The organism is Pseudomonas sp. GNP012 (assembly GCF_054343835.1).
This window is the reverse complement of record NZ_JBTGUU010000001.1, coordinates 3,125,737-3,587,109: the sequence shown is the minus strand read 5'-3', so window position 1 is coordinate 3,587,109 and position 461,373 is coordinate 3,125,737. Positions and strand designations below refer to the sequence as shown.

The following is a 461,373-nucleotide window of genomic DNA, read 5'->3' as shown; positions in this document are numbered from 1 at the left end:
TGGAACGGGGTAGGGGAGGCCTTGAGGAAATCGATCAGGCCTTGGTTCAACTCTTCGCGCATAAAGTAGCTCCAGACAGCAGTGGCGCCAGTTTAACGTATTGGTCAGGGAATTGGCGGTGGTGTGCGGGTGGAGTGGCGCCCCCCTGTAGGAGCGAGCTTGCTCGCGATGATCCCAAGAACGCCGCAGGGCGCCAGGCTTCCCGCGTTATCGTTGACGACCATCGTCGGAACGCCGCCCGGAGCAAGCTCGCTCCTACAGGGGGGAGTGCGTTGCGTTCAGAACGGTGCCGGGCACTCGAAGCGCAGGCGCTCGCCGGTCTGGGGATGGGTGAAGGTCAGCATGCTCGCGTGCAGGCACAGGCGCGGCCAGGCCGCCAACGCCTGCTCGTGGGCATAGAGCCCGTCACCCAGCAGCGGATGACCGATCGAAAGCATGTGCACGCGCAACTGGTGGGAGCGGCCGGTAATCGGTGTCAGCTCAACGCGGCACCAGTCGCCGCAACGCTCCAGCACGCGCCAGAAGGTCAGCGCATGTTTGCCGAATTCATGATCGACCACATGCCGCGGCTTGGTCGGCGGGTCGTAGCGCAAGGGCAGGTCGATGCTGCCGCTGTCCAGTTCCGGTTGACCCCAGCACAGGGCGGTGTAGGCCTTTTCGGTTTCGCGGTCGTGAAATTGCCGGGACAGCTCGCGATGGGTATCCGGGTCGCGGGCCAGCAGGATGATGCCGGAAGTTTCCCAGTCCAGCCGATGGACGATTCGCGCTTCCGGGTAGCCGTTTTCCTGCAGGCGGGTAATCAGGCAGTCCTTGTTGTCATCGGCCCGGCCAGGGACAGAGAGCAACAGGGTCGGTTTGTTCACCACCAGTACGGCAGCGTCCTGATGGATGATGTGGATGTTGGACAACGGCATTAAAACAGCCTCGTAACAAACGCCAACGGCGGCTCAGGCCCCTCGTTCCCTGTAGGAGCTGCCGCAGGCTGCGATCTTTTGATCTTGTTTTTGAAATGCAAAATCAAAAGATCGCAGCCTGCGGCAGCTCCTACAAAGGCTTGAAGGGCCTGAGCCGCCGTGGCTCCTGGCGGATCGACTCAGCGATCAGGCAGGGTGATGTTGAGTTCCAGAATCGAGCAGCTGCCCTGGCTTTCCAGTGCGACGTGCACGTCATCGGACCCGATATTGACGTACTTGCGGATCACCTCGACCAGTTCCTTCTGCAAGGCCGGCAGGTAGTCCGGGGTGCTGCGTTGGCCGCGTTCGTGCGCCACGATGATCTGTAGACGCTCTTTCGCTACCGACGCGGTGCTTTGCTTTTTGTTGGCACGAAAGAAGTCAAAAAGGTTCATTGCTTAGTTGCCTCCAAACAGGCGCTCGAAGAATCCCTTCTTCTGTACATCAAGGAATCGATGATCCACGGTCTTGCCCAGCAGGCGGTCAACGGTATCGCTGTAGGCCTGGCCGGCATCGCTCTGGTCGTCGAGAATCACCGGAACACCCTGGTTGGATGCCTTGAGCACCGCCTGGGATTCAGGGATCACGCCGAGCAGGGTCACCGAAAGGATTTCCTTGACGTCTTCTACGCCGAGCATTTCGCCTTTGCTCACACGCTCCGGGTGATAACGGGTAATCAGCAGGTGTTCCTTGATCGGGTCTTCGCCGCGTTCGGCGCGACGGGACTTGCTGGCCAGCAGGCCGAGCATGCGGTCGGAGTCACGTACCGAGGAGACTTCCGGGTTGGTCACGACGATCGCTTCATCGGCGAAGTACATGGCCAGGTGGGCGCCTTTCTCGATGCCCGCCGGGGAATCGCAGACCACGAACTCAAAGTCTTCCTTGAGTTGCATCAGGACTTTTTCCACGCCTTCGACGGTCAGCGCGTCTTTGTCGCGGGTCTGGCTGGCGGCCAGCACGTAGAGGTTTTCCAGGCGCTTGTCTTTGATCAGGGCCTGTTGCAGGTTGGCTTCGCCGTTGACCACGTTGACGAAGTCATACACCACGCGGCGCTCGCAACCCATGATCAGGTCGAGGTTACGCAAGCCCACGTCGAAGTCGACGATAACTGTTTTGTGGCCGCGCAGAGCGAGGCCGGTACCGATAGCGGCGCTGGTGGTGGTCTTACCCACACCACCCTTGCCGGATGTAACCACGAGAATCTTGGCCAAGGTGTTTCACCCCTAAGGAAAAAGGACTTTTCAGCCCCTGAAAAACATCTCCTGAAAAACTACTGCAGTCGGACAGCCTTGGCTGGAATCCGGTTTTGAGCGGCGCTTACCCCCGGTAAACACTGCTTTCGGCCTTTTTCCTACTTCGTTTGAGCCGTTTTCGCTACGTTTTAGAGATGCTTGGAAAATGCGGCAGTATCCGTTAAAGCCGAATGATGTTCAACACGTCGCCGGACAGGCTGACCTGCACACCCGAACCCCACAGAGGATCGCGGCGCAGATCTTCGGAAACCTTGTAATGTCCGGCAATGGAAATCAGTTCAGCACTCATTTGCTGACAGAAAATCCGCGCCTTGGTGTCGCCCTTGACGCCGGCCAATACGCGACCACGCATCGGGCCGTATACATGGATGTTGCCATCGGCGAGAAGTTCCGCCCCCGGGCTGACCGAGGAGATCACCACCAGATCGCTGCCCTGGGCATAAATCTGCTGGCCACCGCGTACCGGCGAGGTGATGATTTTTGTCGGCTTGATGGTCGGTTCAGGCGGTTTTTCCGGTTTTTTCTTCGATTCGCCTTCGGTCAGGTCCAGTGGACGCTCCCGGGCACCGGACGGTGGCAGCACCGGCAGGTCGACCGCAATGGCGGCGGCAATGTCTTCGATGCGGCTGGCTCGGATCGCCAGGGTGCGCAGGCCGTGCTGGCGGCATACGCGCATCAGGCCGGGTAGATCGACGGCGCCTTCGTTGGCCGGGAGTTTGTCCAGGGCCAGTACCAGCGGCGCGTTGCTGAAGAAGTTGGGCGCCTGGGCGACCTTGGCGGCCAGTTGCCGATCAAGGCTTTCGAGGTCGTTACGGGCCAGTTCCAGCACCGTAATGGCCAGCATGCTGCCCTTCAACTGGAACACGGGATCTTGGTCTAGCGGTTCGGTTTGGCTCATGGTCGGCATACAACGACTTGTCACTAAAAGTGCCGAGACTTATAACGAGAACGCCCGCAGGCCGCAAGCCGGGTCGAACGATGTAGAATGCGCGGCCATTGTCATTCCGGAAGCATTAATGGACCGCCCGCGTTTTCGAAAAGCATTTCTATCTCCACGTTTCTGGCCGCTGTGGTGTGGCCTGGGGCTGTTGTGGCTCATCGTCCAGTTGCCGTATCCGGCACTGCTGTGGATCGGCCGAGCATTGGGCGCATTGATGTATCGCGTGGCCGGCGACAGACGGCGCATTGCCAAGCGCAATCTGGAACTGTGTTTTCCGGAAAAAACCGCCGCCGAACGCAAACGCCTGCTCAAGGAAAACTTCGCCTCCACCGGTATCGCGTTTTTTGAAATGGCGATGAGCTGGTGGTGGTCGCGCAAGCGCCTGGCAAGTCTCGCTCACGTTGAAGGGCTGGAGTACTTGCAGCAGGCCCAGCGCGAAGGCAAGGGCGTGATCCTGATGGCGCTGCACTTCACCACGCTGGAAATCGGCGCGGCGTTGCTCGGTCAGCAGCACACCATCGACGGCATGTACCGCGAGCACAAGAATCCGCTGTTCGACTATATCCAGCGCCAGGGCCGCGAGCGGCACAACCTCGATTCGCTGGCGATAGAGCGTGAAGACGTGCGCGGCATGCTCAAATTGCTGCGCTCGGGCCGCGCGATCTGGTACGCGCCGGATCAGGACTACGGCGCCAAGCAAAGCATCTTCGTGCCGCTGTTCGGCATTCAGGCGGCGACCGTTACTGCCACGAGCAAGTTTGCGCGGCTGGGCAAGGCGCTGGTGGTGCCGTTCACCCAGGAGCGTCTGGCGGACGGCAGCGGTTATCGCCTGGTGATCCATGCGCCGCTCGAAGGCTTCCCCGGTGAAACCGAGGAAGAAGACTGCATTCGCATCAACCAATGGATCGAAGGCGTCCTGCGCCAATATCCCGAGCAATACCTGTGGGCCCACCGCCGCTTCAAGAGCCGTCCACCGGGCGAGCCGAAGCTGTACGCCAAACGCCGTTGAACCCCGATCCCCTGTAGGAGCGAGCCTGCTCGCGATGGACCAGAGGGCGCCACGGGGCGTCAGGCTCCCAGCGTCATCGTTAACGTCCATCGCTCGCAAGCTCGCTCCCACAAGGGAACAGGCCGAAACAACGAAATCCCATCAAGCACCATGGAGAGTTGTGCATGAGTCCAGCTGAACCGGTTACAGGGTTGATTCTTTCCGGCGGCGGGGCTCGGGCGGCTTATCAGGTCGGGGTGCTGGCGGCGATTGCCGAATTGCTGCCGCCGGGGGCGAGCAATCCGTTTCCGGTGATCGTCGGCACCTCGGCAGGCGCGATCAATGCGGTCAGCCTCGCCAGCGGGGCAATGGACTTTCGTCATGCCATCCAACGCCTGACGGCCTTCTGGCAGGGCTTTCGCAGCCCTCTGGTATTGCGCAGCGACTGGCCCGGGGTCATTCGCCAGGCCACTCGCTTTGTCAGCCACAGTTTGCTCGGCATCGGCTCCCAGGTTCCGGTGGCGCTGCTCAACAGTTCTCCGCTGCGGGATCTGCTCAACGACAAGCTGCATATGGAGGGCATCGCCGAAGCGATCGCACAGAAGCAATTGCATGCGGTGGCGGTCACGGCGTTCGGCTATGAGTCCGGCCAGGCCGTCACTTTCTATCAGGGCGGCGGCAAGATCGATGCCTGGTTGCGCCATCGACGCATCGGCGTTCCCACCCGACTGTCGGTTGAACACTTGCTCGCCAGTTCAGCGATTCCGCTGCTGTTCGCCCCGGTGAAAATCGGCGAAGAGTATTTCGGTGATGGCGCGGTGCGTCAGTCGGCGCCTATCAGCCCGGCGCTGCATCTGGGCGCCAGTCGGGTGCTGGTGGTGGGCGTCAGCGGCAACCCCCGCGGTATCGACCCGCAACAACCCTTGCAGCGCAGCTACACCGGGCAGCAGCCGACCCTGGCGCAGATCGGCGGGCACATGCTCAACAGTACGTTCATTGACAGCCTGGAAAGTGACATCGAGCTGTTGCAGCGCCTGAACCAGTTCAGTCACCTGATGCCTGACGGCACACCGACCCGCGCATTGGGCGTGGCGCCGGTGGACGTGCTGGTGATTTCACCGAGCCAGCCGATTGATGAGATTGCCGCGCGACATCGTCAGGAATTACCGGCGGCGCTGCGTCTGTTCCTGCGGGGGCCGGGTGCGACCAAGACCAGCGGGGCAGGGGTACTGAGCTACCTGCTGTTCGAGGCGGGGTATTGCAGCGAGTTGATCGAACTGGGGCGCAGCGATGCGTTGGCCAAGCGCGGGGAGTTATGCCGGTTTCTCGGCTTGGCGGAGCCTGCAGTCTCGGCTTGAGATGGGCGGTGCAGCCATTCGCGAGCAAGCCCGCTCCCACACTCGATTTTCAGCGAACACAATAATTGCGTACGGCGCAGATCAAATGTGGGAGCGGGCTTGCTCGCGAAGGCGCCCATACAGACGCCTACAGAATTAAATGATCAGAAGTGAACCTTGACCAGGAAACTGGTCACGCTCTGATCCGTCTTGAAGCCCTGGCTGTCTTCAATCCCGTACTTGTTTTTCCAGTAGTCATACTCGACACCGACGTACAACTGCTTGGCACCCAGGTTCAGCGCCTTGCCCAGGTCGTATTTGACCTGTGGGTTGAAGTGCAGGTTGGCGTGGTATTCGCCTTTGCTGTTGACATCGTTGTCGACGACCCAGTCCATGAAGCCGTCGATCAGCACGTCCGAGTCACCCACCGGAATGGTGTAGGACCAGACCGGTGTGACCTGCCAGATGTTGTCGCCCGGGCGGTCGCCTTCGGTGTGACGGTTGTAGAAGTTCAACTGGAAGTAGTCGAAGCCGGGGATGGCCAGGTCGAAACCTGGACCGATCAGGTACGACTCGGTGTCGTCTTCGCCGAACTCATAGGTCATGGCCAGCAGGACGTCCTTGATCGGGCCAAGCTCGAACTTCTGGTCGAAGATCTTGTTGAACGACAGGCGCGGGCTGAGCTCGCCATAGTGGGTGTTTTCACCCGCGAAGTGGTCTTCCTTGCCGTTGTAGAAGATCTTGTCGATGAAGAAGAAGTTGTCACCGTACTTCCAGCCATCGGCGTGTTCGAAGGTCACCGTTTGCTGGATGCGCGGGTTGACCTGAAAGTCCTTGCCATACAGGTAGGTCAGGCTGTTGTTCTGCCACTGCAGCAAATCGCCGGCCATGGCCTGGCCCCCGGCCAGCATCGATCCCGCCAGCATCAGGCTAGTGCACGTACGTTTCATTCGGTTGCTCCCAAAAAGTAGGTGGTTCCACGTTATTTTTTTAAGGTCGACGCTCTGGTGTGGCGCCTTTTTCCGTAGCGGTAAAAAATCATCCAGTCGGTCAGCTTTGTGCTGATAGCAAGAGCTGAGCCAAGGCTTTCAAAAAGCAAAAAAACTCCCGCTCGACGGCTCAAAAGCGGTCGATTGAGAGGGGGGGTGGAGTGCCTTGGTGCCTGCCAGCGCCGGGATAAGTTGGCCTGCTGGTCAGGTTTTACATCCGGGCTTTTTTTTAAACCGGATTCGGGCGGCCGCGGAGAATACTGACTCCTCGGCCAGGTCTCAAGTGCTCCGCAACGGCGCACCGACGACAGGTTTGGCGCACGGTTGCGGGGCAGCATCAGAAATGCACCTTCACCAGCAGGCTGGTGGTGTTTTCATTGGTGTCGAATTTGCCGCTGTTTTCGATGCCGTACTTGTCTTTCCAGTAGCTGTATTCGGCGCCGACGTACACTTGTTTCTCCCGCCAGCCCAAGGCCTTGCCCAGGTCGTACTTGATCTGCGGGTTGAAGTGCAGGTTGGCGTGATAGGTGCCATGGGCGTTCTGGTCGTTATCCACTACCCAGTCCATGTAGCCGTCGATCAACAGGTTCGAGTTGCCCAATGGCAGGGTGAAGGACCAGGCCGGCGTGATCTGCCAGACATCGTCGCCGGGACGCGAGCCTTCGGTCTGGCGGTAATAGAAGTTCAGGGTGAAAAAATTGAAGCCCGGTACTGCCAGGTCGAATCCGGGGCCGATCAGGTAGGCCTCGGTATCGTCTTCGCCATTTTCGTAGGTCATGGCCAGCAGCACGTCCTTGATCGGGCCGAATTCGAAGCGACGGTCGAGGATCTTGCCCAGGGAGAGGCGCGGGCTGAACTCGCCGTAGTAGGCGTGGACGCCTTTGTTCCGGTCTTTCTCGCCGTTGTAGTAGGTGCTGTCGATGAACATGAAGTTGTCGCCGTACTTCCAGCGGTCGGCGTGCTCGAAGGTTATCGTCTGCTGGATCGACGGGTTGACCGCGAAATCCTTGCCGTACAGATAGCTCAGGCTGTTGGTTTGCCACAGCAGTAAATCGCCGGCCATGGCCTGACTCGCGGCCAGCAGGCCGGCACCCAACAGCAGGTTGGTTTGTGTCCGAATCATCTGTTGCTCCCTCTTGTTTTTATTTTCAAGGCGCAGGAAACCCCTACCCCTGTAGGAGCGAGCTTGCTCCGGGCGGCGTTCCGACGATGGTCGTCAACGATTACGCGTGTTATCTGGATAAACGCGGTGTTCTCGGGTTCATCGCGAGCAGGCTCGCTCCTACAGGGGGTATGCGTTTTTGTCTTAGTGGGCGTGGCAGTCGTTGATGGCCGCGCGTTCGGCGCCACCGAGGATGTTGAACAGCAGGTTCAGCGTCAGCGCGCTGAGGGTGGCCATGGCGATGCCGCTGTGGGTGATCGGGCTCATCCACACGGGCAGGTGGGCGAAAAACTCCGGGCGCACCACCGGGATCAGGCCCATGCCGATGCTCACCGCCACCAGCAACTGGTTGCGACGGTCACCGATGTCGGCTTCCTGGAGAATCTTGATGCCGGTGGCGGCGACCATGCCGAACATCGCAATCGCTGCGCCACCCAGGACTGCCGGAGGGATCGAGGCCACCAGGAACGCGGCCTTGGGGAGCAGGCTCAGGACGATCAGCAAACCGCCGGCGACGATGGTCACGGAGCGGCAGCGCACGCCGGTCATCTGCACCAGGCCGATGTTCTGGGCAAAGGAGGAGTGGGTGAAGGTGTTGAAGAACCCGGCGAAGAACGAGGCGCCGGCATCGCACAGCAAACCGCGACGCAGCATCCGTGGGCAGACTTCCTGGCCGGTGATCTTGCCCAGCGCAAGAAACATCCCGGTGGACTCGACGAAAATGATCACCACCACCAGGCACATCGACAGGATCGGTGCGAGTTCGAATTTCGGCATGCCGAAGTGCAGCGGGGTGACGAATTGCAGCCATGGCGCCTGAGCCATGCCGCTGAGGTCGACCATGCCGAGCAGGCCGCAGAGCACGTAGCCCAGGCACATGCCGATCAGCACGGAGATATTGACCCAGAAGCCGCGCATGAAACGGTGGACCAACAGGATGGTGCCCAGCACCAGGGCGGCGATGGCCAGGTAGATCGGCGAGCCGAATTGAGCGGCACTGGCACCGCCGCCGGCCCAGTTCACGGCCACGGGGAACAGCGACAAACCAATCGAGGTAATGACCGTGCCGGTCACCAGCGGCGGGAAGAAGCGCACGACCTTGGACATGAACGGCGCTATGAGCATGCCGAAGAAACCGGCGGCGATGGTCGCGCCGAAGATCCCTTGCAGGCCGATACCGGGCATGCCGGCCATGGCGACCATGCTGCCGACGGCGGCGAAACTGGCCCCCATCATCACCGGCATACGAATGCCCATGGGGCCGATGCCGAGGGACTGGACGATGGTGGCAATACCGGCCACCAGCAGGTCGGCGTTGATCAGAAAGGCGATTTCTTCACGACTCAGGCCAGCGGCCTGTCCGATGATCAGCGGCACCGCGATGGCGCCACCATACATCAGCAGAACATGTTGCAAACCGACCAGGATCAGTTGCAAGAGGGGCAAACGCTGAATGGCGGGTGCGTCGGGGATGCGCGCTGCGGATAGCTCGGACATGCAACACCTCGGATCTTTTTTATTCTTGTGATTTACAGCCCCAATGCTGCCGGCAGCTGTATTCGAATCAGGTAGGCCGCTTTGCGGCCATTCGCGGGCAAGCCCGCTCCCACAGGTTTTGTGTTGCCTGTGTGGGAGCGAGCTTGCTCGCGAAGCGTTCAGCGATTAATTGGTCTGGGCTCCCTGCACAATCCAGGCACCGATCAGGTCACGTTCCTGCTGGGTCATCTGGGTGATGTTGCCCAGTGGCATGATCTGGCTGGTGACGGCTTGCGCCTGGATACGCGGTGCGTTCTGGCGGATTTGCTCGGGAGTGTCCAGCATCACACCGGCCGGTGCTGCACTGAACAGCGGGCTGGTGGGCTTGGCCGAGTGGCAGACCGTGCAGCGTTCCTGAATCACGCTGTGCACCTTGTCGAAACCCGGGCCAGCATTGGAGGTCTGAGCCGCAGTGGCAGCAGGCGCTTGTGCAGGCTTGGCTTCAGCAGGTTTCAATCCACCGCCCACTGCGGTTTCCGGTAGCGGCTGGTATTCGATTTTCGCTGGAGCGTTGGCCACTTCAGGGGCGCTGGACATCGGCTTCGGACCGGACACATAGGCCAGGCAGATCATGCCCACCGCTGCCACCGGCAGGGTCCAGGCAAACTTGTGGCTGTCATGACGGGTGTTGAAGTAGTGACGCACCAACACCGCCAGTACCGCGATCCCGGCCAGGATCAACCAGTTGTACTGGCTGCCGTAGGTGCTCGGGAAGTGGTTGCTGATCATGATGAACAGCACCGGCAGGGTGAAGTAGTTGTTGTGACGCGAACGCAGCAGGCCTTTGGCCGGCAGGGCCGGATCCGGTGTGCGGTTCTCGGCAATCGCCGCCACCAGTGCGCGTTGCGCCGGCATGATGATGCGGAACACGTTGCCGACCATGATGGTGCCGATGATCGCGCCGACGTGCAGGTACGCACCGCGACCGCTGAACACCTTGCTGAAGCCGTAGGCTGCGCCGATGATCAGCACGAACAGGATGAAACCGAGCAGGGCAGGGCGTTTGCCCAGGGCCGAGTCGCACAGGAAGGAGTAGATGAACCAGCCGATGAACAGCGAGCCGAGACCGATGGCCACGCCTTCAGGACCGCTCAGGGTGCTGCCCGGAGCCAGCAGGTAGAGCGTCGGGTTGGAGTAGAACACCACGCACAGCAGCGCGATCCCCGACATCCAGGTGAAGTAGGCTTCCCATTTGAACCAGTGCAGGTTGTCCGGCATGGTCGGTGGAGCCAGTTTGTATTTTTCCAGGTGGTAGATACCGCCGCCGTGGATCGCCCACAAATCGCCGGCCAGGCCGGTTCTCGGGTTGACCCGGTTGAGGTTGTTTTCCAGCCAGACGAAGTAGAACGATGCGCCGATCCAGGCCACACCAGTAATCATATGAACCCAGCGCACGCTCAGGTTCAGCCATTCCAACAGATGTGCTTCCACAGTCTTTACCTCTCGCCTGTCACTCTGTTGTCGAGTGATCAGACCTTCTCTTATTGGTGGGGGGCGAGGATCAAACGCTCATCCTCTTTGAAAAAATGCTCATCGCAGTTATTGCCTGTGCCACTGCGATCAACCACCAGGAAGTCATCCCGCTTTTCGATCGTCAGCACCGGGTGGTGCCAGACGCCGCGATGGTAATTAATGCCCTGCCTGCCGTTGGTGACGAAGGCGCGGACCAAGCCTGATACAGGTTCATCGCCAAGTGGCGCGACCACGATCAGAAAGGGGTTGCCGAGCAGCGGAATGAAAGCCTGGCTGCCCAGCGGATGACGCTCCAGCATGCTGACGGTCAGCGGCATGTCCTGCGCGTCGGCGCGGAAGATGCTGATGATTGCGTTGTCTTCTGGCGTGGCGGTTTCGACCGTCGCCAGTTTATGGAAGCGCATGGTCGAACCGTTGTTGATCATGAAGTGATCGCTGCCGTCGGTTTCGATCACGTCACCGAAAGGGGCGAAGGCTTCTTTGGTCAGCGGTTCAATCGTCAGTGTGCGCATGCTGGTCTTCTTATCCGAATTCGTTGTTGTCTGTTCTATTGTCTTCGCGAGCAGGCTCGCTCCCACATTTCGACCGCGTACCCCTGTGGGAGCGAGCCTGCTCGCGAATGGCCTCACCGCTTATTTAGCGACCTTGCCCAATACGCGCAGGCGGCTTACACCACCATCCGGGAACACGTTCAGGCGGATGTGGGTGATCGGGCCCAGTGCCTTGATCTGCTCGGCGAAGGTGTGTTCGGCGTGCATTTCCAGCTTCTGGCTTGGCAACAGTTCGCGCCAGAACAGCGATTGGGTTTCGATCTGGCTGTCGGTGCCGCCCTTCACGAAGGCGCCCTGGATCGAGCAGCTGTCCGGGTAGTTGCCCTTGAAGTGCAGGGTGTCGACGATGACTTTCTCGACTTCACCGGCATGACCCAGCGCGACGATGACCCAGTCATTGCCCGGGGTACGGCGACGCGCGGTTTCCCAGCCGTCGCCCATGTTGATGCCACGGCCCGGGTTGAGGATGTTGCTCATGCGGCCGAAGTGTTCATCGGAGCAGGCGAGGGCACGGCCACCGTTGAGGGCGGCGGCCAGGTCGACTTGCTCGTTGTCGCCGATGGCCGACCAGTCGCGGAACGGCACGCCGTACACACGCAGACGGGCCACGCCGCCATCCGGGTAGATGTTGAAACGCAGGTGGCTGAAGGCCTGGTCGTTGCTGATTTCGTGGTAGTGGTGGCTGTTGCCTTGCAGCTCGACAGCGGACAGCACTTCAGTCCACTGGGTGTTTTCATCAGGCTCGCCCGACGCCAGGAAGCAGGCTTCCAGGGACGCCGATGGCGGGAAGTTGCCGGTGAAGAATGAAGTGTCGATGTCGACGCCCTTGATCGAACCCGGTACGCCCAGGCGGATCACGGCGCTGTCGAAGCCTTCGAAGCGCTTGCGGCGCGATTCCCAGCCGTCCATCCACTTGCCGTTGTCATCGAACACGCCCTCCTTCCATACGGCCGGGGTCGGTTGGAACAGACGGTTGGCGTCTGCGAACCAGTCATCGGTGACCGAGATGATTTTGGTGCCCAGGCGGGCGTCGGCCAGGTTGACGAACTTCTCGAAAGGTACGGCGTAAGCTTTCATTCTTCTTGTCTGCCTTTAATAAGTTGGCTTGGGATGCTTGCAAGGCCCTGGGCGGTTTCGGCGTTCATGAAATCGCTGGGCCAGGCTTGCTATAGGGTCAGTAATCGGAACAGGGCGATCTTGTTGATCTCCGCCAGCGCGCATTTGAACTCGGTGTCGACCGGGTTGTGGATGCGCGTTTCGAACGCTGCGAGGATCTGATGCCGGTTGCTGCCTTTTACCGCCATGATGAAGGGAAACTTGAACTTGGCTTTGTAGGCGTCGTTCAGCTCGGTGAAGCGCTGGAACTCTTCGGCCGTGCATTGGTGAATACCGGCGCCAGCCTGTTCATTAGTGCTGGCTTCGGTCAACTGGCCCTGGACGGCGGCTTTGCCGGCCAGGTCCGGGTGAGCGTTGATCAGAGCCAACTGGCTTTCGTGATCGGCGCTCAACAGGATGTCGCTCATGCGCTGGTGCAGGGTTTCGATCTCGTCGATCGAGGCGTCCTGGCCCAGGTCGAAGGCCTTTTCGGCCACCCATGGCGAATGTTCGTAGATGTCGGCGAAGGCTTTGACGAAGGCGTCGCGGCTCAATGTCGAGGGTTTCAATGTTTGAAAGGCGCTCATTTCGCGGCCCCTTGGTACGGGTGGGTTTCCTGCCAGTGGCGGGCAATGTCGACGCGACGGCTGAACCACACCTGTTCATGACTTTTAGCGTATTCGATAAAGCGCTTGAGCGAAGCCAGACGCGCCGGACGGCCGATCAGGCGGCAGTGCAGGCCGATCGACAGCATCTTCGGTGCTTCGGCGCCTTCGGCGTAGAGCACATCGAACGCATCCTTGAGGTATTCGAAGAAGTCGTCGCCCTTGTTGAAACCCTGGACCTGGGTGAAACGCATGTCGTTGGTGTCCAGGGTGTACGGGATCACCAGGTGCGGTTTGCCGGTCGGGTTGTTCGGTTCCCAGTAGGGCAGGTCGTCGTCGTAGGTGTCGCAGTCGTAGAGGAAACCGCCTTCTTCCATCACCAGGCGACGGGTGTTCGGGCCGGTACGGCCGGTGTACCAGCCCAGCGGGCGTTCACCGGTAATTTCGGTGAGGATGCGGATCGCTTCGAGCATGTGCTCGCGTTCCTGGGCTTCGTCCATGTACTGGTAGTCGATCCAGCGATAGCCGTGGCTGCAGATCTCGTGGCCGGCATCGACCATGGCGCGGATCACGTCCGGGTGACGCTGGGCGGCCATGGCCACGGCGAAGATGGTCAGCGGAATGTCGAATTCCTTGAACAGCTTCAGGATCCGCCACACGCCGGCACGGCTGCCATACTCGTAAAGCGATTCCATGCTCATGTTGCGCGCGCCTTGCAGCGGCTGGGCAGACACCATTTCCGAGAGGAAGGCTTCGGACTCTTTGTCGCCGTGCAGGATGTTGCGCTCGCCGCCTTCTTCGTAATTGAGTACGAACGACAGGGCTATGCGGGCATTGCCCGGCCAGTGTGGATGAGGAGGGTTACTGCCGTAACCGACCAGGTCGCGTGGGTAGTCAGCGCTCACTGCAGGCTTCCTTCTTGTTCGATGATGACGGTTGGTGTGACGCAGCTGGAGATTGGTGGCAGGCTGGCGTCACAGCGATGGGCTGATTGTATACAACTTTATATTCACTTTGTAAGCCTGAATTTTCGCATTTTTAACCGACTGTCATCTTTTACTGCTATTGGCGTGAGCCTGCAAGAAATCTGCCTGACTGGTCAGTAATTTGATGACGGGTCCATGGAGTGTGCAGTTCGGCGGGAAATCGCCGGTAAATGTGCAAGTGCCGGGTATAACACGAAAAATGTCGTTTTTATTGTGTACAATTTTTTTTAAAAGTGTCTTAATCAGTCGCTCGCCGCAACTTTTCGTGCTCCGAATCGGTGCGGTCTCCTTTTCAACTGACTTCGGGAGGCGCGAAGTCTGACTGCTCCACGCAGGCAGGCGCGCAGAATCAATGGGACGTTTGACTACACACGTTTTGGACGCAGCACACGGTTGCCCGGGCAGCTCGATCAAGGTCGAGTTGTACCGCGTTGAAGGATCGCACCTGGAATTGGTCGCCAGCGCGATAACCAACAGCGATGGCCGTGTCGATGCACCGCTGCTGCAAGGTGATGACTACCGCACCGGGGTCTATCAGGTTCAGTTTCATGCCGGCGATTACTACCGCGCCCGCGGCGTCAAGCTGCCGGAGCCGGCCTTCCTGGATGTCGTGGTGCTGCGTTTCGGCATCTCTGCCGAGCAGGATCACTACCATGTGCCGTTGTTGATTTCGCCTTACAGCTACTCCACCTATCGCGGCAGCTGATCCCCCAAGCAGCTGCTGCACCCTGGAAGCGACTGCGCATATAGCTTCTTTGGTCTTTCGCCCGCTCACACTGCGGGCTTTTTTTCGTCTGTAGGAGCGAGCTTGCTCGCGATGGAGGCCCAGACAACGAGGGCATTCAGATGGCCCGCGTCATCGTTAACGTCCATCGCGAGCAAGCTCGCTCCTACAGCTTTAGCGGCTCAGCAGGGACGCAGCCCCCGCACCACTGAACAACCCCGCACTGATCCGGTTGAACCAACTCTGGCCCTTGCCACTGCGCAGATACCGCGCCGCGCCATGGGCGCCGAGGCCATAAGCCAACTTGCAGGCCAGATCCAGCAGTGTCCAGGTGACAATCATCACCAGCAGCTGCGGCAGGAACGGCTGTTCGGCACTCAAGAACTGCGGCAGGAAAGCGGCGAAGAACAGGATGTCCTTCGGGTTGCTGGCGCCCAGCATGAAGGCACGGCCGAACAGTGCACGAAAGCGTGGCACCGGCGCGGCTTGTGGCACTTCAGCGCCATGGGAAGGCAGGCGCGATTGCTGCCAGCTCTGCCAGGCGAGGTAGAACAGGTAAAGGGCACCCAGAATCTTCAGGGCGCTGAACAGCTGTTCCGACGCCAGCAACAACGCACCCAGGCCCAGCGCCGAAGCACTCAGCAGGCAGATCGATGCGGACACGCCGCCGAGAAAGGCCGGGTAAGAGCGGCGCAGGCCGTAATTCAGACTGTTGCTGATCATCAGCAAAGACAGCGGCCCCGGGATCAGGATCACTATCAGCGCAGCGCCGCTGAACAGCAGCCAGGTTTCCAGACTCATCACTTTCCTCCATTTGCACAAAAGCCTCACCCGACGGGGTGAGGCTGTTTTGAAGCGGGTCCCGCGTAAGGTTTACAGGAAGATGAACTTGGCGATGAAGATCGCGCAGAGCACCCACAGGCTTACGGAGATTTCCTTGTACTTGCCGGTGCCGGCCTTCAACGCCACGTAGGTGATGAAGCCCAGCGCGATGCCATCGGCGACCGAGAAGGTCAGTGGCATCATGATTGCGGTAACGATCGCCGGAATGCTGTCGGTCGCTTCATCCCATTCGATGTGGGCCATGCCGCCCATCATCAGCATCGCTACGTAGATCAGTGCACCCGCGGTTGCATAGGCAGGGATCATCCCGGCCAGCGGCGCGAAGAACATGGCTGCAATAAATAGCACACCTACGGTCACTGCGGTAAGACCAGTCCGACCACCCGCTGCAACACCGGCAGCACTTTCTACGTAGCTGGTGACCGGCGGAACGCCGACTACTGCACCGAATACGCTGGAAGCACTGTCGGCTTTCATGGCGCGGGAGAGGTTTTCGATCTTGCCGTCAGCGCCTACCAGGTTGGCGCGTTGAGCAACCCCCATCAAGGTGCCGGCGGTGTCGAACATGTGTACGAAGAGGAACGCCAGGACCACGCTGATCATGCTGACGTTGAACACGCCGGCGACGTTCATGGCCATCCAGGTCGGAGCCAGGCTTGGCGGGGCCGACATGATGCCCTCGTAGTGCACCAGGCCCAGACCCCAGCCAGCGAGGGTCACGGTGATGATGCTGATGAGGATCGCGCCGAACACCTTGTGATAGCTGAGGATGGCGATCATCAGGAAGCACACGGCAGCGAGCAGCGGGCCGGGTTCGCGCAGGGAGCCGAGCTTGATCAGCGTGGCCGGGCTATCGACGACGATACCCGCGGTTTTCAGGCCGATCAGCCCCAGGAACAGACCCACGCCGGCGCCCATGGCGAAGCGCAGGCTGACCGGGATGCTGTTGAGCAGCCATTCGCGGATCCGCGAGAAGGTCAGGATCATGAACAACACACCGGACACAAACACCGCGCCGAGGGCGGTTTCCCAGTTGTAGCCCATGGTGCCGACTACGGTGTAGGTGAAGAAGGCGTTGAGCCCCATGCCTGGCGCCAGGCCGACCGGCCAGTTGGCGTACAGGCCCATCAACAGGCAACCGAGTGCTGCAGCGATACAGGTGGCGACGAATGCCGCACCATGATCGATCCCGGCGTCAGCCATGATGTTGGGGTTGACGAAAATGATGTAAGCCATGGTGATGAAGGTTGTCAGACCGGCAATCAGCTCGGTCTTCACCGTGGTGCCGTGCAAGCTGAGTTTGAACAGACGCTCCAGCAAGCCATTGCGTAATGGCGGCGAGAGATCCAGCGTCGATGCTTCGGATTTGCGGCTTTCCACAGCGAATACTCCTCAAGAGTTTTATTTTTATTTCCAGGGCCGGACCCATGAGGGTGGCAGCGGTCCTTTGAGGCACTTGCGAATTTGTTGACCGCATGGTCAGGAACTCGCACGAAGTGGATTATGCTTTTGTATACAAAGAATGCAAATAATGTTTTTGATTTTGTCGACGAAAAGTTTGGCAATAGGGATATATCGCCTGTACCGGCCCCTTCGCGGGCAAGCCCGCTCCCACAGGAAACCCGGTCAGGCACAAGATTTGTGGACACCATCCATCACTGTGGGAGCGGGCTTGCCCGCGAAGAGGCCGGAACAGCCAGCATAAAAATCAGCAGGCAGACTGATTCAGTCGGTAAGCGCCTGACTTTTCCCCAACGCCAGATTCACCGCCAACCACCCATTCACCGCCGTCTCCCCAGCCTCGGCAAACACCCGCTCCAGCAATTTCACCTGCTCGCGCCTCAACGCTTGCTCAAACCGCGCGCCTTCCGCAGTCAACTCCAGCAACCGCTTACGCTTGTCCGATTCGGACGCGACGCTGTCGACCAGATGCATCTCCAGCAATTGCCGCAACGGCATGTTCAGCGCCTGCTTGCTTACGCCAAGCAAGGCCAGCAATTCCTTGACGCTCAGGTTCGGATAACGAGCGATGAAAAACACAATGCGTTGATGCACCCGGCTCAGGCCGCGGCGTTCGAGCATTTCATCGGCCTTGGCGGTGAAAGCCTGGTAGCCGAAGAAAAACGCTTCCATGGCTTGCTGTTGGGAAAGCGGGTTTTTAAGGTCAAGCATGTTGACGTATCCATTCGAAGAAGCGTAATTTCGGTCAACAAGTTTGACTCATTTTCCTCATGCCTCGCTACCGGTGATCCCCATGGCTTTTTCCGAACGTGTCTCACGCCTTAAAAGTTCTTTGATCCGTGAAATCCTCGCCGCGGCCCAGCGCCCGCAAGTGATGTCGTTCGCCGGAGGTCTGCCGGCTGAAGCCATGCTGCCGAAGGTCGATTGGGCCGAGATGCCGCTTTCCATGGGGCAATACGGCATGAGCGAGGGCGAACCGGCGCTGCGTGAGGCGTTGGCCGCCGAGGCGCGAGCGTTGGGGGTGGCATGTGAGGCAGGTCAGGTACTGGTGGTCAGTGGTTCACAGCAAACTCTGGATCTGGCTGCCAAGCTCTACATCGACAAGGGCACCGAAATCCTGCTCGAAGCGCCGACTTATCTGGCGGCATTGCAGATTTTCCAGCTGTTCGGGGCCGATTGCCTGACCGTGCCGCTGGAGGCTGACGGGCCGGACCTGGCAGAGCTGCGCGCTCGCCTGGAGCAACACCGCCCGGCCTTCATCTACCTGATCCCGACCTTCCAGAATCCTTCGGCGGTGCGTTACAGCGAAGCCAAGCGCGACGCGGTGGCAGCGCTGCTCGACGAGTTCGGCGTCACCCTGATCGAAGACGAGCCTTATCGCGAACTGACTTTCGACGGTGGCAGCGCCACGCCGATTGTCGGTCGCTTGAAGAAGGCCAGCTGGATCTATACCGGTACGGTGTCGAAAACCCTGTTGCCAGGTTTGCGCGTTGGCTTTCTGATCGCCAGCCCGGACCTGTTTCCCCATCTGTTGAAACTCAAGCAGTCGGCGGACCTGCACACCAACCGGGTTGGCCAGTGGCAGGCACTGCAATGGATCGGAACCGAGAAGTATCAGCAGCATCGCAGTGAACTACGGGATTTTTACCGGGAACGCCGGGATGCGTTCCAGCTGGTGCTGCAAACCCACTTCTCTGATCTGGCGGACTGGAACGAGCCGCAGGGCGGGCTGTTTTTCTGGTTGAAACTCAAGCAGCCGCTGGACACTCGAACCTTGCTCAATGCGGCGTTGGCCAAGGATGTGGCGTTCATGCCGGGCGAGCCGTTCTTCCCCGAGCCGGACAAGCATCACGGGTATTTGCGGTTGAACTTCAGCCACATTGACCCGGCGCGGCTGGAGGAGGGGCTCAAGCGGCTGGCGGCGGTGGTGCGTCAGGCGCAGGCGGCGCAAGCGGCCTGAAAACAAATAAACCGGCGCAAGGGCCGGTTTACTTTTGTCTGAAGTTTGCGGTGCCTGTGCCGGCCTCTTCGCGAGCAAGCCCGCTCCCACAGGTGTCTGCATTCCCACTGTGGGAGCAGGCTTGCCCGCGAAGAGGCCATCAGCCTCACCGAAAAAACATCAGGCTGCCGCGAAACGCTTGTCCAGATAATCAATGATCACCTTGGACTCATACATCCAGGTGGTCTGGCCATTTTCTTCGATACGCAGGCACGGCACCTTGATCTTGCCGCCTTGCTCGAGCAAGGTCTGGCGATCCTGTTCGTTGTTCTTCGCATCGCGAAGGGCCACCGGCACGTTCAGGCGGCGCAGGGTGCGGCGAGTCTTCACGCAGAACGGGCAGGCGTGGAATTGATACAGGGTCAGGCCTTTGGCGGCCGCTTCGACCTGGGCCTGAGCCGCGGCGGGGCGCTTTTTCTTGCCCGGACGCGTGATGAAGTCGATGAAGATGATCAGTTGGCCAAGGCCGACACGAAGCGCTTTTACGAACACGTTGAAAGCCTCACGGTGCTAACGAAGAAGGGCGCGCAGCTTACCTGATTTTTCACGGACGAAAAAAAACCGGCGATGAATGCCGGTTTTCTTCGTGCCGCGAATTACTTGATGAGGCTGAGGAATTCGCTGCGGGTGGCGGCGTTCTCGCGGAATTCACCGAGCATCACCGAAGTGATCATCGACGAATTCTGCTTTTCCACGCCGCGCATCATCATGCACATGTGCTTGGCCTCGATCACCACTGCAACGCCCAGGGCGCCGGTGACTTGCTGGACCGCATCGGCGATCTGGCGGCTGAGGTTTTCCTGGATCTGCAGGCGACGGGCGTACATATCAACGATCCGCGCCACCTTCGACAGGCCCAGGACCTTGCCGCTCGGAATGTAGGCAACGTGCGCCTTGCCGATGAACGGCAGCAGGTGGTGTTCGCACAACGAGTACAACTCGATGTCCTTGACCAGCACCATTTCGCTGTTGTCGGAGCTGAACAGGGCACCGTTGGTGACCTCTTCCAGTGTCTGTTCATAGCCGCGGCAGAGGTACTGCATGGCTTTGGCGGCACGTTTTGGCGTGTCGAGCAGGCCTTCGCGGGAAACGTCCTCGCCGAGCTGGCCGAGGATCGCCGTGTAATTCTGTTCCAGGGACATGAAACTACCTGTGGGATTTTACGCAAAGGGCAAGGGTACGGTGACGGACACGACGCTGCAAGCGTGGCGCATCAGCTTTACTCGTCGCGACCTTCCATCATGGTGCGTTTGAGCATCACATAAACCGCCCCGGCACCGCCATGTTTGGCCTGGCACGAGGTGAAGCCGAGCACTTGCGGATGCTGGCGCAGCCAGGTGTTGACGTGGCTTTTGATCATCGGCCGCTTGCCGTCCAGGCGTACCGCCTTGCCATGGGTGACGCGCACGCAGCGGATTTCGAATTTGGTTGCTTCGGCGAGGAACGCCCAGAGGGTTTCCCGGGCCTTTTCCACGCTCATGCCGTGCAGGTCGAGGCTGCCTTCGAATGGAATCTGACCGATCTTGAGCTTGCGCATCTGGCTTTCCTGCACGCCATCGCGGGCCCACATCAGCTCGTCTTCAGGGCCGACGTCGATGACGAATTGATCGGACAGACCGTCAACGGTGGTGGCATCGGTGCGCACGGTGGCCGCTTGACGCAGCTTGGCAATCTGCGCACGGTCACTCTTGGGTTTGCCGGTTTCGGCGCGATCGTGCTTGATCGGCTTGACGCCGTGGATCGCGCTTTTGAACAGGGAAAAATCGTCGTCTTGCATGTCAGCCTCCGCGAAGGGCGGCCAGTTTACCCAACTCGAAGCGAATCGGGCGCGACAAAAACGCGCGCGGCGTTTGGCTCAGTCGTGTTTTTTCATCAGGTGCGGGGACATGGCCAGTTCCCGCGACTGCCGCGAGCGACGGCGGCAACGGCGCCACAGCCATACACCGAGGTACAGCACGAACAGGCCAATGGCCAGGATCACGGCAGCACCGGTGCGGCTGGTGTTCAGTTCACCCAGGGCAGGTACGTGGCCGAACAGGCTGGCGGCACCGGCCATGGCGAGCAACACGCCGCACATCGCCAGCAATGCCGCGAACGTCGCGCCGATTCGAAAACGCCAGTTGCGTTGGCCTTTGGGCCGCAAGCGGCGAGCGTCAAAACCATCGGATAACTTCATTCCGACCTTCCTCAATGGGTATCGGCCCTTCGACCGGGAGTTGACCGGGATGTTCCTGAGGCTAAGACAATTACGGCAAATGAGAGGTTTTTGCGGATGAGCGGCGTTCCAGGCCGCTCATTGAGCGTCGATCAGATCAGTTCACAGGTCAGCGCGAGGGTGGCGAAGTTGTCGCCCATGATCGCCATTTCGGTCTGATGAACGTGCGCGGCGCTCAGGACACCGCCCTTGTAGGGCAGGTCGCGTGTGGCGCAGGCGTCTTCGATAAGCGTGCAGCGGAAACCCAGGTTCTTCGCCGCGCGCACAGTGGTGCTGACGCTCGAGTGACTCATGAAGCCGCAGACGATCAGGTCGAGGGCGCCGAGGTCCTCCAGGCGTTTGGCCAGTTCGGTACCGTGGAACGCGCTCGGCAGCAATTTGCCGATGATGGTTTCGTCGCTCTGTGGCTCAAGACCCGGAATGAATTCACCACCGACGCCTTGCGGGTTGAACATGCCACCGAGCGTGCCGAGGTGGCGCACATGCACGATCGGCCGGCCGGCGGCACGGGCCGCGGCGAGTAACTGCTTGATGTTCGCGACGGCCTCATCCATGCCGCTGAGGGCCAGCGGCCCGCTCAAATACTCTTTCTGGGCATCGATGATGATAAGGGTCGCATGACTCAGTTTGGCTGCCGGATAACCGCGACCGCTGAGTTGAAACATCGTTTTTGGAACGGACATTCTGGGGCTCCTTGGAGTGGGGCTTTTGCGCCATTGTCCTCTGGCTGAGCGGTTCTGTGAATCGCTACGATCGTAGGTGCCGTGGTTGCTGGCCTCTAGCCTTGTCAATAGTCACGTTTTGTTCAATAGCCTGGCGAAAAAACGGATAACTCCTACATTTGAGTCGGTCGTTTTCCTGCGTCGTCGTGGCGCCGTTTGACTGGTAGAATCGCCCGTCGATTTTTCTGGAGTTTGCCGTCGTGATCACTTCCCGCCTTCGCACCCTGCGTGACCATATCCGTTGGGCCGTCAGCCGCTTCCATGGGGAGGATCTGTTTTTCGGCCATGGCACCGACAATGCCTGGGACGAAGCCCGTCAACTGGTGCTGGGCGCGCTGCACCTGCCGTGGGAAATCGCCGACAGCTACCTCGACTGCAATCTGGAAGAAGACGAAGTGGTCCACTTGCAGCTGCTGCTCAAGCGCCGCATCGAAGAGCGGGTGCCAACGGCCTACCTGCTGGGCGAGGCCTGGTTCTGCGGCATGTCGTTCATAGTCGATCAGCGTGTGTTGATCCCGCGTTCGCCGATTGGCGAGCTGATCGAAAACCGTTTTACCCCGTGGCTGGCCAACGAGCCGGCGCGGATTCTCGATTTGTGCACCGGTTCCGGCTGCATTGGCATCGCCTGTGCCTACGAGTTCCAGAACGCCGAAGTGGTGCTGGCGGACCTGTCGTTCGAAGCACTGGAAGTGGCCAATCAGAACATCGAGCGCCATGGTGTCGATGAGCGCGTGTACACGGTGCAGGGCGACGGCTTCGAGGGCTTGCCTGGCCAGCGTTTCGACCTGATCGTGTCGAACCCGCCCTACGTCGATGCGGAGGATTTCGCCGACATGCCGGACGAATACCAGCACGAGCCGGAACTGGGCCTGGCGTGCGGCGATGACGGCTTGAACCTTGTACGTCGCATGCTTGCCGAAGCGGCGGATCATCTGACCGAGAAAGGCTTGCTGATTGTCGAAGTGGGCAACAGCCAGGTGCATGTCGAGGCGTTGTACCCGGAAGTCGACTTCGCCTGGCTGGAGTTCGAGCGCGGTGGTCACGGTGTGTTCATGCTGAGCGCGCAGCAGTGCCGGGAGCATCAGGCGTTGTTCGCTTCCCGCGTCTGATTGGTTGAAATCCTATCGCTGGCAAGCCAGCTCCCACAGGTTCAGTGTGTGCCGCATCATTTGAGTACGGCGCGAAACCTGTGGGAGCGTGGCTTGCCCGCGATAGCCACACCGCGGTCTCAAGCCTTCAGCGGTGCGTGGCAATCCAGATCAGCAACCCCGCCTGAAACACCGCAAACGCCACCAGGCACGTAATGGTGAAACGCAGCCCGGCGTCTTCGCGTTTGTATTTGCTGACCTTCTCTTCGTGTTTCTTGAGTTTGACTTCCTGCTCGGCCAGGTTCTGCTCGGCTTGCTGGAGCATCTGTGCCGCCTCGAGAATTTCCACGACCTGCAGTTTTTCGCTGTTCCAGTCCCCCGCGAGGTCGCCGACCTTGACTGCTTTGACACTGCCTTTCAAATGCTGGGCATCGGCATACACCACGTCGAAACCGTGCACTCGCAAAAAATGATCGCGGCGCAGGCGGGTGTCTTCGTTGAGCGCTTCCTTGTTGTTCAGGTCAAAGCCGTCGACGGTGTAGGTAGGCCAGCGCTTCTTCGCCCAATTGATACCCTGGGCGATCATGAATCGGCCGATGCCGCGGTTCAGCGGTTCGACCTGCAAACCGCTTTCCGGTCCGAAATGCACGCGCTTTTCGGCGTGATCGACCCACACATCCAGATGATTCTGTTCCTTGCGCACGCGTTGGGAGGGCAGGGTGATGCTCATGCGCATCAGGCTGCGCGCCTTGTCGTTGCGCTCGGCATAGCCGAACTCGACAAAGCGCAATGGGCGCCCGCCTGTATTGCGATCAGTCTTCAGCGGCGCCAGACGGAGCATCTTGTGGTGCTCGACGTGGACGTCCGCCCAGGGCAGCTCGACCGCTGGCGGTGCTTCTGTTTCAGCGGTGGTGTCGGTTGAAGTCTGGGTGTCAGTCATAACGGCGAGATCCTGTCCAAGCTCAGCTTGTTGCCAACCAATGTGCGGGCGACAAAGGCTTATCGGCCGTTTTTTTCAAGACTGGAGGGCAAACAGCGCTTAACTGGTGCGAAGTCCGTCAATAAACCCGAGGATTCGCGCGCCCAGTTCCGCCGCCAGAGGCAATTGCGGGTCTTTATAGGAGGCCAGCTGGCGTTTGACGTCGTTGGGCACGATGCGCATGACGTGGTTCATGCCCTCGATCAGGGCCAGTTCGGCGTCCGGTTTGGCGGCCTTGAGCAGCCTGGCGTCATTGACGCCGACCTGGATGTCGTTGCTGCCCTGGATGATCAGCGCTGGCATCTTCAACTGGCCAAACGCTGCAGCCGGGTCCTGGCGGAACAGGGAAATCAGGTACGGCTGCACGCTCGGACGGAAAATGGCCTGCAAGGGTGGCGGTACATTGTCGTCGGGCTTCCCGGCCTTGAGGCTGTCGAGCAACTCATTACTGCGCAGCAGCAACGGCGGTGGCAGGCGATTGCCCAGTTGCTGGCGGATCACCTGATCGACCGGTCGCGCGCTACCCGAGACGGAAATCACCGCATCGGCGTCGATGGTTGGCGCGGCCAGGCTGGCGATCAAGGCGCCTTCGCTGTGTCCGAGCACGATCAGTTTGCCGAAACGCGGATCCGTCTTGAGCTTCTGGCCCCAGGCCTCGGCGTCGGAAACGTAGGCGTCGACCGTCAGATTGCGTTCGTCCGGCGTCGCGGCCAGGCTTGCTGCAACACCGCGTTTGTCGTAACGCACACTGGCGATGTTGTGTTTGGCCAGCACCCAGGCCAGGCGCTTGAGACTGTCGTTGCGCCCGCCGTCAGGGTTGTTTCCGTCGCGATCCGTAGGGCCGGAACCGGAAATGATCAGGACAACGGGTACCGGGTTGTCGGACTTGGGCAGCAGCAAAGAGCCGAAAAGCTCGCCGGTGCCGGTGTCCAACGTGATCGGCCGTTGCAGGACAGTCGCCTGGGCGAAGCCGGAAATCAGGGTAAGGCTCAAGGCTAGAACTCGCAGCATCATCACGCCATCATCAAGAAGATGCCGGTTGGACTCACAGGCACCCATAAGGTTCGAGGATGAACTACTTGGGTAGCCTGCGTATACTGGCGCGCATTACGTATTCAGGTTCATTTCACGGAGCGTCCTGCATGTCCGGCAATACCTACGGCAAGCTGTTCACTGTCACCACCGCGGGCGAAAGCCATGGCCCGGCGTTGGTCGCCATTGTCGATGGCTGCCCGCCGGGCCTGGAGATATCCCTGGAGGATCTGCAGCGTGACCTGGACCGCCGCAAGCCCGGCACCAGCCGCCACACCACCCAGCGCCAGGAAGCCGACGAAGTCGAAATCCTCTCTGGCGTGTTCGAAGGCCGCACCACGGGGTGCGCCATCGGTTTGTTGATCCGCAACACCGACCAGAAGTCCAAGGACTACTCGGCGATCAAGGATCTGTTCCGCCCGGCCCACGCCGACTACACCTACCACCACAAATACGGCGAGCGCGACTACCGCGGTGGCGGTCGCAGCTCGGCCCGTGAAACCGCGATGCGCGTCGCGGCCGGTGCGATTGCGAAAAAATACCTGGCCAGCCAGGGCATCGTGATTCGCGGCTACATGAGCCAGCTCGGACCGATTGAAATCCCGTTCAAGACCTGGGAGTCGGTCGAGCAGAACGCTTTCTTCAGCCCGGATCCGGACAAAGTGCCGGAACTGGAAGCCTACATGGACCAATTGCGCCGCGACCAGGATTCGGTCGGCGCGAAAATCACCGTGGTGGCCGAGGGTGTGATGCCAGGCCTGGGGGAACCGATCTTTGACCGTCTCGATGCCGAACTGGCCCATGCGCTGATGAGCATCAACGCGGTCAAAGGCGTGGAAATCGGCGCCGGTTTCGCCAGCGTCGCCCAGCGCGGCACCGAACATCGCGATGAAATGACTCCGCAAGGTTTCCTCAGCAACAACGCCGGCGGCATTCTCGGCGGTATTTCCTCCGGTCAGCCTATCGTTGCGCACTTGGCGCTGAAGCCGACGTCGAGCATCACCACGCCGGGCCGTTCCATCGATATCCATGGCAACCCGGTGGAGGTGATCACCAAGGGCCGTCACGACCCGTGCGTGGGTATCCGTGCCACGCCGATCGCCGAGGCGATGATGGCCATCGTGCTGATGGATCATCTGCTGCGTCACCGTGGGCAGAACGCCGATGTGCGTGTGAGCACGCCGGTGCTGGGTCAGCTGTAAATGGCTGACCTCCTGGTCGCAGCCGTCTGATGGCGACTGCGGCGCTCCCGTACTGGCGGCTCTCCAGTTTCTATCTGTTCTATTTCGCCTTGCTCGGTTCGACAGCGCCGTTTCTGGCGCTGTATTTCGATCACCTGGGATTCAGCGCCGCACGCATCGGCGAGCTGGTGGCGATCCCGATGCTGATGCGCTGCGTAGCGCCGAACATCTGGGGCTGGCTGGGCGACTTCACGGGGCAGCGGCTGGCCATCGTGCGTTTCGGCGCGGTGTGCACGCTGCTGACCTTCTCGCTCATTTTCGTCAGCAAGACCTACGCCTGGCTGGCGATGGTCATGGCCTTGCATGCGTTCTTCTGGCACGCGGTGTTGCCGCAGTTCGAAGTCATCACCCTGGCGCACTTGCAGGGGCAGACCGCGCGTTACAGCCAGATTCGTCTGTGGGGATCGATCGGTTTCATCATCACCGTGGTCGCACTGGGCCGGCTGTTCGAATGGCTGAGCCTCGACATCTACCCCGCGGCGCTGGTGCTGATCCTGGCCGGCATCGTCCTCAGCAGCCTGTGGGTGCCCAATGCCCAACCGACACCGGGCAACCGGGTGGCGGGGGACGGATTCCTCAAACAGCTGCGCAGCCCCGGTGTATTGGCGTTTTACGCCTGCGTGGCGCTGATGCAGATGAGCCATGGGCCGTATTACACGTTTCTGACCCTGCACCTCGAACGGCTGGGTTACAGCCGCGGCGTGATCGGCATGCTCTGGGCGGTCGGCGTAGTCGCCGAAGTGCTGATGTTTCTGGCCATGAGCCGGATACTCGCGCGCGTCTCGCTGCGCCGGGTGCTGATGGCCAGCTTTCTGCTGGCGGCGTTGCGCTGGCTGTTGCTGGGCTCGCTCGCGGAGTTTCTCTGGGTGCTGTTGTTTGCCCAGGTGTTGCACGCGGCGACATTCGGCAGCTTTCACGCCGCTGCCATTCAATTCGTGCAACGTAGCTTCGGTGCGCGCCAGCAAGGTCAGGGTCAGGCACTGTATGCCGCATTGGCCGGCACCGGTGGGGCATTGGGCGCGTTGTACTCCGGTTACAGCTGGAACGCCCTTGGCGCCGCATTGACCTTTAGTATTGCCAGCCTCGCAGCGCTCGCGGCTGCCGTTATCATTGCCACATGTATGCAAGAGGACAGGCCATGAGCCTTACCCGTGAACACCTCGCCCAACAAATCATCGACGCCGGGCGTTTTCTCTATGGCCGCGGCTGGTCGCCGGCCACCAGCAGCAATTACTCGACCCGCCTGTCGCCGACCGAAGCCTTGCTGACCGTCTCCGGCAAGCACAAGGGCCAGTTGGGCATGGACGATGTGCTGGCCACCGACCTGTCAGGCAATAGCCTGGAGCCGGGCAAGAAGCCGTCCGCCGAAACCCTGCTGCACACTCAGCTTTACAGCTGGCGGCCCGAGATCGGCGCGGTGCTGCACACCCATTCGGTGAATGCCACCGTGCTGTCACGCCTGACGCCGCAAGACTTCATCGAATTCGAAGACTACGAACTGCAAAAAGCCTTCAGCGGTGTGACGACCCACGAGTCCCGGGTGCGTGTGCCGATTTTTGACAACGACCAGGACATTGCGCGCCTGGCCGCCAAGGTGCAGCCTTGGCTGGACGCCCATCCCGATTGCGTCGGCTACCTGATTCGCGGGCACGGCCTGTACACCTGGGGTGCGCGCATGAGCGATGCCCTGCGGCAGATCGAGGCCTTTGAATTTTTGTTCGAGTGCGAGTTGAAGATGCGCTCGCTCTCGAACGTTAAAGCATGAACCGTTAAGGAGTTGCCCTGATGAGCAGCCTGTCCGTTTATCACGTCTCCAGCCCTGAAATCCCCAACAAGGTGCTGACCCATTTCGAAGACATCGCCTCGACCCTGGCTGAACAAGGCGTGCGCTTCGACCGTTGGCAAGCCGCCACCCGGCTCCAGCCGGGCGCCACTCAGGAAGAAGTGATCGCCGCCTATCAAGCGCAAATCGACCAGCTGATGACCGAGCGCGGTTACATCACAGTCGATGTGATCAGCCTCAACAGCGATCACCCGCAAAAAGCCGAACTGCGCGCCAAGTTCCTCAATGAACACCGCCATGGCGAGGACGAAGTACGATTTTTCGTCGCCGGCCGTGGCCTGTTTACCCTGCACATCGACGATTACGTCTACGCCGTGCTGTGCGAGAAAAACGATCTGATCTCGGTGCCGGCCGGAACCAAACACTGGTTCGACATGGGCGAGCACCCGCACTTCATTGCGATCCGCCTGTTCAACAACCCGGAAGGCTGGGTGGCCAATTTCACCGGTGAAGACATCGCCAGCCAATTCCCGCGTCTGGAGGACTGAGTCGATGCCAATCAAAGCGATTCTCACCGACATCGAAGGCACCACCAGCGCGGTGAGTTTTGTGTTCGACGTGCTGTTTCCCTATGCCGCCAAACACTTGCCGGAGTTTGTTCGTCAGCAGGCCGGGCGCGCTGACGTAGCCGAACAACTGGCCGCCGTACGCCGCGACAGCAATGAGCCGGACGCTGACGTCGAACGGGTCGTCGAGATCCTGTTGGGCTGGATTGCCGAAGACCGCAAGGCCACGCCGTTGAAAGCGTTACAGGGCATGGTCTGGGAGCAGGGCTATCAGGCCGGGCAGTTGCAGGGCCACGTGTACCCGGACGCCGTTGAAGCGCTCAAGCGCTGGCATCAGGATGGCTTTCAACTGTTTGTTTATTCGTCCGGCTCTATCCAGGCCCAGCGGTTGATCTTCGGCTGTTCGGTGGCGGGGGACCTGACGCCGCTGTTCAGCGGCTACTTCGATACGACTTCAGGGCCAAAGCGCGAGGCGCAGTCCTACGCCAACATCACCCGGGTGATCAACCTCCAGGCGGGGCAGATTCTGTTCCTGTCGGACATCGTCGAAGAGCTCGACGCGGCGCGTTCGGCAGGAATGGCCACTTGCGGCCTGGCTCGTGAAGGTGGGGAGCTGGCGGGGCACGTGACCGTGGACAGCTTTGCGCGGATAAACCCCGCTAATTTCTAAACGCCACAAAACCTGTGGGAGCGAGCCTGCTCGCGATGGCGATGTGTCATTCAACATTGATGTTGGCTGACACTCCGTCTTCGCGAGCAGGCTCGCTCCCACAGGTTTATTTACCCTTTTACAGCGAGTGATAAGTCGGCAAGGCAAACCGTTGCTGGCTTTGCAGCAAGGAAATCTGCGGCAGTTCACTGGCTTGTTCGGCGAGGTCGCGGCGAATCGCACTGATGACCCACGTCAGTTGGTCGCCGTTGTGCAATTGCTGGTAGGAAATCGAGCGTTTGAACACTTTGCCTTCGCCGCCGCTCAGGGTCAGCAGGATCCCGCCGTCAGGACGGGCCTGGGTGGCGACTGTGTAGTTGGAGAACAGGGACGAAAACTTTTCCTGGATCAGGCTCATGTCGTTCAGCTCCGTGATGACTTGAATGGCGTGGAGAGACCGTTGCAGCCTTTGTGCCATTATTTTTATTTGATAAATATAAATAAAAACAATGGCTTACTGTTTTTGGCGATTTTTGCATTCGTGCAATCTGCATGAATGGCCATCGTGCATCCTGCATTTTGCGAGGTCGCTCGGCGATTCGATGGAACCATTGTTCATGGCAGGGTTCACGCGGGGCATCGTATCGACCGTGGATCAGATCGCGGATCAAGATCGCAGATACAAAACATTTCAAAAACCGCGTGTACAGCTCAAGAACCGTTGACGTATTTTCGGCCTCAGACATCGCCGCCCGACAATAAAAAAACAGCGAACGGGAGCATCATGAGCCGCACGTCGAACGACACGATTACCTGGGGCATGATGCTCCGCAAGCTGCCTTCCATCGCCAAAACCATCCCCCGGTTGGTCAAGGGCATGAAGGCCGCCAACGTCAAGGACCCGACCCAGGCGTGTGGTTTGGGCTGGAGTTTCGAGCAAGCCACATTGCGCAACCCGGATGGCCCGGCGCTGTTGCAGGACAACGTCACGCTCAGTTACTGCGAGGTCAACCAGTGGGCCAACCGCATCGCCCATCACCTGATCGGCCAAGGTATCGGCAAGGGTGACGTGGTGGCGGTCTTCATCGAGAACCGCCCGGAACTGCTGGTGACGATTCTGGCGGTGGCCAAGGTCGGCGCGATCAGTGCTTTGCTCAATACCTCGCAGACCCGCGACACCCTGGTGCACAGTGTGAATCTGGTGGCGCCGGTGGCGATCATTGTCGGTGAGGAGCTGGTTCCGGCGTATCTGGCGATACGAGATCGGGTGGCGATCCAGTCTGCCCGAACCTGGTTCGTCGCCGATCAGGACACCTCTCGCCAACCGGGTATCGCGCCTGAAGGGTTCATCAACCTGATGACCGTCAGCCTCGACGAAGCCTGCGACAACCCGGCCAGCAGCCAGCAGATTTTCTTTGACGATCCCTGCTTTTATATCTACACCTCGGGCACCACGGGGCTGCCCAAGGCCGGAGTGTTCAAGCATGGCCGCTGGATGCGCAGCTGCGCGAGCTTCGGCATGATCGCGCTGGACATGCGCCCGGACGATGTCGTCTATTGCACCTTGCCGCTGTACCACGCCACCGGCCTTTGCGTGTGCTGGGGCTCGGCCGTCAGTGGTGCCAGCGGGTTCGCCATCCGCCGCAAATTCAGCGCCAGTCAGTTCTGGAGCGATGTACGCAAATACCAGGCAACCACCATCGGTTATGTCGGCGAACTGTGCCGCTACCTGGTCGATCAGCCACCGAGCGTCGACGACAGCCGGCACGATGTGAAGAAGATGATCGGCAACGGCCTGCGTCCCGGCGCCTGGAACGAGTTCAAGACCCGCTTTGCGGTGAATCACATTTGCGAACTCTATGCCGCCAGCGACGGCAATATCGGGTTCACCAACATTCTCAATTTCGACAACACCATCGGTTTTTCCCTGATGTCCTGGGAGCTGGTCGCGTACGACCACGACAGCGGGGCGCCGATTCGTGAAGCCAATGGCTTGATGCGCAAGGTCGCAAAGGGCGAGCAAGGGCTATTGCTGGCAAAAATCGACGACAAGGCTCCGCTGGACGGCTACACCGACCCGCAGAAAACCGCCAGGGTCGTGCTTGAGGATGTGTTCGATAAGGGTGACCGCTACTTCAACACCGGCGACCTGTTGCGCAACATCGGCTTTGGTCATGCGCAGTTTGTCGACCGCCTGGGCGACACCTACCGCTGGAAGGGCGAAAACGTATCGACCACGGAAGTCGAGAACATCCTCCTGCGGCACCCGCATATTTCCGAAGCCGTGGCCTACGGCGTGGAAATTCGCAACACCAATGGCCGGGCCGGGATGGCCGCGATCACTCCCGCCGAATCCCTGGCCACCCTGGACTTCGGCGAACTGCTGGCCTTTGCCCGTGAGCAAATGCCGGCCTATGCGGTGCCGTTGTTCCTGCGGGTGAAAGTGAAAATGGAAACCACCGGGACTTTCAAGTATCAGAAGACCCGGCTCAAGGACGAAGCCTTCGACCCGGGTAGAACCGGTGATGATCCGATCTATGCCTGGCTGCCGGGAACCCAGACTTACGTGCAGGTCACGGAGCAATTGTTGTCCGACATTCACGGCGGCAAGTACCGCTATTGAATCTGGCTATGGCCGCCCATGAGAAAAAACAAGTGACAGTGCCAGGGCCGCTCGGGAAACTGTCGGCTTTTACGAGTGACAGAAAAGGGAGTGCCCAATGTCAGACAAAAGCCGCCAGATGACCCCCGAAGAAGCCGCCGAATTTGCCGAACAGGTATTCAACAAGGCACGGGAGGGCGATGCGGCGATGATGGCCGCGCTGCTGACCAAGGGTTTGCCGCCGAACCTGCGTAACCACAAGGGTGATACCTTGCTGATGCTGGCCGCGTACCACGGTCATGTGGACACGGTAAAAGTCCTGCTGGAGCACAAGGCCGACCCGGAGATCCGCAACGACAACGGCCAGAGCCCGATTGCCGGGGCAGCGTTCAAGGGCGACCTGGCGGTGATCAAGGCCTTGGTCGAGGGCGGCGCGCAGGTTGAAGGCTCGTCCTTCGATGGCCGCACGGCGCTGATGATGGCGGCGATGTTCAACCGCGTCGAAGTGGTCGACTACCTGATCAGCAAGGGGGCCGACCCGCAGGCCAAGGACGCCAATGGCATCACTGCGCTGGAGGCTGCCAGGACCATGGGGGCTTCCGATACGGTTGCTCAACTGGAAAAACTGCTGGGCTGACGTTGAACCCTTTGGCGAGGGAGCCTTTGTGGCGAGGGGGCTTGCCCCCGTTCGGCTGCGAAGCAGTCGTAAAGTCAGCATATGCGGTCTTTCTGATGTACCCCAATTGAATGTTTCGGGGCCGCTTCGCGACCCAACGGGGGCAAGCCCCCTCGCCACAGGTCCGCATTTCCCTCATTAATGCGCTATCCTTCGCGCCCTCAAAATCCCCCTCGCTACAGGATCCGCCCCATGAAAACCGCACTCGTCGAACTCATCAGCAAAATCAGCTCCGGGTGCATGGGCGAAGACGAAATCCTCAAGGTCGCAGACGAAGCGGCCCAGGCCTACGCCGATCCGCAGGCTTTTCTGAGCGCCAATCCGGACATCAATTACGACGAAACCTTCCCGATCCCGTTGGGTGAATGGGTGGTGGTCGGCAGCCTGCCGGAAACGGTGCTGTTCCAGGCTGACACCTACATGGACTTGTTCGCGCAGATCGTCGCCTCGTTCGGCCCGGGTGTGGAATTCAATCTCAAGCCCAAGCAACTGGCCAAGACCGAAGCCTTGACCGCGCTCAACCGCATCCAGGTGCAAATGAGCAGCCTGAACAAGGAAAACGGGGGCTACACGCTGATGAACTTCAGCCAGTTGCTCGATGACGAATTGCAGGTGGTGCTGGTGTACGGCAATGACGTGCCCCGCGTGCTGCAATTGTGCGCAGAAGCCGGCATCGCAGCCGCGCCCGCCCTGGAAGCCCTGAAAGTGGCGATCCACGTCTGATAGCCAAATACTGTCAAATCAAAGGGAACCCTCACGACGACCGTCTATCCTAAGAGGGCAAATCACTCTTCAGGAGCGTCACCATGGGTTCCACGTTCAACAGCCTGGTTGCCTTGATCATTTTTGCCCTGGACATCTGGGCCATCATCAACGTATTCAAAAGCAGCGCCGAGACCGGAATGAAAGTCCTCTGGGTACTGTTGATCGCACTGTTACCGGTGCTGGGGCTGATCATTTGGGCTATCGCCGGGCCGCGGGGCAACGTACGGGCCTGAACAAGCGGCACTGAACCTGTGGGAGCGGGCTTGCTCGCGAAAGCGGTGAGTCAGTCAACATCGATAGTGACTGGCACTACGCCTTCGCGAGCAAGCCCGCTCCCACAGGATTGTGGCAAGTCGAACAAGTGAGGTTCGACCTGTCATGTTCCGCAACGTAGAATGCGCGCCTTTCCCGGTCATTCGAGACGAACGAATGGCCATCATGGGCGGGTAACCGTCCGTTGCCACCCGCATTCATCGGAGCACTTCCCATGAGCAATACCCCGACCAGCGACTACCTGGAAACCCTCTACGAAGGCTACGGCCAGCGTTTTCGCATGGAAAAACTGCTGCACGAAGTGCGCACCGAACACCAGCACCTGGTGATCTTCGAGAACCCGCGCATGGGCCGCGTGATGGCACTGGACGGCGTGATCCAGACCACCGAAGCCGACGAATTCATCTATCACGAAATGCTGACCCACGTACCGATCCTCGCCCATGGCACCGCCAAGCGCGTGCTGATCATCGGCGGCGGCGACGGCGGCATGTTGCGTGAAGTAGCCAAGCACCGCAGTGTCGAGCACATCACCATGGTCGAGATCGACGGCACCGTGGTCGACATGTGCAAGGAATTCCTGCCGAATCACTCCAAGGGTGCATTCGATGATCCACGCCTGAACCTGGTGATCGACGACGGCATGCGTTTCGTCGCCACCACCACTGAAAAGTTCGACGTGATCATTTCCGACTCCACTGACCCGATCGGGCCGGGCGAAGTGCTGTTCTCGGAAAACTTTTACCAGGCTTGCCACCGCTGCCTGAACGAAGGCGGCATCCTGGTGACCCAGAACGGCACGCCGTTCATGCAGATCGAAGAAGTGAAGACTACCGCCGGTCGCCTGCGCAGCCTGTTCCCGGACTGGCACTTCTACCAGGCTGCTGTGCCGACCTACATCGGCGGCTCGATGACCTTCGCCTGGGGCGCGACCGATACCGCTTATCGCAAGTTGACCCGCGAAACCCTGCAACAGCGTTTCACGGGCAGCGGCATCGTCACGCGCTACTACAATCCTGAGATCCACATCGGCGCTTTCGCCCTGCCGCAATACGTGTTGCAGGCAGTGAACAAGCCAAGCAACGATTGATTGGATGAAATGCAACACCTGTGGGAGCGGGCTTGCTCGCGAAAGCGGCGTATCAGTTAGCAATTCTGTCAACTGACACACCCTATTCGCGAGCAAGCCCGCTCCCACATTGAATTGCGGCGGAACAATTAGCCAGCTAACAAGGTCGAGATGAAGGTAAGCCCATCCATGGGTTTTATCGAGGAGGCATCAATGCAAAAGTGGAAAATCACTTTCGTGGATGATCATGGCGAAACCGTTAACGAGGTCTTTGAGTGCGATGAGCGCCCGGACAACGAGTGCGCCGCCAAGCTCATCAAGTCCCGGCTTCTTCCTGTCGCTGCCGAACTGGATCTGAACGATCTGGAAGGGCGGACCGCCGATGCGAGCGTCAAAGAGCTCAAGTCCCAGAACAGCATTGAAATCCTCGACATTACTGCAATCTGAACAACACCTGTCGCATTCACATCCGGGCCTTGGCAGAGGCTCTATCTTGAGGCTACTCTGCAAGCGAGATCAGCGAATGAATCGCTAAGGTCTGGTCTTGTCAGCTCCATGCTTGTTTCCCGCCGGCACATCGTTTGCCGTCGCTCGCGCTGTTCGGTTGCGGGTGAGGGAGTACGGAAAGTCTATCCATCGTTTTGAGGAGGACGTTTCATGAGCACAGCCTATCAAGAAGACATCAGCAGCAGCGTGCTGCGCCGCATGAAAGAAGGCGGTTTTGACTTTTCACGGTTTCATCCCATCGAGTTCTACGCCATTTTCCCGGATGAGGAGCGGGCACGCAGGGCGGCAGGTCATTTCCACCGTGGTGAATCCCTGGATGCGCAAGTCAGTGTGCGCGACGATGGCGCCTGGGCGCTGGAGTTGTGCAAAGTCATGTATGCCACCTACGACGACATCGGCGACTTCGAACAGGGTTTCGAAGCGGTTGTCGAGCCGTTGGGCGGCATCATCGAAGGCTGGGGTGTGAAACAGGAGGTACGAGGGCGACTCGCATAGGCTTATGAACAGTGACAACCGGCATTGACGGCTGACCTTCGGGTTGGCCGTTTTCATTTATGGCCTGTAGGAGCTGCCGAAGACTGCGATCTTTTGATTTTGATTCTCAACATTTCAACAAGGCAAAAAAAAGCCGCCTGAGCAGGCGGCTAAAGGGAAGTTCGGTGTGCTTTTCAGCGAATGCCTGGATTATCCGCACCTGTTACCGGGCAGTGAAATCAACTCTGGCTATGCTGGTGATAGGCGATAGCCACGCCTTGCAATGAAGCGGGGGCGATCAGATTGGAGCATTTGCCGCACAGGAATGGTGCGGTACTTGCGCATTGATTATCCAACTGATTGATATCAAAGCGTTTATGCCGCTGGCACGGGCCTTGCGAAGGTCTGGACGTCCGAGTGACAAGGAGTACGGCATGATCCGCACCTATTTTGATGAGATGTACGATGCCGGCGGCCAGGTCCGCCCGCATTATCGGGAGTTTGCCCGTTGGCTGGCCGAGACGCCTGACGAGCTTCTGGCACAACGGCGACGCGAGGCCGATCTGTTGTTTCATCGCGCCGGGATTACCTTCACGCTCTATGGGGACGAGCAGGGCACAGAGCGCCTGATTCCCTTCGACACCATCCCCCGCAGTATTCCCGCCAGTGAATGGCGGGTCGTCGAGCGCGGCTGCATCCAGCGGGTCAAGGCGTTGAACATGTTCCTCGCCGACCTGTATCACGAGCAACGCATCATCAAGGCCGGCATCATTCCGGCCGAGCAGGTGCTGGCCAACGAGCAGTACCAGTTGGCGATGCAGGGGCTGGACCTGCACCGCGATATCTACTCGCACATCTCAGGTGTCGACCTGGTGCGCGACGGTGACGGCACCTACTACGTGCTCGAAGACAATCTGCGCACACCGAGCGGCGTCAGCTACATGCTCGAAGACCGCAAGATGATGATGCGCCTGTTCCCCGAACTGTTCGCGGCGCAACGCATCGCGCCCATCGATCACTACCCGAACCTGTTGCTCGATACCCTCAAAAGCTCAAGCCCCATCGATAACCCCAGCGTGGTGGTGCTGACGCCGGGGCGCTTCAACAGTGCGTTCTTCGAGCATGCGTTTCTGGCGCGGGAAATGGGGGTGGAACTGGTGGAAGGCGCGGACCTGTTCGTGCGTGACGACAAGGTCTTCATGCGCACCACCGACGGGCCGAAAGCGGTCGACGTGATTTATCGTCGCCTCGACGACGCCTTCCTCGATCCGCTGGCCTTCAACCCGGAATCGATGCTCGGCGTGCCGGGGCTGCTGTCGTCCTACCGTTCCGGCAACGTGGTATTGGCCAATGCCATCGGCACGGGGGTGGCGGACGACAAATCGGTGTATCCGTTCGTTACCGACATGATCCGTTTCTACCTCGATGAAGAACCGATCCTGAAGAACGTGCCGACCTGGCAGTGCCGAAATCCGTCTGAGCTTTCCCATGTGCTGGCCAATCTTCCAGAACTGGTGGTCAAGGAAACCCAGGGCTCCGGCGGTTACGGAATGCTGGTGGGGCCGGCGGCGACGGCGGCGGAAATCGAAGCCTTCCGCGCGCGCATCATCGCCAAGCCCCATGCCTATATCGCACAACCCACGCTGTCGCTGTCGACCTGTCCGACCTTTGTCGAAAACGGTATTGCGCCACGCCACATCGACTTGCGGCCGTTTGTCCTGTCGGGTCGTGAAACCCGGGTGGTGCCCGGCGGCTTGACCCGTGTCGCCCTGCGCGAAGGCTCCCTGGTGGTCAACTCCTCCCAGGGTGGCGGAACCAAGGACACCTGGGTGGTCGAGGATTAAAGGAAGCCTGCCATGTTAAGTAGAACTGCCTCGGATTTGTATTGGATGTCGCGTTACCTGGAGCGGGCGGAAAACCTCGCACGGATGCTCGACATCAGCTATTCACTGTCGTTGATGCCGCAAGACGGCCGTGGTGACGGTTTGCACGAATTGGCCATGCCGCTGTTGATCACCGGCACCCTGGACGATTATCTGGAGCGCCATGGCGAACTGCATGCCGAACGGCTGCTGCATTTCTTCGCCCTGGATGCGGCCAACCCGGCGAGCATCTACAGCTGCCTCGGTGCTGCACGGGCCAGCGCCCATGCGGTGCGCGGGCGCATCACCGCCGACATGTGGGAAAACATCAATGCCACCTGGCTGGAAATTCGCGGCATCGCCGAGCAGGGCCTCAGTCGCTACGGCATGAGCCGTTTCTGCGAGTGGATCAAGGAGCGTTCCCACCTGTTCCGGGGCGCGTCCTACGGCACCATCATGCGCAACGATGCGTTTCGCTTCATTCGTCTGGGGACCTTCATCGAACGGGCGGACAACACCTTGCGCCTGCTCGATGCCCGCTACGAAATGGCCGGCGACCAGGCCGAAGCGGTCAGCGATGGCACCGCTCACGCGTATTACCAGTGGAGCGCGTTGTTGCGGGCGTTGTCATCGTTCGAGGCCTACACGGAAATCTACCGCGACGCCCCTGGCGCCCGGCATGTTGCCGAATTGCTGTTGCTGCGCGCCGATGTGCCGCGTTCCCTGCGCGCCTGCACCGAAGAAATCGACCAGATCCTCGCACAATTGCCGGGGGCCAACGGTCGTCCTGCACAGCGCCTGGCGGCGGAAATGGATGCACGCCTGCGCTACACCGGCATCCATGAAATTCTCGAAGAAGGCCTGCATGCCTGGCTGACCGAGTTCATCCCGCTGGTGCGCCAGTTGGGTAACGCGATTCACAGTTCTTATCTGGAGGCGGCATGAGACTTTCCATTAGCCACGAGACCACCTATCACTACGAAGACAAGGTGCGGGCGAGCATCCAGTATCTGCGGCTGACACCCCACGACAGCGAGCGCCAGCACGTGCTCAGCTGGCAGCTCGACCTGCCGCGTCCGGTGCGGGCGCAACTCGATCCGTTCGGCAATATTCTGCATGTACTGACCATGGATGAGCCTCATGAGGCGATCATCATCGGTGCCCGCGGCCAGGTTGATATCGATGAATTACGTGAGGCCGAACACGAGAGCCAGTCGGCACTGCCGTTTCTGCGCTTCACCCGTTTGACTGAAGCTGATGGCGCCCTGCGTGCGTTCGCCGAGAAGGCGTGCAAGCAACGCCGCGACCGCACGGCGTTGATCGATCTGATGCATGGACTCAACCAGCATATGACCTACACACCCGGTTCCACGGAAGTGGACACCAGCGCGGCCCAGGCCTTTGCCGGACGCTCCGGCGTATGTCAGGACCATACCCATGCGTTTCTTGCCTGTACCCGCAGCCTGGGCATTCCTGCACGTTATGTGTCGGGCTATCTGTACAGCGAAAGCAGCGAACACCTGGCCAGCCACGCCTGGGCCGAAGCCTGGCTGGATGACGCCTGGTACAGCTTCGACGTGACCAACGAACTGGCCCGGCCGGAGCGTCACCTGAAACTGGCCGTTGGCCTGGATTACCTGGATGCCTGCCCGGTACGCGGGATGCGCCGGGGCGGCGGGTGTGAGCAGATGCACGCGAAGGTGCTGGTCTCACCGACGCCAGCGCCGGTGATTTTGGTGCAGCAGCAATAACTAGGGGTCTGCAAAATCCTGTGGGAGCGAGCTTGCTCGCGATGGCGACCTTTCAGTCGATACTACCGTGACTGACACACCGCTATCGCGAGCAAGCTCGCTCCCACAGGGATCATGTCAGTGCTAGTGCTGAATCTTGCGCCCGACCATATGCTGCAAATACCCCACCAGCATCCCCAGATCCCCATCCGGCAACACCTCGGCCGAGAACCCGGGCATCTTCGCCTGCGGCCATTGGCGCAAACTCTGTGGATCGCGAATGTAGCGCTTGAGGAAGTCCGCGCCGAAATACTCGGTCGGGCTGTATGGAATATTCAGGTCCGGCCCGAACTGCGCATCCCCGGCACCATTGAGTCGATGGCATGCCAGGCAGTTCTTCTGGAACAATGCAAACCCCTTGTTCACCGGATCATCCGCCTTCAAGGACGGATCGGGCAGCAGGGCAGGAAAGCGCTCGGCCACGGGCGCCAGGCGCTTGATGCTCGCCACCTGGAACGGCCATTGCTCGGGGCTGATGTTGCCGGCCTGCGGATCGGTCCAGACCAGGTAGAACGGCCCGGCACCCGGCTTGCCTTCCGATAGCGCTGGCCACGGTTTGGCCGGGTCTTCAATCGCCAGCCAGGCCCGCGCCCCTTGGGTATTGAGTAACGGCGCCGCGGCCATTTCGGCGGCAAAGCCATCCAGGGCCACGGCTTGCAGGTGGTCGTCCGGCTTGATGCCGGTCAGCAGGGCGGACAGAGGCACGGCGCGGTAGCTCATGTCCCGTTTGTAGGAAACGTCGTTGCTGATGTTGATGGTTTGCACCTGGGGATGCTTGAGCAATTCCTCCGTCCGCCAGGTGCGACTGTTCGCGCCCAGCTCCAGATTCAGCTGTGCGGCATAAAGGGGCGAGCCGAACAGCAGGGCCCCGAGCAGAATGAGCATTTTCAAAGTGATTGCCGTCCATGTCGTGGAAGTGCCATGAAGGGTGGCACAGCCACGCTGGCCCGGGTAGCGGGCCAGTCACATTTTGATAGTGGCAATTCAAAAACTGTGACGCCGTATCTTTCAGACGCGACTAGCCGATGACCTTGGTCAGGTTCGGCACTATCAACAACAGCGTGGTGGCAAAAAGGATGAGCCCGGCTTGACGTACTTTCGATTGTTTGAACATGGCTTGACCGCCTTTATTGTTATTTCCTGATGCCTGCCTGCATATCTCCATGTTGGCAGCGCGTTGCACTTCCTGTAGTGACGAGCGCCTCGGCAAAACCCGACGACAACTTCGTACAAGTTCACCTTAGAGCCCGCGCAGCGCTTGGTTTAGATCCATTTCGTATGGTGTTGTCACGATTTGCTTTAAAAAAGGTATGAGGCCTATTGCCAGCTTCTTTGCCGCCCGTTGGCTAGACAGCTTGGTGTCCTGAATCGGTTAATCCGGTCGTTCACGACCGTCCGTCTGAGCGTGTGCGTCAACATCTGTGAGCGCTGCGGTCATTGAATCAAACGCGGCTCGGGCCAAGAGTGAGCGCTCTGCTTTTACTCTCCTGCACTGCGGTTCGAGGACGTCATGACCCAAGCATTGATTTTCGACGCATTACGCACGCCCCGTGGCAAAGGCAAGGCCGACGGCGCCTTGCACAGTGTCAAGCCGGTGAACCTGGTGGCCGGTTTGCTCACCGCGCTGCAGCAGCGCACGGCGCTGGACACCAGCCAGGTCGATGACGTGGTGCTCGGCTGCGTGACGCCGATTGGCGATCAAGGTTCTGACATCGCCAAGACCGCCGCCCAGGTGGCCGATTGGGATGTCAGTGTGGCGGGGGTACAAATCAATCGTTTCTGCGCTTCGGGGCTGGAGGCGGTCAACCTCGGCGCAATGAAAGTGCGTTCCGGCTTCGAGGATCTGGTGGTGGTCGGTGGTGTCGAGTCGATGTCACGGGTGCCGATGGGCAGCGATGGCGGCGCCTGGGCGCTGGACCCGGCGACCAATCTGCACAGCCATTTCACGCCGCAAGGGGTGGGTGCCGACCTGATCGCTACCCTTGAAGGCTTCAGCCGTCAGGACGTCGATGCCTACGCCCTGCATTCCCAGCAGAAGGCAGCTCGGGCGCGGGCCGATGGTTCGTTCAACAAGTCGCTGGTGCCGGTGCAGGACCAGAACGGCATCATCCTGCTCGATCATGATGAGTTCATCCGCGCCGAATCGACCCTGGAAGGTCTGGGCAAGCTCAAGCCGAGTTTCGAGATGATGGGGCAGATGGGGTTCGATGCCACCGCGCTGCGGGTCTACAGCCATGTCGAACGGATCAATCATGTTCACACCCCCGGCAACAGCTCCGGGATTGTCGATGGCGCGGCGCTGATGCTCATCGGCTCCGAAGCCAAGGGCCGGGAGCTGGGACTGCAGCCCCGGGCGCGGATTGTCGCCACGGCGGTCACCAGTACCGACCCGACCATCATGCTCACCGGTCCCGCGCCGGCGACCCGCAAGGCATTGGCCAAGGCCGGGCTGCGGGTCGAAGACATCGACCTGTTCGAGGTCAACGAGGCGTTCGCTTCGGTGGTGTTGAAATTCATCAAGGACATGGCGGTCGATCCGGACAAGGTCAATGTCAATGGCGGTTCCATCGCCATGGGCCACCCGCTGGGCGCCACCGGTTGCGCCATTCTCGGCACGCTGCTGGATGAACTGGAAGCCCGACGCCTGCGTTATGGCCTCGCGACCCTGTGTGTCGGCGGCGGCATGGGCATTGCCACCATCATCGAACGCCTCTGAGCCCGGACTTCAAGGAACCCCGTTATGAGCGAAGCCATTCGTTACGAAAAAGACCAGGACCGCATTGTCGTCCTGACCATAGACCTGCCGGACCAGAGCGCCAACACCATGAACGCGGTGTATCGCCAGGCCATGGCTGACTGCGTCGCGCGCCTGGTGGACGACAAGGACAACATCGCCGGTGTGATTATCACTTCAGCCAAGAAAACCTTCTTTGCCGGTGGCGACCTCAATGAATTGATCAAGGTCGGCAAGCCCGAAGCCAAAGCCTTCTACGACATGGTGCTGACCCTCAAGGGGCAGTTGCGCACCCTGGAAACCCTGGGCAAACCAGTGGTTGCGGCGATCAACGGCGCGGCACTCGGCGGCGGCTGGGAAATCTGCCTGGCCTGCCATCATCGGGTGGCGCTGGATAATCCTGCGGTGCAACTCGGCCTGCCGGAAGTCACCCTCGGCCTGTTGCCGGGCGGTGGTGGCGTGGTGCGCATGGTGCGTATGCTCGGGATCGAAAAAGCCCTGCCGTACCTGCTGGAAGGCAAGAAGGTGCGGCCGCAACAGGCATTGCAGGCAGGCCTGATCGACGCCTTGGCGACCGACCGCGAAGATCTGTTGGTCAAGGCGCGGGCGTGGATTCTCGCCAACCCGGTGGCGGTACAACGCTGGGATGTGAAGGGCTATCAGATTCCTGGCGGCACACCGTCAAGCCCGAAAGTCGCCCAGATGCTGGCGATTGCCCCGTCTATCCTGCGCAGCAAAACCCAGGGCACGATGCCCGCGCCGGAGAAAATCCTCTGCGCAGCGGTCGAGGGCGCGCAGGTGGATTTCGACACCGCGCACCTGATCGAAACCCGCTACTTTACCGAACTGACCACCGGCCAGGTCTCGAAAAACCTGATCGGCACGTTCTGGTTCCAGCTCAACGAAATCAACGCCGGTGGCTCGAGGCCGCAAGGTTTTGCGCCTTATGTCACCCGCAAGGTCGGCGTGCTCGGCGCCGGGATGATGGGCGCCGGTATTGCGTTTGTCAGCGCGTCGGCGGGTATCGATGTGGTACTCAAGGACATCAATCTCGCCGCAGCCGAGAAGGGCAAGGCGCATTCGGCAGCGCTGCTGGACAAGAAAGTCGCTCGCGGACAAATGAGCATCGAGCAACGTGACGCGGTGCTGGCGCGCATCCAAACCACTGAAAACGATGCTGACCTGGCCGGTTGCGACCTGATCATCGAGGCGGTGTTCGAGGATCGTGACCTGAAGGCCAAAGTCTCGTTGGCCGCGCAGAAGGTCGTCGGTACGGACGCGGTGATCGCGTCCAACACCTCGACCTTGCCGATCAGCGGCCTGGCGTGCGCCGTGCCCGATCAGAGCAAGTTCATCGGCCTGCATTTTTTCAGCCCCGTGGAAAAAATGCCGCTGGTGGAAATCATCAAGGGTGCCAATACCAGCGACGAAACCCTGGCCCGCGGATTCGATTACGTCCTGCAAATCAGGAAAACCCCGATTGTGGTCAACGACAGCCGCGGTTTCTTCACGTCGCGGGTGTTCGGCACCTTCACCAACGAAGGCATTGCCATGCTGGGCGAAGGTGTGAACGCGGCGATGATCGAGACTGAAGCACGCAAGGCCGGCATGCCTGTAGGACCGCTGGCGATCTCTGATGAAGTTTCCCTCAGCCTGATGAGCCATATCCGCCTGCAAACGGCCAAGGACCTGCAAGCAGAAGGCAAGCCACTGACAGAACATCCTGCGTTTGCCGTCATCGACTTGCTGCTCAATGAGTTCAAGCGTCCGGGCAAGGCTGCCGGTGGAGGTTTCTACGAGTATCCGGTGGGCGGCCAGAAACACCTGTGGCCGGAGTTGAAAAAACGCTTCGAGAAAGCTGACGGGCAGATTTCGCCAGTGGATGTGCGTGATCGCCTGCTGTTCGTACAAGCCATCGAAACCGTGCGTTGTGTGGAGGAGGGCGTGTTGACCTCGACGGCGGACGCCAACGTCGGCTCGATCTTCGGCATCGGTTTCGCCGCCTGGACCGGCGGTGCACTGCAGTTCATCAATCAGTACGGCGTACAGGACTTTGTCGCCCGCGCCCAGTACCTGGCCAAGCAATATGGCGAACGGTTCGCGCCGCCTGCGCTGCTACTGGAAAAAGCGGCGAAAGGGGAGGCCTTCTAAGGGGGGGATGACACATTTCGGGGCTTGCCTTGTTACCGTGTTTCGAGGCAGGCTCTGGGGTGTGCATTATTCCCATCACGTGTCAGGTATTTTTTATGTCGTTACGCATCTGCATTCTGGAAACCGACCACCTGCGTCCGGAATTGGTTGACCAATATCAGGGCTACGGGCAGATGTTCAAACACCTGTTTTCGCAGCAGCCGATTGCCGCCGAGTTCACCGTCTACAACGTGGTGCAGGGTGAATACCCAAGCGACGACCTGACATTCGACGCCTACCTGGTGACGGGCAGCAAGGCCGATTCCTTCGGCACCGACCCGTGGATCGAAACCCTCAAGAAGTACCTTTTGACCCGCTACGAGCGTGGCGACAAGTTGCTCGGCGTCTGCTTCGGTCATCAGTTGCTGGCATTGCTGCTCGGTGGCAAGAGTGAGCGTGCGACCCAGGGTTGGGGTGTCGGCACCCACAACTACAAGCTGGCTGCCAAGGCGCCATGGATGAGCCCGGTGCGCGAGGAGCTGACACTGCTGATCAGCCACCAGGATCAAGTCACGTCGCTGCCGGAGAACGCCACGGTCATCGCCTCCAGCGATTTCTGCCCGTATGCCGCCTATCACATCAATGATCAGGTGCTGTGCTTCCAGGGGCATCCGGAGTTCATCCACGACTACTCCCGCGCCCTGCTGGAGATTCGTCAGGATGCGCTGGGCCAGCAGATTTACTCTAAAGGCATTGCGAGCCTGGAGCAGGAGCACCACGGCACCACGGTTGCCGAATGGATGATGCGGTTTGTCGCGCACAAGCCGGCCGCTGTTTAAACCTGTAGGAGCGAGCCCTGCTTGCGATGGTCGTGAACGATAACGCGCCAAACCTGACAGCCCACGGTGCTCTCAGGTTTTTCGCGAGCGAGCTCGCTCCTACAACCAGCCGGACCTCTTGAAACTGGCCCACAATCCCACGCAGCCCACCGTAATAAACCCCAGCACCCCGAAATAGCCGTAGTGCCAGCTCAACTCCGGCATGTTCTGGAAGTTCATCCCGTAAATCCCCGCCACCGCCGTCGGAAAGGCCAGAATCGCCGCCCAGGCCGCAAACTTGCGTTGCACCACGCTCTGGCGAGAGGCCTCCAGCAGCACCCCGACCTCAATCGTCTGGCTGGCAATATCCGCCAGGGTTGTCAGGTCTTCCATCTGCCGCGTTACATGGATCTGCACATCGCGAAAGTACGGACGCATGTTCTTGTCAATGAACGGGAAGCTCAGCTTTTGCAGTTCTTCGCCAATCTCCACCATCGGCGCCGCGTAACGACGCAGGCGCAAGACATCCCGACGCAAGCCATGAAGTTTCTGAATGTCATGCTCATTCAGCGCACTGCACAGCACGTTGTGTTCCAGCTCATCGATTTCAGCATGGATGGCTTCACCCATTGGCTGGTAGTTTTCGATGACGAAGTCGAGGATGGCGTAAAGTACGAAATCTTCTCCGTGCTCCAGCAGAATCGGACGTGCCTCACAGCGCTGTCGGACATAGGCGTAGGAAGCCGAATGGCCGTTGCGTGCGGTAATGATGTAACCCTTGCCCGCAAAGATATGTGTTTCGATGAACTCGAGTTTGCCTTCATTACGAATCGGCGAGTACGTAACGATGAACAGCGCATCGCCGAAGGTTTCCAGCTTCGGCCGGCTGTGTTTTTCCAGGGCGTCTTCAATGGCCAGTTCGTGCAGGTTGAACTGGCGTTGCAGGTTGTAGAGTTCCTCGGCATTCGGCTCTTCCAGGCCGATCCAGACAAAGTGCCCGGGCTTTGCCGCCCAGGCTGCGCCTTCGTCGAGGGTGATATTGGTGACTTTCTTACCGGCGCTATAAACCGCAGCAGCAACAACTCTACCCATGATGGTGATTCACTTCTTCTTGGCAGCTTTCAATTGGCAACAAATGCAATGGCAGTGTCGATCAGCTTAGCCTCGCGAGGGTTTGAGAGTCAGTTAAATCTGCCGAGTTCGCCGGTAAAGTCTCGCAGGCAAAAGAAAACCCGCACCAGGCGGGTTTTCTTGCTCAGGCGGCTTGCAGTTGCCGGTCCATCGACTCGATGCATTCACGCATCTGCTCGCGGCACTGGGCAATCAGCATGGGCATGTCGTCCAGGCTCAATCCGGCGGTAGGAATCGCCGGCAACGAGCGAATCAGGATTTTCCCGCTGCGCCAGCGGTTCAATTGCATGTGTTTGACGTAACTGCTGACACACACCGGCACGATGGGTACCCCGGCGGCAATGGCCATCTGGAATGCGCCTTTCTTGAAGGGGAGCAACTCCTCACCCAGGTTGCGCGTGCCTTCCGGGAATACCCAGATCGAAGTGTCTTTGTTTTGCAGGGTGTGGGTGGTGGTCAACATCGACTTGCGCGCCTTTTGCGCATTGCCGCGGTCGATCAGCACATTGCCGGCCAGCCAGAACAACTGCCCGAACAGTGGCACCCATTTCAGGCTCTTTTTGCCGATGCACACTGTACGGCGGGGCACCACGTTGCCAAACACAAACAAGTCATAGTTGGACTGGTGATTAGCGATGATCACGCAGCTGTCAGGTTTATCCATCAAAGGCCCGACATCGGTCTTCACCCGCAAACGCAAAATACACATGGCCGGCCACGCATACAGGCGTGCGCACAGGCGGCTGTTGTCCGGATTGAAAGGCCGGCACAGGCCGAGGATTACACCCAGCACACCCGCCACGATAAAATGCATGCCCATCAATGACATACGGAACAAAAACAGCATTTACAGGCCCCACCGGGACAAAAGGTGGCGCAGTGTACGGATGTGCACTGTTTTCGGCAATTGCTGCCAGAGTAGTGAGAGATAGCCGATGTTTGTGCTGATGTTTCCGACTAATGGGTCAGACGCGGTCTAGAGCGGTTACAGATGTTTAACCAGGACAGGTACGAAAAAGCCCGACACGACGGTCGGGCTCTTCGTTGCAGCAGATCCGGGCTTAACCCAAATGCTCCTGGTCCTGGATGATCGCGTTGTCCAGGGCTTCCAGCAGTGCTTTGCGCACTTTCAACTTGGTGTTCTTGTGCGCGGTCATGTTGATCTTCTTCAACTGACGAGCCGCCACCAGTGCCGTGCCTTGCAGTTCTTCCGCCGACACCACGACATCCAGGAAGCCGGCAGCCACGGCGCCTTGCGGGCTGAACATCTCGCCGTTGACCACCGAGCGCTGAAGCGCCACTTTGTTCAGGCGGTCACGGGCAATCTCGATTCCCGCGTGGTGCATGGTCATGCCGATCTGCACTTCGTTCAGGCCAATGCTGAACGGACCGTCTACGCCGATGCGATAGTCGGCCGACAACAGCAGGAACGCACCCTTGGCCACCGCATGCCCCGGGCACGCCACGATCACCGGGAAGGGGTGCGACAGCAGGCGGCGGGCCAGGGTCGAGCCGGAGGTCACCAGTGCCACGGCTTCTCTAGGACCGGCCGTCATCACCTTCAAGTCATAACCGCCAGAGAGAATGCCCGGCTGCCCGGTAATGATCACCACCGCACGATCAGTCACCGCCTGATCCAGCGCAGCGTTGAATTCGGCAATCACATCCGGGGAGATGGCATTGACCTTGCCATTGCTCAAGGTCAGGGTCGCGATACCGTCTTCGAGATGGTAGGAAATCAACTCACTCATGACGCTATTCCTTTCAATAAAGTTGGGCAGACGTTACCCACCGCCGCAGGCCAGGTAAAGCGCCGTGACTGACCCGCCAGTCACCCTTTGCCTGCCCGCCAGGCGCAGCCCGCCGCGCCTGCTGCGCATTCCCCTCTATATAGATGAGGGTACGAAGCCGGAGATTGGCCGGTTTGCCATGGCCCAGAGGGCGCGCAAACGCTGAATCGCGTTAACCGCATGAAAATTCTGAAAAAAATATTTGCCATCGGAAAAGCTTTCGACTACATTAGCGCGCCTCGACAGACAGAACATGTTTGAAGAGATACGGTGAAGTGTCCGAGTGGCTTAAGGAGCACGCCTGGAAAGTGTGTATACAGGAAACTGTATCGAGAGTTCGAATCTCTCCTTCACCGCCACATTCTGAAAACCCCCGCAAGCTTACGGTTTGCGGGGGTTTTTCTTTTTCAGTTGTGCCAATCAATACATCCCGCCACTTCCCGAGTCTCCGCTACGTCAGCTCAAACCGCTCTTGCGCATAGTCCTTACCTGCCAGGGTAAGTTCAAAAATGGTGGCGCCGAAAGTACCCCGTGTCACTTTTTGATTCACAAGACGTTTAGCCTGGAGTTGCTTCAGACCCTCTTCCACTTCAAGCTTGCTGAGTGAGACCAGTTTGCAAATCGAGTCCAGGTTTGCAACTTTTCTGAAGTTTGCGTGATAGGCCAAAGCTTCCATCAGCAGCGTTTGGTTATCTGTCAACTGTGGAAACTGTGGGTTGTTCTTTTTGTAAATTTTTCGCTCTATCTCATGTAGCTCGCTGTAGGCTCCCTCATTGCCGCGGTAGTAGATCACTAAAGTCAGGGTGCTGACGAAAGCCACGATAATCGTCAGTAGTGACCAATTCGGCATTGGCGTTTCCAGCTGAAGCCAACTCCATGTACGTAGCAGCCAGCCCTTGGTCTCAGCCAACAACGTCAGCTCGAAGTAAGTGTCGAGCAGCTTTGTGGCAATGATCAAGGCTATAAGGAAGCCTGTGGCCGAGTAGGCCATAGCCTTGCAAGTGAACGGGGAATGATTGCCTTCTGCCGCCATGCTGATGGTCTCAAGTGCAGGGAACCGATTTTTTCAGCATAGCAGCAGGGCACTCTGGCATTGGCCACGCAAGCAGTGAACAAGGCGAGCCGGCTGTTAGACTGTCCGGATTCTTCGAATGGAATCGACATCATGCTCCATCCTCCGCAAGTTTTCGTGGCACAGCCAGGTTCATAGCGACTGTACCGATGGTCATCGTTCGTTACGCATCACACCCGGTGACCAGCAACTCGGCCAATGATCCCGTGACTTTGCCGGCGTTTGATGCGCTGGCTGAATATCTGAACAGGAATAAACAGCAATGATCACCACCACAACCCACTCCATTGAAGGCCGGCAAATTACCGCCTACCTGGACATCGTCAGCGCCGAGTCAGTGCAAGGGATCAACGTTGTTCGTGACGTATTTGCCGGGATGCGCGACATTTTCGGCGGGCGCTCCCAGACGCTGGAGCGAGCGTTGAAGGAAGCACGCATTCAGGCCACCGATGAGATCAAGGAGCGGGCGCGGGCGCTTCAGGCGGACGCGGTGGTGGGGCTTGACTATGAGATCAGCATGCCGGCCGGCAAGGGCGGGATGGTCGTCGTGTTTGTGACCGGGACAGCGGTCAAGTTGCGATGAGGGATCGCGGCCATTCGTCGGTCACATGGAAATTCGAACGGACAGTCCATTAGTGACCAGCTAGTCTCAAAAGCCTTGGCGGTCGATATTTTTCAGGCAAAGGGCTTGCCGGTGTCGATCCCGCTCTTTGAAAGGGGTGAAGAAATGGCTGATCCGTATATCGAGGACGATGGCGCAGAGTTTCCGATCAACAATTGCGTGCAGTGTGGCCAGACCCAGTATGTGGCCAGTTTCGGCGAAGACCAGACAGAGGTCGACAAGATCAAGACCAGGGCGTGCCGGGTCCTGAAGGGCAAGTTCCTGCCCAAGGTGACAGCACCGGTCAGGAAGTAGACGAACGCAGGCAGACCCCGTCATTGAACGGGGTTTTTCATGTCTGAAAGGTTTTCATGACAAGTTCTTTAAAGTGGAGATCTTTCACAAACTTTTCACAACAGCTGCCGTAGTCTCGACTTATCCGTTAGAAAGCAACACCTGGCCCGTTTCCCCAGCGGGCTTTTTTTTGCCCGTCGTAAAACCTTTTCCAAAATAGCTGTCCAACCGTCGCCAATCGCGAAGTTGGACCGGCGTGCTGGACTCTATCCGCGCAAAAGCATTCAATCTCGCCCCTTTTGTGTACCCCTATTTTTTGAGGTTTTTGTCATGCGTTTAACACTGCCTGCTCTGGTTCTGGGGCTTCTGGTTGCTCAAGGTGCAATGGCCGGTGACGGTACTGCCGCACTGGGTGGTGGCTTGGGCGGCGCATTGGGTAACGTGGTCGGCCAGAAGATGGGCGGCAGCACTGGCGCAGTGATCGGTGCGGGCGTTGCTGGCGCGGCGGGCAGCGCAGTTGCCGCCAAAAAAGGTCATCGCACCAGCGCTGCAATCGGTGGCGGTGTCGGCGCAGCCGGTGGTTCGGCGATCGGTAAAAGCCTGGGTGGCAAGTCCGGTGCCACCATCGGCGCAGGCCTGGGCGGTGCATTGGGCGGCGGCGTAGGCAGCAACCTGGCCAACGGTCACAAGCGTCACTGATGCTGATCCAGATTTGAAACAGCCCGGCTTGATGCCGGGCTTTTTCATATATGAACGATTCCCGCCGCAGCGGCTCAAATCTTCCATACCCCTGAAGAATGCGAGGCGTGCCATGAACTCCAAAACCGACGGCAAACAGAACGCAAGCCCGATGACTCGACGATTGATGTTGCCTGCGATTGTTTTTGGATTGCTGCTTTCCCAGGTAGCGCTGGCAGGCGGTAATGGAGATGCCGCGGTGGGCGGTGGTCTCGGTGGAGTGCTGGGCAACGTGGTTGGTGGCCAGGTGGGTGGCAGTACTGGCGCAGCGATTGGTGCAGGTGTCGGCGGAGCGGCCGGTAGTGCCGTTGCCGCGCCCAAGAACAATCGCACCGAAGCGGCGGTAGGCGGTGGTTTGGGCGCGGCGGGCGGATCGGTGGTCGGCAACAGTCTTGGCGGTTCGACCGGATCGGCCATCGGTGCCGGCCTTGGCGGTGCAGCCGGCGGTGCGATCGGCAATGATCTGGGGGATGACAGTGGCCGATCCCATTCCGGTGGCGGCCATAAACACTCGAACAAGCACCACAAAAAGCATCACTGATTGAGTGAGGCATACCATGACTCTGGAATCCGAAGGCACGGAAGACAAAGACCCAAGTGGACAGCCATCCATCAACGATCCCGGCAATGAAGATCCGGGGTCGCTGATGGATGATGCGACGGTGCCACTTAACGATGCTGATGACGCAGGCGATGTGGGAAATATCGAGTTTGATGATGAGGAAGAGGACGAGGACTGATTGAGCCCTGTTGCCGCATCAACCGATCGTCTACCTGGTCGAACGCGTCCATCGCGCAGTCCTCGATATGTCATGACCTGCTCTTGAGGTCAGATGAGAGGTGCGATATGAACACTGATCCAAAGGCCTTCGACGTTGATGAAACTCCGGAATATCCGCTGCCGTCACCTACCGACTCCTTGAGCCGCGACCAACGACCGCCGGACGATGATGCCGGCGTGGAGCAAGTGCCGAGCGACGAGAGCGACGAGAATGTCGAGGCAGATCCGCACGATCGCGGCGATGCAGATACCGAAGGTGCGGGAGAGCCGGCTACTTCGAAGCGGCGGTGAGGATGTCCGGGACTTGAGTGCTTCCTGAAGGAATCGATCCGAGGGGATCACCCGATCCCAGCGGATCCACCCACCCCGTCGGGTTGCGGGTGTACCGATACGGGTTCAACCCAGCGCCCGGCCTGAGCGGATCCGGCGTCAGAAAACGACCGAAGTCCGGATGGTAATAGCGATGCCGGTTGTAGTGCAGTCCACTCTCAGCGTCGAAGTATTGCCCCTGAAACCGTAAGGGTTGTTCGAGCCATTCGCGACTCGATTTGCGGAGTTTGCCGTGGGCGGTGTATTTGGCCGACCAGACGATCGCACCGCCGTGGCCGGTCAGTTCCTGCGGGGTGCCGAGGTGGTCGAGTTGAAAGTAGTAGGCGCAGGCTTGTGCCCGGCCTTTGCCGTCGAGCAGCGCCAGCGGGCGGAAGCTACCGGGCTCGCCGGGCTCGCTGCACTCGTAGATGTAGCTGCGGTAGTGCCGGGGGCCGCTTTCGGCGATCAGCCGGTCGTCTTGCCAGAAGTATTGCGTGGTGTCGCCTTCAACCGTTTTCTGAACGCGCCGACCGAAAGCGTCGTAGCGATAGCTGACAATTTTACCGTCCGGGGGGCTGACGCCGATCAGGCGGTGCTGGCTGTCGTAGGCGTATTCGGTCACCAGGGGCGGCAGGCCGCGGCGTTCGCGGATCAGATTGCCGAAGGCGTCGTAGTCGTAGTAGCTGCCGACATTGCCACTGCCACTGCGCTGCAGGCGGTTGCCCTGGAAAACACACGGGCCGGGATGTTCGTGGATCAGCAGGTTACCGGCCGGGTCGTGGGTGAAGTGCTCTGCGCACTGGTTGCGGGCGTGATATACGCCGGTCAGGCGGTCGAGTGCATCGTATTGATAGCGGCGTGAACCGTGGCGGCTGTCGGTAACCTTCAAGAGGTTGCCCTTGGCGCTGTACGCATACTCACGGCGGTACAGCGGCCGTTGTTTTTGGCTGATGACATGGGCCTGCAAACGGCCTTGCTCGTCGTAGGCGTAATCGCTGAGCAGAAGGCCCTGTTGGCGCTGCTGTTCGCGCCCGCCGACAAAACGATGGCGGGTCAGGGGTGTACCGTTGAGGTCGATGGCCGTGAGGGCACCTCCCTTGGCGTGGTGATAGACGAGGATACAGGCGTCGGGCAGGTGCAGGCACTTGAGCCGACCGCAGACGTCGTAGTCGTAACGCAGGGTGCCCCAGCCCTGATGCTCGGTGATCAGTCGGTCCTGAAGGTCGTACTCGAACTGCAACGGAGAATCCCGGCCGTCATCGACGCTGACCAGTCGCCCGAGCGTGTCGTAGCGGTACTCGATCCGGACCCCATCGGGCAAGGTTTTGACCCGTAACCGCCCGGCGCTGTCACGCTGATAGCCGGTAACCAGCTGCGAACCTTCGTCGCCAAACTCGGTTTTCTTCAGCAATTGGCCTTTGGCGTCGTAGCTGTAGGTGGTACGACGTCCATCGAAGGCGGTTTCCTGTCGGATCAATCCTCCCGGGGTGTAGTCCAGACGGTAAGTGTCGCCCACCTCGTTTTCGATCTCGGTCAGCAACAATTGCGCATGGTCGTAGCGGTACTTCAGCGCGCTGCCGTCGGGGTTGATCCGGCGGCTGATCAAATGCAGGTCGTCGGCGTATTCGTAACGGGTTACCCGTCCCAGTTCGTCGGTCTCGGCGGTGATCCGACTGTAGGCGTTGTAGCGCCAGGCACGGCAGGCGCCCGTGGGCAGCTTGGTCCGGCTCAGTCGACCCACGGCGTCCCACTCATAACGGGTGATAGCACCGTGTTCGTCCTGCCCGGTAATCCTCCGCCCCAACGCATCGTAGGAAAAAATGCGCTGAGAACCATAGGGCAAGGTTTCTTCCAGCAATTGCCCCAGGACGCTCCAGACAAACCGGTGAATGCTCTGGTCTGGAAAGCGGATCGTCAGCAAGCGCCCCAGCGAGTCGTAGGAATAGTGGGTGGTTTGTCCGTCGGGATCGGTGACGGCAGTGATGTCTCCCTGGGCATTGCGCTGGTAGCTCCACGTCGCCTGAGCGCGGGTGCGGGCGTGCAGGAAACCGTGGCGATACTTGTAGGACGTGGGCGCCTCATCCGGCGCAAGCAGCGCGATCAGTCGACCGGCTTCGTCATAATGGTATTGGGTGACGGCACCGAGGGTGTCCTGCTCGAAAATCAATCGACCCAGATTGTCGTAGGCCTTGTGCTGTTCGCCGCCGTCCAGCCCGATCTGGCGCACCAGTCGCGCGTATGGGTCATGAACGTAAACCTCTTGGCTGCCGTCGGCGTTGTTCACCGTCACGGTGCCTTGATCGTCCCAGACGTAACGCGCCTCCATCTGCGCAAACGAGGCCCAATGATGGACGCAACGGGCGGTTTTGCCGGAGCGTTCCCACGCCCAGAAGAAACTCGCGCCGCCCGCCAGTTGCCGTTGCAGGATCACGTGCTGCTCGTCGTAGTCATAACGCTCGCTTTCACCTGCGGCGTTGGTCACCTCGACCAAACGCTGGCGGGCGTCGTAGCGGTAGCTGGCCAGTGTTTGTTCGGTGCGCCAGGTGTACGCCTTGGGCCCGCAGCGCTGAAACACCTGATAGTCGACGGCCACCAGGTGCTTGAGGTCATAACGCAGCAGCAAGGCACGGTCAGCGCCGTTGTCCAGGCGCTGAATCCGCTCAAGGTCGTCCCGATGTACCGTCAGGCGATTGTCGTAGGCGTCGCTGATCGCGATCAGTCGGCCATCGCGGAAATGAAAAAAGCGTGCCGCGTCGCCAGCCTGGGCGAGGATCAGTTCGCCCGGTTCTTCGCCGAGGTAAATCGTCGCCCGCGACAGTCTGTTACGGATCAGTGGGCGCGCCGTCGTCGGCCATGGAAATGGCGTGCGGCGGTTTTCGGCGTCGATCCACAGCACCTGCTCGCCGTGGAATTCCAGATGCTGTGACAGCGAATGCTGCCAGCCGAAACCGAGCCCGTTGTCGAGTTCGACGGTACGGGAGCGATAGAGGCGGGTGAAGTCGAACGGCAAGTTCCCGTCGAGGGTGCCGTCCGTGAGGGCCAGCGAAACTTCACCGGTGACCATCGACACCGGACCGTTTTGGGGGGCGGTGCGCTCGATGGTATCGATACTGGCGGCGAACCTGTGTGCCTGTGTCAGGGAACCGCTGGCGGGACATGCCAATACCTTTTGGGGATCGAACATCTGCAAACTTTCGCTTGGCGGAATGTAGGACCTGAGACTCTGCGGAGGATCTTCCAGGAAAGAAGTCGGGTAAGTTGGCGTTTGATGTAGGGCGAATCGCTAAATCACGAGAGCCATTCGGCGTGGATCGGGATTTCATCATTGCTCTGAGACAGCCACGCTCGTTATGCTGCTGAATCCTTTAATCCATTCGGGGGCGGGCCTCACCTGCGCCGTCCGGGATGCCTTGGAAAACGGATCAGATGCGATGAATGCACCGCTGAAAACATTCGGCCCGATCAAGGCCGTGATTTTCGATATGGACGGCTTGCTGCTGGATACGGAGGGCATCTACACCGAAGTCACGTCCATCATCGCCGCGCGTTATGGCCGAACGTTCGACTGGAGCATCAAGCAGAACATCATTGGCCGGGGCGCAGGGGATCTGGCGCGCTATGTGGTTGAAGCGCTCGACCTGCCGATTACCGCCGAAGAGTTTCTGGTGATCCGCGAGCCGCTGATGCGCGAGCGCTTTCCTACAGCGCAGGCGATGCCTGGCGCACAGGAACTGGTACGGCATCTGAAGGCCAACAACATTCCCATCGCCGTGGGTACCAGTTCATCGAGCCAGTCGTTTGGTCAGAAAACCACCCTGCACCGCGACTGGTTCACCCTGTTCGACTTCATCGTCACCGCCGATGACCCCGAGGTGGCGGCGGCCAAACCGGCACCGGATATTTTCCTGACGGCGGCGCGGCGTCTGGGCGTCGCGCCCGAGGATTGCCTGGTGTTCGAGGATTCGCCCTTCGGTGTCACCGCGGCGAAAGCGGCAGGGATGACGGCGATTGCGATTCCGGATGCGGCAATGGCCGACGCCAGGTACGCACACGCCGATGGCATTCTTCGTACGTTGAAGGCGTTCGAGCCGGACGCCTTTGGTTTGCCTGCGCTTGAGTGGGTCTAGCTGAAAAGACGGGATGGCTCTGGCAAATGTGGGAGCGAGCCTGCTCGCGAAAGCGGTGTTTCAGACAACATCAACGTGTCTGATATTCCCTCTTCGCGAGCAGGCTCGCTCCCACAGTTATTGCAGTTGACAGATATGCATCAGGCCCCGAAGCCACCGTCGATGGTCAGGCTGGCCCCGGTGATGTAACCCGCTTCCGGGCTGACGAGGTAGGCGACGAAGCTGGCGATCTCTTCAGCCTTGCCGTACCGGCCCACGGCCATCAACGGGATCAGGCTCTCCGCAAAGTCACCCTCGGCCGGGTTCATGTCGGTGTCGACGGGACCCGGCTGCACGTTATTGATGGTGATGCCTTGGGGGCCGAGGTCACGGGCCAAACCTTTGGTCAGACCGACCAGTGCCGATTTGCTCATGGCGTACGGGCCGCCACCGGCAAAGGGCATGCGATCGGCGTTGGTGCTGCCGATGTTGATGATGCGACCGCCTTCGGTCATGTGTCTGGCGGCGGCCTGGGTGGCAATGAACACGCTGCGTACGTTGATGGCCAGGGTCTGGTCGAAGTCTTCGAGTTTAAAGTCGGCCAGTGGTGCGACGGCCAGCACGCCTGCATTGTTGACCAGGATATCCAGGCGACCGAAGGCTTCCACCGTGGCGGACACGGCGCCGCGGATCGCGTCGGCGTCGGCGCTGTCGGCCTTGATGGCCAGGGCCTTGCCGCCCTTGGCGGTGATGCTGTGTTGCAACTCTTCGGCTTTGGCTGTCGAGCTGACATAAGTGAAGGCAACGGTCGCGCCTTCAGCGGCCAGGCGCTTGACGATGGCTGCACCGATACCGCGGGAACCACCTTGAATCAATGCCACTTTGCCGCTGAGGTTCTGAGTAGTCATGTCGATCTCCAAGTCCCGAGGCGAGATGTCCCGGTTGATGGAGGCTAGTATCGATTCAGGATTACGAGCTGTGTAGACCATAATTGCGATAGTCTGTGTAAACTAAAAGTTTATAGTGGCGCCTATGGAAACCTTCAGCAGTATCGAATGCTTTGTGCGCAGCGCCGAGGTCGGCAGCTTCGCCGAAGCGGCGCGACGCTTGAGCCTGACGCCAGCGGCGGTGGGCAAGAGCGTTGCCAAGCTTGAGGCGCGTCTGGGCGTCAGATTGTTTCAGCGCAGCACGCGCAGCCTGACGCTGACCGAGGCCGGTCAGTTGTTTCTCGGCGAAGTCAGCACCAGCCTGCACACTATCCAGAATGCCGTGGCCAACCTCGCCAGCGCTGGTGGGCAGCCAGCGGGTACGTTGAAGGTCAGCATGGGGACGGTATTCGGTTGCCTGTACATAGTGCCGATGCTCGGCGAGTTTCTGCGGCGATTCCCGGCGATCAACCCGGACTGGCACTTCGACAACCGCCAGGTCGATCTGATCGGGCAGGGGTTCGACGCGGCAATCGGCGGCGGCTTCGAATTACCCCAGGGCGTAGTCGCGCGCAAGCTGAGTCCGGCGCATCGGGTACTGGTGGCTTCGCCGGATTACCTGGCGGTACATGCGTCAATCACCGAGCCGGACGACCTCAAGCACCACGACGGAATTCTGATCCGCTCGCCGCAAACCGGTCGCGTGCGCTCCTGGCAGTTGACCCACCGCAATCAGCAACACAGCCCGTTGACGCTCAAGGCGCGGATGACCATGAGCGACTCCGAGGCCGCCTGCGTCGCCGCCGAACAAGGTCTGGGCATTGCGCTGGTGAGTATGCCGTTCGCCTCGGGTTACCTGGAGGCGGGCAGGTTGCAGCGGGTGTTGCCGGACTGGTACATCGACGACGGCTACACCTCTATCTATTACGCCGAACACAAACTGCTGCCCGGCAAGACCCGGGTGTTTGTCGATTTCATCATCGAGCAGTTTGCCGAGCGGGGGTTGGGGCAGAGGTTCAGTGCGGTTTGAGCAAGTCTTGAAACCGAGGGGCGGCCTTCGCGAGCAGGCTCGCTCCCACAGGGGATTTGTGTGGGAGCGAGCCTGCTCGCGATAAGGGCGCCGCGGTCTACCGGGCAAACCGCCCCGGCCAGCCGATGATGTTTTTCGGCCGCGGCGTCGCATAGGTCCGCACCTTCGAGGTCGACAGTCCCAACCGCACCAGCGACTCGGCAATGGTCACCGCCGCCGTCACCCCATCCACCACCGGTACCCCGGTACGCCGGCGAATCTGCTCGTCCAGCCCGGCCATGCCGCCGCAACCGAGGCAAATCACTTCGGCCTTGTCCTGGGTCACCGCCAGTTCGGCCTGGTGCACGATGGCTTCCAGTGCGCGTTGCGGTTCGTGTTCCAGTTCCAGCACCGCCAGGCCACTGGCCCGTACCGAGGCGCAACGGTCCCACAGGCCCGAGAGCTTGAGGCGGTCTTCGATCAGCGGCACGGTGCGGTCGAGGGTGGTGACCACGCAATAGGCGTGACCGAGAAACATCGCGGTGCTGGCGGCGGCATCGGTGATGTCCACCACCGGCACGTTGAGCAGTTCCTGCAAGCCTTCGCGGCCGTGCTCGCCGTAGCCGGCCTGGATTACCGCGTCGAATGGCTGGTCGTAGGACATCACCCGGTCCATGACCGCGATGGCCGCCAGGTAACTTTCGAAATTGCCTTCGATGGAGTCGGCGCCGAAGTGCGGGGTTAGGCCGACGATTTCCGTGCCGGGTGAGGCCACGGCCTGCGCCGAGCGGGCGATGGCCTGGGTGATGGATTCGGTGGTGTTGACGTTGACCACGAGAATACGCATGGGGAGTCCTTATTGCGGATGGTTCTGCGGCCCGACTTTGCCGGGCCGCCATGGAGTCAATGGCTGACGTTTTCGACCGCGATGGTTTCGCCGCTGACATCGGCGTAGTGCTGCTGGCGCTTGGCGATGATCAGGTAGAGCATTCCGGCGATGCCGGCACCAATCAGCCAGGAGAACGGCGACACGCTGTGGAAACCCGGCACCAGGGCCAGGACGATGGCGATCAGGGCGGCGGGAATGAACGCCGCCACGGCGCGCAAATTGACCCCGCGGCTGTAGTAATAAGGACCGTTGGGGTCTTCGCTGTACAACTGCGGCACGTTGACCTGGCCTTTTCGTACCAGCCAGTAGTCGACCATGATCACGCCGTACAAAGGGCCGAGCAGGGCTCCGAGGCCGGACAGGAAGTAAACGATCACCAGCGGACTGTTGTAGAGGTTCCACGGCAGGATCAGCACGGCGATGGTCGCGCTGATCAGTCCGGCGCGACGGAACGTCAGGTATTTCGGCGCCAGGTTACTGAGGACGAACGCCGGGGCGACGAAGTTGGCCATGATGTTCACCGCCACGGTGACGATCAGGAACGCCAGGCAACCGAGTACCAGGAAGAAGGTGTTGGGGATCGAGGCGATGATTTCGGTCGGGCTTTCGATGATCCGGCCGTTGATCTGAAACTGCGCGCCGCACAGCAGGACAGTGATGCTGGCGAACACCAGAATATTCACCGGCAAGCCCCAGAAATTTCCGACCTTGATGGTCTTGCGGCACGGTGAAGAGCGGGCGAAGTCGCAGAAATTGAGGATCAAGGTGCCGTAGATCGCCAGCCACAGTGCGCCACCGGCAAAGATATTGCGCCACATCTCGCCACCGGTCAGCGGCTCACGGATCGACCAGGCAATGGTCGCGTTGGCCTGCAAGTACATCCACGCGGCGAGCGCGGCAACGGTCAGCAGAATCACCGGGCCGGCAAACGCCTCGTAGCGCCGCACCATCTCCATGCCATAGGCAAGGATCGCCAGTTGCACGAACCAGATCGCGACAAAACACACCCAGCCCAGGGTCGACAGGCCGAGGATCGAGTTGTGGTCGTAGTCGGCGAACCCGGGATGGATCGCCGTCAACAGCACACGGAAGACGACGGACGCGAGGTACGTCTGAATTCCGAACCAGGCGATGGCGATCACGGCGCGGATCAACGCAGGAATCTGCGCCCCATGAATACCGAAACTGATCCGGCTGATGACCGGAAACGGCACCCCGGTTTTCTGGCCCATGTAGCCAGACAGGTTCATGAAGAAGTAAACCAGCGCCGCACCGATCCCCAGGGACAACAGGATCTGCCAGCCGCCCAGGCCCAAGGCATACAGGCCGATGGCAAAGGAGTAGTTGGCAATGTTGTGAACGTCATTGGTCCACAGGGCAAAGATGCTGTAGCGACCCCAGCGCCGGCCTTCGGCCTTGGTCGGTGCCAGGTCCTTGTTGTGCAGTCGAGGACTGAGCACCACGGGGGAGTCATGCGCCTGATTGTCGGCGGTGTGGGTAGATTGGGGGGAGGGTAGATCCAGAGCGATATTGTTATTGGAGAGACTGGTACGCATTCCGGCAGGCTCCTGATGCTCGACGCCGCGATGACTGTGCATGAGCCTTGGCTCGACAAATCTTCGTCGCGGGTGGCGAATATCATTGGTTACGGGGCATCTGCAGCCTGTACGGGATAGGGCGCTTCAGGCTTGCGGATCTAAAGTGTGTGTATGTTTTGAATTGATTGTATACAAAACATGTATGCACTTAAGCCAGATCCATGCCAGTCGAACGTTCTATGAACGGCGCCGTTCATTTCGTTTTGTTATGGTTTTTCGCCAAGTTATTGAAAAGTTGACAATATAAATTGACCGCTTGAACAGGTATTTATTTTGAATGGGGGATTCAGGAGGGCGTGGCGGCGCACGTCAGGGGGGAGGAATGTAACTTTCTGGGGCGCAGAAACTAAAAGTGCACACACAAATGGCACCTATGGTGACAGTCGTGTGTACACACTTTTTGAAGCTGCAGATAACACTGTAGGAGCGAGCCTGCTCGCGATGGTCGTCAACGATGACGCGGGGTGCCTGATACCCCGCTGCGTTCTCGGGTTCATCGCGAGCAGGCTCGCTCCTACAGTGGGTTTACGCTTTGGACTTGCTGATGATATTCCCCGCGTGCAACCCGCATTCCTTCTGCGTCGCTTCTTCCCACCACCAGCGGCCTTCGCGCTCATGCTGGTTCGGCAATACCGGGCGGGTGCAGGGTTCGCAGCCGATGCTGATGAAACCGCGTTCGTGCAGGCTGTTGTAAGGCAGCTCCAGCATGCGGATGTAACCCCAGATCTCTTCGCTGGTCATTTGCGCCAGCGGGTTGAACTTGTACAGGGTGCGTTCCGCGGTGGAGAACGCGGTGTCGATTTCCATTACTGCGACGGCGCTTCGAGTGCCTGGGCTCTGGTCCCGACGCTGGCCGGTGGCCCAGGCTTTCACGCCGGAGAGCTTGCGGCGCAGCGGTTCGATCTTGCGGATGCCGCAGCATTCGCCATGTCCGTCCTTGTAGAAGCTGAACAGGCCTTTTTCCTTCACGAAGGGTTCGAGTTTCGTGTAGTCCGGCGACACCAGCTCGATGTCGATCTTGTAGTGCTCGCGTACCTGATCGATGAAGCGGTAGGTCTCGGGGTGCAGCCGTCCGGTGTCGAGGCTGAACACCTTGACGTTCTTGTTCAGCTTCCAGGCCATGTCCACCAGCACCACGTCCTCGGCGCCGCTGAAAGATATCCACAGGTCATCGCCGAACTCGGCAAACGCGAGTTTCAGGATGTCCTGGGCGGATTTGTTGGCATAGGTCGTGGCGAGTTCCACGACGTCGAACGTTGGGCTCATCAGGGCGGCTTCCTACAGGTCGGTGGCGCTGGGCGCTCTATATAGGGCCGATGGTAACAAAAAGCTGCATGGGCCGGGGCATCCTCTGCGTTGCGCAGGCAGGCCCTAGCCGCTAGAGTTCGGCAATCTTTTTGCTCGCTCGACTCAATAATCAATACAAATGGGAGTGTCTTGTGGAAATTGCCTGTCTGGATCTTGAAGGTGTGCTGGTCCCGGAAATCTGGATCGCCTTCGCCGAAAAAACCGGGATCGAATCCCTCAGGGCCACCACCCGGGACATTCCCGACTACGACGTGCTGATGAAGCAACGCCTGCGGATTCTCGACGAGCACGGCCTGAAGCTTTCCGACATTCAGGAAGTGATCGCCACGCTCAAGCCACTGGACGGCGCCATCGAGTTCGTCGACTGGTTGCGCGAGCGCTTCCAGGTGGTGATCCTGTCGGACACCTTCTATGAGTTCTCCCAGCCGTTGATGCGCCAACTGGGCTTCCCGACCTTGCTCTGCCATCGTCTGATTACCGACGACAGCGGGCGAGTCACGGGCTATCAACTGCGTCAGAAAGATCCAAAGCGCCAGTCGGTCCTGGCCTTCAAGAGCCTTTACTACCGGGTGATCGCGGCGGGGGATTCCTACAACGACACCACGATGCTGGGCGAGGCCGATGCCGGGATCCTGTTCCATGCGCCGGATAACGTGATCGCCGAGTTCCCGCAGTTCCCGGCGGTGCATACGTTTGAAGAGCTCAAGCAAGAGTTCATCAAGGCTTCGAACCGCTCCCTGACCTTGTAAACCGACCCCCTGTAGGAGCGAGCCTGCTCGCGATGAACCCGAGAGCGCCGCGGGGTGTCAGGTACCCCGCGTCATCGTTGACGTCCATCGCGAGCATGCTCGCTCCTACAGGTTTTGCAGGGTATCGAGCAGGATTTTCACCTTGGTGATCGACTCCTGATACTCAGCCTGCCACTCCGAATCCGCGACTATCCCGCCGCCGCCCCAGCAACACACCTGCCCGTCCTTGACCAGCAAACTGCGGATGGCGATGGAGCTGTCCATCTCGCCGCGCACGTCCAGGTACAACAACGAACCGCAATACAGGCCGCGTCGGGTCGGCTCCAGTTCGTCGATGATCTGCATAGCGCGAATCTTTGGCGCGCCAGTGATCGAACCGCCAGGGAAGCTGCCGGCGATCAGGTCCAGAGCGTCGCGATCATCCGCCAGTTCACCGGTGACGCTGCTCACCAGGTGATGCACGTTCGGATAACTTTCCAGGCTGAACAACTCCGGCACCCGGACCGAGCCGATGCGGCAGGTCCGGCCGAGATCGTTGCGCAGCAGGTCGACGATCATCAGGTTTTCCGCGCGATCCTTGGGGCTGGCCAGCAGTTCGGCGGCATTCGCGGCGTCTTGCCCAGGCGTCTGGCCCCGAGGCCGAGTGCCCTTGATCGGGCGGGTTTCCACATGGCGCTGGCTGACTTTGACGAAGCGTTCCGGCGACAGGCTGAGTACGGCATCGCCGTCAGGCAAGCTCTGGAATCCGGAAAAAGGCGTCGGGCACGCTTCACGCAAGGCGCAATAGGCGGCCCACGAATCACCTTGGCAGGGCGCGCGAAACCGTTGGGCGAAATTGACCTGGTAACAGTCACCGGCCTGAATGTACTGCTGGATGCGCTCGATGGCCTGTTGATACTCATCAGCGCTCAAGTCGGCGGTCATCGGGGTGAGCAGTTTGAAGGGCGCGATCGCTTCAGGTGCCGGTTGGCTGAACAGCCCGATCAGGCGCTGACGCTCGCTGTCGGGCAGGGTCGGGTGGAACACCAACTGGCTGGTCAGCGCCAGGTGATCGCTGACCAATGCCCAGCCGTACAGGCCGAAACGCGCGTCGGGCAGATGCAGGTCGTCACTGGCCCGGCTCGGCAGGCGCTCCAGATGTCGGCCGAAGTCGTAACTCAGGTAGCCGATCAACCCACCGGCAAACGGCAACTCATAAGGTGCCGGCAAAGAGGCTTCGCCCAGGCGTGTCAGGTTATCGCGCAGGCGTTGCAGGAACGCCTCGCCACTTTCGTCGGGCGATACCGTCAGTTGTTCCAGCGGCCAGGCGCTGAGCAGGTCATAGCGGCCGCGGTCGGCGCTGGGGCGGCCGCTGTCGAGCAGCACGGCGCCGGGGGCATGGCGAATCGCCGCGAAATATTGGGCGGGGTTGGCGCGATAGGGCAGCGGGTGTACGGAGCAGGTCAACATGGGCGGAGGAGATCAGCCATCGAGGCGGGGTGGCGATTGTAGTCCCCTCGGGGAATTGCTCCTAGAGGGGATGTCGGGGATTGGCAGATTACGAGCGGCTGCGGGAAACCTGTGGTGAGGGGCTTGTCGAAATGCCGCACCACCCCGTGAGCGTTTAGCCCAATTTTTCTCGCCAGGTGAATGTCCTCTTTTGGCCGATTCTGTTGAAAAAGTCGGACTGCCCAAACTGCCTGATCATTTACTGGCGAAAACGCCTTTTTCGCACGCTGCTACGTGAAATCCGAGTCCGGAAGCCCTCTGCCAAAAGTAACTTTTCGGATGCGCAAACCATGGCCGACTTTTTCAACACAATCGGCCAGAGGCTGTCAGTCGCTCAAAACACTTAAAAACCACTGATTGCTAAAGTAACCAGGATCCGAAAATAGCTCACTCGGTCGAAGGGACGGATGCTTTGCTGCCCAAGCGAATCAGTTCATTGGAGAAACACAGGCCGACGATGATCAGTGCCGCTCCCGCGTACAGGCTTTCGCGCGGTACTTCATTGAGCGCCACAAACGCCAGCAGCGCGGCGAACAGTGGCTCGGTCAGCTCCAGCGCTTGCACTTGGGAAGGCTTGAGATACTCGATGGCCTTGGTGGTGCAGAAGAAGCCCAGGATTGTCGGCAGCGTGGCCAGTGCCAGCAGCGCGGCGATCGCCAGCGGCGACAGCTCGCCCATCGCGAAACCATCGGCCGCAGCCGGCATCAACAGGTACAGGCTGCCAAAGAACAACAATTGTCGGGTGAAGTGCAGCCCCCCCGACACCCCCATACGCTTCATGGCAACCGAAAAGGCCCCATAGCCGCAGCCGGCCATGGAGGCGAGCGCAGCACCTTGCAGGGTAAAGCCCTGCTGCAGGTCGCCGCCGAAGATCACCGAGATCCCGGCGATTGCCAGTGCGGCGCCAACGGTAGCATTCGCGGTGATGGCATCCTTGAGGAAAATGCGCCCCAGAATGATCGAGGAAATTGAGGCACTGGCCATCAGTACCACCACCACACCTGCCGCAGCGTAGTGTCGATAGGCGGACGTTTCGAAATGGAACAGCACAAAGATGCCAAGGAATGCGCAGATAGCCGCCTGAGTCCATTTGATCGACGGCGCCGGGCGCTTGAGGAAAAACAGCAAGATCGAGAGAAGCACGCAACCCAGTACGGTCTTGATGACAGCGACACTGCTGGCGGTGAAACCATTACTCATGAGTACTTTGCTGAGTACACCGATCGTTGCGTTCAGTGCCGCGGCGCAGAGTGCAAATATGACGCCTTTGCTGAAAGTAGATTGCATTGTTGACGATCCCTGTCGCTGAATTGTCGTTCGATAGAATGCCGCCCTGCATCGACGGCGCAAAGTTTGCGGATAACCCCCAAGGGAGCAGTCAGAGGGCCTGGCCCTTGGCTATGCAATATGAGTTGACGAACGTTGCAGTGTGCTGCAAAGACTTGCGTATATCCGGTTTGGCTATTCCATGCCTGTTGGCAAATTGCCCGACCGCCGTTGTATCAAAACGAGTGGTCTGGATAAAGTCCAAGGCTTCGGGTTTTGTATTCAAAAAACGCGCAACGGGAGGAATACTCAGTAGCAACTTCAGCAAGCGCAGTGGAATGTAATGCTTGGGAGACTTTAAGCCCAACGGTTGTGCCACCTGTACCAGGAGTTCTCGCAAGTTGGGAGTTTGTTCATCAAGCGCCAGCAGTTCCTGGCCCGCCATGGCAGGATCAAAAGCACAAACCGCCACCAGTTCAACCAGGTAATCCACGGTGACCAGTGGCAGCCAGTGCTCGGCGGTACCAGGCACTGCAGTCAGCTTTCCCTGCACAAGGTTGCGTATCAGCTCCACCAGCGGCTGACCGTCAAGGATATGCCCCGTGCGGCTGTGGCCACAAACCGTCGCGGGGTGGACAACGGTAATCTCCCCGCCCTTGGCGGACATGACCTCCAGGGTCGCAAAATGCGCCTCCAGCTTGCTCCCCTCGTAACCACCGACATGTCGGTAGACCGCAGGCCAGTTCGTCAGCTCCGGGTAACGGGGGTCAATTCCGATGCGTTGCAGATGTTCATGATTTTTCAGCATGTAGCCGCCGATCATCACTAACCGGCTTTTTTGCTCAGCCGCCAACAGCGCCACGCGCTTTGCCCCTTCCACATTCACCGCACGAGAATGCTCCACGGAAAGCCCCCATGCGAAGTGGGCGCCCAAGTGGAATATGACTCTGGCGCGCCTTAATACTTCTCGGTCAGGAAGACTCAGCCCGAGGTTGTCCCGTTCCAGATCGCCAGCCACGGCAAATACCCGGGTCGCGCAACCTCCCAAATTGTCGACTTGCTCGCGCAATGCAGCCAGTCGCTCTGGGCGCCGCATCAACACCCGAATGGTGTGACCTTTTGCACTCAGGTACGCCACCAAATGTTGACCGATGAAGCCGGTACCCCCCGTGACAAAGCACTCCACGCTCATTTCCCTGCTCCTTGTTCAAGATGAAAAATCAAGCGTAAACTATCGACCCAACTCTATAGTCAAGCGGTGTTTTCATGAAAATCGGCGAACTTGAGACCCGCAGCGGCGCCAGCCGCCATACGTTGCGTTACTACGAGCAAATCGGCCTGATCTCACCGCTGCGGCAAACTAACAACTATCGCGTTTACACAGAGCAAACTCTGCAGGATCTGGACTTTATCCAGCGCGCGCAAAGCATGGGGTTTTCCCTGGGGGAAATAGGCGAGATTCTGGATGCGCAGCGCAACAAACTGATCGATTGTGCTGAAGGCGCTAAGCTAATTGAAAAGAAGATGGCGGAAATCAAACAGAAAATCGCTAACTTCCAAAGCATTTATCGGTATCTGGACCAAGAGCGTGCAAGCCTCGAAGCCAGTGCTGCCAAGCAACTTGAGCTTCAGCAGCTGAACAACTCTTCCAACTGAGCCCATCGCTTACGCATTTTCCAATACCTTGTGGCCAGACCCTGGAAACTAAGCGTCTGCTCCTTATTGATCAGCCGTTGCGAACCGGTACGACCTGGCCCGCTTTGAACCACCAGCTACTCAGGATGAACACGCCATGACCACGCAGGACATTTCGCTTCAAGACATCGCCGCGCCTGAAGGCGTTTGTTATGGCTGCGGCAGCCAGAACCCGCACGGGCTGCACATCAAGAGCTTCTGGCATGAAGACGGGGTGCATGTCATGGCCGAGCATATGCCCGATGACAAGTATTGCGGCTGGCCGGGGCTGGTTTACGGCGGTTTGATCGCGATGCTGGTCGATTGCCACTCCAATTGGGCCGCTATGGCCTATCACTACCGCGCCGAACAGCGCGAAGTGGGCAGTTTGCCCCACGTCACCTGCGTCACCGGTAACCTGGGCATCAAGTACATCAAGCCGACCCCGATGGGTGTACGCCTGACATTGCGGGCAAAAGTCGAGGGGGAAGTCGGGCGCAAAAGTCGCGTCATCTGTGAGGTTTTCGCCGGGGATGTCCTGACCGCTGTCGGGGACTCCACGTTTGTCCGCGTCGATACCGAGCAACTCAGGGCCGCCGCGCACGACAACAAGGTCGATTCCTGATCCCGGCGCCTTCGCCGTTCGTCAGCGAGACAGCACCTTTTACGATGTCGGGTCTTCCAAGGTTTTATACCTCACCGGGGAGACCCCAATAATGAACAGGAAAATGCTCGCACTCATGGCTGCGGGTCTGTTGTCGACGGGCTCTTTTTTTGCGCTGGTCGCCGAGAACGCGACGGCGGGTTCCGCTGTCCCGCCTGCTGCCGTTCCTGGCCTTAACCAGCCTCAAGGCGCTGAAGCCAAAGACGAGAAGGCCGACAAGAAGGGCGAGGAGGCCGCGGGCTCAAACTCCGGCGCCGATTCGCAAGCGATGGAAAAGGATGCCGCGACCTCAAGTGGTTCGAAGGACGAAGAAAAAGAACCCACGCAGTGACAGCCTGAATCGACCGGCTTTTCCCGGCCATTACGCGACGTCTACGCCATCACCCGGTTGCGCCCGCTCTGCTTGGCCAGATAAAGACGCTCATCGGCCAGTTTCAGTACGCTTTCGGGTATCGGGGTGTCCGCATTCCGGCAAGCCACGCCGATGGACATCGTCAGCTTTCCAACCTGCGGCACCTCGGTCTGCGCGATGTGCTCGCGTATCCGTTCTGCAATGACCCTGGCGGTATCCAGCGGCGTATCCGGAAGGATCAGCGCGAACTCTTCACCACCGGAGCGGCAGGCGAGGTCGCCGGTCCGGGAATTCTGCTTGAGTATGCCGGCGACCTCTTTGAGGGCCACATCACCGGCGTCATGCCCGAAGGTGTCGTTGACCTTTTTGAAGTGATCGATATCCAGCGCCAGCACCGAATAGGCTTGCCCGGTTTTTGCCAACAGATCCAGTACGCCGCCCATGGCCCTTCGATTGGCCAGGCCGGTCAGGGGATCGCTTTGCGCTTCGTGGCTGAGCTGGCCAAGCTTTTGCTGGAGCAGCTGCACACCGGTCAGCATGGCATGGCGAATGGCCGAAGCGTCGCGGTACCAGGCATGGACTTGCCGCAGTTGCTCGGTCGTTTGCGGGGCAGCCAACTGGTCGGCGGCTACCGACAACTGGCGCAACGGGCGGGCGATCAATGTGGTCCCGAGCAAAATCAGCCCCAGACCCAACAGCCCGGCAGGGATCATGCCCAGGACCATGTCGCGCATGAGTTGCCCCAGCGGCGCGAGGCTGAGGTCCCGGGGTTGTTGCGCGACAACCGCCCAGTTGGCGTCCGGCACCTGGGCAAAACCGGCGAGCATGGGAACACCTTTGTAGTTCGGGCCTTCCAGGGAACCACGTTCGCCGCGCAAGGCCGCATCGACCGTCAGGCTCCAGCCCAGGACCTCACCGATGCGCTTCTGGTCCGGGTGATACAGCAGCCGCCGATTGCCGTCGGCGATGAACGCAAAGGTCCCTTCGTGATGGAAGTGACGGCTGATGATCGTATGAAAGGTGCTTTGCTTGAGCAGGTAGACCGAGCCGCCGACGACGCCGATGAACGCCCCTGACGGGTTGAAAACCGGTTGTGAAATGAACACCACCAGGTTGCCCGCTGCGGAAACGTAAGCTGCGCTGACCGATGGACGACGTTCCTTGAGCGCCTGCTGGATGCCCTCCGACGTCAACGTGGCGCCGACAATCTGCGAGGTATCCGGATAGGCCTGCAGGACTTTGCCTGTCGCATCCACAATGGCAATGGAGTTGAAGTCGGCATCCTGGGCTTGCAGGCGAATGGCTTCTTTGCGCAGCACTTCGGGGTCGTTCCAGTGCTGGCCGAGGGTATTGGCGCTGTAGTTCAAGCGACTGTGCGCCGAGTTCAGGAACTCACCGATGCTGGAAGCGACTTTTGCGGCGTAGGCTGCGTTGGCCTCAAGCGTCGTATGGATCAGTGACTGACGCTGCACCCGGTAAGCGACGTAGAGGCTGTTGCACAACGTCGCGAGAACCGACAGCAGGACGAAGAAAAGAATCAGTCCGCGCAGGTTGACGGGCAGGGGCCTGGACAGCTTCGCGCGGCTACCTTGCTCGTTGATGGCGCTGTTGGGGGTATCCGCAGGCGTCGCCATTTTCGATCCATGAATGGTGTGTTGTGAGGGGGGCAAAGACTGCCTTGCAGGATAGGCAGAGAGCGCCGAGTTGTCACATGCACGCCACAGAAAACAGAATCGGGCAAGGCTTTGGCCGCTGCAACTTCTGTGGGAGCGAGCTTGCTCGCGATAGCGCAATGTCAGTCAACGATGATGTTGACTGTGCAATCGTCATCGCGAGCAAGCTCGCTCCCACAGGTTCTGCGCCTCGGCTGACAGGCATTAGCTGCCGGCAATCAGTACTGCGCGCGCAGGCTCAGGGTCACGGTGCGCGGGTCGCCGTAGAAGTTGGTGCCCCAGGAGGCATCGACGCGGTCGTAGTACTTGCGGTCGAACAGGTTGTTGGCGGTCAGTGTCGACGACAGGTTCTCGTTGAACTTGTAGCCAACCTGCGCCGAGGTGACGGCATAGCCGCCTTGTTCGAACTTCACGTCACGCTGGTAGTAGGTGTCGCTGACCGCACGCACGCCACCGCCGACGCTGAAGTCCTTGAGCGGACCGTCGGTGAACTCGTACTTGGTCCACAGGTTGAAGTTGTGCTTGGGCGTGATGGTGCTGAAGGTATTGCCTTTGTTGGCCGCATCACCGTCCAGGAACTTGGTGGAGGTGTAGGCGTAACCGGTGACGATGCTCCAGTTCTCGGTCAGGTTGCCGCTCAGCTCGGTTTCCCAACCTTCGCTGCGTGCCTTGCCTTCGGTCATGTAGGCACCGGAGTTGTTGTCGTATTCGGCGCGGTTTTCATCGTAGATACGGAAGGCCGCGATGCTGGCGTTCAGGCGACCGTCGTAGAACTCGCGCTTGAGGCCGATCTCGTATTGCTTGCCTTCGCGCGGGCCGACCGGCTCGCCGTCCGCGCCGATTTCGCTCTGTGGTTTGAATACGCCGGTGTAGCTGAAGTAGGTCGACAGTTCCGGGGTGATCTTGCCGATGAGGGCGCCGTACGGCACGACCTTGCGGTTGATGCTGGTGTGGGCTTCGCCGAAGTTGTTGAAGAAGGCGTTGGCGTTCTTCGCGTCGGCTTCGTACCAGGTCACACGGCTGCCGCCGATGACATCGAGCCAGTCGGTGACGTTGAACTTGGCACGGGTATAGACCCCGTACTGGTCGGACTTGGACCAGTTGCCGTTGACGTGTGCATAGTCGTTGCGGGGAATGTCGATGCTGCCCGGATCCCACACGTTGATCGGGAAGTACTCGCCGCCGCCGTAGGTGAAGTCCTTGTCCAGGTGCTGGTACTCGGCGCCCAGGGTGAACTCGTGGCGGCGATCGGCGAACTCGAACGGCGTGGTGACGAAGCTGTCGACGCCAATGGTCTTGATGTGGGTGTAGTAGTCGTAGGCCACGGCCCAGCTGTCACCGGTGGCCGGGTCGACCGCGCCGTCGGCCCAGGTGAAGTTACGCTCCGGGGTTTCGGCGTCGCGGTAGGTCAGGGTGGTCTTGAACTGCCCGCCGTTGTCCAGTTCGTGATCAACTTCGGCAAAGGATTCCCAGACTTTCTCGTTCAGGGTGTTCCACTTGGCGTCGACGAAGGTCGAGCGCGGAACGTCCAGCAACGTGCCATCGGCATAGGCCGGCAAGCCGAACGCCGGGGTGGAGTTGTTCTTCTGGTAAGCGCCACCGACCGACAGGGTGGTGGCCGGGTCGAGGTCGAATTCCAGGCGACCATAGACCATCGGGCGTTCGTTCTGCGCGTAGTCGACGTAGGACTTGTTGTTCTCGTAGGCGGTGATGAAGCGGCCGCGCACGGTACCCTGGTCGTTCAGCGGGCCGGTGACATCGACCATGGAACGGTAGTGGTCGTAGGAGCCCGCGGCCAGTTCGCCACCGAGGGCGAATTTGCCCAGGGCGCGCTTGCGCACCACGTTGATCGTACCGCCGGGTTCACCTGCGCCCTGGTACAGGCCCGACGGACCGCGCAGCACTTCGATGCGGTCGTACATCGCCAGGTCGAAACTGGTGGCCATGTCGCCCTGGCCGGTGGGTTGCGAGACGCCGTCGACCTGCACCTGGTCGACGAGGAAGCCGCGCATGTAGACGTCGTTGAGGCTGGAGCCGGAGTTGTAGGTCTTGATGGTCACGCCGGTGACCTGGCGCATGGCGTCCTGCAGGCTGTTCATGTTCTGGTCGTCCATGCGCTGGCGCGTGACGACGGACACCGACTGCGGCATGTCCTTGAGCTTGATGTTGCCTTTGCCGATGGTCACTTCATCGCTGGTGTAGGAGTGCGTGCCTTCGGTGGTCGGGCCCAACGCCACGCCGGTGATGGAGGTCGCACCCAGCTGCAATGCACTGGAGTCACCGACCGCTGGCACCAGCGACACGGTGTTGCCATTCAACTGAAAATTGATGCCGCTCCCCAGCAGCAAGGTTTTCAGTGCCTGTTCCGGTTCCATGCTGCCGGACACCGCTGTGGACTTGATGCCGTTGACCATGTCCTGGCTGTAGAGAATCTGCAGGTTGGTCTGCTGGCCCAGTTCGCGCAATGCACTGGCCAGCGACTGGGCCGGCACGTTGACGTTCACCGGGGCCGCCTCGACCTGGGAAGTGCCCAGCAGCAACAGGGTCAACAGCGCACCCGGCACGACCGTTCGGAATTTCTTTTGCCGATCGATGGCTAATGCCAAGGGTGCGCGGGACAGAGTAAGGCTTTGCATTGCTCGAATCGCTCCAGAAGTGTGTGTGCAGTTTTTAGTTAATGATAATTATTATTAGACGGACCACTTTGCCTAAACCGGAAAACAAACTTCAAAAAACAACAACCTGCGTGCAACCAGCGCTGTCAGGCAGTCGCGCGCTCAGTGATGACCCGGCCCGATTCCATGCGCACCAGTTGATCGGCCATGTCGAAATAGCGGTCGTCGTGGGAGATGACGATGATGGTCTTGCCCAGGCGTTTGAGGTCCGGTAGCAGCTCGGTGTAGAAGACGCGGCGGAAGGTCGGGTCCTGGTCGGCGGCCCATTCGTCGAACACCAGCACCGGGCGTTCTTCCAGCCAGGCATTGACCAGCGCCAGGCGCTTGCGCTGGCCGGTGGACAGGTCGGTGGTGGTGAAACTGCCGTCCCTGACGCTGACCTTGTGCGCAATTTCCAGGCGTTGCAGGTAGGCATTGGCATCTTCGGGGATGTGCTGGTCACCCTGCACCACGTCATCGAACAGGTAGTAGTCGGCAAAGATCGTGGTGAACAACTGGCGGTAGTCGTCTCTATTGTGCGCATCGATGCCTTGGCCGTTGAGCAGGATTTCGCCGTGTTGCGGGGCGTAGAGGCCCAGCAGCAACTTGATCAGCGTGGTCTTGCCGCAGCCGTTTTCGCCGACGATGAAAATGATGTCGCCTTGCGCGATGGTCAGGTTCACCGGGCCCAGGCGAAACGCGTCGCTGCCCGGTGCGGCGGGGAAGGCGTAGCTGACGTTGTTCAGTTGCAGGCTGTTGACCACGGCCGGCGGGGTGCCTTGGTCGTTGAGCAGCAGGTGCGGTTCCGGCGAGGAAAACCGGCTCGACAGCTCGGCGATGCGGCGAAAGGCGATGCGCGCCCGGCTGACGATCGGCAAGGTGCTGACCAGGTGCTCGATCGGGCCTTTCATGTACAGCAGCACCAGCACGAATCCGCTCATCACCGCTTTGTCGGCGCTGGGCCAGAACGATTGCAGGGCCAGCGCCAGGCCGATGACCACGAAGAACAGCATCGAGCCGAGGGTCTTGGCGATCACGAAGGTGTTGATCGAACGTACCTGGGTGTCGCAGATGAAATCGGCGGTGCCCTGGATGCCCTTGACGAACATGCGCTGGCGGCGCGGACGGTGGATGCGCAATTCCTTGGCACCGCCGGCAATGGCATTGTAGTGCTTCTGCAATTCGTCTTCGGCGTCGCGGGCGGCCATGAACCCCTGGATACCCTTGCCCTGCGCGTAGAACTGGATGCCGGTGCCGATGGCAATCGCCAGCACCATCATCAGGAACATCGGCCACGACAACATCGCCAGGTAACCCATGCAGCCGAGGGTCACGGTCAGGGAAATGGCGAGCGGCGCGAAGGCGAAGGCGAAGTCGCTGATGGTGTCGACGTCGTGGGTCAGCACCGGGATCAACCGGTGGCTGCGGTAGCGCTCGATCTGCTCGATGGGCGCCGAGAGTACTTTTTCCCCCAGCTCTTTGCGCAGTTTGGCAATGATGTGCTGGCCGACGTAGTTGGTGCCGATGTCCGAGCAGATCGAACTGCCCAGGGCCAGCAGGCACAGACCGCCGAACAGTGCGACCACGCCCTGGGTCAGGCCGTCCGGCGAATGCAGCGCGGTGTTGATGGTGGCCAGCAGCACCGTGACGCTCAGGCCGCCGACCATGCCCAGGACAATGGACGTGGCAACGATCAGTCGAAACGGTTTCAACAGGGCCAGTAATTCGCCGATGGCGCCTCGGGTAGGCTGGGTCATGGCAAGTAGTTCCTTGGGTCGTAAGGCAGATACCCAGTAGAACGACTGATGAAGGGCTTTATTTAAACGGCGGGCGACACAAAACCTGTGGGAGCGGGCTTGCTCGCGAAGGCGGCGGGTCAGAAAAGTTGATGTTGGCTGACACGACGCCTTCGCGAGCAAGCCCGCTCCCACAAGGGGTAGGGGGAGGTTAGAGGCTGCGTACTACACGGAATCCGATCCAGTCGCCACGGGTCTGCGGGTCGATGTCGTTGCGGTTGCCCGAACGGGAAAACACCGGTGCTTCGCCCCAGTCGTTGCCACGGATGCGCAGGGTGTCGCAGTCGGGCTCGGTCCAGGCGCTGCCGTCGGTGGGTGCGCCGACGTAGTCCGGGTGGTAGCAGTCGGCGATCCACTCGTAGACGTTGCCATGCATGTCGTACAAGCCAAAGGCATTCGCTGGGTAGCTGCCGACCGGCGAGCTGTAGCTGTAGCCGTCGGTCGGGCCGTAGGTGTTGGCGTGGGTGGCGATGCTGTACTCGGTGCCGGGGTCGAACGGGAAGGGGAACGCTGCCGTCGATCCGCCACGGGCCGCGTACTCGCGCTGGGCTTCGCTGACGATGTGGTAGTGCTGGCCGGTTTTCATCGACAGCCAGGCGACGTAGGCGCTGACCTCGGCGAAGTTCATGCACACCGCCGGCTGGCGCGGGCCTTGGGGGTAACTCGGCTTGCCGTTGGTGCACGCGCGGCCGGGGCGGGTGTCGCCATCGGGCAGGGTGATGCCGGTTTCCTTCATGTATTGGTTCCATTCGCCGGCGGTGATCTGGTAACGGCTCATGGCGAACGGTTTGTCGAACGTCACCTCATGCATCGGGCCTTCATCAGGCTCGCGGCCGACTTCGTCGTCCGGAGTACCCATGGTGAAGGTGCCGGCGGGCAGCACGACCATTTCCGGGCAGTCACGACAATCCTTGAAGACTTTGCCCGGTAATGGCGCCGTATGGGCCTGTGCCAGGCCTGGCACGGTACTGCCGAGCAATCCCAGCAGCATCAGGGCGCCCAGGTTTTTGAGGGGGCTTTTCATAGAGGTTCTCGCTTCTTGAAATCGGTGGGTCAGAGCCGGCTGGCCAACAGTTCCATCAACCTGTCGATGTGCGCTTGGGTATTGAGCAACCCCGGCGACACTCGAATGATCGGCCCGACATCACGGTCCACGGCATCGCACACCACGCGCTGATCCATCAGGTAATTGGCGACTTCTTCGCAGTCGCGGTTCTTGATGCGGAAGAAGGTGAAACCGGCGGAATACTCCGGTGACAGTGGCGTGACCAGCTCCACCGACGGGTGCCGCTGCAAGCGTTTTTTCAGGTAGCTGTTGATGTCATGGATGCGTGCCGCGACCTCGGCCTTGCCCAGGTCCAGGTGCAACTTGAAGGCTTCGGTCAATGCCCAGCGGTGTTCGAACGAGTGATAGCCGCCGTAGGTCATCACCGTGGAAAACTGCGTGGCCTCGGAGAAGGTCGGGATGGTCGGGGTCACGTCCTTGAGCTCGTCGGAACGGGCGCAGATGATCCCGGTGCCCCGTGGGCCGAACATCCATTTGTGGGTGCCGGCGATGAAGAAATCGCAGTGCATGTCCGGGAAGTCGACGTTCTCCACGCCGAAGCCGTGGACGCCATCGATCACGTAGAGGATGCGGTCCTTGTCCTCGCGGCCACGGTTTTTCTCCTCAACCAGTTTGCCGATCTCGCCGATGGGCAGCTTCACGCCGCTGCCGGAGTGCACCCAGGTCATGCCCAGTACGCGGGTCTCGGGGCGAATGTTGCGTTCAATCGCGGCCAGCACTTCGGCGGTCGAGACCTTGTACGGGTCTTCGAACAACCTGATCTTGCGAACCTGGGTGCCGTCTTTCTGGGTGCGGTATTCGAACACACTGTTGGCGGCGTAGTGCTCGTGTTCGCTGGTGAGGATTTCCTGGTCCGGGCGCACGTGGATGCCGGCGTAGATCATCGCCAGGCCTTCGGTGGTGCTGCCGGTCAGGGCGATCTGCGACGGCTTGGCTTTCAGATAGCGCCCGGCCCAGACGCGCACCTCTTCTTCGCGGCGTTCGGTTTCGCCGCGATGCCAGTCCATGGCAAGGCCCGGGTTGCGATCGAGGTTGGCGCGGTGCATCTCGATGGCTTCACGCACCGGACGCGGGTGCGAGGTCACCAGGAAGTTGGCGAAGTGCAGGTAGTTCGGGTCCTGCGTGAACAATTGGCGCAACTGGTCCCATTTGTCCTTGGGCAAGGGTGCCGGGGCCGCGGCCAGTGCCGGCAGGTTCACGGCCGAGGCCAGGGGAATGCCGGCCGCCAGAATGCCGGCCTGTTTGAGGAATGAACGACGGTTGGTCATGGCTTCGGTTCGCTTTGGCAAAAGGAAAAATCAGTTCTGGACCACGGGCCGGGAGGACTTTTGCACCTGGTCCCAGACCCGCAGGAAATTGCCGCCCCAGAGTTTGGCGATGTCGGCCTCGCTGTAGCCGCGGCTGATCAGTTCGGCGGTCACGTTGCGGGCTTCGCTGACGTCTTTCCAGCCGTCGAGGCCGCCGCCATCGTTGAAGTCGGAACTGATGCCGACGTGGTCGATGCCGATTTTTTTCACGGCGTAATCGATCGCGTCGCCGTAATCCTTGAGACTGGCCTTGGGTTCTTCGTCGAGGATTGAATAGAGCTGGCTGGCGTATTCGCCGAAACGCTGCTCGGGCCAGACGGTGATCACCGGGTCACCCGGCATCAGCGCCATTTCCAGGCCTTGCAGCGGTTGCAGGTCGAAGCGCGCGCGCAGGGCGTTGAGCTTGTCCTGGGTGGCCTGGCTCAGCGGGCGGATGTAGGTCGGGAAACCGACAATCTGCACCACGCCGCCGCTGTTCTTGATCAACTGCATTTCCGCATCGCTGAGGTTGCGCGGGATGTCCACCAAGGCGCGCGGCGCCGAGTGCGAGGCGACCATCGGCGTGCGGCTCAGGTGCGCGACTTGCTCCAGGGCCTTGGTCGACATCTGCGACACATCGATGATCACGCCCAGGTCGTTGAGACGCTGCACTGCTTGCTTGCCGATGTCCGACAGCCCGCCGAGGGCGTCCCGCGAGTCATTGAAGAACGGCAGCGGCCGCGACGAGTCGGCCCAGGCGTTGTTGCCCACGTAGCTGAAGCCGAACATGCGCATGCCGCGCGCCGCCCACTTGTCCAGGGCGTTGAGGTCATTGCCCAGCGGGTAGGCGTTGAGCATGCTGATGAAGATCGCGAACTTGCCTTCGCCGTGCAGGCGACGGAAGTCGTCGGGGGTGTAGGCGATGGCGACTTGATGGGGGAAGTCGCGCACCATCGCGCTGATGATCTTGTAGCGGGTTTCCTGCTCGTGTCGGGCCTCGTCGACGAAACCGGCGGTAGGGCGATGGGGCGCGTTGGGGCCGTTCCAGATTTCCGGCCAGCCGAAAATCGTCAGCGCCGCCCCGGACAGGCGCCCGCGTCCGGTCTTGACCAGGTCGAACTGGCCTTCGCCGTCCTTGTCGACTTCGTTGCCGGCGGTGCCGAAGTCCATCGGTATGGTGATGTGGCTGTCGAACGAGAGGATACGCTCCTGCAGTTGATCGGCCTGTTTCATCACCTTCACCGGGTAGCCGGGATTGTCCCTGAACCAGTAGTCCCAAGCCCCGAAGGCTGCCCCCGCGCTGATCGCCAGGGCCAGCGGCAAGCCGATGAAAAGAGCCTTTTTCGAACGTGGTTTTGTCATTGCCGTCTCAGTCAGGTTCGCCGTCGGGGATCAGGCGCGGGGGCCTTTGCTATCTGGGGGGAACGTATGGCTGATCCAATAATTTAGGTGTTTGTGCCGGCCTCTTCGCGAGCAAGCCCGCTCCCACAGGTGACCGCATTCCAATGTGGGAGCGGGCTTGCTCGCGAAGCTCTTAAATTCTGCGGCACAACAAACGTTCTAGCTTGGATAAAGCCTGCTCCATGGCTGACACAGGTAGGGCAATGACGATTTCTCGACGATGGTTCCTCGCGGGTCTGGCGCTGACCGGTGCCGCCGTGCCTGCGGTCTATTACGGGCATCGCGAACTGACCAAGCCGGACCCTGCGATCACCCCGGACGAAGCCTCGTTCGACGTGGCGGACGTGGCCGGCCAGCGGTTGGCGGACGCCTTGCGCGGGGTCTGGCAGATTCGGTTCGAAGGTCGTGACGCCGGTCTAGAAGGCTTGCCGCTGGAAGGGCTGGAGGTCTTTCTCGACATCGCTCACAAAGGTCGCGGCGTCGTCGGTTTCCTCGACACTGCCGAGCGTTTGCGCTGCGCCGAGGAGCCCCGTTACCGGGTGCTCGGCGATCTGTCCGGGGCCAACCCGAAGCAGCTCGGTTGGCGACTGCTGGGTGCCAGCGGCTGTTGCGATTACGAATTCGAAATGACCCTGGATGAGGTCTGGGCCGGTTTCGGTAACGCCGGCAGCGGCAGTCTCAGCGGGCGTGTGCTGGACCTCAAGCGTCCGCTGATGCTGACGGCCCAGGACAATCGCTTCATTGCCGTCAAACAGGTGTTCCCTGAAGCACGTGAACGCACCGGCCTCAATCCGGCCTTGCTGGCCTGGCTGGTATCGCCGGAGCACCGTCTGTTCCACCAGCTCTGGCATGCCTCCCGGGACAAGTGGCACAAGCTGTCCGAAGACCAGCGCGGCGCCCTGCGCGGGCTCGGCTGGCAACCCGGTCCGCGAGACAGGGAGCGCGATGGCCGAGGTGTGCGCAAGGATCGCAACGGGTCGGGCGTGGACTTTTTCTTCATGCACCGGCACATGCTTGGCACGGCACGTTCGATGCAGGACTTGCCATCCTGGAAGCACTTCCCGTTGCCGCAACCGGAACTGGCGCGGGACCGGCCCGGCTTCGCCCGATACTTCGACAACCACGACGGCACCGCGCTGCCACCGACCTGGCTGGCCGAGGACGATGATGAATACTCGCAATGGGTCAGTGACATCAAGACCGGCGAGACGTATCACAGCAATTTCCAGGTCTGGGAATCGCGCTACCGTGATCCGCGTTACCTGTCGACGCTGACCCTCGGCCAGTTCGGTTCGGAGGTTGAGCTGGGTCTGCACGACTGGCTGCACATGCGCTGGGCTTCTGTGCCGCGTGATCCGTCCAACGGTCAGCCGGTGCCCTTTGCCCGTGATCCGGCAGACTTTTCCGCGCGCTGGTTCGCCGCGGAAAACGACTTCCTCGGCGACCCGTTTTCCTCCCATGTGAACCCGGTGTTCTGGTATTTCCACGGCTGGATCGACGATCGTCTGGAGGACTGGTTCCGCGCCCATGAGCGCTTCCACCCGGGGCAGGTCAGTCGGCTGCAGGTCAATGGCGTGCCCTGGTTTGCGCCGGGGCGCTGGGTCGAAATCGATGATCCGTGGCTCGGCCCGGTCACCCATGGCTGCAGCACCACGCCGGGGTTGCAGGCGGGCAAGTCAGTGGAAATGGACCCGGAAACCATGAAGCTGGCGCTGCGCATTACCTTTGGCGAGGACGAAAAGAAGTTGAAGGATTTGTTCCGCAAGGTGCCGCAGCGGCCGTGGTATGCGCGCAATCTGAAGGCTAAGCAATCTCAGGCTTGATAACAGCGTTACCGTTAAATCGAGAAAGTATGGGCATTGATGTTGAATGTTCCTGCCCCTTCGCGAGCAAGCCCGCTCCCACAATTGATCTGTGAACACAGGTCAAAATGTGGGAGCGGGCTTGCTCGCGAAGGCGTCCTGACAGACACCACGATTAAAGAGCCTGCCACCCCCCACCCAACGCCTTGTACAACGCAATACTCGCCTGCATCCGCGACAAGCGCAGTTGCACATTCAAATCCTGCGCCGCATACAGTGTGCGTTGGGTTTCCAGGACCGTCAGCAAATCCTCGGCCCCGGCCTGGTAACGGCTTTGCGCGATGTTGAACGCGGTCTGTGCCTGGCTCAGTTCTTCACTCTGCCACCCGCGCTGTTCGTCCAGCCCGCGAATGCTGTTGAGGGCTTTTTCGACGTCGGCGAAGCCGTTGATGATCGCGCCGCGATAGGATTCCAGCAGTTCTTGCTGGCGTGCCGTGGCCTTGTCGCGCTGGGCGCCGAGGCGGCCGTTGTTGAACACCGGCGCAAGCAGCCCGGCGCTGAGGTTGTAGAAGGGACTGCGCAGAATATCGTCGGCCCGGTCGGCCCCGGAGCCGATTTCGGCGGTGAGGGTCACGGTGGGCAGCATGGCGGCCCGGGCGACGGTGACGTCGGCCTGGGCGGCGGCCAGTTGCGCCTCGGCCCGGGCAATGTCCGGACGGCGGCTGAGCAACTGGCTGGGTACCCCGGCGTCGATGGCCGGCCAGGTCAGTTGATCGAAGCGTTCCTGCCCCAGCGACAGTGCCTGTACCGGGCGGCCGAGCAGGGCGGCGAGGCTGATTCGCGCCTCCTCGGCCTGTTGCCGCACCAGCGGCAGCTGGCGTTGCTGCGCCGCCACCAGGCTTTTTTGCTGCGCCAGTTCAAGGGCCGTGGCCGAGCCCGAATCGAAGCGGGTCTGCACCAGTTTCAGCACGCTTTGCGCATTGGTCAGGTTCAACTCGGCGATGCGGCTCTGCTCCTGCAACGACAAGGCTTGCGCGTAACTGTTGGCCACGCCGCTGAGCAAGGTCAATTCCACGGTGGCCTGGTCGAACTCGCTGGCGTTCAGACTCAATTGCGCACTGTCGCGGCTGGCCTGCTGGCCGCCCCAGAAATCGATTTCGTAGCTGGCCACCAGGTTGGCATTGAAGTAGTCGACGGCGTCGTTATCGCTGTCGGCATCGAGCTGACTGTAGCCGCTGCCTCGCATCAGCTTCTGGCGATTGGCATTGGCCCCGGCCTTGACCTCCGGCAGTTGCGAGCCGCCAGCGATGACCGTGTCGGCCTGGGCCTGGCGCACTCTGGCGATGGCGGCGGCCAAGTCGTAACTGCCGAGGCGCGCCTGTTCGATCAGGCGACCCAGTTGCGGGCTGCCGAAGCGATTCCACCATTGCTGGTTGTCATGGACAGCGCCTGCGGTGTGCGGCGATTGCCAAGAGGCCGGCGGCTGGATGCCGCTGTCGGGGCGCTGGGCCGGGGTGCCGCAGGCACTGAGCAACAGGCACAGGGTTAACACACTGAGTGGCGGCTTCATCAATCGATCATTCACTGGTAAGGGCCGTGACCGGGTCGAGTCGGGCAGCTTTGCGGGCCGGCATAAAGCCGAAAACAACACCGGTGACCAGGGCGCAGCCGAAGGCGCCCAGCACCGCTATCAGGGAGAACGCGACAGCCACTTCGCTGAAAATCAGCACGCCACCGACGATCAGCGCCAGGGCGATCCCGGTGAGGCCGCCCACCACCGAGAGCATCACTGCCTCGGTGAGGAACTGGCGCAGGATGTCGCGCTGGCGCGCACCGGTGGCCATGCGGATGCCGATCTCGCGAGTCCGCTCGCGCACGGTCATGAGCATGATGTTCATCACGCCGATCCCGCCGACCAGCAGCGAAATGGCGGCAATCGAACCGAGCATCAGCGACAGGGTGTTTTGCGTGCGTGCCTCGGCCTGGATCATTGCGGCATTGTTGGTCAGTTCGAAGTCGTGCTTGCCGTCGTGCAGGCGCAGCATCAATTGCTCGATGGCTTTTTCGGTTTCCTTGACCTTGCGCGCGTCGGCGGCGGCGATGGCGATGTACTCGGGATTGTGCGTGCCGAACAGGCGTACACTGGCGGCGGAGTAGGGGATGGCAATGCGGTCGTCGCTGTCGGAGTCGCCGGAGCTGGCGCCTTTTTCGGCGAGCACGCCGACCACCTGGAAGGGTACGTTTTCGATCAGGATGTACTGGCCGATCGGGTTGGCCACGTCCTTGAGCAACTTGGTCCGCACCTTGTGCCCGATCACTGCGACCGCCGCGGCGTTCTGTTCATCGGCTTGGGTGAAGTAGCTGCCTTCGACCACCGGCCAGTTGAAGATCGCCGGGAAGTTGGTGTCGTTGCCACCGACATAGCTCATGTGATCAAGGTTGCCGAAGCGCACCCCGGCCTCCTGGCCGTTGACCGGCATGATCCGCATGACCTGGGGCAAGCTGGCAATCGCTGCGACCTCATCGAGGGTGATGATGCCCATCGGCGTACGCGGGTTGGGCGCCGAGCCGCTGAGGTAAATGATGTTGGAACCGAACGCGCCCATCTGCGCCATCACCTGGCGTTTGCTGCCTTCACCCACGGCCAGCATCACCACCACCGAGGCGACGCCGATGATGATCCCGAGCAGGGTCAGCGCGGTGCGGAACTTGTTGATCCACATCACCCGCCACGCCGCGTGCACGGCATCGACCAATTCGCCCTTCCAGGCGCCGGTGGCTTCGGCGCCTTCACTCAAGCGCTTGCGCAGGTCGACGGCTTGTAGCGCACCCGGGTTGGCCGAATGTTGCGCGGTCGGGTTTTCACTGGCGCTGTCGCTGATGATCAGGCCGTCGCGGATCTCGATGATGCGTTTGGCCCGGGCCGCCACTTCGCGGTCGTGGGTGATGAGGATCACCACGTGGCCCTGGCTCGCCAGCTCGTCGAGCAGGCTCATGACCTCGGCACCGCTGTGGCTGTCGAGGGCGCCGGTGGGTTCGTCGGCAAGGATGATGTGGCCGCCGTTCATCAGCGCGCGGGCGATCGACACCCGTTGCTGCTGGCCGCCGGAGAGTTGATGGGGGCGGTTGCCGGTTCGCGAAGCCAGGCCGAGGCGCTCGAGCAGGGCGGCGGCGCGGGCGTGGCGTTCGGCGGCCGGAGTGCCGGCATAGATGGCCGGCATCTCGACGTTCTCCTGGGCCGAACCCGACGGAATCAGGTGATAGCCCTGGAACACAAAACCGAAGGCTTCGCGCCGCAGCCAGGCCAGTTCGTCGCTGTCGAGGGCGGCGACGTTTTCCCCGGCGAAACGGTATTCGCCCGAGGTCGGACGGTCGAGGCAGCCGAGGATGTTCATCAGCGTCGACTTGCCGGAACCGGAGGCGCCGACAATCGCCACGAACTCCCCGGCATGGATCGACAGATCGATACCGCACAATACGTGAACTTCAGGCGCCTCGCCACCGCCGTAGGCTTTGCGGATGTCCGAAAGTTCGATCAGGGGCGTCAGCATTCAGCCGCCACTCCCGTCGACCGGGCCGATCAACAGGTGATCGCCTTCTTGCAGGCCGTCGAGGATCTGCACCCGCAGGCGGTCACTGATGCCGGTGCGCACGTTGCGCTGTTCGATGCTGCCGTTTTTGGCGACCACTTGCGCGGTCTGCAGGTCTGGCTGTGCGCCGGTTTGCAGGGCGGCGATGGGTGCGGTGAGGACGTTCTGCGCCTGGTTGGCGACGAAGAACACCTGGGTGGTCATTTCCGCCATCAGCGCGTTGTCAGCGTTGTCGACGTCCAGCAGCACGGTGTACAGCACCACGCGGGCACTCCCGCTTTTGCTGGTGCTGGCGGGGTTGCCGCCGCCCTGGCTGGTCTGGTCCAGTGGCTTGGGCGGCACGGGGAGGATTTGCCGCACGGTGCTGGTCCAGCGCCGGGTGCCGCCGCTCAGGGTGGTGAACCAGGCGTGCATGCCGGGTTTGACGTGGCCGATGTCGGCCTCCGAGACCTCGGCCCAGACAGTCATTGGCGACAGCTTGGCGATGCGCAGGATCAGCGGTGTCTGCTGTTGGGCGTTGAGAGTCTGGCCCTCGCGGGCATCCAGCGCCACCACTGTGCCGGCCATCGGTGCATAAATCCGCGTGTAGCCGAGCTCCGCCTGATCGCTGCGCAGGCTGGCTTCGGCCTGGCGGATCTGCGCCTGGAACATGTCGATGCGCGCCTGGGTCACGCGCAGTTCGGCCTGGGCGGTCTGCACGTCTTCTTCACGGGTGGCGCCGCCAGCGGCGAGGTTCTGCTGGCGCTGGTATTTCTGCCGGGCCAGTTCGTGTTGCGCCCGCTGTTCCTGCAGCTGCGCCTTGAGGTTTTCGATGGAGAAGCGTCCGGCATCGAGTTTGGCCTGTTGCGTGGACGGGTCGATTTCCACCAGCAACTGGCCTTCCTTGACCCGGTCGCCGACTTCCACGTGGATCTTGTGGATTTGCCCGGAGGCCTGGGCGCCGACGTCGACATAACGCCGCGGTTGCAGGGTGCCCAGGGCGGTGACGCTGCTTTCAATGTCGGCGCGGCTGACCTGGACGGTGGTGAACTGGTCGCGGCCCGGCGGGATGAACTGCCAGGCGGCGACAGCCACCACGGGGATCAGACAAAGTGCTGCAAGCAGGGCGCGTCGGGTCTGTCGGGGGCGTTTCATGCAGGGTTCCGGCCTTGGGAAATCGGCCCGTCCGGGCAGAGACGGGGAGCTGTCCTTAATACGATGAAAGCCCCCGTGAATTTAGCTACAGACACACGACGTAACACCTGCGGGGGACTATTTATCGGGCGAGGTGAAGCAGTACTTTAAATCTATATGAGAATTACTATAAATTACACTTCTAAAACTGCCACTATCGTGCCACTGCGTGTTCCAGCAGTCGCCGAAACGGCTCAAGGACAGCAACCGCACCCCCGTGCGGACGGGAGTCATGTTGGAGAACTACTATCGCGAGCTGGTGTGTTTCCTGAACGCCAGGCTGGGCAACCGTCAGGTGGCCGAAGATGTGGTGCATGACGCTTACCTGCGGGTCCTGGAGCGTTCCAGCGATACACCGATCGAGCAGCCCCGGGCATTCCTTTATCGCACCGCTCTCAACCTGGTCGTCGATGACCATCGGCGCAACGCCTTGCGTCGCACCGAGCCGCTGGACGTACTCGACAGCGAAGAAAGCTGCTTCATACCTTCACCGCACAAGGTCCTCGATCACGGCCAGCGTCTGGAAATGCTCCAGCGTGCCCTGGCGGAGCTGCCACGGCTGTGCCGCGAGAGTTTTCTGCTGCGCAAGATCGATGGCCTGTCCCATCTGGAAATCGCCGGGCAACTGGGCATTTCCCGTGCGCTGGTGGAAAAGCACATCGTCAATGCCATGAAGCATTGCCGTACGCGGATGCGCCAGTGGGAAGGCCACTGATCCTCCGGGACTCATCAAGCCCGGTTAAATTTTGTTCCATTGTCCTCGTTCCTACTCAACAGACGACCTGTTGCCCTGCCCAAGGCTGGTCAGGTCACTTAGGTTCAATGCCCCGCTGTTGCGGGGAACATCCAGAGGACACTGGAAATGACACAGGCAATTGCATCGCCCCTCGTTCACGACCTGATCGGCGTCGGTTTCGGCCCGTCGAACCTGGCACTGGCCATCGCGCTGCAAGAGCGCGGGGCGAGCCAGGGCAACCTGGATGTGCTGTTTCTCGACAAGCAGGCCGACTATCGCTGGCACGGCAACACCCTGGTGACCCAGAGCGAGTTGCAGATTTCCTTCCTCAAGGACCTGGTGACCCTGCGCAACCCGACCAGCCCTTACTCGTTCGTCAATTACCTCAAGGCCCACGGGCGCCTGGTGGACTTCATCAACCTGGGCACCTTCTATCCGTGCCGCATGGAGTACAACGACTACCTGCGCTGGGTTGCAGGGCAGTTCTCGGCGCAAAGCCGTTACGGCGAAGAAGTGCTGACCATCGAGCCGGTGCTGCACAACCATCAGGTCGAGGCACTGCGGGTGATTTCCCGCGATGCGAGCGGCCATCAACAGGTACGCACCACCCGTTCGGTGGTGGTCAGCGCCGGTGGCACGCCGCGTATTCCCGAAGTGTTCAAGGCGCTCAAGGATGACGGCCGGGTGTTCCACCATTCCCAGTACCTGGCGCAGATGGCCAAACAACCGTGCGTGAACAACCAGCCGATGAGCATTGCGATCATCGGTGGCGGGCAGAGCGCCGCAGAGGCCTTCATCGATTTGAACGACAGCTTCCCGTCGGTGCAGGTGGACATGATCCTGCGCGGCTCGGCACTCAAGCCGGCCGACGATAGCCCCTTCGTCAACGAAGTGTTCTCGCCGGAGTTCACCGACCTGGTGTTCCAGCAGCCCGACAGCGAGCGCGAGCGCCTGGTCAACGAGTACCACAACACCAACTATTCGGTGGTGGACATCGATCTGATCGAGCGCATCTACGGCATCTTCTACCGGCAGAAGGTCTCGGGCATCGCCCGTCATGCGTTCCATACCCTGACCACGATCGAAAAGGCCACCGCCAACGAACGCGGCGTCGAACTGGTGCTGCGCAACAACGCCACCGGTGAAGTCTCGGTGCGTCACTACGACGCCGTGGTGCTGGCCACCGGTTACGAGCGGCAGATGCACCGCAAGCTGCTGGCGCCGCTGGAAGAGTACCTGGGCGATTTCAAGGTCGATCGCAATTACAAACTGATCACGGATGAACGCTGCAAGGCCGGCCTCTACATGCAGGGCTTCTGCCAGGCCAGCCACGGGCTGAGCGACACCTTGTTGTCGATCCTGCCGATCCGTGCCGATGAGATTGCCGGCTCTTTGTATGAGCACGGCAAGCATCGCGGGCATGGGCGGTCGGTGGTGGATCTGTTGTTGGCAACCGCCAGCTAAGTTTTTCAGCGCCTGACAGGCCGCCTTCGCGAGCAAGCCCGCTCCCACATTTTGCCCTGTGTTCGCAGATCAATTGTGGGAGCGGGCTTGCTCGCGAAGGGGCCGGAAAGAACACCGCAAACATTGATTCCTGAACCCTTCCTGAAGAACTCCGAGATTGCCCCTGCAAGACTATGTAACGGGTTTACTCCCCAAACATCGGGGCGTAAGCTTCGCGCGTTTTCATCCATTACGGAGACCCACAGTGGGTACTTGTTCGAGTGACAGTTGTCGGCCGGTCTCGGTAACCGGCATTTTCTCGGCAAGATAACGCGCAGTCTCCTGTGCCGTTGTCTCGCCGACAAGCGAGCAGCGGCATCCTGATCATGGCCAGTCCCGGCCGTGTCCCGACGTCCCTCTCATCGACACTGAACAGTGTGTGGTTTCGACTTTTTGTCGTGGCCGCCGCTCTATCGACACGCCTGTCATTCGTGACCGGCGCGCCAGGCCTTGCTTTGCCGGTTGTTCCGGCGGCAGAGGCGTGGACCTGCCTGCTCGACGGTTTCCCGGCTGACCAAAGGGGCACCAGCCATGAAACCTACCCTCAAGGAATTCTTCGCAGGCTTCCTGCGTAACCGCCACATCGCCCGGCACTTCCGTCGCCTGGCGTTGCTGGAAACCTTCACCGACACCACGGTCAGCCGTGAAGTCCCGCCCACCCTGGCGCAAACCCTGGTCAACGCTGCCGGCAGCGAAACTGGCCAGTTGCTCGACACACTCGGCTCTCACACCGATGGCTTGAGCGAGCCTGAAGCCGATGCCCTGCGCGAGCAGTTCGGCCTCAATGAAGTCGAGCACGAACAACCGCTGCCCTGGTGGACGCACCTGTGGCACTGCTACAAGAATCCGTTCAACCTGCTGCTGACACTGCTGGCGGTCATCTCCTGGCTGACCGAAGACATGAAAGCCGCCATCGTGATTTTCTCCATGGTGGTGCTCTCGACCCTGCTGCGTTTCTGGCAGGAAACCAAGTCCAATCAGGCCGCCGATGCTCTCAAGGCCATGGTCAGCAACACGGCCACAGTGATGCGCCGGGACCTTGAGAACCACAGCGCGCAGCGCATCGAATTGCCGATCAAACAACTGGTGCCGGGTGACCTGATCGTGCTGTCGGCCGGGGACATGATTCCCGCCGATTGCCGGGTGCTCAGCGCCAAGGACCTGTTCGTCAGCCAGGCGGCCATGACCGGCGAATCGATGCCGGTGGAGAAATTTCCCCGGCAGCAGGACCGCGACACGCAGAACCCGCTGGACCTGGACAACATCCTGTTCATGGGCACCAACGTGGTGTCCGGCACGGCCATGGCGGTGATCCTCACCACCGGCAACAGCACCTATTTCGGCGCCCTGGCCCAGCGGGTCGGGGCGACGGATCGCACGCCGACTTCGTTCCAGACCGGCGTCAACAAAGTCAGCTGGCTGTTGATTCGCTTCATGTTCGTGATGGCGCCGCTGGTGTTGTTCATCAACGGTTTCACCAAGGGCGACTGGACCGAAGCGCTGCTGTTCGCACTGTCGATTGCCGTGGGCCTGACTCCGGAAATGCTGCCGATGATCGTCACCTCGACCCTGGCCAAGGGCGCGGTGTTCCTGTCGCGCAAGAAAGTCATCGTCAAACGCCTCGACGCGATCCAGAACTTCGGCGCCATGGACGTGCTGTGCACCGACAAGACCGGCACCCTGACCCAGGACAAGATCTTCCTGGCGCGCAACGTCGACGTCTGGGGCAACGACTCGGATGACGTGCTGGAAATGGCCTACCTCAACAGCTACTACCAGACCGGCCTGAAAAACCTGCTGGATGTGGCGGTGCTCGAGCACGTCGAAATCCATCGTGAACTGAAAGTCGGCACGGCGTTTCGCAAGGTCGACGAGATTCCGTTCGACTTCACTCGCCGGCGTATGTCGGTGGTGGTCGCCGAGCGCGATCAACCGCACCTGCTGATCTGCAAGGGGGCGGTGGAGGAAGTGTTGGCGGTCTGCTCGCGGGTGCGCCATGGCGAAGTCGATGAAGCCTTGAGCGAAGAACTGCTGGCGCGCATCCGTCAGGTCACGGCCACGTTCAACGCCGAGGGCCTGCGGGTGGTTGCGGTAGCGGCACGGCCAATGGTCGAAGGCCGCGACACCTACGGCTTGGCCGATGAACAGGCCCTGACGCTGATCGGTTATGTGGCCTTTCTCGATCCGCCGAAAGAAAGCACCGCGCCGGCCCTCAAGGCGCTGGCGGCCCATGGCGTGGCGGTGAAAGTGCTGACCGGTGACAACGAACTGGTTACAGCGAAGATCTGCCGCGAAGTCGGCCTGGAGCAGCAGGGGCTGCTGATGGGCAACGACATCGAGCGCATGAGCGACGCCGAGCTGGCGAAAGCCGTAGAGACCACCAACGTCTTCGCCAAACTTACGCCGTCGCACAAGGAACGCATCGTCCGTCTGCTCAAGGGTAACGGCCATGTGGTCGGTTTCATGGGCGACGGCATCAACGACGCCCCGGCCCTGCGCACTGCCGACATCGGCATTTCCGTGGACAGTGCCGTGGACATCGCCAAGGAGGCAGCCGACATCATCCTGCTGGAAAAGAGCCTGATGGTGCTGGAGGAGGGCGTGCTGGAAGGGCGCCGGACCTTCGCCAACATGCTCAAGTACATCAAGATGACCGCCAGTTCGAACTTCGGCAACGTGTTCTCGGTGCTGGTGGCCAGTGCGTTCATCCCCTTCCTGCCGATGCTGCCGATGCACCTGCTGGTGCAGAACCTGCTCTACGACATTTCGCAGATCGCCATTCCGTTCGATAACGTCGATGACGAGATGCTCAAGCAACCGCAGCGCTGGCAGCCGGCGGATGTCGGGCGCTTCATGCTGTTCTTCGGGCCGATCAGTTCGATCTTCGACATCACTACATTCGCCTTGATGTGGTACGTGTTCGATGCCAGCACCCCGGATCACCAGACCCTGTTCCAGTCCGGCTGGTTCGTGGTCGGGTTGCTGACCCAGACACTGATCGTGCACATGATCCGCACGCCGAAGATCCCGTTCCTGCAAAGCCGCGCGGCCATGCCGTTGCTGGTGATGACCGGGTTGATCATGGCCGTGGGGATTTTCCTGCCGATGGGCCCGCTGGCGCATTACTTCAAGCTGCAGGCATTGCCGTCGCTGTACTTCGTGTTCCTGCCGGTGATCCTGCTGGCGTACATGGCGCTGACACAGGCGGTGAAGGGGGTCTACATCCGGCGGTTTGGCTGGCAATAAGGAGTGTCCGCATAACCCTTGTGGCGAGGGGGCTTGCCCCCGTTCGGTTGCGCAGCAACCGCAAAACCTGAGAGCACGGTTTACTGGAAGCACCGCGTTTTTCGGTCTTGGGGTCGCTTCGCAACCCAACGGGGGCAAGCCCCCTCGCCACAGGGGATCGTGGGTTTTTTAAGGAGTTTTCATGCAAGCCATCAACAACCTCAACCTGACCTCTCTGCTCGACACCCTGGTCAGCCTCAGCGCAGCCTTCATCCTCGGTGGCCTGATCGGTTTCGAGCGCCAGTACCGGCAGCGCACCGCCGGCCTGCGCACCAACGTGCTGGTGGCGGTGGGCGCGGCGATTTTCGTCGACATGGCCAACCGGCTTGCCGGTGCCGATGGCGCCGTGCGGGTCGTTGCGTATGTGGTGTCCGGCATCGGTTTTCTCGGGGCCGGGGTGATCATGCGTGAAGAGGGCAATGTGCGCGGCCTCAATACGGCCGCCACCCTCTGGACCTCGGCGGCGGTCGGTGCCTGCGCCGGTGCCGACCTGCTGGCCGAGGCCTTGCTCGGCACGCTGTTCGTGCTGGCGGCCAACACCTTGCTGCGGCCGATCGTCAACAACATCAACCGTCAGCCGCTGGACGTGATTTCGGCGGAAGTCACCAACATCGTCTATGTCATCGCCCGGCGTACGCAGCAAAAAACCGTGCTGGCCTTGCTCGAAGCCGAGCTGGAGCGCAGCAACTATCCGGCCAGCGATGTCGATGTGCATGCCTTCGGCACGGATGAAATTGAAATCGAAGCCACTCTGGCGACCACCTCGGTCGATGGTGATGAACTGGATGCGCTGGTGGCCCGGATTTCGACCTCGACCCTGGTGGTGCAGGCGTTCTGGAGTCCTAGTACTACGGAGTGAAGGCCAAGGTTTCCCTGGCAAACGTCAGACTAACCGACATTCATTTAGGAATATTCCTACATAAACCTGGGAGGGGCTTCCGTAGGCTTTGCGACCTCTTGAAACCGACATCCTTTTGGAGGTCACCTTGCCGGATAAATCCTTGCGCATCCTGATCGCCGATGCGCAGCACTTCAATCGCCTGCGGATCGAGCGGCTGTTCAACCAGCTCGGCTACTTTCGGGTGGCGCCGGTGCACAGCCTCGACGAGCTCCTTCCACTGGTGGAGTACGCTGGCGAGCCCCTGGACCTGGTGCTCGTCAATGGGGCGATGGCCAGTGAAGGGCTGGACCTGTTCAGTTTCCTGGCTGACAACCCACAGGTTCATCACGGGTTTATCTTCAATGAACAGCAGGCGCCGGCGCCGCCTGTCTCGGGCAAAGTCCAGGTCAGCCAGGCCGTTCTGCCTGACCTGGCGTCGATTACGCAGTTGATGAGCACCGTCGATCGTCGCCTGCCGTTTGTCGGAACTGTCATTTCTGTCAGGTAGTTCTTTCCAGCCTTCCATGCAATTGTCTTTGCGCAGCGTTGTGCCCAACCGCTGCGGTGCCTGGAGGGCATTTTTTGCCCGATCGTGTTGTTTTGCACGGGAGTTGTCATGAAGTCAGCACTGATTGTGGAAGATCATCCGGTGGTTCGCTCCATGATCAAACTCATACTCAAGGGTGAAGGGTTCAAGCAGATTTACGAGGCCTCTCGTGGCGACGAGGTCCTGTCGTTGATCCGGGAGCATCAACCGGATGTCGTGCTGCTTGATCTGGGTCTTCCCGGGGTGGCGGGGCTTGAGGTGATGGATCGCATAAAGGCTGAAAACACCCGATGTCGTGTGGTGGTGTTTACCTCGCTGGAGGCGCAGTTCTATCAGGACCGCTGCATGCGTGCCGGGGCTGTTGCCTATGTTTCCAAGAGCAAGGACCTGGATGACTTGAAGGCGGCGGTGAATTCGGTGATGGCCGGCTACACCTATTTCGCCCAGACCCCCTCGAGCTCTGTGGCGATGGGACAGTTGCAACGCAGTGAAAAGCAGTTGATCGACAAACTCTCCAATCGTGAACTGACCATTCTGCAGTACCTGGCCCGGGGCTCGAAAAACCTGGAGATCGCCGAGATCATGCACCTGAGCTACAAGACCGTCAGTACCTACAAGACCCGGCTCATCCTCAAGCTCAACATGAGCTCGTCGGTGCACTTGAGGGATTTCGCCCTGCGCAATCACCTGATCTGAATGAACGTTTTCCGACGACTGGCTGGTTGGTTGCTGACGGGCCTTCTTCTCTGGGCATCGACTGTCTGTGCGCAACAGTCGTTGACCCTGTTGGGACGCTCGAGTGCCGAAGGCCTGAGCGTCAGGTTGTCGGACACCGAGTTACGCTGGCTGCAGCAAAAGGGCAAATTGGTGCTGGCTGTCTCGGGACCGGACTATCCCCCCTTCGAGTTCAATACGGCGGGCAAGGTGTTCGAAGGCGTGACAGCCGATTACGCCGGGTTGCTCGAACAATTGTTGAACATCGACATAGAGGTGCACTGTTATCCGTCGCGAGCCGACGCGCTGCAGGCCATCAAGGAGGGGCGGGCAGACCTTCTGGGAACCGCCAATCGATATGAAGCCGAGGACCCACAGTTACAGATGTCCAGCGCCTACGCGGTCGATCAACCGGTGCTGGTCACCCGCACCGATTCCCCTCCGGTGCTTGACTCGACTCTGGCCGGCCAGCGGTTGGTGATGCTGTATCACTACTTGCCCGAATACAGCGTGCAACAGTTCTATTCCAAGGCGCAGGTCCAGCTGTTTCCCTCGACACTGGCGGCGATGGGTGCCGTGGCTTTCGGCCAGGCCGATGTCTATCTGGGCGATGCGATCAATGCCCACTACCTGATCAGCAGGAACTACCTGAACAACGTGCAACTGACCGACTTCTCGCCCATGGAGTCCGGGCGCTTTGCCTTCGCGATGACCCGCGACAACGTTTCGCTGTTGCGCATCGTCAACAAGGCTTTGGCGGCCATCACCCCCAATGAACAGATGAACATTCTGCGTCGCTGGGGGGGCAATGGCGTATCTATCCACGGCACCCGGTCATTGCAATTGAGTGTGGCGGAACAGCACTGGCTCGAACGCCACCCGCGGGTGAGGGTGGCAATCAACGACAATATTCCGCCGATTTCATTTATCGACAGCGAAGGCAAGTTTCGCGGTATCAGCGTCGATGTGCTGGCGAAAATCACTTCGCGCACCGGGCTGCAATTCGACATCCAGAGCATGAAATCAGTGACTGATATGGTGTCCGGCATCACCAGTGGGCAGGTCGATGTGCTGGCCGGTATCGGCCTCAGTTCCCAGCGTGAGGATGAACTGCTGTTCACCCGGGCGTTTCTGAGCAGCCCTTCGGTGCTGGTGACCCGAGCGACCGGGGACAGCCCCAGGACGCTGGAAGACATGGCGGGAAAAGCCCTGGCACTGACCCAGGGCAACATTGCCGGCGAATACCTTCGCCAGCATCACCCGCAGATCCAGCTGGTGGATGCACCACTGTCGACGGACGCCATGAAAATGGTCGCCCAGGGCAAGGTCCACGGCGGCATCAACTCCTTGATCAGCGCTCGCTACCTGATTTCCCGGCAGTATCGCGATCGCCTGCAGGTGACCAGCACCGTGGGTGCCAACCCTGTCCGAAGCACTCTGGCAACCAGTCGCGAGGCTGCCGAACTGCATTCGATTCTGGATAAGGCGCTGTTAAGCATTCCTCCCGAAGAAATAGACGAACTGACTCAACCCTGGCGCTATGACTCGGTGGTCGAGCAGAGCTACTGGCTGCGACACCGACAGGCGATCTTGCAGGCGTTTGCGCTGGCGGGTGTCTTGCTGTTGCTCGCGTTGGCCGGGATCGTCTGGCAGCGGCGGCAGATTCGCCAGCGTCAGCAATTGCTCGGGCAATTGCAGGAAGCCAAGGACGCGGCGGACGACGCCAACCGGGCCAAGACCACGTTCCTGGCCACCATGAGCCATGAGATTCGCACGCCGATGAACGCCTTGATCGGCATGCTCGAACTGGCGCTGAAACGGGCCGATGAAGGGGTGACCGACCGCGCCGCCATCGAGGTCGCGTCAAATGCCGGGCAGCAATTGCTGGATTTGATCGGCGACATTCTGGACGTCGCCCGGATCGAATCTGGGCATTTGTCGTTGGCGCCGGAGCGGGTCAACCTGCATGCGCTGGTGACATCGGTCTGCCGGGTTTTCGAAGGGCTGGCGATTCAGAAGAATCTGCAATGGCGGGTCGAGCTCGCCGAACACAGTGACCTTGATGTGATGCTCGATCCCGTGCGCTTCAAACAAGTGCTGTCCAATCTGCTGAGCAACGCCATCAAGTTCACCCGTGCAGGCCAGGTGAGCCTGACACTGCGAGTGCGGCCGCAAGCTCCGGCGCATCTCGCCGTCAGCGTACGGATCGAGGACAGCGGCATTGGTATCAGCGCTTTCGACCAGCAACGCCTGTTCAGCCCGTTCGTGCAGGCCGATAACAATCAGCAGACCGCCCGGCAAGGGTCCGGCCTGGGCCTGGTAATCAGTCGTACCTTGTGCGAAATGATGGGCGGGCAGTTGCATCTCGACAGTGAGCCTGGGCGCGGCACGCGGGTGGACATCAGCCTGATGCTGCCCGCCCTGCAAGCGTTGCCCGCGGAGGGGATGCCCCAGGACTCGGCGCAGCTCACGACCCGGGCGTTGTCGATCCTGGTGGTTGACGATTACCCGGCCAATCGCCTGCTGCTCTCGCGGCAGCTGAGCTATCTGGGCCACAGTGTGGTGCTGGCGGAGGACGGGGCGCAGGGGCTTGAACAGTGGCGCGGACAGAGTTTCGAACAGAGTTTCGAACTGGTCATTACCGACTGCAACATGCCGGTGCTCAGCGGTTACGAATTGGCGGGCGCAATACGTGAGCAAGAGCGGCTGCAGGGGTTGTCGCCGACGCTGATTCTGGGCTTTACCGCCAATGCGCAGGCTGAGGAGAAAATCCGCTGTCAGGCGGCGGGCATGGACGATTGCCTGTTCAAACCCATTCGCCTGGTGGATTTGCAGGCGTGGCTGGCTCTGCGCTTTTCCAGCACACCCCCGGCGGCAAATGACGACCCAGGCTTGGCCGAGTTCGACTTGAGCGGGCTGGAGCGCTATGCGGATACGGACCCTGAGCTGGTCGATCAACTGCTGCACGATCTGGCGCTGACCAACCGTGAGGACCGCGTGCATTTGCTGGCCTTGCACGCCAGCGACAACCGCCCGGGTTTGCAGACACTGGCACACCGGATCAAGGGCGGGGCGCTGTTGGTGCAAGCGCTTGGCCTGGTCGAGTGTTGCGAACAACTGGAGCGGGCGTGCAATGACGGCCGCGCGGCACTGATCGACGCCGCCGTCGACCAGTTGCAGAAAGCCATGACCCGCCTGGACCTGCGTCTCGAGCAGGACTGAGGCTCAATCCCAGCTCGGTGCGATGCCTTTGGGACTGGTCAACCGGTGGCCGCGATCCAGTGTTGCGATCAAGGCCATGTCGGCCTCGCTCAAGGTCAGTTCGCGAGCCTTCAAGTTGCTTTCGAGGTTGGCCCGGCGAGTGGACGACGGGATCACCGAGTAACCCGATTGCATGGCCCACGCCAGGGTGACCTGAGCCGGCGTCGCTCGCAGGCGTTCGGCGATCTGCTGGATGAGCGGGTCCTTGAGGACTTCACCGTAAGCCAGAGTCATGTAGGACGTGATGCCAATGCCCTGGCTCTGCGCGAATGCGACGACCTTGCGGTTTTGCAGGTACGGGTGCAGTTCGATCTGGTTCGTGGCGATGTGCTCGGCGCCGATGGCCGCAACCGCCTGTTTCATCAGGTCGATGGTGAAGTTGGACACACCGATCTGTCGGGTCAGGCCCATGCGTTTGGCTTCGAGCAGGGCGCCCATGAACTCTGCGACAGGCACTTGATCGTCCGGCGAAGGCCAATGGATCAGGGTCAGGTCCAGGTAATCGGTCTGCAGTTTGCCCAGGCTTTCCTTCAGGCTGTCGATCAGTCGATCACCGGCCAGGTTGGCGACCCAGATCTTGCTGGTGATGAACAGGTCTTCCCGGGCGATGCCGCTGGCGGCGATAGCCTCGCCGACCTCGGCTTCGTTCTCGTAGATTTGTGCGGTATCGATCACCCGGTAACCGAGCGCCAGGGCGATGCTCACCGAATCGATGAGCACCTGGCCTTGCAAGCGGTACGTACCCAGGCCGAAGGCGGGAATGGACATTGATGACTCCAGAGGTTGCAGTGGGAATGGGCGGCAGTATCTGCGCCTGCATCCGTGAGAAAAACCGCTGGATTGGCAAAGCAATGTTTACTGGAAATCAAGAATCATCGGCAGTCTGGTGGGGTGATGGTGTCTGATCCGACGCCTTCGCGAGCAAGCCCGCTCCTACATTTGGAATGCATTCCCCATGTGGGAGCGGGCTTGCTCGCGAAGGTAGCGACTCGGTCTGAAGCCTTACCCCCGAGGCTCAAGAATCATGCAAGTGGTGGTCCCCGTCGCATACAACCGCCCATCCACATCATAAATCCGCCCCTCGGCCAGCGCTGTCGAGCGACCCAAGTGCACAATCTTGCCCTCGGCACGCACCGGTCCACTGGCGTTGTTCAACGCGCGGACGTAGCTGATGCGCAGATCCAGCGTGGTGTAACCCTGGCCTTTTTTCAGTTGTGTATGGACCGCACAACCCATGCATGAATCAAGCAAGGTTGCGGCATAACCGCCGTGGACCGTGCCCAGCGGGTTGTAGTGCCGGGCATCCGGCGTGCCCTGGAAGATGAACAGTCCGGTCGACCATTGGATGGGGATGAAATCCATCAGCGTGCCAATCGGCGGGGAGGGCAATTCGCCGTTGCCAATGCCTTCGAAAAACTCGGCGGGGGACAACGCGCTGACCTCGGCCATGGACAGACTGCCGGGCCCGGCAAGGCGGGCGCGCATGGCCTGTTCCTGGGCGATCCATTGGGCGAGGGTGGCGTCGCGGTTAGGGCTTTGCATGACGGAGTCCTCGGTGGGCTCAATATTATGGGTGTAATCAAATTTAATATTATGCCCGAAATAAAATCTCCGCTACCCCCCCCCAATCAACTTGCCGCTTTCAGCTCAAAGCTTGCCGCTGCCTTCAAGCAATATCACTGCGGCTGAATTCTTCCCCGAGAAAATCGATCAAGGTGCGCACCGACGGCAGTAACCCCCGACGCGAGGGGAAGATCGCATGGATCACTCCGCTCTTCGGTGCCCAGCCCGGCACCAGTTCCACCAGTTGCCCGGCAGCGATTTCATCGCGCACCACCACGCTGGGCAGGTGCACGATGCCGATCCCGGCGACTGCCGCATGGCGCAAGGCCAACAGGTCATCGGTGACCATGCGCGGGGCATGCCGGATCATCGCCGTGCTGCCATCGGCGCCGAACAGTTCCCACTGATATTCGCGCTGCGCCGCGCCCCAGTGCAGGCTCGGCAGGCCGCTGAGGTCGGCCGGGGAGGCCGGTGTCGACAGGCGCGATAAAAAGGCCGGGCTGCCGACCACGCTCTGGGTGCTGTTGCCCAGCACCTTCATCACCATGTCGGTGTTTTCCAGCGGTGGAAAGCGTACCCGCAGGGCAATGTCGAAGCCTTCGTGAATCAGATCGACCCGGCGGTTGGTGCTCTCGATGAACACTTGCACCAACGGATACTTGAGCATGTAGCGGGTCAGCATTGGCCCGACCCAAGTGTTGAGCAGCGCCGTCGGGCAACTGATACGCACCATGCCCTGAGGCTCGGAGCGGTTGCGCTCGATCAGTTCGGCGGCGCTTTCCGCCTCCACCCGCATGGCCAGGCAACGCTGGTAATACGCCTGGCCGATTTCCGTCAATGAGCAATGCCGGCTGGTGCGGTGCAGCAGGCGCACGCCGAGGCGTTCTTCAAGCTCGGCAATGCGTCGGCTGAGCTTCGACTTGGGCATGTCCAGTGCCCGGCCGGCTGCGGCGAAACCGTGATGCTCCACCACTTGGGTGAAGTAGTAGAGGGTGTTGAGGTCTTCCACCATCGTTCTCCAGATAGAACGCTAAAGCTGATTTTTGCAGTCTAGCGCAGCAAAGGTCACGGTTTTAAGCTTTGTCCATGGCTTCACCACCCCCTCACCAGGAGACACCATGAAAAACATCATCGGTATCTACACCAGCCCACGGACCCATTGGGTTGGCGACGGTTTTCCAGTACGCACGCTGTTTTCCTACGACAACCTGGGCAAACACATCAGCCCGTTCCTGTTGCTCGATCACGCCGGCCCCGCTGAATTCACCCCGACCACCGAACGACGTGGCGTTGGTCAGCATCCTCATCGTGGTTTTGAAACCGTGACTATCGTTTACAAGGGCGAACTGGAGCACCGGGATTCCACCGGCAGCGGCGGCAAGATCGGCCCTGGCGATGTGCAATGGATGACCGCTGCCTCGGGGATCCTGCATGAAGAGTTTCACTCCGACGGTTTCGCCAAAAGCGGCGGCACCCTGGAGATGGTGCAACTGTGGGTCAACCTGCCGGCCAGGGACAAAATGGCCGACCCCGGCTACCAGACGATTCTCGATGCTGACATCCCGAGCATCGCCTTGAAGGACAGCGCCGGCAGCCTGCGCCTGATCGCCGGTGAGTTCGACGGCCACAAGGGCCCGGCACGCACCTTTACCCCGGTCGACCTGTGGGACATTCGTTTGAATGCCGGCAAGTCGCTGACCCTGGACCTGTATGAAGGGCGCAACACCGCACTGGTGGTCTTGCGTGGCACGGTTCAGGTCAATGGCCTGGAACCGGTGCGCCAGGGGCAACTGGCCCTGTTCGATCGCAAGGGCGATCAGATGACCCTCCAAGCCAGCGAAGACGCGGTGGTGTTGTTGCTCAGCGGTGAGCCGATCGACGAGCCGATCGTCGGTCACGGGCCGTTCGTGATGAACACCGAGCAAGAAATCCACCAGGCCTTCGCCGACTTCCAGTCCGGACGCTTCGGCCGGATGCACGCTTAATTCGCAGCGCTTCAACACCCGACTCTACACAGGATGAGTAGGCCGGTTTTCAGGCCAGGGATGGCTGTTGCCCAAAAGAAAGAGGAAACGCACATGAGTACTGTCTACGCGGCCAACTTCAACGGCCAGAAACCGACCATCGATCCCAATGACAGCGCGATGCTGTTGATCGATCACCAGAGCGGACTGTTCCAGATCGTCAAGGACATGGACGTGCCCCAACTGCGCGCCAACGCCATTGCCCTGGCCAAGGCTGCGACCCTGCTGAAGATGCCGGTGATCACCACGGCTTCCGTTCCGCAAGGACCGAACGGGCCGTTGATCCCGGAAATCCACGAGGCCGCACCCCATGCGCAGTACGTGGCGCGCAAAGGCGAAATCAATGCCTGGGACAACCCGCAGTTTCACGCGGCGGTCAAAGCCACCGGCAAGAAAACCCTGGTGATCGCCGGCACCTTGACCAGCGTGTGCCTGGCGTTCCCGTCCATCGCCGCCGTGCATGAAGGCTACAAGGTGTTTGCGGTGGTCGACGCTTCCGGCAACCACTCGAAACTGGCCACTGATCTGACCGTTGCCCGTCTGGCCCAGGCCGGGGTGGTGCCGATCGACATCATGGCGACGCTCTCCGAGCTGCAAGGCTCGTGGAACCGCCCCGATGCCGAACAGTGGGCCGCCGTCTACGCCCAGGCCATGCCGCATTATCAATTGCTGATCGAGAGCTACCTCAAGGCCCAGCAAGTGGCGAACGAACACGAGGCGCTGGATTCCCAGCGCTAACCGAATCTGCATCGATAACCTGCGAGGATTACTGCAATGACCACTTCCTACAAGCGTCTGGACAAGCACAACGCCGCCGTTCTGCTGGTGGACCATCAAACCGGCCTGTTGTCACTGGTACGCGACATCGATCCTGATCGCTTCAAGAACAATGTGCTGGCCCTGGCCGACCTGGCCAAGTACTTCAAGCTGCCGACCATCCTCACCACCAGTTTCGAAACCGGCCCCAACGGCCCGCTGGTGCCCGAGCTCAAGGCGCAGTTCCCCGACGCGCCGTACATCGCTCGCCCTGGCCAGATCAACGCCTGGGACAACGAAGACTTCGTCAAGGCGATCAAGGCCACCGGCAAGAAACAACTGATCATCGCCGGCGTAGTGACCGAAGTCTGCGTGGCGTTCCCGGCACTGTCGGCGCTGGCCGAAGGCTTTGATGTGTTCGTGGTCACCGACGCGTCCGGCACCTTCAACGAACTGACCCGCGAATCGGCATGGAGCCGCATGACCGCCCAGGGTGCGCAATTGATGACCTGGTTCGGCCTGGCCTGTGAACTGCACCGCGACTGGCGCAACGATATCGAAGGGTTGGGCACGCTGTTCTCCAACCATATTCCGGACTACCGCAACCTGATGACCAGCTACAGCACGCTGACCAACAGCAAGTAACTTCGGCTTCACGCATCCCCCCTGTGGGAGCGAGCCTGCTCGCGAAAGCGGTGTGTCAAACAACATAAACGTTGCCTGACACACTGAATTCGCGAGCAAGCCCGCTCCCACATTTGATTTTGTGGCGTTTGCGGAATCCCGCCAAATCAATTGCTCCTACACTGGTGCCAATCCATGCGATCTTCGCGTCATTGGCCCTGGATGGAGTTGCTTGATGCTGTCACTGCTCACTGAACACCCATTGATCTGCGCCATGACGCTGATCCTGATCGATCTCGGGTTGTGGTACTTGCTCAGCGCCGCTGGCAGTGCCTGGCGGCTGCTGGTGCGGGTGGTGATTTTTTCGTTGTTCAGCCTCCTGTTGTTCAACGAAGGCCTGAACCCGATGGAACCGCCGCCCTGGGCTGATAACGTGCCGCTGCACCTGGCCGCCACCGGCTTGCAGATCGGCTGGTGGTTGTTCGGCGCGCGGACCCTGACCGTGCTGATCGGCGCGGTGATGATGCAACGGGTGGGGCATACCGGGCGCTTGCTCCAGGATTTGCTCGGCGCGGTGATTTTCCTGATCGCGGTGATTGCGGCCCTGGCCTATGTGCTGGAACTGCCGGTCAAGGGTGTTCTGGCCACCTCCGGTGCGTTGGCGATCATCGTCGGTCTGGCGTTGCAAAGTACCCTCAGCGACGTGTTCTCCGGGATCGTCCTCAACACCACCAAGCCCTATCAACTCGATGACTACATCTCCATCGACGGCATGGAGGGCAAGGTGACCGACATCGACTGGCGCGCCACCCGCCTGCAGACCTCTCAGGGCTGCATGGCAGTGATTCCGAACTCGTTGGCGGCCAAGGCCAAGATCATCAATTTCAGCAGGCCGAACGACATGTTCGGTATCTCCGTATCCCTGGAAGTGAGCCCCCACGCGAGGCCGAACACGGTGATCGAAGCCTTGGAGCGGGCCATGCAAGGGTGCCGTGCGCTGCTGGAGACGCCGTCGCCCAGCGTCGGCCTGAAAAATGCCAGCAACACTGGTGTGGTCTATGAAATCAGCGGGTTTGTCGCATCGATGGACGAGAAACGCTCAGTGCGCAATCAGCTGTACGACCTGGCCTACCGGCACTTGCAGGCGTGCGGGGTCAATTTGCTGTCGAGCGTGGAGCCCAACCCGCCGATCAACTCGACACGCAAACGGGCGTTGCTGGACAGCTCGCCGATTTTCTCCACCCTGCGTCAGGAGGAGAAAGACACGTTCAGCCAGAACATGACCCTGCAAACCTTTCGCACCGGGGAGGTGATCCTGGAAGCGGAGGAGGTCAGCGATCACTTGTTCATTATCGAATCCGGCGTGATCTCGGTGACCTTGATGCGCCACGGAACGCCATTCGAATCCGGACGCATGGGGCCGGGGGAGGTGATCGGCGAGGCGGGTATTCTCACCGACAGCGCGCTGCCTGCGCAGTTTACCGCCAAGACCTTCTGTGGCCTGTACCGCATCGAAAAGTCCTACCTCAAGCCGTGCCTGGATGCCCGTCATGACATCAACGATTCAATGCAAGCCTTGCTCGATTACCGGCTGCAAAAAGCGAAAACCCTGACTCAGGAGCTGCCGGTGGCGGTGGAGAAAAAGGGCTTTCTGCGGTGGTTGCGCAATCGGGTGTGAATGGCCGCTTCGCGGTTCGCGAGCAGGCTCGCTCCCACAGGGGAGTGCGGTCAAATGTGGGAGCGAGCTTGCTCGCGATGGCGGCATTGAATTCAGCACCAGACCCGCAAATCCGTCACATCGGGATGGCAGCGCACAATGCCAGTGCGATAGTGGCTGAGCTTTGCAGGCAGTGGCCTCCTCGACTTCTGGAATATTGGCTATTTGTGTAGACCGGCCGGGGGACTAACGTAGCGACACACCCATTTGCCCTGGAGCACGCCATGCAACCCCGTATCGATTTCTACACTGCCAGCCCTGATGCCCTCAAGGCGATGATCGCCCTGGAAACAGCTGTGTCGAAGTTGCCGCTGGAAAAAAACCTGATTGAACTGGTCAAGCTGCGCGCTTCGCAGATCAACGGCTGTGCCTTCTGCATCGACATGCACACCGCCGATGCGATCAAGGGGGGCGAAACCCCGCGTCGTCTGTTCGCCGTGACGGCCTGGCGCGAGGCGCCGTTTTTCACCGAGCGTGAACGCGCTGCGCTGCTGTGGACCGAATCCCTGACCCAGCTCAGCCTGACCCACGCCCCGGACGAAGACTACGAAGTGGTCAGCGCACAGTTCACGCCTAAGGAAATGGTCGACCTGACCGTCGCCATCAGCACCATCAACAGCTGGAACCGCCTGGCGGTTGGCTTCCGTAAAATGCCTCAGGCCTGACATTCAGGTCATCGATGCGGGGATGGGTAACTCGCTACGGACCATTGATTTTTGAGTCACCCCAACTTGCTTATTGATAACGGACGCCTCCACTTCGGAGGCGTTCCTTTTTCCGGATTAGCTCTATTTATTCAATTTCTCTCTGCGTAATGGCGGGCTTATGGGTTTACCGTCTAACGAACTGTAATTTATGACAGTTATATAAATATGTTTTTGATCCTAATGTCTTTTCGAAATCCAGCGCTTTTCTATGGGCGAGTTGAAATGGCTAACGAAGAGACTAAGAGATACACGCAGACAATTTACAGCCTTGAGCGACCTGATTGGTTGCTTAAGTCGGGACTCAGCAAAGGAATTTTTCATGACCGAAAATCAACTTCGTTGATTGTCTCGGCAGGCGAGTCAATACGATTTCGTCAATCTCTCCCGGAAACGGGTATGGGGGTAACTCTGAACTTGCTGAATGATGACGGCGCAAAAGAGAACCACCACACAGTGACCACTCAGTGGAAAGAAGTTTTCGCTGAGCATGCGTCAGCCATATTTTTGACTACGCCTTATACCGATACCGCTGGCCAGCAGGTTAATGTTGAGGTGGAGTTTGTAAACGGCGGGGGAAGTTTGCCAACCTGCCAGGCGGGTTTGGATGCAGATGAGTTTTTTAAAGAGTGGGACCGATTGGCAGCACCATATGCATTGTATGTTTGTGATTATGCAATGATTCTAATTCCTGCCAAGGATAAAGAGGTCCTGCGCAGGTTGCATGAGAAATCCGGCTTGCATAGCCTGACTGCTTACTATGATGGTGTTTTTGAATACTTCAATTATCTTGCCGGTCTTTCATTTGCCCCGAGCGTGCCCACCGATAAAAATATTCCTAACCGTTACTTCATGAAGGCGGACAAATCAGGTGCTGGTGCTGCCTATTATGGGGGGGGATGGACCGCGGAGTCTACGGATTCGGTAGCGAACTTCTGGTTGGATATCAGGGCTACCAATTGGGGTTCTCTTCATGAAATATCTCATGGTTACGAAGGACGGTTCATCAGTGATGCTGTCGTCAGGATGAGTGAGATTTGGAACAATATTTCTTGCGCAATGTATCAACAGAAGGAGCTGGGGGAGGACTTTTACAAAGTCGGCTGGCTGTACGGTACCGGGGAAGAACAGCTTTATATCAATGCCAAAGCGGCATTTGATAAAGGGCTTGTCGATGTAGGGCCTCATGGGCACCTAATACTTTTTTTCTATCTGCTACTGGTTAAATCGATGGGGGAGGCTGGGTTGATAGAGTTTTATCGGCGCTTTCGTCGAAACAGTAACTCCAGCGATTATGTTGTCGCCAATTATGCCGGTATGGACTTGTTGAGTGAAGTAGGTATCGATATCGGAAATGTTGACTTTTTACCAGTCATGTCTTACGTGGGGGTTTTGCTGTCGCCTGAAAAAGTTAAGTGTAATTCCTTTAGCAACGCCAGTGCTGTTTATCCTCTGTATCTGCTTGTTGAAAATCACGACATTCAGCAGATTCAAACTCAATTGGGACTAAGGAGTCCGTTGGATTTGGTTAGTTGTGCTGATCTCAGTGTTACTGGTTTAATCGGCAGCGTATCATTTATTTTTGATGAAAACATACTCGATAAGATTCAGGGCAAGACCCTGCTCCTGAGAGATGGAAGGGGGGCTGCCAAAGTTGCACAGATAAATGGAGCAAGGGTGGTTGTCAGTAATTTGGAGTTGGGTGTATATGCATTGCAACTACCGGCAATAGGTGATGACGCGTGTCAGTGGGATTGTCACTATGTTGCGGTTCAGGATAAACATATTGAGTATAACTGCACGTACGTAAAAAAATATGCGAGTTCTCTTGTCGATCAGTCCATACACCTGGGGGGGTTGCTTGGCGTCTTTTGCCGAATTGCAGTAGATATTTCACTCGGGCGCCTGAAGATTGATGTTGTGAATCGAAAACCACATGGTTATTTTCTGGGGCAGGTATATGCAAAAATAGTAGTGATGAATGCACGGGGTGATATTGTTTTTAGTCGAGAGATGTTGGGTGATAATACCGAATTGTTCTCGGGGACGGTTTTGATTTCTCCAGGATTTATTATTGAGATAATGCATAAGGAGCCATCGCGTATAGGAGTGTCTAATGCGATGCCGCCGGCAGTAATTGATTTGAATGCACAGATCAATAGGTTGAAAGTGACTGAGCAAGGACTGATAAATATAAGTCTTGGCACTGATGCAGGTGAAAATTTGATGGCTGAAATTGATAGGTGTGCAAAGGAGTTTGAACGGAATCCACACTTTGTACTGGGTAATGAAATTTTATTGAAGCAAGATATGCGGCGCGCAATTAATACTTATGATGAGCCTGTTCGTGGTTTGCTTTTCGAAAAGTATCGCGCGGTTGAGTTTGTCAGGCCTGGATTTGATGTTGCTATTTCTGGTATGGATTTTGTTTGGCGCTTACGAGGAAATGGTAACCGTGAGATAGGATGGATACGCATAAATTTGTTTTCGCGTTGGGTGGAAGTAACCTTCCTCGCTAACTCCAGTGCTCATGAATACTTTTCCTCGGTATATTTATCAGTTGTGTTGACGTCGGCGACAGGTGAGCTTGTTTATGTTCGAGATCTTCGAGGGAATACTCCCGTGGCAGCCAGTAGTGTTCAACTCCCGCTTTCCTCCGATATGGTCGTGAGTGTTATGCATAGAGAGCCCACACGTTGTCGAATTAGTAATAGTAATAGCGGGGCCGAGATTCCGGTGGGGCGAGTACAGCACGCTCAAATCAATACAACTTCATTTTCATTGAATCTGGGCAGTTTCTGGCCAAGGGAAACGGTCGATTCCTGACAAAGATCCTCAATGAGCATCGGCACTCGGCGCGGCCGGTGGTTGCACCTTGCGCATCAGGGGCACCATCGCCGTGGCGATGACGAAGCACACCCCGATCATCAGAAACGCGTCGCCATAGGTTTGTGTCTGGGCTTCGCGGTAGGTCAGCAACCATAGCTGATGCAGGCTGGCGGTGACCCCGGCGTCACCGCTCTGGCCGAGGGCGGCGAAGCTGTTGCCGACCTGGGACAGCCATTGGTTGAGGGCCTCGTTGGTGCTGTTGAGGTTTTCCGCCAGCCGGGTGAAATGCAGGTTGGTGCGGTCATTGAGAATGGTCGCACAGGCGGCGATACCGATCGCCCCGCCCAGGTTACGCATCAGGTTGAACAGCCCCGATGCATGTTTGAGCCGCGCCGGTGCCAGGCCGCCGAGGGTCAGCGTTACCGCGGGCGGCACCGCCAGTTGCTGGGCAATCCCGCGCAAGGCTTGCGGCAACATCAATTCCCTGGCCCCCCAGTCATGGGTGATCGGGCTGAAATCCCACATCGATAACGCGAACAGCCCGAGGCCGGTCATCATGATCCAGCGCAGGTCGACGCGGTTGGCCAGAAAGGCATACAGCGGAATCGCCATGATCTGGAACACCCCGGTGGAGAAAACCGCCAGACCAATGTCCAACGCACCGTAGCCACGCACCCGGCCGAGGAACAGTGGCGTCAGGTAAATGGTGGCGAACAGGCCGATGCCAGTGACGAACGAGAAGAAGCAGCCAAGGGCAAAATTGCGATCTTTCAGGGCGCGCAGATCGACAATCGGATTGGCCACATGCAGGGTCCGGCCGATGAATGCCAGCCCGGCCAGGCCGCTGATCCACGCAGTGGTCAGGATTGTGCGATCGCTGAACCAGTTCCAGCGCGGGCCTTCTTCGAGGGTGTATTCCAGGCAGCCGAGGAACAGCGCCAGAAACACCATGCTCAAATAATCCGCGCCTTTGAGTAGCGACAGTTCCGGCTGGTCGATCTTGACCAGCATCGGCACGGCCACGGCGACAAAGATGCCGGGCACCAGGTTGATGTAGAACAGCCAGTGCCAGGACGAGATGTCGGTTATCCAGCCACCGATCACTGGCCCCAGTGTCGGTGCCAGGGATGCCACCGCGCCAATGGTCGCGGCGGCGATCACCCGTTGTTTGCCGGTGAAGAACACGAAGGCCGTGGTGAACACCAGCGGGATCATCGAACCGCCGAGAAAGCCTTGCAAGGCGCGGAAGGCGATCATGCTCTGGATGTTCCAGGCCACGCCGCACAGCAGGCTGGTCAGGGTAAAGCCGACCGCCGATGCGCAGAATAGCCAGCGCGTGGAAAACACCCGGGACAACCAGCCCGACAGCGGGATCACGATGATCTCGGCGATCAGGTAACTGGTTTGCACCCACGCGGTTTCGTCGGTGCCGGCGGAGAGTCCGCCGCCGATGTCACGCAACGAAGCCGAGACAATCTGGATATCCAGCAGCGCAATGAACATGCCGATGCACATGCTGGCAAAGGCGAAGACCTTGGTCGCCGTCGCCATGTCCGCGGCATTGAACGGTTGCGCCGGGGCGGCGAGGGCGCGGCTCATGGCGCGCTGGCCACGGCGGGCGCTTCAGGCTCCTTGCGCGTGTCCACTTCAGCGGTGACCGACAAACCCGGACGCAGGTGGCCGAGCACACTGTCGGCCGGGTCGAGGTGAATCCGCACCGGCACCCGCTGCACGATCTTGGTGAAGTTGCCGGTGGCGTTTTCCGGCGGCAACACACTGAATTGCGAACCGCTGGCGGGGGCGAGGCTGTCCAGGTGACCGTGGAATTCCTGCCCCGACAGTACGTCGGCACGGATCACCACCCGCTGTCCCGGCACCATGTGCGCCAGTTGGTCTTCCTTGAAGTTGGCGTCGACCCACAGGCCGCTGGCCGGCACCACCGAGAGCAATTGCGAGCCGGCCTGGGCATAGGCGCCGACCCGTGCCCGACGGTTGCCGATCACGCCGTCAACCGGTGCCTTCAGTTCGGTGTAGCCGACATTCAATTGCGCCAGATCGCGCTCGGCCCTGGCCTGGATCAAGGCGGCCCGGGCCTGTTGTTTCTGGGTGTCGATCACATTCAACTGGCGCTGAGCGGCCAGCAACTCCGCCTGGGCGCGGTTGCTTTGGGCCTGGGCCGTCTTGAACGTGGCATTGGCGCGCTGGGCGCTTTCCACCGAGACGGCGTTGGTGGACACCAGTTTTTTGTAACGGGCATCGTCATCTCGCGAACGGGTGGCTTCGGCACCGGCGGCGTCGATGCCGGCACGGGCCTGGCCGATGACCGCCTGTTGCAGTTGTTCGGTGGCGTCGAGGTTGGCCAGCAAGGCTTCCTGGGCGGCCACTGCGCCTTCGGCCTTGGCCAGGTTGGCGCGGTAGTCGCGCGAATCGAGACGGATCAGCACATCGCCGGCCTTGACCTTCTGGTTGTCAGTCACCAGCACTTCGTCGATGTAACCTGCCACCTTTGGCCCGATCACCGTGACCTCACCGCCGATGTAGGCATCGTCGGTTTCTTCGATGAAACGCCCGGCCGTCCACCAATGCGCGCCATACACACCGGCCAACACCAACGCTGCAATCCCCATTGTTGGCACAAGCAGGCGCTTGAGCAGGGGACGTTTTGCCGGTTGCACCGGGGCGTCCAGGTCGGGTTCAACGGTGGGCATGCTGGTCATGGAGGGATACCTGTCAGGCGGCGCTTAATTATGATGCCTGTAATATGATGCATGTAATATTTTGCGGCAAATGGTTTTTGCTGCCGGTCGTCAGGTGCTTGGTTCAGAGAGAAGGAGATTCTGCATGCGCTAGAGAACCACTGTGGGAGCGAGCTTGCTCGCGATAGCGGTAGTCCAGTCAACAATGATGGTGCCTGACATGCCGCCATCGCGAGCAAGCTCGCTCCCACAGGGGGTCGCTACTGGTTTACCGGAATGAAAAAGGCCGGTGATCTGCGCGATCACCGGCCTTTTTTGCGGCTATTGCTTAGACGCGTTCAAAAATCGCCGCAATCCCCTGGCCACCACCGATGCACATGGTCACCAGTGCATAACGGCCGCCGGTGCGGTGCAGTTCGTGGATGGCTTTGGTGGCGATGATCGCGCCGGTCGCGCCCACCGGGTGGCCCAGGGCGATGCCCGAACCGTTCGGGTTGACCTTGGCCGGGTCGAGGTCGAGTTCCTGGCTGACGGCGCAGGCCTGGGCGGCGAAGGCGATATTGGCTTCGATCACGTCCAGGTCGGCGACGGTCAGGCCGGCGCGCTTGAGCGCCAGGCGGGTGGCCGGGATCGGGCCCAGGCCCATGAATTCCGGTTCGACGCCGGCGTGGGCGTAGCTGACCAGGCGGGCCAGTGGCTTCAGGTTGTTGGCCTGGACCGCATTGCCGCTGGCCATGACCAGTGCGGCGGCGCCGTCGTTCAGGCCCGAGGCGTTGCCGGCGGTGACCGAACCGTCCTTCTTGAACGCCGGCTTCATCGCAGCCAGCTGTTCCAGGGACGTGGCGCGCGGGTGTTCGTCGACGCTGAACAGTTTGACGCCTTTGCGATCCTGGATTTCCACGGTCGCGATCTGCTCGCTGAAGTAGCCGTTGGCAATCGCGTGGGCCGCGCGTTTCTGGTCTTCCAGGGCCAGGGCGTCCTGCATTTCACGGGTGATGCCGTTGCGCGCGGCGACGTTTTCGGCGGTGATGCCCATGTGGATGCCATGGAAGGGGTCATGCAGGATGCCGAGCATGTAGTCGATGACCTGGGCGTTGCCCATGCGCGAACCCCAACGGGCCGAAGGCATCAGGTAGGGGCCACGGCTCATGGATTCGGCACCGGCGCCGACGACGATGTCGGCATCGCCGAGCATCAGGGTCTGGGCGGCGTTGATGATCGCTTGCAGGCCCGAACCGCACAGGCGGTTGACGTTGTAGGCCGGGGTTTCCTTCGGGATGCCGGCGTTCATCGCGGCGACGCGGGAGATGTAGGCGTCGCGGGTTTCGGTCGGGATCACGTTGCCCATCACCAGATGGCCAACGAGCGCCGGGTCCACGGCGGCTCGTTCCAGGGCGGCTTTCACGGCTGTGGTCGCGAGGTCGGCCAGTGGCACGTCCTTGAGCGAACCGCCGAACGTACCGATGGCGGTACGGGCGGCGCTGACGACGTAGATTTCCGGAGTGTTCATGGCTGGTTTCCTTTCGGTGGATTCTTGTCTGTACTGCGATTGAGCAGGGCGTGCAAGGCGGTTTTCGCCTCGTCGGTATTCAGGCGCTGGATGAACAGCGTGTTTTCTTCGCGCAGGGTGGCTTGCAGTTCCGGCAACGTCGCCTGTTTCATCAATTGCCGGGACTGGCGCAAGGCCTCCCGGGGCAGGGCCAAAAAGCGCTGGGCGATTTTTCTGGCCGCTGCCAGGCATTGCTCGCCGTCATCGAAGGCTTCGTTGGCGATGCCCCAGTTCACCGCGTCGTTGCCGTCCAGGCCGTTGCCCAGCAGGAGCAGGCTCGCGGCGCGGGCATGGCCGAGTCGACGGGGCAGCAACAGGCTGGCACCGAATTCGGGGCACAGGCCGATGTTGACGAACGGCATGCGCAGCTTGGCGTTGCGGGTGACCAACACCTGATCGCAATGCAGCAGCAACGTAGTACCAATGCCGATGGCCGCCCCGCAGACTGCCGCGATCAGCGGTTTTTGCAGGTGCGTGACGACTTTCATCAGGCGAAACGCCGGGGCGTCCAGATGCGTCGGCGGATGCTGGAGGAAATCCACCAGGTCATTGCCGCTGGTGAAGCAGGCCGGGCCGCCGGTGAGGATGATGACGCCGGTCTGCGCGTCTTCGTCGGCGGCCAGCAACAGCTCGGCCAGTTGCGTGTACATGGCGTTGTTCAGCGCGTTGAGCTTGTCCGGGCGGTCGATGGTCAGCGTCAACACGCCGTCGCGTTGCTCGTGTTTGATCAAATCTGTCATCGCAGGCTCCGCAGGGTCGGTTCAGGCTGCCACTTTAAGCGCCGGACAAATCCCGATCTATGGCAAAACGGGTCAACTGCGCTGCCGCTTTTTGCCATGCCTGTGTGCCAAAAACGACACACACCCATTCGGGGTATGGTTCCGCCCGGCCAATCGACCAATAGTGGAGGCATCCGCTCATCCAGAGCCGAACTCGCTATAAGGTGCATTTGCTATGGGCAAGACACTGCTTAAGGTGATTTCCAGTCTGTTTGTTGTACCGTTGACATTGAATGCCTATGCGGACGACAGCAATACGCTGCGGCTGTACAACTGGGCGGATTACATCGGTGAAAAAACCATCGCCGATTTCGAAAAGGCCACCGGTATCAAGGTGGTCTACGACACCTTCGACTCTTATGAAACGGTGCAGGCCAAGTTGCTCACCGGCCATTCCGGTTATGACCTGATCGTGTTGAACGCCTCGCTCGCGCCACCCCTGATCAAGGCCAAGGTGTTCCAGCCGCTGGACAAAAAACAGCTGCCGGGCTGGACCAACCTCGACCCGCAAATCCTCGAGGATCTGCAAGGCTACGACCCCGGCACCCAGTACTCTGCGCCCTACACCTGGGGCAGCAATGGCGTGACCTACAACGTCGACAAGATCAAGGAACGCATGCCGGACGCACCGATCGGTTCGCTGGCGATGATCTTCGATCCGAAGATCGTCTCGCGCTTCGCCGACTGTGGCGTGACCCTGCTCGATGCGCCGACCGAAGTCATTCCGATGGCCTTGACCTACCTGGGGCGTGACCCGAATAGCGCCGCTCCGGCGGATCTGAAAGCCGCTCAGGAGCTGTTGCTGTCGGTGCGGCCGTATATCCGCAAGTTCGACTCGGTCAATTACCTGACCAGCCTGCCCAACGGCGATGTGTGCATGGCTATGACCTGGTCCGGCGATTACGCCACGGCCATGGCCCGCGCAGCAGAAGCCAGGAAGCAAATCAACCTGGCGTACTTCATCCCCAAGGAAGGTTCGCTGATCTGGTTCGACAACCTGTACATCCCGGCCGATGCGACGCACGTCGCCAATGCGCACAAATTCCTGGAATACCTGATGCAGCCGCAGGTGATGGCGGATGTGAGTGACTACATCAATTACGCCAACAGTAACGCGGCGGCCACGCCCCTGTTGAACGCCGAAGTACGCGACAACCCGGCGATCTACCCCGATGCACAGACCCGCAAGCGCCTGTTCCCGCAGAAGACCCAGGACGCCAAGGACATGCGGGCGATTACCCGGGTCTGGAGCACCGTGAAAAGCGGCATCTGATTTGTTCGATCGTGAGTCATTTCGGTTAGAGGTTCATTTATGGCGACGCCAACACGCAGCGTATTTTCCCCAGCGGACGAGTCCCGGCTGGTCAAGGCCGACAAGGCCCATCACATGCACGGCTACCACATGTTCGACGAGCACGCCGAGCAAGGCTCGTTGAACATCGTTGCCGGCGATGGCGCCTACATCTACGACACCCAGGGCAACCGCTTTCTCGATGCGGTGGGCGGCATGTGGTGCACCAACATCGGCCTGGGTCGCGAGGAAATGGCCGAGGCCATCGCCGATCAGGTGCGCCAGCTGGCCTATTCGAATCCGTTTTCCGACATGTCGAACAACGTCGCCATCGAGCTGTGCGAAAAACTCGCCAGCCTGGCCCCCGGCGATCTCGACCATGTGTTCCTGACCACCGGCGGCTCCACCGCCGTGGACACCGCGTACCGGCTGATCCAGTACTACCAGAACTGCCGCGGCAAGCCGGAAAAGAAACACGTCATCGCCCGGTTCAACGCCTATCACGGCTCCACCACCCTGACCATGTCGATCGGCAACAAGGCCGCCGACCGGGTGCCGGAGTTCGATTACGCCAACCCGCTGATCCACCACGTCTCCAACCCCAACCCGTACCGCGCGCCGGACGGCATGGACGAGGCGCAGTTCCTCGAGTTCCTGGTCAAGGAATTCGAAGACAAGATCCTGTCGATTGGCGCGGACAAGGTCGCCGCTTTCTTTGCCGAACCGATCATGGGCTCGGGCGGGGTGATCATTCCGCCCCAGGGTTATCTCAAGCGCATGTGGGACGTCTGCCAGCGCTACGACATCCTGTTCGTCGCCGACGAAGTGGTGACCTCGTTCGGGCGCCTGGGCAAGTTCTTCGCTTCCCGGGATGTGTTCGACGTGCAGCCCGACATCATCACCACCGCCAAGGGCCTGACCTCGGCCTACCTGCCGCTGGGCGCGTGCATCTTTTCCGAGCGCATCTGGAAGGTCATCGCCGAGCCGGGCAAGGGCCGCTGCTTCACCCACGGCTTCACCTACAGCGGCCACCCGGTGTGCTGCACGGCGGCGCTGAAGAACATCGAAATCATCGAGCGGGAAAACCTGCTGGCCCATGTCGACACGGTGGGCGCTTATCTGGAGGAACGTTTGGCAACGCTGCGCGACTTGCCGCTGGTGGGGGATGTGCGCTGCCAGAAACTCATGGCCTGCGTGGAGTTCGTCGCCGATAAACGCACCAAGACGCTGTTCCCCGACGAGATCAACATCGGCGAGAAGATCCACGTGCGGGCCCAGGCCCGAGGATTGCTGGTGCGGCCGATCATGCACCTCAATGTGATGTCGCCACCGTTGATCCTCACGTGTGCCCAGGTCGATGAAATCGTCGAGACCTTGCGCGATTGCATTGTCGAAGTGGCCGCTGAGCTTCAGGCCAGCGGTCAGTATGGCGGCCAATGAATTCGCCACACAGGTTGTTACCAAGGGCCTGCGCACCCGCTAGACTGCGGGGCATGAGCAAACCAGACGACGATACGCTGATCGCGATGCCCTTCGGGGCGTTGCACAAATGGCATGGGGGAATGCGCGAGGCATTCGCCCATGTCGATGAGCCTGACGCCCTGCAGTACCTGGCGTCAGCGTTGGCGCAGCTGGTGTCCGTGGAGTCGATGATGATCAGCCTGGAGCGCAAGGACCGCGCACCACAGCTGCTGCATCAGCGCGGGATTGCCCAGGAGTATCAGGTCTCGATTCTTGAGCGCTATTTTTCCGGGGGCTATTTGCTCGACCCGTTCTGCCTGGCGGTGGAGCAGGGGTTGGCGCAAGGCTTCTATCACCTGGAGGAAATCGCCCCGGACAACTTCTTCGACAGTGACTACTACAAATCCTATTACCTGAAGGCGGGTTGTTCCGAAGACAGCTACTACATCGTCGATACCGGCAATGACACGAAGATTTCTGTCAGCCTCTATCAGGGTTTCGGTGGTGAATGCCTGAGCGACGAACAGTTGAACCTGCTGCGAGCCGTCGAACCGCTGGTGCGGGAATTCATCAGCGAGTTCAGCCAGCGTGGACTGCTGCGCAGTGCCGGGATCGAGCGAGATGACGAGCAAGGCCTGCGCGACGATCTCAAGCATCGGGTGCAGGCGGCGTTCGAGAACTTCGGTTGTGAATTGCTCACCGAGCGAGAGCGGGAAGTGGCGCACATGGTGTTGCGCGGGCATTCGGTGAAGTCCACGGCCAGCCAGATGAACATCTCGCCGGAAACCGTACGCATGCACCGCAAGAACCTGTACCTGAAACTGGAGGTGGGTTCGCAGTCGGAGTTGTTTGCGCTGTTTATCGAGTGGTTGCGCAGGCATTAACCAGCAAAAGATCGCAGCCTGCGGCAGCTCCTGCAAGGAGCGTGTGTCGCGTCGCGTTACCTGGGCCCAAGAGCCTGTTTAACGGGTTTATTCGATTACATGTCGTATTTTCAGGGCGGTCAGGCCGTTCAGGTCTAAGGGGTTTTCTTGTTGACAGTATCCCATGGTACTGGCTATAAATCTCTTAAGTCATACGACGACGTATGACATGCGTGTCCAAACTAAAAATAAAAAGAGTGTCGACCCCAACATGAATCCAATCGCCTCCCTCTCGCCCCTGAAGTTCCCGTGTTCAGCCATTGGCTTCTACGCCCACACACCCTTGCGTCCGTTATCTGTGACAACCCGTCACTGACTCGCGTGAGAAACGCAGGCTGAGCAATCAGTCCCTGTTTTTCTGTGAGTTGTCTGATGAGTTGTCCGAAATCAGTTGGCCCAATCCCTCGGCGGAACAGGGCCCGTTTCGTCTGGACTGATGCATTGAAGTGAAGCCCGGCGGCCCAATCGATCTCGTTTTACACCGAGAGATCATCACCAAAAATCTACAATAAAGTGATGCCATGAACCTCAACGAGCCAATTACTGCGCAACGCGTCAGCCAGTCTGTCGGTAAATACCGATGGACCATTTGTGCATTGTTGTTTTTTGCAACCACCGTCAATTACCTCGACCGCCAGGTGCTCAGCCTGCTGGCGCCGGAGCTGTCGAGGCAATTTGGCTGGAGCAACACCGATTACGCCAACATTGCCGCGGTCTTCCAGTTCACCTACGCGATTTCCATGCTGTTCGCGGGCCGTGTGGTCGACAAGATCGGCACCAAGGCTGCTTTTGTGGTGGCGATTTGTGTTTGGTCGACCGGCGCCGTCATGCACGCCTTTGCAGAACCCATGGGCGAGGGTATCGCCGCCATCTGTGCCGCGCTCGGTATTGCGGTCATCCCGGTCTCGATCGCCGGCTTCATGCTGTCGCGCGCCGTGCTGGCGGTCGGTGAGTCGGCCAACTTCCCGGCCGCAATCAAGGTCACCGCTGAGTATTTCCCGAAGAAGGAACGCTCCTTCGCCACCGGCATCTTCAACTCCGGGGCCAACGTCGGCGCGATCCTGGCCCCCATTTCGGTGCCGCTGATCGCTGGCCTGTGGGGCTGGCAGGTAGCGTTCATCGTGATCGGCATGCTGGGCTTTATCTGGATGGGCGTATGGCTGGTGTTGTACGACAAGCCGGAGCAGCAGAAGCGCCTGTCGGCACAGGAACTGGCGCACATTCGCAGTGATTCCCCCGCCAGCGCCGCAGTGCAGACGGGCGTCGGCAAAAAGGTTTCGTGGTTCCAATTGCTGAAATACCGTCAGACGTGGGCGTTCGCCTTCGGCAAGTTCATGACCGATGGTGTGTGGTGGTTCTTTCTATTCTGGCTTCCGACCTACCTGTCGGAGCAGTACGGCCTGAAAGGCGCAGCCATCGTGGTGCCGCTGGCCGTGCTGTACAGCATGACCATGGTGGGCAGTATTGGCGGCGGCTGGTTCCCCAGCTATTTCATGGCACGTGGCGACAAGCCGTATGACGGCCGCATGAAAGCCATGCTGGTGATTGCCGTTTTCCCGTTGGTCGTGCTGTTGGCGCAGCCATTGGGTCACATCAGCGTCTGGGTACCGGTGTTGCTCATCGGTGTGGGCGCGTCGGCGCATCAGGCCTGGTCGGCCAACATCTTCACCACGGTGTCGGACATGTTTCCGCAAAAGACCGTCGCATCCGTGGTCGGCATTGGCGGTATGGCGGGTGGGTTGGGCGGAGTCTTGCTGACCAAGATCGGTGGCTGGGTGTTCGACTACTACAAATCGGTGGGTGAAATCCGTACCGGCTACATGATCATGTTCGCCGTCTGCGCGCTGGCCTATCTGGTGGCGTGGAGTGTGATGAAGATGCTGGTGCCTCGCCACAAGGAAATTACCGACCTGTGAATTTCGGCTTCGATGGCATCTGCCAGGCGGACTAACCCATCGGATTGAACAAGGCCGCTGAGCAATCAGCGGCCTTTTGCGTTTCGGGCTACAGGGAGCGCGTTTGAGGCGGCAAGCGATTGCTTTGGTTTAATAAGAAGCATTACTATTCACGCCCCGTTTCCACAGCACAGCGCAATGACCCTCAAGCTGCCCCGCAGACACGGCTTTTTCGAGCATTACGAAGAGTTGGTTGGTACCTGGACCCGTCGCCTGAGGAATCGTCAGCAGGCCGAGGACCTGGCCCACGATACCTTTGTGCGGGTGCTTGAGTCCGATTCGGCGCGGGTTGAACAGCCCCGGGCGTATTTGCACCAGACTGCGCGCAACATTGCCGTGGATGGTTATCGGCGTGAGGACCGGCGGGGCGCCATGGAGTCAGAGGCGATCGATCTCAGTGAGTCGCCGAGCGGCGACCCGGAGCATTTCATGCACGCGATCCAGCTGGCTGATTCCATCGAACGGGCGCTCTGCGAGTTGCCGGTCAACTGCCGCAAGGTGTTTGTCTGGCAGAAAATCGAGGGCCTGACCCAGGCCGAAATCGCCGAACGCCTGGGGCTGTCCAAGAACATGGTGGAAAAGTATATGATCCGCACGCTTCGGCACCTGCGTGATCGCCTGGACGGGTTGCAGTCATGATCGGTCGCGCCATCTCCTCCCCAGCCCAACAGGAACTTCCATGATGGATACTCGTGATTGTGCGTGCGGGCAAACAACGGTTCGCGATGACGCGGCGCTATGGTTTGTACGTTTGCAGGAACCTGTCGTCGATGTCGAAGTGCGTCGCCGGTTTCAGGCCTGGCTGGACGAACACCCCCAACACCGGAACGAATTCGAAGTGCTCCAGGGGGTGTGGCGCGCCGCCGATTTGCTGCCGGCGGCGCGTTTGCGTGCCTTGTGTGAAACCCCGCCAGCCCTGAAAAAACCTCGTCCGGTGCTGCGTTACGCGGTAGCCGCCAGCGTGCTCGCGGTGGCGCTCGGCCTGGGTCTGTTCAGCAGCCTGAATCATCCAGCGCCTTACACGGCCGAGTTTTCAACGGCCCTGAATGAGCGGCGCCATGTGGCGTTGCCGGACGGTTCGGTGGTGGATCTGGACAGCCGCAGCCGGATTCAGGTGCGTTTTGAAAAGGGTCAACGCCACGTTGAGCTGAGCGAAGGCGAAGCGATGTTCAGCGTCGAGCACGACACCCGCCGACCCTTTGTGGTCGAGTCGGGCAGCGGCAAGGTCACGGTCACCGGCACCCGGTTCGACGTACGCCGTGGCGCCAGCGAAACCCGGGTGGTGGTGGAGCAGGGCACGGTCAAGGTTCAGGGGCGCGAGGCTGCCGATAACGATTTCATCCATCTGACAGCAGGCCTGGGCACCCACGTCGATGCCCTGGGCAAGGTCGCGGCCGCCTACGCCGTCAACCCGGCGGAAATGACTGCCTGGCGCAGCGGCAAACTGGTGTTCAACAACGCCCGCCTGGCTGACGTCGCCGAGCAGGTCTCACGTTATCGGGAGAAACCGCTCAAGGTCGCCAGCGCAGCGGTCGGCGATCTGCGCCTGACCAGCGTGTTCAAGTCCGACAACACCGATGCACTGCTCAAGGCCTTGCCGAGCATTCTGCCGGTGGCCGTGCGTACCCTTGGCGATGGCAGCCAGGAAATAATTTCAAAATAAAATTCAGGTTTTTTTCGAGTTCATCGTCTTCCTGTTCAACTGCAACTGGTTTGCATTAACAAGCGCACACTTTTGCGATCCACAGGATTACGTTCGACGTGAAAAATTCCACCACTAAAAACAACAAATTCCCCTGGTTGCCGCTGGCTCTCGCCCTGGCGGTCAACGTTGCGCTGCCCCAGGCCTTTGCCGCCGACGGCATCCGCATCCCGGCGCAACCCTTGGGGCAAGCCTTGAGCCAATTGGGCCAGCAAACCTCGCTTCAGGTGTTCTTCAGCCCTGAGCTGGTCGCCGGCAAACAGGCTCCGGCGGTGGACGGCAATATGTCCCCGGAAGACGCACTGCGCCAGTTGCTGCAAGGCAGCGGCCTGCAATACCAGATCGATGAAGGTTCGGTGACCCTGATGCCGGCGCCGACTTCGGCGGCCAACGGCCCGCTGGAGCTTGGCGTGACCGACATCAAGGTGGTGGGCGACTGGCTCGATGACGCCGATGCCGTCTTGGTGCAGAACCACCCTGGCGCACGAACGGTGGTGCGCCGCGAAGCCATGATCGAGCAGGGCGCGATGAACGTCGGCGACGTGTTGAAACGGGTTCCCGGCGTGCAAGTGCAGGACGCCAACGGCACCGGTGGCAGCGACATTTCCCTCAACGTCGGCGTGCGCGGCCTGACTTCGCGCCTGTCGCCTCGCTCCACCGTGCTGATCGACGGCATCCCGGCGGCGTTCGCGCCCTACGGGCAGCCACAACTGTCCATGGCACCGATTTCCTCCGGCAACCTCGACAGCATCGACGTGGTACGCGGTGCCGGCTCCGTGCGCTACGGGCCGCAAAACGTCGGCGGTGTGATCAACTTCGTGACCCGCGCGATCCCGGAACAGGCCTCCGCGGAAATCGGCACCACCCTGGAAACGTCGCAGCACGGTGGCTGGAAACACATCGACACGGCGTTCATGGGCGGCACCGCCGACAACGGCATGGGCGTGGCGCTGTTGTACTCCGGCGTGAACGGCAACGGTTACCGTGAAAGCAACAACGGTAACGACATCGACGACGTGATCCTCAAGACCCATTGGGCGCCGACCGATGTCGACGATTTCAGTCTCAACTTCCACTACTACGACGCCAAGGCCGACATGCCCGGCGGCCTGACCCAGGCGCAGTACGATGCCGACCCGTTCCAGTCGGTGCGCGACTACGACAACTTCAGCGGCCGTCGCAAGGATGTGTCGTTCAAGTGGGCGCGGCAGATCGACGATCGCACCCAGGCCGAAGTGCTGACTTACTACACCGACAGTTTTCGTGGCAGCACCATCGCCTCCCGTGACCTGAAGACACTCAATTCCTATCCGCGCAGCTACTACACCTTCGGTATCGAACCACGGGTGTCCCATGTGTTCGATGTGGGCCCGACCACCCAGGAAGTCAGCGTCGGTTATCGCTACCTGAAAGAGGCCATGCACGAAGAGGCCAGCCGAGTGGCGCTGGTCAACAACGAGCCCGTCGTGCGTCCGGGGGCGGACGGCCATGTCTATCAGGACCGCACCGGTGGAACCGAGGCCAATTCGGTCTACGTCGACAACAAGATCGATGTGGGCAACTGGACCGTCACCCCGGGTATTCGCTTCGAGCACATCAGCACCGACTGGCATGACCGCCCGGTACTCGATAATGCCGGTAAACCGGTGCCGGAGAAAAAACGCAGCATCGAAAGCAACGAGCCGCTGCCGGCCCTAAGCGTGATGTACCACATGTCCGAGGCCTGGAAGCTGTTCGCCAACTACGAAACCTCGTTCGGCGCGCTGCAGTATTTCCAGCTGGGGCAGGGCGGTATCGGTGATGAGCCTGCCAACGGCCTGCAGCCGGAAAAGGCCAAGACCTACGAAATCGGTACGCGCTACAACGATGACGTGTGGGGCGGTGAGGTGACGCTGTTCTACATCGACTTCGACGACGAACTGCAATACATCAGCAACGATGTGGGCTGGACCAACCTCGGCGCGACCAAGCACCAGGGCATCGAAACCTCGGTGCACTACGATCTGGCGGCGCTGGACCCACGCCTCGACGGCCTGACCGCCAACGCCGGTTTCACTTACACCCGCGCCACTTATGAAGGTGAAATCCCGGGCTTCAAGGGCCGTGACCTGCCGTTCTACTCCCGTCAGGTGGCCACCGCCGGCCTGCGTTACGACATCAACCGCTGGACCTGGAACCTCGATGCGTTCGCCCAGTCGAAACAGCGCTCGCCGGGCACCGGTGTGAACGCCGATGGCAGTTTCAACGGTAACTACATCACCGAAGGCTCCGCCGACGGCCAGTTCGGCGACATTCCGGGTTACGTGACCTGGAACGTGCGTAGCGGCTATGACTTTGGCCCGCAGGTGTCGAACCTGAAACTGGGTGCCGGGGTGAAAAACATCTTCGACAAGCAGTACTTCACCCGCTCCAGCGACAACAACTCGGGCATGTACGTCGGCGCGCCGCGTACGTTTTTTGTGCAGGCCAGTGTTGGGTTCTAGCCCATCTGTGGCGAGGGGGCTTGCCCCCGTTGGGCCGCGAAGCGGTCCCGAATCCGGTAACTTCAGTTCTACAGATAGAACGCATTAGCCGATTTGCGACTGCTGCGCAGCCGAACGGGGGCAAGCCCCCTCGCCACAATTCAGACTTTCAACACCTTGCCGCCAATGGCCACCGCCACCAGCAGCACCGCCATCAACCCGAAGGCAAAACTCAAGCTGGCGCCATGGGCGACAAAGCCGATCAGCGCAGGCCCTGCGAGTATTCCCGCATAACCCAGGGTGGTAATGGCCGGCACGGCGATGCTCTCGGGCATGACCGTCTGCTTGCCCACGGCGGTGTACAACACCGGCACGATGTTCGAGCAACCGGCGCCCAGCAGCGTGTAACCCACCAGCGCCGCCTCCCAACTCGAGGCGAACGTCGCCAGAAACAAGCCCGCGGCAGCCGTCAGCCCGCCGAACACAATCACCCGTGTCGCGCCCAGCCGCCGCACGATTTTGTCGCCGGTCAAGCGTCCGGCCGTCATGGTCAAGGCAAACGCCGCATAGCCGAGGCCCGCGTACGCCGTGTCGATGTCACGTTCCTGTGCCAGGAATACCGCGCTCCAGTCCAGCGCCGCGCCTTCGGCGAGGAACACGATAAAGCACATGCCACCGATAAACAGGACGATGCCATGGGGCACCGCGAACGCCGGCCCCGAGCTCTCGCTGCCGTAGGGCAACAGATGCGGTACGGCCCTGGCCAATGCGATCAGCAGCATCACGATCACCACCAGCGTGGCCCCCAACGGCGAAATCCCCAGGCCCAGCAAGCCGCTGACGCCTGCCGCGCCGACTATCCCGCCGAGGCTGAACAGGCCATGGAAACCCGACATCATGTTTTTGCCGCTGGCGCGCTCGACGATCACCGCTTGCAGGTTGACCGTCGAATCCACTGTGCCGAGGCCCGCGCCGAACATGAACAGCGCCGCGATCAAGGCCGGAATCGATGACACCGTGGCCAGCAGCGGCAGGGCGGCACAGATCAGCAAGGTCCCGCCGGTCGTCACCCGTCGGCAGCCGAAACGCGTGGCCAGGATCCCGGCCATCGGCATCGCCAGGATCGAACCTACCCCCAGGCACAGCAGCAACAGGCCCAGGGTGCCTTCATCCAGCCCGGCCCGGGCCTTGGCATAGGGCACCAGCGGCGCCCACGCGGCGATACCGAACCCGGCAATGAAAAAGGCGATGCGCGTGGACATCTGTTCCAGGCGGCCGGGAACGAAGGTGGTTTGGCTGTTGAGGCTGGTCATATCAATCCCTGGCAAAAATGTTACGTCCTCAACGGACAGTGATCGATCGAGGAGGGTTCGATCAGTGCCCGGAAAGTTTTACGGTCAAACAGGGCGACATCGTTGCACAGCGCCGCTGTTTTTCGCGATATGTTGAGCCATTCCAATGACACACGGAGGGCGCCATGGCGCAGAGGTACGATGCACGGGGCAATATTTACATCGTGGTAGCGCCCGAAGAATTGCGCCACCAGGGCATCGACTTGCCCGATCAGGCCAGCCACGCGGCACAAACTCGTCAGGCATGGGCTGCGGCGGCCATCGAAGCCTGCTGCAACTGGGCACCCGGCACCCAACAGGCCGGCAGCAAGGATCATCGCAGCGACGGATTGCTGGTCGGACCGTTCCAGTCCTCGCCACCCTTTGACCTGTTGATCGTCAACACCGACGGGACCCTGGCCGAACGCAGTGGCAACGGCCTGACGATTTTTTCCCAGGCGTTGAGCGACCAAGGGCTTTTACCCGGCGACGAAGCCTGTCTGCTCAGGGTTCACCACGACAAGTCCGACACGCCTTCACCGGGGCAGACTTCGGTGAAAGCCGCTGAAGTCGAGGACGTGCAGGGTTTCTGGCTCGACCTTGGCCAGCCTGGTTTCGGGCCGTCGGCGGTCAGTGCCGAGGGCGTTGAAACGGCGCTGTTGGATGGCCGCGAACTCAGCCATGTCAAACCGCTGTCGGCACTCAATGGCGCATGGTCGCGCAGCCAGTTCGCGCGGGTCGGTAATCCGCATTGCGTGACGCTGGTCGAAAACGCCGACGATTTGCCGAGCAACGAGCAGATGCGAGAACCGGCGCTGGGTGACGGGTTGATGCGAATTGCCTACGCCATGCCGGTCGGTGCAGGCAAACCCTGTCCGGCGGGGATCAATCTGCAATGGGCGACGCGCTTGTCCGAAGGACACATCGCCGCGCGGGTATTCGAGCGTGGCGAGGGGCCGACAGCGTCTTCGGGGACCAGCGCCAGTGCGGTGGCCTGCGCGGCCTGGCGCGTGGGTTGGGTCAGTGCCGGGGAAGTGAAGGTGACCATGCCGGGTGGCACGGCGCCGATCTTGCTGGAAGAGGAGCGGGGGGAGTTGAGTCGGGTCAGTCTGTTTGGTACGGCTCGAATGATTGATTGACTTCAAAATAGCCTTCGCGGGCAAGCCCGCTCCCACAGGGTTTTGTGAACGACACAAATCTACTGTGGGAGCGGGCTTGCTCGCGAAGAGGCCAGTTCAGTCAGCACCAGACTCAATTCAGACCAGCGAACTCCACCACCGGCATCGTCCGCTTCATCAACACCTTGCCCTCGCGCACCGAGTACAGCGGCAACCCCTGGCTGCGGATCACCTCGTAATCACTCTCCGCCGACAGAATCAGCAGGTTCGCCGGCCGCCCGCGCTCCAGGCCATAGCGTTCGCCGAGGTTCATGGCCCTGGCGCTGTTGTCCGTCACCAGGTCCAGCGCGCTTTGCAGGTTGCGATAACCGAGCATGTGGCAGATGTGAAGCCCGGCCTCGAGCACCCGCAGAATGTTGCCATTGCCCAGCGGGTACCACGGATCGACGATGGAGTCCTGGCCAAAGCACACGTTCATGCCCGCTTCCAGCAACTCGTTGACCCGGGTCACGCCCCGGCGTTTCGGGAAGCTGTCGAAGCGACCTTGCAGGTGGATGCTTTCGGTGGGGCAGGAGACAAAGCTGATCCCCGAATGCCCGAGCAAGCGAAACAGCTTGGCGCAGTAGGCGTTGTCGTAGGAGCCCATGGCCGTGGTGTGGCTGGCCGTGACCCGCGAACCCATGTCGCGGCTGCGGGCCTCTTCGGCGAGCACTTCGAGAAAGCGTGAATGCGGGTCGTCGGTTTCGTCGCAATGCACGTCGACCAGGCAACCGCTGCGTTCGGCCAGGTCCATGAGGAACTTCACCGAGCTGACACCCTGGTCGCGGGTGTACTCGAAATGCGGAATGCCACCGACCACGTCCGCGCCCATGCGGATCGCTTCTTCCATCAATTCGCGACCATTGCGGTACGACTCGATACCTTCCTGAGGGAACGCGACGATTTGCAGGTCGACCAGGTGCCGGCTTTCATCACGCACTTCGAGCATCGCCTTGAGCGCGGTCAGTTGCGGGTCGGTGACGTCGACGTGGGTGCGTACATGCTGGATGCCGTGGGCGGCGAGGGCCTGGATGGTTTTTTTGGCGCGGGTCTTGGTGTCTTCGTGGGTGATGGTCGCCTTGCGTTCGCCCCAGCACTCGATGCCTTCGAACAGCGTGCCACTCATGTTCCAGCGCGGCTCGCCGGCGGTCAGGGTGGCGTCGAGGTGGATGTGCGGCTCGACAAAGGGCGGCACCACCAGATTGCCGCCGGCATCCAGGTCGCCAGGGCCCAGGGTCGGGGCCTCGATCTGGCGGGCGATGCTGCTGATCAGGCCGTTTTCCAGGTTCAACTCATGCAGTCCTTCCTGGTTGCGCAGACGGGCGTTGATGATGTGCATCGGGCGAGTCCTTTTAGCGAGTCGTATTGGCAATACCTTTACGTTAGCTCGCCAACGGCGGTCCCCGCCAGTGACATTGATCACTGTAGAACCAATGTGGGAGCGAGCCTGCTCGCGAAGGCGGTGTGTCAGCCCATTCGATGTCGGAGGTGACATTGTCTTCGCGAGCAGGCTCGCTCCCACAGGGGATTGGGTTTGTTCAGGAGAATTGTTACAGGGGCAGGAATCGCAGCAGCGCGGCGACTATGGCTTCGGGCGCATCTTCCTGAACCAGATGACCGGCGTTGGGTATCGGATGGAACTGCGCACCGGGAATCATCTGCTGCAAGGCCCACCCGCGTTCGACGGGAATCCACTGATCGTCTTCACCCCAGAGAATCTGCACCGGGCAGCGAATCGTCGGGTACAGACCTTCGGCCTCACGGGTATAGCGCTCGTCCATCTGCGCGATCTGCCGGTAGAACGCCGCTTGCCCCCGCTCCCCCAGCCACGGCAGAACGTAGGGGGCGAGTTCGGCGTCGGGAATTTCGCGCTGGATGGCCCCGCGAATGTAGGTCGGCACGATGGCCCGCTGGATGTAATCGGGCAGTCCGCTGAACGCCGCTTCATGCTGGCGCACATGCTGCACGAATGGCGAACCCCAGGGCGTCAGCGCCACCGGATCGATCAGCGTCAGGCTGCGGTAATCCTTGCTATTGAGCAGATGCGTGCGCAGAGCGGTGGCGCCGCCGAAGTCGTGGGCCACTACGTCGGGGCGATCCAGACCCCAATGCTCCAGCAACTGCGTCAGCAATTCGTTCTGCACACCCAGGGACACGTCGCCATCGACTTTCTCGGATTGCCCGTAGCCCAGCAAATCAAAATAGTGCACCCGGTGCGTGGTGATGAAGTGCGGGGCAATCCGGTGCCAGACACAGGAGGAGAAGGGCGTGCCATGCACGAACACCAGCGGCGGGCCATCGCCGCGTACGGCGTAGCGCACGGAGTGCCCTTTGAAGCGATAGGTCTGGGGCAGTGGCCAGTCAGTCATGGGCTTGTCCTCTTGGCGGGGGAAGAGGCAAAAAGCATAGGCATAAAAAAACAGCCGATGAAGGCTGTTCTTTATTTCTCTGACAAAACGCTGTTCCCCTGTAGGAGTGAGCTTGCTCGCGAAGAACGTCAACGATTACGCGTGGTATCTGGCAGCCCGCGGTGCTCTGGCGTCCATCGCGAGCAGGCTCGCTCCTACAAGGGGGCGGTGTCTTTATTCGCCGCGATAGATGCAGCCGCTGGTGCAGGTTTCGTGGATACGAATCGCACTGAGCTCCGGCAACAACGGCTTCATCTCATTCCAGATAAACTTGGCCAACACTTCGCTGGTCGGGTTTTCCAGGCCGGGAATGTCGTTCAGGTAGTTATGGTCCAGACGCTCGTACAGCGGCTTGAAGATCGCCTTGATCTCGGAGAAGTCGCGGATCCAGCCGGTGTGCGGATCAAGATCGCCGCTCAAATGGATCGCCACTTTGAACGAGTGACCGTGCAGGCGCCCGCACTTGTGGCCGTCCGGTACGTGGGGCAGGCGGTGGGCGGATTCGAAAGTAAATTCCTTGAAGATTTCCACAGTGTTTTCAGCTCTGTTCAGGTGGCGTTCGCCGCAGCGATTCGGGCAGGCGGCGAGTTTACCAGTTTGTCCTGACTAAAGGGTCAGCAAGCGCTCGCCGAGGCGACCGTTGGCGGCCAGTTCGAGGAATTCGTCGCCCAGGCGGCGGCTTTCCTCCATGGTGGTGCGCCAGTATTTCTGCCGGCTCGGGGCGTCGCCCATGAAGCGCTTGAAGTCGTTACGGTCCGGCAGTTTGCCGTAGGGCAGGCGCGCCAGGTATTCCTTCGACGGTGCCAGCAGCAGCACGTTTTGCAAGCGGGCCGGGCAGGCGCGGCGCCATGGCAGGGTCTTGTCGAACCAGCCGGGAATCACCCGGTCGGTGAAATGCGGGTAGAGCACGATGTCATTGCCGCTGTAGGGCAGGTCCAGGTGATAGTCCAGCAGACCGCCGTCGCGGAAGGTGCCGGTGCCGGCGCCCGGCAGGTCGCGCACGCCTTCCATCACCATCGGGATCGAGCCCGAAGCCAGCAGGGCCTGACGCAAATTGCCGGCATCGAGGGCGACGAAGCGCGACGGGAAGTCGTTCAAGGCGTCGACCGGCGGCGCCAGGCGCGGGTCGTGGATGATCAGGCGTTCGAAGTGCCGGGCCAGCCGCGCCCGGCCGCGCAGGTTGTCGGCAATGACCGAGGACAGCCCCAGCCCCAGGCGACCGCGATGGTCGTCGGCGAGCAGGCCGTGGCTTTTGACCACCATGATATTCAGGCGGTAGGCGCTGTTGCCGAGGATCGAGGCATCACGACCGTCGAGCAGGTCATCGAGCATGCGCCGCGAGCTCTGACTGATTTGCGCCATGGTCACGCCCTTGGCAAAGTTTTGCTCGGTGTACAGCTGCCCGAGACGCCGGATGCCCTCGGCGGCGTCCGGCAGGCAGGCGCTGGCGAAGCGCCAGGAACCCACCGATGCACCAATCAGCGAGCGCTCCCGTGGTGCCGCCGGCAGCCACTCGCCGAACAGCGCCAGGTCCAGCCCCTGAATCCCCAGCGCCTTCGGACCGCCGGCTGCACCGGGCAGGGTGCCGACCTCGGCGGCGTTCAGGCCGCTCTCACGGATGCGCGCAAAAGCTCGCGGACCGGCCTTGAGGGTCAGGGAAGGAAACTTGATGTGGATGGCGGTCATACCGGTCTCGAATGTTGGCAAGCGGGGAAATATAAACACGACATCCCCTGTAGGAGCGAGCCTGCTCGCGATGGTCGTCAACGATTACGCTGGTAACCTGACACCCCGCGGCGTTCCAAGGTCCATCGCGAGCAGGCTCGCTCCTACAGGGGATGCGGTATGGCCAATGATGGCCATTCAGTTTCAATTAAGTTCATCCGGTTAAGGTGTCGTCCACAGGCAGCACCTGAAGAAATACGGAGACACCCATGAAAACCCCGACAGCCCTGTTCACCGCGTGCATCGTCGGCATGATCGCGAGCATCGCCCATGCCCGGGAACTTGGCCCGGATGAAGCGCTGAGATTGCGCGACGCTGGTACCATTGTCTCGTTCGAGACACTCAATGCCAATGCAGTGGCCAGGCATCCAGGCTCCACCGTCAATGAATCCGAGCTGGAGCAGCATTACGGCAGGTACTTGTACAAGGTAGAGCTGCGCGATCCGCAGGGTATCGACTGGGATCTGGAATTAGACGCTGTCAGCGGGCAGGTTCTCAAGGATCATCAGGATTGGTAATGAAGGTGTTTTTATCCAATCGATGCACCGGCAGCCGGATGGCGCTGGTGCTTCTGGCATTTTGCTCGGCAGTGATGGCTCGCGACCTGGACCAGGACGAAGCCCTGCACCTGCGTCAACAGGGCGTGATCCTGCCGCTGGAGCAACTGCTGCAGCAGGCAATGGATCGCTACCCCGGCGCGAAACTGCTGGAGGCCGAGCTCGAAGAAAAACACGACGTCTACATTTATGAAGTCGAGCTGCTGACCCCTGAAGGCGTGGTCCGCGAGCTGGACATCGATGCCACCACCGGCCGTTTACTCAAAGACAAGGAAGACTGATCCATGCGTTTGCTTCTGGTCGAAGACCATGTGCCCCTGGCCGACGAACTGCTGGCCGGTCTCAACCGCCAGGGTTATGCGGTGGACTGGCTGGCCGACGGTCGCGACGCGGTGCATCAGGGCAGCACTGAACCTTACGACCTGATCATCCTCGACCTCGGCTTGCCGGGCGTGCCGGGGCTCGAGGTGCTGGCGCAATGGCGCGCGGCGGGGCTGGCCACGCCGGTGCTGATCCTCACGGCCCGGGATTCCTGGGCCGAACGCATCGAAGGCCTCAAGGCCGGCGCCGACGATTACCTGACCAAACCCTTTCATCCCGAAGAGCTGTTTCTGCGCATCCAGGCGTTGCTGCGCCGCTCCCATGGCCAGTTCAACCAGCCGACGCTCCAGGCCGCCGGGCTGCACCTGGACGAAGGTCGCCAGTGCGTTGTCCGTGACGGTGCGGACATTCAGCTGACCGCCGCGGAGTTTCGCCTGTTGCGTTATTTCATGCTGCACCCCGAGCAGATCCTCTCCAAAAGCCACCTGGCCGAACACCTCTACGACGGTGAAACCGAGCGCGATTCCAATGTGCTGGAGGTCCATGTCAACCATTTGCGCCGCAAGCTCGGCAAAAGCGTGATCGAAACCCGTCGTGGCCAGGGCTACCTGTTCGGTGGGCAAGCCCGGTGAGATCGATCCAGCGTCGCTTGAGCCTGGGCCTGATCAGTGTGATGGTGGTCGTTGGCCTGGTGCTGGCGCAAACCAGCCTGTGGCTGTTCGAAATGGGGTTGCAGCGCTACCTCGAAGCCGGGTTGCGCAATGACAGCGAGAGCCTGCTGGCGGCGCTGGTGCGCGGGCCGCAAGGCTTGCAACTGGATGAGCGACGTCTGTCGCCGGCCTATCAGCGGCCGTTTTCCGGTCATTATTTCCGCATCGATTTCACCGATGGCCATTGGCGTTCCCGTTCGTTATGGGATCAGGAACTGCCGGCGCTCGATCACCCCGGCCTGCACGACGATCTGCAATTGGGGCCGGAAGGGCAACAGTTGCTGGTGCTGCGTACGGACTATCGACGCCTGGGGTTGCCGATCTCCATCAGCGTCGCCGAGGATTACACGCCGATACGCGAAAGCTTCCGGCGCGTGCAACAGCTTGGGTTGGGCCTGGGTTTGACCGGGCTGCTGCTGATTCTGTTGCTGCAACGGATTACCGTGCGCCGCGCCTTGCGTCCGCTGGAGCAGGCCCGCGAGCAGATCGCGCAGTTGCAGCAGGGCCAGCGCTCGCAACTCGATGATCAGGTACCGCTGGAGCTGGAGCCACTGGTGGCGCAGATCAACCACCTGCTGGCCCACACCGAGGACAGCCTCAAGCGCTCACGCAATGCCCTGGGCAACCTCGGCCATGCGTTGAAAACACCGCTGGCGGTGCTGTTGAGCCTGGCCTCGAGCGAGCAGCTTGAGGCGCACCCGCAGCTGCGCAAGACCCTCAAGGAACAACTGCAACAGGTCGAGCAACGGCTCAATCGGGAACTCAATCGTGCGCGGTTATCCGGTGATGCGTTGCCGGGTGCGCTGTTTGATTGCGATGCCGAACTCCCCGGGTTGCTGGCAACCCTGAACATGATCCATGGCGAACACCTGGCGCTGAGCTACCGTGCTCCGGCCGGCCTGCAATTGCCTTGGGATCGTGAAGACCTGCTGGAACTGTTGGGCAACCTGCTGGATAACGCCTGCAAATGGGCGGATGCCGAAGTTCGCGTGAGTGTGGCGGAGTTGGCGACCGGGTTTGAACTCAGTGTGGAAGATGACGGCCCGGGCATTCCCCAAGAGCGTCGCGATCAGGTGTTCAGCCGAGGTACGCGGCTGGATGAACAGACCCATGGGCATGGCCTGGGACTTGGCATCGTGCGTGACATCGTCGATAGCTGGGGCGGGAAACTGTCGTTGCTGGAAAGCGAGTGGGGCGGGCTGAAGGTTGTCATCGAATTACCCAGGCACTGAGATCCATTGTGGGAGCGGGCTTGCTCGCGAAGGCGGAGTGTCAGCCGATACGGTCATGGACTGATACACCGCCTTCGCGAGCAAGCCCGCTCCCACAGGGGTTCACTGATTGGCTGGCAAGTCTCAGGTGTGATGAATCTCCCGATCCTTGGTTTCCGGCATGAAGAAAATACCCAGCACAGCCGTCATCACCGCGATGACGATCGGATACCACAGCCCGTAATAGATATCCCCCGTGGCCGCCACCATGGCGAACGCCACCGTCGGCAGGAAGCCACCGAACCAGCCATTGCCGATGTGATAGGGCAGCGACATCGAGGTGTAGCGGATGCGCGCCGGGAACAGTTCCACCAGCCAGGCGGCGATCGGCCCGTAGACCATGGTCACGTAGATCACCAGGATCGTCAGGAGCAACAGCACCATCGGGTAGTTGGTCTTGGCCGGGTCGGCCTTCTCGGGGTAGCCGGCGTCCTTGAGGGCGGTGGCGAGATTGGCAGTAAAGGCATCGTTCCTGGCCTTGAAGTCGGCGGCCGGCATGCCGGTGCCCTCGAAGCTCTCGATCACTTTCTCGCCGATGCGCACCTGCGCAACGGCGCCCGGCTCGGCGTTGACGTTCTGGTAGGGAATAGCCCGTTTGGCCAGCACGGTCTTGGCCAGGTCGCAGGAGCTGGTGAATTTGGCCTTGCCCACCGGGTCGAACTGGAACGAGCACTGGTCAGGATTGGCGATGACCGTGACCGGGTTCTTCTCCTGTGCAACGAACACGTCGGGGTTACCGTATTGGGTCAACGCCTGGAAGATCGGGAAGTAAGTCAGTGCTGCGATGATGCAACCAGCCATGATGATGCCCTTGCGGCCGATACGATCGGACAGGCTGCCGAATATGACGAAGAACGGTGTGCCGATCAGCAGCGAGCCGGCAATCAGCAAGTTGGCGGTCTGTGGGTCGATCTTCAGCGTCTGCAACAGGAAGAACAGCGCATAGAATTGCCCGGTGTACCAGACCACGGCCTGGCCGGCGGTGCCACCGAGCAGGGCCATGATCACGATCTTGAGGTTGTCCCAACGGGCGAAGGATTCGGTCAACGGTGCCTTGGAGGACTTGCCCTCAGCCTTCATTTTCAAGAACACCGGTGATTCGCTCAGTTGCAGGCGGATGTACACCGAGATAATCAACAACAGGATCGAAAGCAGGAACGGAATCCGCCAGCCCCAGGCTTCGAAGGCTTCCGTGCCCAGCGCGGTACGGCAGGCCAGGATCACCAGCAGTGAAAGAAACAGGCCAAGGGTGGCTGTCGTCTGAATCCACGAGGTGAAATAGCCGCGCCTGCCCTTGGGGGCATGTTCGGCCACGTAGGTGGCTGCGCCGCCGTACTCACCGCCCAGCGCCAGGCCCTGCAGCAAACGCAGGCTGATCAGGATGATCGGCGCGGCCACGCCTATGGTCGCGTAGCCGGGCAGCAAGCCCACCACGGCCGTCGAGACCCCCATGATCACGATGGTGATGAGGAAGGTGTGCTTGCGTCCGATCATGTCGCCCAAGCGGCCGAACACAATGGCGCCGAACGGCCGGACAGCGAAGCCGGCGGCGAAGGCGAGCAGGGCGAAGATGAAGGAAGTCGTTTCGTTGACGCCGGCGAAGAAGTGCTTGGCGATAATCGCCGCGAGGGAGCCGTACAGGTAGAAGTCATACCATTCGAACACGGTGCCCAGGGACGACGCGAAGATGACCTTGCGCTCCTCCTTGGTGAGCCCGTGGTTGGGCGCGCTGCCCGTGGTTGCATTGTCGATTGCTGCCATGAGTATTCTCCGTCGTGCTCTTGTTGTAGGCCGGAGTTCCCACCAACACTTGCCGTACCCAGGCCCTGGGGCTGAAGTCATCGGATTACGTGGCTTGCATTCAAGTTGACGCCAGAAAAAGCTGCAAGGTTCCATGAAGAATAATCGGCTTGCGGCAGATATCCACTTGCCACCATTTCATAGAGCAGCGCGCAGAAAAAATGTGGAAAACAAATGTGGGAGCGGGCTTGCTCGCGAAGGCGGTGTGTCAGTCGACGTAAATTTCGAATGACACACCGCCTTCGCGAGCAAGCCCGCTCCCACATGGGGATTTTGCAAGGCTTAAACGCGGAACTGGTCCATCAGACTCTGCTGCTGGTTCGCCAGGCTGTTGAGCGACTGGCTGACCCGTGCCGACTCATTGGCCTGGCCCGACAGCGACTCGGTCACGTCGCGAATGGTCGCCACGTTGTTGTTGATCTCCTCGGCCACCGCGCTTTGCTCTTCGGCAGCGCTGGCGATCTGCATGTTCATGTCGTTGATCACGGTCACCGCGTCGCCGATCTGGCGCAGCGCGGTCACGGCCTGCCCAACCTGCTCGACACTGCCCTGGGCCTGGCGATGGCTGTTGTTCATCGAACCTACCACTTCCTGTGTGCCGCTTTGCAGTTGTTCGATCACCAGGCGGGTTTCCTCCACAGATTCCTGGGTACGCCGCGCCAGGTTGCGCACCTCATCGGCGACCACGGCAAAACCGCGCCCGGCCTCACCGGCACGAGCCGCTTCGATCGCCGCGTTGAGGGCCAGCAGGTTGGTCTGCTCGGCAATCGCGCGGATCACTTCCAGCACCGTGCCGATCTTCTCGCTGTTGGCTGCCAGGCCTTCGACCTGAACCATGGCCGCGCTCATGTCGGCGGCGAGGTTGTCGATGCTGGCGGTGGTGCGGTCGATCACGGTCAGGCCCTGACGGGTCGCCTGATCGGCATCGCGGGCGGCGTGTGCCGCTTGCGCGGCGCTGCGGGCGACGTCCTGGGCGGTGGCGCTCATCTCGTGGGAGGCGGTTGCGACCTGATCCACCTGTCGATATTGCTGCTCCATGCCGGCGCTGGTCTGGGTGGCGATGGCGGACGACTGGTCGGCGGTGCTGCGGGCGTCCTGCACCGAGCGTTTCACTTCGGCAATGATCGGCTGCAGCTTGTCGAGGAAGCGGTTGAACCAGCCGGCCAACTGGCCCAGTTCATCCTTTTTGTCGTAGGCCAACCGGCGGGTCAGGTCACCTTCGCCACTGGCGATGTCCTCGAGCATGTGCGCCACGCCGAGAATCGGTCGGGTCACGCTGCGGGCCATCAGCCACACCAGCACCAGGCCCAGCAGCGCGGCGAGCACGCCCAGGCCGAGTTCGACCAGTGTGCCGGCGGTGTTGCTATCGTCCAGTTGCTTTTTCAGGGCTTCGGCGGGGCCGACCAGGACTTTCTCCGGCACGTCGAGCAGTACGCCCCAGGACTTGCCGCCGGGAATCGGCTGGAAGGGGGCCAGCACTTTCAATTGCTGATGGCTGTGCAGGCTGGCGGTTTTGCTGCTGGCGGCCAGCATGCGCAGCAGTTCGGTACCGCTGGCCTTGTCGACGGCATCCAGGCGCTGGCTGAGTTTGCTGGCGTCCGGGCTGTAGCCGGCGAGCAGGCCCGCCGGGCTGATGATGCTGACACTGGTCTGGCCGTCGTAGAGTTTCTTGCTGGCCCCCAGGCTGACCGCTTGCAGGCTGTTGAGGTTGATGTCCACCGACAGCGAGGCGATCACCTTGCCGTTGACCATCAGCGGGAAAACGATGCTGGTCATCAGCACGTTCTGGCCGTCGATCTCATAGAAGTAGGGTTCGATCACGCACGGCTTGAGCGTGGTGCGCGGGCAGGTGAACCAGGCGTTGGCCGCTTCGCCGCTGGGGCCGGTGCTGGTGTCGGCCATGTCCTTTTCCGGCAGCGCCATGGACGTTAGCTTGCCCGGCGTCGGCTGCGACCAGTAGAGGGCGAAACGGCCCTTGTCGTTGCTGCCCAGTTCGGCCTGGCCGGCGAACAGGTCGTCCTTGCCGTCCAGCCCGTTGGGTTCGAACACCAGGGACAGGCCAAGCAGGTCCGGATTGGCCTGCAGGGCCGACTTGACCTGGCGGGTCAGGTCTTCGCGCAGGTCGAAGGCATCGAGGAAGCGCTTTTCGGCCTGCTCGCGCAAAAACAGCACCTGCCGGGAGAAACCGTGGCCGTACTGATAGGCGTCCATGAACTGCTGGCGAATCCCCAGTGCCTGGTTCTCGCCCTGGGACTCGATCCGAGCCTGGGCCGATTCGGTCAGCATCTCCATGCTCGAGGCTTTCACCAGCTCGGAGCTGTGCTCCATGCGGTATAGCGAAAGACCCACCAGCAGGGTCACGATGCCCGCCAGGCACAGCCCGGCCAGCAGGGTGATTTTCCATTGAATGGAAGGTTGTCTGAGCGACATGGAGGCGTCCTTATTCGATAAATATCTGAGACTTTGCACTGTAGCGGCCGCGATCCGGCTTTCTTTAAACCGTCCACCAAATATCGAATCACCCCTGTAGGAGCTGCCGCAGGCTGCGATCTTTTGCTCTTCAACATCAGCAAAAGACGCCCAAGATCAAAAGATCGCAGCCTGCGGCAGCTCCTACAGGGGTTTGTGTGGGCTTTGACAAGGCGGCAACGGTCCGGCAAAGTGCGCGCCCTCTAATAAAACCCATTCCTGTATCCGCTGGCGGCTCACGCAGACTGCCGGCCGGACTCTTTCCGTTTGTCACGAGGTTACGAAATGAATGCAGTCATTGCCGCGGTCGGCATCATGCTGGTGCTCAGCCTGTCCCGCGTGCATGTGGTGATCGCCCTGATCGTCGGTGCGCTGGTAGGTGGTCTGACCGGTGGCCTGGGCATCGAGGCGACGCTCAAGGCTTTCAACAGCGGCCTGGGTGGCGGGGCGACAGTGGCGTTGTCCTACGCCTTGCTCGGTGCCTTTGCCGTGGCCATTGCCAAATCCGGCATGGCCCATGCGCTGGCCGACAAGGCGCTGGCGATGGTCGATCGCCAGCACGCCAGCGGCGGCGGCCAGGTCAAATGGTTGCTGATTGGCCTGCTCTGGGTCGTGGCCATCGCCTCGCAGAATATCCTGCCGATCCATATCGCGTTCATTCCGTTGCTGGTGCCGCCGCTTCTATATGTGCTGACCAAGCTGCAACTGGACCGTCGACTGATCGCCTGTGTCATGACCTTCGGCCTGATCACGCCCTACATGTTCCTGCCGGTGGGCTTCGGCAATATCTTCCTCAATGAGATCCTGCTGGCCAACGTCGCCCGCAGCGGTGTGGACATCAGCGGCGTCAACGTGACCCACGCCATGGGCATTCCGGCGCTGGGCATGGTGGCGGGCCTGCTGATCGCGTTTGTCAGCTACCGCAAGAAGCGGGTCTATGACCTGGCAAAAATCGAGCAAGTCGAGCAAGTGGCGGTGCAATACAACCCGCTGAGCCTGATGGTGGCCGGCGTGGCCATCGCCGCGGCCTTCATCATTCAGTTGCTGCTCGATTCGATGATTATCGGTGCACTGGTCGGCTTCCTGATTTTCTCGGTGTCGGGCATCGTCAAATGGCGCGACACCGATGACCTGTTCACCGAAGGCATGAAAATGATGGCGATGATCGGTTTCATCATGATCGCCGCCTCGGGTTTTGCCGAAGTGATGAAGGCCACCGGTCAAGTGCAGACGCTGGTCGAGTCGTCGGCGTCGTACATCGATCACAGCAAAGGCATTGGCGCCTTGCTGATGTTGCTGGTGGGGTTGCTGGTGACCATGGGCATCGGCTCGTCGTTCTCCACCGTGCCGATTCTGGCGGCGATCTTCGTGCCGCTGTGCGTGCAACTGGGCTTCAGCCCGTTGGCGATCGTGTGCATCGTCGGCACGGCTGGTGCCCTGGGCGATGCCGGTTCGCCGGCCTCGGACTCGACCCTCGGCCCGACCTCCGGCCTGAACATCGACGGCCAGCACCATCACATCTGGGACACCGTGGTCCCGACCTTCCTGCACTACAACCTGCCGCTGCTGGCGTTTGGCTGGGTGGCGGCGATGATTCTGTAACACCCCTTGTCCCTGTGGGAGCTAGCCTGCTCGCGAAGGCGGCGGCACATCCAGCATCGATGTGACTGACACACCGCTTTCGCGAGCAGGCTCGCTCCCACAGGGGATCACCAGTGTCCTCAATGACCGCGTTCAACTTTTGACCTGGCATGCCGTTAAAGCTTTTAACCACGCCAACAAAAACAAAAGAGTGAACGTCATGCGCATGAGCCTCAAGGCCAAAGTCCTGTCCCTTGCCGTCCTCCCGGTGCTGCTGTTTGCGCTGGTCATCAGCCTGACCACGCTGTTCATTCTTCAGGAACAGGCCCGCAAGGAAGTCGAGCAGACTCGCGAACGCCTGCTCAGCGATGCCAAGGCGACCTTGCAAAGCTATGTGGCCGTGGCCATGACCACGATCAAACCGCTTTATGACGCAGCCGCCCCCGGCGACGAGGCGGCGCGGGCCCAGGTGATCAAGCTGCTGTCGAGCATCACCTATGGCAAGGACGGCTACTTCTTCGGCTACGACTCCAACACCGTGCGCCTGTTCAAGGCCAACAGCCCCGAAGGCGTAGGCCAGAGCTTCAAGGACAATCGCGACCCGAACGGTGTCTACGTCAACCGCGACCTGGTGAAAGTCGCCAAAGACGGTACGCACTATCTGCAATATAGCTCGCCATTGCCCGGCAACACCCAGGTGCTGGTGCCCAAGCTCGGCTACACCGAATACTTGCCCAAGTGGGACATGGCGGTCGGCACCTCAGTCAACCTCGACGGCATCGAAGCACAAGTGGCGGTGGTCCAGGACAAGGTCCAGGAGCGCATGCAAGGCATGGTGCTGAGCATCGTCGGCGTGGCGGCGGTGGTGTTGCTGGTGATCGCTGCTGCCGGGATGTTGCTGGCCAAGACCATTCTGCGTCCGTTGCATTTGATGAAAGCCAACCTCGACGACATCGCGGCGGGCGAGGGCGATCTGACCCGCCGCCTGACCATCACCAGTCAGGATGAACTCGGCGAACTGGCCGGCTCGTTCAACCGGTTCGTCGACAAGATCCACGGGCTAGTACGGCAGATCAGCGAAATGACCACGCAACTGACCGGGCTGGTGAATCAGGTGTCCGACCAGGCCAATCGCTCGGATCAGGCCATGGAACGTCAGCGTCATGAGACCGATCAGGTGGCCACGGCAATCAATGAAATGTCGGCGGCGGCCCAGGAAGTGGCCAAGAGCGCGCAGAACGCCGCGGTGGCAGCCCAACAGACGGATGAAGAAGGCCAGGCGGCCAAGCGGGTGGTGGCCGGCAGCATCGAGAAGATCCATGCGCTGGTGGACGACATCCGCAGCAGCGGCGTGTCTCTGGACAGCCTGCAAAAAGACGTGTCATCGATTGTCAGCGTGCTGGGGGTGATCCGCTCGATTGCCGATCAGACCAACCTGCTGGCGCTCAATGCGGCCATCGAAGCCGCCCGCGCCGGCGAGGCCGGGCGCGGTTTTGCGGTGGTGGCCGATGAAGTGCGGGCGCTGGCCAGCCGCACGCAAATCAGTACCCAGGAAATCCAGGGCATGATCGACCGCCTGCAGGCCGGCACCCAGTCGGCGGTGGAGGCGATGCGTCGCTCCAGCGAGGCGGGCGATGGTACCTCGGCCCAGGCCAACGAGGCGGGGGCTTCGTTGGACACCATGGCCCAGTTGATCGCGACCATCAATTCGATGAACGCGCAGATCGCCAGCGCCGCTGAAGAACAGACCGCCGTGGCCGAAGAGATCAACCGCAGCGTGCATCAGATTGCCGTGGCGGTGGACAACGTCGCCGACGAAACCCAGCTCGGCGCGCAGACTTCGCGCAGCCTGGCCGAGCTCGGTCAGCGCCTGGGCAGCCTGGTCGGGCAGTTCCGTATCTGATTAAAGCTTTTGTGGCGAGGACTCCCTCGCCACAGAAGATCGCAGCCTGCGGCAGCTCCTACACTTACGGTGTGCATCTGAGCACTGGCGACCACACAAGAGGAGTCAGACCCATGATTGACCGTGAAAGTATCTGCGATTGTCCGAAATGTTCCTGCAAACTCGGTGAACATCCGATTGCCCGTCACGGCAAGCACTACTGCTGTGAAGCCTGCGCCAAACACCATGAGCACGGCGAGGAGTGCGCTCATAAAGGCTGCAAGTGCTCCCATGGCTGACGGCATTCACGACAAGCTGTAAAAAGTGGAGCCTAGTCCGGCTCCACTTCCAGCCTGAGGCTGTCGTCCTCCAGGCGTTCGCTGTGGCGAACGGTGCCCTGCAAGCGCCGCCCTTCGACCCACAGCACCAGGGTCCTGGCTTGCTCCAGATCTTCCGGCAGTGGCGCGGGGACGCGTACGGCGAAGCAAAACGGGTCGTTTTCGACCGCTTCCAGTCCGATCCGGCACTCGGCGCTTTTGGTGATGCGGCCGGACTGCGTGTCCAGGCCATAGTCCAGCTGCGCAGGGCTGTAGACGGATGTCGCACTCATATCGCTTCCCCCGAACCTGACGGTTGCCAGTGATTAGTTCGCCGGCCGCCACTTGACGTTTTCCACGCCGAATTTCTCAGCCATCGGCTTGCTGGTCTTTTGCACCTTCTCGCGTCCAAACCGGGGAATTCGCCCCACCCCCGCGTCACAGCTCGCCCAATGCCAGGCTTCTGCGTTATCCATTTTTTCCAGTCGGATAATGAATGATTTCGGAGTGCCATGGAGTGTGTACTCGATGACGAATAATTTTGCACTGTTCATAAAGCCCCGGTTCCTCCCTGTTGTACATAAAAGGATCGCGCGCCATCAGGAAAATTCACTCGGATTGTCGGATGCCGGCTGATCCTGTTGCCATAACCTACAGTGGCCCGTATCCATCAGCGTATCTCCTACAAAGAAAAAGGCGCGTTTGCTGTAGGATTGGTTACCTAGACTCCAAGAGGTGACCCTATGAGCGAGCCGATTCGCCTGACCCAATACAGTCACGGCGCCGGATGCGGTTGCAAAATTTCCCCCCAGGTGCTGGAAGTGATCCTGGCCGGCAGCGGGGCGCAGAATCTCGACCCGAAACTCTGGGTCGGCAACGCCTCGCGTGACGACGCGGCGGTGTATGCCATCGATGAAGAACGCGGTGTGGTCTCGACCACCGACTTTTTCATGCCGATCGTAGACGATCCCTTCGATTTCGGCCGAATTGCCGCCACCAATGCCATCAGCGACATCTACGCCATGGGCGGCGATCCCTTGATGGCGATTGCGATCCTGGGCTGGCCGGTGAACGTGCTGGCGCCGGAAATCGCCCGGGAAGTGATCCGCGGTGGGCGTTCGGTGTGCGACGCAGCGGGCATCCCGCTGGCAGGCGGACACTCCATCGACGCACCCGAGCCGATCTTTGGCCTGGCCGTCACCGGCCTGGTGGAAAAACGCCACATGAAGCGCAACGACACCGCCACCGCCGGTTGCCTGCTCTATCTTACCAAGCCCCTGGGCATCGGCATCCTTACGACGGCCGAGAAAAAGGGCAAGTTGCGCCATGCCGATATCGGCCTGGCCCGGGACTGGATGTGCACCCTGAACAAGCCCGGCAGCCGTTTCGGCAAGCTCGATGGTGTGACCGCGATGACCGACGTCACCGGTTTCGGCCTGCTCGGGCATCTGGTGGAAATGGCCGACGGCAGCCAGCTCACGGCGCGCATTGAATATGACCGTGTACCGCGTCTGCCGGGGGTCGAGTATTACCTCGAACAGGGTTGCGTACCGGGCGGTACGCTGCGCAATTTCGACAGCTACGCCAGCAAGCTCGGACGCCTTCAGGAGCTGCACAAACGTGTGCTCTGCGACCCGCAGACCAGCGGCGGCCTGCTGATTGCCGTAACACCGCAAGGCAACGAGCAGTTTCTTGCCGTGGCCGCCGAACTGGGCCTGAGCCTGGAGCCGATCGGCGAACTGGTCGAGCGACAGGGCAACGCGGTCGAGGTGTTTTGATGTTCGTCGACTGCACCGATTACCGCGACATCTTCCTCAACGACCGGCCCATGATGGACGCGCGCGCGCCGGTCGAATTCAACAAGGGCGCGTTTCCCGGTGTGATCAACCTGCCGTTGATGAATGACCATGAACGCCAGCGGGTCGGCACGTGCTACAAGCAGCACGGCCAGCAGGCGGCCATCGTGCTCGGGCATCAACTGGTATCGGGGGCGGTCAAGGCTGAACGCATCCAGGCCTGGGCCGACTTTGCCCGGGCGCATCCGGATGGCCTGCTGTATTGCTTTCGCGGTGGCCTGCGCTCGCAGATTGTCCAGCAATGGCTCAAGGACGAGGCCGGCATCGACTATCCACGGGTGGGCGGCGGCTACAAGGCCATGCGTACCTTCCTGCTGGACACCCTCGATCAAGCGGTTGCCCAGTGCGATTTCGTCCTGCTGGGCGGGATGACCGGTACCGGCAAAACCGAGGTGCTAACGCAACTGGGCAACAGCGTGGACCTTGAAGGTCATGCCAACCACCGCGGCTCCAGTTTCGGCAAGCGCGCCACCGGCCAGCCCTCGAACATCGACTTCGAAAACCGCCTGGCCGTGGATGTGCTGAAAAAACGCGCCCGGGGTATCGAGCAGTTCGTACTGGAAGACGAAAGTCGTGCGGTGGGCAGTTGCGCGTTGCCGTTGCCGCTGTACCAGGGCATGCAGCAGTTCCCGATGGTCTGGCTGGAAGACAGCCTGGAAGGTCGGGTCGAGCGGATCCTGCGCGATTACGTGGTGGATCTGTGCGCCGAATTCATCGACGTGCATGGCGAAGACGGCTTCGCACTGTTTTCCGAACGGTTGCTGGCGAGCCTGAACAATGTGCAGAAACGCCTGGGCGGCGAACGTCATCGGCGCATGCTGGATTTGATGGAAGAGGCGTTGGCGGAGCAGGCCCGCAGTGGCGCGGTGGATCTGCACCGGGGCTGGATCGAAGGGTTGCTGAGCGAGTATTACGATCCGATGTACGCGTTCCAGCGGGAGAAGAAAGGTGCGCGGATCGAGTTTGCCGGGGAGCGGGGGGCGGTTCTCGAGTATTTGCGTGAGCGGGGCAGTCAGATAGGTTGAGGGTGTTTTTGCCGGCCCCTTCGCGAGCAAGCCCGCTCCCACATTTTAATCAGCGGCAGTCACAAAATTTGTGTTCGCTGGAGATCGAATGTGGGAGCGGGCTTGCTCGCGAAGGGGCCCACTCAGACAACGCATGCCTCAGGTCGGGCAGGTTTCAGCACCATTATCCAGGCCTTGCTTGTACACATGGCTCTGCAGACTGGCCTTGCCGTTGTGCCAGGTCAGGGTGAGCACATACAGCGAGTCGTAGTCGCTGGATTCCCAGTCGTCGGTGATGGTCGTTTTCTTGCCGGTGGCGTCGCCGGCCACCTTGTTGATCAACTCCGGCAGGTAGCCGTGCGACCAGGCGGTGTAGATGACCGAGTTGTGATACTTGTCGTGAAGCAGTTCATTGGCCAGGTCGCTGGTGTCATTGGCGGAGAAATTGATGTTCACCGGCAGGCCCAGCTTGATGGCGCTGGGGCTGATGGTCATCAGGGGACGGATGTAGCTGTAGGAATTGTCGAACTCGCCTTCCTCGACGTTACGGGTCGGATTCGCCGCAAACACGTAGTCGGCCTTGCCGAACTTTTCCGGCAGCAACGTGGACAGGTCGATGGCGCGGTTCAGCCCCTGGCAATTGAGCTGGCCGAGGCCGCCGTCGGGTTTTTCCCCGTGGCGCAGGAAAACCAGCGTCTGGGTGCCATCCATCGGTTGGGCGCGACTCAGGCCGGATTCCAGCAACAGGAACACCGCGCTGACTACCAGCAATGCGGGTAACAACAGGTAGGCGCGATGTTTAAAACGGTTGGTAAAACTGAACAGATTCATGAATAAAAGGTTCTTCAGCGCAATTCGGTTAAGGCTGACAAACCTTTACACCGCGACTTTTCAGCGTCGGGTGTTTTCCATGTCGTTGAAGCCGGTCCGTTTTCAAAGGGGTGGTGCTCAGAGTCCCCTGATCCCATTTGGTTCGATTCCGGCCAAGAGCGCAGCAATGTACCGGTAACCTTTAGCGGATTGCAGTGAAGGTTATCGACAGGATGTTGCGGATTTGTGGACAGGCTACACCTGATGGTGGTGAAACCGTCGTGATCTCTTTTGATCTCCTCTATCAGCGAGATTGATGGTTCCAAGGGGTCGCTGAGCCGATATCTCCATTATGATCGCCACTCTCAATGTCTTCGTGGATCCTGCCCATGACCGATTTGTCCGCCTTCCCCATCACCCGCAAATGGCCTGCCCAATACCCGGAGTGGATTCAGCTTTACTCCTTGCCAACCCCCAATGGCGTCAAGGTCTCGATCATGCTCGAAGAGATCGGCCTGCCGTATGAACCTCACCGGGTAGGCTTCGACACCAATGACCAGATGTCCCCGGAATTCCTGTCGTTGAACCCCAACAACAAAATCCCGGCGATCCTCGACCCCCACGGTCCGGACGACAAGCCGCTGGCGCTGTTCGAGTCGGGAGCGATTCTGATCTACCTGGCCGACAAGAGCGGGCAACTGCTGGCCCAGGAATCGGCCGCGCGCTACGAAACGATTCAATGGTTGATGTTCCAGATGGGCGGCATTGGTCCGATGTTCGGCCAGCTCGGGTTCTTCAACAAGTTCGCCGGCAAGGACTACGAAGACAAACGTCCCCGTGATCGCTATGTCGAGGAGAGCAAACGCCTGCTCAAGGTGCTCGACGGCAGGCTCCAAGGGCGCGACTGGATCATGGGCGAGCGCTACACCATCGCCGACATCGCCACCTTCCCGTGGGTGCGCAACCTGATTGGGTTCTATGAAGCCGGCGATCTGGTGGGCATTCAGAACTTCCCTAACGTCACACGGGTGCTGGAGCGCTTCCTGGCGCGGCCGGCGGTGGTGCGCGGGTTGCAGATTCCAAGCCCGGTCGTAAGCTGATACACCGCATAACCTGTGGGAGCGGGCTTGCTCGCGAAAGCGGTATTCCTGTCACATGGATGTTGACAGTGCCGACGCCTTCGCGAGCGGGCTCGCTCCTACATTTTGCCCTCTGATATCCAGGAATCCCCATGTCCAGCCAGTTCCCCGAAGCACGCCCACGCCGTCTGCGCCGCAATGCGAGCCTGCGCAGCCTGTTCCAGGAGACCGAGTTCAGCCTGAACGACCTGGTGCTGCCGATTTTCGTCGAAGAAGAAATCGACGACTTCGTGCCGATCAAAAGCATGCCCGGGGTGATGCGCATTCCCGAGTCGAAGCTGGCCGGCGAGATCGAGCGCTACGCCCGTGCCGGGATCAAGTCGGTGATGACCTTCGGTGTGTCCCATCATCTGGACAGCAGCGGCAGCGACACCTGGCGCGACGACGGCCTGGTCTCGCGCATGTCGCGCATCGCCAAGGACGCGGTGCCGGAAATGATCGTGATGTCCGACACCTGTTTTTGCGAGTACACCGACCACGGCCATTGCGGCGTGCTGCACAACCATGAAGTCGACAACGACCAGACCCTGATCAACCTCGGCAGGCAAGCCGTCGCGGCGGCCCGAGCCGGTGCCGACGTGATCGCCCCGTCGGCGGCCATGGACGGCCAGGTCCAGGCGATCCGCCGGGCCCTCGATGACGCCGGGTTTACCCAGACGGCGATCATGGCCTATTCGACCAAGTTCGCTTCGGCGCTCTATGGTCCGTTCCGCGAGGCGGGCGGCAGTGCGCTCAAGGGCGACCGCAAAAGCTACCAGATGAACCCGATGAACCGCCGCGAAGCGGTGCGCGAGTCGCTGCTCGACGAACAGGAAGGCGCCGATGCGCTGATGGTCAAGCCGGCCGGTGCCTACCTGGACATCATCCGCGAGATCCGCGAAGCCTCGTGCCTGCCGCTGTCGGCGTATCAGGTGAGCGGTGAATACGCGATGATCAAGTTTGCCGCCCAGGCCGGGGCCATCGATGAAGACCGCGTGGTGCGCGAGAGCCTGGGGGCGATCAAGCGTGCCGGGGCAGACCTGATCTTTACGTATTTTGCGATGGACCTGGCGTTGGCCGGGATCTGAAATCCGACACATTCCCCCTGTGGGAGCGGGCTTGCTCGCGAATGCAGTGTGTCAGTCAATACATCTGTCACTGACACTCCGCCTTCGCGAGCAAGCCCGCTCCCACAGGGGGATGTGGTGTTCTCAGGGCGGGCCAAAAAACGAGCGGATCCCGTGGTCGCGGAAATACCGTTCGATCACTTTCGGGTCCGCGCACGTCTCGGCAATCGCTACATAGGTATCGGGCCGCAACAGATAAAAGCCGTTGCGCCCCAGGCCCGCCGCTTCGAACGCCGGTCGCCAGTCGAACACATGCAGCGGCAGATGGTGCTCGTGGCACCAGGCGATCATCTCGTCGCTGGTGTCGCCATAGACATGCACCTGCCAGGTCATGCATTTGAGCGATTCCAAGTTGTCCCCCTCACCGTCATGGGCCCAGGGCAGGCGATCACCGCCATGCACGTGCCCGGCAACGCCTGTGCTCAAAGGCATGCCCCGATAATTCAGGGTGATCTGCGACACCGTGCGAAACAGGAATTGGCGGGAGGTTTCGAACGAGGTTATTTTCGGGATCAGGAACGGCGCCAGACGCGTCCGCAGCAAATCGGCCATCGGCCCGTCGGCGGTGACGAACGTGAAGACCCGGTCAGTGGTCGCCACCAGTTTGCGCGCGAAGGCGATGCGCTCGGTTTCATAGGTGTCGAGCAATCTGGCCTCGGCAGCGCCGCTCAGCACGGCCGCCAGTTTCCAGGCCAGGTTGATGGCGTCGCCGATCCCGGTGTTCATGCCCTGGCCACCCGCCGGGCTGTGCACGTGGGCCGCATCGCCGAGCAGAAACGCCCGGCCATTGCGAAAGTGATCCGCCACCCGGTGATGCACACGGTAGGTCGAGAACCAGTTCAGTTGCTCGATCTGCACCTTCATGTGCTCGATGGCCCGGCTGCTGACGTCTTCGAAGCACAGGGTCTCGGCGTGGTCGGCGCGTTCGTCGCGTACGGTGCCGATCAGGCGCGCGCGGCCACTGCCCGCCAGTGGGAACACGGCAAGGAAGTCCGCCTCGTCGAGGTCCACGTGCAGTTCACCGTTGAATGTCGGGCCGCTGCCCTGTACGTCGGCGACGTAGAAAATCTGCTGGTAAGTGCCGCCGGGAAACCCGGTATCCAGGGTCTTGCGCACAATCGACCGGGCGCCGTCGCACCCGGCCAGGAAACAGGCCTGACAGATTTCCTGCTGGCCGTCGGGCAGATGCAGCGTGGCGGTGATGCCGTCTGCGGTTTGCTCGAAGCTTGCCAGTTCGGTGTTGCGTTCCACCGAGATGCCGAAGGCTTGCAGGCGCTCGATCAGCAGCCGTTCGTGCTCGTCCTGCGGGAAAATTTCCAGGAACGCGTAGGGTGTCAGTCCCTCGCCGACCTGGGTCAGTGGCAGGTGCGCCACGGGTTCGCCCTTGACCCAGAAATTGGCGGCCGCCACCCGATGGCCGTATTGCACAACCGCGTCGGCAAGCCCGAGTTGTCGATACAGTTCCAGCGTCCGCGCCTGGACAGCCAGCGCCCGGGACGTGGTGCCAGGGGCCGAGGCCTTGTCGACAATCCGCACGCGCACGCCCAGCTTGCTCAGCCACAACGCCAGGACCAGCCCGGTCGGGCCGGCGCCGATGATCAACACATCGCTTCTGTGCATGAGCTCATCCTCCTCGCTGGGTAGAACAAGTATGGACGACTCGGCCCCCTGTAGGAGCGAGCCCGCTCGCGATGAACGAAAGAGCGCCGCGTTAATCCTGAAAGTACGCGTTATCGTTAACGTCCATCGCGAGCAGGCTGAACTGGTCAACTAATTTTGGACACCAGTTACGGTTTCATGCCGCCAGCTTCTCCATAGCTACCGGCGACCGGTAGTCGTTGTAGCTATGGAGCCTGACGTTGTTGTAACGCATCACATAACGCTGCACATCCACCCGCGCCTCATGTTCCGAGCGGTAGCCATCTTCTGGTACCCACTCTGACTTGAGGCTTCCAAAGAAACGCTCCATCGGAGCGTTGTCCCAGCACTCACCTTTGCGACTCATGCTTTGCAGGAGGCCATGTTTGCGCATTTCTTTCCTGAATTTATGACTGGTGTATTGGCAGCCCTGGTCAGAGTGAAACAGCACCTCTTTTGGCCGGCCTCGCAGGTCGACCGCCATCCGCAACGCTTCGCAGGTCAGCGTGGCATCGGAAATCATCGAAAACGACCAGCCCACGATCCTGCGGGCAAACAGATCCAGCACCGCCGCGAAATACATCCAGCGCGTGCCGACTTTGATGTAGGTCACATCGCCGCACCACACTTGGTTAACCGCCGTGACATCAAACTTGCGCTTGAGCACATGCGGCGCCACCAGCGCCTCAACGCCGGAAGATTTGTACTTGTGCCGCCGCCGTTGATGACTGGCAACACCGGCTTCGCGCATCAAGCTACGAGCCATATGGCGCCCGACACGGTGCCCCTTGGCTTGCAGTTCCTTGGACAGGGTGCGAGACCCGGCGGACGCTCTGGATTCCTTATGATGCTTGACCAGCACGGCCTTAAGTTTCTCCCGTTCAGGATTCACCTTGCCCTGGCGCTGACGCCAGGCGTAAAAGCTGCTGCGGGTGACTCCAAACGCCCGACAGCAATTGTTAACGCCGTACTGCTCGTCCAGCTCATTGATCAGCGAGAATGATCTTTGGAGTCCAAAAGCAGGAGAGCACTGGCCTTTTTTAGGATTTCAATGTCCAGGTCTTTTTGCCTGAGCAACGCTTTGAGCTGCTGAATCTCCCGCTGATCGGCGGTGATTGCCTTGGCCCCCAACGGGGTCGAACCCAAGCGTTCTTTGCGAACCTGGTCGACCCAACGGCGCAAGGCCGTAGGGCCAATATCCAAACTGGCACAAACATCGGGAACTGACTGGCCCTCGTCCAGCACCATGCTGGCGGCCTTGAGTTTGAACTCACTGGAATAAGATTTACGCATATCCAAACACCTCAGATTTGGGCGCCATCATAGCGCCCGATTGAAGTGTCCAAAATCATTAGGCCAGTTCAGGCTCGCTCCTACAGGTACAGGCACTCGGCCCCCTGTAGGAGCGAGCTCGCTCGCGATGAACGAAAGAGCGCCGCGTTAATCCAGAAAGTACGCGTTATCGTTAACGTCCATCGCGAGCAGGCTGAACTGGTCAACTAATTTTGGACACCAGTTACGGTTTCATGCCGCCAGCTTCTCCATAGCTACCGGCGACCGGTAGTCGTTGTAGCTATGGAGCCTGACGTTGTTGTAACGCATCACATAACGCTGCACATCCACCCGCGCCTCATGTTCCGAGCGGTAGCCATCTTCTGGTACCCACTCTGACTTGAGGCTTCCAAAGAAACGCTCCATCGGAGCGTTGTCCCAGCACTCACCTTTGCGACTCATGCTTTGCAGGAGGCCATGTTTGCGCATTTCTTTCCTGAATTTATGACTGGTGTATTGGCAGCCCTGGTCAGAGTGAAACAGCACCTCTTTTGGCCGGCCTCGCAGGTCGACCGCCATCCGCAACGCTTCGCAGGTCAGCGTGGCATCGGAAATCATCGAAAACGACCAGCCCACGATCCTGCGGGCAAACAGATCCAGCACCGCCGCGAAATACATCCAGCGCGTGCCGACTTTGATGTAGGTCACATCGCCGCACCACACTTGGTTAACCGCCGTGACATCAAACTTGCGCTTGAGCACATGCGGCGCCACCAGCGCCTCAACGCCGGAAGATTTGTACTTGTGCCGCCGCCGTTGATGACTGGCAACACCGGCTTCGCGCATCAAGCTACGAGCCATATGGCGCCCGACACGGTGCCCCTTGGCTTGCAGTTCCTTGGACAGGGTGCGAGACCCGGCGGACGCTCTGGATTCCTTATGATGCTTGACCAGCACGGCCTTAAGTTTCTCCCGTTCAGGATTCACCTTGCCCTGGCGCTGACGCCAGGCGTAAAAGCTGCTGCGGGTGACTCCAAACGCCCGACAGCAATTGTTAACGCCGTACTGCTCGTCCAGCTCATTGATCAGCGAGAATGATCTTTGGAGTCCAAAAGCAGGAGAGCACTGGCCTTTTTTAGGATTTCAATGTCCAGGTCTTTTTGCCTGAGCAACGCTTTGAGCTGCTGAATCTCCCGCTGATCGGCGGTGATTGCCTTGGCCCCCAACGGGGTCGAACCCAAGCGTTCTTTGCGAACCTGGTCGACCCAACGGCGCAAGGCCGTAGGGCCAATATCCAAACTGGCACAAACATCGGGAACTGACTGGCCCTCGTCCAGCACCATGCTGGCGGCCTTGAGTTTGAACTCACTGGAATAAGATTTACGCATATCCAAACACCTCAGATTTGGGCGCCATCATAGCGCCCGATTGAAGTGTCCAAAATCATTAGGCCAGTTCAAGCTCGCTCCCACAGGTACAGGCACTCGGCCCCCCTGTAGGAGCGAGCTTGCTCGCGATGAACGAAAGAGCGCCGCGTTAATCCAGAAAGTCCGCGTTATCGTTAACGTCCATCGCGAGCAAGCTCGCTCCTACAGGTACAGGGCTGCCCCCAATCAGAAGTCGATGGTGCCCGACAACTTCGCCGTGCGCGGTTCGCCCTGGGTCAGGTAACCCCCCTGGGCCGATTCCCAGTAGCTCTTGTTGGCGACGTTTTCCACGCCCAGACGTACGGTCACGTCTTTTTCCTGGACCTTGAACGCGTAGCGGGCGCCGGCATCGAAGCGGTTCCAGGCCGGCAGGCTGAGGTTGTTCGCCGCGTCGGCGTATTGGCCGCCGGTGCGCAACATGCGTCCGTTCAGGGCTGCGCCCGGCACACCCGGCACGTCCCAATCGACACTGGCATTGAACTGGAAGCTCGGCACGCCGATGGCCCGGTTGCCATCGTTGAGGCCGTCCTGGGTGTTCTTCAGTTCGGTGTCCATCACGGTCACGCCGCTGAGCAGGCGCAGGCCGTCGATGGGTTCGCCGAAGACATTGAGCTCCACGCCCTTGTTGACCTGTTCACCGTCATGAACGAACACGGCGGTGGTGTCGTCGATTGCTTGGGTGTAGCCGTCAGCCGGTTGTTCGATGCGGTACACACCGAGGGTCGCACCATAAGTGCCCATGTCGACTTTGACCCCGGCTTCAACCTGTTTGGAACGCGACGGCGCAAACACTTCATTGCCGTTGACCACGACCCTTGAGCCGGAGGTCGTCGGAGCCGTCGGCCCCTGGGCCAGGCCCTCGATACGGTTGGCGTAGAACGACACGTGGTCCCACGGCTTGAACACGATGCCGTACACCGGCGTGGTGATCGACTTGTCGTAGTTGGACGTGCGGTTTTGCGTGTTGTAGTCGTAGCCTTGAACGACCAGCTGTTGACGGCGTACGCCCAGGGTGACCAGCAGGCGGTCATCGATAAAGCCCAGGGTGTCGGACACGGCGGCGCTGCGCATGAAGGTTTTGCCGGTGATGCCCGGATCACTCAGGTCTCCGCCGGAGAAGCCGCCCGCTGGCGCCGGAACATCAATCGGGTGGTAGATGTTGTTCGGATATTGGGTCAGATCGAAATCGAAGGCGTTGCGCTGTTGGGTCCAGATCCCGGCCAGGCCGACGTTGAGTTTATGGGTCACCGGACCCGTGGCGAAACGGCCATTGAGGCCAGTCATGGCACTGGTGTTGTCTTCATCGTGGGGAATGAACGAGCCGCTGGTCACCGAGCTGCCATCGTTGCCCACCAGGGTGGTGGAGTCGTAGTTGCCGACTTCGCGGGTATGCTTGGCGCCGCCGGCGATGTAAGCGGTCCAGCTGTCGTTCAGGTCGTATTCGGCGCGCAGCATGCCGAAGGTGTCCTCGATCTCGCTGAAACCCCACTTCTGCGCGTAGTTGGTGTCGGCGGAGGGCGCATCCGGGATGTGCGTGGCGTCGCCAAGGTTGACCGAGCTGCGGCCGCCGTTGATGCGTTCCTTCGAATAGACGAAATCGCCGGACAGGCGTAGCGCATCGCCGCGGTAGTCCAGGCCCAGGGCGAACAGTTTGGAGCGCTGGTTCTCGTCGTCGATGGCGGTGTCGCCTTCACGTTGGGACAGGTTCAGGCGGGCACCGAAGCGGTTGTCCTCGCCAAAGCGCTGACCGATGTCAAGGTGTTCGCCGATGCGCCCGTCGTCGCTGATGTCCGTGGTGAACCGTCGCAGCGGCACGTCACTGGCGCGCTTGGGTTGCAGGTTGACGCCGCCACCGATGCCGGAACCGGTCGGGGTGACACCGTTGATGAAGGCGTTCGGCCCCTTGAACACTTCCACACGCTCCAGGGCATCAGTGGAAATGATCTGCCGTGGCAGGATGCCGTACAGGCCGTTAAAGGAAATATCATCGCCGTTCAGGGGCAGGCCGCGAATCATGAAGGTCTGGGCCTGGTTGGAAAAACCGGATGCCTGACGCACCGAGGCATCGTTGAGCAGCACATCGCCGACGGTTTCGGCCTGCTGGTCGCGGATCAACTCTTCGGTGTAGGACGTCATGGTGAACGGAACGTCCATGATGTCCTGGTTGCCCAGGATACCCAGTTGACCGCCGCGGGCGACCTGACCTCCGGCGTAAACCGGGGGCAGGTCGGACGGTGCCGGGGCCTGGGCGTTGACATTGACGTCGCCCAGCACCAGCGGTTTTCCCTGGGCCTCGGATGTTTCGGGCGTTGCGGCATGGGCCGTCAGGGACAAGGAGCAAAACAGGGCCAGTAGCGTCGGGTGAAAAGGCACACGGAGTCGTGCTGGAGTGATCATGATGGGTTCCTGGGCGGCGCGCGGCCGATTGGAAAAAGGGGCGGCGCGGGAACTCCATGCGCAAATGCGACTCCAGGCGCGAATGGTAGTTGTTCTCAGTAACGTTATGCAATGCGTTTTCTGCAAGGTACACAGGCATTTTCTGCACATGCAGATTTCGGATAACGGGGCATCAGGGCCGTTTCAGTGGCAAATAAAGGCACGTGGTGGACAACGGTTATAGCCGGTGCCCTGCCATTGCTCGTATGGTTAAGCCGGACCCAAGGACTAGATGGAACGACATGCAAGCCAATCGATTGATCTTCAGCATCGCCGCTTTGTTGATACTGGCCGGTTGCGGCAGCCAGCGGACCCAGGAGCCGGCGGCGCGTAGTCCGGCCCAGGTGAAGGCTGAGATTGTGCGATTGCTGCCGGCCAAAGCCGCCGATCCCCAGGGGTGGGCCACGGATATCCAGGTGGCCTTTACCGCGCAAGACATCTCGCCGACCACGCAAAACCTGTGCGCGGTTTTGGCCGTGACCGAACAGGAGTCGACCTTTCAGGTCGATCCGAGCGTACCGGGCCTGGGCAAGATCGCCCGCGACGAGATCGACCGTCGCGCCGCCAAGGCACACATTCCTGGCCTGCTGGTGAGCGGTGCGTTGAAGCTCGACTCGCCCAACGGCAAAAGCTACAGCGCCCGCCTGAATACCGCGCGCAGTGAAAAGGAGCTGAGTGGCATTTTCGACGACTTCATTGGCATGGTACCGATGGGCAAAACCCTGTTCGGTGGCTTCAACCCGGTGCATACCGGCGGACCGATGCAGGTCAGCATCGATTTTGCCGAGCAGCAGGCCAAGGGCTACCCGTATCCGGTGCAGGGCTCGATCCGTCATGAAGTGTTCACCCGGCGCGGCGGCATGTATTTCGGCATCGCGCACCTGCTGGGGTATCCGGCAAGCTACCCACAGCCGCTGTACCGCTTTGCGGACTTCAACGCGGGTTGGTACGCCAGCCGTAATGCCGCGTTTCAGAACGCGGTGAGCCGGGCTTCCGGTATCCCGTTGGCGCTGGATGGCGACCTGGTGCGTTACGGTTCGATCATGCCCGGCACCACGGAACTGGCCGTGCGTACCCTCGGCAAGCAACTGGACATGCGCAATCCGACGATCCGCGAGCAACTGGAAGAGGGCAATACCCTGGCGTTCGAAGACAGCAAGCTCTATCGACGGGTTTTCGAACTGGCCGAACGGGCCGAAGGTCGGCCGTTACCCCGTGAAGTGTTGCCGGGGATCGTGCTGCAAAGCCCGAAAATCACGCGCAAACTGACCACCGCGTGGTTCGCCAAACGGGTCGATGAACGTTACCAGCGCTGCATGGCGCGGGCAGGGAAGTAATCGGTTCTTCACACAGTTCCGGGCAACTACTGTAGGAGCCAGCCTGCTGGCGATGGACTTAAGTGCGCCGCGTTTATCCAGGTTACACGCGTTATCGTTAACGACCATCGCTGGCAAGCCAGCTCCCACAAGGGAACGTGCCCACGCTGAAACTGTAGGAGCCAGCCTGCTGGCGATGGACTTAAGTGCGCCGCGTTTATCCAGGTTACACGCGTTATCGTTAACGACCATCGCTGGCAAGCCAGCTCCCACAAGGGAACGTGCCCACGCTGAAACTGTAGGAGCCAGCCTGCTGGCGATGGACTCAAGCGCGCCGCGTTCATCCAGTTCGCACGCGTAATCGTTAACGATCATCGCTGGCAAGCCAGCTCCTACCAGGGGCCATGCCCATGCTGGAAATGAAGCGACCTCCAAAACAGTGAAAGCTCCAAGCATAAAAAAACCCGGCGGGTGAGGCCGGGTTTCGTCGAGTCCTGCGGTAAAGCCCTGCATTCAGACCGCGCGGCTTTCGATCAGTCGATCCGAACCGCCTTCGGCAACGCGGTTTTCGATCAGGCGATCCGAACCGCCTTCAGCGACGCGGTTTTCGATCAGGCGATCCGAACCGCCTTCAGCGACGCGGTTTTCGATCAGGCGATCCGAACCGCCTTCAGCGACGCGGTTTTCGATCAGGCGATCGGAACCACCTTCAGCAACGCGGTTTTCGATCAGGCGATCGGAACCACCTTCAGCAACGCGGTTTTCGATCAGACGATCCGAACCGCCTTCGGCAACGCGGTTTTCGATCAGACGATCGGAACCACCTTCGGCGACGCGGTTTTCGATCAGGCGATCCGAACCACCTTCGGCCACACGATTCTCGATCAGGCGATCGGAACCACCTTCAGCCACACGGCTTTCAATCAGACGATCCGAGCCGCCTTCAGCGACCACAGGTTGAGCAGAAGTTGCGGCAAAAGCGTTAACTGCGAAAACCGAGAAAGCGATGCTGAGGAGGGTTTGGCGTTTCATGATGGTGTGCTCCGGGGTGCTTATGGGTTGGTATGGAGCAGATGTTACGCCGCGGATTTTTTAAGAGAACTTCATTGAGGTGATGGTGAACATCGATGGCAGTGATAGGACCTGCGCCATACCTCTTGTGAGCTTGATGGTGCGATCGTCGGATGGTCGCTGCGTGGCAGGTGGCGGCTTCTACACTGGAAGCTGGCGCGTTCCTCTGCCGGGACGGATGATGAGGCACTGCAGAGATCGCGGTGTGCAAGGAGACGATTATGTACCAGCTCTACGGCCATCAGAACTCCGGGGCCGCGGCCATCGAAGCCGCCCTTGAACTCTGTGATGTTCCCTATCGCTTCATCGATGTCGAGGCGTCCGCGGAGGCGGCCCATGCGCTGGAGAAACTCAATCCGCTCAAACAGATTCCAACCCTGCAACTCCCCGATGGCGCTGTCCTGACCGAGAGCGTGGCGATCCTGATTCACCTCGGGCTGAGCTTTCCCGCGTCGCGGTTGTTGCCCCAGGACCCGGCCGAGCGGGACCAAGCCATTCGCGCCATGGCGTACATCGTCAGCAATTGCTATGCGGCCATCGGCATCATCGATTACCCCGAACGCTGGCTGGCCGGGGCGGATGAGTCGTCCAGGCAGAACCTCATGGAGGGAACCCGCCAGCGCCTGCACAGGAGTTGGGAGGTGTTTGCCGACCAGTTTTCGGGCGAGCTGTATCTGGGCAGCGAGAAACCGGGGGCCCTGGATGTGCTGACGGCGGTGATCTCGCGATGGGCGGGCAGTCGGGAACATCTGCGCACGACGCGGCCCGGGTTTTTCGCCTGGCTGGAACGCATCGACCGCCACCCGGCTTTGGCACCGGTGTTCGCCCGGCATTGGCCGGCTTGAGCACACAGAGAACCAAATGTGGGAGCGGGCTTGCTCGCGAAGGCGTAGTGTCAGACAGCATTAATGTTGACTGACCCACCGCTTTCGCGAGCAAGCCCGCTCCCACAGGGGATCTTCGGTGTGTCGACTATTCCCCGCGAATGTACTGCTCAAGCTGGCGAATCAGCTCCGCCTGTTCGGCAATCGCTTCCTTGACCAGGTCACCGATCGACAGCAGGCCGATCAATTTGCCGCCTTCGACCACTGGCAAGTGACGCAGGCGTTTATCGGACATGATGCCCAGGCAGGTATCCACGGTTTGATGGGTGTCGACGGTAATCACCGGTGACACCATGATGTCGCGCACCGGCGTGCCCACCGAGGAGCGGCCGTGCAGCACCAGTTTGCGCGCATAGTCCCGTTCGCTGATGATGCCCAGCACTTCTTCATTCTCCACCACCAGCAAGGCGCCGACGTTTTTCTCGGCCATCTTCATCAGCGCTTCGAGCACCATGTGATCGGGTTTGATCTGGTGCACTTCCTGATTCTTCTGATCTTTGAGCTTGAGCAGTTGGGCGACGGTTTTCATGGTGGTTACTCGGGTGTTGTCGTTGTCCTTGAAGAATCGTAGACGCAAGCGCTCAGGGCAAGGGCGAAAGCGGCAGATAACACGCAAAAAACGTCATTCGGCGATTTTTCTTCGGTAAACCCCCTCATTTCCGGCCAGCAGCTGACCTGTGGGAGCGGGCTTGCTCGCGAAAGCGGACTGTCAGCCAGCAAAGATGTTGAATGTGCTGGCCCCTTCGCGAGCAAGCCCGCTCCCACAGGTTCTGTGTCTGCCTGTTAGGCCTGCGGCAAACGGGCTATCGCGACGGATGACGGGTAGAATCCCCCTCTGAATCAACGTTGAGGTTTGCAGTGGTGGATCTACAGCAGGGCTTCGTCCTGACCCGGCATTGGCGCGACACCCCGGCCGGTACGGAAGTCGAGTTCTGGCTGGCGACCGACAGCGGTCCCCGGCGCATCCGCCTGCCTTGCCAGCCCTCGGTGGCGTTCATACCTGCTGCGCAGCGTCTGCAGGCCGAAAGCGTCTTGCATGACGAGAAGAACGTCGAGCTCAAGCCCCTGAGCCTGCAGGATTTCGACCATCGTCCGGTCCTCGGACTCTACTGCCGGCAACATGGCCAGTTGATGCGCCTGGAAACCGCGTTGCGCAGGGCCGGCGTCGAAGTGTTCGAAGCCGATGTGCGCCCGCCGGAACGCTACATGATGGAACGCTTCATCACCGCGCCGGTGCGCTTCAGTGGCACGCCGAATGCCGAGGGTCTGCTGCTCGACGCACAGATGAAGCCCGATCCCGGTTACCGGCCGAGCCTCAAACTGGTGTCCCTGGACATCGAGACCACGGCCCAGGGCGAGCTGTATTCCATTGCCCTGGAAGGCTGCGGCGAGCGTCAGGTGTACATGCTCGGCGCGCCCAATGGCGACGATAGTCTGGTGGATTTCCAGCTCGAGTACTGCGATTCGCGAACCCTGCTGCTGAAAAAACTCAACGACTGGTTTGCCCGGTTCGACCCTGACGCGATCATCGGCTGGAACGTCGTGCAGTTCGACTTGCGCGTGCTTCACGAACACGCCCGGCGCCTGGCGGTGCCGTTGAAACTGGGGCGTGGCGGCGAGGAAATGCAGTGGCGCGAACATGGCAGCGGCAACCATTACTTCGCTTCAGCCGCTGGCCGCCTGATCATCGACGGTATCGAGGCCCTGCGTTCGGCGACCTGGAGCTTTCCCTCGTTCAGCCTGGAAAACGTCGCGCAAACCCTGCTCGGCGAGGGTAAGTCCATCGACAACCCGTACCAGCGCATGGACGAAATCAATCGCATGTTCGCCGAGGACAAACCGGCGCTGGCCAAATACAACCTCAAGGATTGCGAACTGGTCACGCGGATTTTCGCCAAGACCGAGTTACTTACCTTCCTGCTGGAGCGGGCCAGCGTCACGGGACTACCGGCCGATCGCATGGGCGGTTCGGTGGCGGCGTTCACCCACCTGTACATGCCGCTGATGCACCGCCAGGGTTTCGTCGCGCCGAATCTCGGTGGCAAGCCACCTGAAGCCAGCCCGGGCGGTTTCGTCATGGATTCGCAACCGGGACTGTACGAATCGGTGCTGGTGCTCGACTACAAGAGCCTCTATCCGTCGATCATCCGCACCTTCCTGATTGACCCCGTGGGGCTGATAGAAGGGCTCAGGCACCCGGACGATAGCGAGTCGGTGCCGGGCTTTCGCGGCGCACGCTTTTCTCGCACCCGGCATTGCCTGCCCTCCATCGTCGCCCGGGTCGCCGAAGGCCGGGAAACCGCCAAGCGTGAACACAACGCACCGCTGTCCCAGGCGCTGAAAATCATCATGAACGCGTTCTATGGGGTGCTCGGCTCCAGCGGTTGTCGCTTCTTCGACACGCGCCTGGCGTCGTCCATCACCTTGCGCGGGCACGAGATCATGCTGCGCACCCGCCAGTTGATCGAGGCCCAGGGGCATGCAGTGATTTACGGCGACACCGACTCGACGTTCGTCTGGTTGCGTCGCGCCCACGGCCAGCAGGAGGCGGCGCAGATCGGCCAGGCGCTGGTGGCGCACGTCAATCAGTGGTGGCGCGAGCATGTGCAGCAGGAGTACGGCTTGCAAAGCGTTCTCGAGTTGCAGTTCGAAACCCACTACAAGCGCTTTTTGATGCCGACCATTCGCGGTGCCGAAGAAGGCAGCAAAAAGCGCTACGCCGGACTGGTGACCCGCGCCGATGGCAGCGACGAAATGGTCTACAAAGGCCTGGAAACCGTGCGCACCGACTGGTCGCCGCTGGCCCGGCAATTCCAGCAAGAGCTGTATTCGCGGATCTTCCTGCGCAAGCCCTATCAGGATTACGTGCGTGACTACGTGCGCAAGACCCTGGCCGGCGAGTTCGATGACCGGCTGGTTTATCGCAAACGCCTGCGCCGCACCCTCGATGATTACCAGCGTAACGTCCCGCCCCACGTGCGTGCGGCGCGTCTGGCCGATGAGTACAACGACAGCCAGGGTCGCCCGCGGCAATACCAGAACGGCGGCTGGATCAGCTACGTGATCACCGTTGCCGGCCCCGAACCGCTGGAAGTGCGCAGTGCGCCCATCGATTACGACCACTACATCACCCGGCAACTGCAACCGGTGGCGGACGCGATACTGCCGTTTGTCGACGACGACTTCTCAACCCTGATTGGGGGGCAACTGGGCCTGTTTTGAGTCCATCAGCGACAAGGTCCAGTCATCCAGGATGCCGTGGAAGTATTGGTTCAAGGCTTGCTGGAAAAGGCTGTCGGCGGCATCGACCTGGGCGAACAGGGTCATCGAGGAATGAAATTTCAGGTCGTCGGGATGACCGAAAATCCCGGCCACCGAGCGCTCCCGGATGTTCAACACTTCCTGGGTGCAGGTGCGCAGGCGGGCGCCCAGCAACGGATGCTCAAGGTAGGCCAGGGCTTCCTCCCGCGAACGGATGGCAAAGCGGCGCGACATCTCGCTGCCGCCGAGCCCGGCAAACTGCGGAAAAATGAACCACATCCAGTGACTGCGCTTGTGTCCGTTGTTCAGCTCGTCTTGAACCCGGTCGAATACCGGGTCCTGAGCCTGGAGAAAGCGTTGCAGATTGAACGGGTCCAGGTGGTCGGTGCTTCTCATGGCGAAGCTCTCAGACAGACTGCGTTGGCTCAGACCATGGCCAGCCGCTGTTTGCGATGTGGCGCATGAAACGCGTGGTCCAGCGCCTCCAGATCCCCGGGTTCAAGTTGCAGCGTGGCGGCTTGGGCATTGAGCCGCACATGCTCGGGCCGGACCGCTTTGGGGATGGCGATCACGCCGTCCTGGCGCATTATCCATGCCAGCGCCACCTGTGCCGGTGTGACGCCGTGCCGGGCGGCCACCTGCTTGAGCGTGGCATTGGCGAGCATTTCTCCACCCTGGCCGATCGGGCAGTAAGCCATGACCGGCAGCCGCTGCTGTTGGCTCCAGGGTAACAAATCAAATTCTATGCCGCGTTGCTCCAGATTGTAGAGCACCTGATTGGTGGCGCAGGCCGGGGCATCCAGTTCCAGCAGGTCGTCGAGGTCGAAATTGGACACGCCCCAACGACCGATCTTGCCGGCTTCGCGCAGGCGCTCGAAGGCGTCGACGGTTTCCTCCAGCGGATACTGGCCGCGCCAATGCAGCAGATACAGATCGATGTAATCGGTGCCGAGCCTGCGCAGGCTGCGCTCGCATGCCTGGGGAATACCCTGGCGGCTGGCGTTGTGCGGGTACACCTTGCTGACCACAAAGACGCTGTCGCGCTGTCCGGCGATGGCATCGCGGACCACTTCCTCGGCGCCGCCTTCGGCGTACATTTCAGCGGTGTCGATCAGGGTCATGCCCAGTTCGATGCCCAGGCGCAGTGCCGCGACTTCTTCCCTGTGCCGAGAGCGGTCCTCGCCCATCTGCCAGGTGCCCTGGCCAATGACGGGCACCTGGGCGCCAGCCAATTGAAGCGTGCGCATGCAAACCTCCTGTGTGTATTCGGTGTTGTAGGAGCTGCCGCAGGCTGCGATCTTTTGATTTTAATTGTTCAAGATCAAAAGATCGCAGCCTGCGGCAGCTCCTACAGGGAGTGTGGACCGTTTTCATGATGTTCTGATCCGTTTTTTCTTTGAACATTCCCCTGCCGGTGATCGATTGGTGCCGCCCGATACTGCACTTTTTCGAAATGCCCGGCTCTATCCATGGCAGCCTGCGGCGATCCCCACCGTCGGCCCATGTCCAAGTTCAAGAACCCATGGCTCGAGTTTCACCCGCGAACAGCTCAAGAATCCGCCGTCATTGCCTGCTGCTGGCAGGTCTGTCGATGTTCTTCGTCACCGGTTGCAGCCAGCAGCAGGGTGGCGACATCATCACCCAGATGCGCGAAGGCAAACCCCAGGAGTTCCTGCAGACCAGTGTCGACCGCATGGCCACCCTGACCATGCGCGACAACCTCGACAGCCTTTACCTGCTCATGGGCAAGCTCTACCTGCGCAACCCCGATGAGCTGAAAAAGTCCGGTTTCCTCGATGCCCGTACGGCCGGCAAGCAAGTGCGCATGGCCATAGAACAGCAGCAGCCATTACCGACCCTGGGCGGCAAAAAGGACCTGGCGGCCCTGCGTTTTGCCATGAGCCCGGAATTTCTCGGCGATCGAGTCGGAGCGTTCATCTATGCCATCGGCAGCATGCTGGTGACCGCCCATGGCAATCGCACCGAGTTCTACATGACCGATACGATCAACCCGGTATTCGTCAGCAATGCCGCACGCAACATCGAGATTGCCACCTGGATCCTCAGCCAGCGACAAGACAAGGAAGGCCAACCCCTGCTGTTTTCCAACGAAATCTCGGAGGAGGGCAGCAACCTGAGCTTTGCCGTCGAGTTCGGCAAGATCGTCGCCCGGCTGGATTTGCTGACCCAGATGCTCGACGAACGCTACCGGCGCATCGGCCTGAATTATGCCCAGAGCCTGCTGTTCCTGAATTTCCTGCCGGTGCAATGAACACGACACGGAACCCTGTGGGAGCGAGCTTGCTCGCGATGACTGAGTGTCAGTCGCCATTGATGCCAACTGATACACCGCTATCGCGAGCAAGCTCGCTCCCACAGGGTTTTTTGATGGATCCGGAATAAAGATAGATCGCATCGATATAACTGGTTATAAGAAATATCGCTATGCTGCGGGCCAGATTTCCCCTGCGATCTTTGTGGACGTATCAATGGATTTAGTGAACATCGGGTTGGTCGTGGCCGGGTTGGTGGTTGGCTTTATTGTCGGCATGACTGGCGTCGGTGGCGGGTCGCTCATGACTCCGATCCTGCTGTGGTTCGGCATCAATCCGGCAACGGCGGTCGGTACCGATTTGCTCTACGCGGCAATCACCAAATCCAGCGGTGTACTGGTTCACCGAAAGAACAACAACATCGACTGGGCGATTACCGGTTGGCTGACCCTTGGCAGCGTGCCGGCGGTGGCACTGACGTTGTGGTTCCTGAGCAGCCTGCACTCCAGCCCCGATGCGATGAACGCCATCATCAAGCAGGCCCTCGGCTTTGTGTTGTTCGCCACGGCGCTGGCGATTCTGTTCAAGAAGCGTCTGCTGGATTTCGCCCACAAACGTGCTGGCGGCCACTACAACCCCAGCGGCTCGCGCCTCAATGTCCTGACGGTCATCACAGGCCTGGTCCTCGGCACCATGGTCGCGCTGACGTCCATCGGCGCCGGTGCACTGGGCACCGTGGCCCTGTTCATTCTCTATCCGATGCTGCCGACCCGTCGCCTGGTAGGCACTGAAATCGCCCACGCCGTGCCGCTGACCCTGGTCGCCGGCCTCGGCCATGCGAGCATGGGCAACATGGACTGGCAGGTCCTGGGTTACTTGCTGGTGGGTTCGTTGCCGGGGATTTACCTGGGCAGCCACCTGACCGGGCGCATCTCCGACGAGCTGCTGCGCCCTTGCCTGGCGACCATGCTGTTGCTGATCGGCTACAAGCTGGCGTTCTGATTCAATTCGTTACGCCAGCCTCCTTCGCGGGTGCAATGCTCAGTCGGTGCCTGTCCGGGCACCCCTTGCGACCCGCTTGATCCTTGATCTGCCTTGAACTTTGTAAGTCCTGAGATGACCCCGAGCTGTTGCGCAATGACCGCCCTGACCTAAGCTTGGGACAAGGCGAAAAATTTGCGGCACGTCACCCGGAACGATCGCCGCGATGCGCAATCATTAGAGCGTGGATATCAAAAAGGAGATGCGCATGCTCATCAGGTCACTGACCATGGCTATCTTGCTGGCGATTGCCGGCACCTCGTTCGCCGCCGATGGCGACTCACCGCTGGACATGGACAAGGGCAGGGCCCGGCCACTGATTGTCATCGCTCCAAGCACTGTGGATCCGACCTGGGTCAGCCTGAAAAAGTCGCTGGATGAACCAGCCAATCGCAAGGGTTTCACCGACCGCAACATGGTGCTCTACACCGTGCTCAACCTGATGGGCCAGCGCGAGGGCAAAGACATCGGGCCACAGGACACGGCGGCGCTGATCCGCTCGCTCAAGCTGGGTGCTGGCGCCAAGACCAAGGTGATTCTGGTCGGCAAGGACGGCGAAAAGAAACTGGAACAATCGGACGCCATCAAGCTGGAAGAGATTTTCAGCGCAGTCGATCAGTTGCCGGCGGCCGAGAAAGAATTTACCGCGACAGTGGCCGCTCCCGTCGCTGAAGCCGAGCCGGCGGCCAAAGGCGCCAAGCCCGGGAAAAACAGCAAACCGGCCAAGCCCGCCAAGCCGCCGGAAATGCCGGATGATTGATCCGGCCCTGAATCCTGGTGGTGAGCAATTAACCTGTGGGAGCAAGCTCGCTCCCACAGATTTCGTGTGTTAACTGATCAGTATTAACCTCCAGAGGTCGTCTTTTCTCTGGGAGCGCGAACCAGGCTTATCGGGCAAGCGCACTCAGAATCTGATGAGCAATCCTGACCCGCTGCGCATTCGGGAAGTTTTTGTTGGCCAGCATCACAATGCCGATCTCCTTCGATGGCACGTACGCCACGTAAGCACCAAAGCCACCGGTTGAACCTGTCTTGTTGATCAACACGTTCTGTGGCTGTGCTTGCGGCGGATTCAGCCACTGGACTTTGTGAGTCTGCATGGCCATCGGCGTGGAGTTGCCGTCCAGCAAGCGATCCAGTGTGATCGGGTAGCGATACATCTCCCAGCCCAGGCCTTGGGTCATGTCGCCAACGCTGTAGTAGGCGCTATGGGTCAAGGCGATGGCTTGCTGCAAGGGCTTTTCCAGAGACGCCGGCTTTATGTTGGCGTCGACGTAGGCCAGCAAGTCTGCGGCGCTGGTTTTCACCCCGTACGCCTCGGAATCCAACGCCCCCGGAGTGACCCGCACTGGCTTGCCGTCCTTGTTGTAACCCTGGGCGTACAGCGCCATCTGGTCCTGCGGTACATGCACATAGGTGTGCTTGAGGCCCAGTTTCGGCAGCAGGGTTTTCTCCATCAGGTCATCAAAAGGCTGGCCCATGCTGTGGGCGGCGAGGTAGCCGAACAGGCCGAGGCTGGGGTTCGAATACAGTCGGTGGCTGCCGGGGGCGTAGAGCGGTTTCCATTGTTTGTAGTAGCCGAGCATTTTGTCGGCCGAATCATATTCAGCAGGAAATTGCAGCGGCAGGCCGCCGGCGCTGTAGGTGCCCAGTTGCAGCACGCTGATGTTGTCGAAAGCGCTGCCGCGCAAGGCCGGCAAGACCTGGCTGGCCTTGTCCGACAGTGACAGTTTGCCCGAAGTCTGGGCGTAGGCGGCGAGGGTGGCGGTGAAGGTTTTGCTGACGGAGCCGATTTCGAACAGTGTGTCCTTTGTGACGGGGCTGCCGGTTTCTTGCGAGGCGACGCCATAGTTGAAGTAGTGCGCTTGACCATTGACGGTGACCGCCACGGCCATGCCGTGGATACCTTCGGCCTGCATCACCGGTTGTACGGCGGCGTTCACCAGCGTCTCGATTTGATCCTGTGCCACGCAATGGCCTGCGGCAAATATCGCCATGCCGGCGGCGATGGTTTTCAGCCTGTCCATGTGGGTTTCATCCGTCGTTGATTCAGTTGCGCGCCATTTTAGGGGGTTAAGCGCCAGGCTCCGAGCGCTTTTTAAACCGGCCGCCAACAGGCGGCCACGCGCAACCCTTGATTCAACTCATATGGCGATTCAGCTCACTTGGCGATTCAGCGCACCAAGCACGGCCGCTTGTTGTCGAACGTCCAGCCCGGAATCAAAAACTGCATGGCCACGCTGTCATCCCGCGCCCCCAGGCCCATGCCTTTGTACAGTTCATTAGCCTTGGCGACCTGGTCCATGTCCAGCTCCACCCCCAACCCCGGTTTCTGCGGCACCTGCACGCAGCCGTCGACGATTTGCAGCGGGGCCTTGGTCAGGCGCTGGCCATCCTGCCAGATCCAGTGGGTGTCGATGGCGGTGATCTCGCCCGGCGCGGCTGCCGCGACGTGGGTGAACATCGCCAGGGAAATGTCGAAGTGGTTGTTGGAGTGCGAACCCCAGGTGAGGCCCCATTCGTGGCACATCTGCGCCACGCGCACCGAACCCTGCATGGTCCAGAAGTGCGGATCGGCCAGGGGAATGTCGACCGACTGCAACTGGATCGCGTGGCCCATCTCCCGCCAGTCGGTGGCGATCATGTTGGTTGCGGTTTTCAGCCCCGTGGCCCGGCGGAATTCAGCCATGACTTCGCGTCCCGAGTAACCGTTTTCCGCCCCGCACGGGTCTTCGGCGTAGGCCAGCACGTGGTGCTGATCGCGGCACAGGCGGATGGCTTCCTTCAGTGACCAGGCCCCATTCGGATCGAGGGTGATGCGCGCATCGGGGAAGCGTTCGGCGAGGGCCGTGACCGCTTCGATTTCGGCGTCGCCGCTGAGCACGCCGCCCTTGAGCTTGAAGTCCTTGAAGCCATAACGCGCGTGCGCCGCCTCGGCCAGGCGGACCACCGCATCGGCGGTCATGGCTTTTTCGTGACGTACGCCGAACCAGTCGTTGTCGGCGTCTGGCTCGCTGCGGTAGGCGAGGTCAGTTTCGTTGCGATCACCTACATAAAACAGATAGCCAAGCATCTTCACTTCATCGCGCTGCTGGCCTTCGCCAAGCAGGGCGGCGACCGGCACGTCCAGGTGCTGGCCGAGCAGATCGAGCAGCGCGGCTTCCAGGCCGGTGACGGCGTGAATGGTGATGCGCAGGTCGAAGGTCTGCAATCCGCGACCGCCGGCATCGCGGTCGGCGAAGGTCTGGCGTACCTGGTTGAGAATCTTCTGGTAAGTGCCGATCGGGCTGCCAACCACCAGGCTGCGTGCGTCTTCCAGGGTCTGGCGAATGCGCTCGCCACCCGGCACTTCGCCGACGCCGGTGTGGCCGGCGTTGTCCTTGAGGATCACGATATTGCGGGTGAAAAACGGGCCGTGGGCGCCGCTGAGATTGAGCAGCATGCCGTCGTGGCCGGCCACCGGAACAACCTGCATGCTGGTGATGATCGGGGCTTTGGCGATGTCGTGTGCGGTCATGTTGTTATCCTTTTAAACCAATGATTCAGGCGTGGTGGGGCGCTGGTTTGCCCGGTGCTGTGACAGGGGCGACCTTGGGTTTGTTGCGTGCGGCAAAGACGATGATCGCGGCGATGATCGAGGTCGCGGCCAGGCCATAGAGTCCGCCCTGGATGGAGCCGGTGCGTTCCTCCAGCAGGCCGAACGTGGTCGGCGCGACGAAACCGCCGAGGTTGCCCACCGAGTTGATCAGCGCGATGACGCCGGCGGCGATGCGTGCGTCCAGATAAGCCTGGGGAATCGGCCAGAACAGCGACGAGGCCGATTTGAAACCCAGCGCTGCAAAGCAGATCGCGACGAAGGCGAAGACCGGCCCGCCGGTGGTGGACATGAACATCCCGGCAGCGGCGATCAGCAGGGCCGCGGCGACCCAGGCTTGCTGATGCTTCCACTTGGCCGACAACGAGGCGAAGGCATACATGCCGACAATCGACAGCAGCCACGGAATCGAGTTGAACATTCCGACCTGGAAGTCGCTGAGGTCGCCCATCTTCTTGATGATGCTCGGCAGCCAGAAAGTCGCGGCGTAGATGGTCAGCTGGATAAAGAAGTAGATCAGGCAGAACAGGATGATCTGGCGATCCTTGAGCAATTTGCCCAGTGACGGCTTGATCGGTGTGGCGGCTTCGCGGGCCAGTTGTTCGTCGTCGATGGCCTTGACCAGCGCGTCCTGCTCGTCGCGGCTCAGCCATTTGGCATCGTGGGGTTTGGAGTCGAGCCAGAACCAGACAAAAACACACAGACCCACCGAGAACATGCCTTCGATGAAGTACATCCATTGCCAGCCATACATCCCGAGTCCACTGATTTGCAGCAGCAGACCGGACAGTGGGCCGGAGATCAGCGAGGCGATCGCCGAGCCACTGAGGAAAATCGCAATCGCCTTGCCACGCTCCACGCCAGGCAACCAGCGGGTGAAGTAGTAGATCACCCCGGGAAAGAACCCGGCCTCGGCCACGCCCAGCAGAAATCGCAGGATGTAGAAGTGGGTTTCGTTCTGGATGAACGCCATGCCCGCGGCGACCAGGCCCCAGGTCAGCATGATGCGAGTCAGCCAGATGCGGGCGCCGACTTTTTGCAGAAGGATATTGGAGGGCACTTCGAACAGTGCATAGCCGATGAAGAACAGGCCGGCACCCAGACCGTAGGCGGCCGCGCCAATGCCCAGGTCGTGTTCCATGTGGGCGCGGACGAAACCGATGTTCACTCGATCAATGTAATTGACGATGAACATGATGACGAACAGCGGCAAGACGTGACGTTTGACTTTGGCGATGGCGGACTTCAGCGCTGAATTGGCGTCGTCGTGCATCCCGGAGACGGATGTATTCACTGCGTTTTCTCCCACTCGTTATTTTTATGCGGGGTGAAGCTGAGTGCTGCGTTGTTGATAGACATCATACAACTAGGTTTTTTGATCTTGCAACCGCCTTTGTCCAATGAAATGGCGCTACATTAGAGATTTTTTATTCTGGTGATGGTGGCGGTTGGCCTTTAAAACGAATCGATATGGGCTGGTTGTTGAGTGTTGTCATACAAGTTGAGCGAGATTTTTCAGGATTCCCGCCCGGCGCGGTGCTACGATTCGATAGCCCTGATTTCCGGACACCCTCATGCAAGAAGACCTCGAAGCACCCGCCCGCAAGCGCAGCCACAACCTGGCCCATGACCTGGTGGAGAAACTGACCCAGCGCATCCTGCTCGGCCAGATGTTGCCCGGCGACAAGCTGCCGTCGGAAAACACCATCGTTCAGGAACACGGGGTCAGTCGCACGGTGGTGCGCGAGGCGATCTCGAAGTTGCAGGCCTCGGGGCTGGTGGAAACCCGGCATGGCATTGGCACGTTCGTGATCGAGCGCGCACCGGAGCAGGGGCTGCGGCTGAATGTCGATACGGCGTTGGGGGTACGCAGCATTCTGGAGTTGCGCATGGGCCTGGAAACCCAGGCGGCGGCGCTGGCGGCAACTCGCCGCACCGATCTGCAACTGGCGCAGATGCGTGAAGCGCTGGACGATTATCAAAGCCTGCTGGCCAACAACGACAGCTGTGTCGAAGCGGACCGGCGTTTTCATCTGCTGATCGCCGAAGCCACCGGCAACGTCTGCTTTACCAAAATCATGCAGCACCTGGGCAGCGCCATGATCCCGCGCACCCGGGTCAATGCGGCCGAGCGGGGGGCCGTGGACTTGAGCAAGCTCGGCGAGCTGGCCAATCTTGAGCACGAGGCGATCCTCAACGCCATCAAGCGCCAGGACCCGGACGCGGCGCGGGCGGCGATGTGGTTGCACCTGACCAACAGTCGTGACCGGTTTTCGGCTAGTTGATAGTCAGTGACACCGCGTCATCGTTCATCGCGGGCAAGCCACGCTCCCACAGGTTCTGGGTCGTGCTCAGGAACCGCGGCAACCATAAAACCCTGTGGGAGCGAGCTTGCTCGCGATAGCGCCCGACCAGACGGCGCAAAACCTGAATCAGACCCTGACAGCCTGAACAACCACAGCCCGCCGCTCCAGATTCAACGCCAGCACACTCGCCAACACCACCAGCCCACCCACCACGATCATCAACGTCGGCCGTTCGCCGAGCGCATAAGACGCCATCACCATCGCCGTCGGTGGCGTCAGATACAGCGTCATGGTCGCCCGGCTCAAATCGACATGCGCCAGCACATAGGCCCAGGCCAGGTACGCCAGGGCACTGGGGAATATCCCCAAGGCAATCACCGCCCACTGCACGCGCATCGGCGCCATGGCGACTTGATCCACAAGGCCGGGCAGAAAAATCAGCAACAGCACCGTACCGGACCACACCGTGTAGCACACCAGCGTCAGCCCGTCGTAACGCCCGGTGTGATGTTTTTGCAGGGCAAAGTAGAGGCTCCAGGACACCGCCGCCAGCAGGATCAGCAAGCCATGGGCGTCAATGCTGCCCAGGCCATTATCGCCCGCCACCACTATCACCACGCCAAACAACCCGAGCAGCACACAACCCCAGCGCCACAGGCTCACCTGATCCTTGAACACGAAGCGCGCGATCAATGTGCTGAACAGCGGCGTGGTCTGGGCCAGGACGCTCGAAGCGCCAGCGCTGACTCCCTGCTGCCCGAAGTTGATCGCCACGTGATGCAGGCTCACGGCAAAGAAACCCAGGCCGAACATCAGCGGTAAGTCTCGCAGGCTGGGCAGGCGGATGCCCTTGAACATCGCGACCACGGCCATGAACACGGAGGCCAGCAGGAAGCGCAGCAGGGCCAGGTGCACGGGGTCGTAGGCCTGCAAGCCGATATGAATGCCGGTCGGGGAGTATCCCCAGCACGCCACGACAAATGCCATGGCCAGAATGATTTTCCAGGGTGAAACGGGGGAGGGTGTGAGCGGCGTCATGGTCGTGCACCTGTGGGCTGATGCACGGAGTATCAGAAAGCCTATCGTTCGCCACAACTGACTTATACTGTGCCAACCGTTCACTATGGGTGATGTATGGAGCTGGCACAGATTCGCATGTTCAAGACCGTGGCCGAGGTCGGCAGCATTGCCCGCGCAGCGCAATTGCTGCATTGCGTGCCGTCCAACATCACGGCACGGATCAAGGCCCTCGAGGCTGAGCTGGGTGTCGCGCTGTTCCTGCGCGAAGGCCGAGGGCTGCGCATCAGCCCGTCGGGGCAGACTTTCCTGGCCTACGCGTCGAAAATTCTCGCCCTGACCGTCGAGGCCAAGCGGGCGGTCGACCCTTCGGCCGAACCCTCAGGGCCGTTGCGCATCGGCGCCATCGAGTCGTCGGCCACCGGGCGTTTGCCGCGCCTGCTGGCGAAATTTCACAAGCGTTTCCCGCAGGTGGCGCTGGAACTGACCACCGGCGCCTGGGGGCAACTGCTCGATGACACGCTCAATCACAACCTTGACGGCGCCATCGTCGCGGTCGACGTCGAGCGTTCGCATCTCAAGCGCACGCCGATGTACCGCGAAGAGTTGCTGCTGATCGCCTCGACATCCCTGGGGCCGTTGCGCGACATCAGCGACTTGCAGGACCAGACCGTGTTCATGTGGCCCCAGGGCTGTCCGTACCGGGCGGCGCTGGAGCATTGGTTGTTGCGACAGGGGCAGGCACTGCCGATTGTCAGCCTGGCCAGTTATGGCGCGATTGTCGGTTGCGTCAGTGCCGGGGCCGGCGTGGCGCTGGTACCCAAGGGGATCTTCGACCAATACGCCAAAGGTGCGGGGTGCGCGGGGTTTGAGTTCCCTGAGCTGACCGCCGTCGACAACCTGTTCTACTGGCACGAAAACGCCGGGGTGCACCCGGCGCGGGAGGCGTTCGTGGCGATGCTCCGCGAGGAATTTGCCTGACGCAGTACCTGTGGGAGCGGGCTTGCTCGCGAAGAGGGCGGCACATTCAAAGTCAATATTGACTGACACACCGCCTTCGCGAGCAAGTCGAATCGTCGCACCGCCGCTCCCACAGGGATTACGGCATGTTGAAATCTCGCATCAGCAGGCCAAAACTCAAATCCACCGCATCCGGTATCGGCAAATACACCGTATACCCATCCCCCGGTGCAACGTCGATCGCTTCACCCTTGGCGTTCTGCAGCTGATGCAGATCGAAGTGGAAGTTGCCCTTGGGCGTCATCAGCTCCATGTGGTCGCCCACGCCGAAACGGTTTTTCACCTTGACCTCGGCCAGGCGATCCCGGCGCTGCCCGGTCAGCTCACCGACAAACTGTTGTCGTTCCGACACTGAGCTGCCGTTCTGGTAGTTCTGGTATTCGTCATGCACATGCCGGCGCAGAAAACCTTCGGTGTAGCCGCGCTGGGCGAGGGATTCCAGGTCGCTCATCAGGCCGCGGTCGAAGGCCCGGCCCGCCACTGCGTCGTCGATGGCCCGGCGATAAACCTGGGTGGTGCGCGCGCAATAAAAGTGCGATTTGGTCCGGCCTTCGATTTTCAGCGAGTGCACGCCCATCTGCGTCAGGCGTTCGACGTGCTGCACGGCGCGCAAGTCCTTGGCGTTCATGATGTACGTGCCATGTTCGTCTTCGAAGGCAGGCATCTGTTCGCCGGGACGATTGGCTTCCTGCAACAGGAACACCTGATCGGTGGGCGCGCCGATGCCCAGGGTCGGTTCGGGGTCGAATGTCTGCACGATTTCGCCCAGCTGGTTTTCCGTGGCCGGCTGCGCCGAATATTTCCAGCGACAGGCATTGGTGCAACTGCCCTGATTGGCGTCGCGTCTGTTCATGTACCCCGACAGCAGGCAGCGCCCGGAATAGGCCATGCACAATGCGCCATGCACAAACACTTCCAGTTCCATGGCCGGCACTTGCCCGCGGATCTCGGCGATCTCTTCCAGCGACAGCTCCCGCGACAGGATGATCCGGCTCAAGCCTTGCTGCTGCCAGAACTCGACGCTTGCCCAGTTCACGGTATTGGCCTGCACCGAAAGGTGGACCGGCATCTGCGGGTAGTGCCGGCGCACCAGCATGATCAGGCCGGGGTCGGACATGATCAGCGCATCGGGGGCCATGGCGATCACCGGTTCAAGGTCCTTGAGGAAGGTCTTGAGCTTGGCGTTGTGCGGCGCGATGTTCACCACCACGTAGAAGCGCTTGCCCTGCGCCTGGGCCTCGCGAATGCCGAGGGCGAGGTTGGCGTGGTCGAATTCATTGTTGCGCACCCGCAGGCTGTAGCGCGGCTGGCCGGCGTACACGGCATCGGCGCCGTAGGCGAAGGCATAACGCATGTTTTTCAGGGTGCCGGCGGGGGCGAGCAGTTCTGGCGCGGTGAGGTTCATGGTGGTGTCGTCGCAAAAGCCGCACAGGGTAAACGCTCGGCACGGAGCGTTTATTGACCTGGATCTATGTCTGATCAACAAAGAGATGGCACTCGCGCGAGCCGCAGCGGACTAAACATCAGGGCGCGAGTTTTTCGTCCCGGCGGGCATGGATCGAATATGAACGAAGAAACCCTGAAAGACAGATCGCTGACCATCCTTCTGGCCCTGGTGAGCGTCGCCTTCATCTGGATCCTGCTGCCGTTCTACGGCGCTGTGTTCTGGGCGGTAATCCTCGGCATCCTCTTCGCTCCGCTGCAACGGCGGCTGCAGTTGAGGTTCGGCTGGGAGCGCAACCTCACGTCACTGCTCACGCTGAGCATCTGCCTGTTGATCGCGATCCTGCCAGTGATAGTCCTCAGCAGCCTCCTGGTCCAGGAGGGGGTTGCGCTCTACAAGAACATCGAGAGCGGCGAACTGGACATCGCCGGGTACGTGACGCAGTTCAAGCACATCCTGCCGCCGTATTTCCAGCACCTGCTGGATCGCTTCGGCATGGGTGAGCTGAACGGGCTGCGAGAGAAAATCGTCAAGAGTGCGATGACCGGCGGGCAGGAACTGGCCGCCAAGGCCTTCATTTTTGGCCAGGGCACGTTCGAGTTCATCGTCAGTTTCTTCATCATGCTGTACCTGCTGTTCTTCTTCCTGCGCGACGGCGCTGAACTGGCACGCAAGGTGCGTGCGGCGGTGCCGTTGGAGGAACAGCAGAAACGTCGTTTGCAGCTCAAGTTCAATCGCGTGGTACGGGCCACGGTGAAGGGCAACCTGCTGGTGGCGATCACACAAGGCGCGCTGGGTGGCCTGATGTTCTGGTTCCTGGACATTCCCAGCGTAGTGCTCTGGGCGGTGTTGATGGCGTTTCTGTCGCTGTTGCCGGCGGTGGGGGCGGGGATTGTCTGGGTACCGGTGGCGGCGTTTTTCCTGCTCACCGGGGCCATCTGGCAGGGCGTGGTGCTGGGATTGTTCGGGATCTTCGTGATCGGCCTGGTGGATAACGTGCTTCGACCGATTCTGGTGGGCAAGGACACCCGGATGCCGGACTACATGATCCTGATCTCGACCCTCGGCGGCCTGGCGATTTTCGGGCTGAACGGCTTTGTCATCGGCCCGTTGATCGCGGCCCTGTTCATGTCCAGCTGGGACATTTTCATTGAAACCAAACCGCGGGTGCAGCTGCCTTAGGCGCTGAGCCTGCCGGACTGGCCGGAGCCGATGCGTTGCGACAGTTCACGGGCGGCGGGCAGCGAAGTGAGCGGGCCGCTGATCTGCACACCGTCCTGCACCAGATACCAGCAGGCGAGCATGCCCAGCTCTCTGAGCTGTGCGGGGACGGCGCTGCCGATAACGGACATGATCTGAACCTGGGACATGACAAGTACCTCCATCAATCTGTGGAGCTACTTTAAGGTCCGGGTGCCTCGATGAGTAATCAACGCTTTCAATAGTGGTCATTGATGCCAGCGGGGGCAAACGACCGTTGGTCGGTCAGTTGACCACCTGATCGAGCATGTTCACCACTTCCTGCTCGTTGAGCAGGCCCTTGCGCACCAGGTTTTGCGTCAGCAGCGAGAGAAACTTGGCGCTGCGATGACCTTCCAGGTGCTTGAGTTCGGTCAGTGCGTTGTACACCTTGCTGGAGGTGCACAGACCGACGATGCGGTGCGGGTTTTGCGTTGGCATGTGGTCGTCCTTGTTGTTATCAAGCTGTTTTCGACGGACAGCACCGAGCTTGCGGATCTGTCATGACAAAAATATGACCGTTTTTCGCCACACGGCAGAAACCGGTCGAGTCCATCTTGCCCGTTTCTGCCGCGCACACTGTCCCGATAGCGACCTTGGCGAGATTTATCCAGACCTGCACCGACCAACGGGCATGAAAAAGCTTGTTCGCGCAATTGCGGGGAACACCGATAACGCACTACCTGTAGGAGCCAGCTTGCTGGCGATGGACTCAAGTACGCCGCGTTTATCCAGTTCACCCGCGTTATCGTTAACGACCATCGCGGGCAAGCCAGCTCCTACAGGGGACCGTGCGCATGCTGAAAATGAAGTGACCTCCACCCCCCCAAAAAAAGCCCCGCTGTTTCAGCGGGGCTTGAAGGATTCGTTACCAGCGGCCGTGTCGCGGGCCGTAGTAGCCGCGTGGTGGGCCGTAGTAGCCACGGGGTGGCCCATAGTAAACCGGAGCCGGGCGGTAGTAGATCGGTTGCTGCACGTAGACCGGGGCCGGCTGGTAGTAAACCGGGGGCGGTGGCGCGTAATAAACCGGAGGCGGCGGGGCGTAGACCGGTTGCGGCGCGACATAGACCGGGCGGTTGGCGTTGATCAGAGCCGAACCTACGATGGCAGTACCGACGATCGCGCCAAACACCGCCGGACCCTGCCAGTAATTACCACCACCATGGGCTTGCGCCTGTCCCGCGATAGCGAGGGCGCCGATCAGCAAGGCTACTGTGGGGATTTTACGGATCATGATAGTTCCTCGGTTCTTCAGCCCGGCGCCTGTGTCTGCAATAGACCCAGGGATTGTCGCGGGGATACTTCTAAGACAGCTTTTTTTCGAAAAACAGCACGGTCGCCAGGTAAATTTTGTGTAAGGTCTGTACCGACTTTCTTACCGACCTGGTCAAGCCCGTGCGTCCAGGCTTTCATGATCGATCAGATCCAGATGGACGGCTAATCCCGTCTATCCGAAAAGTGCATTTGAAGGAGCTTTGCCATGCAGATGAACCCCAACAAAGACACCCAGCTGTGCATGTCCCTTTCAGGGCGTCCCGGGAACTTTGGCCTGCGTTTTCATAATCATCTGTATGAACAATTGGGCCTGAACTTCTACTACAAGGCCTTCGCCAGCCAGGACCTGCCGGGCGCCGTCGCCGGCATTCGCGCCCTGCGCATTCGTGGTTGTGGCGTGTCGATGCCGTTCAAGGAAGCCTGCATTGCCCTGGTGGATGAACTCGACGCCTCTGCCGCCGCCATTCAATCGATCAACACCATCGTCAACACCGACGGTCATCTCAAGGCCTACAACACCGATTACATCGCCGTGGCCCAGTTGCTGGAAAAACACCAGGTGCCCAAGGACTCGACCTTTGCCCTGCGCGGCAGCGGCGGCATGGCCAAGGCCGTGGCGAGCGCCTTGCGCGATGGCGGCTACGAGAACGGACTGATCGTGGCCCGCAACGAGCGTGCCGGGCAGGCGCTGGCGCAGTCGTTGGGCTATGAGTGGCAGGCAGAGTTGGGCAGTCGTCGCCCGCGGATGCTGGTCAATGTCACGCCGATCGGCATGACGGGAGGGCCGGAGGCCGACCAACTTGCCTTTGAGGGCGATGTGATCGAAAAAGCGGAAACCGTCTTCGATGTGGTGGCGATTCCCTCGGAAACGCCGCTGATCGTGCGTGCCCGTGCCGAAAGCAAGCGGGTCATCACCGGGCTGGAAGTGATCGCGATCCAGGCGCTGGAGCAATTTGTGCTCTATACCGGTGTACGGCCGACGGATGAGCAATTCCAGAAGGCCGTGGCGTTTGCCCGCAGCTAGGAGGTGCCCATGCATCCCCCCATTCTCAATCTGAACACTGTCGAGCTTGAACCGCTGCCCGAAGCGTTTGCGCCGAGCGGTGAAACCGCCGGTCGCTATCAACAGCGTCTGGCCCGTGTCGGTCAACTGCTGGGGGCGCAAAAACTGGGATATCGCCTGTATGTGCTGGAGCCGGGCATGCGCGGCAGTCCGTTTCACAGCCATCGGGTCAATGAGGAAATGTTCTACGTCGTGGCCGGGGAAGGGCAGGTTCGCCTGGGATCTGAACGCTTTCCAATCCGCGCCGGTGATGTGATCGCCTGTCCACCGGGTGGGCCTGAACAGGCCCATCAGATCATCAATACCAGCAACGGGGAGCTGCGTTACCTGGCGGTCAGCACCCAGCAATCACCGGAGATCTGCGAATACCCGGATTCCGGCAAATATGCCGTGATGGATGACTTCAAGGTCGATGCCGAGGGCAATGCTTCCGGATTTGTTGCGGTGGCCCGGCAGGCCGATGGGGTGGATTACTGGGACGGGGAGTAACTCAAAGCCCGCTCCCACAGGTTCTGTATCAATCACAAATGCCAGCCAGCCCACAGATCCACCGTGAGAGCGGGCTTGCCCGCGAAAGCGTCAGCACATCCAGCATTGATGTGACTGACAATCCGCTTTCGCGAGCAGGCTCGCTCCCACAGGTTCCGTGTCGATCACACATGCCAGTCAGCCCATCGATCCACTGTGGGAGCGAGCCTGCTCGCGAAAACGTCGGCACATCCAACATTGCTGTGACTGACAATCCGCTTTCGCGAGCAAGCCCGCTCCCACAGGTTTTGTGTCAATCACAAATGCCAGTCAGCCCACAGGTTTTGTGCCAGGCAAGCATCCAGGCTATTCCAGCCGTGCCAGCCGCTCTTCCAGCGCCGCAATCCGCGCTTCCAGTTCTTCGATCCGTTCTACTGAAACCCCGCTGTTGCCACGTTCGACCGGGTTCTGCCGTGCCGCCATGATCGCCTCGATATCCGCCGGGTCGCCCAAGGCGTGGGTATAGCGGTCTTCGCGCTGGCCGGCCTGACGCGGTATCAGGACGGCCAGGCCCCGGGCAATCAGGCGTTCGAGTTGATGCACGACCTGTTCGGCGTCTTCGAATTCATGCATGCGACCGCTGCGGGTCAGCAGCTCATTGACGGTCTGCGGGCCACGCAGAAACATCAGCCCGGTCAGGATCACCTGCGCCGGCACCAGTTCCAGGGCCTTGTCGACCTTGTGTTCCCAACGGTCGGCACGGCTGCCCATCACCAGCCGGGTGAAGCCGCGTCCTTCGAGCGCGCGCAGGCTCTGGCCGACCTGGCCCGGCGTCAGGTTCATCACCGGCTCGCGGCTGGTTTTCTGGTTGCAGGCGATCACCAGGGCATTGAGGGTCAGGGGATAGGTTTCCGGGCTGGTGGCCTGTTTCTCGATCAACGAACCCAGAATGCGAATTTCCGTACTGTTGAGCCGCGGTTCGTCGAAAGTCGTCTCTTGCTCAGTGCTCATGGTTCTGCATCCTTAGCTGATTCATGTTTTTCACTTGCGTGAGCGCACTTTGACATCGCCCGTTCGGACTAGGCAAGGCTAACGATTCTGCCGCGTCCCGCGGGCGCCAGACTTCATGCTCAAAGGGGTGTTGCGCCACGCGCGCCCCGCCAAACGAGCAGAAGGCGCCGCGATGGAGTTTGCATTCAGCGACGAACAGGAAATGATCCGCGCATCGGCCGAGGGCTTCCTCGCCGATGTCTCGGATTCTGCCGCCGTGCGCGCGGCAATGGTCAGTGAACGGGGTTTTGACGAAGCCCTCTGGCAGCGTTTGTGCCAGGAAATGTACTGGCCCGCCATTCATATCCCCGAAACCTACGGTGGCCTTGGCCTCGGTTTTGTCGAGCTGACGATCCTGCTCGAACAGATGGGCCGGCGTTTGCTGTGCTCGCCGTTTTTCGCCACCGCCTGCATGGCCACACCCGCGCTGTTGCTGGCCGCCGATGATGAACAGAAACAGCGCTGGTTGCCGTCGATTGCCGAAGGCAGCGTGACCGCGACCCTGGCGTTCAGCAGTGCCAACGGCTGGTCAGCCGACGATGTCCAGGCAACCGTGGTGGCCGAAGGCGACGGGTTCATCCTCGATGGCACCCTCAAGCATGTAATCGACGGCCATGGCGCCGATCTGTTGATCATTGCCGCACGACAACCCGGAACCACTGGCGAAAAGGGCATCAGCCTGTTTGTCGTGAACGCGGCACAGGCCGGCATCGAACGGCAGATGTTGCCGACCATGGACCAGACCCGGCGCCAGGCGCGGATCCAGCTCAAGGGTCTGTACCTTGAAGCTGACGCGCTGCTGGGTGAGTTCGGTCACGGCTGGCCGCACCTTGAGCGCGTCCTGCAGCTGGCCTGCATCGGCCTGGCTGCCGAGCAGACCGGCGGCGCGCAGCAGGTGCTCGATCTCAGCGTGGCCTACATGCAGGAGCGCCAGCAGTTCGGGCGCCCGATTGCCAGTTTCCAGGCCCTCAAGCACCGCGCCGCGGACATGATGCTGCAAGTCGAATGCGCGCGTTCGGCCAGCTACTACGCCGCGTGCGTGGCCCAGGAGGTTCTCGACCCCCAGGGGGATCCGCAGGTCGCGGCCCAATTGCCGCTGGCGGCGGCGCTGGCCAAGGCGCAGTGCTCCGAGACCTATTTCCACTGCGCGTCCGAATCGATCCAGTTGCACGGCGGCGTCGGTTTCACCTGGGAATACGACCCGCACCTCTACTTCAAGCGCGCCCGCGCCAGCGAGAGTTTCCTCGGGTTACCGGCCTGGCATCGCGAGCGCATTGCTTCGGTGATTCTTGGAGAACAGCCATGAAAATCAGTTTCAGCGAGCAGGACGAACGCTTCCGCCAGGAAGTGGCCGACTGGATGAGCGCCAACCTTTGCGGTGAGTTCGAGGCCCTGCGTTTTCGCGGCGGTCCGGGCGACGAGCACATGTTTCCCGAAGAGCGCAAAGCCTGGGAACGCAAACTCGCCGAAGGCGGCTGGACCTGCGTCGGCTGGGCGCCGGAGCATGGCGGGCGTGGCTTGTCGATCACCCGGCAAGTGATTTTCCACGAAGAATACGCCCGCGCCGGCGGCCCCGGCCGCATGGGTCATATCGGCGAAGGGCTGGCCGGGCCGACCATTGCCGCGTTCGGCACGGTCGAACAGCAACAGCGTTTTTTGCCGGGAATCGTCAGCGGCACGTCGTTCTGGTGCCAGGGCTATTCGGAGCCGGGCGCCGGTTCCGACCTGGCCAACGTCAAGACCCGCGCCACGCTGGATGAGGCGAGCGGCCAATGGGTGATCAATGGCCAGAAAGTCTGGACCTCCCTGGCCCACGAATCGGACTGGTGCTTTGTCATCGCCCGCACCGAACCTGGCAGCGTCGGCCATCGCGGCCTGTCGTTCCTGCTGGTGCCGATGGCCCAGGCAGACATCACCGTGCGGCCTATCGAGCAACTGACCGGCACCTCGGAGTTCAACGAAGTGTTCTTCGACGATGCCCGCACCGACGCCGCCAATATCATCGGCGCGCCGGGCGACGGTTGGAAGATCGCCATGGCGCTGCTGGGTTTCGAGCGGGGTGTGTCGACCCTCGGCCAGCAGATGCAGTTTCAGAACGAACTCAACGAAATCATCGCCATCGCTAAAGCCAACGGTGCCGACCGCGATCCGATCCTGCGCCAGCGCCTGGCCGAAGCCTGGAGCGGGTTGCGGATCATGCGCTACAACTCGCTGCGCATGCTTTCGGGTAGCCAGGACGGGTCGCTGCGCAAGGAGGCGACCATCTACAAGCTGTTCTGGTCGACCTGGCACGCCAGCCTCGGCAAGTTGGCGATGGACGTGCTCGGCGCCGAAGCGGAGTTGCTCGAAGCAGCGCCCTACCAACTGACCCGTTTGCAGTCGCTGTACCTGTTCAGCCGCGCCGACACCCTGTACGGCGGCAGCAACGAAATCCAGCGCAACATCATCGCCGAGCGTGCCTTGGGCATGCCCAAAGAGCCGCGTCCGCGCGCCTGAAAGGAGAGAGTTCATGTCTGTACCTCAATATGTTGAAGGTCGCGGCCTGCTGCGCGGCAAGTCGGTACTGATCACCGCGGCGGCGGGTGCCGGGATCGGTTTTTCCGCCGCCGTGCGTGCTGCCGAGGAAGGTTGCCGTGCGCTGATGATCAGCGACATCCATGAAGGCCGGTTGGCCGAAGCAGTGCTGAAAATTCGCGAAACCACCGGGTTGCAGCAGGTCTTCGGCCAGGTCTGCAACGTCGCCGACGAAACCCAGGTGCAGCAGTTGATCGCTTGCGCCGAGCGCGACCTGCAAGGCGTCGACGTGCTGATCAACAACGCCGGTCTCGGCGGCTCGCGCCTGCTGGTGGAGATGGGCGACGAGGAGTGGAACCGGGTGCTGGATGTGACGCTCACCGGCACCATGCGCATGACCCGCGCCATGCTGCCGAAAATGATGGAGCGGCGTGCCGGCGTCATCGTCAATAACGCCTCGGTACTGGGCTGGCGCGCGCAGAAAGAACAGTCGCACTACGCCGCGGCCAAGGCCGGGGTCATGGCGCTGACCCGCTGTGCAGCGGTCGAGGCCGCCGACTACGGCATCCGCATCAACGCGGTCAGTCCGAGCATCGCCCTGCACGATTTCCTGCGCAAATCCGCGCCCCAGGCGGTGCTCGATCAACTCGCCGCCAACGAAGCCTTCGGCCGTGCCGCCGAAGTCTGGGAAGTGGCCAACGTGATGATGTTCCTGGCCAGCGACTACAGCTCCTACATGACCGGCGAAGTGTTGTCGGTATCCAGCCAGAGGGCGTGACCATGCCACGTATTTTCGAGACGCCGATGGCCCTGTTCGAGGCCGTTGGCCAATCGCTCGGCGTCAGCGACTGGCTGCTGCTGGAGCAGGACCGCATCGACCGGTTCGCCGACGCCACCGGCGATCACCAGTGGATTCACGTCGATCCGCTCAAGGCCGCCGATGGCCCGTTTGGCGCCTGCATCGCCCATGGCTACCTGAGCCTGTCACTGGTCAACCTGTTCCTGCCGCAGATCGTCGAAGTCCGTGGCCTGGCCATGGGCGTCAACTACGGTTGCGAGCGGGTGCGCTTCCCTTCGGTGGTGCGCGTCGGTTCGCGGGTACGCGGCAGTGCGCAATTGATCGCGGTCGAGGAAGTGAAGGGCGGCGTGCAGGCGACCATCCGCGTCAGCGTCGACATCGACGGCCAGGAACGTCCAGGCGTCGTGGTCGACACCATCAGTCGCTATTACCCGGCCTGACCTTCAACAGCATTTTCGAGGAATCCAGCATGAAAGAAGCCGTCATCGTTTCGACCGCCCGTACTCCGATCGGCAAGGCCTTTCGCGGTGCGTTCAATGACACCGAGGCGCCGCAACTGGGCGGCCACGTGGTGCGCGAAGCCGTGCGTCGCGCCGGCATCGAGCCGGGTGAAGTGGACGACGTGATCATTGGCGCCGCCGCGCAGCAGGGTACGCAGTCCTACAACCTGGGGCGCCTGTGCGCGATCGCCGGCGGTTTGCCGACATCGGTTGCCGGGATGGCCGTTGAGCGCCAGTGCTCGTCGGGCCTGATGAGCATCGCCATGGCCGCCAAAGGCATCATGTGCGACGAAATCGACATCGCCGTGGCCGGTGGCCTGGAGTCGATTTCCCTGGTGCAGAACAAGCACAAGAACCTCTATCGCAACCAGTCGGCTTCAGTGATCGAGCTGGACCCGCACGCCTACATCCCGATGATCGAAACCGCCGAGATCGTCTCCGCGCGCTATGGCATCTCCCGCGACGAGCAGGACGAGTACAGCTACCAGAGTCAGCTGCGTACCGCACAGGCCCAGAGCGCCGGGCGCTTCGACCGCGAACTCGCGCCGCTGGCCAGCCGCAAGGCACTGTTCGACAAGGCTACCGGCGAATCCGGTTATGAATCCGTCACCTTGCTGCGCGACGAGTGCAACCGCATCGACACCACCCTCCAGAGCCTGAAAGCGCTGGAACCGGTATGGCCGGGCGGTCAGTGGAGCGACAAGGGGCGTTTCATCACCGCTGGCAATGCTTCGCAGTTGTCCGACGGTGCGTCGGCCTCGGTGTTGATGAGCGCGAAAATGGCCGAGAAGCGTGGCCTGGAACCGCTGGGGATCTATCGCGGCATGGCCGTCGCCGGTTGCAACTCCGATGAGATGGGCATCGGCCCGGTCTACGCCATTCCCAAGCTGCTCAAGCGCCACGGCCTGACCATGGACCACATCGGCCTCTGGGAGTTGAACGAAGCGTTCGCCTGTCAGGTGCTGTACTGCCGCGACACCCTGGGCATTCCCGACGAGCGCCTGAACGTCAACGGCGGGGCGATTTCCATCGGTCATCCGTTCGGCATGTCCGGGGCGCGGATGGTTGGCCATGCGCTGATCGAAGGCCAGCGTCGCGGTGTGCGGTATGTGGTGGTGAGCATGTGCATCGGTGGCGGCATGGGCGCCGCCGCCCTGTTCGAGGTGGTCTGAATGATCAGCGCACAGCAGATCCAGGCAACCATGGCGCGTTATGTGGAGCTGGTGGATGCCGGCGACATCGAGGGCATCCTCGCGCTCTACGCCAAAGACGCCACCGTTGAAGACCCGGTCGGCCAGGCGCCGTTGCAGGGCATCGACGCCATCGCGCGTTTTTATCGTGAAGGACTGGGGGCGATGAAAGTCTCGGCAACCCGGACCGGCCCGGTGCGCGCGACGCTCAACGGTTGCGGGGCGATGCCGTTCCGGGTCGACATGGAGTGGGGCGGGCAACCGTGTTCGCTGCATGTGATCGACGTGATGGAGTTCGATGCCGACGGCAAGATCCGCTCGATGAAAGCCTACTGGAGTGAAGTTAACGTAACTGCGCGAGGTGAAGCATGAACCTGGAACAACGGATCGCCCGCCTGGAAGCGCTGGAGGACATCCGCCAGCTCAAGCATCGCTACCTCAATGCCTGCGACCTCAAGCAGGTCGAGGTGATTGCCGACTGCTTTGCCGACGGTGAAGTGCTGATCGATTACGGTCCGTTGGGGATCTTTCATGAGCGCGACAGTTTTGTCGCGCTGTACCGCGAGCTGGCCTGCCATGAGCGGGTGATCGACCTGCATCATGGCGCCAACCCGGAAATCGAGGTGTTGGGCGAGGATCAGGCCCGGGGCCGTTGGGCCCTGTGGTATTTCAACCTGGATGGCGAGAGCGGGGCGACGCGGCAGTTGGGTGGGTTCTATCAGGACCGTTACGAGCGTATCGCCGGCCAATGGAAGATCGTCGCCACCCGTTTTATTGCTCACTCGGAAGTGGCGCGTTCCTGAGGTAGCCCCTGTGGGAGCGAGCCTGCTCGCGATGGCGGCGTGTCAGGCGACATTGATGTTGGATGTTCCGGCCCCTTCGCGAGCAAGCTCGCTCCCACCGGTTTTAGGGTGAACCTGGTACTGCAACCCCCCAATCCCCTGTGGGAGCGGGCTTGCCCGCGAAGGCGGCGTGTCAGGCGACATCAATGTTGGATGTGCCGACCTCATCGCGAGCAGGCTCGCTCCCACAGTTTTTGTGGTGAACCTGGCATTAGCGTACAACCCCATTCCCCCTGTGGGAGCGAGCCTGCTCGCGATGGCGATAAGTCAGGCAACATTGATGTTGGATGTGCTGACAGCCATATCCGCATTCTGTGTCCGGCCGGTTTCGTAGTACGCCTTGAGGTTCTCCGCAATCTGCCTCACGACCTTGTCGAAGGCCTTGGCCAGCAACCACTCTGCCAACCTGCCACCGCGCAGGCTGTATCGCATTTGCAGGGTGATGCGGGTCGTGTCGCCTTCGGCTTGCAGGGCATAACTGAAACTTGCCTGGCGAAACGGAAAGGGTGAGTCATTGCCGCCCTTGTGCAACCGCAGCAAGAACCCCGTGCCTTCCTGCCACTGCATCACGCTTTCATCCAGATACTGACCGCCCTTGCGCAGCACCCGGCGACTGGCGCCGAGGCCTTCTTTCGGCCCAGGATGAAACTGGCAACCGGTCAACCCCGGCACGTAGTGCGGGGCGAGGCTCAGGTCGCGCAGTTTGGTCCATGCGGCTTGTGGCGTGAGGTCGAGCGGGACGCTGTGGCTGGCGATTGCGGGCATGTCGGAACTCCTTTTGTTATTCGAATGCTTGAAAGATCGCAGCCTCGTTTCACTCGACAGCTCCTACAGAGATTGAGGTTCAACTGTAGGAGCTGCCGCAGGCTGCGATCTTTTCAGGATTGGGCAGCGTCGAGAAACGCCGGTCGCTCGCCGGCACCGTGCACCGCGATGTCCGCGCCGCTGACATAACGGGCCAAAGACGACGCCAGGTACAGGCAGGTATCGCCAATGTCCTCCGGGGTCGCCAGGCGTTGCATTGGAATGGTCGCCGCCACCCGGGCAATGCCCGCGTCGTCACCATAATGCATGGCCGCCTGCTCGGTGAGAATCAGCCCGGCGGTGACCGCATTGACCCGCACCTTCGGCGCCCATTCCACCGCCAGCGAGGTGGTCAGGTTCAGCAGACCGGCCTTGGCCGCGCCATAGGCGGCGGTGCCGGGGGAGGGGCGGGTGGCGCTGACGCTGCAGATGTTGATGATCGCGCCGCCGTCGGCCTGGGCCTGCATCACCTGGTTGGCCTGCTGACACAGGTTCAGTGGAGCGATCAGGTTCAAGCGAATGATCGCTTCGCTGAAACGGGGAGAAGCGGTGGCCGCGTCGGCATTCGGTGAACCGCCGGCGTTGTTGACTAGCAAATCGAGGCGGCCGAAACGCTCGACGATCTGTGTGATCAAGCGCCCGGATTGTTCGACGTCCCGCAGGTCGCAGGGCACGAACAGCGCCTCGCGTCCGCCGCTGGCAGGCACGAATGGCGGGGCTTGGCGACCGCAGATCACCACCTCGGCGCCGCAGTCGAGAAAGCGCTGGCTGATGCCGCGACCCACACCTTTGCCACCGCCGGTGACCAGTACCACTTTGCCGCGAAAGTCCATTGGATCAAGCATGGGAATTCTCTTTTTGCTGCTCGGGAATGCCGTCGATGCTAGGTCTGTGGTTCCTGTAATCCAACGTCCGATGAGACTAGGAACGGTGTAGGAGCGAGCCTGCTCGCGATGGACGTCAACGATAACGCGTAAAACCTGATGCCCCACGTTGTCCTGGCGTTTTTCGCGAGCAGGCTCGCTCCTACAGGGGCGTAGTCCTGTCGGACGATGTTGCGCAGCCGGCCCGTCTGAATAATCCAGCTACAACAACAGGCCGGGAGGACACCTTATGGGCGCTTCAGCGCAAGGGCACTTCGTTACGCTGCCGGATGGTTTGCAGCTGCGCTATGTGGATACAGGCGGGAAGGATGGCGGCAACGGCGAGCCGGTGATCTTCATCCATGGCAGCGGGCCGGGCGCCAGCGGTCACAGCAACTTCAAGCAGAACTATCCGGTGTTTGCCGAGGCCGGTTACCGGGTGATAGTCCCGGATCTGCCGGGCTACGGCGCCTCGGACAAACCCGACACCCTCTACACCCTGGATTTTTTTGTCGCAGCCCTGAGCGGTTTGCTCGATGCCCTCGACATCCAGCGTTGTGTGCTGGTCGGCAACTCCCTGGGCGGCGCGATCGCGATCAAACTGGCCCTCGACCAACCGCAGCGTGTCAGCCGTCTGGTGCTGATGGCGCCCGGTGGCCTGATGGAAAAGGAACAGTATTACCTGCAGATGGAAGGCATCCAGAAAATGGGCGCCGCCTTCGCCAAGGGTGAGCTGAACGACGCGGCGGGCATGCGTCGCCTGCTGGCGCTGCAGCTGTTCGACGAAAGCCTGATCAGCGACGAGACGGTCAACGAGCGGGTGGCCGTGGTGCAACAGCAGCCGGTGTGCGTGCTGTCGACCATGCAGGTACCGAACATGACGTCGCGCCTGGGTGAGTTGCAGTGCCCGATCCTCGGTTTCTGGGGCATGAACGACAAGTTCTGCCCGTCCTCCGGCGCCCGGACCATGCTCGAGAACTGTTCCAGAATCCGTTTCGTGATGCTCAGCGAGTGCGGGCATTGGGTTCAGGTCGAGCACCGTGACTATTTCAACAGCCAGTGCCTGGCGTTTCTTCAGGAGGCCCGCGGATGAGCGTGCAATTGCGCCGTGAGTTCGGCGAAGAGCTTTATCAGGCGCTGCTCAGCGGCTCCACTCTGGCGCCGCTGACCGAGCGTTGGCCGTCGATCAGCATCGAAGACGCCTATCACATTTCCCTGTACGCCATTGAGCGTCGGGTGGCGGCCGGCGACCAGATCGTCGGCAAGAAGATCGGGGTGACCTCGGCGGCAGTGCAACAGATGCTCAACGTGCATCAACCGGATTTCGGCTTCATCACCCGGCAGATGTCGTTCGATGACGATGCGCGCATTTCTCTGTCGGCGAACAAACTGATCCAGCCCCGCGCCGAAGGCGAGATCGCCTTCAAGCTCAAGCACGACCTGGTCGGCCCCGGCATCACCGAGGCCGATGTGCTGGCCGCCACCGAATACGTAATGCCGTGCTTCGAGATCGTCGACTCGCGGATTCACGACTGGCGCATTCGCATCCAGGACACGGTTGCTGACAACGCCTCCTGCGGTGTATTCGTGCTGGGCGACAGCAAGGTCGACCCCCGCGAGCTGGACCTGCCCAGCTTGCGCATGCGCGTGTTCAAGAACGGTGAACCCCTGAGCGAAGGCCTGGGTTCGGCAGTGCAGGGCAATCCACTGACGGCGGTGGCCTGGCTGGCCAACACCCTGGGCGCCTTCGGCATTCCGTTCAAGGCCGGGGAAATCATTCTGTCCGGCTCCCTGGTGCCACTGGAACCGGCCCGTGCCGGTGACCGTTTTTCTCTGACCATCGATGGCCTGGGCAGTGCCCGGGTGACTTTCTGCGCCTGACTTTTGGAGTTTGACCCCATGAGCAAAAAACTCAGAGCGGCCATTATCGGCCCGGGCAATATCGGCACCGATCTGCTGATGAAAATGTGTCGATCGCAATGGATCGAGCCGGTATGGATGGTTGGCGTCGACCCTGAATCCGAAGGCCTGAAACGTGCCCGGGAAATGGGCATCAAGACCACCGCCGGCGGTGTCGATGGCTTGCTGCCGCACGTGCTCGACGATGATATTCGCATCGCCTTCGACGCCACCTCGGCTTACGTGCACGCGCAAAACAGCCGCAAACTCAACGAACTCGGGGTGATCATGATCGACCTCACGCCGGCGGCCATCGGCCCGTTCTGCGTGCCGCCGGTCAACCTCAAGGAGCACGCGTCGAGCCTGGCGATGAACGTCAACATGGTCACCTGCGGTGGCCAGGCGACCATCCCGATGGTGGCGGCGGTGTCGCGGGTGCAACCGGTGAGCTACGGCGAAATCGTTGCCACCGTGTCGTCCGGTTCGGTCGGCCCGGGTACCCGGCAGAACATCGACGAATTCACCCGCACCACGGCCGGTGCGGTGGAGAAGATCGGCGGCGCCCGACGCGGTAAAGCCATCATCGTCATCAACCCGGCCGAGCCGCCGCTGATGATGCGCGACACCATCCACTGCCTGACCGATGACGAGCCGAACCAGGATGCGATCCGCACCTCGGTGCTGGACATGGTTCGCGAGGTGCAGCGCTATGTGCCCGGCTACAAGCTGATCAACGGGCCGGTGTTCGACGGGCGCAAGGTGTCGATCTTCATCGAGGTCGAAGGCCTCGGCGACTTCCTGCCCAAGTCCGCCGGCAACCTCGACATCATGACCGCCGCCGGTTTGCGCACGGCCGAGATGTTCGCCGAAGAAGCCCACAAGGGCACCCTGCAACTGCCTGTCCGTTGAGTGGAGATGAGTATGAATTTGCAAGGTAAGAGCGTCCGTCTGCATGACATGAGCCTGCGCGACGGCATGCACGCCAAACAGCATCAGATCAGCATTGAACAAATGGTCTCGGTGGCCACCGGCCTCGATGCGGCCGGCGTGCCGCTGATCGAAATCACCCACGGCGATGGCCTGGGCGGTGCGTCGCTGAACTACGGCTTCCCGGCCCACAGCGACGAAGAGTACTTCGCTGCGGTGATCCCGCAGATGAAACAGGCCAGGGTTTCGGCCCTGTTGTTGCCGGGGATCGGCACCCTCGACCACCTGAAGATGGCCCATGAACATGGGGTTTCGACCATTCGCGTGGCGACCCATTGCACCGAAGCGGACGTGTCCGGCCAGCACATCGGCATGTCGGCGAAGATGGGCCTGGACACCGTCGGCTTCCTGATGATGGCGCACATGGTCAGCCCGGAGAAACTGCTGGAGCAGGCGCGGCTGATGGAAAGCTACGGCGCCAATTGCATCTACTGCACCGACTCGGCCGGCTACATGCTGCCCGATGAAGTGACGCAAAAGATCGGTGCCCTGCGCGCCGGCCTGAACGCCGGGACCGAAGTCGGTTTTCACGGCCACCACAACATGGGCATGGCCATCGCCAACTCCCTGGCCGCCATCGAGGCCGGTGCTGCGCGGATCGATGGGTCTGTAGCGGGCCTTGGCGCAGGGGCGGGCAATACGCCGCTGGAAGTGTTCGTCGCGGTGCTGGAGCGCATGGGGGTCAACAGTGGCGTGGATCTGTACAAGATCATGGACGTGGCCGAAGACCTGGTGGTGCCGATGATGGACCAGCCGATCCGCCTGGACCGCGATGCGCTGACCCTGGGTTACGCCGGGGTCTACAGCTCGTTCCTGCTGTTCGCCAAGCGTGCCGAGCAGAAGTACGGGATTGCTGCTCGGGAGCTGCTGGTGGAACTGGGCCGACGCGGGACTGTGGGTGGTCAGGAGGACATGATTGAAGACCTGGCGTTGACCTTGTCGCGGGCCCGTGGGGTATTGCCAACCTGATCCATGCAGCAACGAAAAAACCACCGATGAATCGGTGGTTTTTTTATGGCCGGTGAAATCTTGCGCTTAAGGCAACAGATTACGCACCAGCGGTGGATAGCAATTGATCGCCGCGCTCGCACAACTGAAATACGCCGTGGTCGGTCGATAGGCTTCGTTTTTGAACAGTTGGCACAGGCTGGTGGACGCGCCTGCACAGACGATGATGAATAGAGCACAAGTGGATTTGCGCATGATGAGTCTCGACACGGTTTTATTGTTGTAGAGACAGGTTATGGCGGCGGATGGCGAGCGGCTTCGTCCGAATGGACTAGTTGATGGCTTGAGAGCTCCGCAACCCCAGTGGGAGCGAGCCTGCTCGCGAAGGCGGTGTATCAGGCGACATGGATGTTGAATGTGCCGGCCCCTTCGCGAGCAAGCCCGCTCCCACAGGTTACTTGGCGTTTCCGGGATTTGCGTCTGGCTGCAATCCCCTGTGGGAGCGAGCCTGCTCGCGAAAGCGGAGTGTCAGGCGACGTGGATGTTGAATGTGCTGGCCCCTTCGCGAGCAGGCTCGCTCCCACAGGTTACTTGGCGTTTTCGGGGTTTGCGTCTGGCTGCAATCCCCTGTGGGAGCGGGCTTGCCCGCGATAGCGGAGTGTCAGGCGACATGGATGTTGAATGTGCCGGCCTCATCGCTGGCAAGCCAGCTCCCACAAGGTCAGTGGGCGTTCCCGGGATCTGCGTCAGGCCATGATCCTCTGTGGGAGCGAGCTTGCTCGCGATGGCGGTGTGTCAGGCGAAGTGGATATTGGCTGTGCTGGCCTCATCGCGGGCAAGCCCGCTCCCACAGGTTTATTGGGCGTTGCCGGGATCTGCGTCAGGCCATGATCCTCTGTGGGAGCGAGCTTGCCCGCGAAAGCGGAGTGTCAGGCGACGAGGATGTTGAATGTGCCGGCCTCTTCGCGAGCAGGCTCGCTCCCACAGTTCTGTGTGGTGTCAGGTTCTTCGCGCGAGGGCGCCCATGGCCATGAACAGCGCAGCAATGGCCCTGGCTTCGTGGAGGTCACCGCGGGCCACCAGTTCGGGGATCTGTGCCAGGGGTACACGCAAGCATTCCAGGGGTTCGGGTTCGTCGCCTTCGAGTTGGCAGGGGCTCAGTTGTTCGGCCAGTACCACCCGGTAGCGATGGCACAAATGCCCCGGTGCCAGGGTCAGTTCGCCCAGTTCGGTGAGGCGTGCGGCGCGCAGGCCGACTTCTTCGCTCAGTTCGCGCTGCGCCGCCTGCAAATAGTCTTCATCGGGCTCGGCGCCGCCCTTGGGCAGGCCGAGTATGGTTTTTTCCACACCGACCGCGTATTCGCGCACCAGCAGCACATGCGCAGGATCAGGCATCGCCACCAGCATCACCGAGCGATAACCGGTGCCGCGCAGGCGTTCGTAGACCCGCTGCTGGCCGTTGCTGAATTGCAGGTGCAGGGCTTCGATCTGAAAGTGGCCGCTTTGCGCCAGCAGTTCAGTCTTGAGGATGGTTGGGCAGTTGCGCATGGGGCAGTCCCCTGTTTGGGATGAGGACACTGTGCGCTGTACAACGGGGGCCGCCATCGTCCGAGCGGACGAGGGCGGCAATGAGGCTCAGCCCAGGGTCGCCACGCTGCGCAGGATCAGGCGCACCAGCATGGTCTGGCGGGTCACGCCGGTCTTGGAGAAGGTCGAACGCAGGTGTGCCCGCGAGGTGTTGCGGCTGATGCCCAGCTCTTCCGAGGCTTCGTCCAGGGTCAGACCGTTGGCCAGCAGCATCGCCAGCTGGGTTTCCGCCGGGGTGAAGTCGAACAGCGCGCGCACGATTTCCTGCGGCGCGGTGGACTGTTGTTCCGGGTCGCTGATGAAAATCACCACGGTCGGGCACTGTTTGCCTTCGCTCCAGTCGGTCAATGGCACCGAGCGCACGATGATCCCCAGGTCCGCTTTGCCGGACGGGCGCTGCACGCGCAGGGCTTCGACCACGGACGGGTTGCTGCTCTTTTGCGACAGCAGCGACTGCTTGACCAGGCGGCGGAACTCCTGGGTGTCCCGGGCCGTGCCCACCTGCAGGCCATCGTTGACCAGTTTGATGCCGTCCTTTTCCTGGATCAGCCGGTCGGCCACCTGGTTGGTCTGCAGCACCTTGCCGGACTCGTCGAGGATGATCGTGCCGACCGCCATCTGGTTCACCGCGCCGGCGTACAGGTTGCGCTCGGCTTCGATGCGGTTGAGCTGCATGTGGATCTTGATCGACCGCTCCAGGTGTGGAATGAAATGCGTGAGCATGGCCTTTTCTTCATTGCCGAAAGGCTTGTCGTCACGTCCGCGGCTGATGCGAATGCGGCACTGGGCGCCGTCGACGGTGTTGATGTCGGCACCGAGGATGTGGAACACGTCCACCGGTTCCAGGAAATTCTTGTAGAACTCGGAGTTCTGCCAGTCGTCGTTGGAGACGAACTCGGCGAGGGTCACGACCTGGCGGTTGGGCAGGTCGACAAAGGGGTCGAGGCTGAAAAAGTGTTTGTTGTACGACGCGGTCGCCTCGGTCGAGGTGCCGGTGGTGTTGACCATCAAACCGTCCACGTGGGCGCTGGGTGGACGCAGGATGAAAGTCACGTACTTGCTGTTCAGATGCACATTGAGCTGATTGAGGAACGTCGCCCAGGGAATGTTTTCCAGCGGACCCTGATAGAGGTTGCCGATCAAATCACTGAACGTATCGAGGCTGAGGCTCTGCTGCATAGGGAAAAACCGTTTTTATTATTAGCGTTGGCGGTGGCCGAGAATAAGCGCCGGTATCGACTCCTTGCAACGCTCGGGCTCAGGGCCTGACAGGCGGCTGCCAATCAGGCCCGGGGCGGGCGAAAAACCGCTGGCGTCAGACCCGTTCGCTGGCGCGCACGACATACTTCTTGTGTTCGGCAACGTCCGCCGACAGCGCCTCGACGTCGGTGTAGAACTGCTCGTACCAACGGCGCAACTGATAGACCGGGCCGTCGCCGTCGCACAGCAGCGGGTTGTCGACGCGGGTCTTGCTGTGCCAGATGGCCACGTCTTCGTAGAATGCTGCCTGGGCCTGTGCCACGTAGGCCTTGGCCATCGCCTGGTTCTGCTCTTCGCTGAGCCCCGGGATTTTTTTCACCAGCACGCCGTAGCGCAGGGTGAAGCTGTCCAGATCGATCGGCACGTGGCAGTTGAGCAGGATCGAATGGATCGGCTGACCATTCATGGCGCCGTTCATTTCGGTGATCTGATAGGCCGGACCGAAGTAGGTGGCTTCGGTGGTCAACACGCTGTCGCCGGACAAGCGTTCGCTGCGGGCGCGCATGATCTGGGTGGCCAGGTGGCCTTCGAAAACATTGATGAACTCATCGACCGGCGCGCCGTGCACTGTGCCGAAGTGCGCCATATCGGCGATGTTGTCGATCAGTTCGCGGCAGTTGGTGCCAATCTGCAACTCGGCGACTTCCCACTCGGCCCATTCGTCGCTGTAGCAGGCGTCGATGCGCGGAATGCGTTGTTCCGGCAGCGGCGGGTTGCCTTCGGGGTCATTCCAGACGAACAACAGCTGGTTCTCTTCCATGATCGGCCAGCTCTTGATCCTGGCCCGTGGCGGAATGCGTTTGGCGTAGGGGATGTCGTCGCACACGCCATCGGCGCCCCAGCGCCAGGCGTGGAACGGACAGCGGATCGAGTTGCCCTCAACGCAACCGGTGCTCAGGTCGGCACCCATGTGCGGGCAGTAGCCATCAAGAATATGCAGTTCGCCGTCTTCACCCTGGAACGCCACCAAGCGGGTGCCGAACACCTCCAGGCGATGGGCCTTGCCGTCGCGGTATTGCGCGGCCAGGCCCAGGCAATGCCAGCCACGGGCGTAGCGGTCTTGAAGCAGTTTGGCTTCGATGCGGTGCAGGGTACTCATCTTATTATTCTCCCAAGGGATCACGGGGTTGGCGCATGTAAGGGATTCTGCCGCCCCTGTAAAAGCGGGCATCGTCTGAATGGACGATGGCTGCTTCAAGCCGGCCCGCTCTACTGGCGCCATTGGACCCATGGCAGGAGTTGGCGATGAGTAATGAACAAGGGCCGGTCGCGGTGATTACCGGGGCCGCCAGTGGTATTGGCCGTGGCCTGGCCGAACACGCGGCGACACTGGGCATGCGCCTGGTGCTGGCGGATCGGGATGCGGCGGGCTTGCAAGCGCTGTGCGACGAATTGAAGGCCGGTGGTGTGCAAGCGATTGCCTGCGTCACCGATGTCGGTGAGGTGAAGCAGGTCGAGCGCTTGCGTGACCGGGCTGTCGAGCACTTTGGCGGGGTCGACCTGCTGTTCAACAACGCCGGCGTCATGCAGACCGGCTTCAGCTGGGAAATCACCGAGGCGCAATGGCAGCGCATGCTCGACGTCAACCTGGGCGGCGTGATCAACGGCATTCGCAGCTTTGTGCCGCTGTTGCTCAGCCAGGGCCGGGCGGCCCATGTGATCAACACCGCGTCCCTTGCCGGGCTGGTCAGTAGTCCGCTGATGGCACCGTACAACGTGACCAAGCAGGCCGTGGTCGCGCTCTCGGAAACCCTGCATTACGAACTCGCCATGCTCGGTGCACAGGTGTCGGTTTCGGTGCTGTGCCCGGGGCCGGTGGCCAGTGAAATCATGGCATCGAACCAGGTGGTGGACACCGCCGGATCCGACTTCAGTCAACTGCTCGACAGCACTATTCGCCAGGGCATGACCCCGGCGGAGCTGGCCGCGCTAGTGTTCGCCGCCGTCGCGCAAAAACGCTTCTGGATCCTGCCCCACAAGGGTTTCAAACCGGCCCTCGAGCGGCGGGTACAAAGCATCCTGGGCGAGACCAATCCGCAATTTCAAATGACCGACGTAGAGGACGATGCCCATGCCGCTCGATAAGCAGATCGCCGGGGTTCTCCAGCAATTTCGCGACCTCCCGGAACCCGATTTCAGCCAGGTCGATGCCGCTCAGTACCGGCAGTTCTCCGATAACCTGCTGCCGGCCATCCCCGGCGATCCGATGAGCGAGGTGCGCGATCTGAAAGTGGCCGGCGCGGACGGTGATCGGGATGCACGGCTGTACCGGCCATCGCAAGCGCCCGACCTGCCGTTGCTGGTGTTTTTCCATGGCGGCGGATTTGTCATGGGCAATCTCGATACCCACGACAATCTTTGCCGCTCGCTGGCGCGCCAGACCGAGGCGGTGGTGGTGTCCGTGGCTTATCGATTGGCCCCGGAACACCCGTTCCCGGCGGCGCCCCTCGATTGCTATGCGGCCACCTGCTGGCTGGTTGAGCACGCGGCTGAACTGCGCGTCGATGGCAGCCGGCTGGCCGTGGCCGGCGACAGCGCCGGTGGCAATCTGGCGCTGGCGGTCAGCCGACTGGCGGCGCAAGGCAAGGGACCGAAGATCAGCTATCAGTGCCTGTTCTACCCGGTCACCGATGCCGGATGCGACAGTCAGTCCTTCGAGGCATTCGCCGAAAGTTACCTGCTTTCCGCCAAGGCGATGCGCTGGTTCTGGCAGCAATACCTGCAAGAGGATGGACAGGCGGATGATCCGTTGGCCTCGCCATTGCGAGCCGAAAGCCTGGCAGGCTTGCCGCCGACCACCTTGTTCAGCGCCGGGTTCGATCCGCTGCGGGACGAGGGCGAAGCGTTGGCCGAGTGCCTGCGCGAAGCCGGTGTGGCGGTGCGCGTGCAGCGTTACGAAGGCATGATCCACGGCTTTATCAGCATGGCGCCGTTTGTTGAAGCCGCAGCACAAGCGTTGACAGACGCTTGCGCCGATTTGCGCGGGGCACTCCAATGAGCGGCCTGGTTTTCAACACGGTGCCGCAACTGATCGAGGCCATCGGCGCCGGTCAAATGGTGGTGATTACCGACGATGAACACAACGGCGAAGGCTCGCTGCTGATGGCCGCCGAACAGGCCGGGGCCGAGGCCGTCACCTTCATGGCGGTGCAGGCACGCGGGCTGATTTGCCTGGCCTTGACCGAGCAGCGCTGCCGCGCGCTGGGCCTGGACCTGATGGTGCCCAACTCCCGGGCGCAACATGGCGTGGGGTTTACCCGCTCGATCGAAGCCGCCACCGGGGTGTCCACCGGCATCTCGGCGGCAGACCGGGCGCGGTCGATCCAGGTGGCGGTCGACCCGGCCAGCGTACCGGCGGACCTGGTGCAACCGGGGCATATCTTCCCGGTGCAGGCCTTGCCCGGCGGCGTGATGCAGCGGGCCGGTCATGTCGAGGCCGCTTGTGACCTGACACGGCTGGCGGGGCGGCAACCGGCGGCCACCCTGGTGGGCATTCTCAACGAGGACGGCGAACTGGCCCGTGGCGCCGAGTTGCATGAATTCGCTCAGCGTCATGGCTTGCGGATCGGCACCATTGCCGACCTGATTCACTACCGCATCCTGCATGAAGGCACGATCGAGCGCGGCGGTGAGTATCCGTTACAGACACTCCATGGCGAGTTCCAGGTGACGACCTATCAGGACACCTACCAGGGCGCGTTGCACCTGGCACTGGTCAAGGGCCGGATCGACAGCACGCAACCGGTGCTGGTGCGGGTGCAAAGCATCGAGACGTTGCGTGACGTGCTGGGGTGTGAAAGCGAAGGCGGGACACAGCAGTGGACCCTCGAACGCTCGCTGGCGAGCATCGCCGCCGCTGGTAACGGCGTACTGGTATTGCTGGCACAGAAGGAAACCGCCGACGGCGTGCTCGAACAACTGCGCCAGCGCAGCGGCGCCAAGCCGCGCACACCGCAGTTTCCGCAACGGACCCTGGGCATCGGCGCCCAGATCCTGCGCGACCAGAACGTGCGCAAAATGCGCTTGATGAGTTCGCCGGTGCCGTACAAGGCGGTGTCCGGTTTCGATCTGGAAGTGACCGAGTTTGTGCCGTTTCAACCCGCAAACTAAAGCCAACACCTGAACCTGTGGGAGCGAGCCTGCTCGCGAAGGCGGTCGGTCAGTCAACATCCATGTTGAATGTGCCGGCCTCATCGCGAGCAAGCTCGCTCCCACAGTAGCTTCGGTTGGTTGCGTATTTTGTGTACACCCACAAACCCTGTGGGAGCGAGCTTGCTCGCGATGACGATCTATCAGACACATCCAGTCAAAAGCTGACCCAACTCTCAAGCATCCACCGGTCTAGCCTTTCTCCTGAACTCACCATGTAGAGGGCAAAGGAATGCCGGATTTACCCGCCTCACATCGCCTGCGCACAGGCCGCTATCCTGAACCCAACAGGATTTACCTGCTGACGAGCAACACGCTGGGCCGAGAACCGGTTTTCAAGGATTTCGGTTTGGGCAGGCTGGTCGTCAAGCAATTTCAGTTTGCACAGGAACAATACTGGGCGAACTCTTTAGCCTGGGTCGTCATGCCCGATCATTTTCATTGGTTGATCGAACTGCAGCAGTGCTCACTCAGTCAACTGATGCAAAAAACCAAATCATTGAGTACGCGAGCCGTGAACATGTCCGTCGGACGTAAAGGCAGTCTTTGGCAGCAGGGCTATCACGATCGGGCGTTGAGGCGAGATGACGATCTGGTAAAGCTTGCTCGATATGTCGTCGCCAACCCGCTGCGCGCGGGATTGGTGGGGAAGCTGGGCGATTATCCGCTGTGGGACGCGATATGGGTTTGATCCGTAACCGCGTTGCCACTATCGCGAGCAAGCTCGCTCCCACAATGATTGTTGGATACCCCGCAGAGATTGCGTACACCCGCTAGCTCTGTGGGAGCGAGCTTGCTCGCGATGGCGGTCGGTCAGTCAACATCAATGTTGAATGTGCCGGCCTCTTCGCGAGCAAGCTCGCTCCCACAGTGATTGGGGTGGTTCACAGGAGTTGCGTACTCCCCATCTGCATTGGCTTAAGGCTTGATGCCTTGCAACATCTTCTTCGCCTGATCCTGCACCGCCGCCGGTGCCGTCATGTTGCCGTCGATCACGGTGATCACTGCATGGCCTTGCCACAGTAGATAGGCATCGGCCTTTTGCTGGACGTCGGTCGGTGTCGACGGCGGGGCCAGGTTGACGTGGACCACGCCATCGGCGCCACGTTGTGAGGTGAAGTTCACCCGGTCCCAGTTGCCGATCGGGGCAAAGCTCACGCCCTTGACCTCATCGGGTTTCAGCGGTGGGTAGTTGAGGTTCAGGCCGCTGACATCCGGCAGGCCCAGCACGTTCAAATCACACTGATGTTTGCTCCTGGCACAGGCCTGTTTGGCTTCTGTACCGGCCAGGCTCGCCTGGTCTATCACCTTCACGGCAAAGCGCGCCGTGTCGTCCATCGCGCCGAGGGTCTTGCGGTACCCGGCCTGCTGGTCGCGGATGATCAGGTCCATGTCGATGGCCGTGGACACCGCCACCGCCGGAACCCCTTTGAACATCGCCCGCACAGCCGCGTTGAGGGTGCCGGACATCTGCGTCAGCGGGCCGACGTTTTCGCCAAAGTTGCTGCCCGAGACCACCAGGTCCGGCGGTGAATCCTTGAGGATCACGTCGAGGCCGACGTTGACCGCATCCACCGGCGTGCCGATGGCTGAGGTCTTGCCGGCAGGCGGGGTGTAGCCCTCCGGTGGTCCGACGCAATACCGGCCCGGCGCCAGTTCGGTCACCGCCAGGGCCTGGCCGGGTACGACCACGCTGGCGGCACTGATGCCGCTGCTGTCGTTCAACGGACCGACCAGGGTGACTGTGTGTCCGGCAGCGGTCAGGGCGCGGTACATCGCATCGATGCCGGGTGCGCGGCAGCCATCGTCGTTGGTCAGCAGGATGTTCAGGGCGCTGGCTTGCATCGACAGGCCAACGCTGGCGATGGCAATGACGCCGGTGAGGAGTTTGTTCATGGGGACTTTTCCGTGGGAGGCGCGGACTTTACAAAGCACAACGCCCCGACCGAAGAAATCGGTCGGGGCGCGGTGAGTTTAGCGGGTGCCGAGTTTGCGCAGGTTGCCAGGGGTGAATTCGTCTTCGGTGAAGGCGGTGGCGTTGAGCTTGGCCGGTTTCTGATCGACCAGCATGCGGTCAACCAGGTAGGAGCCGGCGATCAGGTCGTGGTAGATGCCGAGGCGAGCGTGGTAGCGCTGCATCTCGTAGGCGTAGATCGAGGTCTGCATGTTGGTGCGCCACAACTGGCCACGGCTGTCGTAGTTGTCGGCCATGGTTGCCGACCAGGTGTCCTCGTCAAGGTACAGCACGCGCTTGGCGTATACGTGGCGGGCACCTTCCTTGAGGTTGGCCTGCAACACCCAGACGCGGTGTTTCTCGTAGCGCATGTACTGCGGATCGACGTGACCGGTGGTGTCCAGGATCTGGTCGGTCGTTACGCTCGGGTCATCGATCTTGTAGTTGTGGTACGGAATGTAGATCTCTTTCTTGCCGACGATGGACCAGTTGTAGCGGTCTGGCGCACCGTTGAACAGACGGTCTTCGTCGTACACGCGAAAACCTCCGGCGCCGGTCGGCGAGTCGTAGCCTACGGTCGGTGCGCGACGGACCCGGCGTTGGCCCGGGCTGTACTGCCAGGCCTGGCGCGGGGAGGCGGTCGGGTTGATGAACTCGTGGCCGACCACGATCTCGCCTTTCTTGCGCACCGGCTCCAGCGTGGTGATCAGGAAGTTGGTGAGCACGCCGTTGGCGGTATCCAGGGTCTTGTCCGGGCTCGACCAGATCGAGAAGATCTTGTAGTTGACCTCTTCGAGCACCTTTTCCTTGTTGGAGTAGATCACCGCCTGGCCATAGTTGGCTTCTTCGGTGTTGGCGCGCCCTTGCAAGGTATGGTTGAACATCAACTCGCTGCCGTTCTTCGGAATCGGGAACGGCGAAGCACCCCAGGCGTTTTTCGTGTCGTTGTTGTCATTGTCGAGTTCGGCAGTGACGGCGTTTTTCTTGATCTGGTCTTCCAGGCGCTGATCGAAGCGGAAGTCGCGGTGGCTCGGGTACACCGGGATCTTGAAGGTATCAGGGTAGCGCTTGAGCAACGCTTTCTGGCCATCGGTCAGGTTGTCGGCGTACTTGTCCATGTTCTTCGAATCAATCACGAACAGCGGTTTTTCCGCGGCGTACGGGTCCGGGTACGGCGTGCCCGGACCGGCGTATTTGAGGCCGGGCGGCAGGCCGCGCCATTTGCCGGACCAGGCCGGGATGCTGCCGTCGGCGTTGCCGGCTTTTTCGGCACCCATCGGGGTCAGGTCCTGGCCCAGGCGGGCGGCTTCTTCGGGGCTGACCTTGGCGTAGGCCAGGCCACTGCCGAGCAGGCCGACGGTCAGCGCCGTGCTCAATAATGTTTGGGTGAATCTGGACATGCTGTGCTCCTCCGACAGGGGAATCAGAACCGGTACTTGAAGTTGAGCGCGACGTTGTCGCGGTCGGCCAACGGGCTGTTGTTGGCACTGGCGAGGTAGGCGTTGTAGCGGGCCTCGACGGTGAAGTTGCCCAGGTAGCGCCACGAACTGCCGATGCTGGCGCGGTTATCGTTCTGGCCGGCGTTGATCGAGCCGACCATTGAGCTGTCGCCGTGGGCGGCGGCGCTGAAGGTGACAGGCACCGACATGTCCCATCCGCTGAACACGTCGTTGTAGTCAAAGTTCGCCTGCACCGTGTAGCCCCAGGCATCGCGGTCATAGACCAGGCTGTCGGTTCCCGGCAGCGCGAAGCCCGGCGCCAGGGTGACCGGCTGCGACTTGTCGTTGCTGACCACGGTGTTGTAGGCCACCTCGCCGGTCAGGGTGGTGTTGTCGGCGAAGGCGGTCGGGCCGAGCACGTAGATCAACGATGTTTGCGCCTGCACGGTCTTGCCACGCACGGGGCTGGAGAAACCGTTGTCTACCATCACTGGCGTGCCGTCGCGGTAGCTGACTTCACCGGCCCAGCTGACGTCGCCCAGCACGGTGGCGAAGCTCGCGCCGAACAGGTCGATGTTGTCGAAGTAGCGCACCTGGTAGCGACCCAGGGTCGAGGCAAAGTCCAGCGACGGGGTCTTGTCGTGATAGCGCGAGTAGTAGATGCCGAACTCGGTGTTGTTCAACGACTCGGCGGCGTAGGTGAAGGCCAGACCGTACTGGCCGCTGTCGCTCGGCTTGTCGTCCTTGAGGCGGGTAACGAAACCGGAGGCGTCGTTGAAGCCGCCCTCATCGATGAAGTCGGTGGTGGAGAAGTAGCTACCCACACCGAACAGCTCGGTCTTTTCCCACTTGTATTGGTAGTACGCCTGGACACCCAGGCTTTCGGTCAGGGCGAACTGGGTGAACAGTTGGCCGACCGGCAGCAGGATTTCCTTGACCTCGACGCCCGGGGTGGTCGCCTTGGTCGCGTCGACCGGGCTCTGCGCTGCGGAGATACCCGGGTAGAACAGGCTTTCACCCCAGCTCACCACCTGATTACCCAGGCGTGCGTTGAAGGCGTGGCCGCTCACGTCCCAGGTGCCGTAGGCGTAGTAATCGAGCATACGCAGTTCATTGCGGTGCTGGTCGATGGTGTCCTGGGAGAAACGGTCGGGCTGGCTGCAATGGCCACCGGCGAAGCAGTTCGAGGTGCCGGTGGTGTTGTCGTTGCCCTGATCGTAGACGTTGTCGTAGAAGCCCGTTGCGCGGACAAACACGCCGTAGTTGTCTTGCCACTTGATGTTGGCTTCGGTGAGAAAGCCGCTGCGGTTGTTGATCAGGCTGCCTTTGTCGAACGCGTTGTCGCCGTCGTTGCCGTTGGCATCGGCAGTCAGTTTGTGATCGCGAGACTCGGTCCGCCAGGCGAGGCTGTACGTCAGTGTGGTGTCCCAGTCGATGCTCAAGTCTTCGCTCGGCTGAAAGCTCATGGCGTTAACGTGAGCGCTTAATCCGCCAGCCAGCAACAGCAATGCCAGCTGTACGCGAGGGTGCTGTGTTGGTGGGGCGATTATTGTTTTTATCATGTCGTCCTCATGGTCCAGGTCAGACCTGCCCGACCTGCATTTCAGGGGGGGATTGGTGTTGTGGGCGACTATGGAGTCACGACTTGCGCGCAACATCGTCCAAGCGGACTAAGCGATTTGTACGGGGCTGTCGCAGTCCCAGCCTTAGTCCCATCGGACGATGAACACCCGGCGCGTGCGGCGAACAATCCCGAGACCGACTGCACCGGGCGAAGATCCGGCGGTGGCGGTTTCTGCCTGATGGGCGCTGAACAAGGGTGATCGCATGAACGCTGCCGGGATCAAATGGGACGAGTGCTGTGATGTGTTGGTGATTGGCTCGGGAGCCGGGGGCATGACCGCTGCGCTGCGCGCCCACGACCTGGGCTTGAATGCGCTGCTGATCGAGAAAAGCGGCGAGTACGGTGGCACATCGGCGGTGTCCGGCGGCGGTATCTGGATCCCCAACAACCACCGGATCAACGCGCTCGGCGGCAGTGATTCGGCAGTCGAAGCGATTGCCTACATCCGCGCCGTGACCCATGGCGAGATCGACGACGGGCGCATCGAAGCCTATGTCGAACATGGCCGGGAGATGGTCGAGTACCTGGAAAAACACACCCGGGTGCGCTTCGAGGCGCAACCGCGCTACGCCGATTACTACCCGGAAGTCGCGGGCGGCAAACCGGGCTATCGCTCGATGGATCCGCAACCCTTCGATGCCGCTGAGCTCGGCGAAGAATTCCTGCGCATGCGCGCACCGTCTCCCGGTACCCTGATGATGGGGCGCATGGCGATGACCATGAAAGAGGCGCAGGTGCTGCTGTGCCGTGGCCCCGGCTGGTTGCGCCTGACGCTGCGGGTGATGTGGCGTTACTGGCGTGACCGCGAGGGTCGGCGCTTGTCCCGCCGCGACCGCTACCTGACCCTGGGCAATGCCTTGATCGGTGCCTTGCGCTGTTCGTTGCAGGATCGCGGCAAATCCCTGTGGCTCAACTGTGCGCTCGAAGAACTGCTGCTGGTCGGCGACCGGGTCGGCGGTGCGCGGGTCAATCGCAACGGTCAGTTGCTCCACGTCAAGGCGCGTTACGGGGTGATCGTTGCCGCCGGTGGTTTCGAGCGTAACCAGGCGATGCGCGAGCAGTACCTGCCGCAGCCGTCCCGGGCCAACTGGAGTGCGACGCCGCCGAACAATACCGGCGACGGCATCCGCGCCGGCCAGGCCATCGGCGCGCGGACCGCGTTGATGGAGCACAGCTGGTGGGCGCCGACCACTTTCGTCAAGGGCGAAGAGAAGCAGCGCGCGTTGTTCGTCGAACGAACCTTGCCGGGGTGCGTGATGGTCAACGCGGCGGGGGAGCGTTTCGTCAATGAAGCCGCGCCCTATACCGATATCGTTTATGCGATGTACGCCAACAACCGCGAAGGCAGCGAGAGCGTGCCGTGCTGGATGGTGTTCGACGCCGAGTTCCGCCGCAAATACCCGTGCGGTGCCTTGCTGCCGGGCTATGCCCAGCGCGACTGGCAATTGCCCGAGCATCTGCGTGACTACTTCCACAAGGCGTCGAGCCTGGAAAAACTGGCGACGAAAATCGGCGTCGACGCTGGCGGGCTGCTGCGCACCGTGCAGCGCTTCAATGGCATGGCCGAGCAGGGTGTCGACGAGGATTTCCACAAGGGCGACTCACTGTTCGACCGCTACTACGGCGACCCGAACGTGCAGCCCAATCCGTGCCTGGCGCCGTTGCTCAAGGGGCCGTTCTACGCCGTGCGCATCGACGCCGGCGACATCGGCACCAAGGGTGGCCTGCTGACCGACGTGCACGCCCGCGTGTTGCACGAAGACGGGCAACCGATCAACGGCCTTTACGCCATCGGCAACAGCGCCGCCTCGATGATGGGCCGTACCTATCCGGGCGCCGGCTCGACCATCGGCCCGGCCATGACCTTCGGCTACCTGGCCGCCAATCACATCAAGCGCCAGAGCGAAACCGCTTCGGCGAAAACCTTGTTCGGGAGTGTCGAATGAACAACCAGCGTCCACAGATCGCCGTAGTGACCGGCGCCAGTCGCGGAGTCGGGCAGGGCATTGCCCTGGCCCTCGGGGCGGCCGGCATGACCGTGTACATCACTGGCCGCGCCCCGGCGCAGGGCGGCTCGAATCTGTACGGGCATGCCTTGCGCGGCTCGCTGGAGGACACCGCCGCGGCGATTACTGCCGCCGGTGGGCGTGGTATCGCGGTGGTCTGTGACCACGCCGATGACGCGCAGGTTCAGGGTTTGTTTGCCCGCGTAGAAGAAGAGTGCGGGCACCTGGATTTGCTGGTGAACAACGCCGCCTTCATCCATGACCAGTTGATCGAACCGGGGCCGTTCTGGGCCAAACCGCTGGAGCTGGTCCGGATTCTCGACGTCGGCCTGCGCTCGGCCTACATCGCCAGCTACTACGCCGCGCCGCTGTTGCTCAAAAGTGCCCAAGGGCTGATCTGCTTCACGTCGTCGTTCGGGGCCGGGTGCTACATGCACGGTCCGGCATACGGCGCGCAAAAGGCTGGCGTTGATAAGCTGGCGGCGGACATGGCGATCGATTTTGAAGGGCAGGGCGTGGCGGCATTGTCGCTGTGGCTCGGCCCGCAACTGACCGAACGCACCCGGATTGCCGGCGAGCAGCACGGCGAGCAGTACCAGGCGTTTCTCGCCCATGCCGAAACCCCGCAGTTCAACGGGCGGGTAATTCATGCCTTGCTCAATGATCCGCAGTTGATGGCGTTGTCCGGACAGACCTTGATCACCGCCGAAGTCGCTCCCGGCTACGGCATCAGCGAAGCCGAAGGCCGCCAGCCGCCGTCCCACCGCGCCATGCTAGGTGACCCGCGCCAACAGCATCCGGCGCGGGTGGTTTGACTCAGTAGCAGGTAAAACATAAAACCCTGTGGGAGCGGGCTTGCTCGCGAATATGGTGTGTCAGTCAACAATAATGTTGAAGCTGATGACCCCTTCGCGAGCAAGCCCGCTCCCACAGTTGGTCTGTATCGAATGCGAAATCTGCTTACACCCTCTCACAGGGATTGGGATTAATTGACTGGCTGCAATGCCCACTCGCGCAACACATTCTTCGTCACTTTCCCCGCCGCATTGATCGGCATGCTCTGCAGCACCTGCACCCGGCGCGGCACCTTGTAGTTGGCCATCTGCTCACGGCACCAGGCGAGGAGTCGCGCCTGCTCGATTTCCATTCCGGGTGCAGGCAACAGGAACGCCATCGCCACCTCACCCATGCGTTCATCGGGAATACCGATCACCGCGGCCTGGGCCACGCCCGGATAAGTCAGCAGGCACTGTTCGATTTCCGCCGGGTACACGTTGAAGCCACCGGTGATGAACATGTCCTTGAGGCGGTCGGTGATGCGCAGGTAACCCTGTTCGTCGAGCATGCCGATGTCGCCGGTGTGCAGCCAGCCGTCGGCGTCGAGAAGCTCCTGGCTGGCTTCGGGGTTGTTGAGGTAACCCTGCATCAGGTTGTAACCGCGGATCTGCACTTCACCGGGAGTGTTCGCCGGTTGGCTGCGGCCAGTGTTGTCGACACACCGCACTTCCACTCCAGGCATCGCCCGGCCACTGGTGTTGGCGACCAGTTCCGCGGAATCACCGGAACGGCAAATCGTCGCGAAACCGCAGACTTCCGTCAGGCCATACGCGGTGACGATGGTGGCGAACCCCAGTTCGTCGCGCATGCGGTGGATCATCTCCACGGGAATCGCCGCCGCGCCGGTTACCGCTACCCGCAAGGAGCTCAGGTCGAACTCGCTGCGTTGTGGATGGGCCAGCAACGATTGATACAGCGTCGGCGGTCCGGGCAACACGGTGATGCGTTCGCGCTGCACGCATTCAAGCACGGCCTGCACGTCGAACACTTGCTGCGGCAGGAGGGTGCAGCCACGCATCAATGCGGCCAGCCAGCCGGCCTTGTAGCCGAAAGAGTGGAAGAACGGATTGACGATCAGGTAGCGATCACTTTCGCGCAGCCCGACGATGTCGCTCCAGTCGCGTACGATGCGCAGGTTCTGGCCGTGGTTGGTCATTACGCCCTTGGGCTTGCCGGTGGTGCCCGAGGTGAACAGCACATCGGACAAGGCTTGCGGGCCAACGCTCTGTTCGCGGGTGCGCAAGGCCAGTTGCGGCACGTCGGCCGCCAGATCCATAAAACGCTCCCAGGCCAGAGTGCCCGAATTGGCGCCGCGCAGGCTGACGATGTGGCGCAGCTCAGGCAGGTCTTCCGACGCCAGCATGCCGGGGTAGTCCGCGCCGAGGAATTCGCCGATGGCAAACAGCACGCAGGTGCCGCTTTCGCGCAGGATGTAGCCGGCTTCGCTGCCCTTCATCCGGGTATTGAGCGGTACCAGGGCGGCGCCGATACTTTGCAGGGCGCCGGCGGCGACGATCCATTCCCATACGTTGGGCGCCCAGATCGCCACGCGGTCCCCGACCTGTACGTCGAGGGCCAGCAGTGCGCGGGCAGCCTGGCGACGCAACTGGTCGAGTTGTCGGTAGCTGATGGTGTGGCCCGCGTCCTCGATGGCCGGGCGGTCGCCGTAGGCCTGGGCAGCGTTGGCGAACAGTTGAGCGATGGTCAGTGCGGTGGCGACAGGCGGCATGGGGCCTCCCCGGTTAGAAGACAGTTGCGAAAAAGGGAGTAGGCCGGGCAGGGCGCCCGGCCGGATTGCGAATTACTGGGCGGGCGGGGCGAAACGGCGACCGGCGGAGAAACCACCGTCCACGGCGATCATCTGGCCGCTGACAAAGGACGCTTCGTCCGAGGCCAGGAACAGTGCGACGTTGGCCACTTCTTCCGGTTGCCCGGAGCGGCTAAGCATGTGCTGCGAGGCGAAGAAGGCGTGGAAAGCATCATTGTCACGGACCATGCTGGTCATCGGCGTTTCGATCAGGCCCGGGCACAGGCCGTTGACGCGAATGTTGGCGTAGCCGTAGTCGATGGCCATCGAGCGGGTCAGCTGGTTGATGCCGCCCTTGGACACGTTGTAGGCCACGTTGCCGTCGCAGCCTTGCAGGCCGAAGATCGAACCGACGTTGATGATCGAACCACCGCGCTGTTCCACCATCGACGCCAGCGCGTACTTGCTGGTGAGCATGCTGCCGGTGAGGTTGATGTCCATCACCCGTTGCCAGTTGGCGGTGGTGGTCTGGGTCACGCTGCCCTGGTCGGCGACGCCGGCGGCGTTGACCAGAATGTCGATGCGCCCGAAGCGGCTGATGACGTCTTGCATGACCTGCTGGACTTGCGCTTCGTCGCGCACATCGAGGGTCATGAACAGGCCGGGGAAATCCGCCGGTGCGCTGCCGATGTCCAGCCCGATCACTTGCGCGCCTTCGACAGCGAAACGGCGCACGCAGGCCAGACCGATCCCCGAAGCGCCACCGGTGACCACCGCGACCTTGTTCTGCAAACGAGCCATAACTGCACCTCTTTATTGTTGTGGGCTAATGCTGTGGCCGAGTCTAACTGCAGACTTGGCCTGAGTGATCGTCCGTTGAGACTAAGCAACAGTTCTCCCGTCCGGCACATTTCAACTGTAGGAGCGAGCCTGCTCGCGAAAAACGTCTGGGCACCGCGTTCATTCAGACAGGGCGCGTTATCGTTGACGTCCATCGCGAGCAGGCTCGCTCCTACAGGGTTATGCGTAGCCTCAATCCGGGAATTTCAGGCGTACCCGGGCACCCGTCGGGCGGCTCTGGCAGGCCAGCGTCCAGCCGTCGGCCAGTTCCTTGGGGGTCAGCACATCGTTGCGCGCCAGTTGGACCTCACCTTCCTTGACCACGCACATGCAGGCGCCGCAAAAACCTTCTTCGCAGGATGATGGCACGTCCAGGCCAGCCGCTTTGCAACTTTGCAGCAAGGTGTCACCGGGTTGGCAGGCAATTTCGTGTTGCTGGCCGTCGAGCTCGACGATCAGCGCCTCGCACTGCGACCCCATCGCGGCCTCGCGGGCGAGGGCTTCTTCGGCCAACAGCTCGTCGGGGTCCGGTGGCGAGACGAAACGTTCGACATGTATGCGTTCGGCCGCCTCGCCCAGTGCCAGCAGCGTGCGCTCCACGGTGTCCATGAAGGGGCCCGGCCCGCAGATGAAGTAGTCGCAGCCGGCCGATCCGCGCAGCAGATGACGGACCTGATGGTCCGTCAGGAAACCCTGCACCGAATCGAGGACGTGCACCACGTGCAGTTGATCAGGATGCGCCTTGATCAACTGGCACAGCTCGTCCTTGAAAATCACCGACGCTTCATCGCGGTTGGCGTAGATCAATTTGATCGGCCGCCGGCTGCCATGGAGCACTGATTTGAGAATGGAAAACACCGGGGTGATGCCCGAACCGCCCCCGAACAGGACCAGGGGCTTTTCGGTCTCCACCTGCGGGTCCAGGCAGAAATGCCCGGCCGGTGGCAATACTTCCAGCCAGTCGCCGACCTGGACTTCGTTCATCCAGTTCGACACCCGCCCACCGTCGACCCGTTTCACCGTGACCTTGGGCAGCGGGTCCGCGAGGGGCGAGCTGGCCATGGAGTAGCAGCGGGTCAACAATTTGCCGGCGAAGGGCACGCGAAAACTCAGGAATTGGCCCGGTTTGTAGCGAAAGCGCTCACGCAGGGTTGGCGGTACGTCCAGCACCAGCGAGCGCGCGTCAGTGGTCTCGTCGATCACCGCGCACACTTGCAATGAGACGCTTGCCGTCGTGTGTTCGGCCGGGGTCAGGTTCTGTTGTTGCGTGCCCATATTCACCTCGACCTCAGAGCCCGCTGATCAGTTGGGCATTGTCGACGCGGATCTCGGCACCGTTGACGAACCGCGACTCGTCGGTGGCGAGGAACAGCACCACGTTGGCAATGTCCCGTGGCGCGGCCATGCGGTTCATCGGGTCCTGGTCCAGCGCTTGCTGCGGGATCGGTTGACCACCGGCCAGGGCCTGGGTCATCGGCGTGTTCACGCCATCGGGGTGCACGCTGTTGCAGCGGATGCGATAGCCCTGCTGCTTGCAGTGCAGGGCGATGGAGCGGGTCATCGCCGCCACCGCGCCTTTGGACGCAGAGTAGGCGCAGAACATCGGCATGGCGCCCAGGGCGGCGACTGACGACATGTTGATGATCGAGCCGCCACCGCTTTCCTTCATCGCCTGGATGGCGTACTTGCAACCGAGGAAGTAGCCGTCGCCGTTGATCTTCTGCACCTTCTGCCACAGCTCCAGGGTGGTGTCTTCGATGCTGCCCAGGGCCAGGATCGCGGCGTTGTTGACCAGTACGTCGAGGCGGCCGAAGTGTTCGACGGTGGTCTTGACCACGTGTTGCCAGTCGCTTTCGCTGGCGATGTCGTGGCGGATGAACAGCGCGTTGGCGCCGATTTCCGCAGCCGCCTGGCGACCGGCTTCTTCGTTGAGGTCGGTCAGTACCACTTTGGCACCTTCGCGGGCCAGCAGCAGGGCGTCTTCGCGACCGATGCCGCTGGCGGCGCCGGTGATGATGCAGACTTTGCCTTCTACACGTTGCATTGTTGTTCTCCTGATCGTGCGGTTTGAAGTGCGAATTGGTCGGCCACGTGGGCGGCAGCCCGGCGACCGGAATAGATGCAATCGGCCAGGGACAGGCCGGAGACATACAGGTTGGAGGCGACCCCGACCGCATTGCGTCCGGCGCTGTACAGGCCGTTTATTGGCAGGCCGGCAGGGTTCAGCACCCGACCGCTGGCCTCGCAGACTTTCAACCCGCCCAAGGTGATGACCGGGCAGGGGAACAGTTTGCTGGCGAATGAAAGATCGAGGGCGTACCACGGGCCTTGGTCGAGGTTGGCGAGCATCGCTGCGGACTTGCCGAATTCGTCGGCCACCTCGCCCCGTGCCGCGCGGGAATAGCGTTCGACACTCTGGCGCAGCAGTTCCGGCGGCAGATGGCAGCGCTTGGCCAACCCGGCCAGGCTGGTGCTGCGCTTGGCGTTGAACAGCAGGTTGAGCAGCACCGGCAGGCGCTGGAAATTCCATACCTTGCCGGGACCGACCTGACTCAATGCCTCACGTACCAGCGCGCGGTTGAGCACCAGAATGGCGCGACCGTCCTGTTCTTCGACCATGGCGTGGCCGAGGGTCGCGCCGTAGATTTCTTCGTTGGCGTAACGTTGTCCGCGGGCATTGACGATCAGCCCGCGGGCCCAGGCCAGTGGCGGATTGATGAAACGCCAGGCGCTGACCTTGTCCATCCGCGCCACGCTGCCACCGGCGCTCTGGCCCAGGGCGATGCCGCTGCCGTTGCACCCGGTGGCGCCCAGCGGCAGACCGGCCAGGTATTGCGGCGCGTGTTGGCGCACCAGATCACGATTGAAAATAAAGCCGCCACTGCTCAACAGCACTGCCTGTTCGGCGCGAATCAATTGGCGGATGGCGCTGGTCTGTTCGATGCGACGCTGGCGAGCGCGCAAGCGGTCGGCCAAGGCCGGAGCGTACATGTGAATGGCCGCGGCCCAGCGCGACAGGCGCGCATGTTGTTTGGCTGCGCGACTACCCGACGGCAACTGCCAGGCTTCGACGCCTAGGACCTTGTCGTCGAGGTCGAGCACCAGCCGCCGCACTTCGCACTGGCTGCGCAGGCGTGCGCCGTGGCGCAAGGCGCTGGCCTTGAGCGGGGCGAACAGACTGGCGCCGGACATGCCCGGGCCTTTGGTGCGATGGCCGCGGGGCGCCGGCTTGGCGCTGGCGGCATAGGCCGGCACGGCTTCGTTGCCCGAGTAATAAAGGTAGTACTGGTCGCTCGGGTACGAGGTTTTGTGCGGCGGCACGCTGGCTTCGAAGGCCGCGCCTTGTCGTTCCAGCCAGGCCAGTTGTTCACGGCTGCCTTTGCAGAACGCCCGCAATGTCTCGTGGCTGACGGCTTCGCCGACTTCCTGGCGCAGGTAGTTGAACATGGCCTCGCTGGTGTCTTCATAGCCAGCCTGGCGCTGATACGGCGTGCCACCACCGGCATAGACCACGCCACCGCTGAGTGCCGTGGCGCCGCCGCCTTCGAAGCGATCCAGTGCGAGCACCGACAGGCCGCGAGTGCTGGCTTCGATGGCGGCACAGGCGCCAGCTCCGCCAAACCCGACGATCAGCAAGTCGCAGCGGTCATCCCATGGCAACTGGTCGGCGCTGTTCACTCGCAACGCCGTCAACCGGTTCAGGCTGTCCATGTTCGGGCCTCAGCCAGCGGCTGCTAGAGAAGGTGCGGGTTTGGCGGTGGTGGTGTAGCTGCCGTCGAGGTAGACCAGCGGGGTGATGGCATCAGTGGTGTGGATCTGCAGGATGCGTCCGATGAACACGGTGTGGGTGCCGTAGCTGAAGTGGCCGTCCTGGCGGCAGAGGATCGCCGACTGGGCGTCACCCAGGTACGGAATGCCGCCGGGGCTGGTGAGCCAGTTGCCACGGTCGAAGCGTGCTTCGCCCTTGATCGCGCCGCTGCACAGGTTGGCCAGGTCTTGTTGGTCGACGCCGAGGATGTTGACGCAGAAGTCGGCGCCGGTCGCCAGTGCGGCGTGGGGCGAGGCGGTCTTGTTGACGCAGATCAGCAGCGATGGCGGCTCGGTGCTCAGGGAGTCGACCGCGGTGGCGGCCATGGCGAAGCGTTCGGAGCCATTGCTGGTGCTGATAATGGTGACGGACTTGGCCAGGCGGCGCATGGCCTGGAGCATGTCGGCTTTGAGATTGGCGTCGTTCATCGCACTGGGCCTTTTTTGTTGGGGGTGGAGTGCGATGGATTCTTGCTCCGACGTCCAGTCGTCACATCGTCCGAGGGGACTAGGCCTTGGCGGCCTCTGGGCCGACCAGGCTGGTGGTTTGGGTTGTGTACATATCCGTTTCTGCGGTAACGGCGGCTGGCTGTTTCGCCCTTACGGCGACTCCCTTTTTTACAAGCGCCTAAAAAAGGAAGCAAAAAACGCTCGCCCCTTACGTACGGCCCCTCGCTGAGGCTCGGGGTACCTTCGCTCCGGTATTCATCCGGGGGCATTGCCCTCCGGTCGGCTTCGCTTCGACCTACATGCAATGAGTTCGACTGCGTCGAACGGCGCTGCGCGCCCATCCCCGGATGAACACCTGCGCTCAGCCTGCCGAGGGGGCGGGTGGATCAAGATCAAGAGCTGCAGGCGAGCTAACGCTCGGCCTGATGAGTGGTGAGAAGCGGCGTGGTGTGGGCTGCTCTGCTTTTGCTCTTCTGTGGGAGCGAGCCTGCTCGCGATGGCGGCCTGACAGCCGACCAAGATCTTGCTGATGCCCACCGTTCAAATTGTGGGAGCGGGCTTGCCCGCGAAGGCGGCCTGCCAGCCGACCAATCTCTCGCAGGCATACCCGGATCAACTGTGGGAGCGAGCCTGCTCGCGAAGATGGCCTGCCAGCTGACCGAAATCTTGCTGATGTACTGAGTACCTGTGGGAGCGAGCTTGCTCGCGATAGCGACCTGTCAGTCGACCAGGTACATCACTTTCTGATTCACCCCCACCCAGATACCTGTTCCCCAAAACCACATGGTCCGTTTGAGGGATGCCCGCCGCTTTGCGCATTGTTTGAATGCCAGCGTAGGGGCACTACACCCGCCCCGTTGCACGCGCGCCCCGGCGGATGGGGTGAACAAAGGAGAACAATAAAAATGCTCAACCAAGACCTGATTCGCCAGCGTCTGAGCCAACGTGCCCGTGAGTTGGTGCCGATCCTGCGTGAACGCGCCCTGAATGCTGCGCAAGCCGGGCAGTTGCCTGAAGAAACCCTGAAGGATTTTCACGACGCCGGGTTCTTTCGCATCCTGCAACCGTCCCGTTGGGAAGGCTATGAGCTGGAGCCCAAGGATTTCTTCGACGTGCAGATGACCCTGGCCGAAGGCTGCATGTCATCGGCCTGGGTGCTGGGGGTGGTGGCGATCCACAACTGGCAGCTGGCGCTGTTCGACGACCGCGCCGCGCAGGATGTCTGGGGGAGCGATTCCAGCGTGCTGATCTCCTCTTCCTATATGCCGGTGGGCAAGGTCGAGCGGGTCGACGGTGGTTTCAAGTTGAGCGGTCGCTGGGGTTTTTCTTCTGGCAGCAAGCATTGCGACTGGGCGTTCCTTGGTGCGCTGGTGCCGCCGGAAGAGGCGGGCGGGGCGCCGGATTACCGGACGTTCCTGGTGCCGCGCAGCGACTACCAGATTCTCGACAACTGGAACGTCATGGGCCTGGAAGCCACCGGCTCCCACGACATTCTGGTGGAAAACGCCTTCGTTCCCGAGTACCGCACCCATCGCGCGCTCGACGGTTTCATGCAGAACAGTCCGGGCAATGCGGTCAACACCGCGACCTTGTTCCGCCTGCCGTTCGGGCAGATTTTCGTGCGTGCGGTGTCGTCGTCCGCTATCGGCGCGCTGCAAGGCGCGGTGGATCAGTTTGTCGAGCACAACCGCGCCCGGGTCGGGGTCAATGACGGTCGCAAGATGGTCCAGGACCCGGCCGCGCAATCGTCGCTGGCCAATGCCATGGTCTGCGTTGATGAATGCAAGACCGTGCTGCATCGCAATTTCGCCTTGATGCTGGAGCGCGCGCAGAAGGGCGAGCCGTTGAGCATGCCCGAGCGGGTGAAGATGCGTTACGACTCGGCGCTGGTGGCCGACAAGTGCGCCAAGGCGGTTGGTGACCTGATGTTCAACAGCGGTGCCTCGACGATCTTCCGCAGTCACGCGATCAACCGTGCCTTCCGCGACATTCACACCGGTCGCGCCCACGTCGCCAACAGCCCGGCCAAGTACGCCTGGAACCTTGGCGGCGTGAGCATGGGGCAGGACAGCAGCGATTTTTTCCTCTGACGCTTCCCTACAGCTCTTTTTCTATGAAACGGGCTAGTCCGTTTGCGTGATTCGAGCGCCCCGTCGATGCACGAGCATTGGCGGTAAGGCGAAGGTCTACGGCGCCGACTGCGCATCCAAATAAGCACAAGGATCAACCATGAAATTTTCCCTGATTTACGAAGCCCAGACGGTGGACTCAAGCCGCGAAGGCGACCGCAAGATTTTCGAAGACACGGTCGAGCAGGCCGTCCTCGCCGACAAGCTCGGCTTCGACACTTTCTGGTGCGTGGAACATACCGCGCTGAGCAACTACTCGCACATGTCCGCGCCGGAAACCATGCTGGCTTTCGTGGCCGGTAAAACCGAGCGCATCGGTATCGGCCACGGCGTGGTCTGCCTGCCTCCGGCGATGAACCATCCGGTGAAAGTCGCCGAGCGCATCGCCACCCTCGACCTGCTGTCCAAGGGCCGTGTGCACTTTGGCGTCGGCAAGGGCGGCACCCAGCAGGAAGCCGGTACCTTCGGCTATGACCTGGCGACCTTGCAGCCGCAGATCGACGAGATGATGTACCTGATCCCGAAAATGTTCGTGCAGGATGAGATCGAGCACAACGGCGACTTCGTGCAGATCCCCAAGCGCCCGATCCATCCAAAGCCTTACCAGGACCCGCACCCGCCAATGTACCTGGCGTGCACCAACACCGAGTCGCTGAAAAATGCCGGCGGTCGTGGCATGGGCGCGCTGGTGCTGGGCTTCGGTGGCCCGGAAGAAATCGCCAAGAAGGTCGAGGTGTATCACACGGCCTACGACAATCGCGATGAGAAGAAGCAAGTGGGCTTCCGTCCTAACCGCCACATCGCCGCGCTGTGCCCGGCCATCGTGCTGGACGACAACGAAGAAGCGCGCCGCATCGGTATCCGTGGCCAGCGTTACTTCATGGAATCCCTGGGCTACTGGTACGGCGGTGGCGAGCGCCCGGATCCGGAGAAGTGGAAGGACGACACCTTCGTCGACGGCAACGGCCAGAGCGTGATCAAGTCGCGCTTCGCCTCCGAAGAAGTCAGCGTCGACTTCTCCGACCCGACCATGGCCATGATGAACCCGAACCACGCCTACGGCACCGTCGAGGATTGCATCGGCTACGTGCAGCGGCTGATCGACGCCGGCGCCGACGAAATCCTGTTCATCTGCCAGATGGGCACTGTGCCGCAGTGGGCGCAGCTCGAGACACTGAAGAACATTGGCGAGAAGGTGATTCCGCACTTTCGCAAGGGCTGATGCCGGACGAGGCCTGTTGGTTAACGAATGCTCTCCATTCGGACCGAACCTGTGGCGAGGGGGCTTGCCCCCGTTCGGCCGCGCAGCGGTCGCAAAACAGGGTTGCACGGTTTTTCAGACATTCCGTGTCGCCTGGATTTGGGACTACTTCGTAGTCCAGCGGGGGCAAGCCCCCTCGCCACAGGATGCAGCACAAGGCTATCAATCCCATATGTTTCAGGCCTGGCACGGACGCCAGGCCAACTTTCCAACGGGTCCCCAAGGCCCGTTTTTTTATGCCTGCACTAATCCCGCAGCCACCACACCTCTGTAGGAGTTGCCGAAGGCTGCGATTTTTTGATCTTTATTTTCCATCGACTCCGAAAAAGTTGCGATCAGCGAAAACTCCTACAGTGATTTCCCGGTCTTGACGAAGAGGTCCAAACGCCCATTATTTTGTTGGCCTTTATTGAAGGTCATTGCTGCTGTAATTGTTTCAAATATATACCTGGGTGTTGTGAGTGGTTGATATCACTCCTATATTTCATCAGCTGCTCGCAGTGATTATTTTTTACGAGAGCAAAAACAACAAACAAGCGTCGCCACTAAACTCGGCAAGGAATCATTCCATGCGAAAATACAACGCAATGTTTACAGGCCTGCTCCTCGCTGGACTACTCAGTCCACTTGTCAGCCACGGAAAGCAGATGGAGGATAAGACTGATATTCAAGCACTTGCCACATCTCCTCAATGGTTGACAACCAAGGTTTACCTAGAGGGAGCCCCGGAAGTAGACGTCAAGGAGAAATATCCGGGTGTTGTTGGAATATCAATGTGGGATCCCGGACGTAATCGCTATGAATTTTTTTATACCGAAACCGGGCAATCAAAGTATGACAATGGCGGCGGCGGTTACTTCCTTGTCACCGGTGACAAAACAACGCATATCCTGGTGCCTGATAAAGGAACGGTCAGAACGGTGGTCAGAAGACTGGAAAAGTTGAATGACGAAGAATTCACCTACTCACGAGAGGTGCCTCGTGACATGGTAGACACCAATGCCCCTGTCCGGATCTATGTGGTCCATGCGCCCTACAAAGGACCTTTAAAAACCTCGATGTCGCACTAAACGCCTTTCGGTAGTCATTTGTTAAGTAATTATTTCGATGCTTCAAGGTGTCCGCGTTAAATGACGCCACTCTGAAATAACATCCATAAAAACCCTAAAAATAAAAGGTGCAACATGAGTATGAAGTTCAGAGCGCTATTGATGTCTACGCTACTGCTGGCCGGAATATACTCGGCTGGCGCCCATGCACAGCCGACAACGCCTTCGGCGGCAAAAGACGCTATCGCCACGCCAGATAATGCACTCATGCTGACTGTTTTCCTGAAGCACGATCAATCGCGCCCATTGGGAGAGTTGAAAGAGCAACTCGCCAAACAGGAGTTTTACAAGGTGTTCCCTCCGGCCGGGGTGGAGGTTGTCAGCTGGAATATAACCATGGGGATAGGACAGGTCATCGTTCTGCGCCTGCCTGCCTCGCGTCTCGCAGCGGTCAACCTCGCACTTGAAAACACCGCGTGGGGAAGTTACCGGACAGAGTTCTTTCCGACCTATGATTTCAAGGAAATAGCCCTGGCAGAGCAAAAGAAAGTGCGAGAAGCCAAGTCTACCCAGTAATCACAGCGCAAATGCGCAGCATCTTGAGCCTGTAGGATTTTCCTCGGCTGTGAACACAATCGCACTTTCCTCAAACGGGCCATTTATGGCCCGTTTTTTTATACCTGCAGTAAGCCCACAGCCACGACACCTTCGGCAGCTCCTATGGGTGTTTGTGAGGGTTGTTTAATGCCTGTCGGAATCACTTCTTGAAAGCTACAACGCCTTGCGTCGTTGCCTACAGGTACGCCAGAATCCGCCGGCTTGTGCGCCTTGGGGCCCCTCGGTAACTTGATCTGTGTCACTGATTCCCAGTGATCGGGTTTAGTAGCCCGAGGCTTAATCCAAGACGTACAACGCATCAATCAGGCTGTATGCCTGCATTTTGATGGTGGCTGTACGTAGGGCGCCCTTGGGCGCGCCGGCTTCTTGGATTCCCCGGTCTACTAACCTGCGTACAGCTGCCACCCCTTCTTTTAGTAGAGAAGTGGTTCCAGCCCACATCAGGAATCCACACTATGATCAAACCTACGCCAAATCCTCCGGACGCTGATCCGACATCTCCCTACGAAAGCCCCGATTCCAAAAAACTCAACGAAGCCGCCGAGCGAGCCCTCGCTTACCACTTCCCTTCAATCGCCGACATCAAAGCCACCCCTCGAACAATCAGCACGCTGTTCAGCGTCGACCCTGAGGCCACGACCGAAACCCTGGTGGTTTATCTGGTCGAGACGTTGGCCTCGGTGGATGTGATGGTGCATCAACTGGTGGATCATCTGGAGGGCGGTGACCGTAATGCACTGCTGGGCATTTCCAACAGCGTCATGCTCGCCGAAATCACCGCGAACCGCGTGCTCGATCAAATCGAACCACCTGCATAAAGCCGCAACACCACTGACCCCTGTGGGAGCAACCTCAATCCCACAGGTACTGCGGCACGGTCAAAATTGCGTAATCACAGCGACTCTTCCTACAGGGATTTCTGCACCTTGACTGAGTGGTCTATAGGCTGTTTATTCTGCGACCCTCTACAAGGAAATCGGCGCCCACCAATGTTGTTGGAGTGCGTCGTTATTAAGGAGGATGGTTTATGTGGATGCGCCTTATTCATCAGCGAGACCGCGAGCGTCAAGGTATTGGTTTCAATCAAATCGAATCGCCATTCTTTGCCGTGTCCAGAGTGCGAGAGGCGCTTCTGAGCCGCCGTGACGAGTTCTTGGGGCTGAATGATTTTTTACTGGCTCATGGACGTTCGCGTGGTCAGCTGACGTACGACGTTATTGAACAAATACTGACTACGGTGAAAGACGGCGATTGGCTGTTGGTTTGCAGTGACCCTTTCAGCCCGCTGAGTGAAGACACAACAGGTAACTATTCACGCATTGGAGTGCGCTGTCGTGTGGAGTCGTGGGATTATCCTCTTGTCGCTTCTGCCGACCAACGCAAGCCACCGTTGCCAAAAACCGAACTGGTCGCAAGCCCGCTACCTCAAGAACGCTCAAACATGGCTCAACAATTTGCTATCAAGGCGAAGGCGAGCGATGTCCTCTCCGACGAGCCAGCAACCCTTACTGCCATTACTGTCAACGATAGAGCTGCGATGAGAGAAGCAATCATTAGGCTCGCCCGAAAAAATGGTCATGAATTTGTAGAAAGATCGTCCTGGGGAGCTCAAGAAGTAAAAGGCGAAATGGTCGACGACTGGGACTACTCGATGATCGCACTTCACCATGCGGGTAGAAGTGTGGGCTGTGGTTTCGGCGCAGGACAAATGCTTGCGATTCAGAGCGAGCATCAGGCCAAATTTGATGACATCGGTTACCACTACGGCATCGACTGTATGGGTAAAGTTTTTGAGGGACGGGACATCCGGTTCAAAGGCTCAAGCGTACATAACTACAACACAGGTGTTATTGGCATCGTTTTGCTGGAAAACCTGACAACCGCGGAAGAAGGTGGCGATATGGTTTCTATTGCCCGTCAGGCTCTTGAAACCATGCATGGCAATATGGACCAGGAAATCCCTGCCGTACAAATCGACGCGCTACTGAACTTGATTCAAGCTCTGACCAGTGTTTTCAGGGTGACTACTTTGGGTGGGCACCGTGAATTCCCCATGTAAGCCGGCGAAGGAAAAATTTGCCCTGGCAACATCGGGATGGACCTGGTGAGAGTCCTTCGAATCAAAACCCAACTCATGCAACCACCTTCATCATGAAACCGCTGCTTATTATTTTTCCGATCGCACTCTTCGCTGTCCTCTACATTGGCTTTTACGAAAAGATGGAAGACGCTTACCCGGAAAAAGTATTTTTCATCAAGAAAAGTCCGACACTACAGATGAAGTTTGACAATATTTTCGCGTACGAATCAGATGACAAAAAATTGAGTGAGCTGAGCGATACGGAGCGACAGCTGGTCATCCAGTACTGCAAGTATCGGTTAGGTATAGCTACGATTTTGAAAAGCCAAAACGAGCTTGAAGAATGTAAGAAAAGATAAGTTTCATACCTTCGAACCTTCCTCAAACGGGCCTGTATGGCCCGTTTTTTTAGCCTGCACCAATGCCCTGTGGGAGCGAGCTTGCTCCGGGCGGCGATCCGACGATGGGGCCCTGTCATCAAACATCTCTGTTGACTGACACACCGCCTTCGCGAGCAAGCCCGCTCCCACAGTTTATTGCGTGAACCCCATCAAATCCGCTAGTCCCATTGGACGATGTTGCTCCTCCCCGAACCCGTTTGAATAGGCCCTACATAAAGTCTCCCCCGGCAGTCGCCGAAGGGCGGCACGGCCTGAGTAAAACGAGGAGTGCATCCATGGATATCCGTGGTCTGGGTTACGTCACCCTGTTATCCAGCGACCTGACGCAATGGCGCCATTACGCAAGCCAGGTGCTGGGCATGATGGTCAGCGGCGACGATGAGCTTTTGTACCTGAAAATGGACGAGCGTCATTACCGCGTGCTGGTGCAGAACAGTGCCGAGAACGGCTTCGGTGCCTGCGGCTGGGAAGTGGCCGGCAAAGCGGCGCTGCAGCAGGCGGTCAGCGAGCTGCAACAGGCCGACGTGCAAGTGACCCGTGGCACCGCGTCCGAAGCCGAACTGCGCAAGGTCCAGGAGCTGGTGCACTTCAGCGATCCGGATGGCAACCGCCACGAAATTTTCTGGGGCCCGCTGCAGGACTTCGCCCGTTTTGTTTCGCCGGTGGGCGTCAAAGGCTTTGTCACCAACGACCTCGGCATGGGCCACGTGGTGTTGCCGGCGCCGGCCTTCGAACGCTGCCGCGACTTCTACGAACAAGTGATGGGATTCGGCCTGTCGGACCTGATGAAAGTCCGCTTCACCCCGGACCCGGCCGAGCCGCAAAAGCGCATCCACTTCCTGCACTGCAACAACGGTCGCCACCACTCGCTGGCGATTTTCGAGTGCCCGATGCCCCACGGCTGCGTGCACATGATGGTCGAAGTCAACGCGCTGGACGAAGTCGGTCGCGCCCTGGATCGCGTCCACGCCAACGGCGTGAAGCTGTCGGCCACCCTCGGCCAGCACACCAACGACCAGATGATTTCTTTCTATATCAAGACCCCGTCCGGGTTTGACCTGGAGTACGGATGCGACGGCCTGGTGGTCGACTGGGACCGCCATACGCCGTTCGAAAGCACCGTGGTCAGCCACTGGGGCCACGACTTCAGTGTCGGTCGCCAATGAGGAACATGACGATGGACAAGCAAATGAGCACCGCCGAGATCGTCGGCCAACTGCGTGACGGCATGACCATCGGTATCGGTGGCTGGGGCCCGCGCCGCAAGCCGATGGCGCTGGTGCGGGAGATTCTGCGCTCGGACCTCAAGGAGCTAACTGTTGTTGCATACGGTGGTGCGGACGTCGGCATGCTCTGCGCGGCCGGCAAGATCAAGAAACTGGTGTTCGCCTTCGTCTCCCTGGATTTCATTCCGCTGGAGCCGTACTTCCGCAAGGCGCGCCAGGAGGCGGCGCTGGATGTGATGGAGATCGATGAAGGCATGCTGCTGCTCGGCCTGCGGGCGGCGGCGATGAATGTGCCGTTCATTCCGACCGCCGTGGGCCTGGGCACCGATGTGCTGCGCCACAACCGCCAGATCAAGTTGATCGCCTCGCCCTACGCCGATGGCAAGGATTGGGTGGCGATGCCGGCCCTCAAGCTCGACGCAGCACTGGTGCACGTCGACCGTGCCGACAAACGCGGCGTGTGCCAGATCAGCGGCCCGGATCACTACATGGACGACCTGTTCGTACGGGCCGCAACCCACAGCTACGTGACCTGCGATGAACTGGTCGACAGCGAGTATTTCCATCAGGACAGCGCCCATGCCCATCAAGTGTTCTGGGAACGCAACCTGACCACCGCCGTGGCCCACGTGCCGGGCGGTGCGCATCCGTCGTCCTGCGCGCCGCTGTACGGGTTCGACGTCGCGCACTTCAAGGCCTACAACGCCACGGTGCAGGCCGCCGATGGCTGGGAAGGTTACGTGCGGGAATACATCGACTGCACCCACGAACAGTACCTGGACAAGGTTGGCGGCCTGGCTGCGATCCGTGAACTGCCGTTGCCGATTTTCTAAGGGAGCCTTGCGATGAGCACTACCACTTACAGCCTCGCCGAGCTGATGATCTGCGCCGCCTCCGAAGCCTGGCGCGAAGACGGCGAAGTGTTGGCCTCCGGCATCGGCGTGATCCCGCGCCTGGCGGCATCCTTGGCCATGCTGACCAGCAACCCGCAACTGCTGATGACCGACTCCGAAGCCTACATGGTCGCCGAACCGGTGCCTTTGGGCGCACGCAAGGGCTATGAGCCCAAGCGCGACAGCTGGATGGGTTTCTCGCGGATTTTCGACAACGTCTGGGGCGGCAAGCGCCATGCACTGGTCGGCCCGACCCAGATCGACCGCTTTGGCCAGGCGAACATTTCCTGCATCGGCGACTACGCCAAACCCAAGGCGCAGATGCTCGGTGTGCGCGGTTTCCCCGGCAACTCGATCAGCCACGCCAACTCGTTTTGCGTGCCGAGCCACAACCGTCGGGTGTTCGTCGAAGGCGAGGTCGATATGGTCGCTTCGGTCGGCTACAACCCGGCCCGCCTGGCGCGTGGCTGGAAGCTGGACGACATCGACATTCGCCTGATCATCACCGACCTCTGCGTCCTGGATTTCCAAGGCCCGCAACGGCAGATGCGCATCCGTTCGCTGCACCCCGGCGTGACGGCGGCGCAGGTCCAGGACAACACCGGCTTCGAGTTGCACGTGCCGGACGACTGCCCGACCACCGCGGCCCCGACCACCGAGCAATTGCAACTGATCCAGCGTCTGGACCCGCACAACCTGCGCGCCCTGCAGCTTAAAGACAACCCGCCAGGCCAGCGCTGAGCGCCCGCGTTTTCGGAGACAAGTGATGGCTGAACATAACGACAAGAACGAGGCCGAGGTGGTCCTGTACGAAGTGCGCGAGGCGGTGGCAATCGTCACCATGAACCGCCCCGAGTACCACAACGCACAGAACTCGCAGATGACTTATGCGCTGGACGCGGCGTTTCGTCGGGCCTGCGATGACGATGAAGTGAAGGTCATTGTGTTGCGCGGTGCCGGCAAGCATTTCTCGGCCGGGCATGACATCGGCACCCCGGGCCGCGACGTCGACAAGACGTTCGATCGGGCGAGCCTTTGGTACGACCACGCCAACAAACCGGGCGGCGAGTTTCTCTATGCCCGCGAGCAGGAGGTCTATCTGGGCATGTGCCGGCGCTGGCGCGAGATGCCCAAGCCGACCATCGCCATGGTCCAAGGCGCGTGCATTGCCGGCGGACTGATGCTGGCCTGGGTCTGCGACCTGATCGTCGCCAGCGAGGATTCGTACTTCGCCGATCCGGTGGTGCGCATGGGCATTCCCGGGGTCGAGTATTTCGCCCACGTGCATGAATTGAACCCGCGCATCGCCAAGGAATTCCTGTTCCTTGGCGAACGCATGCCGGCACCGCGTGCCTATCAGATGGGCATGCTCAATCGGGTGGTTGCTCGCGACGAGTTGGAGCAGCAGACCCTCGACATCGCCGGGCGCATCGCCCAGATGCCGCGCCTGGGCCTGCAATTGAGCAAGCAAGCGGTGAACAACGCCGAAGACCTGATGGGCAAGCGCGCGACCATGGACATGGTGTTCGGCCTGCATCACTTCGCCCATGCCCACAACGAACTGGTGTCCGGCGACCGCCTCGGCGGCTACGACGCCAAGGCCATGGCCAGTTCCCAGCGCAAAACGGGCGAGGCGTGAGCATGGCGATTTCGTTGAATACCCGCCTGACCGAGCTGCTCGGTTGCCGCTATCCGATCATCCAGACCGCCATGGGCTGGGTCGCCGATCCGAAACTGGTGGCGGCCACGGGCAATGCCGGTGGTTTCGGTTTTCTCGCCGGGGCCACCATCGAACCGCAGCAGATGGAAGCGGCGATCCTTGAAACCCGGCGCCTGACCGACCAGCCGTTCGGGGTGAATTTCCACATGTACCAGGCCAATGCCGGCGAGATCGTCGAGCTGGTGTTGCGCCACAAAGTCCGTGCGGTCAGCTACAGCCGTTCGCCGGGCAAGCAAATGATCAGCCGCCTGAAAGATGCCGGGGTGGTGTGCATTCCCACGGTCGGCGCGCTCAAGCATGCGCAGAAAGCCGTGGAAATGGGCGCCGATGCGGTGACCGTACAGGGCGGCGAGGGCGGGGGGCACACCGGTTCCGTGCCGACCTTGATGCTGCTTGATCAAGTGGTCAATGCGGTCTCGGTGCCGGTGGTGGCGGCGGGCGGCTTCAAGGACGGCAAGGGCCTGGTTTCTGCATTGGCCTACGGTGCCGAAGGCATCGCCATGGGCACACGTTTTTTGATGTGTGCCGACAGCCCGGTGCCCCAGGCGACCCTGGCGCGTTACCTGGCAGTGAAAGACCCGGCGGCGATCATCATCAGCCGCGCCATCGACGGCATGCCGCAACGGATGATCCGCAACGAGTTGCTCAACCAGCTGGAAAACAGCGGCGGTCTCAAGCGCCTGTTGCTGGCCTTGCAGAGTGGTCTGGCCTACCGCCGCCACACGGGCATGAGCCTGACGCAACTGCTGACCAGCGCGCTGAAGATGCGCGGTGCCGGAGAGTTGACCGCCGCGCAAAGCATCATGGCCGCCAACGCGCCGATGGTGATCCAGAAAGCCATGGTCGACGGGCAACCGGCCGCGGGCGTGTTGCCTGCCGGACAGATCGCCGCATCCATCGACAGCTTGCCCAGCTGCGCCCAATTGATTGAACAGATCGTCCGCGACGCCGAAGCGCGCCTGGGCGAGCTGTGCCGCCGTGTGTCGTAAGGGGCCATGCATTGTGAAGGAAGGAAACCATGAAACCATTTAGCGTCAGCATCGATAACGGCATTGCCGAACTGGTGTTCAACCGGCCACCGGTCAACGCCTTCAACAACCAGGGCTGGGCCGACATCGCCAGCGAGATCGAGGGCCTGGGCCGCAACGACGACGTGCGGGTGATCCTGATCCGTGCTGAAGGTCGCGGCTTCTGTGCCGGGGTCGATATCAAGGAACTGGCCGCCGACGGCAACCTGATCGTCGCGGTGAACAAGGGCAACTACGACAGCTTCAAGGCCATTCACCGCAACCCGAAACCGGTGATAGTGGCCGTGCACGGCTTCGTGCTGGGCGGCGGCATCGGCATCTGCGGCGCTGCCGACATCATTGTCGCGTCTGAGTGCGCCACCTTCGGCGTGCCGGAAGTGGATCGCGGGGCCATGGGTGGCGGCGCGCATTTGCAGCGCCTGTTCCCGGTGCAGAAGGTCCGCCACATGTACTTCACCGGCGAGCCGATCGACGCCGCCGAAGCTTACCGCCTGGGCGCGGTGGAGCAGGTGGTCAAGCGCGAAGACTTGCGCGAAGCCGCGTTGCAGATCGCCCGCACCATCGCCGCCAAGAGCCCGGGCATGATCAGCCTGGCCAAGGAAGCGCTGACCGGCATCGAAGACGGCAATCTGGAAGACAAATACCGCTGGGAGCAGGGCTTCACCCTCGAAGCCTACCGCTCACTGGACTCTCAGGAAGCACGCGACTCGTTCGTCGAGAAACGCGATGCCCGATTCAACGGCTGAAGGCATATCCATGGACCTGACCTATACCCCGGCCCAGCAGGCCTTTCGTGCCGAGGCGCGGACCTGGCTGGCGGCCAATGTACCGAGTGAACCGCTGCAATCGTTCGACACCGAACAGGGCTTTGCCGAGCACCGCGCCTGGGAAGCCAAACTCAACGAAGGCCGTTGGGGCATGGTCACCTGGCCGACCGAGCTCGGCGGGCGCGGCTGCGACCTGATCGAATGGCTGATTTTCGAAGAGGAATACTACCGTTCCGGGGCACCGGCACGGGTCAACCAGAACGGTATCTTCCTGCTCGGCCCGACCCTGATGGAGTACGGCAGCGAAGAACAAAAGGCTCGGTTTCTGCCGCGCATGGCCACCGGCGAAGACATCTGGGCCCAGGCCTGGTCCGAGCCGGGTGCCGGTTCCGACATGGCGGCGATCCGCTCCAAGGCGGAACGGGTGGGCGACCACTACGTGATCAATGGCCAGAAGACCTGGTCGACCCGCGCGGTGTGGGCCGATTGGGTGTTCGGTATTTTCCGTACCGATGCTCAGTCCCAGCGCCATCACGGCCTGACCTTCATCCTGCTGCCGCTGAATACGCCGGGCATCACCGTGCGGCCGATTCCGCAGCTCAATGGTTTGCCGGGTTTCGCCGAAATCTTCTTCGACGACGTCAAGGTGCCGGTGGAAAACGCCCTCGGCGGCGAAGGCATGGGCTGGCACGTGGCGATGTCCACCGCCGGTTTCGAGCGCGGTTTGTTGCTGCGTTCGCCGGCGCGTTTCCAGGAAACCGCCAAGCGTCTGGTGCAGCTGTACCTGGCCAACCGTGAGCAGACCGACCGCGACCCGGCCATCGGTGAGGCGGTGATGCGCGCCTGGCTCGATGCCGAGGCGTACACCCTGAGCACCTATATGACTGCCTCGCAACTGGTGCAGGGCGGCAAGATCGGGCCGGAATCGTCGACCAACAAGATCTTCTGGTCCGAACTCGACCAGCGCATGCACGACACCGCCATGAGCATTCTCGGGTTGCGTGGCGAGCTGCTGCCACAAGCCCCGGCCGCCGGTGACGTCGGCCATTGGCTGGAAGGTTTCCTGTTTGCCCAGGCCGGGCCGATCTACGCCGGCACCAACGAGATTCAGCGCAACATCATTGCCGAACGCATGCTCGGCATGCCGCGTGCCTGAGGAATAGACCATGGACTTTAGTTTCAGCCGCGACCAACTGCTGTTTCAGGACAACGTCCGCAGCTTCCTGATCAACGAAGTCACCCCGGAACGCATTCGCGAACTGTGGCAGAGCGACAGCGGGCGCAGTGAGCGACTCTGGGCGCAACTGGTGGAACTGGGCCTGACCGCGCTGACCGTGCCCGAGGCGCAGGACGGCATGGGCATGAATGAATTGGATTTCGTGCTGATTGCCCAGGAATGCGGTTACGCCGGTCTGCCCGAACCGCTGGTGGACACCATGCTGGTGGGCGTGCCGATGCTCGCCGCCCTCGATGAGCAACACGCGGCGCTCAAGCAATACTGGTTGGCGCGGGTCGCCGAGGGCAGTGCACGTCTGGCCGTTTCCGAACCGGGTAACCCGCTGGTCAGCGATGCCCATGTTGCCGATCTGCTGTTGCTGGCCCATGGCGATGAAGTGCATGCACTGGAGCGCGATGCCGTGCACCTGACCCGCAACGAGTCGGTCGACCCGAGCCGTCAGTTGTTCCAGGTCGAATGGACGCCGACTTCCGCTACTTGCGTGGCCAGCGGCGAACAAGGACGGCGCTTGTGGGCAGCCGCCTTCAACCGTGGCGCCCTCGCCAGTGCTGCGCAATTGCTGGGGCTGGCCAAACGCATGGTCGACCTGGCGGTGGACTACACCTTCGAGCGCAAGCAGTTCGGCAAGCCGGTCGGCTCGTTCCAGGCGGTCAAGCACTTGATGGCCAACGTCGCGGTACAGATCGAGTTCGCCAAAGGCCCGCTGTACCGCGCCGCTCATGCGCTGGCCGAGCAGCAACCGGGGCAGGACGCGCTGGTGTCCCACGCCAAGCTGGCAACGGCGGAAGCAGCCATGCTCGCGGCGAAGAACACCATCCAGGCCCACGGCGCCATGGGTTACACCTGGGAAGTCGACCTGCATCTGTTCATGAAACGCGCCTGGGCGCTGGACAAGGTCTGGGGCGATCGTGGCCGTCACAAAGGGCGGATTCGTGCGGCGTTGTTCGACGGCAAGCCGATGCTGGGTGCGGGCAGTACGTTTTAACCCGTCAGTAAGGGTGACGAAATCCCTGTGGGAGCGAGCCTGCTCGCGAAGGCGGCAGCACGTTCAACATTTTTGTCGACTGAACTGACGCATTCGCGAGCAGGCTCGCTCCCACAGGTTTTCGGCTCCCTTAATACTTGATTTCAATTTTTTCACCGAGGTAGACCATGCCTGAAGCCTATATCGTCGACGCCCTGCGCACGCCCACCGGGCGGCGCAAGGGTGGTCTGAGCCAGATTCACGCCGCCGATCTGGGCGCGCATGTTTTGCGCGCACTGGTCGAGCGCAATGACATTCCCGACGAGGATTACGACGACGTGATCTTCGGCTGTGTCGACACCATCGGCCCGCTCGCCGGTGACATCGCCCGCACCAGTTGGCTGGCGGCCGGCCTGTCGCAATCAGTGCCGGGCACCACTATCGATCGCCAGTGCGGTTCGTCCCAGCAAGCGGTGCACTTCGCGGCGCAAGCGGTGATGAGCGGCACCCAGGACGTGGTCATCGCCGGTGGCGTGCAGACCATGACCCAGATCCCGATTTCCTCGGCGATGATCGCTGCCGAGCCCTTGGGCTTCACTGATCCGTTCAGCGGCTCCGAAGGCTGGGTGCGGCGTTACGGCGCGCAACCGCCGACGCAGTTCCGTTCGGCGCAGATGATCGCCGAAAAGTGGGACCTGTCCCGGGCGCAGCTCGAAGCCTATTCGCTGGAGTCCCATCGACGGGCCTTGCAGGCCATCGAGCAAGGTCGCTTCAATCGCGAGATCGTGCCGTTGGCCGGTGTGCTGCACGATGAAACGCCGCGCCAGACCAGCCTGGAAAAAATGGCCGAGCTGGAATTCCTGTTCGGCTGCGACCGGGTCACCGCGGCAGTGTCGAGCCAGACCTGCGACGCGGCCAGCGCGATGCTGATCGTCTCGGAGGCGGCGCTCAAGCGTTACGGCCTGACGCCACGGGCACGCATCCATCACCTTAGCGTGCGCGCCGAAGACCCGATCTGGATGCTCACCGCCCCGATCCCGGCCACGGCTTATGCGCTCAAGCGTGCGGGGATGAAACTGCAAGACATCGACCGGGTGGAGATCAACGAAGCCTTCGCTTCGGTGGCCATGGCCTGGTTGAAAGAGACGGGCTATCCGCACGAACAGACCAACGTCAACGGTGGCGCGATTGCCCTCGGCCATCCGCTCGGCGCCACTGGCACCCGCTTGATGTGCACCCTGCTGCATGAACTGGAACGCAGCGGCGGACGCTTCGGTTTGCAGACCATGTGCGAAGGCGGTGGGCAGGCCAACGTGACCATCATCGAACGTTTGTAAATCAGGAAACACACCGATCCTGTAGGAGCGAGCCTGCTCGCGATGGACTCAAGAACGACGCGGTTATTCAGATACCCCGCGTATTCGTTAACGACCATCGCGAGCAGGCTCGCTCCTACAGGGGATTGTGTCGCGTAGTGATGAATTTGAAGGATCTAGAACATGAAAATCTGTGAAAACCGCGTCGTGATCATCACCGGTGCCGGCGGTGGTCTGGGCCGCGCCTACGCGATGGCCTTCGCTGCCGAAGGCGCGAAGGTGGTGGTCAACGACATCAACCGCGAAGCAGCCCTGGCCGTGGTCGGCGAAATCCTCGGCCAGGGCGGCAGCGCCGTGGCCAATAGCGACGACATCACCCGCTACGACTCGGCGGGGCTGATCGTGCGCCAGGCCATCGAAACCTTTGGCGACCTGAACGTGGTGGTCAACAACGCCGGCATCTGCCGTGACCGCATGTTCGCCAGCCTCAGCGAATCCGACTGGGACGCCGTGGTGGCCGTGCACCTCAAGGGCCACTTCTGCATTTCCAGCCACGCCGTGAAGTACTGGCGTGAGCAGGCCAAGGGCGGTGCCAAGGTCGATGCACGGATCATCAACACAAGTTCCGGCGCCGGTTTGCAGGGCTCCATTGGCCAGTCCAACTACGCGGCGGCCAAGGGCGGTATTGCTTCGCTGACGCTGGTGCAGGCGGCTGAACTGCGTCGTTACGGGATCACCGCCAACGCCCTGGCGCCGGCCGCGCGGACCGGGATGACCGAGCAGGTGTTCGCCGACACCATGAAAAAGCCTGAAGCGGGCTTCGATTACTTCGCCCCGGAAAACGTCGCGCCGCTGGTGGTGTGGCTGGGTTCCGAGGCGTCCGCCGAGGTGACCGGGCAGATGTTCGAAGTCGAGGGTGGCAAGTTGTCGATCGCCGATGGCTGGCGCCGTGGCCCGCAACTGGATCGCCAGGGCCGCTGGGCGGTTGGCGAGATGGGGGATGCTGTCGCGCAACTGCTGATGCAAGCGGTCCCGGCGGCCAAAGTGTACGGCAGCTGAAAAAGACCGGTCTCGGGAGGGCGGCACGCGGCTATAATCGGCCAAAATCGAACCCCTGTGGGAGCGAGCTTGCTCCGGGCGGCGTTCCGACGATGGACTCCAGCGCGACGCGTGTATTCAGACAGAACGCGTTATCGTTCACGTCCATCGCGAGCAAGCTCGCTCCCACAGGTTTCCCGCGATCCTCCCGTCACCATACGAGACCTGCCATGACCATTTCCCTGTACGACGCTTCCGTGCCTGTTTTCCAGCAAATGCTCAATGCCCTGAGCGATGTACTGAAAAAGGCCGAGGCTCACGCCACTGAAAAAAACATCGACCCTAACGCCTTCCTGCAAGCGCGCCTGTTCCCGGACATGTTCCCGCTGGTGCGCCAGGTACAGATCGCCGTTGATTTCGCCAAGGGCGTTTCTTCCCGTCTGGCCGAAGTTGAAGTGCCGAAGTACGACGACACCGAAACCACTTTCGCCGAACTGCAAGCGCTGCTGAGCAAAGTTCTGGCTTACATCGGCGAGTTCACGCCTGAGCAGATCAACGGCAAGGAAGGCATCGAGATCGTCACCCGTCCGGGCACGCCTAAAGAGAAGCGCTTCAGCGGCCAGTCCTACCTGCTGACCTATGGCCTGCCGCAGTTCTTCTTCCACGTCACCACCACTTATGCACTGCTGCGCCACAATGGCGTGGAAGTGGGCAAGCGCGACTACATGGGCGCGTTCTAAACCGCCCAGGTACAAAAAAGCCCCCGCAACCTCAGGCTGCGGGGGCTTTTTCATGTGCTCGCATTTTTCAGCTACACCACAAATCCTGTGGGAGCGGGCTTGCTCGCGAAAGCGGTGTGCCAGCCAACATTAATGTTGAAGCTGATGGCCCCTTCGCGAGCAAGCCCGCTCCCACATGGGGCTGCGGGGTTAGGCCAGACGCTCCGCCTTCTGTTCTTCACCCAGGCAAGCCGCCGCGGTGAACAGCACATCGGTGGACGAGTTCAGCGCGGTTTCCGCCGAGTCCTGCAACACGCCGATGATGAACCCGACCGCCACCACCTGCATGGCGATTTCGCTCGGGATGCCGAACAGACTACATGCCAGCGGAATCAGCAACAGCGAACCGCCGGCCACACCCGAAGCACCACAGGCGCAGATCGCCGCGACCACGCTCAGCAGGATCGCGGTGGGAATGTCCACGGTGATGCCCAGGGTGTGTACGGCGGCCAGGGTCAGCACGGTGATGGTGATCGCCGCGCCGGCCATGTTGATGGTCGCGCCCAGCGGGATCGATACCGAGTAGGTGTCTTCGTGCAGGCCCAGGCGCTTGCTCAATTCCAGGTTGACCGGAATGTTCGCCGCCGAACTGCGGGTGAAGAATGCGGTAATGCCACTTTCGCGCAGGCAGGTCAGCACCAACGGGTACGGATTGCGACGCAGTTTCCAGAAGACAATGATCGGGTTCATCACCAGTGCCACGAACAGCATGCAGCCCAGCAGCACGGCCAGCAGGTGCGCATAGCCGATCAAGGCGCCGAAGCCGGAGGTGGCCAGGGTCGAGGCCACCAGCCCGAAGATGCCCAGTGGAGCGAAACTGATCACCAGGCGCACGATCACGGTCACGCCGTTGGACAGGTCGCCCAGCACTTCACGAGTGGTGTCGCCGGCATGGCGGATGGCGATGCCCATGCCGATGGCCCACGCCAGAATGCCGATGAAATTGGCGTTCATCAGCGCGCTGACCGGATTGTCGACCACGCTCAGCAACAGGCTTTGCAGCACTTCGCCAATCCCGCCTGGCGCTGTGACCGCGACGTCCTGGGTCGACAGCACCAGGCTGGACGGGAACGTCATGCTGGCAACCACCGCGACCACGGCCGCGGCGAAAGTGCCCAACAGATACAGGAACAGAATCGGCCGGATGTGGGTTTCCTGGCCGTGCTTGTGGTTGGCAATCGACGCCATGACCAGCACGAACACCAGAATCGGCGCGACGGCTTTCAGTGCCGAGACAAACACTTTGCCAATGAACGCCGTGGATTTCGCCACGTCGGGGGCCAACAGGGCCAGGGTAATACCGGCGATCAGGCCGACCACGATCTGTGTGACCAGGCTCAAGCGTTTAATGCGGTGTAATAGAGAAGGGGATGAAGCAGTCATAAAACAGCATCTCTGATTTTTTATTAATGCATGGTTTCGCAGGTTTGCGGCAACAAACAGGGCAGGCCGCAGGCAGGAAACCGAGAAGGAAACACAGGGATCAATGTCTTTTAAGGTGTTGAACGTCGCATTTCTTGTGGGAGCGAGCTTGCTCGCGATGACGGTGGCACAGTCCATAGTTGCTTTGTCTGACAGTCCGCCATCGCGAGCAAGCTCGCTCCCACAGGTTTCGCCCTTAAATAATCGGCATTAACCACAGGGTGTACTTTTTCAGGGCGCGGACTTTATCACAGCGCAGGTATGATCTTTCAGACCTGTGACGAACTGCCGCCCTGGTCTTCAACGCGAATTGCAGGTTCGTGCAACCGCATCCGAAAACACTCTGTTAAGATTCGCCATCCTCATTTTCATGTCTGCCAGTGGGCCTTCGGGCTATCGCTGGTGTCGTCGTTTTCTGGAGTTGTGCATGCGGTTGTTGCCCATTCTTCTGTTGTCTGCCGCCGGTTTCACGGTGCTGACCACGGAATTCATCATCGTTGGCCTGTTGCCGGCTATCGCCAGGGACCTGGAAGTCAGCATCCCGCAGGCCGGTTTGCTGGTGACCTTGTTCGCGTTTACCGTGGCCGCGTTCGGGCCGTTCCTGACGGCCTGGTTCGCTCGCTTCGAGCGGCGCAAGCTGTTCATCTCGGTGCTGATCCTGTTTGGCCTGGCCAATACGCTGGCGGCGCTGGCGCCGAACATCTGGGTGATGGCGTTTGCCCGGTTGATCCCGGCGCTGGGGCTACCGGTGTTCTGGGCGCTGGCCAGCGAAACGGCGGTGGACATCGTCGGGCCGGATTACGCCGGTCGCGCCATCGCCAAGATCGGCTTCGGCATTGTCTGCGCCACGGTGTTCGGCATTCCGGTGGGCACGCTGATTTCCGATGCGTTCGGCTGGCGCAGTGCCTTTGCGATTCTGGCGGTCATCGCCTTTGCCAAGGCGCTGCTGCTGTTTATCTATCTGCCCAGGACCAACCTGCACCAGCATCAGGTGAGCTTTGTGTCGCAGTTCAAGATCCTGCGCAGCCCGCTGATGCTCGGCCATGTGTTGCTGTCGGTGATTGTGTTCAGCGGCATGTTCACGGCCTATACCTATCTGGCCGACATCCTCGAGCGTCTGGCCGGCTTCAACGGCACCGTGGTCGGTTGGTGCCTGATGGGCTTCGGCGCGGTCGGGTTGATCGGCAACTCCCTGGGCGGCCGGGCGGTGGATCGGCATCCGCTGATGGCGTCGATGATGTTCTGCGCGTTCATGATTGCCGGCCTGGTGGCGCTGGTGCCGAACATCCATTCGCCGCTCGGTCTGGCGGCGGCGATGGGCATCTGGGGCGTGACTCAGGCGGCGTTGTTCCTGGTCAGCCATGTGCGCCTGATGAAAGCCGCGCCCGAAGCGCCGGCATTTGCCGCGTCGCTGAACATCGCCGGGGCCAACCTCGGTATCGGCCTGGGCGCGATGATCGGTGGTCGGGTGATCGACAGCGTCGGCCTGCAAGGCCTTGGCTTTGCCGCCGCCGCTTTCATTCTGGCTTCGATCCTGCTGGCCATCGCCCTGATGACGTTCAAGCCGCGCGAAGCGGTTACAGCGCTGTAAACAGCTCGCGTCGGGCACCTTCGGTAATGGCGACAATGCCGGGGTGCTTGACCTTGCGCTCCACTGAGATGGCATAGAACGACTCGCTCACCGCGTCGGTCTGGCCGATCACTTGCACGCCATACTGGCGTTGCACTTCATCGGCAATCACGCTCGGGCCGATGAAGATCCCGCTGCCGGATTGGCCGAAGGCCTGCATCAGGGCGCTATCGTCGAACTCACCGACAATCTGTGGCTGGATCTGCTGCTCGGCGAACCAGCGCTGCAAACGGCTGCGCACCACGGTTTCCGGACCTGGAATCAGCAGTGGCGCACCGTGCAGGTTGCGCGGGAAGTCCTGACCGAAGCGTGCCGCCAACTCAGGGGTGGCGAAGAAGCTGATCCCGCACTCACCCAGTTTCTGGCTGTAGCCCTTGATGTCCAGGTGCGACGGCATCGGGCTATCGGAGATCACCAGGTCCAGGCGCTGGATCGCCAGGTCGGCCAACAAACGTTCAAGCTTGTCTTCGCGGCAGGTGATGCGCAGCGGTTCGCTCAGCTCCATGGTCGGTGCAATCAGGCGATAGACGATGGACTTGGGCACTACGTCGGCCACCCCGACCCGAAACAGAATCTGCTGCTCGTTGGGTTGTGCCCGCAGCATCAGTTCCAGTTCGCCACCCAACTGGAACATTTGTTCGGCATAGGGCAGTGCCTGGCGACCGGCCTCGGTCAGTTCGAGTTGCCGTCCGACGCGCCGAAACAACTCGATGCCAAAGGTCTGTTCCAGCAATGAAATCTGCCCGCTGATGGTTTGCGGCGTGAGGTTCAGTTGTTCGCAGGCGCGCACGATGCTGCCGGTCTTGGCCACCACCCAGAAATAATGCAGTTGTCGATAATTCAACATAGGTACGGTCCCTGTAAGAGCAGCCTTCGGCAGCTCCTACATAAAAGCAAGGAAGTATTGGTTCGTAAAAATCGAAGTATATACCGCAAAAATACGAATTTTCCTGAAGTGTTTGCTTCCCTAGAATGCATCGCTATCAACGGGCCATCGTTTCGGTCCCGTTCGTTCTATCGAGGGAAGCATCATGAAAATTAAAGCCACGGCGCTGTTGATCACATCTTTACTGGTATTGGCCGGTTGCGACCAGGCCGAGAAAAGCGCTCAACAGTTGATGGGCAAGGCCGCCGAAAGCGCCAAACAGGCGATTGACGATACCCACAAGGCTGCCGAACAGGCACTCAACGATGCCACCAGCGGGTTGCTCAGCAAAAAAGAATCACCGGAAAAAGAATCGGAAAAAACCGAATCTTCCTCCCAGGAAATCTAAACCGTATTACAACGAGTCAGGACTGACCCATGGACTACCTTTTACAACTTGCCGCCAGCCCCACTGCCTGGGTTGCCCTGGCCACCCTGGTGGTGATGGAAATCGTGCTCGGCATCGATAACCTGATCTTCATTTCGATCCTGACCAACAAGCTGCCCGAGCAACACAGGCAGAAGGCGCGGCGCATCGGTATCGGCATGGCGCTGATCCTGCGATTGGGTCTGCTGAGTACCATCGCGTTCATCGTCCAGTTGACCGCTCCGGTGATCGAGATTCTCGGCCACGCGTTTTCCTGGAAAGACATGATCCTGATCGCCGGTGGCCTGTTCCTGTTGTGGAAGGCGACCACCGAGATCCATCACAGCATGGACCCGGCGCCGGATGATCCGACGTCCAAGACATCCACCGTGACCCTGGGCTTTGCTGCGGCGATCGGCCAGATCCTGATGCTGGACATGGTGTTTTCCATCGACAGCATCATTACCGCTGTCGGCATGACCGAGCATTTGCCGATCATGATCATCGCGGTGGTGGTGTCGGTGCTGGTGATGTTGTTTGCCGCTGATCCGTTGGCCAAGTTCATCAACGACAACCCGACGGTGGTGATGCTGGCCCTGGGCTTCCTGATCATGATCGGCATGACACTGATTGCCGAAGGCTTCGGCGCCCATGTACCGAAAGGCTACGTCTATGCGGCCATGGCATTCTCGGCTGCTATCGAAGTGTTGAACATGATGTCTCGCCGGGCCCGGCAGAAGCAGGTAAACGCTGACGCTTGACGGTAGATGAAAGCAAAACGGCCGCCTGACCCAGGCGGCCGTTTTCGTTTGTTTGAGGAAAATATCGGTCAGTGAGCGTTGGCGTGTTGGCTGCGCGTCTCGTCCGCTTCTGGCGCCGTTGCGGGCGGGGCAGGGTGATGGTGGTGGCGAGTGATGCGCAGCACGCCCCACAGCATGGCAGCGGCTACCGCCAGCCAGCTGCAAATCAACATCGCAATGATCATGGTCAGGCTCATCTGTGCCTCCTCTTGCCCTGCTGCGGGCACACACGCTTCGCTGTCGTCTCTTTAGAACACAGTTTAGCCGTTACTGCATTTCAGACTATTGACCGAAAGTCGGCAGTCACCAACCAGTTCGCTCTATCGGATGCACTCGTCTGCCGTTTAAAGCTATACCCGGGCAGCGCGGCGACCTATGATCGACGACCGAGCCAGAAATGGGATTGCCTGGCGTCTGAACCTGAACAAGAGAGAGCTGATGGTGCGGGTATTTTCTCGAATTTTGTCGGCCATGCTGATGGCCGGTTGCGTGGCGAGTCTGGCGGGGTGTGCCGGGAGCGTTACACCCGAGATCAAGCGTTTGCCGGAGCGAGTCGAACTCAGCGGCCGATTCTACAGGGGCGATGCGTATCAAAGCGGACCGCAGGTGCTGGCCAGCATGCTGTCCCAGCAGGGCATCGTGATCACCCCGGGCTTGCTCGAAAAGCCCTTGCATTTGCCGGGGGGTGAAGCGCAGTTGCAACAGAACATGCAGAACCTGGCCCGCGAGTACGGGATGGTGGTTTATCCCCTCGACAGCAACCTTGCGGCCTTGTTGACGCAGGTCGCCGCCGGGTATCCGGTGATGGTGCGCTTCACCGAGGGCTCGGCCATGTGGGCCGAACCGCGTTACGCCATTCTGGGTGGCTACAACCGCCAGAAGCAGACGGTCCTGTTGCGCGCGGGGATGAACCGCCGCGAACTGATGAGCTTCAGCGCCTTCGAGTCGGCATTCAAGGACGCCGGTGGCTGGGCCGTGCTGATCCAGAATCCGACGCAAATCCCGTCTCAGGTCGATCAGCAGCGCTGGCTCAAGGCCGCCAACGATCTGGCTCAAGCCGGTCAGGAGCAGGCCGCCGCCAAGGCGAAAAAAGCCCTGGCCGCACATTAAGTCCGTTGGTCACCCGACGGGCACCATCGCTCGTCGCCGGCCTCTGATCTTCAAAGGCCCGGATCATTGTTCCGGGCCGAGATCAGGAGGCACCCATGGCTCACTCCACAACGCCCGTCGGTCCGCACTCGTCTGAACATTCCTCTGGCGATGAGCTGGGTTTCGACCCCGATTCCCCGGACCTTGCCGATCCTCAGGTCGACCCGATCGGGCCCGCCAAGGCACCGAGGGACGTGAAGCCGGGTGACAACCCCAAGGCTCCGGCCAAGCCCTACGATCCACTGGGTGATCTGAAACCTTAGGTTCAATGGAGGTGTGTATGTCTACCGATTCCAGTTTCGACGACAAAGGTCCGGAAACCGTCCCCACGACCCCCGAGCAAAGCACCGATCCGGTGATGGATCCGGACAGCCCGTTGAGGGATCCCCTGGCGCGGCCAACGGTGGTGCCCACTGAAAAACCGAAGGGGTGGAGAGATCCAAGTACCGGCGACGGCATCCCGGATGACGACCAGATGCCGCTGCCCAACGACTGAATAGCCGGAAAAAAGGTTCATCTGTAGGAGCCTTCGGCAGTTCCTACAGATATTTCGTAATCTGTGTTCCGTGAATCACCAAAAAAAAGCCCCGAGTGATCGGGGCTTTTTTAATGTGTTTGCAGCAAGGTTACTGCGACGCTTCAACCACGCCGCTCTGCCGCTGCTTGAGGTTCTTGTCTGCCTTGTACTGCAAGGCTACGGAAGGCACGTCTGCGCTCTTTCCGCTCTCTACCCAATTACGCATGCGCGTGGCATCGGCAAAATGGGTGTACTTGCCATAGGCGTCAAGGATCACCAGGGCCACCGGGCGATTACTCATTCGGGTCACCAGCACCAGGCAGTGGCCTGCTTCGTTGGTGAAACCGGTTTTTGTCAGCTGGATGTCCCAGTCCGGCTTGCGGACCAAATGGTCGGTGTTGCGGAAACCCAGGCTGTAGTTGGGCTTACGGAACGAAACGGTTTTTTCCTTGGTCGTGCTCAGTTCGGTCAGCAGCGGGTACTTGTGCGCGGCGATCAACAGTTTGCTCAAATCGCGAGCGGTCGAAACGTTGCGCGGGGAGAGTCCGGTCGGCTCGACGAAATGCGTGTTGGTCATGCCCAAGGCCCGGGCCTTGGCGTTCATGGCAGCAATGAACGCGGCATAGCCTCCCGGATAGTGGTGGGCCAGGCTTGCAGCTGCGCGGTTTTCGGATGACATCAGGGCAATCAGCAGCATTTCCCGGCGCGGCAGTTCGCTCTTGAGCTTGACCCGGGAGTACACGCCTTTCATTTCCGGTGTGTCGCTGATGTTGATGTTGATGTATTCATCCATGTTCTGGCGGGCTTCGACCACGACCAGGCCGGTCATCAGTTTGCTGACGGACGCGATGGGGACGACGACGTCAGGATTGCTGGCATAGATGACTTTGTTGGTCTGCATGTCCAGCAGCAGGGAACTGCCGGAAGCGAGCTTGAGTGTCTTCGTATCTCGCGGCGCTGCGGTGGTCTCGTCAGCACTGGCGATTGGCGTGAGGAAAGTCCCTGTAACTGCAAAAAATAGGCTCAGGATGGAAAGACGGATTTTCACGCTGGCAGACTCACAAAGTGTTGATAGGCCGTTCTGTAACGGGCTATTTCGTAAAAAGCGCGACATTCTGGAGTATGGCTGAATAACTGTCGATGGTTGTTCAAACAACAGGCGAAAGTCCTGAGAAACATGAAAAAAATGTCATTTTCCGTCGGGTGGTCGAGTGTGTTTCGCAGGCAAAAAGAACCCCGCCAAGGGCGGGGTTCTTCGATTCGCTGTCAGCGTCTGCGGTGAAACTCAGCTGTGCAGGGTTTCAGCGGCGTAGAGGGTGTTTTCCAGCAGGCAGGCACGGGTCATCGGGCCAACGCCGCCCGGCACCGGAGTGATCCAGCCGGCGCGGGGCAGGGCGGTTTCATAGATCACGTCACCGACCAGCTTGCCATCGTCCTGACGGTTGATGCCGACATCGATCACGATCGCGCCTTCCTTGATCCATTCGCCCTTGACCAGTCCCGGCTTGCCGGCGGCGACGACGACCAGGTCCGCACGGCCGACATGACCGGCCAGGTCCTTGGTAAAGCGGTGGGTGACCGTCACGGTGCAACCGGCCAGCAGCAACTCCATCGCCATCGGGCGGCCAACGATATTGGACGCACCGACGACCACGGCATTCATCCCGTAAAGATCGACCCCGGTGCTTTCCAGCAGGGTCATGATGCCTTTTGGGGTGCATGGGCGCAGCAGCGGGATACGCTGGGCCAGGCGACCGACGTTATAAGGATGGAAACCGTCGACGTCTTTGTCGGGACGAATGCGCTCCAGCAGTCTGGAGGCGTCCAGGTGTTCGGGAAGCGGAAGCTGAAGCAGGACGCCGTCGATCGCAGGATCGTCGTTCAGGCGATCGATCAGCTCGGTCAGCGCTTCTTGAGTGGTTTCGGAAGGCAGGTCATAAGCTTGGGACAGAAAGCCGACCTCTTCACAGTCTTTACGCTTGTGCGAGACATAAACCTGAGAGGCAGGATCGCTACCGACCAGGATCACCGCGAGGCCGGGCGTGCGCAGGCCTTGCTGGCGACGCTCGGTGACACGTTGGGCGATCTGCTGGCGCAGGCTGGCGGCGATCGATTTGCCGTCGATTAGTTGTGCAGTCATTGCGCGTGATTAACCATCGAGAGGGGAAAAAAGAGAACGCATTCTCGCATGTCATGAGGTGAGGGCAAAGGCGCTTGGTCTGCAAATTCCCCTAACTCCTTTAATTAAATGAATTTTTTTTAAAAAGGATTTGACGACCTTCAGGTGGCTCTATACTATTCGTCGCACTTGTCGGGCACAGCCTAGCACTGGTTAAGAAGGTTGAGCGGGATTACGGTTCTGCAAGACTGGAAAGCACTTAGTTTGTAGTCCTCCAAGAGTACAGCTAACAAGGCGCCCGTAGCTCAGCTGGATAGAGCATCCGCCTTCTAAGCGGATGGTCGCAGGTTCGAGTCCTGCCGGGTGCGCCATTAGGCAGCTTTGGCACAAGTAACGCGATATGGTGGGCGTAGCTCAGTTGGTAGAGCACGGGATTGTGACTCCCGTTGTCGTGGGTTCGATCCCCATCGTCCACCCCATATTTCGAAAGGCGCCAGATTAACAGTCTGGCGCCTTTGCTTTAACGGCTTCATCCGCGGATGTGGTGGAATTGGTAGACACACTGGATTTAGGTTCCAGCGCCGCGAGGCGTAAGAGTTCGAGTCTCTTCATCCGCACCAAATAAAGCTTCGATCAGGCTGTTGGCCTGGCTGGAGCTTGATAAAGAAGTTGTTTGGCTTCTTTAACAGGCAATATGGTGGGCGTAGCTCAGTTGGTAGAGCACGGGATTGTGACTCCCGTTGTCGTGGGTTCGATCCCCATCGTCCACCCCATATTTCGAAAGGCGCCAGATTGAAAAGTCTGGCGCCTTTTTTGTTTCGGCGGCCGCAAGTTCCGGGTCGCAGGGGCGGGGCGTTTCGTCGTATTTATGTTTCTCGATGATGCCGTCCTGTCCGCCGGTCCTGTTTGCGGGGCTGGCTGTCAGGGAGATGATTGGCGACCTCTTCTATATAGGAGGGTGCGGCGCAGAGCCCTGGCGTGATTGGTTGTATTTGCCATCGGGGCGAGGTGCACTCGTGCATTCGCACCTATAAATTGCCTGCTGCTTTTTTACCCGTTTTCAGTAGGGTGACTTCTTGAGTTTGACCCACTAGAATGCATGCCCTTGATTCTGGGGTCGGAAACGGCCGGCTAACGTCTGTGCAACGAGGAATATCCATGCAAGTTTCTGTTGAAAATACTACTGCTCTTGAGCGCCGCATGAGCGTCACCGTGCCGGCTGAGCGCATCGAGACCCAGGTCAACAAGCGTCTGCAGCAGACCGCCCAAAAGGCCAAGATTGCTGGCTTCCGTCCAGGCAAAGTGCCAATGAGCGAAATCAAGCGCCGTTTCGGTGCCGATGCTCGCCAGGAAGCTGTAGGCGACGTGATCCAGTCCTCCTTCTACGAAGCTGTGGTTGAGCAGAAGCTGAACCCGGCTGGTTCGCCATCGATCGAGCCCAAGTCCCTGGAAGCTGGCAAGGACCTGGAATACGTCGCTGTTTTCGAAGTGTTCCCTGAGTTCACTGTTGCCGGTTTTGACGGCATCACCGTCGAGCGTCTGAGCGCTGACGTGACTGACGCCGATCTGGACAAGATGCTGGAAATCCTGCGCAAGCAGAACACCCGTTTCGAAGTGGCCGATCGCGCTGCTCAGAACGAAGACCAGCTGAACATCGATTTCGTCGGCAAGGTCGACGGTGAAGTGTTCGCCGGCGGTTCCGCCAAGGGTACCCAGCTGGTCCTGGGTTCCGGCCGCATGATCCCTGGTTTCGAAGATGGCCTGGTTGGCGCCAAGGCCGGTGAAGAGCGTGTTCTGAACCTGACTTTCCCAGAGGACTATCAGAACCTGGATCTGGCTGGCAAAACCGCCGAGTTCACCGTGACCGTCAACACCGTTTCCGAGCCAAAGCTGCCAGAACTGACTGAAGAGTTCTTCGCTCAATTCGGCATCAAGGAAACCGGTCTGGAAGGCTTCCGCGCCGAAGTTCGCAAGAACATGGAGCGTGAGCTGCGTCAGGCGATCAAATCCAAGGTCAAGAATCAGGTAATGGATGGTCTGCTGGCCACCAACCCGATCGAAGTGCCAAAGGCTCTGCTGTCCAACGAAGTTGACCGTCTGCGCGTGCAGGCCGTCCAGCAGTTCGGCGGCAACATCAAGCCTGACCAACTGCCGGCCGAGCTGTTCGAAGAGCAAGCCAAGCGCCGCGTAGTGCTGGGCCTGATCGTGGCTGAAGTGGTCAAGCAATTCGACCTCAAGCCGGACGAAACCCGCGTTCGCGAGATGATTCAGGAAATGGCTTCGGCATATCAGGAGCCTGAGCAAGTTGTGTCCTGGTACTACAAAAACGACCAGCAACTGAACGAAGTTCGTTCGGTTGTGCTGGAAGAGCAAGTTGTGGATACTGTTCTGCAGAAAGCTAGCGTGACCGACAAATCGGTCTCTTACGAAGAAGCGGTCAAGCCGGTAGAAGCACCACAAGCCGACTGATCACTTTAGCGGTAAGAAGCAAACACCATAAGCCAGCCTTCGTGCTGGCTTATGCGTATTCAAGACATAACTATTTGGGAGTGACTGCAGAGCATGTTCCGTAATTCGTATATTCAGCAGAACTCTGATATCCAGGCCGCAGGCGGCCTGGTCCCGATGGTTGTCGAGCAGTCCGCTCGTGGCGAGCGCGCCTACGACATCTACTCGCGCCTGCTCAAGGAGCGAGTGATCTTTCTGGTTGGCCCGGTAGAGGACTACATGGCCAACCTGATCTGTGCGCAACTGCTGTTCCTTGAAGCGGAAAACCCGGACAAGGACATCCATCTCTATATCAACTCCCCGGGCGGTTCGGTGACGGCGGGCATGTCGATCTACGACACCATGCAGTTCATCAAGCCCAATGTGTCGACCACCTGTATCGGTCAGGCGTGCAGCATGGGCGCATTCCTGCTGACGGCCGGTGCCCAGGGCAAGCGTTACTGCCTGCCGAACTCGCGTGTGATGATTCACCAGCCACTGGGCGGTTTCCAGGGTCAGGCGTCGGATATCGAAATCCACGCCAAGGAAATCCTCTTCATTCGTGAGCGTCTCAACACGCTGATGGCCAAGCACAGCGGGCGTACGCTTGAAGAAATCGAGCGCGATACCAACCGCGATAATTTCATGAGTGCGGACGCTGCGCGTGAGTACGGGCTGATCGACGAAGTGATCAGTCAGCGCCCTGCTTAAAATAAGCAGCTCAAAATAAGGTTGGTCGGCGGGTCCGATCACCTGCGGGCTTGAAAAAGCCCGCAATAGCCTTCATCTTGTGTTGCAAGCCTATCGGATTTGGATCGAACGAATGACTGACACCCGCAACGGCGAGGACAACGGCAAGCTGCTCTATTGCTCCTTCTGTGGCAAAAGCCAGCATGAAGTACGCAAATTGATTGCCGGCCCCTCGGTCTTTATCTGCGACGAGTGCGTCGACCTGTGCAATGACATCATCCGCGAGGAGGTGCAGGAAGCACAGGCCGAAAGCAGCGCGCATAAATTGCCTTCGCCTAAAGAAATCAGCGGCATCCTTGATCAGTATGTGATTGGTCAGGAGCGTGCGAAAAAGGTTCTGGCCGTAGCGGTGTACAACCACTACAAGCGCCTGAATCAGCGTGACAAAAAGAATGACGACGTCGAACTCGGCAAGAGCAACATCCTGCTGATCGGCCCGACAGGCTCGGGTAAGACCCTGCTTGCCGAAACCCTGGCCCGCTTGCTGAACGTTCCGTTCACCATCGCCGACGCAACCACCCTCACCGAGGCGGGTTACGTGGGTGAGGATGTCGAGAACATTATTCAGAAGCTGCTGCAGAAATGCGATTACGACGTGGAAAAAGCCCAGATGGGTATTGTCTACATCGACGAAATCGACAAGATTTCGCGCAAATCCGACAACCCGTCGATCACCCGGGACGTTTCCGGTGAAGGCGTGCAGCAGGCCCTGCTCAAGTTGATCGAAGGCACGGTCGCTTCCGTTCCGCCTCAAGGTGGTCGCAAGCATCCGCAGCAGGAATTCCTTCAGGTCGACACCCGTAACATCCTGTTCATCTGCGGCGGTGCGTTCTCCGGTCTGGAAAAGGTTATTCAAAACCGTTCCACCAAGGGCGGTATCGGTTTCAACGCGGAAGTGCGCAGCAAGGAAGAAGGCAAGAAAGTCGGTGAGTCCCTGCGTGAAGTCGAGCCTGACGATCTGGTCAAGTTCGGTCTGATCCCGGAATTCGTCGGTCGTCTGCCAGTACTTGCGACGCTGGACGAGCTTGACGAGGCTGCGTTGATGCAGATCCTCACCGAGCCGAAAAATGCTCTGACCAAGCAGTATGCCAAGCTGTTCGAGATGGAAGGCGTTGATCTGGAATTCCGTTCCGACGCTCTGAAATCGGTCGCCAAGCGTGCCCTGGAGCGTAAAACCGGTGCCCGTGGCCTGCGTTCGATTCTCGAAGGTGTATTGCTCGACACTATGTATGAAATCCCCTCGCAATCCGAGGTGAGCAAAGTAGTGATCGATGAAAGCGTGATAGAAGGCAAGTCCAAGCCACTGTATATCTATGAAAACAGTGAGCCGACCGCCAAGGCTGCGCCAGACGCTTAAGCGTCACGCAGCTTGAACAAAGAAGGGGCCTTCGGGCCCCTTTTTTTTGTGGGAGCTGGCTTGCCAGCGAAGGCGACCTGACAGCCAACCATTTTCTCAAGCTTCTTCGGGCTGAGATCTTTTACTGCTTTTATCCGCTTGTTTTTTTCGAAACTAGACCCCATCTTGGTTTCAAGCTTACTTCCATCTGTTTACGGCCTTACGGCCGCCGTAGAGGCGAAATCATGAAGACCACCATCGAATTGCCTCTCCTGCCATTGCGTGATGTCGTGGTTTATCCGCACATGGTTATCCCGCTGTTCGTGGGGCGCGAGAAATCCATCGAAGCCCTCGAGGCTGCGATGACGGGTGACAAGCAGATTCTTCTGCTGGCCCAGAGAAACCCGGCTGACGACGATCCCGGCGAAGAGGCTCTGTACCGCGTTGGTACGATTGCCACCGTTCTGCAGCTGCTGAAGCTGCCTGACGGCACGGTCAAGGTCCTGGTCGAAGGTGAGCAGCGGGGCGCCGTTGAGCGCTTCAGCGAAGTGGACGGCCACTGCCGTGCCGAAGTCTCCCTGATCGACGAAGTTGATGCACCAGAGCGCGAGTCGGAAGTGTTCGTTCGCAGCCTGCTGTCCCAGTTCGAGCAATACGTGCAGTTGGGCAAGAAAGTCCCGGCTGAAGTCCTCTCGTCGCTCAACAGCATCGATGAGCCAGGCCGCCTGGTGGACACCATGGCTGCGCACATGGCCCTGAAGATCGAGCAGAAGCAGGAAATACTCGAAATCATCGATCTGTCGGCCCGGGTCGAGCACGTTCTGGCGTTGCTCGATGCCGAGATCGATCTGCTGCAAGTCGAAAAACGCATTCGCGGTCGCGTCAAGAAGCAAATGGAGCGCAGTCAGCGCGAGTACTACCTGAACGAGCAGATGAAGGCCATTCAGAAAGAACTCGGTGACAGCGACGAAGGTCATAACGAAGTCGAAGAGCTGAAAAAGCGTATCGACGCCGCCGGCCTGCCGAAAGACGCGCTGGCCAAGGCGACTGCCGAACTGAACAAGCTCAAGCAGATGTCACCGATGTCCGCGGAAGCAACCGTGGTGCGTTCGTACATCGACTGGCTGGTTCAGGTGCCGTGGAAGGCCCAGAGCAAGGTGCGCCTGGATCTGGCGCGTGCCGAAGACATTCTGGATGCCGACCACTATGGTCTCGAAGAAGTCAAAGAACGCATCCTCGAATACCTCGCCGTGCAAAAACGCGTGAAGAAGATTCGTGGTCCGGTGCTGTGCCTGGTCGGTCCTCCGGGGGTGGGTAAAACATCCCTGGCGGAGTCGATTGCTCATGCCACCAACCGCAAGTTCGTACGCATGGCTCTCGGTGGCGTGCGTGACGAGGCGGAAATTCGTGGTCATCGCCGTACTTACATCGGTTCGATGCCAGGAAGATTGATTCAAAAGATGACAAAAGTGGGCGTGCGCAACCCGCTGTTCCTGCTCGATGAAATCGACAAAATGGGCAGCGACATGCGCGGCGACCCGGCATCGGCGTTGCTGGAAGTGCTCGATCCCGAGCAGAACCACAATTTCAACGATCACTATCTGGAAGTCGATTACGACCTGTCCGATGTGATGTTCCTGTGCACCTCGAACTCGATGAACATTCCGCCGGCGCTGCTGGACCGGATGGAAGTGATCCGTCTGCCTGGCTACACCGAAGACGAGAAGATCAACATCGCCGTGAAGTACCTTTCGCCGAAGCAGATCACTGCCAACGGACTGAAAAAAGGCGAGCTGGAATTCGACGCCGAAGCGATTCGCGACATCATCCGCTACTACACCCGAGAAGCCGGTGTGCGTGGCCTTGAGCGGCAGATTGCCAAGGTGTGCCGCAAGGCCGTCAAGGAACATGCGCTGGAAAAACGCTTCTCGGTGAAGGTCACCGCAGACATGTTGGAGCACTTCCTGGGCGTGCGTAAATTCCGTTATGGCCTGGCCGAGCAGCAGGATCAGATCGGCCAGGTGACCGGGCTGGCGTGGACTCAGGTGGGTGGCGAACTGCTGACCATCGAAGCCGCCGTGGTACCGGGCAAGGGCCAGTTGATCAAGACCGGTTCCCTGGGTGATGTGATGGTCGAGTCGATCACGGCCGCATTGACCGTTGTTCGCAGTCGGGCGAAGAGCCTGGGCATTCCCCTGGACTTCCATGAGAAGCGCGACACGCACATCCATATGCCTGAAGGGGCAACCCCGAAAGACGGTCCTAGCGCTGGCGTGGGCATGTGTACGGCCCTGGTTTCGGCATTGACCGGCATTCCGGTACGCGCGGATGTCGCCATGACCGGCGAAATCACTTTGCGTGGCCAGGTGCTGGCCATTGGCGGCTTGAAAGAAAAACTGCTGGCTGCCCATCGTGGCGGGATCAAGACCGTGATCATTCCTGAAGAGAATGTGCGCGATCTCAAAGAGATTCCGGACAATATCAAGCAGGATCTACAGATTAAACCGGTTAAATGGATTGACGAGGTCCTGCAAATTGCGTTGCAATACGCGCCGGAGCCCTTGCCGGACGTGGCTCCGGAGATAGTCGCGAAGGATGAGAAACGCGACGCGGATTCTAAGGAAAGAATTAGCACGCATTAGTACGTATTTGCCTGGGGGGCTTCCTTGACAGTTTTTTAGAGCCCTTGTTATAAAGCGGCTCTTAAGTGTCTGTAGGCCATTCAGCACTCGTTTTTGCTTTCACCAAAAAAACTTAGAATCATACTCAAATAGATATAAGGGGACTTAGAGTGAACAAGTCGGAACTGATTGATGCTATCGCTGCATCCGCTGATATCCCGAAAGCTGCTGCTGGCCGTGCGCTGGACGCTGTAATCGAATCCGTCACTGGCGCTCTCAAGGCTGGCGACTCTGTTGTTCTGGTAGGTTTCGGTACTTTCTCCGTAACCGATCGTCCAGCTCGCATTGGTCGTAACCCACAGACCGGTAAGACGCTGGAAATCGCAGCAGCCAAAAAACCAGGTTTCAAAGCCGGTAAAGCACTGAAAGAAGCTGTCAACTAAGTTCGATTCAGGTTTTTACCCATCCGGGTCGGGGTCATGCCTGACTTGGCAGCGGAGCGGCAGTCCTGACTGCAGGTCGCCGGTTCAAGACACCAAGGGTCGCCAGTTCGAGCCTTTGATCCGCTCCGCCAGTTACGAGAAGGCGCATCCTCGGATGCGCCTTTCTTCTATCCGGATTCTACCCACGCTCCACGGTTGCCTAATTTTGAAGTTCAACCGTTTCTGGGGGACGCATGCTGCAGAATATCAGGGACAATTCACAAGGCTGGATTGCCAAGACTATTATCGGGGTCATCGTTGCACTGATGGCCTTGACCGGTTTCGACGCCATTTTCCAGGCCACGACGAGCAAGAATGAAGCGGCGAAGGTCAACGGTGAAGAAATCAGCCAGAACGAGCTGAGCCAGGCGGTGGATATGCAACGCCGCCAGCTCATGCAACAGCTGGGCAAGGATTTCGATGCTTCCTTGCTGGATGAAAAAATGTTGCGCGAATCGGCTCTCAAGGGCCTGATCGATCGCAAGCTGCTGCTGCAAGGCGCAGAACAATCGAAATTTGCCTTTTCCGAAGCGGCACTTGATCAGGTCATCCTGCAAACACCGGAATTTCAGGTTGATGGCAAGTTCAGCTCCGAGCGTTTCGACCAGGTGATTCGCCAGCTCGGCTATAGCCGCATGCAATTCCGCCAGATGCTGGCTCAGGAAATGCTGATTGGCCAGCTGCGTGCCGGTCTGGCCGGTAGCGGCTTCGTGACCGATGCGCAGGTGCTGGCGTTTGCCCGTCTGGAAAAACAGACCCGCGATTTCGCTTCGCTGAACATCAAGGCTGATCCGTCGGCTGTGAAGCTGACCGACGAAGAGGTCAAGGCCTATTACGACGAGCACGCCAAGGAGTTCATGACGCCGGATCAGGTGGTCATCGATTACCTCGAGTTGAAGAAGTCTTCCTTCTTTGACCAGGTCAGCGTCAGCGACGAAGAACTGCAAGCGGCCTATCAGAAAGAAATCGCGAACCTGTCCGAGCAACGCCGGGCTGCGCATATTCTGATTGAAGTGAACGACAAGACCACCGAGGCGCAAGCCAAGGCGAAGATCGAAGAGATCCAGGCCCGTCTGGCCAAGGGTGAGCAGTTCGAGGCGCTGGCCAAGGAGTTCTCCCAGGATCCGGGTTCGGCGAACAACGGCGGTGACCTGGGTTATGCCGGTGCTGGCGTCTACGATCCGGCGTTCGAAAAAGCCCTGTATTCGTTGGCCAAAGACCAGGTTTCGGCGCCGGTTCGAACCGACTTCGGTTTTCACCTGATCAAGCTGTTGGGTGTGGAAGCGCCTGAAGTGCCAACTTTCGCCAGCCTGAAAGACAAGCTGACCCGCGCGCTGAAAACCCAGCAGGTCGAGCAGCGTTTCGTTGAGGCGAGCAAGCAGCTGGAAGACGCCTCGTTCGAAGCGTCCGATCTGGCTCAGCCGGCGCAGGACCTGAAACTGACCGTACAGACGACCAAGCCGTTCGGCCGCGAAGGCGGAGAGGGTATTGCAGCCAACCGTGCCGTGATCACTGCCGCGTTCAGCCCGGAAGTCCTGGATGAGGGTGCGAACAGCACCGCCATCGAGCTCGATCCGGAAACCGTGATCGTGTTGCGTGCCAAGGAGCACCTGAAGCCTTCGCAGTTGCCGCTGGAAAGTGTTTCTGCTGCGATCCGTGTACAACTGGCCAAGGAGCACGCCAGCGCCGATGCCAAGACCAAGGCTGAAGCCTTGATTGCCAGCCTGCGCGATGGCAAGACCCCGCTGGATCAGGCAGTCGACGGCCAGGCCTGGAAAGTCACCGAAGCGGCGACTCGCGCTCAGGAAGGGGTCGACCCTGCTGTGCTGCAAGCGCTGTTCCGCATGGCGAAGCCTGTGGCCAAGGACAAGCCGACCTTCACCAGCGTGACGCTGGCCGATGGCAGCCTGATGATCGTGCGCCTCAATGGCGTGAACGAAGCAGCGGCACCGACCGAAGAAGAGAAAGCGCAGTATCGTCGCTACCTCGCTTCGCGCATCGGCCAGCAAGACTTTGCGGCGTATCGCAAGCAGCTGGAAAGCCAGGCAGACATCAAGAAATACTGATGCCTTTGCAGGTTTAGCGCTACACAGAAGACCCTGGCCGAAACGCCGGGGTCTTTTTGTTGTGCCGTACGTCATTTGCCGCGGTGACTTTTGTGCAAAACCGGGGTCAATCAGCCTGTAACCGTTTTAAGACACAATCGATACTCCGCTAAGCATCGATCTGTTGCACAATATGCCCCGAACCGTTTTCCTCAGGATGTTCAATGTTTAAATCATTTCCCATGCGGATTGTCGGCGTGGCTGCCGTGCTGGCCGTTGCAGCCGGCTGTTCATCGAACAAGGCTGCCATCTACGAGCATGAGAACTTCGACGATTCCGGCACCTTTTCCCGAAACTATCCGGTCACCGATATCCAGACCTGTGAAGCCGCCCGCCGCGCCTTGCTCAGCCAGGGTTACATCATCACCAGCAACGATCCGAAGCTGGTCAGCGGTCACAAGAGCTTCCAGCAGACCGGCGAGAACCACATGGAGATCAGCTTCAATGTGGTGTGTGCCGATGACGGTAGTGAAGGGCACCACGCGACCGTGTTCGCCAACGCCCTGCAGGATCGTTATGCGCTGAAGAAAACCAACAACTCCGCCAGTCTTGGTGTGGGTGTGCTGGGCTCGGTGTCGATGCCGATCGGTTCTTCTGACGACTCGATGGTCAAGGTCGCCAGCGAAACCGTATCGTCTGCCAAGTTCTACGAGCGTTTCTTTGCACTGGTCGAACTGTTCCTGCCGCCAGAAGCGAAAAAGGCTGCGCATATCCCGGAAAAGCCGAAAACAGATCTGGGGATGCCTGAAGCCAAGGCAGTACCGGCTCCCCTGGCGCCTGCAGCGACCACTGCGCCGATCGCAGAGCCAGCCCCGGTAATCCCGGCACCGGCTCCAGTGGAACCCGCTCCAGCGGCCTCTGAGCCGGTCATGCCGCCGCCTGAAGCGGCACCGATCACCCCGGTGCAGAGCATGGATCCGGCACCGTCGGTAGAAACCATCACGCCACCGACAAATCCGACAGACATGCCGCCGCCGAGCGAGGCGATTCCGGCGATGCCTGTCACCGGTCAGTGATTGTTCGCGTTACGGGATCGGCCAGCGAGTAACGATCCCGTAGCGAGCGCATCGATTGATCCGCGTCAAACAAAGCCACTGTCCTGCGGTCTCCCGCGAAAAAAACCCATGATAAATTCCTGACCAGCTGCTACGTTTTATTCAGTAGCGACGGGGTTTCGTGTCCGCGTCATTTTTCTTTCACACGGGCACTTTATGCTCAAGCGGCTGGTCATTTATTCAAGCGTTTTCAATGTATTTCGGGGGATTCAATAATGGACGATTATCAAGAAGAGCTGCTCGAGTATCAGGCTTTCGAACTGGACCCGCTGGAGCCGGCGGAAGACGCCACCGAGCTTTAAAGCTCCAACTTGTCGCTTGCAGCCAGAGGCTTCAGGCTGTTTTTCTACGACTGCGGCGAAACTCGCCGGGAGTCTGCCCGTTCCAGCGTTTGAATGCGCGTTGAAAGGCTTCGGCTGAGGCAAAGCCCAGCAGGTAGGCGATTTCCCCGAACGCCAGTTCGGTGTCGCGTATGTAGGTCATGGCCAGGTCGCGACGGGTTTCATTGAGGATTGCGCGAAATTGCGTGCCTTCCTCGGCAAGTTTGCGGCGCAGGGTCCAGGTGGGCAGCTTCAGGCGTGCCGCCACTTCTTCCAGGTCGGGCTCCCGGCCACCATTGAGCAAGGGGCCCAGCAGCGCGATGATGCGCTCACGCAGGCTGCGGGTGCGTGTCAGTTGTTCCAGCTCTTGCTCGCACAGTTGCAGCAAATGCCGCCAGGTGCTCGGGCAATGCTCGGGGTTGCGCTGGGCGAGGCTTGCCAGGCTCAAGCGCAGTTGATTGCGTTCGCTGCCAAACTGGATCGGACAGTCACCCAGAACGTCATAAGCCGCGCGGTATCCGGGTTCGTCGAATTCGATCTCGATACGTTCGGCGCGCAGCGGGATGGGGCTGACACTGGATAATTGCTGCAACCAGCCCGCAATGATCGAATCCACCACGAAACGGTTGTAGGCGTTGTAGGGGCTGATCGAATAGAAGCGCAGCCAGGCACCCTGGGCGTCTTCGTGGAAGCTTGATTGGCCGCGATAATTGGAACCATACAAGGCTTCGAAGCGGATCAGACAGCGTGCGGCTTCACGTACTGTGGGTGCCTGGGCGGCGGTGACCCCTGCGAGGCCGATCTGGCTCAGGCGACTGAGTTGACCCATGCGTAAGCCAAGGGCCGGGTTGTCGGTGAGTTGAATGGCGCCGTGGCCCAGGCGCATGTAGCGCGGTATTGACAGGCGGGCACCGGCCTCGCTCAGTCGTGCTGCATCGAGGCCGTATTGATCGAGCAGTGGCTGCGGATCGACGCCATGGCTGCGCACGGCATCGGCCAGGCTATGAACAAAGCCCACCGACAGATCGCCGAGGCGCATCGGCTGCGGTTTCATGGCTTACAACCAGAGGTTCAGCAAACGCGCACCCTGAGCGTCGCCGTCGGCAAACTGCTGGCCGTTGCGGCTGAGGAAACTGTGCCCGGCGCTGCCTTGATCCCAGAATTGCCCCCGCAGGAACACACTCATGCCCGCGACAGCCTGGCTGGCCGGTACCCGGGTCGTGAGGGTCAGGCGCTGCCAGGCCTGGCCTTCGCTGACTTCTCCGGGCTTGAGGTTGACCGACGCCGGCTCCGATGCCCCCCTGTAGCCACGCCACGGCTGCTCCCAGGTGCCACGGCCGGGAACAAAGGCCGGTACCGCAACCAGCTGTACGCTCTGGTCGTTGAGTTTGAGGTAGTTTTCCGGGTACCAGCTGTCGTGGCCGATCAATACGCCCAGCTTACCTGCGGGGGTATCAACGACGTTGAGCAAGTGGTCGGCGTTCGCCTTGATCCCGTTCTGTTCTGCGAAGAACGGGTGCATCTGGCGCTGGGGCTGGCCGATCGGCAGGCCATCGTTGTTGAACACCACACTACTGTTGTACAGCGCGCCGCGACCGATTTTCAACGTGCCGTCAATGATGCTCGGTTCGGGCAGCACGATGGAGCCCGCGACAAGCGTCACGTGGAATTCCCTGGCCAATCCTCCGAACAACGCCTGGTAGTCTCTGGCCATCGCCTTGGCTTTCATGCGCAGGTGGGCATCGTCCAGGCGGTTGCCACCCTCGGCGCTGATCAATGCTCTGGCGAACTTGAGGGGATTGCTCACCGCCAGCCAGTTCATGGCCTCCTTGAGGGTGCTGGCCTGATACAACTCATCTTTTTCGCCGCTGACCATCAGCCAGGTACCGACGTGTTCCGGCAACACGACGACGGTCTTGCCGTTCAACAAACCCTGGTCCCGGGCCGCTTGCAGGTAGGCCGCGAGCTTGCGGTGCAAACGCTCGGGGCTTTGATAATCGGTAGGAAACAGTTCGGGCTGAATGCCCAGCAGATTGCCACGATCGGCAGGCGTACCCTGGTCGACTGCCAGGTTGATCCGCAGGTCCGAAAGGTAGTGGCCCACCGGTCGGTCCGCGGCCCACATCGCGTAGGTCGTGAGGGCGGCGAGCAACGCCATGGAAAATGTCAGGTACAAAAGTTTGCGCATGGGGACACAGTTTACAGCCTGGAGCCGGGCGTGGCTTTTCATTTGGAACCGGATTAAGCATAAAGGGAATCAAGGGCTTGGTGGGCAAATTTCACGCTGACGGTTTTTTGCGGTCGCGGCCTTACTGCATCGAGATGCAGTACTGAATGACCGGGTTAAACGCGAGGGGAATTGAGAGGGAGGGGGGTCCACCGGTCAGCCACCATTTTGCTCGACCGGCCGGCAGGAGAACGTTAGTTGGTGACCAGCAGTTCCGGGCCGAGGTAGTCGTTGATCTGATCGATATCGTCGTCGCCCAGGCTGCCCACCGAAGAAGCCAGGCGCAGACGCGACATCAAATAGCGCAACTTGGCATCGAACAGGTCGTGACGCGCAACGAAGAGCAGCTCTTCGGCATTGAGGACGTCCGAGTTGGTGCTGGTGCCACCTTCCTTGAAGCCCTTGCGCGTCGATGCCAGTGAGCGTTCGTTGGACGCTACTGCCTTCTCCAGGGCGCGAATGCGTTTGGCGCCGCTGAGTATGCCTTGATACTCACGGGTGGTTCCGGTGATGACTTCCTGACGCGCGGCGTCAAGCTCATCCAGGGCCTTGTCGCTATTGGCGCTGGCCTGGCGCGTCAGTGCGCTGACGCCGCCACCGCTGTACAGCGGGATATTGACTTCCAGCCCGATCGAGCCGTAGCGGTTGCGTTGGTTCAACTCGGAGAGCGATTGGCTCTCACCCGCGGTGTAGCCGGCGATGAAATCCAGTGTTGGCCAGTGGCCGGCCCTGGCACGCTTCACTTCTTCTTCGGCGAGGTCGCGGCTGTAACGGCGCGCATGGATCAGCGGACTATCGGTCTGGGCCTTGACCAGCCAGTCCTGCAGGTTGCTCGGCAGCAGCGGTGGTGTGTCGAAGCTCGGACGCAAGGTGGTCAGCGATTCGGGAGTTTCACCGATATATTCCTCAAGCTTGGCGCGCGCGTTGACCAGATTGTCCTGCGCTTCGATCAGTTCGGCTTCGGCAAGGTCACGGCGGGCGGCTGACTCGTCGATGTCGGTGATGGTGCCGGCCCCCAACTCCATGCGCCGTTTCGCCGAGGCAAGTTGCTCATCGAAGGCGTTCAGCTTGGATTTGGCCAGGGTGATGGTTTCGCTGGCCAGGAGCACGTCGAAATAGCTTTCGGCCAGGCGCACCGCGGCGTCCTGGCTCTTGGCATCGAATACCGCGTTGCTGTAGTCGGCACGCTGCTGACCCTGGCGGTACTCGGCCATCTTCTGTTTGTTGAACAGCGGCTGGCGCAGGCGCACGTTGGCGCCCTTGGAGTCGTAGTGCAGATCATTGTCGATGTTGTTCTGGCTTTGGGAGCCGTTGACCTTGTTGTTGTAGGCCGAGGCGTTGATCTGCGGCAGCAGGCCGGCCTTGCCGATGGCGCGGTTTTCGCCGCCGGCTTGTTTTTCATGCACGGCGGCCTGGTAGATAGGGCCCTGGTACTGCAACAGATCCCAGGCTTGCTTGAGGTCCATGGCGTCAGCCGGCAGGGTCAACCCCAACAAGCAGAAGAGCAGGCAATGACGTTCCATTTCATTGTTCCTTGAATGAGCTGTCCACGCGTTCGAGCATTGGTTTAAGAAGATAGCTCATCATGTTGCGTTCGCCGGTCTTGATGGTGACGGTGGCGGGCATGCCGGGGCGAATGTGATTGCTGCCAAGCAGGTTCATGCCGTCGGGCGTGACTTCCACCTGGGCCAGATAGAAGGGTTCCTTGCTTTCCTCGTCCATCAGGCGGTCGGCGGAGATGGTCAGCACGCGACCTGGGATGTTTGGCGTCTGGGCATGGTTGAAGGCCGGGAAGGCGATGTCCACGGGCAAGCCGGGGACCATCTTGTCGATGGCCTGCACTGGAATCATCGCGTCGACCTGCAACGGTTCGTTGAGCGGAACGATTTCCATGATCTTGAAGCCGGGCTGAATGACCCCACCGACGGTGGCAATGCTCAGGCCCTGGACCATGCCATCGATTGGCGAGCGAATCACCGTGTGGGTCACTTCATAGTCGAGTGCGCGCAAGCGGTCGGCCAGGGTGGTGTTTTCCTTGGCGGTTTCAGTCAACTGCGATTCGACTTCCTTGAGGTAATCGTGCTGGCGCTGCAGGATGCGCAGCTTGATTTCGGTGGTCTGGCTGCGCACGCGGGCGATGTTGTTGAGGTTCTCGGCCTGGCCGGCGGAGAGGTCGGCGTTGCTGCGTTCCAGCTCGAGCAGGCGATTGCGCGGCACATAGCCTTCAGCCGACAGCACGCGGGTGCCCTGCAGTTCCTGATTGAGGAAGCCGATCTGCGAAGCGCGGGCGCTGTAGACCTGCTGCAGGCCCTTGAGCTGCACTGCCGACGCTGCCAGGTTCTCCTGCAGGATGCTGATTTCGCCAGCGAGTCCGGCGCGGCGGGTGTCCAGCAGGCGCTGCTGCAGGTCCATGGCGGCCTCCAGGCGGTAGTCACCCTTGAAGCGCTTGAGCAGCTCGGGATCGTAGGTCACTACATCGCGACCGTCTCGTTCCGCTTCCAGGCGGTTTTCCACGGTCTTGCTGACGATGTACTGAGCGCTGATCGCACCCTCTTCGGCAGCGGCACGCAACGAGTCGAGGCGGACCACTTCCTGTCCTTTTTTCACCAAATCGCCTTCGCGAACGAGTATGGCCTCCACGGTGCCGCCCGTGAGGTGCTGTACGGCTTTGCGATTGCTGGTGACTTTGACCGTGCCGGTCGCGACCACGCCGGCATCCAGCGGTGCCAGCCAGGACCACAGGAGGAAGCCGCCGAAGCCGGCGAGCACCAGCCACACGCCCCATCGCGTGGGTCTGCCGACGTCCAGGTCTACCGCGCTGCGGGGATCGGCAGGAATCATCTCGGTGTGTTGGCTCAGTTGCATGATCGGTCACTCCCGTGCTTTGACGGAGGCCAGCGGAGTCGACGCGCCTGCAGGCATCACACTGGCCTTGCGCAGCGCTGCGAATACTTCATCGCGCGTGCCGAGCATCTGCACGCCGCCGTCACGCAGCATCAGCACCTTGTCGACGGCGCAGAGTACGTTGGGACGGTGGGAAATCAGGACGACGGTGGCGCCACGGCCCTTGAGTTCGGCCAGCGCATCGACCAGGGCCTTTTCGCCGACGTCATCGAGGTTGGCGTTCGGCTCATCCAGCACGATCAGATTGGGCTCGCCATACAGTGCGCGGGCCAAGGCAATTCGCTGCTTCTGGCCGCCGGAAAGGGGGCTGCCATCGGTGTCCAGGCGGGTGTCATAACCCTGCGGAAAACGCAGGATCATCTCGTGCACGCCGGTGATCTTGGCGGCGCGGATGACCGCTTCACTGTCCACTTCGCCAAAGCGCGCAATGTTGTCGGCGATGTTGCCCTCGAACAACTCCACGTCCTGTGGCAGATAGCCGAGCCAGGGGCCGAGTTCGCCCTTGTTCCAGGTGAATATGTCCGCGCCGTCCAGGCGCACCTTGCCGGCCTGCGCCGGCCAGACCCCGACCAGCAGGCGGGCGAGGGTGGATTTGCCCGAGGCGGACGGGCCGATGATGCCAAGGCTTTCACCGGGGACCAGGCTGAAGCCCACGCCGCGTAGAATCGTGTTGTTGGTACCAGGGGCCCCGGCATACACATTCTCCACTGCCAGCATGCCCTGCGGCCGCTGCAGCGACATGCTCGGTGGCCGGCGCGGAAAGTCTTGCAGCATCTCGTTGAGCCTGCCCCAGGCCGAACGGCAGCCGAGCAGTTGCTTCCACGATGCGATGACCTGTTCCACCGGGCCCAGTGCACGGCCGGTGAGGATCGAGCAGGCAATCATCATCCCCGGAGTGATCTTGCCTTCGATCGCCAGCAGCGCGCCGGCGCCGAGGATCAGTGACTGCAGCGTGATACGCACGAAGCGTCCGGTGCTGCTGATCAAGGCGGCGCGGTCGGAGGCCAGGGTCTGCATTTCCAGGATGCGCAAATGGCTATTGAACCAGCGCTTGCTGATCGACGGCAGCATGCCCATGGCCTCGATGACCTCGGCATTGCGCAGGTTGTTGTTGGCGTATTGGGCTGAGGACATGGCGGCCTGATTGGCTTCGGCCAGCGGCTTCTGCGTCGACTTTTCAGTGAGATAAGCCAGGCCTATCAGAATCAGGGAACCGATCAGCGTGATCAGCCCGAGCATCGGGTGGATCAGATAGGCGACCAACAGGTAGATCGGCGTCCACGGTGCATCGAAGAAGGCGAACAGGGAACTGCCGGTGACGAACTGACGAACCTGGGAGAGATCTTGCAGGGCCTGGGCCGGATTACCTCCGGCGCGGCTCAGGTTGCGTTCGAATGCAGCGTTGAAAACGCGTCGGTTGAGGTCCATGTCGAGGCAGTTGCCGACCCGGATCAGCACCTTGGTGCGGACCATTTCCAGCGTGGACATCAAAAGGAAAAGACCCACCACCAGCACAGTCAGCATTGTCAGCGTCGTAACGTTCCCACTGACCAGGGCTCGATCATAGACCTGCAGCATATAAATAGCTGGCGTCAACATCATGACGTTTATGACACCGCTGAACGCTGCCAGCGAATAAAAGCTGCGGCGCAGGCGAAAGAGCGCGTCGGACAGTTCGGAACGGATGCTCGACTGCTTGGGCATGGTGATCCTCCCACTTCGAAAAGGCGGTTGCCCTTGGGGCGCAACAGCTAACAGTAAATGTAGTCCGTTAAACGACTTATGCACACGCAGACTGGTCGCTCTGTGAATGGCGAGTCTTCCGAAATCTCTGCGTTGCTCCCTTATGCAGGAGCGTAGGTCGCGCTGAAACCCTCCGAAATAACATTTCGCTCTATACCTGCACTCAACTTTCTATATGTCGTTTAAAAACAGCTAGTTGTGTCGACTAAACACCAGTCGTCTGTTTTCACGACGGAATATTGACAAAGATTTGCTATGGAACTTTAGTCTTAGTTATCGGGGGGGCCGCCCGCCTGAAGCTTGCCATCGTTTTGGCAACGCAAGGCGCGGTGATTTCCCGGAAGGAGCAGAGCATGTCGATCATTGCGTTCTTTTGCAGAGTGAAGGGACTTTCCAGCAAGTTTGCCTTTACCTCCTGTTTCCATGGCCCGCCCAAGGGTCGTACTTGCTCTGCCTGACCGTTCGGCGAGCCATTCACTACGCGAATTCCAGGCGCGTATCCCGGGTCCCGGGTAACGCCAGCTCTCGCAAAAAAACATGACCAACACACTGCGCAAGCCAGCACTTGACTTGGCGCGGGAGGATTTTCTCGTCCCGCGCCTTTACCCAGACAGATCGAGGGCAATCCAAAATGGCCAATTTCACCCAATCGGACCTGGAATTCATCCTCAAGCAAATCTTTATCGCCGAAGCGAATGCCGCCGGCACCAGCCTCACTGATTTGCTTCCCAACACTCAGGTGCCATTCGGTCTGCGTACCGTCGATGGCAGCTTCAACAACCTGGTCACCGGCCAGACTGATTTCGGCGCGGCGGACGCTGATTTTCCGCGCCTGCTTGATCCTTCCTTTCTATCGGCGCAATACGCAGGAACCGGGACGGTGGTCGACCCGCAACCACGGATTATCAGTAACCTGATCGTCGACCAGACCGCCAACAACCCGGCGGCCTATGCTTCTGCGTTCGACCCGGGCCTGGACGGTGTGCTCAACTTCGGCACGGCGGGTAATGACGACGTACTCAAGGATGGCGTGCAGATAGTCGCCAGCCCCGGGCTGGATGGCGTATTCGGAACGGCTGATGACAAGGACGTATTCTTCTTTCCCAACGAGTCGCCGGACGTCGGCCTGACCGCCGGCTTCAACTCGTGGATGACTTTCTTCGGCCAGTTCTTCGACCACGGCCTCGACCTGGTCACCAAGAGCGCTACCGACATTGTGTTCATTCCGCTGCAGCCGGACGATCCGTTGTTCGTACCGGGCAGCCCGACCAACTTCATGGTGCTCTCACGCGCAGTGCGTACCGCCGGCGCGGACGGCGTAGTCGGCACGGCCGATGATGGCCAGACCAACACCACCTCGCCGTTCGTCGACCAAAGCCAGACCTACAGCTCGCACCCCTCGCATCAGGTGTTCCTGCGTGAGTACGTGCTCAACGCGGCAGGTGACCCTGTTGCCACGGGGCGCTTGATTACCAACCGCGATCTCGGCGCCGATGGCGTGTTCGGCACTTCCGATGATGGCGCCGCTGATGGCATGGCGACCTGGGCAGTGGTCAAGGCGCAGGCCCGTGACATGCTTGGCATCAACCTGACCGACGCCGATGTGCACAACGTGCCGTTGCTGGCAACCGATGCGTACGGCAACTTCATCCGCGGGCCTAACGGCATGCCGCAGGTCGTGATTCGCGTCAGTAATGGTGCCGACGGCATCGCCGGGACAGCTGATGATGTTACGCAACTGGTCGAAGGCAACCGGGCTGCTCCGATCAGTCTGGCCAACGCCGTGAGTAGCGGGCATGCCTTCCTCGACGACATTGCCCACAATGCTGCACCCGTCGTCGTCGGTGGCGTTCTTCAGGCGGATGCCGACACCGCAGTCGGCAATGCGCAGCCTGTTGGCCCGGGCGGCAACAACCTGACCTATGACAACGAACTGCTCGACTCCCACTATATTGCCGGCGACGGCCGGGTTAACGAGAACATCGGCCTGACCGCCGTGCACCATGTGTTCCACTCCGAGCACAACCGTCTGGTCCAGCAGTCCAAGGACACCATCCTTGCCTCCGGTGACCTGGCCTTCCTCAATGAATGGCTGGCTGACGACGTGACTGCGATACCAACTACACCCGCCGAGATCGCGGCACTGGTGTGGGATGGTGAACGCCTGTTCCAGGCCGCCAAGTTCGGTACTGAAATGCAGTACCAACACCTGGTGTTCGAGGAATTCGGGCGGACCGTTCAGCCACAGATTGACGCGTTCCTTGCGCCCAACGGGTATGACACCTCGATCAATCCGGCAATCCTCGCCGAGTTCGCCCACGTGGTGTACCGCTTCGGTCACTCGATGTTGACCGAGACCGTCGATCGCTTCGACCCGGCGTTCAATCCGCTGCTCACTGACCCCTCCAACCCGGACTCGCAAATGGGGTTGATCGCGGCCTTCCTCAACCCTCTGGCGTTCGCCAGCAGCGGGTTGACTGCGGACCAGGCGGCAGGTGCGATCATTCGCGGTGTGACCCGCCAGGTCGGTAACGAGATCGATGAGTTCGTCACTGAAGCGTTGCGCAACAACCTGCTCGGTCTGCCGCTCGATTTGCCGGCCCTGAACCTGGCGCGTGGTCGCGACACGGGCATCCCCACCTTGAATGAGGCGCGCCGGGAGTTCTACGAATCAACCGGCGACAGCCAGCTCAAGCCTTACATCAGTTGGGCCGACCTGGCAGACAGCCTCAAGCACCCCGAGTCGCTGGTCAACTTCATCGCGGCCTATGGCACGCACAGCACGATCACGGCGGCGACCACACTGGCAGGCAAACGCGATGCAGCCCTGGCGCTGGTATTGGGGGGCGTGGGTTCGCCCGCTGACCGCCTGGACTTCCTCAACAGCACCGGTGCCTATGCCAACGTAACGCTGGCCGGCGCGGATGGGGTATTGGGTACTGCAGATGACCTGACCGGTGTGACGATCACGGGCGTCGACGACATCGACTTCTGGGTCGGTGGCCTCGCCGAACAGAAGATGCCGTTCGGCGGCATGCTCGGCTCGACCTTCAACTTCGTGTTTGAAACCCAGATGGAGGCGTTGCAGGACGGCGACCGCTTCTACTACCTGGCGCGTACCGCGGGCCTGGACTTCGGCACCGAGTTGGAAAACAACTCCTTTGCCAAGCTGATCATGCTCAACTCCGATGTCACCCACCTGTCGAACACTGTGTTCCTGACACCGACGTTCACCCTCGAGGTGGATCAGACCGCTCAGTTCACCGGCCTTGGCGCGGACGGCCGAGCCGACCCTACGGGCGGCATCATGATCAACGGCGTCGAAGTCGTGTCGCTGGTGATTCGCGACAACCCTGACACCGTGGGTCCGGATACCAATTATCTGCAGTACACCGGTGAAGACCATATCGTCATGGGCGGCACCGCCGGCAATGACATCCTCATTTCCGGCGAGGGCGATGACACCCTTTACGGAGACGGCGGCAACGACCGCCTCGAAGGCGGCGCCGGGAACGACGCGGTACTGGGCGGTGCGGGTGATGACATCATCAGCGACTCGTTCGGTGACAACCGTCTGGAAGGCAATGACGGTAACGATGTGATCGTGGCCGGCAGCATGCTGGCGGGTGGCAACCTGATCCTGGGTGGCGCTGGCCAGGACTTCATCATCACCACGGAAGACATCAGCACCACCTTCGGTGGCCAGGGCGACGACTTCATCCTCGGTGCCAAGACCAACCTGCCACCTACCGGTGGCGAAGGTGATGACTGGATCGAGATGGGCACCCAGGACGGTGCGCCTGGTGATAACTTCTCGCCACTGCTCAATGACGATGTGATCGGCAACGACATCTTTGTCGGTGGTCCCGGCTTCGACGAAATGATCGGCGAGGGTGGCGATGACATCTTTACCGGCAGCGACGCCCAAGACAACATGGATGGCATGTCCGGCTTCGACTGGGTGACCTACAAGAATGACAGGCACGGCGTGACTGCCGACCTGACCATGGTCACGCTGGCACAGCCACACGGCAACGCGCCCAACCAGAACACCGGGGTGTTCAATCCGGTCGGCGCCTCGCCGGCCTCGATTCTCGACCGATATGCCGAGGTCGAGGGCTTGTCCGGTTCGAGTTTCGGCGATGTGCTCAAAGGCGATAATGTCGATGCCGACACCATCATCAACCACGGCGGTACCACGGGCAGTGCGCTGACCAATGTGGCGTTGATCCGCGGGCTGGACCAGTTCCTGGCTGATGCCGGGTTGCCGGTCACCGGCTTTGCCACTGGCAACATCATCCTTGGCGGCGATGGCAGTGACCTGATCGAGGGTCGCGGTGGCGATGACCTGATCGACGGCGACAAATGGATCAACGTCAGGATTGCCGTTTATGATCCGGCTGACGTCAACCATACCGGTCCCGAAATCGCCTCCTTCGACAGCATGGTCGATATGATTCCGCTCATGCTGGACGGCACCATCAACCCTGGTCAGCTCCAGGCCGTGCGGGAAATCATGCCCGGCACCTCGACCGGCGGGGCGGCTTTCGACACCGCCATTTTCTCCGGGCTTCAGGACGAGTACACGGTGACCGTCGACGACCGCGGCACCGCCGATCTGGCGGACGACGTCTATACCGTGACAGACAGCGTAGCGGGCCGCGACGGCGCCGATACTCTGTTGCATATCGAACGTCTGCAATTCGCCGATAACCAGCTAGTGCTGGTGGATGGACTCAATGCCGAACCGGCTGGCAGTCCGACTGTCACGGATGGCAACGGCGGCGCGATAGTCGTGGGCGATATACTGACTGTCAGCGTGGCCGGGGTGACCGATGCCGACAACGTCGGGGCGGGTAATCCGCAAGGCTTGATCAACGGCTCGGTGTCCTACTTCTGGCAATTCGAGGCGGATCCAGGCAGCGGCGTTTTCGAGGACATCATCCTGCTGCCGGCCGGCGACGTGGCGTTCCAGAGTGCCGACGGCACCACGTTCAAGGTCTCTCCCGACCTTGCCGGCCTGTCGTTGCGGGTCAAGGCGATCTACCAGGATGCTCATGGCACGACTGAGGTGTTGTTCTCGCAACCCACTTCAGTGGTAGCTCCCGGCGCGCCGGTTGTACCGACCGCGCAGACCCCGGTTGTCGATGCCACCGCGGGTGGCGCAGGCCTGCACATGGTCCGCTCCGACCTCAACTTCATTCTTGACCAGATCAGGATTGCCGAGGCTGATGCGGCCGGTCAGGACATCCTCTCGCTGATCCCGAACATCCGCGCGCCGTTGGGCCTGCGTACGGTCGACGGGTCGAACAACAACCTGTTGAACCTCAACGGCACCAACAACACCGAGTTCGGCGCCGCCGATAACCTCTTTCCGCGCGTGAGCGATCCGGTCCTCAATCCGGCGGAAGGGGGAACGTCGTATGCGCAGAACAACGGCATTGTGATTGACTCGCAGCCGCGCACCATCAGTAACCTGATCGTCGACCAGACGTCGAACAATCCGGCGGCCTATGCCACGGCTTTCGACCCGGGCGCGGACGGTGTGCTCAACTTCGGCCTGGCGGGTAATGACGACGTGCTCAAGGATGGCGTATCGATAGTCGCCAGCCCCGGCCTGGACGGTGAGTTCGGCACTGCCGACGACCGCGATGTGTACCTGTTCGAGAACACCACGGCGGACGCGGGGTTGTCCGCACCGTTCAACGCCTGGATGACCTTCTTCGGGCAGTTCTTCGATCATGGCCTGGACCTGGTGACCAAAGGTGGTTCGGGCACCGTGTTCATCCCGCTGCAACCGGATGATCCACTGTTTGTCCCAGGTAGCCCGACGAACTTCATGGTTCTGACCCGCGCGACCAACCAGCCGGGAGCCGATGGCATTCTCGGCACGGCCGACGACATCCATGAGCACACCAACACCACCACGCCGTTCGTGGACCAGAACCAGACCTATAGCTCGCATCCGTCGCACCAGGTGTTCCTGCGCGCTTATCAAATGACTGACAACGGCCCCATAGCGACCGGCCGGTTGATCACCAACCGTGACCTGGGGGCGGATGGCCAGTTTGGTACCTCGGATGACATCGAACTGGGTGGCATGGCGACCTGGAAAGTGGTCAAGGCACAGGCCCGCGACATCCTGGGTATCAACCTTACCGATGCCGATGTCGATAGTGGCCCGCTGTTGGCGACCGACGCCTATGGCAATTTCATCAAGGGGCCGAACGGCTTCCCGATGGTGGTGATGACAGGGGTTGACGGTATTGGCGGCACGGCTGATGACGAACTTGTCGAAGGCAATCCGCTAGCGCCGATTGACCTGAGCAATGCCGTGCGCACCGGTCACCAGTTCCTCGCCGACATCGCTCACAATGCCGTGCCGGTCGTCGTTGGTGGGGTTCTGCAGGCGGACGCTGACACCGATGTCGGCAATGCGCAGCCTGTTGGCCCAGGCGGCAACAACCTGACCTATGACAACGAGCTGCTCGATGCTCACTACATCGCCGGCGACGGTCGGGTCAACGAGAACATCGGCCTGACCGCGGTGCATGCGATCTTCCACTCCGAGCACAACCGGCTGGTTGCGCAGACCAAGGACACCGTGCTCGATTCGGGTGACGTGGCCTTCCTCAACGAGTGGCTGCTCACTCCGGTGACTGCGTTGCCAACCAACCAGGCTGAGTTCGATGCGCTGGTGTGGAATGGCGAGCGCCTGTTCCAGGCTGCCAAGTTCGGTACCGAGATGCAGTACCAGCACCTGGTGTTCGAGGAATTTGCGCGGACCATCCAGCCCAACGTCGACCTGTTCTTCGCACCGACCCAGGTCTATGACGTCGACCTCGATGCCTCGATCGTCGCCGAGTTTGCCCACACCGTGTACCGGTTTGGCCACTCGATGCTGACCGAGACCGTCGATCGCTACGACATCGACTTCAACGTGGTGAGCGATCCGAACAGCGCTGATCCTGCTCAGCAGCTCGGCCTGATTGCGGCGTTCCTCAACCCGTTGGCGTACGCCGCCAGTGGCGTGTCGGCAGAGGATGCGACCAGTGCGATCATCCGTGGGGTGACCCGGCAAGCCGGTAACGAAATCGACGAATTCGTCACCGAGGCCCTGCGCAGTAACCTGCTCGGCCTGCCGCTCGATCTGCCGGCGATCAACATCGCCCGTGGCCGCGACGTGGGGATTCCTTCACTCAACGCGTTCCGCCGCGACATCTACAGTCAAACCGGTGACACCCAACTCAAGCCGTACACCAGCTGGGTCGACCTGGTGCAGCACCTCAAGCATCCGGAGTCGTTGATCAACTTCATCGCGGCCTATGGCACGCATGACACGATCACCGCGGCGACCACGCTGGAAGGCAAGCGCGCTGCAGCCCTGGCACTGGTCTTCGGTGGTGTGGGTGCGCCGGCTGACCGCCTGGACTTCCTCAACAGCACCGGTGCCTATGCCAACGTAACGCTGGCCGGCACGGATGGCGTGCTGGGCACTGCCGACGACCTGAGGGGCGTGACCGTCACGGGTGTCGATGCCATCGATATGTGGATTGGCGGCCTTGCCGAACAGAAAACTCCGTTCGGCGGCATGCTCGGCTCGACCTTCAACTTCGTGTTCGAGAACCAGATGGAAAAACTGCAGGACGGCGATCGCTTCTACTACCTGGAGCGTACCGCTGGCCTGACGATGAATGCGGAACTTGAAAGCAACTCGTTTGCCAAGATGATCATGGCAAACACTTCGGCCACTCACTTGCCGGGCCTGGTGTTCTCGACCCCGGGACTCTACCTGGAGGTGGACGCGGGGAGGCAGTTCAACGAAGGCCTGGCCGCCGCCGATCCGCTCGGCCCGAACGGCGAGCAGGTGGTGTTCCGCGACAACCCGCTGACCGTGGGGGCGGACACCAACTACATCAAGTACACAGGTGACCAGCACATCGTGCTGGGCGGCACCGACAACGCAGACATCCTCATTTCCAGTGAAGGCGATGACACAGTCTGGGGTGATGGTGGCAATGATCGCATCGAAGGCGGTGACGGCAACGACCAGCTGCGCGGTGGTGCCGGCGACGACATCATCACCGACACCGGTGGCGACGATAACCTCCAGGGTGGCGACGGCCACGACGTACTGCACGGAGGTAACGGCGTCAACCTGATCATTGGCGGGTTCGGCAACGACTTCATCATTACCGGTGAGGACGCCTCCGAAGCCATTGGTGGCCAGGGCAACGACTTCATCCTGGGCAGCAAGGCCAACGAACAGGACATGGGTAACGAAGGCGACGACTGGATCGAGAAGGGCACTTCGGACGGTGCACCTGGCGACAACTTCGACCCGCTCGGTAACGACCCTGTGATCGGCCACGATGTATTCGTCGGCGCCAGCGAGAACGATAAGTTCAACGGCGAAGGCGGTGACGACATCATGGTCGGCAGTCTCGGCTTCGGTGATCGCTATATCGGCGGCTCGGGCTATGACTGGGCGACCTTCAAGGGGCTTGCCCAGGGCGTGAGCATCGATTTCAGCGACCGTTTCTTCGATGTACCACCGACGCCGGGTTCGGGTGCGTCGGCGCTGGTGCGTTTCGACGCCATGGAAGGTCTGTCGGGTTCGTCTCACGGTGATTACCTGCGCGGCGATAGCACAGATGCGACAACGCTACCTACTGCGGGTGCAACCGGCAGTGTGCTGACCAACATCAGCCTGATCAACGGTCTGTCTGATCTGCTGGCAGCGGGAGCTACGTTCTTTGACGGCGGCAACATCATCCTCGGTGGCAGCGGCAGCGACCTCATCGAAGGCCGCGGTGGTGACGACATCATCGATGGTGACAAGTGGCTGAACGTGCGCATCAGCGTACGGGCGAATGCTGATGGAGGCGGCGCGGAGATCGCCACGTTCAACAGCATGGAACCACTGGTGCCGTTCATGCTCAACGGTACTTACAACCCGGGCCAGTTGGTCATCGTGCGGGAGATTCTGACCGGCACTGACAACTTCGACACTGCGGTGTATTCCGGTAATGCGTCGGAGTACACGGTCGCTGTCGAAGGCAACTCCGTCATCGTGACCGACCTGGTGGCGGGCCGTGATGGCGTGGATCGCCTGACGGGCATCGAGCGTCTGCAGTTCGCTGACCAGGCGCAGGCGTCCGGCGTCGGCACCGCCGTGAACAGCGGGCCTGTGGGGCGTCTGGCGATCCTTGATGGTGTCACCGGTGCGCGTGAGGATACGCCTGTCGCCGGCCAGCTGTTGCGCGTCAGCAATCAGTCGGTCCGCGACCTGGACAGTGTGAGTGCAACCAATCCGACCGGTGCGGTTACCGGTCCGGTGTCTTACTACTGGCAGGTCGAAAACGTTGCCGGTTCGGGCATCTATGAAGACATCACCGTTATCGCCGCCGGCGAGGCATCGCGGGTGACGGGCACCACCTACCGGGTGGCGGATGATGTCGCCGGTCTGAACATCCGTGTTCGGGCAGTTTATCAGGATGCCGACAGTACGCTGGAGTTCGTCGATTCGTCGGCGAACAACACACCGACTGCAGGTCCGACCATCCTCGGGCTGGCGACGCAGAACCAGGTGTTGACCGCTGACCTGTCGACCATCATCGATGTCGATGGCCTGAGCAATCCGCAGTTCACCTTCCAGTGGCAGGAGACCAACGGAGTCACCTTCGTCAACATCCCCGGAGCCACCGGCAGCACCTTCACGCTCGGCCAGGCTCAGGTCGGCGATCAGGTGCGCGTGGTGGTCAGTTACGTCGATGACTTCGGTGTCGCCGAAACCGTTGCGTCCGATGCCACGGCACCGGTGGCCAACGTCAACGATGCACCGACAGGTGCGTTGCTGATCAGCGATACGACACCGACTCAAGGGCAGGTGCTGACCGCACAGACGGCCGGGATTGCCGATCCGGACGGGCTGGGTACATTCAGCTTCCAGTGGCAGCAAGGTGTCGGGACTACCTTCACCAATATCGCCGGCGCGACCAACGCGACCTTCACCCCGGGTGCGGCGCAGATCAACCAGCAAATCCGGGTGATCGCACGCTACACCGATGGCTTCGGCACGCTGGAGTCGGTGACCTCTGCGGCGACGGCGCTGGTCGTGCTGCTGGGTGCTGTGCAAACGGGGGATGCCCTGGCGAATACCCTTGTCGGCACCGCAGGTAGCGATGTGCTGTTTGGCTTGGGCGGGAACGATACGCTCATTGGCCTGGGTGGTGTCGACCAGTTGTTTGGCGGCATCGGCGACGACAATCTCAGTGGCGGAGACGGCAACGACTTCCTCAATGGCGAGGACGGCAATGACTTCCTCAATGGCGGAGCGGGTAATGACCAGATGCTGGGCGGAACCGGCAACGACACCTTCCGCGTCGACTCAGCCGGGGATGTGCTGACCGAGTTGACCGGCGAGGGGGCGGATTCCGTACAGACCACGCTGGCCAGCTTCACACTGGGCGCCAACATGGAACATCTGCTCTACCTTGGAGCCGCCAACTTCACCGGCAACGGCAACGCGCTGAACAACGTCATCACCGGCGGGACGGCTAATGACACCCTCAACGGTGGTGACGGCAACGATACATTGATCGGTGGTGCCGGTAACGACGTCCTCACCGGCGGTGCGGGTAATGACGCAATGGCCGGCGGAGCCGGCAACGATACCTTCCGCGTCGATTCAGCCGGGGACCTGGTGACCGAGGCGGCGGGTGAAGGTTCCGATTCCGTACAGACGACCCTGGCCAGTTACACACTGGGCGCCAATGTCGAGAATCTGCTCTACACCGGAACCGGCAACTTCACCGGCAACGGCAACGCGTTGAACAACGTCATGACCGGTGGGGTGGGTAATGACACCCTCAACGGCGGTGACGGCAACGACACGTTGCTGGGTGGAGCCGGCAACGACGTCATCACTGGCGGTGCGGGCAATGACCGGATGGTCGGCGCACTGGGCAACGATACCTTCCGCGTCGATTCAGCCGGGGACCTGGTGGTCGAAGTGACGGGTGAAGGTGCGGACTCCGTACAAACGACGCTGAACAGCTACACGCTGGGCGCCAATGTCGAGCACATGCTCTTCACCGGAGCCGGCAACTTCGTCGGCACTGGCAACGCGTTGAGCAACATCATTACCGCCGGGACCGGTAATGACACGCTCAACGGCGGTGACGGCAACGACACATTGCTGGGTGGCCTCGGCAACGACGTCATCGATGGCGGTGTGGGGGCTGACCGGTTGGAAGGCGGAGTCGGCAATGACACCTACCGCGTCGATTCTGCCGCGGACGGGGTCATCGAAGTGGCGGCCAGTGGAGAGGACTCCATTCAGACGTCGCTGTCCAGTTACACACTGGGCGCCAATGCCGAGCATCTGCTCTACACCGGGGTCGGCAACTTCGTCGGCACCGGCAACGCGTCGAACAACGTCATCACCGGTGGGGTGGGTAATGACAACCTCAACGGTGCTGGCGGCAACGACACTTTGCTGGGCGGCCTAGGCAGCGACATCATCGATGGCGGTGCCGGCAACGACAGTATTGCCGGTGGGGCCGGCAACGACACGATGAATGCCAGCACTGGCGACGATGTCTTCGTGTTCGGACTGGCCTTCGGCAACGACCGGATCATCGGCTTTGATGCCAACGCGGCGGGCGGCCAGGATCTGCTCAATTTCGCCGCACTCAACATCACGGCTGCGACCTTCAACACCAGTGTCAACGTCTTTGATCAGGGAGCGGATACGTTACTCACCTTCGGTGCCGGTTCCATCACCCTGGTAGGTGTGGGAGACCCGAACACCATCTCGGCCACAGACTTCATTCTGGCCTCTTGAGGTTCTGACAAACACTGTCGCAGGAGCGTGTACCACGGAAGGGAGGGCAATGGATGCCCTCCCTTTTTCCTTCCACTCAATGACCCATTGGTAATCGGGGTGCCAGCAGCGTACTGGAGCTCAACAAAGCAGGCTGGATTTGAGCTGCGAAATCAAAAAATGGAAAAGGGGACACCAGGTCGTGAACATTTCTGCCATCTGCATCTTGAGCAGCCTACTGGTTTCGGCCGCGGCATCTGCTACCGGGGCCGCTTCTGTCTTCGACCTGGACTTCACCAGGTCAGCCATGGAAACGCTGGAAAAACTGGATATCAACGACGCTTGCATTATCTCCGTCTCAAGTCCTGCTGCGTTTACCTTTTGCCGAAAAGGATCGTCAACACTCTGGAAGTATCAGGTGCTGGATCTGGAGCAACAGGCGGCGATCCAGATGGGGCAAAAGCGCTCTTCGACGGACTATCAACGAATTACCGTTGTGCAACTCAATAGCGTTGCCTGCGAGCAGGATCACCTTGCAGCATTGGCTAAACCGGCTATCAGGCGTGGGCTTGCCCTTGGCCTGATCGCCCTGTTTCTGTTGGTCGGCCTGCGGTATACCTACCAGGCAATCAGGCATGGTTATTACGTACAGGTCGGTGTTGCGAAGCCCGGTTTGCAGCGATTGAGCGAATCCGGATTACCGCAAAACTCAACGGTCATGGCATTGGTCGCGTGGGGTATGGCGGCAGCTACGGCATTTGTCTACTTCGGCTTTTGAGTCTGGGGCGAACAGTATTCACCCATCAGGCGGTGTGAATTCGCTGGCTCACACGCTTGAGCACCTGCAAGTAAGTGGGCGGTTGCGGCACGATGCCACGCTGTCGCAAAAGAGCATGCAACTTCGGCAGGCGAAAATACGGCACCGATGCCATCAGATGGTGCTCGATGTGAAAGTTGACCCGGATAGGTGCCACGCAAACGCGGGCGATAACACCGGCTTGTGTGGTTCGCGTATTGCGAAGGACGTCCGTGCCTGATTCCAGGCAGGCATGTTCGGCCATGGAGCGAATGCGGATGAACAACGGAAACGGCGTGATATAGGCCAGCACCCACACACCGTACAACCACGCCTGTCCACTGATCCAGAATGCGGCAAGGAGCAGGCCGTTGGTGAGTAGCATGCCGCTGGCGTTTCTGAAAAAGGTCCGTGGGTAGTCCCACCAGCGACGACCTGCCTGCGGCAGGCGGTGGATATCGCTGGTGAGCGACCACTGCAGCACGCCGGCATCCATCAGCACGCGTCCCGCCAGGAACTTCAGACCGGTAATGCCTGAAAGATCGCGCAGGCACTTGCGCATCAAGGAGCGTCGCGTCGTAGGCAATCCGGCAACCAGGCAGAGATCGGGATCGTCGACGCAAGAGGTCCTGGCGTGATGAGTCAGGTGATAGGGACGATATTTGCGCAGCTCGTTCCAGATCGGCCGGGCGCACAACCAGTCCACCAGTACGTCATTGCACCATTTGGTCTTGAACAATGTCCCGTGCGCGGCGTCGTGCTGCAAAATGCCAAAGCACAACTGACGTCCGGCAATAATCACGACACCCACGATCAGGGCGAGACAAAATCCCCACCAGGGCAGGAGTTCGCGGGCCCAGGCCAGGCTTGTAAAGGTCAAGGCCAACACACCCCAAGTAGACACTACGGCCCAGGCACCCCAGAGGTCTGAGCGTTCGCTGAAGGATTTGATTTCGTCGCGGCTGAGAATATCGCTGATTTTGGTTTTGTTATGCATGTCTATCCTCGACATCAAGGGCCAGGTACCGGCCCGGGTGATGAGTCAGTTGAGTCTTCAGGGCTGTTGCACAAAGGTGCGCCAGATTTGATGGCCGCGATCCACGAAGCGCTGGGTGCAGGCAAAGAATTCCGTGCGCAGCGCCACATCGACCATAGGTTCCGGTAGCAGGGGGTCGAAGACGATCTGGCGGATGGCTTCGCGGCCGAGGATGAAAGACTCGCGTGCGGCCATATCCGGCTTCAGTTGCCCCGCGCGCAGCATCCAGCTTTCCAATTGCTCGCAATTGCGGCGATAGCTGTCGTCGAGCAACTCACCCTTCCACAGGTTTTGTATTCGCTGCGACTGCGCCTCTGCGAAGCCCTGGGCCTGGAAAACCAGTGCGGCCGGTTCCAGGCCGAGTTCGATCAAACGTCGACGCAACGACTCGATATCAGGCGAGATATTGTTCGGGCGCACGTACAGGTCTTTGTCCAGCTCCGCGAAACCCAGCATGTGCAGGGCACGTTCACGCTGGCGCAAGATGTTGCGATCACTGCGCCCCAGGGCATTGCACGCCACCATCAGATAACTGCCGTCCCACGGCCGCAGATGCTGCTCCACGTTGCGCCACTCGAACAGCTGCGCCGAGATGTCCCTGGCCTGCGGCCCCAACTGATAACTTCCTCGGCCCGCACCTTCGAGCAATGCTTCGATAGTGAGGCGCGCCAAGGTGACCCGGACGTTGTTTTCACTGATGCCGAATAGCTCGCAGGCGACGATGGCTTCCCTGACCTGCAAGGGAACGCCGTTTTTAGCAACCAGCAGTTCGAGCACCAGGCTTTTTACGCAAGGTTTCATGGTCTTTTCAGCTCATTACAGGTTATGAATAAATCTATCGTGAAGTGTAATATTACACAACAGTATGTTTATTTATTTTTACTGTAATGACTTGGGTTATGCCTTGGGCTGCCTGATCAACGGCGTTTTACCGCTCCAGACGTGGCCGCTACCCACCCTGTGGCAGCACCCGGGCATTATTTCCCGAGCCTTCGATGTAAACGTTCATGCCTTTGCTCAGGGCCGGATTGATCGGCTGGGTCACCGATACCAGCACGCCACTTTTCACCCGCACGATGACCTGTTGCGCTGCGACCGGCTGATCGTACTTTTTCTTCTCTGCATAGTTACCGCCCACCGCACCGGCGAGTGCGCCGGCAACCATCGCAACGTCGCGCCCGGTGCCACTGCCGATCAGGCTGCCAATGCCGAGACCGCCAAGGCCTCCGAGTACGGCGCCGACGCCACTGTCGTGATTGGTCTGCATCTGCGTCAGCGATATCTGCTCGATCTTGCCCGAGCGAATCTCCATTTCACCGGCACCGCCCTCGTTCGATCCCACGGCGGAACAGGCACTGATCAAGACAGTCGCCAACGTGACCGTCAGCCAGGACAGGATTGCTTTCATAGCTGTGCACCTCGTCATTGGTATTTGATGGCAATGCCTTTGAGCTTGCGGCCCTGGATCGTATCGATGTCGCGGTTCCACAGAGGACCGGTCACGTAAGCGGCGACGGGTTGGATCTGGTCGTAAACCACCACCACCGCGTCTGCACCCAGTTTGGCGCCTTCTTCACGCAGTTTCTGTTCGACCTGGGTGATGGGAGGCGCGGGGTCGACACTGGCATCGATCAGGATTTCGCCCAAACGCACACTGGGGCGCGTCGGTTCCGTGCGTAGTATCTGGACTTCGCTGGGCAGGGTCGGAGCAGGGTGCTCGACCCCGACGTAGGCGGTCGTCTGGGCATCCACCGTTGCGCAAGCGCTTAACGCAAGCGCGCTGGCGATGAGCGTTGCGACGATTAAAGGTCTGTGCAAGTTTGTGAGTCGAAGCAATGTATGGGAAGCCATGTCAGCTATTCCTCTACGGGGAAGCGATTCAACTGCGGATGAATGCCCAGAGATCGACGTTCAACTTGTCGATCGCCGCCTTGAAGTCCTGGGCGGTGATTTTCTGGGTTTCGTTGGACAACTGCTTGCCGAACACCTTGCGCACGACCCTGGCCACGGTCTGGTTGTCTTTCGCGTCGATGAGCTCGGCCTCGATGTACAGCTCGGTGTCCTGATCGCGGTGACCGGTGGCCGCCTGTGTCGCTCCGACGACAGCGGCGATGGGCACCACTTCATACCATTTCATGCCTTCATTGGAGGCGCTCACGCCGGTAATCGCGGCGCGCAGGATCAAGGTTTTCGAACCTTTTGGCGCGGCACTCGTGTGGTGGACCATCCGGTACTTCTGCCCCAGCGTCGCCTTGACCCTGCTGCTCATGTAGTCCCGGATGTCATCGAGTGTCTGCTGGTTGACCCGCTCATTGGGCTTGGGCGCCGGATACAGCTCCAGTCGCTCGAACGCTACCGTGTCATAGGCATTGGGGTTCCACGACGGGCTCACCCAGCGCATCGCCGTGCCGCCGCTGGGCGTGGTGACCTCCTGCAGATTGTCGTAGTTGGACAGGTAGCCGGAGTATTGCGCCTGTTCAGTGACTTTGGAGGTGCAACCACCGAGCAGAAGCCCGGCCACGGCGGCACCGACAAGCAGGTTTCGGGACAGATTCATGATGCTGTGTGCTCCTCGGATGAAGTCGCTTTGGTGTGGCAAGACACTCAAAAGCGCCAGGTCATGTTTCCGGTCACGGCTTGAATCCAGGCATTGTCGAATTGACCGGAAATTCGATTGCCCGAAACGTTTCTGGTCTGGTCAACCGGCATGTCGCCAATCCAGATCATGGCCCAACTGAGGTTGACGTCGGTGTCCTTGTCCAGCGCATAGGTGGCTCCTGTCGCAAGGCGCCAGGACTCGGCCATCGGTACGGTCACGCTGCGGTTGTGGTCCGACACGGCGCTGCTGTCGTAAGCCACGCCGACATTCCACAGCCATTGCTCGGTGGCCTGGTATTGCGCGCCGAGCGACAGGTGCCAGGTGTCCTTGAAGTTGGCGTCGACAGTGGTTGATCGGGCGCCGACCGCCGTGGTGTCGACCTGCACTGCGATGTCGCCGAACTCTGACCAGTCCTGCCAGTTGACCGAGGCCAGCAAGGCCCATTGCCGGTCCAGTTGCTGAAACAGGCTCAGGGTGACGGTTTGCGGCACCTTCACATCGAGTTCGGTTTTGGTGTTGTTGACGCGCTCGAGCAGTCGGCCATCACCGTTCACGTCCAGCCGGTCCTCGAAGTCCAGATCGACCTGGCTGGTGTAGGTCAGGCCAATGCGCGTGCCGGCTTGCGGGGCGTAGATCACGCCGACATTCGCACCGAAGCCCCAATCCTGGTCCTTGTACTTGAATTGGCCGTCGGTGCGGTCGGTAAAGCCGAACGGCGAGCGGTCAATCGCGGTCTGGGCTTGCAGCATGCCGTACATGGCCTTGACGCCCAGACCCACCGACCATTGCTCGTTAAAGCGGTAAGCCACGCTCGGCACCAACGACAAACCACCGAGGCTGGCGTTCTGTGCGAAGTAGCGCCCGGACCAGTCGTTGTCGTAATTGACCGCCAGACCGAAGTCGGCGTATTGGCCGAAGCCGACGCTCCAGTGCTCGTCCAGTTCATGGCTGATGAAGAAGCTGCCGCCGGGAATCGGGTCGAGGGCGTTGCCACTGCCGCTGCCCGGCACGTTGGTGCCGGCGTCGCGGTCGAAGCTCAGGTCGCCGTACAGCACCTGCAAGCCGGCGGTGATTTGCGTGCCGGGCAGGTAGCTCAGGCCCGCGGGGTTGCTGGCAATGGTCGAAGGGCCCTGGGCGCGGGCAGCGGCACCGGCATTGGCCAGGCCAGCGTTATCGGTGCCGATTTCGTAAAGCATGATGCCGCCGGCCCAGGCTGGCTGGCTGCATAGGGCCAATAACGTAAAGGCAGACATTGCTCCTGATCTGGATTGCATGGATTAGATCCCGGCAAGTGTACATTTTCGAAATAAGGGTAATAGCAATCGTCGAGAAACTTTAACTGCATTGAACCAGCACGGCTCGATCACACATAAGTGGTAGTTCATATTCTCGATATTGGAAGGAACAACTTGTGAATAGCGCCACCCATGCTCGTTATTGTTAATTCAGGGTCGCGAAGTAGAGCGCCATAGCGCTTCACCCCGGGGCAGGATGAAGCGCAGCCCTTGTTGATTACTGATGGGTGCCTGGCAGTAGTTCAAAGGTCGGGGTAAACGGGGTGATCGCCGCCATCAACAGTTCGAACGGTTTGCGATCGCCCTCGAAAGTGGCTTTGCCGGCTGCAACAAGTTGATCAAAGCTGGTTTTCCTGGCCATCACACCTTCAAGGTCAGCACGGTCAAGAGTGATGGTGAGGTCGGGTTTGCTGGCTTGCTGCCCCTTGATATTGGTCAGTGTCGAGTTGCTCAACTCCACGACAAATTGCTCGCCGTTATCGGGTGTCTTGAGGTTGAAGATGAAGTGCTGGTTCGCGACTTTGCTGCCATCCAGGGCAATGCCCAGGTACTCCAGCCATAACTCGGTGCTCATGCCGCGGATCATGTCCGCACCGCCCGTTTTTGGCGGCACGCCCTTGGGCATGCCATGGCGCAGTTCATACGCGGCCGAGAGGAAACTATTGCGCACGCCGGCACTTTCCTTCTGATAACCGACTTGCTCATAGACATCCGCGAGCAAGTCCTTGGCCTTGCTGTTCTGCGGTTCGGCATACACCAGCTTGTTGAGGATTTCATAGGCTTCGCGGTACTTGCCTTGGTCGAACAAGGACTTGCCCTTGCTCATGATCTTGTCGGCGCCTCCCATCATTTCCACGTACAGCGGGGCCGAGTCCTTTGGCGACAGCGGCATCAGCGTTGCCGGATTGGCATCCCAGTAACCCAGGTAGCGGTTGATCACGGCGCGACTGTTGTGCTCTTCCGAGCCGTGGTAGCTATGGGTCGCCCAATTGTTTTTCAGGCTTTCGGGCAGTTTGTAGACGTTTTGAATCTCGTTGATGGTGACGCCCTGGTTGGCGGCATGCAGCACGGCGTTGTTCAGGTTTGCATAGGCATCGCGTTGCGCGCGCATCACATCCTGAATCCGCTCGTTGCCCCAGCGTGGCCAACTGTGGGAGGCGAACATGACGTCTGCCGTTTGACCGTAGCGATACAGGGCATTGTTGATGTTCTTCGACCAGACCAGCGGGTCGCGGACCAGGGCGCCGCGCAGGGTATAGATGTTATGGATGGTGCCAGTGATGTTCTCGGCTGCCCAGAACGCCTTGAACTGTGGGAACCAGGTGTTCATCTCTGCGGGCGCTTCAGTGCCGGGCGTGCTCTGGAACTCCATTTCGATACCGTCGATGGTCAGGGTTTCGAAATCTTTGGTAATGAAACGATTAGGTTCGATCAGGCCCATGTTCCCACTGGAAGCGTTTTTACCAATGGCCATGTCGACATGACCATAGGGGCTGTGCGGCAACAGCAAACCATATTGCAAGAACGCTCGCCGGTTCATGGCGTTGCCGGCGTAGACGTTTTCAGCCACGGCATGCTCCATGAAACCTTGCGGCGCAATCAGCGGGATCTTGCCGCTGCGGACATCGGCCTCGTCGACCACGCCGCGGATTCCGCCAAAGTGATCGGCATGGGAGTGGGAGATCACCACCGCCACGACCGGGCGCTTGCCCAGTTTTTCGTTGATGAAGTCCAGTGCGGCCCTGGCGGTTTCCTTCGACAACAGCGTGTCGAAGACAATCCAGCCGGTGTCGCCCTTGATGAACGTGATATTGGCCAGGTCAAACCCGCGCACCTGGTAGATCTTGTCCGGAACGACTTCATAGAGGCCATAGGCCGTGTTGAGCACCGCCTGACGCTGCAGCGACGGATTGATGCTGTCGTAATCCTTGCCTTCATTCAGGAAGTTGTAGCTCCCCATGTTCCACGCGACGTTCCCGGTGTCGGCCATGATCTTCTTGTAGGGCGGTGCGGCGATGAAGCCTTTTTTCGCTTCTTCAAGGTCACGCTTGTCTGCAAAGGGGAGTGTCTTGCGCACAGTGTTCTGCATGTCGACCGTGTAGGACGAAGGTGCCTTGCCCTTGCTGTCGAAGTGCACGTTTTGCGATGGAGCCGGATCGGAAGCTGCGCCGTTTGCATCGGCAGCGAAAACGCAAGGGCTGATGCCACCGCCAAGTGTGATCGCCAGTGCCAGATGGAGGGTCTTGTTGTACATGAAAGGTTCCTGCGCCAGATGAAGTGTCCAAGGGCGTCAAGGCAACGCGAGTGTTCTGCGTTCTCGGCTTGACCTGTCGAACCATGAATAGCATATTGAATTAATTCCGAAAAATTCTGTTTTAAATGCTTTCGATAACATAAAGGTTATGAGATGACGCCGAACCGTCTACGTCAGTTTTTGGCATTGATCGAGCACGCACACTTTGGCCGGGCTGCAAAGGCTCTGGGTGTTTCCCAGCCGGCGCTGAGCAAAAGCATCCAGTTGCTGGAGCGCGAACTCGGGGTCACGTTGTTCGATCGGCGCACCGACGGCGTTGTATTGACTGCATTCGGTCATTTGCTTCGGGAGAAAAGTCAGCGCCTGCTGGTGGCAGAACAGGATCTGCGACGTGACATTGCCTTGCTGGCGGGCGGGAATATCGGCGCACTGAAAGTCGCTTTCGGTCCTTACCCCAGCATCATCAGCGGCTATGCCAGTATCGCGCGGATGCATGCCCGGCATCCGCAAATCAAGGTGACGGCCCATGTGGCCGGGTGGCGGGAGGTGGCTCATCAGGTCACAACCGGCGTGGTGGATCTGGGCATCGCTGAGATCAGCACGTTGCAGGGCCGGGAAGAGCTCACCTGCGAGCTGTTGGGGGAGCATGAAGGCCGTCTGTTCTGTCGTCCCGACCATCCGCTGCTGGCGCAAAAGCGTTCCCTCACCCTGGCACAAACACTCGATTATCCCTGGGTGGCTTCGCGCATCCCTTTGCGGTTGGCGACCCACTTGCTTCCGGCAACGCTGGGCTGCGCCGGTGCCTATGATGCGCTGAGCGGAGACTTCGTACCGGCCATCGAAATTGATGTCCCCATGCAAATCGTGAAGTTCGTCGAGAACAGCAACGCCCTGGCGCTGGGAAATCTGTCGACGTTCGAGCGCGAATTGTCGGCGGGTGAAATCGTGCCGTTACCCGTTCAGGACCTCGCACTGCGTACCCGGTACGGTTTCATTTACCTCAAGGAACGCTCGCTGCCACCCGCGGTAGAGGTGTTCATGAAAGAAGTGAGGGCAGTGGAGGCCGACGTTTGCCAGCGCGAAAGTCTGTTGGTCAAGATCATGGGGGCGTGAAAGCCAGGGACAGAGGACACTGTCCGCGTTTCTTCTATTTTTTTGCCTGATCGCCGGGTGGCAGGTGCGAAGTTGTCCAATGCGGATTTATTGAGGTACAGCCCATTTATTAATGAGCTATACCCAATGTTCCCCCATGCACTTCTTCCACTTTTGGAGGTTGTTATGAATACCCGCATCGTTCCACTCGCGCTACTCATTGCAGGTCTCTTCGGTTGCAGCACGGCTTCAAACCACTCAATGAATCTGCCTCTGGCGGCCACCCACCGCAATGCGGGCCAGACAGGCAACGCCACCCTGACAGCCGAAGGCAACCAAACCAATTTTGATTTCTATATCACTGGCGTTCCGACCGGAACCCTCCTGCCGCCGCGCATTTACACCTTCATCAACAAAGGCAGCTGTCAGCAACCCGGACCTGTCGCCTATGCAATGAACGACAAGGTCAATACAAAAAATGAAGCCGGGTCCAACGGTTGGAGCTTTTACCGTAATGCGCCGATCGCAACGTCAGAGTTGCTTTCCGGAAAATATTCCATCGTCGTGCGTACAGCACCTGAAGATGGCAGCGTCGATATTTTCTGCGGCGATGTCGCGCAGGCAAAGCGATGAAATGATGTGATCCTTTGAGGGGCGGCTTTGCGGCCGGCTCCTTGTAAATGCGCGTCTATACTCACCATCCGGTTAGTGGTAGGGCTGAACACTGGGTATGCATATGACAGGAGCCGAATGCCATTGCGGTCAAAGCTCAACATATTTAAGGAAGCCGCACCCGTGACGGATGACCGTCAGTATTAAGGATGGGGCAGTTGCAGTTTTTGAGCCTTGAGAGATGAGAGCACGACGTATCCGAGATGGGTAGTTATGTGAATCAACTGGAAGAGGGTCAAGTTCATGAAACTGAGAAAACTTGTACTGACGGGACTGGCGTTAAGCAGTCTTGCCGGTACCGCCAGCCTGTCGACAGTGACTCAAGCGGCCGACAAGAAACCCAACATCATGTTCATCATGGCCGATGACATCGGCTGGATGCAGCCGAGCATCTATCACCAGGGCCTGGCGGTGGGTGAAACACCGAATATCGATCGCATCGCCCAGGAAGGTGCGAAATTCATGACCTACTACGCCGAGCAGAGTTGTACGGCGGGGCGCAATGCTTTCTTTACCGGGATGCACCCGCTGCGAACCGGCATGATCCCACCGCAATTGCCCGGCAGCCCTTCATGGCTGCGCCCTGGTACCCCGACACTGTCCAAGTTCCTGCTGGATCTGGGCTATAACACGGGCGAATTTGGCAAGAACCACCTGGGTGACAATTTTGAGGCACTGCCGACTTCCCACGGCTTCCAGGAATTCTGGGGTTACCTCTATCACCTCGATGCAATGCAGGGCGTAAGTTTTGTCGATATCAACAAGACGCCGCAGGTGCAGGGCATCGCCCCACCGTGCAAGGCCACGCCGATCAACGGGCTGCCGGACGTGCCTGGCGCCATCGATCCGCGGGAAGGCACCTGCCTGACGCCACCTCGTCCGGTCATGTCCTGCGTCTCCAGCGACGGTACGCAAAAGAACACCACGTGCAAGGACGAAGGGCCGCTGACGCTGGAACGTTCGAAGTCCGTAGATGAAGAAATCTCCGCCAAGGTCATCGACTTCCTCGACCGCAACGATCCGAAGAAGACCAGTAAACCCTTCTTCGTCTGGTACAACCCGGCACGCATGCACATCACCACAGTGCTGCCACCCAAGTACGACGCCATGGTCGGTGAGCCCGGCGGAAAAGACTGGGGTACCAACGAAGCAGGCATGAAGCAACTGGACGACAATATTGGTTATGTCCTGAAGAAACTCGAGGACATGGGCCAACTGGACAACACCATAGTCGTCTTCACCACCGACAACGGTGCGGAAACCATTACCTTCCCCGACGGCGGTACGACCCCGTTCAAGGGCGGCAAGTTGACCACCTGGGAGGGTGGCATGCGCGCTCCGCTGGTCATCCGCTGGCCCGGGGTGATCAAGCCTGGCACGGTCCTGACCGACATCTTTGCCTCGCTCGACTGGGTGCCGACGCTGGTCAATATCGCTGGCGGCAAGAAGGGCACTGAGCTGAACGAGCAGATCATGGCGGGCAATTACCCCGGCATCGTCAAGACCAAGCTCGATGGTGTGGATCAGACCGACTACCTGACCGGCAAGTCCGACAAGTCGGCGCGCGACACCTTCTTCTACTACACCGGCTCGCAACCTTCGGCGGTGCGCTACAAGAACTGGAAGATGTACTACACCATGGTGCCGGATACCGCGACGGGCGGGTTGTATGGCGCGACCACTTTCCACTGGACCCAACTGCTCAACCTCAAGCGCGACCCTTTTGAAACAACGGTCGGTGCCGATGCGAAGTCCATCACGGGCTATGGCGGTGCCTTGGGCTCACCGGGTAACGCCTATATCTACAACTGGAACATGCTGCCGATTGGACAGTTGCTCTGGGAGAAGGAACTGATGTCGTACAAGGACTTCCCGCCCATGCAGGCGCCGGAAACCTACAATCTGGACGGCATCCTCAAAGCCATGAAGCAGAACGGTCATAACGGACACGATTGACACCGTGACTGATCAGCCGTGCGGGCGCCCCAAACAGGCGCCCGTTTTTTTGCATGAGAGCTTTGCAGTCCTACTTCGCTACACCGTTGAGTAGCACCCCATACGACTGCAGAAACTCCACCGTCCCGTGAAAGATCAGCCCCACGCCCATCGCCGAAACGAAGAAGCCGACGATTCGGGTCGCGGCATCGATGCCTTGCGGGCCAATCTTCTTGAGGATGTTGTTAGCGTAGGCCAAAGAGAGGTAAGTGACCAGCATGGTGGCGCAGATCGCCAGCGCCACGACGGCGAAGGACAGTACCGCGCGGTCGGAGTCCTTGATGGTGCTGGTCAGGCCAATCACCGTGGCAATGGCCCCGGGACCGAACATGATCGGCATGGCCATGGGGATGAAAGATACGTCCTCGTCGCCTTTGCCACCGCTTGGAATCAGGCTGCTGTCGGGGGAGGGCGCAAAAAGCTCGAACCCGATCCGCATCAGGATCACCCCGCCGACCACCCGAATCATACTCAGCGGAACTTCAAACAAACGCAGCAGCAGGTTGCCGAAGATCAAAAAGAAAAACATCAACAGCAGCGCGTAAAGGCAGGCCTTGCGCGCCACCCGACGCTGTTCGGCGGCATCTTTGCCTTGCAACAGACCCAGGAACACCGGGATGGCTTCCAGAGGATTGATGATTGCCAGCAGGGTAGTGAACATGCCGAAGAACAGGGTGAAGTAGGTGTTCATGGATGATCTGCCCAAATGGGTGGTTGACCAAGTTACCTTAGCTGATCAGGAACAAATCACCTCAAACCACTGCGCGCTGTTCGGAGCGTGTGTACCGAAACCGCTGACCTCCAGCAGCAACGCCGAAGGTCGATTCGACAGCAGGATCACCCACTCGTGGACACCCAGTCCGCCGCGCGTTCGGCGATCATGATTGAAGCGGCATTGGTGTTGCCGCCCACCAGCGTCGGCATGATCGAGGCATCCACCACCCGCAGCCCCTCGATGCCATGCACGCGCAATTGGCTGTCCACCACCGCATGCTCGTCGTTGCCCATCTTGCAGGTACCGACCGGGTGATAAATGGTGTCGGTACGCTGGCGCAACAGTTCGATCAGCTGTTCATCGCCATACAAGCCCTCGCTGAACATATCCTTCAAGCCATAACGCGCCATCGGCGCTTGTTGAATGATGTTCCGGGCCATGCGGTAGCCCGTGAGCAGGGTCTCGACATCTTCGTCATGCCCGAGAATGTTCGGGTCGATGCGCGGTGGGGCGCTCGGGTCGTTTGATTGCAAGCCGACGCTGCCGATGCTCTTGGGCCGCAACACGCAGACGTGGCAACTGAAGCCGTGGCCCCAGTGCAGCTTGCGGTTGTGGTCGTCGATCATCGCGATCACCGAATGCAGCTGGATATCCGGGCGTGCAAGTTTGGCATCGGTTTTCAGGAAGCCGCCACCTTCGGCGAAGTTGCTCACAAAAGGGCCGCGCCGATGACGGGCATAGTCGATCAATGCCTTGCCCATCTTCACACTGCCGCGCAGTGAGACACCCATCAATGACGTATCCTGGCTCCTGTAGCTGAGCACGACATCCGGATGGTCCTGCAGGTTTTGCCCGACACCGGGCAGTTCGTGCTGCACCGTGATGCCTTGGGGCTTGAGTTCCTCTTGCGGGCCAATCCCCGAGAGCATCAGCAATTGTGGGCTGCCGAAACAACCGGCACTGAGCAGGACTTCCCGGCGTGCTTTTAAGGTCTGGCGATTGCCCTTGAGGCGCAGCTCGACACCGACGGCTTTTTTGCCTTCGAGCACAATGCGTTCGGCCATGGCCGAAGTCAGCACCGTGAGGTTCTTGCGGATGTGTCGAACCGGTTTGAGGAACGCGGTGGCCGTGCTCCAGCGCCGACCGTCGCGGATCGTCACATCGAACTGGCCAACGCCTTCCTGGTCGACGCCATTGAAGTCGGGATTGTGGCGGTGTCCGGCCATCTGCCCCGCCTCGATGAAAGCTTGCGTGACGGGATGCATCGGGTTCCTGCCGACATAAAGTTCGCCTTGCGCCCCGTGGTAGTCGCATGCGCCGCGGTGGCTCATTTCACTCTTGCGAAAGTACGGCAGTACATCGGCGTACGACCAGCCGGGATTGCCCAACGCCTGCCAATCGTCGAAGTCACCTTGGTGGCCTCGGATGTACACCATGCCGTTGATCGAACTGCTTCCGCCCAGCACCTTGCCGCGTGGCTGGTAGCCGCGACGTCCGTTCAAGCCGGGCTGCGGTACTGTGTGAAATGCCCAATTGACGTGTCGGCTCGGCAGGATCGCCGCGACGCCCACCGGGGCATGGATCAATGGCGAGCGGTCTTCCGGACCGGCCTCCAGCAAACATACCGTGATATCGGGATTTGCACTCAAGCGGTTGGCCAGGACACAGCCGGCTGAACCGGCACCAATGATTACGTAGTCGAATTCCATCACACAATGATCCCGAGCGAGCGAACAGGGGCTGCTTCACCAGGAAGCAACAGAGTTACCTGGGACCGATTGTTGGCTGAAGGCGGTAGAAAATAATTGACCTCTCATGCCATTTATTTGATCTTTGACGACATGACTACATTGATCAGAACAAGCTCGTTTACCGGGTTCCGTGAGGTGGCAAGCCAGCTCGGCGGGCAAGCTGACCTCATGCTCGAGCGCTTCCGCATCCATCCGGACGTGCTGATGGACGAGGAGGCGCGGGTGCCGTTGCGTTCGCTGGTCGGGCTGCTGGAGTTTGCCGCACGAGAGCTGGACTGCCCTGACTTTGGCTTGCGCATGGCCGAGTACCAGGACTTGCACGTCTTGGGGCCGATTGCGGTCATCGCTCGAACGTGCGCAACGGCGGGGGAGGCGTTGGAGCAAATCATCCGTTTTATCGGCTACCACAGCCCGGGCATCCAGCTTGATCTGGACCTTAGCGAGAAACAGGCGCCGCGTCTGTTGATCGACATCCGCCTGTCCGGACCGACCCCGCGACGGCAAATGGTGGAGCTGGCAATGGGGGTGGCGCATAACGGCATGAAGTTGCTGTATGGCGACAACTTCGTTGCCCAGGCGGTTCTGTTTTCCGCCAATCACTCAGTGGCTCAAGCACGTTACCGGCGCTATTTCAAAACTGCGGTGTGCACCGGTCAATCCTGCAACGCCCTGGTACTTCGTGACGAACAACTCAATCAGCGGATTGAACAGCAAGCCCCCTACCTGCATCGCGCACTGGAACAGTATTTCCAGCAGTTCGACTTGCAAGCGACGTCGGATGTTGTCAGTCAGGTCGAGCGCCTGGTCTTGCGCATGATGCCGATACAGCGTTGCCGTTTGCCATTGATTGCCGAGCAACTGGGTATGCACGTGCGTATGTTGCAGCGAAGGCTGGCCGAGCAGGGGAGAAGCTTCGATGAAATCGTCGAGAGCCTGCGGCGTGACCGTGCCGACCACTATCTGGCGGAGCGGCACATGCCGATGTCCCAGGTTGCCGGTCTGCTCGGCTATAGCGAACAGAGCGTGTTCAATCGCGCTTGCCAGCGCTGGTTTTCCATGTCGCCGGGAGCCAGGCGTCGTCAGTTGTTCGAATGAAAGGTTATCGATCTGCGCGCGGGACCTGATGGCTGGCGACATCGAGACCGTCGCCGAAATGGCCGCTGTTGCGAATCACCGCCTTTAGCCAGCGCCGCAGCCGCAAGACTTTGGGAGACATCTCATTGCCATTGAGACACAGCAAGCGGTAGGCCGACACTCGCTCCAGCTTCTCCTTGAAAGGCAGGACCAATTGGCCATTCTTCAGGTGCTTTTCGATAAGCCCCAGCGGAGCCATCATCAATCCCTGACCGTCAATGGCCGCCTGCAGGCCATCACTCAGGCTTTCAAAAAGCAGCTCACGCTGTGGCGGGATGTCCATGCGTCCGGCGGCTTGATTCCAAAGCGTCCAGACGCCAGGTGCCTGGGCTAGCGTAATGCGAGGGATACTCTCGATACGCTCCCCGGCAACGAGTCTTGCCGCTATTTGCGGTGCACAGACAGGCGCACCGGAGACATCCGCCAGTTTTTCGGAAAATACGTTGAATCGGGTTTGCGTGGTGTGGCGAATGGCAATGTCCAGCTCGCGGGCTTCCAGATCGGCCACTCTGGATGAAAACTCCATATGCACGGTGATATCCGGGTTCTCATGCTCGAACTGCGCCATGCCCGCACTCAGATAGGTAGCCGCGAAACTGGGCGCCACACTGATGCGTAAAGGGCTGGTGTCACTGGCTTGTTTGACCGCCTGAAGCCCGATAGCGATCTCGGCCAGGCCCCTGCTGACGTGCAGCTGCAGCTTGCGGCCGCTTTCGGTCAGTTCGATTTGCCGATTGCGTCGAACAAAAAGCGCCACACCCAATACGCCTTCCAGCCTTCGAACCTGGTGACTGATTGCCGAAGGCGTCAGGTGCAGGAACGTTGCGGCCTCTTGAAAGGAGCCCAGCCGCGCAGCCGCTTCAAAAGCATTGAGCGCGGGCAGCTGTCGCACGCTCTCCGTAGGGATGAGGATCTTCTTTTCACGTGACATTTTGTCATCCAAGTAAAACCAATGTCGTTTGTCGAGCTCACGACCCCGCTCGTACTGTTGTTCACGAGTCGATGACCCCTAAGGCGCACCAACGTGCCTCGGAACACGCGATGACCAATACCACGAGCGGGGTAAATACATGAATTCATTTCTGTCGCAAAGGCCTTTGGAAGTACCCGTCGGTTCCTTCGCCGGGCTATTTCTGGAGCGAATCCAACACTACGCAGACAACCCGGCGCTGATCGACGGGCTGAGCGGTGAACAACTGACCTACGCCGAACTGTCCCGGCATGTGCGCGTGCTTGCCGCCAACCTGATAGAGCGCGGTCTGGAGCCGGGCGAGGTCACCGCCATCATCGCGCCGAACAGCATTTGGTTCCCGGTGGCTCTGTACGGTATAGCCTTCGCTGGCGGCGTGTACTCCACACTCAATCCCATGTCCTCGCCGGAGGACGTGCGAGAACTCCTCAAGCTGGTGGGGGCCACGCGTGTGATCGTCACCGCGCAAGTCTTCGAAAGGCTACGTGACACCTTGATCACGTTGCAGTTGAAAGACATTTTCGTGCTGGGCGAGTCTGCGGGCCTCACGCCGTTTGCCTCGTTGCTGGTGGGCAAGCCTCTGGCCGAAGAGCGCTGCCGTGATCTGCAAAAGGACCTGTTGGCCCTGATGTTTTCCAGTGGCACCAGCGGCTTCCCCAAGGCGGTGATGCTCAGCAATCGCAACTACGTCGCGGCGACCGAGCAGGTGACCGCCGCCCAGGTTTTCCGCAAGTCCGACACCATCCTGGCGGCGCTGCCGTTCTTCCATATCTATGGACAAACCAGCTTCATAGGCTCGGCTCTTTCTCAGGGCGCGCGCTTGATCGTGCTGCCCGCTCTCGACCTGGAAGTGACTTTGCGCGTGATTCAGGACTACAAAATCACTGTCGCTCCGGTCGTTGCTCCGGTTGTGTTGCAGTTTGCCAAGCATCCTTTGGTCGATCACTTCGACCTGTCGAGCCTGCGCCTGGCCATCTCCGGTGCCTCGCCCATCAGTGCCGACTTGGTGAAGAGCGCCGCCGATCGATTGAAAGTACCGGTGCTCAACGGCTGGGGCCTTACCGAATCCACCACCACCGGCGCTGTTTCCGAGCCAGGCATGCCCAAAGAGGCCGAAGGTTCGGTCGGCCGGGTAATGCATGGCATTGAGGTGCGGGTCGTGGAAATCGGCGGCAACCAGGACGTGGCGCCAGGTGCGGATGGCGAGCTGCTGATACGCGGTCCCAACGTGATGCTCGGCTACTTCAACAATCCGGCGGCAACCGCCGAAACGATCGATGCGCAGGGCTGGCTGCGAACCGGAGATGTAGGCCGGATCGATGAGCACGGCAATCTGCGAATCATCGACCGCGCCAAAGAGTTCATCAAGTTCAAAGGCTTCCAGATCAGCCCGGTCGAACTCGAAAGTGTTTTGTTGATGCACCCCGCGGTGGCCGATGCCGGCGTCGTGCCCAGCCCTGACACCGAATCCGGTGAGGTTCCCAAAGCCTTCGTTGTGCTGCGCTCTCCTGTGACAGAGGCCGAACTGATCGACTTCGTCGCACAGCGTGTAACCCCCTACAAGAAACTTCGCGACATCGAGTTCATCGACTCCATTCCGAAAAACCCGGCAGGGAAAATCCTGCGGCGGATCCTGGTACTGCGCGAGCGCGAAAAACGCGAAACCCAAGCCGCGTCCGGCGACCGCCTTGAGGATCGGGTCGTCATCACACGCCACGGTAATGTGCTGTCGATCTGCCTGGACCGTCCGCGCAAGATGAATGCCTTCGACCGCGACATGTTCATCGGCCTGGCCAAGGCCATGGCGATCTACGAAGACGATCCAGGCCTGCGTTGTGCGGTGTTGCATGCCAATGGCCTGGTCTTTACCTCGGGCATGGACATCGTCAGTTCTGCGCCTCTCGCCGCGCGGGGAGAGTTGCGTATCGGCGATCCATCGTTGGTGGATATGCTCGAAATAGACCCGGCCGTTCGCCGTCGGAGCAAACCGGTGGTACTCGCCGTTCAGGGCAAGTGCATGAACCTGGGGGTGGAGCTGGCGGCAGCGGCGGACATTGTTATCGCCGCGCAAGATGTCACGTTCATTCAACGCGAGGTGGCAGTCGGGTTGTTCCCGTTCGGGGGGGCCACCGTGTTCTTGCCGGCAAAAATCGGTCTCGGTAACGCGCTTCGCTACATCCTGACAGCAGAAGAGTTCGATGTTCAGTCCGCTTGCCGCATGGGACTGGTGCAAGAAGTCGTACCGCAGAGCCAGCTGATGACGCGCGCCTTCGAGACCGCACGGTTGATTGCGCAGAACTCACCGTCCGGTGTTAAAGCAGCGCTAGCGTCGGTGCGCCTGGCCCGTGAAAAAGGCCCCGAGGCGGCGCTAGCAACACTGCTAAGTGAAGTCGCCCGGTTGACCGGCGCAGAGGACTTTAAAGAGGGGGCTGCAGCCTTCCTGGAAAAACGAGCGCCCAACTTCAAGGACGAGTGAGCGCCACACCTGATGCATTGAATCCTTTGCAATAAAAGGGGGGCGGCTGCGCGACAAGCGTGGCCAAACCCATTTGCCGTTTTTCAATCACTACACAAGGACCTCGGCATGAGTGCCCTGAATATTGTCCAGACCATCGTTCCTCCCGCCATGCAATCCTGCTTCGAGCGCCAACGCGCCGCCTACCTCGCTACGCCCGAGCGCAGCTATGCCCAGCGCGTGGAAGATCTCAAAAAGTTGGCGCAGATGCTCAAAGACAACCGCACAGCACTGATCGAAGCGATCAACCAGGATTACGGCAACCGCTCCACCTTCGAGACGCTGTTCGCCGAGTTTTTCGTCGTGCTGGGAGACATCAAGTCCACCATCAAGCACCTGAAGAAATGGATGAAACCGCAGAAGCGCCACATCGATCTGATGGTCTACCCCACCTCCAGCAACCGTGTCATTCCCCAGCCGTTGGGCGTGGTCGGCGTGATCGTACCCTGGAACTTTCCGCTGCTGCTGTCGTTCGGGCCACTCACCGCCATCTTCGCCGCCGGCAACCGGGCGATGGTCAAGATGTCGGAAAACTCGAACAATCTGACGCACCTGCTGATGTCCATCACACCGAAATACTTCCCGCCGCAACAGCTTCAGTTCTTCGAAGACAGCGGCACCAATGGCTCGGTGGGCCCGGCTTTTTCCTCGATCCGCTTCGATCATCTCTTCTTCACGGGTTCGGGTCAGACCGGCCGCGCCGTGATGGCGAACGCTGCACGCAACCTGACCCCGGTGACACTGGAGTTGGGCGGTAAATCACCCGCCGTGGTCGCGCCGGATTTCCCGATGACCCTGGCCGTCGATCGCATCATGTGGAGCAAGGCCTTCAACGCGGGCCAGATCTGCACCAACGTCGACTATGTCTTCATTCCCGCCGGCTCCGAGGCGGACTTCGAACGCGAAGCCCAGCGGCTCATAGCCGAGCGCTACCCCGATATCAATCATGCCGATTACACGTCCATGATTGACCAGCGCGCCTATGACCGCATGCAGGCCACGCTGGATGATGCTGTGGCCAAGGGCGCGCGCGTGGTCAATCTTTTCCCCGGCCAGACGCCGGACAAGACTCAGCGAAAATTCCCGCTGACCCTGGTATTCAACGTCAGCGACGACATGGTCATCATGCAGCGCGAGATCTTCGGCCCGCTGCTGCCGGTCAAGACCTACACCACTCGCGAAGAAGTGGCTGGTTACGTCAACAAGCACGACAGGCCACTGGCGCTGTATCCCTTCACCAGGGACCGCGCCCTGCAGGACTACTACGTGACCCACATCATGTCGGGCGGCGTATGCATCAACACCGCGCTGCTGCACGTGTCTCAGCACGACATGCCCTTCGGCGGCGTCGGCGCCAGCGGTATGGGCCATTACCACGGTTACGAAGGCTTTCAGACCTTTTCCAAAATGCGCCCTGTCTATCGTCAGGGCTTCTTCGCCGCCACCAGGATGATGCTGCCGCCCTACGACAAAGGACCGCTCAAGCCCAACAAGCTGATCGAACTGATCATCAAGTTGAAGGGCTGAAGCGTTAAGCCCTGTGTACCTGACTGTTCCATACCGTCTTCAAAGGAGTTTTCCATGCCCCTCTATGAATGCCAGACCGTCAAAGGAACGCTCAGCGAGCGTCAACGCCAATCGCTGGCCGAGTCCATCACATCCATTCACACCAGGGAAACTGGCGCGCCGGCCAGCTATGTGCACGTGCTGTTCAAGGAGCTTGAACCGGGAAGCGCATTCACCGCCGGCCAAGTCGCGACCCCCGCGATAATTCGCGGACAGATACGTGCAGGACGATCACAAGCGACGCGCCACGCCATCCTGCGCGCAATCACCGACGTTTACATGGCCGTCACCGGGGCCGATGCGAATGCAGTGGTCGTGGCAGTGGTCGACATACCCGCTTCATGGGCCATGGAAGGCGGTCAAATTTTCCCGGAACCGGAACAGCCCCCTGAAGTGGCATGACACGCTTCGCTGCGACGAAAACATTTGCGCATTTTCGCGTTGCTCAGGCAGGGGGCCGCTGGCATGGATTTTCAACGAATTTGAGATCCTAGGTAAACTAAATCCGGTTGCATCCATATTTTCTCATAGACAGAGATTTTTTTTCACACGAAATGGTTTTTTGTAGCTTCTTGAGCACCGTATGTGAGACCAGGGGGACGTGAAAAGGTGGGGGTAGAAAACTCTGCCCATTACGACGCCATTCGGCTGCAAGGCGGCGAGCGTCCAACGGCGTCTTAGGCTAAATACGTTGAAGTAGAACTGTAGGTAATGCGTCGAAAGTCAGAGGAAAAGCGGAAGGGTAGGCTTGGAGTGCGGGGAGTGCAGCACGCTTTGGGCCATATACGGTCGGTGACAGGCTAGTGGCAAATCGAAAACAAGCGGGCGCGCTATCACCGACTTAACTTAATCTTATAGCGATGCCCTGACCACCAATGGACAATCTACTGGCTGGGTTCCCGATACCTCAATGGTCTCGATCAGGTGCTGGGCAGCCTTACGGCCGATCTCGTAGTACGGTAGTTGCACCGTCGTCAACGGCGGGATGAACAGCTCAGCGATACCGATCATATTGTCGTAGCCGAGCACGGCGACATCGTCGGGAATTTTCAGGCCACGGCCCAACAATAGCTGATAGGCACAAAAGGCAATGCGGTCGTTGCCACAGATCAGAATGTCGAATTGGGGACGACCATCAATGATATGCCGGTCGAGGATACCTGCGGTTTCACCATAGGCATCATGATCGGAAAGGTTGTATTGCAGGAGCGCGTCAGGCGCCAGTCCGAATGCCTGACAGGCACGCTGCAGGCCTTTTTGCCGCAGGCCCCAGGCCAGACTCTGTTTTGGCAGATTGATGCACAGAGGGCGCCGATAGCCCTGGCTCAACGCATGATGTACGGCTCGATACTGCCCCGCTTCGTCGTCTGGCACATAACTCACCAGGCGACTGTCATCGGCCAGGCAATTGGCGAGTACCAGGGGTTTGCTCTTCAATCGTTCGGGAATGCATACCTGGCGAAACCCCATGGCGCTGAAGATCAACCCGTCGGGGCGGTGCGACAACATCAGGTCGATGTTCTGGTCGGTGGGCGGATTGCTCAACAGGTTAAGGATGAACACATTCCAGCCGGCTTGCTGCGCGGTCTGTTCGATGGACAGCAGCAATTCGACAGCGAACGGTGTGGTCGCGGTGTCCAGCGCGAATACACCGATGGTTCGCGACTGGAGGTTGTCGCCGCGCATCTTGCGCGCCGACAGGCTCGGTACGAATTGCAGTTCATCAATGGCGCGACGCACCCGCAGAAGGGTTTCGGGGCTCAGTTTTTCCGGATTATTGAGCGCTCGAGAAACCGTCATCAGGGACACGCCGGCCAGCTGTGCAACGTCTTTCACTGAAGTCATGCGAGGCGAGCCCGGTCAGGTTGACGCAGAATCATGACACAGGGCCCGGGCTTCTCGCGACTCGAATGACGCTGCTCATAGCCATCCAGAGCCGAGAGGCCATGCCTTGGGAATCGAGACACGCCCGCCACTCCCGCTGGCAAACAGCTTCACGCCCAGACTGTCGGGCCGCGGATAGAGGCGACTGCTGAGGCTGAAGCGCCCGTTTTCGTCGAACACCTCGATGGACGAGCGATCGAGGAACACACGCAGTGCCAGTCGCTCTTGTGTCGGGTCTATCGACACGCTGCGCTGGCCTGTGACTTGCGCACCAGAGTGGCTGCGGTCAAGCACCAGACGCCGCAACGCCGCATCGTAGTAGAGCAGGGTTTGTTCATGGCCGTCGTCGCTGCAGCGCAACGCGATTCCCAGGTGGCCATCGGTGCAACCGAGTAAATCCAGGTGCACATGGATTTCGAGCATATCGCCATTCACTTGCGGCACGCACCGGGTTCCCGACTCCTCCCACCACGGCGTACCAGGCAATAGAGTCATGCGCAGAGCGGTGAGTTCCCGTGCCGGATACACGCAAAGGCGATCTGCGCACAGTTCAAGTTCGCGCGGCAAACCGAGCATGCCGCACCAATGATGGGCCTGGCTCGGCATCGGGCTTTCCCACATGTCGAGCCACGCCCACACAAGGCGCCGACCATCGGCGGCCAATAGCGTTTGCGCGGCATAGAAATCATGGCCGTTATCCAACTCGATAAAAGGCCCGCCGGTGAAGTGCCATTCGCTGTCGAGTCGGCCCACTCGATAACCGGTCTGGTATTTGTTGAGCCGATCGTAACCCTGGGGTTGCATGCCCTGGGGGGAGTAGAGCAGCACATCGCGTCCGTTGAGTCGGAACAGGTCCGGGCACTCCCACATATAGCCATCGCCCTCGCTGCCGCTGGATACATAATCGAGGAACTCCCAGGCGTGCAGATCCGTGGAACGGTACAGCGGGAGCAACGACACATCGCCCAGACGTGCACCGGCAATCAGGTACCAGCAGTCATCCTCCTGCCATACCTTGGGGTCACGAAAGTGCATGATCGTGTCTTGCGGCGCGGTGTCGATGACGGCGCCATGCTTGACGAACCGAATACCGTCGGTGCTGGTGGCCAGGCACTGGACTTGACGGATCGAGCGTTCGTCACCCACTTCCCCCAGCCAGGTGTGTCCGGTGTAGATCAGTGCCAAGGTATCTCCACACACCACTGCGCTACCGGAAAAACATCCGTCACGGTCGAAGTCGTCGCCTGGTGCCAGCGCAATGGGCAGGTGCTGCCAATGGACCAGATCAGCACTCTTGGCGTGGCCCCAATACATCGGGCCCCATTTCGCGTCGAAGGGGTAATGCTGATAGAAAACGTGATATTCGCCACGAAAGTACACTACCCCGTTAGGGTCGTTCATCCAGCCCGCCGGGGGGGCAAGATGATAACCGGGTCGATAATCGTGGATGACGCGAGTCAGACCATCACTCAGCGCATGCTGCGCAAGGTCAAGGGCGGAAGTCATTGGGTCGTTCATAGGATTCAAATACACAGTCATAGGGCGCTTGCTCGTGCCGAACGCAGAGAGACGCCATCCAGCAGGGTTTCAATAGCTTGTGGGTGGCGACTCAAGGCAGTGCCATCGGCGTTGAACAGATGCAGATTGTCGAACTCCAGTTGCAGCTCGACCCGATCGCCCGCCTGCCATCCGGCGTTGACCTCGCAACGACAGATCAGTGGCTCGTCCTGACCTGTATCGAGGTGCACATAGGTTTCACTGCCCAGATACTCGACCCCGGTCACGACGACGCCGGCGGTTCCATCCGCCGCCTTGAGCGACACGTGTTCCGGGCGAATTCCCAGGCTCATCTGAGCGTCCTCCGCCAGGTTCGAGCTGTCGAAGGGCAGGGAGCTCATCCCCAATACGGGGGTATGAATCAGGCTGGTTTTACCTGGCGCATGCAGGCGCGCCTCCAGAAAATTCATTCTGGGCGAACCGAGAAAACCGGCGACAAAGCGACTGGCCGGGCGCTCGTAGAGTTCACGTGGTGAGCCGACCTGTTCTACGCGACCACCATTGAGCACGACAATTTTGTCGGCCAGGGTCATCGCTTCAACCTGATCGTGGGTGACATAGATCATGGTCGAGCTCAGCCGATCATGCAGTCGGGCGATTTCGTTGCGCATCTGCACCCGCAACGAGGCATCCAGGTTGGAAAGCGGCTCATCGAACAACAGAATGTCCGGTTCCCGCGCCATGGCTCTGCCCATGGCCACACGTTGACGCTGCCCACCAGACAGTTCCTTTGGCTTACGTTGCAGCAGTTTGTCCAATTGCAGGATCTGCGCGGTTTTCAGCACGCGCTCGCGCAGGCTGGTTTTTTCCGTCTTGGCCAGTTTGAGGCCAAAACTGATGTTGTCGTAGACGCTCATGTGCGGGTACAGCGCATAAGACTGAAACACCATGCCGACGCCACGCTCGCGCGGCTCCAGGTCGTTGACCCGACGCCCGTCGATCAGCAGGTCGCCGCCGCAGATCGAATCCAGTCCGGCGATCAGTCGTAGCAGGGTCGACTTGCCGCAGCCCGAAGGGCCGACGAACACCACGAATTCACCCGCCGCGATTTCCAGGCTGACGTCGCGAAGAATCCGCGCGCCGCCCAATTGTTTGTTCACGTTGTCCAGTTTCAATTTGATCACGATGCTGTTCCTTGTCTTTGTTGGGCATCAACCCTTTAACGCGCCGGCAGTGAGACCGGAAACGATTCGGCGCTGGAAGATCAGCACCAGAATCACCAGTGGGACGGTGACCAGCACCGATGCGGCCATCAACAACCCCCAAGGCAACTCATGAGGGCTACCGCCGGAAATCAAGGCGATGGCGACCGGCACCGTGCGTTGCGTGTCGGTGAGGGTGAAGGTCAGGGCAAACAGGAACTCGTTCCAGGCTGCGATGAAAGCCAATAAGCCAGTGGTGACCAGTGCGGGCCAGAGCAGTGGCAACAGTACTCGGGTCAGCGTGACCCAGGGTGAAGCGCCATCCATGATTGCCGCTTCTTCCAGTTCATGGGGCAGTTGCCCCATGAACGTGGTCAGCACCCAGACGGTGAAGGGCAGGGTGAAAATCGTGTAGCTCAGAATCAATGCCCAGGAGGTGTTGTACAGACCCAGGGCGCGGATCACTTCGAACAACCCCGACAGCACCGCGACCTGGGGAAACATCGACACGCCAAGGACCATCATCAAGACCGTGCCTCGCCCACGAAACTTCACCCGGCCCAAGGCATAGGCGGCGGTCAGGCTGAGGAACAGCGCCAGTGTCACCACGCACAGCGCAACCACCAGCGAGTTACCGATAGCTCGCAGGAATGAGGCTTGATGGAGTACCGCCGCGTAATTGGAGAAATCGGGGTTATCGATCCAGTAGCTCACCTCGAACAAGGCGCTGGACGGTTTCAGCGAAGTCACGATGGCATAGTAGAAAGGGAAGACCGCATACAGCAGCAACACCCCGATCAGGCACCAGAACCCGAGGCGCAACAACGTTTTTTTCAGTAGGCGCGGGCTCATGACCGGACCTCCAATTGACGGCGTCCGAGGTAGAGATAAAGCATGGCGATGACCGCAACCACCAGAAACAGCAGCGTCGAGGCCGCGCTGCCGTAACCGACGTCCTGGAACTCCACCAGGTGCTGGCGGGCATACACCGACATGCTCATGGTGCTCGACGAGTTCGAGGTCAGCACATAGATCACGTCGAATACCCGTAGCGAATCGAGGATGCGGAAGATCGCCGCCACCAACAAGGCGGGCATCAGCAGGGGAAGCGTGACACGCCAGAACACCCTCAGCGGATGAATGCCATCGACCCTGGCGGCTTCGTAGCAATCACTCGGCAACATCTGCAAGGCCGCTAGCATCAGCAGCGTGACAAACGGGACGGTCTTCCAGACATCGACGATGATCACCGCCCACATCGACAGGTCTGCATCGGCCGTCCAGGCCAGGGGAGCGTCAATCAGGCCGAGGCTCAGCATCAGGTGATTGATGATGCCGAACTGGTCGTTAAGCATCCATGACCAGATCTTCGCCGAGACAATGGTGGGAATCGCCCAGGGAATCAGAATCAACGCGCGCACCAGAGAGCGGCCGGTGAACTTGATGTTCAGCAGCAACGCCACCAGCAGACCCAATACGACTTCCAGGCCCACTGACACCACGGTGAAATGCAAGGTGTTGCGCACCGCGTTCCACCATTGCGGATCGACCAGGATGCCCGACCAGCTGGAGCCGTTGTGGAACAGATAATTGCTCAGGCCAACGAAGGAACCGCCACCGGTGTCCGCAAGGTTGGCGTCGGTCAGGCTGAACCAGAATGTGCGCAGTAGCGGCCACGCTGCCACCAGGGCCAGGCACAGCAACATCGGCGTCAGAAACAGCCAGGCGGCGCGTACCCGGCGACGTTGTACGGGCGTTTCCCTGGTGAGCAGGAACTCGTCACAGGGATCATGGGTAGTAGAAACAGACATGGTGATTTCCTTCCTTGTGGCTTACCAGTTCCGGCGTTTGATGCGCGTGAGTTCGCTTTCCAGTTCGGCCAGCGCCTGATCGACAGGCAACTCGCCCGCCAGCACGCCATGCACTCGATCGAAGAACGCATTGGAGACTCGTGGATAGCGATCGGCGGTTATCGAGGCGGGGCGCATCACCCCATCGTTGAGAATGCTGTGCAACTGAGCGTAATAAGGCATTGCCGCGAGCAATTCGGGATCTTGATACAGTGACTCGATAACCGGGTTATAGGCACCTATCAGGGCACGACGTTTTTGCTCTTGGGCACGGGTCAGGTAGCTCACCAGCTCGGCGGCAAGTTTTGGATGGGCGCTGTAGCGCGATACCGCCAGGCCCCAGCCACCGAGGGTGGAGGCATGGCTGCCGGTCTCGCCGCCGCGGGGCAGGGGAGCGACCCCGACCTTGTCTTTTACGGCACTGTCCTGGCTTTGCACCAACGCCCAGACATAAGGCCAGTTACGCATGAACAGCGCATTTCCCGACTGGAATACGCCACGAGCTTCTTCCTCGGTGTAGTTGAGTACGCCACGCGGGGAGATGTCTCCCACCCAGCTTTTCGCCAGGGTCAAAGCCGTTCTTGAAGCCTGGCTGTTGACCACGATGTCACCTCGTGGATTGACCAGTCCGCCTTCCGGTTGGCTGCTGATCCACTCCAGTGCATTACACGTCAGGCCCTCGTAGGCGCGCCCTTGAAAGATGTAACCCCACGCATTGGGATTCCCGGCAGTGCGCTCGGCCTGTTGAATACTCCTGGCGGTAGCGGTCATTTCCTCCCAGGTCTGAGGAACCTGCTGGTTGTACTTCTCGAGCAAGTCCTTGCGGTAATACAGCAGGCCCGAGTCGGTGAACCACGGCATCGTCACCAGCCGTCCGTTCACCGTGGCGTTATCCACCTGTGCCTGGAAATAGCCTTGGGTCGGGTTGGCAGGAAGCACCTCGCGCAGATCCATCAAGTGTTTGGCCAGCATCCCTGGCCACACCATATCGATTTGAATGATGTCGATGTCGCTGGATTGCGCACTGAGGATCTGTTGATAGAACGACAACCTCTCGGTCGCCGAGTTAGGCGTGGAAACCACCTCGACGTTGTTGCCGGTCTGTTTCGACCACGCCTCGACAGCCTCCTTGCAGAGCTGCAACTCCGCACCCACCGCGCCACACGAGATCGTTAAATCGGCAGCGCTCGAGAGGCATGGAAATCCGGCACAGAGGGTGAGTAGTGCGGCTGGAAGGAGAGTTTTTAGCTGTTTCATAAAGCCCTCTTTATTTTTGTTTTTAGAAAAGTTAACGTTAACATCGCCAAATGTAGCAGCGTATTTGCGATGAGGCATCCTTTTTTTCGTCAATTCTGACAATTCACAATTGACGAAAAAAGGCCGCTCGCGGGAACGGAAAAATAAAAACAAAACAGGAAATTCACATGCAGAAAGCATCAAGCTGGCTACTCGCAGGCGTGCTCGGCACCTCGGCGGTAACCTCTCAGGCCGCGACTCTGGAAGAACGCATGGCCGCGTTTGAAGCCCGTGCCAGCGCCGCGGAAAAGCGTGCAGCCGCAGCCGAGCAGCAAACCCAGGCACTCGCCAGGGAATTGCAGCAGATCAAACTCGCCACTGCTCCCTTGCAGCCCGCCGCGTCTACTGCGGCAGTAATTTCAGCGCCCGCTTTGGATACCCGACTGGCAAAACTCGAGGCCCGTCAGCAAAGCCTGGAGAAAGAGGCCAGTACCGGACACCTCACTGATGGGTTCAGCTTCAACGGCTACGCCCGCTCCGGATTGCTGATCAACGATCGGCTGGGTGGTGGTCGTGGCGGCCCTTATGAAACTCCTGCCGGTTCAGTCGGTGGTGCAGTCGGGCGACTCGGTAACGAGGACGACACCTACATGCGTATAGACCTGTCGAAAGAAATCTATGCGCAAAACGGCACCCGTTCCAAATTCACGGTCTCCATCGCCGATGGTGTGGAAAGCTCCAATGACTGGACGGCCGACGAAAGCAAACTGAACGTGCGCCAGGTATTCACAGCGCTTGACCACGTCGCTGCGTTCAAGGGCAATTCAGTGTTCGAGAACGCCACCCTGTGGGCAGGCAAGCGATTCGATAGAGATAATTTCGATATCCACTGGTTGGACTCGGACGTTGTCTATCTGGCCGGCACCGGGGGTGGAATCTACGATATGCAGATGAACAAGAATTGGCGTTCGAACTACTCTTTGATCGGGCGTAACTACGGGGATTTCAGTCAAGGCGATCTTAGTGCCGATGTGGAAAGCTACATCCTGACCTCCAACCAGTTCTTCGAGGATGGTCAGTGGCAGTGGATGTTCAATGCCATCGGCGCAAAGAAAAACGATTTCGCTACCCGCACCAATGCAGCGGGTTTGACGCCTGCGGATTCCGGCTTGCACAGCATGCTGGCCAATCACCAGAAAAACTTTTTCGGCAGGGAAGGCTTCTTCAAAACGGCGCTGCTCTATGGGCAAGGTCTGGGGGCAGAGGTCAAGAACGTCGGCTCGGATGGTGAACTGATTGATGATGCCCGCGCTCTGCGTCTGGCACTTTACGGTGAGACACCCCTTGCGTCTGACTGGCGTATCGGCCCCAGCTTGCTGGCCGAACAGAGCAAGGATAGATACGTCAAGGGTGACGACTACCGCTGGCTGACCCTGAACGTGCGATTGGCTAACAAAATCAACAGCAATTTCGAGATGGCCTACGAAATAAGCTGGCAAACCATGAACCTCGACCCGAAGGACTATCTACAACGTAATGCGGTCGACGGTAACTTTTGGAAATTCACTGTCGCCCCGACATTCAAACCTGAGGTTGGAGATCTTCTTACACGTCCCGAATTGCGAGTGTTCGCAAGCTTCATGAACTGGTCTTCGGATCTGGACAGATTCAGTACCACAGACTCCTTTGGCATGACGGACTTCAAAGCCGGAGGTGTATGGCAATACGGTATACAAATGGAAACCTGGTTTTAATACTTGAACGCGTCCGGCCAACATCTGCTTTGAAGTTGGCTATGAAAATTTCTCTAACTTCAACAAACCCTGCCTTTCATCAAAGCGCATTGAGTAAGTGATTACCGGTCGATTCTGATCAGCCAGCAGTTCCCTACGATAAAAAATTGAGGAAATGACGATGGTATTGCCTCGCGCAGTAGTGTTTGGCGAAGCCCTGACCGATCTTGTCCAAGGCACTCCTGGACAGTGGAAGGGCTACCCAGGTGGTGCTCCCTGGAACGTTGCACGAGCGCTAAGTCGCTTGGGTGTCAGCAGTGCTTTTGCCGGGTCGGTGAGCATGGATTCACTGGGTGACGAGATAGTTTCGCAGTCGGAAGCAGCTGCAATGGATATGAGGTTTATCCAACGGGTAGACCGAGATCCTTTGGTCGCCATCGTTCCATCGAGCCGTCCCCCAAGATACTTTTTTGCTGGAGATGCCGATCTGTTTTTTGATCCGGACCTGATGCCCGAAGGATGGATCAACCAAGCAGAGCTGTGTCATTTCAGCTGCATCAGTTTGGCTCGACAGCCACTTGCAGACAAGCTTGTTAAAATTGCTCAGCAGGCCAAAAAAGCCGGTAAACGGATTAGCTATGATCCGAACTGGCGCAATTTAATGGATAGCCATTATCGGGAGCAGACCTTCCCTACGATGACCACCCTTGCTGACATGATTAAGCTTTCAGATGAAGATCTTCGGCAAATTTATCCAGGACTGACAGAACACCAGGCAATGGATGAGCTTCGCGCTCTTAATCCTCAGGCGCAGATCCTTTTTACCCGAGGGGAACACGGGATGATTCTCCACACCCCGGATAGCCAACTCGATCAGCCGGCTATTGCCGTGAAGGTGCAAGACACGGTTGGAGCAGGAGACGCTTGTATGGCTGGTTGGCTGGCTGCGCAGTTGCTGGGGATCGCAGACTTGAGAGAACGCCTGCGATTTTCAGCAGCTTGCGCATCCATATCGTGCCGCCATGCCGGAGCCCATGCTCCTGCGCTAGCTGATGTAGAAGGTTTACTGAAGCTGCTAATACATACCTGACCGTGGTTGCCGGCGCTGCAAGCTGGGAGCCAAATTCAAGATAAATAAACTGCGCCGGCTGCTCGACGAAGTGGCACCAGACTCCGACCGGAGGTGCATCGATACGCCTCCGGCAATGAATTTCTATGCGTTCAGTGCACTGATCGCGGCGGATGCGGTTTTGATTCTATTCGATTGCGATATCTTGGCTCGCCTTGCTCTTAACCAGATGCGGACACAAGTGGCAGATCTCAAGACCTACCAGAACAAGTCGCTAGTCGACGAAGGGATTGTCATCAATCACTACTCGAGCGTCACTGGCTTCTACCAAAAACTGGTCGAGGAGCTTATCGTGGAAGGGCTGCCGGTGTTTCATCTCTTTGCGGATAGACAGCAATCGACCCAATATAGCCGATCACGTGTCTAACGAAATCAGGGGCGATTCAATCGCCCCCAAAAAAGTTGCTGCACATTTCGATCATTAAGTTGTCAGTTACGGTCATTGAGCGACGGCGTCGCGGCTCTTAGTCTGTCGAACATGACTGATGGGGGCCGCAGAGCTCCTGCACTTTCCGTGATCGATCGATGTGGAGTTACCGATGACCGCCGCTCAATACCCGCACCTGTTGGCTCCGCTGGACCTGGGTTTCACCACGCTGCGCAATCGCACCCTGATGGGCTCGATGCACACGGGCCTTGAGGAGAAACCGGGTGGTTTCGAACGCATGGCGGCGTACTTTGCCGAACGTGCCCGTGGCGGTGTCGGCCTGATGGTTACCGGTGGTATCGGCCCCAACGACGAAGGTGGCGTGTATTCCGGTGCGGCCAAGCTGACGACCGAAGAAGAGGCGCTCAAGCACCGTATCGTCACCCGTGCCGTTCATGACGCGGGCGGCAAGATCTGCATGCAGATTCTCCACGCCGGTCGTTATGCCTACAGCCCGAAACAGGTTGCACCCAGCGCCATTCAAGCGCCGATCAACCCGTTCAAGCCCAAGGAGCTGGACGAGGAAGGCATCGAGAAGCAGATCAGCGATTTCGTCACCTGCTCGGTACTGGCGCAAACCGCCGAGTACGACGGTGTGGAAATCATGGGCTCCGAAGGCTATTTCATTAACCAGTTCCTCGCCGCCCACACCAACCACCGTACCGACCGTTGGGGTGGCAGCTATGAAAACCGCATGCGCCTGCCGGTGGAAATCGTTCGCCGCGTGCGTGAAGCGGTCGGCCCGAACTTCATCATCATTTTCCGTCTGTCGATGCTCGACCTGGTCGAAGGCGGCAGCACCTGGGAAGAGATCGTTCAACTGGCCAAGGCCATCGAGCAGGCCGGCGCGACCATCATCAACACCGGTATCGGCTGGCACGAAGCGCGGATTCCGACCATCGCCACCAAAGTGCCACGCGCGGCGTTCAGCAAGGTCACGGCCAAGCTGCGGGGTTCGGTGAATATTCCGCTGATCACCACCAATCGCATCAACACGCCGGAAGTCGCCGAGCAGATCCTGGCCGAGGGCGATGCCGACATGGTGTCCATGGCGCGGCCCTTCCTCGCCGATCCGGATTTCGTCAACAAGGCCGCTGAAGGTCGCGCCGATGAGATCAACACCTGCATCGGCTGCAACCAGGCCTGCCTCGACCACACCTTTGGCGGCAAGCTGACCAGCTGCCTGGTCAACCCGCGTGCCTGCCACGAAACCGAACTCAATTACCTGCCTGTGCAGCAACTGAAGAAAATCGCCGTGGTCGGTGCCGGCCCTGCCGGTTTGTCCGCCGCGACCGTGGCGGCCGAGCGTGGCCATCAGGTGACGCTGTTCGATTCGGCCAGCGAAATCGGCGGTCAGTTCAACATCGCCAAGCGTGTTCCGGGCAAGGAAGAGTTCTTTGAGACCATTCGCTACTTCAACCGCAAGCTGCAGACCACCAACGTCGAGGTGTGCCTGAACACCCGCGTCGACGTGGCACAGCTGGTCGAAGGCGGCTACGACGAGATCATTCTGGCCACCGGCATTGCGCCGCGCGTGCCGGCGATTCCTGGCGTGGAAAACGCCAAGGTGCTGAGCTACCTGGATGTGATCCTGGAGCGCAAACCGGTCGGCAAGCGTGTCGCGGTGATTGGTGCCGGTGGTATTGGTTTCGACGTCTCCGAGTTCCTCGTTCATGAAGGTGTCGCTACCAGTCAGGACCGCGCCGCGTTCTGGAAGGAGTGGGGCATCGATACGCACCTTGAGGCACGCGGTGGTGTTGCCGGTATCAAGGCCGCACCCCATGCGCCAGCCCGCGAGGTGTTCCTGCTGCAACGCAAGAAGTCCAAGGTCGGCGACGGCCTGGGCAAGACCACCGGCTGGATCCATCGCACGGGGCTGAAGAACAAGCAGGTGCAGATGCTCAACAGCGTTGAATACCTGAAGATCGACGACGAAGGCCTGCACATCCGCATCGGCGAAACCGGCGAGCCGCAGGTGCTGCCAGTGGACAACATCGTGATTTGCGCCGGGCAGGACCCGCTGCGCGAGTTGCATGAAAGCCTGGTGGCGGCGGGGCAGAGTGTGCACCTGATCGGTGGCGCGGACGTCGCGGCAGAGCTGGATGCCAAGCGGGCGATCAATCAGGGTTCGCGGTTGGCGGCGCAGTTGTAATAGCAGGTTCAGCGTGCCAATGGCCATCGCGAGCAAGCTCGCTCCCACAGTTATTGCGTTGTTCATGAGTTTTGTGAGCGACACAAATCCACTGTGGGAGCGGCGGTGCGACGATTCGACTTGCCCGCGATAGCGTCCGCATGGCTGTTAAGATGCCGGCTCTTCACCTAGAGCCGGCATTGATGCTTCTCCCTTCCTCCACCTGGCTACCCCAGCCCACCCTCGAACGCGTTGATCTCGACTGGCTTACCGATGCCGGCATCGAAGTCGCCATCCTGCGTCTGGACCAAATCGATCCGCTGATCAGCGGCAACAAATGGTTCAAGCTCATCGAACACCTGAAGACCGCCGACCGCGCAGGGGCCGAAGGCATCATCAGTCTCGGTGGCGCGCATTCCAATCACCTCCATGCGTTGGCTGCGGCGGGCAAGCGTTTCGGCTTTTCCACCGTCGGCTTGTTGCGCGGGCATCCTCAGGAAACACCGACCGTGAAGGATTTGCAGGCATTTGGCATGCAGTTGCACTGGCTGGGTTACGGCGGCTATCGGGCGCGACATGAGGCCGGTTTTTGGCAGCCATGGCAAACGCAGTATCCGACATTGCATCCGGTGCCTGAAGGTGGAGGCGGATTACCCGGTGCACGAGGGTGCATGCAGTTGCGGGCGCAGGTTTGTGCGCAACTGGCTGGATTAGGCTGGAGTGATTACGACGGTTGGTGGGTGGCCTGCGGAACCGGCACTACCCTCGCGGGGCTGGTACTGGCAGAAGCTGGTGATCATCCGGTTTTCGGGGCGTTGGCGGTGCCTGAAGATCATGGCGTGGCGCTGCAGGTCGAGATGATCGTGGGGCAAGCGGGCGTGTCAGATCCGGTGTATGAACTGTTTGAGGCCAGTCGCGGTGGCTTCGCCAAGGTCGATCCGCTGCTGCTTGAGTTCATCGAAAAGACCGGGCAGGCCAGCGGCATTCCCTTGGAACCGCTGTACACCGGCAAGGCACTGCTGGCACTCAAGCACCAAGTCGAAGCGGGCCGATTCGCCCAAGGTACGCGACTGATCTTCATCCACACCGGCGGCTTGCAGGGGCGGCGAGGGTTTGATTCACAAGCCTGAAACGCACCGCAAATCAATGTGGGAGCGAGCTTGCTCGCGATGAGGGCATTGCATTCAGCACATTTGTCAACTGACACACCGCCATCGCGAGCAAGCTCGCTCCCACATTTTGGGTTGCCGCCAAGTTCAGTTATCGCGGGTTCCGCCTTTGGGCGTCATCCGCAGCAAGGTGTTATCGCCCACCACATAATGGTGATACAGCGCGGCCACGGCATGCAGGCCGATCAGCCAATAGCCGATAGTGCCGCCAAGCTCGTGCCAGTCCTTGAGTTGTTTGGCCAGGTCCTTGTTTTCCGCGATCGGCATCGGCAGGTCGAAACCGTAGAACATCACCTGGTTGCCTTTGGCGCTGGTGACCAGCCAGCCGAGAATCGGCGTGACGATCATGAAAATGTACAGCGCCCAATGCATCAGCCTGGCCAGCGTCGTTTGCCACTGCGGCGAGGCGGGGAAGACCTGCGGCGCCGGGCCCAGACTGCGTGCGAACAATCGCAGCCAGACCAGGACGAATACGGTCAGACCGAGCATGAAGTGTGATTCGACGATCAGCGTGCGCCCGCCACTGCCCTTGGGAAAGAGCCCGCGAAACTCGATACAGGCATAAACCAGCGCCAGCAGGACCAGCATCAACCAATGCAACGTGATCGATACGGTGCTGTAGCGCGAGGCAGAGTTTTTCCACGGCATTCGGTGTTCCTCACAGGTCCGGTTTAAAGCCACCGCTCTTGTCCGACGGTGTGCCTTAAATGTAATCCTGTTTCACCGGGTTTGCCTGAGGTGATCGATTGCTCGTTGCTCTGGATCAGGTAATTGACGGCAAAAACGCATCGGCCCCAGTAGGAGCTGCCGCAGGCTGCGATCTTTTGATCTTCAGGTCCCCAATGACGCCGAAAATCAAAAGATCGCAGCCTGCGGCAGCTCCTACAAGGGGAGTCGCGGTTTTTAGCTCGATTGCGGCATTTCGCCGTTGGCCAGGCGCTTGTTGATGTCGGCGATCACCTGCGACAGATCGGTGATGGTGTCGATCATGTAGTGCGGGCGCGAACTTTCGAACATCCCATGGATGCGCTTGCGCTCACTGTCCAGTTGGTCGCTGCCCAGCGCGCGATAACCTTCGTAATCCAGACCCAGGGCGTTGCCCGAGCAGATCAGCGCCACGGTCCACATGCCGGCGCGGCGACCTTCGAGAATGCCAGGCACGGTGTCATCGATCTTCACGCACGCGGCGACATCGTCGATGCCCAGGGCAATGACGTTGGCCAGCGCCTGGGCGGGCCATGGGCGACCATTCGGGACTTCGTCGGTGGCAACCACGTGATCGGCCACATAGCCGTTGGTGGCAGCCAGTTCGACAACCTTGTCCATGACCTGTTTCGGATAACCGGAGCAGGAGCCGATCTTGATCCCTTGCTGGCGCAGGTTGGCGATGGTCTCCAGAGCGCCCGGAATCAGCGCCGAGTGTTCGGCGATTTTCTCGATCTGCAGCGGCATGAAACGCTGGTAGATCGCGGTGACGTCGTCGTCGGTCGGCGTGCGGCCGAAGACTTTGCGATAACGCTCGGCAACTTCCGGCAGATCGCACAGGGTGCGGATGTGGTCCCACTTGCCCATGCCCATCGGGCCACGGGCTTCTTCGATGGAAACCTGGACGTCGAACTCGGCGAAGGCCTCGACGAAAATCTGCGTCGGGGCGAAGGAGCCGAAGTCGACCACGGTGCCGGCCCAGTCGAGGATCGCGGCCTGGAGTTTGCCTGGGTTGGAGTAGTTCATGGTGTTTGGATTCCTGTGAGAATGAGCTATTCGGTAGTTCGCGTTACCTGTGGGAGCGGGCTTGCCCGCGATGGGGCCCTGTCAGTCGACATCAGTGGTGAATGTCAGACCGCAATCGCGGGCAAGCCCGCTCCCACAGGGGAATGCGGTGTGGGTTAGATCTCCAGCACTTCCATCTCGCGCAACACCTCGCCAATCGCGGCCACGGCTTCGCGCATCTCGGCCGGTTGCACATGTCCGATGCAGCCGACGCGGAAGGTTTCGACCTGGGTCAGTTTGCCGGGGTAGAGGATGTAACCCTTGGCCTTGACCCGCTCGTAGAATTCCTTGAACTGGTAGCGTGGATCTTTCGGGGCGTGGAAGGTGGCGATGATTGGCGCCTGAATGGCCGCCGGCAGGAAGCTGCGCAACCCCAGGTTGCCCATCTCCTCCATCAGTGCCTGGCAGTTGGCGGCGTAGCGTTCGTGCCGGGCCGGCAAGCCGCCTTCTTCGTTGTATTGCAGCAGGGCTTCGTGCAGCGCCGCGACCACGTGGGTCGGCGGGGTGAAGCGCCACTGGCCGGTCTTGGCCATGTAGGCGTGCTGGTCCTGCAGGTCCATCGCCAGCGAATGCGAGTTGCCGGCGGCGCTGGCCAGGGATTCTTTGCGAGCGAAGACAAAACCCATGCCAGGCACGCCTTCCAGGCATTTGCCCGAGGCGGCGATCAGGGCGTCGAACGGCACTTGTTGCGCGTCCACCGGCAGGGCACCGAAGGAGCTCATGGCGTCGATGATCAGGCGCTTGCCGTGTTGTGCAACGACCTGGGCGATCTCCGGCAGCGGATTGAGGATGCCGGTGCTGGTTTCGCAGTGAATCAGGGCAACGTGGGTGATGCCGTTGTCGGCGCGCAGCAGGCGGTCGACATCGGCGGCGGTGGTCGGTTCGTCTTCGGCGGTTTCGAAGGTGCTGAAGGAACGGCCCAGCACTTCGCAGATTTTCGCCAGGCGTTTGCCGTAGGCGCCGTTGATCAGTACCAGAACCTTGCCATCGCGAGGCACCAGGGTGCCGATCGCGGCCTCGACGGCGAAGGTGCCACTGCCTTGCAAGGGCACGCAGTGGTGAGTGGCGGCGCCGTTGACGATCGCCAGCAATTGCTCGCAAAGACTGGCGGTCAGTTGATTGAAGCGCTCATCCCATGAGCCCCAGTCGATCATCATCGCCTGACGGGTGCGGGCCGAAGTGGTCAACGGGCCGGGGGTGAGCAGGATGGGTTCGGCAGCACTCATTTTCGTGTCCTCGCAATCGATGGGATGAAGCTACGGGGCTTAAATTGCAATTTGCCGTGCTATCAATCAAATTGTTTGTTGTTATGCCAGCCATCAGTGAGGGTTATTCATGAACCTGTTTCAGCTCCGCGCCTTCGATGCCGTGGCCCGGGAAGGCAGTTTTACCCGGGCGGCGGCGCGGTTATTCATCAGCCAGCCGGCGGTCACCGGGCACATCAAGGCGCTGGAAGAGCACTACCAGATCACCCTGTTGCGCCGCACCGCCCGACGCGTGGAACTGACGGAGGAGGGCACCAAGCTGGCGGCGATCACCCGGGCGATGTTCGGCCTGGCCGAGGAGGCGCAGACGATGCTCGAAGCCAACCGGCAATTGCTGACCGGACGCCTGGAGGTGGCGGCGGACGGTCCGCACATGGTCATGCCGATGCTCGCCAGCCTGCGCGCGCGCTACCCGGGGATCACGGTGAACCTGCGCCTGGGCAACGCCCAGGAAACCCTGGCGGCGCTGCTGTCCGAACATGCCGACGTGGCGGTGCTGACCGAAGTCGAGCCGCGCAAGGGCTTGCATCTGCAGGCACTGAGCGAATCACGGATTTGTGCGCTGGTGCCCGACGGGCACCCTTGGGCGCAGAAGACCAAAGGCGTGCAGCTCAAGGAACTGGATCAGGTGATCATGGTGCTGCGCGAACCGAGTTCGATTACCCGGCGCACCTTCGATGAGGCTTGCGCCCAGGCCAGGGTCAATCCGCGGGTGCTGCTGGAACTGGACAGCCGCGAAGCGGTGACCGAGGCGGTGGCCGCCGAACTGGGGGTGGGGGTGGTGTCGTCGGTGGAAGTCAGCCACGACCCGCGAGTGGCGGCGGTGCCGATCATTGGCGAGGGGTTGGTGAACCGGCACATGATCGGGTGCATGGAGCGGCGCCGGGATTTGCGGTTGATTCAGGCTTTTTTGGGGTTGGCGTCAGTCAGGTAGACCGAGTCGCCTGCATTCGCGAGCAAGCCCGCTCCCACATTTGGAATGCATTCCCCTGTGGGAGCGGGCTTGCTCGCGAAGAGGCCGGGCCTGCTTAAACAATACTCTCGCGAACCATCTCTAGAAACGTCGCCACGATTCGCCGCGAACTTTGCTCGCGCAAGCACACCAGCGTTTCAGTCAGCCGCCGTTTGCAATCGGTAATCGGCAAGGCGCATACCCGTGAGTCGGCGCCGAACTCGGCCGCCGACACCACGCCGATGCCAATCCCTACCACCACCGCTTCACGAGCGGCTTCCCGGCCTTCAACCTGGATCGCCGGACGAATGCGCAGCCCGGCGCCGGCCATTTCCTCCTCCAGGGTCTGGCGCGTCACCGAACCGATTTCCCGCAGTACCAGCGGTGTGTCATCAAGGTCGGCGAGGGTGATGGATTCACGGTCGGCCCACGGATGATTGCGCGACACGAACGCCACCATCGGGTCATTGCGCAGGGGCAGGGAGATCAGGCGTTCGTCACTGACGTCCCGGCCCAGCAACGCCAGGTCGGCCTGATAGTTGAACAGTCGAAACAGCGACTCATCAGTGTTGCCGGTTTCGATCTTCACGCTGATCCCCGGGTAGCGTTCGCAGAATCGGGCAATCTGCGGCAGCACGTGCACCGGCGCATCCACCGCCAGGATCAGGCTGCCGGTCTGCAGGGCCTGGGAGTCCTGCAGCAGTTCCTGGGCTTCGGCCTCAATCACAAAAAGCCGCTGGGTAACGCTCAGCAGGCGTTCGCCCAGATCGGTCAGGCGTACCGAACGCTTGTTGCGGTGAAACAGCAAAACACCGTAGCGCTCTTCAAGTTTGCGCACTTGGTCGGAAATCGCCGGCTGCGTCAGAAATAGCCGCTCGGCGGCTTTGGTAAAGCTTCCATATACCGCAACGGCATGGAACGCTTTGAGTTGGGCGTGGGAAACCGACATCGATATCTCCAGTAACAAGCAAAGCTTATTTTGGAAATACGATAAATCGATTTCACTTATTAAACAGTAATTGTTTTTATCACACTCAGCCCCGCTGACCGGTCAGTCGAACCGCAGCGGGTGCCATGAGCCTGGGCGTGCAAAACAGGACTCATCTGACCGGTATCCGCCGTAGGGACAGGGCGATATCGCAGTGCTCAACAATAAGAAAACAGGCATTTGCTTCCAATTCTGCCGGCACACTCACACCCTGAGGTCAGAAGCACAATGAACAAGCACATCGGCACCATCAAGCGTTGGCGCGTGCAGATCTTCGCGATCACCTGGCTTGCCTACGCCGCGTTCTACTTCACCCGCAAAGCCTTCTCGGTGGCCAAGCTCGGCATCGCCGAAGACCCGACCTTCATGCTCGACAAAATGGCCATGGCCAACCTCGATGCCATCTACCTGACGGCTTACGCCGTCGGCCAATTCACCTGGGGCATCCTGGCCGACCGCTTCGGTCCGCGGGTGGTGGTGCTCGGCGGGTTGCTGATTTCCGCTGGCGCGGCGCTGGTGATGGGTAATTTCGCAACCTTACCGATTTTTGCTACCTGCATGCTGGTACAAGGCCTGGCGCAGTCCACCGGCTGGTCGGGATTGTGCAAGAACCTGGGCAGTTTCTTTCCCTCCGAACAGCGCGGTCGGGTATTGGGCCTGTGGAGTTCCTGCTACGCCTTTGGCGGGCTCGTGGCCTCGCCGTTTGCCGGCTGGTGGGCGTATACGCTCATCGGCACCTGGCATGCGGCGTTCATTTCCAGTGCGGCGGTGGTCGGGCTGGTCGCCGTGCTGTTTTTTATTTTCCAGCGCAACAAACCTGAAGACGTCGGCTTGCCGGCTGTGGAACCGGAGCCAGAACAGACCGCTGAAGAAACCCTTGCCCAAAGCAGAATCAGAATCTGGGAGCCACTCAAGGAAATCCTGCGCAACCGCACGGTACTGGTGCTGGGGCTGGCGTACTTCATGCTGAAACCGGCGCGCTACGCGATTCTGCTGTGGGGACCGGTGATCGTCTTCGAACAGATGCCTTCGGTAGGCAAGGTCGGTGCGGCGATCATTCCGACCTCGTTCGAACTGGCCGGGTTGCTCGGGCCGATCATGATCGGCCTGGCCTCGGACAAACTGTTCGGCGCCCGGCGCATGCCGGCTTGCGTACTCAGTCTGTTGGCACTCACCGTGACCCTGGCGTTGTTCATGGGCGCCCTGCATACCGGCAGTGTGGTCCTGGTGGTGGCGCTCTTGTTCGTCATGGGCCTGACGCTCTACGGGCCGGACTCGATGATCAGCGGCGCGGCGGCGATCGATTTCGGCACGGCCAAGGCCGGTGCGACGGCAGCCGGGTTCGTCAACGGTTGCGGTTCCGTCGGGGCGGTGCTCGGCGGATTGCTGCCGGGTTACTTCGACTCGGTCACGGTGTTCATTGTCTTCGCCGGTTGCGCGATGTTCTCGGCACTGGTGCTGATCCCGCACTGGAACAGCCGCCCCGGCGGCCTGAAAACCAACCCTCCCTCCGTGCCCGATCGGGCGATGAACATCAAACCCCTGCGTACCTGAGTGCTGTTCCTCGTCGCCGATGTGTACATCGGCGGCGGTTACACCGGGCTGTGGACCTCGATCATGCTCATTGACGGTGGAGCAGCCAGTCGAACAGCAGGCGGGTATCGCCACGGGGTTCACGGGGCGGTGGGCGCAGAGGTTGTGGCCGAGGGCCCAGCGCCGTACAGAGCACCGGGCGATCCGGGTCACTGTCGAGGAAGACCACCTGTACCTCACTGCCGGCCACGGGCAAGCGGGACGGATCGATCCAGTCCTCGGCGGTGGTCAGCGCCAAGGGTAGCCACAGGCCGCTGGACAACGACTCTGTGGCTGAATCTGTGGCGGGCCAGAGGTTCACCCGAATCCGGCCATCCTCGTCCACTGTCGGCGGTTGTCCGACCGGGCCGCACACCTGGCCTGGCTGATACCCGGGGATACTCGGCCTGGGTTGTTTAAGCGCGGGCCTGAACACCGTCGACCAGGGGATGGCGCTGAATTGATTGCGGTAACCCAGGGCCATGCCCGTTGAGTCGTCGAGCAGAATCGATGGCTGACACCCCTGATGGCTTGTTTCGGTCACCAGCCATTGATCATTGAAACTCTCCTGGGGATGCCCGGCCACCTGCACGATCCGGCCGCTGCGTAATGCTCCCAGGTTGCTTTGACCGTGGATCTGCAGGTGCCGGCACCGCAGGCGTTCCAGTTGTCGCCGGCTGAGCTGGTCGCGATGCTGCTGTTCGCCAGCGAGAACCTGTCTGGCCGTGGTGAACGAGTGATTGGCTGCGCCGTCGCTGATGTCCGCTGCACCAGGATTGCTCGCACCCGGGCGCACAGGGGGGAGCGAAGCATCATGGCGCTGGAACAATTCGCTGATCACAGGTTGGTGATGGTCGTTGCCTGCGTCGCTGCGCAGCGGCATGAGCAGCGGCTCCTGGGGGAAACTCAGGCTGTCATCGGCCAGTACCAGCACATGGCCGTCGCGTTGATGCTCGAAGTGGTAATGGATGCCTTCTTCCTCGCACAGTCGTTGCAACAATGCCAGGTCGGTTTCTTCGTACTGAATGCAAAAAGCTCGCACGGGATAGTGGCCGGTTGCCAGTTCAAAGCGATAACTGCTGGCGGGCAGCCCATGTTCCTCGAGCAACTGGCGCAGGATCATGGGCACGCTGGCGCGCTGGAAAACCCGTCGGCAGCGTTGCTGCTCCAGTTTCTGGATACCGGACACCAGCACCAGTTTGTAAGCGACCCGGTGTGCGCTTCGATATTCACACCCGGCGCTGTGCAGCACGCCATGTATGCCCTGATCGTGGCCGAACTCGAGAAACGCCGGCTGGTGCAGCAATCGTTCAAGGTTCAGGGCCGGTGCCAGGCCGATAACCTCGATGTCGAATCGATAGGGCTGGTTGAGTGCTTCGTGACCGCTGAACCGGACCACCTGGAAACTCAGGTCGTCATCGAGAAGCGTCAGGGTGGTGGGACTTTCCTTGTCGTTGTGCATCGAACACGCTGCTGCCGTTGAATAGGCTGCAAAGCGTACGAAACCCCGGCGCATTGCGGACAGGCTAAAGCGGCATTTCAGAATCCCCCTACAACCGCTGGTGAAGATGTCGATGCCAGTCGGGATTTTTTGGTCGATTGCCAACTTTAGGCCGTATAAACTTGCGCAAAGCGTCGGCCAATGGTTGTCTCGACGCCACAGATGTCACAGATAAGAGAGTGAGAAATGGGCGCACAGTGGAAGGTTAAACACAAAGAAGCGGCAGCCAATGCCAAGGGCAAGATCTTCGGCAAACTGGTGAAAGAAATCACCATTGCTGCGCGCAATGGCGCTGATGTTGCTACCAACGCGCACTTGCGTCTGGTCGTTGAACAGGCCAAGAAAGCTTCGATGCCCAAGGAAACACTGGATCGCGCCATCAAGAAGGGCGCGGGCCTGTTGGGCGAGACCGTGCAATACCATCGCGTGACCTATGAAGGGTTTGCCCCGCATCAGGTGCCGTTGATCGTCGAGTGCGTGACCGACAACATCAACCGCACCGTTGCCGAAATCCGCGTGGCGTTCCGCAAGGGTCAACTGGGCGCTTCCGGTTCGGTAGCCTGGGACTTTAACCATGTCGGCATGATCGAAGCGTCGCCGGACACCCCGGACGCCGATCCGGAAATGGCCGCCATCGAAGCCGGTGCTCAGGATTTCGAACCGGGTGAAGAGGGTGCAACCCTGTTCCTGACCGAACCGACCGACCTCGACGCGGTACAGAAAGCCCTGCCGGAACAAGGCTTCACCGTGCTGTCGGCCAAACTGGGCTATCAGCCGAAAAACCCGGTCAGCGGCCTGAGCGACGAGCAGATGGCGGAAGTCGAAGCCTTCCTCGAAGGCCTTGATAACCATGACGACGTGCAGGACATGTTTGTCGGGTTGGCGGGTTAAGTCTTTGTGTCAATGACGGTTCTGTTGTCTGTCAGACCGTCATCGCGAGCAAGCTCGCTCCCACAGTTGACCGAGTTGCCTGGTTGGGCGCGGTCTAATGTGGGAGCGAGCTTGCTCCGGGCGGCGATCCGACGATTGACCGCATAGCGGTCACAGACTTTCCAATTGCCGCACGACTTCGCTAAACCCCGGCCGCGCCAGCACCTGCGGCTGACAGCAACGCCGCTCCAGATCTTCCAGCACTCCACGCCGATCATCGCTCAACCCCGAGTCGATCCGCACCAGCAACTCCCCCAGCAACACCCCGAACGCCCGCACCTCGATCCGCTGCAAGGCACGGCTTTCAAGGCTGTCGGAAATCCCGTGGAACGACGCCGCGCCAAAGTCCCCCAGCAAGCAGTCTCCCTGCTCATTCCACAGGATATTGTGCCCGTAGAGGTCGCCGTGGGTGATGCCATGGCTGTGCAGGTGTTCGGCCACCGAGGCAATGCCCGAGGCAATGCGCAGCGCCACGGCCGCACTGAAGCGCAAGTCGTCGGGGTAGATGTCGCGGCTGCACGACGCTAGGCTCGGCAGTGCGGCGAGGTTGCGGTAACTCGGTGCGATCAGTTGCATCACCAGCCCGGCGGTTTGCTGCGGATGATCGACAATCCGCCCTTCGACGCGGATCAGGTTCGGGTGCAGGCCGGCGGTGATGCAGGCGTTCATCTCGTGCAGCGGTGAACCATCGCTGGTCATTTCGCCCTTGTAGAGCTTCACCGCAACGGCCATGGGCGGTTGCTCTGCCTGTTGCCAGACCGCCTGATGGATCACCCCGGACGCACCTTCGCCAAGCTTTTTTTCCAGGCGCAATGCCGACCAGTCAATGCGCGGTGTCGCGTCGAGGGCCGCGGCATCGGCTTCGGTTTCCAGCGGGTTACCGGCGTACGCCAGCCAGGTCAGGCTCGGCAATTCCAGCAGCCATAGCGGCAACTCGGTCAACTGGTTGGCCGCGATGCGGATCAGCTCCAGCCGATGGCACTGACGCAACGACTCCGGCAGCGCGTGCAAACGGTTGCCGGCGAGCATGAGCTTTTGCAGGTATGGCCGCTCTCCCAACTCGCTCGGCAGCGTCTCGATGCAGTTGTCGGTCAGGATCAGCCAACGCAGCCGTGGTGGCAGCGCCGCAGCGGGCACGTGGGAGATGCGGTTGGCCTTGAAGCCGATCATCGTCAGTGCGGCGCATTGGCCCAGACAGGCCGGCAACTCGGTGAAGCGGTTATCGGAGCAGAACAGCACGCGCAGACGGGTTAGGCGATGCAAGTCTTCCGGCAGGGTGCTCAAGGCATTGCCGCTGAGGTTGAGTACTTCCAGCGAGTCCGCCAGATCGAAAATCTCCCGGGGGAATTCCGTGAGGCCGTCGACCAGATCCAGCCGCGTGATGCCTGACAACTCGCCGGCACGCAATTGAGCAAGGGTATGCATGAACAGATTCGCCATTAGCCAAGGGGAGGACGCGTGGGAAATGGGCGACATGATAGCGGGAAAGATGTGGCGCCTGTCAGGCCGCTTTCGCGAGCAAGTCGAATCGTCGCACCGCCACTCCCACATTGGATTTTTGTCTTGGCACAGATCCAATGTGGGAGCGGGCTTGCTCGCGAAGAGGCCCGTCAATACAACACAATAATATCGGTCAGGCCGGTTCGCTGACTTCGACCAGTTGCCCCAGTCGACTGCGGGTGCGGGCCAGATCGATGGCATCGCCGTCCAGGCATTCGCGCAGGGCGTGTTGTGCGAGCAGTGTCAGGTGCTTGTCCTGGTCGTACAGTACGTCGATGAGGTTGATGAAGCGCTGTTGGGCGGCCATCGAGCACTCAGCGAGCCGCGGCAGGTCATCGATGATCCAGCGATCGAAGCGGCGGCATAGCTCCAGGTAATCCATCACGGCCACAGGCTGGTCGCACAGGTCGGCGAAAGTAAAACCGATGCGGCGCTCATCGCACAAACGCGCCTGGAAATGCCGGGTGCCTACGGGGAGCAATAGGGGCGGGGCGCCGCGATCCGGCAGATTCAATGAGCGCCGCTGCACCGCGCTGGCTGGCCACACATAATGGCCTTGGGTGAACAGCTGCTGCGCATGGCTGCGGACCTGGCTGCGATAGTCGTGTGGACCGCCGACTTCCATGACTTGCATGCGTGCATTGATCAAGTCGATCACCGGTTTGAAGCGGGCGTGGTACAGCGGATTGGGCAACAGGCCTGCGGGCGGGTAGTTGGAGGTGACCAGCAACAGGATGCCGCGCTGAAACAGTGCCTTGAACAACCGGGTGATGAGCATCGCATCGCCGATGTCGTGCACATGGAACTCATCGAAACACAGCACCCTGCAATCGCTGAGCAATGCATCCAGGGTGATCGCCAGGGCCTCGGGATGTTCGCGATGCTCGAACATGCCCTGGTGCAGTTGGGCGAAAAACTGATGAAAGTGCAGGCGCTGTTTTTGCACGAGGGGAACGGCGCGGAAAAAACCGTCGAGCAGCCAGCTCTTGCCGCGCCCCACGGCACCATGCAGGTAAAGACCCGGAAGGGTTTGCGTCGAAGCGCCCATCAACAGGCAGGTATGCCGGGCCATGCAGTCGATCACGCGTTGCTGGCTGTGACTGAGGGTGTAGCCCCGGGAATGGGCCTGGTGACGAAAGTAGTCGTGGATAGCCTCGCCTGCCTCGGCGTTGCCGGCAGCCGGTGCCTTGCCGAGAAGACGACGCAACGATTGCCAGCGCGATTTGATTCGCGAACGATTGGGTGGTCGAACGGCCACTGAGATGTCACCTCTGGTGTGCGGGCAGGCTCCCCGAGCTGCGGCGGCATAGTTTAACCAGAGCAGGGAATGTGCTTCCAGCGGAGTTGACCTGTCCGGGCCACCGTAACCGGGTTCTGAAGGAACACCGCAAACCCTGTGGGAGCAAGCTTGCTCCCACAGAGGGGGATCAGAACCGAGTGGTCTGCTTGAGCATCTGCGCCGCCGCTGTGTCCGCCGGGCTGACCATCGCATAGTTGTAGCCAGCACCCGACCAGTACTCGGCCTGCAGGTCTCCATCGCTACGGCTGCCACGGGGCAGCAGGTAGTTTTTCGGTCCTGGCGGGCGCACATAGAAACTGATTTTCTGCCCGCCCTGATTCTCGTAGACCACCATCGCTGCCGGGCCTTGCTCGGTACTCAGCAAACGCCCGCTGGCCGGCTTGAACCCGGCACCCGAGAGGTCGGGCAGGCGATTGGCCCGGGTGAAGTAGCGGTCGAGCCAACCTTGCATGTCACCGTCGTCGCCGGCCTTGTAATCCGCCGGCAGGATGCCTTGCTGGGCAATCAGGCGATACGCCTGCAGGGCATCGGTCATTGGAAGCTGGGGGCTCGCGAGTGTCATCTCCCGCGCTTGCCAACCGCTGAAACCGCCGAAGCTGACGGCGATGAGCAATACCGCGGCACTGGCCAGGTGTCGACGGGATTGGCGTTTGAGGCGCTGGCGTATCACCGCCGGATCCAGGTCCGGGTTCGACGGTTGTTGCAAGGCTCCACTCAAGGCCGCGCGCAGTGCCTGGGCATCCTGCTGCCAGGCGCGCACTTGTGCCGCCACGGGCGGGTTACTGGCCAGAAATGTCTCCACCAGGCGCCGGTCGGCGTCGCTCAGTTGGTGGTCGACGTAGGCGTGCAGGTCTCGCTCGCTGGGGGGCATGCTGATCATTTGAGTCTCCGCAGGGATGGGCGGTTGATTTCGCCATCGCTGAGTTGGCGCAGGGCCTGGCGAGCCCGGGACAGGCGGGACATCACGGTGCCGGTGGGGACGTCGAGAATCTCGGCGACCTCTTTGTAACTCAAGCCTTCTACCGAGACCCAGAGCAGCAGCGCGCGTTGTTCGGTGGGCAGTTGATCGAAGGCATTGAGGGTCGATTGGGCAATGACGGTGCGCTCCACCGAGGGCTGGGCATCGTCACGGCCGGTGAAAAAATCGAGCATGCGCGCGTAGCGCCGGGAGCGGCGGTGCGCATCGAGAAACTGCCGATACAGAATCGAGAACAGCCAGGCGCGCAAGTCGCCCTCGGCGCGTTTGCCAGCCCAACTCGACAGTGCCCGCTCCAGGCTGGCCTGCACCAGATCGTCGGCGCTGCTGGAGTTGCGTGTCAACGACACAGCAAATCGCCGCAATCTGGGAATAATTTCTCTCAGTTGTTCGTCGATATCGTTCATGAAGTTCTGGCTAGTCACTACGCTTGGGACTAGGAAGACGCCCGGTACTCGAGGTTATTCCACGCCTGAAAAAATAAATACCGCACGCTGGAATAAACCTGCCTGCGGTTCGTCTGCTTGATTCTTCTCACTTGTGGCCGATGGCCCTGGAGTCTTTCATGGTAGATCGATCATCACCGCCCACCCGGCCACCCTTGAGTGCGGCCAGCCTGACGTTGCGTCTGGCGGGCATTGCCGTGGTCGTTGCCGCACTGGCAGGGGCGTTTGCCTACGTCAACGGCACCTTCGACCCACAGCGCCTGACCCCGAAGAAACTGATCAACGTGCTGGAAACCAACAACGGCGTGCATCCGGGTTTCCGTCGCAACCATTCAAAAGGCGTGTGCGTGATCGGGCACTTCGAAAGCAGCGGTGAGGTGCGCAGCTATTCCACCGCTCAGGTCTTCAATGAGGCGCAGACGCCGGTGGTCGGGCGTTTCGCCTTGCCGGCCGGTAACCCCTACGCGCCGGACAGTGCCGTGCCGATCCGCAGCATGGCCCTGCGCTTCACTCAGGCCAACGGCCAGCAGTGGCGCACCGGGATGAACAGCATGCCGGTGTTCCCGGTGGGCACGCCCGAGGCGTTCTATCAATTGCAAAAAGCCCAGTCACCAGACCCGGCCACCGGCAAACCGGACCCCAAGGCTGTGCCCGCATTCTTTGCTTCGCACCCCGAAGCGGCACCTTTCCTGGCCTGGATCAAAACCGCCAAGCCGTCGGCCAGTTATGTGACCGAAAACTACAACAGCGTCAATGCGTTCTACCTGGTCAACGCGGCGGGCCAACGCCAGGCCGTGCGCTGGAACATGGTGCCTCTGGCCCAGGATGCACCCGGGGCCACGGCGCCGGAGGGCAGTGATTTCCTGGAGAAAGACCTGGTCCAGCGAATCGCCGCAGGCCCGTTGCGCTGGCAACTGAACATCACCCTGGCCAACCCCGGCGATCCGGTGAACGACGCCAGCAAGGCCTGGCCCGAAGGACGCAAGGTGTTGAACGCTGGCACTCTGGTGCTTGAAAAGACTCAGCCGCAACTCAACGGCGAATGCCGTGACATCAATTACGATCCGCTGGTGTTGCCTGCCGGGATCGAAGGTTCCGACGACCCGTTGCTTGCCGCTCGTTCAGCCGGTTACGCCAATTCCTACCTGCGTCGCACCAGCGAAGTCAGCCAGTTGCCCGCCGCCACACAGGAGACCCGGCAATGAGCACTCAACCGAACCACTTTGCCCCGCTGGCACGCCTGCTGCACTGGCTGATGGCGCTGATGATCATCGCCATGCTGTTTATCGGTGCCGGCATGGTCGCCTCGGTGTCCGAGCGGCATGAATGGCTGATCCATTTGCACAAACCCTTGGGGGTCGCGATTTTGCTGTTGGTAATCGTGCGTCTGGTGGTGCGTTTCTCTACCACGCAGCCTCCGCTGCCGGCGGATCTGCCGGGTTGGCAAGCGTTGGCGGCCAAGGCCTCGCATGTCTTGTTGTATGCACTGATGCTGGTCTTGCCGCTGCTGGGCTGGGCGATGATTTCGGCATCGGGCGAGCCGGTCATGCTCAGCAGTACGTTGCAACTGCCGTCGATTGTGTCGGCGAATGCACAGCTGTTTGCGTTTTTGCGCAAGGCGCACGGGTATCTGGCGTATCTACTGTTTCTGACCGTGTTGCTGCATCTGGCGGCCGCGTTGTTTCACGGTTGGGTGCGGCGAGATGAAGTGCTGGACAGTATGTTGCGGGGTAAGGATCGGGGTTAATCGCCGCCTGAAAAAAGATCGCAGCCTGCGGCAGCTCCTACAGAGGTACGCCGATTCCTGTAGGAGCTGCCGAAGGCTGCGATCTTTTGATCCTGAAGGGTGATCAGCGCAAGGTATCGACCATATCGGCAAGCGTGGTCAGCACATCCTTGCCCAACTGCTTCGACCGCTTGCCCGACCAGCCCGTCAACGGATTCGGGTGGTCGTCATGATCCTTGAACGGCATTTCCAGGGTCAGCGACAGGCAGTCGTACTTCTGGCCGACGCTGTTGCAGGCCAGCGTCATGTTGGCCTGGCCCGGTTCGTCGCGGGTGTAGCCGTACTTGGTCTGGAAGTCTTTGGTGGTGTGCTTCAGGTGGCTGCGGAAGTGTTCTTCGAGCTTTTCGACCCGTGGCGTGTAGCCTGGATTGCCTTCGCAGCCGGCGGTGAACACGTGAGGGATTTCCTCGTCACCATGGACGTCGAGGAACATATCGACGCCGTACTTTTCCATCTGCTGCTGAACGAACAGGACCTCCGGGCTGATTTCCTGGCTGGCGCTCTGCCAGGCACGATTGAGGTCCTGGCCCATGGCGTTGGTGCGCAGGTGGCCGTGGAAAGCGCCGTCCGGGTTCATGTTCGGCACCAGGTACAGGTCGGCGCTGGCCAGCAGTTTGTTCAGCACAGGGTCGTCGTGTTTTTCCAGGCGTTCGATCACGCCTTCCATGAACCACTCGGCCATGTGTTCGCCAGGATGTTGCTGGGCAATCATCCACACCTTGCGTCGGCCTTCGGCCCCGGTGCCTTTGCGCAACAGCTGGATGTCACGGCCTTCGACGCTCTTGCCGGTGGCCAGCAGTTCGGTACCGGCCTTGCTCAGCGCCTGCTCGATCAGCCAGTCGTGACGTCCACGGCTGTAGGGTTCGAAGTAGGCGAACCAGGCGTGGGTCTGCTCGGCTTCGAGGCTGAAACGCAGGCAGTCGCCTTCAAAAATGGTGGGTACGCGGAACCAGTTGACGTGATCGTAGGACGCCACCGCCTGATAGCCGGTCCAGGCCTTGTTATAGGAGGACTGGCTGGCATTGTTCAGGCGAAACCAGTGCTCCTGGCCGACATGCAGGCCGCTGGCCTTGAAGTGGAACCACTGGAAATGGGCGCTGCGGGTGTCCGGGCGAATGGCCAGAAGCGGTTTGAGCGGATCGCTGATGTCGATGACTTGGATGTTGCCGCTGTCGAAGTTGGCACTGATGTCGAAAGAGGATTTGCCCACGGTCATAATCGGGTCCTGAATATGATTTTTATCGCGGCTACTTTACACGCAAGAGGGGGTGAAACCGAGGGAAATTGCGGGCTGCAGAGGTGGGGGCGTCCTCCTTGACGCTGACGCAGCTTAGAGACTGTGCGATTGATTCTCAAGTGCTATCTGTCGCTGGTTTGAACCCATGATGCCGGGCCTCTCTTGCCAACTGGCATTCTTTTGATATCATCCGCGCCATCGAATTTGCGGCACCCAAAGACTTCATTAGCCTGAAGCCAAAGCCAGAAAAAACTGGCAAAAAAAGACCCGGCAAAAAGCCGGGTCAAAAACCGTGATTAGCCTGATGAGGAGATAGTCCAGGAGACCGACCTAAGGTCCCCTGGTCCATCGACTGATCTCGCGACCAGTTGATGCAATAATAATCATTCTCGTTTGCAGGTCAAGCATTTTTACCTGCACGACAGGAAAATTCTTTCCTGTCCTCTCGATTTACCTTCTCACTTCAAGCGTTTTCATACTTTTCCAGCGATCGATCAACCATCGCCTTGGCCATGTCGATCATGTGCACCGTCGAAAACGCCAGGTCACGGTTTGCGCCTTGCAGGTGACTGGCTGATTCGTACGCGGTGGCGGCGGCACAGCGCAGCAGGTCCAAGGCATGGACCAGCGCCTCTTCGCCGCTTATGTTGCGGTTGACATCAAAAAAACGCGACTCGGCCACTTCCTCCGAAACGGCAGGTTTCAGGTAATAGTCCAGCGCGCGTTGTGCCGCCGCCGAGTCCAGGGATGAGGTGAGGGTAGTGTCGATTTGCATGTCCGGCAGGTCATTGGCGGGTGGGTTCATGGCGATGGCAAGCTCCGTGTTAGATTCAGATCCGTGAGTCGATCCTAATACGAACTGTATTTGTGACGAGGATTTAAATACTACAATTTGTGTTTTGATGGTCGGAGGCGCCCACGTATCGTGCCGCACATGGATAAATGGATTGAATTGGTCAAGGCCAAGATGAGTGAACTCAAAATCACTCAAGAGATACTCGCCGAGCGCCTCGGGATGTCCCAGGGCGGCATTGGCCACTGGCTCAACAAACGTCGTGAGCCCGGCATCGAAGACATGAACCGTGTGTTGCAGGCGCTGGGCCTGGAGTTTCTCGAAGTGGCGCTGGTGATCCGGGAACCGCAGGCGTCAACGGAAGACGAAACTCCCCTGACCCACAAGTACAACCCGTACTTTCGCTACCCGATCAGTGATTGGCACGAGCCTGCCGAATTGCGCGACGGCGAGGTCCCGGTGTATGGCAAGGAGCGCTATGAACTGTCCGATTACCACGCCCGGGGGCCGGCATTCTGGTTGAGAGTGGCGGGCGATGCGATGACCGCGCCCAATGGCATCAGCATCCCGGAAGGCATGTTGATCCTGGTGGACCCGGCTGTGGAAGCCGTGCCTGGCAAACTGGTCATCGCCCAGTGGCCGGACAGCACTGAAGCCACGTTTCGCAAGCTGATCGAAGAGGGCGGTCAGCGTTATCTGGTCCCGCTCAATCCGACGTATCCGAAAGCCTTGTACGCCGATGAATGTCGAATCATCGGCGTAGTGGTTCAGGCAACCGCCAGGTTCTGATCAGATCGGTCCTGGCAATGCGCAGGACCGATCTTCATTTCACGCTTCTTCCAGTTCGACCAGCGCACTGCCTTCGCTGACCATCTCGCCTTCCTGGCAATACAGCGCCTTGATCACCCCGGCATGGGGCGCGCGAATGCTGTGCTCCATCTTCATCGCTTCCAGTACCACCAACTGCGCCCCGGCCTCGACCGATTGCCCGGCCTCCACCAGCACGCGGACGATGCTGCCGTTCATCGGTGCGGTCAGCCCGCCCTGATGGCTGTGGCTGGCCTCGACGGCGCTGATCGGGTCGTAGGCCTCGATGCGGTGCAATTCGCCATCCCACTGCAAATACACATGCTCGCCACGGCGTATTGCGCGGTGTTGACGACGCACGCCAGCCTGCTCGGTCAACAGATGCTCACCCTTGAGCCGGGCACTGTCAGCATTGATATCGCCCAGCGTCAGTGCACGGTCCTGGCCTTCACAACTCAAGTGCAGAGTGATTTCTCTCGGCAAACCGGCACGCAGACCATTAGGCGCCGCCCACGGTGAACCCGGGTCATCGGCACGGGTTGCATGCGGCTGGCTCTGGGCAAATGCCTGGGCGGCGGCTTGCCAGAACTCATCGCCGAGTTGCGCTGGCGCCGGCAGCAACTGTTCCTGATAGCGCGGAATGAAGCCGGTATCGAGTTCGGCAGCGGCGAACGCCGGGTGACCGATGATGCGCCGCAGGAAGTTGATGTTGGTTTTCAACCCACCGATGGCGAACTCGTCGAGCATGCTCAGCAGGCGCAACCGTGCCTGTTCACGATCCTCGCCCCAGGCAATCAGCTTGCCGAGCATCGGGTCGTAGAACGGCGAAATTTCATCGCCTTCTTCAACGCCGCTGTCCACCCGGCGTCCGGGCCCCGGGGCGGATTCGCGATACAGCTCCAGGCGACCGGTCGCCGGCAGGAAATCATTGCCCGGATCTTCGGCGTACAGCCGCACTTCGATCGCGTGGCCCACCAGCGGCACCTGATCCTGAGTCATCGGCAATGCTTCGCCGCGTGCCACGCGAATCTGCCAGGCCACCAGGTCGAGACCGGTGATGGCTTCGGTGACCGGGTGTTCGACTTGCAGACGGGTGTTCATCTCCATGAAGAAGAACTCGCCGCGCGCATCCAGCAAAAACTCAACGGTGCCGGCACCGACGTAGCCGATGGCCTGCGCCGAACGCACGGCCGCTTCCCCCATGGCGCGCCGCAGTTCCGGACTCAGGCCCGGTGCCGGGGCTTCTTCGACGACTTTCTGGTGCCGGCGCTGAATCGAGCAGTCACGCTCGTTGAGGTACAGGCAGTTGCCGTGCTGGTCGGCGAACACCTGGATTTCCACATGACGTGGCTTGAGCAGGTATTTCTCTACCAGCATCCGCGAATCGCCGAACGACGATTGCGCCTCACGCTGGGCCGAGGCAAGGGCTTCGGCCAGCTGGCTGACGTCCTCGACCACTTTCATGCCTTTGCCGCCGCCACCTGCGGTGGCCTTGAGCAGCACCGGGTAGCCGATGCGTTCGCAGGCATCGCGGAAGGTTTCCAGGTCCTGGGCTTCGCCGTGATAACCGGGCACCAGTGGCACGCCGGCGGTTTCCATCAAGGCTTTGGCCGCGGACTTGCTGCCCATGGCGTCGATGGCAGAGGCAGGTGGGCCGAGGAAAATCAGGCCGGCGTTTTCGATGGTGCGGGCGAATCCGGCGTTCTCCGACAGAAAACCATAGCCAGGGTGAATCGCCTGGGCGCCGCTGGCCTTGGCGGCGGCGATCAGTTTGTCGATCTGCAGGTAGCTGTCGGCGGCTTTGCTGCCACCCAGGTCAACGCGAATGTCGGCTTCGCGGCTGTGCCGGGCGTCACGGTCGGTGGCGCTGTGCACGGCCACGGTCGTCAGGCCCAGGGCCTTGGCGGTGCGCATCACCCGGCAAGCGATTTCGCCACGGTTGGCCACCAGCAGGGTGGTGAGGACAGGTGCGCTCATCAACGGGGCTCCTTGGTGGTTTCGGCTTGCCAGCTCGGCGGACGTTTTTGCAGGAAGGCACGCAGGCCTTCCTGCCCCTCGGGGCTGACGCGGATGCGGGCGATGGCGTTTTCGGTGTAGCGGCGCAATGCCGGGGTCAATGAGCCGTCGCCGACTTCGCGCAACAGATCCTTGCTGGCGCGCATGGCCGCCGGGCTGTTGAGCAGCAGGTTGTCGATCCACTGCTCGACTTTCTGATCCAGTTCGGCACTTGCATAGCTCTCCGACAACAGGCCGATTTCCCGTGCCCGTTGCCCGCCAAAGCGCTCGGCCGTCAGGGCATAACGCCGGGTCGCGCGCTCGCCGATGGCTTGCACCACGAATGGGCTGATCACTGCCGGTGCCAGGCCGATGCGCACTTCCGACAGGCAGAACTGCGCGTCATCGGCACCGATGGCCATGTCGCAGCAACTGATCAGGCCCAGCGCACCGCCGAAGGCTGCGCCTTGCACCACGGCCAGGGTCGGCACTTTCAGTTTGGCCAGGTTGTACATCAACTCCGCCAGTTCCCGGGCGTCATCGAGGTTGGTGGCGTAATCGAGTTCGGCCGATTGCTGCATCCAGGCCAGGTCAGCGCCGGCGCTGAAATGCTTGCCACGGCCGCGCACGATCAGGAAGCGCAGGCTGGCATCGCTCGCGACTTTGTCGAGGGCGATGATCAGTTCTCGGATCATTTCGGCGTTGAAGGCGTTGTTCTTTTCTTCACGGCTGAGCCAGAGAGTCGCAAAACCCCTTGGATCGCTCAGCAGTTCGAGGGTGTTGAAGTCGCTCATATTCGTCCGTCTCCACGGCTCTTGTGTAGGAGCGAGCTTGCTCGCGATGGGCTACAGGGCGGCGCGTTTTTTCAGAAAACACGCGTTATCGTTAACGTCCATCGCGAGCAGGCTCGCTCCTACAACAAAAAAATCACATCCGGAACACGCCGAAGCGGCTCGGTTCGATTGGCGCGTTCAACGACGCGGACAAGGCCAGGGCCAGTACGTCGCGGGTCTGGGCCGGGTCGATGACACCGTCGTCCCACAGGCGCGCGCTGGAATAGTAGGGGTGACCCTGTTCTTCGTACTGGTCGAGGATCGGTTGCTTGATCTCGGCTTCCTGCTCGGCACTGAAGCCATGGCCGCTGCGTTCGGCCTGTTCGCGCTTGACCTGCACCAGCACGCCGGCCGCCTGTTCGGCGCCCATCACACCGATGCGTGCGTTTGGCCACATCCACAAGAAGCGCGGATCGTAGGCGCGACCGCACATGCCGTAGTTACCGGCACCGAAGCTGCCGCCGATGATCACCGTGAACTTCGGCACCTTGGCGCAAGCCACCGCCGTCACCAGTTTCGCGCCGTGCTTGGCAATACCGCCGGCTTCGTATTTCTGGCCGACCATGAAGCCGGTGATGTTTTGCAGGAACAACAACGGAATGCCGCGCTGGCATGCCAGTTCAATGAAGTGCGCGCCTTTCTGCGCAGCTTCAGCGAAAAGAATGCCGTTGTTGGCGAGGATCGCGATCGGGTAACCGTGCAGGTAAGCAAAACCGCAGACCAGCGTTGTCCCGAACAGCGCCTTGAACTCGTCGAACACCGACCCGTCCACCAGTCGCGCGATGACTTCGCGCACGTCGAACGGCTGCTTGGCATCGGCCGGCACCACGCCGTACAACTCGTCGCTGCTGTAGAGCGGGGCGATCGGCGTGCGTTGTTGAACCTCGCCTTGTTTGCGCCAGTTGAGGTTGGCGACGCTGCGGCGTGCCAGGGCCAGGGCGTGTTCATCGCTCTCGGCGTAATGGTCGGCCACCCCGGAAATCTTGCAGTGCACATCGGCCCCGCCGAGGTCCTCGGCGCTGACCACTTCACCGGTCGCGGCCTTCACCAGCGGCGGGCCGGCGAGGAAGATGGTCGCTTGCTCGCGGACCATGATCGCTTCGTCGGCCATCGCCGGCACGTAGGCGCCGCCAGCGGTGCAAGAACCCATGACCACGGCAATCTGCGGAATGCCCATGGCGCTCATGTTGGCCTGGTTGAAGAAGATCCGCCCAAAGTGCTCGCGGTCCGGGAACACTTCATCCTGACGCGGCAGGTTGGCGCCGCCCGAATCCACCAGGTAAATGCACGGCAGGCGATTCTGCTGGGCAATGGTCTGGGCGCGCAGGTGTTTTTTCACGGTCAGCGGGTAATACGAGCCGCCTTTTACCGTGGCGTCGTTGGCGACGATCATGCATTCGACGCCTTCCACGCGACCGATCCCGGCGATCACGCCCGCAGCAGGGACGTCTTCGCCATACACCTCATACGCCGCCAGTTGGCTGATTTCCAGAAACGGTGAGCCCGGATCGAGCAAGCGGTTGATGCGCTCGCGAGGCAGCAGTTTGCCCCGCGAGGTGTGGCGTTCCTGAGCCTTCGGGCCGCCACCTTGCGCCACTTGGGCGAGCAGGGTGTGCAACGCGTCGACCTGCTTGAGCATCGCCGCACTGTTGGTGGCGAACTCCGCTGAACGGGGGTTGAGCTGGGTATGCAGGGTAGCCATGGACAGCTCCGTTTAGCGGGTTTCGTTGAACAGTTCGCGACCGATCAGCATGCGACGGATCTCACTGGTGCCCGCGCCGATTTCGTACAGCTTGGCGTCACGCAACAGACGACCGGCCGGGAATTCATTGATATAGCCGTTGCCACCGAGAATCTGGATCGCGTCGAGGGCCATTTGCGTGGCGCGTTCGGCGCTGTAGAGGATCACGCCGGCGGCGTCCTTGCGCGTGGTTTCGCCGCGCTCGCAAGCCTGGGCCACGGCGTACAGGTAGGCGCGGCTGGCGTTGAGCTGGGTGTACATGTCGGCGACCTTGCCCTGGATCAGCTGGAATTCGCCGATGCTTTGGCCGAACTGCTTGCGGTCGTGGATGTACGGCACGATCAGGTCCATGCAGGCCTGCATGATCCCGGTCGGGCCACCTGAAAGGACGACGCGCTCGTAGTCAAGGCCGCTCATCAGCACTTTCACGCCACCGTTGAGTACGCCGAGGATGTTTTCTTCCGGCACTTCGACGTCATCGAAGAACAACTCGCAGGTGTTCGAACCGCGCATGCCGAGCTTGTCGAACTTGTTGCTGCGGCTGAAACCTTTCCAGTCGCGCTCGACGATGAACGCGGTGATGCCGTGGGGGCCCTTTTCCAGGTCGGTCTTGGCGTAGATCACGTAGGTGTTGGCGTCCGGACCGTTGGTGATCCAGGTCTTGCTGCCGTTGAGCACGTAGTGGTCGCCACGCTTGTCGGCGCGCAGTTTCATCGAGACCACGTCGGAACCGGCATTCGGCTCACTCATGGCCAGCGCACCGATGTGCTCGCCGCTGATCAGCTTCGGCAGGTATTTGGATTTCTGTTCGTGGTTGCCGTTGCGGTTGATCTGGTTCACGCAGAGGTTGGAGTGGGCGCCATAGGACAGGGCCACCGAGGCCGAACCACGGCTGATTTCTTCCATTGCGACCACGTGAGCCAGGTAACCCAGGCCAGCGCCGCCGTACTCTTCCGGCACGGTAATACCCAGCAGGCCCATGTCGCCGAATTTGCGCCACAGGTCGGCGGGGAACAGGTTGTCGATGTCGATCTGAGCGGCGCGTGGGGCGATCTCCTTGGCGACGAAGGACTGGACCTGATCGCGCAGCATGTCGATGGTTTCACCGAGGGCAAAGTTCAGGGATGGGTAGCTCATGGGTCACCTTTTGGCTTTTTTGTAGGGCGGGAGAGGGCCGTGATCGGGTTCTCACCTTTACGTTAACGTAAGCCTGTGACGAATGGCTGTCAATCACCCTTTACGTTAACGTCAACTTGAGCGAGAGTAGAGCCAGTTCAAGATAGAACGCGGACCCATCCTGTGGGAGCGGGCTTGCTCGCGAAGGCGTCCAGTCAGTCGACATTCATGTTGTCTGATACACCGCTTTCGCGAGCAAGCCCGCTCCCACAACGGACCGCCGGTAGCCCATAAATAAAGACAATAGGGGTCGTCATGGATCAACCCAGTGCAAGCCCGCAATGCAGTTACACCCGTGGTTCCCAGGACAAAGCCTTGCTGGCGATGACCATCGGCCAGGCGTTCGACAACACGGTCGCGCAGTTCCCGGACGGGGAGGCGCTGGTTGTGCGCCATCAACAGCTGCGTTACACCTGGCGGCAGTTGGCCGAGGCCGCGGACCTGCACGCCAGAGCTCTGCTGGCACTGGGGCTGCAAGCCGGGGATCGCCTTGGCATCTGGGCGCCGAACTGTGCGCAGTGGTGCATCAGCCAGGTTGCCACCGCGAAAATCGGCGTGATCCTGGTTAATATCAATCCGGCGTATCGCAGTTCCGAACTCGAATACGTACTCAAGCAATCCGGCTGCCAATGGCTGGTTTGCGCCGGGGCCTTCAAGACCTCAAACTATCACGCGATGCTGCAAGGCCTGGTGCCCGAGCTGGCCGAGCAATCCATCGGCAAACTGCAGAGCGAGCGGTTGCCGCAGTTGCGTGGCGTTATCAGCCTGGATGTCCAGCCGCCGTCGGGGTTCCTGCCCTGGTCGCAATTGACCGGTCTGGCGGACAGCGTGACAGTCGAGCAACTGCATGAGCGCCAGAACAGCCTGCATTTCGATCAGCCGGTGAATATCCAGTACACCTCTGGCACCACCGGTTTTCCCAAGGGCGCGACCCTCAGTCACTACAACATTCTCAACAACGGTTACATGGTCGGTGAAAGCCTGGGCCTGACGGCGGCCGATCGCCTGGTGATTCCGGTGCCCTTGTATCACTGCTTCGGCATGGTCATGGGCAACCTCGGCTGCATCACCCATGGCAGCACGATGATTTATCCGAACGACGCGTTCGATCCGTTACTGACCCTCGGCACTGTGGCTGAAGAAAAAGCCACGGCGCTGTACGGCGTGCCGACCATGTTCATCGCCATGCTCGACCAGCCGCAACGTGCCGAATTCGATCTGTCGAGCCTGCGCACCGGGATCATGGCAGGCGCAACCTGTCCTATCGAAGTGATGCGTCGGGTCATCAGCGAAATGCACATGAGCGAAGTGCAGATTGCCTACGGCATGACGGAAACCAGTCCGGTGTCATTGCAGACCGGTCCTTCAGACGACCTGGAATTGCGCGTGACCACCGTCGGCCGCACCCAGCCGCAGCTTGAAAGCAAGATCATCGACGAAGCGGGCAACCTGGTACCGCGGGGCACCATCGGTGAGCTGTGCACTCGCGGTTACAGTGTGATGCTGGGTTACTGGAACAACCCTGAAGGCACCGCAGAAGCCATCGATCCGGCAGGCTGGATGCACACCGGTGATCTGGCGAGCATGAACGAGGAGGGGTACGTGTGTATTGCCGGGCGCAACAAGGACATGATCATCCGTGGTGGTGAGAATATTTACCCGCGGGAGCTGGAAGAGTTTTTCTTCACGCATCCGGCCGTTGCGGACGTTCAGGTGATCGGCATTCCATGCTCGCGCTACGGCGAAGAGATCGTCGCCTGGATCAAGTTCCACCCCGGCCACAGCGCTACCGAACAAGAGCTGCAAGCCTGGTGCAAGGAGCGCATCGCGCACTTCAAGACGCCGCGTTACTTCAAGTTCGTCGAGGAGTTTCCAATGACCGTGACCGGCAAGATCCAGAAATTCCGGATGCGCGAAATAAGTATCGAGGAGCTCAAGGTAAATCGGTAGGCTCCGTTTAGATGCCGCGGGGCAAAAAACCGTTTCAGAGCTGTGCTGAATAAAGCCGATACCCGTATCGGCTTTTTAGTGTCTGCGTTTTAAAAGTCAAGTTTACGTTGGCATACACTTGATCGGATGATCCTGTTGCTGGATTCCCTGTAAGGTTTCGATACGCCCACATGAAGTGGTGTGAGTTATTACAGGAGTTGAAACTGACATGGAAGTAAGAAACTTATTAATGGCCGGGGTTTTGTGTTCAGCAGCGCTCGTAGGACTGAGCGAGGTGGCACAGGCCAGTGTTTCTCCGGTCACCCCTGAGCTGTGCGAGTTAATGAAGACGACTAATGTCATTACCGACAAAAATCCGGTTGGCTGTGACAGATTGCGCGTGGTTTCCTTCGATTTCACCAATTTCGAAGGCCGGGTCGAACAAGGCTCGATAACCGTGCTGGATGCCTTTGCCCCTTATGTGCAAAGCATTTTCAACGATCTTCATCATATGGCGTTCCCATTGAAAATAGCGCGCGGTCTCGAACATTACATGGGGAATGATGGCGCCTCCATGGCCGATAACAATACTTCGGCTTTCAATGGGCGGGCGATTACCGGGGGTAGTAGTTGGTCTCTTCATGCATACGGTGCCGCGATTGATCTTAACCCGATCCAGAATCCCTACATTAATATCCAGCCTACTGGTCAGGCGATGATTGATCCGGTTGTTTCCGCGCGTGCTTATGTCAACCGAATGCAGTTTCGGCCCGAGAAATCGGAGCGATTTGGTCTTGCTGAGCCGGTAGTCAATGTGTTTGCCAATTATGGTTTTATCAATTGGGGAGGTTACTTCAACTATCCGATTGATTATCAGCATTTCGAAGTCTCACCGCGTCGTTTCATCGAGCACCTGACAAAGGTCTCTCCAGAGCGGGCGGCAAAAGACTTCGACGGCTATGTTGCCTACTTCCGCAACTGCATGCAGAACTCGGACGAGCAGGATCCAGAGGCGCGTCGGGCGCTTTGCGTGGGTCAGACGATGGAGGCATACCGCCAGGCGTAGAGGTTGCTTTTTGTGATTTCTGTTGGGTGGGGCGTCGATCGATGGGCGCTGAACCAGAGTCCCGGAAAGCACAAAGGGGAGCCGAAGCTCCCCTTTAATTTGTCGTTGCGCGTGCTCTTTTTTTATTATTGAGGGTCGGTCTGTTTTTGTTTTTGGCAACCGTTGCCCTTTACCGCTGTTTTTGGCGATCCCCATCCGGGATCAAGAGCAAACGTATTTTTTTGAGCGCTGATCTGCTTTTTCGCTGAGCGATCCAACCAGTACGGGAGCTACCTGAAGGTAGTTTTATTATTCTCTGTCTGATTGCGGGTCACTTCGAAAAGCACCCTGAAAAGCACATCTTCTCCAAAAAAATCTGTTAGCTGCGTCTCTGCCGTGTTGTTTTTGTTATGTCAGAGTCGTTACGTCTTGTTTTTATTAGGGTTGCCGCAATTTTTTTATTCTTGTTATGCGATAGATATAGCAGGAGCCGTGCCAACTTTTAAAAAGCCTTTAAAATCAATGCTTTGAGGTTTTGCGGGTTTTTTTCCTCAGGCAAAACCCTACATTTTGTTTCCGTGTTACTCGCTTGCGCCCACGTTTGAGTCTGCGCGGTAACACCCGGACACACTCAACGCACTCACTGTGCGCTGCGGGCCCTGGCCACGCGGGAACCGGTAGGGCGACCCAATACGCTGCAAATCTGCTGACCGGCGAGCATCAGGGCGTCGAGGTCGATTCCGGTGTCGATACCCAGGCCGTTCAGCAGGTAAACCACGTCTTCGGTCGCGACGTTACCGCTGGCGCCCTTGGCATAGGGGCAGCCGCCGAGACCGGCGATGGAGCTGTCGAACACCGAGATACCTTCCAGCAGGCTGGCGTAGATGTTGGCCACGGCCTGGCCATAGGTGTCGTGGAAGTGCCCGGCGAGCTTTTCACGGGGTACATCCTTTGCTACCACTTCGAACATTTTCCGGGTCGCGCCAGCGGTGCCGGTGCCGATGGTGTCCCCCAGCGAGACCTCGTAGCAGCCCATGGCATAGAGCTCGCGAGCGACCAAAGCGACTTGCTCCGGGGTGACGTGACCTTCATAGGGGCAGCCCAGCACGCAGGACACATACCCGCGCACGGTCACCCCATGTTGTCTGGCGGCCTCCATGATCGGCGCGAAACGCTCCAGGCTTTCGCTGATCGAGCAATTGATGTTGCGCCGGGAAAACGCCTCGGACGCCGCGGCGAACACGGCCACTTCCTTGACCCCGGCGGCGAGGGCATCTTCGAAACCGCGCAGGTTGGGAGCGAGTGCGCCATAGACCACACCCGGTTTGCGCTGGATCTGCGCGAAAACCTCGGCGGAGCCGGCCATCTGCGGCACCCACTTGGGCGACACGAAACTGCCGACTTCTATATAGCCGAGCCCGGCTGCGGTCAGTGCATCGACCAGTTGCACCTTGTCGGCAACGCTGATGGGTTGGGCTTCGTTTTGCAGGCCATCGCGCGGGCCGACTTCGACAATGCGTACGTGGGAGGGGAGGGACATGGGCTTTGACCTGTGCTGATTGTTCGGAGAACCCTGTAGGAGCGAGCCTGCTCGCGATGGGTTCTCAGGCACCGCGTTTATCCAGCAAACACGCGTTATCGTTAACGACCATCGCGAGCAGGCTCGCTCCTACAGGGGGCGGTGTGGATTTACTGAATTGATTCCTGGCTTTTGAGGGTCTGCTCCAGCGCCTGTACGCAGCGCTCTTCGGCAGTATCGAGCTCCAGTTTCATCTGTTCGATGTCCAGCAACTGCTGTTCAAGCTGCTCACGGCGCTCGCTGATTTTCGCCAGCATGCTGTGCAACTGTTTTGTGTTACCGCTGGACGGGTCGTAAAGCTCGATCAGCTCGCGGCATTCAGCCAGCGAGAAACCGATGCGTTTGCCCCGCAGGATCAGCTTCAGGCTGACTTTGTCCCGGGGCGAGTAAATGCGTTCCTGACCACGGCGCTCGGGGCTGAGCAGGCCTTGCTCCTCATAAAAGCGAATGGCGCGGGTGGTGATGTCGAGCTCGCGGGCGAGGTCGGAAATGCTGTAGGTCTGGCTGCTCATGGAAGCGCTCGCAAAAGGTCATGGCGCTAAGCTAATGGCAGGTTGACGTTTACGTCAAGGGGCGTGAATTTTCAGCGTTCTTGCTGGCCCCTTCGCGAGCAAGCCCGCTCCCACAGGGATTTGTGCAGGGCACCAGTATTGTGTCCACTGAAGATCCAATGTGGGAGCGGGCTTGCTCGCGAAGAACGATAACGCGGTGTGACGCCTTTACACCTTCTCGAGCTTCTTCTCCTGCGCCGTCACCTGCTGGCACAACTCGATCATCTGCTCGCGCATCCAGCGGTTCGCCGGGTCCTGGTCAGTGCTTTCGTGCCAGTAAAGGTGGGTTTCCACCGGTGGCACATCGTTGACCGGCAGATAAAAGGCGTGCAGGTCGTTGCGGCGGGCGAAGCGTTCCGGCACGGTCATGACCATGTCCGTCTGCTGCAACACCTGCGAGGCCATCAGGTAATGCTGGGAACGCAGGGCGATCTTGCGCTGGATGCCCATCTTGCCCAGCGCCAGGTCGACATAACCGAGGCCGCTGCGGCGGCTGGAAATATGGATGTGGGTCAGGCCCAGGTAATCATCCAGCGTGAGTTTTTCCTTGCCCGCCAGCGGATGCCCCTTGCGCATGGCGCACACGTAGCGGTCCTCCATCAACTTGACGTGACGTACCTGCGGGTCGGTGTTGAGCGGCGCATCGACCGCAAAGTCCAGGCGGCCGGCCGCCAGTTCCTTGGTGGTCTCGCGGCGTTTGGACAGAAAACTCTCGATGATCACCGTCGGCGCCAGGCGGCGCAGGCGCTGGAACAGCGGCGGCAGGATCACCGCTTCGGTGAGGTCGGTCATGCTGATGCGATAGGTCTTGGCCGCTTGCTGCGGATTGAAAATGCGGCTTTCCTGCACCGACACGCGCAGCAGTGAGAGCGCATTGCGCACCGGGCCGATGATGTTCTGCGCCATGGGCGTCGGCACCATGCCTTGGGCCGTGCGTACGAACAGCGGGTCGTTGAAGGTCTCGCGCAGGCGGGCCAGAGCGTTCGACACCGCCGGTTGGGTGATGCCGACAATCTGCCCGGCACGGGTCAGGTTGGCTTCGGTGTAGATCGCGTCGAAGACGATGAAAAGGTTGAGATCGACCTTGCTCAGATTCATTACGCGGCTCTCTTATTGTGTGGGCGGGCTGACCTTGACGATCAGCCGATCATATATCGGTGATGAATGTTTATACACGCCGAGAATAGGCTAGGTAAATTTTCATGGCTGTTCTAGCATCGATTGCATGATCTAAACAACCTCCCCCAAGAAGGTATCTCGCTCATGGATTTCGCTTATTCGCCCAAGGTTCAGGAACTGCGTGAGCGCGTAACAGCGTTCATGGACACCTACGTTTATCCCGCCGAAGCCGTGTTCGAGCGCCAGGTCGCCGAGGGCGACCGCTGGCAGCCGACCGCGATCATGGAAGAACTCAAACTCAAGGCCAAGGCTGAAGGGCTGTGGAATTTGTTTCTGCCTGAGTCTGAGCTCGGTGCCGGTCTGACCAACCTCGAATACGCGCCGTTGGCGGAAATCATGGGCCGCTCGCTGCTGGGACCAGAGCCGTTCAACTGCTCGGCACCGGACACCGGTAACATGGAAGTGCTGGTGCGTTATGCCAACGAAGAACAGAAGCAACGCTGGCTCGAACCCTTGCTGCGCGGCGAGATCCGCTCGGCGTTCGCCATGACCGAACCGGACGTTGCCTCCTCCGATGCCACCAACATGGCCGCCCGTGCGGTGCGCGATGGTGATGAGTGGGTGATCAACGGCAAGAAATGGTGGACCTCGGGTGCTTGCGACCCTCGCTGCAAAATCCTGATTTTCATGGGGCTGAGCAATCCGGACGCGCCACGCCACGCCCAGCACTCGATGATTCTGGTGCCGGTCGATACCCCCGGCGTGAAGATTGTGCGCCCGCTGCCGGTGTTCGGTTACGACGATGCGCCTCATGGTCACGCCGAAGTGCTGTTTGAAAATGTCCGGGTGCCGTACGAAAACGTCCTGTTGGGCGAAGGACGCGGCTTCGAAATCGCTCAAGGTCGCCTTGGCCCGGGCCGGATTCACCATTGCATGCGTTCGATCGGCATGGCCGAGCGTGCACTGGAACTGATGTGCAAGCGCTCGGTGAGCCGTACGGCATTCGGCAAGCCCCTGGCGCGGCTGGGCGGCAACGTCGACAAGATCGCCGATTCGCGGATGGAGATCGACATGGCACGCCTGCTGACACTCAAGGCGGCGTACATGATGGACACCGTTGGCAACAAAGTGGCCCGCAGCGAGATCGCGCAGATCAAGGTCGTCGCGCCAAACGTTGCGTTGCGGGTGATCGACCGGGCGATCCAGATCCATGGCGGGGCAGGGGTTTCCAACGATTTCCCGCTGGCCTACATGTATGCGATGCAGCGCACCCTGCGCCTGGCCGACGGCCCGGACGAAGTGCACCGTGCGGCGATCGGCAAATTCGAAATCGGCAAATATGTGCCGAAAGAGATGATGCGTAGCGGGCACTAAGACCGCGGCGACTGCCATTCGCGAGCAAGCCCGCTCCCACACTGAATCTGCGCCATGTAGAGATCCAATGTGGGAGCGGGCTTGCTCGCGAAGGCGTCATTCCATTCGATGCAGCAACATCAGATTCAATACACCCAAACCTCAACCCGCCGATTCTTGATCCTTCCCTCATCGGCGCTATTGGCCGCCACCGGCATCTGCGCTCCAAATCCGCGTATCTCGCGAAACACCACACCGCTTTTCACCAACTCCCGCCTTACCGCCATGGCTCGCAGCTTTGACAACAGATCGGCGCGCGCCGGGTCGCTCTTGTCATCGCCAAAGCCCACCAGTGTTACCTGGCCACTGGTTTTGTCGTGCTGCTTTATATAGTCGAGCACCCGGGACAAGTCTTGTTGCGCCTTGTTGTCCAGCGTTGCGCTGCCTTCTTCGAAACGAAAGTTGACCGACAAACGCTGTGCGTGACGGCTCAGAGCCTGATAACCCTCGGGCATCAACGCATTGGGTGTCACGGTCATGGCCTGGACGGTCTGGGCGATGAAACCGTTGGCGGCGACAATCGCTTGTCCTTTGCTGCTTTGGGCAAACGCCACCAGTGCATCGGCCCAAGGGTTTTCCCTGCTCGGTGGCAGATAAAAAAACAGTCGGCGGGACAGCGGATAGTCTTCCGTGGCAATCAGGTTGTTCAGTGGCGGCATGGCTTGTGATTGTCCATCGACAATCGCCACGGCTTTGGCCTGGCGCACGTAGGGCAGGCCGATAAAACCAATGCCTTGTGGGTCTGCACTCACGGCGTCGGACAGTTGTTCACTGGATTCGAAGCGTTTCGCCGTGCTGCTGAGACCTTTCCCGCGATCACTCAGGACCAGTTCCTTGAAGGTGTCGTAGGTACCGGACTGATCATCCCGTGCATACAGATGAATCGGCCCGACGCGGCCGCCGATTTCTTCCCAGGTTTTGACTTCGCCACTGAAAATGCGCGCCAGTTGCTCGGTGCCGAGTTGAGTCAGCGGATTGTCCGGGTGAAGGATGATCGCCAGGCCATCGATGGCGATGACTTGTTCGGCGCTCGGGCTTTTCAGGTCACCGAGGGATTGCAGGCTTGTCAGTTCGCTGTCCTTGATCGGGCGCGACGAGGCGGCAAGATCGGCGCTGGCTGTTTTGAGTGCAGTGAAACCGGTGCTGGAACCATGGGCCGCCACCTCCACCACGACCCGATGGCCCTCAGCGGTTTCGCCGACAATGCGCAGTTCGTTGGCGGTGTCCGGGGTTTCGCGGTGAATCCTGCGCAGGCCCTGTTCGCCCAGCAGGCCCTCGACCAGCGCCGGTCCCAGGGCTGCGCCGATGGTGTTGGAGCCTTGAATGCGCAGCACCGGGCCTTGTCCAGCTGTCGGCAAATTGCCGGCAGCCGCCAGGTGTGGCAAGCCGAGGCACAGCATCAACAGGAACAATACGCGCAGCATCATGCCGGCACCTTATATAGCCAAAGGAGGTGTCGGGAGATTAAGTCAGTAAGGTTTCCGAAAAATGATACTTTTCCAATGTGGGAGCGGGCTTGCTCGCGAAAGCGTCAGATCAGTCGATACATGCATTGACTGAAACACCGCATTCGCGAGCAAGCCCGCTCCCACATTGGCGCTGGGTACGTTTCGGGATCAGCTCAACTCAAGCCAGATCGGCGCATGGTCCGAAGGTTTTTCCATGCCGCGCAGTTCGTAGTCCACACCGGCGGCCTTCACCCGCGGCAGCAAGCCGTGGGAGGCGAGGATCAGATCGATGCGCAGGCCGCGCTTGGGTTCGTCTTCGAAGCCACGGCTGCGGTAGTCGAACCAGCTGAAGGTGTCGGTCACGTCCGGGTTCAGGTGACGGAAACTGTCGACCAGGCCCCAGTTCTTCAGGCGGGCCATCCACTCGCGCTCTTCCGGCAGAAAGCTGCATTTGCCGGTCTTCAGCCAGCGCTTCATGTTGTCCGGGCCGATGCCGATGTCGCAGTCTTCCGGGGAAATGTTCACATCGCCCATCACCACCAGCGGCTGGTCGTTCTTGAACTGGCTTTCCAGCAATTGCTGCAAGTCGCCGTAGAAACGCTCCTTGGCCGGGAATTTGGTCGGGTGGTCGCGGCTTTCGCCCTGTGGGAAATAACCGTTCATGATGGTGACCGGGACACCGTTGGCGTCGGCGAAGGTGCCCCAGATGAAACGCCGCTGGGCATCTTCTTCATCGGTGGCGAAACCTTTATGCAGGGCCAGCGGTTCCTGGCGCGAGAGCAGGGCGACGCCGTAATGGCCTTTTTGCCCGTGGAAATACACGTGGTAGCCCAGCGCCTGCACCTCGGCCAGCGGGAACTGCTCATCGTGGACTTTGGTTTCCTGCAAGCCGATCACATCGGGCTGGTGCTTTTCGATCAGCGCCGCCAGCTGATGGGGACGGGCGCGCAGCCCGTTGATGTTGAAGGAGACGATCTTCATGGTCGGCAGTCCTGGCAAAAGGGCGATGCTAGCTGACATGGGGGAATCGGGCCAGTGTGGGGTGAGGGGATTGGGTTTTGCCTGTCAGTCTTGTGTGGGCAGTGATGGCCCTTTCGCGAGCAAGCCCGCTCCCACAGGTTATGCGCCGGCCTTTGCTTTTGTGGGAGCGAGCCTGCTCGCGAAGGCGAATTCATTGCCTACACTCATTTCGGATCTTTAAGGAACTGTGTCAGCGCCGATCAGCTCGTAACAACAGTAACAACAGGAGCGCAGCCATCCGAGCTGTGCCGGGGAGATCAACCGTCATGCCCGAAACCTCGACCGCCATCGCCGATATTCACATGCTCGACAGCGGCTACGCCCGTGAAGCCCGTTCGCTGCTGTACCAGGCTTATCGACACGAACCGACCTTCGGCTATCTGTTCGAAGCTGAACGCCCCGGTTACGAACAGCGGGTTCGCGCCACGGTGCGCGAACTGGTGACCCAGCATTTTCTCCAGGACCTGCCGGCCATCGGCCTGCTGGTCAACGACCGCCTGATCGGCATCGCCCTGATCGCGCCGCCGCAACGTCGCCTTGGGGTCACCGAAAGTTGGGCGTGGCGCCTGCGCATGGTGCTCAGCACGGGATTTCGCTGCACCCGTCGCTACCTCGAATATCACGCTGCCGTGGAGGCCTGCGTGCCGAACGACTCGGTGCACGTCTTGCCGTTGCTGGGGGTTCACCCGCAGTTCCAGGGCCAGCATTTCGGCGAACAGCTGTTGCAAGCCGTGCACAACTGGTGCGCGGTGGATGAACACTCACAGGGCGTGATCCTCGACACCGGGAACCCTCGCTATCTGGAGTTCTATAAGCGTCAGGGCTATGAGGAAATCGGTGAAATTGCCGTAGGGCCGGTTCGCGAACACGTGTTTTTTCACCCCAATCCCCAGGTGTTACAAACAGCAACGGCTTAGACCACGAACTTTCCGGGCATGTCAGGCTCTATCACGCTTCCATGTTCATGAACCATGCTCGTGATAGCATCCGCGCCTATGAAGTTTCCAGGAAGATTTACCAGTGGCGTGCTCATGCTGTTATCCAGCTGCACGGCGCTGGCGCAAAGTGAATTGGATGTGCGGATCAAACCGTCCAACGATGAACTGAAGGCCAATATAGAGGGCTATATCGGCAGCCTCGGCGATCGTGACGAAGAAGCCTTGCAGCGCTTCAGTCGTGGCGCCGAGGAGCAGGCGCGCAAGGCCGCCCAGGCCTTGGGTTATTACCAGCCGCACATCGACAGTGAAGTGAAGGGCGGCGATAAGCCACGCCTGGTGTTGAAGGTCGACCCCGGCGAGCCGGTGCACTTGCGCAATGTCACGGTGCGAGTCGAAGGACCCGCGGCGTCCCTCAAATCCTTTCGAATCCCCAAAAGCGACGCGCTCAAGCCCGGTGCCGTGCTCAACCATGGGCATTACGAGGATGCCAAGCGCCTGATCCAGAACCAGGCTTCGCGTTATGGCTTTTTCAGCGGCCGTTTCACCCGTTCGAAACTGTCGGTCGACCCGCGGGCCGGCGTTGCCGATATCGACCTTATCTATGAAAGCGGCCCGCGCTATTCCTTGGGCAAGGTCAGTTTCGAGGGCGATACGCCGTTCGATGACGAACTGCTGCAACGCATGGTGCCCTTCAAGGCCGGTACACCTTACGACTCGGAGCTGATTGCCGAACTCAATCAGAACCTGCAATCGAGTGGCTACTTCGAAGGCGTGCGCGTGGACGCAGCACCCGCGGCGTCAAAAGAGAATGCTATCCCGGTAGACGTCAAGCTCGAAACCCGCAAGCCACGGACCATGGGCCTGGGCCTGGGTTTCTCCACCGACGTCGGCCCACGGGCCAAGGCCAACTGGACCCGGCACTGGGTCAACGCACAAGGGCACAGTTATGGCTGGGAAACCGAAGTCTCGGCACCCCGGCAAAACGTCGGGCTGTTCTACGACATTCCGCTGGACCCGCCACTGACCGACAAACTGCGTTTTGCCGGTGGCTACCAGAATGAAGAAATCGCCGATAAGGAAAGCCACAGCAAGCTGCTGACCCTCGGCCCCGAGTGGCACAGCAAACTGCCCAGCGGCTGGCAACGGGTGGTGTCGCTGAAGTGGCAGCGCGAGGATTACCAACTGGGCGATGACTCGGGACTCAGCACCTTGCTGATGCCCGGTGTGAGCTATTCGTACCTCAAAAGCGACAACCGCATCGATCCGCACAACGGCTATCGCCTGCAATTCGAATCCAAGGTGGCCAAGGAGGGGCTGGGTTCCGACAGCAACCTGCTCTATGGCACGGCATTGGTCAAAGGCCTGACCACGGTGTTCGATAAACACCGATTCCTCGGACGGGTGCAGGTCGGCGGCAGTGCCACCAACGGCTTCAAATCGGTACCGCCATCGTTGCGCTTCTTCGCCGGTGGCGATCAGAGCGTGCGCGGATACGACTATCAGAGCCTGTCGCCGGAAAACTCCGACGGCGATCGCATCGGTGGCCGCTACATGGTGGCCGCCAGCGCGGAGTATCAGTATTCGGTCGCCGAAAAATGGCGGATAGCGACCTTTGTCGACCAGGGCAACGCCTTCAACACCCTCGAACTGCCGAGCCTCAAGACCGGGGTCGGTATCGGCGTGCGCTGGGTATCGCCGGTGGGGCCGATCCGCCTCGACCTGGCCCATGCGCTGGACGACGATGGCGGCATTCGACTGCACTTTTCCATGGGGCCTGAGCTGTGAAGCGTGGTTTGAAAGTAACGCTGCTGGCAATAGCCGCACTGTTGATGCTGGTTGTCCTGACGCTGGCCACTGTGCTCGGCACGGCGACGGGCAGCCGCTGGGCGTTGGGCTTCGTACCGGGGTTGACCCTGGACAATTTCCAGGGCCGGCTGGGCGGGCAGTGGAGTGCCGACCGGGTGCTGTGGCAGCAGGACACCAGTCGGGTTGAACTGAACCAGGTGATTTTCGCCTGGTCGCCGTTGTGCCTGACCCGTATGACCTTGTGCATCGAGCAATTGCAGGCCGACCAGGTCAGCCTGACGTTCCCGCCGGGTGCCGAAGAGCCGGACAGCGGCCCGATTACCCTGCCGGAACTGAAGTTGCCGCTGGCCATCGAGTTGGGAGACGTCAAGGTCGGCAGCCTGCTGTTCAACGGCAGTGAAGAGCTCAAGGGTTTGCAGCTGGCAGCACACTGGACCCCTGAGGGCATGCAGATCGATTCCGTGCATTTGCAGCGCGATGACCTCAGCCTGAACCTGTCCGGCTCGCTGCAACCGATCGGCAATTGGCCGCTTCACGCGCAAGGCAAGTTGACCCTGTCGACCCCCGCGCCGTGGGAGCTGGCGCTCAAGATTGATGGCGACCTGCTGAAAACCCTCAATCTCAGAGCCGACAGCAGCGGTTACCTCAACGGGCAACTGACCGGCGAACTGCAACCGCTGGTGGACAACCTGCCGGCCAAGGTGCGGATCACCGCCGATGGCTTCAAACCCGGTGCCGATCTGCCGGACACCCTGCAACTCAATCAGCTTGAACTCAGCGGTGCCGGCGACTTGAAGAACGGCTACGCGCTGTTCGGCAAGGCCACGCTGCCCGCCGAGCAAGGCCCGGTCGCCCTGGCGCTGCAAGGCAAGGTCGACGCCAGCGGCGCGCAGATCGCCGCGCTCGACCTGACCGCCAACGACAAGCAAAGCCTCAAGCTCACAGGGCTTGTGAATTGGAGCAAAGGCCTGAGCGCCGAAGCGAAAATCGACTGGCTGGACTTCCCCTGGCATCGTCTCTATCCATTGATCGACGAGCCGGAGGTGGCGTTGCGCCGCTTTAACGGTGAGGTGTCCTACACCGACGGCAAATACCTCGGTCATTTTGAAGCCGCGGCGGATGGTCCGGCCGGTGCCTTCACCCTGGCCAGTCCGTTCGCGGGCGACCTGACGAAAATCTACCTGCAACAGATTCAACTCCAGGCCGGGCAGGGCAAGGCTGAAGGGCACCTGAACCTGCAGTTCGCCGACGGCATTGCCTGGGACACCGCGCTGGATCTGTCGGCGATCAACCCGGCGTACTGGGTCGCGGAGCTACCGGGCACGCTGGCTGGGCCGTTGCGCAGCACGGGCGAGCTGAAAAACGAAGTGCTCAGCCTCAATGCCGACCTGGACCTCAAGGGCAAACTGCGCGGCCAGCCGGCGGTGATCCAGGCCAAGGCCGATGGCCGTGGTGAGCAATGGAACCTCAACGCCCTGCAGGTTCGCCTGGGCGAGAACAGCATCAGCGGCAAGGGCAGCCTGCAACAGAAACTCGCCGGGCAGATCGATCTCAAGTTGCCGCGCCTGGCCCAACTCTGGCCAGAGCTGCGCGGCCAACTCAATGGCCGCGTGGATGTCGCCGGCACGCTCAAGGCGCCCCAAGGCAAGCTGGACCTGCAAGGCTCGCAATTGGTTTTCCAGGACAATCGCCTGCAAAGCCTGAACCTGGGCGCCACGCTGGACAGTGCGCAACGGGCGAAAATCGACCTCAAGGGCAGCGGCATCCAGGCCGGTGACACCTCGCTGGGAACCCTGACCGCCAGCGGCCAGGGCGATATCAAGAACCAGAAGTTGAGCCTCGATCTGCAAGGGCCGAAGCTGAAACTGGCGCTGGGTCTGGACGGTGCGCTGGATAAAGGCAATTGGCGTGGACGCCTGGCCAGCGGTGATATCCAGGCCGGTGGCCAGGACTGGAAGCTGCAAGGGCCGGCGAAACTCGAACGCCTGGCGGACGGCAAAATCAACTTTGGTGCCCATTGCTGGGCATCCGGCCAGGCCAGTCTGTGCGGTGAAGACTCACGCCTGATGCCCGAGCCGAAGCTGCGTTATCACCTCAGGCAGTTCCCGATCGACAGCCTCGCGCAGTGGTTGCCGAAGGATTTCGCCTGGCAGGGCCAGCTCAATGCCGACCTGCAACTGGATCTGCCGGCCAGTGGCCCGAACGGCCAGGTCAGCGTCGATGCCAGCGGCGGCACGTTGCGCATCAAGGACAAGGACCAGTGGCTGGAGTTCCCGTACCAGACCCTGACACTCACCAGCAAACTCACGCCCAAACGTATCGACACCGAACTCAATTTTGTCGGCGGCAAACTCGGCGAACTGAGGGTGCAGGCACAGCTCAATCCGTTGCCGAAGAACAAGCCGTTGAGCGGTTCGTTCCGTTTGAGCGGGCTGGACTTGTCGGTGGCGCGACCGTTCGTGCCGATGGTCGAGAAGCTGGCCGGGCGCCTGAATGGCAGCGGTACGATTTCCGGCGGGCTTTTGGCGCCGCAGGTCAATGGCAGCCTGCAACTCAGTGACGGCGTGGTGGCCGGGCCTGAATTGCCGATGGAGCTGCAAAACCTGCACGTTCAGGCGCTCATCGCCGGTGAAAGCGTGCAACTGAACGGTGGCTGGAACAGCGGCAAGGCCGGGCAGGGCAGCTTGAACGGCAACATCGCCTGGGGGCAGGCGCTGGTGGTGGATCTGGCACTCAAGGGCTCGCAATTGCCGGTCACCGTCGAGCCTTACGCCAAGCTTGAAGTCGCGCCGGACCTGAAGATTTCAATGAAGGGCGATGAGCTGGCCATCGCCGGTAAAGTGCTGGTGCCCAGGGGTGAAATCACCATTCGTGAATTGCCGCCGTCGACGGTCAAGGTCTCCGATGACACGGTGATCGTCGGTCAGCAGACCGAGGAGGGCAAGCCACCGCTGGCGATGAAGATGGACATCGAAGTGCTGGTCGGCGAGGACAAGCTGAGCTTTGCCGGGTTTGGCCTGACGGCGAATGTGCAGGGGCATGTGCACATCGGCGACAACATGGACACCCGCGGCGAGCTGTGGCTCAACGACGGGCGTTACCGTGCCTATGGCCAGCGGCTTTCAGTGCGCCGGGCACGTTTGCTGTTTGCCGGGCCCATCGATCAGCCGTACCTGGACATCGAAGCCATTCGCAAGACCGACGACATCATCGCCGGCATTCGTTTGAGTGGCAGTGCCGAACAACCGACCACGCAAATCTTTTCAGAGCCGGCGATGAGCCAGGAGCAGGCCTTGTCCTATCTGGTGCTCGGGCGTCCACTGAGCAGCAATGGCGAAGACAACAACATGCTCGCCCAGGCGGCCCTCGGGTTGGGCTTGATGGGCAGTTCCGGTGTGACCAGCGGCATCGCCAAGAACCTGGGCATCCAGGACTTCCAGCTCGACACCCAGGGCAGCGGCAACACCACCAGCGTAGTGGCCAGCGGCAATATTTCCGAGAAGCTCAGCCTGCGCTATGGCGTCGGCGTGTTCGAACCGGCCAACACCATTGCCCTGCGCTACAAGCTGAGCAAAAGGGTCTACCTTGAAGCCGCCGGCGGCGTGGCCAGTTCGCTGGACATCTTCTACAAGCGGGATTTCTAGGTCCGCATTTCCTACAAAAGACCGAGTCACCCCATTCGCGAGCAAGCCCGCTCCCACAGGTTCAGCGTGATCCCTGTGGGAGCGGGCTTGCTCGCGAAGGCGTCCGTGTGGACAGCACAAAACCCGGCAGCATTGAAAAATTATTTGCAAAGCATGCTAACTATTGCGTTGACATTCGCTGCCTAGGCAGTAACATTTAGACATACATTCACTGCCTAGGCAGCTAACGGGTGGTCAGATGAAACATTTCTCTCCAGACGATTTCCACAATTGCCATCTTGGCCTGCTGCTCGGACGCGCCGCGCTGCTCAAGGACCGGATCATTGACACCCACATGGAACCCCACGGCATCACCGCCGCGCAGTTCAAGGTGTTGATCATCATGGCCCAGTACGGCGTCGATTCGCCGGGCGAGTTGTGCCGTCACCTGTCCCTGGACAGCGGTTCGATGACTCGCATGCTCGATCGTCTGGAACAGAAGGGGTTCCTCGCCCGCCAACGCTCCGAGGCGGATCGCCGTCAGGTGCAGCTGGTACTCACGGAAGACGGCCAGAAGCTCGCCGGGCTGTTGCCGCACATCGGCGCCGAAGCCATGAATGAACTGGCCGGTGCCATCACTGCGCAAGAGCTGAAGACCCTGGAGATGATCCTGAAGAAGATTTTGGTAGCAGCCGGTGACGCGATCACCCTGCTGCGGGTAGGTGACAAATGAGCAGTAAACCCTTGCGTGCCGGCTTGAGCCTGGTGCTGTTGGCCATGAGCCTGGCCGGTTGCGCCAGTTACAGCGGCCTGAAAACCGAAGGGGTCAGGCTCGACGCGAAAAACTTCAAGGCCGGGCAATCCCTCGGCGGCGTGCCCCTGTCGCCGGCCGCCTGGCCGAAGAGCGACTGGTGGAAAAGCCTCGACGACCCGAAACTCGACGGCCTGATCCGCGAGGCCCTGCGCGACAGCCCGGACATGCAGATCGCCGACGCCCGTGCCCATCAGGCCAACGCTGCCGCTTACGCCGCCGACGCCGCGCGGATGCCGACCCTGGATGCCAGCGCCGGTGTCAGCCGCTCGCGCCTGGCCCGCGACCAGGACCCGCTCGGGCAGGGCGACGCTTACGCCACCGTGCGTAACATCAGCACCCGTTTCAACTACAACTTCGACCTGTGGGGCGGTCAGCGCGATGCCTGGGAAGCGGCCCTCGGCCAGGCCCGTGCCGCTGAAGTCGACCAGCAGGCCGCGCAACTGACCCTGGCCGCCGACGTCGCCCGGGCCTACAGCGATCTCGGTCAGGCGCACATCGTGTATGACCTGTCCAGCGAAGACCTCAAGCGCACCCGGCAAATGCTCGAGCTGAGCCAGCGGCGACTGACGGCCGGGATCGACAGCCAGTACCAGTTCCAGCAGACCGAAAGCCTCGAAGCCACCTCCCAAGCCAATTTGATCGACGCGGAAAAGCGCCTGAACAGCGCGAAGATCGCCCTTGCGGTGCTGCTCGGCAAAGGTCCGGACCGCGGCAATGAAATTGCCCGGCCGAACATTCTTAAGCCGAGTGCGGTAGCGCTACCTTCGGTGTTGCCGGCCGAGTTGCTCGGACGTCGCCCGGACCTGGTTGCCGCGCGCTGGCGGGTCGAGGCAGCGAGCAAAAGCATCGACGCCGGCAAGACCCGGTTCTACCCCAACTTGAACCTCAGCGCGGCTGCCGGCGCCGAGTCCTTGTTGGGCGATGCGATGTTTGGATCGGCCAGCCGCTTCTTCAGCATTGCACCGACGATCTCTGTGCCGGTTTTCGACGGTGGCCGCTTGCGCGCCGACCTCGATTCCCGCGACGCCGACTACGACCTCGCGGTGGCGCAGTACAACAAAAGTCTGGTGAAGGCGCTGGGGGATGTCAGTGACAGCATCAACCAGCTGCGCGATATCGGCCGGCAGATCGCGGCCCAGCAGCACGCCACCGACATCGCCCAGGATTCCTACAGCACCGTGGTCCAGCGTTACGGTTCCGGCATCGGCAATTACCTGGACGTGCTCAGCATCGAGCAGCAATTGCTCCAGGCCCAGCGTCAGCTGGCCAACCTGAATGCCGAGCAGATCGACCTGTCGATTCAATTGATGCAGGCGCTGGGCGGTGGTTTCCGGCCTGAGGCCATCGCCTTGGCCAACGCCACGCCCGCCACGCTGACCCACTAATTCAAGGTACTTGTCATGGCCACTGCCGATACAACTCAACCTCCGGAAAACACCCAAGGCAACCCCAACTCGGGCAAGCGCAAGTTCATGTTGTTGATCCTCGCTGTCGCCGTCGTGCTGAGTGGCGCGGGCGTCTGGGCTTATCACGAGTTCTACGGACGCTGGAGCGAAAGCACCGACGACGCCTATGTGAACGGCAACGTGGTGGAAATCACGCCACTGGTCACGGGCACCGTGGTCAGCATCGGCGCCGACGATGGCGATCTGGTGCATGAAGGCCAGGTGCTGGTGAACTTTGACCCGAACGACGCCGAAATCGGTCTGCAAAACGCCCGGGCCAATCTGGCGCGTACCGTGCGTCAGGTGCGTGGTCTGTACAGTGATGTGGATGGCATGAAAGCCCAGGTCAATGCGCAGAAAGCCGAAGTGCAAAAGGCTCAGGACAACTTCAGCCGGCGCAAGAACCTTGCTGCCGGCGGGGCGATTTCCCAGGAAGAGCTGTCCCACGCCCGCGACGACCTGACCTCGGCGCAAAACGCCCTGGCCAATGCCGAACAAAAGCTCAAGACCACCAGCGCGCTGGTCGATGACACCGTGGTGTCTTCGCACCCGGACGTGATGGCCGCCGCCGCACAACTGCGTCAGGCCTACCTGAACAACTCACGCAGCGTCCTGATTGCACCGGTCACCGGTTACGTGGCCAAGCGTTCGGTGCAACTGGGTCAACGCGTGCAACCGGGTACCGCGCTGATGGCGGTGATTCCGCTGGATCAGCTGTGGATCGACGCCAACTTCAAGGAAACCCAGTTGCGTGACATGCGCATTGGCCAACCGGTGGAGATTGAGACGGATCTGTACGGCAGCAGCGTCAAATACCGCGGCACCATCGACAGCCTCGGCGCCGGGACCGGCAGCGCCTTTGCCCTGCTGCCGGCGCAGAACGCCACTGGCAACTGGATCAAGATCGTGCAGCGCGTGCCGGTACGAGTCCACGTCAACGCCGAGGAACTGGCCAGGCATCCGCTGCGGGTCGGCCTGTCGACCATGGTCGATGTGGATCTGCACGACCAGAGCGGGCCGGTGCTGGCGCAACAGCCGCCGCAGAAGGCTTCGTTCAGCACCAACGTCTACGACCGTCAGCTGGCCGAGGCCGACGCGATGATCACCCGGTTGATCCACGACAACAGCGCCGCGGTCAGCAAAACCGCGCAACGCTGATTCGCCAATACACCGCCCCTGTGGAAGCGACCTGTGGCGAGGGGGCTTGCCCCCGTTTGAGTGCGCAGCACTCACAAGATCTTCGATACATCGGAAATTTTGGGGCTGCTTCGCAGCCCAACGGGGGCAAGCCCCCTCGCCACAGGTCGCTCCCACAGGGTTAGCTGCGCCCAACTGGTTTCAAAGGATTCGCGATGAGCAATAACGCGTCTTTCACTCCGCCAAGCCTGTTACTGAGCACTATCGGCCTGTCGCTGGCGACCTTCATGCAGGTGCTCGACACCACCATCGCCAACGTGGCGTTGCCGACGATCTCCGGCAACCTGGGTGTGAGTTCGGAGCAGGGTACCTGGGTCATCACCTCGTTTGCGGTGAGCAATGCCATCGCCTTGCCGTTGACCGGTTGGCTCAGTCGGCGTTTTGGCGAGGTGAAGCTGTTTGTCTGGGCGACACTGCTGTTCGTGCTGGCCTCGTTCCTGTGCGGGATTTCCACCTCGATGCCCGAGCTGGTGGGCTTCCGGGTGCTGCAAGGGGTGGTGGCGGGGCCGTTGTACCCGATGACCCAGACATTGCTGATCGCGGTTTATCCGCCAGCGAAGCGGGGGCTGGCCCTGGCGTTGCTGGCGATGGTCACGGTGGTCGCGCCGATTGCCGGGCCGATCCTCGGCGGCTGGATCACCGACAGCTATAGCTGGCCGTGGATTTTCTTCATCAACGTGCCGATCGGCCTGTTCGCGGCTTGGGTGGTCACCCAGCAGATGAAAAAGCGCCCGGTGGTCACCAGCCGCCAGCCGATGGATTACGTTGGTCTGATCGCGCTGATTATCGGTGTCGGGGCGCTGCAGATCGTGCTCGACAAGGGTAACGATGCCGACTGGTTCGAATCGAGCTTCATCGTGATCGGCAGTGTGATTTCGGTGGTGGCCCTGGCGTTCTTCGTGATCTGGGAAATGACCGATGAACACCCGGTGGTCAACCTGCGTCTGTTCGCCCACCGCAACTTCCGCTACGGCACCATTGTGCTGATCCTGGGCTATGCCGGGTTCTTCGGGATCAACCTGATCCTGCCGCAGTGGCTGCAGACACGCTTGGGCTACACCGCGACCTGGGCCGGTTTTGCCGTGGCACCGCTGGGGATCCTGCCGGTGTTGCTGGCACCCTTTGTTGGCAAATACGCACCGAAATTCGACATGCGGTTACTGGCGGGCGGGGCGTTCCTGGCCATCGGCCTCAGTTGCTTCATGCGCGCCGGGTTCACCAATGAAGTGGATTTCCAGCACATCGCCATGGTGCAGCTGTTCATGGGGATAGGCGTGGCGCTGTTCTTCATGCCGACCCTGACCATCCTGCTCTCGGACCTGCCGCCGAGCCAGATTGCCGACGGTTCCGGGTTGGCGACGTTCCTGCGGACCCTGGGCGGTAGTTTCGCGGCGTCGCTGACCACCTGGATCTGGATTCGCCGTGCCGACCAGCACCATGCCTACCTGACCGAAAGCATCACCCCGTTCGACCCGGCGACCCGCGAAGCACTGAGCAACCTGGGCGGGGCGGGGGCCAAGGCCTACACGCAACTGGATCAGATGGTGATCAGCCAGGCGTACATCATGTCCACGGTGGATTACTTCACCTTGTTGGGCTGGATGTTCCTGGGGCTGATCCTGATCGTGTGGCTGGCCAGGCCGCCGTTTACGGCGAAGGCCGGGCCTGCGGCCTCGGGACACTAAGGCAACACATAACCTGTGGGAGCGGGCTTGCCCGCGAAGGCGGCGGATCAGTCATACAGATGTCGACTGACACTCCCTCTTCGCGGGCAAGCCCGCTCCCACAGGTTTTTGTGTTCGGCTGTTAGTTCGCGGGTGCTGCCAGTTGCGGCGGCGGTACGAAGTCGAACGGCGCCAGCGCAAACCCTTGTTCGTCCACCTGCAACGCCCAACCCTGACGATCCCAATCCCCCAGCACAATGCGCCGGGCTGCCTGGTCGCCCAACTGCAACTTGTGGATCGCCGGACGATGGGTATGCCCGTGGATCAAGGTCTTCACCCCGAACTCCTGCATGATCCGCGGAATCTCTTCGGGCGTGACGTCGACGATGTCATTGGCCTTCATCCGCACCTGGGCACGGCTTTCACTGCGCAGTTTGCGTGCCAGCTTGTGCCGGGTGCGCAAGGGCAGGTTGCGCAGGATGAACAGGGTGATCGGGTTGCGCAGGTAGCGGCGCAGCTTCATATAGCCTTCGTCGCGGGTGCACAGGCTGTCGCCGTGCATCAGCAGCACCGGCTCGCCGTTGAATTGCACGACACTCGGGTCTTTGAGCAGGGTGCAGCCGGCCTGCTTGCAGAAGGCCTTGCCGAGCATGAAGTCACGATTGCCGTGCATCAGGAAAATGGCCGTGCCGCTGTCGCTGAGGTCGCGCAGGGCCTGGCAGATGGAGCGCTGGAAGGGCGTCATGGCGTCGTCGCCAATCCACACCTCGAAAAAGTCGCCCAGGATGTACAACGCACTCGCCGAGCGGGCGCGTCCGGCGAGCAAATCCAGAAACGCCCGGGTAATGTCCGGGCGCTCCTCTTCCAGATGTAAATCTGAAATCAGCAATATCACTCAATGATCTCGGCTTTCTCGATGATCACGTCGTCTGCCGGTACGTCCTGGTGGCCGGCCTTGGAAGTGGTGGCCACGCCTTTGATCTTGTCGACAACGTCGGTGCCGGCGGTCACTTTACCGAATACTGCGTAGCCCCAGCCTTGAACGTTCTTGCCGCTGTGGTTGAGGAAGCTGTTGTCCGCCACGTTGATGAAGAACTGTGCGGAAGCCGAATGCGGCTCCATGGTGCGGGCCATGGCGATGGTGTACTTGTCGTTGGAAAGACCGTTGTCGGCTTCGTTCTGGATGCTTGGACGCTTGTCTTTCTTTTCTTTCATGCCTGGCTCGAAACCGCCGCCCTGGATCATAAAGTTGCCGATGACACGGTGGAAAACGGTGTTTTCGTAGTGACCGGCTTTAACGTACTCGACGAAGTTGGCCACGGTGATCGGGGCTTTGTCGGCGTTCAGTTCGAGGACGATGTCGCCGAAATTGGTAGTCAGTTTGACTTGGGTCATGATCGTTACTCACTAAGGGAATTCGTGGTTTTGGAACATTCCGTCCCGCAACCGGTTCAGCCTGTCTCGGCCAAGGTGCGCAGTTTAGCGTGACAGGCACGAATTTCGAGGCAGTTTTTTCATTTGCGGCCCATTAAATGCGACGGTTTACAGAGTGCGCTCTGTCAGGCACTTGACGGCATCGGCTATGATAGCGGCTTTGTTTTGTCCGGCCTTCATTACGGCCACGCACTTGTACGTTCAAGGATCCTATGAGCAAGCCCACTGTCGACCCTACCTCGAATGCCAAGACCGGCCCAGCCGTGCCGGTCAACTTCCTGCGGCCGATCATCCAGGCAGACCTGGACTCGGGCAAGCACACGCAGATCGTCACCCGTTTCCCGCCTGAGCCCAACGGCTACCTGCACATCGGCCATGCCAAGTCGATCTGTGTGAACTTCGGCCTGGCCCAGGAGTTCGGCGGCGTCACGCACCTGCGTTTCGACGACACCAACCCGGCCAAGGAAGACCAGGAGTACATCGACGCGATCGAAAGCGACGTCAAATGGCTGGGCTTCGAGTGGTCCGGTGAAGTGCGCTACGCCTCGCAATATTTCGACCAGTTGCACGACTGGGCAGTGGAGCTGATCAAATCCGGCAATGCCTACGTCGATGACCTGACTCCGGAGCAAGCCAAGGAATACCGTGGCAGCCTGACCGAACCTGGCAAGAACAGCCCGTTCCGCGACCGCAGCGTCGAAGAGAACCTGGACCTGTTCGCCCGCATGAAGGCCGGCGAGTTCCCGGACGGCGCACGCGTACTGCGGGCCAAGATCGACATGGCCTCGCCGAACATGAACCTGCGCGACCCGATCATGTATCGCATCCGTCACGCTCACCACCACCAGACCGGTGACAAGTGGTGCATCTACCCGAACTACGACTTTACCCACGGTCAGTCGGACGCCATCGAAGGCATCACCCACTCGATCTGCACCCTGGAGTTCGAAAGCCACCGTCCGCTGTACGAATGGTTCCTCGAGCACTTGCCGGTGCCGGCCAACCCGCGCCAGTACGAGTTCAGCCGCCTGAACCTGAACTACACCATCACCAGCAAGCGCAAGCTCAAGCAGCTGGTCGATGAAAAGCACGTCAACGGCTGGGACGACCCGCGCATGTCGACGCTGTCGGGTTTCCGCCGCCGTGGCTACACGCCGAAATCGATCCGCAACTTCTGCGAAATGATCGGCACCAACCGTTCCGACGGCGTGGTGGACTTCGGCATGCTCGAGTTCAGCATCCGTGACGACCTCGACCAGAGCGCCCCGCGTGCCATGTGCGTGCTGCGTCCGCTGAAAGTCGTGATCACCAACTACCCGCAAGGCCAGGTCGAGAACCTCGAACTGCCGTGCCACCCGAAAGAAGACATGGGCGTGCGCGCTTTGCCGTTCGCCCGTGAAATCTACATCGACCGTGAAGACTTCATGGAAGAGCCGCCGAAGGGCTACAAGCGCCTGGAGCCGGCCGGTGAAGTGCGTCTGCGTGGCAGCTACGTGATCCGCGCCGACGAAGCGATCAAGGACGCCGATGGCAACATCGTCGAACTGCGCTGCTCGTACGATCCGGACACCCTGGGCAAGAACCCGGAAGGCCGCAAGGTCAAAGGCGTGATCCACTGGGTGCCGGCCGCGGCCAGCGTCGAGTGCGAAGTGCGTCTGTACGATCGCCTGTTCCGTTCGCCGAACCCGGAGAAGGCCGAAGACAGCGCCAGTTTCCTGGACAACATCAACCCTGACTCGCTGCAGGTACTCACCGGTTGTCGTGCCGAGCCTTCGTTGGGCAATGCACAGCCGGAAGACCGTTTCCAGTTCGAGCGCGAAGGTTATTTCGTCGCCGATCTCAAGGACTCGAAACCAGGTCAGCCGGTATTCAACCGCACCGTGACCCTGCGTGATTCGTGGGGCCAGTGATTCAGCGTCAAGGAAATTAAAGTGCTGACGATCTACAACACGCTCACCAAGAGCAAAGAAGTCTTCAAGCCGCTCGATGGCAACAATGTGCGCATGTACGTGTGCGGCATGACCGTGTACGACTACTGCCACATCGGCCACGGCCGCAGCATGGTCGCGTTCGACCTTGTGACCCGCTGGTTGCGCTTCAGTGGCTACAACCTGACTTATGTGCGCAACATCACCGACATTGAAGACAAGATCATCAATCGGGCCCGGGAGAACGGCGAGCCGTTCGACGCATTGACCGAGCGTATGATCACCGCCATGCATGAGGACGAGGCACGCCTCAACATCCTCAAGCCGGACATGGAACCGCGTGCCACCGATCACATCCCGGGCATGCTGAGCATGATCCAGACCCTGATCGACAAGGGTTATGCCTACGCCCCGGGCAACGGCGACGTGTACTACCGCGTCGCCAAGTTCATGGGTTACGGCAAGCTGTCGCGCAAGAAGATCGAAGATCTGCGCATCGGCGCACGCATCGAAGTCGACGAGTCCAAGCAGGACCCGCTGGACTTCGTACTGTGGAAAGCCACCAAGCCGGGCGAGCCGAGCTGGGAATCGCCGTGGGGCGCCGGGCGTCCGGGCTGGCACATCGAATGCTCGGTGATGTCGACCTGCTGCCTGGGAGAAACCTTCGACATTCATGGCGGCGGCAGCGATCTTGAGTTCCCGCATCACGAAAACGAAATCGCCCAGAGCGAAGCGGCCACCGGCAAGACCTACGCCAACGCGTGGATGCATTGCGGCATGATCCGTATCAATGGCGAGAAGATGTCCAAGTCCTTGAACAACTTCTTCACCATCCGCGACGTGCTCGACAAGTACCACCCGGAAGTCGTGCGTTACCTGCTGGTGTCGAGCCACTACCGCAGCGCGATCAACTACTCGGAAGACAACCTCAAGGACGCCAAAGGCGCACTGGAGCGTTTCTACCACGCGTTGAAAGGCCTGCCGAACGTGGCGCCTGCCGGCGGCGAAGCCTTCGTCGAGCGTTTCACCCAGGTGATGAACGACGACTTCGGCACGCCGGAAGCCTGTGCGGTGCTGTTCGAGATGGTCCGCGAGATCAACCGTCTGCGTGAGAGCGATCTCAATGCAGCGGCCGGCCTGGCGGCGCGTCTGAAAGAACTGGCCAGCGTGCTGGGTGTGTTGCAGCTCGAAGCCGATGACTTCCTGCAGGCCGGTGCCGAAGGGCGCGTGGATGCAGCCGAAGTCGAGGCGCTGATTGCTGCTCGCCTGGCGGCACGTGCCGGCAAGGACTGGGCCGAATCCGACCGCATCCGCGACCAGCTCACCGCCATGGGCGTGGTGCTGGAAGACGGCAAGGGCGGCACGACCTGGCGTCTGGCTGACTGATTGCTGCTTGCGTTACAGACAAAACCCGCCATGTGCGGGTTTTTGTTTTAGGGGTTGGCAGTTCATTTTGAAGTGACAGGGCTGACGCTTTCGCGGGCAAGCCCGCTCCCACAGTTGATCTTTGGTGTGTTTGAGTTTTGAGTACAACGCAAATCCAATGTGGGAGCGGGCTTGCTCGCGAAGAGGCCCATTCGGCCAACTTGTCATTCAGCCTGGCGCAACCGCTTGTACAGGGTATTGCGACTAACCCCCAACAGCCGCGCCAGATACGAAATATTCCCCCCGACCGCTTGCAACTGCCGATTCAGTGCTTCCACATCATTCAAGTCGATGCCCAGCGGCTCCGGCGTCTCCATCGGCTCCATCTCCAGGTCGACAAAAAAATCATCCGGCAAGTGCTCTGCTCGCACCGGCTGTTCCTCGGCCATGGCCAGGGCCACCTGGATCACGCTGCTGACCTGGCGCAAGTTGCCCGGCCACGGGTGGCGGCTGAATAACGCCATCACTTCCTGGCTCAAACCGGCCCATTGCGTCGGTTCACGGTGCTGCTCCCACAGGCGTTTGAACAGTGCCTCCTTATCGCTGCGCTCACGCAGGGGCGGCAGTTCCAGGGTCAGGCCGCCGATGCGGTAGTACAAGTCTTCACGAAACCGCCCCAGTTGTACTTGTTCGCGCAGTGAGCGATTGGTCGCTGAAATGATGCGCAAGTCCACAGGGAACAATTCGCTGCTGCCCACTGGCTGCACGCAACGTTCCTGCAACACCCGCAACAGTCGCGCCTGTGTCGGCAGCGGCATGTCACCGATTTCGTCGAGAAACAGCGTGCCTTTGTCAGCCTTGCGGATCAGCCCGATGCTGCCTTTCTGGTTGGCGCCGGTGAACGCGCCTTTCTCATAACCGAATAACTCGGATTCCACCAGTTCGGCGGGAATCGCCGCACAGTTGACGGCGATGAGCGCTTGTTTGCTGCGCGAGCTGGCGTGGTGCAGGGCTTTGACGAACACTTCCTTGCCGACCCCGGTTTCACCATGGATCAGCAGTGGAATGTCTTTTTCCAGCAAGCGTTCGGCCTGGCGCACGGCTTTTTCCACGCGGCTGTCGCCGAAATGCAGGGTGTTGAGGCTGATGGCCGCGGGTGTAGCTACAACCGGCTCGGTGAACACTCGGGGTTGAATGGATGCCTGTTTCGGCCGCTTCAGCAGGCACTGGAAGCGGTTGCGTCCTGAGGCTTGCAAGGCGAAGGGCAGGCCTTCGGGCTGATTGAGCAGTTCCAGCAGCGAGACCTTGAACAGGCTCTCGACACTGACCCGCGACAGGCTGATGCCCAGCAGATTGTCGGCCCGGCGATTGGCCGACAGCACCTGGCCGCTTTCATCGAATATCAGCAAGCCGGCCCATTGGCTGTCGAGGTTGTTCAGCCCGGTGTTGAACGTCAACTGGAAATGCTGGCCATGGAACAGGTTGAGGATCAGCCGGTTTTCCACGGTCTGGCTCATCATCTTGACCATGCCCAAGGTATGGGATGGCGGCAGGTAGCTGTCGCTGGACACGTCCAGCACCGCGATCACCTTGCGCTCGGCATCGAAAATCGGCGCAGCGGAACCGGTCATGAAACGGTTGGCCTTGAGGAAATGTTCGTCGTGCTCGATGTGCACGGCCTGTTCACAGGCCAGGGCGGTGCCAATGGCGTTGGTGCCGGTGCAACGTTCCACCCAGCTGGCGCCGGCGCTGAAACCCCGGGCCAGTTTCGGCTCGATAAAGCGCTGGGTGCCCCACGATGTGAGCACCTGGCCCTGATGGTCGGCGAGCATGATCAGGCAATTGGAATTGCTCAGGATGTTCTCGTAGTAGGGCAGCACTTCCTGATGGGTGGTTTGCACCAGTGAATGCTGGCTCTCCAGCAGTTGCGCGATGCCCGCAGCCGGCAATTGATCGAATGCCGGCGCGCTCTGATGACTGAGGCCGAACGCGCGGCAACGCGACCAGGAGTCCTGGATGATGGCGTCGTGGGACAGCGGCAGGGCAGGTGCGGCCATGGCAGTCGATCTCTGAACAAGACTTTATTGTTGTTATGGGTAGTTCTGCAGCGCGATGAACTTCATGTGGGAGCGGGCTTGCTCGCGAAGGCGGCGGCACATTCAACATCAATGTGACTGTCAGACCGCTTTCGCGAGCAAGCCCGCTCCCACAGGTTTTGCATTTATTTCAGGTATCAGGAAAGGCAAAACGCATCCGTAGAGTGTTGTTCACTATTGTTCACTGTCAATGGGTGAACTGTTCAATTGTTCATTTCAGATTGTTCATTTGTGTTCAGCAACGAACGTCGACGGCCCGTTGTTTTCACTAATTTCAAGCTGAATCAACGGCTTGGGATTTTTGGCACGGATGTCGCTTTATCGCTCCGGTCGCTTGACTCCAATAATAAAAGGCCGAGCCATGTCACTCACCCTGGAGCACGTCAGCCGCACCGTCGAGGGCCAGACCTGGATCGACGATGCCAACCTGAGTTTTGAACCCGGTTCCTTCAACGTTTTGCTGGGACGAACCCTGTCCGGCAAAACCAGCCTGATGCGCCTGATGGCCGGTCTGGACAAGCCCGACAGCGGCCGCATCCTGATGAACGGCGTCGACGTTACCCAACGGCCGGTGCGCTTGCGCAATGTGTCGATGGTTTATCAGCAATTCATCAATTACCCGACCATGACGGTGTTCGACAACATCGCCTCGCCGCTGCGCCAGGCCGGTGTATCCAGCGAGCTGATCCAGAGCAAGGTGCTGGAAACCGCGAAGATGCTGCGCATCGAAAAATTTCTGAAGCGTTATCCGCTGGAGCTTTCCGGTGGCCAGCAACAACGCACGGCCATGGCCCGGGCGCTGGTCAAGGATGCCGAGTTGATCCTGTTCGACGAGCCGCTGGTCAACCTCGACTACAAGTTGCGCGAGGAACTGCGCCAGGAAATGCGCGAGCTGTTCAAGGCGCGCCATACCATCGCAATCTATGCCACCACCGAACCCAACGAGGCCCTGGCCCTGGGCGGCACCACCACCATTCTTCACGAAGGGCGGGTGATCCAGAGCGGCCAGTCGTCTTCGGTCTATCACCAGCCGCAAACCGTGCTGGCGGCGGAGCTGTTCTCCGAGCCGCCGATCAACCTGATGCCGGGGCGCATTGCCGGCAACGAAGTGAGTTTCGCCAACTTCGTGCACTTTCCGCTGAACGTCGATTTGCGCCCGGTGGGCGAGGGCGAGTTCCGTTTCGGCGTGCGACCCAGCCATATCTCGCTGGTGCCGAGCAATGACGATGACCTCGAACTGGCAGTGACCGTCGAGGTGGCCGAGATCAGCGGCTCGGAAACCTTCCTCCACGTGCGCAACGAGCATTTCCTGCTGGTGCTGCACTTGCCGGGTGTTCACGAATACGACGTCGATGCGCCGATCCGTATCTACATCCCGACCCATAAACTGTTTGTGTTCGATACGCAGGGCCGGCTGGTGCAGGCGCCGGGCCAGCGTGTCGCGAGGGTAGCCTGATGGCCGAAATCCGTTTGCAGAACCTCGCCCACAGCTACACCAAAACCCCGGTGGGACCCGAGGACTACGCGATCCGCGAGATGGACCACATCTGGGAGCAGGGCGGCGCCTACGCGTTGCTCGGTCCGTCGGGCTGTGGCAAATCAACCTTGCTCAACATTATTTCCGGGCTGCTCAGCCCGTCCCAGGGTCATGTGCTGTTCGACGGCAAAGCGGTCAACGACCTGACGCCGGAGAAGCGCAACATTGCCCAGGTTTTCCAGTTCCCGGTGGTCTACGACACCATGACGGTGTTCGACAACCTGGCCTTCCCGCTGCGTAACCAGGGCATGGTCGAGGCAAGAATTCATACCAAGGTGCAGGAAATCGCCGAGGTCCTCGACCTGCAGAACCTGCTGGGCAAAAAGGCGCGCAACCTCACCGCCGACGAAAAACAGAAAGTCTCCATGGGCCGCGGGCTGGTGCGCGACGATGTGTCGGCGATCCTGTTCGATGAACCACTGACGGTGATCGACCCGCACCTGAAGTGGAAGCTGCGACGCAAGCTCAAGCAGATCCACGAGCAGTTCAACATCACCATGGTCTACGTCACCCACGATCAGCTGGAGGCCTCGACCTTCGCCGACAAGATTGCGGTGATGTACGGCGGGCAGATCGTGCAATTCGGCACACCACGGGAATTGTTCGAGCGCCCGAGCCACACCTTTGTCGGCTACTTCATCGGCAGCCCGGGGATGAACCTGATCGAGGTGCAGCCGCAACCGGGTGGCGTCGGGTTCGCTTCGACCCACCTGCCGCTGTCCGAGGCCATGCAGCAACGCATCGCAGAATCCGAATGGAAAACCCTGAAGGTCGGCATTCGCCCGGAGTTCGTCCATGTGTGGGACGAAGCCTTTGATGACGCGCTGCAGGCACAGGTCGTACACGTCGAGGACCTGGGTACCTACAAGATCATGACCCTCAACCTCGACGGCGCCACCCTGAAAGTGCGCTTGACCGAAGACAAACCGGTGCCACAAGGCACGGCCTACATCAGTTTTCCGGCGCAGTGGTTGATGGTGTACGCCGATGATTTCCTGCTCGAAGCCCATGCCAACCAAGAGGCGCAGCCATGAACAAGGTGCAGAACAACAAGGCCTGGTGGTTGGTGCTGCCGGTGTTCCTGCTGGTGGCGTTCAGTGCGGTGATCCCGATGATGACCGTGGTCAACTATTCGGTGCAGGACATTTTCGACCAGTCCAGCCGCTATTTCGTCGGTGCTGACTGGTACAAACAGGTACTGCTCGACCCGCGGCTGCATGACTCGTTGCTGCGCCAGTTCATCTATTCCGCCTGCGTGCTGCTGATCGAAATTCCGCTGGGCATCGCCATCGCCCTGACCATGCCGACCAAGGGCCGCTGGTCTTCGGTGGTGTTGATCGTGCTGGCGATCCCGCTACTGATCCCGTGGAACGTGGTCGGAACCATCTGGCAAATCTTCGGCCGCGCCGACATCGGCCTCCTCGGTTCGAGCCTCAACGCCATGGGCATCAGCTACAACTATGCGGCGAACACGGCGGACGCCTGGGTCACCGTGCTGGTGATGGACGTCTGGCACTGGACCTCGCTGGTGGCGCTGTTGTGCTTCTCCGGCCTGCGGGCGATTCCGGATGTGTATTACCAGGCGGCGCGGATCGACCGTGCCTCGGCCTGGGCAGTGTTCCGGCATATCCAGTTGCCCAAGCTCAAGAGCGTGCTGCTGATCGCCGTGATGCTGCGTTTCATGGACAGTTTCATGATCTACACCGAGCCCTTCGTGCTCACCGGCGGCGGCCCGGGCAATGCCACGACCTTCCTCAGCCAGACCCTGACCCAGATGGCGGTCGGCCAGTTCGACCTGGGGCCGGCCGCGGCGTTCTCGCTGGTGTACTTCCTGATCATCCTGTTGGTGTCCTGGCTGTTCTACACCGCCATGACTCACTCTGACGCCAACCGCTGAGGCCCGCGCCATGAGCAAAAGAAAGCTTATCCCCCTGCTGCTCTACATCCTGTTCCTGCTGGTGCCGATCTACTGGCTGCTGAACATGTCCTTCAAGAGCAACAGCGAAATCCTCGGCGGCCTGACGCTGTTCCCGCAGGATTTCACTCTGGCCAACTACAAGGTGATCTTCACCGACCCGAGCTGGTACACCGGCTACATCAATTCGGCGTATTACGTGAGCCTGAACACGATCATTTCCCTGACCGTGGCACTGCCGGCGGCGTATGCCTTCTCGCGTTATCGCTTCCTGGGCGACAAGCACCTGTTCTTCTGGCTGCTGACCAACCGCATGGCGCCACCGGCGGTGTTCCTGTTGCCGTTTTTCCAGCTGTATTCGTCGATCGGGTTGTTCGACACCCATATTGCCGTGGCCCTGGCTCACTGCCTTTTCAACGTGCCGCTGGCGGTGTGGATTCTCGAAGGCTTCATGTCCGGCGTGCCCAAGGAAATAGACGAAACCGCCTACATTGATGGCTACAGTTTTCCCAAGTTCTTCGTGAAGATTTTCATCCCGTTGATCGGCTCCGGCATCGGTGTGACGGCGTTCTTCTGCTTCATGTTTTCCTGGGTCGAACTGCTGCTGGCACGAACCCTCACCTCGGTGAACGCCAAACCGATCGCGGCGGTGATGACCCGCACCGTTTCGGCATCCGGTATCGACTGGGGGGTGCTGGCGGCGGCGGGGGTGTTGACCATCCTGCCGGGCATGCTGGTGATCTGGTTTGTTCGCAACCACGTGGCGAAGGGCTTTGCCCTGGGCCGGGTATGAGGAGCTGATGATGGAATGGATGAGTTGGACCGCCCCCACGGCGGCGTTCTTCGGCGTCATTGCCTTGATCCTGGTGGGCATGACCACCTGGGAGTTGCGTTCGCCGAGCGTGCTTCGGCGAGGTTTGCTACCGATTGCCACCACCCGTGGCGATCGCTTGTTCATCGGTCTTCTCGGCAGCGCCTACCTGCATTTGCTGGTAATCGGCGTCACCGACTGGAGCATCTGGGTGGCGTTCGCGTTGTCTCTGGTGTGGCTGTTGGCTGTGATGCGTTGGGGCTAGTCGAATCGCTCGGCAGTGTTGCTCCGAAACTTAAACAGGAGGTCTTATGTTCGACAAAAACAATAAGCTGCGACATAGCATTTCATTGGCAGCCATGCTGGCACTCAGCGGTTTGAGCGCTTCGGCCTGGGCCGATGCCTACGAAGATGCCGCGAAAAAATGGATCGGCAGTGAATTCAAGCCATCCACACTGACGGCCGATCAGCAGCTGGAAGAGTTGAAGTGGTTCATCAAGGCGGCGGAGCCCTTCCGCGGAATGAACATCAAGGTGGTGTCGGAAACCATCGCTACCCACGAGTACGAGTCCAAGGTGCTGGCCAAGGCCTTCACCGAGATCACCGGGATCAAGCTGACCCACGATCTGCTGCAGGAAGGCGACGTGGTGGAAAAGCTGCAGACCGTGATGCAATCGGACAAAAGCATCTATGACGGCTGGGTCAACGACTCGGACTTGATCGGTACGCACTTTCGCTACGGCAAGACCGAATCGATCACCGACCTGATGGCGAACGAAGGCAAGGACTTCACTTCGCCGACCCTCGACCTCAAGGACTTCATCGGCATTTCCTTCACCACCGCGCCGGACGGCAAGATCTACCAGTTGCCTGACCAGCAGTTCGCCAACCTGTACTGGTTCCGTGCCGACTGGTTCGAACGGGCGGACCTCAAGGCCAAGTTCAAGGAAAAGTACGGTTACGAGCTGGGCGTACCGGTGAACTGGTCGGCCTATGAAGACATTGCCAGGTTCTTCAGCGAAGACGTCAAGGAAATCGACGGCAAGCGCGTCTACGGGCACATGGACTACGGCAAGAAGGACCCGTCCCTGGGCTGGCGCTTCACCGATGCCTGGTTCTCCATGGCCGGTGGCGGCGACAAGGGCATCCCCAACGGCTTGCCGGTGGACGAGTGGGGCATTCGTGTCGAGGACTGCCACCCGGTGGGTTCCAGCGTAACCCGCGGCGGCGACACCAACGGCCCGGCGGCGGTGTTCGCCACCACCAAGTACGTCGACTGGCTGAAAAAGTACGCGCCACCGGAAGCAGCGGGCATGACCTTCTCCGAATCCGGCCCGGTGCCGTCCCAGGGCAGCATCGCCCAGCAGATTTTCTGGTACACCGCCTTCACCGCCGACATGACCAAGCCAGGCCTGGCGGTGATGAACGCCGATGGCACGCCGAAATGGCGCATGGCGCCCTCACCACGGGGACCGTACTGGGAAGAGGGCATGAAACTGGGCTATCAGGACGTGGGTTCCTGGACCTTCATGAAGTCCACGCCCGAGAAGCAGAAACTGGCGGCCTGGCTCTATGCGCAGTTCGTGACCTCGAAAACCGTGTCGCTGAAGAAAACCATCGTCGGCCTGACGCCTATCCGCGAGTCGGACATCAACTCGCAAGCCATGACCGACCTGGCACCGAAACTCGGCGGCCTGGTGGAGTTCTACCGCAGCCCGGCCCGCGTGCAATGGACGCCGACCGGGACCAACGTGCCTGATTATCCTCGCCTCGCGCAGTTGTGGTGGAGCCACATCGCCGAAGCGGCCAGCGGCGACAAAACCCCACAACAGGCGCTCGACGGCCTGGCCAAGGATCAGGACGCGATCATGACCCGCCTGGAGCGTTCGAAGGCACAAGCCACCTGCGCACCGAAAATGAACCCCGAGCGCGATGCGCAGTACTGGTTCGATCAGCCGGGCGCACCGAAACCTAAACTGGAAAACGAGAAGCCTAAGGGCGAAACCGTGAGCTACAGCGAGCTGCTGAAATCGTGGGCGGATGCGCGTAAGTAACGTGGCGGGAGTGTGAAAGGCGAACGGCACCGAAAGGTGCCGTTTTCATTTGTGCTTGACCTACAGTCTTCGCGGGCAAGCCCGCTCTCGCATTTGATCGGAGTTGGGCTGACTAAATCAAAATAGCCAAATCCGTGTACTTGGCCACCAATGGGTCAGACGTTAGAAGTTTCATGGGTTCAGTCATCGCGGTTGCAACAATGAGGCGGTCGAACGGATCACGATGGTGATGTTCGAGGTCTTTCACGGCAATGGCATGTTCTGAAGTCACAGGCAATTCGATGAACCCGCTTTCGAGGCAGTACTGGCGGATTTCTTCCAGATCAACATTGAGCTTTCCCAGCCCGACCTTGATTGCCATTTCCCAGAATGTCGCTGCGCTGATGTATATGTCGGCAGCGCCTTCAATGAGCTTTCTGGCCTTGCCGGATAGTTTGGGGTCATCGCTGAGAGCCCAAAGCAAAACATGAGTGTCCAGCAGAACCCTCATTCGTGGGTTCCTTCAAAAGCATCCAGCATGTCGTCCGGCAGTGGTGCATCGAAATCTTCAGCCAGAACCAGTTTGCCTTTCATCGCACCGATACGCTTCCCGCTGGTTTTTCCTACGGGAACAAGGCGGGCCAAGGCTCGACCATGCTTGGCAATCGTTATGATCTGGCCGGCCGCCGCATCGTCGACGAGTTTGGACAGATTGTTTTTTGCTTCGGCCAACGGAACGATGATCATGATTTCTCTCCCATATTCTGGACAAATATAGCCAGAATTTTTCGGGGCGGCAAAGGCAAGCGAACCATAGGTCGGTTTCGCCATTTCATTGCACATCATCACCATCGGTTCTTGTTTCATTTGAATACTCCTGTAAGCCCGTCGCTCACATTAGCGTTCGGAGCAATCGCCGGATGTCATCAATTGCTGATCGTCAGACAAATACTTTCTGAAAAGAGGGTAGGCCATGAAGATTAAAAGGTCGCAGCCTGCGGCAGCTCCTACAGGATGTACGCCTCCCAAATGTAGGAGCTGCCGCTGGCTGCGATCTTTTGACCTTGAAAACCCCCAAACGCAAAAACGGCACCCGAAGGCGCCGTTTCTATTTGTTACCGAGAGCCGCCTAAGCGATCAACCCGCCAGACCCGACTGTTGAACCAGGTTCAGCAGCGGTTGTGGGTACAGGCCGAGGAAGAAGGCCAGTACCGCGATGGCCAGCAGCATCACGCCGCCTGCACGTTGTTCCCAGTGCAGTTGGGCGTCGACGCGACGCAGGTTCGGTTCGATCAGGTACAGGGTGACCATCACACGCAGGTAGTAGAACACGCCGATGGCGCTGCCCAGTACCAGGGAGCCGACCAGCCACCATTGGTGCGACTCGACACCGGTGGCGATGATGTAGAACTTGCCGATGAAGCCCGCGGTCAGCGGGATACCGGCCAGGGACAGCATCATCACGGTCAGTACGGCGGTCAGGTACGGACGGCGCCAGAACAGGCCGCGGTATTCGTACAGGGCGTCTGCGTCACGGCCTTTGTACGGCGAGGACATCAGGGTGATCACGCCGAAAGCGCCGAGGCTGGTGATCACGTAGGTGACCAGGTACACGCCGATGGCTTCCACGGCCAGGCCCTTGCTCGCCACCAGGGCGATCAGCAGGTAGCCGAAGTGGGCGATGGACGAGTAACCCAGCAGACGCTTGAGGTTGCTCTGGGTCAGTGCCAGCAGGTTGCCGAACAGGATCGACGCAATGGCGATGATGGTCAGCACGTCGCTCAGCACGCCACTGCTGGCCGCTGGCGAGATCTGGAACAGGCGCACCATCACTGCGAACACGGCTACTTTGGAAGCGGTGGCCAGGAACGCTGCGACCGGTGCCGGAGCACCCTCGTAAACGTCTGGAGTCCAGAGGTGGAAGGGCACCAGCGACAGCTTGAAAGCCAGGCCGATCAGCATCATGCCCAGGCCCAGTTGTGCCAGCGAGCTTGGCAGGCCGGTAGCCGCCAGCGCCTGACCGATGCCGACGAAGCTCAGGGAGCCGGAGTCTGCGTACAGCAGTGCCATACCGAACAACAGGAACGCGGAGCCGGCAGCCGACAGCACCATGTACTTGATACCGGCTTCCAGCGAACGCTTGTTGAAGAAGGCATAGGCCACCAGACCGTAGACCGGCACCGACAGCAGTTCCAGACCGATGAACAACCCGGCCAGGTGCTGCGCGCTGACCAGCACCAGGCCACCGGCGGCGGCCATCAGGATCAGCAGGTACAGTTCTTCACGGTTGCCCGGGTAACCCGTGCCGCCATCGCCGAGGTAGGCGTGGGCGAGGGTGACACAAGCGAGGGTGGCGACCAGGATCAGCGCCATGTACAAGCAAGCGAAGCTATCGATTTGCAGCAGTGGGGTCACGGCCAATGGCGCGACCTTCAAGGCTGGCAGGATCGACAGCAACGCCAGGTTCAGACCGGCCACGGACAGCAGGAAGGTCTGGGAGTGGTTGCGGCGCCAGGCAATTGCCAGCATCACCACGATGATCGTGGCGCTGGTAATCAACAGCGGCGCTAGCGCGATAAAGTGTTGAGTCGTGAATTCCATAGCGCTCTTACCGGGCCGAAGCGAGTTGAGTGAAGGCGGTGCCGAGCCATTGCTGCACGCCATGCATCGTAGCGGCAGAGGTATCGAGGAACGGTTGTGGGTAGATGCCGATGTAGACCAGCAGAGCTGCCAGACCGACCACCATGATCATTTCGCGACCGTCCATGCCATGCAGTACCGCGTCCGACTTGGCCGGGCCGAAGAAGGCACGGTGGACCATGATCAGCGAGTAGACCGAACCGAACACCAGGCCGGACGTGGCGATGATGGTGATCCAAGGGGCGATCGGGAAGGTGCCGATCAGGATCAGGAACTCACCGACGAAGTTACCGGTACCCGGCAAGCCCAGGGACGCCGCCGCGAAGAACAGGCTGAGGGCCGGCAGGTAAGCGATCTTCGACCACAGGCCACCCATTTCACGCATGTCGCGGGTGTGGGTGCGTTCGTACAGCTGGCCACTCAGGATAAAGAGTGCTGCCGCCGACAGGCCGTGGGCCAGCATCTGCATCACCGCGCCCTGCAGTGCCAGTTGGCTGCCTGAGTAGATGCCGATCAGTACGAAGCCCATGTGGGAAACGGACGAGAAGGCGATCAGACGCTTGATGTCGGTTTGCGCGAACGCCAGGAACGCACCGTAGAAGATCCCGATCAGACCCAGGGTCATGGCGATCGGCGCGAACTCGGCCGAGGCATTCGGGAACAGCGGCAGGGCGAAACGCAGCAGGCCGTAGGCAGCGGTTTTCAGCAGGATACCGGCGAGGTCGACGGAACCGGCGGTCGGCGCCTGGGCGTGAGCGTCAGGCAGCCAGGAGTGGAACGGCACCACGGGCAGCTTGACCGCAAAGGCGATGAAGAAGCCGAGCATCAGGATGTACTCGGTGGTCATCGACATCTTGGTCTTCAACAGGTCGGCGTAGTTGAAGGTAATCACGCCGGTGTCGTTGAAGTTGACCAGTACCAGGCCCAGGATCGCCACCAGCATGATCAGGCCGGAAGCCTGAGTGAAGATGAAGAACTTGGTCGCCGCGTAGATCCGGGTTTTCTTGCCGTCCGAAGAACTGTGACCCCATAGCGCGATGAGGAAGTACATCGGCACCAGCATCATTTCCCAGAAGAAGAAGAACATGAACAGGTCGAGGGCGAGGAACACGCCGACGACACCGCCCAGGATCCACATCAGGTTCAGGTGGAAGAAGCCAACGTGACGCTGGATCTCTTTCCACGAGCAGAGTACCGAGAGGACACCCAGCAGGCCGGTCAGCATGATCATCAACAGCGACAGGCCATCGAGGGCCAGGTGCACATTGATGCCGAAGCGCTGGATCCAGACGTGCTTGAACTCAAGCGCCCAGGTCGGATCGGCACCCGGTGCCGGAGCGAATGAATAGTCACCGTTGGCCCACAGCCAGAGGCCGAGGGAAAGCAGCAGGGACATGGTGATCAGCGCAATCCAGCGGGGGAGGGTGGCGCCGAAGCGCTCACCCATCCAGCACAGCAGGCCGCCGATGAAGGGGATCAGGATTAGCCAAGGCAGAATCATGACGGGTTCGTTTCCTTTCGCAAATTCGCAAGGTTCATATCAGACCGCTACCAGCACGACGGCGCCGATGACCAGCACGGCACCAGCAGCCATCGAGGCGGCATACCAACGCAGTTGACCGGTCTCGGTACGGCTCAGGGCGGTGTGACCGCCTTTGGCCATGCGCGGGATCAGACCGATGGTCTGGTCGAGCGGGTCTTTGCGCAGGATGTGGCTGATCGCCAGGTACGGCTTGACGAACAGTTTGTCGTAGATCCAGTCGAAGCCCCAGGCAGCGAACCACCAGGCCGAAAGGACACGGCCGATGCCGCTGTTGGCGATGGCTGTCACGAAACGACGCTTGCCGAGGAACAGCAGCGCGGCCAGCAGGATACCGGCCAGGGCGATGGCGCCCGAAGCGATTTCCAGGCTGTGCTTGGCTTCGCCGCCTGCATGGCCGACGCTCTCAGGCAGTACGCCGTGCAGTGGCGGAACGATCATTGCGCCGACGAAGGTCGACAGCACGATCAGCACCGACAGTGGCAGCCAGTGGGCAATGCCGTGACCGGCGTGGGCTTCGGTCTTCGCTTCACCGTGGAACGCGATGAAGATCAGGCGGAAGGTGTACAGCGAAGTCATGAACGCACCCACCAGACCTGCATACAGCAGACCTTCGTTACCGCTGGCAAATGCTTCCCAGAGGATTTCGTCCTTGGAGTAGAAGCCCGCGGTTACCAGTGGCAGGGCCGCCAGGGCCGCGCCGCCGACGATGAAGCTGGCGTAGGCCAGTGGCAGTTTCTTCCACAGGCCGCCCATCTTGAAGATGTCCTGCTCGTGGTGGCAGGCAACGATCACCGCACCGGATGCAAGGAACAGCAGGGCCTTGAAGAAGGCGTGGGTCATCAGGTGGAAGATCGCGCCATCCCAGGCACCGACGCCCAGGGCCAGGAACATGTAGCCGATCTGGCTCATGGTCGAGTAGGCGAGGATACGCTTGATGTCGGTTTGAACCAGGGCTGCAAAACCTGCCAGCACGAGAGTCACGCCACCGACAATGCCTACCAGGTGCAGGATTTCCGGCGCCAGGGTGAACAGGCCATGGGTACGGGCGATCAGGTAGACACCGGCGGTCACCATGGTTGCGGCGTGGATCAGTGCCGAAACCGGAGTAGGACCGGCCATCGCGTCCGCCAGCCAGGTTTGCAGTGGCAGTTGCGCGGATTTACCGACAGCGCCGCCCAGCAGCATCAGGGTGGCCATGACCATCCAGAAGTCACCGGCCTGGAATTTCTGCGGTGCCAGCACCAGCAGTTCCTGAACGTTCAGCGTGCCCAGTTGGGCAAACAGAATGAACAGGCCGATGGCCATGAACACGTCACCGATGCGGGTCACGATGAAGGCCTTGAGTGCGGCGTTACCGTTGTTGCGGTTGCTGTAGTAGAAACCGATCAACAGGTACGAGCACAGGCCCACGCCTTCCCAGCCGAAGTACAGGAACAACAGGTTATCACCCAGCACGAGGAACAGCATGCTGGCGATGAACAGGTTGGTGTAGGCGAAGAAACGCGAGTAACCGGCTTCACCGCGCATGTACCAGGACGCGAACAGGTGGATCAGGAAGCCGACGCCGACGACCACACCCAGCATGGTCACGGACAGGCCGTCCAGGTACAGGGCGAAGTTAGGCGTGAAGCCTTCCACCGCCATCCACTGCCACAACACCTGGGTGTAGTGGCCGCCTTCCGGCGGAGCGACGTTGAATTGCCAGATCACGTAGGCAGTCACGATCGCCGACAGACCGATGGAGCCGACGCCAATCAGCGCGGCCAGGTTTTCCGAGATGCGTCCACGGGAGAACGACAGCAGCAGGAAACCGATGAGAGGGAATACGAAAGTCAGATAGAGAAGGTTCATCCGCGCATCTCACTGGCAGCGTCGATATCGAGCGTGTGGAAGCGGCGATACAGTTGCAGCAGGATCGCCAGGCCGATACTGGCCTCGGCGGCTGCCAGGCTGATCACTAGGATGAACATGATCTGTCCATCCGGTTGCGCCCAGCGGCTACCGGCAACGATGAACGCCAAGGCGGAGGCATTCATCATGACCTCCAGGCTCATCAGCACGAAAAGGATGTTGCGGCGGACCATCAGGCCGACCAGACCGAGGCAGAACAGGATGCCGGCGACTGCCAGACCATGCTCCATGGGGATAGCAGGCATCGTCATTGCTCCTTGGCTTCGTTGCGGCCCAAGTGGAACGCCGTGACGGCTGCGGCGAGCAGCAGCATCGAGGCGAGTTCAACCACCAGCAGATAAGGACCGAACAGGCTGATGCCCACGGCCTTGGCGTCTACGGTGGTGTGGCCGATGGCTTCACCGGTCTGGTGGGAGAACAGCACGTACAGCAGTTCCACCAGCAGCAGCGTGGCGAGGAGGACCGGGCCGCCCCATATGCCAGGCTTGAGCCAGGCGCGCTCTTGCTGAACCGAGGCCGGGCCCAGGTTCAGCATCATCACCACGAACACGAACAGCACCATGATGGCGCCAGCGTAGGCGATCACTTCCAGGACACCGGCAAACGGTGCGCCGAGGGCGAAGAACGTCATGGCCACGGCGATCAGCGAAATGATCAGGTAGAGCAGGGCGTGCACAGGGTTGGTGTGGGTGATCACGCGAAGCGTGGACACCACAGCGATACCCGATGCGAAATAGAAAGCGAATTCCATCTTTCTTCCTTAAGGCAGCAAGCTCTTCACGTTGATCGGCTGGGCTTCGTTCTGCGCGGAGCCTTTCGGCTTCCCGGCAATCGCCATACCTGCAACACGATAGAAGTTGTAATCAGGGTTTTTGCCGGGGCCGGAGATCAGCAGATCTTCTTTCTCGTAGACCAGGTCCTGACGTTTGAACTCGGCCATCTCGAAATCCGGCGTCAGCTGGATCGCGGTGGTCGGGCAGGCTTCCTCGCAGAGGCCACAGAAAATGCAGCGCGAGAAGTTGATGCGGAAGAAGTCCGGGTACCAGCGACCGTCTTCGGTTTCAGCTTTCTGCAGCGAGATGCAACCGACCGGGCAGGCCACGGCGCACAGGTTGCAGGCTACGCAACGCTCTTCGCCGTCGGGGTCGCGGGTCAGGACGATACGCCCACGGTAGCGCGGCGGCAGGTAGACCGGTTCTTCCGGGTACTGCAGCGTGTCGCGCTTGCGGAAGGCGTGGCCGAAAATCATCACCAGGCTGCGAAGCTGGGTGTAGAAGCCATGCACGATGTCAAATATGTACTTCATGATTCTCTATCCTCACTGAGCCGCGACGGCGGGCGTGTTGAGCAACACGATCGCAGCGGTCACCAGCATGTTGACGAGGGTCAGCGGCAGGCAGAACTTCCAGCTGAAATCCATCACCTGGTCATACCGTGGGCGCGGGATCGAAGCGCGCAGCAGGATGAACATCATGATGAAGAACGCGGTTTTCAGTGCGAACCAGATGAACGGGATCTGCGGCAGGAGGCCGAACGGACCGTGCCAGCCACCGAAGAACAAGGTCACCAGCAGCGCCGAAATCAACACGATGCCGATGTACTCGCCGACGAAGAACATGCCCCATTTCATGCCGGCGTATTCAATGTGGTAACCGTCGGCCAGTTCCTGCTCCGCTTCCGGCTGGTCGAACGGGTGACGGTGAGTCACGGCCACGCCCGCGATGAAGAAGGTCAGGAAGCCGAAGATCTGCGGAATGATGAACCACAGGTTCTGAGCTTGATATTCAACGATGTCGCGCATGTTGAACGAGCCGACCTGGATCACGATGCCCATCAGCGACAGGCCCATGAACACTTCGTACGACACGGTTTGCGCCGAGGCACGCAAGCTGCCCAGCAGGGCGAACTTGTTGTTGCTCGACCAGCCGGCGAACAGCACCGCGTAGACCGAGAGGCCCGCCATGGCGAAGAAGAACAGGATGCCGATGTTGATGTCCGCCACGCCCCAGGTCGGAGTGATCGGGATGATCGCGAAGGCAATCAGCAGTGCGCTCATGGCCACGACCGGTGCCAGGGTGAAGATCATCTTGTCGGCGAATGGAGGCGTCCAGTCTTCCTTGAAGAACATCTTGATCATGTCGGCGGCGATCTGGAACGCGCCGAACGGGCCGACGCGGTTCGGACCGTAACGGTCCTGCCAGAGGGCGAGCAAACGACGTTCGACCCAGCTCAGCAGGGCGCCGCAGATCACCACGGCGAGCAGAATCACCACGGCCTTGAGGACCGTGATGATGATGTCGATCACTTCAGGAGTGAACCAGGTCATTGAGCTGCCTCCTGCAGACCGTCAACGGATTTGCCAAAGATCGCTGGCGGAATGCCGGCGATGCCCGCAGGCAATGCCACCAGGCCTGCGCCCAGTTCTTCATTGATGCGCAGCGGCAGACGCAGGGTCTGGCCGGCCACGTTCAGGCTCAGCATGGCACCGTCGTTGACGCCCAGGCGGTCGGCTTCGGACTTGGCCAGTGCAACGTAGGCCGCCGGAATGCGTTCCTGGACCGGAGCGGCTTTCGAAGAGTTTTCTTCGCTGCCGAACAGGTGGAAGAACGGCACGACCTGCCAGGTGCCTGGAGCCGGGTTGAACGCGCGCGGAACGCTGGCGAACCAGTTCAGCGAGTCACCGGCGCTTTCGATCAGGCGGGTGCCCGGGTCGCCAGCGCGGATGTGACCACCGACTTCGTCCTGGAACTTGTTCCAGGCTTGCGGCGAGTTCCAGCCCGGAGACCAGGCGAATGGCACTTGCTGACGCGGTTCGGCCGAACCCGAGTAACCTTCCATGGAGAAGGCGAACGCGGTGTCCTTGTCCTGCGGGGTACGCGGTTCGTGCACGCTGATGTCGGCGCGCATGGCGGTACGACCGGAGTAGCGCAGCGGTTCACGGGCCAGTTTCATGCCCTTGATGCGGAACGCGGCGGACGGTGCGGCGTCGACGATGCGGTTCAGTTGCGGAGTGCTCGAAGCAACGGCAGCGGTGACGTGGTCCAGCTGGGTCCAGTCGATCGGCTGATTCAGCAGGGTGGCGCGCAGGGCATGCAGCCAGCGCCAGCCTTCGTGAACCAGGATGCTCGCGTCCATGTACTTCGGATCGAAGACCTGGAAGAAGCGCTGGGCGCGACCTTCCTGGCTGACCAGGGTACCGTCGCCTTCAGCAAAGCTGGCGGCTGGCAGCACCATGTGCGCGCGATCGCTGGTGGCAGTCTTCTGATGGTCGGCGACGATCAGCACTTTGGCGGCGGTCAGCGCAGCATCCACACGGGCCTTGTCGGTACGGGTGTACAGGTCGTTTTCCAGCACGACAATGGCGTCGGCCTTGCCATCGATTACGGCTTGCAGCGCAGCGTCGACCGATTCGCCACCGAGCATGGCCAGGCCGAGGCTGTTGGCCTCCGGCACGATCAGGCTGATGGAACCGTTCTTCTCGCGCAGCTTCAGGGCCTTGGCGATGTTCGCGGCAGCTTCGATCAGGGCTTTGGAGCCCAGGGAAGTACCGGCGATGATCAGTGGGCGCTTGGCCGCGAGCAGGGCGTCGGCAATGCGCTTGGCCAGTTCGAGGGCTTCAGCGTCCAGGCCTTCAACGGCCGGTGCGCTGGCGTCGAGGGCGTGAGCCACGGCGAAACCGATGCGGGCCAGATCGTCCGGAGCGGCGTGAACGCACTCTTCGGCGATGTCGTCGAGCTTGGTTTCAGCCAGGCTGGCGATGAACAGCGGGTTCAGCGCGTGCTGGCCAATGTTCTTCACCGCGGCGTCGAGCCAAGGCTGGACGCGCATGGCGTCGGCCATGTCTTCGGCCTTGCCCTTGACCGATTGACGCAGGGACAGGGCCATGCGCGCAGCCGTCTGGGTCAGGTCTTCACCGAGGACGAACACGGCGTCGTGGTCTTCGATGTCGCGCATGTTCGGCACTGGCAGCGGGCTGTCCTTGAGCACTTGCAGGACCAGGCGGATGCGCTCCAGTTCGGCGGCTTCGATACCCGAGTAGAAGTGCTCGGCACCGACCAGTTCGCGCAACGCGTAGTTGCTTTCGAGGCTGGCGCGTGGCGAACCGATGCCGACGATGTTGCGACCGCGCAGCAGGTCGGCGGCTTTATCCAGCGCTTCGTCGAGGCTCAGCTTGGTGCCATTGGCCAGCAGTGGCTGACGCGGACGGTCTTCACGGTTGACGTAGCCATAGCCGAAACGGCCACGGTCGCACAGGAAGTACTGGTTCACCGAACCGTTGAAACGGTTTTCGATGCGACGCAGTTCACCGTAACGCTCGCCCGGGGAGATGTTGCAACCGCTGGAGCAGCCATGGCAGATGCTCGGCGAGAACTGCATGTCCCACTTGCGGTTGTAGCGCTCGGAGTGAGTCTTGTCGGTGAACACACCGGTCGGGCAGACCTCGGTGAGGTTGCCGGAGAACTCGCTTTCCAGGGTGCCGTCTTCAACGCGACCGAAGTACACGTTGTCGTGGGCGCCGAATACACCCAGATCGGTGCCGCCGGCGTAGTCCTTGTAGAAGCGCACGCAGCGGTAGCAAGCGATGCAGCGGTTCATTTCGTGGGAAATGAACGGGCCCAGTTGCTGGTTCTGGTGGGTACGCTTGGTGAAGCGGTAACGGCGCTCGTTGTGGCCGGTCATTACCGTCATGTCTTGCAGGTGGCAGTGACCGCCTTCCTCACAGACAGGGCAGTCGTGAGGGTGGTTGGTCATCAGCCATTCAACAACACTGGCGCGGAACGCCTTGGACTCTTCATCTTCGATGGAGATCCAGGTGTTGTCGGTGGCAGGGGTCATGCAGGACATGACGATGCGACCACGGGTGTCGTTCTCGTCGGTGTACTGCTTGACCGCGCACTGGCGGCAAGCGCCAACGCTGCCAAGGGCAGGGTGCCAGCAGAAATAAGGGATATCGAGGCCTAGCGACAGACATGCCTGTAACAGGTTGTCTGCCCCATCGACTTCGAGCTCTTTGCCGTCTACGTGGATAGTGGCCATGGTTCAAAGTTCTTCGTTGGCCCGGTGTCAGCGGGCGTGGCTAATGGAATCTTGTTATCCGCGTGAATCAACACAGCCGCTTGCGGCGTCATCACACGAAAAGCGAAGGGCACGGACCCTTCGCCTTTTTAAGCGGTTACGCGCCGACTACGATCGGCCTTGCCAGAGGCGGGACGGCGGCGCTGACAGGCGCGATACCGGCTTCGAACTCATGGCGGAAGTATTTGATTGCGCTGCCCAACGGCTCCACGGCGCCCGGTGCGTGAGCACAGAAGGTCTTGCCCGGGCCGAGGAAACCGACCAGACCCAGCAGGGTCTCGATGTCGCCTGGCTGGCCTTCACCGTTCTCGATGGCCATCAGGAGCTTGACGCTCCATGGCAAGCCATCGCGGCACGGGGTGCAGAAGCCACAGGATTCGCGGGCGAAGAACTGCTCCATGTTGCGCAGCAGGGACACCATGTTGACGCTGTCGTCCACCGCCATGGCCAGGCCGGTACCCATACGGGTACCCACTTTGGCGATGCCGCCGGCGTACATTTGTGCGTCCAGGTGTTCCGGCAACAGGAAGCCGGTACCGGCGCCGCCAGGCTGCCAGGCCTTGAGCTTGTAACCGTCGCGCATGCCACCGGCGTAGTCTTCGAACAGCTCGCGACCGGTGACGCCGAACGGCAATTCCCACAGGCCCGGGTTCTTGACCTTGCCGGAGAAGCCCATGAGCTTGGTGCCCATGTCTTCACTGCCTTCGCGAGCCAACGATTTGTACCAGTCCACGCCATCGGCAATGATTGCCGGCACGTTGCACAGGGTCTCGACGTTATTCACGCAAGTCGGCTTGCCCCACACGCCAACGGCGGCAGGGAAGGGCGGCTTGGAGCGCGGGTTGGCGCGGCGGCCTTCCAGGGAGTTGATCAGTGCGGTTTCTTCACCGCAGATATAACGCCCGGCACCGGTGTGGACGAACAGCTCGAAATCGAAACCGCTGCCCAGGATGTTTTTACCCAGCAGGCCTGCTGCCTTGGCTTCTTCCACGGCACGGTTCAGGTGCTTGGCGGCGGTGGTGTACTCGCCACGCAGGAAGATGTAGCCGCGGTAGGTTTTCAGCGCACGGGCACTGATCAGCATGCCTTCGATCAGCAGATGGGGCAGTTGCTCCATCAGCATGCGGTCTTTCCAGGTGTTCGGCTCCATTTCATCCGCGTTGCACAGCAGGTAGCGGATGTTGATGGATTCGTCCTTGGGCATCAGGCCCCACTTCACGCCCGTGGGGAAGCCTGCACCGCCGCGACCCTTGAGGCCGGAATCTTTCACGGTCTGGACGATGTCGTCCTGGGCCATGTCGGCGAAGGCCTTGCGCGCAGCTGCGTAACCGTTCTTGGCCTGGTACTCGTCGAGCCATACCGCTTCGCCGTCATCGCGCAGTCGCCAGGTGAGCGGGTGAGTCTCGGCCGAACGCTTGATGCGGTTGGCTGGACCGAAGGAAGTCAGGGTCATACGTAGCCCTCGAGCAATTTGGCAACGCCTGCTGGCTGCACATCACCGAAAGTGTCGTCGTCGATCATCAAGGCTGGTGCCTTGTCGCAGTTGCCGAGGCAGCAGACCGGCAGCAGGGTGAAACGACCGTCGGCGGTGGTCTGACCCAGGCCGATGCCGAGCTTGCTCTGGATTTCGCTGACCACGGACTCGTGGCCGCCGATGTAGCAGACCATGCTGTCGCAGACGCGAATGATGTGGCGGCCGACCGGCTGACGGAAGATCTGGCTGTAGAACGTCGCCACGCCTTCAACGTCGCTGGCCGGGATGCCGAGGATCTCGCCGATGGCGTACAGGGCGCCGTCCGGCACCCAGCCACGTTCCTTCTGGACGATCTTCAGGGCTTCGATCGACGCCGCGCGCGGGTCTTCGTAGTGATGCAACTCGTGCTCGATGGCCGAGCGCTCGGTTTCACTCAAGGTGAAACGGTCTGTCTGGATAAGCGTGCTGTTCATGCTTAGCGGTCCACGTCGGCCATAACGAAATCGATACTACCCAGGTACGCGATCAAGTCCGCGACCATGCTGCCTTTGATCACCGAAGGGATCTGCTGCAGGTGCGGGAAGCTTGGGGTGCGAATCCGGGTGCGGTAGCTCATGGTGCCGCCATCGCTCGTCAGGTAATAACTGTTGATGCCCTTGGTCGCTTCAATCATCTGGAAGGATTCGTTGGCCGGCATGACCGGGCCCCACGAAACCTGCAGGAAGTGCGTGATCAAGGTTTCGATGTGCTGCAGGGTGCGCTCTTTCGGCGGCGGCGTGGTCAGCGGGTGATCCGCCTTGTACGGGCCTTCCGGCATGTTGCGCAGGCACTGGTCGATGATCCTGATGCTCTGGCGCATCTCCTCGACACGCACGATGCAGCGGTCGTAGGCATCGCCATTGGCGGCCAGCGGCACTTCGAACTCGAAGTTCTCGTAGCCCGAGTACGGGCGCGCTTTACGCAGGTCGAAATCGCAACCGGTCGAACGCAGACCAGCACCGGTGACGCCCCATTCCAGGGCCTCTTTGGTGTTGTAGTCGGCGACGCCGATGGTCCGGCCACGCAGGATGCTATTGTCCAGGGCGGCTTTCTGGTATTCGTCCAGACGCTTGGGCATCCACTCGACGAAGTCCTTGACCAGTTTTTCCCAGCCGCGCGGCAGGTCGTGGGCGACGCCGCCGATGCGGTACCAGGCCGGGTGCAGGCGGAAACCGGTAATGGCCTCGATCACCGTGTACGCGCGCTGGCGGTCGGTGAAGGTGAAGAACACCGGAGTCATGGCGCCGACGTCCTGGATGTAGGTACCCAGGAACAGCAGGTGGCTGGTGATCCGGAAGAACTCGGCCATCATGATGCGGATGACATCGACCTTCTCGGGCACCTTGATGCCGGCCAGCTTCTCGACCGAGAGCACGTACGGCAGGTTGTTCATCACGCCGCCGAGGTAGTCGATACGGTCGGTGTACGGGATGAAGCTGTGCCACGACTGACGCTCGGCCATCTTCTCGGCGCCACGGTGGTGGTAGCCGATGTCCGGTACGCAATCGACGATCTCTTCACCGTCCAGCTGCAGGATGATGCGGAATGCACCGTGCGCCGAAGGGTGGTTCGGGCCGAGGTTGAGGAACATGTAGTCCTCGTTCGGGCCGGAGCGTTTCATGCCCCAGTCTTCCGGCTTGAAGCGCGCAGACTCTTCTTCGAGCTGCTGCTTGGCCAGGTTCAGGGTGAACGGGTCGAACTCGGTGGCGCGGGCCGGGAAGTCCTTGCGCAGCGGGTGACCTTCCCAGGTCGGCGGCATCATGATGCGCGACAGGTGCGGGTGGCCTTTGAAGTCGATGCCGTACATGTCCCAGACTTCACGCTCGTACCAGTTGGCGTTCGGCCAGATGCTGGTGATGGTCGGCAGGCTGAGGTCGCTCTCGGACAAGGCGACCTTGATCATTACGTCACTATTACGTTCGATCGACATCAAGTGGTAGAACACGGAGAAGTCGACGCCGTTCGGCAGCCCTTGACGCTTGGTACGCAGACGCTCGTCCACGCCGTGCAGGTCATAGAGCATGACGTACGGCTTGGGCAGGTTACGCAGGAAAGTCAGGACTTCGACGAGTTTGGCGCGGGCAACCCAAAGCACCGGCATGCCGGTGCGGGTAGGCTGGGCGGTGAACGCCTCCGGGCCAAAACGGTTGTTCAGTTCGACGACCACATCCTGGTCGTCTGCCTTGTAAGGCGGGATGTACAGAGCACTGCCTGTAGTCATGGTTATTTATCGCTTTCGGTCAACGTAAAGAATGAAGCCAGGTTCTCGTTCTATATAAGAAGCAGATCTGGATCAGACTTCGTCGGGGCTGCGCAGGTTGGTTACCTGAATACGCTGTTCGCGGCGCTTTTCCTTCTCGGAAGGCATCTCGGCGCGATACACGCCTTGATCGCCAACGACCCAGGAAAGTGGGCGGCGCTCCTGGCCAATCGACTCCTGCAACAGCATCAGACCTTGCAGGAAAGCTTCAGGGCGGGGCGGGCAGCCAGGCACGTAGACGTCCACGGGCAGGAACTTGTCCACCCCTTGAACGACGGAGTAGATGTCGTACATGCCACCGGAGTTGGCACACGAACCCATGGAAATAACCCATTTAGGCTCGAGCATTTGCTCGTAGAGACGCTGAATGATCGGCGCCATCTTGATGAAGCAGGTACCGGCGATAACCATGAAATCCGCCTGGCGCGGCGATGCCCGGATAACCTCGGCGCCAAAGCGCGCGATGTCGTGGGGCGCCGTGAAGGCGGTGGTCATTTCCACGTAGCAGCACGAAAGACCGAAGTTATACGGCCACAGGGAGTTCTTGCGCCCCCAGTTGATCGTGCCGTTGAGCACGTCTTCGAGCTTGCCCATGAAAATGTTTTTGTGGACTTGATCTTCTAACGGATCGGAAACGGTTTCCCGCTGGCCAATCGGATACTGCTCGTTAGGAGCATCGGGGTCGATCCTGGTGAGATTGTATTGCATTGCCAAAGCCTCATTGTTTCAGCTTCGCTTGCCGCTTGCGCCGAGCTTCCGGAGCCCAGTCAAGGGCGCCCACTCGGAATAGGTAGACAAGGCCTGCCAACAGAATTGCTATGAAAACGAGAGCTTCGACGAATCCGGTCCAGCCGCTTTCGCGGACGGACACAGACCATGCAAAGAGAAAGAGGGCTTCGATATCGAAGATCACGAAGAGCATCGCGACCAGATAGAATTTGGCTGAGAGCCGCAAGCGGGCGCCACCTGTAGGTAGCATGCCGGACTCGAACGGTTCGTTTTTGCTGCGGCCCCAGGCTTTTGACCCGAGGAGGCTGGAGACGCCCAGCATGAAGGCACAGAGGCCGACGACGCCTAGAAGGAAAATGGCAAAGCCCCAGTTGTGGGCCATGAGTCCTGTCGCTTCGGGCATGCTGGTAATCCTTAACAGAGAGCAAAGGTCTCTGAGCTTGAATAGAAACAAAAGCAGTGACGATATGTCGCAGCAATCAATCCCGCTGATTTTATGGCTAAACACCCGGCAAGTAAAATTCCCATAGCGAAATTATTTATAGGAATAAGGACATAGCGAGCCATAAAGGCCCTGCAGCCCATGCGTTACGGGCATTAGCGGACATTTCGTCAATTATGTTTTGTAGGGAATGTAACGAACATAGTTGCAGCTAAATGATAATCAATATTGTTTGGCTTGGTTTTTAATCTGCTTATCCTTCAGATGCTCGGGAAGTTGTCTTATATGGGCGTTACTGCAAGTAGCGACGGTGAGCGTTTTAGCGGATTTTTCTGACAGTGATAGCGCTCTGGATCAATGTTTCCATGGTCACCAGCATCACTTGTAGGAGCGAGCCCGCTCGCGATGGTGGTCAACGATGACGCAGGAGGCCTGAAAACCCGCGGTGTCCTCAGGTTCATCGCGAGCAGGCTCGCTCCTACAGGGGGGGGCATTGAGTCGCAGGCAAAAAAACGCCCCGAACCAGGCGGTCGGGGCGTCAGATGTGCAGCGTTGCGGTTAGCTTTCTATCGTGTCCGCAGCGGCTGTTTACTCAAGAAGCAGATCAGTGGAACTGTTCTTCTTCAGTCGAACCGGTCAGTGCGGTTACCGAAGACGAGCCACCCTGGATCACGGTGGTCATGTCGTCGAAGTAGCCGGTGCCCACTTCCTGCTGGTGAGCCACGAAGGTGTAACCCTTGGCGGCGTCAGCGAATTCCTGCTCTTGCAGCTTCACGTAGGCAGTCATGTCGTTGCGGGCGTAGTCGTGCGCCAGGTTGAACATGCTGTGCCACATGTTGTGAATGCCGGCCAGGGTGATGAACTGGTGCTTGTAGCCCATGGCGGACAGTTCGCGCTGGAACTTGGCGATGGTCGCGTCGTCCAGGTTTTTCTTCCAGTTGAAGGAAGGCGAGCAGTTGTACGACAGCAGTTGGTCCGGGTATTCCTTCTTGATCGCTTCAGCGAAGCGACGAGCCTCGTCCAGGTCCGGCTTGGCGGTTTCGCACCAGATCAGGTCGGCGTACGGAGCGTAGGCCAGGCCGCGAGCGATGGCCTGGTCCAGACCGGCGCGCACTTTGTAGAAGCCTTCCTGGGTACGTTCGCCGGTTACGAATGGCTGGTCGTACGGGTCGCAGTCGGACGTCAGCAGGTCAGCGGCGTTGGCGTCGGTACGGGCCAGGATGATGGTCGGAGTACCGGCGACGTCAGCTGCCAGGCGGGCAGCGGTCAGCTTCTGCACGGCTTCCTGGGTAGGAACCAGTACCTTGCCGCCCATGTGGCCGCATTTCTTCACGGAAGCCAGCTGGTCTTCGAAGTGAACGCCGGCGGCGCCTGCTTCGATCATGCTTTTCATCAGCTCGTAGGCGTTCAGTACGCCGCCGAAACCGGCTTCGGCGTCAGCCACGATCGGTGCGAAGTAGTCGATGTAGCCAGCGTCGCCAGGGTTCTTGCCGGCTTTCCACTGGATCTGGTCGGCACGACGGAACGAGTTGTTGATGCGCTTGACCACGGTTGGAACCGAGTCCACCGGGTACAGCGACTGGTCCGGGTACATCGATTCGGCGGAGTTGTTGTCCGCAGCAACCTGCCAGCCCGACAGGTAGATCGCCTGGATGCCGGCTTTGACTTGTTGTACAGCCTGGCCGCCGGTCAGGGCGCCCATGCAGTTGACGAAATCTTTCTCAGGACGGAAGGCTGGCTTGGCACCCTGGGTGACCAGGTTCCACAGCTTCTCGGCGCCCATTTTTGCAAAGGTGTGCTCAGGTTGAACCGAGCCACGCAGGCGGACGACGTCAGCAGCGGAGTAAGTGCGTGTCACGCCTTTCCAGCGCGGGTTTTCAGCCCAGTCTTTTTCGAGGGCTGCAATTTGCTGTTCGCGTGTCAGTGCCATGGGAGATAAACCTCGTCGCGTCTTTATGAAAAGTTGTTCTGCGGTGGAAAATTCCTGCGCTCGCTGACCAGAAGCTTAAGCGGTCAAGTCGGATTCGGCGGGGAGGGCGACGGGATGAACGACGGGCTCGAGGGGAAGTGAGCAGGTAAAGGCGAACTGCGGGCGCATTCGGGCGTCGTGGGCCTTGGTACGAACATCAGTGTGGTGCCGGGTTACCTATTACGCTTCCGTCCCTCGGGACAACTTCGTTCCAGTCGACAACCTCGTCAAACACACCTTGTGGGCGGTACAGACACGAAGCGGTTCGCGGGGTAGGTGCGAACGTCGCCTCGAAGGCCCTTGCCAGGGCCCCTGATTAGCGGGAGCGAGGCCATCATGCCTTCGCTTTTTTGGCTCGTCAAACGTTTTGTAGTGCTTTTTTTCAAGCACTACATCTTTGGTCTAATACGACTCGTCAGTCAGTTTTTGGTGATTTAGTCCAAGGTGTCGACTTTCACCCGCAAAGTCATGTCGTTGCGGCTCTGGGTTGAGTAGCTGCGGGTCTGGCCCTGTTTGTCGGCCTGGGTCTGGCCATTGACCCCGGCCAGCAGGATCCACTCACCGAGGTGGCCGGTGACGGTTGTGTCGGTACTTTGTACGTTCACTACATCGGGACGCTCCTGGCTCATGCGGTCACGATTGGTGCTGATCGAGAGGTGAACGATGTCGCCGGTGACGTTTGCGGTGACGTAAAAGCCCTGGGTGACGTTGCGGTATTCGGTCTGGCTGCGCAGGTCGCCATAGCCATCGGTCTGCGAACTGGTCAGAGGCACGCTCTGGCCGACCTGGATCAGCGCCGGTGTGCCTTCGCTGGCCTGCACTTGCTGAATTCCGCCGTCACGGCTGTCGGTGCTGTAGTTGATGATGCGGGTCTGGGCTGGCTTGGCGCCGTTCACCGAATAACCCTGGTCACCTTGGAAGTTGTTGTCGCTGGTGTCGACAGTGATCAGCAGGCGCTTGGGTGTCGTATCGAGTTGGGAAAGAAGGGCCTTAAGTTCGTCGATCTTGCGCTGATCGGCGTTGACGATGAGTTGATTGCCGTAGGCGCTGACCTGTCCATCCTTGCCGATGAAATCCTGCGCCACCGGCAGAAGATCGGCGCTGGTGCGGTAGTTCAGGGGCACGATTTCGGTGGCTGCCATGACCGAAAAACTGCAGGCTACCAGCAGGGTGCTGAGCAGGGTGCGTAGGGACATATCCGTTATCTCCGGCTTTGTGGTGTGTGTAGGAGCGAGCTTGCTCGCGATGGTCGTGAACGATAATGCGCAAGCCTGACACCCCGCGGCGTTCTCAGGAACATCGCGAGCAAGCTCGCTCCTACAGGTGCATGTGTTGATATTGCCAGTTTGTCGGCTGGTAGTGGCGCTAGTTGAATCCTGGACAGCAAAACGCCCCGGTATCCGAAGATAGCGGGGCGTTTTGTGGTGTTCTTCAGGGCCCCTTCGCGGGCAAGCCCGCTCCCACAGGTTTTGCGCGATCCTTGTGGGGGCGGGCTTGCCCGCGATGGGGGCTGCTCGGTCTCAGGCCGAATGCCGAACCATGTCCACGTGCGGAATCCCGGCTTCCAGGAACTCCTCACTGACCAGGTTAAAGCCCAGGCGCTCATAGAACGCCGTGGCTTGTACCTGGGCGCTGAGCATCTGCTGCTTGAGTCCGCGCTCTTCGGCTTCGCCGATGACCGCTTGCATCAGCGCATCGCCGACTTTCAGGCCGCGCCAGTCCTTGAGTACCGACACCCGGCCGACATGTCCATCGGGCAACAGGCGGGCGGTACCGATTGGAAAGTCGCCTTCGTAAGCGAGGAAATGCACTGCATCAATGTCATCGGCGTCCCATTCCAGTTCTGGCGGAACGGATTGCTCGGCAACGAACACCGCTTCACGAATGCGCCGAATCTCGGCGTTGTCCTTTTGCCAGTCTGCGACACGTACGTGAATCTTATTCATCGGCAAACCCCAGGCTTCCTTGCTTGACCAGTTCGCACAACAGGCCGCGGCCGTCTTCATCGCTCAACCATTCGCCGAGGTTGTCGGCGTGCAGCGCGTCGGCGGCGCAGATCATCTTCAGCAGTTCGCGCAGTTTGCCCGGCAGGTAGCGGCTCTGGCCGCTGGCGAACAGCAGCAGGTCGTCATCGACTTCGGACCATGCCAGGCGCGCGCTCGGGTTGCGAATCAGGATCGCGCCTTGCTCCAGGGCGGACATGAAGTCCTCTTCTTCGACGTCTTCCGGACCCACCACCAGTTCCGGGTAGCGTGGCTCGGTCATGAACTGGCCGAACCAGGTCAGCAGCAGGCGCTCGTCGCTCATGTGCTCGGCCAGCAGGCCTTTGAGGCGGTCGAGTGCATCGCGCTGGATCTGGTGAGGATCGGCAGTCGGCAAGGCGTCGGCGTCGGTGTAGCGTTCTTCGTCCGACAGGAACTGGCTGAGGAAGTCGGTGAAGTGGGTCAGCACTTCAGCGGCGCTCGGCGCGCGAAAACCGACCGAGTAGGTCATGCAGTCATCCACGGCGACGCCGCAGTGGGCCAGGCGCGGCGGCAGGTAGAGCATGTCGCCTGGTTCCAGCACCCATTCATCGGTGGCTTCGAATTCGGAGAGGATGCGCAGATCGGCGTGGGCCAGCATCGGGCTCTCGGTGTTGCACATCTGGCCGATCTTCCAGTTGCGCTTGCCGTGGCCTTGCAGCAGGAACACGTCGTAGTTGTCGAAGTGCGGACCCACGCTGCCGCCTGGTGCGGCGTAGCTGATCATCACGTCGTCGATGCGCCAGCTCGGCAGGAAGCGGAAATTTTCCAGCAGTTCGCTGACTTCCGGGACGAATTGATCCACGGCCTGAACCAGCAGGGTCCAGTCACATTCAGGCAGCTTGCTGAATTCATCTTCGGCGAACGGGCCGCGACGCAACTCCCATGGACGCTCGCCATTCTCGATGATCAGGCGCGATTCGACTTCTTCTTCCAGCGCCAGGCCGGCCAGTTCGTCGGCGTCGATCGGGCTTTCGAAATCAGGAATCGCCTGGCGGATCAACAGCGGCTTTTTCTGCCAGTAATCGCGCAGGAATTCCCGTGCCGTGATGCCGCCCAGAAGTTGAAGAGGAATATCAGGATTCATGTGTAACCTATTGAAAAAATGCACTTTTCAGACGGGAATAAAAACGCCCGGCGCGGCCGGGCGTCTTCAAAGGGTCTAGCGATCGATCAGATGCGTCTGGCTTGTTCCACAGCGTTGCCGATGTAGTTCGCCGGGGTGAGCAGTTTCAGCTCGGCCTTGGCGGCGGCTGGCATGTCCAGGCCGTCGATGAAAGTCTGCAGCGCTTCAGGGCTGATGCCCTTGCCGCGCGTCAATTCTTTCAGTTTTTCGTACGGGTTTTCGATGTTGTAGCGACGCATTACGGTCTGGATCGGCTCGGCCAACACTTCCCAGCAAGCGTCCAGGTCAGCGGCAATCTTCTGCTCGTTGAGCTCAAGCTTGCTGATGCCCTTGAGGCTGGCTTCGTACGCGATCACGCTGTGGGCGAAGCCGACGCCGAGGTTGCGCAGTACGGTGGAGTCGGTCAGGTCGCGCTGCCAGCGGGAGATCGGCAGCTTGCTCGCCAGGTGCTGGAACAGTGCGTTGGCGATGCCCAGGTTGCCTTCGGAGTTTTCGAAGTCGATCGGGTTGACCTTGTGCGGCATGGTCGACGAACCGATTTCGCCAGCGATGGTGCGCTGTTTGAAGTAACCCAGGGAGATGTAGCCCCAGATGTCGCGGTCGAAGTCGATCAGGATGGTGTTGAAGCGGGCGATCGCGTCGAACAGTTCGGCAATGTAGTCGTGCGGTTCGATCTGCGTGGTGTACGGGTTGAAACCCAGGCCCAGTTCGTCTTCGATGAAGGCGCGGGCATTGGCTTCCCAGTCGATCTCGGGGTAGGCCGACAGGTGGGCGTTGTAGTTGCCGACAGCGCCGTTGATCTTGCCCAGCAGCGGAACGGCAGCGACTTGAGCGATCTGGCGCTCCAGACGGTAAACCACGTTCGCCAGTTCTTTGCCCAGGGTGGTCGGCGAGGCCGGTTGACCGTGGGTGCGCGACAGCATTGGCACGTCGGCGAAGCGGATGGCCAGTTCGCGGATGGCGTTGGCGGTCTGGCGCATCAGCGGCAGCATCACGTCATCACGGCCTTCGCGCAGCATCAGGGCGTGGGACAGGTTGTTGATGTCCTCGCTGGTGCAGGCAAAGTGGATGAACTCGCTGACCTTGGCCAGCTCCGGCAGCTTGGCCGCTTGCTCTTTGAGCAGGTATTCGATGGCCTTGACGTCGTGGTTGGTGGTGCGCTCGATCTCTTTGACGCGCTCGGCGTGCTCCAGAGAGAAGTTTTCCGCCAGGGCGTTGAGCACAGCGTTGGCTTCGGCGGAGAACGCCGGCACTTCGCTGATGGCAGGGTGAGCGGCCAGGCGCTGGAGCCAGCGCACTTCAACCAGAACGCGGGCACGGATCAGGCCGTACTCGCTGAAAATTGGGCGCAGGGCCTGGGTTTTGCCGGCGTAGCGGCCGTCAACAGGGGAAACCGCAGTGAGCGAAGAGAGCTGCATGGGGTGTTCTCGGACAGTCGGGCAACGAAATGGGGCGCGTATCATACATGAAAAAATCCGCCGGTCCGTCGCCAACTGACCGGCGTATTACGCGTATTGCTAAGTTCTATTCTGTCGATGCGGGTTATTCGTTACGCATCAAGGGGTAAAGCTCTTTGAGCAATTTGCGACGGCTGATCACCAGCTGCCAGCGATGACCGCCCAATTGCCGCCACAGGCGTGCAGAACGGATGCCGGCCAGCAGCAGGGCACGAATTTTCGAGGCGTTGCTCGGTTGTTGCAGGTTGCGCATGTCGCCGTGCACCTGGATGCGTTGGCGCAGGGTGCTCAAAGTATCCTGGTACAGCGCGCCGCAGGCGGCGATCACGTTTTCGTGTGCCGGGCCGAAGTGTTCGACCTGGGACTGGATCTGCGGCAAACGCTTGCCGATCACCTCGAGCATGTCCTCGCGCTTGGCCAGTTGGCGCTCAAGACCGAGCATTGCCAGGGCATAGCGCAGCGGCTCGCGCTGCAGGGTGCTTGGGTCGCGCTCAAGGGCGCCGATCAGGGCGCGATAGCCTTCACGCAGGTTGATGTCATCGCCGCCATAGACTTCCAGGGTGTCCTTGGGGTCGCGGATCAGCAGGCTGCCGAGCATGCAGCTCAGGCCGGCCTCGTTGGTCTGGCCGCTCTTGGCAATCCTGTCCACCAGCACGGCGGCGAGAAACACGCCGCCCAGTGCTGTCAGTTGCTCCTGAATCGGGTTCATAGGGCCTGGCCCTTGCTCGTCCACGGCTCGGCTACTTCAATCACGCCGCCGCCGAGGCAGATCTCACCGTCGTAGAACACCACGGACTGGCCTGGAGTGACCGCGCGTTGCGGGTCATCGAAGGTCGCGCGATAACCGGTGGCGGTTTTTTCCAGGGTGCAGGGCTGGTCGCTCTGACGATAACGAACCTTGGCGGTCAGCTTGCGTGGCTGGCTCAAGTCGATCGGGTTGACCCAGTAGATATCGGAAGCGAGCAGGGCGCGGGAGAACAGCCACGGGTGGTCATTGCCCTGGCCAACGATCAGCTCGTTGTGCTCCAGGTCCTTGATCAACACGTACCACGGCTCGTCACTGGCGTCTTTCAGGCCGCCGATGCCCAGGCCCTGGCGCTGGCCGATGGTGTGATACATCAGGCCGTGATGACGGCCGATGATTTCACCTTCGGTGGTCTTGATCTCGCCCGGTTGTGCCGGCAGGTACTGTTTGAGGAAGTCGCTGAAACGGCGCTCGCCGATAAAGCAGATCCCGGTGGAGTCCTTCTTCTTCGCGGTTGCCAGCTCGTACTTTTCGGCAATCGCGCGCACTTGCGGTTTTTCCAGCTCGCCGACCGGGAACAGGGTCTTGGCGATCTGTTCGCCGCCGACGGCGTGCAGGAAGTAGCTCTGGTCCTTGTTCGGATCCAGGCCCTTGAGCAGTTCGGTGTGACCATCGATGTCGCGGCGACGCACGTAGTGGCCGGTGGCGATCAGGTCGGCGCCAAGCATCATGGCGTAGTCGAGGAACGCCTTGAACTTGATTTCGCGGTTGCACAGGATGTCCGGGTTCGGCGTGCGTCCGGCCTTGTATTCGGCCAGGAAGTGCTCGAACACATTGTCCCAGTACTCGGCGGCGAAGTTGGCGGTGTGCAGCTTGATGCCGATCTTGTCGCACACGGCCTGGGCGTCCGCCAGGTCATCCATGGCGGTGCAGTATTCCGTTCCATCGTCTTCTTCCCAGTTCTTCATGAACAGGCCTTCCACCTCATAGCCCTGCTCGATCAGCAGGAGGGCGGAAACGGAAGAGTCCACGCCGCCGGACATGCCGACAATGACGCGCTTCTTTTGTGTGTCAGAAGGGGCTGGATCACGCATAGGGATTCAATGAGTGTCTTGAAAAAGGACGCGATTCTAACAGGCCGGAGCCTGCATGGCTAAAGAGAAGGACGGATCAATGCAAGGCCGAAGTGAATGCCTGCCAGATAGTCATCGATGCAGCGCATGATCAGCTCGCTGCGCCAGTTGCCGCGCTGCTCGATTAATTCCTCGCGGGTCAACCACTTGGCGCCGACGATGCCGTCGTCCAGTTGATAATCAGGGTGGTGTTTCAGCGGTTTTGCGATGAAGCAGACCCGCTGGTAGGTTACGCCGTTGCTCGGGGCGGTGTAGAGGTAAATGCCCAGTACGCCGGTCGGTTCGACGTCCCAGCCGGTTTCCTCGAGGGTTTCGCGCACGGCGGCTTCGGTCAGGGTTTCGTCCGGATCGAGATGCCCTGCGGGCTGGTTGAGCACCACGCGACCGTGCTTGAGTTCTTCGACCATCAGGAAGCGGCCATTGTCTTCGACGATGGTGGCGACGGTGATGTGGGGTTTCCAGTCCATGAGATCTCCTCGAAGTTGAAATGCTGTCCCTGTGGGAGCGGGCTTGCTCGCGAAAGCGGTGGGTCAGTCAATAAAGATGTTGAATGATAAACCCCTTTCGCGAGCAAGCCCGCTCCCACATTGGATCGGATTTCACCGATAAAAATATGTATGGGCCACAAACACAAACCCCGGCACATGGCCGGGGTTTGTGATGTTCCCTTACAACCTTAAACCAGCGCTGCAACCGCCGCGTTGAAGGTTGCGCTTGGGCGCATGGCCTTGCTGATCAGCTCGGCGTCGGCGTGGTAGTAACCGCCGATGTCCACTGACTTGCCCTGAACGGCGTTGAGTTCGGCAACGATGGTCGCCTCGTTCTCGGTCAGGGTTTTGGCCAGGGTCGCGAACTGCGCTTGCAGTGCAGCGTCTTCGGTCTGGGCGGCCAGGGCTTGAGCCCAGTACAGCGCCAGGTAGAAGTGGCTGCCGCGGTTGTCGATGTTGCCGACTTTGCGCGATGGCGACTTGTTGTTGTCCAGGAACTGGCCGGTGGCCTGGTCCAGGGTCTTGGCCAGTACCAGCGCCTTTGGATTGTTGTAGGTCACGCCCAGGTGTTCCAGGGACGCGGCCAGGGCCAGGAACTCACCCAGCGAATCCCAGCGTAGGAAGTTCTCTTCCAGCAATTGCTGAACGTGCTTCGGAGCCGAACCGCCGGCGCCGGTTTCGAACAGGCCACCGCCGTTCATCAGCGGCACGATCGACAGCATCTTGGCGCTGGTGCCCAGTTCCATGATCGGGAACAGGTCGGTCAGGTAGTCGCGCAGTACGTTGCCGGTCACCGAGATGGTGTCTTTACCTTCGCGGGTGCGCTGCAGGGTGAACTTCATGGCGTCGACCGGCGACATGATCTGGATGTCCAGGCCGGCGGTGTCGTGATCCTTCAGGTAAGCCTGAACTTTCTCGATCACCACGCCGTCGTGGGCGCGCATTGGGTCCAGCCAGAAAATCGCTGGAGTGCTGCTGGCGCGAGCACGGTTGACTGCCAGTTTGACCCAGTCCTGGATCGGTGCATCTTTGGTCTGGCACATGCGGAAGATGTCGCCGGCTTCGACCGACTGCTCCAACAGCAGGTTGCCCTTGCTGTCGGTGACGCGAACAACGCCGTCAGCCTTGATCTGGAAGGTCTTGTCGTGGGAGCCATATTCTTCGGCTTTCTTCGCCATCAGGCCAACGTTCGGCACGCTGCCCATGGTGGTCGGGTCGAATGCGCCATTGGCTTTGCAATCTTCGATCACAGCCTGGTAGATGGTGGCGTAGCAACGATCCGGGATCACGGCCTTGGTGTCGTGCAGCTGGCCGTCGGTGCCCCACATCTTGCCGGAGTCACGGATCATCGCCGGCATCGAGGCGTCGACGATCACGTCGCTCGGTACGTGCAGGTTGGTGATGCCTTTGTCGGAGTTGACCATCGCCAGGGAAGGGCGAGCGGCGTAGACCGCCTGGATGTCAGCTTCGATGGCCGCTTGCTGTTCAGCAGGCAGGGCCTTGATGCGAGCGTACAGGTCGCCGATGCCGTTGTTCAGGTTGAAGCCGATCTGTGCCAGCACGTCAGCGTGCTTGGCCAGTGCGTCTTTATAGAACTCGGCAACGATCTGGCCGAACATGATCGGGTCGGAGACCTTCATCATGGTGGCTTTCAGGTGAACCGACAGCAGCACGCCTTGTGCCTTGGCGTCTTCGATTTCGGCGGCGATGAAGCGGCGCAGGGCGTTTTTGCTCATGACCGCGCAATCGAGGATCTCACCGGCTTGTACGCTGGTCTTTTCTTTCAGGACGGTGGCGGTGCCGTCTTGAGCGATCAGTTCGATTTTGACGGCGTCAGCGGCGTCGATCAGGGCGGCTTTTTCGCTGCCGTAGAAATCGCCGGTGCTCATGTGCGCAACGTGGGACTTGGAGTCCTTGGCCCAGGCGCCCATTTTGTGCGGGTGCTTGCGCGCGTAGTTCTTGACCGACAGCGGAGCGCGGCGGTCGGAGTTGCCTTCACGCAGAACCGGGTTCACGGCGCTGCCCTTGACCTTGTCGTAGCGCGCCTTGGCTTCTTTGTCGGCGTCGCAGGTCACGGTTTCCGGGTAGTCCGGCAGGTTGTAGCCCTGGGCTTGCAGCTCTTTGATCGCGGCTTGCAGTTGTGGAACCGAAGCACTGATGTTCGGCAGCTTGATGATGTTGGCTTCAGGCGTAACGGCCAGGGCGCCCAGTTCGGCGAGGTGGTCGGCTACGGCTTTGTCACCCAGTTGCTCGGGGAAGCTGGCCAGGATGCGCCCTGCAAGAGAGATATCGCGGGTTTCAACGGCGATATCAGCCGAGGCGGTGAAGGCCTCTACGATAGGCAACAGTGAATAGGTGGCGAGGGCAGGAGCTTCGTCGGTGAAGGTATAGATGATCTTCGAGCGGGTGGGCATATTCGGATTAACTCTCTCTTCTTTGCTAAAGCGTGCGCAGAAACTCGAGGGCGCCGGGTAAGCGCGTTCGTTCAAAGTCATCCATGAGCCGAATATCGAGGTTTCGTTGCTGTGATGTTGGGTGCATCAGTAGGGCGTCATGCAGTCGGGCTGCGGTAACAGACCGGCTAATCAGGCGTAAACACTCATCGTAGAGCTGTTCAGTCCGTCGTGACCCTTTAGTCAGCGGCGGCATTATACATAGGTAGCTGGCAATCTGCCGATGGTTCATACGCAACGAATGTCGTCCATTGGTCTAAAGGTCGCAGGGGCGAGGAGGGCGTAAGGTCATTCGTCGTGCTTGAGTTTGGCGTTTTTCCCTTTGCTTTCAGGCTTGTAGGTCGCTGGTTGTGCGGCTTTGCGGCATATGGATAGAACATAGGGTTTGCGCGCCGATTCAACTGGGTTACGCTCGAACCAAGCCAGATGTTCAATCCAATCAATGGAGTTCAGCATGGGTTACAAGAAGATTCAGGTTCCAGTCGTCGGCGACAAAATCACCGTCAATGCAGACCATTCTCTCAATGTTCCTAATAACCCGATCATCCCCTTCATCGAAGGCGACGGCATTGGCGTCGACATCAGCCCGGTCATGATCAAGGTTGTCGATGCTGCAGTTAAGAAGGCTTATGGTGGCGAGCGCAAGATTTCCTGGATGGAGGTGTACGCCGGGGAAAAAGCGACTCAGGTCTACGATCAGGACACCTGGCTGCCTCAGGAGACCCTGGACGCGGTCAAGGATTACGTGGTTTCCATCAAGGGCCCGCTGACCACCCCGGTCGGTGGCGGCATCCGTTCGCTGAACGTGGCCCTGCGTCAGCAACTCGATCTGTACGTCTGCCTGCGCCCGGTGCGCTGGTTCGAAGGCGTGCCCAGCCCGGTCAAGAAGCCGGGTGATGTCGACATGACCATCTTCCGCGAGAACTCCGAAGACATCTACGCCGGCATCGAGTGGAAGGCCGGTACGCCGGAAGCCACCAAGGTCATCAAGTTTCTTAAAGAAGAAATGGGCGTCACCAAGATCCGTTTCGACGAGAACTGCGGTATCGGTGTCAAGCCGGTTTCGCTGCAAGGCACCAAGCGTCTGGCGCGCAAGGCCCTGCAATATGTGGTCGACAACGATCGCGATTCGCTGACCATCGTGCACAAAGGCAACATCATGAAGTTCACCGAAGGTGCCTTCAAGGAATGGGCCTACGAAGTGGCGGCTGAAGAGTTCGGCGCGACCCTGCTCGACGGCGGTCCGTGGATGCAGTTCAAGAACCCGAAAACCGGCAAGAACGTCATCGTCAAGGATGCCATCGCCGACGCCATGCTCCAGCAGATCCTGCTGCGCCCGGCCGAATACGATGTGATTGCGACCCTGAACCTGAATGGTGACTACCTCTCCGACGCCCTGGCGGCGGAAGTGGGCGGTATCGGTATTGCACCGGGGGCCAACCTGTCCGACACAGTGGCCATGTTCGAAGCCACCCACGGTACGGCGCCGAAGTACGCCGGCAAGGACCAGGTCAACCCGGGTTCGCTGATCCTCTCCGCTGAAATGATGCTGCGCCACATGGGCTGGACCGAAGCGGCCGACCTGATCATCAAGGGCACCAATGGCGCGATTTCCGCCAAGACCGTGACCTATGATTTCGAGCGTCTGATGGAAGGGGCGAAACTGGTGTCGTCTTCCGGTTTCGGTGATGCGCTGATCTCGCACATGTAAGAACACGCAGGTACACAAAAACCGCCTGATTCAAGAAGTTGAGCCAGGCGGTTTTTTTATGACTGGATGACGCGGCGGTATTAAACCGAAACGGTCTGCTCAGGTGACGGTGTCGCGGTTTTCGAGGCGTCCACCGGGTTAACGATGTTGACCGCGTGAAGGCCTTTGGGCCCCTGGATGATCTCGAATACGACAGCTTGCCCGGCTTTCAGGGTTTTATATCCTTCCATTTTTATGGCCGAGTAGTGGGCAAACAGATCCTCTGTCTTGCCTTCCTCGTTGATGAATCCGTAACCCTTGGCGTTGTTGAACCACTTCACCTTGCCGACTGCCATACCCAACTCCCTCTGCAACAGACTCCATCACTGGAGTATCATCCACTACATCCGCAGTCGAACCTGTAAATAAGTTTGACTCCGCGGACCTTTTTTACCCACTGTGGGCTCTATTGGTTGTAACACCCTTTTGCCGATAGTCAAGCTGACCGGCAGTCGGAGTTGAAATCGCTGATAGCCGCCCCCACCACTGTATTTGAACAACTGACGAACCTTTCTTTCCATGCATGCAATCAGCCAGATTCGACTAACATTCAATCAGGATCGCCCTGATTTACACGACGACGATTCCGCAGGCATTGCTGTTCAGGAGGCAAAGCCTGCTCTACAGGCGCCGCCAATGTACAAGGTGGTTTTGTTCAATGATGACTACACACCGATGGATTTCGTCGTCGAAGTGCTCGAGGTGTTTTTTAACCTGAATCGCGAGCTGGCGACCAAGGTCATGCTGGCCGTCCATACAGAAGGACGGGCAGTATGTGGAGTGTTTACCCGCGACATCGCGGAGACCAAGGCCATGCAGGTCAACCAGTACGCCAGGGAAAGCCAGCATCCGCTACTCTGTGAAATCGAGAAGGACGGTTAATCGCCGACCACTTGGGTATGAGGTGAAGCTATGTTAAACCGCGAGCTCGAAGTCACCCTCAATCTTGCCTTCAAGGAAGCCCGTTCGAAGCGTCATGAGTTCATGACCGTCGAACACCTCCTGCTGGCCCTATTGGACAATGAGGCTGCCGCCACCGTTCTGCGCGCGTGCGGCGCAAACCTCGACAAACTCAAGCATGACCTGCAGGAGTTCATCGACTCCACCACGCCATTGATCCCCGTGCATGACGAGGATCGCGAAACCCAGCCAACCCTGGGCTTCCAGCGTGTACTGCAACGTGCTGTGTTTCACGTACAGAGCTCGGGCAAACGCGAAGTGACTGGTGCCAACGTGCTGGTCGCGATCTTCAGTGAGCAAGAGAGTCAGGCGGTGTTCCTGCTGAAACAGCAGAGCGTTGCCCGCATAGATGTCGTCAACTACATCGCCCATGGCATTTCCAAGGTGCCGGGGCATGGCGATCACTCTGAAGGTGAGCAAGATATGCAGGACGACGAGGGCGGTGAGTCTTCTTCCTCGGGCAATCCTCTGGATGCTTATGCCAGCAACCTCAACGAACTCGCGCGCCAGGGACGTATCGATCCGTTGGTGGGACGTGAGCTGGAAGTCGAACGTGTCGCACAGATCCTGGCGCGTCGGCGCAAAAACAACCCGCTGCTGGTGGGCGAGGCGGGCGTGGGTAAAACCGCGATCGCCGAAGGCCTGGCCAAGCGCATTGTCGACAACCAGGTGCCGGACCTGCTGGCCAACAGCGTGGTTTACTCCCTTGATCTGGGTGCCTTGCTGGCCGGTACCAAATACCGTGGCGATTTCGAGAAGCGCTTCAAGGCGTTGCTCAATGAGCTGAAGAAACGGCCGCAGGCGATCCTGTTCATCGACGAGATCCACACCATCATTGGTGCGGGTGCTGCGTCCGGTGGCGTCATGGATGCCTCGAACCTGCTCAAGCCGCTGCTGTCCTCGGGTGATATCCGTTGCATCGGATCGACCACCTTCCAGGAATTTCGCGGCATCTTCGAGAAGGACCGTGCCTTGGCCCGGCGTTTCCAGAAGGTCGATGTGTCGGAGCCTTCGGTTGAAGACACCATCGGCATTCTGCGCGGCCTGAAGGGGCGTTTCGAAAGCCATCACAATATCGAATACAGCGATGAAGCCCTGCGCGCGGCTGCCGAACTGGCTTCGCGTTACATCAACGATCGTCACATGCCGGACAAGGCGATCGATGTGATCGACGAAGCGGGTGCCTACCAGCGCCTGCAACCGGTCGAGATGCGTGTCAAGCGCATCGAAGTGCCTCAGGTCGAGGACATCGTCGCGAAAATCGCGCGGATTCCGCCAAAACACGTCACCAGCTCCGACAAGGAACTGCTGCGTAACCTCGAGCGTGACCTGAAGTTGACCGTATTTGGTCAGGATGCCGCGATCGACTCGCTGGCAACCGCGATCAAGTTGTCCCGTGCGGGCCTCAAGTCCCCTGACAAGCCTGTCGGTTCGTTCCTGTTCGCAGGGCCTACCGGTGTCGGTAAAACCGAAGCGGCGCGTCAGTTGGCCAAGGCGCTGGGTGTCGAGCTGATTCGCTTCGACATGTCCGAGTACATGGAGCGCCACACCGTATCGCGTCTGATCGGTGCGCCTCCGGGCTATGTCGGGTTCGACCAGGGCGGTCTGCTGACCGAAGCCATCACCAAACAGCCACACTGCGTGCTGTTGCTCGATGAAATCGAGAAAGCGCATCCGGAAGTCTTCAACCTGCTGCTGCAGGTCATGGATCACGGTACCTTGACCGATAACAACGGGCGCAAGGCGGATTTCCGTAACGTGATCGTCATCATGACGACCAACGCCGGTGCCGAGACAGCTGCTCGTGCTTCGATCGGTTTCACCTTCCAGGACCACTCGTCCGATGCGATGGAAGTGATCAAGAAGAGCTTCACGCCGGAATTCCGTAACCGTCTGGACACCATTATCCAGTTTGGTCGCCTCAGTCATGAGGTCATCAAGAGCGTGGTGGACAAGTTCCTTACCGAACTTCAGGCGCAGTTGGAAGACAAGCGAGTGTTGCTGGAAGTCACCGATGCGGCCCGCAGCTGGCTGGCCGAAGGTGGCTACGACGCGGCGATGGGTGCTCGCCCAATGGCTCGCCTGATCCAGGACAAGATCAAGCGTCCACTGGCGGAGGAGATTCTCTTTGGCGAACTGGCCGAACATGGCGGTGTGGTGCACATCGACATCAAGGATGGCGAGCTGACCTTCGAGTTCGAGACCACGGCCGAGATGGCCTGACGTTTAATCGCAACAAAGCAAAAAGGCGCCGAAAGGCGCCTTTTTGTTGTCTGTAGGTCATGCACAAATCCAGTGTGGGGGCGGGCTTGCTCGCGAAAGCGTCGGCATATCCAGCATCCCTGTGTCAGACAGATCGCATTCGCGAGCAAGCCCGCTCCCACAGGGTTTGGTGTGATGGCAGCTAAATCGCGCACAAACAAAAACGCCCGGCATAAGCCGGGCGTCTTGTATTGACCAGATTAGCGGGCGCGGTAAGTGATGCGCCCTTTGCTCAAGTCATAGGGAGTCAGCTCTACGCGCACTTTGTCGCCGGTAAGAATACGGATGTAGTTCTTGCGCATCTTGCCGGAGATGTGCGCGGTTACGACGTGCCCATTTTCCAACTCCACACGAAACATGGTGTTGGGCAGGGTGTCGACGACAGTGCCTTCCATTTCGAAGCTGTCTTCTTTCGACATGCAGTAAAGCCCTCGGTGTCCAATGAATGGCCCGGTGCAACTGCGCCAGGCAAAAGCGGCGTGCATTGTGCCCGAAAAGAGGGGTTTAAGCCAAGGGGTTTAGGGGCGTCTCTAGTTTAGAACCACCCAGCGCTGATTAATCAGCAACTCAATAGGGCGATATTGAGTCTTGTAATTCATTTTTTTGCAGTTTTTGATCCAGTAGCCGAGGTAGACCGCCTCCAGCCCCAGTCGCCTGGCCTCGGCGATTTGCCACAGGATTGCATAGCGCCCAAGGCTGCGACGCTCTTCGGCTGGCTCGTAGAAGGTGTAGACCGCCGAAAGACCGTTCGGCAGCAAATCGGTGACGGCGACGGCCAGCAGCTGGCCGTTCAGGCGAAACTCATAAAACCTTGAAAACGGCAGGTCTCGCACCAGGAAGGTCGAAAACTGGTCGCGACTTGGCGGGTACATGTCGCCATCGGCGTGACGCTGTTCGATGTAGCGCTGGTAAAGCTCGAAGTACTCTTCGTTGAAGCGGGGCTTGGCCGGACGCACCTGCAAGTCGGTGTTGCGCTTGAAGATTCGTTTCTGTTGCCGGTTGGGCGTGAACTGCCCCACGGGAATGCGCGCCGGAACGCAGGCATTGCAATTCTGGCAATGCGGCCGGTAGAGATGATCGCCACTGCGACGAAACCCCATCTCCGACAGGTCTGCATAGACATGCACATCCATGGGCTGGCTAGGGTCGAGGAACAGGGTTGTGGCCTGCTCATCGGGCAGATAACTGCAAGAGTGCGGCTGAGTGGCATAGAACTTCAAACGCGCCAACTCGGTCATGATCAACCCTCGGGATAATGCTTTTGAATAAGTGTAAGCCACGCGCGCAAATGTCGCTCAGCAAACCCAGGTGGCATGGTTGGGTTGGTCCAGATATCCGGCCAGATAGCTGGCAAACTCACGGCGGGGGATGGCCCGGGCTCCGAGGCTGTGCAGGTGATCGGTCGGCATCTGGCAATCAATCAGTACAAACCCCGAGTCTTTCAGATGTCGGACCAGGGTGGCAAAGCCGAATTTCGAGGCGTTGTCAGCGCGACTGAACATGGACTCGCCAAAAAACAACCGGCCCATCGCCAGGCCATACAGGCCGCCGACCAGTTCCTCCCCGTCCCACACTTCCACCGAGTGCGCGTGACCACGCCTGTGCAGTTCGATGTAGGCCTCTTGCATCGCTTCGGTGATCCAGGTGCCGTCGGCGTAATCCCGGGGAGCCGCACAAGCGCGGATGACGGCGGCGAAGTCCTGGTCGAAGGTCACTTGATAGCGTTGCTGGCGCAGCAGTTTGTTCAGGCTGCGCGAGACGTGCAATTCGTCGGGAAACAGAACCGTGCGCGGGTCCGGAGACCACCAGAGAATCGGCTGGCCTTCGGAAAACCATGGGAAGCAGCCGTGGCGATAAGCCGAGATCAGCCGATCGGCGGACAGGTCACCACCGGCAGCCAGCAGCCCGTTGGGGTCGCGCATGGCCTTTTCCAGCGGTGGGAAATGCAAGGTGTTGCGTTGTAACCAAGTCAGCATGGCATCCGGGCTTGCAGAAGGGGAGGGCAGTGGCGGGCGTTTGCCCGCCGTAAAGTTTGCCTTCAAACGGCAGGAATGTCGTCGAGGTATTTTTCGGCGTCCAGCGCCGCCATGCAACCGGCCCCGGCAGACGTAACGGCCTGGCGATAAACATGATCGGCCACGTCGCCGGCGGCAAACACACCTGCAATCGCCGTGGCGGTAGCATCGCCTTCGCTGCCGCCCTTGACCAGCAGATACCCGTCGCGCATTTCCAGTTGCCCGATGAACAGGTCAGTGTTGGGTTTGTGGCCGATGGCGATAAACACCCCGGTCAGCGGCAGCTCTGTGGTTTCACCCGTTTGGCTGTCCCGCAGACGGGCCCCGGTCACGCCACTGGCATCGCCGAGCACTTCGTCCAGATTCTGGTTCCAATGCAGGCGAATATTGCCGTTGGCGGCTTTTTCGAAGAGTTTGTCTTGGAGGATTTTCTCCGAGCGCAGTTTGTCGCGTCGATGGATCAGGTGCACTTCCTTGGCGATGTTCGACAGGTACAAGGCTTCCTCGACCGCCGTGTTGCCGCCGCCGACCACCGCGACCACCTGGTTGCGATAGAAGAACCCGTCACAGGTCGCGCACGCCGACACCCCTTTGCCAGCAAAGGCTTCCTCCGACGGCAGGCCCAGGTATTGCGCGCTGGCGCCCGTGGCAATGATCAGGGCGTCGCAGGTGTAGGTGCCGCCATCGCCAATCAGCTCGAATGGCCGTTGTTGCAACTTGGCGGTATGGATGTGGTCGTAAACGATCTCGGTGGCAAAGCGCTCGGCGTGTTTTTGCATGCGCTCCATCAGCACGGGGCCGGTCAGGCCTTCTACGTCGCCTGGCCAGTTATCGACTTCGACGGTGGTGGTGAGCTGGCCACCTGCCTGTATGCCGGTGATGACAACGGGCTTGAGGTTGGCGCGGGCGGCATAAACGGCTGCGCTGTAACCGGCAGGGCCGGAGCCCAGGACAATCAGGCGGGAATGCTTCGCTTCGCTCATAAAAACACCTCATAAGCCTTTGTCACAAAAGACAATGCATGCTCAAATTGAATAGCATGTCATGTGCTGTTGACTATGCTACACCCAAGGGTCTCAAGCATGGCGTCGTGCGTACAAACCCGTACAATGCCCTGCGTGTTACATATATTCAGTGCGCACCGTGTTTATAAAAGCCGGGACGCAGTGTTAAAAGTAGTCCCGGTTACCTGTGTTAACTTTTTTACCTGCCTGGATTGGGCGGTTTTTTAGACATTCAACAGATGGACGCGCCATTGGCGCAGGAAAAGAAGCGTTTTGAAGAAATCCACCGCAGCACCTAAACCAGCCGTCGTACCGCTCTGGCGCCAGCACTTGCACTACCGACTCAAGGAAGGTGCGCTGATCGCCATCGGTGCCCTGTGCCTGTTCCTGATGATGGCCTTGCTGACCTATGGCAAGGATGATCCGGGCTGGAGCCATAACAGCAAGATCGACGACGTGCAGAATTTCGGCGGGCCCGCGGGCTCCTACAGCGCCGATATCCTGTTCATGGTGCTGGGTTACTTCGCCTACATTTTCCCGTTGCTGCTGGCGGTCAAGGCGTACCAGATCTTCCGTCAGCGTCACGAGCCTTGGCAGTGGAGCGGCTGGCTATTCTCCTGGCGCCTGATCGGCCTGGTGTTCCTGGTGCTGTCGGGTGCCGCGCTGGCCCATATCCATTTTCATGCCGCGACCGGTCTGCCGGCAGGTGCGGGCGGGGCGCTGGGCGAAAGCCTCGGCGAACTGGCGAGGAACGCCCTGAATATCCAGGGCAGTACGCTGCTGTTCATCGCGTTGTTCCTGTTCGGTCTTACGGTGTTTACCGACCTGTCGTGGTTCAAGGTGATGGACATCACCGGCAAGATCACCCTCGACCTGTTCGAACTGTTCCAGGGCGCGGCCAATCGCTGGTGGGCGGCCCGTACCGAACGCAAACAGCTGGTCGCCCAGCTGCGTGAAGTCGATGACCGTATGGATGAAGTGGTTGCGCCGACAGTCACCGACAAGCGCGAACAGGCCAAGGTCAAGGAGCGGTTGATCGAGCGTGAGCAGGCCCTGAGCAAGCACATGTCCGAGCGCGAGAAGCAGGTGCCGCCGGTGATTGCGCCCGCGCCGCCAAAACCTGCCGCGCCGAGCAAGCGCGTGGAAAAAGAGAAGCAGGCGCCACTGTTCGTCGACAGCGCCGTTGAAGGCACCTTGCCGCCGATCTCGATTCTTGATCCCGCGGAAAAGAAACAGCTCAATTACTCGCCCGAATCCCTGGCGGCGGTCGGTCACCTGCTGGAAATCAAGCTCAAGGAGTTCGGCGTCGAAGTGACCGTGGACTCGATCCACCCGGGTCCGGTGATTACCCGTTACGAAATCCAGCCCGCCGCTGGCGTCAAGGTCAGCCGCATCGCCAACCTGGCCAAAGACCTGGCCCGTTCCCTGGCCGTGACCAGCGTGCGCGTGGTGGAAGTGATTCCGGGCAAGACCACGGTCGGTATCGAGATTCCCAACGAAGACCGGCAGATCGTGCGTTTCTCCGAGGTATTGTCGACCCCCGAGTACGACAACTTCAAATCCCCGGTCACCCTGGCCCTGGGCCACGACATCGGCGGCAAACCGGTCATCACCGACCTGGCGAAGATGCCGCACCTGCTGGTGGCCGGTACCACCGGTTCCGGTAAGTCGGTGGGCGTGAATGCGATGATCCTGTCGATCCTGTTCAAGTCTGGCCCGGAAGACGCCAAGCTGATCATGATCGACCCGAAAATGTTGGAACTGTCGATCTACGAAGGCATTCCGCACCTGCTGTGCCCTGTGGTCACCGACATGAAGGACGCCGCCAACGCCCTGCGCTGGAGCGTTGCCGAGATGGAGCGTCGCTACAAGCTGATGGCCAAGATGGGTGTGCGAAACCTGTCGGGCTTCAACGCCAAGGTCAAGGAAGCCCAGGACGCCGGCGAGCCGTTGAGCGATCCGCTGTACAAGCGCGAAAGCATCCACGACGAAGCGCCGCTCCTGCAAAAGCTGCCGACCATTGTGGTGGTGGTCGACGAATTCGCCGACATGATGATGATCGTCGGCAAGAAGGTTGAAGAACTGATCGCGCGTATCGCCCAGAAGGCGCGTGCGGCCGGCATTCACTTGATCCTCGCGACCCAGCGTCCGTCGGTGGATGTGATCACCGGTCTGATCAAGGCCAACATCCCGACCCGCATGGCGTTCCAGGTATCGAGCAAGATCGACTCGCGGACCATCATCGACCAGGGTGGCGCCGAACAACTGCTGGGCCACGGTGACATGCTGTACATGCCGCCGGGCACCAGTCTGCCGATTCGTGTTCACGGTGCCTTCGTGTCCGACGATGAGGTTCACCGCGTGGTGGAGGCCTGGAAGCTGCGGGGCGCGCCGGAATACAACGACGACATCCTCAATGGCGTCGAAGAGGCGGGCAGCGGCTTCGAAGGCAGCAGCGGGGGCGGCGACGGTGACGATCCCGAGGCCGACGCGCTGTACGACGAAGCGGTCCAGTTCGTGCTGGAAAGCCGTCGCGCCTCCATTTCCGCGGTTCAGCGCAAGCTCAAGATCGGCTACAACCGCGCCGCGCGCATGATCGAAGCCATGGAAATGGCCGGGGTCGTGACGTCCATGAACACCAACGGTTCGCGTGAAGTCCTGGCCCCAGGCCCGGTGCGTGACTGACACGAATATGAAAGGGTGGCGCCCTTTGGCGCCGCTCGCAATCCCACGAATGTTATGAGGACTCCCATGCGTCTGATCCGCATGCTGTTGCTGCCGGTACTGGCTTTGACCACGCTCCAGGCTAACGCCGATGACAAGGATGTGGCACGCCTGACCCAACTGCTGGAAAAATCCCAGACCCTGACTGCGCGTTTTTCGCAACTGACCCTTGATGGCACCGGCACCCAGTTGCAGGAAACCTCCGGCGACATGTCCCTGCAGCGCCCGGGCCTGTTCTACTGGCACACCGATGCACCGGCCGAACAGACCATGGTGTCCGATGGCAAGAAGGTCACCCTGTGGGATCCGGACCTGGAACAGGCCACCATCAAGAACCTCGACCAGCGCCTGACCCAGACCCCGGCCTTGCTGCTGTCCGGTGACGTGTCCAAGATCAGCCAGAGCTTCGACATCAGCGCCAAGGAAGCCGGCGGCGTGATCGACTTCACCCTGAAGCCGAAGACCAAGGACACCCTGTTCGACAGCCTGCGCCTGTCGTTCCGCAATGGTCTGGTCAACGACATGCAACTGATCGACAGCGTGGGCCAGCGCACCAATATCCTGTTCACCGGGGTGAAGGCCAACGAGCCGATCCCGGCGTCCAAGTTCAAGTTCGACATCCCTAAAGGGGCGGACGTGATCCAGGAATAAAACGCAGAACCCCTGTAGGAGCGAGCCTGCTCGCGATGGACTCAAGGACACCGCTGGGTGTCAGGCTGCCAGCGTTATCGTTAATGTCCATCGCGAGCAGGCTCGCTCCTACAAGGGATAGAGAATCAGTGAGGTTTTGTAGATAGTCATGGACCTGTTTCGCAGTACCCCCATCGCCCAGCCCCTGGCCGCCCGCCTGCGCGCGGCCAACCTGGACGAGTACGTCGGTCAGGAACACGTGCTCGCTCGCGGCAAGCCCTTGCGCGAGGCGCTGGAGCAGGGTGCCCTGCATTCGATGATTTTCTGGGGGCCGCCGGGTGTGGGCAAAACCACCCTGGCGCGATTGCTCGCGGAAGTCTCGGATGCACACTTCGAAACGGTCTCGGCGGTGCTGGCCGGGGTCAAGGAGATCCGTCAGGCGGTGGAAATCGCCAAGCAGCAGGCCGCGCAGTACGGCCGCCGCACCATTTTGTTCGTCGACGAAGTGCATCGTTTCAACAAGTCCCAACAGGACGCGTTCCTGCCTTATGTCGAGGACGGCACGCTGATTTTCATCGGCGCGACCACGGAAAACCCTTCGTTCGAACTCAACAACGCCTTGCTGTCCCGCGCCCGCGTCTACGTGCTCAAGAGCCTCGACGAAGCGGCCCTGCGCAAACTGGTGCAGCGCGCGCTGACCGAAGAGCGGGGCCTGGGCAAGCGCAACCTGACCCTCAGCGATGAAGGCTTCCAGATGCTGCTGTCGGCCGCGGACGGCGATGGTCGACGCCTGCTCAACCTGCTGGAAAACGCCTCGGACCTGGCCGAAGACAACAGCGAGATCGGCACCGAGCTCCTTCAGAGCCTGCTCGGCGACACCCGTCGACGCTTCGACAAGGGTGGCGAAGCCTTCTACGACCAGATATCGGCGCTGCACAAATCGGTGCGCGGCTCCAACCCAGATGGCGCGCTGTACTGGTTCGCGCGCATGATCGATGGCGGTTGCGACCCGCTGTACCTGGCCCGGCGCGTGGTGCGCATGGCCAGCGAAGACATCGGCAACGCCGACCCGCGTGCCCTGAGCCTGTGCCTGGCGGCCTGGGAAGTGCAGGAGCGTCTCGGCAGCCCCGAAGGCGAACTGGCGGTGGCCCAGGCCATCACCTATCTGGCCTGCGCGCCAAAAAGCAACGCGGTGTACATGGGCTTCAAGACCGCATTGCGCGCCGCCGCCGAACACGGCTCGCTGGAGGTGCCGCTGCACCTGCGCAACGCGCCGACCAAGCTTATGAAGCAATTGGGCTATGGCGACGAATACCGCTATGCCCACGACGAACCGGATGCTTATGCCGCCGGGGAAGACTATTTCCCCGAAGAACTCGACCCGATTCCGTTCTATCAGCCGGTGCCCCGTGGCCTGGAGTTGAAGATCGGCGAAAAACTCAACCACCTGGCAAAACTCGACCGTTTAAGCCCCCGGCAGCGGAGAAAATAGTGCTTCCCTTGATCGTTGCGGTTTCCGTCGGCGGGATGGCCGGCACGCTGTTGCGCTTTGCCACGGGTAACTGGATCAACGCGAATTGGCCGCGGCACTTCTATACCGCGACGCTGGCCGTTAATATCGTGGGCTGTTTGCTGATCGGCGTTCTATACGGTCTGTTTTTGATACGCCCGGAGGTTCCCATCGAGGTGCGCGCCGGGTTGATGGTCGGCTTCCTCGGGGGGCTGACGACTTTTTCATCCTTTTCACTGGATACGGTGCGCCTGCTGGAAAGCGGGCAAGTGCCGCTGGCCCTGGGTTATGCGGCGCTCAGCGTATTCGGCGGGCTGCTTGCCACCTGGGCCGGCCTGTCCTTGACCAAACTTTGATAAACGAGAAACCGACATGCTCGATTCCAAACTGTTACGTAGCAACCTTCAGGACGTAGCGGACCGCCTGGCATCCCGTGGCTTTGTGCTGGATGTTGCGCGCATCGAAGCGCTGGAAGAACAGCGCAAGACCGTCCAGACCCGCACCGAAGCACTGCAGGCTGAACGTAACGCGCGCTCCAAATCCATCGGTCAGGCCAAGCAGCGTGGCGAAGACATCGCGCCGCTGATGGCGGATGTCGAGCGCATGGCGGGCGAATTGAGCGCCGGTAAAGTCGAACTGGACGCGATCCAGACCGAACTGGACTCGATCCTGCTGGGCATTCCCAACCTGCCGCACGAATCCGTGCCGGTCGGCGAAGACGAAGAGGGCAACGTCGAAGTGCGCCGTTGGGGTACCCCGACTGCCTTCGATTTCCCGGTTCAGGACCACGTTGCCCTGGGCGAGAAGTTCGGCTGGCTGGACTTCGAAACCGCCGCCAAGCTGTCCGGCGCCCGTTTCGCCCTGCTGCGTGGCCCGATCGCCCGTCTGCATCGTGCCCTGGCGCAGTTCATGATCAACCTGCACGTCACCGAGCACGGCTACGAAGAGGCCTACACGCCTTACCTGGTCCAGGCCCCGGCGCTGCAAGGCACCGGTCAGCTGCCGAAGTTCGAAGAAGACCTGTTCAAGATCGCCCGCGAAGGCGAGGCCGACCTGTACCTGATCCCGACCGCCGAAGTGTCGCTGACCAACATCGTCGCCGGTGAAATCGTCGATTCGAAACTGCTGCCGATCAAGTTCGTCGCCCACACCCCGTGCTTCCGCAGTGAAGCCGGCGCTTCGGGCCGCGACACCCGCGGCATGATCCGTCAGCACCAGTTCGACAAGGTTGAAATGGTGCAGATCGTCGAGCCGTCGAAGTCGATGGAAGCGCTGGAAGGCCTGACCGCCAACGCCGAGAAAGTCCTGCAACTGCTGGAACTGCCTTACCGCACCCTGGCGCTTTGCACCGGCGACATGGGCTTCAGCGCGGTCAAGACCTACGACCTGGAAGTGTGGATCCCGAGCCAGGACAAGTACCGCGAAATCTCGTCGTGCTCCAACTGTGGCGACTTCCAGGCCCGCCGCATGCAGGCGCGCTTCCGCAACCCGGAAACCGGCAAGCCGGAACTGGTTCACACCCTGAACGGCTCTGGCCTGGCAGTGGGTCGCACCCTGGTGGCGGTGCTGGAGAACTATCAGCAGGCCGACGGTTCGATCCGTGTGCCTGAGGTTCTCAAGCCGTATATGGGTGGCCTTGAGGTCATCGGCTAAATGAAATATCTGCCGCTGTTTCACAACCTTCGCGGCAGTCGTGTGTTGGTCGTCGGTGGGGGGGAAATTGCCTTGCGCAAGTCCCGCCTGCTGGCCGATGCCGGTGCGCTGCTGCGGGTGGTTGCACCTGAAATCGAAGCGCAACTGCGCGAACTGGTTGCCGGCAGCGGTGGCGAGTGCCTGTTGCGTGGCTACGCCGAGGCGGACCTGGACGGTTGCGGGTTGATCATTGCCGCCACCGACGACGAAGCGCTCAACGCACAAGTCTCCGCCGATGCCCATCGGCGTTGCGTGCCGGTCAACGTGGTGGACGCGCCGGCCCTGTGCAGCGTGATCTTCCCGGCCATCGTCGACCGCTCGCCGCTGATCATTGCCGTGTCCAGCGGTGGCGATGCGCCGGTGCTGGCACGCTTGATCCGCGCCAAGATCGAAACCTGGATTCCTTCCACCTACGGTCAACTGGCCGGCCTGGCGGCGCGTTTTCGCCATCAGGTCAAAGGCCTGTTTCCGGATGTGCAGCAGCGTCGGGCGTTCTGGGAGGATGTTTTCCAGGGCCCGGTTGCCGATCGGCAACTGGCCGGGCAGGGTGCTGAAGCCGAGCGTTTGCTCCAGGCGAAAATCGATGGTGAAGCTCCTGTTGCGACCGGTGAAGTCTATCTGGTGGGCGCAGGGCCAGGTGATCCCGATCTGCTGACGTTCAAGGCACTGCGTCTGATGCAGCAAGCCGACGTGGTGCTGTACGACCGTCTGGTGGCGCCGGCGATTCTCGAACTGTGCCGTCGCGACGCCGAGCGGGTTTACGTCGGCAAGCGCCGTTCCGATCACGCGGTGCCGCAGGATCAGATCAACCAGCAATTGGTGGACCTGGCCAAACAGGGCAAGCGTGTAGTGCGACTGAAGGGCGGCGATCCGTTCATCTTCGGTCGTGGCGGTGAAGAGATCGAAGAACTGGCGGCCCATGGCATCCCGTTCCAGGTCGTGCCGGGGATCACGGCGGCCAGTGGTTGCGCGGCTTATGCCGGGATTCCGCTGACCCACCGCGATTACGCGCAATCGGTGCGCTTTGTCACCGGGCACCTGAAGGACGGCTCAACCGATTTGCCGTGGGCCGATCTGGTCGCGCCGGCGCAGACGCTGGTGTTCTACATGGGCCTGGTGGGCTTGCCGATCATCTGCGAGCAGTTGATCAAACATGGTCGCGGTGCTGATACCCCGGCGGCGTTGATCCAGCAGGGCACCACGGTCAATCAGCGGGTGTTTACCGGAACCCTGGCCGACTTGCCACGATTGGTGGCGGAGCATGAAGTGCATGCGCCGACGCTGGTGATCGTGGGTGAAGTGGTGCAACTGCGCGAGAAACTGGCGTGGTTCGAAGGGGCTCAGGGGCAGGTCTGAAGTCCGAGTTGCCCCCATTCGCGAGCAAGCCCGCTCCCACATTGGATTCGTGAACGACACAAATCCCTGTGGGAGCGGGCTTGCTCGCGAAGAGGCCCTCACATCCACCGCAAAACTCAGCTCAGACTCAGGCCTTGCGCCAAACCCCTTTCCCGCTCAACCGCTCCCGGTCATGGGCCACGGTAAAGTCCTGCGCCGGCCCCTTGGGCACCACACCCGTCGGGTTGATGGTGCGATGGCTTGCGTAGTAGTGGTGCTTGATGTGTTCAAAATCCACCGTCTCGGCAATCCCCGGCCACTGATAGATCTCCCGCAGCCAGTTCGACAGGTTCGGATAATCCGCAATCCGCCGCAGGTTGCACTTGAAGTGCCCGTAGTACACCGCATCGAAGCGAATCAGCGTGGTGAACAGGCGGATGTCCGCTTCGGTCAGGTATTCGCCAGCCAGATAGCGGTTGGCGCCCAGCAGCAGCTCCAGGCGGTCCAGTTCGGCAAACACCTCGTCGAAGGCTTGTTCATAAGCCTGTTGCGAGGTGGCAAACCCGGCGCGGTACACGCCATTGTTCACCGCCGGATAAATCCGCTCGTTCAACGCATCGATCTCACCGCGCAGCGGCGCCGGGTAGAAGTCCAGGTCGTTACCGGTCAGATCGTCGAAGGCACTATTGAACATGCGGATGATTTCCGATGATTCATTGTTGACGATGCGTTTGTGCTGTTTGTCCCACAGCACCGGCACGGTGACGCGGCCGCTGTAGTCGGCGGTATCGGCGGTGTAGCGCTGGTGCATGAAGTCAAAGTGATCGAGCTTGTCGCCGGTGGAGCCCAGGGCTTTGTCGAAGGTCCAGCCGTTTTCCAGCATCAGCCAACTGACCACCGAAACGTCGATCAGGCTTTCGAGGCCTTTGAGTTTGCGCAGGATCAGGGTGCGATGGGCCCACGGACAGGCCAGGGACACGTACAGGTGATAGCGACCGGGTTCTGCGGCAAAACCGCCGACGCCGCTCGGTCCCGGCTTGCCATCTGCGGTCAGCCAGTGGCGACGCTGCGCCTGTTCACGCTGGAACGCGCCGTCCTTGCTGCTTTCGTACCACTTGTCCTGCCAGCGGCCATCGACTAACAAACCCATGCTCAAGACTCCAGAAGCCAATATTCGTTGGAGTCGAGTCTATTCCCATGGGTTCGAACAAAAAGCGCAAAGATCGGGCGTGAATGATCGGTTAAATCGATTTGTTGCGCGCGGCCCAGTATTGCCCGGCGGTTTCAAAGGCCTGTTCGCGGCTCTGGCCGAGTCCACGCAGGGCCAGGGCCATAGTCGAGATCAGGGCCATTTGCGGGTAGCTGTCGACCACATCGCCACGCCACACCGCTTTCAGGTGCTCGGGATCGAGCGAGGCGGGTTTGACATGACGTTGCGCCGACAACTGCGGCCATTCCTCGTCCCAGCTCTGGCCGCCAGTGGTACCGTACAGATGGCTGTCGGCGTCCGGGTTGATCTCGATTTCGCCGCCATCGCCCTTGATCACGATCGCGGTATCGCCGAGCAAGCCGCTGGCATCGCGATGCACGGCCTGATAGCCGGGGTGGAAAATGCTCTGCAGGCCGCAACGCGCACCCAGCGGATTGAGAATCCGCGCCAGCGAGTGGATCGGCGAGCGCAGACCGAGGGTGTTGCGCAGGTCGATCATCCGTTGCAGCTGCGGTGCCCAGTCCACCAGCGGCATGAAGGCCAGGCCGCCGTTATCCAGTGCCGAGCCGACCTGTTGCCAGTTGCGGCACAGCGGGATGTTCAATTCACCCAGCAGTTGCTCGCTGTACAGGCGACCGGCCGTGTGGGCGCCGCCGCCGTGCATGAAAATCCGTACGCCGTTTTGCGCCAGGCACTTGGCCGCCAACAGGTACCACGGCAAGTGCCGTTTCTTGCCGGCGTAGGTCGGCCAGTCCAGGTCCACCGCCAGCGCCGGAGGGTTCAGGCGTTCGCGCAAGGCTTCGGTGAACCCGGCCATTTCCTCGGCGCTTTCTTCCTTGTGCCGCAACAGCATCAGGAACGCGCCGAGCTGGGTTTCCTCGATCTTTTCATCAAGCACCATGCCCATGGCCTCGCGGGCCTCGACCCGGGTCAAGTCACGGGCGCCGCGCTTGCCTTTGCCAAGGATCCGCACGAACTGGGCGAACGGGTGCTCGGCGGGCGTTTCGAGAGTCAGTGCTGGGTAATCGGTCATAAGCAATTCGTCGGTTTGGGCAGGCCCGCCAGCTTCGCGGCGAGTTTGGCGGGGGTGCCTTTGAACAGTCGGTTCAGGTGCAGGCTGTTGCCTTTTTCCGGGCCGAGTTTCAATGCGGTGTACTTGATCAACGGGCGGGTGGCCGGTGACAGCTGGAACTCGGCGTAGAAACTGCGCAACAGTTCGAGGACTTCCCAGTGCTCGGGCGTCAACTCGATGTCTTCGGCAGCCGCCAGGGCGCTGGCCACATCGGCAGACCAGTCATTCAGTTCGACCAGGAAGCCGTCCTTGTCCAGCTCGATGGCGCGGGCACCGACCGTCAATGCATTCATAGCCAACTGTTGACCTTGTCATAGTGAATCGACAGTTCGACGAAGGCCGGGTAATCGATGGCCCGGGCCCAGTCCGGAACCACCAGCGCACGGGCCTGGGCATCTTCGGCCAGGACGAACAGTTTCAGGCCACGGGTGCTGAGTGCCGTGAACGGCGCGGTGCCTGGCTGCAACGCATAGGCGGCATCGCCGGACAGCAGCAAGCCGTCGTTGGCGCCGATCACGCGCAGGCAACTGGTCAGGCGTTCGTCGCCGAACGGGGAGTGAGACAACACATGCAAAGTCGACATCAGAGGGTGATCACCTGGTCGTAGCGGTCAATGAGGGCGGTGATTTCGTGGGCGGCCAACACCCGGGCTTCTTCCAGCGCCAGGCCGCTCGGGTCGAGGCCGCGCCGGGCGATGCTGTCGCCACAGGCGAACAGTTCCTCGACACCGAACATTGGCAGGGCTTGCAGGTTGGCGCTCAGGTCTTTTTGTTGCAAGGCCCTGGCGTTCTGGCTGGCGGCCAGCTGGAACACGCCGTCATCGAGAAACAACAGGCCAATCGGCAGATCGAAGGCGCCGCCGGCCAGCACGATATCCAGCGCTTCCCGCGCGCCCGGGCCGGACCATGGCGACTGGCGGCTGATGATCAATATGGATTTGGCCATGTCATGCGCCTCCGAAACAGATCAGGCGGTCGGCATCCTGCGCCGCGTCATGCAATTGGCCGAGGCCGGACAATTCCCACGGCGCACCGACGGCAACGGCCTCGCGCTGATAGCGCCGGGCTTCTTCTTCATTCAAGACGCCACGACGCAGCGCGGCGGCGATGCACACCACGCCATCGAGTTGATGGTCGCTGACAAAGGCGCGCCATTGCTTGGGCAAGTCCGCTTCATCCTGGGGCGTGACCACGCTGGCGGACGCGTTGTAGACACCGTCCTGATAGAAAAACAGCCGGACGATCTCATGCCCGCCGGCCAGCGCCGCTTGGGCGAATAGCAGGGCGCGGCGCGAGGAGGGCGCATGGGCGGCGGAAAACACGGCGATGGCGAACTTCATGACAGACTCGATCAGCGAAACTGCGGCCATGATAAAGCTTTATCGGCGGGGCGGCTAAATGGATGTTGTCCGGGCGGGCCTCTTCGCGAGCAGGCTCGCTCCCACAAGGGATTTGTGTCGGATACAAATCAGCAATCACCACAGGTCCACTGTGGGAGCGAGCCTGCTCGCGAAGGCGGCACCACAGTCAACACAAGACTCAGCGCGGCATGTACCCCAACTGCCAGCGCCGCGGGATCTTCAACGACAATACCCCGAGCGCGGCAGCCAGCAGGCCACTGGCAAACAACGCCTTGAGCCCCAGGTGATGTTCCAGCACGGCACCGAGTACCGCACCGGCGAACATGCCGGTCCAGGGAATCAGTTGTACGCGCCAGCCGTTACGGCGCTCGCCGAGCATCCAGCGGCCCAGTCCGCGGCCGAAACGCGACAGGGCTCCGGTAACGTAAGTCAGGCCCACCGGCAGGCCGTTCACTTCTTCCACCGCGGCGTTGAGCATGCCCATTGCAATGATCGCCGCCAGCAGGGCCGGCAGTTGCGCCTCATAAGGCCAGGCTGCGGCAGCGCACAGCAGGGTGGCGATGCACAACAGCAGCGGCAGGGCCCGGCGGCGACCCAGGCGACTGACGATAATGCCCAGCGCGTTGCCGACGATGAAGGTGGCAACGAGTATCACCAGGCGCAGGGTCAAGCCAAGGTCGCCAGTGCTGATGGCGACAGCCATCCGGGTGGTGTTGCCGCTCATGAACGAGACGAAGTCGCCGCTGGCCATGAAGCCGATGGCGTCGGTCATGCCGGCGAGTACCGAGAGCATGGCCACCAGGCTCAGGCCTATGCGCCCGCGCCATTTCTGCGTGTGCAAGTGACCGGGGCTGGCGTGGGTCCTGGCGGTGTTGGGCAGCATGGGCGATGGTGTCCTTGAACAGTGCTTAGGGTTTTATCCCATTCAACTCGCAATACTCGAGCCAGTCCATGCCGGCCATTTCCGCGACTTCCCGGTGCACTTCCAGGCGCTGCGCTTCGTAGTCTTCGGCCGTAGCAGCCGTCAGTTGCAGCGTCAGCTCCCAGGCGAACAATCCTTGTCGTTCCGCCTCGGCTTCGAAGGCTTCGTGCAAGCGTTCGTCGCGGTACTGCGCCGGGGTTTCACCCTTGGCCTGGGCCTGCAACGGGTTGAGGTTGTCGAGGTCGTGGCGCAACTCGGGGCGTTCGTCGAGAAATCGCTTCAGTGCCTGCTCATGTTGCTGCTCGGTTGCCGCCATGGTCGCTCCTTGAGAACGGATTACGAGGATTGCTTCTTGCTGGCCTTGGCCGCTGCCGCCAGGCATTCGAGGGCAAACTGCTCGGTGTAGGTCATCTGGATCGGCGTGGTTTCGCCTTTGACGGTTCTTTCGCCGTCGAGGATGTAGCGAATCCGCTTGTCGGTGACGCCGATTCGCTTGGCGATCCAGGACGGCGTCTGCCCGATCTGGCTGATCAGCTTGTCGGCATATTCAGTGCTCGGTTTGTAGAACTCGGCATTAGGTGTCATCAGATTTCCAGTCAGGGGTGCGATGGGGCGTTATTGGCGCGACAGGGTGCGCGAATCGTTGTGCGCTGTCGCGGTATAAATGCAGTAAAGCAGAACGATACGGGCTGCCGGGGTGATAAAGTCCGCTTTTTCCCGATGAGTGAATGCAATGCGAATTCTGATGGTGGCGCTGGCCGTGACGTTGCTGGCCGGATGCGCCAGCTCGGCGATGAACGACGCCCGCACCAAAGCCCCGTACAAGACCCTGAACTCGGAAAAACCGGGAAAGGACGTCGCCCAGTGCGTACAGTTTTCCTGGCAGGACGAGGCTGTGTTCGGCGTTGATGCCGCCGCCTATCTGGAACCTGGCGAGAAGGGCGGCACGACCGTTTATACCCGTTCGGCGGAGTCCTTCGTCGACGTGACCAGCGATGCCTCGGGCACGGTGTTGAGCTACTACGCACAGAAGGATGATTTCGTGGCCAAGCGCCGGTTGGCGGCGTTGGCGACTTGCCTCTGATCTGACGCTGTACCCCCTGTAGGAGCGAGCTTGCTCGCGATGGTCGTCAACGAAAACGCTGGGTGCCTGACACCCCGCGGCGTTCCGGTTTTTTTCGCGAGCGAGCTCGCTCCTACAGGGGGGCGGTATGGATCAATAGCTCAGGCGCTTCTGGAAGAAAAAGTGCTTGTGCCCCGGCGGGTAATCGGCAATGTGCCCGATCTCGCTGTAGCCGCATTTCTTGTAGAACTCCGGCGCCTGGAATTCGAAGGTGTCGAGCCACAGACCGACGCAATGCCGTTCCCGCGCCAGGTCCTCGGCCATCTGCATCAGTTTCGAACCCAGGCCCTGTCCCCGTGCCTGTTCCGGCACCACCAGCAAGTCGATGTACAGCCACTGGTAAAACAATCGGCCATGCAGGCCGCCGAGGATCTCGTCGTTGTCGTCGCGCACCAGCAAGGCGATGTGCTCGGGCACGTTGCCTTCGGCCTTCGAGCCGTTGTAGGCGCGCAATGGCTTGAGGATGGCCTGGCGTTGCTCTTCCGTGGGGTTTTGCGACAGTTCGATACGCAGGTTCATGGCTATATCCTTATGGCAGTGAAGCCGCAGCCTATCCCGGTTGCTGTGATTGTTCCATCCCCGGGAAAGTTGAACCGTCGCCAACCCACAGCTGTCATTCCTTAAGACGCGTCACTCCTGACGCCGCTGATGAGGACAACGCCCCGTGAACATTTTTGAAGCCTTGCGCGAAAGCCACGAACGCCAACGGACCTATGCCAAGGCGCTGATCCGTACCAGCGGCGATACGCCTGAGCGGATCGAGGCGTACAAGCAACTCAAGTCAGAATTGCAGGCTCACGCCACGGCCGAAGAGCGGCATTTCTACATTCCGCTGATGAAGTTCGACAACGGGGTCGACCTCAGCCGTCATGGCATCGCCGAACATCACGAAATGGACGAAATGATGGAGGCGCTCGATGACACCGAAATGTCCAGCCCGGCCTGGCTGGTGACCGCGAAGAAGCTCTCGGAGAAGGTGCATCACCACCTCGAGGAAGAAGAGCAGAAGTTCTTCCAGATGGCCGGCAAGCTGCTCGACGACAAACAGAAAGAGTCGTTGGCCGGGCAATACGAGAAGGAGTACAAGGCGCAACTTGCTTGAGGAGGCAGGTTTTCACCTAACATGTGCACTCTCTGACAAATAACAGGACGCGTTGTCATGTCGAACACAGCCGAGCGGGTCAACATCCTGGAGTCCCAGGTGTTGTCCCACGACTGGTACCTGCTGAAGAAAATCACCTTCGATTACCAACGCAACAACGGCGAGTGGCAACGCCAGGTCCGGGAGGTCTACGACCGTGGCAACGGCGCGGCGATTCTCTTGTACAACCGCGAAAAGAAAACCGTGGTACTGACCCGGCAATTTCGCCTGCCGGTGTTCGTCAACGGTTACGACGGGCTGTTGATCGAAGTGGCGGCGGGGTTGCTGGAAGGCGCGGCGCCTGAAGACCGCATCCGCGATGAAGCGGAGGAGGAGACGGGTTACCGCGTGCACCATGTGCAGAAGGTGTTCGAAGCGTTCATGAGCCCCGGTTCGGTGACGGAAAAACTGCACTTCTTCATTGCCGAATACGACGCCAGGTCGAAAGTCAGCGACGGTGGCGGGCTGGAGGCGGAAACCGAAGAACTGGAAGTGCTGGAGTGGGCGTTCGACGATGCACTCGAAGCGTTCTACCGTGGCGAGATCTGCGACGCCAAGACCATCATGCTGCTGCAGTATGCGGCGATGAAAAACCTTTTCAATCAATCCTGATCTCCCCGTAGGAGCTGCCGCAGGCTGCGATCTTTTGATCTTTTAAATGCAAGATCAAAAGATCGCAGCCTGCGGCAGCTCCTACAAGGTCAAAAGCCGGGCAGGCGCGCGGTGCCGGGCGTTTGCCCGCCTTCAAGGGTGAGCAACAACGCCTTCGCTTCCAGCCCGCCGGCAAACCCGGTGAGCTTGCCCGACGCACCAATCACCCGGTGACACGGCGCCACGATCGAAATCGGGTTCTTGCCATTCGCCGCACCCACCGCCCTGACCGCCGCCGGGTTGCCGATCTGTTCGGCGATCTGGCTGTAGCTGCGGGTCTCGCCGAACGGGATGGTCAGCAGCGCCGCCCAGACCTTTTTCTGAAATTGCGTGCCGGCAAAGTCCAGTTCCAGTTCGAAGCGATCGCGGGTGCCGGAAAAATATTCGCTTAGTTGCGCGGCGGTGCGCATCAGGATCGGATTGTCCGGCGCCTCGCTCATCGGGTCGAGGCGCACCCGCCCGGGTTTGTCGTTTTCCCAGAGGATGGCTGCCAGTCGCGAACCGTTCGCCACCAGCTTCAACTGGCCGACCGGGGAATCCACGGTGATGCAGGTATAGGTCATGCCAGGGCTCGCGGGAAATTGCTGAACAAGCGTTAAGGATACTGTGTCGACGAGGAGGCGCAATACGTAATCCCGACCATACTTGCTCACTGATTTTGAAGCGTTCCCCTGGTTAATAACAAGAAGAGACCGACTCATGAAGTACGAACCTTTTGCCAAATCGCTGATTGCGACCTCATTGGCTCTCAGCTGCCTGACTGCTCACGCCGCCTCCGTGGCCCCGGCGACGGGCGAAAACGGCATGGTGGTCACCGCCCAGCACCTGGCCAGCCATGTGGGCGTGGATGTGCTCAAGAACGGCGGCAACGCGGTCGATGCAGCGGTCGCGGTCGGCTATGCTCTGGCGGTAGTGTACCCCGCGGCAGGCAACCTCGGCGGCGGCGGTTTCATGACCATTCAGTTGGCGGACGGGCGCAAGACCTTCCTCGACTTCCGTGAAAAAGCGCCGCTGGCCGCCACCGCCAACATGTACCTGGACAAGGACGGCAACGTCGTTCCCGATCTCAGTACCCGTGGCCACCTGGCCGTGGGTGTGCCGGGTACCGTTTCGGGCATGGAACTGGCGCTGTCCAAGTACGGCACCAAGCCGCGCAAGGAAATCATCGCCCCGGCCATCAAGCTGGCCGAAGACGGTTTCGTACTGGAGCAGGGCGACGTCGATCTGCTGGACTACGCCACCGACATGTTCAAGAAGGACATCAAGGATTCCGGCTCGATCTTCCTCAGTAACGGCGAGCCGATGCAGGTCGGCCAGAAGCTGGTGCAAAAGGACCTGAGCAAAACCCTGCGGGAAATCTCCGAGAAAGGCGCCGACGGCTTCTATAAGGGCTGGGTGGCCGACGCCATCGTCACCTCCAGCCAGGCCAACAAGGGCATCATCACCCAGGCCGACCTCGACAAGTACAAGACCCGCGAACTGGCGCCCATCGAGTGCGACTACCGTGGCTATCACGTGGTCTCGGCGCCGCCACCGAGCTCCGGCGGCGTGGTGATCTGCCAGATCATGAACATCCTCGAAGGCTATCCGATGAAGGATCTGGGCTATCACTCGGCCCAGGGCATGCACTATCAGATCGAAGCGATGCGCCACGCCTATGTGGACCGCAACAGCTACCTGGGCGATCCGGATTTCGTGAAGAACCCGATTGCCCACCTGCTGGATAAAAACTACGCGACCAAGCTGCGCGAAGCGATCAATCCACAAAAAGCCGCGGTATCGAGTGAGCTCAAGCCCGGCGTAGCGCCTCATGAAGGCAACAACACCACGCATTACTCCATCGTCGACAAGTGGGGCAATGCGGTGTCGGTGACCTACACCCTCAACGACTGGTTCGGCGCGGGCGTGATGGCGAGCAAGACCGGGGTCATCCTCAACGATGAAATGGACGACTTCACCTCGAAAATCGGCGTGCCGAACATGTACGGCCTGGTGCAGGGCGAGGCCAACGCCATCGCACCCGGCAAGGCGCCGCTGTCGTCCATGAGCCCGACCATCGTCACCAAGGACGGCAAAGTGGTGATGGTGGTCGGCACTCCGGGTGGCAGCCGCATCATCACCGCGACCTTGCTGACCATGCTCAACGTGATCGACTACGGCATGAACATCCAGGAAGCGGTGGATGCACCGCGTTTCCACCAGCAGTGGCTGCCGGAGGAGACCAACCTGGAAGCCTTCACCACCAGCCCGGACACAGTGAAGATCCTCGAAAGCTGGGGGCACAAGTTTGCCGGTCCACAGGACGCCAACCACCTGGCGGCGATCCTCGTCGGTGCGCCGTCCCTGGGTGGCAAGCCGGTGGGCAAGAACCGTTTCTACGGGGCGAACGACCCTCGGCGTAACACCGGGTTGTCGCTGGGTTACTGAGGGTTGTGTCCGGAGGGGGGCGGGCTTATGTTCGTCCCCTGAACCATCGACCGTTCAAGGAAGGAAATCATGACCACTGCGTTGTTAATCATCGACGTTCAGCAGGCTTTGTGTTGCGGTGAGTACGAGTGCTTCGAGATCGGACGAGTCATCAACACCATCAATGACCTGTCCGCCCGGGCGCGCAAGGCCGGCGTGTCCGTGGTGCTGATCCAGCACGAAGAAACGGGGAGCCCGTTGGCGCATGATGTTCCCGGCTGGCAACTGGCCGCAGGGCTGCAAACCACGCCCAAGGATCATCGCGTGCGCAAGACCACTCCGGATTCGTTCTACAAGACCAACTTGCAAAATCTTTTGCCGGTGCAGGACTTCGAGCGCCTGGTCATCTGCGGCTTGCAAACCGATTACTGCATCAATACCACCGTGCGCCAGGCCCTGAAACTGGGCTATGACGTGGTGCTGGCGAGCGATGCACATTCCACCGTCGACAACGGCAACCAGACCGCCGAAGACATCATCGCCGAACACAACAAGGACCTTGCAAAGCTGACCGGTTCCGTGGCGCGGATCGATGTGGTCCCGGCCAAGGACATCCATTTCTGAAACCACCGCATCCCCCTGTGGGAGCGGGCTTGCCCGCGATGAGGCCAGCACATTCAACATAGATGCTGGCTGACCCACCGCCTTCGCGAGCAGGCTCGCTCCCACAGTAATCCCGGTTGCCCGCAGATGATGCGTACACCCACTAACCCTGTGGGAGCGAGCCTGCTCGCGAAGGCGTCATTCCAGCCACCGTTGATGTCAGCTGACCCACAGCTCCCACAGGGCCCTACACCGCTCCGAAAATCTCCATCAGCTCGTTGAGGAACGCACTCACCAGGTCCTTCTGACGAGATGAATGCCGCACCGCTGCATGAAAGCTCACCTCATAACGCAGCAGATCCGGGTTCAGCGGGTGCAATTGCCCCAGCTGTTCATGCCGGGTCGCGTAGTGCTGTGGCAGAAACCCCAGGTGCTGGCCGGACAGGATCAGCAGGGCGGCGCCGTCCATGCTGTCGGTGAGCACGGTCAGGCGTTCGATGGAGGTGGGGGCCGGCATCTCCGGCAGCGGATGGCTCGGCCAGACCCAGTCAAAGCCGCTGACATCTTCGCGAGTCAGTGCGCCGACCTTGCCGAACAACGGATGCGAGGGGGCGCAGTAGGCAATCTGGGTTTCCGGAAACAGCGGGAAATAATCGATGCTGGGCAAGCGGTGCCAGAAGTAACCAATGGCCAGGTCGATATGGCCGTTGATGATTTTCTCTTCCAGCAGGGACGACGACAGCTCGGTGAAATGGAAGTACAGCCCCTCGTGCCGAGCCCGCAAACGGGCAATGGCCAGGCCGATTTTCTTGTTCGCCACCGGATCGATTTGCCCCAGCAGGCCGATGTTGATACTGCCCGAGACTTTGCGGTTGATGTGCTGTACCTCGACCCGGAATCCTTCGGCCGCCGCCAGCAAGCGTCGGGCCGCCTCGATGAACTGCGTGCCTTTGGGCGTGACGGAAAACCCGCCACGCCCGCGTTCGCACAGACGGAAACCGACCCGCGCTTCCAGCGTCGCCAATTGCGCGCTGATCGTCGGTTGTGTGGTGTTGAGGGCGGTTTGCGCCGCCGAGATGCCGCCCGCTTCGACGACGGTCAGAAATACCCGGATCAGACGCAGATCCAGCTCCGTTACAGTTCCCAGCATGGGGGCTCCCGGTTCTCGATTACATAGGCACTGATCTATGTGAACAGTGTGCCTGCGATATTTTACTGCCCGAACTCACGCCCTACATTGCCGTGAAACCAGCGTCATCGTCAGCTTTTTCTGGAGTTTCACCCGATCTGGACGTCGTAGCGAGCGCTGTAACCACAAAAACAACAAACACCAGCATAGGAACAATCGTATGTCAGGTTCCCCAGTGTCTGCGCGCGCCGCCGAGGCGAGTGGCGGATTGGCCATCGAAGGCCACTCCATCGATTACATTCCGGAAAACGAACGCCACGCCAAACTCAGCAGCCAGGGGCCGTTCTGGTTCCTGGGCAACTTCCACTTCTTCACCATCTCCATCGGCTTTGTCGGTCCGAGCCTCGGCTTGTCCGCACTGTGGACCATGCTCGCCGGTGCCCTGGGCATCATGTTCGGCACCATTTTCATGGCGTTCCACGGCTCCCAGGGCCCGGAAATGGGCCTGCCGCAGATGATCCAGTCCCGCGCCCAGTTCGGCTATCGCGGGGTGATCCTGGCGTTGATGGCGACGATGTTCGTGTTCGTCGGATTCAACGTGGTGAACATCTCGCTGATCATGAACGGCCTGGAACATGTGTTCGGCATTGACCCGACCATCGTCGCCGTCGCCGTGGTGCTGATCGGTGCGCTGTTGTCGATCTACGGCCACGACCTGATGCACAAGGCGTTCAAGTGGGCCTTGCTGGCGACCTTGCCGCTGTACGCCCTGGTGACCATCGCCCTGATGTTCGGTGCGGGTCAGGAAGGCGTCACGCCGGCGGCCGATCTGGGCTTCAACTGGGTGGCCTTCGCCACGCTGTTCGCCATCGGTGCCAGCTACAACATTTCCTATGCGCCCTACGTGTCCGACTATTCCCGTTACCTGCCGAAAAACACCAGCCGGGTGAAATTGATCGCGGCGGTGTTCATCGGTGCCTCGTTGTCCGGCAGCTGGATGATCGGCCTCGGCGCCTGGCTGGCGCAGCAGTTGAAAGCCGCGGATGCACTGGTGGCGTTGAATCAGGTCGGTTCTTCCATGGTGCCGGGGTTGGGCAATCTGCTGGTGATCGTCTCGGTGGCGGGCTTCCTGCCGATCATCGCGCTCAACACCTACAGCGCCATGTTGACGCTGCTGACCGGTGTCGACTCGATCAGGAAAATCACCCCGACACCCCGCGCCCGCGTGCTGTCGATCAGTGTGATCAGCGTGGTTCTGTTGACCTGCGTGCTGTCGATCAAAGGGGATGGCATCGCGCTGTTGAACACCTTCCTGGTGCTGTTGCTGTACTTCCTCGTGCCGTGGACCGCGGTCAACCTGGTGGACTACTTCTTCGTGCGCAAGGGCCGCTATGCGATCCCGCATTTCTTCACACCAAAGGGCATCTACGGCGCCTGGCAATTTCGCGGCATCGTCTCGTACCTGATCGGCTTTGCCGCGATGGTGCCGTTCTTCTACATCTTCGATGCCGCCGCCGGCAAAGAGGTGTTTGTCGGCCCGCTGGCGCGGGTGCTCGAAGGCGTGGACATCGCCTGGCTGGTGGGCCTGGTGGTGTCGGGGCTGACCTATTACCTGCTCAGCCGCTCGATTGATCTGGCCGCCGAACGCCGGGTGATCGATGCACTGAGCGAGAGCGACATCGTCGCCATGACCCATTCATCTGCGGAGGCAGGGCGTTGAACAACGCAAAAAATACCCTGGTCGCCTGTTGCCAACTGGCACCGAAAATAGGTGACCTGGCCTACAACCGCACGCTCACCGAGCGCGCGATTCGCCAGGCGGCGCACCAGGGCGCGCAAGTCGTCGTGCTGCCTGAGCTGGTGCAGAGCGGCTATCTGTTTGCCGACCGCGACGAAGCGCTGAGTCTGGCGGAAACCGTTGACGGTCCGACCTTGCAGTTATGGCAGGCCCTGGCCCGTGAGCTGAACCTGGTGATCGTCGGCGGCTTCTGCGAACGCCTGCCCGGCGATGAGCTGGCCAACAGCGCGGCGATGATCGACGCCAATGGCCTGCGTGCGGTGTACCGCAAGGCGCATCTGTGGGATGCCGAAAAGGACATCTTCACCGCTGGCGATGCGCCGCCGCCGGTGATCGAAACCGTGCATGGACGGCTCGGCATGCTGATCTGCTACGACCTGGAATTCCCCGAGTGGGTGCGACTGCCGGCGCTGGCCGGCGCCGATCTGTTGTGCGCGCCGGTCAACTGGCCCGACGGTCCGCGGCCGCAGACCGAGCGCCCGGCGGAAGTCTTGCGGGTGCAGGCCAATGCGTCGGTGAACCGCATGTTCATCGCCGCATGCGATCGCTATGGCCATGAGCGCGGGGTCGGCTGGGTGCAAGGGTCGGTCATAGTCGACGCTGACGGTTATCCCTTGGCCGGGCCGGCGGAGCAGGGCGGCGAGCAAATCCTGCTGGCGACGCTGAACCTCGCCGAAGCGCGCAACAAACGCATCAGCGCCCGCAACGACCTGCATCAGGACCGCCGGCCACAGCTGTATGGGTTGCACAGCACTTTGTAACCGATGATGTCATTGCGTGCTGGACGCCCGTCAGGGGCCTATGGCATCGTCGAAACGAAAGGCCATGCAGTGAACGGGATCGCAATGATGGGGGCGGGAAATAAAGTCGACGGTGACGCAACGATGGTCACGCTCAAGGCGTTCAATCATTGCGTACTGCACCTTGGCCGGCTGGCGCGGGAGAGCGGGGCTTCGCGATTCATCGCCGATGGTCTGCAGGCATTCGGTCAACTGGTGCCCTTCGCCTCTGCCTGGTGGGGCGAAATGTCTGCACCAGGTCCTGAGGTGCCCATGCAAAGCTGGATGCATGGCAGCATCAATCTTCCTGAATCCTTTGCTTGCGAATGGCATCCGGTGGCGGCCAACGATCAGTTCTCCTACGCCACGCTCAATCGTCCCGGTGAAGTGGTGCGCGACAAGGGTTTCACCGACCCTTGCGAGGCAGTCAATGATTTCGCCCGGCGCTTCGATCTCTATCACTTGATGAGCATCACCTACGAATTGCCCGAAAGCGGCCTGATGTTTTTCGTCTGCCTCTACCGGGGTGAGGATGAACAGGCGTTCGAGGAGAACGAAGCCGAGCTGTTTTTGGCGTTCTGCGATCACCTGTTCCAGCTGTGGCGGTTTCAGGTGCAGGACATGATTCGCTTCGACAGCGAAAACGGCGCGAGTGATTTTGGCATCGCGCGTATGGACGGCAGTCTGCTCTATGTGGGGGCCAGGTTGTGTGTTGCCATCCAGCGCGAACTGCCCGGCTGGAGCGGTTCCACGCTGCCGCCTGAGGTGATCGCGCAATTGTCCAAAGCCCCCTGCGTGATCCGTCTGGGCCGCTGCGCCCTGACCCTGAGCCCCAACGCCGAACACGTCATCCTGTCCCTCGATGCGCCCTCGGGCGGGGATGGCCTGGCACCTCGGGAGCGCACGGCAGCGATGCTGTTCGCCGCCGGCCATTCCTACAAAGAGATCGCCAAACTCCTCGCCCTGAGCCCCGCGACCGTGCGCACCTATCTGCGTAACTGCTACTTGCAGCTCGGTGTGAAAAGCAAGGTGGAGCTGGGCTCCGTCCTGCGTTTGCCGGGCGCGCTGACGGAGTCCGTGCGCCGGGATTAATCCCAGCCGTTTCAATTATTTGCCTGACCCCTCCTCATTTGCAGAGGTCCATTCGAACGCTGCGCCCTATAGGGTAGGCCCTGTCTATACAAGGGCTTGTGCAGCCGTTCGGGCCGCTTCAAAACAATAAGAACAGGGGTGAGGCATTTGAGACTTTCCAGGTTGTTCATCGCCGTTGCGTCGACAACGGCATTTTCCTGCATGGCATGGGGCGCGACGCCCGCCGACACGGTCATGCGCAATGGCTACGTCTACACCGTCGATGGCCAGGACTCCGTGCAACAGGCCATCGCGATTTCCGCCGGCAAGATTGTCTACGTGGGCAGCGATGCCGGGGTCGACGGCTACATCGGCAAGCAAACCCAACTGATCGACCTGGCCGGGCGCATGCTGATGCCAGGCTTCGTCGATGCGCACATGCACCCGGGGGATGGCGGTCGCGCCATGACGCTGTGCGATCTCAAATACCAGACCATGACCCGTGCGCAGTTTCAGGCGAGCATCCAGGCCTGCCTCGATGCCGAGAAGGACAAGGGCCCGGATGTCTGGCTGGAAGTCGGCAGCTGGGACCGCATGGGCATGACCGGGCTTGACGGCGACGCCGACAAGTCGACCCTGGACGCGCTCAAGACCAAGCGTCCGATCCAGGTGCGCTCTACCGATTTTCACACCGTGCTGACCAACTCTCGCGGCCTGGAGCTGGCCGGGATCAACAAGAACACCGCCGACCCCGAAGACGGCAAGTACCGACGTGACAGCGCCGGCAATCCGAACGGCATCTGCGAGGACGGCGCCGCCGAGTCGTTGGCTGCCATGGTGCCGCCCGCCACCGATGCAGAAAAACTCAACCAGACCCGTGCTGCCCTCGACGCCATGCGCCAACAGGGCATCACCAGCTTCTTCGATGCCCTGTCGGGACCGGAAAGCGCCAAGGCCTTCACCAACCTGCAAAAGTCCGGCGAACTGACCGCCCGAGCCTTGCTGGCGATCAAGCTGGACCCGGCCGCCGCTGCCGCCGACCCGGTCAAAACCATCGCCGAGGCCAAGGCCCTGGCCAACACCTACGACCAGGGCGAAGTGCATGTCGCGCCGGGCGTGAACATGCGCCACGTCAAACTGTTCATGGACGGCATCATCAATGCCCCGGCGGACACCGGCGCCATGTTGACCCCGTATCTGCACAACAGCGGCACCGAACAGGCGCCGAAGTGGACGCCGGGCAAGAACCTGGGCGAATTGTACTTCCCGCCGCAGGTGCTCAATCCGCTGTTGCTGCAAGCGGTCAAGGCCGGTTTCGATCCGCACCTGCACGCCACCGGCGAGCGCGCGGTGCGCGATGCACTGGACAGCGTCGCCTACGTGCGCAAGGAACTGCCCGGTCAGGACTTCCGCCCGGCCATCGCGCACGCCGAGTCGGTCGACCCTGCCGACTACCCACGCTTCAAGGCACTGGATGTCACGGCCACCATGTCGTTCCAGTGGGCGCAGCAGGCACCGTCCACGGTCGACGGCACCAGCGATCACCTCGGCGCCGAGCGATTCGAACGCATGGAGCCCTCGGGCAGCATCGCCCATGCCGGTGGCCGTGTGGCGTTTGGCAGCGACTGGCCGGTCGATCCCCTCGATGAGTTCCTGGCGCTGAAAGTCGGTGTCACCCGCTCCGGCGACCCCACCAACCCGCACAGCTATGGACCCAAGTATGCCGGGCGACTCAACAGCGATCCGGCCATGTCGCGAGCCGAAGTGCTGCGCAGCATCACCCTCAATGCCGCCCAACAGCTGAAGCTGGATGCGGTGCTGGGCTCGGTCGAAGTCGGCAAGTTCGCTGATCTGATCGTGCTCGACAAGAACTTCATGCAGGTGCCCGAGGAGGAGCTGGGCCGCAATGGCGTGCTGCTGACGCTGGTTGGCGGCAAGGTCGTGTGGGCCAAGGCGCCGTTCCTGGGGCTTGCGCCGAATGTGGTTTCCCAGGCTGTTACTTCCCGATCCGCCCAATAAAAACTAGAGAGCGTTCCGATGCGATTGATTCCAAACCTGTTGGCCGCCGCACTGGCCTTGTCCTCGGTGCAGGCGATGGCCGCCGCTGACCTGGTGTTGTTCAACGGCAAGGTCTTTACCGCCGAACCCGGCCAGGCGCTGGTGCAAGCTGTTGCGGTGCAAGACGGCAAGATTCTGAAAGTCGGCAGTGATGCCGAAATCAATGCCCTGGCCGATGCCGGGACCCAGCGCATCGACCTGGCGGGCAAGGTGTTGATGCCAGGCATGATCGACACCCACAGCCACCCGGTGGTGGGGGCGTTCGACAGCATGAAGGCCAACCTGCTGGACGAAGTCAAACCGCTGCCCGAACTGGAGCAGTGGCTGATCGAAGAGGACAAGGCCGGGCGTGCCCGGGCTGGCGATGTGATCAGCGTCGCCGGGGTCAGTTCGGCCTATTGGGAAAAAAGCCGTGAACTGGGCAAGGTGTTCAATCAGGGGCGCTGGGCCGATCAGCCCATCGTCTTCAGCGGCATCGACGGCCACACCGGTTGGGCCAACAACGCGATGCTCAAGCGTCTGAACATCGACGCGGCACTGGTCAAGAGCCTGCCGGAGAAAGAGCGCGGTTACGTCGGCCACGAAGCGGACTTCACGCCGAACGGCTACTTTGCCGAATCCCGCTGGGACGTGGTACGCAGCGCGATTCCCGCGCCCAGCCAGGAGACCATGCTCAAGGCCGCGAAAGAAGCGGTGCGGGTCAACAACCAGTTCGGCATCACTGCGTGGATGGACGCCGCGGCGAACGGCGGCAGTGAAGACTCACTGTTCGATTTCCATGCCACCGCAGAATCCGTCGGCGTCCTGCCGCTGTACAAGGCGCTGGCGCAGAACGGCGAACTCAGCGCCCACGTTGCCGCGTTGATGGTCACCAACCCGAAGAGCAAACCGGCCGACCTGGAAGTGATCGCCACGGTGATGAAGCAGTTCGAGGGCGTGCCTAACCTGACGTTCCCCGGCATCAAGGTCTTTGTCGACGGCATTCTCGAGTTCCCGGGGCAAACCGCTGCGGTCATCGTGCCGTACAAGAACAGCCACAAGGACGGACAACTGCTGACCGACCCGGCGCACTTCGGTGAACTGGTGGTGGCGGCGGAAAAACGCGGCTGGATCGTGCACATGCACGCCGTGGGCGACCGCGCGGTGCGTGAGGCGCTCAATGGCGTGGCCTATGCGCGCAAGCTCAGCCCGAAGCCGGTGCCGCACAGCATCGCGCACCTGCAACTGGTCAATCCCAAGGAGTTTCCACGCTTCAAGCAGCTCGGTGTGATCGCCTCGATGCAACTGCTGTGGGCCACCGGCGAGTCCTACACCGTCGAACTGGTCAAACCCTACATCAGCGCCTTTGCCTACGGTTACCAGTATCCCGCGCGGTCCCTGCATGACGCCGGCGCAACGATTGCCGGTGGCAGCGACTGGCCGGTGTCGAGTGCCAATCCGTTCAACGCCATTGCCCAGGCCAGCACCCGCAAAGGTCCGTTGGGCGTACTCAATGCCAAGGAAAGCATCGACCGCCAGACCATGTTCTATGCCTACACCCTCAACGCGGCGAAAACCCTGGGCCTGGACAAGCAGATCGGTTCGCTGGCACCGGGCAAGCAGGCTGATCTGATCATTCTCGACCGCAATGTGTTCAAGGTCAGCGATGACGACCTGTTCGAAACCAAAGTCCTGAACACCTTCTTCGCCGGCAAGCAGGTCTACGCCCCCGCGTCCTGACCTGCGAACACCCGACATAAGCAAACACCGCCAGCCCCTCGTAGCGCGAGGGGCCTGGCATCGCCATGCCTGAAATTCCCCGTACGCCATAACAACAAGAGAACTGTATGAACGCACTTTCAGCATTGACCCTCGCCGCACTGGCATTGGCCCCCCTGAGCAGCCACGCCCTGGCCCTCAACGATGACTTCAGCCTTGACATGACCCTGGGCGTGGTCAGCGACTACCGTACCCGTGGCATCTCGCAAACCCTGGGGGATCCAGCCGTGCAGGGCGGGGCAACGCTGCTGCACAGCAGTGGCCTGTACATCGGCGCCTGGACCTCCAATGTGGATTTCGGTGGCGACTTCGATACCCGGCAGGAGCTTGAGTACTACGCGGGTTACTACTGGCAGGCGAGCGAGGCCATCAGCCTGGACCTGGGCTACATCAAGTACGACTACCCGAAAAACTCCGAATTCAACCTCAGTGAGGTGTACGCCATTGTCGATCTGTATGGCGTCAAGCTCGGTGCCTATTACTCAAAGGACACACCGAACTTTTTCGGCGAGGACCAGGACACCCTGTACACCTACCTGGGTTACAAAATCGATCTGCCGGCTGAAGTCGGCCTGGAGCTGCGCTTTGGACGCAACGATGTGAAAGACCCCGCGTTCTGGTCCGCCAGTGGCGATAACCGCGAGTCTTACTACGAGTGGGAGGCCAAGCTGACACGCGACTTCGTCGGCGTGACCTGGGGCCTGAGCTACGTCGACACGGACTTGTCGAAAAGCGAGTGCAGCAGTTGGTATGGCTATGACGACCTGTGTTCGGCGACCCTTGTAGCCAGTGCAACCAAGACCTTTTAGATTCCGTCCCTGACAACAAAAACAGTTCCACAAAGGAAACACTTTCATGAGTGCTCAACGCAGTCCCCTGATCGAGACCCGCTCGATCGATTTCATTCCCGAGGCCGAGCGTCACGGCAGCCTCTACAGCCAGTTCACCCTGTGGCTTGGCGCCAACCTGCAAATCACCGCCATCGTCACCGGCGCCCTCGCCGTGGTACTGGGCGGCGATGTGTTCTGGTCGCTGATCGGCTTGCTGATCGGGCAAGTGCTCGGCGGCGCCGTGGTGGCGCTGCACGCGGCGCAAGGGCCCAAGCTCGGGCTGCCGCAGATGATCTCCAGCCGCGTGCAGTTCGGGGTGTATGGCGCGGCGATCCCGATTGTCCTGGTGTGCCTGATGTACCTCGGTTTCAGCGCCACCGGCGCGGTGCTGTCGGGGCAGGCGATTGCTCAGTTGATCAGTGTCAGCGACAGCGCCGGCATCCTGATTTTCGCGGCGTGCATCGCGTTCCTGACGATCTTCGGCTATCGGGTGATTCACTTGGTCGGGCGGGTGACCAGCGTGCTGGGCATCATCGCCTTCGCCTACCTGTTCACCCGGTTGATGACCCTCAACGACATCAGCCTGCTGCTCGACAACCGTCATTTCAGCTGGAGCACGTTCCTGCTGGCGGTGTCGCTCTCGGCGTCCTGGCAGATCGCTTTCGGCCCTTATGTGGCGGACTACTCGCGCTACCTGCCGAGCAAGACGTCGTCGTGGAAAACCTTCGCCGCTGTCGGTCTCGGCACGGTGCTGGGGGCCCAGGCTTCGATGGTGCTCGGGGTGTTCGCCGCCGCATTGGCCGGAGCGAATTTCCGTGGGCACGAAGTGGCGACCATTGTCGGTCTGGGCAGTAGCGGTGTGATCGCGTCCTTGCTGTACCTGAGCATTGTGTTCGGCAAGGTCACGGTGTCCACCCTCAACGCCTACGGCAGCTTCATGTGCATTGCCACCATCATCAGTGGCTTCCGTCGCCGCCTGGAAATCAGCGCCCGCCAGCGCATGCTGTTTGTGCTGCTGATCGTCGCGGCGTCCACCGCACTGGCGTTGGCGGGGCAGTACTCGTTCCTCAACTCGTTCAAGTACTTCATCCTGTTCCTGCTGACGTTCTTCACCCCGTGGAGCGCGATCAACCTGGTGGACTACTACTTCATCAACAAGGAACGTTACGACATCCCGGCGCTGTCCGACCCGACAGGCCGCTACGGTCGCTGGAACGTGCTGGGGATCAGCGTGTACGTGATCGGCGTGTTGATCCAGTTGCCCTTTGTCGACACCCATTTCTACTCCGGGCCGATGGTTGCGCAACTGGGCGGCGTGGACATTTCCTGGATCGTCGGGTTGTTGGTGCCGGGTGTGATTTATTACGCGCTGGCCAAGCCGTCGATGGGTGCTGTGGTGGCTGACCGGGTTTAACACCCGCTTTTGTGGCGAGGGGGCTTGCCCCCGTTGGACTGCGCAGCAGTCCCATCTTTTGGGGCCGCTTCGCAGCCCAACGGGGGCAAGCCCCCTCGCCACAGGGTTCGGCGTTTACTGGCGTTCGGGAAGTTTCCAACGCTCACGCAACTGCTCGTACTGTGCTTCAGGCAGTTGCACCAGCACCGGGGATTTGCCCGGGTCCAGCCAATCCAGCAGCCGCGCAATATCCACCGGGTCCATGGCCGTACAGCCACGGGTCGGCGCCGTGGGGCCGCGCCAGATGTGGAAGAAAATGCACGAGCCGGCAGCGGAAGAGGCCGGGGTGTTGTGCTGGATGAAAATGCCCTGGCGGTATAAGTCATCGTTGCGGCGCATGCGTTCGGAACTGCTCCAGTCCTTGGCGACCAGCGTGCCGTCGACCAGTTCGTTGTAGCGAGTCGATTGGCTGTCATCTACGCATTCGATGGTCGGTGTCAGCGACAGATAGGGCAGGCGGGTATCGGCCGAAGGCGCGTAGCCAAACGCCGTGCCCAGCTTGAACATGCCAGCTGGCGCCTTGCCGTCGCCTTCCTGTTTGACCGGTCCTTCAGGTTGCCCGTTGTCGAGCAGCCCCTTGCCCCAGCCCATGCCGTTCTTGCCGAGAACGACGGCAAAGGGCGCTTCGAATTTGCGCAAGGTCTGCCCGTGCCGTTCATAGCGCTGGGCAGTGCCCTGGATGTCATCCCAGCCTTTACTGGTGACCACGATCAGTTGGTCGCTGCCGTCGAGTCCCTGGGCCATGGCGGCCAGCGGAAAAAACGCCATCAACAGGGCCTTGAGCAGAGGGTTCATGGCGTCAACGGCGTGATGGGGAAGTCCATGACGTCCGGCTTCGGCGGATTGCCGCTGTACGTGAAGTGCCACCACTCGGCCGAATAACCCACAAAGCCTTCCTTGGCCATGGCATCGGTCAGTCGCTGGCGATTGGCCCTGGCCGTGGCGTTGATCAGCGCCGAGTCGGTGTGCGCGCGCTCATCGAAGCAATCGAAACCGGTGCCCATGTCGAGCGCGCCGTCGTGCCAGCGCTCGCCGTAAGGCGCCGTGCAATCCACCGGTTTCACCGAAGGCGTCCAGGTGTCGGCGGGCAGGGCGTCGGGGCCGGTCATCGTCAGGTCGACGGTGTTGCCCCGGGAGTGATTGGACACCCGGGCCACATACCCCAGGCGCCAGAAGTCCTGCTTGTCGACCCGCGGATAGAACTCGGTCTTGAGCGGGTCGCCGGGTTCGCTGGCGAAGCGGCCCATGTCCGCCACCGCGCGGGTCGGGCGATAGCAGTCGAATACCTTCAGGCCGTAACCTTCGGCTTTCAGTGCGCTTTGCACTCGGGCCAACGCCTTCGCCGCGTCCTGCGATAGCAGGCACTCCGCCGCCTGGTAGCCGTCGAGCGGGTGCCCGGTGAAATTGTGTGCGCTGGCGTAGCGGATGTCCTGCACGATGCCCGGGTCGACGCTGCGCACATACAGCATGTGCCCGGGTTTCGAGTCGTCGGCCATGCACGGCAGGGCAAGGCTCAGGCACAGCAACAACAGACAGGGTGAACGCGGCATCGGGAACGGCTCCATGCATGACCAGTCACTCCATCATGGCTGGAAACCGCCGGCACCTCCATGAAGTTGTTGATCGGCGTGATAGGACGAGCGCACCAGCGGCCCGGACGCCACGTTCTTGAAGCCCATGCGCGTGCCTTCTTCGGCGAACCAGGCAAAGGTGTCCGGGTGCACGAAGCGCTGCACCGGCAGGTGACTGCGCGAGGGCTGCAGATACTGGCCGAGGGTCAGCATGTCGATGTCGTGCTCGCGCATGCGCTGCATGACTTCGATGACTTCCTCGTCGGTTTCGCCCAGGCCCAGCATCAGGCCGGATTTGGTCGGTACGTGGGGCACGGCGAGCTTGAACTTCTGCAGCAGGTCCAGTGACCACTCGAAGTCCGAACCGGGGCGCGCGGCCTTGTACAGGCGCGGTACGGTTTCCAGATTGTGGTTGAACACATCCGGCGGCTCAGTGGCGGTGATCGCCAGGGCCACGTCCATGCGTCCGCGATAATCCGGCACCAGGGTCTCCAGCTGCACGCCGGGTGACAGCTTGCGGATCTCGCGCAGGCAATCGACAAAGTGTTGGGCGCCGCCGTCGCGCAAATCGTCGCGATCCACCGAGGTGATCACCACGTACTTCAGCCGCAGCTCGGCAATCGCCACGGCCAGGTTCATCGGCTCGTTGGTGTCCAGCGGCCTGGGCCGACCATGGCCGACATCACAGAACGGGCAGCGCCGGGTGCAGATGTCGCCCATGATCATGAAGGTCGCGGTGCCACCGGAAAAACACTCGCCGAGGTTCGGGCACGAGGCTTCTTCGCAGACGCTGTGCAGCTTGTGCTTGCGCAACAGTTGCTTGATCCGCTCGACCTCGGGAGAGATCGGCATGCGCACGCGAATCCAGTCGGGTTTGCGCGGGAATTCATCCGTGGGAATGATCTTCACCGGAATCCGCGCGACCTTTTGCGCGCCGCGCAGTTTGGTGCCGACCTCCACCTTGGCCGGGTGGTTGCCGGTCGATTCGACAATGGCGTTCATGGTGTTTTCCTTGTGCAGCAGGGTACTGAACCTGTGGGAGACCCTGTGGGAGCGAGCTTGCTCGCGATGAGGCCATTACATTCAGCATTGATGTTGAATGAAAGTCCGCCATCGCGAGCAAGCTCGCTCCCACAGGTTTTTTCCCACAGGGTTTTGTGTTGTGTGCTTAGTCGCGGTAGACCGGGAAGTCCGCGCACAGGGCGGCCGCCTGGCGGGCGACATTGGCTTCGATGTCGGCATCGCCCAGGTGATCGAGGATGTCGCAGATCCACCCGGCCAGGGCGATGCTTTGCGCTTCCTTGAAACCACGGCTGGTGATCGCCGGCGTACCGATGCGCAGGCCGGAGGTCACGAATGGCGATTGCGGATCATTGGGCACGGCGTTCTTGTTCACGGTGATGCCGGCACGCCCGAGGGCGGCGTCGGCGTCCTTGCCGGTCAGGCCCTGGCGGATCAGGCTGACCAGGAACAGGTGGTTGTCGGTACCGCCGGACACCACGTCATAACCACGCTCGATAAACACCTGTGCCATGGCCTGGGCGTTGCGGATCACCTGCGCCTGATAAGTCTTGAATGCCGGCTCCAGCGCTTCCTTGAAGCACACGGCCTTGGCCGCGATCACGTGCATCAGCGGGCCACCCTGGCCGCCGGGGAACACGGCGGCGTTGAGCTTCTTCTCCAGCTCCGGGTTGGCCTTGGCCAGAATCAGACCGCCACGGGGGCCGCGCAGGGTCTTGTGCGTGGTGGTGGTGACCACGTCGGCGTAGGGCAGCGGGTTCGGGTACAGCCCCGTGGCCACCAGCCCGGCGACGTGGGCCATGTCGACGAAGAAGCAGGCGCCGACCTTGTCCGCAATCTGACGAAAGCGCGGGAAGTCCAGGGTCTTCGAATAGGCCGAGAAGCCGGCGATGATCATCTTCGGCTTGTGCTCCAGTGCCAGACGCTCGACTTCGTCGTAATCGATCAGGCCGGTGGCGGTGTCGATGCCGTACTGCACCGCGTTGTACAGCTTGCCGGAAAAACTCACCTTGGCGCCGTGGGTCAGGTGGCCGCCGTGGGCCAGGCTCATGCCGAGCACGGTGTCGCCCGCTTGCAGCAACGCCAGATAAACCGCGGCGTTGGCCTGGCTGCCGGAGTGCGGCTGGACGTTGGCGTAGTCGGCGCCGAACAGCTGCCTGGCGCGGTCGATGGCCAGTTGTTCGACCACATCGACGTGCTCGCAGCCGCCGTAGTAACGCTTGCCCGGATACCCTTCGGCGTACTTGTTGGTCAGGCCGCTGCCCTGGGCCTGCATCACCCGCTGGCTGGTGTAGTTTTCCGAGGCGATCAGTTCGATATGGTGTTCCTGCCGCGCATCCTCGGCGTTCATCGCCGCCAGCAGTTCGTCGTCGTAGCCTTTGATCTGGTCGTGCTTGCTGAACATGGTGTGGTCCTTTTTCTGGGTTCGTGGGTGCTTCAAGCGTCGGCGTGTTCGGCGGTCAGGCGTTCGTAGGCGTCTTGATCCAGTAGATCTCCCAGCGCCTCGACATCGACCGGTTTGAAGCGAAAGAACCAGCCTTCGCCCAACGGGTCTTCGTTGACCAGTTCCGGGCTGCTTTCCAGCGTGTCGTTGACCTCGACCACCTCACCGTCCAGCGGCATGCCGATGCTGCTGGCGGCTTTCACCGACTCCAGCACCGACACTTCAGCGCCGGCACCGAAGGCGCCCAGTTCAGGCACCTGAACGAACACCACATCCCCCAGCGCCTGCTGGGCAAACGCCGTGATGCCGACTGTGACCAGGCCATTGCTCTCAAGACGCAACCATTCGTGATCGACGGTAAAACGCAATTGGCTCATATCAACTCCTTATTGTTTTAAGGCTCGTGGCGGGGCGACGAGCGGGGTTGGAGGAGTGATAGCAAGGGCGGTGCCAAGGTTTATTAGTTATTTTAAATCAATGGTTTGAAGTGTTTTTGCAAGAAGGGGGATGACGAGTGCTGTATTGAAATCAATACGGGCAAGCAAAGCCCCGGACGCAAGCGCCGTGATTGCTGGCAGGCAAGTGGTTGTCTTGATTTCGCTACGCCGTATCGATTTTCAGACAGAGAATCCGGCAACAACACTGATCCCCCTGTGGGAGCGGGCTTGCTCGCGAAGGCGCCCTGTCAGGCAACACTGATGGTGAATGAAACACCGCATTCGCGAGCAAGCCCGCTCCCACATTTTGACCGAGTCAGTCTTACGGTTTGCTGGGAATCCCATACTTGCGCAGGCGAATCGCGATGGCGCTATGGGACGTCTGCAACCGCGCAGCGAGCAACCGACTGGACGGATAGCTGCGATAAAGCTGTTCCAGCAGGTTCTTTTCAAAGTCGCCAACAGCCTCTTCCAGGCTGCCCACTTCACCGTCGTTTTGCCGCTCGACGGCGGTGCGGGCGATGTCGAGGTCGTCGATGTCCACCAACGGATTTTCGCAAATCGCCGCCGCGCGAAAGATCACGTTTTGCAGTTGCCGCACGTTGCCCGGCCAGCGATTGCCGAGCAGGGCGCTGAAGGTGCTCGGTGCCAGGCGACAGGCCGGTCGCTGGATCTGCGCGCAGGCCTGTTGCATGAAGTGATTGGCCATCAGCAGGATGTCGTGACCGCGTTCGCGCAGCGGCGGCACTTGCAGGTTGAGCACGTTGAGGCGGTAGAACAGGTCTTCGCGGAAACGTCCTTCGGCGACCATTTTTTCCAGGTCGCGGTGGGTGGCGCTGAGCACCCGCACATTGACCCGCACTTCCTTGTCGCCCCCCACCCGACGGAAGCAACCATCGCTCAAGAAACGCAGCAACTTGGCTTGCAGGTAAGGCGACATTTCCCCCACTTCATCGAGGAATACCGTGCCCTGGTCGGCCAGTTCCAGCAGGCCGAGCTTGCCGCCCCGTTGCGCGCCGGTGAAGGCGCCGGGGGCGTAGCCGAACAGCTCGCTTTCAGCGAGGCTCTCCGGCAGTGCCGCGCAGTTCAGGGCCAGGAATGGCGCGTCGTGACGCGGGCTGATGGCATGGCAGGCACGGGCCACCAGCTCCTTGCCGGTGCCGGTTTCACCCTGGATCAACAGTGGCGCATCCAATGCTGCGACCCGTTGGGCGCGGGCTTTGAGCGCACGGATCGGCGGCGATTCGCCGAGCAGCGCATCGAAGCCTTCGGCATGGTCGTGGTGCAGCGCCGACAGGCGTTCGCCGATGCGATTGGGTTGATACAGGGTGAGCAGGGCGCCGGCGTCGGTGATCGGCATCGCGTCGAGGAGCAAGGTCTGGCCGCCGAGACTGACCTCGTGCATCGGCAGGCGGAAATGATGGGCGATCAGGGTGCGCTGCAAATCGGCATCGTCGAACAGGGCGGTCAGCGACTCACCGGCCGGTTCGCGGCCGCACAGGGCGATCAGCGCCGGGTTGGCCAGCAGCACATGACCACGGTCATCCACCGCCAGCACCGGGTCGGAACTGGCGGCCAGCAAGGCGTCCAGTTGCAGGCGCCGGCGTTGCCCCGGAAGGATGTCGACCATGGTCACGGCCTGCACGCCGCGCACATCGAAAAGGGCTTCGCGCAACTCTTCGAGCACCTCGGCGCCGAGGGTCGGCGCATCGATGTAGACGTTGGGCGGGACCATCTCCACAGCGTCCAGGTTGAAACTGCGTCCACCGAGCAGGGCCAGCACTTCCTGGGTGATGCCGACGCGGTCGATGAAGGTGACGTGGATGCGCATGACGGGCCTGCAAGGTTGGCGAACTAAAATCAGTATGCCCGGCAAAATTTCAATTTGGCGAGTGTCATATCACGGCTTGGCGGTTTTACGGGCGCTGGCGGCCAGGTCCTCGAGGAACGCCTGGAGGATGGGCGGCGGCGCCGTGCCGCGCCGGGTGATCACATCGAAGGGTGACTTCAGGCGCAGGCTCGCGGCTGCCAGTTGGTGCATCTCGCCGCTCTTGACCCACTGGCTGGCGAAGTGCTCGGGCAGGAAGCCCACATAGGCGCCGGAGATGATCAGGATGGCCGAAGCCTCGATGTTATCGACAGTGGCGGCCGCCTTGCTGACGCCCAGGTGTTCGAGGTCGTATTGCTGCATGTAGCCGCGCACGACGATGCGCCCGGCGGCGACTTCCTCGAGCAGTTCCGCACCTTCAGCCTGGCTGCCAAACAGCGGGTGGCGCCGCCCGCAATACAAGCCCAGGGCTTCCTGGTACAGCGGCGATTGCAGCAGCCCCGGTACATGGATCGGGAAGTGCCCGATGGCCAGGTGCAGGCGACCGTCGAGCACCCGTTCTTCGAGTTCCGCCGGGGTACCGACGTACACGTTCAGGTGCACGTCGTGGCCGCGGGAAACGAAGCGCTGGGTGGTGCGCGGGATCGGCGAGTCGGGATCGGTGATCGTGGTGTCGATGATCCCCAGATTGAGCTTGCCGCTGATGTGCTGCTTGAGCACGTCGGCGTCCATGCAGAAGTTCTCCACCGCCGACAGCAGGCGCTGGGTGGCTTCATGAATCGCCACGCCCTGTTCGGTCAGGCGAAAGCCGCTGCGCCCGCGCTGGCAGAGTTTGACCCCCAGGCGGGTTTCCAGGTGGGTCATCTGCTCGCTGATGGTCGACTGCCCGGCATTCAGCGCCGCCTGTGCAGCCGAGAAGCCGCCGCAGCGGACAATCGTGGCAAACACCCTGAGCAGTTTCAGGTCGACATCGTGCAGCTGGATCATCTTGGACCTCCGGCCGGTGGACGCATCGGGAATGCCGATATGAGTATCTGATGTTTAGTATTTTTTCCACGAAAACCTGCGCCCATAGTCTTTCCAACGACGGTCGCCTTGCAGTCCGCCAGGCCGATAACAAGAAGTGGAGAGGCTAGAAATGTCGAACAACGGTTATGAATCCGGTCGCCTGAACCTGCCATTCGTGGGTCATTGCACCTTTGGCAAATCCCCGGTGTGCACCGATTGGGATGCACTGGATGCCGACGTCGCGGTGCTGGGCGTGCCCAACGACATGGGCACCCAGTGGCGCTCCGGCGCACGCTTCGGACCCCGCGGGATTCGTGAAGCATCGACGCTGTTTTCCTTCGGCCACGCCGGCGCCTACGATCACGAAGATGACGTGATGTACCTCACCGCATCGGATGTGCGCATGGTCGACGTCGGTGATGCCGACATCGTCCACACCGACATGGCCACCAGCAACAAGAACACCGAATACGCCGTGCGCAAGATCCTCGATGCCGGCGTGATGCCGGTGGTGCTCGGCGGCGACCACTCGGTGCACGCGCCGGTGATCAAGGCCTTCGAAGGCCGCGGCCCGATCCACATCATCCACTTCGATGCGCACCTGGATTTCGTCGACGAGCGCCACGGTGTGCGCTACGGCCACGGCAATCCGCTGCGCCGTGCATCCGAAATGAACCACATCGTCGGCATGACCCAGATGGGCATCCGCAACGTGTCCTCGTCCAACCGTGACGACTACGAAGCGGCCCATGAAGCCGGCTCGAAAATCCTCTCGGTGCGCGACGTGCGCCGCCTCGGCGTCGAGGGTGTGCTGGCGCTGATCCCGCAGAACATCAACTACTACATCACCATCGACATCGACGGTTTCGACCCGTCCATCGCCCCCGGCACCGGCACCCCGAGCCACGGCGGCTTCCTCTACTACGAAGTGCTGGAAATCATCCAGGCCCTGGCCAAGCGCAGCAAGGGCAACATCGTCGGCATGGACCTGGTGGAAGTGGCGCCGGTGTACGACCCGACCGGCATGACCTCGATCCTCGCCGCGCAACTGCTGCTCAACAGCATCGGTTTCATCTTCCACGAGCGCGGCAAGGTACGTGCGGCCGCCGAGAGCGAGTCGACTCCAGCCTGATCATCGAAACCACAAAGCTCAGAAACCAGAGCCCCGGCAGGACCTGACTGCCGGGCAGAGAGAATAAAAATGGACACGATCGTCAAGAGTTACCTGCAGAAATTCGGCGTCAGCGAAGCCACCCAGACCTTTCTCAGCAAGATCCAGAAAATGTTCATCGGCGGCGCCTGGGTCGAAGCCAGCGACGGCCAGACCTCCGATGTCATCGAACCTTCGACCGAAGGCCTGATCACCCGCATTCCCATGGGAACCACCGATGACCTGGACCGCGCCGTGCAAGCCGCCCGCGCGCAGTTCGACGGCGGCGCCTGGCGTCAGGCCAAACCGGCCGAGCGCGAGCGCATGATGCAGCGCCTGGCCGACCTGATCGAACAGAACGCTGCCGAACTGGCGGAAATCGAATCGATCGACATGGGCAAATCCGTGGCCTTCGCCAAGGACGTGGACATCCAGGGAACCGTCGATACCCTGCGTTATTTCGCCGGCTGGGCCACCAAGCTGCACGGCCGTACCGTCGAACCTTCGCTGCCGGGCAACTACCTGGCCTATACCCGCAAGGAAGCGGTCGGCGTAGTCGGCGCCATCGTGCCGTGGAACTTCCCGCTGCAGACCATGGCCTGGAAGCTCGGCGCGGCGCTGGCGACCGGCTGCACAGTGGTAGTCAAACCCGCCGAACTGACCTCGTTGTCGGCCCTGCGTTTTGCTGAACTGGTGCAGGAAGCGGGCATCCCCGACGGCGTGATCAACATCGTCACCGGGCGCGGCAGTGTGGTCGGTGCGGCCATGGCCACCCACCCCGGCATCGACAAACTGACCTTCACCGGCTCGACCCCGGTCGGCCAGACTGTCGGCCGCGCAGCGCTGGATGACATGAAGCGCCTGACCCTCGAACTCGGTGGTAAATCACCGGTCATCGTCTGCGCCGACGCCGACATCCCGGCCGCCGCCCAAGCGGTCGCCAATGGCGTGTTTTTCAACTCCGGGCAGGTATGCGACGCCGGTACACGGGCCTATATTCATAGCAGTGTCTACGACCAATTCCTGGGTGAGCTGATCGCCTATACACGCACCCTGAAAATGGCCCCGGGCCTGGACCCGGACTGCTTCATCGGCCCACTGGTTTCGGCCCTGCAAAAGCAGCGCGTGACCGAGTACATCGAGACCGGCAAGGCTGAAGGCGCCAAACTGGTCTACGGCGGACAAGCGATCGATGGCCCAGGCTTCTTCGTCGAGCCGACCATCTTCGCCCATTGCCGCAACGACATGCGCATTGTCCAGGAAGAGATCTTCGGGCCGGTGCTGGTCACCGCACCCTTCGACGATGAGGAAGAGGCCCTGGCCCTGGCCAACGACTCGCCTTACGGCCTGGCAGCCGCACTGTATTCCAACGACCTTGGCAAAGTGCACAGCTTGATCCCGCGCCTCAAGGCCGGCTCGGTCTACGTCAATGCCCACGGCACCCTCGATCCGTCGATGCCGTTCGGTGGCTACAAGCAGTCCGGGTTCGGCAAGGACCTGGGCGCCGAGCAGCTCGATTACCTGCTCGAAACCAAGGCGGTCTGGATCACGCTGCCAGGCTGATGAGCCCCCACAATCAAAAGGCATCTGCAACAACGCCAGGTAGGCACGGGCAACACTGAACCTGTGGCGAGGGAGCTTGCTCCCGCTGGGGCGCGAAGCGGCCCTGAAAATGGGACTGCTGCGCAGTCCAACGGGAGCAAGCTCCCTCGCCACAGGGGCGTCGTTCCCCCGAAAGAACGCGGTTATCTCGTCATGATCTTCCAACAATAAGAGTCCATCATGAACACTAACGCCAAGTCCGCCCCGAGCGTGTCCAGCCTCGACGAAAAATCCGTCGTCGAGGGGCATTCGATCGACTTCATCCCCGAGAACGAGCGCACCGACAAACTGTCGAGCCAGGGCCCGTTCTGGTTCCTCGGCAATTTCACCTTCTTCACCATGACCATCGGCTTCGTCGGCCCGAGCGTCGGCCTGACCGCGCTCTGGACCACGCTCGCCGGCACGCTGGGCATCATGTTCGGCACGCTGTTCATGGCGTTTCACGGTTCGCAAGGCCCACACCTGGGCCTGCCGCAGATGATCCAGTCCCGCGCGCAGTTCGGTTATCGCGGGGTGATCCTGGTGCTGCTGGCGACGCTGTTCGTGTTCGCCGGCTTCAACATCGTCAACCTGGTGTTGATGATGCAGGGGCTGCACACGCTGTTCGGTTTCAGCCCTGCGGTGATCGCGGTGGCGGTGACCATCCCGGCGGCGGTGCTGGCGATTCTCGGCCATGACTGGATGCACCGCAGCTTCAAATGGGCGCTGTTCCTGTCGTTGCCGCTGTATGGCCTGGTGACCATGGCGGTGCTGATGGGGTGGGTGCCGGATGCGGTGCTGCCGGCACTCGCGGAAGGCGAAGTGGCCCGTGAGCCGCTGGGCTTCAACTGGACCGGTTTCATTGCGCAGTTTGCGGCGGCCGCCAGCTACAACATCGCCTATGCGCCCTATGTGTCGGACTACTCGCGCTACCTGCCGAAAAACACTTCCAGCGGCAAGCTGATCGCGGTGGTGTTCCTCGGGGCTTCGCTGTCCGGTGCATGGATGATTTCCGTGGGTGGCTGGCTGGCCGATCACCTGCATACCACTGACGTGCTGGTGGCCCTGGGGCAAGTCGGCAACACCGTGTCGCCACTGATGGGTACGGCGGTGGTGGTCGTCACTATCCTGGCGTTCCTGCCGGTGATCGCGATGAACATCTACAGCGCCAAGCTGACCACGCTGACCTGCGTCGACTCGATCAAGCACATCGAACCCACCCGCAAGGCACGCATCCTGGCCATCGGCTTCGTGATCCTGCTGCAACTGGGCGTGGCCCTGAGCATCCAGAGTTCGGGCAAAGGCCTGTCGGTGCTGGGGATCTACCTGGTGGTGATGCTGTACTTCCTGGTGCCCTGGACCTCGGTCAACCTCACCGATTACTTCTTCGTGCGCAAGGGCCGCTACGCCATCCCGCACTTCTTCATGCCCCACGGCAACATCTATGGCAGCTGGGGACTGCGCGGCATCGCCGCCTACGCCATCGGTTTTATCTCGATGATTCCGTTCTTCTACATCTTCGACGGCGTTGAACAGCGCGAGGTGTATGTCGGCCCGCTCGCCAAGGCACTGGGCAGCATCGACATCGCCTGGCTGGTCGGGCTGATTGTCTCGGGCCTGGCGTACTACTGGCTGAGCCGCTCGATCGACCTCAAGCGCGAAGAAGCGGTGATCCAGCAGATCGAGAAAACCTCCCCGCAATACACCACCGGCGACACGCTGACCCACAAACAGCAGCCACTGCCGGTATTCACTGAATCGACGGTCGGGAGATAGTCATGACCACGCAAAAAATGGCTACGCAAAAATACGACTACATCATCATTGGCGCAGGCTCGGCAGGTTGTGTGTTGGCCAACCGCCTGAGCGAAGATCCGGCCACCTCGGTGCTGGTCCTGGAATTCGGCGGCAGCGACAAGAGCGTAGTGATCCAGATGCCCAGTGCCTTCTCGATCCCGATGAACACCAAGAAGTACAACTGGCGCTACGAGACCGAGCCGGAGACTTTCCTCAACGGCAGGCGCATTCACTGCCCACGGGGCAAGGTGCTGGGCGGTTCGTCTTCGATCAACGGCCTGGTGTACATCCGTGGTCATGCGCTGGATTTCGACGAGTGGGAATCCCTGGGCGCTGAAGGCTGGGGCTATCGCAACTGCCTGCCGTACTTCAAGCGTGCCGAGAGCTATGAGTCGGGCGGCGACAGCTATCGCGGGCAGACCGGACCCTTGCACACCACCAACGGCAACCACATGAAAAACCCGCTGTACGGGGCCTGGGTCGAAGCCGGCGCGGAGGCGGGCTACATCAAGACCGAAGACTGCAACGGCTACATGCAGGAAGGTTTCGGCGCCATGCACATGACCGTGAAGAATGGCGTGCGCTGCTCCACGGCCAATGCCTATCTGCGTCCGGCCATGGGCCGTCCGAACCTGACGGTGATCACCCATGCGATGACCCGCCAGGTCATCCTCGAAGGCAAGCGTGCGGTGGGGGTCATGTATGACCACGGCGGCCAGACCCACCAGGTGCTTTGCAACCGCGAAGTGCTGATCTCGTCCGGCCCGATCGGCTCGCCGCACCTGCTGCAACGCTCCGGCATCGGCCCGGCGGACGTCCTGCGCAAGGCCGGGATTGGCGTGCGCCATGACTTGCCGGGGGTAGGGGAGAACCTGCAGGATCACGCCGAGGTGTACATCCAGTTCGGCTGCAAGGAACCGGTGACCCTCAACAGCAAGATGGACCCGCTGAGCAAGCTGATGATCGGTCTGCGCTGGCTGCTGTTCAAGGACGGCCTGGGCGCCACCAACCACTTCGAGGCCGGTGGCTTCATTCGCTCCGAGAAAGGCCTGCGCTGGCCGGACATCCAGTTCCACTTTCTGCCGGCAGCGATGCGCTACGACGGCAACAAGCCAATCAAGGGCCATGGCTTCATGGTGCTCACAGGTCCCAACAAACCGAAAAGCCGTGGTTACGTGCGCGTGCGCTCGGCCGACCCGTACGAGCATCCGGAGATTCGCTTCAACTATCTGGAGCGGGAAGAGGACCGCGAAGGCTTCCGCCGCTGCATTCGCCTGACCCGCGAGATCATCGGCCAGAAAGCCATGGACCGCTTCCGCGACGGCGAAATCGCCCCGGGCGCGCAGGTGACCAGCGACGAAGACCTCGACGCCTTCGTGCGCGACAACCTGGAAAGCACCTACCATCCCTGCGGTTCATGCCGCATGGGCGAGGATGACATGGCGGTGGTTGATTCCGAATTGCGCGTGCGCGGCATCGCCGGTCTGCGGGTGATCGATTCGTCGGTGTTCCCGACCGAGCCGAACGGCAATCTCAATGCGCCGACCATCATGCTGGCTGAGCGGGCGTCCGACCTGGTGCGTGGCGTGCAGATGCTGCCGGCGTCGGATGTGCCGGTGGGGCTGGTGGAGGGTTGGGAGAGCAGCCAGCGTACTTCATTGCCGGGGCGTAATGTGCGGGTCTGATTGCAACCCGCAATCAATGTGCAAACCTAATGTGGGAGCGGGCTTGCTCGCGAAAGCGGTGTGTCATTCAACATTTATGTCGACTGACACGGCCTCTTCGCGAGCAAGCCCGCTCCCACATTGGGTGGCGGTGCTTTCAGAAAATTTTAAGTCGCTGTTCCGTTGCCATTGCTAGTCTGTAAATCCTTGAGACCGCAATGGAGCACCCTTATGGCTATTCAGGCCCTGCGCGCCGACGCATCGCATATCGACCAGATCGCCCCTCTGTTTGACGCCTACCGGATGTTCTACGAGCAGCCGTCGAACCTGGCGCAGTCGCGCGCCTTCATCGCCGAGCGCATTGCCCGGGATGAATCGGTGATTTTTCTTGCCCGGGACAACGACGGTGAAAACCTCGGCTTCGTCCAGCTGTTCCCGACCTTTTCCTCGATCGACGCCCATCGCACCTGGCTGCTGGGTGATCTGTTCACCACGCCCGCTGCCCGGGGCAAAGGCGTCGGCACCTTGCTGATGAACACCGCCCGGGATTTTGCAAGGCTGGCCGGTGGCAAAGGCATGACCCTGGAAACCGCCACCGACAATTTCACCGCCCAGCGCTTGTATGAGTCCCTGGGCTGGGTGCGCGACCCCGGTTACTACACCTACTGCCTGGATCTGAAAATAGACTGAGTCAGCAAGCCTTTCAGGCAAACACCGGCCGCATGAATGAACGCTCGTAGCTGAGGATGAATTTCCGGTCTTCGGCGTATTTGAACGCCGCGATGCACGCAGGATCGTTCATCGATTGCTGCCGGTAATGTTCGTAGGCCGCCAGGCTGGGAAAGGTGAACAGCGCCAGGGCGATGTTGTTGGCGCCCTCCGAAGGCAAAAAGTAGCCGTGGTGCTGGCCGCCGAACCTCTCCACCAGAGGGATCCACAACTTGCCGTAATGCTCGAAGGCATCGAGCTGGTAGGGGTCGAGCACGTATTTCAGGTAGCAGGTCACCATTGTTTCACTCCTTGATCAGGTTTTGAGGGCAGTCGCCACTGTAATCAACAGTGGGCGCCCGGCACAGCCGCTTGTTCGACATTGACCGGTAAGTTTGCGCCAGAGGCCTGTGCTGGCGCCGCCGCACTATTGGTTCAGTCAATAGTCACCATCAAGAATCGCAAGTTCTGTTTTTTGCGCAAAGGCGGAAAATTGCCGGCATTGAACACGCTGCTCAAGGAACCTGCGCGATGAAAATCTTGACCCGACTGGCTGTGATTGCCCTGTTGCTGGGCAGTGTTGCGTCTACCGCATCGGCCTTTGCCGAGGACGAACGCGCCTGTCACCTGCCGCCCATCACCGGTAGCCAGGGCGGGTTGCAATATGGTCAGACGGTCGGGGTGCTCTACAGCGAAAACACCGTGGAAAACCTGCAATACCTTGAGCAATACCACTCGGTGGCCGTCAACGGCGCGAAGAACGCACTGGATGCGCGAATTCGCCAGGCCTTCGTCGACAGCTCCGATCCGCTACTGGCCATCGACTGGCTGCTGAGTTCGTTGCACAAGAGCTTTCTGTCGGTGACGGTCTACGACAACCTTGATGCCCTGGTGCAGGCCCATCCCGATGTCGTGGTGATGCTCGATACCCACAACCAGTTGCTGACCCAGCGTAACGACCGGGTCGAGGCGCGTTTCGCCGCGCGGTTTTACGACGCCAGTCTGCAATACATCGGCAAGGCCGAAGGCGCGGTGGAAAAACAGCTGCCGTCGGTGTGGGTGCATGACAAGGCCGCGCCCGAGATTGCCGCGCAAATCGAACAGCAACGCGACTTGCAACTGACAGCATTGAAGCAATTCGATGCGTCGTTGAAGGCGCTGGTATCCGCCGGATTAACCGCAGCAACCCATTAACCAGCCCGACGTCCGCGGAACGGCGGGCAAGCCCATTCACCGTAGATTGCTTTTCAGGACCTGATTCATGCGCACTTTTTTTGCCCCGACCCTGGCCTTCGCCTCGCTGTTGCTGGCCGGTTGTGCCACGCCGAACAATCCGACCATGACCTTGCAGACCAGCAAGTCACCCGAGGCGTACACCCATTGCGTGGTGCCGAAGTTGCAGCACGATGCACTGGCGCCCACGGTGTCGCAGACCCAGCGCAGCTACCGGATCGTCGTATCGAGCAAAGTGGCGGCGGACAACGTGCTTGAAACCTACAAGGCCTCGAACGGCGGCAAGGTGTTCCTGTACGAGCGCAAGCTGCTGGCGTCGACCTTCGTGCCGTCCAGTTTCGAGCGTGCGGCGCAGGAATGCCTGTAAGCGCAATTTCAGGCAAAAAAAAGCCGCCGGGAGAGGCAGCAGAAAGTTAAAGCACGCATTGGATGAGCTGAGTATGGCGGACGGTGCATGACAATTCGATGACAAATGAACAATTGTGGCGAGGGAGCTTGTCGGATCGGCGTAGCGTCCCTGCCGTCTTCCTGGCCTTCAGCGCCGGGCTTGAGGTTCGTCACCGTGAAAACCCGCCAACAGCGTCTACCCTCATCGGTCACAACCATCATGATGAGGGGGCAGATAGTGATGAAAACGGACAAGGTTGAATCAAGCGAAGCCTCGGCACTGATCGACGAGCGAATCCGCGAACTGGCCGACTGGCGCGGCGAGACCCTGGCCCGCATGCGCAAGATCATCCGCCAGGCCGACCCCGAAGTGATCGAAGAGTGGAAGTGGCGCGTGCCGGTGTGGTCCCGTGCCGGCATCCTCTGCACCGGCGAGACTTACAAGCAAGTGGTGAAGCTGACCTTCGCCAAGGGAGCATCGCTGGACGATCCGTCGAAGCTGTTCAATGCAAGCCTTGAAGGCAATACTCGACGTGCCATCGATATCCGCGAGGGCGAGCAGATCGATGAAGCGGCGCTGACGGCGTTGATTCAGGCGGCCATTGAACTCAACAAAAAGTAAGCCATGCACAAGTCCCTGTGGGAGCGGGCTTGCTCGCGAAAGCGATAGTCCAGTCACCTACGATGTTGAATGTGAAGGCCTCTTCGCGAGCAAGCCCGCTCCCACAGGGATTGCGTCCATTTGACCACTTGGGGTATCCCCGGCCTGCATGTTCCAATAGCGAGCATTCGCAGACTGGAAACGCAACATGAAGAAAATCGCCGCCCTGGCCCTCGCCCTGGCACTCAGCGCTGGCCTGTTCAGCGCACCCACCCTTGCTGCGGGCGATGTCCAGGCCGGGGAGAAAGTGTACAAGCGCCTCTGCAGCGGCTGCCATCAGATCGGCGAATCGGCTCGCGCCTTCTTCGGCCCGCAGCTCAATGGCGTGATCGGTCGCCACTCCGCCGTCACCACCGACTACGTGTATTCCGACGCGATGAAATCCGCCAACCTGGTCTGGGATCGCGAAACCCTGATCGCCTACCTTGAAGCACCGAAAAAAGTGGTGCCTGGCACGCGCATGATTTTCTGGGGCCTGAGCGATCCGGAAAAAATCGAAGACCTGTTGGCCTATCTGCAAACTTTTCCGGCGCAGTAATCACTCGCCGGCGGCCTTGTGGAAACCCGATCACCACCGAGTCAGTGTTGCTCAACCTTAACCGCAAGGTGGTGCGGCTCGACATCGACGCGATCTCCGCTGTTGGTGGCGTGATTCACTGCGTGACCAGCCATCAGCCGATAGCGTGAAGACTCCAGGTTGCACACAAAACCTGTGGGAGCGGGCTTGCTCGCGAAAGCGGAGTGTCAGTCAACATCTCTATCGACTGTTTCACCGCCTTCGCGAGCAAGCCCGCTCCCACAAGGGTATTTGTTGAATCAGGTAAGTCAGACTTTGCTGGCCTTCAGATAAGCACCGAGGCGCCGCCCCATTTCCTCACCCAACGCCTGCAAGCCACTCAGCGGCCGCACCATCACTTCAAACTCGACAATCCTGCCCTGTTCGTTGAAGCGGATCATGTCGATGCCCTTGAGCTCTTTATCGCCGACCCGGGCGCTGAATTCGAGAATCACGTTCAAGCCATCCGCCGTCGCCAGCTCGCGGTGATAGGCAAAATTCTCGAACACGTTCATGACCGTGTTGAGGATCATCGACACCACTGGCGCCCCCGGATACGGCGTGTGCGCCATCGGCGAGCGGAACACCGCCTGCGGATCGAGCAGTTCGGGCAAGGCGCTCAAGTCGCGGTTGCCGAGCATTGCGTGCCACTGCTTCAGGGACGCTGCGACATTGGGGTTCAGGTTCAGCTCAGACATCTTCAACTCCTGTTTTTATTGTTGTGGTGCGAAAGCGTTGATCGATAACCCTGGCGGCATCGTCGGCCCATTGATGGTAGAGCATCGGCCCCGGATGAAAACCATCGCTGGCCATCAAGCCCGGTTCGGGTGCCAGCGGGGTGGTCAGCATCGTGCATTGATCCACGCCTGCGGCCAGATCCGCAAGATGTGCGTTGAAGCGACGCGCCCTGAACCCCAGAAACCAGCGTAGCGGCTGCGGCAGGGCGGGGAACAAATGCATCGGTGGAAGCGGCGAGACCACAATCTGCCTCACCGCGAACCTGTCGCACAACAGCGTCATTAAGCGCTGTTGCCGAGTGAGCCACTGATCCAGGGTGAGCGAGCTGGTGACATCGTTGACGCCAATCGACAACAGCGCCACATCGAACGGCTCGGGGGTGTGCTGTTCGAGCAGCTCCAGCAACCCTTGCGAATCCAGGCCGGTGCGCGCCCAGAGTTTCCATGACACCTGATAATCCTCGACCAGGCGCTCCACCAGCCGACCGCTGAGCGCCTCACCTTGAGTCGCCGCACCCACCCCCGCCGCAGCGCTGTCGCCGACAATCAACAACCGCAGAGCATCGCCGCTGCCGGCCACGCCCTGGCGTTCACCTTCGGCCTCCGGCAGCCTGGGCGTCATCCGTCGCGTGTACAGGCCCTGCATCAGCAGCAACGGGCCGAGCAGGATTTTGGCGAGGGTTTCCGTATGGCTCATGGGCAGGCGCCTGATTGAAGAGAGAGATTAGCCGGCGAACTCGTCATCGAAAATACTTTCGATAGGCAGCGCAAATGCCCGGGCAATCTGGAACGCCAAGGGCAGGCTGGGATCATAGCGGCCATTTTCGATGGCATTGATGGTCTGCCGTGAAACATTCAATAACGCCGCCAGATCGACCTGCGACCAATTGCGTTCGGCACGCAGTTCCTTGAGACGGTTTTTCATTGGTAGCGCCGCTTGGCCAGTCTGAGCCCGATCATCCACATCAGGCCCATCATTGGCCACACGCAGACCCAGGACACGTGCGGAAAGCCGACATTCTCCAGAAAGCCGTAAGTGAAAGTCAGCAGCGCCGAAGCGGCAAAGGCAAAACCGAGCGCTTCGTACTGGATACGCAAGTGCATTTCGTCCAGCGTGCGCATGTTGCGCACCACTGCCCAACACATCAGCCCCGCAGGAATCACCGGCAACAGCGTGATGATGATCTTCAGCGCCATGGCCATATCTTGCTGATCCTTGAGCAGGATGACCGACAAGATCAGCAATACCGAGTACAGCGCCGCCGCGGCACCCATTTCCATGTAATAGCGTTTCATTGCTTCTTCCTGATGTAAAAGACCCTTTACATATTCGCCGGGGATTTCACAAATGTAAAGGGTGTTTTACATCGCGATCAGCCGACTGTCTCCGGTTGTCGCGCAGGCGGAGCCTCTTGTGTACGCAACTGATGGCTCATGTCGTTGCAGTTACGCGACCAGTCCGTCAACCATGGCGGCATCGACGGCGATTGCTCTGGCAAACCCAGCTCCAGCGCGAATTCACCGGGTGCCACCGTGCCTCTACCCGCGCGGAACAGACCGCGCATCACCACCACGCCGACCACCCGGCCCTTGCTGACGAAACGGTGCTCCATAAAGCTCCACTTGTCGTCCCAGCCAAGCATGCGGGTATGTATTTCAAAGGCTTCGAACAGGCGCAACTCTCGGCGGAACTTGCCCCAGGTATCGCCGACAATCGGCACGGCCTTATGACGAAGCGCCACACGAAAGGCCCCGCTGCGCAGTACGTAATCCATTCGCCCGATGTCTGCCAGCGTGAAATAGCGACCGTTGGTGACGTGCCGGTTGAGGTCCAGATCCAGCGGCCACACGCGCATGCGCACAACGGTGGTCGCCGAGGCGTCCACGGGTTTGCGCCACGGGCGACGCAACAGCATGAGGAAAAGTCGAAACCAGAGATTCATAAGTGCGCCACCGTTGGGTTGATGGCTGCACTTTAGGCCTTGTAAATCGGCTAAGGTAGGTGCGCAAATGACATTTTTCATGCGAAAAGCGCAATGGGGTCGCTATGCACATCACCTTGTTACTGGCGGATCAATGCTCCGCCGCCAGCGCAACCATGGCCCTGGAAGTGCTCAGTGCCGCCAACCTGTTCGCCGATAGCGATCCACCACCGTTCAGGGTGGTCAGCGCTTCGCTCGATGGCGCCGATGTCGCCGCCTGGGGCGGGCAGCGGTTGCATGTGAACCGTTCCACTGGCGAGATCCCGCGAACCGATCTGGTCCTGATCCCGGGATTCCTCTTCACCCTCAAGGACGCCTTGCCGACCTTTTGTGCCTATGGACCGTGGCTGCGTGAGCAGCACGCCCAAGGTGCGGTGGTGGCTTCCATGTGCACGGCGGCGTTCATGTTGGGTGAGGCCGGGCTATTGAACGGCACCCGTGCGACCACGCACTGGGCTTTTGCCGAGCTTTTCCGTCGCCGCTATACCCAAGCCTTGCTCGACGAAGGGCAAATCATTTGCGAGGACAATCGCGTGGTCACCAGCGGCGGCGCGAGTGCGGCCATGGACCTGTTGCTGCACCTGGTGCGTCGCTTTGCGTCACTGGAACTGGCGCAAAAGTGTGGCAAGTACCTGTTGGTCGACTCGGTGCGCAGCGAGCAGTCGGTGTATGTGATGTGGTCAATGCCCAAGAGCCACGGTGATGGCGATATCCTGCGGGTGCAATACTGGCTGGAAGAACACTTCGATCAGCCGTTGTTGATCGATGATGTGGCCCAACAATTCGGCTTCGGCGTGCGCAACTTCAAGCGACGTTTCAAGGACGCCACCGGCTACACGCCGATTGCCTACCTGCAGACCTTGCGCCTGGAAAAGGCCAAGCAATTGCTTGAATCCACACGCATGACGCTGGACAGCATCACCTATGCGGTGGGCTACGAGGATGGCAACTCGTTTCGCAGGCTGTTTCAACAACGCGTCGGGCTACTGCCGGCGGCTTACCGCAAGCGGTTCCAGGCGGCAGCGAACTGAAGAGCAAAGCGCGTCCATGAAAACCCGACAGATTGGGCCGGGCTCTTCGTCTGGATCACTTCGCTGTCATCGACCCACAACACACAATTCGCCCGTCGCACGAATCATCGCCTGGCCATGCAGGTAATCCTTGATCAGCGCCGAGCGTTCGGTGGCCAGCCATTGCGGGCAGTTCGGGTCTTTGCGGTAGGGCAGGAACGCGGCGTACTGCGTGAGCAGCAGGTTCTGCAGTTTGTCGAGGTTGGGCCGGATGTCGTTGTTGAGGTCCGGTCGTGGCGTGTCCGGTGCCTTGTGCGCCGCTTGCCATTGTGCGAGTCGGCCGTATTGCAGCAGTTTGCTGGCTTCGATCTGGGCCGCAATCAGGTCGGCGACATCGTCGGGGTCGAGCTTGCGCTGGTCCGCCTGCTTGCGCGCGTTGGCGATGACTTGCGCTTCCCGGGCATTGTCCTGGACCGGTTTGCCGCTGTCCCACTTGGTCAGCGCCACCAGCTCACTGATGTTCAAGCGCTCGTTCATCGTCGCCAGCAAGGGTTGCAGGGCATCGGGTGCCGGGGGCGTCGTGCCGGCCTGGGCAACGCCAGCGAACAAACCGAGCAGGGCGCAAGCCAGCCAGTGCGAAAGGCGTGGGGAACGGGGCATGGGCGGAATCTCCTTGGACGCAGAAATCATTCCGGCTTGTGTATCACAAGTGCGGCCAGGGAACGACAGGTTGCGAATGATTCAGGCCAGCAACCGCTCAATCTGCGCCAGCTCCCAGGTGCTGAGCAAACTCACCGGGTCGGTGCCGAAGCGCTGCCCGTTGTCGAACGCATACTCGCGGCCATCGGGGCATAGGCCGTGCAGGCAGTGGCGCAAGTGGCCGGCGTCGACGTCGAGCAACAGGCGCCAGCCGTCGATGTCGACCTGTACAAGGTTCGACGTGCAGTATTCATCGATACGCTTGAAGGTGCGAATACCCTGGGCGGCATCGCGCAACGGCTGGTAAACCTCGCGGGCGGTGAGGGCGGGCACAGGTGTCTCCGGGATGAAATCGGGGGGCACAGGATAAATCATCGCCATACAAAAAAGCCTGGCAGAGGCGGCTAATGCCAGTCAGCCAAGCGTTGGAACACCACAAACCCTGTGGGAGCGAGCTTGCTCGCGATAAGGCCGGCACATCCAGCATCCATGGCGCCTGACACGCCGCCATCGCGAGCAAGCTCGCTCCCACAGGTTACTCATTGCTCGCTCTATTTCCGGTTCAACGCCGCCTCCGCCGCGGCGATTTCAGCCTGGCGCTTGACGATCATGTCGCCCACCGGTGGCCCCTGGAAGCGTCGGGCTTCAAAACCGAACCAGACGATAGCGGTCAGCACCAGGAAGCCGATGGTGATGTACAGCGCCCAATCGTTCGGTGGCTGGATGCCGATGACGAAAATGATGATCATCGACAGGATCGAGAGGATGGCGAACACCGAGTACCAGAATCGCCCCATGTTCCACGGCCCCATGGTCGGCCACTTCGACGTCCCGTAGGTAAACAGGCCGAGCACGATGGGGATGGCGAAGGAGAAGAACAGGAAGATCACCGTGCAGGACACCACGATCGTGTAGACCGGCGTTGCCCCGACCGAGATCACCGACGAGCCCCAGTCGAACAGGACGGCAAGGGTGGCACCGGTCCAGATGGCCGCCACCGGGCTGCGAAAGGTCGGCGAGACGGAGGACAGGGCTTTGGAGCAGGGCAGGCCGCCGTCCCGGGAGAAGGCGAAGATCATGCGCGAAACCGAGGTAACGGTGGCCAGCCCGCAGAGCACCTGCGAGATGAAAATCGCCACGAAAAGCACCAGTTTCAAGGTCGGGTTGACCTGGGTGTTCATGGCCCAGAAAAACACGTTCCAGCCTTGCTTGGCCGCTTCGTCCATGCTCGGCAGCATCAGCACGAACGCACTGAGCATCAGCCAGCCGAACAGCAACGACCAGACCACCGACATGACCATGCCACGGGGCACCGACATGGCCGCGTTGCGGGTTTCCTCGGAGGTATGCGCCGAGGCGTCATAGCCGGTGATGGTGTAGATCGGCAACAGCAGGCCGAGCATGAAAACCCAGCCGTTGGAGACCTGGGGCCAGACGCTGCCGCCCGCTTCGCCGGAATAGTTGCCGAAGGTCCACAGCCGTGCGAATTCGTAGCTGGGTGCCGAGATCAGGCAGACGATGGTCAGCGCCAGCGCCGTAGCGAAGATCAGGTAGCCGGAGAAGTCGGTGAGCTTGGCGGTCAGGCCGATACCCAAGTGGTTGCACAAGGCCTGCAGGCCGGTGAGGATTGCCAGGAAAATCACCCTGACCGTGGTCGTGTCCTCCATGCCCAGTGCCGGTCCGAAGGCACCGAAAAAGAAGTAATAGGTGCCGACGTTGATCGCGCCCAGCACCGTGACCAGTCCCAGCAGGTTGAACCACGCGGTCAGCCAGCCAGTGAAGCGGTTACCGAGAATCGAGCCCCAATGGTACAGGCCGCCGGCGGTGGGGTAGGCCGAGGAAATCTGCGCCATGGCCATGGCGAATACCCCGGAGATCAGGCAGCCGATCGGCCAGCCGATCCCGATGGATATGCCACCGGCGCCCGAGGTGCCCTGGGCCAGTGAGTTGATGCCGCCGGAGAGGATGCAGATGATCGAAAAGGAAATGGCGAAGTTGGAGAAAACACCCATTCGTCGTGAGAGTTGCTGGGCGTAGCCCATGCTGTGCAGCACCTTGACGTCATCGTCGTGTGTGTCGGTGCCCGGCTGGCTTGTTGGGTTCATTGTTGTGTGCCCCTTTTCAGGTTTTGGACAGGCCGAACTGAGCCGCCGTAGGCTCGACCTTGGTTTTCTGTAGGAGCGAGCCTGCTCGCGATGGACTGGAGGACGACGCGGGGTGTCAGGCTCCCCGCGTCATCGTTGACGTCCATCGCGAGCAGGCTCGCTCCTACAGACGGCCGTGAAGTGCCGCGTCGAAAATCTTTGCCACGCCGTCCCGGGTCAAGGGCAGCGGGTTGCCACCTGCCGAGGGGTCGACAATCGCCATGTCCGCGATCAGGTCCGCCTGCCGGTCATCCACGCCCAGTTCAACCAGGGTATGGGGCACGCCGATGTCCTTGCGCAGCTTGAGGACGAAGGCCAGGAAACTGTCGAACCCCGGCGAGGGCAGGCGCAGGTACGCCGCCAGGCGGGTGATGCGCTCCTCGATGGCCGTGCGATTGAATTGCAGGACGTAGGGCATGAAGGTGGCGTTGGTCATGCCGTGATGGGTGTCGTACAGCGCACCCACCGGATGGGAGAGCGCATGCATCCCGCCCAGGCCTTTCTGGAATGCCGTGGCGCCCATGGCCGCCGCCGCGAGCATTTGCGCGCGCGCCTCAAGGTCCGACGGCGTGTGTACCGCTTTCACCAGGGCGTTGGCCACCAGGCGCATGCCTTCCACCGCAATGCCATCGGCCAGGGGATGAAAACCGGGGGCGCAGTACGCTTCCAGGCAATGGGATAACGCATCCATGCCCGTACCGGCGGTGACCTTGGCGGGCATGCCGACGGTGAGGGCGGGGTCGCTGATGACCACGCGCGGCATCATTTTCGGGTGGAAGATGATGCGTTTGGTGTGGGTGCGCTCGTCGATGATCACTGCCGCACGACCGACTTCCGAGCCGGTCCCCGCCGTGGTCGGCACGGCAATGACCGGGGCGATGCGGCTGTCGTCGGCGCGGGTCCAGTAGTCGCCGATGTCTTCGAAGTCCCAGACCGGGCGGGTCTGGCCGCTCATGAAGGCAATCAGCTTGCCCATGTCCAGGCCACTGCCGCCGCCAAATGCGATCACGCCGTCATGCTTGCCGGCGCGCCAGGCCTCGAGCCCGCCGGCCAGGTTGGCTTCGACCGGATTGGGCTTGAGGTCACAGAACAACTCGACGCCCAGGCCGGCGGTGCGCAGCGCGTCCAGTGCCGCCGTGGTGATCGGCGCGCGTGCCAGGCCGCTGTCGGTGACCAGCAAGGGGCGCTCGATACCCTGGCTGCGACAGACGTCGGCCAGCTCGGCGATGCGCCCGACACCGAAACGAACGCTCGTGGGGTAGTTCCAGTTTCCTGTCAGGTTCATGGTCTACACCTCGTGACGCAGATGAAAGGATTTGGCCCGGGTCAGGTGCTCGTAGCCCAGTGGCGACAGGGTGACGCCGCGCCCGCTGTTCTTCACGCCGGTCCAGGCCAGCGCCGGGTCCAGGTAATCGCAGCGGTTCATGAACAGCGTGCCGGTGGCGATCTGGTTGCCCAGGCGTTCGGCCGCTGCGAGGTCCCGGGTCCAGATGGACGCGCTGAGCCCGAACTCACTGTCGTTCATCAAGGCAATGGCCTCGTCATCGCTGGCCACCGGCATGATGCCGACCACCGGGCCAAAGCTTTCATCGCGCATGACCGACATTTGATGGCTGACATCGACCAGGACCTGGGGCGCGAGGTAGGCACTGCCCGGCACGTCGGCGGGAAAGGCCTGCGGATCGATCAGCGCCGTCGCGCCCTGGGCCAACGCTTCGGCGATCTGGCCACGAACGAAAAACGCGGCACCCGGTGTCACCAGCGGACCGAGGGTGGTGGCTTCGTCCAGCGGGTTGCCCAGCACGTACTGGCGGGTCAGTTCGGCGAAGCGCTCGACAAATACCGGGAAGATTTTCTGGTCGACGTAGATACGTTCCACGGCGCAGCAACTCTGCCCGGAATTGAAGAAACTGCCGTCCACCAGGTTTTCCACCGCATGCTCGAGGTTGGCGTCAGCCCGCACGTAGGCCGGATCCTTGCCGCCGAGCTCCAGGCCCACGCCGATGAAGCGTCCCGTGGCGGCGCTTTCCATGGCCTTGCCGGCATCGACTGAACCGGTGAAGTTGACCTGCTGTACCCGACCCGAATCAATGATCGCGGCGGTCTGCCGATGATCGAGCAGCAGATTGTGGAACAGGCCGTCCGGCAGATGGGCGCGGCGCATGGCCTCGGCGAAACGCTCGCCCACCAGCAGCGTCTGCGACGCATGCTTGAGGATCACGCTGTTGCCGGCCATCAACGCCGGGATGATCGTGTTAACCGCCGTCAAATAGGGGTAGTTCCACGGCGCGACCACCAGCACCGTGCCCAGCGGCTCGCGCTTGATGTAGCGTCGAAAACCCGCCACAGGCACCGGCTCTATATCGGCCAGCGCTTGCGGCGCGATGGCGATCATGTGCCGGGCGCGTTCGGCAAAACCGCGCAGTTCGCTGGCGCCATAACGCACCGGGCGACCCATCTGCCAGGCCAGTTCCGGCACGATGTCCGCCTGCATCGACAACATCGCGTCCACTGCGGCGCTGCACAATGCTGCGCGTTCGCTCAGTGAGCGGCGTTGCCATGCCGCCTGTGCGCTGGCAGCGGCGGTCAGCGCCTGCTCGACCTGCGTTGCATCGGCCATCTCTCGTTCGACGTACACCCGGCCATCGACCGGGGAGATCAATTGCACCTTCGCAGTCATGATGTTCTCAATAGCGCTCGAAGCCGCGCTGCAGTTCCCAGTCGGTGATTCGCCGGTCGTACTCTTTCTGTTCCCACTCGGCGGTGTGCACGTAATGGTCGACCACCTCATCGCCGAACGCCTCGCGCAACATGCCGGAGGCCTTGAGGGCGGCGCTCGCCTCGCGCAGGGTCTTGGACACTTCCGGCAAATGCTCGTCCTGGTAGGCATCCCCTTCGAATGGCGGGATGAGATCGAGCTTTTCGTCGATGCCGGCCAGGCCCGCCGCGATCAACGCGGCGAAGGCCAGATAGGGGTTGAGGTCGGCGCCGCCGATGCGGCATTCGATGCGGATGGACTTGCTGCCTTCGGCACACAAGCGAAAGCCCGCGGTGCGATTGTCGCGGCTCCACACCGCCCGCGTCGGCGCAAAGGTGCCGGCCTGGAAGCGCTTGTAGGAGTTGATGTAGGGCGCGAGAAAACAAGTGATGTCGTTGGCGTACTTGAGCTGCCCGGCGACCCAGGCACGCATCAGTTTCGACATGCCGAATTCGGCTTTTGCGTCGAAGAACAGCGGCTTTTTCGCGTTCTTGTCCCACAACGAATTATGGATGTGACTGCTGGAACCGGCGGCGTCGTAGCGCCACTTGGCCATGAAGGTGATCGCCTTGCCCTGCAACTGCGCGATCTCTTTGCAGGCGTGCTTGATGATGACGTGGTGGTCGGCCATGGTCATGGCATCGGCGTAGCGGATGTTGATCTCTTCCTGGCCCGGGCCCCATTCGCCCTTGGAGTTTTCCACGGGAATGCCCGAGGCCTGCAAATGCTTGCGAATCGCCCGCAGCACCGGCTCTTCACGGGTGGTCTGGAGGATGTTGTAGTCCTCGATGTAATGGCCGGCGGTTTTCGGTTTGTGATAGTTGCGCTTGTGGATCGCCTCGTAGCTCTCATCGAACAGATAGAACTCGAGTTCCGAGGCAAACATGCCGGTATAGCCACGCTCGCGCAGACGCTCGACCTGCTTTTTCAGAATCGCCCGCGGGCTGTGGGGCAGGTCCTGGCGATGGTGATGATCGAGCACGTCGCACAGCACCAGCGCCGTGCATTCCAGCCAGGGCACGCGCCGCAGGGTGGACATGTCGGGCTTGAGCACGAAATCGCCGTAGCCCTTGCTCCAACTGGCCGCGGCGTAACCCGGCACCGGCTCCATGTCGATGTCGTCGGCCAACAGGTAGTTGCAGCAATGGGTTTCTTCGTGGCCGCTGTCGATGAAAAACTCGACCTGGAAGCGCTTGCCGACCAGGCGTCCCTGCATGTCGACCATGCAGACCAGCACGGTATCGATTTCGCCGGCGGCAGCGGCGCGTTTGAGTGCATCAAAGCTGAGGAGGGGCTCGGTCATCACGGCAATCCTGCGTGAAAGGTTTTGGCCAGTCTGAGATCGCTGTTGCAGACGCTCTCCAGAAACACCCAAAACCTGCAGAACCGAGCATCATGAGCAACGAGTTGCTCAAAGCTTAGCCTACCGTTGCGATGTGCAAGTTTTGCCAGGTAAAAGCTAATGCACGACCTGGCCCCTGGTCCCCTGTAGGAGCGAGCTTGCTCGCGATGGATTTCAGGACACCGCGTTTAATCAGAAGACTCGTGTCATCGTTGACGACCATCGCGAGCAGGCTCGCTCCTACAGGTCAGGGGTGTCTCCTTTACTCCGGCAATCCCGCCAGTCTTAGTCCATCGACGAAACGGGCGAAATCCTCAGGCCGTTGAATGGGCAGCCAGTCCTTGAGGCCGCACAGGCGCAAAGAGGGGGCCAGCGCTTGCAGGCGTTGCATCGCCAGATTCGCTTTGTCCATTCGACCGCCGAGCGCATGACTGGCCGCCACCAGTGCCGCGGCGACCAGCAGGCTGGGCAGGTTACCCAGTGCCTTGTCCGCCCAGCCCGCTGCGGCATCGAAGTGCCCGGCGAAGAAATGCGCCAGCGCCATGCCGACCTGCATCCTGAACATTTCCGGGTCCAGCGGGCTCAAGCGAACCGCATGGTTCAGATGCTCGATGGCCGCGTCCGTTTCACCGCGCAGCGCCCGCAGGATACCGCCCAGAAACCAGGCGGGGGCGAGGTTGGGGTTGAGCAAGCGTGCCCGGTCGAGCAGTGCAATGCCGCCGTCGACTTCGCCGGCGAGATGGGCCAGCGCATGTCCGCCCCGGGTCAACGCGACGGCATCATCGCGGCCCAGGGCCACCGCCAGCCGCGCCAACCGTATGCCCTCGGCGATTTCTGCAGGCCGATCGACCATCCAGCCATTGAGCTTGCGCCAGAAGTGGCACCAGGCAGCCATGCCATAGGCTGAGGCAAATTCTCCATCGAGTTCGATGGCCTGGTAGAACATCGGCAGCGCCTGCTCGATGGCTTCCCGGCTGCCGCTGTGCAGTTTGGCCATGGCCCGCAGATAGTAGTCGTAGGCGTCCAGGCTTTCCGTCGGCTTGCGCTTGGCGCGTTCGATTTCTGCCCGCTCCAGTTGCGGCGCGATCGCGCCCACGACGCTCTCGGTGATTTGGTCCTGCAGCTCGAAGATATCGTCCAGCAGGCCTTCGAAGCGCTCGGCCCAGATGTGCGTGCCGCTTGTCGCGTCGATCAGTTGCCCGGTAATGCGCAGCTTGTTCCCGCTCTTGCGCACACTGCCTTCGAGCACGTAGCGAACGCCCAGCGCCTGGCCAACGCCCCGGGCGTCCACGGTCTGGCCCTTGTAGGTGAAGCTCGAATTGCGCGCGATGACGAACAGCCAGCGAAGACGCGACAGGGCGGCGATGATGTCCTCCACGACACCGTCGGCGAAGTATTCCTGCTCCGGATCACCGCTCAGGTTCTGGAAGGGCAGGACGGTGATCGAGGGTTTGTCCGGCAGGACCAGCGCAGGGGAGGGGATTGGCTTCGGGGCGGCGGTCGGGCGTTCATCGTCTTCGGGTTGTCGCGCTTGCCCGCTCAAGTCGCCGTTGATCTGGCCAACGAAGCGGTAGCCTTTGCGGGCGACGGTGCGTACCAGGCGCTGCTCCTCACCGGTATCGCCGATGGCCTTGCGCACGGCATTGATGTGGCTGGTGATCGTCGATTCCGAAACGATCCGCTCGCCCCACACCGCCTTGAGCAATTCGTCCTTGCTGACGACGCGGTCGGGATTGTTGACGAACAGCAGCAACAGGTCGAAAACCTGCGGTCCGACGGCCACGACTTGCCCGCGCAGGGTCAGCTCCCGGCGTTCCTGATCGAGTACGTAATCTTCAAAACTGAATGGCAAGACGGGCATCCCCAGGCGGCTGGTTGTGACTGCAAAAGGATGATACGGCAGCTCGACAGCCGCTGCACCGTCAGCGGCAAGGGGGCTGGACGACCGTCAGTTGCCTTGGACAAAAATCCAAGCGCTCGCCAAGGCAAACCCAAGCCCGGCGCAAGGACTTGCCTTGCCCGTGCAGGCAATCTCTCTACACCGACGCAATGGTTGCAGTCGACAAGTGGAGAACAGTCATGAAGATCGTCGTCATCGGAGGCTCCGGCCTCATCGGATCGAAACTTGTGAACACCCTTCGCGAGCGCGGCCATGATGCGCTCGCCGCCAGCCCCAGCACGGGCGTGAACAGCATCACCCGCGAAGGCCTGGCCGAAGCGATGGATGGTGCTGACGTGGTGGTCGACGTGGCGAACGCGCCGTCGTGGGAGGACCAGGCCGTTCTCGATTTCTTCCAGACCTCCAGTCGTAACCTGCTGGCCGCCGAAGCCGCCGCCGGGGTTCGTCATCACGTGGCCCTGTCGATTGTCGGCAGCGAACGGCTTCCCGATACCGGTTACTTCCGGGCCAAGGTCGCGCAGGAGGCCCTTATCAAGGCGTCCGGCATTCCCTACACCATTGTGCGTGCCACGCAGTTCTGCGAGTTTGCCGCCGGCATTGTCCAGTCGTTCACCGTCGGCGATGAGATTCATGCTTCGCCGGCGCTGATCCAGCCGATTGCGTCCGACGACGTGGTAGCGGCGCTGGCCGATGTTGTGCTGGCAGCACCGGTCAATGGCACGGTTGAAGTGGGCGGCCCGGAAACCATGCCGATCGACGAACTGGCCAGGCGCTATCTGCGGGCGACCCAGGACAGCCGCAAGGTCGTGCCGGATGTACATGCCCGTTACTTCGGCGCCGTGCTCGACGATCAATCGCTGGTCACCGGCAAGAACGCACGCCTGGGGGCGATTCGCTTCGACGACTGGCTGGCCCGGTCGACAGCGCAGTAACGGATCTCACCTCTCAATTCCCTATGCATCCAGGAGACATCCCATGGTTACCCGATTGCTAATGGCCGCTGTGTTCGCAGCGCTCTCGATCAGCGCCGCCTCGGCCGCCGAGCCGCCCCCCGGCAAGGTGACGGTGGTGTTCGACCGTCCCATTCCCAACATCCCTGGCAAGAGCATGAGGGGTGTGGTCGTCGAGTATGGGCCGGGTGCCGCGTCACCGGCCCACACCCATCCGAAAACGGCCTTCATCTATGCAACGGTGCTGGAAGGTTCGTTTCGCATCCAGGTCAAAGGCCAGCCGGAACAGATCTACAAGGTCGGCGAAAACTTCGTAGAGGAGCCGGGTTCCGTGCATCTGGTCAGCGCCAACGCCAGTGACACCCAACCGGCACGCCTGTTGGCGGTGTTCGTCCTCGACACCGAGGAAAAGGTGCTCGTCACACCGATCAAGCAGTGAGCCGATCAACCCGCTCATGAAGGCTCGACAGCCGGGCTGCAGGGTTCTTGGCACTGAACAGGACATGAAAAAATGAACTCGCTCCAGGACAAGGCCACCATTGCCACCGCAACGCCGGTGGTCGTGGTGCGGCGCAGCCAGCGCAAGACCATCGGCCTGTTGCTGTGTGTCGCGGCGGTGGTGGTCGTGGCGGCTTGGGGCATCATGGTGTATTCCAGTGGCGTGACCTCGACCGACAACGCCTATGTCCGCGGGGATGTCACCTCGCTGGCCGCCAAGGTCGCCGGCTATGTCACGGCGCTCGAGGTCAAGGACAACCAGGCCGTGCGCGCGGGTGATGTGCTGTTCCGTATCGATGACCGCGACTATCGCGCCAAGCTTGCGCAAGCCGAGGCCAATGTCAGCGCCGCCCGGGCGAACCTGACCCATGTCGATGCGCAGATCCGGCTTCAGCATGCGCTGATCAGGCAGGCCGAAGCACAAAGACGCTCGGCCACCGCCGACATGAGTCTGGCGGCCAAGACTCACGACCGCAGTCGCAAACTGATCGTCAGCAACGCCGTGAGCCAGGCACTGGTCGATGAAACCGGCACGGCACAATCCAGAGCCGTGGCGTCGGTATCGGCCGCTTCGGCAACGGTCGAGGCCCAACAGCAACGCATCACTGTGTTTGTGGCGCAAAGGGAGGCGGCCATGGCAGCGGTGGCTCAGGCTGAAGCGGCCCGTGATCTGGCCCGGATCGATCTCGACCACACCGTGGTGCATGCGCCGGTGGATGGCGTGGTCGGCAATCGTCAGGTTCGCCTCGGCCGTTTCGTCACGCCGGGTGTCGCCCTGCTCGATATCGTGCCGGTCAACGATGTGTGGGTCGTGGCCAATTTCAAGGAAACCCAGCTCGAACAGATTCGCCCTGGTCAGCCCGTGCGCGTAACGGTCGATGGCTATCCCGATACGGCACTGGCCGGCGTGGTCGACAGCTTTGCACCGGGCAGTGGCTCGGCCTTCAGCCTGCTGCCGCCCGACAATGCCACCGGGAACTTCGTACGTGTCGTACAGCGCGTTCCGGTGAAGATCCGCCTGGCTGACAATCCGCTACCGGGGCGCATCGTGCCGGGGCTGTCCGCGCGGGTAGAGGTTGAAGGGGCCGGCTCATGAGTCGCGCCAGGCCGACGACCGGCGTGCTGCTCATGGTGGGCATCGTCCTGGCCACGTTGACCGAAGCGATCGCCAGCACCGTGCTTGCCCTCGGACGCAGCGACATCATCGGCGACACCCATGCCACACCTGACGAGTTTGCCTGGCTGGATGTCGGCTACATCGCCCTCAAGCTGATCGGGTTCATGCTCGCCCCCTGGCTGATGCAGCGGTTTTCTCCACGCAACGTGCTCATCGGCGCCACCCTGGTCATGGGCATGGCGTGCTGCGTGGCTGCCGTCAGCGCCTGGCTGGAGCTGCTGATCGCACTGCGCATCCTGCAAGGCTTCGCCGGCGGTGCTTTGCTGGTGGCGGGCCAGGCGATCATCTTTCGCGGTTATCCGCGGGCCCTTCAGCCGATCCTGCAAGCCCTGTTCGCCATGGCGGCCGTGGTTGCGTCCGCGACCCTCGCACCGGCCCTGCAAGGGTGGTTGATCGACAGCCAGTCCTGGGCCTGGATTTTCTTCAGCGTGGTGCCGCTGGCTTTGGCCGCGAGCGGGCTCTTGCTCATCGCCGACCACCCCGTGCCCGCCAGGGTCCGGCAACCTTCGTTTGACTGGCTCGGGTTCTCGTTGCTCTCTGCGGCTCTGTTCTGTTTCACCTACGTGCTTAGCCAGGGCAGCCGCTGGGACTGGTTCGAGGAACCGCGCATCCTGCTGCTGACGGTGCTAGGTACCGCCGCACTGCTGGGCTTTCTCGGCCGACAGGTCCTGGCCGACGACCAGGGGCTGCTTGACTTAAGCCTGTTCAAATCGAGCGATTTCACCTTTGCCTTTATCGTCAGTTTCGTCGCCGGTGCCGCGCTGTTCGGCAGCGCCTACCTGATCCCGGCGTTCGCCCTGTCCGTACTCGCTTTCACACCGACCGATGCCGGGCTGCTGCTGTTGCCCAGCGGCGGTTTTTTTGTCGGGTCGCTGCTCATCGCCGCCTGGTTGTTCCAGGTCCGCCGCGTGCCGCCGGTGGCCACCGTGCCCTTGGGCATCCTGCTGATCATGGCGGCTATGTGGATGCTGTCCGGCTCCACCAGCGAAAGCGGCAGCGATGACATGATGGCGGCCATCCTGCTGCGCGGCCTGGGCCTGGGCTTCCTGTTTCTCTCGATCACACTGATCGCCTTCACCCACCTCAACAGCCGCAACCTGGCCAGCGGCATCGGCCTGTTCAACACAGGGCGCCAGTTGGGTGGTTTGATGGGCGTTGCCGGGCTGCAGACCCTGATCGACCATCACGCAGTCAGCAACGGTGTGGTCCTCGGCACCCACGTCACTGCGGGTGGGCACGCGCTCATCGAGCGGCTGACGAGCACAACCGCGATGCTGGCGGGGAAGGGCATGGACCCGTTGGCCGCTGGCGGGGCAGCCACCAGCCTGCTGGGCAAGGCGGTGTCTGGTCAAGCCACGGTGATTGCCTTCGACACGGCGTTCTTCGCCGTGGCCCTGCTGTTCGTCTTTGCCGCGCCCATGCTGGTTGGCATCAAGATTGGCCTGGCGCGCTATGCGAAAGCGCAGGAACAACGGACGAATTGATCACCCGCACGAAAAAGCCCGGCGGTTGAGGCCGGGCTTTTCGTTGAGTCCTGCGGTAAAGCCCTGCATTCAGACAGCGCGGCTTTCGATCAGACGATCCGAGCCGCCTTCAGCGACTACAGGTTGAGCAGAAGTTGCAGTCGAGCGTTACAACACCTTCAGAACCAGAGGCAAGGAGTCGAAAATATACTCTTCCGGGTTGTCACTAAAGGAGCTGACACGAACTTCTCCGCCTGTCTCTATGAGTTTCAGTACTTCAGGTACTACGACCGTCTTCTCGTCACTTTCCGGATTCCATCTCTCAAGATAAAGGATTCGGCCATCCCGACCGTAGCTCGTCCAGGTGCAGTTAATTGTCAACTTGGGACTGAGTAGAATGGTCAATCCATCGGGGTAATCATGCTGCGAGCTCAGATTTCCATCTTTGGCTTCGGGAGCCATTGGGGCGGGGATCACGGAACCCGTTAACTTGACGGATGTGACGATGGTTGATTCGGAAGGCCGCGGGGGGCCACCAGCGGCGGGGAAGACCTTATACGTGACCTGAAACCTTCCGAGATTATTGATGAAATAGCACACAAAACTCTTCGGCACTGTGATGTCGATAAAGGATTCAGGATCGCTGACTTTCAGCTCGGTTGAGTATTTTTTCACTATTTCGGTTGAAGTGTTCTCCCAGGTCAGTTTTATGCGGTCGCCGCGCGCCATGCCTGGATAGACCGCCAGTCGAGTAATCGCCCCCGACTCTTCGATCTCGCCTTCATAAAGAATGGTGGTACGTTCATCCCGCTCCATCACCATTGGTGCAGGCAGGAGTTCGACGCTGCCCGTGCGGGATCTATCGTTTTCGAGTTTGGACTTGAGAATCGCATCGTTTTGAAATTCGTTCACGGCGGAAACTCCAAAGAGAAGATTTGATTGCTTCAATTCATCGCAAGGAGTGGAGCAAGTCCCCTCTGTAGACGACAGGTTCATTAGGGGGCACAAGTGGGGGCGTGACAACTGTAACAAATGACAGGTCGTGGCGAAAAACGGGTACCGTTTGTCGCGTGAATATACCTTTGATCCTGAATGAAAGAAGAGCAGGCACTACAGGGGGGGCGCTGAAGTAGTTGGGACTGATTTATTCTATGCGCACGAAAAAGCCCGGCGGTTAAGGCCGGGCTTTTCGTTGAGAACTGCGGTAAAGCCCTGCATTCAGACAGCGCGGCTTTCGATCAGACGGTCGGAGCCACCTTCGGCAACACGGTTTTGCAGGAGCTTGTCGGAACCGCCTTCGGCGACGCGGTTTTGCAGGAGCTTGTCGGAACCGCCTTCGGCAACACGTTTTTCCAGCAGGCGATCCGAACCACCTTCGGCCACACGATTCTCGAGCAGGCGATCAGAACCACCTTCAGCCACACGGCTTTCAATCAGACGATCCGAGCCGCCTTCAGCGACCACAGGTTGAGCAGAGTTTGCGGCGAAAGCGTTAACTGCGAAAACCGAGAAAGCGATGCTGAGAAGGGTCTGGCGTTTCATGATGGTGTGCTCCGGGGTGCTTATGGGTTGGTATGGAGCAGATGTTACGCCGGGGATTTTTTAAGAGAACTTCATTGAACTGATGGTGACTATCGATGCGGTCAATGGATCGCAGATCCATGTGGGAGCGAGCTTGCTCGCGATGGCAGTTTCACATTCAACATCTGTGTCGATTGACACACAGCAATCGCGAGCAAGCTCGCTCCCACAGGTTTTCATGTGCCTGACAACGGGGCTCAAGCCTCGCTGATCTGGCTGACGCTGGTGATCTGCCCATTCCACACCATCTCGTAATGCGCCGTCTGCACAATCGAAGAGACCGGCCTCGGTGTCATCAACGCCCAGCAATGACTGCCCGGCATGCGCACCGAGTGATAACGCAAACCGGGACAACCGGCGTCCCGCACCGCCCGCCCCAGCACGCGGGAATGGCTGTAATCGTCCGACGCATACACCGGATCGGTCAGCGGCAGGGCGGTGGCGTCCTTCATCCCGCCATCGCCAAAGGCACAGGCCAACCCGCGAAACACAAACCGCTCATAGTTCAGGCTCGGCACCTTCGACCAATACAGAGCCTGGTGATGCCGCACTTCGGCCAGCGCCGCTTCCATCGAATCCGCCAGGTACAACACCCCGAAACTGCCGTCACTGAAGCGCGACCCCGCCGGATTCACATGGGTAAACGGCGCGATGGCGTAAGAGCAACCGGCAATCCCGAACGGGATCTCGCTGCGCGCAATCAACTCAAGCTGACCCACTTCATTCTTCAACCGCGGATTGGTCAGCGCCTGAATCTCGAACAGCACCTCAAACTCATCCGCGTCCGCGACGTCATCAAACAACGCAATCGGCGGAAACTTCGAATTGACCAGGCGATAAGCCTGCAACGACTGACCGGCAAACACCGCCAGCTCACTCGCCATCACCATTGCGCACCCCGCAACATGTCGATGCGGCGGAAAGTTTCATACAGCGCAATCATGTCGCCCTGGGCCATGATCTCCAACGGGCTGCGGCCATTGAAAAACTCATTGTCATTGGCCATCGAGGCAAAGCCGTACACGTTGTCCGGGTTGTCGAACACCAGGCGCAACGTCGCATGAATGTTCAACACGAAACTGATGCGCTGCATCTGGTCCGCATCCAGCGCCACAGCCCACTCCACATCGCGCTGCCGCGCCCGGGTGTAGGTGCTGCGGGAAATACGCAGGATGCGACAGGCCTGGTCGCTGGTGGCCTGCCACTTTTCCAGAATGCTCACGGCGGCACGCAGGCCGGTGACGCATTGGTTTTTGCTGAAGGATTGGGGTTGCAGGGGGACGGCCATGATCAATACCTGTCTTGCCTCTATAGACTCAAAGATAGGTATTAAGAATCTGTAGAGCAAGTCGGTTCGACCAGCGGACAACCTCCCGCGTCGAGCATCACTGATGAAACGTGCGCCCCAACGCATCCAGCCGAGTCGCAATAGGCGGCAAGCGCCGACTGCTCGACGCCAGCGTCTGCACATCATCCGCCGTGTTCTGCGCGATGCTCTGCACCGACTGCAAGCGCCCGACAATCTCGACACTCGCCGTGGATTGTTCGCGGGTCGTCGTGAAAATTCGCCCATTGAGTTCATCGATCTGCGAGATGTCGCTGCCGACCGCCTGCAACATCGCTGCCGCCAACTGACTGTCCTCGACGCAGCGCTCCACACCTTCGCGACTGTCCTGCATGGCCTCCACGGCTTTGCGGCTGCCTTGCTGCAAGGCCTCGATAATGGTCCGGATTTCCTTGGTGGACACCGCCGTGCGCTGCGCCAGGCTGCGCACTTCATCGGCCACCACCGCAAAGCCGCGGCCTTGCTCGCCGGCACGCGCCGCTTCAATCGCCGCGTTGAGCGCCAGCAAGTTGGTCTGCTCGGCAATGCTGCTGATCACCTCCAGCACCGTACCGATCTGCTGCGCCTGCCCGGCCAGCACCTGCACGGTCTGGTTGGTGCCTTCCAGACGCGAAGCCAGCTGGGTGATTTCCTGCCGCGCGCGGTTCACGCTTTCCTGCCCGCGGGTGATCTGCACACTGGCCTGGCCGGCATGTGCAACGGCATGCTCGACCTGCACCACGATGTGCTCCATCGCATCGCCCATGCGCTGCATCGACCCGGTCATCTGTGCGATTTCCGTCAACTGATGTTTGGCGCCTTTCTCCAGCGTGTTGCTGGCCTTGGCCAACTCCTGGCCCAACTGACCCAAGCCGTTGGAGTCACGCACCACCCCGTCCACCAGCGCGGTGATTTGCATCAGGAACTGATCGAACCGTTGCGCCAGCGACACATGCACCCGCGCCTTGTCACCCTGACCGGGATCGGTTGTCAGCTGCGAAGTAGCGGCGAGCATCTTGTCCAGCATGTCCTGGCTCTCCACCGCATCGGCCTGGCTGTGCACCGCCAGATAGAGCAGCGCGACCGTTTCCATCAGCACATAAAAGGCGTGAACGAACACCATCGTCCAGCCACCGTGATGCGCCATCACGAACACCGGAAACCCCTGATGCTGCAACACATGAAACACCACGTGATGCAGCGCAATCGTCACCGCCGCCACCAGAATCGGCAGCCAGTCCCGATAAAACGTCAACACCGCCAACAACGCAAAAATCCCGAAGTGCGACTCAATGACCCCCTCGGCCTGATTGATGTGCAACGCCGCCATCACCATCAAGCCTGTGCCGAGCAAACAGCGCATCAACCGAGAACCGCCGATGGCGCGATACACCAGCGTCAGCAACACGCTGGTACCGCCACCCACCAGCAGCGCCTGCTTGAAGGTGTCGTGCCAGAACGCCAGGCCCACCGCGAAAGCGAACATCAACCAGATCAGGCCCAGCATGATGCGGTCGGCTTTGCGGTAGTGGTCGAGGAAACGAGGGGGGAAGGGCATGTACGCTTACTCCATGTAATCGAACCGGGAAGAAGCAGGGGGTGGACTGATACCGGAAGACAAGCCTGACATCGACCCTGTGGCGAGGGAGCTTGCTCCCGCTGGGCTGCGAGGCCCCCAGCTCTTCACCTGAAAAGCAGGGCCTGCTGCGCAATCCAGCGGGAGCAAGCTCCCTCGCCACAGGATTTTTATCGCTTAAGCCATTGAGACAAATCGATTGCCGGCATGCACGAGGTGCATTTGAGAAACCGTGTGGAGCGTAGCCCTTGGCCATCATTCTTGGCCGGAACGACGTCGCTTGTGGAAAACAATGTCCGATATAGAGGCAAGTAATGCTGAAGTGACGGGGTGTACGACAGGCTCCATTGCAAAGCCTGTCGTACACCCGAGGCAATTACGACTTCTTCGGCGGATAGTTACCGCGCAAGCCACCGGACTTGTTGCCGGTTTTGCTCGGCAGGTTCGGCACCAACGGACGGGATCTGGGTTGGGGGTTGGAGCGGCTTTGGGGTTGAGGTTGCTTGCTCATGGTTCGCCTCCTGACATTCAGGGTTTCGCGAAGTGGTTTACTCATGAAGTTTAGCTAATTGACTGTTGGCAGGGGCGTTTGGCACTTGGGGGAAGGTGTTGTG

The 461,373-nt window shown here is 60.5% G+C and carries 414 protein-coding genes, 5 tRNA genes and 3 pseudogenes (1 of these 422 only partly in view); 206 read left to right on the top strand and 216 right to left on the bottom strand.

Translation table 11 applies throughout. The features are described 5' to 3' along the window. The 5 genes from ACXX83_RS16070 to minC all read right to left on the bottom strand — a co-directional run. Positions 1–62, bottom strand: partial view of a M18 family aminopeptidase gene (locus ACXX83_RS16070; RefSeq protein ID WP_007974949.1) — the 5' portion only. The gene continues 1,228 nt to the left of window position 1, outside the view; only the first 62 of its 1,290 coding nucleotides appear in the window; it begins with the start codon at positions 60–62; its stop codon lies beyond the left edge, outside the window. A gap of 216 nt (positions 63–278) precedes the next feature. Further along, complete coding sequence (locus ACXX83_RS16065) at positions 279–914, bottom strand: RluA family pseudouridine synthase (RefSeq protein WP_007974948.1); 636 nt, start codon at positions 912–914, stop codon at positions 279–281. A gap of 179 nt (positions 915–1,093) precedes the next feature. Beyond that, positions 1,094–1,348: a cell division topological specificity factor MinE gene (gene minE, locus ACXX83_RS16060; protein WP_007974947.1), complete on the bottom strand. Its 255-nt coding sequence runs from the start codon at positions 1,346–1,348 to the stop codon at positions 1,094–1,096. Positions 1,349–1,351: 3 nt separating this feature from the next. After that, a complete protein-coding gene (gene minD, locus ACXX83_RS16055) occupies positions 1,352–2,164 on the bottom strand; it encodes a septum site-determining protein MinD (protein ID WP_007974946.1) in 813 nt (270 codons plus the stop codon). A 202-nt stretch (positions 2,165–2,366) separates the two neighbouring features. Further along, positions 2,367–3,104: a septum site-determining protein MinC gene (minC, locus tag ACXX83_RS16050; RefSeq protein WP_217835913.1), complete on the bottom strand. Its 738-nt coding sequence runs from the start codon at positions 3,102–3,104 to the stop codon at positions 2,367–2,369. 118 nt (positions 3,105–3,222) lie between these two features. Between minC and ACXX83_RS16045 the strand changes: the two genes are divergently transcribed. Next, a complete protein-coding gene (locus ACXX83_RS16045; protein WP_015096126.1) occupies positions 3,223–4,155 on the top strand; it encodes a lipid A biosynthesis lauroyl acyltransferase in 933 nt (310 codons plus the stop codon). 164 nt (positions 4,156–4,319) lie between these two features. Beyond that, positions 4,320–5,492 carry a patatin-like phospholipase family protein gene (locus ACXX83_RS16040; RefSeq protein WP_458374209.1) on the top strand — a complete coding sequence of 391 codons (1,173 nt, stop codon included), beginning with the start codon at positions 4,320–4,322 and terminating at the stop codon, positions 5,490–5,492. Positions 5,493–5,635: 143 nt separating this feature from the next. On the opposite strand, the gene ACXX83_RS16035 is transcribed toward ACXX83_RS16040, so the two are convergent. The 9 genes from ACXX83_RS16035 to puuE form a co-directional block, all read right to left on the bottom strand. Beyond that, a complete protein-coding gene (locus ACXX83_RS16035) occupies positions 5,636–6,421 on the bottom strand; it encodes an outer membrane protein OmpK (RefSeq protein WP_458549071.1) in 786 nt (261 codons plus the stop codon). 32 nt (positions 6,422–6,453) lie between these two features. Further along, entirely contained in the window at positions 6,454–6,798 is a 345-nt protein-coding gene (locus tag ACXX83_RS16030; RefSeq protein WP_141249696.1) for a hypothetical protein, read from the bottom strand. After that, positions 6,798–7,583 carry an outer membrane protein OmpK gene (locus tag ACXX83_RS16025; protein ID WP_126046605.1) on the bottom strand — a complete coding sequence of 262 codons (786 nt, stop codon included), beginning with the start codon at positions 7,581–7,583 and terminating at the stop codon, positions 6,798–6,800. Before ACXX83_RS16025 ends, ACXX83_RS16030 begins: the two co-directional genes overlap by 1 nt. Positions 7,584–7,766: 183 nt before the next feature. After that, complete coding sequence (locus ACXX83_RS16020; RefSeq protein ID WP_126046603.1) at positions 7,767–9,119, bottom strand: nucleobase:cation symporter-2 family protein; 1,353 nt, start codon at positions 9,117–9,119, stop codon at positions 7,767–7,769. Positions 9,120–9,284: 165 nt separating this feature from the next. Beyond that, positions 9,285–10,589 (bottom strand): urate hydroxylase PuuD, encoded by a 1,305-nt coding sequence (locus tag ACXX83_RS16015; protein ID WP_458549070.1) that lies wholly within the window; start codon positions 10,587–10,589, stop codon positions 9,285–9,287. A gap of 50 nt (positions 10,590–10,639) precedes the next feature. Then, positions 10,640–11,143, bottom strand: coding sequence for an ureidoglycolate lyase (locus ACXX83_RS16010; RefSeq protein ID WP_007960046.1), 504 nt, complete (start codon positions 11,141–11,143; stop codon positions 10,640–10,642). Between the two features lie 120 nt (positions 11,144–11,263). Continuing rightward, positions 11,264–12,259, bottom strand: coding sequence for an allantoicase (gene alc, locus ACXX83_RS16005; RefSeq protein WP_007974931.1), 996 nt, complete (start codon positions 12,257–12,259; stop codon positions 11,264–11,266). Positions 12,260–12,348: 89 nt separating this feature from the next. Next, a complete protein-coding gene (uraD, locus tag ACXX83_RS16000; RefSeq protein ID WP_458549069.1) occupies positions 12,349–12,864 on the bottom strand; it encodes a 2-oxo-4-hydroxy-4-carboxy-5-ureidoimidazoline decarboxylase in 516 nt (171 codons plus the stop codon). After that, complete coding sequence (gene puuE, locus ACXX83_RS15995) at positions 12,861–13,787, bottom strand: allantoinase PuuE (RefSeq protein ID WP_007988146.1); 927 nt, start codon at positions 13,785–13,787, stop codon at positions 12,861–12,863. The genes uraD and puuE overlap by 4 nt, the downstream gene beginning before the upstream one ends. A gap of 433 nt (positions 13,788–14,220) precedes the next feature. Here puuE and uraH point away from each other — a divergent pair, with 433 nt between their 5' ends. Further along, complete coding sequence (gene uraH / locus ACXX83_RS15990) at positions 14,221–14,574, top strand: hydroxyisourate hydrolase (protein WP_007974925.1); 354 nt, start codon at positions 14,221–14,223, stop codon at positions 14,572–14,574. Positions 14,575–14,766: 192 nt separating this feature from the next. On the opposite strand, the gene ACXX83_RS15985 is transcribed toward uraH, so the two are convergent. From ACXX83_RS15985 to ACXX83_RS15975, 3 genes are all read right to left on the bottom strand, one after another. After that, entirely contained in the window at positions 14,767–15,393 is a 627-nt protein-coding gene (locus tag ACXX83_RS15985) for a LysE family translocator (RefSeq protein ID WP_053157031.1), read from the bottom strand. Between the two features lie 72 nt (positions 15,394–15,465). Continuing rightward, a complete protein-coding gene (locus tag ACXX83_RS15980) occupies positions 15,466–16,815 on the bottom strand; it encodes an NCS2 family permease (RefSeq protein ID WP_015096117.1) in 1,350 nt (449 codons plus the stop codon). A gap of 345 nt (positions 16,816–17,160) precedes the next feature. Continuing rightward, positions 17,161–17,607, bottom strand: a complete 447-nt coding sequence (locus ACXX83_RS15975) for a MarR family winged helix-turn-helix transcriptional regulator (protein WP_015096116.1) — start codon at positions 17,605–17,607, stop codon at positions 17,161–17,163. 82 nt (positions 17,608–17,689) lie between these two features. Between ACXX83_RS15975 and ACXX83_RS15970 the strand changes: the two genes are divergently transcribed. Continuing rightward, complete coding sequence (locus ACXX83_RS15970) at positions 17,690–18,856, top strand: aminotransferase-like domain-containing protein (protein WP_458549068.1); 1,167 nt, start codon at positions 17,690–17,692, stop codon at positions 18,854–18,856. 159 nt (positions 18,857–19,015) lie between these two features. Here ACXX83_RS15970 and ACXX83_RS15965 read toward each other — a convergent pair whose 3' ends face one another. The 5 genes from ACXX83_RS15965 to ACXX83_RS15945 form a co-directional block, all read right to left on the bottom strand. Then, positions 19,016–19,387: a glutathione S-transferase N-terminal domain-containing protein gene (locus ACXX83_RS15965; protein WP_007988133.1), complete on the bottom strand. Its 372-nt coding sequence runs from the start codon at positions 19,385–19,387 to the stop codon at positions 19,016–19,018. Between the two features lie 104 nt (positions 19,388–19,491). After that, positions 19,492–20,037 (bottom strand): GTP cyclohydrolase I FolE, encoded by a 546-nt coding sequence (gene folE, locus ACXX83_RS15960; RefSeq protein ID WP_003204506.1) that lies wholly within the window; start codon positions 20,035–20,037, stop codon positions 19,492–19,494. Positions 20,038–20,114: 77 nt separating this feature from the next. Beyond that, positions 20,115–20,672, bottom strand: coding sequence for a Smr/MutS family protein (locus ACXX83_RS15955; RefSeq protein WP_015096114.1), 558 nt, complete (start codon positions 20,670–20,672; stop codon positions 20,115–20,117). A 78-nt stretch (positions 20,673–20,750) separates the two neighbouring features. Further along, a complete protein-coding gene (locus ACXX83_RS15950; RefSeq protein ID WP_015096113.1) occupies positions 20,751–21,071 on the bottom strand; it encodes a hypothetical protein in 321 nt (106 codons plus the stop codon). A gap of 131 nt (positions 21,072–21,202) precedes the next feature. Then, on the bottom strand, positions 21,203–21,793 hold the full coding sequence (locus ACXX83_RS15945) for a cysteine hydrolase family protein (protein ID WP_007974909.1): 591 nt from the start codon (positions 21,791–21,793) through the stop codon (positions 21,203–21,205). A gap of 239 nt (positions 21,794–22,032) precedes the next feature. Between ACXX83_RS15945 and prmB the strand changes: the two genes are divergently transcribed. Beyond that, positions 22,033–22,941 carry a 50S ribosomal protein L3 N(5)-glutamine methyltransferase gene (gene prmB, locus ACXX83_RS15940; protein WP_015096112.1) on the top strand — a complete coding sequence of 303 codons (909 nt, stop codon included), beginning with the start codon at positions 22,033–22,035 and terminating at the stop codon, positions 22,939–22,941. 127 nt (positions 22,942–23,068) lie between these two features. Here the strand turns inward: prmB and ACXX83_RS15935 are convergent, their stop codons facing one another. Together ACXX83_RS15935 and ACXX83_RS15930 are read right to left on the bottom strand one after the other, a co-directional pair. Then, positions 23,069–23,860, bottom strand: coding sequence for a hypothetical protein (locus ACXX83_RS15935; RefSeq protein ID WP_217835904.1), 792 nt, complete (start codon positions 23,858–23,860; stop codon positions 23,069–23,071). A 99-nt stretch (positions 23,861–23,959) separates the two neighbouring features. After that, on the bottom strand, positions 23,960–24,958 hold the full coding sequence (locus ACXX83_RS15930; RefSeq protein ID WP_458549067.1) for an alpha/beta hydrolase: 999 nt from the start codon (positions 24,956–24,958) through the stop codon (positions 23,960–23,962). Positions 24,959–25,041: 83 nt separating this feature from the next. On the opposite strand from ACXX83_RS15930, the gene aroC reads away from it, so the two are divergent. From aroC to mtnC, 5 genes are read left to right on the top strand one after another with little or no spacing between them, the layout of a single operon-like run. Beyond that, complete coding sequence (gene aroC, locus ACXX83_RS15925) at positions 25,042–26,133, top strand: chorismate synthase (protein WP_085716874.1); 1,092 nt, start codon at positions 25,042–25,044, stop codon at positions 26,131–26,133. A 29-nt stretch (positions 26,134–26,162) separates the two neighbouring features. Then, positions 26,163–27,314 carry an MFS transporter gene (locus tag ACXX83_RS15920; protein ID WP_458549066.1) on the top strand — a complete coding sequence of 384 codons (1,152 nt, stop codon included), beginning with the start codon at positions 26,163–26,165 and terminating at the stop codon, positions 27,312–27,314. Then, positions 27,311–27,937, top strand: a complete 627-nt coding sequence (locus tag ACXX83_RS15915) for a methylthioribulose 1-phosphate dehydratase (protein ID WP_015096107.1) — start codon at positions 27,311–27,313, stop codon at positions 27,935–27,937. The genes ACXX83_RS15920 and ACXX83_RS15915 overlap by 4 nt, the downstream gene beginning before the upstream one ends. Positions 27,938–27,957: 20 nt before the next feature. Continuing rightward, on the top strand, positions 27,958–28,503 hold the full coding sequence (locus ACXX83_RS15910) for a 1,2-dihydroxy-3-keto-5-methylthiopentene dioxygenase (RefSeq protein ID WP_104449805.1): 546 nt from the start codon (positions 27,958–27,960) through the stop codon (positions 28,501–28,503). A gap of 4 nt (positions 28,504–28,507) precedes the next feature. Beyond that, the gene (gene mtnC / locus ACXX83_RS15905) at positions 28,508–29,191 is read left to right on the top strand and encodes an acireductone synthase (protein WP_458549065.1); all 684 of its coding nucleotides are present in this window, start codon (positions 28,508–28,510) and stop codon (positions 29,189–29,191) included. A gap of 118 nt (positions 29,192–29,309) precedes the next feature. Here mtnC and ACXX83_RS15900 read toward each other — a convergent pair whose 3' ends face one another. Next, on the bottom strand, positions 29,310–29,588 hold the full coding sequence (locus ACXX83_RS15900; RefSeq protein WP_015096104.1) for a DUF3509 domain-containing protein: 279 nt from the start codon (positions 29,586–29,588) through the stop codon (positions 29,310–29,312). 366 nt (positions 29,589–29,954) lie between these two features. On the opposite strand from ACXX83_RS15900, the gene ACXX83_RS15895 reads away from it, so the two are divergent. From ACXX83_RS15895 to ACXX83_RS15850, 10 genes are all read left to right on the top strand, one after another. Further along, positions 29,955–31,793, top strand: coding sequence for a long-chain-acyl-CoA synthetase (locus tag ACXX83_RS15895; RefSeq protein ID WP_458549064.1), 1,839 nt, complete (start codon positions 29,955–29,957; stop codon positions 31,791–31,793). A 97-nt stretch (positions 31,794–31,890) separates the two neighbouring features. Beyond that, positions 31,891–32,409, top strand: coding sequence for an ankyrin repeat domain-containing protein (locus ACXX83_RS15890; protein ID WP_217835898.1), 519 nt, complete (start codon positions 31,891–31,893; stop codon positions 32,407–32,409). A gap of 231 nt (positions 32,410–32,640) precedes the next feature. Then, positions 32,641–33,171, top strand: a complete 531-nt coding sequence (locus tag ACXX83_RS15885) for a hypothetical protein (protein ID WP_015096101.1) — start codon at positions 32,641–32,643, stop codon at positions 33,169–33,171. An 83-nt stretch (positions 33,172–33,254) separates the two neighbouring features. Further along, positions 33,255–33,446, top strand: a complete 192-nt coding sequence (locus ACXX83_RS15880; RefSeq protein WP_104449800.1) for a PLD nuclease N-terminal domain-containing protein — start codon at positions 33,255–33,257, stop codon at positions 33,444–33,446. Positions 33,447–33,700: 254 nt separating this feature from the next. Continuing rightward, entirely contained in the window at positions 33,701–34,576 is an 876-nt protein-coding gene (gene speE, locus ACXX83_RS15875; RefSeq protein ID WP_458549063.1) for a polyamine aminopropyltransferase, read from the top strand. 192 nt (positions 34,577–34,768) lie between these two features. Further along, positions 34,769–35,002: a hypothetical protein gene (locus ACXX83_RS15870; protein ID WP_217835895.1), complete on the top strand. Its 234-nt coding sequence runs from the start codon at positions 34,769–34,771 to the stop codon at positions 35,000–35,002. A gap of 210 nt (positions 35,003–35,212) precedes the next feature. After that, positions 35,213–35,557: a ribonuclease E inhibitor RraB gene (locus ACXX83_RS15865; protein WP_007971898.1), complete on the top strand. Its 345-nt coding sequence runs from the start codon at positions 35,213–35,215 to the stop codon at positions 35,555–35,557. A gap of 413 nt (positions 35,558–35,970) precedes the next feature. Continuing rightward, positions 35,971–37,380 (top strand): circularly permuted type 2 ATP-grasp protein, encoded by a 1,410-nt coding sequence (locus ACXX83_RS15860; protein ID WP_007971899.1) that lies wholly within the window; start codon positions 35,971–35,973, stop codon positions 37,378–37,380. A gap of 12 nt (positions 37,381–37,392) precedes the next feature. After that, positions 37,393–38,343 (top strand): alpha-E domain-containing protein, encoded by a 951-nt coding sequence (locus ACXX83_RS15855; protein WP_007971901.1) that lies wholly within the window; start codon positions 37,393–37,395, stop codon positions 38,341–38,343. After that, positions 38,340–39,149, top strand: coding sequence for a transglutaminase family protein (locus ACXX83_RS15850; RefSeq protein ID WP_015096096.1), 810 nt, complete (start codon positions 38,340–38,342; stop codon positions 39,147–39,149). Before ACXX83_RS15855 ends, ACXX83_RS15850 begins: the two co-directional genes overlap by 4 nt. Positions 39,150–39,272: 123 nt before the next feature. Here the strand turns inward: ACXX83_RS15850 and ACXX83_RS15845 are convergent. After that, a pseudogene (locus ACXX83_RS15845) lies at positions 39,273–40,095 on the bottom strand (c-type cytochrome). A gap of 603 nt (positions 40,096–40,698) precedes the next feature. Here ACXX83_RS15845 and ACXX83_RS15840 point away from each other — a divergent pair. From ACXX83_RS15840 to ACXX83_RS15830, 3 genes are all read left to right on the top strand, one after another. Further along, positions 40,699–41,904: an acetyl-CoA C-acetyltransferase gene (locus tag ACXX83_RS15840; protein WP_102673289.1), complete on the top strand. Its 1,206-nt coding sequence runs from the start codon at positions 40,699–40,701 to the stop codon at positions 41,902–41,904. Between the two features lie 24 nt (positions 41,905–41,928). Next, on the top strand, positions 41,929–44,073 hold the full coding sequence (locus ACXX83_RS15835) for a 3-hydroxyacyl-CoA dehydrogenase NAD-binding domain-containing protein (protein WP_458549062.1): 2,145 nt from the start codon (positions 41,929–41,931) through the stop codon (positions 44,071–44,073). Positions 44,074–44,168: 95 nt separating this feature from the next. Continuing rightward, complete coding sequence (locus ACXX83_RS15830; RefSeq protein ID WP_007971914.1) at positions 44,169–44,891, top strand: amidotransferase; 723 nt, start codon at positions 44,169–44,171, stop codon at positions 44,889–44,891. 99 nt (positions 44,892–44,990) lie between these two features. On the opposite strand, the gene ACXX83_RS15825 is transcribed toward ACXX83_RS15830, so the two are convergent. From ACXX83_RS15825 to ACXX83_RS15815, 3 genes are all read right to left on the bottom strand, one after another. Continuing rightward, positions 44,991–45,962 (bottom strand): magnesium and cobalt transport protein CorA, encoded by a 972-nt coding sequence (locus tag ACXX83_RS15825; protein WP_458549061.1) that lies wholly within the window; start codon positions 45,960–45,962, stop codon positions 44,991–44,993. 163 nt (positions 45,963–46,125) lie between these two features. Beyond that, positions 46,126–46,848 carry a lysophospholipid acyltransferase family protein gene (locus tag ACXX83_RS15820; protein ID WP_217835889.1) on the bottom strand — a complete coding sequence of 241 codons (723 nt, stop codon included), beginning with the start codon at positions 46,846–46,848 and terminating at the stop codon, positions 46,126–46,128. Positions 46,849–47,062: 214 nt separating this feature from the next. Next, positions 47,063–47,752, bottom strand: coding sequence for a crotonase/enoyl-CoA hydratase family protein (locus ACXX83_RS15815; RefSeq protein WP_458549060.1), 690 nt, complete (start codon positions 47,750–47,752; stop codon positions 47,063–47,065). A 64-nt stretch (positions 47,753–47,816) separates the two neighbouring features. Here ACXX83_RS15815 and ACXX83_RS15810 point away from each other — a divergent pair, with 64 nt between their 5' ends. Continuing rightward, positions 47,817–47,957, top strand: a complete 141-nt coding sequence (locus ACXX83_RS15810; protein WP_458549059.1) for a hypothetical protein — start codon at positions 47,817–47,819, stop codon at positions 47,955–47,957. 103 nt (positions 47,958–48,060) lie between these two features. Next, a tRNA-Ser gene (locus ACXX83_RS15805) sits at positions 48,061–48,150 on the top strand. Positions 48,151–48,242: 92 nt separating this feature from the next. Here the strand turns inward: ACXX83_RS15805 and ACXX83_RS15800 are convergent. Beyond that, positions 48,243–48,824, bottom strand: a complete 582-nt coding sequence (locus ACXX83_RS15800; RefSeq protein WP_015096088.1) for a hypothetical protein — start codon at positions 48,822–48,824, stop codon at positions 48,243–48,245. Positions 48,825–49,125: 301 nt separating this feature from the next. Here ACXX83_RS15800 and ACXX83_RS15795 point away from each other — a divergent pair, with 301 nt between their 5' ends. The 6 genes from ACXX83_RS15795 to ACXX83_RS15770 all read left to right on the top strand — a co-directional run bounded on the left by ACXX83_RS15795 (position 49,126) and on the right by ACXX83_RS15770 (position 51,568). Beyond that, a complete protein-coding gene (locus ACXX83_RS15795) occupies positions 49,126–49,446 on the top strand; it encodes a YbjQ family protein (protein WP_015096087.1) in 321 nt (106 codons plus the stop codon). Positions 49,447–49,590: 144 nt separating this feature from the next. Further along, complete coding sequence (locus ACXX83_RS15790) at positions 49,591–49,779, top strand: hypothetical protein (protein WP_033047548.1); 189 nt, start codon at positions 49,591–49,593, stop codon at positions 49,777–49,779. A 309-nt stretch (positions 49,780–50,088) separates the two neighbouring features. Then, on the top strand, positions 50,089–50,457 hold the full coding sequence (locus tag ACXX83_RS15785; protein ID WP_458549058.1) for a bacteriocin: 369 nt from the start codon (positions 50,089–50,091) through the stop codon (positions 50,455–50,457). Positions 50,458–50,569: 112 nt separating this feature from the next. Then, positions 50,570–51,037, top strand: coding sequence for a glycine zipper domain-containing protein (locus ACXX83_RS15780; protein ID WP_126046556.1), 468 nt, complete (start codon positions 50,570–50,572; stop codon positions 51,035–51,037). Positions 51,038–51,053: 16 nt separating this feature from the next. Beyond that, a complete protein-coding gene (locus ACXX83_RS15775; RefSeq protein WP_015096083.1) occupies positions 51,054–51,236 on the top strand; it encodes a hypothetical protein in 183 nt (60 codons plus the stop codon). A gap of 107 nt (positions 51,237–51,343) precedes the next feature. Then, entirely contained in the window at positions 51,344–51,568 is a 225-nt protein-coding gene (locus ACXX83_RS15770) for a hypothetical protein (protein WP_217835887.1), read from the top strand. Here the strand turns inward: ACXX83_RS15770 and ACXX83_RS15765 are convergent. Further along, positions 51,549–54,770: an RHS repeat-associated core domain-containing protein gene (locus ACXX83_RS15765; RefSeq protein ID WP_458549057.1), complete on the bottom strand. Its 3,222-nt coding sequence runs from the start codon at positions 54,768–54,770 to the stop codon at positions 51,549–51,551. The genes ACXX83_RS15770 and ACXX83_RS15765 overlap by 20 nt on opposite strands. Positions 54,771–55,017: 247 nt before the next feature. Here ACXX83_RS15765 and ACXX83_RS15760 point away from each other — a divergent pair, with 247 nt between their 5' ends. Beyond that, entirely contained in the window at positions 55,018–55,713 is a 696-nt protein-coding gene (locus ACXX83_RS15760) for an HAD-IA family hydrolase (RefSeq protein ID WP_458549056.1), read from the top strand. A gap of 140 nt (positions 55,714–55,853) precedes the next feature. On the opposite strand, the gene ACXX83_RS15755 is transcribed toward ACXX83_RS15760, so the two are convergent. Next, positions 55,854–56,600: a 3-oxoacyl-ACP reductase family protein gene (locus ACXX83_RS15755; RefSeq protein ID WP_015096079.1), complete on the bottom strand. Its 747-nt coding sequence runs from the start codon at positions 56,598–56,600 to the stop codon at positions 55,854–55,856. Between the two features lie 124 nt (positions 56,601–56,724). Between ACXX83_RS15755 and ACXX83_RS15750 the strand changes: the two genes are divergently transcribed. Continuing rightward, positions 56,725–57,648 (top strand): LysR family transcriptional regulator, encoded by a 924-nt coding sequence (locus tag ACXX83_RS15750; RefSeq protein ID WP_458549055.1) that lies wholly within the window; start codon positions 56,725–56,727, stop codon positions 57,646–57,648. 97 nt (positions 57,649–57,745) lie between these two features. Here the strand turns inward: ACXX83_RS15750 and ACXX83_RS15745 are convergent, their stop codons facing one another. From ACXX83_RS15745 to ACXX83_RS15735, 3 genes are all read right to left on the bottom strand, one after another. Next, the gene (locus ACXX83_RS15745) at positions 57,746–58,474 is read right to left on the bottom strand and encodes an aspartate/glutamate racemase family protein (RefSeq protein WP_217835883.1); all 729 of its coding nucleotides are present in this window, start codon (positions 58,472–58,474) and stop codon (positions 57,746–57,748) included. 56 nt (positions 58,475–58,530) lie between these two features. Beyond that, positions 58,531–60,072, bottom strand: coding sequence for an NCS1 family nucleobase:cation symporter-1 (locus tag ACXX83_RS15740; protein WP_458549054.1), 1,542 nt, complete (start codon positions 60,070–60,072; stop codon positions 58,531–58,533). Between the two features lie 567 nt (positions 60,073–60,639). Further along, the gene (locus tag ACXX83_RS15735; protein WP_102673279.1) at positions 60,640–61,380 is read right to left on the bottom strand and encodes a phosphoadenylyl-sulfate reductase; all 741 of its coding nucleotides are present in this window, start codon (positions 61,378–61,380) and stop codon (positions 60,640–60,642) included. A gap of 173 nt (positions 61,381–61,553) precedes the next feature. Between ACXX83_RS15735 and thrH the strand changes: the two genes are divergently transcribed. After that, a complete protein-coding gene (thrH, locus tag ACXX83_RS15730; protein ID WP_458549053.1) occupies positions 61,554–62,171 on the top strand; it encodes a bifunctional phosphoserine phosphatase/homoserine phosphotransferase ThrH in 618 nt (205 codons plus the stop codon). Positions 62,172–62,276: 105 nt separating this feature from the next. Here thrH and pabB read toward each other — a convergent pair whose 3' ends face one another. From pabB to ACXX83_RS15715, 3 genes are all read right to left on the bottom strand, one after another. Next, on the bottom strand, positions 62,277–63,620 hold the full coding sequence (gene pabB, locus ACXX83_RS15725; protein ID WP_458549052.1) for an aminodeoxychorismate synthase component I: 1,344 nt from the start codon (positions 63,618–63,620) through the stop codon (positions 62,277–62,279). A 426-nt stretch (positions 63,621–64,046) separates the two neighbouring features. Then, the gene (locus ACXX83_RS15720; RefSeq protein WP_458549051.1) at positions 64,047–64,946 is read right to left on the bottom strand and encodes a DMT family transporter; all 900 of its coding nucleotides are present in this window, start codon (positions 64,944–64,946) and stop codon (positions 64,047–64,049) included. Positions 64,947–65,037: 91 nt separating this feature from the next. Next, on the bottom strand, positions 65,038–66,117 hold the full coding sequence (locus tag ACXX83_RS15715; RefSeq protein ID WP_458549050.1) for an SDR family oxidoreductase: 1,080 nt from the start codon (positions 66,115–66,117) through the stop codon (positions 65,038–65,040). Between the two features lie 74 nt (positions 66,118–66,191). On the opposite strand from ACXX83_RS15715, the gene ACXX83_RS15710 reads away from it, so the two are divergent. From ACXX83_RS15710 to ACXX83_RS15700, 3 genes are all read left to right on the top strand, one after another. Further along, positions 66,192–66,581, top strand: coding sequence for a MerR family transcriptional regulator (locus tag ACXX83_RS15710; RefSeq protein WP_458549049.1), 390 nt, complete (start codon positions 66,192–66,194; stop codon positions 66,579–66,581). 136 nt (positions 66,582–66,717) lie between these two features. Continuing rightward, positions 66,718–67,224: a PaaI family thioesterase gene (locus ACXX83_RS15705; protein WP_458549048.1), complete on the top strand. Its 507-nt coding sequence runs from the start codon at positions 66,718–66,720 to the stop codon at positions 67,222–67,224. Between the two features lie 91 nt (positions 67,225–67,315). Continuing rightward, on the top strand, positions 67,316–67,594 hold the full coding sequence (locus tag ACXX83_RS15700; RefSeq protein WP_458549047.1) for a hypothetical protein: 279 nt from the start codon (positions 67,316–67,318) through the stop codon (positions 67,592–67,594). A gap of 41 nt (positions 67,595–67,635) precedes the next feature. Here the strand turns inward: ACXX83_RS15700 and ACXX83_RS15695 are convergent, their stop codons facing one another. The 6 genes from ACXX83_RS15695 to pvdM all read right to left on the bottom strand — a co-directional run bounded on the left by ACXX83_RS15695 (position 67,636) and on the right by pvdM (position 77,452). Further along, on the bottom strand, positions 67,636–69,249 hold the full coding sequence (locus ACXX83_RS15695; protein WP_458549046.1) for a diguanylate cyclase: 1,614 nt from the start codon (positions 69,247–69,249) through the stop codon (positions 67,636–67,638). Positions 69,250–69,506: 257 nt separating this feature from the next. Beyond that, on the bottom strand, positions 69,507–71,924 hold the full coding sequence (locus tag ACXX83_RS15690) for a TonB-dependent siderophore receptor (protein WP_458549045.1): 2,418 nt from the start codon (positions 71,922–71,924) through the stop codon (positions 69,507–69,509). A gap of 125 nt (positions 71,925–72,049) precedes the next feature. Next, positions 72,050–73,699, bottom strand: a complete 1,650-nt coding sequence (locus ACXX83_RS15685) for a cyclic peptide export ABC transporter (RefSeq protein ID WP_458549044.1) — start codon at positions 73,697–73,699, stop codon at positions 72,050–72,052. A gap of 190 nt (positions 73,700–73,889) precedes the next feature. After that, positions 73,890–74,762 (bottom strand): dihydropyoverdine dehydrogenase, encoded by an 873-nt coding sequence (gene pvdO, locus ACXX83_RS15680; RefSeq protein ID WP_458549043.1) that lies wholly within the window; start codon positions 74,760–74,762, stop codon positions 73,890–73,892. Between the two features lie 29 nt (positions 74,763–74,791). Beyond that, on the bottom strand, positions 74,792–76,072 hold the full coding sequence (gene pvdN / locus ACXX83_RS15675) for a pyoverdine-tailoring periplasmic protein PvdN (protein ID WP_458549042.1): 1,281 nt from the start codon (positions 76,070–76,072) through the stop codon (positions 74,792–74,794). Between the two features lie 30 nt (positions 76,073–76,102). Then, on the bottom strand, positions 76,103–77,452 hold the full coding sequence (pvdM, locus tag ACXX83_RS15670; protein WP_458549041.1) for a pyoverdine-tailoring dipeptidase-like protein PvdM: 1,350 nt from the start codon (positions 77,450–77,452) through the stop codon (positions 76,103–76,105). Between the two features lie 242 nt (positions 77,453–77,694). On the opposite strand from pvdM, the gene pvdP reads away from it, so the two are divergent. Beyond that, complete coding sequence (gene pvdP, locus ACXX83_RS15665) at positions 77,695–79,314, top strand: pyoverdine maturation tyrosinase PvdP (RefSeq protein ID WP_458549040.1); 1,620 nt, start codon at positions 77,695–77,697, stop codon at positions 79,312–79,314. A gap of 154 nt (positions 79,315–79,468) precedes the next feature. Here the strand turns inward: pvdP and ACXX83_RS15660 are convergent, their stop codons facing one another. From ACXX83_RS15660 to ACXX83_RS15650, 3 genes are read right to left on the bottom strand one after another with little or no spacing between them, the layout of a single operon-like run. After that, positions 79,469–80,863, bottom strand: coding sequence for an efflux transporter outer membrane subunit (locus tag ACXX83_RS15660; protein ID WP_458549039.1), 1,395 nt, complete (start codon positions 80,861–80,863; stop codon positions 79,469–79,471). Between the two features lie 7 nt (positions 80,864–80,870). Next, complete coding sequence (locus tag ACXX83_RS15655; RefSeq protein ID WP_458549038.1) at positions 80,871–82,844, bottom strand: MacB family efflux pump subunit; 1,974 nt, start codon at positions 82,842–82,844, stop codon at positions 80,871–80,873. Further along, the gene (locus tag ACXX83_RS15650; RefSeq protein ID WP_458549037.1) at positions 82,845–84,017 is read right to left on the bottom strand and encodes an efflux RND transporter periplasmic adaptor subunit; all 1,173 of its coding nucleotides are present in this window, start codon (positions 84,015–84,017) and stop codon (positions 82,845–82,847) included. It abuts the gene before it with no gap. 271 nt (positions 84,018–84,288) lie between these two features. Here ACXX83_RS15650 and ACXX83_RS15645 point away from each other — a divergent pair, with 271 nt between their 5' ends. The 7 genes from ACXX83_RS15645 (at position 84,289) to ACXX83_RS15615 (ending at position 94,943) form a co-directional block, all read left to right on the top strand. Further along, complete coding sequence (locus tag ACXX83_RS15645; RefSeq protein WP_302469571.1) at positions 84,289–84,771, top strand: sigma-70 family RNA polymerase sigma factor; 483 nt, start codon at positions 84,289–84,291, stop codon at positions 84,769–84,771. 147 nt (positions 84,772–84,918) lie between these two features. Then, positions 84,919–86,256 (top strand): lysine N(6)-hydroxylase/L-ornithine N(5)-oxygenase family protein, encoded by a 1,338-nt coding sequence (locus ACXX83_RS15640; protein ID WP_458549036.1) that lies wholly within the window; start codon positions 84,919–84,921, stop codon positions 86,254–86,256. A 570-nt stretch (positions 86,257–86,826) separates the two neighbouring features. Further along, on the top strand, positions 86,827–89,541 hold the full coding sequence (gene mgtA, locus ACXX83_RS15635) for a magnesium-translocating P-type ATPase (protein ID WP_458549035.1): 2,715 nt from the start codon (positions 86,827–86,829) through the stop codon (positions 89,539–89,541). Positions 89,542–89,722: 181 nt separating this feature from the next. Then, entirely contained in the window at positions 89,723–90,439 is a 717-nt protein-coding gene (locus ACXX83_RS15630; RefSeq protein ID WP_217835863.1) for an MgtC/SapB family protein, read from the top strand. 127 nt (positions 90,440–90,566) lie between these two features. Further along, complete coding sequence (locus ACXX83_RS15625) at positions 90,567–90,968, top strand: ANTAR domain-containing protein (RefSeq protein ID WP_217835862.1); 402 nt, start codon at positions 90,567–90,569, stop codon at positions 90,966–90,968. 108 nt (positions 90,969–91,076) lie between these two features. Beyond that, on the top strand, positions 91,077–91,703 hold the full coding sequence (locus ACXX83_RS15620) for a response regulator transcription factor (RefSeq protein ID WP_217835861.1): 627 nt from the start codon (positions 91,077–91,079) through the stop codon (positions 91,701–91,703). Beyond that, the gene (locus ACXX83_RS15615) at positions 91,704–94,943 is read left to right on the top strand and encodes a transporter substrate-binding domain-containing protein (protein ID WP_458549034.1); all 3,240 of its coding nucleotides are present in this window, start codon (positions 91,704–91,706) and stop codon (positions 94,941–94,943) included. Between the two features lie 3 nt (positions 94,944–94,946). On the opposite strand, the gene dkgB is transcribed toward ACXX83_RS15615, so the two are convergent. The 3 genes from dkgB to ACXX83_RS15600 all read right to left on the bottom strand — a co-directional run bounded on the left by dkgB (position 94,947) and on the right by ACXX83_RS15600 (position 97,557). Further along, positions 94,947–95,750 (bottom strand): 2,5-didehydrogluconate reductase DkgB, encoded by an 804-nt coding sequence (gene dkgB, locus ACXX83_RS15610; RefSeq protein ID WP_458549033.1) that lies wholly within the window; start codon positions 95,748–95,750, stop codon positions 94,947–94,949. Positions 95,751–95,984: 234 nt separating this feature from the next. Continuing rightward, the gene (locus ACXX83_RS15605) at positions 95,985–96,524 is read right to left on the bottom strand and encodes a PaaI family thioesterase (RefSeq protein ID WP_015094180.1); all 540 of its coding nucleotides are present in this window, start codon (positions 96,522–96,524) and stop codon (positions 95,985–95,987) included. Positions 96,525–96,648: 124 nt separating this feature from the next. Then, the gene (locus ACXX83_RS15600; RefSeq protein ID WP_041474809.1) at positions 96,649–97,557 is read right to left on the bottom strand and encodes a LysR family transcriptional regulator; all 909 of its coding nucleotides are present in this window, start codon (positions 97,555–97,557) and stop codon (positions 96,649–96,651) included. A 106-nt stretch (positions 97,558–97,663) separates the two neighbouring features. On the opposite strand from ACXX83_RS15600, the gene ACXX83_RS15595 reads away from it, so the two are divergent. The 6 genes from ACXX83_RS15595 (at position 97,664) to ACXX83_RS15570 (ending at position 105,196) form a co-directional block, all read left to right on the top strand. Continuing rightward, positions 97,664–98,530: a pirin family protein gene (locus ACXX83_RS15595; RefSeq protein WP_407801244.1), complete on the top strand. Its 867-nt coding sequence runs from the start codon at positions 97,664–97,666 to the stop codon at positions 98,528–98,530. A gap of 93 nt (positions 98,531–98,623) precedes the next feature. Next, positions 98,624–99,307, top strand: a complete 684-nt coding sequence (locus tag ACXX83_RS15590) for an isochorismatase family protein (protein WP_102674357.1) — start codon at positions 98,624–98,626, stop codon at positions 99,305–99,307. Between the two features lie 36 nt (positions 99,308–99,343). Beyond that, positions 99,344–99,970 carry an isochorismate family cysteine hydrolase YcaC gene (gene ycaC, locus ACXX83_RS15585; RefSeq protein WP_458549032.1) on the top strand — a complete coding sequence of 209 codons (627 nt, stop codon included), beginning with the start codon at positions 99,344–99,346 and terminating at the stop codon, positions 99,968–99,970. Positions 99,971–100,184: 214 nt separating this feature from the next. Further along, positions 100,185–101,627, top strand: coding sequence for a mechanosensitive ion channel domain-containing protein (locus ACXX83_RS15580; RefSeq protein ID WP_458549031.1), 1,443 nt, complete (start codon positions 100,185–100,187; stop codon positions 101,625–101,627). A gap of 263 nt (positions 101,628–101,890) precedes the next feature. After that, positions 101,891–102,331: a carboxymuconolactone decarboxylase family protein gene (locus ACXX83_RS15575; RefSeq protein WP_008049798.1), complete on the top strand. Its 441-nt coding sequence runs from the start codon at positions 101,891–101,893 to the stop codon at positions 102,329–102,331. Between the two features lie 264 nt (positions 102,332–102,595). Next, positions 102,596–105,196, top strand: coding sequence for a putative mucin/carbohydrate-binding domain-containing protein (locus tag ACXX83_RS15570; RefSeq protein ID WP_458549030.1), 2,601 nt, complete (start codon positions 102,596–102,598; stop codon positions 105,194–105,196). Between the two features lie 9 nt (positions 105,197–105,205). On the opposite strand, the gene ACXX83_RS15565 is transcribed toward ACXX83_RS15570, so the two are convergent. The 4 genes from ACXX83_RS15565 to ACXX83_RS15550 all read right to left on the bottom strand — a co-directional run bounded on the left by ACXX83_RS15565 (position 105,206) and on the right by ACXX83_RS15550 (position 110,184). Then, entirely contained in the window at positions 105,206–106,798 is a 1,593-nt protein-coding gene (locus ACXX83_RS15565) for a DHA2 family efflux MFS transporter permease subunit (RefSeq protein WP_458549029.1), read from the bottom strand. Next, positions 106,795–107,916, bottom strand: a complete 1,122-nt coding sequence (locus ACXX83_RS15560; protein ID WP_458549028.1) for an HlyD family secretion protein — start codon at positions 107,914–107,916, stop codon at positions 106,795–106,797. Before ACXX83_RS15560 ends, ACXX83_RS15565 begins: the two co-directional genes overlap by 4 nt. Before the next feature lie 307 nt (positions 107,917–108,223). Then, entirely contained in the window at positions 108,224–109,405 is a 1,182-nt protein-coding gene (locus ACXX83_RS15555) for an acetyl-CoA C-acyltransferase family protein (protein WP_008049801.1), read from the bottom strand. Beyond that, positions 109,402–110,184, bottom strand: coding sequence for an enoyl-CoA hydratase-related protein (locus tag ACXX83_RS15550; protein ID WP_458549027.1), 783 nt, complete (start codon positions 110,182–110,184; stop codon positions 109,402–109,404). The genes ACXX83_RS15555 and ACXX83_RS15550 overlap by 4 nt, the downstream gene beginning before the upstream one ends. Positions 110,185–110,398: 214 nt before the next feature. Here ACXX83_RS15550 and ACXX83_RS15545 point away from each other — a divergent pair, with 214 nt between their 5' ends. The 7 genes from ACXX83_RS15545 to ACXX83_RS15515 all read left to right on the top strand — a co-directional run bounded on the left by ACXX83_RS15545 (position 110,399) and on the right by ACXX83_RS15515 (position 120,038). Next, a complete protein-coding gene (locus ACXX83_RS15545; RefSeq protein WP_458549026.1) occupies positions 110,399–111,496 on the top strand; it encodes a polyamine ABC transporter substrate-binding protein in 1,098 nt (365 codons plus the stop codon). A 39-nt stretch (positions 111,497–111,535) separates the two neighbouring features. Continuing rightward, positions 111,536–112,954 (top strand): aminotransferase, encoded by a 1,419-nt coding sequence (locus ACXX83_RS15540; protein ID WP_458549025.1) that lies wholly within the window; start codon positions 111,536–111,538, stop codon positions 112,952–112,954. Then, positions 112,951–113,859, top strand: coding sequence for a helix-turn-helix transcriptional regulator (locus ACXX83_RS15535; RefSeq protein ID WP_458549024.1), 909 nt, complete (start codon positions 112,951–112,953; stop codon positions 113,857–113,859). The genes ACXX83_RS15540 and ACXX83_RS15535 overlap by 4 nt, the downstream gene beginning before the upstream one ends. Positions 113,860–114,419: 560 nt before the next feature. Then, the gene (locus ACXX83_RS15530) at positions 114,420–115,814 is read left to right on the top strand and encodes an MFS transporter (protein WP_458549023.1); all 1,395 of its coding nucleotides are present in this window, start codon (positions 114,420–114,422) and stop codon (positions 115,812–115,814) included. Positions 115,815–115,991: 177 nt separating this feature from the next. Then, the gene (locus ACXX83_RS15525; RefSeq protein WP_102675353.1) at positions 115,992–116,492 is read left to right on the top strand and encodes a sigma-70 family RNA polymerase sigma factor; all 501 of its coding nucleotides are present in this window, start codon (positions 115,992–115,994) and stop codon (positions 116,490–116,492) included. Positions 116,493–116,532: 40 nt separating this feature from the next. Next, on the top strand, positions 116,533–117,516 hold the full coding sequence (locus tag ACXX83_RS15520) for a FecR family protein (protein ID WP_458549022.1): 984 nt from the start codon (positions 116,533–116,535) through the stop codon (positions 117,514–117,516). A gap of 98 nt (positions 117,517–117,614) precedes the next feature. Then, the gene (locus tag ACXX83_RS15515; protein ID WP_458549021.1) at positions 117,615–120,038 is read left to right on the top strand and encodes a TonB-dependent siderophore receptor; all 2,424 of its coding nucleotides are present in this window, start codon (positions 117,615–117,617) and stop codon (positions 120,036–120,038) included. A gap of 140 nt (positions 120,039–120,178) precedes the next feature. Here ACXX83_RS15515 and ACXX83_RS15510 read toward each other — a convergent pair whose 3' ends face one another. Then, a complete protein-coding gene (locus ACXX83_RS15510) occupies positions 120,179–121,330 on the bottom strand; it encodes an MFS transporter (RefSeq protein WP_458549020.1) in 1,152 nt (383 codons plus the stop codon). A 164-nt stretch (positions 121,331–121,494) separates the two neighbouring features. Between ACXX83_RS15510 and ACXX83_RS15505 the strand changes: the two genes are divergently transcribed. Beyond that, positions 121,495–122,487, top strand: coding sequence for a diaminopimelate epimerase (locus ACXX83_RS15505; RefSeq protein ID WP_458549019.1), 993 nt, complete (start codon positions 121,495–121,497; stop codon positions 122,485–122,487). A 112-nt stretch (positions 122,488–122,599) separates the two neighbouring features. On the opposite strand, the gene codA is transcribed toward ACXX83_RS15505, so the two are convergent. The 4 genes from codA to ACXX83_RS15485 form a co-directional block, all read right to left on the bottom strand. Beyond that, a complete protein-coding gene (codA, locus tag ACXX83_RS15500; protein ID WP_458549018.1) occupies positions 122,600–123,844 on the bottom strand; it encodes a cytosine deaminase in 1,245 nt (414 codons plus the stop codon). Between the two features lie 211 nt (positions 123,845–124,055). After that, positions 124,056–124,874 (bottom strand): alpha/beta fold hydrolase, encoded by an 819-nt coding sequence (locus ACXX83_RS15495; protein ID WP_458549017.1) that lies wholly within the window; start codon positions 124,872–124,874, stop codon positions 124,056–124,058. Between the two features lie 213 nt (positions 124,875–125,087). After that, entirely contained in the window at positions 125,088–125,444 is a 357-nt protein-coding gene (gene queD, locus ACXX83_RS15490; protein WP_003223505.1) for a 6-carboxytetrahydropterin synthase QueD, read from the bottom strand. A gap of 75 nt (positions 125,445–125,519) precedes the next feature. Next, on the bottom strand, positions 125,520–126,599 hold the full coding sequence (locus tag ACXX83_RS15485; RefSeq protein WP_458549016.1) for a patatin-like phospholipase family protein: 1,080 nt from the start codon (positions 126,597–126,599) through the stop codon (positions 125,520–125,522). A 248-nt stretch (positions 126,600–126,847) separates the two neighbouring features. On the opposite strand from ACXX83_RS15485, the gene ACXX83_RS15480 reads away from it, so the two are divergent. The 4 genes from ACXX83_RS15480 to ACXX83_RS15465 are packed head-to-tail and all read left to right on the top strand — an operon-like array spanning position 126,848 to position 129,458. Further along, positions 126,848–127,156: a PepSY domain-containing protein gene (locus ACXX83_RS15480; protein WP_095968064.1), complete on the top strand. Its 309-nt coding sequence runs from the start codon at positions 126,848–126,850 to the stop codon at positions 127,154–127,156. Beyond that, positions 127,156–127,476, top strand: a complete 321-nt coding sequence (locus ACXX83_RS15475) for a PepSY domain-containing protein (RefSeq protein ID WP_015094204.1) — start codon at positions 127,156–127,158, stop codon at positions 127,474–127,476. The genes ACXX83_RS15480 and ACXX83_RS15475 overlap by 1 nt, the downstream gene beginning before the upstream one ends. 3 nt (positions 127,477–127,479) lie before the next feature. Beyond that, a complete protein-coding gene (locus ACXX83_RS15470; protein ID WP_095968066.1) occupies positions 127,480–128,148 on the top strand; it encodes a response regulator transcription factor in 669 nt (222 codons plus the stop codon). Next, positions 128,145–129,458 (top strand): sensor histidine kinase, encoded by a 1,314-nt coding sequence (locus tag ACXX83_RS15465; protein ID WP_458549015.1) that lies wholly within the window; start codon positions 128,145–128,147, stop codon positions 129,456–129,458. The genes ACXX83_RS15470 and ACXX83_RS15465 overlap by 4 nt, the downstream gene beginning before the upstream one ends. A 123-nt stretch (positions 129,459–129,581) precedes the next feature. Here the strand turns inward: ACXX83_RS15465 and ACXX83_RS15460 are convergent, their stop codons facing one another. The 3 genes and pseudogenes from ACXX83_RS15460 to ACXX83_RS15450 all read right to left on the bottom strand — a co-directional run. Next, on the bottom strand, positions 129,582–131,258 hold the full coding sequence (locus ACXX83_RS15460; RefSeq protein WP_458549014.1) for an MFS transporter: 1,677 nt from the start codon (positions 131,256–131,258) through the stop codon (positions 129,582–129,584). 321 nt (positions 131,259–131,579) lie between these two features. Beyond that, positions 131,580–132,173: pseudogene (locus ACXX83_RS15455) on the bottom strand (methyl-accepting chemotaxis protein); the annotation flags it as partial. A 264-nt stretch (positions 132,174–132,437) separates the two neighbouring features. After that, positions 132,438–133,508 (bottom strand): annotated as a pseudogene (locus ACXX83_RS15450) (methyl-accepting chemotaxis protein); the annotation flags it as partial. A gap of 543 nt (positions 133,509–134,051) precedes the next feature. Here ACXX83_RS15450 and ACXX83_RS15445 point away from each other — a divergent pair. From ACXX83_RS15445 to ACXX83_RS15430, 3 genes are all read left to right on the top strand, one after another. Beyond that, positions 134,052–135,368, top strand: coding sequence for a Na+/H+ antiporter family protein (locus ACXX83_RS15445; RefSeq protein ID WP_095968259.1), 1,317 nt, complete (start codon positions 134,052–134,054; stop codon positions 135,366–135,368). Between the two features lie 199 nt (positions 135,369–135,567). Continuing rightward, positions 135,568–137,250 carry a methyl-accepting chemotaxis protein CtpM gene (ctpM, locus tag ACXX83_RS27990; RefSeq protein WP_502317729.1) on the top strand — a complete coding sequence of 561 codons (1,683 nt, stop codon included), beginning with the start codon at positions 135,568–135,570 and terminating at the stop codon, positions 137,248–137,250. Positions 137,251–137,363: 113 nt separating this feature from the next. Then, positions 137,364–137,528 (top strand): metallothionein, encoded by a 165-nt coding sequence (locus ACXX83_RS15430; protein WP_015094211.1) that lies wholly within the window; start codon positions 137,364–137,366, stop codon positions 137,526–137,528. Between the two features lie 32 nt (positions 137,529–137,560). On the opposite strand, the gene ACXX83_RS15425 is transcribed toward ACXX83_RS15430, so the two are convergent. Both ACXX83_RS15425 and ACXX83_RS15420 read right to left on the bottom strand, forming a co-directional pair. Beyond that, positions 137,561–137,839, bottom strand: a complete 279-nt coding sequence (locus tag ACXX83_RS15425; protein WP_458549013.1) for a hypothetical protein — start codon at positions 137,837–137,839, stop codon at positions 137,561–137,563. A gap of 33 nt (positions 137,840–137,872) precedes the next feature. Further along, a complete protein-coding gene (locus ACXX83_RS15420) occupies positions 137,873–138,100 on the bottom strand; it encodes a DUF6555 family protein (RefSeq protein WP_007971981.1) in 228 nt (75 codons plus the stop codon). Positions 138,101–138,289: 189 nt separating this feature from the next. On the opposite strand from ACXX83_RS15420, the gene selD reads away from it, so the two are divergent. Both selD and mnmH read left to right on the top strand, forming a co-directional pair. Continuing rightward, positions 138,290–139,324 carry a selenide, water dikinase SelD gene (gene selD / locus ACXX83_RS15415; protein ID WP_015094213.1) on the top strand — a complete coding sequence of 345 codons (1,035 nt, stop codon included), beginning with the start codon at positions 138,290–138,292 and terminating at the stop codon, positions 139,322–139,324. After that, on the top strand, positions 139,324–140,427 hold the full coding sequence (gene mnmH / locus ACXX83_RS15410) for a tRNA 2-selenouridine(34) synthase MnmH (RefSeq protein WP_458549012.1): 1,104 nt from the start codon (positions 139,324–139,326) through the stop codon (positions 140,425–140,427). Before selD ends, mnmH begins: the two co-directional genes overlap by 1 nt. Before the next feature lie 138 nt (positions 140,428–140,565). Here the strand turns inward: mnmH and ACXX83_RS15405 are convergent, their stop codons facing one another. Further along, positions 140,566–141,237 (bottom strand): hypothetical protein, encoded by a 672-nt coding sequence (locus tag ACXX83_RS15405; RefSeq protein ID WP_015094215.1) that lies wholly within the window; start codon positions 141,235–141,237, stop codon positions 140,566–140,568. 368 nt (positions 141,238–141,605) lie between these two features. Here ACXX83_RS15405 and ACXX83_RS15400 point away from each other — a divergent pair, with 368 nt between their 5' ends. Both ACXX83_RS15400 and hemB read left to right on the top strand, forming a co-directional pair. Further along, the gene (locus ACXX83_RS15400; protein WP_217835826.1) at positions 141,606–142,316 is read left to right on the top strand and encodes a glutathione S-transferase family protein; all 711 of its coding nucleotides are present in this window, start codon (positions 141,606–141,608) and stop codon (positions 142,314–142,316) included. A gap of 131 nt (positions 142,317–142,447) precedes the next feature. Then, on the top strand, positions 142,448–143,422 hold the full coding sequence (gene hemB, locus ACXX83_RS15395) for a porphobilinogen synthase (protein WP_458549011.1): 975 nt from the start codon (positions 142,448–142,450) through the stop codon (positions 143,420–143,422). Between the two features lie 123 nt (positions 143,423–143,545). Here the strand turns inward: hemB and ACXX83_RS15390 are convergent, their stop codons facing one another. The 6 genes from ACXX83_RS15390 to ACXX83_RS15365 form a co-directional block, all read right to left on the bottom strand. Next, entirely contained in the window at positions 143,546–145,081 is a 1,536-nt protein-coding gene (locus ACXX83_RS15390; protein ID WP_458549010.1) for an FAD-dependent oxidoreductase, read from the bottom strand. A gap of 175 nt (positions 145,082–145,256) precedes the next feature. After that, complete coding sequence (locus tag ACXX83_RS15385; protein ID WP_256582901.1) at positions 145,257–146,081, bottom strand: IS3 family transposase; 825 nt, start codon at positions 146,079–146,081, stop codon at positions 145,257–145,259. A gap of 8 nt (positions 146,082–146,089) precedes the next feature. Then, positions 146,090–146,392 (bottom strand): transposase, encoded by a 303-nt coding sequence (locus ACXX83_RS15380; protein WP_458548453.1) that lies wholly within the window; start codon positions 146,390–146,392, stop codon positions 146,090–146,092. A 231-nt stretch (positions 146,393–146,623) separates the two neighbouring features. Further along, complete coding sequence (locus ACXX83_RS15375) at positions 146,624–147,448, bottom strand: IS3 family transposase (protein ID WP_256582901.1); 825 nt, start codon at positions 147,446–147,448, stop codon at positions 146,624–146,626. An 8-nt stretch (positions 147,449–147,456) separates the two neighbouring features. Further along, positions 147,457–147,759, bottom strand: coding sequence for a transposase (locus tag ACXX83_RS15370; protein WP_458548453.1), 303 nt, complete (start codon positions 147,757–147,759; stop codon positions 147,457–147,459). Between the two features lie 225 nt (positions 147,760–147,984). Further along, on the bottom strand, positions 147,985–150,195 hold the full coding sequence (locus tag ACXX83_RS15365; protein ID WP_458549009.1) for a TonB-dependent receptor: 2,211 nt from the start codon (positions 150,193–150,195) through the stop codon (positions 147,985–147,987). A 281-nt stretch (positions 150,196–150,476) separates the two neighbouring features. Here ACXX83_RS15365 and ACXX83_RS15360 point away from each other — a divergent pair, with 281 nt between their 5' ends. Then, positions 150,477–151,571 (top strand): DUF1615 domain-containing protein, encoded by a 1,095-nt coding sequence (locus tag ACXX83_RS15360; RefSeq protein ID WP_217835823.1) that lies wholly within the window; start codon positions 150,477–150,479, stop codon positions 151,569–151,571. A 492-nt stretch (positions 151,572–152,063) separates the two neighbouring features. Here the strand turns inward: ACXX83_RS15360 and ACXX83_RS15355 are convergent, their stop codons facing one another. Next, entirely contained in the window at positions 152,064–152,582 is a 519-nt protein-coding gene (locus ACXX83_RS15355) for a phage infection protein (RefSeq protein ID WP_458549008.1), read from the bottom strand. A 260-nt stretch (positions 152,583–152,842) separates the two neighbouring features. Between ACXX83_RS15355 and ACXX83_RS15350 the strand changes: the two genes are divergently transcribed. Beyond that, positions 152,843–153,466: a glutathione S-transferase family protein gene (locus ACXX83_RS15350; protein ID WP_458549007.1), complete on the top strand. Its 624-nt coding sequence runs from the start codon at positions 152,843–152,845 to the stop codon at positions 153,464–153,466. Positions 153,467–153,593: 127 nt separating this feature from the next. Here ACXX83_RS15350 and ACXX83_RS15345 read toward each other — a convergent pair whose 3' ends face one another. After that, positions 153,594–154,034: a CBS domain-containing protein gene (locus tag ACXX83_RS15345; RefSeq protein WP_458373142.1), complete on the bottom strand. Its 441-nt coding sequence runs from the start codon at positions 154,032–154,034 to the stop codon at positions 153,594–153,596. A 332-nt stretch (positions 154,035–154,366) separates the two neighbouring features. Here ACXX83_RS15345 and ACXX83_RS15340 point away from each other — a divergent pair, with 332 nt between their 5' ends. Further along, positions 154,367–156,727: a DNA polymerase II gene (locus tag ACXX83_RS15340; RefSeq protein ID WP_217835820.1), complete on the top strand. Its 2,361-nt coding sequence runs from the start codon at positions 154,367–154,369 to the stop codon at positions 156,725–156,727. Here the strand turns inward: ACXX83_RS15340 and ACXX83_RS15335 are convergent. After that, complete coding sequence (locus tag ACXX83_RS15335; protein ID WP_116581565.1) at positions 156,692–157,162, bottom strand: DUF1810 domain-containing protein; 471 nt, start codon at positions 157,160–157,162, stop codon at positions 156,692–156,694. The two genes, ACXX83_RS15340 and ACXX83_RS15335, sit on opposite strands and share 36 nt — an antisense overlap. A 29-nt stretch (positions 157,163–157,191) precedes the next feature. Beyond that, positions 157,192–158,013 carry an aldo/keto reductase gene (locus ACXX83_RS15330; protein WP_458549006.1) on the bottom strand — a complete coding sequence of 274 codons (822 nt, stop codon included), beginning with the start codon at positions 158,011–158,013 and terminating at the stop codon, positions 157,192–157,194. A 275-nt stretch (positions 158,014–158,288) separates the two neighbouring features. On the opposite strand from ACXX83_RS15330, the gene ACXX83_RS15325 reads away from it, so the two are divergent. The 3 genes from ACXX83_RS15325 (at position 158,289) to ACXX83_RS15315 (ending at position 160,840) form a co-directional block, all read left to right on the top strand. Beyond that, on the top strand, positions 158,289–159,038 hold the full coding sequence (locus ACXX83_RS15325; protein WP_458549005.1) for a hypothetical protein: 750 nt from the start codon (positions 158,289–158,291) through the stop codon (positions 159,036–159,038). 217 nt (positions 159,039–159,255) lie between these two features. After that, the gene (locus ACXX83_RS15320) at positions 159,256–160,041 is read left to right on the top strand and encodes a sulfite exporter TauE/SafE family protein (protein WP_095967456.1); all 786 of its coding nucleotides are present in this window, start codon (positions 159,256–159,258) and stop codon (positions 160,039–160,041) included. 247 nt (positions 160,042–160,288) lie between these two features. After that, complete coding sequence (locus ACXX83_RS15315) at positions 160,289–160,840, top strand: DUF4174 domain-containing protein (protein ID WP_217835817.1); 552 nt, start codon at positions 160,289–160,291, stop codon at positions 160,838–160,840. A gap of 127 nt (positions 160,841–160,967) precedes the next feature. Here the strand turns inward: ACXX83_RS15315 and ampC are convergent, their stop codons facing one another. From ampC to ACXX83_RS15300, 3 genes are all read right to left on the bottom strand, one after another. Next, on the bottom strand, positions 160,968–162,077 hold the full coding sequence (gene ampC / locus ACXX83_RS15310) for a class C beta-lactamase (RefSeq protein WP_458550208.1): 1,110 nt from the start codon (positions 162,075–162,077) through the stop codon (positions 160,968–160,970). 176 nt (positions 162,078–162,253) lie between these two features. Continuing rightward, complete coding sequence (gene gudD / locus ACXX83_RS15305) at positions 162,254–163,597, bottom strand: glucarate dehydratase (RefSeq protein WP_458549004.1); 1,344 nt, start codon at positions 163,595–163,597, stop codon at positions 162,254–162,256. A 25-nt stretch (positions 163,598–163,622) separates the two neighbouring features. Continuing rightward, complete coding sequence (locus ACXX83_RS15300) at positions 163,623–164,969, bottom strand: MFS transporter (protein WP_458549003.1); 1,347 nt, start codon at positions 164,967–164,969, stop codon at positions 163,623–163,625. Positions 164,970–165,249: 280 nt separating this feature from the next. On the opposite strand from ACXX83_RS15300, the gene ACXX83_RS15295 reads away from it, so the two are divergent. Beyond that, complete coding sequence (locus ACXX83_RS15295) at positions 165,250–165,960, top strand: FadR/GntR family transcriptional regulator (RefSeq protein ID WP_458549002.1); 711 nt, start codon at positions 165,250–165,252, stop codon at positions 165,958–165,960. A 147-nt stretch (positions 165,961–166,107) separates the two neighbouring features. On the opposite strand, the gene ACXX83_RS15290 is transcribed toward ACXX83_RS15295, so the two are convergent. Beyond that, positions 166,108–167,019 carry a DMT family transporter gene (locus ACXX83_RS15290; RefSeq protein WP_458549001.1) on the bottom strand — a complete coding sequence of 304 codons (912 nt, stop codon included), beginning with the start codon at positions 167,017–167,019 and terminating at the stop codon, positions 166,108–166,110. A 96-nt stretch (positions 167,020–167,115) separates the two neighbouring features. On the opposite strand from ACXX83_RS15290, the gene ACXX83_RS15285 reads away from it, so the two are divergent. Then, the gene (locus tag ACXX83_RS15285; RefSeq protein ID WP_458549000.1) at positions 167,116–167,979 is read left to right on the top strand and encodes a LysR substrate-binding domain-containing protein; all 864 of its coding nucleotides are present in this window, start codon (positions 167,116–167,118) and stop codon (positions 167,977–167,979) included. A gap of 118 nt (positions 167,980–168,097) precedes the next feature. Here the strand turns inward: ACXX83_RS15285 and trhP are convergent, their stop codons facing one another. Next, complete coding sequence (gene trhP, locus ACXX83_RS15280; protein ID WP_458548999.1) at positions 168,098–169,423, bottom strand: prephenate-dependent tRNA uridine(34) hydroxylase TrhP; 1,326 nt, start codon at positions 169,421–169,423, stop codon at positions 168,098–168,100. Between the two features lie 159 nt (positions 169,424–169,582). Here trhP and ACXX83_RS15275 point away from each other — a divergent pair, with 159 nt between their 5' ends. Further along, on the top strand, positions 169,583–170,644 hold the full coding sequence (locus ACXX83_RS15275; protein ID WP_458548998.1) for an AI-2E family transporter: 1,062 nt from the start codon (positions 169,583–169,585) through the stop codon (positions 170,642–170,644). On the opposite strand, the gene ACXX83_RS15270 is transcribed toward ACXX83_RS15275, so the two are convergent. The 3 genes from ACXX83_RS15270 to ACXX83_RS15260 all read right to left on the bottom strand — a co-directional run bounded on the left by ACXX83_RS15270 (position 170,641) and on the right by ACXX83_RS15260 (position 171,935). Then, entirely contained in the window at positions 170,641–170,832 is a 192-nt protein-coding gene (locus ACXX83_RS15270) for a hypothetical protein (protein ID WP_102674556.1), read from the bottom strand. The two genes, ACXX83_RS15275 and ACXX83_RS15270, sit on opposite strands and share 4 nt — an antisense overlap. Before the next feature lie 115 nt (positions 170,833–170,947). Then, entirely contained in the window at positions 170,948–171,142 is a 195-nt protein-coding gene (locus ACXX83_RS15265) for a hypothetical protein (protein WP_007976845.1), read from the bottom strand. A 427-nt stretch (positions 171,143–171,569) separates the two neighbouring features. Next, positions 171,570–171,935: a hypothetical protein gene (locus ACXX83_RS15260; protein ID WP_102701863.1), complete on the bottom strand. Its 366-nt coding sequence runs from the start codon at positions 171,933–171,935 to the stop codon at positions 171,570–171,572. A 246-nt stretch (positions 171,936–172,181) separates the two neighbouring features. On the opposite strand from ACXX83_RS15260, the gene ACXX83_RS15255 reads away from it, so the two are divergent. Both ACXX83_RS15255 and ACXX83_RS15250 read left to right on the top strand, forming a co-directional pair. Beyond that, the gene (locus tag ACXX83_RS15255; protein ID WP_458548997.1) at positions 172,182–173,000 is read left to right on the top strand and encodes a shikimate 5-dehydrogenase; all 819 of its coding nucleotides are present in this window, start codon (positions 172,182–172,184) and stop codon (positions 172,998–173,000) included. 9 nt (positions 173,001–173,009) lie between these two features. After that, entirely contained in the window at positions 173,010–173,528 is a 519-nt protein-coding gene (locus ACXX83_RS15250; protein WP_458548996.1) for a cupin domain-containing protein, read from the top strand. Between the two features lie 345 nt (positions 173,529–173,873). On the opposite strand, the gene ACXX83_RS15245 is transcribed toward ACXX83_RS15250, so the two are convergent. Beyond that, on the bottom strand, positions 173,874–174,518 hold the full coding sequence (locus ACXX83_RS15245) for a YceH family protein (RefSeq protein WP_218504327.1): 645 nt from the start codon (positions 174,516–174,518) through the stop codon (positions 173,874–173,876). 172 nt (positions 174,519–174,690) lie between these two features. Between ACXX83_RS15245 and ACXX83_RS15240 the strand changes: the two genes are divergently transcribed. Genes ACXX83_RS15240 through ACXX83_RS15210 form a run of 7 tightly spaced genes read left to right on the top strand, consistent with a single transcriptional unit; the run spans position 174,691 to position 180,363 of the window. Next, positions 174,691–175,863, top strand: a complete 1,173-nt coding sequence (locus tag ACXX83_RS15240; protein WP_458548995.1) for an acyl-CoA dehydrogenase family protein — start codon at positions 174,691–174,693, stop codon at positions 175,861–175,863. Continuing rightward, a complete protein-coding gene (locus ACXX83_RS15235) occupies positions 175,860–177,053 on the top strand; it encodes an acyl-CoA dehydrogenase family protein (RefSeq protein ID WP_458548994.1) in 1,194 nt (397 codons plus the stop codon). Before ACXX83_RS15240 ends, ACXX83_RS15235 begins: the two co-directional genes overlap by 4 nt. A gap of 13 nt (positions 177,054–177,066) precedes the next feature. After that, complete coding sequence (locus ACXX83_RS15230; RefSeq protein ID WP_095967437.1) at positions 177,067–177,849, top strand: SDR family oxidoreductase; 783 nt, start codon at positions 177,067–177,069, stop codon at positions 177,847–177,849. 2 nt (positions 177,850–177,851) lie between these two features. Beyond that, on the top strand, positions 177,852–178,310 hold the full coding sequence (locus ACXX83_RS15225) for a MaoC family dehydratase (RefSeq protein ID WP_217835804.1): 459 nt from the start codon (positions 177,852–177,854) through the stop codon (positions 178,308–178,310). A 29-nt stretch (positions 178,311–178,339) separates the two neighbouring features. Further along, positions 178,340–179,542 carry an acetyl-CoA C-acyltransferase gene (locus ACXX83_RS15220; RefSeq protein WP_458548993.1) on the top strand — a complete coding sequence of 401 codons (1,203 nt, stop codon included), beginning with the start codon at positions 178,340–178,342 and terminating at the stop codon, positions 179,540–179,542. Continuing rightward, on the top strand, positions 179,543–179,932 hold the full coding sequence (locus ACXX83_RS15215; protein ID WP_458548992.1) for a steroid Delta-isomerase: 390 nt from the start codon (positions 179,543–179,545) through the stop codon (positions 179,930–179,932). It abuts the gene before it with no gap. After that, the gene (locus tag ACXX83_RS15210; protein ID WP_458548991.1) at positions 179,929–180,363 is read left to right on the top strand and encodes a nuclear transport factor 2 family protein; all 435 of its coding nucleotides are present in this window, start codon (positions 179,929–179,931) and stop codon (positions 180,361–180,363) included. The genes ACXX83_RS15215 and ACXX83_RS15210 overlap by 4 nt, the downstream gene beginning before the upstream one ends. 306 nt (positions 180,364–180,669) lie before the next feature. Here ACXX83_RS15210 and ACXX83_RS15205 read toward each other — a convergent pair whose 3' ends face one another. After that, on the bottom strand, positions 180,670–181,167 hold the full coding sequence (locus tag ACXX83_RS15205; protein ID WP_458548990.1) for an SRPBCC family protein: 498 nt from the start codon (positions 181,165–181,167) through the stop codon (positions 180,670–180,672). A 113-nt stretch (positions 181,168–181,280) separates the two neighbouring features. Then, positions 181,281–182,051, bottom strand: a complete 771-nt coding sequence (locus ACXX83_RS15200; RefSeq protein WP_458548989.1) for an SDR family oxidoreductase — start codon at positions 182,049–182,051, stop codon at positions 181,281–181,283. Between the two features lie 268 nt (positions 182,052–182,319). Here ACXX83_RS15200 and ACXX83_RS15195 point away from each other — a divergent pair, with 268 nt between their 5' ends. The 4 genes from ACXX83_RS15195 to dmpG are packed head-to-tail and all read left to right on the top strand — an operon-like array spanning position 182,320 to position 185,924. Further along, complete coding sequence (locus tag ACXX83_RS15195) at positions 182,320–183,162, top strand: alpha/beta fold hydrolase (RefSeq protein WP_458548988.1); 843 nt, start codon at positions 182,320–182,322, stop codon at positions 183,160–183,162. Further along, positions 183,159–183,950: a fumarylacetoacetate hydrolase family protein gene (locus tag ACXX83_RS15190; RefSeq protein WP_458548987.1), complete on the top strand. Its 792-nt coding sequence runs from the start codon at positions 183,159–183,161 to the stop codon at positions 183,948–183,950. Before ACXX83_RS15195 ends, ACXX83_RS15190 begins: the two co-directional genes overlap by 4 nt. An 18-nt stretch (positions 183,951–183,968) precedes the next feature. Continuing rightward, entirely contained in the window at positions 183,969–184,877 is a 909-nt protein-coding gene (locus ACXX83_RS15185) for an acetaldehyde dehydrogenase (acetylating) (RefSeq protein WP_217835796.1), read from the top strand. A gap of 12 nt (positions 184,878–184,889) precedes the next feature. Beyond that, complete coding sequence (dmpG, locus tag ACXX83_RS15180) at positions 184,890–185,924, top strand: 4-hydroxy-2-oxovalerate aldolase (RefSeq protein ID WP_429383326.1); 1,035 nt, start codon at positions 184,890–184,892, stop codon at positions 185,922–185,924. Positions 185,925–185,990: 66 nt separating this feature from the next. On the opposite strand, the gene ACXX83_RS15175 is transcribed toward dmpG, so the two are convergent. From ACXX83_RS15175 to ACXX83_RS15160, 4 genes are all read right to left on the bottom strand, one after another. Beyond that, positions 185,991–186,158, bottom strand: coding sequence for a hypothetical protein (locus ACXX83_RS15175; RefSeq protein ID WP_173900862.1), 168 nt, complete (start codon positions 186,156–186,158; stop codon positions 185,991–185,993). Between the two features lie 744 nt (positions 186,159–186,902). After that, positions 186,903–187,451, bottom strand: coding sequence for an ADP compounds hydrolase NudE (gene nudE, locus ACXX83_RS15170; protein WP_126050331.1), 549 nt, complete (start codon positions 187,449–187,451; stop codon positions 186,903–186,905). A gap of 87 nt (positions 187,452–187,538) precedes the next feature. Beyond that, a complete protein-coding gene (locus ACXX83_RS15165) occupies positions 187,539–188,669 on the bottom strand; it encodes a helix-turn-helix transcriptional regulator (RefSeq protein WP_007986294.1) in 1,131 nt (376 codons plus the stop codon). Positions 188,670–188,805: 136 nt separating this feature from the next. Continuing rightward, complete coding sequence (locus tag ACXX83_RS15160) at positions 188,806–189,849, bottom strand: 3-ketosteroid-9-alpha-monooxygenase, oxygenase component (protein WP_015094259.1); 1,044 nt, start codon at positions 189,847–189,849, stop codon at positions 188,806–188,808. Positions 189,850–189,995: 146 nt separating this feature from the next. Here ACXX83_RS15160 and ACXX83_RS15155 point away from each other — a divergent pair, with 146 nt between their 5' ends. From ACXX83_RS15155 to ACXX83_RS15140, 4 genes are all read left to right on the top strand, one after another. Beyond that, a complete protein-coding gene (locus ACXX83_RS15155; protein ID WP_015094260.1) occupies positions 189,996–190,835 on the top strand; it encodes an SDR family NAD(P)-dependent oxidoreductase in 840 nt (279 codons plus the stop codon). Then, positions 190,822–191,748 carry a LipP1 family hormone-sensitive lipase gene (gene lipP1 / locus ACXX83_RS15150; RefSeq protein ID WP_015094261.1) on the top strand — a complete coding sequence of 309 codons (927 nt, stop codon included), beginning with the start codon at positions 190,822–190,824 and terminating at the stop codon, positions 191,746–191,748. Before ACXX83_RS15155 ends, lipP1 begins: the two co-directional genes overlap by 14 nt. Then, positions 191,745–192,860, top strand: a complete 1,116-nt coding sequence (locus tag ACXX83_RS15145; RefSeq protein WP_458548986.1) for a 3,4-dihydroxy-2-butanone-4-phosphate synthase — start codon at positions 191,745–191,747, stop codon at positions 192,858–192,860. The genes lipP1 and ACXX83_RS15145 overlap by 4 nt, the downstream gene beginning before the upstream one ends. Positions 192,861–193,131: 271 nt before the next feature. Continuing rightward, complete coding sequence (locus tag ACXX83_RS15140) at positions 193,132–193,590, top strand: REP-associated tyrosine transposase (RefSeq protein ID WP_015094263.1); 459 nt, start codon at positions 193,132–193,134, stop codon at positions 193,588–193,590. A 227-nt stretch (positions 193,591–193,817) separates the two neighbouring features. On the opposite strand, the gene surE is transcribed toward ACXX83_RS15140, so the two are convergent. The 3 genes from surE to ACXX83_RS15125 form a co-directional block, all read right to left on the bottom strand. Continuing rightward, a complete protein-coding gene (gene surE, locus ACXX83_RS15135; protein WP_458548985.1) occupies positions 193,818–194,795 on the bottom strand; it encodes a 5'/3'-nucleotidase SurE in 978 nt (325 codons plus the stop codon). A 78-nt stretch (positions 194,796–194,873) separates the two neighbouring features. Beyond that, positions 194,874–196,253, bottom strand: a complete 1,380-nt coding sequence (locus ACXX83_RS15130) for a DUF1329 domain-containing protein (protein WP_458548984.1) — start codon at positions 196,251–196,253, stop codon at positions 194,874–194,876. Between the two features lie 23 nt (positions 196,254–196,276). Beyond that, positions 196,277–197,854 (bottom strand): DUF1302 domain-containing protein, encoded by a 1,578-nt coding sequence (locus ACXX83_RS15125; protein WP_458548983.1) that lies wholly within the window; start codon positions 197,852–197,854, stop codon positions 196,277–196,279. 265 nt (positions 197,855–198,119) lie between these two features. Between ACXX83_RS15125 and ACXX83_RS15120 the strand changes: the two genes are divergently transcribed. After that, complete coding sequence (locus ACXX83_RS15120) at positions 198,120–199,862, top strand: FAD-binding protein (protein WP_458548982.1); 1,743 nt, start codon at positions 198,120–198,122, stop codon at positions 199,860–199,862. Beyond that, on the top strand, positions 199,859–200,737 hold the full coding sequence (locus ACXX83_RS15115) for an SDR family NAD(P)-dependent oxidoreductase (protein WP_458548981.1): 879 nt from the start codon (positions 199,859–199,861) through the stop codon (positions 200,735–200,737). Before ACXX83_RS15120 ends, ACXX83_RS15115 begins: the two co-directional genes overlap by 4 nt. Before the next feature lie 170 nt (positions 200,738–200,907). Here ACXX83_RS15115 and ACXX83_RS15110 read toward each other — a convergent pair whose 3' ends face one another. From ACXX83_RS15110 to ACXX83_RS15085, 6 genes are all read right to left on the bottom strand, one after another. After that, positions 200,908–202,488, bottom strand: a complete 1,581-nt coding sequence (locus tag ACXX83_RS15110; protein ID WP_458548980.1) for a FadD3 family acyl-CoA ligase — start codon at positions 202,486–202,488, stop codon at positions 200,908–200,910. 72 nt (positions 202,489–202,560) lie between these two features. Next, on the bottom strand, positions 202,561–203,307 hold the full coding sequence (locus ACXX83_RS15105) for an SDR family NAD(P)-dependent oxidoreductase (protein ID WP_217835782.1): 747 nt from the start codon (positions 203,305–203,307) through the stop codon (positions 202,561–202,563). A gap of 231 nt (positions 203,308–203,538) precedes the next feature. Continuing rightward, positions 203,539–204,621, bottom strand: a complete 1,083-nt coding sequence (locus tag ACXX83_RS15100) for a 2Fe-2S iron-sulfur cluster-binding protein (protein ID WP_458548979.1) — start codon at positions 204,619–204,621, stop codon at positions 203,539–203,541. A 13-nt stretch (positions 204,622–204,634) separates the two neighbouring features. Continuing rightward, a complete protein-coding gene (locus ACXX83_RS15095; RefSeq protein ID WP_458548978.1) occupies positions 204,635–205,390 on the bottom strand; it encodes a glucose 1-dehydrogenase in 756 nt (251 codons plus the stop codon). Beyond that, entirely contained in the window at positions 205,378–207,057 is a 1,680-nt protein-coding gene (locus ACXX83_RS15090; protein WP_458548977.1) for an FAD-binding protein, read from the bottom strand. Before ACXX83_RS15090 ends, ACXX83_RS15095 begins: the two co-directional genes overlap by 13 nt. Positions 207,058–207,066: 9 nt before the next feature. Next, positions 207,067–207,582, bottom strand: a complete 516-nt coding sequence (locus tag ACXX83_RS15085) for a flavin reductase family protein (RefSeq protein ID WP_015094274.1) — start codon at positions 207,580–207,582, stop codon at positions 207,067–207,069. A 926-nt stretch (positions 207,583–208,508) separates the two neighbouring features. Between ACXX83_RS15085 and ACXX83_RS15080 the strand changes: the two genes are divergently transcribed. The 18 genes from ACXX83_RS15080 to ACXX83_RS14995 all read left to right on the top strand — a co-directional run bounded on the left by ACXX83_RS15080 (position 208,509) and on the right by ACXX83_RS14995 (position 226,070). Continuing rightward, complete coding sequence (locus ACXX83_RS15080; protein WP_458548976.1) at positions 208,509–209,693, top strand: acyl-CoA dehydrogenase family protein; 1,185 nt, start codon at positions 208,509–208,511, stop codon at positions 209,691–209,693. Between the two features lie 139 nt (positions 209,694–209,832). Continuing rightward, positions 209,833–210,954 (top strand): LLM class flavin-dependent oxidoreductase, encoded by a 1,122-nt coding sequence (locus ACXX83_RS15075; RefSeq protein ID WP_116581264.1) that lies wholly within the window; start codon positions 209,833–209,835, stop codon positions 210,952–210,954. A gap of 608 nt (positions 210,955–211,562) precedes the next feature. Further along, positions 211,563–212,063, top strand: a complete 501-nt coding sequence (locus ACXX83_RS15070; protein WP_458550207.1) for a DUF4822 domain-containing protein — start codon at positions 211,563–211,565, stop codon at positions 212,061–212,063. Positions 212,064–212,183: 120 nt separating this feature from the next. After that, complete coding sequence (locus tag ACXX83_RS15065) at positions 212,184–212,618, top strand: hypothetical protein (RefSeq protein WP_458550206.1); 435 nt, start codon at positions 212,184–212,186, stop codon at positions 212,616–212,618. A gap of 497 nt (positions 212,619–213,115) precedes the next feature. Next, complete coding sequence (locus ACXX83_RS15060) at positions 213,116–213,478, top strand: DUF6124 family protein (RefSeq protein WP_458548975.1); 363 nt, start codon at positions 213,116–213,118, stop codon at positions 213,476–213,478. Positions 213,479–213,687: 209 nt separating this feature from the next. After that, positions 213,688–214,719, top strand: coding sequence for a peptidoglycan recognition protein family protein (locus ACXX83_RS15055; protein ID WP_458548974.1), 1,032 nt, complete (start codon positions 213,688–213,690; stop codon positions 214,717–214,719). A 17-nt stretch (positions 214,720–214,736) separates the two neighbouring features. Then, complete coding sequence (locus ACXX83_RS15050) at positions 214,737–215,099, top strand: hypothetical protein (protein ID WP_458548973.1); 363 nt, start codon at positions 214,737–214,739, stop codon at positions 215,097–215,099. A gap of 317 nt (positions 215,100–215,416) precedes the next feature. After that, positions 215,417–216,307 (top strand): VOC family protein, encoded by an 891-nt coding sequence (locus ACXX83_RS15045; RefSeq protein WP_458548972.1) that lies wholly within the window; start codon positions 215,417–215,419, stop codon positions 216,305–216,307. Positions 216,308–216,318: 11 nt separating this feature from the next. Continuing rightward, positions 216,319–217,200, top strand: coding sequence for a CoA transferase subunit A (locus ACXX83_RS15040; RefSeq protein ID WP_458548971.1), 882 nt, complete (start codon positions 216,319–216,321; stop codon positions 217,198–217,200). Positions 217,201–217,212: 12 nt separating this feature from the next. Continuing rightward, positions 217,213–218,001, top strand: a complete 789-nt coding sequence (locus ACXX83_RS15035; RefSeq protein ID WP_407801110.1) for a CoA-transferase subunit beta — start codon at positions 217,213–217,215, stop codon at positions 217,999–218,001. 25 nt (positions 218,002–218,026) lie between these two features. Further along, positions 218,027–218,899: an enoyl-CoA hydratase gene (locus ACXX83_RS15030; protein ID WP_458548970.1), complete on the top strand. Its 873-nt coding sequence runs from the start codon at positions 218,027–218,029 to the stop codon at positions 218,897–218,899. A 2-nt stretch (positions 218,900–218,901) separates the two neighbouring features. Beyond that, positions 218,902–219,969: an NAD(P)H-dependent flavin oxidoreductase gene (locus ACXX83_RS15025; RefSeq protein WP_126050373.1), complete on the top strand. Its 1,068-nt coding sequence runs from the start codon at positions 218,902–218,904 to the stop codon at positions 219,967–219,969. 29 nt (positions 219,970–219,998) lie between these two features. Next, positions 219,999–220,754, top strand: coding sequence for an enoyl-CoA hydratase family protein (locus ACXX83_RS15020; protein ID WP_217835771.1), 756 nt, complete (start codon positions 219,999–220,001; stop codon positions 220,752–220,754). A gap of 10 nt (positions 220,755–220,764) precedes the next feature. Then, on the top strand, positions 220,765–221,931 hold the full coding sequence (locus ACXX83_RS15015; RefSeq protein WP_458550205.1) for an acyl-CoA dehydrogenase family protein: 1,167 nt from the start codon (positions 220,765–220,767) through the stop codon (positions 221,929–221,931). A gap of 10 nt (positions 221,932–221,941) precedes the next feature. Then, positions 221,942–222,997, top strand: a complete 1,056-nt coding sequence (locus ACXX83_RS15010; RefSeq protein ID WP_458548969.1) for an acyl-CoA dehydrogenase family protein — start codon at positions 221,942–221,944, stop codon at positions 222,995–222,997. A 167-nt stretch (positions 222,998–223,164) separates the two neighbouring features. Continuing rightward, the gene (locus tag ACXX83_RS15005) at positions 223,165–224,313 is read left to right on the top strand and encodes an acetyl-CoA C-acetyltransferase (RefSeq protein WP_217835769.1); all 1,149 of its coding nucleotides are present in this window, start codon (positions 223,165–223,167) and stop codon (positions 224,311–224,313) included. Between the two features lie 162 nt (positions 224,314–224,475). After that, positions 224,476–225,351 (top strand): SDR family oxidoreductase, encoded by an 876-nt coding sequence (locus ACXX83_RS15000; RefSeq protein WP_458548968.1) that lies wholly within the window; start codon positions 224,476–224,478, stop codon positions 225,349–225,351. A gap of 209 nt (positions 225,352–225,560) precedes the next feature. Continuing rightward, positions 225,561–226,070, top strand: a complete 510-nt coding sequence (locus tag ACXX83_RS14995) for a DUF1993 domain-containing protein (protein ID WP_015094290.1) — start codon at positions 225,561–225,563, stop codon at positions 226,068–226,070. Positions 226,071–226,259: 189 nt separating this feature from the next. On the opposite strand, the gene sstT is transcribed toward ACXX83_RS14995, so the two are convergent. Continuing rightward, complete coding sequence (gene sstT, locus ACXX83_RS14990) at positions 226,260–227,492, bottom strand: serine/threonine transporter SstT (RefSeq protein ID WP_458548967.1); 1,233 nt, start codon at positions 227,490–227,492, stop codon at positions 226,260–226,262. A 466-nt stretch (positions 227,493–227,958) separates the two neighbouring features. Here sstT and ACXX83_RS14985 point away from each other — a divergent pair, with 466 nt between their 5' ends. Beyond that, entirely contained in the window at positions 227,959–229,122 is a 1,164-nt protein-coding gene (locus ACXX83_RS14985) for an MFS transporter (RefSeq protein ID WP_458548966.1), read from the top strand. Here ACXX83_RS14985 and nhaR read toward each other — a convergent pair. After that, the gene (gene nhaR, locus ACXX83_RS14980; RefSeq protein ID WP_007977140.1) at positions 229,109–230,008 is read right to left on the bottom strand and encodes a transcriptional activator NhaR; all 900 of its coding nucleotides are present in this window, start codon (positions 230,006–230,008) and stop codon (positions 229,109–229,111) included. The genes ACXX83_RS14985 and nhaR overlap by 14 nt on opposite strands. A 184-nt stretch (positions 230,009–230,192) precedes the next feature. Between nhaR and ACXX83_RS14975 the strand changes: the two genes are divergently transcribed. Both ACXX83_RS14975 and ACXX83_RS14970 read left to right on the top strand, forming a co-directional pair. Next, positions 230,193–230,435 (top strand): hypothetical protein, encoded by a 243-nt coding sequence (locus ACXX83_RS14975; protein WP_258681821.1) that lies wholly within the window; start codon positions 230,193–230,195, stop codon positions 230,433–230,435. A gap of 29 nt (positions 230,436–230,464) precedes the next feature. Next, positions 230,465–231,214 (top strand): TerC family protein, encoded by a 750-nt coding sequence (locus tag ACXX83_RS14970; RefSeq protein ID WP_458548965.1) that lies wholly within the window; start codon positions 230,465–230,467, stop codon positions 231,212–231,214. Between the two features lie 68 nt (positions 231,215–231,282). Here ACXX83_RS14970 and ACXX83_RS14965 read toward each other — a convergent pair whose 3' ends face one another. After that, complete coding sequence (locus ACXX83_RS14965) at positions 231,283–231,450, bottom strand: hypothetical protein (protein ID WP_177325097.1); 168 nt, start codon at positions 231,448–231,450, stop codon at positions 231,283–231,285. 178 nt (positions 231,451–231,628) lie between these two features. Between ACXX83_RS14965 and ACXX83_RS14960 the strand changes: the two genes are divergently transcribed. From ACXX83_RS14960 to ACXX83_RS14950, 3 genes are all read left to right on the top strand, one after another. Beyond that, the gene (locus ACXX83_RS14960; RefSeq protein WP_126050387.1) at positions 231,629–232,363 is read left to right on the top strand and encodes a C39 family peptidase; all 735 of its coding nucleotides are present in this window, start codon (positions 231,629–231,631) and stop codon (positions 232,361–232,363) included. 95 nt (positions 232,364–232,458) lie between these two features. Beyond that, positions 232,459–232,665, top strand: a complete 207-nt coding sequence (locus ACXX83_RS14955) for a DUF6021 family protein (protein ID WP_015094297.1) — start codon at positions 232,459–232,461, stop codon at positions 232,663–232,665. Between the two features lie 17 nt (positions 232,666–232,682). Beyond that, complete coding sequence (locus tag ACXX83_RS14950) at positions 232,683–232,898, top strand: hypothetical protein (RefSeq protein WP_458373111.1); 216 nt, start codon at positions 232,683–232,685, stop codon at positions 232,896–232,898. Positions 232,899–233,028: 130 nt separating this feature from the next. Here the strand turns inward: ACXX83_RS14950 and pbpG are convergent, their stop codons facing one another. Together pbpG and folD are read right to left on the bottom strand one after the other, a co-directional pair. Further along, positions 233,029–233,967, bottom strand: a complete 939-nt coding sequence (pbpG, locus tag ACXX83_RS14945) for a D-alanyl-D-alanine endopeptidase (RefSeq protein ID WP_015094299.1) — start codon at positions 233,965–233,967, stop codon at positions 233,029–233,031. A gap of 237 nt (positions 233,968–234,204) precedes the next feature. After that, on the bottom strand, positions 234,205–235,059 hold the full coding sequence (gene folD, locus ACXX83_RS14940) for a bifunctional methylenetetrahydrofolate dehydrogenase/methenyltetrahydrofolate cyclohydrolase FolD (RefSeq protein ID WP_008001570.1): 855 nt from the start codon (positions 235,057–235,059) through the stop codon (positions 234,205–234,207). 273 nt (positions 235,060–235,332) lie between these two features. Between folD and ACXX83_RS14935 the strand changes: the two genes are divergently transcribed. The 11 genes from ACXX83_RS14935 to ACXX83_RS14885 all read left to right on the top strand — a co-directional run bounded on the left by ACXX83_RS14935 (position 235,333) and on the right by ACXX83_RS14885 (position 245,835). After that, positions 235,333–235,409 (top strand) — tRNA-Arg (locus ACXX83_RS14935). Between the two features lie 32 nt (positions 235,410–235,441). After that, positions 235,442–235,517, top strand: a tRNA-His gene (locus ACXX83_RS14930). A gap of 56 nt (positions 235,518–235,573) precedes the next feature. Further along, positions 235,574–235,658, top strand: a tRNA-Leu gene (locus ACXX83_RS14925). Between the two features lie 77 nt (positions 235,659–235,735). Beyond that, positions 235,736–235,811, top strand: a tRNA-His gene (locus ACXX83_RS14920). A 385-nt stretch (positions 235,812–236,196) separates the two neighbouring features. Then, positions 236,197–237,507, top strand: coding sequence for a trigger factor (gene tig / locus ACXX83_RS14915; RefSeq protein ID WP_458548964.1), 1,311 nt, complete (start codon positions 236,197–236,199; stop codon positions 237,505–237,507). A gap of 93 nt (positions 237,508–237,600) precedes the next feature. Continuing rightward, positions 237,601–238,236 (top strand): ATP-dependent Clp endopeptidase proteolytic subunit ClpP, encoded by a 636-nt coding sequence (clpP, locus tag ACXX83_RS14910; RefSeq protein ID WP_015094302.1) that lies wholly within the window; start codon positions 237,601–237,603, stop codon positions 238,234–238,236. 112 nt (positions 238,237–238,348) lie between these two features. After that, positions 238,349–239,632, top strand: coding sequence for an ATP-dependent Clp protease ATP-binding subunit ClpX (gene clpX / locus ACXX83_RS14905; RefSeq protein WP_007982210.1), 1,284 nt, complete (start codon positions 238,349–238,351; stop codon positions 239,630–239,632). 224 nt (positions 239,633–239,856) lie between these two features. Further along, positions 239,857–242,253: an endopeptidase La gene (gene lon / locus ACXX83_RS14900; protein WP_015094303.1), complete on the top strand. Its 2,397-nt coding sequence runs from the start codon at positions 239,857–239,859 to the stop codon at positions 242,251–242,253. 149 nt (positions 242,254–242,402) lie between these two features. Beyond that, positions 242,403–242,675, top strand: coding sequence for an HU family DNA-binding protein (locus tag ACXX83_RS14895; protein WP_002552737.1), 273 nt, complete (start codon positions 242,403–242,405; stop codon positions 242,673–242,675). Between the two features lie 233 nt (positions 242,676–242,908). Next, positions 242,909–244,780, top strand: a complete 1,872-nt coding sequence (locus ACXX83_RS14890; protein ID WP_217835759.1) for a SurA N-terminal domain-containing protein — start codon at positions 242,909–242,911, stop codon at positions 244,778–244,780. A gap of 203 nt (positions 244,781–244,983) precedes the next feature. Beyond that, on the top strand, positions 244,984–245,835 hold the full coding sequence (locus ACXX83_RS14885; protein WP_015094305.1) for a DUF2242 domain-containing protein: 852 nt from the start codon (positions 244,984–244,986) through the stop codon (positions 245,833–245,835). 372 nt (positions 245,836–246,207) lie between these two features. Here ACXX83_RS14885 and ACXX83_RS14880 read toward each other — a convergent pair whose 3' ends face one another. The 5 genes from ACXX83_RS14880 to ACXX83_RS14860 all read right to left on the bottom strand — a co-directional run bounded on the left by ACXX83_RS14880 (position 246,208) and on the right by ACXX83_RS14860 (position 253,029). After that, positions 246,208–247,248 carry an AraC family transcriptional regulator gene (locus ACXX83_RS14880; RefSeq protein ID WP_217835758.1) on the bottom strand — a complete coding sequence of 347 codons (1,041 nt, stop codon included), beginning with the start codon at positions 247,246–247,248 and terminating at the stop codon, positions 246,208–246,210. Between the two features lie 3 nt (positions 247,249–247,251). Next, on the bottom strand, positions 247,252–248,382 hold the full coding sequence (locus ACXX83_RS14875) for a carbon-nitrogen hydrolase family protein (protein WP_458548963.1): 1,131 nt from the start codon (positions 248,380–248,382) through the stop codon (positions 247,252–247,254). A gap of 233 nt (positions 248,383–248,615) precedes the next feature. After that, entirely contained in the window at positions 248,616–249,944 is a 1,329-nt protein-coding gene (locus ACXX83_RS14870; RefSeq protein ID WP_458548962.1) for a TolC family outer membrane protein, read from the bottom strand. A gap of 1 nt (position 249,945) precedes the next feature. Next, positions 249,946–251,286, bottom strand: coding sequence for an HlyD family type I secretion periplasmic adaptor subunit (locus ACXX83_RS14865; protein WP_217835755.1), 1,341 nt, complete (start codon positions 251,284–251,286; stop codon positions 249,946–249,948). A 6-nt stretch (positions 251,287–251,292) separates the two neighbouring features. Further along, positions 251,293–253,029, bottom strand: a complete 1,737-nt coding sequence (locus ACXX83_RS14860) for a type I secretion system permease/ATPase (RefSeq protein ID WP_217835754.1) — start codon at positions 253,027–253,029, stop codon at positions 251,293–251,295. A gap of 670 nt (positions 253,030–253,699) precedes the next feature. On the opposite strand from ACXX83_RS14860, the gene ACXX83_RS14855 reads away from it, so the two are divergent. Both ACXX83_RS14855 and ACXX83_RS14850 read left to right on the top strand, forming a co-directional pair. Further along, positions 253,700–264,916 carry a peroxidase family protein gene (locus ACXX83_RS14855; protein WP_458548961.1) on the top strand — a complete coding sequence of 3,739 codons (11,217 nt, stop codon included), beginning with the start codon at positions 253,700–253,702 and terminating at the stop codon, positions 264,914–264,916. Positions 264,917–265,097: 181 nt separating this feature from the next. Beyond that, the gene (locus ACXX83_RS14850) at positions 265,098–265,673 is read left to right on the top strand and encodes a hypothetical protein (RefSeq protein ID WP_015094313.1); all 576 of its coding nucleotides are present in this window, start codon (positions 265,098–265,100) and stop codon (positions 265,671–265,673) included. A 25-nt stretch (positions 265,674–265,698) separates the two neighbouring features. Here the strand turns inward: ACXX83_RS14850 and ACXX83_RS14845 are convergent, their stop codons facing one another. The 7 genes from ACXX83_RS14845 to ACXX83_RS14815 all read right to left on the bottom strand — a co-directional run bounded on the left by ACXX83_RS14845 (position 265,699) and on the right by ACXX83_RS14815 (position 272,875). After that, entirely contained in the window at positions 265,699–266,688 is a 990-nt protein-coding gene (locus ACXX83_RS14845; RefSeq protein WP_217835752.1) for a fatty acid desaturase family protein, read from the bottom strand. 57 nt (positions 266,689–266,745) lie between these two features. Beyond that, positions 266,746–267,528, bottom strand: a complete 783-nt coding sequence (locus ACXX83_RS14840; RefSeq protein WP_458548960.1) for a PaaX family transcriptional regulator C-terminal domain-containing protein — start codon at positions 267,526–267,528, stop codon at positions 266,746–266,748. A gap of 148 nt (positions 267,529–267,676) precedes the next feature. Then, a complete protein-coding gene (locus ACXX83_RS14835; protein ID WP_458548959.1) occupies positions 267,677–268,135 on the bottom strand; it encodes a glycine zipper 2TM domain-containing protein in 459 nt (152 codons plus the stop codon). A 14-nt stretch (positions 268,136–268,149) separates the two neighbouring features. Next, entirely contained in the window at positions 268,150–268,578 is a 429-nt protein-coding gene (locus ACXX83_RS14830) for a hypothetical protein (RefSeq protein ID WP_015094317.1), read from the bottom strand. A 28-nt stretch (positions 268,579–268,606) separates the two neighbouring features. Then, the gene (locus ACXX83_RS14825) at positions 268,607–269,284 is read right to left on the bottom strand and encodes a DUF3313 domain-containing protein (protein WP_218479151.1); all 678 of its coding nucleotides are present in this window, start codon (positions 269,282–269,284) and stop codon (positions 268,607–268,609) included. A 47-nt stretch (positions 269,285–269,331) separates the two neighbouring features. Continuing rightward, positions 269,332–270,600 (bottom strand): OmpP1/FadL family transporter, encoded by a 1,269-nt coding sequence (locus ACXX83_RS14820; RefSeq protein WP_217835749.1) that lies wholly within the window; start codon positions 270,598–270,600, stop codon positions 269,332–269,334. A 238-nt stretch (positions 270,601–270,838) separates the two neighbouring features. Beyond that, the gene (locus ACXX83_RS14815) at positions 270,839–272,875 is read right to left on the bottom strand and encodes an alkyl/aryl-sulfatase (protein ID WP_458548958.1); all 2,037 of its coding nucleotides are present in this window, start codon (positions 272,873–272,875) and stop codon (positions 270,839–270,841) included. Between the two features lie 153 nt (positions 272,876–273,028). Between ACXX83_RS14815 and ACXX83_RS14810 the strand changes: the two genes are divergently transcribed. The 3 genes from ACXX83_RS14810 to ACXX83_RS14800 all read left to right on the top strand — a co-directional run bounded on the left by ACXX83_RS14810 (position 273,029) and on the right by ACXX83_RS14800 (position 276,595). Continuing rightward, on the top strand, positions 273,029–273,988 hold the full coding sequence (locus tag ACXX83_RS14810; protein ID WP_458548957.1) for a LysR family transcriptional regulator: 960 nt from the start codon (positions 273,029–273,031) through the stop codon (positions 273,986–273,988). Between the two features lie 165 nt (positions 273,989–274,153). Next, positions 274,154–274,600 (top strand): hypothetical protein, encoded by a 447-nt coding sequence (locus ACXX83_RS14805; protein ID WP_458548956.1) that lies wholly within the window; start codon positions 274,154–274,156, stop codon positions 274,598–274,600. A 282-nt stretch (positions 274,601–274,882) separates the two neighbouring features. Further along, on the top strand, positions 274,883–276,595 hold the full coding sequence (locus tag ACXX83_RS14800) for an arylsulfatase (RefSeq protein WP_458548955.1): 1,713 nt from the start codon (positions 274,883–274,885) through the stop codon (positions 276,593–276,595). 70 nt (positions 276,596–276,665) lie between these two features. Here the strand turns inward: ACXX83_RS14800 and ACXX83_RS14795 are convergent, their stop codons facing one another. Both ACXX83_RS14795 and ACXX83_RS14790 read right to left on the bottom strand, forming a co-directional pair. Then, entirely contained in the window at positions 276,666–277,325 is a 660-nt protein-coding gene (locus ACXX83_RS14795; RefSeq protein WP_458548954.1) for a MarC family protein, read from the bottom strand. A gap of 146 nt (positions 277,326–277,471) precedes the next feature. Then, a complete protein-coding gene (locus ACXX83_RS14790) occupies positions 277,472–279,058 on the bottom strand; it encodes a GMC family oxidoreductase (protein WP_458548953.1) in 1,587 nt (528 codons plus the stop codon). A 132-nt stretch (positions 279,059–279,190) separates the two neighbouring features. On the opposite strand from ACXX83_RS14790, the gene ACXX83_RS14785 reads away from it, so the two are divergent. Further along, positions 279,191–280,195 (top strand): AraC family transcriptional regulator, encoded by a 1,005-nt coding sequence (locus tag ACXX83_RS14785; protein WP_217835744.1) that lies wholly within the window; start codon positions 279,191–279,193, stop codon positions 280,193–280,195. Between the two features lie 4 nt (positions 280,196–280,199). On the opposite strand, the gene ACXX83_RS14780 is transcribed toward ACXX83_RS14785, so the two are convergent. Beyond that, positions 280,200–281,177 carry a LysR substrate-binding domain-containing protein gene (locus ACXX83_RS14780; RefSeq protein WP_458548952.1) on the bottom strand — a complete coding sequence of 326 codons (978 nt, stop codon included), beginning with the start codon at positions 281,175–281,177 and terminating at the stop codon, positions 280,200–280,202. A gap of 127 nt (positions 281,178–281,304) precedes the next feature. Here ACXX83_RS14780 and ACXX83_RS14775 point away from each other — a divergent pair, with 127 nt between their 5' ends. The 3 genes from ACXX83_RS14775 (at position 281,305) to ACXX83_RS14765 (ending at position 285,687) form a co-directional block, all read left to right on the top strand. Then, positions 281,305–283,680, top strand: a complete 2,376-nt coding sequence (locus ACXX83_RS14775; RefSeq protein ID WP_458548951.1) for a crotonase/enoyl-CoA hydratase family protein — start codon at positions 281,305–281,307, stop codon at positions 283,678–283,680. Between the two features lie 108 nt (positions 283,681–283,788). Then, the gene (locus ACXX83_RS14770) at positions 283,789–285,246 is read left to right on the top strand and encodes a coniferyl aldehyde dehydrogenase (protein ID WP_458548950.1); all 1,458 of its coding nucleotides are present in this window, start codon (positions 283,789–283,791) and stop codon (positions 285,244–285,246) included. Between the two features lie 54 nt (positions 285,247–285,300). Further along, positions 285,301–285,687, top strand: coding sequence for a tautomerase family protein (locus ACXX83_RS14765; RefSeq protein WP_458548949.1), 387 nt, complete (start codon positions 285,301–285,303; stop codon positions 285,685–285,687). 450 nt (positions 285,688–286,137) lie between these two features. Here ACXX83_RS14765 and ACXX83_RS14760 read toward each other — a convergent pair whose 3' ends face one another. The 6 genes from ACXX83_RS14760 to ACXX83_RS14735 all read right to left on the bottom strand — a co-directional run bounded on the left by ACXX83_RS14760 (position 286,138) and on the right by ACXX83_RS14735 (position 292,975). After that, positions 286,138–287,130 (bottom strand): LacI family DNA-binding transcriptional regulator, encoded by a 993-nt coding sequence (locus ACXX83_RS14760; protein WP_458548948.1) that lies wholly within the window; start codon positions 287,128–287,130, stop codon positions 286,138–286,140. A 75-nt stretch (positions 287,131–287,205) separates the two neighbouring features. Then, entirely contained in the window at positions 287,206–288,708 is a 1,503-nt protein-coding gene (locus tag ACXX83_RS14755; RefSeq protein WP_458548947.1) for a glycoside hydrolase family 32 protein, read from the bottom strand. After that, positions 288,705–289,850 carry an ABC transporter ATP-binding protein gene (locus ACXX83_RS14750; protein ID WP_458548946.1) on the bottom strand — a complete coding sequence of 382 codons (1,146 nt, stop codon included), beginning with the start codon at positions 289,848–289,850 and terminating at the stop codon, positions 288,705–288,707. The genes ACXX83_RS14755 and ACXX83_RS14750 overlap by 4 nt, the downstream gene beginning before the upstream one ends. Positions 289,851–289,877: 27 nt before the next feature. Further along, positions 289,878–290,720 (bottom strand): carbohydrate ABC transporter permease, encoded by an 843-nt coding sequence (locus tag ACXX83_RS14745; RefSeq protein WP_015095827.1) that lies wholly within the window; start codon positions 290,718–290,720, stop codon positions 289,878–289,880. Continuing rightward, positions 290,717–291,679 (bottom strand): carbohydrate ABC transporter permease, encoded by a 963-nt coding sequence (locus ACXX83_RS14740; protein ID WP_126050437.1) that lies wholly within the window; start codon positions 291,677–291,679, stop codon positions 290,717–290,719. The genes ACXX83_RS14745 and ACXX83_RS14740 overlap by 4 nt, the downstream gene beginning before the upstream one ends. Positions 291,680–291,700: 21 nt before the next feature. After that, positions 291,701–292,975: an ABC transporter substrate-binding protein gene (locus tag ACXX83_RS14735; RefSeq protein ID WP_458550204.1), complete on the bottom strand. Its 1,275-nt coding sequence runs from the start codon at positions 292,973–292,975 to the stop codon at positions 291,701–291,703. Positions 292,976–293,142: 167 nt separating this feature from the next. Between ACXX83_RS14735 and ACXX83_RS14730 the strand changes: the two genes are divergently transcribed. The 5 genes from ACXX83_RS14730 to ACXX83_RS14710 all read left to right on the top strand — a co-directional run bounded on the left by ACXX83_RS14730 (position 293,143) and on the right by ACXX83_RS14710 (position 299,504). Beyond that, a complete protein-coding gene (locus tag ACXX83_RS14730; protein ID WP_015095824.1) occupies positions 293,143–294,708 on the top strand; it encodes a carbohydrate porin in 1,566 nt (521 codons plus the stop codon). Between the two features lie 160 nt (positions 294,709–294,868). Then, the gene (locus ACXX83_RS14725) at positions 294,869–295,777 is read left to right on the top strand and encodes a carbohydrate kinase family protein (protein ID WP_458548945.1); all 909 of its coding nucleotides are present in this window, start codon (positions 294,869–294,871) and stop codon (positions 295,775–295,777) included. Next, positions 295,770–296,183 (top strand): ParA family protein, encoded by a 414-nt coding sequence (locus ACXX83_RS14720; protein WP_458550203.1) that lies wholly within the window; start codon positions 295,770–295,772, stop codon positions 296,181–296,183. The genes ACXX83_RS14725 and ACXX83_RS14720 overlap by 8 nt, the downstream gene beginning before the upstream one ends. 172 nt (positions 296,184–296,355) lie before the next feature. Then, a complete protein-coding gene (locus tag ACXX83_RS14715) occupies positions 296,356–298,395 on the top strand; it encodes an oxidoreductase (protein ID WP_458548944.1) in 2,040 nt (679 codons plus the stop codon). Between the two features lie 182 nt (positions 298,396–298,577). Continuing rightward, positions 298,578–299,504 (top strand): 1-aminocyclopropane-1-carboxylate deaminase/D-cysteine desulfhydrase, encoded by a 927-nt coding sequence (locus ACXX83_RS14710; RefSeq protein WP_458548943.1) that lies wholly within the window; start codon positions 298,578–298,580, stop codon positions 299,502–299,504. Between the two features lie 126 nt (positions 299,505–299,630). Here the strand turns inward: ACXX83_RS14710 and ACXX83_RS14705 are convergent, their stop codons facing one another. The 3 genes from ACXX83_RS14705 to ACXX83_RS14695 form a co-directional block, all read right to left on the bottom strand. Continuing rightward, positions 299,631–300,191 (bottom strand): cytochrome b, encoded by a 561-nt coding sequence (locus ACXX83_RS14705; RefSeq protein ID WP_458548942.1) that lies wholly within the window; start codon positions 300,189–300,191, stop codon positions 299,631–299,633. A 255-nt stretch (positions 300,192–300,446) separates the two neighbouring features. Further along, the gene (gene phnX / locus ACXX83_RS14700; protein ID WP_458548941.1) at positions 300,447–301,274 is read right to left on the bottom strand and encodes a phosphonoacetaldehyde hydrolase; all 828 of its coding nucleotides are present in this window, start codon (positions 301,272–301,274) and stop codon (positions 300,447–300,449) included. Between the two features lie 155 nt (positions 301,275–301,429). Further along, positions 301,430–302,539, bottom strand: a complete 1,110-nt coding sequence (locus ACXX83_RS14695) for a 2-aminoethylphosphonate--pyruvate transaminase (protein ID WP_217835737.1) — start codon at positions 302,537–302,539, stop codon at positions 301,430–301,432. Between the two features lie 109 nt (positions 302,540–302,648). Between ACXX83_RS14695 and ACXX83_RS14690 the strand changes: the two genes are divergently transcribed. After that, positions 302,649–303,512, top strand: coding sequence for a LysR substrate-binding domain-containing protein (locus tag ACXX83_RS14690; protein ID WP_458548940.1), 864 nt, complete (start codon positions 302,649–302,651; stop codon positions 303,510–303,512). A 94-nt stretch (positions 303,513–303,606) separates the two neighbouring features. Here the strand turns inward: ACXX83_RS14690 and ACXX83_RS14685 are convergent, their stop codons facing one another. Beyond that, a complete protein-coding gene (locus ACXX83_RS14685) occupies positions 303,607–304,479 on the bottom strand; it encodes a LysR family transcriptional regulator (RefSeq protein ID WP_458548939.1) in 873 nt (290 codons plus the stop codon). Between the two features lie 267 nt (positions 304,480–304,746). Here ACXX83_RS14685 and ACXX83_RS14680 point away from each other — a divergent pair, with 267 nt between their 5' ends. Then, positions 304,747–306,072 carry an MFS transporter gene (locus ACXX83_RS14680; RefSeq protein WP_217835735.1) on the top strand — a complete coding sequence of 442 codons (1,326 nt, stop codon included), beginning with the start codon at positions 304,747–304,749 and terminating at the stop codon, positions 306,070–306,072. Between the two features lie 67 nt (positions 306,073–306,139). Here the strand turns inward: ACXX83_RS14680 and ACXX83_RS14675 are convergent, their stop codons facing one another. Next, entirely contained in the window at positions 306,140–307,552 is a 1,413-nt protein-coding gene (locus tag ACXX83_RS14675; RefSeq protein WP_458548938.1) for a type VI secretion system Vgr family protein, read from the bottom strand. Positions 307,553–307,777: 225 nt separating this feature from the next. Between ACXX83_RS14675 and ACXX83_RS14670 the strand changes: the two genes are divergently transcribed. Continuing rightward, positions 307,778–308,482 carry a YebC/PmpR family DNA-binding transcriptional regulator gene (locus ACXX83_RS14670; RefSeq protein ID WP_007976978.1) on the top strand — a complete coding sequence of 235 codons (705 nt, stop codon included), beginning with the start codon at positions 307,778–307,780 and terminating at the stop codon, positions 308,480–308,482. A 150-nt stretch (positions 308,483–308,632) separates the two neighbouring features. Here the strand turns inward: ACXX83_RS14670 and ACXX83_RS14665 are convergent, their stop codons facing one another. The 4 genes from ACXX83_RS14665 to ACXX83_RS14650 form a co-directional block, all read right to left on the bottom strand. Further along, positions 308,633–309,946, bottom strand: a complete 1,314-nt coding sequence (locus ACXX83_RS14665; RefSeq protein ID WP_458548937.1) for a leucine-rich repeat-containing protein kinase family protein — start codon at positions 309,944–309,946, stop codon at positions 308,633–308,635. Between the two features lie 208 nt (positions 309,947–310,154). Next, entirely contained in the window at positions 310,155–311,279 is a 1,125-nt protein-coding gene (gene zapE, locus ACXX83_RS14660) for a cell division protein ZapE (protein ID WP_458548936.1), read from the bottom strand. Positions 311,280–311,448: 169 nt separating this feature from the next. Continuing rightward, positions 311,449–312,201 (bottom strand): anti-sigma factor family protein, encoded by a 753-nt coding sequence (locus ACXX83_RS14655; RefSeq protein WP_458548935.1) that lies wholly within the window; start codon positions 312,199–312,201, stop codon positions 311,449–311,451. Next, the gene (locus ACXX83_RS14650) at positions 312,198–312,704 is read right to left on the bottom strand and encodes a sigma-70 family RNA polymerase sigma factor (protein ID WP_015094344.1); all 507 of its coding nucleotides are present in this window, start codon (positions 312,702–312,704) and stop codon (positions 312,198–312,200) included. The genes ACXX83_RS14655 and ACXX83_RS14650 overlap by 4 nt, the downstream gene beginning before the upstream one ends. Before the next feature lie 158 nt (positions 312,705–312,862). Between ACXX83_RS14650 and ACXX83_RS14645 the strand changes: the two genes are divergently transcribed. Then, complete coding sequence (locus ACXX83_RS14645; protein WP_407801150.1) at positions 312,863–313,948, top strand: catalase family peroxidase; 1,086 nt, start codon at positions 312,863–312,865, stop codon at positions 313,946–313,948. Then, the gene (locus ACXX83_RS14640) at positions 313,945–314,490 is read left to right on the top strand and encodes a cytochrome b (RefSeq protein ID WP_458548934.1); all 546 of its coding nucleotides are present in this window, start codon (positions 313,945–313,947) and stop codon (positions 314,488–314,490) included. The genes ACXX83_RS14645 and ACXX83_RS14640 overlap by 4 nt, the downstream gene beginning before the upstream one ends. Positions 314,491–314,593: 103 nt before the next feature. Here ACXX83_RS14640 and ACXX83_RS14635 read toward each other — a convergent pair whose 3' ends face one another. Then, entirely contained in the window at positions 314,594–315,745 is a 1,152-nt protein-coding gene (locus ACXX83_RS14635) for a M14 family metallopeptidase (protein ID WP_458548933.1), read from the bottom strand. Between the two features lie 484 nt (positions 315,746–316,229). Next, positions 316,230–316,571 (bottom strand): DUF6124 family protein, encoded by a 342-nt coding sequence (locus ACXX83_RS14630; protein ID WP_217835729.1) that lies wholly within the window; start codon positions 316,569–316,571, stop codon positions 316,230–316,232. Between the two features lie 129 nt (positions 316,572–316,700). On the opposite strand from ACXX83_RS14630, the gene ACXX83_RS14625 reads away from it, so the two are divergent. Further along, positions 316,701–317,348, top strand: a complete 648-nt coding sequence (locus tag ACXX83_RS14625) for a LexA family protein (RefSeq protein ID WP_458548932.1) — start codon at positions 316,701–316,703, stop codon at positions 317,346–317,348. Positions 317,349–317,387: 39 nt separating this feature from the next. Here ACXX83_RS14625 and ACXX83_RS14620 read toward each other — a convergent pair whose 3' ends face one another. The 4 genes from ACXX83_RS14620 to ACXX83_RS14605 all read right to left on the bottom strand — a co-directional run bounded on the left by ACXX83_RS14620 (position 317,388) and on the right by ACXX83_RS14605 (position 323,072). After that, complete coding sequence (locus tag ACXX83_RS14620; protein ID WP_458548931.1) at positions 317,388–319,343, bottom strand: acetyl/propionyl/methylcrotonyl-CoA carboxylase subunit alpha; 1,956 nt, start codon at positions 319,341–319,343, stop codon at positions 317,388–317,390. Further along, positions 319,343–320,155, bottom strand: coding sequence for a gamma-carboxygeranoyl-CoA hydratase (locus tag ACXX83_RS14615; RefSeq protein ID WP_458374273.1), 813 nt, complete (start codon positions 320,153–320,155; stop codon positions 319,343–319,345). Before ACXX83_RS14615 ends, ACXX83_RS14620 begins: the two co-directional genes overlap by 1 nt. Before the next feature lie 133 nt (positions 320,156–320,288). After that, complete coding sequence (locus ACXX83_RS14610; protein WP_015094351.1) at positions 320,289–321,896, bottom strand: carboxyl transferase domain-containing protein; 1,608 nt, start codon at positions 321,894–321,896, stop codon at positions 320,289–320,291. 12 nt (positions 321,897–321,908) lie between these two features. Further along, positions 321,909–323,072 carry an isovaleryl-CoA dehydrogenase gene (locus ACXX83_RS14605; protein ID WP_008031893.1) on the bottom strand — a complete coding sequence of 388 codons (1,164 nt, stop codon included), beginning with the start codon at positions 323,070–323,072 and terminating at the stop codon, positions 321,909–321,911. Between the two features lie 294 nt (positions 323,073–323,366). Here ACXX83_RS14605 and ACXX83_RS14600 point away from each other — a divergent pair, with 294 nt between their 5' ends. Beyond that, complete coding sequence (locus ACXX83_RS14600; RefSeq protein ID WP_217835726.1) at positions 323,367–325,061, top strand: AMP-binding protein; 1,695 nt, start codon at positions 323,367–323,369, stop codon at positions 325,059–325,061. A 208-nt stretch (positions 325,062–325,269) separates the two neighbouring features. Then, entirely contained in the window at positions 325,270–326,106 is an 837-nt protein-coding gene (locus ACXX83_RS14595) for a M15 family metallopeptidase (protein ID WP_458548930.1), read from the top strand. A 619-nt stretch (positions 326,107–326,725) separates the two neighbouring features. Here ACXX83_RS14595 and ACXX83_RS14590 read toward each other — a convergent pair. From ACXX83_RS14590 to ACXX83_RS14580, 3 genes are all read right to left on the bottom strand, one after another. Further along, positions 326,726–327,625, bottom strand: a complete 900-nt coding sequence (locus ACXX83_RS14590; protein ID WP_458548929.1) for a hydroxymethylglutaryl-CoA lyase — start codon at positions 327,623–327,625, stop codon at positions 326,726–326,728. 149 nt (positions 327,626–327,774) lie between these two features. Then, a complete protein-coding gene (locus tag ACXX83_RS14585; RefSeq protein WP_007980992.1) occupies positions 327,775–328,176 on the bottom strand; it encodes a MerR family transcriptional regulator in 402 nt (133 codons plus the stop codon). Positions 328,177–328,383: 207 nt separating this feature from the next. Beyond that, a complete protein-coding gene (locus ACXX83_RS14580) occupies positions 328,384–329,313 on the bottom strand; it encodes a LysR family transcriptional regulator (RefSeq protein ID WP_217835723.1) in 930 nt (309 codons plus the stop codon). 165 nt (positions 329,314–329,478) lie between these two features. On the opposite strand from ACXX83_RS14580, the gene ACXX83_RS14575 reads away from it, so the two are divergent. Next, on the top strand, positions 329,479–330,708 hold the full coding sequence (locus ACXX83_RS14575; protein ID WP_015094355.1) for an acyl-CoA dehydrogenase: 1,230 nt from the start codon (positions 329,479–329,481) through the stop codon (positions 330,706–330,708). A 125-nt stretch (positions 330,709–330,833) separates the two neighbouring features. On the opposite strand, the gene ACXX83_RS14570 is transcribed toward ACXX83_RS14575, so the two are convergent. After that, positions 330,834–332,174 (bottom strand): substrate-binding domain-containing protein, encoded by a 1,341-nt coding sequence (locus ACXX83_RS14570; RefSeq protein WP_458548928.1) that lies wholly within the window; start codon positions 332,172–332,174, stop codon positions 330,834–330,836. A 189-nt stretch (positions 332,175–332,363) separates the two neighbouring features. Further along, positions 332,364–333,176: an exodeoxyribonuclease III gene (xthA, locus tag ACXX83_RS14565; RefSeq protein ID WP_007970500.1), complete on the bottom strand. Its 813-nt coding sequence runs from the start codon at positions 333,174–333,176 to the stop codon at positions 332,364–332,366. A 305-nt stretch (positions 333,177–333,481) separates the two neighbouring features. Here xthA and ACXX83_RS14560 point away from each other — a divergent pair, with 305 nt between their 5' ends. The 7 genes from ACXX83_RS14560 to ACXX83_RS14530 all read left to right on the top strand — a co-directional run bounded on the left by ACXX83_RS14560 (position 333,482) and on the right by ACXX83_RS14530 (position 344,723). Further along, positions 333,482–334,132, top strand: a complete 651-nt coding sequence (locus ACXX83_RS14560; RefSeq protein WP_458548927.1) for a GNAT family N-acetyltransferase — start codon at positions 333,482–333,484, stop codon at positions 334,130–334,132. 78 nt (positions 334,133–334,210) lie between these two features. Then, positions 334,211–335,938 carry an autotransporter assembly complex protein TamA gene (locus ACXX83_RS14555; protein WP_458548926.1) on the top strand — a complete coding sequence of 576 codons (1,728 nt, stop codon included), beginning with the start codon at positions 334,211–334,213 and terminating at the stop codon, positions 335,936–335,938. Continuing rightward, complete coding sequence (locus ACXX83_RS14550; RefSeq protein WP_458548925.1) at positions 335,935–339,603, top strand: translocation/assembly module TamB domain-containing protein; 3,669 nt, start codon at positions 335,935–335,937, stop codon at positions 339,601–339,603. The genes ACXX83_RS14555 and ACXX83_RS14550 overlap by 4 nt, the downstream gene beginning before the upstream one ends. Positions 339,604–339,841: 238 nt before the next feature. Further along, positions 339,842–340,315, top strand: a complete 474-nt coding sequence (locus ACXX83_RS14545) for a MarR family winged helix-turn-helix transcriptional regulator (RefSeq protein WP_458548924.1) — start codon at positions 339,842–339,844, stop codon at positions 340,313–340,315. Next, positions 340,312–341,781 (top strand): efflux transporter outer membrane subunit, encoded by a 1,470-nt coding sequence (locus ACXX83_RS14540; RefSeq protein WP_458548923.1) that lies wholly within the window; start codon positions 340,312–340,314, stop codon positions 341,779–341,781. Before ACXX83_RS14545 ends, ACXX83_RS14540 begins: the two co-directional genes overlap by 4 nt. Positions 341,782–341,796: 15 nt before the next feature. Continuing rightward, a complete protein-coding gene (locus ACXX83_RS14535; RefSeq protein WP_458548922.1) occupies positions 341,797–342,999 on the top strand; it encodes an HlyD family secretion protein in 1,203 nt (400 codons plus the stop codon). Between the two features lie 194 nt (positions 343,000–343,193). Then, positions 343,194–344,723 carry a DHA2 family efflux MFS transporter permease subunit gene (locus tag ACXX83_RS14530; RefSeq protein WP_458548921.1) on the top strand — a complete coding sequence of 510 codons (1,530 nt, stop codon included), beginning with the start codon at positions 343,194–343,196 and terminating at the stop codon, positions 344,721–344,723. A 121-nt stretch (positions 344,724–344,844) separates the two neighbouring features. On the opposite strand, the gene lpxH is transcribed toward ACXX83_RS14530, so the two are convergent. Continuing rightward, on the bottom strand, positions 344,845–345,597 hold the full coding sequence (gene lpxH / locus ACXX83_RS14525; RefSeq protein ID WP_217835715.1) for a UDP-2,3-diacylglucosamine diphosphatase: 753 nt from the start codon (positions 345,595–345,597) through the stop codon (positions 344,845–344,847). Beyond that, positions 345,594–346,097 carry a peptidylprolyl isomerase gene (locus ACXX83_RS14520; RefSeq protein WP_007981235.1) on the bottom strand — a complete coding sequence of 168 codons (504 nt, stop codon included), beginning with the start codon at positions 346,095–346,097 and terminating at the stop codon, positions 345,594–345,596. The genes lpxH and ACXX83_RS14520 overlap by 4 nt, the downstream gene beginning before the upstream one ends. A 251-nt stretch (positions 346,098–346,348) precedes the next feature. Here ACXX83_RS14520 and ACXX83_RS14515 point away from each other — a divergent pair, with 251 nt between their 5' ends. Both ACXX83_RS14515 and cysS read left to right on the top strand, forming a co-directional pair. Next, entirely contained in the window at positions 346,349–348,046 is a 1,698-nt protein-coding gene (locus ACXX83_RS14515; protein WP_458548918.1) for a glutamine--tRNA ligase/YqeY domain fusion protein, read from the top strand. 21 nt (positions 348,047–348,067) lie between these two features. After that, positions 348,068–349,450: a cysteine--tRNA ligase gene (gene cysS / locus ACXX83_RS14510; RefSeq protein WP_116260974.1), complete on the top strand. Its 1,383-nt coding sequence runs from the start codon at positions 348,068–348,070 to the stop codon at positions 349,448–349,450. Positions 349,451–349,653: 203 nt separating this feature from the next. On the opposite strand, the gene ACXX83_RS14505 is transcribed toward cysS, so the two are convergent. Further along, positions 349,654–351,486 (bottom strand): sigma-54-dependent Fis family transcriptional regulator, encoded by a 1,833-nt coding sequence (locus ACXX83_RS14505; RefSeq protein WP_458548916.1) that lies wholly within the window; start codon positions 351,484–351,486, stop codon positions 349,654–349,656. A 400-nt stretch (positions 351,487–351,886) separates the two neighbouring features. Between ACXX83_RS14505 and ACXX83_RS14500 the strand changes: the two genes are divergently transcribed. Genes ACXX83_RS14500 through ACXX83_RS14475 form a run of 6 tightly spaced genes read left to right on the top strand, consistent with a single transcriptional unit; the run spans position 351,887 to position 357,842 of the window. After that, entirely contained in the window at positions 351,887–352,981 is a 1,095-nt protein-coding gene (locus ACXX83_RS14500) for an ABC transporter ATP-binding protein (protein WP_015094365.1), read from the top strand. After that, positions 352,981–354,096, top strand: coding sequence for an ABC transporter ATP-binding protein (locus ACXX83_RS14495; RefSeq protein WP_458548914.1), 1,116 nt, complete (start codon positions 352,981–352,983; stop codon positions 354,094–354,096). Before ACXX83_RS14500 ends, ACXX83_RS14495 begins: the two co-directional genes overlap by 1 nt. Beyond that, complete coding sequence (locus ACXX83_RS14490) at positions 354,093–354,959, top strand: carbohydrate ABC transporter permease (protein ID WP_007970461.1); 867 nt, start codon at positions 354,093–354,095, stop codon at positions 354,957–354,959. Before ACXX83_RS14495 ends, ACXX83_RS14490 begins: the two co-directional genes overlap by 4 nt. Positions 354,960–354,969: 10 nt before the next feature. Then, positions 354,970–355,770: a carbohydrate ABC transporter permease gene (locus tag ACXX83_RS14485; protein ID WP_007970460.1), complete on the top strand. Its 801-nt coding sequence runs from the start codon at positions 354,970–354,972 to the stop codon at positions 355,768–355,770. 10 nt (positions 355,771–355,780) lie between these two features. Continuing rightward, positions 355,781–356,053: a DUF2160 domain-containing protein gene (locus tag ACXX83_RS14480; protein ID WP_015094367.1), complete on the top strand. Its 273-nt coding sequence runs from the start codon at positions 355,781–355,783 to the stop codon at positions 356,051–356,053. Between the two features lie 46 nt (positions 356,054–356,099). Further along, complete coding sequence (locus tag ACXX83_RS14475) at positions 356,100–357,842, top strand: ABC transporter substrate-binding protein (RefSeq protein WP_015094368.1); 1,743 nt, start codon at positions 356,100–356,102, stop codon at positions 357,840–357,842. 112 nt (positions 357,843–357,954) lie between these two features. Here ACXX83_RS14475 and ACXX83_RS14470 read toward each other — a convergent pair whose 3' ends face one another. The 25 genes from ACXX83_RS14470 to ACXX83_RS14350 all read right to left on the bottom strand — a co-directional run bounded on the left by ACXX83_RS14470 (position 357,955) and on the right by ACXX83_RS14350 (position 385,783). Then, positions 357,955–358,332, bottom strand: a complete 378-nt coding sequence (locus ACXX83_RS14470) for a type II toxin-antitoxin system VapC family toxin (RefSeq protein WP_007981254.1) — start codon at positions 358,330–358,332, stop codon at positions 357,955–357,957. After that, positions 358,329–358,664 carry a type II toxin-antitoxin system Phd/YefM family antitoxin gene (locus ACXX83_RS14465; protein WP_458550202.1) on the bottom strand — a complete coding sequence of 112 codons (336 nt, stop codon included), beginning with the start codon at positions 358,662–358,664 and terminating at the stop codon, positions 358,329–358,331. The genes ACXX83_RS14470 and ACXX83_RS14465 overlap by 4 nt, the downstream gene beginning before the upstream one ends. A 294-nt stretch (positions 358,665–358,958) precedes the next feature. Then, on the bottom strand, positions 358,959–360,422 hold the full coding sequence (gene nuoN / locus ACXX83_RS14460; protein WP_015094370.1) for an NADH-quinone oxidoreductase subunit NuoN: 1,464 nt from the start codon (positions 360,420–360,422) through the stop codon (positions 358,959–358,961). Positions 360,423–360,429: 7 nt separating this feature from the next. Further along, positions 360,430–361,962 (bottom strand): NADH-quinone oxidoreductase subunit M, encoded by a 1,533-nt coding sequence (gene nuoM, locus ACXX83_RS14455; protein ID WP_015094371.1) that lies wholly within the window; start codon positions 361,960–361,962, stop codon positions 360,430–360,432. Between the two features lie 39 nt (positions 361,963–362,001). Beyond that, entirely contained in the window at positions 362,002–363,855 is a 1,854-nt protein-coding gene (gene nuoL, locus ACXX83_RS14450; protein WP_458548910.1) for an NADH-quinone oxidoreductase subunit L, read from the bottom strand. Then, positions 363,852–364,160, bottom strand: a complete 309-nt coding sequence (gene nuoK / locus ACXX83_RS14445; protein WP_007946416.1) for an NADH-quinone oxidoreductase subunit NuoK — start codon at positions 364,158–364,160, stop codon at positions 363,852–363,854. Before nuoK ends, nuoL begins: the two co-directional genes overlap by 4 nt. Before the next feature lie 2 nt (positions 364,161–364,162). Next, on the bottom strand, positions 364,163–364,666 hold the full coding sequence (gene nuoJ, locus ACXX83_RS14440; RefSeq protein ID WP_015094373.1) for an NADH-quinone oxidoreductase subunit J: 504 nt from the start codon (positions 364,664–364,666) through the stop codon (positions 364,163–364,165). Positions 364,667–364,675: 9 nt separating this feature from the next. Further along, the gene (gene nuoI / locus ACXX83_RS14435) at positions 364,676–365,221 is read right to left on the bottom strand and encodes an NADH-quinone oxidoreductase subunit NuoI (protein WP_015094374.1); all 546 of its coding nucleotides are present in this window, start codon (positions 365,219–365,221) and stop codon (positions 364,676–364,678) included. 12 nt (positions 365,222–365,233) lie between these two features. Continuing rightward, positions 365,234–366,241 (bottom strand): NADH-quinone oxidoreductase subunit NuoH, encoded by a 1,008-nt coding sequence (gene nuoH, locus ACXX83_RS14430; protein ID WP_217835706.1) that lies wholly within the window; start codon positions 366,239–366,241, stop codon positions 365,234–365,236. After that, the gene (nuoG, locus tag ACXX83_RS14425; protein WP_458548907.1) at positions 366,238–368,952 is read right to left on the bottom strand and encodes an NADH-quinone oxidoreductase subunit NuoG; all 2,715 of its coding nucleotides are present in this window, start codon (positions 368,950–368,952) and stop codon (positions 366,238–366,240) included. Before nuoG ends, nuoH begins: the two co-directional genes overlap by 4 nt. Positions 368,953–369,088: 136 nt before the next feature. Then, positions 369,089–370,444 (bottom strand): NADH-quinone oxidoreductase subunit NuoF, encoded by a 1,356-nt coding sequence (gene nuoF, locus ACXX83_RS14420; RefSeq protein ID WP_057714158.1) that lies wholly within the window; start codon positions 370,442–370,444, stop codon positions 369,089–369,091. Further along, the gene (gene nuoE / locus ACXX83_RS14415) at positions 370,441–370,938 is read right to left on the bottom strand and encodes an NADH-quinone oxidoreductase subunit NuoE (RefSeq protein WP_008020715.1); all 498 of its coding nucleotides are present in this window, start codon (positions 370,936–370,938) and stop codon (positions 370,441–370,443) included. The genes nuoF and nuoE overlap by 4 nt, the downstream gene beginning before the upstream one ends. A 2-nt stretch (positions 370,939–370,940) precedes the next feature. Then, a complete protein-coding gene (gene nuoC / locus ACXX83_RS14410; RefSeq protein ID WP_458548905.1) occupies positions 370,941–372,725 on the bottom strand; it encodes an NADH-quinone oxidoreductase subunit C/D in 1,785 nt (594 codons plus the stop codon). A gap of 72 nt (positions 372,726–372,797) precedes the next feature. Next, entirely contained in the window at positions 372,798–373,472 is a 675-nt protein-coding gene (locus ACXX83_RS14405; protein ID WP_007970441.1) for a NuoB/complex I 20 kDa subunit family protein, read from the bottom strand. A gap of 10 nt (positions 373,473–373,482) precedes the next feature. Continuing rightward, positions 373,483–373,896 carry an NADH-quinone oxidoreductase subunit A gene (locus tag ACXX83_RS14400; RefSeq protein WP_003223812.1) on the bottom strand — a complete coding sequence of 138 codons (414 nt, stop codon included), beginning with the start codon at positions 373,894–373,896 and terminating at the stop codon, positions 373,483–373,485. Between the two features lie 643 nt (positions 373,897–374,539). After that, a complete protein-coding gene (gene aceA, locus ACXX83_RS14395; protein ID WP_007970439.1) occupies positions 374,540–375,865 on the bottom strand; it encodes an isocitrate lyase in 1,326 nt (441 codons plus the stop codon). Positions 375,866–376,338: 473 nt separating this feature from the next. Then, on the bottom strand, positions 376,339–377,100 hold the full coding sequence (locus ACXX83_RS14390) for a secretin N-terminal domain-containing protein (protein WP_458548900.1): 762 nt from the start codon (positions 377,098–377,100) through the stop codon (positions 376,339–376,341). A gap of 324 nt (positions 377,101–377,424) precedes the next feature. After that, positions 377,425–377,850 carry a GNAT family N-acetyltransferase gene (locus ACXX83_RS14385; RefSeq protein ID WP_217835703.1) on the bottom strand — a complete coding sequence of 142 codons (426 nt, stop codon included), beginning with the start codon at positions 377,848–377,850 and terminating at the stop codon, positions 377,425–377,427. Then, positions 377,843–379,012, bottom strand: a complete 1,170-nt coding sequence (locus ACXX83_RS14380; protein WP_458548898.1) for a ribosomal protein uL16 3-hydroxylase — start codon at positions 379,010–379,012, stop codon at positions 377,843–377,845. The genes ACXX83_RS14385 and ACXX83_RS14380 overlap by 8 nt, the downstream gene beginning before the upstream one ends. Positions 379,013–379,098: 86 nt before the next feature. Then, entirely contained in the window at positions 379,099–380,469 is a 1,371-nt protein-coding gene (gene purB, locus ACXX83_RS14375; protein WP_015094389.1) for an adenylosuccinate lyase, read from the bottom strand. A 124-nt stretch (positions 380,470–380,593) separates the two neighbouring features. Beyond that, complete coding sequence (hflD, locus tag ACXX83_RS14370; RefSeq protein ID WP_015094390.1) at positions 380,594–381,217, bottom strand: high frequency lysogenization protein HflD; 624 nt, start codon at positions 381,215–381,217, stop codon at positions 380,594–380,596. Next, complete coding sequence (gene mnmA / locus ACXX83_RS14365; protein WP_458548895.1) at positions 381,214–382,347, bottom strand: tRNA 2-thiouridine(34) synthase MnmA; 1,134 nt, start codon at positions 382,345–382,347, stop codon at positions 381,214–381,216. Before mnmA ends, hflD begins: the two co-directional genes overlap by 4 nt. Before the next feature lie 59 nt (positions 382,348–382,406). After that, complete coding sequence (locus tag ACXX83_RS14360; protein WP_015094391.1) at positions 382,407–382,853, bottom strand: NUDIX hydrolase; 447 nt, start codon at positions 382,851–382,853, stop codon at positions 382,407–382,409. A 209-nt stretch (positions 382,854–383,062) separates the two neighbouring features. Continuing rightward, positions 383,063–385,288 carry an NADP-dependent isocitrate dehydrogenase gene (locus ACXX83_RS14355; protein WP_458548893.1) on the bottom strand — a complete coding sequence of 742 codons (2,226 nt, stop codon included), beginning with the start codon at positions 385,286–385,288 and terminating at the stop codon, positions 383,063–383,065. 327 nt (positions 385,289–385,615) lie between these two features. Continuing rightward, positions 385,616–385,783, bottom strand: coding sequence for a hypothetical protein (locus ACXX83_RS14350; RefSeq protein WP_172435730.1), 168 nt, complete (start codon positions 385,781–385,783; stop codon positions 385,616–385,618). On the opposite strand from ACXX83_RS14350, the gene icd reads away from it, so the two are divergent. After that, positions 385,782–387,038, top strand: a complete 1,257-nt coding sequence (gene icd, locus ACXX83_RS14345) for an NADP-dependent isocitrate dehydrogenase (RefSeq protein WP_458548891.1) — start codon at positions 385,782–385,784, stop codon at positions 387,036–387,038. The genes ACXX83_RS14350 and icd overlap by 2 nt on opposite strands. Before the next feature lie 80 nt (positions 387,039–387,118). Here the strand turns inward: icd and cspD are convergent, their stop codons facing one another. Then, a complete protein-coding gene (gene cspD / locus ACXX83_RS14340; protein ID WP_458548889.1) occupies positions 387,119–387,373 on the bottom strand; it encodes a cold shock domain-containing protein CspD in 255 nt (84 codons plus the stop codon). 223 nt (positions 387,374–387,596) lie between these two features. On the opposite strand from cspD, the gene clpS reads away from it, so the two are divergent. Further along, the gene (clpS, locus tag ACXX83_RS14335; protein ID WP_015094394.1) at positions 387,597–387,959 is read left to right on the top strand and encodes an ATP-dependent Clp protease adapter ClpS; all 363 of its coding nucleotides are present in this window, start codon (positions 387,597–387,599) and stop codon (positions 387,957–387,959) included. 30 nt (positions 387,960–387,989) lie between these two features. Next, the gene (gene clpA, locus ACXX83_RS14330; RefSeq protein WP_007972069.1) at positions 387,990–390,260 is read left to right on the top strand and encodes an ATP-dependent Clp protease ATP-binding subunit ClpA; all 2,271 of its coding nucleotides are present in this window, start codon (positions 387,990–387,992) and stop codon (positions 390,258–390,260) included. A gap of 239 nt (positions 390,261–390,499) precedes the next feature. On the opposite strand, the gene infA is transcribed toward clpA, so the two are convergent. The 4 genes from infA to trxB form a co-directional block, all read right to left on the bottom strand. Continuing rightward, on the bottom strand, positions 390,500–390,718 hold the full coding sequence (infA, locus tag ACXX83_RS14325) for a translation initiation factor IF-1 (protein WP_002553999.1): 219 nt from the start codon (positions 390,716–390,718) through the stop codon (positions 390,500–390,502). A 111-nt stretch (positions 390,719–390,829) separates the two neighbouring features. After that, complete coding sequence (locus ACXX83_RS14320) at positions 390,830–391,537, bottom strand: arginyltransferase (RefSeq protein ID WP_458548883.1); 708 nt, start codon at positions 391,535–391,537, stop codon at positions 390,830–390,832. A 57-nt stretch (positions 391,538–391,594) separates the two neighbouring features. Beyond that, complete coding sequence (aat, locus tag ACXX83_RS14315; RefSeq protein ID WP_217835700.1) at positions 391,595–392,275, bottom strand: leucyl/phenylalanyl-tRNA--protein transferase; 681 nt, start codon at positions 392,273–392,275, stop codon at positions 391,595–391,597. 62 nt (positions 392,276–392,337) lie between these two features. Continuing rightward, positions 392,338–393,297 carry a thioredoxin-disulfide reductase gene (gene trxB / locus ACXX83_RS14310; protein WP_217835699.1) on the bottom strand — a complete coding sequence of 320 codons (960 nt, stop codon included), beginning with the start codon at positions 393,295–393,297 and terminating at the stop codon, positions 392,338–392,340. A 294-nt stretch (positions 393,298–393,591) separates the two neighbouring features. Here trxB and ACXX83_RS14305 point away from each other — a divergent pair, with 294 nt between their 5' ends. The 6 genes from ACXX83_RS14305 to cysG all read left to right on the top strand — a co-directional run bounded on the left by ACXX83_RS14305 (position 393,592) and on the right by cysG (position 401,230). Continuing rightward, entirely contained in the window at positions 393,592–396,003 is a 2,412-nt protein-coding gene (locus ACXX83_RS14305; RefSeq protein WP_015094398.1) for a DNA translocase FtsK, read from the top strand. A gap of 66 nt (positions 396,004–396,069) precedes the next feature. Then, complete coding sequence (lolA, locus tag ACXX83_RS14300; protein WP_015094399.1) at positions 396,070–396,693, top strand: outer membrane lipoprotein periplasmic chaperone LolA; 624 nt, start codon at positions 396,070–396,072, stop codon at positions 396,691–396,693. Positions 396,694–396,841: 148 nt separating this feature from the next. Further along, on the top strand, positions 396,842–398,164 hold the full coding sequence (locus tag ACXX83_RS14295) for a replication-associated recombination protein A (RefSeq protein WP_015094400.1): 1,323 nt from the start codon (positions 396,842–396,844) through the stop codon (positions 398,162–398,164). Continuing rightward, positions 398,164–398,538, top strand: a complete 375-nt coding sequence (gene crcB / locus ACXX83_RS14290; RefSeq protein ID WP_008049383.1) for a fluoride efflux transporter CrcB — start codon at positions 398,164–398,166, stop codon at positions 398,536–398,538. The genes ACXX83_RS14295 and crcB overlap by 1 nt, the downstream gene beginning before the upstream one ends. A 16-nt stretch (positions 398,539–398,554) precedes the next feature. Further along, a complete protein-coding gene (serS, locus tag ACXX83_RS14285; RefSeq protein WP_104447773.1) occupies positions 398,555–399,835 on the top strand; it encodes a serine--tRNA ligase in 1,281 nt (426 codons plus the stop codon). Further along, positions 399,836–401,230, top strand: coding sequence for a siroheme synthase CysG (cysG, locus tag ACXX83_RS14280; protein ID WP_458548878.1), 1,395 nt, complete (start codon positions 399,836–399,838; stop codon positions 401,228–401,230). A gap of 127 nt (positions 401,231–401,357) precedes the next feature. Here cysG and ACXX83_RS14275 read toward each other — a convergent pair whose 3' ends face one another. From ACXX83_RS14275 to ACXX83_RS14235, 9 genes are all read right to left on the bottom strand, one after another. Next, positions 401,358–402,359, bottom strand: coding sequence for a glutathione S-transferase family protein (locus ACXX83_RS14275; protein ID WP_458548876.1), 1,002 nt, complete (start codon positions 402,357–402,359; stop codon positions 401,358–401,360). A gap of 91 nt (positions 402,360–402,450) precedes the next feature. After that, positions 402,451–403,452 (bottom strand): glycosyl transferase family protein, encoded by a 1,002-nt coding sequence (locus tag ACXX83_RS14270; protein ID WP_015094404.1) that lies wholly within the window; start codon positions 403,450–403,452, stop codon positions 402,451–402,453. After that, positions 403,449–403,784 (bottom strand): TusE/DsrC/DsvC family sulfur relay protein, encoded by a 336-nt coding sequence (locus ACXX83_RS14265; protein ID WP_015094405.1) that lies wholly within the window; start codon positions 403,782–403,784, stop codon positions 403,449–403,451. The genes ACXX83_RS14270 and ACXX83_RS14265 overlap by 4 nt, the downstream gene beginning before the upstream one ends. After that, positions 403,781–404,074: a sulfurtransferase complex subunit TusB gene (gene tusB / locus ACXX83_RS14260; RefSeq protein WP_126046369.1), complete on the bottom strand. Its 294-nt coding sequence runs from the start codon at positions 404,072–404,074 to the stop codon at positions 403,781–403,783. The genes ACXX83_RS14265 and tusB overlap by 4 nt, the downstream gene beginning before the upstream one ends. Then, positions 404,074–404,436: a sulfurtransferase complex subunit TusC gene (tusC, locus tag ACXX83_RS14255; protein WP_015094407.1), complete on the bottom strand. Its 363-nt coding sequence runs from the start codon at positions 404,434–404,436 to the stop codon at positions 404,074–404,076. Before tusC ends, tusB begins: the two co-directional genes overlap by 1 nt. A gap of 1 nt (position 404,437) precedes the next feature. Continuing rightward, the gene (tusD, locus tag ACXX83_RS14250; protein WP_007977064.1) at positions 404,438–404,830 is read right to left on the bottom strand and encodes a sulfurtransferase complex subunit TusD; all 393 of its coding nucleotides are present in this window, start codon (positions 404,828–404,830) and stop codon (positions 404,438–404,440) included. Between the two features lie 199 nt (positions 404,831–405,029). Next, entirely contained in the window at positions 405,030–405,734 is a 705-nt protein-coding gene (locus ACXX83_RS14245; RefSeq protein WP_015094409.1) for a YoaK family protein, read from the bottom strand. 25 nt (positions 405,735–405,759) lie between these two features. After that, positions 405,760–406,089 carry a DUF6388 family protein gene (locus tag ACXX83_RS14240; RefSeq protein WP_015094410.1) on the bottom strand — a complete coding sequence of 110 codons (330 nt, stop codon included), beginning with the start codon at positions 406,087–406,089 and terminating at the stop codon, positions 405,760–405,762. A 20-nt stretch (positions 406,090–406,109) separates the two neighbouring features. Further along, positions 406,110–406,358: a hypothetical protein gene (locus ACXX83_RS14235; RefSeq protein WP_008015571.1), complete on the bottom strand. Its 249-nt coding sequence runs from the start codon at positions 406,356–406,358 to the stop codon at positions 406,110–406,112. 148 nt (positions 406,359–406,506) lie between these two features. Here ACXX83_RS14235 and ACXX83_RS14230 point away from each other — a divergent pair, with 148 nt between their 5' ends. Then, positions 406,507–406,857, top strand: a complete 351-nt coding sequence (locus ACXX83_RS14230) for a hypothetical protein (protein WP_217835692.1) — start codon at positions 406,507–406,509, stop codon at positions 406,855–406,857. 132 nt (positions 406,858–406,989) lie between these two features. Here the strand turns inward: ACXX83_RS14230 and ACXX83_RS14225 are convergent, their stop codons facing one another. Beyond that, positions 406,990–407,415 (bottom strand): GNAT family N-acetyltransferase, encoded by a 426-nt coding sequence (locus ACXX83_RS14225; protein WP_015094412.1) that lies wholly within the window; start codon positions 407,413–407,415, stop codon positions 406,990–406,992. 145 nt (positions 407,416–407,560) lie between these two features. Here ACXX83_RS14225 and ACXX83_RS14220 point away from each other — a divergent pair, with 145 nt between their 5' ends. Next, on the top strand, positions 407,561–407,998 hold the full coding sequence (locus ACXX83_RS14220) for a hemerythrin domain-containing protein (RefSeq protein WP_458548874.1): 438 nt from the start codon (positions 407,561–407,563) through the stop codon (positions 407,996–407,998). A gap of 57 nt (positions 407,999–408,055) precedes the next feature. Beyond that, on the top strand, positions 408,056–408,649 hold the full coding sequence (locus ACXX83_RS14215; protein ID WP_458548873.1) for an NUDIX domain-containing protein: 594 nt from the start codon (positions 408,056–408,058) through the stop codon (positions 408,647–408,649). Positions 408,650–408,738: 89 nt separating this feature from the next. On the opposite strand, the gene ACXX83_RS14210 is transcribed toward ACXX83_RS14215, so the two are convergent. Further along, positions 408,739–409,251, bottom strand: a complete 513-nt coding sequence (locus ACXX83_RS14210) for a methylated-DNA--[protein]-cysteine S-methyltransferase (protein ID WP_458548872.1) — start codon at positions 409,249–409,251, stop codon at positions 408,739–408,741. 136 nt (positions 409,252–409,387) lie between these two features. On the opposite strand from ACXX83_RS14210, the gene ggt reads away from it, so the two are divergent. Together ggt and ACXX83_RS14200 are read left to right on the top strand one after the other, a co-directional pair. Next, entirely contained in the window at positions 409,388–411,115 is a 1,728-nt protein-coding gene (gene ggt, locus ACXX83_RS14205; RefSeq protein WP_015094416.1) for a gamma-glutamyltransferase, read from the top strand. Positions 411,116–411,184: 69 nt separating this feature from the next. Then, entirely contained in the window at positions 411,185–411,718 is a 534-nt protein-coding gene (locus tag ACXX83_RS14200; RefSeq protein ID WP_458548871.1) for a cysteine hydrolase family protein, read from the top strand. Between the two features lie 226 nt (positions 411,719–411,944). On the opposite strand, the gene ACXX83_RS14195 is transcribed toward ACXX83_RS14200, so the two are convergent. After that, the gene (locus tag ACXX83_RS14195; protein ID WP_126046360.1) at positions 411,945–412,847 is read right to left on the bottom strand and encodes a LysR family transcriptional regulator; all 903 of its coding nucleotides are present in this window, start codon (positions 412,845–412,847) and stop codon (positions 411,945–411,947) included. A 199-nt stretch (positions 412,848–413,046) separates the two neighbouring features. On the opposite strand from ACXX83_RS14195, the gene ACXX83_RS14190 reads away from it, so the two are divergent. From ACXX83_RS14190 to ACXX83_RS14160, 7 genes are all read left to right on the top strand, one after another. Next, positions 413,047–414,546, top strand: a complete 1,500-nt coding sequence (locus tag ACXX83_RS14190; protein WP_458548869.1) for a purine-cytosine permease family protein — start codon at positions 413,047–413,049, stop codon at positions 414,544–414,546. After that, positions 414,543–415,385 carry a nitrilase family protein gene (locus ACXX83_RS14185; protein ID WP_458548868.1) on the top strand — a complete coding sequence of 281 codons (843 nt, stop codon included), beginning with the start codon at positions 414,543–414,545 and terminating at the stop codon, positions 415,383–415,385. The genes ACXX83_RS14190 and ACXX83_RS14185 overlap by 4 nt, the downstream gene beginning before the upstream one ends. Before the next feature lie 87 nt (positions 415,386–415,472). Beyond that, positions 415,473–416,495 (top strand): helix-turn-helix transcriptional regulator, encoded by a 1,023-nt coding sequence (locus tag ACXX83_RS14180; RefSeq protein ID WP_458550201.1) that lies wholly within the window; start codon positions 415,473–415,475, stop codon positions 416,493–416,495. Positions 416,496–416,696: 201 nt separating this feature from the next. Then, positions 416,697–418,493, top strand: coding sequence for an amidohydrolase (locus tag ACXX83_RS14175; RefSeq protein WP_458548867.1), 1,797 nt, complete (start codon positions 416,697–416,699; stop codon positions 418,491–418,493). Positions 418,494–418,511: 18 nt separating this feature from the next. Further along, positions 418,512–420,251: an amidohydrolase gene (locus ACXX83_RS14170; protein WP_458548866.1), complete on the top strand. Its 1,740-nt coding sequence runs from the start codon at positions 418,512–418,514 to the stop codon at positions 420,249–420,251. A 107-nt stretch (positions 420,252–420,358) separates the two neighbouring features. Then, a complete protein-coding gene (locus ACXX83_RS14165) occupies positions 420,359–421,099 on the top strand; it encodes a TorF family putative porin (protein WP_458548864.1) in 741 nt (246 codons plus the stop codon). 46 nt (positions 421,100–421,145) lie between these two features. Further along, a complete protein-coding gene (locus tag ACXX83_RS14160) occupies positions 421,146–422,534 on the top strand; it encodes a purine-cytosine permease family protein (protein WP_458548862.1) in 1,389 nt (462 codons plus the stop codon). 114 nt (positions 422,535–422,648) lie between these two features. Here the strand turns inward: ACXX83_RS14160 and ACXX83_RS14155 are convergent, their stop codons facing one another. From ACXX83_RS14155 to ACXX83_RS14125, 7 genes are all read right to left on the bottom strand, one after another. Continuing rightward, on the bottom strand, positions 422,649–423,368 hold the full coding sequence (locus ACXX83_RS14155) for a L,D-transpeptidase family protein (protein ID WP_458548860.1): 720 nt from the start codon (positions 423,366–423,368) through the stop codon (positions 422,649–422,651). Next, positions 423,365–424,123 carry a M15 family metallopeptidase gene (locus tag ACXX83_RS14150; protein ID WP_458374298.1) on the bottom strand — a complete coding sequence of 253 codons (759 nt, stop codon included), beginning with the start codon at positions 424,121–424,123 and terminating at the stop codon, positions 423,365–423,367. The genes ACXX83_RS14155 and ACXX83_RS14150 overlap by 4 nt, the downstream gene beginning before the upstream one ends. Positions 424,124–424,156: 33 nt before the next feature. Beyond that, positions 424,157–425,146 (bottom strand): lipoyl synthase, encoded by a 990-nt coding sequence (gene lipA, locus ACXX83_RS14145; protein WP_458548859.1) that lies wholly within the window; start codon positions 425,144–425,146, stop codon positions 424,157–424,159. Between the two features lie 166 nt (positions 425,147–425,312). Beyond that, the gene (gene glyA / locus ACXX83_RS14140; protein WP_458548857.1) at positions 425,313–426,569 is read right to left on the bottom strand and encodes a serine hydroxymethyltransferase; all 1,257 of its coding nucleotides are present in this window, start codon (positions 426,567–426,569) and stop codon (positions 425,313–425,315) included. A 32-nt stretch (positions 426,570–426,601) separates the two neighbouring features. Continuing rightward, the gene (gene gcvH, locus ACXX83_RS14135) at positions 426,602–426,985 is read right to left on the bottom strand and encodes a glycine cleavage system protein GcvH (protein WP_458374301.1); all 384 of its coding nucleotides are present in this window, start codon (positions 426,983–426,985) and stop codon (positions 426,602–426,604) included. Positions 426,986–427,367: 382 nt separating this feature from the next. Further along, positions 427,368–428,876 (bottom strand): transcriptional regulator GcsR, encoded by a 1,509-nt coding sequence (gcsR, locus tag ACXX83_RS14130; RefSeq protein WP_458548856.1) that lies wholly within the window; start codon positions 428,874–428,876, stop codon positions 427,368–427,370. 69 nt (positions 428,877–428,945) lie between these two features. Beyond that, positions 428,946–429,860 (bottom strand): LysR family transcriptional regulator, encoded by a 915-nt coding sequence (locus ACXX83_RS14125; protein ID WP_015094432.1) that lies wholly within the window; start codon positions 429,858–429,860, stop codon positions 428,946–428,948. A gap of 151 nt (positions 429,861–430,011) precedes the next feature. Between ACXX83_RS14125 and speB the strand changes: the two genes are divergently transcribed. The 5 genes from speB (at position 430,012) to ACXX83_RS14100 (ending at position 436,763) form a co-directional block, all read left to right on the top strand. Further along, entirely contained in the window at positions 430,012–431,013 is a 1,002-nt protein-coding gene (gene speB / locus ACXX83_RS14120) for an agmatinase (RefSeq protein ID WP_104447745.1), read from the top strand. A 69-nt stretch (positions 431,014–431,082) separates the two neighbouring features. Further along, positions 431,083–432,594 (top strand): aldehyde dehydrogenase family protein, encoded by a 1,512-nt coding sequence (locus ACXX83_RS14115; protein ID WP_217835675.1) that lies wholly within the window; start codon positions 431,083–431,085, stop codon positions 432,592–432,594. A 219-nt stretch (positions 432,595–432,813) separates the two neighbouring features. Beyond that, entirely contained in the window at positions 432,814–434,388 is a 1,575-nt protein-coding gene (locus ACXX83_RS14110; protein WP_126046346.1) for a purine-cytosine permease family protein, read from the top strand. A 17-nt stretch (positions 434,389–434,405) separates the two neighbouring features. After that, positions 434,406–436,094, top strand: a complete 1,689-nt coding sequence (betA, locus tag ACXX83_RS14105) for a choline dehydrogenase (RefSeq protein ID WP_095966459.1) — start codon at positions 434,406–434,408, stop codon at positions 436,092–436,094. A 210-nt stretch (positions 436,095–436,304) separates the two neighbouring features. Beyond that, complete coding sequence (locus ACXX83_RS14100; protein ID WP_458548854.1) at positions 436,305–436,763, top strand: GNAT family N-acetyltransferase; 459 nt, start codon at positions 436,305–436,307, stop codon at positions 436,761–436,763. Positions 436,764–436,776: 13 nt separating this feature from the next. Here the strand turns inward: ACXX83_RS14100 and ACXX83_RS14095 are convergent, their stop codons facing one another. Next, positions 436,777–437,082, bottom strand: coding sequence for an NIPSNAP family protein (locus ACXX83_RS14095; protein WP_458548853.1), 306 nt, complete (start codon positions 437,080–437,082; stop codon positions 436,777–436,779). Positions 437,083–437,312: 230 nt separating this feature from the next. On the opposite strand from ACXX83_RS14095, the gene ACXX83_RS14090 reads away from it, so the two are divergent. The 4 genes from ACXX83_RS14090 (at position 437,313) to ACXX83_RS14075 (ending at position 439,600) form a co-directional block, all read left to right on the top strand. Continuing rightward, the gene (locus ACXX83_RS14090; protein WP_458548852.1) at positions 437,313–437,975 is read left to right on the top strand and encodes an ATPase; all 663 of its coding nucleotides are present in this window, start codon (positions 437,313–437,315) and stop codon (positions 437,973–437,975) included. Between the two features lie 67 nt (positions 437,976–438,042). Further along, positions 438,043–438,381 carry a YgdI/YgdR family lipoprotein gene (locus ACXX83_RS14085; RefSeq protein WP_217835672.1) on the top strand — a complete coding sequence of 113 codons (339 nt, stop codon included), beginning with the start codon at positions 438,043–438,045 and terminating at the stop codon, positions 438,379–438,381. A 261-nt stretch (positions 438,382–438,642) separates the two neighbouring features. Further along, complete coding sequence (locus ACXX83_RS14080; RefSeq protein WP_217835671.1) at positions 438,643–439,023, top strand: DUF1801 domain-containing protein; 381 nt, start codon at positions 438,643–438,645, stop codon at positions 439,021–439,023. Positions 439,024–439,210: 187 nt separating this feature from the next. Continuing rightward, a complete protein-coding gene (locus ACXX83_RS14075) occupies positions 439,211–439,600 on the top strand; it encodes a c-type cytochrome (protein ID WP_458548851.1) in 390 nt (129 codons plus the stop codon). 287 nt (positions 439,601–439,887) lie between these two features. Here ACXX83_RS14075 and ACXX83_RS14070 read toward each other — a convergent pair whose 3' ends face one another. The 5 genes from ACXX83_RS14070 to ACXX83_RS14050 form a co-directional block, all read right to left on the bottom strand. Beyond that, positions 439,888–440,316: a nuclear transport factor 2 family protein gene (locus tag ACXX83_RS14070; protein WP_458548850.1), complete on the bottom strand. Its 429-nt coding sequence runs from the start codon at positions 440,314–440,316 to the stop codon at positions 439,888–439,890. Further along, positions 440,309–441,052, bottom strand: coding sequence for an SGNH/GDSL hydrolase family protein (locus tag ACXX83_RS14065; protein ID WP_458548849.1), 744 nt, complete (start codon positions 441,050–441,052; stop codon positions 440,309–440,311). Before ACXX83_RS14065 ends, ACXX83_RS14070 begins: the two co-directional genes overlap by 8 nt. A 27-nt stretch (positions 441,053–441,079) precedes the next feature. Continuing rightward, a complete protein-coding gene (locus ACXX83_RS14060) occupies positions 441,080–441,280 on the bottom strand; it encodes a helix-turn-helix transcriptional regulator (RefSeq protein ID WP_458548847.1) in 201 nt (66 codons plus the stop codon). Then, positions 441,277–441,651 (bottom strand): hypothetical protein, encoded by a 375-nt coding sequence (locus tag ACXX83_RS14055; protein WP_458548846.1) that lies wholly within the window; start codon positions 441,649–441,651, stop codon positions 441,277–441,279. The genes ACXX83_RS14060 and ACXX83_RS14055 overlap by 4 nt, the downstream gene beginning before the upstream one ends. A 77-nt stretch (positions 441,652–441,728) precedes the next feature. After that, a complete protein-coding gene (locus ACXX83_RS14050) occupies positions 441,729–442,298 on the bottom strand; it encodes an acyl-CoA thioesterase (RefSeq protein ID WP_015094447.1) in 570 nt (189 codons plus the stop codon). 104 nt (positions 442,299–442,402) lie between these two features. On the opposite strand from ACXX83_RS14050, the gene ACXX83_RS14045 reads away from it, so the two are divergent. Then, positions 442,403–443,368 carry a GlxA family transcriptional regulator gene (locus tag ACXX83_RS14045; protein ID WP_458548845.1) on the top strand — a complete coding sequence of 322 codons (966 nt, stop codon included), beginning with the start codon at positions 442,403–442,405 and terminating at the stop codon, positions 443,366–443,368. Between the two features lie 66 nt (positions 443,369–443,434). Here the strand turns inward: ACXX83_RS14045 and ACXX83_RS14040 are convergent, their stop codons facing one another. From ACXX83_RS14040 to ACXX83_RS14010, 7 genes are all read right to left on the bottom strand, one after another. Then, positions 443,435–444,007 (bottom strand): chorismate mutase, encoded by a 573-nt coding sequence (locus ACXX83_RS14040; protein WP_458548844.1) that lies wholly within the window; start codon positions 444,005–444,007, stop codon positions 443,435–443,437. 81 nt (positions 444,008–444,088) lie between these two features. Further along, positions 444,089–444,379 carry a DUF7693 family protein gene (locus ACXX83_RS14035; protein ID WP_458548843.1) on the bottom strand — a complete coding sequence of 97 codons (291 nt, stop codon included), beginning with the start codon at positions 444,377–444,379 and terminating at the stop codon, positions 444,089–444,091. 218 nt (positions 444,380–444,597) lie between these two features. Further along, positions 444,598–446,151 (bottom strand): amino acid permease, encoded by a 1,554-nt coding sequence (locus ACXX83_RS14030; RefSeq protein WP_458548842.1) that lies wholly within the window; start codon positions 446,149–446,151, stop codon positions 444,598–444,600. A gap of 163 nt (positions 446,152–446,314) precedes the next feature. Further along, a complete protein-coding gene (locus ACXX83_RS14025; RefSeq protein ID WP_458548841.1) occupies positions 446,315–447,475 on the bottom strand; it encodes an iron-containing alcohol dehydrogenase in 1,161 nt (386 codons plus the stop codon). 3 nt (positions 447,476–447,478) lie between these two features. After that, the gene (locus tag ACXX83_RS14020; RefSeq protein WP_458548840.1) at positions 447,479–448,870 is read right to left on the bottom strand and encodes an aldehyde dehydrogenase family protein; all 1,392 of its coding nucleotides are present in this window, start codon (positions 448,868–448,870) and stop codon (positions 447,479–447,481) included. Positions 448,871–448,877: 7 nt separating this feature from the next. Beyond that, positions 448,878–450,251, bottom strand: coding sequence for a glutamine synthetase family protein (locus ACXX83_RS14015; RefSeq protein ID WP_126046330.1), 1,374 nt, complete (start codon positions 450,249–450,251; stop codon positions 448,878–448,880). 301 nt (positions 450,252–450,552) lie between these two features. After that, positions 450,553–452,142, bottom strand: coding sequence for a winged helix-turn-helix domain-containing tetratricopeptide repeat protein (locus ACXX83_RS14010; RefSeq protein ID WP_458548839.1), 1,590 nt, complete (start codon positions 452,140–452,142; stop codon positions 450,553–450,555). 227 nt (positions 452,143–452,369) lie between these two features. Here ACXX83_RS14010 and ACXX83_RS14005 point away from each other — a divergent pair, with 227 nt between their 5' ends. The 4 genes from ACXX83_RS14005 (at position 452,370) to ACXX83_RS13990 (ending at position 456,299) form a co-directional block, all read left to right on the top strand. Continuing rightward, positions 452,370–453,122 (top strand): SDR family oxidoreductase, encoded by a 753-nt coding sequence (locus tag ACXX83_RS14005; protein ID WP_458548837.1) that lies wholly within the window; start codon positions 452,370–452,372, stop codon positions 453,120–453,122. A gap of 43 nt (positions 453,123–453,165) precedes the next feature. Continuing rightward, a complete protein-coding gene (locus ACXX83_RS14000) occupies positions 453,166–453,579 on the top strand; it encodes a cupin domain-containing protein (protein ID WP_458548836.1) in 414 nt (137 codons plus the stop codon). Between the two features lie 72 nt (positions 453,580–453,651). After that, positions 453,652–454,734, top strand: a complete 1,083-nt coding sequence (locus ACXX83_RS13995; protein ID WP_458548835.1) for an HlyD family secretion protein — start codon at positions 453,652–453,654, stop codon at positions 454,732–454,734. Next, on the top strand, positions 454,731–456,299 hold the full coding sequence (locus ACXX83_RS13990) for a DHA2 family efflux MFS transporter permease subunit (protein WP_458548833.1): 1,569 nt from the start codon (positions 454,731–454,733) through the stop codon (positions 456,297–456,299). The genes ACXX83_RS13995 and ACXX83_RS13990 overlap by 4 nt, the downstream gene beginning before the upstream one ends. 147 nt (positions 456,300–456,446) lie before the next feature. Here ACXX83_RS13990 and ACXX83_RS13985 read toward each other — a convergent pair whose 3' ends face one another. The 6 genes from ACXX83_RS13985 to ACXX83_RS13960 form a co-directional block, all read right to left on the bottom strand. Next, entirely contained in the window at positions 456,447–457,190 is a 744-nt protein-coding gene (locus tag ACXX83_RS13985; RefSeq protein ID WP_458548831.1) for a hypothetical protein, read from the bottom strand. A 306-nt stretch (positions 457,191–457,496) separates the two neighbouring features. Continuing rightward, the gene (locus ACXX83_RS13980) at positions 457,497–457,820 is read right to left on the bottom strand and encodes a hypothetical protein (RefSeq protein WP_217835657.1); all 324 of its coding nucleotides are present in this window, start codon (positions 457,818–457,820) and stop codon (positions 457,497–457,499) included. Between the two features lie 236 nt (positions 457,821–458,056). Further along, positions 458,057–458,749, bottom strand: a complete 693-nt coding sequence (locus tag ACXX83_RS13975; RefSeq protein ID WP_217835656.1) for an RES family NAD+ phosphorylase — start codon at positions 458,747–458,749, stop codon at positions 458,057–458,059. Then, positions 458,743–459,147: an antitoxin Xre-like helix-turn-helix domain-containing protein gene (locus ACXX83_RS13970; RefSeq protein WP_095966432.1), complete on the bottom strand. Its 405-nt coding sequence runs from the start codon at positions 459,145–459,147 to the stop codon at positions 458,743–458,745. The genes ACXX83_RS13975 and ACXX83_RS13970 overlap by 7 nt, the downstream gene beginning before the upstream one ends. 97 nt (positions 459,148–459,244) lie before the next feature. Next, positions 459,245–460,741: a methyl-accepting chemotaxis protein gene (locus ACXX83_RS13965; protein WP_458548829.1), complete on the bottom strand. Its 1,497-nt coding sequence runs from the start codon at positions 460,739–460,741 to the stop codon at positions 459,245–459,247. Between the two features lie 394 nt (positions 460,742–461,135). After that, the gene (locus ACXX83_RS13960; RefSeq protein WP_256355847.1) at positions 461,136–461,270 is read right to left on the bottom strand and encodes a hypothetical protein; all 135 of its coding nucleotides are present in this window, start codon (positions 461,268–461,270) and stop codon (positions 461,136–461,138) included. Positions 461,271–461,373: the final 103 nt, after the last annotated feature.

Coding starts and splice junctions, on each gene's coding strand:
- ACXX83_RS16065 (WP_007974948.1), bottom strand. CDS start 914: ATGCCGTTGTCCAACATCCACATCATCCATCAGGACGCTGCCGTACTG.
- minE (WP_007974947.1), bottom strand. CDS start 1,348: ATGAACCTTTTTGACTTCTTTCGTGCCAACAAAAAGCAAAGCACCGCG.
- minC (WP_217835913.1), bottom strand. CDS start 3,104: ATGAGCCAAACCGAACCGCTAGACCAAGATCCCGTGTTCCAGTTGAAG.
- ACXX83_RS16045 (WP_015096126.1), top strand. CDS start 3,223: ATGGACCGCCCGCGTTTTCGAAAAGCATTTCTATCTCCACGTTTCTGG.
- ACXX83_RS16040 (WP_458374209.1), top strand. CDS start 4,320: ATGAGTCCAGCTGAACCGGTTACAGGGTTGATTCTTTCCGGCGGCGGG.
- ACXX83_RS16035 (WP_458549071.1), bottom strand. CDS start 6,421: ATGAAACGTACGTGCACTAGCCTGATGCTGGCGGGATCGATGCTGGCC.
- ACXX83_RS16030 (WP_141249696.1), bottom strand. CDS start 6,798: ATGCTGCCCCGCAACCGTGCGCCAAACCTGTCGTCGGTGCGCCGTTGC.
- ACXX83_RS16025 (WP_126046605.1), bottom strand. CDS start 7,583: ATGATTCGGACACAAACCAACCTGCTGTTGGGTGCCGGCCTGCTGGCC.
- ACXX83_RS16020 (WP_126046603.1), bottom strand. CDS start 9,119: ATGTCCGAGCTATCCGCAGCGCGCATCCCCGACGCACCCGCCATTCAG.
- ACXX83_RS16010 (WP_007960046.1), bottom strand. CDS start 11,143: ATGCGCACACTGACGATTGAACCGCTGACCAAAGAAGCCTTCGCCCCT.
- alc (WP_007974931.1), bottom strand. CDS start 12,259: ATGAAAGCTTACGCCGTACCTTTCGAGAAGTTCGTCAACCTGGCCGAC.
- uraD (WP_458549069.1), bottom strand. CDS start 12,864: ATGAGCGCCTTTCAAACATTGAAACCCTCGACATTGAGCCGCGACGCC.
- uraH (WP_007974925.1), top strand. CDS start 14,221: ATGGGACGTTTGACTACACACGTTTTGGACGCAGCACACGGTTGCCCG.
- ACXX83_RS15985 (WP_053157031.1), bottom strand. CDS start 15,393: ATGAGTCTGGAAACCTGGCTGCTGTTCAGCGGCGCTGCGCTGATAGTG.
- ACXX83_RS15975 (WP_015096116.1), bottom strand. CDS start 17,607: ATGCTTGACCTTAAAAACCCGCTTTCCCAACAGCAAGCCATGGAAGCG.
- ACXX83_RS15970 (WP_458549068.1), top strand. CDS start 17,690: ATGGCTTTTTCCGAACGTGTCTCACGCCTTAAAAGTTCTTTGATCCGT.
- folE (WP_003204506.1), bottom strand. CDS start 20,037: ATGTCCCTGGAACAGAATTACACGGCGATCCTCGGCCAGCTCGGCGAG.
- ACXX83_RS15955 (WP_015096114.1), bottom strand. CDS start 20,672: ATGCAAGACGACGATTTTTCCCTGTTCAAAAGCGCGATCCACGGCGTC.
- ACXX83_RS15950 (WP_015096113.1), bottom strand. CDS start 21,071: ATGAAGTTATCCGATGGTTTTGACGCTCGCCGCTTGCGGCCCAAAGGC.
- ACXX83_RS15945 (WP_007974909.1), bottom strand. CDS start 21,793: ATGTCCGTTCCAAAAACGATGTTTCAACTCAGCGGTCGCGGTTATCCG.
- ACXX83_RS15935 (WP_217835904.1), bottom strand. CDS start 23,860: ATGACTGACACCCAGACTTCAACCGACACCACCGCTGAAACAGAAGCA.
- ACXX83_RS15930 (WP_458549067.1), bottom strand. CDS start 24,958: ATGGGTGCCTGTGAGTCCAACCGGCATCTTCTTGATGATGGCGTGATG.
- aroC (WP_085716874.1), top strand. CDS start 25,042: ATGTCCGGCAATACCTACGGCAAGCTGTTCACTGTCACCACCGCGGGC.
- ACXX83_RS15920 (WP_458549066.1), top strand. CDS start 26,163: ATGGCGACTGCGGCGCTCCCGTACTGGCGGCTCTCCAGTTTCTATCTG.
- ACXX83_RS15915 (WP_015096107.1), top strand. CDS start 27,311: ATGAGCCTTACCCGTGAACACCTCGCCCAACAAATCATCGACGCCGGG.
- ACXX83_RS15910 (WP_104449805.1), top strand. CDS start 27,958: ATGAGCAGCCTGTCCGTTTATCACGTCTCCAGCCCTGAAATCCCCAAC.
- mtnC (WP_458549065.1), top strand. CDS start 28,508: ATGCCAATCAAAGCGATTCTCACCGACATCGAAGGCACCACCAGCGCG.
- ACXX83_RS15900 (WP_015096104.1), bottom strand. CDS start 29,588: ATGAGCCTGATCCAGGAAAAGTTTTCGTCCCTGTTCTCCAACTACACA.
- ACXX83_RS15895 (WP_458549064.1), top strand. CDS start 29,955: ATGAGCCGCACGTCGAACGACACGATTACCTGGGGCATGATGCTCCGC.
- ACXX83_RS15890 (WP_217835898.1), top strand. CDS start 31,891: ATGTCAGACAAAAGCCGCCAGATGACCCCCGAAGAAGCCGCCGAATTT.
- ACXX83_RS15885 (WP_015096101.1), top strand. CDS start 32,641: ATGAAAACCGCACTCGTCGAACTCATCAGCAAAATCAGCTCCGGGTGC.
- ACXX83_RS15880 (WP_104449800.1), top strand. CDS start 33,255: ATGGGTTCCACGTTCAACAGCCTGGTTGCCTTGATCATTTTTGCCCTG.
- speE (WP_458549063.1), top strand. CDS start 33,701: ATGAGCAATACCCCGACCAGCGACTACCTGGAAACCCTCTACGAAGGC.
- ACXX83_RS15870 (WP_217835895.1), top strand. CDS start 34,769: ATGCAAAAGTGGAAAATCACTTTCGTGGATGATCATGGCGAAACCGTT.
- ACXX83_RS15865 (WP_007971898.1), top strand. CDS start 35,213: ATGAGCACAGCCTATCAAGAAGACATCAGCAGCAGCGTGCTGCGCCGC.
- ACXX83_RS15860 (WP_007971899.1), top strand. CDS start 35,971: ATGATCCGCACCTATTTTGATGAGATGTACGATGCCGGCGGCCAGGTC.
- ACXX83_RS15855 (WP_007971901.1), top strand. CDS start 37,393: ATGTTAAGTAGAACTGCCTCGGATTTGTATTGGATGTCGCGTTACCTG.
- ACXX83_RS15850 (WP_015096096.1), top strand. CDS start 38,340: ATGAGACTTTCCATTAGCCACGAGACCACCTATCACTACGAAGACAAG.
- ACXX83_RS15840 (WP_102673289.1), top strand. CDS start 40,699: ATGACCCAAGCATTGATTTTCGACGCATTACGCACGCCCCGTGGCAAA.
- ACXX83_RS15835 (WP_458549062.1), top strand. CDS start 41,929: ATGAGCGAAGCCATTCGTTACGAAAAAGACCAGGACCGCATTGTCGTC.
- ACXX83_RS15830 (WP_007971914.1), top strand. CDS start 44,169: ATGTCGTTACGCATCTGCATTCTGGAAACCGACCACCTGCGTCCGGAA.
- ACXX83_RS15825 (WP_458549061.1), bottom strand. CDS start 45,962: ATGGGTAGAGTTGTTGCTGCTGCGGTTTATAGCGCCGGTAAGAAAGTC.
- ACXX83_RS15820 (WP_217835889.1), bottom strand. CDS start 46,848: ATGCTGTTTTTGTTCCGTATGTCATTGATGGGCATGCATTTTATCGTG.
- ACXX83_RS15815 (WP_458549060.1), bottom strand. CDS start 47,752: ATGAGTGAGTTGATTTCCTACCATCTCGAAGACGGTATCGCGACCCTG.
- ACXX83_RS15800 (WP_015096088.1), bottom strand. CDS start 48,824: ATGGCGGCAGAAGGCAATCATTCCCCGTTCACTTGCAAGGCTATGGCC.
- ACXX83_RS15795 (WP_015096087.1), top strand. CDS start 49,126: ATGATCACCACCACAACCCACTCCATTGAAGGCCGGCAAATTACCGCC.
- ACXX83_RS15790 (WP_033047548.1), top strand. CDS start 49,591: ATGGCTGATCCGTATATCGAGGACGATGGCGCAGAGTTTCCGATCAAC.
- ACXX83_RS15785 (WP_458549058.1), top strand. CDS start 50,089: ATGCGTTTAACACTGCCTGCTCTGGTTCTGGGGCTTCTGGTTGCTCAA.
- ACXX83_RS15780 (WP_126046556.1), top strand. CDS start 50,570: ATGAACTCCAAAACCGACGGCAAACAGAACGCAAGCCCGATGACTCGA.
- ACXX83_RS15775 (WP_015096083.1), top strand. CDS start 51,054: ATGACTCTGGAATCCGAAGGCACGGAAGACAAAGACCCAAGTGGACAG.
- ACXX83_RS15770 (WP_217835887.1), top strand. CDS start 51,344: ATGAACACTGATCCAAAGGCCTTCGACGTTGATGAAACTCCGGAATAT.
- ACXX83_RS15765 (WP_458549057.1), bottom strand. CDS start 54,770: ATGTTCGATCCCCAAAAGGTATTGGCATGTCCCGCCAGCGGTTCCCTG.
- ACXX83_RS15760 (WP_458549056.1), top strand. CDS start 55,018: ATGAATGCACCGCTGAAAACATTCGGCCCGATCAAGGCCGTGATTTTC.
- ACXX83_RS15755 (WP_015096079.1), bottom strand. CDS start 56,600: ATGACTACTCAGAACCTCAGCGGCAAAGTGGCATTGATTCAAGGTGGT.
- ACXX83_RS15750 (WP_458549055.1), top strand. CDS start 56,725: ATGGAAACCTTCAGCAGTATCGAATGCTTTGTGCGCAGCGCCGAGGTC.
- ACXX83_RS15745 (WP_217835883.1), bottom strand. CDS start 58,474: ATGCGTATTCTCGTGGTCAACGTCAACACCACCGAATCCATCACCCAG.
- ACXX83_RS15740 (WP_458549054.1), bottom strand. CDS start 60,072: ATGCGTACCAGTCTCTCCAATAACAATATCGCTCTGGATCTACCCTCC.
- ACXX83_RS15735 (WP_102673279.1), bottom strand. CDS start 61,380: ATGAGCCCAACGTTCGACGTCGTGGAACTCGCCACGACCTATGCCAAC.
- pabB (WP_458549052.1), bottom strand. CDS start 63,620: ATGTTGACCTGCTCCGTACACCCGCTGCCCTATCGCGCCAACCCCGCC.
- ACXX83_RS15720 (WP_458549051.1), bottom strand. CDS start 64,946: ATGCAATCTACTTTCAGCAAAGGCGTCATATTTGCACTCTGCGCCGCG.
- ACXX83_RS15715 (WP_458549050.1), bottom strand. CDS start 66,117: ATGAGCGTGGAGTGCTTTGTCACGGGGGGTACCGGCTTCATCGGTCAA.
- ACXX83_RS15710 (WP_458549049.1), top strand. CDS start 66,192: ATGAAAATCGGCGAACTTGAGACCCGCAGCGGCGCCAGCCGCCATACG.
- ACXX83_RS15705 (WP_458549048.1), top strand. CDS start 66,718: ATGACCACGCAGGACATTTCGCTTCAAGACATCGCCGCGCCTGAAGGC.
- ACXX83_RS15700 (WP_458549047.1), top strand. CDS start 67,316: ATGAACAGGAAAATGCTCGCACTCATGGCTGCGGGTCTGTTGTCGACG.
- ACXX83_RS15695 (WP_458549046.1), bottom strand. CDS start 69,249: ATGGCGACGCCTGCGGATACCCCCAACAGCGCCATCAACGAGCAAGGT.
- ACXX83_RS15690 (WP_458549045.1), bottom strand. CDS start 71,924: ATGCAAAGCCTTACTCTGTCCCGCGCACCCTTGGCATTAGCCATCGAT.
- ACXX83_RS15685 (WP_458549044.1), bottom strand. CDS start 73,699: ATGACCCAGCCTACCCGAGGCGCCATCGGCGAATTACTGGCCCTGTTG.
- pvdO (WP_458549043.1), bottom strand. CDS start 74,762: ATGAAAAGCCCCCTCAAAAACCTGGGCGCCCTGATGCTGCTGGGATTG.
- pvdN (WP_458549042.1), bottom strand. CDS start 76,072: ATGACCAACCGTCGTTCATTCCTCAAACAGGCCGGCATTCTGGCGGCC.
- pvdM (WP_458549041.1), bottom strand. CDS start 77,452: ATGACAAAACCACGTTCGAAAAAGGCTCTTTTCATCGGCTTGCCGCTG.
- pvdP (WP_458549040.1), top strand. CDS start 77,695: ATGACGATTTCTCGACGATGGTTCCTCGCGGGTCTGGCGCTGACCGGT.
- ACXX83_RS15660 (WP_458549039.1), bottom strand. CDS start 80,863: ATGAAGCCGCCACTCAGTGTGTTAACCCTGTGCCTGTTGCTCAGTGCC.
- ACXX83_RS15655 (WP_458549038.1), bottom strand. CDS start 82,844: ATGCTGACGCCCCTGATCGAACTTTCGGACATCCGCAAAGCCTACGGC.
- ACXX83_RS15650 (WP_458549037.1), bottom strand. CDS start 84,017: ATGAAACGCCCCCGACAGACCCGACGCGCCCTGCTTGCAGCACTTTGT.
- ACXX83_RS15645 (WP_302469571.1), top strand. CDS start 84,289: ATGTTGGAGAACTACTATCGCGAGCTGGTGTGTTTCCTGAACGCCAGG.
- ACXX83_RS15640 (WP_458549036.1), top strand. CDS start 84,919: ATGACACAGGCAATTGCATCGCCCCTCGTTCACGACCTGATCGGCGTC.
- mgtA (WP_458549035.1), top strand. CDS start 86,827: ATGAAACCTACCCTCAAGGAATTCTTCGCAGGCTTCCTGCGTAACCGC.
- ACXX83_RS15630 (WP_217835863.1), top strand. CDS start 89,723: ATGCAAGCCATCAACAACCTCAACCTGACCTCTCTGCTCGACACCCTG.
- ACXX83_RS15620 (WP_217835861.1), top strand. CDS start 91,077: ATGAAGTCAGCACTGATTGTGGAAGATCATCCGGTGGTTCGCTCCATG.
- ACXX83_RS15615 (WP_458549034.1), top strand. CDS start 91,704: ATGAACGTTTTCCGACGACTGGCTGGTTGGTTGCTGACGGGCCTTCTT.
- dkgB (WP_458549033.1), bottom strand. CDS start 95,750: ATGTCCATTCCCGCCTTCGGCCTGGGTACGTACCGCTTGCAAGGCCAG.
- ACXX83_RS15605 (WP_015094180.1), bottom strand. CDS start 96,524: ATGCAAAGCCCTAACCGCGACGCCACCCTCGCCCAATGGATCGCCCAG.
- ACXX83_RS15600 (WP_041474809.1), bottom strand. CDS start 97,557: ATGGTGGAAGACCTCAACACCCTCTACTACTTCACCCAAGTGGTGGAG.
- ACXX83_RS15595 (WP_407801244.1), top strand. CDS start 97,664: ATGAAAAACATCATCGGTATCTACACCAGCCCACGGACCCATTGGGTT.
- ACXX83_RS15590 (WP_102674357.1), top strand. CDS start 98,624: ATGAGTACTGTCTACGCGGCCAACTTCAACGGCCAGAAACCGACCATC.
- ycaC (WP_458549032.1), top strand. CDS start 99,344: ATGACCACTTCCTACAAGCGTCTGGACAAGCACAACGCCGCCGTTCTG.
- ACXX83_RS15580 (WP_458549031.1), top strand. CDS start 100,185: ATGCTGTCACTGCTCACTGAACACCCATTGATCTGCGCCATGACGCTG.
- ACXX83_RS15575 (WP_008049798.1), top strand. CDS start 101,891: ATGCAACCCCGTATCGATTTCTACACTGCCAGCCCTGATGCCCTCAAG.
- ACXX83_RS15570 (WP_458549030.1), top strand. CDS start 102,596: ATGGCTAACGAAGAGACTAAGAGATACACGCAGACAATTTACAGCCTT.
- ACXX83_RS15565 (WP_458549029.1), bottom strand. CDS start 106,798: ATGAGCCGCGCCCTCGCCGCCCCGGCGCAACCGTTCAATGCCGCGGAC.
- ACXX83_RS15560 (WP_458549028.1), bottom strand. CDS start 107,916: ATGACCAGCATGCCCACCGTTGAACCCGACCTGGACGCCCCGGTGCAA.
- ACXX83_RS15555 (WP_008049801.1), bottom strand. CDS start 109,405: ATGAACACTCCGGAAATCTACGTCGTCAGCGCCGCCCGTACCGCCATC.
- ACXX83_RS15550 (WP_458549027.1), bottom strand. CDS start 110,184: ATGACAGATTTGATCAAACACGAGCAACGCGACGGCGTGTTGACGCTG.
- ACXX83_RS15545 (WP_458549026.1), top strand. CDS start 110,399: ATGGGCAAGACACTGCTTAAGGTGATTTCCAGTCTGTTTGTTGTACCG.
- ACXX83_RS15540 (WP_458549025.1), top strand. CDS start 111,536: ATGGCGACGCCAACACGCAGCGTATTTTCCCCAGCGGACGAGTCCCGG.
- ACXX83_RS15535 (WP_458549024.1), top strand. CDS start 112,951: ATGAATTCGCCACACAGGTTGTTACCAAGGGCCTGCGCACCCGCTAGA.
- ACXX83_RS15530 (WP_458549023.1), top strand. CDS start 114,420: ATGAACCTCAACGAGCCAATTACTGCGCAACGCGTCAGCCAGTCTGTC.
- ACXX83_RS15525 (WP_102675353.1), top strand. CDS start 115,992: ATGACCCTCAAGCTGCCCCGCAGACACGGCTTTTTCGAGCATTACGAA.
- ACXX83_RS15520 (WP_458549022.1), top strand. CDS start 116,533: ATGATGGATACTCGTGATTGTGCGTGCGGGCAAACAACGGTTCGCGAT.
- ACXX83_RS15510 (WP_458549020.1), bottom strand. CDS start 121,330: ATGACCAGCCTCAACAGCCAAACCACCTTCGTTCCCGGCCGCCTGGAA.
- ACXX83_RS15505 (WP_458549019.1), top strand. CDS start 121,495: ATGGCGCAGAGGTACGATGCACGGGGCAATATTTACATCGTGGTAGCG.
- codA (WP_458549018.1), bottom strand. CDS start 123,844: ATGCACATCATCAACGCCCGTCTGCGCAACCAGGAAGGACTGCATGAG.
- ACXX83_RS15495 (WP_458549017.1), bottom strand. CDS start 124,874: ATGACTGACTGGCCACTGCCCCAGACCTATCGCTTCAAAGGGCACTCC.
- ACXX83_RS15485 (WP_458549016.1), bottom strand. CDS start 126,599: ATGACCGCCATCCACATCAAGTTTCCTTCCCTGACCCTCAAGGCCGGT.
- ACXX83_RS15480 (WP_095968064.1), top strand. CDS start 126,848: ATGAAAACCCCGACAGCCCTGTTCACCGCGTGCATCGTCGGCATGATC.
- ACXX83_RS15475 (WP_015094204.1), top strand. CDS start 127,156: ATGAAGGTGTTTTTATCCAATCGATGCACCGGCAGCCGGATGGCGCTG.
- ACXX83_RS15470 (WP_095968066.1), top strand. CDS start 127,480: ATGCGTTTGCTTCTGGTCGAAGACCATGTGCCCCTGGCCGACGAACTG.
- ACXX83_RS15460 (WP_458549014.1), bottom strand. CDS start 131,258: ATGGCAGCAATCGACAATGCAACCACGGGCAGCGCGCCCAACCACGGG.
- ACXX83_RS15445 (WP_095968259.1), top strand. CDS start 134,052: ATGAATGCAGTCATTGCCGCGGTCGGCATCATGCTGGTGCTCAGCCTG.
- ctpM (WP_502317729.1), top strand. CDS start 135,568: ATGCGCATGAGCCTCAAGGCCAAAGTCCTGTCCCTTGCCGTCCTCCCG.
- ACXX83_RS15430 (WP_015094211.1), top strand. CDS start 137,364: ATGATTGACCGTGAAAGTATCTGCGATTGTCCGAAATGTTCCTGCAAA.
- ACXX83_RS15425 (WP_458549013.1), bottom strand. CDS start 137,839: ATGAGTGCGACATCCGTCTACAGCCCTGCGCAGCTGGACTATGGCCTG.
- ACXX83_RS15420 (WP_007971981.1), bottom strand. CDS start 138,100: ATGAACAGTGCAAAATTATTCGTCATCGAGTACACACTCCATGGCACT.
- selD (WP_015094213.1), top strand. CDS start 138,290: ATGAGCGAGCCGATTCGCCTGACCCAATACAGTCACGGCGCCGGATGC.
- mnmH (WP_458549012.1), top strand. CDS start 139,324: ATGTTCGTCGACTGCACCGATTACCGCGACATCTTCCTCAACGACCGG.
- ACXX83_RS15405 (WP_015094215.1), bottom strand. CDS start 141,237: ATGAATCTGTTCAGTTTTACCAACCGTTTTAAACATCGCGCCTACCTG.
- ACXX83_RS15400 (WP_217835826.1), top strand. CDS start 141,606: ATGACCGATTTGTCCGCCTTCCCCATCACCCGCAAATGGCCTGCCCAA.
- hemB (WP_458549011.1), top strand. CDS start 142,448: ATGTCCAGCCAGTTCCCCGAAGCACGCCCACGCCGTCTGCGCCGCAAT.
- ACXX83_RS15390 (WP_458549010.1), bottom strand. CDS start 145,081: ATGCACAGAAGCGATGTGTTGATCATCGGCGCCGGCCCGACCGGGCTG.
- ACXX83_RS15380 (WP_458548453.1), bottom strand. CDS start 146,392: ATGCGTAAATCTTATTCCAGTGAGTTCAAACTCAAGGCCGCCAGCATG.
- ACXX83_RS15370 (WP_458548453.1), bottom strand. CDS start 147,759: ATGCGTAAATCTTATTCCAGTGAGTTCAAACTCAAGGCCGCCAGCATG.
- ACXX83_RS15365 (WP_458549009.1), bottom strand. CDS start 150,195: ATGATCACTCCAGCACGACTCCGTGTGCCTTTTCACCCGACGCTACTG.
- ACXX83_RS15360 (WP_217835823.1), top strand. CDS start 150,477: ATGCAAGCCAATCGATTGATCTTCAGCATCGCCGCTTTGTTGATACTG.
- ACXX83_RS15355 (WP_458549008.1), bottom strand. CDS start 152,582: ATGAAACGCCAAACCCTCCTCAGCATCGCTTTCTCGGTTTTCGCAGTT.
- ACXX83_RS15350 (WP_458549007.1), top strand. CDS start 152,843: ATGTACCAGCTCTACGGCCATCAGAACTCCGGGGCCGCGGCCATCGAA.
- ACXX83_RS15345 (WP_458373142.1), bottom strand. CDS start 154,034: ATGAAAACCGTCGCCCAACTGCTCAAGCTCAAAGATCAGAAGAATCAG.
- ACXX83_RS15335 (WP_116581565.1), bottom strand. CDS start 157,162: ATGAGAAGCACCGACCACCTGGACCCGTTCAATCTGCAACGCTTTCTC.
- ACXX83_RS15330 (WP_458549006.1), bottom strand. CDS start 158,013: ATGCGCACGCTTCAATTGGCTGGCGCCCAGGTGCCCGTCATTGGCCAG.
- ACXX83_RS15325 (WP_458549005.1), top strand. CDS start 158,289: ATGGCTCGAGTTTCACCCGCGAACAGCTCAAGAATCCGCCGTCATTGC.
- ACXX83_RS15320 (WP_095967456.1), top strand. CDS start 159,256: ATGGATTTAGTGAACATCGGGTTGGTCGTGGCCGGGTTGGTGGTTGGC.
- ACXX83_RS15315 (WP_217835817.1), top strand. CDS start 160,289: ATGCTCATCAGGTCACTGACCATGGCTATCTTGCTGGCGATTGCCGGC.
- ampC (WP_458550208.1), bottom strand. CDS start 162,077: ATGGCGATATTTGCCGCAGGCCATTGCGTGGCACAGGATCAAATCGAG.
- gudD (WP_458549004.1), bottom strand. CDS start 163,597: ATGACCGCACACGACATCGCCAAAGCCCCGATCATCACCAGCATGCAG.
- ACXX83_RS15295 (WP_458549002.1), top strand. CDS start 165,250: ATGCAAGAAGACCTCGAAGCACCCGCCCGCAAGCGCAGCCACAACCTG.
- ACXX83_RS15290 (WP_458549001.1), bottom strand. CDS start 167,019: ATGACGCCGCTCACACCCTCCCCCGTTTCACCCTGGAAAATCATTCTG.
- ACXX83_RS15285 (WP_458549000.1), top strand. CDS start 167,116: ATGGAGCTGGCACAGATTCGCATGTTCAAGACCGTGGCCGAGGTCGGC.
- trhP (WP_458548999.1), bottom strand. CDS start 169,423: ATGAACCTCACCGCGCCAGAACTGCTCGCCCCCGCCGGCACCCTGAAA.
- ACXX83_RS15275 (WP_458548998.1), top strand. CDS start 169,583: ATGAACGAAGAAACCCTGAAAGACAGATCGCTGACCATCCTTCTGGCC.
- ACXX83_RS15270 (WP_102674556.1), bottom strand. CDS start 170,832: ATGTCCCAGGTTCAGATCATGTCCGTTATCGGCAGCGCCGTCCCCGCA.
- ACXX83_RS15265 (WP_007976845.1), bottom strand. CDS start 171,142: ATGCCAACGCAAAACCCGCACCGCATCGTCGGTCTGTGCACCTCCAGC.
- ACXX83_RS15260 (WP_102701863.1), bottom strand. CDS start 171,935: ATGATCCGTAAAATCCCCACAGTAGCCTTGCTGATCGGCGCCCTCGCT.
- ACXX83_RS15255 (WP_458548997.1), top strand. CDS start 172,182: ATGCAGATGAACCCCAACAAAGACACCCAGCTGTGCATGTCCCTTTCA.
- ACXX83_RS15250 (WP_458548996.1), top strand. CDS start 173,010: ATGCATCCCCCCATTCTCAATCTGAACACTGTCGAGCTTGAACCGCTG.
- ACXX83_RS15245 (WP_218504327.1), bottom strand. CDS start 174,518: ATGAGCACTGAGCAAGAGACGACTTTCGACGAACCGCGGCTCAACAGT.
- ACXX83_RS15240 (WP_458548995.1), top strand. CDS start 174,691: ATGGAGTTTGCATTCAGCGACGAACAGGAAATGATCCGCGCATCGGCC.
- ACXX83_RS15235 (WP_458548994.1), top strand. CDS start 175,860: ATGAAAATCAGTTTCAGCGAGCAGGACGAACGCTTCCGCCAGGAAGTG.
- ACXX83_RS15230 (WP_095967437.1), top strand. CDS start 177,067: ATGTCTGTACCTCAATATGTTGAAGGTCGCGGCCTGCTGCGCGGCAAG.
- ACXX83_RS15225 (WP_217835804.1), top strand. CDS start 177,852: ATGCCACGTATTTTCGAGACGCCGATGGCCCTGTTCGAGGCCGTTGGC.
- ACXX83_RS15220 (WP_458548993.1), top strand. CDS start 178,340: ATGAAAGAAGCCGTCATCGTTTCGACCGCCCGTACTCCGATCGGCAAG.
- ACXX83_RS15215 (WP_458548992.1), top strand. CDS start 179,543: ATGATCAGCGCACAGCAGATCCAGGCAACCATGGCGCGTTATGTGGAG.
- ACXX83_RS15210 (WP_458548991.1), top strand. CDS start 179,929: ATGAACCTGGAACAACGGATCGCCCGCCTGGAAGCGCTGGAGGACATC.
- ACXX83_RS15205 (WP_458548990.1), bottom strand. CDS start 181,167: ATGCCCGCAATCGCCAGCCACAGCGTCCCGCTCGACCTCACGCCACAA.
- ACXX83_RS15200 (WP_458548989.1), bottom strand. CDS start 182,051: ATGCTTGATCCAATGGACTTTCGCGGCAAAGTGGTACTGGTCACCGGC.
- ACXX83_RS15195 (WP_458548988.1), top strand. CDS start 182,320: ATGGGCGCTTCAGCGCAAGGGCACTTCGTTACGCTGCCGGATGGTTTG.
- ACXX83_RS15190 (WP_458548987.1), top strand. CDS start 183,159: ATGAGCGTGCAATTGCGCCGTGAGTTCGGCGAAGAGCTTTATCAGGCG.
- ACXX83_RS15185 (WP_217835796.1), top strand. CDS start 183,969: ATGAGCAAAAAACTCAGAGCGGCCATTATCGGCCCGGGCAATATCGGC.
- dmpG (WP_429383326.1), top strand. CDS start 184,890: ATGAATTTGCAAGGTAAGAGCGTCCGTCTGCATGACATGAGCCTGCGC.
- ACXX83_RS15175 (WP_173900862.1), bottom strand. CDS start 186,158: ATGCGCAAATCCACTTGTGCTCTATTCATCATCGTCTGTGCAGGCGCG.
- nudE (WP_126050331.1), bottom strand. CDS start 187,451: ATGCGCAACTGCCCAACCATCCTCAAGACTGAACTGCTGGCGCAAAGC.
- ACXX83_RS15165 (WP_007986294.1), bottom strand. CDS start 188,669: ATGCAGCAGAGCCTCAGCCTCGATACGTTCAGTGATTTGATCGGCAAC.
- ACXX83_RS15160 (WP_015094259.1), bottom strand. CDS start 189,849: ATGAGTACCCTGCACCGCATCGAAGCCAAACTGCTTCAAGACCGCTAC.
- ACXX83_RS15155 (WP_015094260.1), top strand. CDS start 189,996: ATGAGTAATGAACAAGGGCCGGTCGCGGTGATTACCGGGGCCGCCAGT.
- lipP1 (WP_015094261.1), top strand. CDS start 190,822: ATGCCGCTCGATAAGCAGATCGCCGGGGTTCTCCAGCAATTTCGCGAC.
- ACXX83_RS15145 (WP_458548986.1), top strand. CDS start 191,745: ATGAGCGGCCTGGTTTTCAACACGGTGCCGCAACTGATCGAGGCCATC.
- ACXX83_RS15140 (WP_015094263.1), top strand. CDS start 193,132: ATGCCGGATTTACCCGCCTCACATCGCCTGCGCACAGGCCGCTATCCT.
- surE (WP_458548985.1), bottom strand. CDS start 194,795: ATGAACAAACTCCTCACCGGCGTCATTGCCATCGCCAGCGTTGGCCTG.
- ACXX83_RS15130 (WP_458548984.1), bottom strand. CDS start 196,253: ATGTCCAGATTCACCCAAACATTATTGAGCACGGCGCTGACCGTCGGC.
- ACXX83_RS15125 (WP_458548983.1), bottom strand. CDS start 197,854: ATGATAAAAACAATAATCGCCCCACCAACACAGCACCCTCGCGTACAG.
- ACXX83_RS15120 (WP_458548982.1), top strand. CDS start 198,120: ATGAACGCTGCCGGGATCAAATGGGACGAGTGCTGTGATGTGTTGGTG.
- ACXX83_RS15115 (WP_458548981.1), top strand. CDS start 199,859: ATGAACAACCAGCGTCCACAGATCGCCGTAGTGACCGGCGCCAGTCGC.
- ACXX83_RS15110 (WP_458548980.1), bottom strand. CDS start 202,488: ATGCCGCCTGTCGCCACCGCACTGACCATCGCTCAACTGTTCGCCAAC.
- ACXX83_RS15105 (WP_217835782.1), bottom strand. CDS start 203,307: ATGGCTCGTTTGCAGAACAAGGTCGCGGTGGTCACCGGTGGCGCTTCG.
- ACXX83_RS15100 (WP_458548979.1), bottom strand. CDS start 204,621: ATGGGCACGCAACAACAGAACCTGACCCCGGCCGAACACACGACGGCA.
- ACXX83_RS15095 (WP_458548978.1), bottom strand. CDS start 205,390: ATGCAACGTGTAGAAGGCAAAGTCTGCATCATCACCGGCGCCGCCAGC.
- ACXX83_RS15090 (WP_458548977.1), bottom strand. CDS start 207,057: ATGGACAGCCTGAACCGGTTGACGGCGTTGCGAGTGAACAGCGCCGAC.
- ACXX83_RS15085 (WP_015094274.1), bottom strand. CDS start 207,582: ATGAACGACGCCAATCTCAAAGCCGACATGCTCCAGGCCATGCGCCGC.
- ACXX83_RS15080 (WP_458548976.1), top strand. CDS start 208,509: ATGCTCAACCAAGACCTGATTCGCCAGCGTCTGAGCCAACGTGCCCGT.
- ACXX83_RS15075 (WP_116581264.1), top strand. CDS start 209,833: ATGAAATTTTCCCTGATTTACGAAGCCCAGACGGTGGACTCAAGCCGC.
- ACXX83_RS15070 (WP_458550207.1), top strand. CDS start 211,563: ATGCGAAAATACAACGCAATGTTTACAGGCCTGCTCCTCGCTGGACTA.
- ACXX83_RS15065 (WP_458550206.1), top strand. CDS start 212,184: ATGAAGTTCAGAGCGCTATTGATGTCTACGCTACTGCTGGCCGGAATA.
- ACXX83_RS15060 (WP_458548975.1), top strand. CDS start 213,116: ATGATCAAACCTACGCCAAATCCTCCGGACGCTGATCCGACATCTCCC.
- ACXX83_RS15055 (WP_458548974.1), top strand. CDS start 213,688: ATGTGGATGCGCCTTATTCATCAGCGAGACCGCGAGCGTCAAGGTATT.
- ACXX83_RS15045 (WP_458548972.1), top strand. CDS start 215,417: ATGGATATCCGTGGTCTGGGTTACGTCACCCTGTTATCCAGCGACCTG.
- ACXX83_RS15040 (WP_458548971.1), top strand. CDS start 216,319: ATGGACAAGCAAATGAGCACCGCCGAGATCGTCGGCCAACTGCGTGAC.
- ACXX83_RS15035 (WP_407801110.1), top strand. CDS start 217,213: ATGAGCACTACCACTTACAGCCTCGCCGAGCTGATGATCTGCGCCGCC.
- ACXX83_RS15030 (WP_458548970.1), top strand. CDS start 218,027: ATGGCTGAACATAACGACAAGAACGAGGCCGAGGTGGTCCTGTACGAA.
- ACXX83_RS15025 (WP_126050373.1), top strand. CDS start 218,902: ATGGCGATTTCGTTGAATACCCGCCTGACCGAGCTGCTCGGTTGCCGC.
- ACXX83_RS15020 (WP_217835771.1), top strand. CDS start 219,999: ATGAAACCATTTAGCGTCAGCATCGATAACGGCATTGCCGAACTGGTG.
- ACXX83_RS15015 (WP_458550205.1), top strand. CDS start 220,765: ATGGACCTGACCTATACCCCGGCCCAGCAGGCCTTTCGTGCCGAGGCG.
- ACXX83_RS15010 (WP_458548969.1), top strand. CDS start 221,942: ATGGACTTTAGTTTCAGCCGCGACCAACTGCTGTTTCAGGACAACGTC.
- ACXX83_RS15005 (WP_217835769.1), top strand. CDS start 223,165: ATGCCTGAAGCCTATATCGTCGACGCCCTGCGCACGCCCACCGGGCGG.
- ACXX83_RS15000 (WP_458548968.1), top strand. CDS start 224,476: ATGAAAATCTGTGAAAACCGCGTCGTGATCATCACCGGTGCCGGCGGT.
- ACXX83_RS14995 (WP_015094290.1), top strand. CDS start 225,561: ATGACCATTTCCCTGTACGACGCTTCCGTGCCTGTTTTCCAGCAAATG.
- sstT (WP_458548967.1), bottom strand. CDS start 227,492: ATGACTGCTTCATCCCCTTCTCTATTACACCGCATTAAACGCTTGAGC.
- ACXX83_RS14985 (WP_458548966.1), top strand. CDS start 227,959: ATGCGGTTGTTGCCCATTCTTCTGTTGTCTGCCGCCGGTTTCACGGTG.
- nhaR (WP_007977140.1), bottom strand. CDS start 230,008: ATGTTGAATTATCGACAACTGCATTATTTCTGGGTGGTGGCCAAGACC.
- ACXX83_RS14975 (WP_258681821.1), top strand. CDS start 230,193: ATGAAAATTAAAGCCACGGCGCTGTTGATCACATCTTTACTGGTATTG.
- ACXX83_RS14970 (WP_458548965.1), top strand. CDS start 230,465: ATGGACTACCTTTTACAACTTGCCGCCAGCCCCACTGCCTGGGTTGCC.
- ACXX83_RS14965 (WP_177325097.1), bottom strand. CDS start 231,450: ATGAGCCTGACCATGATCATTGCGATGTTGATTTGCAGCTGGCTGGCG.
- ACXX83_RS14960 (WP_126050387.1), top strand. CDS start 231,629: ATGATCGACGACCGAGCCAGAAATGGGATTGCCTGGCGTCTGAACCTG.
- ACXX83_RS14955 (WP_015094297.1), top strand. CDS start 232,459: ATGGCTCACTCCACAACGCCCGTCGGTCCGCACTCGTCTGAACATTCC.
- ACXX83_RS14950 (WP_458373111.1), top strand. CDS start 232,683: ATGTCTACCGATTCCAGTTTCGACGACAAAGGTCCGGAAACCGTCCCC.
- folD (WP_008001570.1), bottom strand. CDS start 235,059: ATGACTGCACAACTAATCGACGGCAAATCGATCGCCGCCAGCCTGCGC.
- tig (WP_458548964.1), top strand. CDS start 236,197: ATGCAAGTTTCTGTTGAAAATACTACTGCTCTTGAGCGCCGCATGAGC.
- clpP (WP_015094302.1), top strand. CDS start 237,601: ATGTTCCGTAATTCGTATATTCAGCAGAACTCTGATATCCAGGCCGCA.
- clpX (WP_007982210.1), top strand. CDS start 238,349: ATGACTGACACCCGCAACGGCGAGGACAACGGCAAGCTGCTCTATTGC.
- lon (WP_015094303.1), top strand. CDS start 239,857: ATGAAGACCACCATCGAATTGCCTCTCCTGCCATTGCGTGATGTCGTG.
- ACXX83_RS14890 (WP_217835759.1), top strand. CDS start 242,909: ATGCTGCAGAATATCAGGGACAATTCACAAGGCTGGATTGCCAAGACT.
- ACXX83_RS14885 (WP_015094305.1), top strand. CDS start 244,984: ATGTTTAAATCATTTCCCATGCGGATTGTCGGCGTGGCTGCCGTGCTG.
- ACXX83_RS14880 (WP_217835758.1), bottom strand. CDS start 247,248: ATGAAACCGCAGCCGATGCGCCTCGGCGATCTGTCGGTGGGCTTTGTT.
- ACXX83_RS14875 (WP_458548963.1), bottom strand. CDS start 248,382: ATGCGCAAACTTTTGTACCTGACATTTTCCATGGCGTTGCTCGCCGCC.
- ACXX83_RS14870 (WP_458548962.1), bottom strand. CDS start 249,944: ATGGAACGTCATTGCCTGCTCTTCTGCTTGTTGGGGTTGACCCTGCCG.
- ACXX83_RS14865 (WP_217835755.1), bottom strand. CDS start 251,286: ATGCAACTGAGCCAACACACCGAGATGATTCCTGCCGATCCCCGCAGC.
- ACXX83_RS14860 (WP_217835754.1), bottom strand. CDS start 253,029: ATGCCCAAGCAGTCGAGCATCCGTTCCGAACTGTCCGACGCGCTCTTT.
- ACXX83_RS14855 (WP_458548961.1), top strand. CDS start 253,700: ATGGCCAATTTCACCCAATCGGACCTGGAATTCATCCTCAAGCAAATC.
- ACXX83_RS14845 (WP_217835752.1), bottom strand. CDS start 266,688: ATGCATAACAAAACCAAAATCAGCGATATTCTCAGCCGCGACGAAATC.
- ACXX83_RS14840 (WP_458548960.1), bottom strand. CDS start 267,528: ATGAAACCTTGCGTAAAAAGCCTGGTGCTCGAACTGCTGGTTGCTAAA.
- ACXX83_RS14835 (WP_458548959.1), bottom strand. CDS start 268,135: ATGAAAGCAATCCTGTCCTGGCTGACGGTCACGTTGGCGACTGTCTTG.
- ACXX83_RS14830 (WP_015094317.1), bottom strand. CDS start 268,578: ATGGCTTCCCATACATTGCTTCGACTCACAAACTTGCACAGACCTTTA.
- ACXX83_RS14825 (WP_218479151.1), bottom strand. CDS start 269,284: ATGAATCTGTCCCGAAACCTGCTTGTCGGTGCCGCCGTGGCCGGGCTT.
- ACXX83_RS14820 (WP_217835749.1), bottom strand. CDS start 270,600: ATGCAATCCAGATCAGGAGCAATGTCTGCCTTTACGTTATTGGCCCTA.
- ACXX83_RS14815 (WP_458548958.1), bottom strand. CDS start 272,875: ATGTACAACAAGACCCTCCATCTGGCACTGGCGATCACACTTGGCGGT.
- ACXX83_RS14810 (WP_458548957.1), top strand. CDS start 273,029: ATGACGCCGAACCGTCTACGTCAGTTTTTGGCATTGATCGAGCACGCA.
- ACXX83_RS14805 (WP_458548956.1), top strand. CDS start 274,154: ATGAATACCCGCATCGTTCCACTCGCGCTACTCATTGCAGGTCTCTTC.
- ACXX83_RS14800 (WP_458548955.1), top strand. CDS start 274,883: ATGAAACTGAGAAAACTTGTACTGACGGGACTGGCGTTAAGCAGTCTT.
- ACXX83_RS14795 (WP_458548954.1), bottom strand. CDS start 277,325: ATGAACACCTACTTCACCCTGTTCTTCGGCATGTTCACTACCCTGCTG.
- ACXX83_RS14790 (WP_458548953.1), bottom strand. CDS start 279,058: ATGGAATTCGACTACGTAATCATTGGTGCCGGTTCAGCCGGCTGTGTC.
- ACXX83_RS14785 (WP_217835744.1), top strand. CDS start 279,191: ATGACTACATTGATCAGAACAAGCTCGTTTACCGGGTTCCGTGAGGTG.
- ACXX83_RS14775 (WP_458548951.1), top strand. CDS start 281,305: ATGAATTCATTTCTGTCGCAAAGGCCTTTGGAAGTACCCGTCGGTTCC.
- ACXX83_RS14770 (WP_458548950.1), top strand. CDS start 283,789: ATGAGTGCCCTGAATATTGTCCAGACCATCGTTCCTCCCGCCATGCAA.
- ACXX83_RS14765 (WP_458548949.1), top strand. CDS start 285,301: ATGCCCCTCTATGAATGCCAGACCGTCAAAGGAACGCTCAGCGAGCGT.
- ACXX83_RS14760 (WP_458548948.1), bottom strand. CDS start 287,130: ATGACTTCAGTGAAAGACGTTGCACAGCTGGCCGGCGTGTCCCTGATG.
- ACXX83_RS14755 (WP_458548947.1), bottom strand. CDS start 288,708: ATGACTGTGTATTTGAATCCTATGAACGACCCAATGACTTCCGCCCTT.
- ACXX83_RS14745 (WP_015095827.1), bottom strand. CDS start 290,720: ATGAGCCCGCGCCTACTGAAAAAAACGTTGTTGCGCCTCGGGTTCTGG.
- ACXX83_RS14740 (WP_126050437.1), bottom strand. CDS start 291,679: ATGTCTGTTTCTACTACCCATGATCCCTGTGACGAGTTCCTGCTCACC.
- ACXX83_RS14735 (WP_458550204.1), bottom strand. CDS start 292,975: ATGAAACAGCTAAAAACTCTCCTTCCAGCCGCACTACTCACCCTCTGT.
- ACXX83_RS14730 (WP_015095824.1), top strand. CDS start 293,143: ATGCAGAAAGCATCAAGCTGGCTACTCGCAGGCGTGCTCGGCACCTCG.
- ACXX83_RS14725 (WP_458548945.1), top strand. CDS start 294,869: ATGGTATTGCCTCGCGCAGTAGTGTTTGGCGAAGCCCTGACCGATCTT.
- ACXX83_RS14715 (WP_458548944.1), top strand. CDS start 296,356: ATGACCGCCGCTCAATACCCGCACCTGTTGGCTCCGCTGGACCTGGGT.
- ACXX83_RS14710 (WP_458548943.1), top strand. CDS start 298,578: ATGCTTCTCCCTTCCTCCACCTGGCTACCCCAGCCCACCCTCGAACGC.
- ACXX83_RS14705 (WP_458548942.1), bottom strand. CDS start 300,191: ATGCCGTGGAAAAACTCTGCCTCGCGCTACAGCACCGTATCGATCACG.
- phnX (WP_458548941.1), bottom strand. CDS start 301,274: ATGAACTACTCCAACCCAGGCAAACTCCAGGCCGCGATCCTCGACTGG.
- ACXX83_RS14695 (WP_217835737.1), bottom strand. CDS start 302,539: ATGAGTGCTGCCGAACCCATCCTGCTCACCCCCGGCCCGTTGACCACT.
- ACXX83_RS14690 (WP_458548940.1), top strand. CDS start 302,649: ATGAACCTGTTTCAGCTCCGCGCCTTCGATGCCGTGGCCCGGGAAGGC.
- ACXX83_RS14685 (WP_458548939.1), bottom strand. CDS start 304,479: ATGTCGGTTTCCCACGCCCAACTCAAAGCGTTCCATGCCGTTGCGGTA.
- ACXX83_RS14680 (WP_217835735.1), top strand. CDS start 304,747: ATGAACAAGCACATCGGCACCATCAAGCGTTGGCGCGTGCAGATCTTC.
- ACXX83_RS14675 (WP_458548938.1), bottom strand. CDS start 307,552: ATGCACAACGACAAGGAAAGTCCCACCACCCTGACGCTTCTCGATGAC.
- ACXX83_RS14670 (WP_007976978.1), top strand. CDS start 307,778: ATGGGCGCACAGTGGAAGGTTAAACACAAAGAAGCGGCAGCCAATGCC.
- ACXX83_RS14665 (WP_458548937.1), bottom strand. CDS start 309,946: ATGCATACCCTTGCTCAATTGCGTGCCGGCGAGTTGTCAGGCATCACG.
- ACXX83_RS14655 (WP_458548935.1), bottom strand. CDS start 312,201: ATGATCAGCATGCCCCCCAGCGAGCGAGACCTGCACGCCTACGTCGAC.
- ACXX83_RS14650 (WP_015094344.1), bottom strand. CDS start 312,704: ATGAACGATATCGACGAACAACTGAGAGAAATTATTCCCAGATTGCGG.
- ACXX83_RS14645 (WP_407801150.1), top strand. CDS start 312,863: ATGGTAGATCGATCATCACCGCCCACCCGGCCACCCTTGAGTGCGGCC.
- ACXX83_RS14640 (WP_458548934.1), top strand. CDS start 313,945: ATGAGCACTCAACCGAACCACTTTGCCCCGCTGGCACGCCTGCTGCAC.
- ACXX83_RS14635 (WP_458548933.1), bottom strand. CDS start 315,745: ATGACCGTGGGCAAATCCTCTTTCGACATCAGTGCCAACTTCGACAGC.
- ACXX83_RS14630 (WP_217835729.1), bottom strand. CDS start 316,571: ATGAACCCACCCGCCAATGACCTGCCGGACATGCAAATCGACACTACC.
- ACXX83_RS14625 (WP_458548932.1), top strand. CDS start 316,701: ATGGATAAATGGATTGAATTGGTCAAGGCCAAGATGAGTGAACTCAAA.
- ACXX83_RS14620 (WP_458548931.1), bottom strand. CDS start 319,343: ATGAGCGCACCTGTCCTCACCACCCTGCTGGTGGCCAACCGTGGCGAA.
- ACXX83_RS14615 (WP_458374273.1), bottom strand. CDS start 320,155: ATGAGCGACTTCAACACCCTCGAACTGCTGAGCGATCCAAGGGGTTTT.
- ACXX83_RS14610 (WP_015094351.1), bottom strand. CDS start 321,896: ATGGCTACCCTGCATACCCAGCTCAACCCCCGTTCAGCGGAGTTCGCC.
- ACXX83_RS14605 (WP_008031893.1), bottom strand. CDS start 323,072: ATGAGCTACCCATCCCTGAACTTTGCCCTCGGTGAAACCATCGACATG.
- ACXX83_RS14600 (WP_217835726.1), top strand. CDS start 323,367: ATGGATCAACCCAGTGCAAGCCCGCAATGCAGTTACACCCGTGGTTCC.
- ACXX83_RS14595 (WP_458548930.1), top strand. CDS start 325,270: ATGGAAGTAAGAAACTTATTAATGGCCGGGGTTTTGTGTTCAGCAGCG.
- ACXX83_RS14590 (WP_458548929.1), bottom strand. CDS start 327,625: ATGTCCCTCCCCTCCCACGTACGCATTGTCGAAGTCGGCCCGCGCGAT.
- ACXX83_RS14585 (WP_007980992.1), bottom strand. CDS start 328,176: ATGAGCAGCCAGACCTACAGCATTTCCGACCTCGCCCGCGAGCTCGAC.
- ACXX83_RS14580 (WP_217835723.1), bottom strand. CDS start 329,313: ATGAATCTGAGCAAGGTCGATCTCAACCTTTTCATCGTCTTCGACGCG.
- ACXX83_RS14575 (WP_015094355.1), top strand. CDS start 329,479: ATGGATTTCGCTTATTCGCCCAAGGTTCAGGAACTGCGTGAGCGCGTA.
- ACXX83_RS14570 (WP_458548928.1), bottom strand. CDS start 332,174: ATGATGCTGCGCGTATTGTTCCTGTTGATGCTGTGCCTCGGCTTGCCA.
- xthA (WP_007970500.1), bottom strand. CDS start 333,176: ATGAAGATCGTCTCCTTCAACATCAACGGGCTGCGCGCCCGTCCCCAT.
- ACXX83_RS14560 (WP_458548927.1), top strand. CDS start 333,482: ATGCCCGAAACCTCGACCGCCATCGCCGATATTCACATGCTCGACAGC.
- ACXX83_RS14555 (WP_458548926.1), top strand. CDS start 334,211: ATGAAGTTTCCAGGAAGATTTACCAGTGGCGTGCTCATGCTGTTATCC.
- ACXX83_RS14545 (WP_458548924.1), top strand. CDS start 339,842: ATGAAACATTTCTCTCCAGACGATTTCCACAATTGCCATCTTGGCCTG.
- ACXX83_RS14540 (WP_458548923.1), top strand. CDS start 340,312: ATGAGCAGTAAACCCTTGCGTGCCGGCTTGAGCCTGGTGCTGTTGGCC.
- ACXX83_RS14535 (WP_458548922.1), top strand. CDS start 341,797: ATGGCCACTGCCGATACAACTCAACCTCCGGAAAACACCCAAGGCAAC.
- ACXX83_RS14530 (WP_458548921.1), top strand. CDS start 343,194: ATGAGCAATAACGCGTCTTTCACTCCGCCAAGCCTGTTACTGAGCACT.
- ACXX83_RS14520 (WP_007981235.1), bottom strand. CDS start 346,097: ATGACCCAAGTCAAACTGACTACCAATTTCGGCGACATCGTCCTCGAA.
- ACXX83_RS14515 (WP_458548918.1), top strand. CDS start 346,349: ATGAGCAAGCCCACTGTCGACCCTACCTCGAATGCCAAGACCGGCCCA.
- ACXX83_RS14505 (WP_458548916.1), bottom strand. CDS start 351,486: ATGGCCGCACCTGCCCTGCCGCTGTCCCACGACGCCATCATCCAGGAC.
- ACXX83_RS14500 (WP_015094365.1), top strand. CDS start 351,887: ATGTCACTCACCCTGGAGCACGTCAGCCGCACCGTCGAGGGCCAGACC.
- ACXX83_RS14495 (WP_458548914.1), top strand. CDS start 352,981: ATGGCCGAAATCCGTTTGCAGAACCTCGCCCACAGCTACACCAAAACC.
- ACXX83_RS14490 (WP_007970461.1), top strand. CDS start 354,093: ATGAACAAGGTGCAGAACAACAAGGCCTGGTGGTTGGTGCTGCCGGTG.
- ACXX83_RS14485 (WP_007970460.1), top strand. CDS start 354,970: ATGAGCAAAAGAAAGCTTATCCCCCTGCTGCTCTACATCCTGTTCCTG.
- ACXX83_RS14480 (WP_015094367.1), top strand. CDS start 355,781: ATGGAATGGATGAGTTGGACCGCCCCCACGGCGGCGTTCTTCGGCGTC.
- ACXX83_RS14475 (WP_015094368.1), top strand. CDS start 356,100: ATGTTCGACAAAAACAATAAGCTGCGACATAGCATTTCATTGGCAGCC.
- ACXX83_RS14470 (WP_007981254.1), bottom strand. CDS start 358,332: ATGAGGGTTCTGCTGGACACTCATGTTTTGCTTTGGGCTCTCAGCGAT.
- ACXX83_RS14465 (WP_458550202.1), bottom strand. CDS start 358,664: ATGTGCAATGAAATGGCGAAACCGACCTATGGTTCGCTTGCCTTTGCC.
- nuoN (WP_015094370.1), bottom strand. CDS start 360,422: ATGGAATTCACGACTCAACACTTTATCGCGCTAGCGCCGCTGTTGATT.
- nuoM (WP_015094371.1), bottom strand. CDS start 361,962: ATGATTCTGCCTTGGCTAATCCTGATCCCCTTCATCGGCGGCCTGCTG.
- nuoL (WP_458548910.1), bottom strand. CDS start 363,855: ATGAACCTTCTCTATCTGACTTTCGTATTCCCTCTCATCGGTTTCCTG.
- nuoK (WP_007946416.1), bottom strand. CDS start 364,160: ATGCCTGCTATCCCCATGGAGCATGGTCTGGCAGTCGCCGGCATCCTG.
- nuoJ (WP_015094373.1), bottom strand. CDS start 364,666: ATGGAATTCGCTTTCTATTTCGCATCGGGTATCGCTGTGGTGTCCACG.
- nuoI (WP_015094374.1), bottom strand. CDS start 365,221: ATGAAGTACATATTTGACATCGTGCATGGCTTCTACACCCAGCTTCGC.
- nuoH (WP_217835706.1), bottom strand. CDS start 366,241: ATGACCTGGTTCACTCCTGAAGTGATCGACATCATCATCACGGTCCTC.
- nuoG (WP_458548907.1), bottom strand. CDS start 368,952: ATGGCCACTATCCACGTAGACGGCAAAGAGCTCGAAGTCGATGGGGCA.
- nuoF (WP_057714158.1), bottom strand. CDS start 370,444: ATGACCCTGACTTCCTTCGGTCCAGCCAACCGCATCAAGCGTTCGGCC.
- nuoE (WP_008020715.1), bottom strand. CDS start 370,938: ATGAACAGCACGCTTATCCAGACAGACCGTTTCACCTTGAGTGAAACC.
- nuoC (WP_458548905.1), bottom strand. CDS start 372,725: ATGACTACAGGCAGTGCTCTGTACATCCCGCCTTACAAGGCAGACGAC.
- ACXX83_RS14405 (WP_007970441.1), bottom strand. CDS start 373,472: ATGCAATACAATCTCACCAGGATCGACCCCGATGCTCCTAACGAGCAG.
- ACXX83_RS14400 (WP_003223812.1), bottom strand. CDS start 373,896: ATGCCCGAAGCGACAGGACTCATGGCCCACAACTGGGGCTTTGCCATT.
- aceA (WP_007970439.1), bottom strand. CDS start 375,865: ATGGCACTGACACGCGAACAGCAAATTGCAGCCCTCGAAAAAGACTGG.
- ACXX83_RS14390 (WP_458548900.1), bottom strand. CDS start 377,100: ATGTCCCTACGCACCCTGCTCAGCACCCTGCTGGTAGCCTGCAGTTTT.
- ACXX83_RS14385 (WP_217835703.1), bottom strand. CDS start 377,850: ATGAATAAGATTCACGTACGTGTCGCAGACTGGCAAAAGGACAACGCC.
- ACXX83_RS14380 (WP_458548898.1), bottom strand. CDS start 379,012: ATGAATCCTGATATTCCTCTTCAACTTCTGGGCGGCATCACGGCACGG.
- purB (WP_015094389.1), bottom strand. CDS start 380,469: ATGCAGCTCTCTTCGCTCACTGCGGTTTCCCCTGTTGACGGCCGCTAC.
- hflD (WP_015094390.1), bottom strand. CDS start 381,217: ATGAACCCGATTCAGGAGCAACTGACAGCACTGGGCGGCGTGTTTCTC.
- mnmA (WP_458548895.1), bottom strand. CDS start 382,347: ATGCGTGATCCAGCCCCTTCTGACACACAAAAGAAGCGCGTCATTGTC.
- ACXX83_RS14360 (WP_015094391.1), bottom strand. CDS start 382,853: ATGGACTGGAAACCCCACATCACCGTCGCCACCATCGTCGAAGACAAT.
- ACXX83_RS14355 (WP_458548893.1), bottom strand. CDS start 385,288: ATGCCCACCCGCTCGAAGATCATCTATACCTTCACCGACGAAGCTCCT.
- icd (WP_458548891.1), top strand. CDS start 385,782: ATGGGTTACAAGAAGATTCAGGTTCCAGTCGTCGGCGACAAAATCACC.
- ACXX83_RS14350 (WP_172435730.1), bottom strand. CDS start 385,783: ATGCTGAACTCCATTGATTGGATTGAACATCTGGCTTGGTTCGAGCGT.
- cspD (WP_458548889.1), bottom strand. CDS start 387,373: ATGGCAGTCGGCAAGGTGAAGTGGTTCAACAACGCCAAGGGTTACGGA.
- clpS (WP_015094394.1), top strand. CDS start 387,597: ATGCATGCAATCAGCCAGATTCGACTAACATTCAATCAGGATCGCCCT.
- clpA (WP_007972069.1), top strand. CDS start 387,990: ATGTTAAACCGCGAGCTCGAAGTCACCCTCAATCTTGCCTTCAAGGAA.
- infA (WP_002553999.1), bottom strand. CDS start 390,718: ATGTCGAAAGAAGACAGCTTCGAAATGGAAGGCACTGTCGTCGACACC.
- ACXX83_RS14320 (WP_458548883.1), bottom strand. CDS start 391,537: ATGACCGAGTTGGCGCGTTTGAAGTTCTATGCCACTCAGCCGCACTCT.
- aat (WP_217835700.1), bottom strand. CDS start 392,275: ATGCTGACTTGGTTACAACGCAACACCTTGCATTTCCCACCGCTGGAA.
- trxB (WP_217835699.1), bottom strand. CDS start 393,297: ATGAGCGAAGCGAAGCATTCCCGCCTGATTGTCCTGGGCTCCGGCCCT.
- lolA (WP_015094399.1), top strand. CDS start 396,070: ATGCGTCTGATCCGCATGCTGTTGCTGCCGGTACTGGCTTTGACCACG.
- ACXX83_RS14295 (WP_015094400.1), top strand. CDS start 396,842: ATGGACCTGTTTCGCAGTACCCCCATCGCCCAGCCCCTGGCCGCCCGC.
- serS (WP_104447773.1), top strand. CDS start 398,555: ATGCTCGATTCCAAACTGTTACGTAGCAACCTTCAGGACGTAGCGGAC.
- cysG (WP_458548878.1), top strand. CDS start 399,836: ATGAAATATCTGCCGCTGTTTCACAACCTTCGCGGCAGTCGTGTGTTG.
- ACXX83_RS14275 (WP_458548876.1), bottom strand. CDS start 402,359: ATGGGTTTGTTAGTCGATGGCCGCTGGCAGGACAAGTGGTACGAAAGC.
- ACXX83_RS14270 (WP_015094404.1), bottom strand. CDS start 403,452: ATGACCGATTACCCAGCACTGACTCTCGAAACGCCCGCCGAGCACCCG.
- ACXX83_RS14265 (WP_015094405.1), bottom strand. CDS start 403,784: ATGAATGCATTGACGGTCGGTGCCCGCGCCATCGAGCTGGACAAGGAC.
- tusB (WP_126046369.1), bottom strand. CDS start 404,074: ATGTCGACTTTGCATGTGTTGTCTCACTCCCCGTTCGGCGACGAACGC.
- tusC (WP_015094407.1), bottom strand. CDS start 404,436: ATGGCCAAATCCATATTGATCATCAGCCGCCAGTCGCCATGGTCCGGC.
- tusD (WP_007977064.1), bottom strand. CDS start 404,830: ATGAAGTTCGCCATCGCCGTGTTTTCCGCCGCCCATGCGCCCTCCTCG.
- ACXX83_RS14245 (WP_015094409.1), bottom strand. CDS start 405,734: ATGCTGCCCAACACCGCCAGGACCCACGCCAGCCCCGGTCACTTGCAC.
- ACXX83_RS14240 (WP_015094410.1), bottom strand. CDS start 406,089: ATGGCGGCAACCGAGCAGCAACATGAGCAGGCACTGAAGCGATTTCTC.
- ACXX83_RS14235 (WP_008015571.1), bottom strand. CDS start 406,358: ATGACACCTAATGCCGAGTTCTACAAACCGAGCACTGAATATGCCGAC.
- ACXX83_RS14230 (WP_217835692.1), top strand. CDS start 406,507: ATGCGAATTCTGATGGTGGCGCTGGCCGTGACGTTGCTGGCCGGATGC.
- ACXX83_RS14225 (WP_015094412.1), bottom strand. CDS start 407,415: ATGAACCTGCGTATCGAACTGTCGCAAAACCCCACGGAAGAGCAACGC.
- ACXX83_RS14215 (WP_458548873.1), top strand. CDS start 408,056: ATGTCGAACACAGCCGAGCGGGTCAACATCCTGGAGTCCCAGGTGTTG.
- ACXX83_RS14210 (WP_458548872.1), bottom strand. CDS start 409,251: ATGACCTATACCTGCATCACCGTGGATTCCCCGGTCGGCCAGTTGAAG.
- ggt (WP_015094416.1), top strand. CDS start 409,388: ATGAAGTACGAACCTTTTGCCAAATCGCTGATTGCGACCTCATTGGCT.
- ACXX83_RS14200 (WP_458548871.1), top strand. CDS start 411,185: ATGACCACTGCGTTGTTAATCATCGACGTTCAGCAGGCTTTGTGTTGC.
- ACXX83_RS14195 (WP_126046360.1), bottom strand. CDS start 412,847: ATGCTGGGAACTGTAACGGAGCTGGATCTGCGTCTGATCCGGGTATTT.
- ACXX83_RS14190 (WP_458548869.1), top strand. CDS start 413,047: ATGTCAGGTTCCCCAGTGTCTGCGCGCGCCGCCGAGGCGAGTGGCGGA.
- ACXX83_RS14180 (WP_458550201.1), top strand. CDS start 415,473: ATGGGGGCGGGAAATAAAGTCGACGGTGACGCAACGATGGTCACGCTC.
- ACXX83_RS14175 (WP_458548867.1), top strand. CDS start 416,697: ATGGCATGGGGCGCGACGCCCGCCGACACGGTCATGCGCAATGGCTAC.
- ACXX83_RS14170 (WP_458548866.1), top strand. CDS start 418,512: ATGCGATTGATTCCAAACCTGTTGGCCGCCGCACTGGCCTTGTCCTCG.
- ACXX83_RS14165 (WP_458548864.1), top strand. CDS start 420,359: ATGAACGCACTTTCAGCATTGACCCTCGCCGCACTGGCATTGGCCCCC.
- ACXX83_RS14160 (WP_458548862.1), top strand. CDS start 421,146: ATGAGTGCTCAACGCAGTCCCCTGATCGAGACCCGCTCGATCGATTTC.
- ACXX83_RS14155 (WP_458548860.1), bottom strand. CDS start 423,368: ATGAACCCTCTGCTCAAGGCCCTGTTGATGGCGTTTTTTCCGCTGGCC.
- ACXX83_RS14150 (WP_458374298.1), bottom strand. CDS start 424,123: ATGCCGCGTTCACCCTGTCTGTTGTTGCTGTGCCTGAGCCTTGCCCTG.
- lipA (WP_458548859.1), bottom strand. CDS start 425,146: ATGAACGCCATTGTCGAATCGACCGGCAACCACCCGGCCAAGGTGGAG.
- glyA (WP_458548857.1), bottom strand. CDS start 426,569: ATGTTCAGCAAGCACGACCAGATCAAAGGCTACGACGACGAACTGCTG.
- gcvH (WP_458374301.1), bottom strand. CDS start 426,985: ATGAGCCAATTGCGTTTTACCGTCGATCACGAATGGTTGCGTCTTGAG.
- gcsR (WP_458548856.1), bottom strand. CDS start 428,876: ATGCGCATCCACGTCACCTTCATCGACCGCGTCGGCATCACCCAGGAA.
- ACXX83_RS14125 (WP_015094432.1), bottom strand. CDS start 429,860: ATGATCCAGCTGCACGATGTCGACCTGAAACTGCTCAGGGTGTTTGCC.
- speB (WP_104447745.1), top strand. CDS start 430,012: ATGTCGAACAACGGTTATGAATCCGGTCGCCTGAACCTGCCATTCGTG.
- ACXX83_RS14115 (WP_217835675.1), top strand. CDS start 431,083: ATGGACACGATCGTCAAGAGTTACCTGCAGAAATTCGGCGTCAGCGAA.
- ACXX83_RS14110 (WP_126046346.1), top strand. CDS start 432,814: ATGAACACTAACGCCAAGTCCGCCCCGAGCGTGTCCAGCCTCGACGAA.
- betA (WP_095966459.1), top strand. CDS start 434,406: ATGGCTACGCAAAAATACGACTACATCATCATTGGCGCAGGCTCGGCA.
- ACXX83_RS14100 (WP_458548854.1), top strand. CDS start 436,305: ATGGCTATTCAGGCCCTGCGCGCCGACGCATCGCATATCGACCAGATC.
- ACXX83_RS14095 (WP_458548853.1), bottom strand. CDS start 437,082: ATGGTGACCTGCTACCTGAAATACGTGCTCGACCCCTACCAGCTCGAT.
- ACXX83_RS14090 (WP_458548852.1), top strand. CDS start 437,313: ATGAAAATCTTGACCCGACTGGCTGTGATTGCCCTGTTGCTGGGCAGT.
- ACXX83_RS14085 (WP_217835672.1), top strand. CDS start 438,043: ATGCGCACTTTTTTTGCCCCGACCCTGGCCTTCGCCTCGCTGTTGCTG.
- ACXX83_RS14080 (WP_217835671.1), top strand. CDS start 438,643: ATGAAAACGGACAAGGTTGAATCAAGCGAAGCCTCGGCACTGATCGAC.
- ACXX83_RS14075 (WP_458548851.1), top strand. CDS start 439,211: ATGAAGAAAATCGCCGCCCTGGCCCTCGCCCTGGCACTCAGCGCTGGC.
- ACXX83_RS14070 (WP_458548850.1), bottom strand. CDS start 440,316: ATGTCTGAGCTGAACCTGAACCCCAATGTCGCAGCGTCCCTGAAGCAG.
- ACXX83_RS14065 (WP_458548849.1), bottom strand. CDS start 441,052: ATGAGCCATACGGAAACCCTCGCCAAAATCCTGCTCGGCCCGTTGCTG.
- ACXX83_RS14060 (WP_458548847.1), bottom strand. CDS start 441,280: ATGAAAAACCGTCTCAAGGAACTGCGTGCCGAACGCAATTGGTCGCAG.
- ACXX83_RS14055 (WP_458548846.1), bottom strand. CDS start 441,651: ATGAAACGCTATTACATGGAAATGGGTGCCGCGGCGGCGCTGTACTCG.
- ACXX83_RS14050 (WP_015094447.1), bottom strand. CDS start 442,298: ATGAATCTCTGGTTTCGACTTTTCCTCATGCTGTTGCGTCGCCCGTGG.
- ACXX83_RS14045 (WP_458548845.1), top strand. CDS start 442,403: ATGCACATCACCTTGTTACTGGCGGATCAATGCTCCGCCGCCAGCGCA.
- ACXX83_RS14040 (WP_458548844.1), bottom strand. CDS start 444,007: ATGCCCCGTTCCCCACGCCTTTCGCACTGGCTGGCTTGCGCCCTGCTC.
- ACXX83_RS14030 (WP_458548842.1), bottom strand. CDS start 446,151: ATGAACCCAACAAGCCAGCCGGGCACCGACACACACGACGATGACGTC.
- ACXX83_RS14025 (WP_458548841.1), bottom strand. CDS start 447,475: ATGAACCTGACAGGAAACTGGAACTACCCCACGAGCGTTCGTTTCGGT.
- ACXX83_RS14020 (WP_458548840.1), bottom strand. CDS start 448,870: ATGACTGCGAAGGTGCAATTGATCTCCCCGGTCGATGGCCGGGTGTAC.
- ACXX83_RS14015 (WP_126046330.1), bottom strand. CDS start 450,251: ATGACCGAGCCCCTCCTCAGCTTTGATGCACTCAAACGCGCCGCTGCC.
- ACXX83_RS14005 (WP_458548837.1), top strand. CDS start 452,370: ATGAAGATCGTCGTCATCGGAGGCTCCGGCCTCATCGGATCGAAACTT.
- ACXX83_RS14000 (WP_458548836.1), top strand. CDS start 453,166: ATGGTTACCCGATTGCTAATGGCCGCTGTGTTCGCAGCGCTCTCGATC.
- ACXX83_RS13995 (WP_458548835.1), top strand. CDS start 453,652: ATGAACTCGCTCCAGGACAAGGCCACCATTGCCACCGCAACGCCGGTG.
- ACXX83_RS13990 (WP_458548833.1), top strand. CDS start 454,731: ATGAGTCGCGCCAGGCCGACGACCGGCGTGCTGCTCATGGTGGGCATC.
- ACXX83_RS13980 (WP_217835657.1), bottom strand. CDS start 457,820: ATGAAACGCCAGACCCTTCTCAGCATCGCTTTCTCGGTTTTCGCAGTT.
- ACXX83_RS13975 (WP_217835656.1), bottom strand. CDS start 458,749: ATGGTGATGGCGAGTGAGCTGGCGGTGTTTGCCGGTCAGTCGTTGCAG.
- ACXX83_RS13970 (WP_095966432.1), bottom strand. CDS start 459,147: ATGGCCGTCCCCCTGCAACCCCAATCCTTCAGCAAAAACCAATGCGTC.
- ACXX83_RS13965 (WP_458548829.1), bottom strand. CDS start 460,741: ATGCCCTTCCCCCCTCGTTTCCTCGACCACTACCGCAAAGCCGACCGC.
- ACXX83_RS13960 (WP_256355847.1), bottom strand. CDS start 461,270: ATGAGCAAGCAACCTCAACCCCAAAGCCGCTCCAACCCCCAACCCAGA.